Below are 454,612 nucleotides of genomic sequence, written 5' to 3' on the forward strand. Positions count from 1 at the left end.
GGCTTTCTGCTGGTTCTGTGCGCCTTGACGTTCGCCTCGCTTCGATCGACCGCAGAGGCACCCTCGCGAGGTGAACGCACCTCTCGGGTTTGCTTCGAGACCGCTTCAACCTGAATCCTTTCCCTCGCGCCGTAACCCATTTGGGTCATGAAGGCGCTCTCCGGAGCTCTATGCGTTACTGATGGACTTGAAAGACAACACCGTGCAAAAACAGCTCGCAATTCTCGTCTGCTTTACGGCTTTAACCATTCCGGCGTCTTCCTTCGCCGATGACACGCAGATCGCCGAACAGCTTCTGGAAAGCGCGATCGCCTGCCCGGTCCCGCCGGCCACCATCCACGAGATGGACACTCCGCTGACGGTCTTGACCCGTTCGACGTTCAAAGGAAACGGGACCAGCTTTCGCGTAACCAAGAACTCGCGAACCCTCTTCTACGACGACGCCATATTGAGGTTCGCTGGCGATCCCGATGCTCGTCGGAACGGCCGAGGCCAACCGAGGGAGACGAGCGGCCAGACCATCGACCAGGCGAACTACGGGGATCTTCAACCTCCCGAGATCGCGGAAGATCCCGAAGGTCGCTATCTCACGATGTACTGTCGGTCCAAGCAGCAATGCGTTCAGTCCGAGACCTCGCGCGACTTTGGCGCGCCGGACGAGCGCGAGAGCCAGGTGACGCTAGACCATGTGTATTTTCGGTTCTGCGACGAAGCCACCCTCCAAAACGCCAAAGCCGCCTTCGACGCGTTGATCGCGACCGCCAAGCCCGTGGCAAGTCAGCTCGCCACGCGCACGGTAAAGACCACTATCTCGGGCGGTTACATCAACCTGCGTGCGGGACCTGGCCTCGATCAAGACGTGATTATCCAGATCCCATCTGGCGAGACCATCGCCGTCGACGAAGCGCGCTGCAAGCCGGGCAGCGACGGAAGAACCACATTCCCATTTTGCCCGACAACCTGGAACGGCAAGAGTGGTTGGACATCCTCCAGCGGCTTCAACTAAGGCTCGGGAGAGCTCGCGGTGCAACTTAAATCGACTTCAAAACAGCCCAGGCCAACCCTGCTGAGCCTAGTCGTCCTGCTCGGCGGCGCCCGTCACGACGCTCGAGCCAACCGGAGGCGATCAAGTCGGCCGCCTGAAAGTCAGCATTTACAACCCGGATCCAACGGTCGCGATCCTCAAAAGGTTGCGCCACTGGATGAGTTTCATTACTACTCAACTACTTTGAGAGTGAAGCACTACCGTACACGGGAGCTGAAATGAACGAAGCGTCTAGATGGACCCAGTTGCTTCTTTCCATTTCGAGAGTTGCCGAAGTCGCATTACTGAATACGTTTTTGTCCCTCGCTCTAGCGGTCGTGCCCGCGCGCGCCCAAACTTCGGAGGCGACGGTGTGCCATCAAAGAATCGTCGATTGCCTCAAGAGTTGTGAGCAAGCAGAACAATTCTTCTCTGACCGCAACATTGCGTTCAAACATCCGTCCTCCTCCTGCGGGTGCGATGTTCGCGGCGCTATCAAAGAAGGTAGATACTGTTTTTCCATTGACTCTCGTTATAGTGCCGAGTTCCGCGACATTCTTAATGCGAGAGGGATTCATACTCATGACGATTAGTGGCAAGCCAGTTCGTCAGGGGCTAAATCCCCCAATCTACCTGCAGGCCAAACGACGAGATCGCCGATGCTAAAGAAGACCACAGAGCACACACGCGGCATCTTCACTATCAAGGAATGCCGCTACGATTCAAAGCTGATCGAGATCAGCTTCTACGTGCCGCCCTGCTTGCCAGGTGCTGGCCCCGTTCTGCGCGGCGTGGTCAGCCGGCAAGGACCGGGCTGCAAGTACGTCGCCTATACCAATCTTCGCAACCGGGTTGCTATCGGCCTTAAGAAAGAGACTGTCATCGCCACAACGATCGCCGAGATCGAGCGCGACATGCATCAAGACGGGAGTCTTCGCTTCTACGGGCAGACTGGAAGTCAAAACCGCCAGATCTGACCTCGCCACAAGGCACAACTTCATCTCGAGCCGAATATTATGGCAAAGCGTTTCATCATCACGCTCCTTCTCGTGCTCTCTTCCGCACAGATTGGAATGGCCAAGGATGGCGCCGCACCTGCAAAATCTGGACGCAAACCAGACTTGTCGATCTGTGGCAGCAATGATCTCGCGACCTACGTTGGTCAGCCGGTTGGCACGCTGGAGGGAAAAACTCCGCCAAACGCAAGGCTCATCCCTGAAGGAAATGCAATGACGATGGATGTTCGCGCGGACCGTCTAACCGTCATCTACGCGAACCGATCCGGCGTGATCTTGAAAATGTACTGCGGCTAGAGGGATTGAAAGAAAAAAGCCCCGCCGTTAGGCGGGGCACTGAGTCACTTGGAGAGAGTTCGAGCTACCTAGAACGTCCAGCGGAGGCCCGCGGTCGTTCCGTAAGCCGTCAGTCCCGATATCCCGCTGCCGTGAGCCTCGATGAAGCTCGAGAACGTGGGTGTCCAGAGAATGTTCAGCTTTCCTGACGCACGGCCGCCGACCTGACCAGTCGCGACGCCGCTTCCTGTTGTAATGGGTGTTGTCACACCAGTCCCGGCCACCGAGATTGAGCTGACGCCGCTTTGCGCAACGATCGAGAATGCTTCCAGCTTTAGCGACGGCTGAACACGCGTTCCGTTCCACGTGGTGTCCGTTCCGAAGCGCGCACCACCGTGCACCTCCGTGTTGTCGCCGGTCTGCACCCCGAAGCCTGACGTGAAGGTTTGCGTATAGGTCGCGCCGACCGTCGGCTCGATGAAGAAGCCGTTGGCGAGATCGAACTTATATTGGACGTTCGGGGCGTAGCTCACACCGGTGGTATCCGAATTCGGATTCGTGATTACACCAGCTGACGCCAAGCGCGCCGTTGTCCAGGTCCCGTCAATTGTGAAATCGACCGAGAAGCCACCGTTGGTGTAGGCGATCGTGCCGGCGCCAACGCCAGTGCTTGAATCGGTCCCAGGCGCATTGCTCCAGACCCCACCGCCAGTGAAGATAACGGTCAAAGCGTCGTACTGGCTGGAAATGCCGATCTTGGTGACGTCGATAGCGCCCGTGACGCCATACGAGCTCGTGGTGATGCCTGCCGCCCGGCTCCAATCCGCCGATCCAGTCAGGTTGACACCGTAGAGCCATGTCGGCACCGCCGGTGCCGGAGGTGGCGCTTTGGTATAGAGTGGAGCCTTCGCATAGCCGAGGGCAGCGAACGGATCGCTGCCCTGATAGGCCGGTTCATCTTCGCCGCTGAATTGCATCCGCCCTGGCGTCGGCACAGCGAGCCGACGGCTCTGGATCTGGTCGCGCACGTTCTGCAGGACGTTTTGGATCACATTCTGAATCACGCGATCGGCGATTGCGTCGGCCTTTGCCGGGCTGGCGGCAACCAGCAGCGCTGGTATTGATGCGGTAAGCAATGCCACCTTCGCGTGCTTAAAACCCTTAATTGCTTTGAAATCCATCTTCTCGTCCCCTGACCCCGCCTGGCTCCCCGCGGGCCGTGAATCGCAGACTGCGCCTGCAAGAACAACGTTCTGACTGTAGTTGCGGCCACATCGACGGTCGTCACCCATTTGAGGTACGTTTCCCGCCCAGCAGTCAAATTCAACCAGCCGATGCAAAAATGTCACAACGTTTCCCGTGTTTCTCCGTAGTTTCCCCGGCCTGAATCCGCTGGACAACCCTACGTAGACTGCGACACTTTGCTCTCATTGCGAGCTACGGGCCGGCCATGGGGGTGACACATGCCGCTCGGAAATATCGATTTGATCGAAGAGAGGTTCCTTGAGGCAGCGACCGACCCGTCCCAATGGGTCAGAGCTTTGGATGTCGCGGCAACCGTGACGAACAGCGTCGGAGCACTCCTTCTGCCTGTCACTGGCAGAATGTTCGCTTCCGTCCCGCACAGCGACTCGGTCTCCGGATCTTTCGAAGCGTACGTTCGGGACGGTTGGTTCGCCCGCGACGAGAGACATCGCGGCATCGACCTGATGAAGCGTCGCGGCGTCATCGACGACCTTGATTTGCACTCGATCGAGGAGATCAAGCGTCACCCGTACTATCAGGAGTTTCTCGCACCACACGGGCTGCGCTGGTTCGGCGGCGTCGGGATCCAGTGCGGAAGTGATCTTTGGTGTCTCTCGATCCAACGCACCATCGTCCAGGGACCGTTCTCCGAAGCGGAGAAAAGCCAGTTGGCCACTTTATCAACTCGACTTTCATCGACCGCAGCAATCGCTGGCACACTCGGCGACGCGAGCGCGATCGGCGCTCTTGAAGCGTTCGAAATGAGCGGCCGCGGAGCAGCCCTGATCAATCGCGCAGGAAGGATTTTCAAGTTAAACCAAGTTGCTGAACAACTCCTTCGGGAGGATCTGTGGGTCGTCAAGGGCCGGCTCGCCGCGACCGACACCACAGCGATCGCTACACTTGAGAAGGCCATAGGAGAGCTGATCAACAGCAAGGGAGCCGCCTCTCGGCCGCCGATCGCAATCTCTCGCAAAGGGCGTCATCCACTTCTCGCCTACCCGACGCGGCTCGCCAGCATGGCGCGCAACGCTCTCGCCGACTGCCAGGCCATGATCATCTTCGTGGACACCGAACAGGTCCAGCGCCCACCAGCGTCTACTTTGCAAACTGCATTTCGCCTCACCGAGGCCGAGGCCCGCCTGGCCGCACAGCTCGCCGGCGGCGACTCCCTCGAAACAGCGGCAGATCGCATGGGCATCGCCAAGGAAACCTCGCGGAGCCAGCTGAAGAGCATTTTTTCGAAGACGGGGACTCATCGGCAGGCCGAACTGGTGGCAATGCTTGCCACCCTACTCCGCGCCGACGAAGGTCCTTGACCTCAACCTCATTGCCGCTGCCCGGGTACCCCAAACGGGTCAAGACTCCCCAACGGAGCAGGCCTAGAATTTTGCCATTCTCGGCGCCCACGACGCGCCAATCATTCATTTCGGAGATTCGCCATGGGCGTATCCAGAACCGCTCTCGGGCTCGTGCTTCTGTCATTTGTCACGCCGGTCCGAGCCGTCGAAATTCCGAAGCCCGTCATCAACATCCCAAGGCCGAACATCCCGAGGCCTAACATCGTCGTTCCAAGACCGAGCGTTACCGTCCATGTCCCGAGGCCCACTGTTAACGTGCCCAGGCCGGCCGTGAATGTCGCCATCCCCAAGCCAGTTGTGCACGTGCCGAGGCCTGCGATCAATGTGGCCGTCCCGCACGTGCCGAAGCCTCATATCGCGACACCGCGACCGCCCGCGATTGCGGTCGCAAAGCCTGACCTGGTGAAGCCAGCTCCAGCCGCCAACCTGCCGTCCACGCCAAAATTCGATGCCCCCAAGGTTGCTACTCCCGGCGCATTGCCGAAGTCCGAGCAGCGCAACGGAGCGATACCCACTGACTTCGCGCCAGGCAACGCAACGACAGCTAAGGATTTTACGCCGCAGTTCGTCCCTGGTGGTGGTTTGAAGACGGAGAGAACACCCCCGCCTGGCGGTCCGCCGAAGGCGACTGGCGCACCCACAGCCGCGCTACCCATCACCTCGACCGAACAGCTCAACGCTGTGCCGCCAATGTCCTCGACTCGGCCACCCGTCGCGACTTTGCCCGCCGCCCCTATACCTGCTGATCCGAAATCAGCTGGTAACATCTCCACGCCGCCTCCCATCACCTCGACCGAGCAGCTGAGCGTTGTGCCGCCGCGAACCGGGACAGCTATCGTTGAAGGTGGCGGTTCGAGAAAGAGCGGCGAAGTTCCTAAGCCCGGGAGCACGGCGGTCGTCGAGGGCACCGCAAAGAATGGCACAGCTCTGAATGGAGCGAGCCCCGCCGTTGTCGACGGCAAATCCGCAAAGCCTGGAGCGCCGAATACGACAACAGCCATCAAAGATGGAAAACCTGGCTCACCGGCGAATGGCTCGGTCGCAAAGCTGCCTGAGGCAATTTCCGAGCGAAATGCCGGAAAGGCAAACGCCTCAAAGTCTATGCAGCCCGCAACCGCGGCCGTTGTTGAGGGAAACAGCGGACCGACAGTGGCAGCGCAGAACTCCGACAAAAAGGCAGCAAACTACAAAGCGCAGAGCACCAATCAATCCTGGGTCGACGCTGGCTATTCGACGCCGGACAATGGCGCCGTCTTGATGACCAAATCTGCGCCATCAAACTTCACGTACAACTACAATAACGGCAGCTATACCTGGCACTACTTTATGCAGAATGGCGTGATGGTCACCTACGCGACCCAGAACGGCAGCAACACTGTGGTCGTTCCAGTAGGCATCTCGACGTACCAGCCACCCAACACCGCTTACAAGGCGGGAATGCAAATGTCGGACCTTGGTCCAGTGACACTGCCAACCAATTCTGTGTCGACACCCCTGAATAATGTCGCGGCGACATCGCCAAACCTTTCGTCACCTGGTCCCGGGACGACCAACACCTGGCAACCTGGGCAGTCGATTGCGCACTCCCCGGATATCGGCTTGGACTCGACAACTCCCGTTCAGAACACAGGAGCAAGCACCGTCGGGAACACGATCTCCAATATGATCCAATCGGCAACGGTTGGACCATCGGCTGGCGCCGAACCCCTCAATCAACCGCACGCACAGCCTCCCGGTCAAAGCCCCAAGGCAGACAATAGTCAGCCCCAGCCAACTGCCGATAGTGGTACTCGCGGTTCGCCACTGACCGATGACCAGAAACAGATGCTGAAGGGCATGGACACATCCAACATGAGTCCTGACGCCCAGAAGCAATTCCAAAAATTGATGGGAGCAACCGACCCAACCCAATCTCAGGGCTCAACTGGAGGTGCGTCCAGTTCGTCGTCGAACGATCCAAATATGGACCCCTCAAAGCAAAAGGCTTCATTGGACGACGGCCTGAACAAGATCGGTCAAAAATACTCTGACATGAAACAGCAGCAGGATCAGGCAGATGCAAATGCGGCGGCCGACGATAGACGGCAGAAGCTGAATTCTGCCTGCCCGTCGGGCGGCTGTCAGGGGACGACAGATCCGTCTACGCCTCAAAGGGACTGGAGTGACCAGGGTGTCATGAAGATGAAGGAAGATTTGGCCAAGAACACCACGGAAGTAAGCAAAAACAGCGACAACCCCGTCAATGCTTACGTTGATCCCAAGAGCGGTGGCGTGGCAGCCCAAGACTCTTCTGGTAAACGTTATTGGCTCGTTCCGCCGGATCCGAAAGGCCGCTAACTAAGCAGAATGATAAAGGCCGGCGTAACGCGATAGCACCTTTCCGATCAAGGCGCCGGCGCAGGCACCTCCTCGAGCAGCGCCTCCATGAAGCGTTCATAGCTCGCGCGCAGTGCAGCTTCGACTGTCGGGAAGGTGTCCACTCCTAGCTCGGTGATAAAGCCGTCCTCCTTCTCCTCGATCCGCAAGTGCATGCCGTCGAACTGCGGAAACGAGAACGAAGTGAACCCATGGCCGTGATGCTGGCCGGTCGAAGCGAGCTCTTGTAGAGTCAGTTGCGGTCGCTCCGACCCAATACGTGTATCTTTGTCCCCCTGCGCGCGCAAATAGATCAGGCCCTCCGCGACATCGCGCGTCCGTACCGTCAACCGGCGATCGCCGATCGTCAGATGGTAGCGCGAGGCGATCGACCGCTCGTTGCCGTTCGGATGATAGAACTCCTCGAACAGTACGATGGCCTCACCATTGCCCTCGACATCAAGGCCGTAGACCAACGCGTTGGTGGAAACCCCTTCCGGATCAGCATAAGGCGAGGCCGGCTCGTCCTCGATCCGATAGGTTCGCAAGGTCTTCCGGAATGCCTCGAGCGACCATGGCTTTCTGTCGGATCCGCAAAGGTGATCGGCACGTCCCAAGCCGCCTTGACGGCATCGCCCAGTAGCCTTTCGTGCATTCCTTTGCGAAGCTGATCGTCCGCTTCAGTGACGTAGCGGTAGTTGACCTCCGCGGAAGGCGACAGATCCCGGCGCGACAGCGCCTCCACCGGTCCATAGACCGGATCATCGCGCGTCCGCACCGGTTCCTCCAGGGTCCCGGCCTCGTCTCGGCCGCTGCCTTGCGGCACAGGACCGCTGCCGGACCGCTCTCGGCGCACAAAGATACAGTCGACCCTGTTTGTCTTCAGATCGTCAGAGGAATCGGCAACCCACACCGATCGCAACACACCCGGCTTGCGATCGGTGTGGTCGTCAAAGTGATACTGCTCGTCATAAACCCGAGCAAAGAAGCGCAGGTCGAAAGCATAGGTGTCGATGCCGGCCCCCGGGTCACCGTATTCCGAGGCACGATGATAGGAGAACTGGTTGGGGCGGCCGTTAGATTTGTCGAAGGCAGCTCCGGGCTGGAATTCCCAGCCCAGTCCTTCACCAGTCATGACACGAACTACGTGCCCTAGCTCGGCGTCCTTGCAGATGTGGGCCAGGACCGTATGGGTGGAGCCCACCGCCGGCGGCGGCATCGTCATCGCGAGCTCGATGGCGTCCCGCCGCAATGCGACGTCCTTCACCACGTAGCAGTTGGCGCCCTCGCCAATCCGCACCGTGTAGCCCCGGCCCTCGCGATAGCAGATCTGCACGGGACCTCCCGCTGGCCGGCCCGCGAACACGATCTCGCCGCCATAAAGCGGCGGCTGGCCGGCGACAAACGGGCGGGACAATCTGCTGTAGACCATCGGCATAATCTCCATGTTCCGCAACTATTGCCGGCACGGTCGTAAGTAGCAAATCCACGATGGCAGCCGTGACGCGTTCAAGTTTCCCAGCTGGCACCAAACGTGGCTTTCCCGAGACGTCCCGCGAACGGTCCAGGGGAATTGGTTGGACAGGCCGGGAACGAACGCGTCGGACCGCAAGGACCGGCAACAGGACAAGGCTTTGCCACCGCATGAGGTTTTGGCACGGCGGCTTGGCAGAAGAACAGATGAGAACAGACTGTGAAAAGGTACCGGAGCGTTACCAGACCTGGCACCGGACGATCGACTTGAACCCGCCTCACAGCAGAGCTTGGGTTGCCGTTCCTGTCAGTGACCATAGTCCGAAATACATTGCCACGAGGCAGGCCAGAACTCCGCTCAGCCAAGCAATGAACTTCCCGAAATAGACCGAGACTACCCAGGACGCGATCGCGAACACTGCGGCAGCCACCAGGATCACGCCTGTCGTGACCTCGCTCCCGTGCCTGGTGAAACCCAGGATGAATGCGATGTCGAAACCGAGGATGCCAATCCAGATCGCTGATACCCCCGCAGCAAACCCGGCAAACGCTCCGAGCAATTTGCGGGCTTGCAGCACAATCCGTTTGTATCCCGATGACAATCCCACGATCGACGTCGCGGCAAGGGAATCTACCCGTAAGCCGGATTCCCGGCGCGCGCGACGTCGTAGGCCTCGCCGACTTCGTCGGTGAACTGATCGAGCCAGGCAAGCTGCTCCCGGCTCAGCTGGTAGGATCCGCAGCCCAACTCGCCCTGATCCGATGCGCAGTCGTAGGTCGCCGTATGCAATTCGCGGCCGTCCTTAATCTGCACCATGGCCGGCGTTGCATCGTCGGTTGTGTCGATAACCAGCTGCAGACCGCCCGGACCTTCGTGAATTTCCTTGTGACCCAGTTCCATAATTCTCTCCTCGATCTCTGCCCAGCTTTCCGGCCCGGCTTACGGCTTCGGTCCGACCGCCGTCTCTTCCAGCTCTGCAACGCTCAAATCTGGATTGTACGGAGCCACCACGCCCCGGTCGAAGGCAAGCGCATACGCCGCACTCCGGACAAACACCCTATCGTTCTTCGGCGTTTCCTCGGTGGTAAAGCCAAAATAGGCATGTCCTTCCGGGATCACGATGTCGCCGGACCGACGCCGTCGCCAATAGAAGAGATCTCGATCAAGACGCCATCCAGCTGTCTGCGCAGCTTTCGCATCAGCTGTGGCGTCCCATGGGTGCTTACGGATGGCCATTCGATCGCCTACCATCACGCCCGCAGCGCTTGGTAACCGTCGTCCTGGAAGGGCGGAGCGCGACGGCCGCCACCGGCGGCGGCGCGGCGCGGCGACATCGGCTGGACCTGCGGCTGCGGCGCGGTCACCACGTCGCGGAACTCCGCCGGCGACAGTTCACGACCTGCGATCGACCAGGACGGACGCTTCAGCGAACCAGGCGCCGGATCATAGGCCGGCCCATGTTCATTGTGCGCGCGCATCTGCTCGTCGAAGAACAGGAGCGAGCCCTGCTCATCGACGCGCATGAAGCCGACCCGATTGCCGTAGCTGTCGTCCAGAGGATAGACGTTGGCCGGCAACGATCGCGCCTCGATCGACATGTCGGCATCCGCACCGCCGTCCCGAACAACAAGCTTCGCGCGACCATCCTGGCCGATCACACGCCGGACCACGATCGAAGCAGCATTCACGGGCGCGACGATACCGCCGAACGCTCCTTCGCGCTCCAGCCCCTCGCTTTCGTCGACGTCGCGACGCATGAAGCGCTGCAGGAAGTCGTCCGCCTTGATCTGAGAGATCGAGACCACGTTGCTGGGCGAGAAGCCCGAGCGCCCCCGGCTGCGCTGCTGGCGCTCACGATTGAACTCGAACAGCGACTCGCCGAAGGCGCGCTCGAGCGTGCCGTGCGCCAGCCCAGGATCCACCATCGCCGCCGGCGCAGCGCCTTCGCGCAGCAGGATCGGCATGCCTGGCTCGAGCTTGCCCTCCCTGGCGTCCTTCGCCAGGGTCGCCGGAACGATCAATTTCAGCCCGTCCGCCTTCGCACGAGCAAACAGCGCAAGGTTTTCCTTCGGATCGGCCGATGCGACCGCATACTCACGCCCGATCCATGCCTTGCCACCCTGGACAGTGTAGCGCCGCTCGTCCGCAACGTTGCGCAGCGTGAAATCCATCTCGGACCACGACTTGAACGGCAGACCGCCGCCAGACATGAGCTCCCGAACCATTCCGCGGACCTCGAACGCTGCCAGCGCGTCCGGATTGCGCTTCGAGGTACGGGCCTTGACCGCCGCCTCTTCCTCGACGGTGGAGCCCATCATCTTCTTGACGCCGTTCACCGACAGGCGACGATCGACCTGTGCCGCCGGCACTGCCTTGCGGCTGACCCGGTCGACGAGGTAGTTCGCGCTGCGGCCGTCGCCGTAGATGCGGGTTTCGATCTTCAGCAGCTTGCCAGACAGGTAGGAGGTCATGTCGCCGAACGCCTTGAAGGCCACTTTGCCTTCGACGAACGACTTCAGACGGCGCCGAGCCTCCTCCACGCCGAATTCCACGTTCTCCGAGATCTGCTCGTAGGTCTCGCGCAGCAGCGTCATGTTCGAGGGACGAACACCAACCACCGCGCCAAAGTTGTCGAACCCTCCGCGCCGGGCAACCCGCGTCATAGCGGTCGCCGCAAGCAACCGCTCAACCAGGCCGGAGACCGGCCGGTCGAAACTGTCGGTTAGCGTGGCGGCGAAGGTCGCCATTCGGTGTCCCCTGCGGTTCGATCCCGGCGTCCAAGGATCAACAATCTAATCCTTGGGACGCTTCGCCGCATACTCGCGTCCTGGCCCGCAAAGCGCAACCCGAAAAAAAGTGGAAAAGTTTTGCTGCCTGAATCACATATGCCGGTCGAGGGCGGAGTCGATCCGATGGTGAGCCACCAGCAAGGCGGCCGCCCTCGCACACTGGCTTTCGTCGCCAACGTCAAAGCGTTGCCCCTCTTCGGTCTTCTCGTTCCAACCACTATTGGGATCGCTCACCTGGTAAGTTTCCTGGATACACCATTTGGCCCGTCCGGCAGCGTCCTGGAGCGCGATGGACACACCCTCCTGCTCGATCACCACGGTCTCGCCGCGGATGCGGATATTGAGCTCATCGACCCCCACCGCCACGCACGCCACACTCAACACATCACGCAACGCTTCCAGCGTTCCCGATCTCAATCCAGTCGCCATCGCCATTCTCCTTTCCAGAGCCTAATCCTGCAACTCATCGCCGTCCTCGGCCGTACTCTTTGGCGCCGCCCCCGATGATGAGCCTGAACTCAGAATCGGAACGGTCGTGCCGGATCTCACGACCAGCGAAACGGCGTTCTTTGCCTCCGAAGGCTGACCGCTTTCGGGGTCGACCTTCACGGCCTTGGCGCCGTCCGGCACCGGCGGCGGCGCATAGGTGACACGCGGACCTATCGCCTCGAGGAATTCGCGGGCGATAGGCGCCGCACCAGAACCCCCCGTTGTCTTGCCGGGCAGCGGCTCGCTGTTGTCACGGCCGACCCAGACCGCGAGCGCCAAGCGCGGCGAGAACCCGACAAACCAAGCATCCTTGGAGTCGTTGGTGGTGCCGGTCTTGCCGGCGAACCAACCGTCAAATCCCTTGAACGCGCTGCGGGCGGTGCCGCGTTCAACTACGCCGCGCAGCATGCTCTGAACCATGGCTGCCTCGGCCTGTGTGAAGACCTGCTGACCGACACCCCCCAGATCGATGTCCTTCGGCACCGCTGGGCCGTCGATTGAGGTAACGAAACGCGGCTTGACCACCCGTCCGCCGTTCGCGATCGCCGCATAGGCGGCCGCCATCCCAATCGGCGTCTGTTCGACCGCGCCGAGCCCCGCAGCAAGCGGCATCGGGTCAGGCACCTCTATCCCGAGCATTCGGGCCATCTTCCCGACCGGCTCGGTGCCAACCTGGTAGAGCAGCCGGATCGACGACAGGTTGCGCGACAATGCCAGCGAGCGGAACATCGGAATCATGCCGAGGCCGCCACCGCCGCCGTAAGACGACGGCCGCCACAACGGTTGGCCCGGCCCCTGCTGGCCGGCAAACGGGACGTCGAACACAGGCGAAACTGGATCGTAGCCGATCGTAATGGCCGTGAGATACGTGAAGGTCTTGAACGAAGAGCCCGGCTGGCGATGGGCCTGGGTTGCGCGATCGAACTCTCCGTCGCGACGCGAGAAACCGCCCACCAGCGCCTCCACGCCGCCGGTACTCGGATCCAGGGCCACTAAAGCACCCTCGACCTTCGGGATCTGCTGCAGCTCGGGCCGCGCGCCAGAAACGTCGACGAGCACGACGTCTCCAATCCTCAACAGCGAAGCGGCCGACTTGGCGCGCGTCCAGGCAAATCCTTCGGCGGGGAGCACCACCTGACGGCCGTCGGCGAGCATCAGCCTTGCGTCGCGCCCGGACTCGATCACAGCGCCAAGCTTCCAGTCCTCCGCCCCCTCCGGTGCCGGCGGAAAGGAGGCAGGTACTGCCGGGGTTTCGGTGTGCCCGACCGGCCCCCGCCATCCGTCGGCCCGATCAACCTTCGCCAAACCATGCCGGAGCGCAGCGACTGCGCGGGCCTGGTAATCGGGCCGCAAGGTGGTCTCGACCCGAAACCCGCCACGGGAAAGGATATCCTTGCCCATCGACGCTTCGAGCGACCGGCGCGCAGCAGCCGCAAACCAGTCGGATGACGACGGAAGGCGCGGCTGCCTGACCACCAGCACGATCGGAGCCGCAAGCGCACGCTCAGCTTCCTCGCGAGAGACCTTGCCGTCATCGAACAGGCGACGGATCACATAGTTGCGCCGTTCCAGTGCCCGCTCGCGATGCCGAAACGGGTCGGCCTGCGATGGCGCCTTCGGAAGGCCGGCGAGCAGCGCGCATTCGGAAAGCTCGAGCTGGCCAAGAGACTTGCCGAAATAGACCTGAGCGGCCGCGGCAATGCCGTAGGCGCCGGCGCCGAGATAGATCTCGTTCAGATAAATCTCGAGCACCCTCTCCTTGCCGAGATCCCGGTCGAGCCGGAGCGCCACCAAGGCCTCGCGTATTTTGCGCTTCATCGTGCGCTCGTCGCCCACCAACAGGGTCTTGGCCACTTGCTGGTCAATTCCCGACCCGCCCTCCGGCCGCTTGCCTTCCCCCTGGCCATGACTGCGCAAATTGGCGGCCGCCGCGCGTGCCGTCGCCGTCCAGTCAACGCCCGCATGCTTCCAGAAATTGCGGTCTTCCGCGGACACGAAGGCATCCACGACGCATTTCGGCATCGCCCGGAAGGGAACGAACTGCCGGTTCTCGTCGGCTATTTTGGCGAGCTCACTGCCATCCGCCGCCAGCAGGTTCGAGGCCAGCGCAGGAACATAGGCCTCGAGATGACGGTGGGATGGGAGCGTGGCACTTTCCTTGCGCGCGATCGAGATCGCGAACGAACCGGCAAACAGCCCGGCAAATACCGTCACCACCGATCCCGCGGCGAAAACGAACCGGAAAAGCCTCACGTGCTCGACCTCTGCCTCGCCGCAGGCTTGCGCGCCGGCGTCGCCCCAGGTCTTGCCGCCGACTTCCCGGTCACCAGAGGCTTCCCAGCCGCTCTCGCGGCTGCCGCCTGCGGCTGCGGGGTCTTCGGACGGAACATGGCCGGCAAGGTCGTTGCGAGGCGCGCCATGTGCTCCGGCCCGCCAGCCTGGCTCTCGGGGAGCGCGCGCTCATGCATGGCGGCTTGAAACGCCATTATGAGACGGACCCCATCTACCGCGTGAGTCCTTGCTGCCCACATCGCCTTCCAGGCCTGCCGAGCAGGAACCAGCAAGGCCTTGTCCCAGGCCATCCCGACGGTGACGATCACCACTTCGGTCGCCCGGATCTGACGTAGGGTGCCCTTGTAGACAACGTCTCCGGCGACGTGATCGGCAACCGCGGCAAGCGACGCGCTGAGCTTCCGGTGGGTCGCCCCAAGCCTGGCAAGGATTTCCGCCAGATCGGTCTTCGGTAGTTTGGTAGGGTTGGCGACGATGTCCTTGCCGTAGTCCACCGCGGCGTCACGGAGCATTGCGTGCGCCACAATCATCACCGCAGAACGCTCGGCGGCAGGCAAGGACGACATCGTCCGCACCACAAGCGTAGCTGCATCGACGGCCGCACGCGCGCGCCGCTCGTTCAGTACGCGCTTGGCCTTATCAAGGATTGACAGAATAGCCCCCATCCGCTGGTCGATCGACCATCGCATTCGACTATCTGCCAATCAACGAACGCTCGCCCTTTGTCCCCGATATCGGAATCCTTGGCACTTGGTTAACGTTCCAAAAACGTTCAGACCCGCCGTCCGGCTCCGGCTCAAGAAGCCGAGACATCCAAAGGTTTCCAAGGATTTGGCAGAAAGGGAGGGCATAATGTCCTTTCGGACATTCCCGGTTTGGGGCAAATTGCTCCCATGGTGATTGCGGGGATGTTCACCCACGAGAACAGGGTGTTCTTCGATTTGCCATTGCGGAGTCGTTACGGGAAGTTCATCTAAGTTAGTGCGTCGGCCGTCCCGGGCTCGATGCGTCAGTGTGAAAGTACATGTTTCTTAAATCCATTCCGTCTCCCGCCACCGACGCGATGTCCCTGAGCGACCCCATCACCCAGGTGATGCAGCTAGAGCTCAAGCAGATCGAGTCCGAGCCAGCCCCCACGCGCATTGCGCTGTTGTTGGCGCGCCGGAGCTATTCGAGGGGCTCCCGCGCCTATGCAGCTGGCGTCACCGGCAATGCCGTTCATTCCCGCAAGCTTTCCCGGACCATCAAGATTAAGGGTCCCATCAAGCGCTCGATCGACCTCTCGGCGCCAGCGATTGAGACGGACCTCGCCGTCGGTTGACGGCCGGAGCTCCGTAGAAATACGTTCTCCCTGAGAACTCCACCTTGCCTTGAGAGCAAGGATTTGCCCTTAGCCGGATTCCTTGGGCCGAAAGACCCGCTCGGCGCCTGAATCACGAAATTAACCCAATTCGCGGAAAAACGATTCCAGAACATACATGGGCCAAAACGGCATGCCCTTTCCTTGAATACTTGGTCTAGACTTCGGCTGCCTGATTGTACTAATCCTTAGTCAGACAAAGCAGGCGAGCCGTGGAAGGATTCGCAGCTCCTGCAAAGGGTTGACTCGCAGTGAGCATTTCCACAATTCTGCCTTTCCGTGATTCCTTCGGCAATTTTCGCCGGAGCCATCCCCGCCCAAGCCGGGGAGAGTAAGGATTAGGTGATGAGGGACGAATTTGGTTTGGCTCTCGCGGCATTGATCCCGCGCCTGCGGGCCTACGCGAGAGCGCTTACCCGGGGCACCACGATCGAGGCAGACGACCTCGTCCACGACACCATGGTGGAAGCCCTTTCATCCGAGCACAATTTCGACGGCGAAAGTCTTGATCGCTGGGTATTCACCATTCAGCGCCGGAAGTTCTACAGGCTGGCACGCGCTGCCATCAGCATCCCGCAAAAGCAAGATCCGCGTGCACTCGAGGAAGGCAGCCTCTGCGACGCCATGATCGCCCAGCCCTCCCAGTTCGACGCGGCCTATCTCGCCGAGGTCCAGGCAGCGATCAATGCGCTTCCCACCAATAAGCGAGAAGTCCTTCATCTCACCGCGGTCAGCGGAATGGACCAGCGCGAGGTCGCCGAGATCCTCGGCATCACCGAAACCGCCGTGAAAATGCGGGTATTCCAGGCGCGCCGCGCGGTCGACGAATTCCTGAAGGCGCCCAGAACAGCTCAGCGACCCGCCGATCTTGCCGAACGCGGCAAGGGCAAACGGGCGACCGGACGCCGAGGCAATGCCAGCTTCGTTCCGTCCGCCGCGGTTGCCCCGGAAGTCACCGTGGCAGACGCTTTGGTCTGCTGAGAAGCCGCTGCGTCAGAAGTCTGCGGAGCAGGCGGCGCTGCCCTTTCCGGCAGTTTAACCGTCGCCTGGTGTGGCGTCGGCGGATTGGCCTCGACGGCGCGCTGGACCGGCTCGGCCAGCACAGAGGCGAGCTCGATGCCCTCCTCAAAAATGTCGGCTACTTCCAGGCAGGTCTGTAGCTTCCGCTTCGATTCCGAGCGCTGATCAGAGGCGCAACGAGCGCGGACCGCCCGAGCAATCTCGACGCCGTATTCCGTGATGACCACGATCTTGGCCCGGCCGTTGCCCGGATCCTTCTCCAGAACCACGCAATCGGCTTCCGCGAGTGCTTTCAGCGAATACGAGCTGTTGCTCGGTTGCAGCCGGAAAGTCCGCATTATATCGGCAAGCCGTGCCCGGCCGACTCGTTCCAACCAGGTCAGCAGGATGATGTTTGACGGGGACAACCGGGCGGCCTTCGTGCCGACGACCACCGGACGCACGCTATCCGCGAAGACGCGCACCGCGCGATCGAAGACCGCAGCAGCGTCGACCCAGTCCCTCATCGCGCGAAAACTGTCCGCCTGATCCATCCGGAAACTACCTGAACAAACTGGCAACTATGATGCCGGAAAACTAACAAGGCGCAATAATGAATCCTTGCTTCTCCCCATCGTCACCACGGTGAACGGGGGTAAAAGCACTTCCGAACCCGTTAATGATGTTGTGGTCAACGAGTAATCTAATCCCTGCTGCCTCTGTAAGTGGGCTTCGTCCCCCCTTATGTTCCCGTGCGAGCGGCGTCCTGCCGTTCTGGCAAACTGGGGGCACTCTTGCTGGCAAGGCATCTCTCTGCGATCGCGGCTATCGCGGTCCTGGCGGTCGCATCTGGACCGGCCTGGTCAAAGAGCGGCAGTTCCGGAGGCTTTTCTTCCGGATCAAAGTCATCATCATTCTCGTCCGGCATAAAGCCCGCCGCGCCCTCGTTCAGCAAACCATCCGTTCCGGCATCGCCCCAGCCGGCCGCCGCCACGCCACGTCCGGCCCCTTCGAGCTCAGGAGGGTTCAGCGCCTCGGCGCCAAAGGCTCCGACGGCTGTCCCTGCCGTTCCCGTGACCCCGCGAGCGTCCGCCTACGATACGCATGTCAACCGCGAGATGAGCTCGAAAATCTTCGAAACCCGGCAGTCGCCGGCGTTCAAGGCCAGCGTCGGCGATCGCACGTTTACGCCACAGCAGGTTCATGAACGGCGCGACACCTACTTCCGGACGGTCTATCGCGACCGTTACATCCCAACACCGAGCGTAAGCGGATCCTACGGCTCGTTTTCATCCGGCTTCATGTGGGCGATGATCTTCGACGCCGCGTTCGCTCGCAATCACGCCGACGATCCGGCCTACCGACAATGGCGCCGCGATGCCGACGAGCGCGCACAGAGCGACGCGAAACTGAAGGCGGAGCTCGACGACCTCGACCGGCAGGTCAAGGAGCTCGAAGCCAAAGGCGATCCCAAGGACCCGAACTTCATCCCAAAGGATGTTCCGCCGGAGGTCATCTACTCCGACGACGTGCTCACCACGAGCGCCTCAGACGGCAAGACCAATTGGCTCGCCGTCATCCTGAAGGTGCTCGTGGGCGCAACGTTGGTCATCGGCGCCATCGCAGTCATCGCGGCCGTCCGCCGCAGAAGGGCTTTCGCATGAGCTTCGCACTTGTCGGACAGATGCTGGCCAACCGCGTCGGCATCGCCCCCAAGCACGTCATCGATGGCCCTCTCTCGGCGATCCCCGGATCGCTCCAGAAGGCCCGTGCAGGCGGCGTCATCGACCTGTCCTCTGCAGAGGCAAGCTTCATCACAGCCGAGGCCGCTGACGCCCTGATCGGGCGACCCCCGGTACTGCGCGCGACGGTCATCGCACAGGGCCGGATCCTGGACGGTGAATTTGCCATCCATCGCTTCTATCTCGGCTCGCAGACCGGAGAAGCTCCGACCAGCTTCCTGCAAGTGATCACGCAGCGCGATCAAATCGTCGCCGGCGAAATCAAGCTCTTCCGGAAGCTTGCCGAAATCACCCCCAGCTCGCCTGAGGAATGGGACCTGTGGCTCGTCGGCAGCGATGATCAGCCGCCGCTGCTGACCGGCCCATCCATCCGTTGGCAGGGCACGTTCGAATTCAACCGCGCGTGGTCTCCCGGGCCGCAGCCGGTCGATGCCAAGCAGTACGTGGAGACGATCCATTCTGGCGAAGGTGATCATCAGGTCGCCGAGAGCGCAATGCTCTTCTCCCGTGCGCTTACTCCGAATTTCCCCGAATGGCTCCAGCTGGCGCTGTGCCAGTCGGGCGCCGAGCGGTGGATCGAAGCCTACGTCGGCATATCGCTCGACGCCGGCGAAGTCACGTCAATCTAAACAGAGGTAGGACCATGAACTTGAACTTCTTCGGCTCGTACGCCACCACCAAGGTGAAGGATGCCGCCAAATCCGCCGTCGATGCTCTCGTGGCTTTCGATCCCGAGGGCGCCACGCAGGCTCAGATCTCGCTGATGGAACAGTCGCTCGACACCCTCGGCGTGAAGCTCTCCTCCGTTCAGCGTCAATACGACGAGGCCAAGCAGCACCTCGATGCGGCCCTCAAGTTGAATTCGACCAGGCTGACCGCCGCCGAGACCCTGCAGCAGCAGATCGCTTCCGGCGACGCTTCCAAGCAACAGAGCCTCGACACCCTGCTCGGCATCATCGAGCAGGCCCAGCCGGAGCTCGACGCCCTCAAGAGGGACGAGAACGACGTCAAGGGCTACCTGGCTGAACTGCAGACCGCCTATTCGTCGGCGGCCGAAAAGCTCAAGGCCGCCCATCGTCAGCTCGACGAGGCTCACCGCAACATGGAACGTGCCAACCTCGCGTCCGAGCGCGCCAAGGACCGCGCAGATACCGCGGCAATCGCCTCCGGCGTGCGCTCGGGTGGCGATACGCTCAACGTCGCGCTCGACGCCATGCAGCGCAAGACCAGGGCCGCGGAAGATGCGGCGGCGGCCGCCAACCTGAAGGCCAACACGCTGGCCCCCCAGGATCACGAGAAGGAGGATCCGAATATCGCGGCCGCGCTCGCCGCCGCTGCAGGCGCGCCGACGGCGCCGCAGAGTTCGGCGGATCGGTTGGCTGCTCTGAAGAACCGCGCCGCCTGATCGCGTCGCTTGTCGGGACTGACCTTGAGCCGCCGGCAGCAATGTCGGTGGCTCTCTCCTAGCGGACCACAATTAGGGGGTCGGCGATGCCTTGGCGCCTTCGACCGGCTCCGGATCCAGCTTTCCGCCCCAGCCGTGGATCCGCCCGTCGTCTCCAATCTCGAGCTCCATCTCGCCGAAGGACTTCGACGCGGCCGTCAAAATCTCGCCCACCGACTTCTCCCAATCACCGTCCCAGAATCCGACACCGTGGCCGGCCCGCGTAAGCCAGAAGTCGTGGCCAGCACAGGACTCAACGGACCCCTCCGACCGGCGGCGCAAATTGTCGTCCGTCAGCAGATGACCGTAGAGCTCCTGGAATCTTGCGCAATCCGCCTTGATGCGCTCCAGCGTCTCCGGCGCAATATGCTCGGGGCTATAGTTCGCATCAAAATGGTCTCCGCCGGACTCGTCGGATGAATCCATCGTGCTCCAGAGCGCGGCCTCGATGTAGGCTTTGGTGAATTCGTCGAGTTCTGGCATCCAGCCCTCCACCGGCGCAGTGCGCAGATAGTCGAGCAAGGCATCGAGCTCGCGGTTCTGTTCGATGAGGTTCTCGCCGGCCGCAGCATTGACCTTGGCCGCCTGGCGGCAGTCGGTTTCGATGTAGGCGATGCAGGACGCGCGATGGTCCTCGCTCTGCACCACGCCCCTTTCATCGAAGCCGTACATGCAGGCTCCCGGATCACCGGAGGTCATCGCCGCTCCCCAGGTTGCGGCGGTAGCCCAGAACTGCTTCGGCGTCATTCTCTTCGTTTCTACCGTCATGTCCGCGTCCGTCATTTTCCCGCCCCTGCCTTCAAACCGGAGACAATCCCGAACCAACCAGACTCCGATAAGCATCGTGATCCATGGCTGGCTTGTCGTTTACACGAACCTCGACGCCGTTCGCCAACGCGGCCGCTATTACATCGGCAACCGCACTGTCTCGCTCTGCGATGGCCTTGGCGATCACATGCGGCTCGCTCTCCAGCAGCCGCCTATCCTCGAGCATCATCACCCGGACATCCTCCAGATGGTTGTCGGTCACCACGGCATCGTAATCGCCGCGATCGCCGATCGTCCCGATCATCTTGATGTTCACAAAGACTTTGTTCATGCTCGCTCCACCGTCGATGGCGCGAGCATATCGCGCCATCTCGCAAGCCGGGAGCCCCAGATGGGCCTAGGGTGAAAATCCGGCCGGCACGCGCCGCCCGAGATCAAAGACAGCGCAATGAGAAAGCCAGGCGGCCGGATCGGACAGCAGCACCTCAGTCCGGCCATGCCACCCCACGAGCCCCGCCTCCCGGAGGCATTGAGCAACCGTCCCCGTTCCCGCTTCCGGATCGCCGCACAGTTCAGTGCAGAGCCGCTGCCAGGTCTCGATCTTACGAGTGTCAATGAGCCGGAGATCCAGCGTGGTCGTGAACGCAAATAACCGCCGATCACCTTTGAAGCGTCCGGTCGGCACGCTCTCCGACCAGCCCGCCCACCTGGCCGCCTCAGCCCTGGAGAAGGCGAACCAAGCCGGCCCGTCCGGTACCAGAAATTCTCCAGCACAATCCGTACCGTGGAACAGTTGCGCGCCGGTCGGCAGCACAAAAGTCGGATACTTCGAGACGTCCAGCATGAGAGACCTCGCTAAGGCACCGGCGCCGACGGCCCTTCATCGGAAACCGGCAACACCTGTTCGCCGGCCGGCACCGCGCGCTGATCCTGCGTATGAGCGACACCGCCGAAATTCAAGCGATCGTAGAGCTCCCGTAGCTCCGCCTGATCCTGGATCGAGGTCTCGAAGGCCGAGAACGGCATCCTGAGCAGCTGGTGGCGCTCGCGCCGGGGCACCTCAGACCAGAGCTTGCCGAACACTGGGAACTTGTCCGAAAAGAACCATTCGAGCGCTGTCAGCCGCTGCTGCCCGTCGATCAGCCAGTTGTGGGTGACGTCCATCACCTGGCGCCCGTCGACCTGCACCATCGGGAACAGTTCCGCGTTGTTGTAGACGTAAGTACCTATATGCAGGCCGAGAATGGCGCTTTCCACAAAGCGGACCATGCGATCGCGATCCCAAGCCAAGGAGCGCTGGAACGGCGGGAGCGAGAACCCGAGAAGCCGCGGCTGACCCGGATAGTCGAATTCGGCGGCTTTCCCGGGATCCTCCCGTTCAACCTCAAAGTTGTGGTGCAAATGCTCGACGCTCCACTGTCGGACGGTCCCGCGCAGCATTTGGATCGGCCAATCGTTCATCCTCTTCGATTCCTTCTCCGACAATCGAATCCTTGTGCGTCTATACTTCGAACTTGAAAATTAGAAACAGGATTTCCACCGGAAACGAAGGATAGGCGTTTGCCTCGACCCGGCCTCAACTGTATTCACAAGCACGTAGCGCGCCTGTCCGCACGCTACGTTCCCTTCTTTTGTCGGAAGGGGTTCCTCCCTAGACTTGGGCCGCCTTCGCGCGGCCCCTTTTTTTGGCTCAAGCAGCAAAACCGGGCGGCCAGCGCAACTGGTCGGGCATCGCTTCATAAGGAACCCGAAGCCGAAAGAGGCTGAGCATATCGCGCTGGAACAACTTCCAATCCTGCCGGTCCGGATTGCGCTTGGACGTGCCGGTGGCCTCAATGAAGAGATGTTCCGGCGAGAACGCTGCCAGCTGACGACGTCCGGACACCCGGAACACCTCGACCGCAGCGGCGTTCCACTCCAAGATCACGTCACCAACCTGGACGGTCCAGGGGCCGGGATGGTTCGCGCCGCGCCATCCAGCTAACGTCAGATGGTAGTGAACCGCATTGTTCACAAACCGACGCCGGATCAGCGGTGGCCGCACCGCCCCACGCATCGTTGTCTTCGATGGAATTTCCTTCGGGCGAGATCGGGCTGGCAGCATCCCGAGCACGATCCGCTCGATCCCTTTCAAGTGGATCGCAGACAACTCCGAGAAGGCGGCTTGTCCGCCTTTCGCCTTGAGTGCCCGGAGCACCACGAACTCGCCGTAGCTTCCGCCGTTCGCCGCCTTCATGTTCCGATCTTCAGCGCATCATTCCTGGGGCACACCGGCCAGCTGCTCGACGATTTCGACAATGTTGCGCTTGCCTTCGGTCGATAGCAAGGGAAACGCCTTTGCCAGGCGTATGGCAAACGAATCCTTTGCAAATAGATCCATGGCCGTGACCTGAACTGCTCCCTTGACGGTCTTCATCCCCTCGAAGAAATACGCTGGCGAGACTTCAAGCACCTCGGCGAGCTGACGAATTCGACCGGCGCCGACGCGATTCAGGCCCTTTTCGTACTTTTGAACCTGCTGAAAGGATATCCCGACCCTTTGACCAAGGACTTCCTGTGAGAGCTCAAGCTCCAGGCGTCTGCTTCGAATACGGCCGCCCACATACACATCCGTTTCGTCCGAGGAACGAGGCGAATGCGCCTTCCGAGCAACCTTCTTCCCTTTCACGATGGAATTCCTTTCGTTGAAAACCTGAACCTGTTTTTTGCGGGGGCAACCCTACAGATCCCCTCAAACAATACAACCCCAACCAGAGGATCTGGGTTAATCCCTATCCTAGCCTGAAAGAGCCAGTTTGCCGCTTTAAAGGATTCCCCTAAGGTAGATCCATGGATTTGCGATACCGCGGAGCACCAGTCGTCTTCCTCGATTACGAGGCTTCCGGCCTGTTCGCCGACAGCCACCCGATCGAGGCCGGCATTGCCTCCTGGGACGGCGTCGCGAGCGCATTCCTTATCGCCCCGCACTCTTCCTGGGGACCACACAGGTGGGATTATTCCGCCGAACGAATACACGGTATCCCTCGAGTTCTCCTCGAACTCGAAGGAATCCCATGCCCGGAGGCCTGCAATCGCCTGATCAATCTGACGGCTGGCCATATCGTACTCAGTGACAATCCTGAGGCCGAACGCATGTGGAGCGAAGCCTTGTTCGCCACAGTTGGCCTGCCGGCGCCATTCACGATCGTCTCCGCGGACGAGGCAATCTTTGAGGCGGTCCGCGAACTCGGCTTTGACGAAGGCGAAGCTTTCTTCGTGATCCGCTCATTCATCAAGAAATTCCCCTCGATCCACCGCGCTGGTCCCGATGCCGAAAGATTACGCGCGCTGGCGCGGTCGGTCCTCGATCGAGCTTTCCGGGACGAACTGTTCGGCAAGCCCGACTTCGCCGCCGGCTGGGAGCAACGCATCGGAGAGATCGTGTGACGCGAAAACGCACCATCAAATTCGACTGGACTACTTATCAGTCCAGCGCTCCAGCTTACGCCAACAAGTGGAATGTCGAATTCGACGACGCAAGCGGCGCGGCCCGCGCGGTTGCAATGGACAGCGACACCGCACCTGCCTTGATCTCCTATCATGGGCGATTCTGGTCTCGGATCACCCGCGGTTCTATCCCGCTCGCCGTGAAGGCCGCCGACTATGCCTATCGGTTCGCTTGCGACATGCTGAGTACAGTGGGGTTTCTGGTCTTCGAGGACGACCTCTACCGCCTATGCGAGCGCAGTCCTGTTATCGCGATCACCTATAACCCTTATCACGGCTCTCTCCGGCTACATTACCCCGAATTGGTCAAGCCGCATCTCATTCCCTCCGATCCGCCTGAAGTCTACTACCGACTGGATGAATACGCCGCCGCCCGAGCCTTGTTCGGCGATTTTCCCCAGCGCGTCCCCGTTCGCGTCGCCTATGCAGAACCTGAGCGTTACACCGTTCTGGTGCCCGAGCTGCTCGACGACCCGACGGCGATGTCGCTTCGGGCGGTCTTGCCCATGATCGTGTCCGCCCTTCACCGCCGGTTTGAGGTCCTTCCCAGCCACATGATCCAGGACTGGCTCGCGTTGCGCGCCGGTTCGTCCTTGCAGGGCGAGCGGATAGACACAGACGAGGTCGCCGCATTGCTCGGCCGGCTGTCACGATCAGGCATCGCACTCCTCGAAAGCGCGCCGGATCGTTACGGACCAAACGACTGGCTACGACGAGCCTCAGAATATGCCGTCATGCTGCAGTTACGTCTCCAGCCGTCCGGAGCCGTAGACGAAGCTATCGAGATGCTGTCCGAGGCCCTCTTTTGATGCTCCCGACCCAGTCCATCACCTTTCGCCGCGATCGGTTCGGGCTCGAACGCACGGTGTGCCTTCCCGTGCTCGACGGCGCCTGCGAAACCGTCGCCCGGTGGACCTCATGGGGAGCCGAGTTTCCGATCATTCACGCAGATAACAGATTCTATCGTGTCGCCAGGCGCTATTCCGACGATGGTGAGCGTCCTGCCTTGGCCTTGCAGCATCTGTCGGAGCGAGCCGAACTGAGCGAAGTCGACATTGATCTCGCTCGCGATCGCCTCGCCTTGCACAAAGGCCGTCTAATGGCAGCAATTGCCAAGCCAGTGTGGCTCTTGCGCGTCGAAGACACCGGCAATCGGATGCACATCCGGGAGAATGCCCGCCAGGGGATCACGGTACGCTTCTCAGCAGATTTCGGCAGTGATTTCTGGCGTTCGATCGACCCCCTCACAACCTCGCAGGCCCCCACAGTCGCGTTCTCACTTCGTCGTCGCGCCGAGGCAGAGGTCCTCGTGCAGCCTCTCGCAGGCGAGATTCCCTACGGCGACATCCAGTCCAGCACTGACCGCGTCGAAGTCCTTCGTCCCGACCTCTTCGAAGTTGACGACGTCGCGGTCTCGACCCGCCTGATGGGGCAGATGATCATCGCCCTTGGACACGCTGCTGCGCCAGCACTCTCTCGCGCCGCGATCGATGAGTGGCTTGCACTACGCATCTTGTTTGGCGCTCAGACAGCGGCCGACACGGCCGAGCTCGCAGCAATTTGGCGACACACGACAGCCTTCTTGGATCACTTGCGGATCACCGAAACCAGCGCCCCTGAACTCAACACGGTTCTCAAACGCGCGCGGAACGCCTGCACGCTGCTCGTCCACCGTGCCGCTGCTGACCTTTCGCCCAAGCTCCGCGCATCATCTGGGGCCGACCTTGACGTCAACGCGATCGAGCTCGCCGCGGCGACGATTTGAGGTCACGAATGTCGACCATCCCGTTGATCCTGCACCCTCCGATCGAGGCCAAGACCGAGCTGGCCGCGAGCTATCCCCGGAGCGGCTTTCAGTTCGAGATCCCCGCCCACATCCACACACAGCTCCTGTCGTTGCGCCTTGCGACCGAACCCGATCTGATTCCTCCTGACCCGTTCGCTGGATTGCAAATCTGAAATGACCACCATATGGACCGAGTTCGACTTCGAGGCTGTCATCCGCCGGAAGGGACACCGAAAGACCGAGACGGTGATCGTGCGCGAGCAGGCGCCGTTCGTAATACCATCCATCACCGAAAAAGATGCGCCCGTTGCGCTTCGCTTTACAGGCGCGGTCAAACGGCCACCTGAAACCAACGTGATCCGCTTCCACGACGAGGCTCTCTACGCGCCACTGCTCGACCGCAAATTCCTCCCGGTCAAGGCCGTCGGCTCACCGATCGCGGACGCGTGCACCGAACTCTCGGAAACACCATTCTGCGAAGGCTTTATCGATCGAGGCGCCAAGTTCGTCACCAACGATACGCTGCCGCTCGGTATCAAATCCGCCACGAACAATCGCGCCTCGGTCTATGCCAAACGGCAGGGCGCAGCCGCCGAGACGCTGCTCGATATCGATGGCAATCTGTTCTTGCGCATCCCCGAACCTACCCTCGCGGTCCTCATCGACTTTGACACCAAACGGGTCAATATCCGCTACGAAGCGTTTCCGGGCGCTGCGGAGCGCAACCCGGCGACGGGCGCCGCCGTGGATCGCGTCGTCGTGGCGCAGGTCTCCCTCGATCAAAAGGACCTCGCTGTAGACATCGCCAGACGCGTCGGAACGGAGCTCTCCCTCAATGTCGACGAGACGCCCTGGCATGGCTTTGCTCACTCAAGAAGCGGCACCACGCAGGTTGTCGACGCGTCTTACTTGCGCTCTGACCCCTACACTGCGACCCTTGACCGCACGATCTGCTACCTTCTCAAGGCCTCCCACGAGACACTGATTACCGCCAACGATGCCTTCGTGCTGACCTGGGCCGACATGCGGGAAAGCCGCGAAGCTCTGTGCGCTGGGCACGCCGACGCGCCGGAGCTCGCCTACCGGGCCATGCGTGAATTCCTGGCACGGGCGCCGGCACAGAGCGAATTCCGCGTCAAGAAGGCCCATGAGCGTTGGCAGACCCGGACCCTGCCCGTGCTTCGCGCCAGCCTGAAGTCTCTCGAAATTCTGAAGGATTTTTCGCGATCTTCCGTCCCTTCGATCGGAGCGCCGGTCATTGCTAACGAAGTAGGCGAATCCTTGATTCGTTAATTGTCAGAAACCAATGTTGGTGGCATGATGCTTTGAGGACAAGCTGGGGACAATGGCCGATCGCCGTTTGAGCTCCAGAAGTTCTAGAGTTGCCGCCTCGTCAACCCCAGGGCTTTCCCCCAATGCCCCCAGGCGCGGCGGTAAAAGCGGCCACGGACGACCTGATCTGGCCCCCAATTGATCGGGTCAGTCCGTGGCCCAACCTCTGATGCCCAAGGATTCGATTACAAAACAAAAATCGCGATCGCCTACAATTTTAGGCGTGGGCATAACCCTTTCCAGACGGGTTGTGGATAAGGTGATCGCAATGATCCCCCGCACACCCACCTCCCGTACCAAAATCGCGATCGTGATGGCCGTCCTGACGGCCCTCTACCTCACCCTCGAGATTCCCTTCGGCGCATTGCTGCTCGATACCGTCTCCTCGGCCGACGCCGACGCCGACGCCATTGCACGCCTCGAGAAGCTCGGACGCCTGGTCGCCGGCACCGCCCTCGCTCTCGCCGTGCTTCCTTTCCTTCTCAACTCCGGTCGCGTGAAGGCCCTGCCTGCCGGCCTGATCTCCGTCGCCATCATTGCCGCAGCATTCGTCGGCCAGCGCAGCCTGGTTGACGGGATTGCCGATCGGTCGAACGGCGAAACCCGGTCGCGCGCCGTACAGGCGCTCACCATCCGCGAAGCCATGGAGCCCAAGACCGCAGCCGACCGCGCTCTCGTCTCGCTGTCCCCGCTTACCGCCTTCGTCCGGCCGGACGCCCTTCGCGAGGCTGGGGGCCTCCAGGACCTGACGCTCCGCCGCGCGCGCACAATCCTTGGAGACGAGGCGACTTTCCGCTCTGGCGCATATTCCCAAGCAACCGACGCCGCACGCTCGATGTTCGATGCCTATCGGGCGGCGGACCGCGCGCTGACAAGCTCGAGAGCAGACGCTCACGAGTCCTCTGCCAAGGCGTGGCGCAAATGGTACGACTGGCTGAATTCGCGGACTTACGGCCTTGCCGTCCGCGAAGGCATCCGCAGCCAGGAAGACGTGCGTGCTTACGGCCGCATCGCCCGTCAGCAGGGCGTCCCGGTGCCTGAGGGCTGGTATTCGCTGGACGAGGCAACCTTCCGCGCTGCCGCCGAACACGCCTATCTGGACGGGATTGCCAAGCGGGCAAAGGCGTCTCCATTCTCCGGCGTGCGCCCGGGCATCACCGATTTTTCGACCTTTGTCCGCGAGGCGGCCATTCAGGAGAAGCTCCGTCAGGTCACCGGTCCCGTCGCCGTCGCGCTCACCGGCTCCGACGCCAGCGCGGCGTCCTTCCGCGACACCGCATGGAAGCCCGCGATCCTCGCCGTCCAGACCCGCATCATGAACGAGACCGTCGCTTCGCCGACCCGCTATGCCGACGGTGGCGACCTCGCCGAGGCCGGCCGGAGCGCCATGCGCTCGGTTTCTGTGCCCCCGATTGCGCTCGCACTGTCGATCGCCGGTCTCGCGCTGCACTTGTTCAAGTTCGCAAACTACCTGCTCCTGATCGCTTTCAGCCGGCGCGGCAGCCCGCTCTCCGTTACCTCCGTGCGGCTCGCCGTGGTCGCAGTCGTGCTGGTCGCCGCCACGATCGTCCTGCGCGATCGGTCGCTTCCCATCACGCACACCGCCTCGTGGGAGGCCTCGCAGACCGCCATCGCCGCCACCTACGGCGAGACCGCCGCAGCGGCCGCGACCTTCGTGATCGAGATTCAGCCGGCCACCTACGGCTTCTCGTCCGAGATGGCCTCCCTGCCTCATTTCTCGGCCATCGCCTCGTGGGTACGCGGCCCGCACCACGCCGCCAACCCGAAGCTTGTCATTGCCGACGCGCGCTGAAACAGACCAATGCGTCCCGACAAGACCATCCTCTTGATGCCCTGTAGTGGCAAGAAGCTCGATCACGCGGACCAGCCCCGCCGGCTCTACACCGGCCCGATGTGGCAGACCTTGCGCACTCATCGTGGAGAGCTGCCCTGGCGCAATGTCTTTGTCCTTTCAGGCCGGTTCGGCTTCGTCACCGCGGAGACCTTCATCCAGACCTATAACGAGCGGCTCACCCGTGAGAAGGCCGACTACCTGATCCGCGGCGGCATTCGCGCACCAAACAACCATTACGGCAAGGCATCCCCAGGGGGCCCCGGGCCGGCCGACGTAGTTCGCCCCTACGCCTACAAGGATCGCCGGCCCTTCGAGACCGTGATCAGCGCCGGCGCCGGCGAATACCGGCGCGTGTTCGAGGCCTTCATCCCTCAGTTTATCGCCGATGACATCATCGCAAGCGACGCCAAGGTTCTGCAGGTTGCCGGCGGGATCGGCGAGCAGCGCGCCCAGCTCGGTCGGTGGTTGCGGGGGTTATCCAAATGAAATTGATAGTCTCTTTAGTGGTGGCGCTATTCGCCGCTAACTCATTGGTCGCGCCGCCAGCCCATGCCGGTTTGCTCAGAAAAGCACTTGCAGGTAGCGTAGGCATTGGTGCCGCACTTGCGCTATCGCTCGCTGCAAAACGCGCATCAAAGTGCGCATACAATATTGACCAGTGTCCCGGTGAGCGAGGGTTGGCCAACAAGATCACTTCGCCCTGGAGTCGAGGATAGTTCAAGCGCCGGGGGAGCCCGACGACGGTGTCCTTCTCAGCCAGGGAATGAAGCCTCCCCCTAAGGAGCTTAAAGGCTTCCCGGGCTCAGTTCGAACAAAGCCGAAGACCCCCTTTCCGGGAGGGCTTCGCAGGAGATGGAAGCTGGCTGGCGGCGGATTTGCCGACTGGGACTACCAGCATGGAGAAATTGAGATCTACAATGATCAAGGCAAGCATAAGAGAGCCTTCGATCCCGCTACCGGCACGCAGATCAAACCACGAGATCCAACGAGAACGGCCCCAAAATGACCTCGCTCGCTACTTTCGTATGCGTTTGGCATCCAGAAACTGAAGAACTGCTGTTCGAGGGATCGAGCTCGACCGTCGGATTGGAGGAAATTCGTTCGGTGGTTGGACACGACTCATTCCCGGAGGATCCAGAAATGATTGCTGTTCATCCGATCACCCGCGACCAGGGAATGAAGCTGATTGATATGATGGGCTTCAAGTTTGAAGGCGACGGCGAGTTCCAGATCTCGCGTGAACTTGTCGACTGAGCAGGGTCCTCGGGGTACCGAGCCCCCCAAGAGGAAAGCGGCCTTCGGCCGCCTCTCGCTTACCTCCTCGCCCTGAACGACGGATTTTCTCGCGTAGAATTCGATGAGCTAGTTGTCCGTGTCGGGCGAACTTTCGAAGAGCTCGCGCCGGCCGATTAATCATTCGAACTCATCTGATCGAGCGCTTCGACGGCTTCCGGTCCGCGATTTGGTCAAGGCGCTCCTCGATGTCTTCGCGAAAGGCGACGTCGGTCCCGCCGGGGAACAGCAGTTCGAACTCCTCGTCGGTGGCTTGGAAGATGGAGAACGTGGCGTTTTGCGCTCCATCGATCACTTGAATATTCTTCATCGCACGCCCCGCCTTCTGTACTCGTGCTCCGAGCTGGATCACCCCACGCGCTAGGGCGACAGAGCGCCCGCTTCAGGCTGCGGTCCATACTTTCGGATAAGCTCTATGGCGATCTTCCGGTTTTCACAATACGGCGACAGATACTGCGATCCCTCCGCCCCGTACCGCACCCCGACGCAGATCGTCTTGGGGTCCTGCGACCCCGCGATCAGCAGATAGCCGTCCAGCTTCTCACCGTACCTGTGCCAGTGTTGAAGGACGTAAGCCTGATCCTGCTGGCGAACCCCTTCCGGGGTCGAAACAGTCCCGCCTACGCAACAGGCCACAAGCTCTTCGAGCGGCACCGGAATCGCCTCCGACCAAGGATTCGGGAAATGGACTTCCGGAGGTTCAACCATGTCCGCCCGCGCGATGAGCTACCCCGACGATAATACCCGCGATCCGCGGAAATCTCTAATAGACCCCACAGCCCCGCCAGGCGCCGAGACCAGCAAAATCAGCATCCGGGATAAAGCACCATCCCGATACTTCCAGCAGACCATCGCTCCAGGGCTGAACCTCGACCGTCGGAGCCGGGGGCACATAGGCGAAGGGCCGCACGACATGATGCGTACGAACCCGCACCGGCCGCATCTTCGCTGACCCGAACTCCTTGCCAATGACAGCAACTTCGGCCGCTTCGGCTTCCACCGTAAGCAGCGACATCAACACGGCCACCCCAACGCCCAGTTTGAACATCCGATCGTCCCCTCCTTGAAGCCAAACACTCTTGCAGCAGGCGGCCTGCCAGACAACCCGAACTTCCGACTCCTCCCCATGTGGTCGTCCGAAAGCACTCTTACGACATCCTAGACTTCATTCACGCCGTCAACCTGCAGTCTATCTTCATTCAAGGACTCGATTATTATGTTCTTCTCTTGGTAACTTGTTGTTAACTACCTTCTATACACGTGCTAGACTTCCATCCTCTGAAGGACTAGATTGCCAGGTGTAAAGGAGCACTACCTATGTTCAATGTTGATGGTTTCACGATGGGTGCGGCGGTAGCGGTTGGCGCGAACATGCGCGATCAGGACCATGCGCTCCAGGCCTGGATGGACGCCTGCACCGATCGCGATCAGACGATCGCCCAGCTCGAGGGCCGTCAGCGCGAGCTTGAGAATGAGATCCTCAAGCTCGTAAGCCAGGCTCAGGCAGATACGGCGACGATCGCGGCTCTGAACGCTTACATCAAGACCGTTCAGCAGATGTCGCCGAACTGCGAGGCACTCAAGCCGACGGGCGAGAAGTACGGCAACGGCGCGAACGTAACCGTCGCCGACCTCGAATACCGAAAGGCATTCGACGCTACCGCCCTCGTCCAGGGTCGCCCGGATCTCGTCGAGATGCGTCAGGCGAAGGCCAAGTCGGCCTAAGGACAAGCGGACCTAACATATTGAAGGTGGCGATCAAACCCGGTCGCCACCTTCACCTTTTGAACGACGCGTTTTCGACCTCGACGATCCGGACGACGAGCCAGTCAATGGAGCGGCCGCACGCTCAGAAGCCCGTCCGCTTGACCCAGGCTCGGTCCTGCTGTTCGGAGCGTCCTTTGTAGCCCCTCCGTCGTGCCGAGATGATGCTTGTCCATTTTGAGGCGTCGACCCATCCGAACCGGCTGATGGCCCTGCATCTTTGCCTGGCTCGTCGGCCAACGTAGCAGATCGCGATCCGCTCTGCGCCGGCGAACCACCCGGCGACGTCGATCCGCCGCCCCCCGGATTGTTTGCCTGCGTGTTGGGATTATTCATGGTCGCGATTTCGCTGGAGACGTCACCGCCCTTCCCGCCATTGCCGCTGGAATCTGACGGCTTCGGCAAGGGATTGGCGCCAGGGCGACGCAGCGCGCCGGCGGCGCCGGCACCCTGCAGCACCTGACCGCCGCGCGCCGACACGACACCGATGGCCGTGTGGGCTGCGCCCTTCGCTTCGTGATCTTCGCCAAGGTTCTCACCGCCGTAACCGAACCAACGGGTGACGCGGTCTGGCACCTGGGTAATCAGCTGGAACGACCGGATCGCAATCTGCAGGTTCAGGTAGGCGAAGATGCCAAGCAGAACCGTGAACGCGATCGGGCCGGAGCCGAAGCCCGCCGTGGTTTGGGCAACAGCCGGACCAAACGTAACGCTCAGGAACCAGGTCAACGCGCCCTGCACGAAGAAGGACATGAACAGGCCCAGCAGCATAAAGGTCGGCCGGAACAGCAGGTTGAAGGCGATCATATAACCGGGTCGCTGCACCTGATCGACGAATTCCTGACCGTCCATCCGGCAGTGGAAGAAGGCCCACAGCGGCGCTGCAATGAGCGCCTCCGCCATCAGGGTCAGCATGCCGACGATGAAGAACAGCACCATGATGTAGGGGATCATCGGGATGACGTACGCGAGCACGATGCCGAACCCCAGGATCAGGGTGATCAACATCATGAAAAACGCAGCCAGCGGCGTCAGAAACGCCGTCAGGACGGAGCCCAGAAGACCGCCGGTTGCGATATTTCCGACACCGGCCAGCAGACCTGCGGCCCCAAGCCCGCCAGCTGCAAGGGCGTAGGCGCCATACAACAAGAGAGCCCGGGTAATGATCTTGTGCCCCAGCAGCGTGATGTCACCCATCGCATTCAACGGGTTGATCATGCTCCACGACGCAAGATCGGTTCCGAGATTTTTGACGTCGATCATGTTCATGAGCGATTCGAACATGCTCGACGATTTCGGAGTGGTCAGACCGACGTTGGAGCCATTCGGGTCGAACTGCCCCGCGGCCGCGCCCGAGAGCGGAGCAATGTTCTGGTTCCACCAATCGTTGAACTGCGTCAGCGCACCAGGCTGATTGCTTGCCGCGTTACCAATCAGGATCGGTTTCAACTGCTCGTCGGCCGCGTCCGGATTGGGGTTTACGAACTTGGGCTTTTCGTTCGCAGCCGTGAACAGCGATCCCTGAATGCGGGACAGCGTCATGTAATAGAGACCGGCGGTCGCCCAACCGCCGTCCTTTGCCATCTGCTTGAAGTTATCGATCATCGACTGACTGCCGTTGCCGGTCGAAGTCGAATTCTGCTGGACAAGCTGGGTCGCGGCGTCCGTCATTGCCTTGTTGTAGGCGTCGCGCGCCGTCTGGAACGCGGTGGTAGCCTCCTGCACCGAGCTGTTCGCAACGCTCGAGCTGTTGTTGTTTGCGCTCCCCTGGCTCGCCTCGGTCGCAAAGTACGGCCCATTGGTCGACGATCCCGCGGCACTGGCGGCCTGGTAGTTCTGGTAGCTCTGCCCCGCTCTCTGAGCCAACGGCCGCACTGCCGCGACGATCTGATCGATCGCTGTTTTACGAGCGTTCGAGAATGCCGCCATGGCGTTCATGTCAGGATTATTGTTGGCACTACCCTGACCGGACGAGGCGGGAACCGTCGGGACCTCGATGCTACCGCAGATCGGCCCGTAGTCCATCGTGTTGCCGCTGACCGTTGTCGTCGTCGGCAACGCTCCGCTGTCGATCGAGCCCAGATTCCAGGTCGCCGTGAGATCCGGCGTGGAAATCGACGTGGTCCAAGGCACCGTCCAGCTAACGTTCGCCGGCAGAGCTCCGCCGCTGTATTTCCGACGATTGTAGTTCTGCTGCAGAACGGCGTAGCAGAGTTCGCTCGTGAACACGTTGTGCACGATCTCGTTGGTGGACACGAGATTGTTGAACATCTTCGGAAGATTCTGCGTTTCGGTTGCGGTCGGCGACGCAATCCCCGAGGTCAACGTGTCGACGTACGGGGTCCAGATCAGATTCGCGAGCTGCCCGCCGAAGGCCATCATGTAAAGAACGAGGATCTGCGCCACGCAGAAACCGTTGAACGCGGGCGCTAGGAAGCCCACTCCGGTCACGACACGGGTTGGCGCCCACACCTGATGCCACCGCTGACCGAGCACCTTGCCTTCCTGGGCAGTTGCCACGATTCCCGAGATCGTATGCCAGGCGACCTGCATGGTCGCGATGAAGAACAGCGCGCTGATAAAGGCCATGAAGGCCGCCGCCAAAGCTGTATGCGCCGGCGTCGACGCTCCGCTCTGACCCATCAGTCCCGGCACCGGTCCGGTATTGGGGGCGATGAAGGACATCAGCTTCATGAACAGGTCCTTCGACCCGTCAGGCACCTTGAAGATGTCCTGGGGACCCGTCATCGAGGACGTATTCGAGGTCGTGCCCGATGTATTGGCGGTCGCCGTCCCGGATGTCTGCGCGAAGGCAACGCCATGCCCGATCGTGCCGAACGCAATAGCGGTCGCGACCAGGATAACGGCCACCTTGGCGAGAGCACGCCCCCCTCCCTTGCCGCGCGACCTGACGGCCTTGCGCGGCAACAGGTCACCGGAGGCAAAATAGTCTCTCACCGTGTCGTAGCGCCGCCGGCGCATCAGCCAATTGGTGTAGGAATTGCGAAAAGCGAAGGCGGCCATAGGAATGATCAGCATGAACCGGAACACGGTATCGAACGGCCACCAGGCCTGTGCCGACGGCGGACTGTAGAGATACGAGACCCCGCCGATCACCATGATCAGCGCCATCATTGCCGCATAGAACCAGAAGCCACGGCACGTATTGTCGATGATCTTGTTGATGTCCTCGTCTCCCATGCGACGCTGAACCATCTCGAGTGCGAACCGAAGACCGCCTTCCGCCTCAAGTACAGGATTGACGTCCGTCTCCGACCGCCGGCCCAGCGCGGCCTGGTAAAAGCCCTTTCCGCGAGAGACCGAACCTCCCACTGCGCCGCGCAGGCTCGACCACGGCCCCCTCAGCACGCCGGCTCCGAGGAAATAGCGGAACTTGGAGCGCTTCCACTGCTCTTTGCCAATCACATCGTCGAACGCCTCGCGGAGCTGTTCGACGCCCTCCTCACGGTCTTCGTCGAGCGCGGTGCGACGCTTCGCCTGCGGCGCCTGCTGCGAGGCGGCCACCTGCCGCTTACGCGGCTCTGCGGTCTGACGACGTCCGTAAGACGGCCCACGATCCTGCGACATAGCAAACCTCCGAGATGCGCCGAGCGGCATCCGAAACCGATAGAAACCTTAATACAAGGATTCAATTACCGTGGACGATGGCATAGGCGTCCGCAACCTTCAACGCCGCCCACTTGGTCCTTTGCGGGATTTCCGCGTACTTTGTCGCTCATGCAAGAGAAATCACCCGCCAGCATCACCGCCTTGCGAATCCTATGGTGGCTCGCCCATGGCGGGGAGCCGCCCTATTGGGACACCGCCGGCCAACCAGCCTGGCGATCTACCCACCACTCGACCTGCTGCCCCCATGGGCTTGGCGAGCCATTTCTGCCGCGCTCGACCGTCGTCCGGATGCTGGCCGCGGGCCTGATCGAACTCGAAGCCGAAACCTACCCGGCCCACATCGTCGCGTTTCCTGACCCCACATGGACGCAACATCAGCGGCACGAACACGCCTGCCGGCGCCAGACCGGCCAGCCGACAATGCGCCCCCTCCAACGTACCCTGCTGCTGACCGAGAAGGGGCGCGCGCTCGCGCCTGAAAGCCCACCCTATCCCTGGCGGCCGGCCGCCAACGGACTGTCAGACATCACCAAGGACGAGGTTGAACGCCTGCAGAAAGCGACGGTCTACGCCACGTTCCAGCTCGCCGGCGCACTCCAGAGCGACGCGCACAAAACCCCCCGCCAGATGCCGACCCCGACGAATGTTGCGGAAAACGTGATTCCATTCGTGCGGGGTCGCCACGGCTGACACCGGAGATGCTAGAGGCCGGTCAGGCCCATTATCCAGCACCGATCGGTGCCGGGCACCCATGTGCCTTCGCCGGCGCGCCGCATCGAAGGAGTCGCTGACCGCTGTCTGGACGGCGTTTTGCTTGCCGATCTGGCCACCTGAAAGGAGCCTGCAGATGTCAAAAGCGCTCTGCTGTCGTGGGACGCGACTGCCGATCTCGCAGCGGATTTGACAATTAACCTTGACTATTTCAAGGATTCGATTGCCTACAATTAACCTGAATTGCGTTCTAAAGGCCACGCACTCAAGCTCAGGGGCTCAGGATGAAGTACGCCAACACCAAGCAGGTTCTCCGTTCCGCCCTCGCGATCGCGATGTGCACGGTTTTGTCCTCGCCGTCCTTCGCCATTATGGCCTGCGGCAATTCGTGGACCCCCACTCCTCCAGGATATAGCGGCGGCTGGGGACTCACGACCTTCGATCCCACGGTCGGAACAGCCTATGTGCCCCTCGGCGACTGGAATTGGCCCACGTATGGGAATTCCACCGCGCTGTTTGCCAGCTTCCTGGGCAGTGGTCCGTCGTTTTCGGCCGCGGATTATTCGCTCGATTGCTCCATCGTATTGGTGCCGCCAACGACAAAGCAGACCTGGACGACTGCTGGCGGCTGGATCACCACGCCTGTTGCTGGCGAATACGCCTGCCGCATCAACAAGGCGCCAACCGTCGACATGACCTTCGTGAACAATCTCCGCAGCCAGGGTTATACGGTTTCGGTCTCTTACCCCTCCGTCGACAACGGCTCGGGTGTCGGTATCGTGACCTGGGCCAAGCTCTCGAACGACTTCAATGTTCTGTGCCCGTTTGGCAAGAACGGTTACACCAGCGATACCAATGGCTACAGCCTCGGTCCCTACGCCTGTGCGGTCAACAATATCGGCATGGCCTACGTCACCGGCGCCGGTTACCAGAACCAGTTCGCGGGGGCCTTCGGCGTCGACATTCTCAACAAGGAGGCCGCCGCCGGCTGGTCGGCAACTGATCGCGCAAACTCCGCCGTTGTTGGCCTCTGGGGGCCGCACTCGAGTGTTGCTGGTGACTCGTGCCCGCTGCAGTTTTCTGGTGCATATCCGGCCGTCATGATTGGCACCTTCGTGGCACCCGCACCTCCTGCCCCGCCGCCGCCGCCCCCGCCAATCTCGGCGACGCCGGCGATCTCCAACCGGTCTGCAAGCCCGATCAACGTCGGCCAGGCCGGCGCAATCGGTAGCGCTGGCCGCGGCAACACCGTGGACGCTGGCGCTCAAGGCGATACCGCTTTCGACGTCATGGCCTTCTGCAGTGCGCCTTCGGCTCGCGATGGAAAGCCGCGATCGGCCGCCTGGATCCGCGCCTGCCTGACGTCCGGACAATAATCGCCTCGAATGGCCTTCACGTTCGAAGTAATCGACGCCGCGATCAAGGCTAGTGTCCCGCGCGGCGTCGGCTTCGGGGGACAATGCGCGGCCTTTGCAATTGCCCTCAATCGTGTACTCGGTGGCGGCGGGACCTACCTGTGCGCCGACGGGCAACACTACGAGTATGTCGAGCACGTCGCACTACTATTCGAGGGCAACATCTACGACGCCTCCGGCTTGATCAATCTCAGTCGGCTGAAGGAATACGCAGATCCCGACGACGGCGATGAACCCGCGATCATCGAAATCGAGGATGACAGCGTGCGCGACCTCGTCGATTCGACCGGCGGCGGGATCTGTCCACCGCTCAACGAGAACCTGCTCGGAAGAAGGCTGAAGCGGGCTCTGTCGATGAGACGTTTCCGGCCCCTTAAGGCGCCATGCCCGCCAACTTCGCCTTAGGCGCCCCGACGCCGCAAGCCTCGGCAAACTCATCCAGGTCGAGCCCACGAAGGGGACGGGACAGAAGCGGCTCCCAGAGGCGCAGCACCGCCTCGATATGCGCGGGTTTTTCCACGTCGTAGCCTGCAATGGCAGAGACGGACAACTGCTCCTCAACCGGCTTGAGGCCTGCGTGATCGACCTCAAGGCGCGGCTGGCCTCTGACGCCCACCAAGCCCCTTTGATAGGCCCAGAGAACATCCCAGGCTGCATCCTCCGGAGTGCGATTTGCGCGGCCGCGGTGCTGGAGCATCATGTAACGCGCGTCACCGTTGATGTCCGGAGCCCGATAGCGGAACTCCGCAGTGGATCGCCGCACCCTGCTTCCGTCTGTCATGATTTCTCGGATTGACACGATCCGGCAATGCCCCTCAAGGCTGGCGACCACATAGTTGAGCCCGCCGACGCAATGATCCAGACCACGCATTCCGTTCGCGTCAACTCCGCTCGCTCCCTCATCGGCGAGCATCTGCTGACTGGTCAGCGGCATGATCTCGAACCTCCGCCCGTCGACAACCATTTCCTGGCGCGGCAAGCCCGCCCGCCAGACGCGGTCTTTCGAGAACTGCGGTGAGACCTTGGCCAGTTTTCCCTCGAGCTTTGCACGCGTCAGGTGCCATTTGACGGAGTTTTCAAGGATACCGGCCATCGAGGCCTCGCCGAACAACACCCGCGCAATTGCCTCTCGATCCTGAAGATAAGTAAACTCGAAATCTCTGCGAACGTTAGCTGACACGCTGTCCGAATTCAGGACTTTGAGCGGGTAATAGACCTGTGCGGTGAACGCCCAGATGAAGTCTCGCACGTTGCGAGCGCCCGCCTTCAAATCGACGCCGGAAGTGCCTCCGGCCTCATCCGGTTCGAACAGAGGGTCAACCCGTGCCAAGGCGTCGGCCCATCCTTCCCAGCGTCCTTTGGAGGGTGAAACGAGTTGCCTCATGGGTAAGTGAAGCGACACCTGCAGCACCCGGGCGGCTTCTCCGATACGCCAGGCCGCTTTCCAGGCCAATCTGTCGGCAGGCCACCAGTCTTCCGGGCAGTCACGCAGCATTGCAAAGAGATCGTTCGCGCCCTCAGCAAGCTCCCAATGCGGCTTGATCCTCTCGACGAGCTTGCTCAAGCGTCGGAGCTCCGCGGCCGGCGCAGCTGCAGGTATCCCGAGCGCCAACAGCACGTTGTGTTGAGGAGTGAGCTCCTCGCGCATCAGGCAGTTCGGCTGCCTGATCGCTTCATTGATCGATTTCGCGAAGACTGACCATTCCGTTCGCAATTTGGCGATCCAGGTCTGCCTTCCATCCGGCCCGTCGGCGCCGTATAGCCGCTGCCATTGCAACGCGGACATCTCGAAATCGAAGGTCGGCCGGTTCCGGACACCAGTCAGACCACAAATCTGATCCCGCAGCTGCGAGTGCCCGTTCACGTGAAAGAACGCAGCATCCCAAAATTCCGAGCTGCGTCCGCGTCCGAAGTTCCGCGCCAGCCATTCAAGCAACCCGCCGCCCTGTGTCATACACCAGGACTCCTTGTCGCCGAGCCCGCCCAGGATCCTGCCGAATTCCCTGTCGAACATCTCCCGATAGCTCTCGGACGTAACCGTCTGCTGAACGAACTCCTGAGTGACCTGACGCCCTTCCGCCGCCGGCAATTCCATCGCGATCGGGTAACCGTCCCCGCAGAGCCCCACCAGCAACAGACGTCGCACCGCCGGACCACCACGCTCCTGAGGCTCCGGCGTCTCGAGGGCGACCACGCTGCCGCCATCGGCAAGCGCGAACGTGCGCACCGGAAAGGCCTGTCTTAAGGCGGAACGGATGTCGTCGCCGACGCTGCTCACGCGCGGACCATCAGAGCTTCGGTGTGCTATCGTCGCCGGCAAAGGAGTCGTTCGGCTCATCCTTCACCTGATGCACCCCCGTGCCGTCGAAGGCAAATGCCTTGCCGCACTGCGCATCGTACGACACCAATAAACGCTCCGGCTCGATCAGGATCGTCGCATCGAGATCCGTTTCCCGCTTCCTGTGAGGCAAAAGCCTCGGATTGCCGCGATCGAGCTCCATGTTCAGGATCCGCCATCCCTGCGGATCTCCAGGTCGAACTTGCGGAAATCGGCGGCCGACATGCCCAAAAGGACGGGTCCAGCGTCGAACTGCACTGCGGGACCAGAATACTCCGCATTGTCGCGGATCCACTCTTGCGGCTCGAATAGCGCCTTCAATTCGGGGGCAGCCTTTGTCGCGCTCATTCTACTTCCTCGGGTGAGATTAGCCACACCATTAGCGGCCGCAAGGGCAAGGGCCTAACTAACTTGTCGAAGGAATGAAAATCGGCAAGTATCCTATCGACATTTCAAGGATTAGATTATCGTCTCTCTAGAGTGCGATTAGACCCATAGGCGGCCACGATCGACGCACGAATACCCGGGGGATCCCGACATGAGAATCTTCCAGAAGCTGATGGCAGTCGCCGGCATTATCGGGATGCTGGCCAACTCCGCCCAGGCGGCGACCTATTACTATTTCCGGGGCGGCGCCACCGCCCAGACGACGGCGCAAACGCCTCCTCCACCCAACAATACCGGGACGTTCGCCATCCTCGTGGACGGCCCGTCCGTCGCGCCGCGCGGCGACAACTATGTCGCAACCACCTACACCTACAACAGCGTCGGCTCGGTCACCTACTCGGTGCTGTCGGGCTCCCTGCCGCCCGGCATCTCGATCAATCCATCGACCGGCAGCATCACCGGTACGCCTACCATCAACGGCCAGACCCAGGCCACCATTCAGGCAATCGACGCGGCCACCAGCAACGTTGCGACCGCCATCCTCACGCTCGACGTCGTCGATCCGTTCGCGATCTCGGGCAATCCAGGCTCGATGGCCTCGGTCAACTCCCCCTATACGGCCGCGTTCTTCGTCTCCGGCGGCTCAACCCCCTACACCATGTCCGCGAGCGGACTGCCGCCCGGCCTCACCTTCAGTTACGCCACCGGCGCCATCCAGGGATCGATCTCCGGCTCTCCGACGGCCGCCGGCACCTACAACATCACGGTCACGGGCCGCGATGCCAACGGACTCACCGCATCCTATCCCTTCACCCTGAACGTCATCGGCGCGCTCTCGATCGCCGGCACGCCCCCGCTGACCGGCAACGTCGGTACCCCCTACACCGGATCGGTGAGCGCCTCCGGCGGCTCCGGATCCGGCTATACCTACGCGCTCGCCGCCGGCTCGCTGCCGGCCGGCATCACCCTGAAGAGCGCAACCGGCGTCATCAGCGGAACGCCGACCCTCGCCGGCGCCAAGACCGGCATCCGCGTCAAGGTCACCGATGCCGCCGGCGCCACCGCGACGTCGGCTGCCTTCTCGATCACGATCGCAGCGGCGCTGCCGCTGACGATCTCCGGCTCCCCGCCGAACACGGTCGAAGAAGGATTTACCTACTACACCCAGTGGACCGCCAGCGGCGGCACGGGATCCTACACCTTCACCCAAACCGGCGCGCTGCCGTCCGGCCTCGGCTGGGACGGCGCCGGCGCCCGCATCTCCGGCGTGCCCGCGCCGGGCACCGCCGGCAGTTATCCGATCACCATCAAGGTGACCGACGCCGCCTCGCACACCGCGACAACTTCCTACACCCTCACCGTCACCGCGCCGCCCGCGCCGCCGGTTCTCACCATCTCGGGCTCACCCTCTTCAATCGCCCATCTCACGCAAGCCTACAGCGCGCAATTTGCGGCTACCGGCGGCACAGGCGGATACGTCTATGCAATCGCCTCCGGCTCCCTGCCGCCTGGCATCTCTCTCGATCCCTTCTCGGGCGCGCTCGCCGGTGTGCCGACCGCGGTCGGTAACTTCCCAAACATCATCGCCCGCGTCAGCGACTCGTCGAACACCGCTGTCGCTTCCGCCCCGTTCACAATCACCGTCTCCGATCCCAATCCCCTCTCCATCGCATGGTCCCCGCAAACCGCGTGGAAGGTTGGTGATGACTTCTCGACGGCTGTCTCCGTATCGGGCGGCAATCCCTCCAGCTATACGTTCTCTTCCAGTGGCACTCTGCCTACGGGCGTTGCGCTGAACTCCTCCACCGGATCGCTGTCAGGTCAGCTCACCTCGGCCGGCAGCTTCCCGATCGCCATCACTGTTACCGACGGTATCCGTTCGGCCACGACGCAGCCCGCTGCGTTCACCATCAGCTGGCCGCCGATCGCCATCTCTGGCAATCCGGATGCGACCGCGACCGTCAATCTGGCCTATTCCGCGCAGTTCACTGCCAACGGCGGGGCCGGTGGTTACGTCTATCGCGTCGCGACCGGAATGCTGCCTCCTGGCATCGCGCTCGACACCGCGAGCGGGGTTCTCTCGGGTGCGGCCACGACTGCCGGGTCCTATACGGGGATCAGCATCGGCGTAACCGACGGGGTCGGCAATAACGCGGTCTCCACGACGTTCTCTATCGCCGTCAACGATATCGTGCAGCAGGATCCGCTGACCGTCTCCTGGAATCCGACGCTGACCTATCAAATCGGTAGCCCAATCATCGCGTCGATGGCTGCATCCGGCGGCTCCGGCCGTTACCATTTCAGCTATTCCGGCGCCCTGCCGCCCGGCGTGACGCTCGACTCCGCGACAGGCACCTTCAGTGGCGCGATGACCCCGGTCGGAATCTACGGACCGATCAAAATCACGGTCGACGACGGTGTCACGTCCGTCAGCTCGCAACCAATGACGTTCACCGTCAACTGGCCCGCGCTTGCGATCTCGGGGAGCTCCGACACTTCGGGCTTCCTCGGTCAGTCATATTCGGCGCCGTTTTCTGCGACCGGTGGCGACGGCAATTACATCTTCAGTCTCGCCGCCGGCACACTGCCACCTGGGCTGTTGCTGTCGTCGTCTGGTGACATTTCGGGTGTCCCATCCACGGTCGGGAGTTTTACCGGGATCAAGGTCCAGGTCGCCGATGGATCGGGGCATAGCGCTTCGTCGGATACCTTCTCGATCAACGTAACCGACGCGAACCCGCTGACTATCTCCTGGGCTCCGCAGACAACCTGGATCGTCGGAGACGCATTCTCCGCTGTGCCGACTGCTTCAGGCGGCAACGCGGCGTCCTACACTTGGTCCGTACAGAACGCCCTACCAACTGGAGCCGCGCAGAGCCCGGCCAATGGTGCTCTCTCGGGTACGTTGACAAGCACCGGCACTTTCGCTGGGGTCACCGTTACCGTGACCGACGGCTTCCGCACCGCGACCTCCAAGCCGGCAACGTTCACCGTCCTCGGCGGGCTTTCGCTCTCCGGCACGCCTCTGGCCCAAGGCGAGGAAAGCCAACCCTATTCATCACAGTTTGCCGCTTCAGGTGGAAGTGTGCCGTACACTTATTCGATCCAGTCTGGCGCGCTTCCGGCGGGCCTTGCGATCAATCCGACGTCTGGCTTGATTTCAGGCACACCAATCGTTGGATCAGCTGGCACCTACCCGAACATCATCGTCAAAGTGTCGGATACTGCTGGTCGATTCACTCAATCCGCAGCATTTTCGGTCACAATCACGAAGGCACCTGTCACGCTCAGCATCGTGAGCAACGCCTCAACCAATGGAACCGTTGGATCGAACTACAACGCAATTTTCACGGTCTCGGGCGGCAGTGCTCCGTATTCATTCGCCGAGACTGGCACGCCTGCAGGCCTGAGCTTTTCGCCGACCGACAATGTCGACGCTCTTTCCGGCAGTCCCACTGCTGACGGCAGCTATCCGATCACCGTGATCGCCACCGACAAAGACGGCAATCACGGCAGCTATAACTACACGCTGGTGATCCATAAAGCGCTGACAGTGTCGGGCAATCCATCGACCACCGCGACGGCCGGCTCAGGGTATTCGGCGCAATTTACCGCAACTGGCGGAGAGCCCTCCTACGTCTACGCGGTGGCGTCCGGCGCATTGCCTCCCGGGCTGTCGCTCGATTCTTCGAGCGGGCTCCTCTCAGGCGTCACTTCGACGCCCGGAACTTACACGTTCAGCATCGGCGTTACAGATGCAGGCGGTCAGATGGCCACGTCATCCGCTTACACCGTCAACGTCAACAACCAGACCCAGAGCAGCGGCGTCTACATCTGGTTCACCTGGAACGCGGTTAGCGCCTGCGATCCCCTCTATGAGAAGGACGTCGAGCTCGCCGCGTTGCCGCCAGGTGCCCAACTGATCTGGTCCACCAAGACCGATTTCAGTGGCTGCGGATATCAGGACAACTGGCTCATACAGCTCCCGACGATCGGAAGCGCACAAGGGCTCTCCTTCACGACGCACGGCGCGGTCGCCCTAGGAGCGGATCCCGAAGGAAATCCGAACTATTCCGACGGGTTCGAGTACACGGCCTACGTTTTCCCGATGAAGGATCAGGTCCCCTGCACGTCAAATCAGTATTGGCCGGTCTGCGACTCCACCGGAGGATACGGCATGGAAATCAGCGATACGATGCACGATTGGGGTCAAGGCTACATCCAGGACGGGACGTGGGCTTTCGCCATCTCGCAAGGACCAGTCTATGCGAGTCAGCCTGACCAGACCGTGCCGCTGATCTATCCGGCCAGCCCCATCCAAGCCCAGCATAATGCCGATTTGGGCGACACTGTCTATTCGATCGAAGCTGTCCTGACCGATCCGAGCCCTGCCCACTACGTCCAGTGGCCGGATGCCTACGTCAGCGGTCCCCCACCCGCACTATGCGACAGCTGTGGTTATGTCTTCGACTACTAATCGGTAACCTACCGAGATAGTTGCCTGGACTGTGCCTCAGCCATGTTAGGCACAGTCCAGGCCGCCTTCGGTAGCGCCTTCAAATCAGGGAGCCTTTTCCTTTCCGCCAAGGTGTCCCACCTTTTCCCCGCAACTAACCGGCCGGCAAGCAAAACTAGCCTTCTCACCACTTTTGAATCCTTGGGATTCGTGAATTGCGTTAATCTTGTTTGTTCGATGGCCATTGTGACTTCCCTTCCCTATCGGCAAAATGCGGGCACGATTTTCAGGACAAAATTTGATGAACAACCGGATACCCATGAGGCCGCCAGCCCCGCATCAGACGACGGAGGCCGGCGGCAGCCGAAGCGATCGCGACAACCAGCAGATTATCGACAACCTGCGCACGCGGCACGAAACGCTGAAATCAGACCGCATCCGGACAGAACACGATCTTGCGACCCACGAACAGGCGCTCGCCGCCGCTCGCAAGCAGGCTGTGGAAACGTTCGGCACGGACAACATCGAGAAGCTGCGCGAAATCGTCCGCGACAACTACCGTAAAAACACGGAGGCAACCGACGCCTACAGCGCCTCAATCGATGACATTGAGCGTCGACTCGCCGCTCTGCCTCCGACCGTCTGATACCGCCCCGCTCATGGACGCTCGCACCCCTTTGACTGACCGGGAGAGGATCGACGCCGCGCGACGCCGCGCCTCCCGCCTGCTCGGCGTGCGCTCCGCTTCCCTTGAGAGAAAGGCCGGCCTTGAACGGGACGTCGCCCTCGCAAAGGGACGCCACGCGCTGAAGGGCGACATTGATCGTTTTCTTGAAGAACTGCAGGCCGCAGCCCACCGGCGCAACACCGGATCCTTCGAAAAGCTCCTGACCTTGCTCGTCCAGGAGGTCCTGCCCGGCTCGGCGCCCATCGGCCTGGAGCTCACGACTGAGCGAGGTTTGCCTTCACTCGATATCTTCGCTCGTCGGGAAGACGGGATCTGCGAAGATATCTATGCCGACAAGGGCGGTGCCATCACCAACATCGTCTCGGCGGGCCTTCGCCTGATCGCCGCGGTGAAGTCCGGCGGCCGCCGTTTCCTGGTGCTCGACGAAGCTGATTGCTGGATCAAACCGTCGCGCGTTGCTGATTTCTACCGCGTGTTCCGCCAAGCTGCCGAACGGGTCGGCATCCAGTGCCTCGTGATCTCCCATCACCCGCATACGCTGTTCAGCGAGGGAATGCCCATCGCTGAATTGCAGGGTTCGCCAAACGGGGCGCAGATCGTCCAGCACAGCGACGTGTCGTCCCTGTGGACACCTGACAAGCGTGGCTTCCGTGCGCTTCGCGTGACCGACTTCCAGAACCTGCCGTCCGCTGAGATCAGGCTCGCGCCCGGCATCACCGTCCTGATCGGCGACAACGATCTCGGCAAGAGCTCGATCGTTCGGGCTCTTGCCGCCGTCTTTTATGGCGATTCCCGCGACAGCCTCATCCGCCACGGTGCCAAGGCCTGCACCGTTGAGATCGACTTGGAAGACGGTCACCGCCTGTGCTTCAGCCGAAAGCTGCGCCGCAACCCCGTCAACATGTGGTCGCTCCACGGCAGCGATGACGAAGTGATCGAACAGGACGGTATTCGCTACGAAACCGGCGGCCGATCGGTCCCGGACTGGGTTGCAGAAAAAACCGGGATTGCGCCGGTCGACGAGCTTGAGATCCACATCGCCAATCAGAAGCAGCCGGTGTTCCTGCTGGCCGATCCGCCGCCAAAGCGCGCGTCCGTCCTGTCCGTCGGCCAGGAATCGAGCCATTTGCGCGAAATGATCGCGATCCAGCGCGAACGCAATGTGCGGGACCAGGCCACAATTCGCGAAGGCGAGCGCGAGCTGACCGAGCTTGCCGCGCGCGTCGCGTCCCTTGAAGGTATCGAGGACATCGAAACATCGGCCGACGAATGCGTCCGCCTTCTGGATGAGGCCGCAGTGGCGGCCCACGAAGCGGCTCGCGCTCAGGAATTGGTCGGACGCTTCGAACAGTCGCTGGCGGCGGTCGCCGCCTGCCGTGCACGCCTCTCGGTTCTTGACGATCTGCCGAGCGACACGACGCTGCGGGAGCTTTCCGAGTCATCCCGTAAGATCCTCGACGGGATGGCCTTCGTGAATGATCTCACGACCTCGGTGCTCCACACCCAGGCGCTGCGCAACCGCGCCGCTGTGCTGGCCGGAATTCCCGCTTCCCCCGAGCTCGTCCCGACGGATGCGTGTGAGGCACTCGTTGAGACCATCGCGACCTCCGAGGCCAGCGTCCGGCTGCTCAACGAGCGCAAGGCTATTCTCGCCGGCTTACCCCCGGATGCGCCGACGATCGTCGAGAGCGAGAGGCTCATCGAGACGGGCCGCACCATCGCAGCCCTCGCCGGTCAGATCTCCCATACCCGCAACGCACTCACCGAGATCGACGGAAAGATTCATGGCGTCATGACGGAAACCGACGCCCTCCTCGCCGAGATGGGCAATGCCTGCCCCACCTGCGGCCAGCCAGTCGCGGGCGCGGCTCAATTGCTCCGCGAGACACACCGATGAACCCGATCAGCAAGTTCCGCCGGGCCATGGGCCTCGCCTTCATCGGCGATCCGCACTTGTCGACATTGCGTCCTGGACGCCGGAAGGACGCCGATTTCGGCACCTCGGTGCTCACCAAGATCGAAGCCATCATTGACTACTGCAATGAGCACCAACTGATACCGGTCTTCACCGGGGACATGTTCGACAGCCCCGAAACGCGCACGGGCCTGGTGACCAAGCTGATCCGCACCCTCGGCCGCGGCTGGACCTATTCCATCACCAACACCGGCAACCACGACATGGAGCATACCGCTCTGTCGGACGGTGACAGTCTCGAGCTCCTGAAGGCCGCCAGCGTCCTCCTGGTGGTCTCCAAAAGCGGCCCGGTCGAGGAATTCCTGCTCGGCGAAGATCAGGTGCGCGTCGGTCTGGGCATGACGCCCTACGGCCAGCCCATTCCCACCGACGTCGCGGAGCACTTCCCCGAGGCGGCGACCGTGGTCTGGTGCACCCATCACGATCTGATGTTCAAAGCGTACCCCGGCAACGTCCAGCTCCACGAGATCCTGGGCTGTTCGCTGGTCGTTAACGGACACATCCATATCGAGAAGCCGGACGAGATCCGGGGCGAGACACGCTGGACCAACCCCGGCAACATCACTCGCATGGCCATCGACGCGCTCGATCACGTGCCTGCAATCGCCGTCTTGCGTCCCGGCCATGATATCGAGATCGTCCAGTTCCCCGATCCGCCAGACCTTTTCGATCTCACCGGATACCACGTCGAAGCGGCGTCGGCCGGCGAGACCGCGCGCGTGATCCGGGAGGAAACCAGCGCATTCGTAGAGCTTCTGAAGAACGAAAGCTCGATGGAGCTCAACAAGTCCGACGATGGCGCCCTGCTCCGCGAAGAAATCGAAGCCAAGTGTGATACAGAGAAGTCCCCGGCCGCAGTGCGGGCGATCATGATGTCGCTCCTCGAAGAAGCCGTCGCGCGCGCCAATGGCATGCGGGCCTAAAACGCCGCGCCGCACAGGATTTTTACTCGCATGACTGAGGTTGTTCGGGACCCCGCAATCATGAGTGGCGAGCCGACGATCAGCGGGACTCGCATCCTCGCCACCACGATCCTCACCTACCTGAGAGACGACACGCCCGCGGAGGACATCTTCCGGGAGTTTCCAAGCCTGCCAGTCGACGGCATTGACGCCGTATCCCGGTGGGCGGAGGCGACTTACGGCGCGGACTGGAGATTTCGCGGACTGCCGCCGTTCTCACTGGAGCACTACGAGCTCGATCGAGATCCCGACGAAACCGACGAAGAATATGCGGGCCGGCTCGCGCTGTTCGAAGGCACCGGCCTGACCGGGCTTGGCGGTTCTCCAGAGCTCGACGACGGTCGGTTCGAGATCCTGGCCGGCGCCCACCTTCCATTTGAAGACCCCACCGAGAGCCACGAACACATCGTGATGAACATCTTCGGCCCGCTCAAGCCGGCAATGGATCTCATCGGCTGCCGCACCTACGTTCGGATGGCCATTCGATGCGACACATCCCCTGCGACTGAACTTCGCCCCGACATCCTGGTCCGCCGCGGCCCGATCGGGGACCGGACCTACATCGACGATCCGATCGTCGTGATCGAGGTCATGTCGGCCCGCTCGAAGACCCGCGATGAACGTCTCAGGCACTCGTTCTATTGGAATGCGCCGACCGTTCGGCACATCGTCCTCGTGGACGCCGAACGCATGGCGGTCGTGCACGACCGGCGGGTCGAAGGGGGATGGGACCGGACAACGCTCTCGGACCCTAAAGCTCTGATTGAGCTGACCGAAGTCGGTCATTCCATTTTGCTCGAGGACATTTATTTCGGGAGTGCGCGCGAGTAGGAGGCCTCAATTGTGCAACGACCGTTGCACAATTGAGGCCTCCTACTCGTTCCCCATTTCCCCGCCCGCCCTTACGCTATCTCCCCGCTAGGGCGGCATCCGGCGTGCAGGCGCATATCGATTACGAACCGTCAGCCGACTTCCGAAACTTTTATCGATTGCTCTAAAAGTCGTTTTATTCAACCCCTGTAATCTCCGGTTGCATTCATCGTTTCCGAGAGACCCACCATGGCCGCGTTTATCAGCGTTCTGTCCCTTTTCGGGATAGTCATTGGACTGTTCTCCGTCGTCTATCCTCCTCGCCAGCTACTTATCGACAGCCGCCGGAAAGCAATGGTCGTCCTCGGAGTCTCCATAGCCATTTTCGTGGTTTCCGCCACTGTGGACGGCTCTGGCCGGCGACTGGAACAGCCGCAGCAGGCGCTGGCGGACTCTCCCCCGCCCCAAAAATCCACCGCCCAGATGATCGATGAGGCGTGCAGTGCCGCCGGCGCCGTCCCGAACTGCAAGGACGTATTGACCAAGCAGATGGCAGACGAAGCCGCTCACCCGAGAAAGCTCGAGCCGTCACCAGTCATCCAACGCGCGGGAGAGTGCAAATCTGACTGGCATCAATGCTCCGACAATAGCGACCTAATGAACCACTTCGCTGACATCACACGCGGAATGGTTACCTGCAGGTACGCGGCAGAGAAGCTTGCAAAATATGGTTCGCCTACCTTTCCGTTCTTCGCGTTCGGCAGCTTCTTGCCAGGCTCCGATTACGCCAGAACCGGCATCGCGGTCCTCATCGAGAAAGACGCCCAGTTCCAGAATGGATATGGAGCGATGGCGCACACCTCCGTCACGTGCAAATACGATCTGAACACACAGCACGTCGTTGACGTGAGCATTGCCGATTGACCAATCGCTTCGGCCGAAGAAGACGGAACGCACACTCCTCCGCAAGCATATGCGTTGCTGATCAGCGCGCCTTCATGCACAGAAATGCCGCCCGTCGCGTAGACCGCTGCGCGCAGCTGATCGCGCACGCCGCAAGCGGCGCCACCCCCGCTTTCCACCGGAAACCGAACGCTTAAAAAAGAATTATTTTTTGCTCACCTACCCCCATTGACGCATGCTGCCGTCAGTATTCGAATCCTTGAAACAAATCCTTCACACAGGGGCGCGATTCGCGTCCGGAGACTGAGACGTAATGCCCGAATTCAGCGCGTCGCCGCCGTTCCCGAACACCCGCGGCCCCCTTCAATTCGCCCGCATGGCAGCAGAAATGAATGCGCTGCACGCTCGTCTCTCCCCGTATGTCGGTGCCAGCGCGATTGCGCGCGCCAACGCATGGATCTCCGCCGGCGACACCGGAAATGCCTCGCGCGCGATCTGGAGCCACATGAACGGGGTCGCCGGCGCCAATCCCGGCCACAGCGAGGCCGCGCCGCTCGATGTCGGCGAATTCACCCGTTGCGTGCGCCTCTACGCGTTCATGCCGGAATGGCACGCCCGCCGGCACGAGATGGGCGAACTGAGCCGCCCGTGGCACGGGCTCTGCGAGCACTGGGACGAGCTGGAAGCAAGCCTCCTTGCCGAATCCGGCATGTTCTACGAGAAGCGCCTGGACTGCCCGAAGACCCATTCCAAGCTCATGACCGTGTGGGCTTCGATCTGGTGCGAGCCGCAGGCCGAATCCGCCTCCGCTCCCTCCATCTGACCAGCCGATCCTGCCGGAGATTCCCATGTCCAAGTGGAACAGCAACCTGAGGACCCGAGAGGATTACGAGCGTCGCATCCGCGAACTGGTCCAGCGATACGAAAACGGCGACAACTCAGAGCGCCAGTTCGACGAGATCGAGGTACTTGCGTTTGCCGCTTATCGCGACCCCGAGTGCGACACGGGACGCGGCCGGATGCGGCTTTCGCAAGCCTTGGCAATGTTCAACAATACCTCTCCGGCGGAATTCAAGCAGGTCTTCGACGTGCCGGATATCGCCCGCAATTTCGAGATCAACTACGTCCTGGTGAAGGAAGTCGCCGGCCGGAACGTCGGGATGTCCATCATGAAGGACATCCTCACGGAAACCGGTCATATCCCTACGGTGTGCATGCGGGCGCTCGGACGCCTCGTTTCCCCGGCCAGCCGCCACGTCAAGAGCCGCCCGACCCATGAGCTCGCTCACGCCATTTGAGCTCGCCGACCGAGCTCTCTCCCTGCACCAACCCTGGGCGAGCCTCGCTGCCCTGGGGTACAAACCCTTCGAAACACGATCCTGGGCGCCGCCGGTCTGGCTCATCGGCAAGCACTTCGTCGTCCATGCCGCCAAGACGATCTGCCGTAAGCACGACGACAAGACGCATTGCGCAATTTCGGCTGCGATCGGCGAGGATTGGATCGACACGCTGCCGCGCGGTGCTGCGCTCGGGATCGTTCGACTTCTCGGCGCGTGGAAAACGGGCAATTCGGAAGCGGTCCCGTTCGCGAGAGAGCGCCGCGTGGAACTTGTCGACAAGGTCGCCGGCAGCCCCGATCTAGATTACGCCGACGTCGATCCCTTCGGCGACTATTCGCCAGGCCGCTGGATCTGGCGGTTGACGGACATCGCTCCATTCGACGCGCCGGTCCCGGGTCCAGGGTTGCAGCGTCTCTGGCGCTGGCCGCGCGCCGGCTAGACGAAAGACTATAGTCAAGAGAACGTCGAAGGATGGGGCCGTGGTCCGCCCGGCTTGGTCTGCACGACAGTGACGATCATCTCCGGCTGTAGCGAGGAGTGTCCGTCCGGCACCGACAATTCTGTCCGACGATCACAGCCGCTTCCTGCACCGCCATCGCAAGGCTCCGTTTCCATTGGATCACCGAGGTTTATGGGGATAGCCCCCGATAGGCAAGGGTCTCTGGCGTTGCACGCCTCGCGGCCAAGGCCGATATTCGCCCATCGGTTAACGCGCCAAAAGGAGATCATGATGGTCGCCAAGGATTCGACTAGCTACCCCTATCTCGCGGTCGCGCAGCACTATGGTGTGCCGTATTCAGAGGTTCTCGCCTACGCCGAGCGCATCCCCTCCGCCACGCTTCAGCGCTCCGAGGCCTGGCAACTGGCGACCTGGAACGCGTGGGATCGCCTCCAAAAGAAGACCGCGTGATGCCTCGGATTTGGGGCGGCGGGAGTATTGTCCTGACCATGGCGCTTGCGTTGGCGGCAGTCTCGCCGACACGCGCTGCGGACGACTTTCTGCGCTTCAAGCCGAAGCCTAAGCCGGTCACCTCCGAGATCGTCAGGCAGGCCGAAGTCGCTGCGCAGCGACTGATGGACAAGCTCGACGTCAATCTCGATGGTTATGCTGACATGGCTGACGCCGAATCCGTGGTCGCCCGCGGCATCGGGCCGGCCGAGACCCTCGCTGTCCAGGGAGCCATGCGTTACGACCTGGACGACGACGAAAAGATCACTCCCGACGAGGTGAAGGCCTTCGCACGCCGGGTCTTCGATCTGCTCGCAGATCCCGAGACGGGTCGGATCCCGGGTCGCGACGAAGACTTCGACGCATATCTCCAGCACGAGCTGGATCAGTTCAAGCTCTGGGACCGCAACCACGACGGGATCGTTACCCGCGAGGAGGTGATCTCCTTCGTCGCCTCCGAGGATCCGCGCAGGACCGCGGCCGTCCGCGATGAGTATCGCAATTACATCGAAACGATGGACAAGGATCACGACGGCCGGATTTCGATCGATGAGATGACGGCTGCGTTCGTAACTGCGGCCACGTTCCCCGAGAAGACAACCGATCCCAAGCCCATCCCGTCCCTTGGTCGCGGCCTTCCTGTCGCTCAGTTCGTGTCGATCCAGGCGACCGAGATTCTGCGGGAATTCGGGGCCGGACCAGACGAGCTCGTCACTCGCGACCAGGCCGTGCAAAAGGGCGGCCAAAACTGCTACCTGCTATCCATGGACCAGGAGGGCGACGGAACGATCACTCGCGCCAAGATCGAGCGCCGGGCCCGCGCCGCGGCCGCGATCGCCGATGTCGACAAGGACGGCATGCTGTCTCGCTCCGAACTGATGGATGCCTGGGCGATGCTCCATGGCATGAAGACCTGGCAGCTCCCCGATGGCGCCCCAGCGGATCGCGCAGATACCGAACACGACCGGGCGGCTCACTGATCACATCTTGCTCCTTGCAAGACGACAAGCGACCGTGATCCCAACCACTTCAAACACCACGAGCGCGCTGTCCCATGAGCAATGAACGCACCTACACGCAAGCGGAAGTCCGTGAGATCTTGGGCCTCGTTCTGACCCATGACTGGATCCCGGAAGACGTCGCCCAGCAATCGACGTCCGGCGCCGTCCGCGATCTCTTCACGAACCATGTGTCGGGCGATCTTCGCCATTGGGGCGCATTCGCCGAAATCGTCGCCTTCACCTACGATTCCGGCACACTGGAAATCACAGCGGTCGCGCGGACCACGTCATTCATCGGCGACCCGCAGGAGACACTGATGCAACAGCTCCGCGATGCCGGTTGGGATGGCGAAAGCTCCATGGAGTTGTGGGGACAGCGTCATCGCTGGTCGAGTGACCGCGGACCGGAGTGCTTGGACTCGATCGACCGTTCGTTGAAGAACAGCGAGTCCTTGGGTACCCTCGTTCAGACGGCGTGGAAGCTCGAGCCTGGGCCGATCGCCGCCCAAGGCAGAGCTCCGTAGTCTCAAGGATTCATTTTTATTCGATTCTCCGGTTCCAGGCTCATCATTTGTTTGCAGGCCGCATGCAAATAAGGGGACCGGAGAAGAATGCGCGCAATGTTTCAGCCAACACGGATGCCACGAACGCCCCAGATTCGGGTCCAGCCCGCCAAGATCAGCCATCTCACGGCCGTGGTAGCGGACCCTAAACTCGAGTCTCGCAGGCAGACCGCCCGCCTGATCACCCATCTCGGAATCAAGACGGTGCACGAATGCTCGGTGGATTCACACCTCCCCGACCAGATCGACCTGCTGGCACCCGACGTACTGATCACCGACTGGAGCAGCGAGACGGTCAAGCTGGTCGCCGCCATGCGGCGCATCCGTAACCCCCTGTTCCCTCGTAATGAGACCCCGGTGATCGCGATCACGCCGGCGCTCACGGTCACCGGCGCCAGGGCCCTGCTCGCAACTGGCGTGAATTCCATCGTCATGCGGCCGCTGTCGCCAGCGGCACTCTTCGGCCACCTCTATCAGAGCACGATGGAGAGACGCCCCTTTGTCAAAACAGCCGATTACTTCGGCCCGGAACATCCTGGGACGCAGGAGGATTCCGGGGCGTTGATCCGCGCGCTGCGCAAGCTGGACGAGCCGGAACCAGCCGTCCAGGCCGCCTAGAACCCCCGGATGGATGGCGTCCGGGACCGAGGTCTGGTCCCAGCTGGGCACCTACACTCCGAGCGCCGCGACAATCTCGGGGGGCGTGGGCCAAACGCCGGTAAAACTTGAAAGGCGCTCGCGGTCCTCTGGTGAGGCATCAAGGCTGCGGTCACACAGTCGCATCTCGACGAACAGCTTCAGAAGGGTTGGATCGAACGCTTTTCGGCCAATTGCGGGTGCATCGCCTTCCGAAATCATCATCACCAGTGCCTGCCCTTCCGGGATGGAGGCCTTGTATTCGCGCTCGGCGGTCAGCGCCTCGTGGACATCGGCGATCGCAGCGATCCGCGCCGTCAGCGGGATCTGCGCCCCCGACAGCCCGAAATAGCCCATTCCGTCCGAATAGCGCTCATGGTGGTACTTCGTGATGTCCAGCGTCGCCTGGGGCGCGCCCGGCACGTCGAGCAGGCCAAAGCCGAACGCGGCATGAAGCCGCATCTCGCGCCGCTCCGGCTCATTCAGGGCGCCCGCCTTGTACAGGACTTCCTCGCGAACTGCGATCTTGCCGATATCATGAAGCAGGCAAGCATCCCGGACTTCTTCGATCTCGGAGGGAGACATGCCAAGCTCGCCCGCAAGCGCCGTGGCCCGCTCGGCGACGCGCATCGCGTGCACCATAACGCCGGGACGCTGCTCCTCCTGGAGGATCAACAGGCGCAGCCGGCGGCGCTCCCAATCGTCGCCTGCGGCCTCCCCAGTCAGGAAGCGCACCAGACGAGAGGAGACCTCCTGCTCGTTATCAGCTGCAAGAACCGGTTCCATGGGGCAAGCGTCCCACGGTGGTCTGCATGTCGCAATCGCGAAGGATTCGCTTATTCCCGGGATTTTGCGGGCCGAGGCCGACTCCGGCGCTCGCGGGCGACGACATTGAGACGCTCGAGCTCCTCGACGTCTCCGGAATTCAGCGCGGTCCCGTAGGCGCGCTCGAACGCATCTTCATCCGGCACATTCTTGCTCTTCTTGTCGGAAGCCATCGTATCCTCTCGGGTCGCCGCCCAAGCATTCGATTGCCTCATCAGCGGTTAACCAACCGATAACATGGGTGCAATTGTGGAGGAACTCCCAAGGACCGTTGACGCAAGCTGACCGTCCCCGCAAATGGAACAAAATGCCCGCAACGTACAAACAATCCGATGTTCCTGATTCTGCTCGTCCACGCCGCCAAAGCCCTCATCGGCGGTCTTCGACCGCTCTTTGCCGACCGCAAGAGATGATCGCAACGCTTCCGCGAATTGTCTCGTCGTTCGACCGTCGCTTCCCGGAACTGCGATCCCCTGAGGATAGCGCTGGCTTGTGCTGCTGGGCAGCCGGGCTGTTCGCCAGGGCGGTCCCCGGCGCGCGCGTAGTCTACCTGCTAGGGTCAAGGCGAACCTTCCGCGATCGTGTCGACAATTATCCTGCCCGAGACCCCTACTTTTTCACGCCGTCACTGTCGTCCGGGGGCAGGCATTCGATTGGACGCGGCGGCAATTGGAGCCGCACGCCTCCCATCCCTTCGTTCAGCCGGCCGCCGACCTCCGCCGAGACTGGGTCCGCGTCGGCCGATCTCCTGATGAGTTGGGGCTTTAATCAGCCATTTCCGCCGGCAGAGCCTTACGCCGCAGTCGCCTTCCAGATCGGATTCTTGAGCTTGGCAACGAATGCGTCGTGACGGGCCATTTCCGCTTCGCTCGGCGCCGAGACGATGACCGCCCGGGGCTGCAGAGCAATCTTGCCTGCCGCTTGGACCGCGACCACGGTCTCCTTCGTGCCGAACGCGTGTGAAAGCCCCCAGACGCCAAACATCTTCATCGCCATCTCGGCGAGAAGCTCTGAGTCCAGAAGCGCGCCGTGTCCCTTTTCGCGCCGCGAGCGATCAACCTTCAGGCGGTCGCACAGGGCATCGAGCGAATGCTGCGCTCTTGGATATCTGCGCTGCGCTTCCCGCAAGGTGTCGATGACCGTGCGTCCCTTTCGAAACACGGGGCGCTTCAGCCTTGCGTACTCGGCGTCGAGGAATGAGAGATCGAATTCCGAGTTGTGAATGACCAAGGGACAGTCACCCAGGAACTCGAGAAAGCTGTCAGCGACTTCCTCGAAGAGAGGCTTCTCGGCCAGGAATTCATCCGACAGCTTGTGGACATTAAAGGAGTCCCCCACGGTTCGTTCCGGATTGAGGTAGGCATGATAGTGCCTGCCCGTCAGAATTCCGTTGCGGAACTCGACCGCACCCAGTTCGACGATGCGGTGTCCCTCCGACGGCTTGAAGCCAGTCGTTTCGGTATCCAGAGAGACGTAGGAGACGTCCGGTTCGATCTTCACCATAAGCCAACAATCCTTTTCGCTGGCCTCATTCGGGCGCCTATGGTGGACAGTGTCAACGGGGACTCCAAGGATTCGACCGATATCCAATGAGTTCGCCGAACCGTGGCCGCCGATTGTGGAGACTTCAAATTGCTTCCGGAGATCCCAGACACGTCCGAGAGTCACCATGCCGATGCCTCCCAAGCGGCTTCGACCCGATCAGCAAAGATCACGCTTGCATCGATTGCTCTCTGGACCGCCCTGGCCGCACTGATCTGGCCGCACACGAGCTTCTCGGGGGCCGACGCCGAAAAGGCCTTCGAAGACATCGAGCGAGAAAGCCGGGCCCAGAGCCCGGGACTCGCGGCCGGCTGCATGGTCGATCTTTTCTCCTACGGACGAGAACGCATGAAAGGAGCGCTTGCTCGAGACTATCCGTCCTCACGGCGTTTCTACATCAGCGCTGCCGAGCCAGCGCAACGCTATCTGAATTCCGGCTGCCCGACCGGCCCATTCCTCGCAGTGACCGCCCTCGTTAACGAGAAGGCTACGATCCGGCACGGAACCTTCCCGCTTTCCTCATCCGGCGGCGAATGATGCCGTCGACCGCGACAAGCGTCATCCTGACAGATGGGCGACATTCGAGCCTAGACTGGCAGTTGGATTTCCTGAGGGGACGACCCATCCGTATGCCCTGTTGAATTTTTCGCTGTTCGCAGCAACGCGGGCAGCCCGTTAACCGATTACCTTGATGCTTCCTGATCCTCTAGCAACCGTAACCCATCTGGGTCATGAAGACGCTTTCAAGCTCTATCCAATATTTGACGACTTTTGAGGTGAACCTCCGTGCGAAAACTCTTTGTGGCGATCCTTGCCTTTTCGGCTCCAGGCTCGGCGACCGCTCTCGCCGACGATCAGACACAGGTTGCCGAGCAACTCCTCGCGAGCGCGTTTGCGTGTCCGGCGCCGCCAACCAGTTACTGGGAGGCCGGCCAGGAGGTGAAGGACATCGAAAGATCAAGCTTCTCGGGAAGCACGACTGGATTCGTCGTCACCAGTCATGTCAGAGGCCTTTTTGATGCTCAGTTCATGTACGAGGATCGACAAGAGGTCCCCGGACCTCGCGAATCGCACCAAAGCTCAACGACCACTGCAAATTTCGCCGATTTGTCATCTTCCGAGATCGTTGCTGACGGCACATTGCCCTACCGACGAACCGGCAAATACCTCCGGCTCCATTGCAAATCCGATCGCAAATGCATTCGTGGGCGAATTTCTCGCGACATCGGCCCGCAAGACATGAGAGAATCGAGCTACGTTTCCGACGCGTCCCTCTTCTTGTTTTGTGACGACGCAAGCCGAGAAAATGCCAAAGCCGCCTTCGATGCGCTGATCGCCACGGCCAAGCCCGTGACGCCGCAGCTGACATCTCGTACGGTCAAGAGCGCGGCCTCGGGCGGTTACATCAACCTGCGTCAGGGTCCCGGGCTCGATCGCGACGTGATCGTCCAGATCCCCGCCGGCGAGACCATTGCCGTCGACGAAGCCGGCTGCAAGCCAGGCAGCGACGGCAAAACCACCTACCCCTTCTGCCCGGTCACCTGGAACGGCAAAAACGGCTGGGCCTCCTCCAGCGGATTCAACTAGGGCTTGGGAGTTTCCTCGGTGCAATGCTCGCTTCAACCATCGGTACTGAACCACATCGCCTGGCTGATCGGCTCCGTCATGATCCTGGTGCTGGGGTCAATCGCCCCCTCTTCTGCTCAGGACCTCTCCGCTATCAAAAGCACACTTGCCGCGAACCAATGCCCGACAACCAAATATTCGCACATTCACTATGATGATCGAAATTGCGGCTTCTCCGGGCAGAAGTCATGTGATCAGCAGTATAGCGTGTCGAGCCAAGCATGGCAGGATTGCTACCATCGGCTCCAGTTGTGTCATGATCAAATCGACGCCGACAACAAGGTCATTGACGAGTCAAATCGGATCTACGCCGGCTGCCACACCGAACAATCCTCCTCCGGTTCACCGAGCAGTTCCACTTCGTCTGATCTCGCAAGCCGCCTTGCCTCTCAGCAGGCAAGGAATACAAATTCTGACGACGCTCGGCGACAGCAGGATCGACAATTCAGCGACACCGTCCAGTCGGAGCAAGAGGCGTACAAGGCCACCGCGCAAAGGGACGCGCTTGCGAGATGCGCCGAGAATCACGAACAAGACTTGGCGACCTGTAGTGGTAACACCAGTCAGTACTACAAGGAGAATTTTCCAGCCGATTGGGTCAGGCTGGAAGGAAATACGTGCCGCACCACCGCGAGCGCTCGCCGGAACCTGTGCCAAACGCTCGCCAGAGGAGATCCCGACTCGCAAGCCGAAAGTCAACGTGAGCTTTTGCAGCGTGTAGAGATGACGCACCAGAACATCAGCAACAGCCTTTCAAGCTACCTTCCGCAACCTGAGCCCGCTGACGATTCCGGCTATATCTACCAGGCCCCCAGCCCGTCCTATTCCTATCAAGGCCGACCGCAACAGGCCCAGACTGCCCCGAGCCGACCGTCCCAGACATATGTTGCGCCTTCTCGCGGAGGATGCACGGGCGACTCCACGGCCTGTTCCGGCGGCGGTAGTGCGCCTCGCCCGTATGTCCCCCCGCCTCAGCCACGGTTTATCTCGCCGTCTGGTGCTGTCCGGTAGCCAGCGGGCGCATTGTCGGGGCCCGGCAACCTGGGACGACATGGAGCAGCTGGGCTTCCTCCACCAGTTTTCAATTACGGGCAGAATTCGTGATCCCGACTTCCACCCGTTCCAGTCCATCGTACCGCTCCACTAATCTCGGTGCCTTCGGCCGCTGACCGTCCGTTCAAATCGGTGAGCAGCTGCCGCTCAGCCCTTGCGCATTGCTGCAGCGACCGGCATCGTCGCCTGGAACGCAACGCGAACACGGGGACTTCGTTGGCCAGGATCAGCACCAAGGACGCCGAGCGGCTCGGCCTGATCCCGGGCGCCGACGGCCGCGTATCGACCGCGCGAAGGATTGGATTACGGCGGAGCGATGCACCGCGAGCTCACGCCAAGCGTGGCAGGCTGCGAGTCTCGCCCGAGAGCGGGCCGCCAATTTCGTTCTTCGTGCCAATCGAGCCGATCCCGAAGGCGCGAGCCCGAACAATGCTGCCAAAATCGCTGATCGAAAAGTGCTTCGTTCAATCGCGCGGCAACCTACTCGCGTTTCGCGGGCTGATCGACAAACTCAAGCATCACACCTACACGCCCGAGCGCACTGCGGCCTTCGAAAAGCAGGTCGCATTGCATGCCAACCGCGCCATGGCGGGAAGGCCAGCAATCGAGCGACCGCTCGCGATGCAGATGACCTTCGTGTTCGAGGGCGACGAGACCCTTTGGCCGACGGACTCCAGCGACGGTGACATGGACAATCTGGTCAAGGCCATCAAGGACGCTCTGAACGGGATCGCCTACAAGGACGACCGCCTGGTCGTCCTTGGCGAGCAAAGGAAGATCTGTGGCCGGGAATTCGGCGTTCACGTGACCTGCACCCCCCTCTAGCTGCCTTCAGCCTCAAAAGATCGCGGCCGTTGATCTCGGCATAGCTCGTTTGGGCTATGACAACACGCCACATGAGTGCGATGCCAGGTAAGACCGTTTCTTCAAATATTTGACGCGAAATTCGTCGCAAATGATCTGGAATTGCAAGCTTTCGACACTCTGCCGGCGGCTCTTTATAAAGGCTCTCTTGGCCTCCCTGGTTGGGCTCCCGACCTTATCGACGCCCGTCCGCGCCGTCGTTGGCACGCTAGACACCGACGACCATTTTCCTTTCGTCGTTCAGTTGAAAGCCGAAGCCAACGACGGCGCGCGCTGGAACTGCTCTGGCGCCGTTAGCATCACAGGTTTGGTGAGCACCGCCGCGCATTGCGTTTGGGATCCAGAGCATGGCCGCGTGAAGCGCATCAACGTCATCTACACAGACGCGGATGGGGTCTCTCACACTGTTCCGGACTACAAGATCTTCTATCCGAAGGAATTCGAACTTGCCTACTCGAAATGGTTCAACTCGAAAGGTGTCGCCTCGGCCGACGTCGTCGCGCTTAATTTCCATCTGATGTCCTTACAGGACATTGCATTTATTGTTCCGGCCGACAACGTCGAGGTCGAAGGCTTCCCACATTGGGCAACTGAACTGCTGGACGCACCCTCGTGTGCCTGGAGCACGAATGATTTCGACGTAACAGGCCAGCTTCCCCCCGAGCGCTGCCGAGGGAAATTCTCTGAGGCCAAGATGAAGGAACTGCTTGGCGACTATTCCGGCCTGCGAGCGATGGCCGTGGGTTACGGGATCTATTTCTGCAACGACTATCAACGTGAGCAAGGCCCGGACAGCTGCAAGTCTGACGGTCGCCGCCGATACGTTGAGGTGCCCCTGATTGCCGGGGTGCATGCCAACGGACGGATCTTTGCTCCTCCTGAACTCTGGTGTACCGGGCAAAACGACTTTGGCGTCAATCCAGTCCAGCACGGAGATAGCGGAGGCCCCAGGTTTATCCGAGCAAAGGACGGGCGATGGTTCTTCGTCGGTTATACGTCGGGCGGCAATAACGACGAAGAATGTGCCTCCTCCATTTTCATGCATCTCGACCTTTGGCGAGAGGCGGCCACCTACAAATCGAGGATTCACTATCACAACAGCTTCGGTGGCGCCGACAACTGGATGTCGCATCAGCTCCAACGATTCCTGTCCGAGTACCTCGAGAGTTGGTCCGGCCCAAATACAGAAACAATCCCTCGTCTGAAGACCTTTCATGACAACTGGCTGAATGGCTACACAGATTCCGACAATTATAGGTCGGACGTCCGATTTGCTGAACGATGGCCCAAACGCCGCTTTCGTATTTCTTCCGGCAGTGCTCCGAAGGTCGATGTCGGTGACGACGGGGATTCTCGGATTACGACTGACGTTGAATGGCGGCTCGAAAACCCGACAACGAACGAGTCGGCCGAAGGGCTCGTAACCGTCAAGGCACTGATCCGAACAGGTTGGCCCACTGAAGCCCAACTCGCTTACGGAGCCGCGGACAGTGGCCCATACTTCTCTTCCCTGAAATGCACGATCGTGCGGGGCGGCAACGAGATTGCCCCGTGGGGCTGCCATAAGGCTTCACCACCTCATTGGACCCACAATGGCTCAACAGTGAGGTTAAGTGCCAGTGGAACCAAGCGGGACTTCTTTTACATCTCGCCGCGTCAAGGTTTGATGGATATCGGCGTCCAATCAGGCACGCTGCTCTTCAGCGGTCGGCGATCCGGCGACTCTTACAGCGGCACGGCCTACATTTTCAACAAACGGTGCGGCCCGATTGGATACGCCGTCACCGGCGAAGTGGGCTCCGACGACAAGTCGGTAACCATGCACGGACCGGCTCCCCGAGTAGATTCAACCTGTCACGTCGTGTCCACCAAGGATGACACCCTGGTCTTCCAGTATGTGGAAGACGACGAGTGATCGAACACCATTCGCCCGTCGGGGCGCGCGCGCCGCAGATCCAATCCTTCCAGCGTGGCGCAATGCAGCGTCCAATCATCCTATCCTCTCTAACGTCGCCGGACTTCAGCGTTGGGGCGCTCTCGTTGCGCCAACCGCTTCCCGGCACTCGTTGGCGAGTTCATCCCCGCTTTTGCTGCCGTCACGACTGCGGCTGCAAATTCGGTCAAACTCACCAACAGCAGAAGCTGCCCGCTGTTCATCGATCGGCGGCCTCAATTTCACTTCACAGCATGCCCCACCGGCCCGCCACGATTGAATGAGCTCGGCGGCAATTTCCTCGGCCGATGGCGCCGAGACGGAGTGGCCGTTCGCGGCCGCCTGACGCTGCGCCTCCCTGACAGTCTTCATCCAGTCCACGGCGATCACCGCGCTGAGAGCGTTCCTGAACCGGGCCGGATCCCCGTAAGACACCGCCGCGGCGCGTTCACACCAGGCCCGCTCCTGCTGACAGCCCGGGTGCACTGTCGCAACGTCAAAGGCTCGTGCCGGTGCCTGCTGCGCGACCAGACAGGCCAGGGCGAAACCAGCGCCCAGGATCCTCATTGCAGCGTCTCCCATGTTCATCTCTTGCGCCTGGCAAAGCCGGACCGACCGGCCGCCGCCTTACGTCGCGTCACCTTGCCCTGGCGCCCCTCACCCTCGACAATATCCACGAAGGACAGGCCGGCCTCGGCAACGAAGGACGATGGGCCACCACCGAACCCGCCAGCGGTGCGCGTCATGGCATAGGAGACGTGAACAGTCTTCTTCGCCCTGGTTAGCGCGACGTGCGCCAAGCGCCGCTCCTCCGGCAATCCACCACCGACCGGTCCGTCCCACGGATCGCCCAGATGACCTCCGACACCCGCCTTGACCGCCCTCTCGGACGGGAAAATCCCCGTCTCCCAAACTGGCAGGAAAACGTGGTCGAACTCGAGACCCTTGGAGGAATGGATCGTCGAAAGTCGTATGGAGTTCTCTGCGTCCTCCTCCTCGTCGAGATCAGTCATGAGCGCGACCGCCTGAGCGAATGCCGACGCGTCGTCCTCCTCGAGCGCAACCCGCCGGACAAACTCAAGCGTCCTTAGTTTCCTCTTGGTCTTTTTATCCCCTTCCCGCGTGATCCAGTCTTCATAGCCGGTATCGGCCAGGATCGCGTCGAGCATCAGCGCGGTCTGTCGGCCGGCGGTGCCGTCTACCGCCAGCCATTCGAGAATGCGGGCCAGTTTTACGAGGTTTTCCCTGACGTCCGGCCGAAGTCGGACCTCGCTTCCCGCGACCGAGAAACATGCCTCGGAATAATTCAGATCGAGCGAGCTTGCGGCGTCGATAATGGCCTCAACCGTCGCGGGGCCAAGCCCGCGCGTCGGCCGGTTGGCAATGCGGCGGAAAGCCAGATCGTCGCGAGGCGCAACCGCAAGCCTCAAATAGCCGACCATGTCCTTGAACTCTTCACGCGAGAGCAGCGAATGGCCTCCGACACGATTGAACGGTATCCGCTTGCGGAGGAATGCCTCCTCAAACGGCTCCATCGTCCAACTCGCCCGCAGAAGGACGGCAATTTCCGATCCCTTGACGCCATCGTCCAGCATTCCCCCGATCCGCTCGGCGATCGCATGTGCTTCTCGAATTTCCGTCGGATAGGCGATCAACTCGACGTCGGCCCCCTCGCGGCCAGACGTCAGCTGCTTCTTGGTGTCCTTCTTGCCGCGGTTCCAGTTCACCACCTCAAGCGCCGGCTTCAGGATTTGTTCGGTGCATCTGCGATTGACCGTGAGCCCAAACCCGCGCGCGCCTTCACCGGCAATGACCCGCATCGCATCCGGCTGCGAGGCCTGGAACCCCATGATGCTCTGGTCCTCATCGCCCACCGCAAAAATATTGCCGTGAATCCCCGCCAGGAACTGGGCAAACCGCTTCTGCACGGCGTTGACATCCTGGGCCTCGTCAATCAGCAGATACTGAACCTTCGAGCTCTCCGCTTTCCGCACTTCGGGATGCTTGCCCATAGTCCGCGCTGCCAGCGAAACAAGGTCGGCGAAATCCAGCGAGTTGCGCCTGCGCAATTCGTATTCATAGGCGGCAAACACCTGGGCGTGCCTCTCCTGCACCGGATCGGGCCGGGCCGGGCGATCCGGCTTCTCGACCATCTCCGCCGTGAGACCCCAGACCTTCCAGAGGGTAATCTGCCGGAACGCTGCCCTGACAGGATCTTCGGCTTTCAGCTCCCAGGCTTTCCGGGCCGCCGCTTCCTTCTTTTCCCACTCTGCGGGAGTAAGACCATCCCGCGACGGTGTCTCGAAGGCCGGCACAAGACCGGTACGCACCGCGGCCAAAAGCACCAGATATCTGGCATCGTCCTCGTCCAGGACACGAAAATCGGGCCCGTCGAGACCGGCATGCCCCGGCCATCGGCGCAAGAGCCTGCAGGCGAGCGAATGAAAGGTGCCGACGCGCACGCCGAAAGCGGTGTCTCCCAGGTTCTTCTTCAACCGAGTGGCAACCTCGCGGGCGGCCTTGTTCGTAAAGGTCACCGCTGTAATTGTCTTCGGGTCGACACCAGAGGCCAGCAGAAAGGCAATGCGACCGACGAGGGTCGTCGTCTTGCCGGTCCCGGCTCCCGCCATCACAACGGCGCGGCCACCGCCGGCCCGCACGGCCGCCGCCTGCTCCTCGCTCAAGGATTCGCTTATTTGGTTAACTTCGATTGTCACCTGGAATCACACCTCACTATTTGCGATCGATGGTCGACTTCCGAGCGCGGCACCGTCAAGGTCGACCCGGCTTTTCCCCCCGAATCCCCACCATTAATCGAATCCTTCTGGACCTAAGCCGAGCGACCATGAATGAATGGGGGCTGCTCAACACCGATACCCGGATTCGTCAATGACCGCCTTCCCACATCTCCGCGTCCACAGCGACTTCACCCTCGGCACAGGCGCGAGCGACGTGAAGGCTTTGGTCGCCGAGGCCAAGCGGCTGAACATTCCGGCATTCGCACTCACCGATGACGCAAATATGTACGGCGCGCTGGGCTTCTCGAAGGAAGCCGCCGGTGCCGGAATCCAGCCGATCGTCGGAGCCAAAATCTGGGCCGAGATCCCCTATCGCAAGGAAACGATCCACGGCAGCCTCACGCTGCTCGCAACCAATGACGTCGGCTATAAGAACATCTGCAAATTGGTCGAACAGTCGTGGCTGCCGCAGAAAGGCCATGACGGCAGCGAGGTTCCGAACCGCCTCGACGGGCATCCGACGCTGCCGCTCGCCACGATCGAAGACCCCCATGCACTCGATGGCGTCATCGTGCTGACTGGCGGTCCCGACGGGCTTTTGCCGCGCCTTGCGGCGCGAGACCGCGGCCTCGCCGGCGAAATCCTGGCGTTCCTCGCCGACCTCGCGCCCGAGCGCTGCTACGTCGAATTCTGCCGAAACACCCATCCGAGCGCTGATGCGCTTGCGATCGAAGACGTCCTGTTCCGGATGGCGACGGAAGAGAAGCTTCCGTGCGTGGCCACCGCCGAAACATATTATGCCACGCGCGACCGACATACCGCCTTCGAGTTGCTGCATGCGATCCGGGAGAAGGGCCAAATCACCGGTGACAATGCTCGCGGGCCCGATGCGGTATATTACCACCTCCGATCGGCGGAGGAGATGGCCGAGCTCTTTCCAGACATGCCAGGCGCCCTGGAGAACGCGATCGCGATCGCTCGCCGCTGCGCGTTCAAGGCAGAAGGCCGGGCGCCTTTGCTGCCGCCCTTTGCCTGCGGCGACGGACGCACCGAAGACCAGGAGCTTACCAGCCAGGCGCATGAGGGTCTGACGGAGCGCCTGCTTGTCAACTGCATCCCCGAGGATCGTCACGCCGAATACCGAGCGCGGCTTGAATACGAGATCGGCGTCATCCAGAAGATGGGTTTCTCCGGCTACTTCCTGATCGTTTCGGACTTCATCAAATGGTCCATCGCGGCAGGCATCCCTGTCGGCCCGGGCCGCGGTTCCGGCGCGGGCTCGCTGGTTGCCTACTCGTTGAAGATCACCGACCTCGACCCGCTTCCCTTTGGGTTGCTGTTCGAGCGGTTCCTCAATCCCGACCGCGTCTCGATGCCCGACTTCGACGTCGACTTCTGCCAGGACCGCCGCGGCGAGGTGATCCGCTACGTGCGCCAGAAGTACGGTGCCGATCACGTCGCCGGCATCGTCACCTTCATGGAGATCAAAGCCAAGACCGCCATCTCCGACGTCGGACGCGTGCTCCACCATCCAGTTCACGGTGGTTACCCCTACGGTGAGCGCAAGCATCTGACGAGCCTGGTCCCGGACGACCCCTCCAACCCGCTGACCCTTCCGCAAGTCATGGAGAAGGAGCCGGGCTTCAAAGCCGAGATCGAATCGAGCGACCGATTGCGCCTGCTCTATGAGAACGCATGCGCAATCGAGGGCCTCTATCGGAACTCATCATCGCACGCGGCCGGCATCATCATCGCAGGCAAGCCGATCCGAGACCTCGTTCCTGTCGGCTACGACGACAAGGCCAAGAATCGGCTTTGCCAGTTCGACATGAAAGATTCCGAGACCGCCGGGCTCGTCAAGTTCGACTTCCTCGGATTGACCACGCTTTCAATCCTGCGCGAGGCTACCTCGCACATTCGCAATTTCTACAACCTGCCCGACTTCGACCTGTCCACGCTTCCGCTTGATGACCCCAAGGTCTACCAGCTCTTCGAGGACGGTCATACCGCCGGTGTCTTCCAGTTCGAAAGCGGCGGCATGGTCAAGAACCTCAGGGACATGAAACCGACCCGGATCGAGGACCTGATCGCGGCAAACGCCCTCTATCGCCCGGGCCCGATGGAGATGTTCCCGATCTATAACGCGTGCAAGAACGGGCACGCCGAGCCTGACTATCCCGAACCGAAGGACCGGACACGGGCCACCCTGGAAGAAACCTTCGGGATCATGGTCTACCAGGAACAGGTGATGCAGATCGCCCGCGACGTCGCTGGCTACACGCTGGCGCAAGCGGATCTGCTGCGACGGGCCATGGGCAAGAAGATCAAGGCGGAAATGGACGCCAACAAGGCCAAGTTCATCGAAGGCGCGGTCGCCACCGGCGTGAGGGAGAAAGACGCCTCCGACCTGTTCGAGAAGATCGAGAAGTTCGCAAGCTACGGCTTCAACAAGAGCCACGCTGCGGCCTATGCGCTGATTGCCTATCGCACCGCCTATGTGAAGACGCACTACCCAGCGGCGTTCTTTGCAGCTCAGCTTTCCTACGAAAAGTTCCCCGAGAAAATCGACAACATCAAGGGCGACATGGATCGCCTTGGCGTCCGCTACGACCTGCCCGACATCAACCGCTCCTTCAAGCGTTACATGCCAGAGGTCGACGCAAAGGGTGTCATCGGCGTCCGCTTCGGCCTGCAGCACGTAAAGGGACTCTCCGATGGCCTCGACGAGCTCGAACGGATCCGCGCGGAAGGCGGTCCATTCAAAAATCTCGCTGACTTCGCCAAGCGAGCCGGCAAGCTGTTCAACAAGACCCAGCTGACCCACCTCGCCCAGGTCGGCTGTTTCGATTCGTTCGATGACAACCGGCGGCGCGCGCTCGAAGCGATCCAGTGGCACGTCAAGGGAGCGAAATCGACGCTGTCCCAAGGCAGCCTCTTCTCCGCTGAAGACGTGGAAGTTCAACTCCCCGCCGAGATCGCGGACATGAAGCCTTGGGACAACAAGGCCGACCGCGAATTTGATGCGCTCGGGTTTTATCTGCAGAGCCACCCGCTCGACCGGTTGAAATTCCGCCTCGCCAAGGCTGGCATTCGCAGCAAACAAGAGTATGTCGACGAGATGGTTCGCGAGCGCCACGCGGATCTCTCCGGGGTGTTACTTTCCGGCCTCGTCAAGGACTTCGAGCGGAAGGTCAGCGGCAAGGGCAATACCTACCTTCAGCTGATCGTCGAAGAGAGCAAATCCAGCAAATACCTGCTGCGCTTCTTTTCCTCGCGCGGCGCCGACATGTCTCTGAACCAGATCTCGTCCCTGCTCATGGTCGCCAAAGCGAGTCGCGAGCCTATCATTGTGAAGGCCCGGATGAGCCAGGATGCCCGCGGGGAAGTCGCTATATGGCCTGATAGCATCTATCTCGCCGCCGACTATCTCGCCAAGGTACGCAGCGACATCACGATCTTCCTGGATCACAAATCCTGGGAGCCGAGCGGTGCAGAACTTGAAAGTCTCGAAAAGCTGAGGTCATCAGGAGCGTCTGAGCGCGACATCGCGTTCAAGAGGACGGAATTGTCCGATGGCGTAGCCGCGGTGGATGCCGAGTTGATCATGTCGACGCTGGATGCGGTACGCGACGACGACGACCCCAGCGCGGTTCGTGTCCGCATTGACGTGGCGCTGAGCGAGAACAGGGTCTTCGCCGATATCATGCCGGGCCGCTATCTGCTGTCCGACGGCTTCGAAGCAAGGGTGCGGTCGTATTCGACATTCCAGGCCATGCACGAAGGGATTGTCGACCGGCGCGCCAAGGTGCTTCCGGCCGCCGCCTGAGCCCCAAAATCCAGATCCTGTGACTGCCAACGTACTGTTTTCACGACAGCATTCCGTAGATCGACGGCTCTCGCGATTCCACAACACCGCGTTAACGATACCAACAAAGGCTAATCGTGACTGCGCGTCGCGCGAGCATCTTTCTTCGCGTCTAGCTCCCTCATTTTGCAGAGCTTCCAAGGATTCGTTGCCAGAAAGTCGCAAGGATTCAATTTCCAAAAAAAAGCCCTTCCGCTGTGCAGGATTCCTTGTCATAGTTTGCCATCATTCGATCTCAAACAAACCGATCAATTGGGGGACCCTACATGTCGAAAGAAGCGCTAGCAGAAGTCATCGGAGCCAGCGAAATCGCACCGATCCACGTCATCCAGACCACCATCACAGATATCGCTCCGATCCACGCTATCCCCGGCAAGACCATCCCGCTGCGCGCAGATATTCAGATTGCCTCCAAGGATTCGATTGACGTCGCGACCGACGGCACGGCGACCGCAGAAATCCTCCCGCTCGCGAACTCAAGCCGCAACGGCCAGGACCATCCCGCGCAGCCGAGCCCCATCATGACTGCCGAGGCTGCCGCCGTCGTCACACCGGCCGCAGTCGCTACGGACTCCGCGAAGCCGGCCAACCACCGGTATTCCAAGCGGGGCAACAATGGCCGTTTCGCCACCAAGCCCGAGCCGGTCGTGGCATTGCCGCCCTCGCCGCGCGCCTCCAATGAAGCCCCTCAGACACAGACCTCCGTTCCAGCCCTGACCCTGTTCGCCCTGGCGCCGAACTCCGACATCACCTCAAAGATCGATGGCGCAAAGACGAAGCGCCGCACGGAGAAGAGCCCCTCCGCTCCGCAGAAGATCGCGCTCGTTCAACAAACCCTTCCGATCGAAGCGCCTGCGGCGACGACCGCCGAGAGCCCGGCCGTGACGAAGGCACCGATTGAGGTCGAGACGGTCGCCACCGCGCCGCTCGCCATCGAGGCGCCGGCCGACATCAAGATCGAGACCCCGGTCGCCGCGATGGCAGAGGCGGCTCCCGCTACCGTCGCGGAGGCTGACTCTCGCTCAGGCGAGGTGATCGATTTTCCGCAGAACGACATGGCCGCAGCGAAGGAGAACTTCGAGGCATACAAGGGGCGCCTGCGGGAAGTCTACGGCACCGACATCTACACCGCCTGGTTCCAATCCCTGAAGCTCGATTCCATGGTCGGCAGCAAGCTCGTGCTGTCGGTACCGACCCGCTTCCTCAAATCCTGGATCCAGTCCCACTATATCGACGGCCTGCTCAACATCTGGCGCGAAATTCACCCGACCGTCTCGGTCGTCGAGATCCAGGTCCGCTCACCGATCGCTCGCCCGGCCACCCAGAACGACATCGAAATCAAGGGGCGCAGCACCACGAGCTCGGTCAGCCATTTCGCAAGACCCGCGGCGACGGCGCCAGACCGGGCGGTCGCCCGCACCTCGCTCGATGCGCGACACACCTTCGCAACCTTCGTCTGTGGCGAGTCAAATCGCCTCGCACTGAACGCCGCCAAGCTTGCGGCGAGCGTCGACGCGGTCAACAAGACCGCATTCAATCCGCTCTACATCTATGGTGGAGTGGGTCTCGGAAAGACCCATCTGCTGCAGGCCATCGCAGCCGATAATCCGGGCCGCGCCCTCTATGTCACCGCCGAATCCTTCATGTACAATTTCATCGGAACGGCACAGAACCGCGGACTCGACCTCAAGAGTGTGCTCGCCAATGTCGACATCCTGCTGATGGATGATCTGCAGTTCCTCCAGGGCAAGAGCACGGTTACCGAACTCGCCCTCATCGTGAACGCCATGATCGATGCCGGCCGCCAGGTGATCGTGGCCGCCGATCGCTCCCCCGGCCAGCTCGACTGTCAGGACGAGCGTCTCGCCTCCCGCCTGAAGGCCGGCTACTGCGTGGAGATCAGCAACCCCGAGCAGGAAACTCGCCTGGGCATCCTCAGCTCGCACCTGAAGTCCGATTACCCGTCGATGGCGGTGACCGAAGACGTCCTGGAGCATCTGTCGGGCGCCATCGTCACCACCGGCCGCGATCTCGTCGGTGCTCTCAACCACATCAATACGGCGTCTCGTCTCGCCAACCAGACCAACCAGCCGGTCACGATGGACATGGCAGAAGCTGCCATTCGCCAGATCACCGAGGCCCAGCCGGCCCGCCGCGTCAAGATCGAGGACATCCAGAAGGTGGTGTCGCGCTTCTACAAGATCAGCAAGGACGACATGATCTCGGCCCGTCGCACCTCCAACGTCGTGCGGCCGCGTCAGATCGCGATCTACCTCGCCAAGAGCTTGACGCTGCGCTCGCTGCCCGAGATCGGCCGGCGCTTCGGCGGTCGCGATCACACGACCATCCTCCATGCGGTCCGCAAGATCGAGGCCTTGGTCACCAAGGACGAGACGCTGGAGAACGAGGTCTCCACCTTGAAGCGTCTCATCGGCTGCCCGGCCTGACCCAACCGCGCATCATCCTTCGTCAACCCGGGAGCAAGGCAGAAGCCCACGGGCCATGCTTTTGCTCCCGGGTTCGCTTCTACCTTACCACCGGCTCCGGAGAACGTGCCTATGAGCGAGCTCGAGAACGATGTCGCATTCCTGCGCCGCGACCGCGACAGCTGGAAATCCCTGGCCGATAGCGCCAACAAGCGGGCCGACGGACTGGCCGCACAGCTTAAGGCAATTCAGTGCGCGCGCGATGGCACGGAAACGCCTTTCAAGGTCCTCGAGCAACCGTTCGGCATCTATCTCTCGATCAACGAGATCGGAGACAAAAACGGCCACGTGTGCACCGCCGAGAATGGTGAGATCGCGAAGGACATTCTCGTGGCGCTCAATATTGCTTCGGCCGCCCCGGTACAAGCAGCGGCTCTGCACGACACCATCATGGGCGCGGCAAAACTCCACACCCACGACCACGCGACGGCCTCCAAGATCGCAAGAGACGTTCTCGCGGCCCTGTCTCCGCCGGTTGCCCTGCCCGTACAGGTGAAGGCCACTGACGCAGATCTCATTGCGCGATGCCAGGAGTTGCTCGACTGGAACGTGTCCAGTCTCCTGCATGGAGGCACCGGCGGCAAGGTCAGGGAGCTTGCGGACACCCTCCACAGGCTGAAGGACATTCCGAAGGACCAGGCACTCACGCTCGCTGCGATCAATACGCGGGATGAGGCGATGCGGGAGGTCGTGCGGCTCGCAACCGGCAAGGCTGTCGGGGTCCCATGAAACGCACGCGCACCTTCCGGGATCCAAAAACCGGCCGATACGACTACGACGGTGATTTCGACCGCCTATGCAAGTGCGGGCATTCGCTCGGCGTCCATTCCCAGGGCGGCTACTACTGCGACACCGATGCGATCGGCAACAACGAGCCGGAGGCTATCGGCTGCAAATGTGAGCGGTTCCGACCGTCAGGCAAGCGCCGCGGCGAGAACGCCGTGCCTGACAAGCAAGAGACGACCAAACACCCTGGATAGCCTCGTCTACCCTCAACGAGCCAACTATCCCCATTTGCCGGCCTGTTTCGCCTTCCAGACGCTGTCCAGGCGGTCGCGACGTTGGTCGTCGGGCATCGCGGCAATCGCGTCCAAATTCCAGAGCCAGTTGCGCTGCTTGGACTGAATACCGTGCGCCATGACGCCGGCGCGCGGCTCACCGCCCCATTTCGGCATCGTATCCGCTCGAAAGAGGCCATCCGGGACATCGACAAAGGTTGGCATCAGTCCGGCGGCCGCAGCATCCTTCACAAGCGTCCCAATGTCCTCCTCGGCCACCGCACACAATATCCAGCCGAGCCCGTAAGAGCGCACCGCAAAGCCTGCATCTCCGAACTGCAATGCCTTCATGAACAAACTGGATTTATCGGCAGCCTTGATCCAGGCGCCACGCCAGGACGTGTCCGGGCGCTCGCTGCCGGCGGACTTGGTTCCGGCCTTGCTCTTGTCTTCCGGCAGGGCGGCCGCTCTCCAGAGAGTCTCAGCGATGATGCCGGCGGACCAGGACAGGTCAGTGTATTTGTCGGACAGAAATTTGATGACCGCCTCGGGCAAACTTGGCACCAGCGGCTTCAGCCCTCCCCCCTTCCAGAAGCTCTTGACGTCAACCTCCGCAAAGCGACGCAACATCGGCAGTTCCGGGTGCGCCACCCAGCTCCGCTGCACTCTCTTTTCCTTGTCGGTAGAAGCTCCAAATCCGTAGATCGGCGCGACCTCTTGCTTCATCGAACCGAGCGTCACCTCGGCCATGACCGGTTGTTGAAGCTCGCCGACCCAGGCCGTACGCTCCTCCGGTGACATCTTGTTCAATTCACGCCGGCCGACATGTTCCCATGGCCCCTCGGGAAATGGCGTCTGCAACATCTCCCAGCAGTAACTGACCCGCGGCATGCGCAGCCTCACCCAACGCGAATTCTTCGGCACCGCGCCGGTGACCGACGTGAATTCTGTGTAGGCCTGCCCCGATTTCATCATGGCAGCGGCCTCGCCTTGCGGATACTCCGCGGCAGGAATGAGCCGACGCAGGTCATCCCGGAGCGTCTTGCCCTCGAACAGCTTGTCCATGCGCAGCTTGGGATCGGTCGAGCGCACCAGGTTGTAGGCGATCCTCATGATGCGAGCGAACACTTCGGCGACAAACGGCGCCACGAACGTGGCGGTCGCAATCTGCGGGTCGTAACCCCATTCCTTGAGGATGTCCTGCGGACTGACCACGAGATACTTGTCGTGCCGAAGCCACGGATTGCGCCAGATATCGCTGCCGCCAAGCTTGAAGAACACGCCGTATTGCACGTTCGTCAGCCAGATGATGTCTGTCGACAGCTCGTGCACGCCCGAAATTCGCTTGGCCTGCCTTTGGCCAGCGATGCCGACCCAAGCCGGTCCCCCCGGATCGTCCGGGGAGTCGAACAAAACTACCCCGAAACGCCGGTTGATGCCCTCGTCCTCATCCATCGCCGGCTCATTTCTTCATGGCGATGGAGAGGAGCCCGTTCCAGGTGTCCGGCTTCAGGTTGGCTATCGGCCCTCCCTTGCCCATCCAGACCTCGAGCCAGTCCTGAGCACGGTCGTGGCCATTCTCGACCATCCTCATCCCGAGCGGGAGCAACCTAAGGCCTTGCGTCCACGAATCCTTGCGGACGAACACCTCGTCAGGGGCCAACATCAGAACGTTGGCGAGATCGAGAGCATCCGCGGTCTTGAAGTCGGCTTGAGCTCTATTTTGCCGGTCCTTCAACGCAGCAAAATACGCCGAGGCAGCGTCGGCAATTCGAGACGCCGACGCCGCCACATCTTCGGCCGCACGCTTCATGCCAGGCGCCACCTTCGCGACATCCGCGCGCTTCTCGGCAGCCCAGGCCTTGGCAACCTGAATCATTCTGACGGTATGGTTGAGCTCCACCTGGGTCAGTTCCGGGTGCCAGATCAGCACCGCTTCGCGTTTCGATCCCCAGAGGCCGATGTGCTGGCACATGTGACAATACTGACACGACGTCACGAGGTTCTCGAGCCGGTTGTCTTCGTGATTGTCATTGAGGTGATGAACCTCCTGCCAGTGCGTGCCGCGCGGAGACGGAGGCACGCGGAACGAGCAAAACCGGCAAGCATAGTCGTCACGTTCGAGCGCGCGCTTCTTGACCTGCTCGAACTCACTGTCGGAGGCAAAGAAGTTCGGATCCCTTTCGTCACGCCACTTCTCGCGCTTGATATTCAGCGTGAGCGGCAACAACGGCTGGTTTCGAAGCAACGCCATCAGGCAGGGACCTCAATTACTCGACAATGACGCCACGGCTGGTGACAACAACCCAGGACCCGCCGTTCTGGCGGATTGACTGGATCTCGCCCGCACCCGGGATTGACTGGCCAACGGTGAATTCCTCGGTCCGGCCCTTGGCGGTCTGAACCGAAACCATCGAACGGCCGTTGATCTCCGACACTGCCTTCAGGCGCAGACCCGAGATCCGCATCGGCTTGGCCGGCGGTTCATCTCCGGCCATCGCGACGTCACTTGGATCGCTGCCATCGTCCGATTTGGCCGCGTGACGGCTCCGGCCCTTGCCGCGCCGCGCCTTCGGCGCTGTATCCTCGTCAACGGCTTCCGCCTTCGTCACCGCCTTGGTCTTTTTCGGCTCGGAGACGAGCGAGGGAGCCTTGGTCTCCTTTGCCGGAGATGTCTTGGCTTCCATCGAGACTACGGACGGCATGATCGGCGAGGACGTCGCCACCGGCGCCTTGCCCGCCGGCGCCGATGCCGGCCCCTTGCTCTCCAGCGCGGCGATGCGACCGGAGAAATCGCTGCGATCGGCCTGGGCCGCGCGCTCGAGCACCTCCAGGCGAGAATTCACGCGCCCAATATTGGCGCCGATGACTTCGAGCTGGGATGAAATGCCCTTGAGCGCTTCGTCGGCCCCTCCCTGGGACGGCCGGTTCATCCCGGTCATCCCATCGGGCACGGCAGACGCAACCTGGATCGGCTGCGTTCCTGGCGTTTGGGCCGACGGCTGTTGAGCCGGGGCCGGACGTTGCATGGCCTGCTGGACGGGCGGCCGCGGCTGCGCCTGGGATTCCTGGGGCATCGGCGGCCGCTGGACGGCAGGCGAGCCACCAGCTGGCATCCCGTTCGGCATCGTGGTCGTGGGGGGCATCTGGATGCGCTGCGGCCCCTGCGCCGTCTGCACGGCGGGTTGACCGAAGAAAACCGGCGAAACATAGCTCCAGGCGCCATACCCGACCGCTCCAAGCAACGCGATGCCGCCGACCGGCATGATCAGCCGCGAAAGCAGCGAGCGCTGTGCCGCGACCGGAGCATTCTCGAGATCACGATCTTCGTCGCCATGGTGTTCGGCGTGCCGAAGTACGTTCTCATCGTCCTCGTCGGAATGAACCTCGCCGGCGACGTGATCGCCGGTGGCGTGGTCAAAATCGTCGTGACCGTCTGAATCGAAATTCTCGATCGGCTCGTCGCTCGCGGCGAACTGGTCGCCCTCGGCTTCGGCATAGATACGCGGCGCACCTTCGATGTGCTCCTGCTCGCCAAACGCGGTTCGCGAACCGACATGATCATCGCCAGCGTCGACATCATCAAAGCTGTCGCCCACCTGATGGGCGACAGGATCCGCACCGAAGCCCGTCGGGTTGTCCGGCAATGCGTCGAATTCATCGTGCATGCCCTGCGGCGGCGGAGCCGCCGCCTCGCGGCCGCGCACTGGCGGCACGCCGCCGAAGCCGCCACCAGCGGCGTTCGCACCGCCCTTGCGGGCACCACCCGTTTCCTCCTCGTCGAACGAGAAGTTGAAATCGACGTCCTCTCCCGGCTGAGCCATGGAAGTTCTCCCTCACATCACAAGAAGAGGATGCCGATCGGCGTCCCCGAACGCACCTTGACCGTAGTCGGTACGTTGCCGAATTCGCGGGTCAGGATGTTCCCGACCTGTCCCGCAGTCTGTCCACCCGCCACGATCAACTGCTGCCTGGTGTCGAGCGTCGGGTAGGCGATGGTCGTGCCGGTCGTGTCGCGCGACACCGTCGCTCCCGACTGTCCGACCGCGTTGCCAAAGCCCTGGACGAACGACGCCGCCGCCGTGATCGCGACCTTCTGGAACAAGTGACGATCGACGTCGGTTGCGAGCGCTGTGCCAAGCTTGTCGGTGTCCACCGCGTAGGCCTCGACATCGACCGTTCGCGCAACCTTATTGCCGCCCCGGATGTCGACGACGGTCATCTTCTTGAAGTCGATCACGAGCGAGTTCTGGGCGACCTTGAAGGACCCGATCAGGGTCGCTCCCGACAGCGGCCCCTGCAGGACGCGCGCGAGCACCGGTCCCGGCGCATCCGAATTCGCTTCGCTGACCATCTCCGCGTAGAGCACGGTGCCCGGGAAGGGCTTCAGCGAGTCCGCAAGGTTACCCTGGTTGGCCGAGACGATCTGGGCAAGCTGCCGCATAGGATCGACGGTCGGGCCAACAAGCTTGCCGTCGTTGAAATACTCGACCTTCGCGCCGGCCAGCTTGTCGTCTTCCATCTTGCCGAAACTGCGCGTGACGTTCTGCACAACCTGGTCATTGACCGGCCGAACAATCGCCGGCGGCGGAGGTGTGGCAGGAACACGCAGTGGCGGCGCAACCACCACCGCATCCTGACGCGGCGGCTCATTCCCGGGCAGCCGCGCGCGCTGGCGATCCGGCTCCTCCGGAGCACCCTTGCCCTGCGGCGTCAGAATGATGGTCGGAACTGTGCTTTCGCCCTTGGCCTGGGCTTCAGATGCCCGCTGATTGTCCTGATCCTGCAGGGCCTGCATGTAGGTCGGCGAGACGACATTGCCGCCCTGGACTGTCGGCTGCTGCCCCGGCGCCGGCCGCAGTTGCGTCACGCGACCCTCGTCGGCGTTGCCCCGGAAGTAGAAAATCGCCGCGATGACCGCGAACACCACGCCGATGACAATCAAACCGCGGCGCGTCCCCTTCTCGCCCGTGACCTTGCCCAAAATATCCTTGATAGCCATGCCCCCTCCTCAGCGCCTGACCGACACGGTCGCCATACGTCCCTCACGGGAAACGATCAGCACCGGCGCCTCGACCATCTGGTAGACGTTCACCCCGGCATTGCCGGAGGACTTGGAGATGTAGGCAGGCGACAGCAGCTCGGCGGTCGTCCGCACGTACATCATCTTCTCGAACATCCAAGCCTCGACGTCGCGCGAACCGGTGGACGCCTTCTCGGCACCCCGCGGCGGCACGCCATCCAGGAAGGAGATCATTGTCGTGTCGTTAGTCGGCGACAGCCCGCCTCCACCAATCATGTCGGCAATCGCATTCGGACCACGGGCCCCGACCCGCACATCCACGCGATAGTCGACTTCTTCCTGGCCGGTGGTAACCGTCATCACGATCGGCACCGGATACTTCGTCAGCGTCACCGCCACGTTCGTGGCGCCCTGATACCTGATCGGCGACAGGGTGATGATGTTCGTCTCGTTCTGCGGGCCGGCCGACTTGGCCTCGAGCGACGTCGGATCGCCGGTTGCGACCGACAACACCGGCCATGGCTTCCCGGTAATATCCACGAAGGTCAGCGTCGTGACGCGCTGGGCCGTAACCCGGATCACCGGCGTCGGCTCGCCCGGCTTCAGCGACAGCGAAATCGTACGCGTGACAGGACGCACCGGCGCAATTGGCAGGTTCTGGGCGCGCCGGGCGGCATCCTGACGCTTGCGGAATTCAGTGATCTGATCCGGCGTCAGCGGCACGAGCTGCTTCACGGCGCTCTCGAACGCCTCGTCCTCCGCCGAACGCCCAGGCGCCGTCGGCGCCCCGATCTGCACCGGCGCAGCTCCAGTCGGCTGAAATGCTGGTTGCTGCTGTGGCTGCTGCTGGGGAATGGCAAGGTCTTCAAGCCCGCCACCGCCGCGGGCCGCCGGCGGCACGACCGCCGGTGATTGCTGGATCGTGCCGGGTAGAGGCGCAATCGCAGCCGGCGGCGGATCCATGCTCAACCGCGGCGGACCGGATTGCTGCGCGCTGGCAATTGCGGGCGCGGCCGCCAGTAGCAACCCAACACCCGTCCGGAAACACTTGGACGAACTAAACACCTGCGATCCCCCTTACTTCGCAAGAATCTGCGCGATCCCCAATCCGCTCGGATTCTCGGACTCCGGCCGACGAACGACGATCACCTCGGCAATGAATCCTACGGTCTGATGCGCAGAAGCGCTCTCGTAGGTCACAAGCATTGGGATTTCGATCTTCCAGCCCCAACGACCATCCACGATACCTTCCTGCGACACAACCGGAGCCTCGCGCAGCGCGGAAGAAGTCACATATTTATTCTCAATGACATCGGCGAGGATCTTGCGGGCCTCGACCGCCTGCTGAAAGCCGCGCCATCCAGAATCCGTGAAGTTGAGCTTCGAGACCTCGAAGGATTCGCGATAATTCGAAAATCCGAAGGTAAAGGCCTGGGTGATCGCGTTCGTGGTCCAGTTGACCACCTCGCCCTTGGACTGGATCGGGCGGTCCAGAGCCGTCAGCGACCTGATCTGACCGAGCGAGTCGGTAGCAAAATACTTGATTTCGACCGGCCGCAGGGCCAACCAGAAATTTAGCAAAAGCGAGACCCCAAGCAGCATAAGCAGCCCATATAGCGTCCTCAACAGCAGCTCATACCGCTCACGCGCATAGGCCTGCCGCGACAGTGTGGTCGCGACGGCCTCGTCCTGATGTGTGGACACGGGCATCTCAGCCCGCCCCGCCGGCCGGCCTGCAATTTTCCTGACCGCGGACGCCGCTCCGCCGGCAGCCCCCTGGAACCGATCGCTTACGCTCATTAATCTAATCCTTGCACGAACACTCAAAAACCTAACCTCGGTCGCCCGTCCCTCACAACTGTTCGTAAGGATTCGTCCCCGGTCATTTCCTGTTGACGAGGCCTCAACCTTCACGAAGATTCAAAACACGTCAACGAAGGATTGGATTGTGACTGTCGTCGGAAAAACGTGGGGAGATCAGGAGCGCGAGCACTTGGTCAGATACTGGTGCGCCACCAGGTCGATCATCCTGACAGCAGCCGTACTGGGCCGATCAACGTCCGCGATCCAGACCGCCGCCAGCCGGTTCAACCTGCCGAAGCGCCCGCTCAGCGACGAAACCCACCGGCGCGCCTGGAATTCGGACGACGAGGCGAAGTGGCAAAAAGCCAAGCGGGACCTGACCCGGCGGGACGGTCGGCTGCCGCTGGACAAGACGGCGGTCCGCCTGCACCGCAGCGTCGACGTGGTCGCAAACCGGCTCATGCAGGAAGTTGGCGGCGACCACACTCTATTCTTGCGCCGCATCGTCGTCCCGCAAATCGAGGAGCTCCCTCAGTTCGAAGAGACCCTGCGCGGGGTGGACGAGCCTCCGAAGGCCGAAGAGGTGAGCGACGCGCGCAATCTTGGCAAAATGCGCAAATGCCTGTCGTGCACGCGCCCGTTCTGGTCTCACTCCGCCGGCAATCGCATCTGCAACAAGTGCAAATCTTCGAGCGACAGCCTTTGGGAACCGTAGAGATAGGATTAATTTCCTATTCCTCGATCGACTTCGCTACCCGCGGTCTGGTTATCTAATCCTTGGCGACTCTCCAGCTCAGTCTCGGCACAAGCCATGCACAAGTCTGCCGTAACGATCATCGACAGACGCTCCCTGAGCGAAAACGGCACACCAACGTCCCGCCTACGGACAGACCAGGACGCCATGAAGCACCAATCGAACCGGGATTTCTTCGCGTATTGGGATTCGCGGCGCGCGGGAGCCCGCGCTCCCTCCCGGAATCAGATCGACCCGTCCGCCATTCGTCACATGGTAGCCCACACATTCGTGGCGTCGGCTGCGCCGCACAGCGGCTTCCCGTTCACGATGGTTGGTACGTGGATATGCAAGCTGCTTGACCGCAATTTGCCTGGCGAATCCTTGCCCGGCCTGTTCTCCGGCGCCAACCGCGCCGACATCGGCGAGATCCTGGCTGCCGTGGTGAACGAAACGCTTCCGGCGGTGGTCGGGGTCTCTGCGACCGCGGTCGAAGGCACCCCGGTAACGCTGGAGCTGCTCCTTCTACCCTTTGCCGCGCGACCTCATTTTCCGGCCGCCCTGACCGGATCACTCGTGGCTCTTGCCGAGGTCCCCGGCTACGCGATCGAGCCCTGGCTTCGGTTGTCGTCCTGGCGGTTTTTGGCAACGCCGCCGGCGGCGGCGCGACCCGTGCGCAAGCTGACGATGGGCGACGGTGTGATGGTATACGAGGCCGCCAGCTAGAACTGGCTGACGTCGATCAGTGGTTCTTTTTACCGTTCGGTCCGATCGCCGGTGGCTTGGCTGATTTGCAGATCTCCTCGAGGTCCATTCCAATCGCCTTGGCAAGCTTGACCATGTAGGCGATGAAATTCACGGACAAGGGCTGACCGACCTCCACGACGGCGTCGAGGTCGACATTGACCTGCGTTTGGACGGCATTCACCGGCGGCAACCGGCCAAACTTCAGGACAAGCGACCCGGTCTTGGGATCGAAATCGAAGCTATTGTAGTCGACTTCGAATAGCTGCGTATTCGGCGTCACCTTGTTCACGAACTCGACCATCACACTCGCTCCTGACGCTGGGCCAATTCAATTGTCTTTCCCATACACGGTGGCTCAGGCCGAATGCGGTGAGAGTGGTTCAAAAGACAACTTTTCCCCGCAAACCAAGGGCCAGGCTTCGCTCGGACGAACTTTGAGCCGAGGCCCTTCCAATCGAGCGACGGAGTAAGGCGGTCCGCCGGGCTGTGGCGCCACGGTGTTCGTATACGGCCCGTCGCGCCGTGGATTCCCAGTGGGCGGAGCGGCTAGACATCTGCTCGGCAGGGCAGCCGCGCGCTTCGCGGTCTAGAAGGAGACCGCGAATGTGCCGGTTACTGGTGACGAATCGTAAGAGTCGACGGCCTTCACGGTTATCCCGGTTTGGGTGCAATGCCCGGTCGGCGAGGTTACCTTGATTTGGCCGGTTGCCGTAGAGACCAGGGTCACAGAGACGCCTGAGCAGCCAGTCCCGGCCGACTGCAGCGAGTATGCCACCGAGCCGCCGGCGGAGACAACGACCGGAGCAGGAGCCGTGAATGCAGTGCCCAAAGTCCCTGCCAGGGTGCCCGAAGGGAAGTTGACGGCAAATGGATTCGTCACACGGATCGTGAAGGAGCCGGCTGTTGCCTTGGTCGAGCCGGACTGGATGTAGGCCGAGATGTTATAGGTCACGATCGCATTGTTCGGCACGGGCGCGGCGTAATAGACAAAGCAGGTGCCCTGGGTCGAGCCCGCCGGGATGCCGCCAACCTTGTAGTTGGCAGCCTTCGCCGTCGAGCAGTCCGACGCTGAGGATGCCGTATAGGTCAATGCCGGATAGGTTCCCGCCGCCGTCGGACTGATGCTTGATGACGTTGTCTGGAAGACCCAGTCACCGACGAAGTTGCTGACCGCCCAGAGCCCGGTATAGGGCGCCGGCGCGGTGGCACGCGCGTTGATCGGCGACCCGAAGGGCAACGCGACTTGTGCTCCCGGGGTTGCGATGCTCGTGGCGATGTTGAACGATCCACTCGTGGCGTTTGAACCGTTCGAATCGACCACCTTCATCGTGAAGTTGGCGTTGCAGCTTGTGGACGGAACAGTTCCGCTGATGATGCCGGCCGAAGAGTCGAACGACAGACCGCAAGCCGAGGTCACCGGTGTCGATCCGTTCAGCAGAAGCGTATAGGTCGGTGTCCCGAGCAGACCGGTGACGGTCGGTGCCGGAAAGTTTGCGCCGTTATTTGTCAAAACAAAGTAAGCCGACTGCGACATAGCAATCGACATGGCCTGCAGCTGCGTCGACAGCGACACAGTCTTTGTCACCGTGTCACCGAGCGGACCCATGTCCTTTGCGGAGATGGTGATCGTGTCGTTCTCGAGTCCTGTCGGTGTGCCCGAGATCGTCAGTGTCTGGTTGCCAGCTCCGCTCGGGGTGATGGTCATCCAGGAGGGTGCGCCCGTGACCGACCACTCGTAGGATCCGCTCTCGCCGGAAACAGTGAGGGTCGCCGAATACGGCGTGCCGGCAATCCCAGCGGTTGGCGGCGATCCGCTCAAGGCGAGCGGACTCTCGATCACAACACTGAAGGGCTCGGTCGACACACTTCGGACGCCGTCCGTCACCGTGACGACGAGGCCAGGAAAGGTCCCTGCCTGACCAGGAACAGTGATGAACTTTCCGGCGTTCGGATCTCCCCGCGTCCCGTCGAACACGAGACCCGTCGGCAGCGTTCCGGCAATGGAGTAGCTGTAGTTCCCAGCCCCTCCGGCCGCAGTGAAACCCGGGAAGTAGGCCGATGGAGTAACGTTCGACAGCCAGACAGCCGCAGCTCCCGTCGGTCCCGAAGCCGGCGAGATTGATAGCTCCGGCTGGACATGAATGTTCATCTGGACCGGCACGCTGCTCTCGCCACGTGCGTCGATGGCGGTGACGGTCACATTGGTCAAATCCGCCCCCACCTGTGGGGTACCGCCGATGCCGGAGTCCGAGAATGACAGACCATTCCAAGCGCCGGATACGATGGTCCCCGTGCCAGCGCTGCCCGTTCCCCCCGCAAAGGCGATTCTATAGGGGCCCGTGCCGCCCGACGCTGAGAGCGCATAGGAGACCACCGTCTCCTTCGCGATCATAGATGGCGGCGATATCGAAGCCAACGCCACGGGCTGCTCGATCGAAAGCGCGAACGGCGTTGCCGTTGTCGCGGAAAGCTCGGTCGACGCGTCCGTCACGCGGATGGTGAAGCCTGTTTGGTCACAGGTGCCAGTTGGCGTTCCGGAAATCGCCCCACTCGAGGTGGAGAACGACAGACCCGTACAAAGTGCTGCGAGGTTCGAAACCGGAGCGCCGCCTTGCAGCAATGCAAACGACACCGATCCGACGTTGCTCGCATAGGTTGGCGCTGGAGCGGTCAGTGCCTGACCGACGTTCCCAAGAACCGTCCCGGTCGGTCCTCCGGAGATCGTCACTGTCGAAATGACCATGAGCGTGAAGGATTGGACGGTAATCGTGTCCCCAAATCTTCCCGCGTCGGTCACCGTAATGGTGATCAGGCGCCCGGGATCACCCTGCGTTGGTGTCCCTGATAGCGTAAAGGTATTGTTTCCGGGACCACTCGGCGTGGCGGTCAACCACGACGGACCATTGGTCATCAGCCAATTGTAGCTGCCACTCTCACCGGATGCCGTGAAGACCGCATAGTACGGCTGCCCGACGGTCGCGGTTGATGGGGCCTGGCCGCTCGCCGATAGCGCATCCAGGACCGTGAGCTCGAACGGGTCCGTCGTCGCCGTGACTTGCCCGTCGCTGACCGCCACCGACACGGTATAGTTACCCGCGCTGCCCGGCGCCGGCGAACCAACGAGCTTCCCGGCGGCAGTCAGAACGACACCGTTCGGAAGTGTTCCCGAAGCAACCGAGAAAGTGTCTGCGCCCTGCCCTCCTGAGGCCGAAAACGATCCGGAAACCTGCTTCCCGACCACAATGGTCGCCTGGTCGCCAACGATGCCGTAAGTCGGCGAAATTGCCAGCGCTGGCCCAATCGACACGACCAGATTGGCCGTCGTGCTGCTCCCCTCGGTGTCGGTGACGACAATGGAGCCCTGCCACTGACCTTGCGCGCCGGGGATCCCTGAGATCGTCGCGGTCGAGGCATTGAACGAAAGTCCGAGAGCCGCGAGCGAGCCGGATTGATTGGTCAGCGCGTAGGTGTAATGGCCCGAGCCGCCCGAAACAGAAGGAGTATAGGTGTAGCTCTCGCCAACCGCACCGGACGAAGGCGCGCCAGACACGACTACCGACGGATCCACGGAGATTGAGAAGCTCCCCGATGTCGCCTGCGCGCCATCGAAGGAATCGACGACCCGCATTGCAAGGCCCGATACTGTACATCCGGCCGTCGGCACTCCGGCAACGGCTGTCCCATTAAAGCCCAATCCTGGACAGACGGTGCCGAGATCAAAGGGAGCGCCGTTTCGCAACAGATCTACTGAAGCGGTGCCGAGAATATTGGCAACAGCCGCAGTCGGCGCTCCGACGAGCGCATGCCCGACGATTGCGCTGACACTGGTCGGATCTGCAATGGTCGGCGGCCCCGCAATCGTCAGAGCGAACGAAGGCGCAATAGCGCTTTCACCATTCTCCGCCGCGGTAGCGGTGACCGTGTACCTGGTGACATTGCTCACCGAAGGAGCTACCCCGGAGAAAGCGTTGCCTGAAACGGACAGGGTCAGCGGGGGCGCAAGGATTGCCGACGCATCGAAGGACCACACCGGCACATCGAAGTTCGTTGACAGCGTCCCGGAGATCTGCGCTCCCGATCGCAACAGCGAGGCCGTCGACAAGCTTGCCGTTGCGCTCGCCGGCAAGACCGTGATCGAGAACGGCGCTGACGCCGCGGTCTCGATGCCGTCAGTTACCGAGACAACCACTGGGCCGACCGTCCCAACATTTGCCATCGACGGGACACCGCTCAATGCCCCCGATCCGGCGTTCAAGGAGACCCACGAGGGTAGATTTCCGGAACTCACCGAATAGATCGTCCGGCCGTTGCCGCCCGATGCCGTGAGTGCCGCCGAGTAAGGAATACCAGCGACTGCAGTCGGCGAAGGACTGCCCGCGATCGACATCGCGCCGTAGACCATTACGGTCGCCGGTAGTCCTGGCGCCGACGCATAGCGGCCGATCCCATCGCTCGCGCCGAGCGCCGTCACCGTGAATGTCCCGGCAGATGTCGGAGCACCAGTGACGGCTCCTGTCACGGGGTCGACATTCACGCCAGGAGGAAGGCCGGTCGCCGAGAACGTGACCCCGTCAATGCCGCCGTTTACATGAAGCGCAACCGGCTGACTGTTGAGGTCGACCACAGGCTCTCCAACGGTCATCGCCCGCGGCAATGAGCCCGACACGGAAAAACCCGGCAAGGAGACCGAGATCGTATAGTCCGCAGAATTCACCGTCGCGCCCAGAGCGTCGGTTGCACTCACCGCCAGCCCACCGAAGGTCCCGGCAGTGTCCGGCGTGCCCGATGCTTCACCCGTCGCAGGATTGAGCGTCAACCAGCTCGGCCACCCACCAACCTGCGCATAGCGGTACGGCGCGGTCCCACCGATCGCCAAAAAACTCGCCGCATACTGCGCGCCCACTGTGGCCTGTGCCGGCAGAGCGCCTGCAAGAGCCATTAGCCCCTGGGGGCGAATGGTAATCGACATCGCACCCGTTGAAGCTGTGCGTCCCGCACCATCGGTCACGGTGAGCGAAATTCCCCCGTAGGTCTCGGCCTGACTCGGAGTGCCCGCCAGGATGCCGCCGGCGTCAAAGGACAAGCCGGGTGGCAGCGAACCGCTGATCGACCACACATAGTCGCCGTCGCCGCCGGCGGCCCGCCATTGCGCTGAATATGGCTGACCAACGACCCCGTTCGAGGCGCCGCCGGACGCGACCACAACCTGCGACACCACGGTCATGGTGAAAATCTGACTTGCCGCAGAGTTGCCGTGGGCATCCGTGCCGGTGACCTGCAGGTTCGGGTAGGTTCCTTCCTGCGTAGGCACACCAGAGATCGCTTGCCCCGAGAATGAAAGCCCCGGAGGAAGGTCACCGGTCAGGGCAAGATTGTAGGGCGGTGCGCCGCCTGAGGGCGTGAAATTATAGAAAAAAGACTGACCCAGCGCAGCTTGCGCCGGCCCGGCGGGCAGCCCGAACGATCCGCCTGGCGTCGATTGCACATTCAGCGTTACAGGTCCGGACGCTGTGCGTCCGTCCGTATCCGTGACCGTTACCGCAAGGATGACTGTGCCCGCCACGTTCGGCGTGCCGCCGATATTGCCCCCTAGCCCGTGCAGCCCATCGGGCAATCCGGCGATGGCGTAAGAGTATGGTCCTCGTCCACCTGTCGCGCGCAGCTCGGCGCCGTACCCGGAATACTGCCTGGCGTCAGGCAAGCTTTGCGGCAGCGCGAGCGCCTCATTGACGTAGACCGCGATGGGACCGAACGAGGCCAATCGACCGTCAGCGTCGGTGCCCGATGCGCCGAGCGAGTAGACGCCAGGCGTAGCAAACACTCCCGAGATAGTTGCAAACCCCGTTCCGTTTGAGGCGGTGAGACCAGGCACGTCAGTCTCGGTCGCCATCGCATAGGGCGCGACGCCACCCTGCCCAGTGAAGGTCAGTGCCGCCTGATCACCGACGACGGCCGTCACCATTCCGCTGCCCGCGATCGCAAACGGCGTGCGGATCGAGAAAGGGTCAACCACCAGTGTGGCCACCCGCGCTTCCGCATTTGCAGTGCCATCCGACACGCGCACGACCGCCGAGAACGCGCCAGATACCAGCGGCGCACCAGCGATGACGCCGCTGGTCCCACCCAAGGACAGGCCGGGCGGCAAGGAGCCCGAGACGACAGCAAATGAGGTCGGCCCCTGAGCGCCGGTGACGGTCGGGCCTTCGGTGAAGGCAGTGTCATTCGAGATATGATCCGGCGTCGCGTAGCTTAGCGACAGCGTCGATCCCTGCCCGGGCGGTGGATCGGACTGCTGCTGATTGCCCCAGCCGCCGTACATGCGGAAATACTGGTAAGTTGCACGCGCTGGAGCGGCGGCCGCCAGAACGACGCTTCCGATCGTGAGCGCCGCGGCGAACGCCCTGCGACGCGCCCCGCCCCTTTTTCCCACCAGGACAAGCTTCGGCATCGTACGGCTCTGTACCCACTCTGAAGGATTCAATTACCTGCCAAATACCATGGCAAGAACAACAATCCAGAGGATTTCAAAGCCAGAAACTTACAGACACAATATTGTAATGAAGTTCCATGCGCGCGAGAGCTTTCGCAAGCTTGAATCTTTGCCAAGGATTCGTTGTTGGCTTGTCGAAAACAACATCGTTCAACGACAAGATCCAACGGCTTACGGCGTCGGCGAATGCCCGTTCTCCGGTTCGTTCTCGAGCTCGGCAGCCCATTCCTGCTCCAGCATCGAGCGACGGGAATTGAAATGGTGCGCGATCGCGGCGTCCGGATCCCTCACGTCGTGATCGACGTTGGCGACAAGCTTGTAGAGCCGACAAAGATCTGCCGGAGAAAGCGCCAGCAGGTATTCGACATACTCGCTGTAATGATCGAAGTGCATCGGGTTGTGCCCGCGCTTCGGCTGCGGACCGTCCCATGCTCGCAAATAGAGCCAGCCGTTCTGACGCCCTCTCGTCCCGAATTCGTACGAACCTTCATCCTCGCCAGGATAGGTGTCGTACGAACCGTCCAGAAACTGACTGAGCTCATCCTCGCAGGCCTGCCAAAACACCTCATCGCAATGCTGCTGGAGATACTCCTCCCAGCGTTTGTCGAAACGATCGTCAGTTGCGATCTCGCCCTTGCCGTTGACCGGGAAACCGCGGGCCTTGATATTCCAGGCGATCGCCGCACCGTGATGGTCCGGCGGCTTCATCTCGTGGTTCCCAAGGAAAACGAGCATTTGCTCGCGCGTACGACAGGGAAACTTCAGTCCGCCGGCGTCGACCTTATCGTCGAGCTCCTTCATTTCGGGCGTGCGGATGTCCGTTCCGGTCTCAGAAGCCATCCCCGTGCGGATCGCATGGCGGAGCCCGTCGTCCTCGACATAGTCCGGTTCGCGTCGCGCCTCGATGTCAGGAGCGACCCCTTTCCGGAAGCGCTTGTTGGTCCGGCAAAACTCCGAAAACTCCGCCCAGTTCATTCCCAGGATGCGGTGATATTCAGCCTTTTGCTGCCTGGTCGGGACAGAGTACCCACTGCTCGCGATGAGATGCTGATCCAGCAGAACGGAAGTCTTATCCTCATCGAGGATAGCGATACCGTTGTATTCAGTGCCGATAATCCCGGCGTCATAGGCTGAAGAAACAACGACCGTGAAAGTCCTCGTCGACGTCCCGTCGGCCGAAAACCGCTTCTGGGCCTTCCATCCCTCCTTATAGAGATACGGTCCAACGCGACGATCCATGGCTCTTCCTGTCAAACTCGATTCTACTGCAGCCGGACCATAGGCCGCCTGGCCGCAAGCCGCCAGACCTACGAATTACGAGGAAATCGGCCGAATCGCGTGGACCCGGTGACAACTCCCCGGCAATTTCGCCTCCATGAGCCAGCCGAACGAACCGAACACAGCCAAGCGGCAAAGCATCGCGGCCCGCATCCGCGCACTGCTTGCCAAGACCGTCGCCAATGGCTGCACCGAAGATGAGGCAATCGCCGCCGCCGAAAAGGCGGCCGCGCTCCTTGAGCAGTACAACCTCTCGATGGACGAAATCGAGATGCGCGCCTCCCCGTTCGCCGGAGCCGAGCAAGCCCACACCGACGACGACGTTGGGCCCCGCTTCTACACCGTCGCCAATGCAATTTCCGCCTTGACCGGCGCCCGCAACTGGATCAGCCCGCCAGGAGTTCATCCGGTCGTCTACTCGTTCTTCGGGATGACCCATGAGGTCGAAATCGCGCAGTACCTGCTGGATATCTGCGCTCGGGCGGTTCGTTCGGAATGCGCCGCCCGCGACGGAGAATGGGCCTTCTATCGGCTTTCAGTCCGCCGAACCAAGCGCATAGCCTTCCGTGACGGAATGGCCGACAGTCTCAGCAAGCGTATCAGGGCACTCAAGCCAAAAACCAGGACCGGGACCGGCCTGATCGTGCTTCACGACGCGCTGATCGACGAGGAAATGATCCGCCGGGGCCTCGCCATCCGCACCAGGCGGCAGCCCGGAAGCTTCGATTTCGACGACTCTTATCTCGAGGGCCGTGCGGCCGGCGACCTTGTGGCACTGGACCCTGGCATCAAATCGCCGGAACGCGTATCCGGCGTGCTTCCCGGTCAGACCAGCGATACGCAGTGAGCGTCCTGCGAACGCGTTGGATACGCCTGGCAAACCCCTCGACGCGGGCGCGACAACGGCCTCACGATCTTACGGAAGGATCCGGCTGAAAAACAGCGATAGCCATTGCGCAACAGCGCTTCCCGCAGCAGAGCGTGCCCCACGCCAATGACAGCGACGGCCGAGAAAAACTCGGCGTGTGCAAGCCGTTCGGCCTCCTTCATGAAGGTGCGGAAGATCCCCGTCCCGATCAGGGCCGGAACCCGTTCCGCTCCAGCTAGGTGGCGCTCCCGATGAACTTCGGCCGCCGGGCCCTGGATTGCCGCATCGAGCAGTTCGAGATCGAAGGCATTGCCAAGCCGCGATCGCCGAACCCTGACCTTCAGCCAGTTCCCGTCGAACCTGCCAGGCTCATCGTACCGCACGACCGCCTCGACGATCGCGTCAGCGAAGAACATCTCGAACGGCGCCGGGCGGTCGCCTCCCCGCGCCTTCTCCCATCCCGCGATCGTCTTGATCTCATCCAGCCCCGTCATCCCGATCTCCATTCACGGATTCGCTTACGATCCCTCAAAAAATCGAACCCGTCGAGACGGCGACGCGCGTAAGCTGTTAAGCACCTCCTCAAGGACGTTTTGGATTCCGTTTCCGCCCTGGGCTCAACACGCGAAAGAGACGACGAAGTGAGCGAGGTGCCCCCGCCTCAGGCGAATGATGCGAAGACCTTCGACCGATTGGGAGTCCGTGCGGACACGGCCGACCTCCGCGATGCGCCACCACTCCCCGGCTACGGCGTGGTCTGGATCGCATCGTCCCTTGAACGCCGTCCCGGACGCCCGACGACTGCGACGGCCGAGCGAACTCCCAACTTGCCAATTGCTGAAGACGCCCTCAACAATCGAACCATGACCGACGCCGAAGCCATCATGGACGTCATCAGACAACGCGAAGCGAAGATCCTCGCTTCGACCTCGCTGATGGTGGACCTCCAAAATCCCTTCAGACGTCCCGCAATGAGCGCTCGCGACGTCGCCTGGGAGCTGAAATGGATCAAAACAACCCCGACAGGTCGCGAGTCGCCCGACACCGAAAGAGTGAAGAGAGAGTTCGCCCGCCTCTGCGCCGCCGGCGAGCTGGTCGAGGCCGGCTCTTTCCGAACCCTGCACGCCGGCGCCTCCACGACGCTTTGCTATTGCACACCGGGTTACATGGTCCGCAGGCGAGCTCGGATCGTCGAGCTATGCGGTTCGGAAGCCAACGAGACCGAACCTGCCAATCTCCCTCGGCCGTGACGCAGACAAGGATTCGATAACCCTACCAGAACTCCGGGCATTGATCCTGGCCGACGACCAGCGTATATCTCTCCCCGCCGGTTCGCCGGCTATGGGGATAAACGCAGTCGTAATAAACCATTCGGACCCGGGGGCGGTACCCGGCGCCTCCACCAGAACCCATCGTTTCAGGTGGTTTCCGGCGGGGGCGAAATAGGATCGACGAGGGCGTAAAAGGCGAGCCTTCCCCCGGTATTGTTCCGCCGTCATCGGGCTAATGCATAGTTGCCAATGACAACAATGCTCGGTTTGCTCTCGCTGCTTAAAGCAGCGCCGGCAGGCCAATCGAAGCCCCTGGGGGTTGCACCCTAGGGCGAGGTCCCCGAGGTACCTGGCAACAGAAACCACGTTCGACCGGAGGGGCGGAAGTCGCGAGACTTCTGACCCCGAAGGTCTCTTCACCTACACGCGCCAATCCGTCCTCACAGCATCGGCTCACTGACGACTGCTCCGCCATCTCCCGCGCAGCACGGTGGAATGCGGGGACTGACCGGAGCCACCGGCCGCAGGCCAACGATCTTCTCGTTGCCTGATGCGCCCACCGCATGGAATGTCGAATCCTTGCTGGAGGGGCATATTTTATGAACGTCCTTGTCGAAGAAGTCGTCTCGGAAGCCAAGCGCGTCTCCGACCTGTTGTCTGTCGATCCCTTTGGTCCTGCCATGGTGGGCGGATTCTGGAATCCGGTCATGGCCAAGAGCGACGACGACATCCCCATCCTGGCCGAGCTCGAGACCTTTGGCATTCGCGGCGCCCCGTTCACGATGCGTGTGCGGTTCCTGCCGACGGACGCCGTCCTCGCCGCGGTCCTGAGGGCCTATGGACCGCAGGCCGGCGCACTTATGAGTGAGTGGCGCGCGCTGTTCGACCGCCTCGACGGTGGCCTCGATCGCTTCGTCAACGAGACCGCATATAAGGAATTCCTCGACTACAACTTCCGCTACGAGGTCTCCGATCGCACGGCGATGCGCCTAATCCTCGGACGTGGTGGATTGACCGAGGCCCAGTCGCTGTATGCGGCCGCCGCCGACATTGCAGCTGGACCCGCTCCGCGCCTGCCCGAACAGCACGCCCTAGAGGATGCGCTGGTTATGACGAGCTACGTCCGAAACAAAGTTCCGGTGACGTTCCTGGCCATGTTCGATCGCGACAAGAAAGGCCTGCCGCCGGAGAAGCGTACCGTCAGGCTGCTCAGCTTCTCCCCGAGAGGAAAGCCACGCGTCAAAACTCCCACCCGAGCCGCAGCCAGACGGCTGAGGGAGGGCTTTCGCGTCTCCAATCCCTATTGGGGCTGGCCATCCTTCCGACAGACTTGCGGGCGCGCGCTCCAGGATACGGTCGGCATCCACCATTTAACCCTGACGCTTCTCGATATGGCCCGCCAGGGCACCTCGAAAGCCTTCCTGAAGAACGCCACGTTCAAGGGAGGGACGTGGGTCGTCGGTTTGGAAGACGTCCGGCGGGAAGCTGATGTCGCCTGCGCCCTGATCCGCGCCGTCGGCCACGAATGGCCCCGCCTACTTGCACCTATCGGCTCCAATGATGGGCTCGACCCTTGCTTCATCGTCCAGGAATTCAGGCCTTTCAAATATGAGCACAGGTTCTTCATCGTGGCTGACCGAATCGTCGCCTCGACGCCGTCCGATCGCACGCTGACAATCCTCGACGCTCAGCCCGGCCCGCGGAGGCTCGATCCGCGCGTCGCCGTCCTCGAGCAACCGGCGGATCGGGCTGGCGCCTTCGACCGCGGCACCACAAGCTCCGTGGAGAACCGAAAGATGGTTGCCGACATGGCGCGGCTCGTCAGGCGGTTCCTGAGAAGCCACAATGAAGGGGATTCGCGCTACATTCCCAGGCCGCCGGCTTATGTCATCGATGTTGGCGCTGGACCGGACGGCATCGGCCTGATTGAGGTCAATACATTCCGCAATTCCGGCCTTTACGCCGTCGATTACGGGAAGATCGCACAGGCCTTCCGCGCCAAGGATTCGTGGATTGAGCGCTCATTCGCGCTGCGGCTGCTGGCCAGTATCGAGGCCGGCTCCAACCCGGAGAAAATGATCAAGGTCGTCTTCGAAATGGCTTCCCCGATTGGCGGCACTGAAACCTGGAAAGTTTCTGACCAGGGATCATGGCGCGCGCTTCCCGACAATGCGACCGCCGGGTCGGCAGACGATTGACGCCTGTCCACGTCTTCCACAGCCCGGAGCGCACACAGATACGAATCCTTGCTTGTGACGCGCAACGCAAGCGGGCACAGCTTAATCCGAAACAGGGAACAGAAGATTATGAAATTCACCGTCGAACGAGAGGCCATGCTCGTGGCCATGGGTCGCATCTCGCGCATCGTTGAAAGAAAGAACACGATTCCGATTCTCGCCAACGTCGTTCTGACGGCAGAGGGCAACAAGCTGACGCTTCGCGCCACGGATCTCGATCTGCAACTCACGGAGACCATCGCCGCGAAGATCACGACCTCGGGCACCACCACGGTCCCCGCGCACATGACCTTCGATATCCTCAAGAAGCTGCCCAACGGCAGCGAGGTGCTGTTTGAGCACCAGGATGCGACGCTTGTCGCCAAGTCCGGACGCTCACGCTTCAAGCTGCTCACGCTTCCGACCCAGGATCACCCGGCGCTCGAGATCGGCGACATGTCGGTGTCGTTCGACCTCACGGGCGCAGATCTCTCGTCACTGCTCGATCGCACCCATTTCGCGATCTCCACCGAGGAAACCCGCTACTACCTCAACGGCATCTATTTGCATCCGGTTACCGAGGGCAACACAAAGCACTTGCGCGCGGTGGCGACCGACGGGCACCGTCTTGCACAGACCCAGGTCCCCTGCCCGACACCGGCGACCTCGATGACGGGCGTCATTGTCCCCCGCAAGACCGTTGGAGAGCTCCAGAAGCTCGTCGATGGGCTGGAGGGGGATGTCACGATCGATCTGTCCACGCAGAAGATCCGCGTGACCGCCGGCGACACCATCATCACGTCCAAGCTGATCGACGGCACCTTCCCGGACTACGGTCGTGTCGTACCCGCCAACAACACCAAAGTGATGGTGATTGATAAGCGCGATTTCGCCGACGCCGTCGACCGGGTCGCCACAGTTGCTCCGGACAAGAGCCGGGCGGTGAAGCTCACCCTGTCGGACGGGCGCCTGATCATGGTCGTCGACAATCCGGACAGCGGCGCGGCGACCGAGGAGCTCGACGTTGACTACGGTGGCGAGCCGTTGGAGATCGGTTTCAATTCTCGTTACCTGCTGGACATCACCTCCGAGCTCGATGGCGAACGGGCGATCGTGAAGTTCAACGATCCCGGCTCCCCGGCGCTGGTTCAATCCGAAGGAGATTCGAATTCGATTTATGTCCTGATGCCGATGCGAGTGGCGGTGACCGGCTAGATGCCTACAGGAACCACCATGCGGGTAACGAACCGCAACCGGCAGCTTCTCGCTGCAGAGCTCGCCTTCGAGAAGGCGCGAGCGCGGCTTAAAAGCGCGCGGAAACTCGCTGCCGGTTCCTGCAAGCATCCTGTCGTCTATCAGGCCCGCCTTCTCAGTGACGGCCCCAACCCCTTCGGTCGCATTTGCTCCTGCTGCTCGTATGAAGAGCACGCGTGGTGGTGGCCCGCCACGAGCGCATCCAGTCCCGACCGTGAAGGCTCATTCCGTTCCAAGTTGAACGGTGCGGCCATCGAGTGCAGCAAAGGCGAATTCTATTCGTTTCGGTAGTACGTACCCGTAGCGGTGCGGCCTTCGATTGGCAACTTTCCGACGGCACATGCAAGATGCCCGCCAGAGGCGTTCTCAATGAAATGGTTCGAAGTCGACAAGGCGGGACTCCGCAAGCTCATGGAGCGCAGAGGAGGCAAGTCCTTCGCGGTCGCGGAGCTGTTGCAGAACGCCTGGGATGCACCTGGCGTCACGCGGGTCGACCTGACGATCTCCCCTGTGCCTGGCGAAGCCAAGGCCACCCTGAGCATCATCGATGACAGCCCGACAGGCTTTACCGACCTGGCTCACTCTTTCACGCTTTTCGCCGACAGCACCAAGAAATCCGACCCTACCCTGCGCGGCCGCTTCAATCTCGGTGAAAAGCTCGTTCTCGCGTTGTGTCAGAACGCGAGTATCGCCACGACCACCGGGACAGTGGTGTTCGACGGGACAGGCCGGCACGACTTCCCACGCCGGAAGCGCCCGGCCGGCACGGAGTTCACCGCGACCATGGCGATGACACGAACCGAGCTCGCCGAGGTCGCCGACTTTTTGCGATCAGTGATCCCGCCCGTACACATCGTCACCCGCATCAACGGCAGGCTCCTGCCGCAGCGCGAGCCCATCCTCTCGTTCCAGTGCGCCCTGCCGACAGAGATCGCCGGCGAAGACGGCGTGCTGCGCCGGACCACGCGCAAGACCACGGTCTCGCTCTATGAGCCTGCACCCGGCGCGCAGCCCAAGATCTGCGAGATGGGCATCCCGGTTACCGAGAGCGATCGCTTCGATGTCGACGTCGGCCAAAAGGTCCCGCTGTCCCTGGAGCGCGATTCCTTACCGCCGGCCTACATCCGCGAGCTGCGCGCCGCCGTCCTGAGCAACGCCGCGCACCTGTTGGACGAGAAGGAAGCCGATTCCGCCTGGGTGTCGGACGCCATCGAACACCGGAACGTCGATCCCGGAGCGGTCAGCGAAGTCATCACCAAACGGTTTGGCGACAAGGTCGTCGCCTACGATCCTTCCGATCGAGAGGCGAACGATATCGCCGCCTCCCGCGGCTACCGCGTCATCCACGGCGGGACCTTCACCGGCGCGCAATGGGAAAACGTGCGCGCCAGTGGCGCCGCCAAGCCAGCTGGCCAGGTCACGCCGAGCCCGAAACCCTTCGATCCCAATGGCGAGCCAGCCAAGCGGGTCGAGCGTACGCCGGCGATGGAAGCCTTTGCCGGGTTCTGCCAGGCCTTCGCCCAGGCCACCATCGGCCACGAGATCGAAATCGAGTTCCTGGCGTGGTTCAACGCAACCGCGGCCTATGGGCGGCGCCGCATGAGCTTCAATGTCGGGAATCTCGGACCCGAATGGTTCGAGGGGGCCCTACGGGTCGAGCAGATCGACCTCGTCATCCACGAGCTCGGGCACGAATACGCGGCGAACCATTTCAGCCGCGAGTACAATGACGCCCTGACCAAACTCGGCGCCCAGGCCGTCAGGCTCGCGCTCGACAACCCGGGTCTGTTCGATATCACGCACTACGCGCCAACAGCGGCCGATCCGCCGACATTCCAACGCTGACAGGCGATCAGGCGGTCACCGCCGCCTCGTTGGCCTCCGGAGCGCCGGCAGGCGGCTCAGCGGCTTTGCCGTCGCCGTCGGCGCCTTTTCCCGAGTCCTTTTCGGTCTTCTTGGCCGTGGCCGGCTTCTTCAGCGCCTTCGGACCCTTCTCGATCCGCTCGGTCAGCTTGGCCAGGCTTGCCTGGCGCTTTTCGAGATCGGCTCGTTCGGCGGCCATCCTGTCGGCGATTTTCTTCTCGACGCGCTCTTTGAGGTCCACGAGATCCTCGAGCGAGGCGCTGTCGATGGCAGTTTGGTCGATCACAGTTCTTCTCCTGCAGGGCTTGATGTTGGGACTGGACATGAATGCTTGCGGTCCAGGGCGGCCCTTCGCAAGAGGATTAACCACGCCGTCCACCGTCGACGTCCGCTATCGAATCCTTACGGGACGGAACCCGCTCCCGGCGGTATGATCCGCGGTCCGTTGTGACCTGCTGTCCGAGGACCTACGGTCAAACTCACACCGGAGAACGGCCATGGCGATCATCGAGCGAACTTTCATCAACCACCACATCGAAGTCCATGAAACGAACGGCCGGATAAGTGTCCGGTTGATCGATGAGTCCTTCGGCCCCGGCGAGGTGGTCGATGAGTCGCGGGTCATCGAGCCACTCGGTTCCAGTTTCCTGATACCCGTCCACTCCGGGGGATCCACTCCTGGCTCGGCCGAAGAGGTCGTCTACATTCTCTCCAAGCTGAAGATGGCGGTGAGGCTGTCCGACGAGGACGGGGAGAACCCGATCGTCGTCGACCATTCCTACCTGCCGGCCGCGGACGACCAGCGGCTTGAATTCATCATCGCCGACTGGTCCTCGATGAGGCAGGTCGAGCGAGATCTGGAGGACGGCGCCCGCAAGGAGCCTCCCGAATGGTACGTCACGCTGAAGTCAATGCGAGCCAATCCCGTCCGCTCGCTGTTCTGAGGTCCGTCAGCACGGCGCGGGGCTCGCCGTGTCGGTCATAGCGTAGGCCTCGAACACTGCCGCTCTTGACATCTCCCGACCGTCGAACTCGATCCTGCCGTCCTCGTGCACGATGCACGGCAGGATGTAGTCCTCCAGCTCGTCATCCTCGTCGCGCTCGCCGTCCTCGATCTCCTGGGCGTGCTCGGCAATATCGGCATCCAATTCCTTGCGGGCATCCTCTTCCGTCGTGTGAAGGAACGGCGCATAGGCCTCGAGCGCATCTACTTCCGCAAGCGGTGCGTATGCGGGCTGCGGTCCGTTGACATCCATCATCCGGATCCAACGCTGTGCAGGATAGAGCGGCTCAGACGCCAACGCCATGGGTACTCTCCAATTGGCTATTCGGATTTCGGTGTTGAAGCACGTCGATCCTGGTCCGGAATGTCTTAAGCTGCTTTCGCAGCTTCAACGTCCGTGTTTCCGGGACGACGCACGGGCTGACGCCCCACGTTGGCGTCCCCGGGCGGCTTGCCCCGCCCGTCGTGCCGCAGGGCACGATCCAGTATGTTCAGCGCCGCGTTGTGATCGCGGTGCAGGTCGGCGCCGCAGCCACAGCGATGGCGGCGCTCCGCCAGCGTCTTCTCCACCGCGGCGCCGCAGGACGAGCAGTCCCGCGAGGTGTTGCGTGGATCGATCTTCACCACCGTCCCACCGGCTCTTGCAGCCTTGTAGGTCAACAGTTCGATCAGACGCGCGGGCGATGCGTCCAGCATCGCCCGGTTCAACCCGGCTTTCTGCCGGACGTTCTTCCCCGGCTCGCCGGCGCTCCCTCGCGCCGAACCGGTCAGGTTCTTCAAGCGAAGCTCTTCGACGCCGATCAGCGCGTAACGCCTGGCCAGATCGGCCGACACCTGGTGCAGGTGGTTGGAGCGGACGTTGGCGACCGCACGCTGAAGCCGGGCCAGACGCTCACGGACCTTGGCGCGGCGCCTTGAGCGGCGCTTGCAGCGCGCCAGCGCGCGCTGCGCGATACGCAGGTCGCGCTCGCGGCGAGACCGCGGACGCACGTTCTCGATATGCCGGCCCTCGCTCGTCGTCACGAGATGCTCGATGCCGACGTCAAGCCCGACGGCCGTCTCCGGCCGGGCATGAACGGCGGCGACGGGGACATCAACCACCAGGCAAACGTACCAGTGCCGGCCCTTCCGCGAGAACGCCGCGGTCTTCACCGCTGCGTCCGGCGGGAGCTCCCGATGCAGCCGCAGGCGCAGCGCGCCCGCCAGCGGCTTGAACCGCAGCTTGTTTCCCTGGAGCCGGATCCCGGCCCACTCGGCAAAGCCAAAACAGTCCCAGCGGCTCCTGCTCCGGAAGCGAGGGAAGCCGCCCTTCTGGCCGCGCTTCACGCGTCCGAAGAACCCCTTCATCGCGTCGTCGACGCGCCCCAGCGTCCACCGCGACAGGTTAACGGGGACGTCGCCGTAGTCCGGGTCGAACGACCGGATCTGCGTCAAGGACTTGCACTGGTCGAACCTCGAGATCGAGACCTTCCGCTTCGCCCAGGCGTCGCGGCGCTCCTGCAGCGCGGCGTTGTACAGCTGGCGCTGCGTCTCGCAGAGTCCCGCGAGAACAGAATATTGGCCGCGGGTCGGCGCCAGCTTGATGCGGTAGGTCAGAAACATTCAGTCAGTGCGTTCTCGTTGTGTTCCTTGGGCGACAATGCCCGGCCGGCGACCGCTCGTCAAGGACTCGTTCCAACACCGACGAATAGCCAAAGTTCTCGAGGTCGCCTTGCGAGATCGAGTCCGGGTGCTCGTCCTCATCGTCCGCATGCGCCCTGACATAAATCTCAAGCCCGTGCCGGTCTGCCAGGGCAGTGATCAGGGTCAGAACGGTGCCGCCCCAGCCGTTTCCAGCCTCGTCGGCGCACAGGACATCGATGTCGAGGTCACCCTGATTCCCAGGCAAGATCGACATCTTCTTCTGCGACGGCGCCACCAGCACATCGCCTGCCTGGAACAGTTCGACCTGCATCAAAATCAGCCGCTCGTAATCCTTCATGAAGGCGGCAACGGCGGCGCTCCGATCAGGCCGTGACATCTCTCACATCCCCATGCCCATGCCGAGTTCCGGCTCCTCTTCCTCCGGCATTTCCCGCGGCAATAGAGAAGCGAGATCCGTCATAGACACTTCGCTTGCTTCTATGTTGAGGACCGAAACGCCCGCCGCATCCTGGATGCTCTTCCCGAGCAGCCGCCCAAAGGCCTGCCAGGCCGCATGGCTGACCGAGTTGCCGAGGATGGTATGCGCGAGCGTCGCCGGCAGGTCCCGAATGAGCTCCGGCGGCGCTCCTTTCGCTCGCGCGTGCTCGACCGGGGTGAGCTGACGCATGAGCGTAGAATCGGACGGGTGCACGAGCTTTGCTTCCGTATTGCGAACCTTTGAATAACCGGCGCCGAGAGTTCCGATGGCTTCCGCGGCCCCCGTCACCAGGTTAAGCTTGAAGTTTCTGCCCTTCTCAAGGTCGGCCGCGGCCTTCCGAAGCAGATTACCATAGGGTCGCCAGAGATCCGAATTCGGTCCGATGTTCTCAAGGATTTCCGACAGCGACTTCTCCTTCTCGCGGATAGGCACGATGCGATCGAGTGCGAGCCCGATCTCGGGAGAGATGCCAACCAGGCAAAGCCGTCGCCGGCTCTCCAGAACGCCCATCGCGTTGCCTTCAAGCACAGTCTCGTGCAGCTCATAACCCCAAGTTTCCAGCGTCTTGCGAATGACGTGGGCACCTACACTGTGTGCATAGTCAGTGACATTTTCGAGCACTACCACACTTGGTCCAACCTTCTTCACGATCTGCAGGAAGGGCACGAAGAGCACGCCCGCCTTGTCGTGAAACTCGGTCTCCTTGTTGTGGTTCTTGGCCTTTCCGGCCTTCGATGCGCCAGTGCACGGGATGCCGGCGATCAGGATGTCGACCTTGGGCAGAACCTCAGTCTCGACTTCCTCCATGCCGGCATGAATCTGCAGTGTATCTTCGTCCCAGATCGGATTGTTGCGCGCCGCGGCCTCGAGAACCTGATCGTCGATTTCGACAGCGAAGGCGAGCTTCGCCTCGATCCCGACATCCTTCAGGCCGGCATGGACCGCGTGATCCAGGATGCCGCCGCCGTGGGCCAGCGATCCAGTCGCCAGCGGCTCGCCGGCGCGGACCTTGGCGACCAGCCTGTCCAGCCGTTCGCGCGCGGCCTCATCGTCGGGATGCACCTGGACGACGATCTTCGAGGAATTGATCGTCACCTTGGCTCGCTCGAGGCCCGATCCAAGGGCTTCCTCGAGATCTGACGAACCGATATCGATAATAGGCATCTCACGTCCGCCGCGGCTCCGGCGGGACACCTTGCGATCACCCTCCTGCGCGGTGAAATCGAGCGTCACGGTACGGGATTCACGATCCCAGATCACCGAATACTGCATGCCCGGTTCGATGCCGACGCGCTCGAGCTTGCGACCCTCAAGCCACAATCGTTTGCCGCCTCGGCGATCGCCAAGCTTCGGATAGGCATAAACGGGCGCGCGGGCCATAGGCTATTCCACCATCGAATCCTTGATGGCTCGACCCTGCCAGGCGACCGCGCAAGGCGCAACCGGCGATCCTAGCGCGTAGTCCGTACGATCCTGGTGACTTCTTCAGCGGTCGGGAGCGCCGGCAAGATCCCCTCGCCGATCGGCAGTTTTCGGCGCCGGGCAAGTTCGGCCATCCCACGCTTAGAGAAGGCAAACCTGACGCGGAAATCCATATCAACCCAAGGATTGGATGCGTGCCATTCCATCGGATCGATGCGATCGAGGATATGGTTGCCGGTGTACGGCTTGTACAAATTGAAGTACTGCAGCACGTCTGGCAGATCTTCGACTTTGCACCCAGCAAGCAATGCCAAATCGCGGGCATTGCCCGGATAGAGCAACGCATAATAGCTCGCCTTCACGTCAAGAAAGTAGCAGCGCTGCCGCTCCCAGCCCGTATATTCCGGCAGGAAGAAACCAGCTCCGAGATAGGGCTCTGCCTTGACCTCGCGATGTACCACCAGGGAACGGTACATCCGACGCTGTTCCGTGTTGGGATCCCTGATTTGGCAGCACGGTCCGGTGTTCCGGTGCCAACCGGAGAAAGAATCTCCCTCTCCGTCACAAATCCATGCCTCCGGATGGGCGGCCAGCGCCAACAGCCCATCGGCGTTTTTCTTGAGCGCCTTCGCGTACCAGGTCTCAATCTCCTTCTTGCGACCTTCGAATTCGTCATGCGCTAGACGATTGACCATTCCCGCAAAATTGTACCGACCGACGAACAGCCTGTCGTCTGAGAGTTGCTTGCGGGTCCCAAAGCTGCTGGAGCCGACCTTCTCAAGCTTGACGCCCCTGTTCTCATTGAAAGGATCGGCCGCAACCCTGCCGTCGCGAGAGAACGCACTTGTGATCTTGCCGTCGTTCTCGAGCCTGAATGTCATTTCCGGTGGCGCCACGAGATTGATCGTAGCCGGATCGATGCGATCGGCATAACGCTCTTCCATCCAGTGATTCACCCGGTGTCCAGGCGCGCCGACAGCATCCTCCGACAACGCACCCACCCGCACATCCTTGACTTCCAAGGGAGCTAGCCCGACCGGACGATATTGAGCGACAGGAAGGTTCGCGACCCTGGCAGCGGTCAGCAGGGCCTGGTCGGACTTCAGCATCTCCGCTGTATAGGACAGCTCTTTGGCCTGATAGCCGGCGCGCCAGAAGCGCTCCTTGATCAGGTCGAACATCATGATCAGCCACACCAATTCATTGGCTGGCAGTTCGGCCACCAACTTGATCGGTACCGCGTGCCGCTGATACGGCGCCAGCGCCTTCCCCTCCGCTTCCTTGAAGTAGAGATCACCTTCGTCCGTGTACTCGATTCCCAGAAGTTCGTACGGGAACCAATTGCGTGACGACCGCTCGTCAAGCGCGCGATCCGGCCGGCGGCTCATCGTTCCCTGCAGCGGATGCGACCACTCTGGAACATCGCTCAGGACATAGAGGTTGGCGCCGTTGCGAATCGAGAAGGCAAAGTAGCAGTCGTAAGCGCTCGGGGTCCGGATCAGGTTCAGCGCGATGCCGGGCGGCATATGCGCTGAGGCCGCCAAAAGACTGTTGACGTTGAACCATTGATGCACTGCCTCTGCATAAGCCGGCTTTACGTTTGGCGGAGACGAGTCCCCCGACAGGAACTGATCGACCTTCAGACGACTGATCGAGCGCAACGCATCGCGCCGCAGGACTGCAATCCGGTCCGGGGCAGCCAAAAGTTCCTTGACGTCCTCGCGATCGGCAGCCTTGTAATGGCTCAACGCAGCCCCAATGGCACCGACGAAGGCATCGCGGACCGCCACGATATCCGGCCGCTCGATCAGTGCATAAAGTTCCCGACAGGCTTCAAGGCGATCTGCGAGTCCCGCGTCCCCCTCCAGCACCTTCTTAAAGGACACTTCGGTCCCCGCGACGTAGGAATTAAGAAAGCGGGTCAGCAACAGGGTCGCAGTAATCTCGCTCGGATCGAGCTCGATTGCCTCCTGCAACGATTCGAAAGTCCGGACCATCCGCCAGTCGCCCACAGCCCGCGTACCACCCTCGCCGGGCTTGACGCCGGTAACCCGCGACCACATGGCTATGGCGGCCTTCATCTCGTCGCTACGCTTGTTTTCCATGCTTTCCTATAACAGGAGCTGCCTCCCCCGCTCGACGGCAATCCTCAAGAACGGTAAACGAATCCTTGGATTGCTCGATTGGGAGGATGCAAATTGTCGACTGCGGTGGGTTATGTCGGCGGAGACGCCGTTGTCATCCTAGACCTCGACAGTGAGTTAGTGTTCGAGGTCACGCCCGAGGCGGCCGACGAGGCGGCCGTTCGGTGCGACGCCGCCGTCGCGGCCAATCGTCCCACCTTCGCAATTCTTATTCCGACAATCGAAGGCGACGCCTTCCAGTACGCCGGGGATCCCGCCGCATTTCGATTGATGGCCGCGGATCTGCGGTCTGCCGCGGAGAGAGCACGCGCGCGCCGCCTTCGATTATAGGGCGCTCGGCGTTTCCGACTTGCAACGCAACCTGACATTCTCAAGACCATGGATCTGAACAAAAAACTCGTCGCCTTGATGGCCATGCGCTCATTCGTCCGGGGTCTCCCGGCCGATCAAGCTCACCTATTCCACCAGATCGCAGCTCGATACCAGGGCACTCCCGAGGAGTTCCGCGAAACCGTCATACGCGAATTCCGCGAGGGGGCCGGTGCTCGGCCTTCCGCCCCGACCGAGGAGCTCGAGTTGCGCTCCGCAATGAGCTACGCCCTCGGACGCGAGAGTGCCGCTGTTCTTGCGATGGTCGAGACCATCAAATCGGCCTGGCCGGATCTCGGTCAACCGACCCGCGATCACATCACATCGGCGATCGAGACTGCGATCAACTACCGCATGGCGGGCGGCGCCCCCGAAATCGCTCTTTGGAAGCAGATCCTCGTCCTGGCGTCAGAGAATCGCCTGAGCCTGGAGGAACTCCGGGGTTCGGCTGCCCAGGCTGCCTTCGAAGCCCACGATTTCGGAGAGCTCGAGGTCGAAGATATTTCGGGCTGGGAATTCAGCACGCGCGACAGCAAGTGGACCCGTGCCGTTTATCTCACGCCCGATACCGCCGGCGGGCCTTCTTGTCGGGCAGAATTCACTGTGGTGTTTGAGTCCGACACTGCGGTGATCAAGGAAGCGTACGCCTCGCTGAATGGTGAAATTCTACAACCCCGCGCGTCTTACGGCCGCTAAGCCACGGATCCAAAGCCGATGCCGATGCAAAAGCTCCTCGACTTGTCCACCGGGCACATGACGTCGAAAGATGTCAAACTGCTCGAAGCCTACCGCGCGGACAGAAGACCCTCCGATATGGCTCTCATCGCCTATCCATACGAGTACGGCTGGACCGTATCGACTTCTGGCTTGCTGGACGGAGCCACCGAACGCGCGGACCGGATCGCCGCCATCCACAAGGAAGGCTTTTCCGAGCATTTCATCAAGGTGCTCACCCATGCCGCCGACCATGACGCCGTGCTCGTTCGTTTCGATGCAGACGCCGAATTCGAGCCCGGTCTGCCCCGCTTTGACTGGGAAAACGGCGACGAAATGATCATGGATTTTGCTTCACCGGCACCGTAAAAATAGTCACGCCCTTCGTGGAGAGGCTGGGAATCTACAAATGCCGCGTTCAACCATCATCTTCCGCGTGCCGCAGGACTTCGAACCGCTGATCGGCCCGATCTCGGACTTCCCCGGCATGATCCACGACCGGATCGATTACAACGACCTGGACAACCTCGACTCCCAGCTCCGTTCTTTGATCGGCGAGATGATCGAGTTCGAGTTCGATGAACCACACGATCCTTCCGCGCCGATCGACAGATTTATTGACGCCTTGAAGGCTAGCGGCAGCCCCTACCTTGCTTGCCACGACTCCTACACCGAGCCCGCCCGCGGCACCCGCTTCGAGGCTCGCGTCCTTGTTTCCACGTCCGAATTCACGATCAAGAAGCCATATCGATGGACCGAAGGCGAACCGGACATTGCAGATTCCTGGACTTTTCGGCGGGCAGGAGGGTTCGACGAATACCAGATCATGTTGATCGAAGAGACGTTCTTCCCCGAGAGACGGCCCACTCCGCGGGCATGAGCTGCCCCATCAAGGGACGATGCCCCGCGCTTCACCTCACGATCTTGGGAAGCCCATGCCTCAAACGAATCCGATCACTTTTGCAATCGGCGACATTCACGGCGAATGTGATGCCTTGAAATCTACAATCGAGGCCTGCCGCCGATACGCGAACGGCCGGCCCACGACTTTTGTCCTGCTCGGCGACTACATCGATCGCGGTCCGGATTCGAAGTCCGTGCTGGAGTTCCTGATGAACTGGAAGGGGCCAGAGCTACTCATCTGCCTCCGAGGCAATCACGAGGATATGCTGCTCCTCACGCTCGCCAACTCAGAGCCGGCCAGCGTTGCCTGGTTGGGTAATGGCGGCGCCAAAACATTGTTGAGCTTCGGCGCGACCCACGCGCACCAGCTTCCTCAGAAGATCTCAGCCTGGTTGGAGACGCTTCCATTGTCCTTCGATGACGGACGGCGGTTCTTTTGTCACGCCGGCATCGATCCGACCCGCCCGCTCGACGAGCAGACCGACGCCATCCTGATGTATTCGAAGTTCGATTACCCTGCGGACATCGAGATCGATCGTTACATCGTCCATGGCCATATACCGAACGGCCGCCTCCCTCGCGTCTACGCAAACCGGATCAACCTCGACACCGGGAGTGGCTACGGTGGACCCTTGTCAGCGGCAGCGTTCGTGAAGGGCCAACCTGGTCCCGTTGCCCTTATTGTGGCCAGCAAGATCATCGAGTTGTCCCAGGGAGGCTAGTTCGCGATTCCTTCCGTTAGGCCCAACTCGACTCCCAATCGAGCAAATGACGGGGACGGCAAGCCACCGGCGCTTGCTCCGTCGCCTATCGCAATGTCAGCATGCCTCATCGCGCTGAGGTTGACATGGCAAATATTCAGAGCTTTCGCATCTACGACACCACCCTGCAGATCTCAACCGTACACAACCCGCCGCCCAAGGATAAGCGCGTGGCATGCTGGGGGCCTGGATTCCGTTCGCCCGACTGGGAGACCTTCAACCGCCTGCTCGACGTGCTGCGCGCCAAGGGCTTCGCCATCGGCCACGATCCATGGCACGACAAGTATCCGACACTGTCAAAATTCCACCGGCTTGTGTCGATCGGAACGCCTCACGGCGATCTCTACGCGCATTGTGAGACCTCACCGAACGGCTGCAGCTTCGAATTCTTCCAGGAGACGGTGACGTCCAATCGCAACGGCGGCCGCTTCGATTTCGACAAGCTGAAGCGGATGCCCTATCTGGTCCGAAAGAAGTTCGAAGGGGCTGTGAATTCCATGACGACGCATTTGGTCGCCCGGGGTTTCACGAAAACCGTCCAAATCGACACGCCGGTCCAGGTAATGCCCATCATGCGGCGCCTGAACATTGCAGAGGGCACCGCGGCGCCGGTTTTGGAAGCCGAACTCTCAGCAGCAGCAATGGCCTTCTTCAACGACAAGTGGGACGGCGAGTACGACAGGAAGCGGGGCACGCACCGCTTCCATCGGGGAACCGATGGATGGCCGTCGGAACGTGAGTTGGCCTGCTACGGCGGCGGAAACCGCGATCGCGACGGCCATCTGATCGGCCACGGCGAGCATCGCCTGTTCCGCCTCCATGACGGCCGCCTGCGTCGCGGGCGCGTCTACGGCGGAATCAACGGCATGTGGATGACGGTCTACGGCCCCGGACGCAATGACGTCACACACCTCTCGTCGAAGGAGCTGTTCTCCGGCGATCCCCGCACTCTCCCTCGCCGCCTGAAAAAGGCCAGGCCGCTAACGGCGGTGCTCGAGAGCGCCATCAAGTGCCAGGATTTCGAGCGGGCAATCGTCTTGCGCGACCTGATCGCAAGGACTACCCCCACCCGTCAGGCAGCCTGAGCAGCCACGCATCTCGAGGGCACGGAGCATGAGGCTTTCAAAACCCCGCAGGACGTTGCTTGAAACGCTTGCCGTCCGCGGCGGCACTGTCAAAGCCGAGCAATTAACCGTCCCTGATCGGCGCCTCGCTACCCGAATGCAGTCGGACGGTCTCGTGCGGTGGGAAATGCCCGATATCCAAAGCAGGCACAGCTGCATCGGGCAGCGGGTGACCCTTACCGACGCAGGTCGAGAGGCCTTGCAACCCACTCAAGCTAACCACTTCGGCCCACCGGCCTAGAACGGCCTGTTCGCAAGCTCCAGCAGCAGGTCCGTCTCGCATCGCCGACCAGGCGGGCACGAGCACATCAGATCCTTGCCTCGCAACACTGTCCGCGCCCACTGGGCGGGAGAGGCGCCCTGGATTCTTCGGCGGAAATTCGCAATGAACTGATGGCCATGGGGATGCATTTCGGGGCTGAGAAAGCCTCCCATCAGATCCTGGTAGAACTCCAGCGACTTCTCCAGCGTCAACGCCGGAATCATCGGGGCAGGATCACCACCGTCGAGGAAGCCAAAGCCTGATGGCTCCCCTTCCCTGAAGGGAGTGCTCCACAAGGAGCCGCGGCCCACGTAGACCGCGTTGTCGGGCTTCTTCCATCCCTTGGTCCAGACCCGCTGAATGCGTTTCGGCACCTATCTACGCTCCTCAAGCCTTTGTCAGTCTGGCGGCCACTTCGAGTTCCTCCCTGCCCTTGTCGGTCAGGACGTACAGGATATGCGGCGGCATTGCGGCCGTGCCGGCCTTCTGCACGAGTCCATTTCTCCGAAGCCGATTTGCACGCGCAAACGAGCCTCGCCATGGAAGCCAGCCGTCGGACGCCTGCTGAACCGCCACAAGGAGATCGCGATCAGCCTGGTCAGTTATGAGCCAATCCCTCATCATTCAGCCGCTAGTTTTCCGCCATCGGAACCGAGATTTCGCAGCGGTCAACCTGCGCGAAACCATGCGTCGCTGCATAACATGCACAAATGCGATCGAAGCCGTCCTTTGTCCGCCGATGCAAACAGTAGAATACCGCGTCCCCGTCAAATTCCATCATCTTGCGCTGATAGCGGTCGCCGATCCCTTGCGGATCGCAGGTGCGGTGCGCACAACCCGGACAGGCCTTCAGCCAACTCAGACGGTCCGGATGGGGTCGGATGTTCTGATCGTGCCCCTCCAGATCTGGCAGATCACCAGCAACCAGCTTCGTCATCGCTTAGCCTCCCGAGACAACTCGGCCGGCCGCTCCGCTTGGGCGGCGAGAAACGCATGACCAGCAGCCGAGACCCGGTACATCCTGCCCGTTCCACGGTCGTCTGCTTCCATCATGCCGGAAACGTGGACCTCCGCCGGAATTCGGAGCCGCGCCGAGTGCCCGTCAAGCACGAAGAACTTCTCACCGGCGCTCCAATGTCCGGAGTGATGATCATTTTCGCTAATCCATGCCAGCGATTCCACGAGGCTCCTTGACGTCTTCTCTTTCATCACACTGCTCGCTTAGACGAAATTCCGCGCCTGGCGCGCGAAGGGGTCGAATGCCGCCGGATTGGCCTCGATCACCTCACCGTAGACATCGACCACGACCGGCGCGAACTGCTGCGCGACAAGCTTCATGCCCTGGACGTCGGAGTGAGTACAGACGATCGCGATATCAGCCTTAATGCAACCCACGAACTCATCAGCCGAGCCGAAGAGGAAGGAGGCATTCTTCGGCTTGCTCTGGAGCAGGACCTGGGCAAACGTCCACGACCACATTGGATTGGCCTCGATGCAATAGACGCGCTTCGCCAACCGAGCCATGTGTAGCGAAAGCAGCCCAATGCCACCGCCGATTTCAACCACCGTCTTGCCCTCGATCCGAGGTGCGAGATACTCGGCGATTGTGGCCGCGGCTTCATCATCGATTACCGTCAAGACAGCCGCGGAATTGATATTGTGCCGCTCCGAAAACGCCATCGCCACTTCCGAGCCCTCCATCGCGCCATAGACCTCCGATAGCAGATCCTGGAGGTCCGGCACGCTTTCGTCTCCCGGCTTATTCCCGCTGTTCATCAGAAGGCTCCTCTCCGGTAGACCGAACTGACCGCATCGACGCCGCTGGCAGCTTACCGCCGTACCAGGTCGGCCTGATGGCAAGCGGATCAGCTCGGTGCCGCTCGATCCTGATCAAGCCGCGCTTCTCCAGGCGTCTCGCCGGCGCGTGGTCACAATCCGAGATTTCGGCTATTCGGATTTCGGTGTAGATCCACGGATAGATTCACGGTTTTCCGAACTTGCTTGCCTGGGCTGGCCGGTCCCGACGGGCCGGGCGATGAGCCCGGGACGCCGGCGCCGGCCGAGCCGTCGCACCGCCAGGCCGCTGATGCGGCCTCCGGGATCCGGAGCGAGCTCCGGATGCGGGCGGCGGTAGCCAAACGTCTTCGCCGCTTTGAGACCCCGGTGGACGTCTACCCAGCTTCCGGCTTCAGCGGGCAGCGGCACATCCTTCCGCAGGCGTGCGCGCCACCCTTCATCGAAGGCCGGCAGGACATCCTTGATCTTTGCGCCCGCCGCGATGCCGCGGCGCGCGATCTCCGCTGCCGCCGCGCAGGCGTCCGGCAGGTCGAATCGTAAATTCCCGATCGTGGTGGAGTATCCACCCCAGACCTCGAGCACCGTGATGCCGGCGAGGTTCGCCTTGCGGCGAAGCATCGTGACGAACACGGTGCGGGCCCAGTAGTTCAGCCGCTGATTGAGCTTGCGGCTCTTGCCGCCGCTGCGCAGCTTGCCAAGGCCCTTCTCAAGCGCGATCGTGCCGGCGCCCCATTGCCGCGCCAGCGCGATCGCGCGGTCGGCGGCGGCCGCCAGCACCTCGCGCACAGCCTCGGCTGGGGCCGTCGGGTCGTGCTCGAGCTTGATCAGCTTCCAGTCGAGTGCCTGGGTCTCGCCCAGCTGCGACGGATCCGTCGTGTTCTCGGCGACCGCAATCCCGATCCAGGACGGGTTGAGGTCGACGCCGACGGCCCGTCCCGCAATAGCCTTCACCGGCCGGCGGCGCTCCGGATGGTCCGGCAAATCCTCTGGATCCACAGTGACGTGCAGTTTCGCATCGTCGATCCGGAAGGTGATGTTGATCTTCTTGGCGGCCGCGAGCGCCGCGGCCTGCCGCAGGATCTCGCCGGCGTTGCCGGTGATCGCCGGCAGCTTCAGTTCGACCTTCCGGCCGTACATCTGGAAGACGCAGCTGCGCGCGTCAGGCGCCAGCCGGAAGTGCCGGTTGCCGAGGAAGAGCTTGTCGCCGCGGCTGGTCAGCGGCCGTAGCCGCGCCTGCCGCCACTGGTCCTGGTCGATCAACCCCTTGCGGCGCCGCTCGAGCTGGCCCCGGCTGCCGAATACCATTCGCCCGTCGGGGCGGGCGCGCCGCAGATCCAATCCCTCGAGCGTGGCGCAATGCAGCGTCCAGGCGTCGACCACCCCGCCGGCGAAGCGCGCCTTCACGAGATCACGCAGCGGCTTCTGCTTGAGCAGCTGACCATCAGCGCCGGCGGGCCGCATTCGCATAGGCGGTGCGCACCGCCGCGGAGAAGATCCTCCGGCAGTCCTTGAGAAACGCCAATCCTTCTGGGGAGCAGCTGAACGGGACCGAGATGGTCTGCATGCCACACGATGTGGGTTCGGCTCCGCCCGCGGTCAACGAAGCACCGGTGGAAATGGTTAATCGCAGCGGGACTCAAGAGATTTCCTCGGTCGTCGTCCATTCCGGTAGCGCTGCCAGCAGGCGCAGTTCGTCATCCGGTAGCGGCGGAGGAAATTCTGGCAGATCGCCGAAAAGGTTCATCGGACCAAAGGCTCTGGCAGCCGCGGCGGCGGCAAAACCGCAAGACCGGCTTCGGTGATCTCCACCACCGCCTTCGCGAGCGCTCCCTGATCTAGACCAGCAGGCACCGAAATCAGATTGCGCTCCGACAACGCCAGCAACGTGCGAACTCCCGTCCTCATCTCCTTGGCACTTCTGGGCGCCTTGCGGAGCATCTTCAGAACCCTGCGCTGCTCGTCCGAGATCTTTACCATCGCTCGTTCCCGTTACCTGACCGGTCCCTGGACCACGTTCCCGGCGCCGGCATAAGGTCGCTCCACACCTTCGGCCTCGATTCTGGCCTTGAGCAACGCGCACAGCACCGCCGTGGCCACCGCTTCCGGCTGACCAAGCGCGGCGAGCCGCGTCCCGGGCGCCCAGAGCTGCAGCGTTCCAATCTCCACAGTCCGATAAATGCCTTCCGAGAAGCCGAGATACAAGCGCACGCCATCAACATTGAAATCAAGCAGAACGCTAAGCGCGCCTTCGCGGACTTTGAGTATATATGGCGGCCGCCCGTGTGAAAGTCCGGTCGGCTCATACCTGACAAACCCAGCATCCGAAATGGTCTCTTTGACGTCGCGCACCTCTACCGACCCTTCGATGGCTTTGATGGCGAACATCGCCTCCGGTTCGTATTCGAACATGCCAATCTGGCGATAGCGGTCACCGGCCGCCCCCGCGTCTTTCCAACCGAGCTCGACGCTGAAAACCTGATCGTTCTCAATCCAACGGGTGACGGCCCATACGCCGGGCGCGAAACGCACCGAGGGGACCAAACTTTTCTCGAACCTGAGGTTTTCCATTCCGACGCCTCTAGCTTTCAAACACATCAGCTGGCGCCAACGCCGGCCGGCAATTCGGATGTGCCGCGACACCGTAAGAGACCCCACACCTCGAGCAGCACCAAAACCGACCACGCAAGGTCAGAGGCGCATAAACCGGCTTTCCTTCGGGATCAAACTGCGGTCGACAGATGGTGCAGTGGTCAGTCGGACAGAGCGCCTGGTCTTCGCAGTCGTCGTCAATGACGTAGGACATCTGGGTACCATTCCATGGCCAGCCGCAAACCTTTCCATCCTAGACTGCGGGTCCGGCGCAGTCGTGAGACTCCAAAGCCGATGTCGATTCGGCCGATTCAACTGTGCTGGCAGCGACGTCCGCGCTCATATTGCGCTTCGCAAGCGCCAGCGCTACGCGCTGCACGACGTCGCGGGTTGAGTGCCTAGCTTTCTCCAGACGAGCGACAGACTCGGACAGCTTATCCGGAAGTGAGTTCGCAACGCGCTGGGCCGCGTGGTCCATCTCATCCCAAGCCTTCAGCAATTCTTCGATGTGGTCCAGCTGTGTCATGCGCCTTTGCCGTTCAGTAGTTCCGCTTGAGCCTCTCGCCCGGCCTTCGTAATTCGCCATGCAGCGAGGTCCGGCAGGAACATCACCAAGCCGCGTTTCCTGAGCCGGCCGCAGATCGCCGCCCCGATGGCGGCGAAGTTTGATCCGCCTCCGCGGCGATCGAACAGGTTGGCGTACACATGCTGGCCAATCTGCCGTGCGTTCGCCTCCATCCGCCCTTCACTCAAGAACTGCAAGCATAGCGCCTCTCGTTCAGTCATAGCCGGACCTCCGCGGCGACGCGTCCAGCCCCGCTCAGGCTGTAAGCGCGCAAATTCACGCCCCAATCCACCAGACCGTGACCGCGAAGCGCCCGGGCAGCGTTCTTGAGCGACAGCTTCAGTTCGCGCGGACTGACGTAACTCCGGCCGCCGGTGGCGGCTCCGTCATATCCCGCAATGGTCTGAAGCAGATCGAGCATGTTGCCGGTCAGCGGCCGGCGAGCAATCACACCGATCGAACTCGCAGTCATGACCGACGCCCCTCTTTGGCTCCCCGGGCCATACGGCGAGGGACGTCCTCTTCCCCCGGCAATCCAAGGGCACCGACTGCGATTTCGCAGATCTCCACGACGGCATCGGCGTCCAGGGCACGTCGGCGATCGTCGCTATACGTTCGCACCGCGATCGAGCGTAGCGCCTGTCGAAGGCGCTCATTTTCTTGAGGATGCGGGCCAAGCACAGCCGAACGGCTCTCGTCCTCCCAGCACATGATCCGCAAGATACGCATCAGGCTTCCAAGCGGTAGTTTTGGCGCACGAATGATCGTCCGGTCAGACATCGCAATCTCCCTACGAGCCAAGCGCTACATAGGACTTGTCGCCGTCAGCGACGGGCTCTGCACCGTTCCTGCGCCGAATCTCGTTCAGCGTCGGCGGCTCGAAGTCAATGATACGACACGACACCACCATAGACCGTAGCCATTCCTCTCCCGCCTTGCTCTCGTCCTCGCAAATCAGCGTTTCGCCGGACGGATCGACCAGCACCACACATCGCAGACCATGCTCGACCGGAAGTCCGTCGTAGACGAGAGCGATCGCAGTCTCAAAAAGCGTGAAACCGTGACAATTGCCGCTCACCTTGACCGAGAACGGCTTTTCATACTTCCACTGCTTCAGCGTCACTTCGATGACATGGTTGCCCCAGGCATTGTTGGGGTTGTTATCTCCGATCAAACCGGTCATTTCGGATCCCTCTCAGGCTTTGCGAACCATTTGCGTTCAACAAGGCAGTCCGGCCGCAAGCCTCTCGCGGATCAACGCTTCCACGATAGGTGCGCGTGGATCCTTGTAGTTCTTGAGGCGCTCGCAGAACAATCGCAACGACCTATCGCCCTTGTCGCCGTTGCACGGGCGGCACACGATCAGCTTGTTATCCGGGGTCAGTTTCCGACCTTGGGCACGCGGGATTACGTGATCCCTTGTTGGCTGTCTAAGCGTGCCAATCGCCATGGTGCGCTCGCAATATGGACATGGCTTACCGTGCCATTCCCCGAGGGGCAGCAGCTTGGTCGAACCCGGAGCAAACGCCGCAAAACCATCGATCGGCTCCCGCGACGCTTCTTCCGAGCTAGCCATGCGCCCGCGCGACGAGCGCTGCTTCAGAAGAAACTCCATCGTTTCCTCATAGGGCGGCGGCGTTAGAAACGGCATCGAACGTCCTCCCAGCCTACAGGCCTCGTATCTCACCTTCACGTTTGTCCCCGCGATCGCTCAAGAGGCCATCCGGGCGACACGTCGCTGGTGAAATTGCTTGCCAAGCGCCAGTCCCTTTCCGATGGTTTGCGACTGATAGTGATTGGCGGCACCGTACAGGCAGCGCGGCCGCGCCTGCATGCGCTCAAATACAAGCCTCCCGACCGTCTGGCCGTGCTCCAGACTGAAAGGGACTTCGCGCGAACGGACCTCGAGAACGGCGCGGGAGCCCAGCCCGCCGGCGCCGGCGTAACCGAAGCCCGGATCGAAGAAGCCGGCGTAATGAACGCGGAACTCGCCAACCAGGGGATCGAAGGGGCGCATTTCGGCCGCGCAATCCGGCGCAATCTGCACCGCTTCCTTCGAGGCGAGGATGTAGAACTCATCGGGATCGAGGATCAGCGTGCCGTCGGCGCGCGCCAAGATCGGCTCCCAGAAGTCCTCGATCGCATAGGCGCCGCGCAGATCGATATCGACGAGCCCGGCATGACGCTTGGCGCGGTATCCGATCAGTCCGCCGGATTCCTCGCCTCGAAGGTCCACGGAAAAGCCGAGCCCATCGGCGATATCCGCAACGCCGTCAACCACGGGCTCGCGGGCATGTAGCTCCTCAAGCTCCGCTTCGCTCAGCAGGGCATTTCCGATGCGAAAGCGAACCTGCGACAGACGAGATCCGCTTCGCACCAGCACCGGAAACGTGCGAGGCGAAACCTCTGCGTAGAGGCGTCCGTGATAGCCTGCCGGCACGCTATCGAAGCGCGGCGTCCCGTCGGCCAGCACACGGGTGAAGACATCGAGCCGGCCCGTCGAGCTCTTCGGGTTGGCCGTGCCGGATATTTCCGGCGGCAGCGCCAGGCTCTCGCAGAGTTCGACCAGGTACACGCAACCGGTCTCCAGCACGGCACCGCCTTCCAGGGAAAACTCGTGGAGCTTCATCTCGGCGAGGCGCTTCTCGACCGGAACACCTGGAGCCGGCAGGAAGGAGGCGCGAATCCGATAGACCCTTTTCCCCAGCCTGAGGTCCAGCGACGCGGGCTGGATTTGACCAGCTGCGGGCGGCAACGACGACGAAATCGCCCCCTTCAGCGCCAGCGCCGTGATGGCCTCATCGTTCAAGATGCCGCACTTCTCGGTCATGATATTCCCTCTCTTCTCCCCAAGGATTAGCCTATTGGCAGGCAGATCGGCACGCCTTGCAGGGGTTTTCCCCGTAACCCATTTGGTCCTTTCCGCTCGATACGGTTAATTTGCCCATCAGGATCTCGAATGAAGGTGGACCATGAGCAGCGGCCTCGAGTGCGAACTATTCGAACCCGAACCGGGCAAATGGTACTACGTGCTGCAGAGCTACAGCTGCCCGGTCGGCGCCTGGGAGTGGCGCGAGTTTGCCCAAAGTTACGGTCCGTTCCAGAACCAGGACGCAACCGAGGAGCACCTGCGCGACAACCACGCCAATCCCGGCGGCTATACGGTGTCCGCCGGCAGCGACTTCCGGATGGACGACATCTACCGCAAGCTGATCAGCGAGGCCGAAGACCCCTCGCAATCCAACCGTTTTCGCCTGCGGCTTCGCTGTTAATCTGGATGCATCGCGCACCGGCGGAATTACTGAGGTATGGGCTGCCGGAGCATCCGAATGATCACATATTCGATCGAGTTCACCGCAGACATCGAGATGGCTGGTCCGCACGCTCATCCGCCCGTGTTGACCAACCGGATCCGGCCGAATCTCGTCGTGGCTGGCAACTACTGCCTCTGCTTCATCACTGAGACTGCTCCCTCAGAGGGAATCGAAATCGGGAGTCGCGGGTCTTTCAAAGCCATGGGGGTGTGTACGGCAGACATTGCGGATCTGTTTGTACCGGACGGCAAATTCGAATTGCGAGCTGGACCACACATCTTCGCGACCGGAGCGTTTCGCACCATCGATTCCCGTAAGCAAAATCCAGATCGACCGCCTGCGTCGACCGAGTGATCGAAAGGTTCGCGAAGCGGGCCCTTCTTCTTTTTCGAACCTACCGAAGTGGGCTCGGTTTGCCCCTAATTGGTATTGTCTACCGCGGCTAAGTCCTTGAACCTACATACATGGGGCCAGAAAAGGTATCTGCGTCCTTGATGTCGGTGCGGATCCTAATGCCCAGACCCACGACGGGTGGTTCGTCATCCTCACGGCCGGCGGACCCACCCGCTGCTGGCGCCAGCTCGCGAGACGGGAGCCCACCCCTGACCGATCATCCGGTTTTCTCCCCAAGAGTTAACTATTCGACTTCAATCTGAGTTCTGCCAAAGCTCTGGACCGGTTATCCTTGTGGCACAAGGATTCGATGACAGGCCACAGCTCGCAACCCCCACACCTGCGGATTCCGGCGACCACGCTGGGCGACTATGTGCGCTTTGACTCCTGCCAGCGGCGACTCCGCTTCATGCTGGTTCCGGAAAAGGGGCGGCCAGCCTTCGAAGGCGAGCTCTCCACGCCGATCGACCCCATTTTGAAGCAATCTGGCGATGCCGCCGAACGATCCTGGGAGGCCATGCTCGACCAGTCCGGGATCATCCGCCTGAAAGACGTCCCGAAGGAATCCGATTTCGCCTACCTGCGGCAGGCCCCTGGCCCGCGCACCAACCGGACAACCGGTGTTCGCCCGCGAGATCAACATCGAAGTCGCCGGCGCCGCCTTCACAGCGGCCGGGAAAATGGACTTCGCCATCGTGCTCTGGCACGCCGGACGACCGCGCTTGCGGATCGTGGAGACCAAGGCGAGCCGCCGCGACAAGACCTACCATCGCATTCAGATCGCGACTTACCGGCTGATCCTGGACCATCTTCTGCGCAAAGATCCACTCATCGTGGCCGGCCTTCCGATTGGGCCACGCGACGTTGAGTATTCGGTCGCGCGGCTCGACGAAAAGACCAACTCCTTGCAGGACCTGCTCGCCACTCCCTCATTGGCGCTCGACCAGGAAGTCGCTGACCTGAAACAGAAACTAAGATCCGGCGGCGAGATCGAAAGGATCGCATCGACCCCTCCGGATCAGCTGCCCTACTGCCTCGATTCGAAATGTGATGATTGCCAATTTGACGTACGCTGCATGACCGAGAGTGCCCGCGGCCGTCGCCCCGAACTGCTCGGCCTGCCACCTTCGACCATCAAACTCCTCAGCGACAATGGGCTCGAGCGAATCGACGACATCGCGCGGCTCGACCTCAATTCCGACACCGCCACCAGGCTGCGCCAGTCCGAAGGACTCCGCGTCGATCTCGGCCAGATGACAGAGATGGCCAAAGCACGCCGGGCGACGCTGCCCCGCGGTGAAGGCGATCCCGACAATTTCCAGGTTCGGCCGCTGCCCCACGTACCGATCGGACAGCTCCCGGAGCATTTCCCCGACGGGGCCGAACCATTGGTGCGCGTCTATGTCCAGGTCGACTACGACTATGTCGAGAACCGCGTCGGCGCCATCACCTCTCACGTCACGCACAGCCCGCTGCATCTTTCAACCAGTTTCGCCCCGAAGTCCGACGGCAACGGTCGCGAACCCGTCGCGGGAATTTCCCAACTCCAGGCAAAACGCCCGCAACCCAACGCGCCTGCCGCAGATGATTTCGAAGATGCCATGGACCACTGGCTGCAAAGCCGCGCAGGTCCGGTTCCGGACCCCGGGCTCGGCGGCCCCACGATCGTTCATCTCAAACGGGAGCAGTGGTCCGGCAATCCCGATGAGGACACCCGCGCCGAAGCGGCACTGATCGACAGCTTTTTCACTGATACGGTCACAGCCCTTCGGGAGGTCGCAAAGACGGATAGCGCGCGTATCCATTTCTACTTCTACTCAAGGTCCGAGATAACCCGCCTCATCGAGGCTTGCTCGCGTTGCGGCGATCAGCAGTTGATGGCGCTCGCCGATCTCCTCGGCTGCCGCCAAAACTCCGAACAGATGATCTTCTCGTGTGTCCAGGACGAGATCACCTCGCGCTTCGCACTCGGCTGGACCAGCCAGAGCCTTGCCGTGGCTGCCTCGCTCAATTGGTACGGCCAGTCCTTCCATTGGGTCCGCGAGGTCGACGGAAAGGTCCAGGACCTCTCGCGCCTGTTCGATCGCGACGTGTTCGATTTTAAGACCTCACTCCCCTATGATCCGGACCGCGAGTCTTGGATTGATGACCCGCACGCCGATCCGCGGCGCACCCGGTTCGAGATTCGCAGTCGCAACACCGATTCCCTGAAGGCTCCCTATCTGCGCGCGGCCTGGGGAACGCTCCCGCGCGACGAGGATTTTGAGGGACTGAAGCCTGGTATCCGTACCAAGCTGACCAACGACCTGAAGAAGTTTCGCGAGGCCGGCAAGATCGGCATCATCGAGGCATATCTTGCCGCTCGCGTGCACGCGCTGCGTTGGTTGGAAGAGCGCATCCAACACAAAAACAGATCGATCGACAAAACGGCGCTCAACCTCAACGAACTTCACAGCTTCGATCTGCCCGAAAACTCCACTTTTGAGTCCGCGCGCGTCTTCCTGCGCGTCGACCAGACCGTCAAGCGCAACGACTGGCTACGGGCACACCTCGTCCCGCCAGCCGTTAGAATCCAGGCCGGCGACACGCTGCCCATTCGCGAGATCACCGTCGCGGAAAACGGCTCGTTGACCGCAAAAATGGACCTCGCACCGCACGGCATCTCGCCGGCTGACTTTTCCCGCCGATCGTCCATCGGCGAAGGCTCCTTCATCCGTCTGTCCGAACGTCCAGCCCAGCCCTACACCGGGCAGACCACACGCATGCTGGAAAAAAGCGGGTCGACCTGTCGCATCACCTCCGTCGACTGGGACGCCGGCACGATCAGCCTCGCTCCCATCCCGAACTTCCTTGACGGGCTATACCAGCCGCTCAGCCACGTCTGGAAGGCCAAGGAAGGTCCGCGCTTCTCGTATGCGACCCTCGACCAGAGCATCGCCGACTTCGTCGCAGGCCACGTCGAGCAGCGGCTCCTGTCGGGCATCGGCAATCACGTTGGACGTTGGTTCGATTCCGAGAATCCGGAGATCCCCCCGCTGCCACCGGCTGATCCTGGCCGAATGCAGTTCGCCGAGACCGCGATTGCGAACTGGCCCTTGCCTGGTGCCGGGCTCACTCTCTCGGAAGACCAGGCGAGCGCCGTGCGCGACGGCCTGTCTTCCCGCGTCCAGCTCATCAAGGGACCTCCAGGAACAGGCAAGACCGCCACGACCGCGGCCGCGATCCTGGTGCGAGCAGCCACCCTCCATGCCGATGGCGACGTGATCCTGGTGGCGGCAAACACGCACCGCGCCGTTGACACCCTGCTGGAGCGGCTCTCCGACTACCGCGCGGCATTCTCTGGATTCTCCAAGCACAACGGCGGACCGGCGGATTTCCGCCTGGAAATGGGTCGAATCCACGGACGCGGCGAGCAGCGGGACCTCCCGCGAGGTGCCGAGCGGATTGTTGCCGATACTCCGTCAAAGAAACTCGCAGCGATGCGGGCAAGGGGCGTCACAGTCATCGCCGGCACGACCGCCGGCATGCTCAAATTTGTAGCCGCGCTCAACGACACCGCCGCCTATCAAAGTGAACCTTTCGCGGCCCACAGCCTCGTCGTGGACGAAGCCTCGATGCTGGTGTTCCCTCACTTCCTGGCGCTCGCCAGCTTGGTTCGCGAGGACGGCACCATCGTGCTTGCTGGCGACGACCTGCAGCTCTCGCCGATCATCTCCAATGACTGGGACAAGGAAGACCGGCCGCCGACACGGCACTATCAGACCTTCCTCTCCGCCTATAAGAGCATCGCCAATCTCGCCCGCGGCGCAGGACTGCCCAAAAACGCCTTGCGGGAATCCTCCCTCACCATGACCTTCCGGCTGCCCTCCGACGTGCGCCGTCTGATCGAGGGCATCTACAGGACCCATGACGGCATCGAGCTCAAGAGCCGAGCAGACGACGCGCCGGCCACGAAACGGCTATCTCACCTCTCCGAGATCCTGCGCTGCGATGTCCCCGTGATCGCCGTGATCCACGAGGAGGCCTCGTCCCGGAACTACAACGAGTTCGAGGCCGAACTGCTGCGGCAGATGATCGGCTCCGGCGCCGGGCTCGAACCCCGCTCAGTCGCGATCATCACCCCGCACCGCGCCCAGCGTGCACTGCTGAACTCCACTCTCGGGGCCCATCCCTGCATCGCGGGTGCAATCGACACGGTTGAGCGCTTCCAGGGCGGCGAGCAGGACACTGTGATTGTGGCCGGCACCGAAAGCGACCCATACGCGATCGGCGCGGCCTCCGACTTTATCTTGAACCTCAATCGAGCCAACGTCGCGTTCTCACGCGCGAAAAAAAAGCTGGTCGTCGTGGTTGCACGCACCCTGCTTGATCACATTCCTCCGGAGCTAGAATCGTACCACAGCGCCGTGCTCTGGAAGACGCTTCGCGGCATGTGCTCGATGGAGTTGATGCGAGGCACCCTCGAGGGGTGCAGTTTCCGCGTTTTGACGTTAAAGGGATCAGATGATGCGTAATACCGTGGGAGACCCGAAATCGGCAAAAGCCACGTGGGTGGCCAAATACGATGGTGTCGAGGTCGGACGGATTATATCGGCCAAACCCTATACCCACGCAAAGGTTATCCGTCGTGACGAACAATTCGCTCGTACGGCTGCCTACCGTAATAAGCCAATCGCCTCGGACTACGTCGAGTTCGAGGATCACAAGAAGCTGGTAGCCAATTTCGAGGCAGATGCGAACATTAGTTCGCTTGTCGCCAGATCGAAACGACTGACCGAAGACGGCCTTTTCGAAACGTACTTCGAGCGTTCCCGCCAAGATAGGATCGCCTACTTCGAAGAGCTGACCCTCGCAGGAGAGTTCCGACCCAAGGTCGAACGCTGGTTGCTAACCGATGACGTCGAGCGGTGCGCGTCGACGCGCACGACGCGCATGCAGCGTCGCCACGATCCGCTCGATCTTTTCGTGATCGTGGCTGTCCAGAGCTGGGAGGACGTCTCTCTTACCGAGTTGATAGCAACCTCGACCGACCAGGACCGGCGAGCCATCCTAAAGGCGGTCTGCGACAAGGCAATTCAACAGCAGGCCTGGGGTGAGATCACGGCATTCTTGATCTCGCAATTCGGTCCGGATGGCCCGCGCCTCGTCTCGGAAATAATCTCGCGGCAAACAGCGGCGGGAGCCGGCTAATCTCCTCTTCATTTCGGGAATCGGAAGATGTTCCGGGCTTCTCGTTCTGGGTCGACCGGAATCGCCAAGGATTACTTTGCTGTTGGCGTTTCCAATTGCGTGTAGCTGAGTTAGCTTCGCCAGCCTGGGACTTGGCTTCAAGGCAGGAAGGCGCGATGGCCGTCGGCAAACACATCAAGGACTTCGTTCAACGCGGCATCCGCAGCTGTCACGTACCAACTGCGCCCTTGATCATAGCAGGCTCGCTCCTGGGCGCGGCAACCGCATTGTATTCACATGGGGCCAAATCGGGGCCCACCGCGCCACCCAGCGCTTTAGTCCAGAAGACTGAAGCCCTGACGGCCTCCGCCCTGCTGCGCGACCAATCCGCGCTCCTCAAGCTGATCCAGTTCGAGTCCGACCGGGCCGCCACCATCAAATACAAGGATTCCCGCGGAAATCCCGCGACCTACGTCGTTCCAGACCTGGACCGCGCCATCATCAATCACGTGACGATGGTGCAAGAAAAGCGCGATCCGGTCTCCGATAAGGCGGCCGATGCACTCTTCGGCATCGACGACGGTATGTTCGCCTGGATGATGCGCCGGCACGCCACTGAGGCCGGGCTCGCCGGCGCCATGGAAGGCATCTCCGTCAACGACGATGGCTCGATCGATGCGACGAGTGCATCCAAGCTCACTGCCATGCTCGATCTCAAGAACGATCCAGCTGTCGCCACCCGTATTTTCGCCATCTGGCTGGCTTCGGAGATCATGGAATTCGACGGCAACATGGGCCGTCCCCCGAGCGTCGGCGAGATCGCCGTGATCGGTCTGACCGATGCGGGCGGCGGCATCAGCGCAGCCTCGACGGCAAGGGACTTCGGGGAGACCAAGCTGGGGCCCTTGGTTCTATTTGAGACTGGCAGTTGGAAACGCCCTTTCTTCGTCGACAGGAACGGCTGGATGAGCGCGAAGGACGCTATGGCCAACTTCGAACGGAACGCGACCAAGAAGTTCATGGACAGCTACGGCCGAATTCCGGTCCGCCTGACCGAAACGCCGACCCTGGACGAGGACTTCACCGCCAAAGAGTTGCGCAACGATCCCAATCGATTTGTCCGCATCGTTGTCGACGCAGTCAAGTCGATGCCCGATTCCTCGCGCCCGCTCCTCGACCGGATTTCGGCCATTGCAGGACTGGACCAGCACGACCAGGAGGCCCGGATCGCCGGCGAGCTAGTCGCTATGACGGCAACCGTGGATGAACTCCGTGGTCAGGATGTCTCTGGCGGCATCTACGCTATGAGCCCGGGACAGTGGCTGCGCGCAGCCAAGCTCTATGGCGACCCTGCTTTTGTCGATTCCTTCACGGGAGGCATTGACCAAAAAGCTGATGGCAGCATTCGGGTCAAGAGCGCCGATCAGTTTGGCGCCTTCATGCGCTTGCGCGACCACGGTCCGATTGCCACTCAGATCGTACTTGGCAGGATGCTTACCCAAACCGCGACCCTGCAGCGCGACCTCGGACGGGTCCCGTCCAACGGAGAGATCGCCATCTCTCATCTTTTTGGTGTGGCCGCCGCCGAACAATTCGCTCACTCTGCGGAGAGCCACGGCGCCGTTGACCTGCGCTTCGCGCCGGATGATCCACGCGGCAATTGGGCGAAGAACGCATTCGACAAGCTTGGCAACGGCGCCAGAGCTGTCAAGAAGGCGCTCGACAGCATTGCGTCTGAGCGCGCGCACGCGATCGACGAGCATCTGGAGCGTCACGCCAATCCTGGTGCGACGATGCGGCTCTGACGTGTCGTCGCGTACCCGCATCAGGGCGTTCCTGAAGGACGGCATTCGCCGGGTTCATTTGCCATCTTCTCGCAAGGCGAGGCTCGCCTCTATCGCCTTCGCAGCGATGGCGGCAGCCGACGCGACAGTGTTTATTGGCGGGGCGGCGCTCTCCGCCTACAACCCATCATGGACACAACAAGTGGTTCGCGCTTCCCCTCGTGCGGAACTGCGGTCGCTCATGATCGAGGCGGGTAAGAAGGCCGCCCCGCGCTCCGTGAGCGGTGATTTTGGCGCGATATTGCTCACCTATCACGATGTCCTGCAGGCAGAGGACGCCAATCGCGGCACCCGCATGGCAAACCTATTCGACATCGGGCCCGATCAGTGGATCCGGATGCTCCGTGAGCACGGAAAGCAAGCCGGCCTGACGGGCGAACTGGCTCGGGTCGACCTGGGCGAGGATGGCAGCATCAACTCGACCACAGCCGAGGACGTCGCGGTCCTGTTCGACCTCCTGAGGGACGACCGCATCGTCGCGCAGGTCTTTGCGCGCTGGCTCTCCGCCGAGATCGACAGATCCACCTCCCTCGAAGGATATGCGCCTGCACCCGGAGGAATCGCCGCACTCGCGCTGGCCGGCTGCGCGACCAAACGAGATGCTGCTTCCCTCCAAGGTCGGATGGAGCAGGCCTTGCGGAATCCGCCGCGCGATGAGGTGGTCTCTGAGCCGCCTGGCGACCCCGAGATACTGTCCCTGCGCGAGGCTCGCGCCGATCCGGCGCGCCTTGCAGAAACGGTCAATCAGATCGTTGTTGAGGAGGGGCTGGACGAGCGCTTTGCGACCGCCCTGCTGGCGGTATCCTCGGTTGGCTCCAACGACCAGGTCCGAGATCATCTCTATGGCCTTTCCGCGGACGGCTGGATCGAGTCGCTGATGGATTTCGGTTTGACGAAGGAAGTTCAGGCTTCCTTGGCAGGCGTCCGCTACGCCCCGGAGCGCTTTACGGCCGCGTCCGGCCGGGATGCCGCTCGCATCCTTTCCACGCGTGAAGACGTTGTTCTGGCGACCCGCGTTATGGCCCGTCGCCTCGCAAGCGAGAGCGTGGAGTTCGAGAAAAAGACAAGCCGCGCCGCCACCGCAAAAGACCTGTTCAGCGTCCACTTCTTTGGTGGACGAAGAGCGGCGGGTTACTTCCTCGAGCCCGCTGGCGCGCCAATGGCAAACGCCCTCTTGGCACATACGACGCTCGCTGCCGAGGCGCTTGCGAAGGCCGACGAGCTGCGAGCGGCAGCGAGCCCCAGGATGATCGGACGACTGCCATGACAAACCGCAAGGTCACCCTCGAGTTCGCCGAAACCGATCTGCCGATGCTGGCCGACGCGCTGCGAACGGCAATCACTGTGGCGATGATGACCGGAACTCCCGCCGCGCAAAAGCGGTTGGAGCACTACCGAAAGATCATGGACGCCATGATCCCGGAAGGCGCACGAATCTTCGACGGCACGCGCTGGTCGGAAATCTGCATGGCACTCGGCGAAGCCAAATCCTTTGGCGTGGGCTTCGAAAAATGGGGCTGGGATAGCAAAGGCCAGTACGGCGCGGTCTTTGTCACAGTCGGCAAATACTGCTGGCGCAGCAAGGACTACCATAACTACCGGGACACAGGCATTCTCGACACGATCACGTCCCTGCTTGAGGATATCGCTCCGCTAGACGCGGTCCGCATCAAGGTCGAAGACACGCTCGCTCGACACCTGCAACCCCGGCCAACGGTGAACCTCCCAGTGCAGGAGGAGCCCATCTACGGTGAGGACGGGGATTTTGAGGATGATGACGACCCTCGCCCGTGACGCTCGATTTCACGCTTTCCACCGGCTCCGGTAGGTTCTCGCAATCGCGCAAGAAGAGTTTCGCCATGACCAATCCAGCATCGAGAACTGAACCGATCACCGTCAACCTCCTGGGCGGCCGCCTTGGCATTTCACAGCTCGGCCAGTGGGACGACCGGGAAACCGAGCCACTTCCCGATGAGATCGACATCGGCTTCTCGAGCCATGAGTTCGCTTCCCAGAAGGAGGCAGAGGCTTTCCGCAATGGCGTCGACGCCGGAGCTGGCTGGCTTGGCCACAAAATCATCGCCCAGAGCTCGACTTCCCGCAGGGTCCGCTTCGGGCTGACCTCGCCGAAGAAGACCCAAACGTTCCGCTTCTCCAGCCAGGCCGAGGCCGAAGCCTTCGACGAGGGACTCGAGGCTGCCGAAGATTACTCCGAGATCATGGTTCTCGATCCCACGGACGCCGCGGACATCAAGGCCGCCCGGGAGCGTGAGCTGAGCCCGGCTCCGTGACGCAAAGGAAAGCGGGTAAAGCCGGCATCCAGCTGTTCCGGCTCTCCGGCCGCGGCGCTACTGGTTGGAGGCAATCGGAAGAACGAGACGATGGACACCGACCCCCTGGTCGAACTTGAGAACCTAGCAAGCCTGATGGCGCGCGGGCAGCTGACGCAGCCGCGCAAGACCGGCGCGCGCATCAACAAGATCGTGTCCGAACTGCGTGCCTCGAACAACCGCCACCGGCGGCAAGCCGCCTCCCTCGAAACCCTCGTTAAGAAAATCGCCTCGTTCCCGCTGGAAGACCAGAATGCCGTGAAGCGGGACGATGATGTCATCTATGCGCTCAACCTGTGGCGCCTCACGGTTGGCGACGTTCGCGAGGCCCGGAATGCCATTCTATCATCGGTCCCCGACGAGCAGCCGTCGGAGGACTCCGACCGGACTAACAGCCCATGACCGACGCCGAGCTCGCCGACTATTTGCACCTTTCGCCCGAGGAAGCAGCCGCCGTGCTGCCTCAGCTGACGACCGAGCGTCGCGCCGTCTATGCGCGAATGAAGCAGGTTGAGATCGAAGCTGCCCTTTGGGCGGACGGACTGGGACCCAAGCCATCTGGCGTGCTGATCGATACCGAACGTAGCGTGCGCCGACGGCGTGCCTGGAAATAACGGGGGGATCCCTATGCTAACTGAACCCGCGACCCTAAAGGAAGCCCTGGCTGAGATCGCTCGGCTGAAGGAGGCCAATGCGGACCTGCATTCGACCATGGACGCATGGTTCGTCATGTCAAAAAAGATCGAGGACGAGGTCACCTCTATCCTGATCGACGGCCTGGAAGGGTATCTGCGGACGAGCAGGAGCGGCGGCATGCCCACCAAGCTGTCCAATGCGGTTGAGGCTGTGCTGAAGGACTACTGCCGACTGTATGTGGGGAAGGCTCTCCTGCCCGTCCTGAGGGGACTCGCTTCGCCCGCTTCCGCATTCGACGAGGCAGATCGTCTGCTGCTTCTCCAGGCCCGGAACGTCCTCCGTGCTCTCAATAAGGAAAGACCGGATTGCGGCTACGGGACACTTGCCGAAGCCTGCGAACAGATCGCTCTTGCTCCGACGGATACCGAACGCACCCGGCAGGTGGCTGAGGCATTGTCGGAAATCGCAGCGAATCTGGTCGGCAGCAGCAAGCGTCCTGATGATCCCGCCATCACCTCCACCCTGAGAAATCTGGCGGACCTAAAGATTTCCCTCACGAACAAGAGCAAAGATCGTCGTCCGCGCGTCGCAACAGAAGACCTCACCAAGGATGCCGCTCACGTGATCGACCCCGACCTCGTCCGGCGCGCCGCGGAGATCCTGGACTGGCGGCGATCCGGCCTCCTGCACGGCGGCAGCGGCGGCGCCTTGCGCGAAATGGCTAGGCAGCTTGAAGAGCAGGGCATCAGCGACACGCACTCGCTCGGCGTCGCCGAACAGAACACCTACCGAGACGCCATGGCCGAGATCGTTCGTCTCGCCGATGTTCTGACCAAGGGCCCCGATCTCCCCCAGGTCATGTGGTGGAATGGCCGGATGGGACCTCCTGCCGGTTTGGCAGAAGCCCTGGAAGACTACGCGACCATCAAACCCGGCGCAGAGCGCGACAAGTGGGCGATGAAGGCTGCGGCGGAATGGATCCGCAAGGTCGTCGCCCTCCACGAGCCCGCCCGGCGGGAGACCGCCGAAGCCGCGCCGACCGACACTTCCCCAGCTCCGTGAACCACGAGGATCGACCAATGAGCCTGATACAGGATCTCGAACGTAAGGCCGTGCAATTTGCCGCGACATGGGCACGAGACGGCAGCGGCACGACCGCGGATATGATGGCTGCCTTTGCGGCAGAGATGCTGCGCGCCCAGGCGCGCAGCATCTCTGCCCTTTGGGATCAGGCCTTCAAGACTAAGGAACTGCTTGAGACGAACGCCGTCGACTTCACCGACGAATTCCGCGCCACCCTGGCGCAAGAGCTGAAGAACGCCCTTGCACCGACCACCGATTCTGGCGGCCCCGAATTGCAGGTGGTCGGTGATGAGACCTCTGCCGCCATTGTCCCGTTCCAGCGCGAAGAAGTCGTCTACCGTCCTGGCAAACCGTTCCGGCAGGAAGTGCGTGGCCCGGACGTCGCCCTTCACACCGTCTTTCCTATCGTAGAACATTTTCCCTTTGGTCTGCGCGTCAGGGCACTGGCGGTCGAGGAAACCGCCCAGCGGCAGATTGTCAGCGCCCTCAATGCACTCGCCTATTCGCCGCTCGCAAGCCCGGTCGGCGGCATGGACCTTTACATCATCGTCGGCGTCGACCAGGACGGCGATGCGAACTGGGACGTCACTCTGTCGCTTTCGTCCGCCGTCGCGCGCAAGCTTGAGATGGACGAAGTCTCTTACGAACCCAACAAGATATACTGCATCAAGGTCGACGAGCGAGAACTCATCGTCGCCCAAGTCGAACAGGCAGAACTCGCCGCGGCCATGCCGCCAGAAGAGGCCGCGCCGGCGCCGTGACACTCGATCTTTTCGGCCAACCGACAGCACACGACCCCGGCGGGAAGGTCCGCATCAAGCTGCCGCCCGGCACGGTCGGCGACGCCGAATTCTACGGCGATCGCGAGGAGTATAGGCTTTGGCTCTCCCGCTACTGGGGCGCGCCGGACGCCCGCTACGCTCTCTGGATCGGCATGAATCCGAGCACCGCCGATGCGCTCGTCGACGACCCCACCGTCTTCCGGGAGGTGACGTACACCCAGCGCATGCTGAAGCTCACGCGATACTTGAAATGCAACGTGATGGATCTACGGGTGACCCAATCCAAGGTCCTACGCAATCCACCCTATCCGGTCTGCAGCGATCGCAATCTGCCGACCATTATGCGGTTCGCCGCGGGCGCCGATCGCATCATCGTGTGCTACGGCAACCTGCATCCGAAACTGCAGGTCCACGCCGACGCCGCTGTCAAGGCGCTTCGCGATGCTGGCCACGACCTCTGGTGCCTCGGACTGACCGAGAAACACAAGCGCCCTCGCCACCCTCTGTACGTGAAGGGTGACACCGAGCTCGTACGGCTCGCGGCCTGAGCTCAGGCAGCGGGAGCCGCGGCTCTGGCAGGATCGGTAACGTCCCAATTCGCGAAGATCGTGGCTCGCCCCAACTCGAAATCCTCGAAGCTGATCGCCCCGTCATCGTGAACGTCGCAGCTCAAGATCTCCTCGCTATTGTCGACATCGAGAAACTCAAGGTCGCCGTCGACCACCATCTGCCACTGCTCCAGCATACTTTTGGCGACGGCCATCCTGGCCTCTTCCAGCGAGGCATAGACGAACGGCGAGTATGCCTCCATCGGATCAAGCACCTCGAGCGGCGCCTTGACCGGCACGAGCGCCCCGGTGTCCCAGGACTTCATGCGAATGAAACAGTGCACCGGGTAATCCGGCATGGTTCGTCTCCCTCAAGGATTCACAAGCAATTGTGCAGCCCCTCCCGGCATGGCGCAAAGGATAACCACTCTGACCGGACAAAGAAGAAGGGGCGTCCGCACCGAGCGTCCACCCCTTCTTCCCCTTCCGGGAGTAACTCGCCCCGCCCTTTCGGGCCCGGACGATCCTTTGCCGATATTTACCAGTTGCGAGACCCCTCGCGATGGCATTCCGGCGGGCCGGCGGCGGCGTCCCGCTCCGTCTGTTCTTCATCTTCGTCTCCTTTTAACGCATCCAAAGCGATGGCCCCGGTTTCAGGTCGAACTCCGAGAAGTACAACTTCGCCGGATCGAACTCGCGAAATGCGCGTTCGGCATCTGCTGCGAGTTCTGGCGCGTTCGCATACTCCTTACGGTAGTGCGCAGGGGTATAGCCCGAAGTCGCCTGCCGGCGAAACTCTTCGACAATCGGCCCTTCCGCCCGGCCGTGAAACCGCCAGCCGGTCTCATAATCCCAGAATGCTTTCGTGACGGTTACCTCGAAATCCTCTCCGTCGAGATCGAGGATGCAGGTCCCGCCGGAATCGTAGCTGGTGCATACCGTTCCGCTAGACGACAGGATGACCCGATCGCCGTCGCTGGCAGGGCTCTCGTAGCTTGGGTTCTCGTGGTTCACTTCAGCTCTCCGTCGACAGGTGTGGCAGCGATACCACGCTCTCTTGAAAACGATAACGCTCCCCGATTTCAAGGATTCGTTTACTTGCCGACAATTTGAGTTCCAGCAATGCTTCACCCATGTCGCCCGGTACCCAATTCCGTATCCTGCTTGTCGCCTCGATCGCGATCGCGTGCTTTGTCGCGGTCTGGAGCAGCGCATTCCGGGAGGATTCAGAGGCGACTTGCCCGTCCCATTTTGCCGACGGCCGGGCGCCGACGGCTGCGGACCAGAAGGCCTCCCGTTTCCTTTGCTTTAGCCAGTACGCCCTTCGTTATTCGGAGCGCTCGAAGACCCCGATGTGGTCGGCGGAACATCTGACCTCCACCAACGTCGAGTCCGGGCGCCGGCTGCCTCGCTACGATCGCTTCCACCCGGAGACCCGACTGTCCGCGCGCCATCGCTCCGAATTGTCCGATTACGTGCGCACCGGCTACGACCGCGGCCATATGACCCCCTTGCGGGACATGGCCACCCCTCAGGCGCAGGAAGAAAGCTATTCGCTGGCCAACATCGCGCCCCAGACACCCTGCCAAAATCAAGGCATCTGGGAGCGTTTGGAAGAGGCCACACGCGATCTCGCCCTAAAGCAAGGCGAACTCTACGTCGTCACCGGCCCCATCTATCTCGACACCGAGCCCTTGCGCCCGATCGGACGCGGGGTGCTGGTGCCGTCGGCGATCTTCAAGGCAATTTACGATCCGGTCACCGGCCGGGCAGGCGTTTACCTGTCGGCCAATGACGAAAGCGGAAGCTGGCGAACCATTTCGGTGGCCGAGTTGAATAAGATGTCGGGGATCGATGCATTCCCCGCACTGGGACGCGAAGCACGCGCGGAAGCGATGCCGTTACCCACGCCTCGGAAGCCTCGACGCAAGTGCACCTACCACTCCTCCGGGGAGATCCCCCAGTATGAACGCTAGGCCATCCTGTCGGGAGTCCATCGTCGTCCAAGGGATCCGAAACCCGGTCCCCTCAGTTGTAGAACCGCCACGAAAGCGTCCCCGGCGCGTTGCCGCAGGCTGCACTGGCCGTCGTACCGGTGGGGGCTGTGCCATCGGCAAAGTCGAAGACGGTATCGTTCACCACGATCTGACCGACCTGATGCCCGTAATACTTGGTCGAGAGGACCACGCAGGAATCCGCCGGCACCTCGGAAAACTTCACCTCAAAACCGGCGTCCGCAATGCTGTTCACGTCGATCGCGTTTACCGTGATGGTGCCGCCGAAGGTATTCTTGAGCCCGTCCGGACCGCTCACCATCTTGATCGGCACCATCTTCGTCCTTACGATCGTCGTATTGTCTAGATTCGAGAATTTCTGCCAGCCATAGAACCGACGGACACCCGTTTCGATCAAATGCATCTGATCGATGGCTTCGGCCGTCTTCTCGCTCGAATGCGCCTGGTTGTAGAGCAGCAGCGCGCCACCAATAACGATGGCCGCCACCCCGAGGGCCATTGCGGCCTCGATCAGTGACAAGCCTTGCTGCCTCTGCCTACCTTTTTGTCGACCAACCGCCATCCCGGCCCCACCACTACGTACCTTGCCCAAATTTCGTCTAAGTTTGGAAAGACGTCAACGCAGCACTCAGTTCCGTCCCAAACTTCCCCGTTGTTCCCCCATTATTCTAATCCTTGACTGGTGCTGACCCCGGTTTTGGCTTGCAGCTCTCCGCTCACGCCTTCATAACCATCGTCGGGGCCTAAAGCCGCTCCTGCCGCCCGCACGGCAAAGTCATTCTGACAGGTCCGTCTGACATTTCTTCTACCTCAGTCTTTCATCCCCATCCGGGGTCTTGCGGGCGGACCTTCTACGGAGACGGGATATGCGCATCCACTTCACCAACACGATCAGGCCGAAACTCGTCGCTCGCGCGCTGCAGAAGGCGTTTGCCGCACGTGGCCGCCCGACCAAGCTCATGCAGTGCCAGGAAATTACCGCCCAGCTGTTCGGGTACCCCTGCTGGTCGGACCTCCTGAAACTCCATGCAAGCCGGGCGCCGAGCCTCGATGACGCGGATGCTCCCAGTCAAAAAAGTTTCCGCCGTCAGCATTACTGGGAGGTACTTCAGAAACATGTGACGGACGCCAACGCGATCGGCGACATCCTCGACGAGATCAAACCGACCGACCGGACATCGACCACGCCCGATCATCTGCCGAAGGTGCTCGCCGAGGCGTTCGAGACCGACAAAGATGGCAAGCGCATCCGCTCGCTTGGCATGCAGGACCTCACCTGGCAGGTCATCTCCATCATGTGTCCCCACTCCTGGTCCAAAATCCTGCCATTCCCGGAACGGCCTACGGTCTACTCCCTCTCGAACGGCTTGTCAGAAGCGGCTCGCATATGCGGCATGGATGGACGCCTGGCTCTTCCGGGTCTTCGCCAGAAGGTCGACGATTTCCTCGTGGCCATAGGCTCGAGCGCGGCACTTCCTTTGTTTCGCCGGCGAATGGACGACGTCTCGCAGGCGCGATGGGGACTGGAGGGGGCACGCAAGGAAGAGCGGCTGGTCGCACACGCTGCGTTTTCGACCGACGAACGCGCCTACACCATGTTCTACAGCGATCACGCCGAGCACGAATACCGCAGCGAACTCGACGACATGTTCGACGGCTGGGGATGGGACGAGTACGAAAAGGCCCACCCGAGGCCGCCCTATGCGGAGCGGGAAGCATACGATACGTGGAACGAAGCCTACACAGCCTGGGTTGCGGCAAACGCTCCGCCGTTCGTGTTCGCCACCAAGCCGGAGCCCTGGGGCGGCCTTAGCGCCGCGGAAATCCGCGACTGGGCAAATGACAGCGACAGGGCTCCGGACGCGAGCGAACTCGCCTCGAGCTCGCTCGAAGAGCACTATGAGGATGCTTACGACGACATCGTGGATATCGACCAGCTCTGTGCAATCGTCGACGCGTGGTATCCGCACGCCGACAAGGGCGACGAAATTGACAGGGGCCTGGAGGCCAAGGTCGCCGAGTGGAATAAGCGGCAGCACATCTGCAGCTATTATCCTGACCACGGAACGATCCTGCCGGCCTTCGACGGCAAGACCAAGGACGACGCGATCGCCTGGTGCCGGGCTAACGTCGAGGAACGCCTGCAGCGCCTAATCGCGCTCAGCAGCTGGGATCCGCCAGTCCTCGAGTCCGAGGCAGCGCCCGCCGCCGAAACGCTAGGGTAATGCCAGGGCGCTCAAGGCGGCAATCTCGTCGTCCTTGAGCGCCCGATCAGCCCCAGCGGACGCAGCCCAACTCGACAGCCTGCCCGCAAGCACCGGAAAGAGGGCCTCACGGACGAGGTCCGCGGTCGTCGATCGACCGCTGTAAGACATCAGCTGATGGGCGGCTGCCAGCACCGCGGTCGGATCGTTCCCGTAATTATCAATGGCGCCGAACAGCTCCGCGACTTTCCCCCGTGTGGGATCCTTGTCGAGCATGAACGAAGACAGCTCGCGCTCCCGTTGCTCAGGACGGAGACGGAACGAGATGATTCCGGCCATGGCACGATGCGGATCAAATGAGAGTAGATCCGGCCGGACGACTTCAATGGATGCCGCGAACTTAGGCGCGCGCCGACCGTACTTGCGCGCGAGCGCCGCGGCGTATTCGACTGCCGCCGCTACGTCATCAAGGCGGAAGCAAGCGGCGTCCATCAGATGCCTTAACCGACACATGACGTGAATTTTCACATCACCTGCGACACTAAGCCCCTTGGTGTAGACGGCCAGGCATGGCTCCGGGACCGCCTCCCAAATCGAGCCTTCGATCACACGCATCCGTGATGCCAGGAGGCGCGCGAAGCCTGCCCTCAGATCCCGCTCCGAAGAGCTCACCCTGAAGTCATCCGTGAGCTTCCCGACCACGAAAGGGCAATACGGAAGTCCGTCGTCTGCCGACCGAAGCGGGTACGCAAGCCACTTCCTGCGCTTGCGTTTGTCGCCAAGTAGCGCTGAAAATTGCTCCACCGAAAGGCCGCGCCCGCCCGGCCCAGCGACCGGCATCAGAAAGCCGTCCTCGCTGCGGCGAAAGGGCTTGCCATCCACGATTGCGACCAGCTGGGCGCTCTTATCGTCAGCGGGCACCAGCTCTACCGTCACGATGTCAGCGAAGACCCGCGGCACCGTTGCGCGCTTTCCCTTTGGAACGCCTTCCACCTTGTAAGCAAAGGGCAGATCGATGAAGCGGCTCATGGCGCAGCCACGGCTACCGGCGCCGGATCGAGCGCCCTTTGCGCTTGGGCAAACAATCGCGGAGCCCCCGCCTCCACGCAGGCCATCATATCGTCGAAATAGATGACATCGCGGCCACCGTTTGTGCAGTGATAGTCACCACCGCCCTGTAGACGATATGTCCGATAGCCGAAATGAAAGTAGCGCATCCCGATCGGCGCTTGTGGATCGGCGACAACAGCCACGGCCGCCCGGAACAACTTCGCAAATTCGGTGAATGACATCGATCTGTTGTCGTCTGTCTCGGCCCTTCGTCCCTGGATCCTGAATCTGACGCGCGGAAAGTGTTGCTCCCGCGGCTGGTGTTGCAAGGATACGCGCTCCCCGCGCAGCCAAAGCCGAAGCTCTTCGCCGGCGGCAATCGGCTCCTGCTGCTCCCTCTCAATGTGCTGGCGGCGCTGACCCCACGCCTCGCCCTTCTTCAGGGAGTCGAGCTCCGATTTGCGCGTAGCGGCCTCAAATGAGGCATTCGCGCGGGCCTCAAAGGCAGCAAGAGACGCCTGCGGCGGCCAATTCAGCCCAAATGCCTTGGCGAGTGTTTGGTGCATTCTGAGCTTGCTGGCGATGATTTTCAGACGACTGGCCTGTGCCCAGGAGACCGGTTCGTAGCGATCGATGTCCGCGAGCCTGGTCGCGATTTCCTTCTCAAGCCGCTTGCGCAATCCCGAGAGGTGGCTCTTGGTCACCTTGGCGTAGATCGTCTGAAAATCAGCGACATCGTTAATCGCAACGATTGTCGCTCCGACCGCCTCGGCTGCCGCCCGCGCAAAACTGATCTGCCCTGCTGTCGTCTGCGACGGACGATACTCGTCGATGAGCGCGAAACGGGAACCGTCCGGCGCGCGAAACAACACCCCCATCGGGAAACCGTAGGAGCGGATGACCCCATCCGAGAACCGCACCTTGCGGTTCGGCGTCCGCCCCTCGGGCTGGGCATCAGCCGCCCACGCCGCGGCAACGTCCTCCGCACACGAAAACACGGTCTTCACCTCAACCAAACTCCGTTTCACGCCTTCCACAGCGGCGATTTAACCAATCCTTGCACGCTATCTGGGCCGTCTGCATGCTGCAAAATCCTTAGAGCCGTCGAAAGTCCAATGTCCCGCCTAATCCGCAAGCTATCCGCACTATTCCTGTCGGCCGTGTGGATTGTCGGGCTGTTCGCATTCATCGCCCAGCCCGGGATTGCCATCATCATCGCTTGGATTGTCGCAGAAATGGCCGCCTACGACGGCGACATCCATTCTTTCGATGCCTTTGAACTGGATCGCAAGGAAGACGCCGAACTCCGCAGGCTCACTCGCGAGGCGGCAGACATCACCGAGTCGCTCGCCGCGATCGACGCCGCCGGCCAGCAGAGCCCTGAGAGCGCGCAACTGGGGGAGAGGTATCTTCAACTTCAAAGCCGGATCATGACCCTGACTGAACGCCCTCCGGCCCGACTACGACGCTGGTCGTTCCGGCGAGCCGGCCGTTTCGCGCTTCGCCTGACGCTCCTGGTCGGCGTCATCTTCGGCGGTGCCCTGATCTATGGGGTTACCGAGGGCCAGCTGCCGTTGGCTGACGGACGCCGGTATTTCGACGTGTTCCTATACGTTTGGTCCGCCACAGCCCTGCCCTACGCACTTGGCCGTCGCAGGCAGTCCTATGAAACCTCGCTTGGTGACGTCGATGCGTTCCAGGCCCACTGGGATATTCATGAGGAGACCATAGACGCCCACGTCAACACCCTGCTGCGCGAGCGACAATTCGCCCGCCACGCTCCGCCCGGTACTCCCCCTCCTCCGGATCCTCCGCCGCCGAGCGACGAACCGCCGGTCCCCTTCGCTCGACCAAAACGGCCCTGGCATGTCGTGCTGGAAGTCGACCGCGACGCAGATGATGAGACCATTCATCGGGCCTACTTGAAGCAGATGAAACTCTATCACCCCGATCGCACGCGGAGCCTCGGACAGGAACTTCAGACGCTCGCCGAGGTGATCAGCAAGGAGATCAGCGAAGCCTATGAGGAAACCAAGTCTCGCTAGCCCCTGATTCAAGGCGGGAAATCCGGTGAAAAGTCGAAGCATCCGGCTTCACGATCGACGCGGGCACGCGCAAGGATTCCGTCATGTACAAGAATAGCCGTCGAGAACATCCGCACCTCGTCAAAGCCGAGGCTCTCCTCAGCTCAAGGATTCGTGGGCTTTTTGCCGACAATCCGGATACCACCTTTGACGCTGACGACGTCGCGATTCTGCTGGACGTTCCCAACGTGCAAAATGTTCGGACCGCCCTGACTCGCTTGTTCCAAGACGGCAATGCCTTATGTGTGGCCGAAGGCCTCTACCGAAATAAGACCGAGCCCCCGCAACAACCGCCGACCCCGCTTGAGAAGCTCGTTCTCGACCACCTTGCAGACTATCCAGATCTGCGGAAATTTGAGATCGCAGCGGCCCTCGGCAGGGGACGCGGGGTCATCAACCGAGCAGTGACCTCGCTCGTTGAGAAAGGCCATCTGCGTGGCCAGAACGGGCGCTTCCGGCTCTTGGACGCGTCGTCGTCTATTCCGCAATCCGGGGACGGAGTTTTTGGACTTGCAACAGGGCTTGCTAGGTTGATCGACACGCCCTCTTCTCTGGATTTCCCCGAATGATTGCCGATACGTCTGCTCCTACGCTCCTCTACGTCAAAGTCGAGGGTGATCCGACGCATTACAACGATGGCCACATCGCGTCGAACTACCTGTTCGAGATCAATGGCGACGTGGATCCGGTGGTCCATGGCGACGCCGCAATGGGGCTCTTTCACTCCTTCGTGTCGGTATCCAAACTCAACGACTTCACGTTCCGTGTGTTCGACACAACCGGCGCCGAGCTCGATCACACAAACAATCCGAAGGAACAGTGCGCCTACATGAACAGCGGTGATCTGTTCGGCCCGGTGGAATGTCTCCCCTTTGAAATTCAGGCACCCCGCCTCTGATCCTGGAGCAGTAAAATGTCCGCATTGTCACGACTGCGCAATCTCGCCAAGTCCTGGCTGAATGGCGCAAATGATGTCACCCTCTCCATTCCGATGTTCGACTGGCGCATCGGTGACGATGCAGACGAACAGGACGAATTGACCGAGGCGCAGCGGCAGGTACGCAACGTGTCCATCACCCAGCTTGGCAGCTCCCAGCTGCTGCTGCAGGTCGACAATCCCGATGGCACCAGACACCTGGTCGGCTTCGAGCTCGATCGTGGCAACTTCCGGATTTTGACGTACGCCAATGACAGCGACGAAGTCGACGCTATCATCAGCCTGACCTCTGAGGGCACTCATGTCGCCGCCGGCAGCGAGGACCAAAATTTTCTTGTGAGTGCCGAGAAGGATCTCCTCCGTTACGGCGGTCCGGCACCTGGCTCCTTTGCGAACATCCCGTCGATCAAGCCGTAATCGTCCAATTTATCCTTGCTTGTCCGTGCATGCTGCAGCCCCCGGCGACAGCAATAACACCCCCCTCCCTACAACAAGTTGATCTCGTCGGGGTAAAGTAGGTCCCTTAGTCCAGAAGACAGAAAGCCCGCCGGAAACGGCGGGCTTTTCGCTTGATAAGCTGGATGCGCATCGAGGCGACCAGTTGGGCCTCCCCCGCGGGCTGCAGGGAGGAAGTGTAACCGGACGAAGCGGTCGCTCTCCACCGGAAAGATGGTCGCTGGCGTTGACACGGAACCTGAGGCCTGAATCGATGTGGTCTTGGCATCGAGCCAGGAAAGAACCTCGTGTGGATTTGTTGGATTTACAAGGACGGAGAAGCTGAAAGCCCTTCGGTTACGGACGGTAAGCTGATCAACTTGATTCAGGACGGAGTTCTGTCCCGATTGTCAGAAATCCGTCCTGCCGCTGGTGGCGAATGGCAAACGATCGAGAGCTCGGAATTCAGGCAGTTCTTACCAGGAGAGCGGTCTTCCGATTGTTCGGCTGCCGACTCTAAGACTGATACGGCTCCAAGCGTGAAGCGCGATTTAGCGCTGATTAAAGGTGGATGCCTTATCCTGTTCTGTGCCTTGTTTTTCGGATCGGGTTTCCTGATGTTGGCAGCGTTCGCGAACCATGGGTATGTGTTATACGTTATCTTCTGGCTGTTAGGTGCGCGATAATTGTCCTACTGGGAGGAACGGTCGCGCATTTCTTGGATCGTGCTCGGCTGGCTGCGCCATTCTGTAGATGCGCTCTGCTCGCAGGAATCTTAGCAGGCGTTTTATGTTCAGTGCTCGCCGTTTAGGCGGTTGTCTTGCATCGTCCTGAGCAGGTTTTTTGGTAGTTTGGCGACGTGCTAGAGGGCTCTTTATGCACTCGTCGCCGCAGCCCGTGGGCAAGTAGGTTCCCCTAGCCCTGAAGCGATAAAAACCCCGCTGGCGACGGTAGGGCTTTCCTTTGAGCACTCAGTCGACACGCCTCCTGACCCCAGAGCAGCCTATATCGTCTTTCTCGGGGTCGGCTTGACTGTTTTCCCGCTTCATGAGTCGATCGCTCCAACACAGGGCCAATCTCGATGCAGAAACAGCAACTCGACTTCTCATCACTCGTCAACGCCGCTCAAGCCGGCATTGCCAAAATGATTGCCTCTTTCGTCCTGGCAATGGCATTCGCCGCGGCGGTCCGCTTCCTATTGAAGCTGGGCGGCCGGCACCTCGATGCCTTGGGCCGATTTCTTTTCATGACGGTCTTCGGGTTCACCATGATCGGCTTACTGTACGTCGCGTTCGCGCTCGATACGGCTCAGCCGCCCGGCCAGCAGGACGTCTTTGGCCCATTCGTGATGCTTGCAGCCTTTGCCGCGGGAATCTTCGGGGCTGTGGCTATGGGATTGGCCGTGCTGGTTAAAGGTGATCCTCCGGCAGCAACAGCCCGCCACGGGCGGCGGACTCCCGGAGCTCGCTAAAGCTATGCGGCGCTTTCCTGCGATGGCTTGCTCGATGGTCCATTGCCCTCTTCTTGACCTGGGCACTGCTTGTCGGCGGCCTATACGTGTTTCAGCGAGATCTTCTTTTCCCGGCCCCCTCTACGTTGAGGCAGCTGGCCTCAGTGTCAGGACTGTCGAACCTACAGGACGTCACCTTGACCACCAAGGATGGTGAGCGCCTTGTTGCCTGGTACGCACCCGCCCGCGAGGGCTGTCCGCTCATCGTCTTTTTGCATGGTAACAACGAGACGATCTCGCAGGAGACGGGTCGTTTTACGCGGATTACCGAGGCCTGTTTTGGACTCCTTGCGGTTGACTATCGAGGATATGGAGGCTCATCCGGACATCCGACCGAAGCAGGGCTGATCGAGGATGCGCACGCGGCATATCGCTACGCCGCCGAACAGGTCGGCCCTGGCCGGGTGGTGATGTGGGGCTACTCCCTCGGCACCGGTCCGGCGGTCGCCGTGGCGGCTGACAGCTCAATTGCGGGGCTGGTGCTCGAGGCACCCTTTAGCTCCCTGGCGGACGTGGCTGCCGATGATTACCCCTTCGTGCCCGTCAGGCTGCTTATGAAGGACCCGATGCACTCGATTGACCGGGTTAGCAGTGTGAGGGCTCCGGTATTCATTATGCATGGCGGCAACGATCAGGTGATCCCGATCCGGTTCGGGAGGCGCCTCTACGAGGCGATCCCAGGATCAAAGATATTCAAGGAATACCCGGATGCCAGTCATATTGATGTCGGTGCATTCGGTCTGAGGGACGCGTTCGCCTTCCTAAAGTCTAGTGCAGTCCTTCCCTCGCCCTAGCGGTTAGGCGTATTGCCGCCCGCCGCATCCGCGTCTCAACGCGGATCCCGAGGCCGTCATCCAGCGACATCACGGCGCGACGGCTCGGCAAGGCGCCGGCGGCGCGGGCATCTTTCCCGGCCCATCGGGACCCGCCGGTCGAAGCAAACCAGTTCGGAAAAACGTCAATGCGCCGGCGGATCAACACGATAATCCGTATAGCCGAAACATTGGTCCGGGGCGTGGGACTCGAACCCGACCCGTGAACAGCCGTCCGCTGCCAATCTAAGGGGGTATAAACCCCTCCCGCACACCCGTGCTGCCCCGGAAAATCAGGGGCGCGATATCAGGTGATGTGAACGCGAGAGGACCATAACTACAACCTAGCATGCCGCGGTCATCCCGTCCAACGGGACGTCCGGCTACGCAGGGGAAAAAGCAAACGCGCCGTCGAACTCGATACTCAACCCAGCTTGGCTACCACAACCAACCGCTTGATCTCGCCGTTCTGATAGGCTCGCAAGAATGCCGCGTAATCCTTGATCGAGACGCATCCGTTCGAATCGCCGCGGACACCCAGCATGTAACTGTGGGCCAACAGCCCGACACGCCCATGGATCTTGTCCTCCCCGCCGACCGGATTGAGACGGATCGCCTGGACACCGTGGAAGAGGCTCTCCCGCAGCGTCAGATCGTAGGCATGCGGTGGGGTGACCCCGCGCATCCTCAGCCTCTCTGAACTCGGATTATCCAAGTGCTCGCCAAGACCGGAATGCGCCTCGAGCTTAATTCCGTTCGGCAAATACACCGTCTTGGCCGAGATGTCGTAGACCGCGGTCTCACGATCATAAAGCGACGACGGGGCCAGCTTGACGTCGACATTCGCCGCGGGGTCCGCCGACGCATAGGCCATCATGGTGCCCGATCCCATCTTGCCGAAGAGCTTTTCGAAGATGCTTGGCTCCTCCTTCGGAGGTTCCGGACGCCAGGTCGAAGCAACGCTCATCGGCGCCGGCGCTTTGCGCTGCCGCGCCTCAACTACCGGTCGTTTGATTGGCAAGGGCACCGAGGCATGCCGCTTGGGTGCGGCAGCCATTACGCTCTCGACCGCTGGCGCCTCGGCAGCGACCTGCTCCGGCGTCGCCGGCGCCGTGGCAACGTCTTGTGCCACCGTTTGCGGAAAAGCAGACGCAAAACGGTCCGAAAACGCAACGACCGGGGGCGGCGCGAGAGTTGGTAGCGGGAGGACAAAGCGCTCATCGAAGGAAAGCTGGTCGTCAACCAGCACGACGGCCGGCGGCTCGGGTTCCAGAGCGTCCCCAGAGAACCAGGCGGTCCAAAGTCCGCAGGCGCCGAAAATGGCGATGAGGGTCAGACCAAGCCGATGGACTGGGACCCGCGCCTGCCCCGCCGTGTCCCGTTGCCGTCCAAGGATTCGTTCCCCGCAGCCAACTCGTCAACTTTCACTTACAGACTCCGAAAACACCGTTACTTAGCCGGCCAGGACTGCATTCGGCCTGAATGCCGCAGTCCAGTTCTTTTTCATCCTAACAGCGGGCTCTCCACACTTTCCCCCGATCGCTTGGTTAAGGTGTTGGGATTGTCCGGAGCCATCCACCAACGAGTTATCGAATCCTTTGCCAGCCCGACTGACCAGAGCTACTGTTCCGATCATTTTTAGAGGTTATCCATGTCCCACTCGCCGCTCAATCACCAAGTCCCTGGCAGCCATGGCCGCCGTAGCAGCTCTGCCGATCCCGGCGCTCGCCCGTGGTTCGGACCTTTCGCCGTCCCATGGCGGACGTGCGCTTTGGAGGCCCGAAGCCGCCGATCACGCGCAGGCGAGCGTCGTCTCCCGCTACATCGACAGGATCCTCGCGACGGGAAAGATCGGCCTGTCACATTCCGATGCGTATTACCTTCCGATGTACCTCGAGGCGCGCGCGCCGACATTTATGATTGGATTGGGCGACGTGACGGACACTAAGACGGCCAAAACCGAGAGCGGCACGGGCCTGTCCGTTGCGATCTTCGATCGTCTCAAGATCGTGGCGCCCGGGCTCTACCATCGTACCGAAAGTGCCGAGAACGGCTTCGCGGTTCGCTGGCCTCATGTTGACGACGAATTTCTGAAGCTTCACGCCGACCGTGTTCGGGTCGATCACGAGCAGATCATTGCCTGGCTCGACGCGGCAAGGAACTTCCATAATCCGATGATCTAAAGGACGCGTCGTGCTTGACCGAGTGCCGAGCGCAGCGATCGAGTCGGACTACGTGGAAGCTCCGATTGCGCTTCCACGTAGTCCGACTGCGAAAACCCGGTCGTCCAGGCGCCATCCCGCAATCGAGGTGGCTTCCGAACTCTGGACGCTCGCAAAGCGCTTCAGCGCCTCCAGCCTCACGCGCCGCATCGTCGCACTCAATCTGGCAGGCCTTTTCGTGCTCGTCGGAAGCCTGATGTACTTGTCGCAGTTTCGTGCGGGCTTGATCGACGCCCGCATTCATAGCCTGCGCATCCACGGCGAAATCATCGCAGATGCAGTCGCCGCAAGTTCCGATCCCCAGCCCTATCTCTTGCTCCGTCGCCTGGTCGCTCCAACCCAGACCCGGGCCCGGCTTTACAGCTCGAGCGGATCGCTCCTGCTGGATACACTTCCGCTGACCGCCGATGCCCGGACTGCCGCGGAGAACTACGCAAGGGGGCCCAGGCCGCTGGACATCCTGCTCCCCTTCCGCCGCCTCTTCGCGAGCGGCAACCTGCCTCGATATGAAGAATTGGGTCCCACCGAGGGACGACGCTATCAGGAGGTCTCGCTTGCACTTGCAGGCCAGGAAGCCACGTTTGTGCGAATGGATGAACGCCTGAACGTGGTGGTTTCGGTCGCAATTCCGATCCAGCGCAAGGGCGGCGGCAAGCCGATCGCGCTCCTGCTTTCAACCCAGGGCACCGACATCGACGCCATGGTGGAAAACGAGCGGGTTGCCGTCACCAAGGTCTTCGCCATCACACTGATCGTCATGCTGACGCTATCGGTTCTGCTCGCGCGCAGCATCGGCGAACCGGTCAGGCGTCTTGCAGCGGTGGCGAAGCGCGTTCGCAAGCGCGCAAATAACCGGATCGAAATCCCCGATTTCACGGGTCGCCACGACGAGATCGGCGAGCTGTCGGACGCCCTGCGCGACATGACCGCCTCCCTTTACGACCGCATCGAGGCGATCGAGCGTTTCGCGGCCGACGTCGCTCATGAATTGAAGAATCCGCTCACCTCTCTGCGGTCCGCCGTCGAGACTTTGCCGCTCGCGCGCAACGATGAGAGCCGAGGCCGATTGCTCGAGGTCATTCTGCACGACGTCCGCCGGCTCGACCGCCTCATCTCCGACATTTCCGACGCAAGCCGGCTGGATGCCGAAATGCAACGCCTCGATGGCGGCCACGTTGACATCGCAATCTTGCTCGAAACCATCGTGGAAATCTCGAACTCGGTGAAGAACCCCGATAAGGTGAAGGTTGAGCTTTCGCTGTCTCGCCGCGGCGGACTGATCATCCCCGGCCACGATTCCCGGATCGGCCAGGTCATTACGAATCTCGTAGACAACGCAAAGTCCTTCTCTCCAGAGGAAGGCTGTGTTCGCGTAACCGCGGCGCGGCGCGGCGCGAAGCTCGTCATAACTGTTGACGACGATGGCCCCGGCGTTCCGGAAGACGCTTTCGAGAAGATCTTCCAGCGCTTCTACACCGATCGACCCAACCACGGATTCGGAAATAATTCCGGCCTCGGCCTTTCGATCTCGAAGCAGATCGTCGAAGCCCACGGCGGCACCATCGTTCCGGAGAACCGCACGGATCGGCACGGCTCAATCGCCGGCGCAAGATTCACCGTCATTCTGCCCGCCGCCTGACAATTTCCGAGCTTCTGCAAGCTGAATTCAGAGTGTCCCATTCCGACCACTCGATATCGACTAATCTGTCAACGGATCGGCCAAGGGTGACAACTATATCGACCAAAGTGTCAACCGGATCGCAAAAACTTTAAACCGGCAGAGAGCTCCATCCCCTGAGCTTGCGTTGCAAGTGACCAAATCTTCAGTTCGACTTCCTCACATCCGCAGAGCACGGTCGCCGACCTTGATGTCGAGCTTGTCAAGCATCTCCCGGACCTCGTCATAAGCGCTACCGGAGCTTGCACCGACCTCGACGAGCAACCGCGCGGCGGCCTCCGCCAATTCCTCCTTCGTGACGGGATCCGGCGCGATATAGTCGATCTCGGAGTCCTGCATCGCGCCAATGAAACCGTCGAGATCGTCTGGATCGGTTGGCGGATAATCCTCGCCGTTCAGCGCCATCATCCACAGCGCGTGGAATTGAGCCTCCTCCTCATTGAGACCGCTGGCCCAGTCGGTCCAGCCACCACCGTCGTCGGGGTGGATACCGTTGCACTTGTAGCGGATCGGCGGCGCATCGGCGGGAAGCCCGATGCTCTGCGGATCGAGGTCGACTGCGGCGATGGTCAGGTCCTCAGCTTTCAGTGGCTTGCGGCGACGGAAGGACAGGCGTTTTGCGGTCTCCTCGCGGGCCTCCCTGATAACGTCGCCAAGCACCTCGATCATGCGATCTGACGTCATCCGCCCCTCGCCGGCTCCAGCGGCGATCCCTGACACGACGTAGGGCACGATCTCGACCCCATCCTTGAGAGGAACGAAGGAGACCTTCATCGCCGCGGATAGCGGTTTTGGGCGGGAGGTCTTCGGTTTCTTCGACATCGCAAGCTCCGGAGTATGCAGGAAATCAGTCCGGTCGACGCTATGGCCGCGGCCGGCAAGCGGCAAACCGCTGGCTCACTAACGGGACCAAACCGTCGGCGTTCGGGCGTCATTGCCGCTTGCATCCCCCACCCCTATCGTCCAGTCATGCGCATCCTTCTCTCAGGACCGCCTTCGTGCGGTAAGACAACCCAGGGCCGCCGGCTTGCCGAGCTGCTCGGGGTTCCGCACGTCTCTTCCGGCGACCTGATCCGAAAGGCGGCCGAGAGCGGCCGCCCTTCGGATGTCGCTCTTGCGCGCCTGGTTTCAGATGGTTCGCTCGCACCGTCCGGGGCGATCTGCTGCATGGTTCAGCGACGCCTTTGCCAGCCCGACTGCGCAGACGGCTTCATACTGGATGGCTTTCCGCGCAAACGCGAGGAAGCCCACTTCCTGACCCGGCAGTTCCCGGCAATCGACGCGCTGATTGTCCTGGAGGCTTCCCCCTCCGTTCTACTCGATCGCGTCCGACGCCGTTTTCACGAGGGCCGTGCCGACGACAATCCCGCCCACTTCCCGCGCCGGATCGCCACGTTCGAGGAAGACACCCGCGCTGCACACGACGAGCTCGGACGCCAGGATGTTCCTATCTTTTCGGTCGAAGCCGATGGCGTCCAGGCTGAGACGGCCGCTGCAATAGAGACTGTGGTGGAGCGGCTACGCTCACGCACAACATTCCGGATGGCCTGACCATGACGTCCTACACCGCTCGGGACATCAAAGACCTGCATGAGCTCCTCGGATGGGGTTTGAGGGACTGCACGCGCGCGTTCGAACTCGCATTCGACGAGAATTCCGACATCAAAGACATCCTGCAGGGCGACGTCGTGTGGGCGGCCGGCGTCGTCCATGCCTCCGGGCTCGCCATCAACGTCAAAGGCGGTCCAAACGCGCGGACGCAATTGGAATATCGAGGTCGGCGCCAAGCGCGCCGAGATGTATCGAGAGAGCCACCCCGCACTCAATGACCGCTTTCCCGTGCGCGCGACCGCCAATCCGTCACCGGGCCTCCCTGGCTAGAACTCAGCTCGCAGCCGCGTTTACCAGACCGTGCCGGCGAAGCAGTTTCGTCGAGATCTGACGCTTCGACACTGCATAACGCTTCGGTGCTTCACGAGCCCAGCGACGACGGCCCACCTCATCGTCGACGAGGGGACCGACAGAAAGGTGCTCGCGCTCAATTACGTCGAACACCGGTGCCGAGATTAGCCGGCGAACAACAATTTCGTGCTCCACCACCGGCGATTTCGGATCCCAAGGTCGAGCTCGGATCGCCCTAATATCGGGATACTCCCGATACTGCGGCGCCGGAAGCGGCGCATACTCCACCTCGAACCAGACACCCTCGATCAGCTTGAGCTCGCGCAGGTCTCCGAGCTTGATCGTCGTGACCGGGCGTTCCCGCTCCCGACGGCGTCTTTCGGCCCTACGGTTCCTCTTCTGATCATCATGCTTGAGGATACCGTCCGCGGGGTCAACGTAGAGCTCCTTCCAAGGAGCGACACGCACGCGCTCGCTCACTCCACCAGCCCGAAAGACCGTAATCCAGCGCTCTTCCTGACCATGAATGTCGACGAAATCTTCAACATGATCCCGCACATGCTGCTGCACCGTGCTGTCCACACGCAGGTTCGCCGCGATCTCGGAATAGACATCGTTCCATCGACGACCGACCTGCTTGTGCAGAAACCGACGCAATGGAGCGAGGTTCTCGTTCAGCTCCTTCCAGCCCCCGTGCTCGCGACGATCCCGTCGCATGCCGATCCGCGAGGGCAGATCATCGAGATCGACCAGGCGACCCTTTCGGCAACATCCGTCGTGCCGCCGCGGGCGCTCGACGATCACTTTAGCCATATCCGCGCGCATTTTACGCCCCCAGAAACGCGAAAGGCCGCGCGCATGCGGAAACACCCGCCCGATCAGTGTGATCGGCGGGTGCTGCAGGCGCGGCGATATCGAAGTTCGAATGAGTGTCGGTTGAGCAATTCTATGCACCGACAACCTGGCCAGCGTCAATCCCCTTACCCTCGGTCACACTATCGGCGGAGCAAACTTGCCGACATGACCAGGAAGATCAAAGACCGAATATGCAAACGCCCGACTGCACCGAGCCCGTCCGATCAATCCTGATCCCGAGGCCTGGAAGTCAGCTTCGACTGAACTGACAGTCGAGTTGTCCGCCCAGGAGACATGGTCCTGAACAACCGAGTCGAGTTTCGGCCGTTCGGATTTCAGTGTTGGAACGAGTCCTTGACGAAGTCATGGCTTGCGCATCCGGCGAGTACGAGCCGCCCTCAATCGGCTCGTACTCGGGCTTTAGAGACTCCCATTAAGGGAGAGGCACCGAGATTTCCGACTCGGCCAGGCCGTTACCGTAAATCGGATTCGATGGATCCGTCGAACCGTCAAACCATGCCTCCCAGTCTTGCTTCGAGGCAGCCATCAAGTGTCCGATCTCAACGGCAGGGATCTGGGCGCGCGCAGCCCGCGCATAAGCCTCCAACCGGTGGCCCCCATCCAGGAAGTCGCCACCACTCACCAAGATCGGGTCGAATTCAAACTCTGGATCCGCCCTCAGCATGGCCGCGTATTTGTCGACGGCCGCCGAGCTGTTGCCGCGATCCATGCCCCGATATCGCGGCCCGATCTTGGCCATGATCACTCGGACCTTCGGGGCCTCGGCAAGCCCAAACAGGTTGTCTCTGACGGCGCTATAATCGAGCCCCTGCCCGACGAAGAACGGATGCCGCTCGGCGAGGATATGGCCAATGTCTTCCTTCGTCTCGGATGGAAGGGCATCGATGTCGACCAACCCGGTGATCATCTCTCGTCGAGGTTTCATGACCGTAAACGATAGTCAGGTCGCCGGCATCTCTCAAGCCTACCTGGTAGTATCGGCTATTCGGATTTTGGTGTTGGAACGAGTCCTTGACGAGCGGTCGCCGGCCGGGCATGGTCACCCAGGGAACACAACGAGAACACACTGACTGAATGTTTCTGACCTACCGCATCAAGCTGGCGCCGACCCGCGGCCAATACGCTGTTCTCGCCGGGCTCTGCGAGGCGCAGCGCCAGCTGTACAATGCCGCGCTGCAGGAGCGCCGCGACGCCTGGGCGAAGCGGAAGGTCTCGATCTCGAGGTTCGACCAGTGCAAGTCCTTGACGCAGATACGGTCGTTCGACCCGGACTACGGCGACGTCCCCGCGAACCTGTCGCGGTGGACGCTGGGGCGCGTCGACGACGCGATGAAGGGGTTCTTCGGACGCGTGAAGCGCGGCCAGAAGGTCGGCTTCCCTCGCTTCCGGAGCAGGAGCCGCTGGGACTGTTTTGGCTTTGCCGAATGGGCCGGGATCCGGCTCGATAGAAACAAGCTGCGGTTCAAGCCGCTGGCGGGCGCGCTGCGCCTGCGGCTGCATCGGGAGCTCCCGCCGGGCGCAGCGGTGAAGACCGCGGCGTTCTCGCGGAAGGGGCGGCACTGGTACGTTTGCCTGGTGGTTGATGTCCCCGTCGCCGCCACTCATGCCCGGCCGGAGACGGCCGTCGGGCTTGACGTCGGCATCGAGCATCTCGTGACGACGAGCGAGGGCCGGCATATCGAGAACGTGCGTCCGCGGTCTCGCCGCGAGCGCGACCTGCGGATCGCGCAGCGCGCGCTGGCGCGCTGCAAGCGCGGCTCGAGGCGCCGCGGCAAGGTCCGAGAGCGTCTGGCCCGGCTTCAGCGTGCGGTCGCCAACGTCCGCTCCAACCACCTGCACCAGGTGTCGGCAGATCTGGCCAGGCGTTACGCGCTGATCGCCGTCGAAGAGCTTCGCTTGAAGAACCTGACCCGCTCGGCAAGGGGCACCGCCGGTGATCCTGGGAAGAACGTCCGGCAGAAGGCCGGGTTGAACCGGGCGATGCTGGACGCATCGGCCCCGCGTCTGATCGAACTGTTGACCTACAAGGCTGCAAGGGCCGGTGGGATGGTGGAGAAGACGCTGGCGGAGCGCCGCCATCGCTGTGGCTGCGGTGCCGACCTGCACCGCGATCACAATGCGGCGCTGAACATACTGGATCGTGCCTTGCGGCACGACGGGCGGGGCAAGCCGCCCGGGGACGCCAACGTGGGGCGTCAGCCCGTGCGTCGTCCCGGAAACACGGACGTTGAAGCTGCGAAAGCAGCTTAAGACATTCCGGACCAGGATCGACGTGCTTCAACACCGAAATCCGAATAGCCGTAGTATCGCGCATGCCGAGCGATCCCCCTACGAGAAGCGCCCGAGGAAGCGGCCAGGTTAAGCAGGCGCTCCTTCTGCCACAGCAGGGACCCGGACGACGTCCAGACTATGGGGAAAGCTTGAAATCGCCATCCGAGAACGCGCATTCAACCGTGATGCAGGCAACGTAGGTAGCCGCCATGCCGGCCTTGAACAGATCGTAAATTGATACGGCGCGTGCCTCAGCAGCAAGGATTAAAATTCGGAGCCATCAGCGTAGCCACACGGAGGCTTCGTCGTCGGCGCCAAGTTGTAGCTGCCAGCGATGGACACGCCCTGACATCACCGGGAAAGGCGGAGCGTTTCTATGGGCTTCGGTCTCTTCGTGCCTAACCTCCAGGAATCCAGGCAGGAGAACCATCTCTCGTTGCGCGGACGCTTGCAACCCGCGCTGCCCAAGACTGTGGATCTCTTGGTTAACGGGCAGAATGGGTAGCTGAACGTTAGGCGGCGACCTTTTCCCGCTCGAGACGCAGGCGATATTCGGCGAAGATAAAATCCTTCTCGGCTTCTGATATCTCCACCAAGCCTTCCGGCAGGATCCATCCGGCGGCGCCGTTTGTGATCCTGTGGTCGGGATGCCTCTCAAGGTGTTCCGCCGCGGCGCGGCCGGCATGCGGGATCACGGCGACGTAAACGTCGCCCGCCCGCCCGATCTTCGGGCCCCAGAAGCAGCTCCCGATTGCACCCGAGCCACTGCAATGGGGGCCTTCATAAGACAAATCGTAGAGCACGGCGTCACCGAAGACCGCGTAACTGTCGGGCTGCTTGGGCAATGCCTCGAATTTCGCGAAATAGGCCGAGCTACGCTTGGGGCGCGAGCGTCCATTGCGGGATTTGGCCGTCCATCCTTCCGGCGGCTTTCCATCGAAACCAAGGCACCCCAGCGGATCTGTCAGTGACGTTGCACCGACCGTCTTGGCAAACTCAGACCATGCGCCGACCGCGGCCTCGAACTCGACAAAAAACGCAGCCGCGCGCGAACGGAACGGCTCGCCGACGATCTTTACAAAAATGGTGTGGTCGCTCATTTCGGCCCTCCTGCCATAGGAGACGACTAAGCCGCGCGCCCCATTCGAACAAGCGGCTTACCTCGCGCATTGCTCTCAATCCACCACGTTTCAGCGTTGCCGAGCTACCTCATTCGAGTCCTTGCCCGCTTGCTCGCCACCCGCTGTTTACCAAAGCGCCCCCTCGGGGTGGCTGCCCGTAGCCCTATATGTTAATTGGCTTTGGACCGAGGAACCCGATGATCCCACCAGTCACCCCGCTCGAACTCCTGAGAGACCAACTTGCGTCCGAACACCCCGACGCCAGCATGAAGTTTGACCAGCCTTTGCGTGAGAACGGTATCTGGGGGCTCAATATCGATCAGGGCCCTCACCGGATTGCAGTCGAATGGTCCTCAGAACGGCCGAAGCACTTCATGATCACCCGTGTGAGGGGTGAAACCCTCTTTCAGATGGGCGGCGATGCGGTTTGCGTGACGATGCCGGCCGCGCTCGCCCAGGTGCGGGGCTTGCTCGCCGAAAAGCTCTCTTGATGCCGACACTTGCAGGCCATGACCGGTACAGCCAATATCCGACCATCGCGGTTGACGGGCCGGATGACGGCACCCATCGCTGGATCGACTTCTCGGGCCGGGTTTGCTGCGGCTCCTGCGGGATCGTCCGGCGGGCTGACGGCATGAATAGCCAATCACCTTAAGGGATACAGGCCCCTAACCCGCGACATCTCGACAGCGGTCCGAAAACCTACACACGTATCACGACGATTCGCGATCAAACAGGCTCCCCGCCAATGAAGACTAAAGCTCCCCAGGGCCGCGGCAAAGCCGCACTACGAAAGCGGCCCGGCAAGATACTCGCCCTGCGGCGCGCGGGCCCGGACCATGCCGTCGTCACTGTTGCCCCAACCCGCAGCACTGAGGGCGAGAGCTACCTCTATCGTCGGGAGCCCTGTGCGGAGTGCCCATGGCGCAAGGACGCGCCGATCGGCGCATTTCCGCCAGAGGCGTTCCGGATCTCGGCGGACACAGCCTACGATCAGTCGCAGCGCGTCTTTGCCTGCCACATGTCCGGCAGCGATCGCTCGGCTGCCTGTGCGGGCTTCCTTCTGCGCGGCGCCGACCACAACATCGGCATCCGGCTTCGGTATGCGTGCGGAGACATCGATCCGGATACAGTCAAATCTGACGTGGATCTCTACGCCAGCTACCGGGAAATGGCCGAAGCCAACGGGGTCGCCCCGAACGACCCGAAACTTGGCCCCTGCCGTTAACCCAGTTCAACGTCATGACGGGACGATTCATCCTGATGTGGCAGGCGTCGGATAAATGTCTCGGTTGCTCCAAGGTGACGGCCCAGCGCAACGCAGTGATAAATCCGGCGCCGCCTCCGCGGGTGGCTTTGAGCTCGGTTCGTCCAGGCAATAGATAAGCGCTTCGCTTCGCTTTTCGGCCGGTGTCATCGCCAGGTTCCTCTCGTCCACCGCGCCAGCAAACTCACGGAGCGCGAGCGGCGTCAAGTAAAACACTCCGGCATTCGAGGTTGAAAGCGCTCTCCGCTTCACTCGATCGCGACCAGGCTCGGAACCAGTTCAGCCCGGAATTGACCCTCGAGACGACCGATTGCTGGACCCGGGACGAGGACGCTGGCCCGGCTGGTCGAGATTCGCTAACTAATCCTTGCTCAATTGACCCGACCGCTTTCGAATTGCGATCAAACAGGGCAAGATTGACCACCAACACACTCTGGAGCCGGTCATGAAACGTTACGCCGTCAGGATGTCCATTGAAGGCATCGACGTCACCGCCAACGGCGAAGAGGAAGCGATCCGGAATTGCGACGAGGACGTTCGCTCCTGCGTTGGCGACTGGAACTACACGGTGACCGACGTTTCCGAGACCGACGAGCCTCTCACCCAGGAACTCGACGACATCACGTACCTTGGGTCTTCAGTGGAGGAACCCGGGGAGGAAGGCGAGGAGGACACCTGGACCATGGAGGGAGAGATCGAGGTCGTGGTCGAGGCGAACAACAAGGACGAGGCCGCCGAAAAGGCCAAGATCCTGCCGAAGGCACTGCGCTATCCCGTCGACGAAGAGGGGCGCACCCTGCACCGCTACGCCGTCACGTTGAAGGCCCCCATGAACATCACCGCGGACGATGAAGACGAGGCAGTCCGCAATTGCGACGACGACGCCCGAGAGTTCGTGGTCCAGAACGATCACCTGGAAGTCGCCAGCATCGAGGAAGTCGACCCCGACGACGTTTCGCTCACCAAGAGCGTTGACGACATCGAATTCCTTCCCTCCGAGGTAGCCAGGAGCGCTGCCGAAGGTTCGGCCGATTGGCTGATGAACGGCGTCTACAAGGTTGTCGTGGACGCCGCAAATCCGACCGAAGCCGGTGCGGCGGCCAAAAAGTTTCCGAAGTCGTTCGATTTCGAAGCAGCGCCCTCGCCGGCGATGTAAGAGGCCATTATTCATGTCGTACCAGCTCGGGGGCAATATCCGCACCGTCGTCCGGTCCTTCTCCGTCCCGCCGGCGGTCAATCCCGGCATTAAACACACGCCACTGTGCGATCTCAGCCACGCGTTTGGCCAGGCGTGGAATGGCGCAGCCATGCGCCGCTATGTGGACGCCATGTCTGCTGCGTCGGCCGAGCAAGTCGAGCTTGCACGCCCGCAAATCTACTACACCGCCGACAATATTTCGCGACGTCTCTGGGACGAGGCTTTCGCGGTCACGCGATCCGTCAAGCACACCTCATCGCCTGAGGCCATGATTGGCGAAATCCTGGACGGGGTGGCCAAAAACGCCAGCCAGCTCCTAACCGAGTGCGACAACGCGCCAAGAAATCGTATCAAGCTCCGCCGCCTTGCCGGCGCACTGTCGTATCTCGCTGAAATCCGGACGTTCTGCGCCGCCATCGCGCCAAGCCATCCGGCTTTCGAGCAGCTCGCTGACATCTCCGGGAAGGCCTTTGACCGGCTAACATTCGAGACCGAACGCTTCCGGCAGGATGCCGCCGGCCGATATCCGGAAGTTGCCGAAATCATTCCTATCGCTGGCCAATTCGCGACCGAGGCAGAGGCAGCGCTACAGGCGATGGAATTCACGCTTCCCCGCCTGTCGCGAGCTTCCATCGACCGCCTTCTGTGCACGATCGGCGATCACCAGGCGCTGTGGAGAATTGCGTCCGGCAAGGACCGCGACAAGTTCATTGCCGCCGGGCATCACTGCCCCATTACCGAGCGTGAAGCGAAGGAGATCGTCAGCGGCGTCCGGCGCCTGGCGGAGGATTTCGACAGCCTGTTCTACAAAAAGGGCTTTCTTGCAGAGCTGCGCAAATGTGCGGCCTCCTTCCGGTATCAGTCGCTGGAAAGCGCAGATCAAAGCGAGCGTCGCGACGAGTCCTCGATCCGGCGCGAACGCAAGAGCCCCTATGAAAGTACAGCGGAGCACCGAGCCCGCGTGGAGGCTGCGCTGACAGGATTGCCGGCCCAACGACTGCGCATGCAAAAATCTGCTGCCGAGATGCAGTCCGTCGCCAATATGCTGTCTGGCTTTCTCCACGGCGTCGAGCGGTCACTCCGAGGCAAGACGTCAGAGGCCTTCATCCGCTTCCGCAGATCGAATGGCGCGCTCGTTGGCGAGCTCGATGTCCCTGGCGCCGATGCCATCGTGATTTATGACGATCACGTCGTGAGGGCCCAGGGTTACCCGGAGGCGGTCTACGCCATCAGAATGCCGGCCGACATGGTTGCCGCGGAAGCCCCGCCGTTGACTGATGTGCGCGAGGCCATGTTCGGCCAAGCCACCAACTACCATTCGCTCGTGCAGTGTCTCACCGAACTCGACGGAGAAACCGAGCGCGGCTACTTCTTCGCCGGCATCCGTATCAACGGGCATGATGCGTTCGAGGTCCTCGACGGCGCGGTCTCGCTGTCCGAGGAGGCATCATGCCCCGGGCCACGGATGTAGTGCCTTGGCGGACAACCTGAATTCGGATACCATACTCCCTCCAGGAGACCTTGGCAGGAGAACGGCCCCAAGCCCGCAGAAGATACCAAAACCACTGAACGCCAAGGCTTACGGCTCGATCGGCCACCTTCCGCGATCTCGGATTGGCACTGGCGATTGGCACGTCAACGAGGGCATGGCACGCATCCTGTGCGAGAAGCCCCGCAAGGGCGACCGCATCGTCGTTCGTGAGAAACTCGACGGAGCTTGCATGTCTGTGGCCAACGTCGCCGGCGTTATTCATGCTCTTGGTCGGGCCGGCTATCCCGCCCTCTCCGCGCCGCACGAACACCTGCGCCTGTTCGACGATTACGTTCGACGCCGCCACGAGGGCTTCACAGCCTTGCTGGAGCCCGGCGAACGCATTGTCGGCGAGTGGCTGACAGTGGCCCACGGCACAGTTTACGATCCGTACCATCCGGGCTTTGCGCCCTTCATAGCATTCGACATTTTCCGCGGGACCGATCGCGTCTGTACCGACGAGTTCTCGCAGCGGTGCGCGGCCGCCGAAATCCTGACCGCGAAGACCATCCACGACGCGGAAGAGGCCCTCTCTATCGAGGATGCTCTCGGCTTGCTCGGCCCGTTGGGACATCACGGAGCGACTGAGCCGGTCGAAGGCGCTGTGTGGCGCGTTGAGCGCGAAGGGAAGGTCGAATTCCTCGCGAAATACGTCCGGCCGGACAAGATCGACGGCAAATACCTTCCCGGCACTGACGGCAACGTCACCGACGGGAAGAGTATCTGTCTCTGGCGGGAATGAGACTTTTGCGGCTTACCCCATTGCGGGGACCGGCGATTGCCTCAGCGCTTCAACTACTTTGAGCGCACGCTCTTCGATAAAGCCCGGCATCATTCGCCAAACGATGTCTCGAGCCTCCTTCTCGACGCGATCCTCGGCAACGCCTGAGCTTGGCTCGATTCCTTGCTGAATCCTTCGAACGCCGATCTCCCCTTCATCCTGGTCGAAGACCTGCAAGGGCGTGCGGCCGCGGGCAGCCTGCAACCATTCCCTGAGGTGAAGCAGCTCGTGGGGCGCCGTAACCAACAACGAGGCGAGATCAATCTCTATGTCCCGATCGCTCGAAGGGGTCGCGACGATCGACGCGACCACCTGCGTCCCGGACTCGACATTGAGATGGATCTCGTGATTTTCGTTCACTTCGAAGAATTCGTCGTCGTCCTCTGACTTCAACGCCGCGATAGCGTGGAAGCCCAGAGCTCGCTGATCGACATTCCAGAAGGCGCATTCGTCTGCGCCTCCAAGTACGACCTGCACCTCGATGTCTGGCCAGGTGACGAATTCTGGTTCCCGCTCCAGCCGGGCTAGCAGCGCTTCGTAGCTGTCGGCAACAACAGCTTCGGCACCCTCGAAGCTCTTCTTCTTGACGATATTAAACCGCATGGTTGGCATCCAAGATGTCGATCATCGATCCTTATCGTTTGGACCGGAAAATTGCCAGCGCTCCCCGTGAGGCCGTCTTGGCCCGTAGCGCAGGGAGGCGAAACCGGAATGCCGCCTTCTGCAACCATTTCAGGTACCGCCACTTCCGATCCCTGGCTACAAACTCCGCGACGATTGCTCTGGCGCCGAACTTCAGGGCCTCGATTTGCCAGATCGTGCGCTCGGACCATTTCTCATTGCCATAGTAGTCAGACAGTCCAATCTCTCTCGCAAAATCGACCGCTCGCTCCTGCCCACCGTCGGCCAGGTGACACTCGAGTGCCTGACGGATCTGCCGGCGTCCTCTCGCAGTAAAGATGTCCCGCGGATCGGGCGTCGCATCCAACTCCTTCCACATCGCAAACCAGAGGTGACAGCCGGCCGGCAGCCGGCCTTCGTCGATCCGATCGGGGTTTCGCACCTGCCACGGCCGGTCGTCGCGCTCCGTGAAGAACACGAAATCTGAAACATAGTCGGACCGATCCGGGATGTCGTAGTCCTCAAACAGCGGCGGAGAACCAAGCATGCCCAATTCGAACCACTCGTCGAAGTCGGCGCAGAATTGCGATCTACCTGGCGCGCTCGCCCTCCGATACGCCCGGACCTCCTCGCGATGACGCCCGATCGCGTCGGCGATCTCGCTATTTGCCATCTCCACCAGCTCGTCAACCGTTCCGTCCCGATCGTATTCCCTGTTCCGGCCGGCCGCTTTTTCCATCAGATAGCTGTAGGAGCTGCCGGCCAGCCATTCCATCCCCTTGCGGAAGTCCTTCAGCGCAGAATAGTGAACCAAGGACAGCTCTCCCTGATCGCCCGAAAGGCTCGCCGTTCCTGGCACCCAGGTGAGATTGAAGTGATGGAACGAGCTTCCGTCCGCGCGCCGGAAATGTCGCGAGACACATTCCCCCTCGGTCATCACGTGGGTGGCATATTCCTTGTCGGCCCATCCCTTGATCTGACGGTAAGTCCTGCAGCTGCGTCTCATGTCGAGTCCTTGCGTGGCGGAAGACCATTTTCCTTACCGTCCAACCGGGCAAGGGAGATCTTCGTCGAGGTCCGCCTCCCCGCTTTCCACCGGATCGTCACGGTTCGTCGCCGCTTCGCAGCTCTCGGACACTTAAAGGTTGTTCACCATTGGGTGAAACACCCGCGTTTTCGCGGTGCACTGCTTCACGTTGCCGCATGATGCCCTCTTGCGATCGAATAGGGCCAGGGCCCATCCTCCCCAGTGTGAGGTGCCTTGTACCAATGAGTATCGAATCCTTGACGCGTCGCCTGGCGCGTCCCCTCCTGGTTCTGATCGCCGCCCTGTTCCTTGTGGAGGCCTGGCTCTGGGACCGGCTCGCTCCGGTGATCGGCAAGCTCGTGGCCGCACTCCCGCTCGAGTACCTGAAGCGCTGGATGGCACGGCGTATCGGAGCTCTGTCCCCCTACGGCGCCCTGGTCGTCTTCCTGTCGCCGCTCTCGCTCGGTATCCCGGTGAAATGCCTGGAGGTGTGGCTTCTGATGCACCACCACTGGATCGCGGTGATTGGATTGTTCGTTGCAGCCAAGCTCATGGGCGTCGGCATGCTGGCGTTCATCTTCGATGCCACCCGCGAAAAGCTGCTCTCGATCGGCTGGTTCAAGGCGATATACGAAGGAACGATGCGCGCCTACCAGCTGTCGCATGCCCTTGTTGCCCCCATCAAGGCTGGGATCAATCACCGGCTGGCCAAGCTGCGCGACAAAGCCAGGGGCGAACTCGCCTGCTTCGTGAAGCGGCTCCGCCGGCGCTCCCTTGCAGCATGGCGCGCCTGCAGTTTCACACAGGTCGGTTGACCACCGTCTCGAGAGGCTCGGATTCCGGCATCTCGCCGAGCTCGAGGTCATCATCGACATCAAGAAGATCGGCCCGGATCGCAGCCCAAAGCTTTACCCGATCCGGGAATATGCCGCCCCGAGGAGCTGAAAGCAGCGCTGGGTCGAACGCCTCACGCCACCAGACGCCGTCGAGCTCAATGCCTGTCTGCTCGGGAACGCGCACCATCGCGAAGGCGACGGCAAGAGCGTCGCTGGCATCCTCGTCGGGCCGGAGAGCGTGGCCTGTCAGCCTGCGCAGCTTTGCCGTCCCGATGGACACTGCCTCCGGCTCGATGCCCTTGTGCCCGTCCGGGGCAGGCACGTCGGCCGGAGAGGGATATGCCTCGTCATCGTACGCCCGCGCCTCTTCGAGGGCTTCCTGCGCCGTCCGACATAACAGGAAGCGCCATTCGTCGGCCTCTCCGTCGTACCGCCAGGATCGCCAGAGCTTCCGCAATCGAGCGTAGCCGTTCTCTTTCCCCCAGGCGATCAATTCTGCCTTGGAAGCCTCGTCGCCAAGCAGCGCGGAGATGTCGAGGAAAGTACCGCCCTCGTTGCGCAATTCGTGAAGGCCATCGCCAATCTTGACGATCGCAGACCAGGCGTTTGGACAGAGCGACACCGAAAGGCATGCCCCCTCAAGGCTCGCGCCCCCGGAGTTTGCACCGAGGTTCGCGGGGTCGAGCGTGCCGACGTGAAAGACCTTCGGGAGGCGGATGATCTGGATATTCATGACAGCGACCTTATGGTCGGCCCCGGCAAGATTGAACACGCCGGCTAGCTGACACCGTCAGGAATCGCACCGTGCCGGCTCTCGTTTTGTGGAGGCTCGCGATCACGCCCGCATAGCCGCATGCCAGTTTCGATTGAAAACCAAAGAAGAATCGGGACAAAAGATCGCTTTGGACGCCCTGCAGCTCTTCGAGACAACCGGTCCGTCATGCTTTGTTCACTGCGGCTTTGGCCACCCTCCTTTGTGGTGGCTGTCTCTCCCGCAGGCGGATCAGGAACAGGTAGAATGCGATCGGCGGAGCAAATAACGCTGGTGCGTCTGCACGGCCCTGCAAAACGAGACCGAAAACAACAGCGAACGACATGAGGACGATCAGGGAGAAAGTCACCTGACGCACGGGCGATCTCCGAAGGCCTTCAACGCATGCGTTCCAGGCTTGCTTAGACATCCGCCGTTGGCCATAGCCGACAAAGTGACCCACGCAGATCACCACCGCAGCCATGGGCACCATAGCCATCCAATTGTCTTGCCCCGACACAACCCGCGTCACAGGGATTGTCAGCATCACGATCGTATACGCGTTCGCCAGTGGGATGCCTGTCCGGTCAAAGCACCAAAGATAGAGGTCCTCGCAAAGGTCTGCGACGAGCCCATCAAGCGCGACAAGCGCGTCAAGCATTTGCACCACCGATTTCCGCGCTGAGATCCGCAAGAAAGCGCGTCATGAGTTCCGTGCGCCGTTGAGCGATGACCCGCCCGCGCGAAGTGAGCATGCCTTCCTGCAGCTTGAATAGCTTCGCCGGGAAGTGATCAATCGCAAAGGTCTCGTCATCATGCGGACGATGCTCGGCACCCGGATCCTCCGGATCGTAGAGCATGCGTCCAAGCCGGCCTGACACATAGAAACAACGGGCGATCCCGATGGCCCCAATCGCGTCCAGTCGGTCTGCATCCCGCAGCACACGGGCTTCGGCCGTCTCCGGCACTACGCCACCCGAAAAGCTATGGGCCTCGATCGCATGCGCGACGCTTGACACGAAGCTGCCCTCGCGTCCGAGGCCGAACAGAATGTCGCAGGCCCTCACGGCAGAGAGCCGGGAGGCCCGGCGCCGCATGGGAGAATTCTTTTCCACGAAGACGCAGTCGTGGAGAATCGTCGCCGACATCAGCACATCGAGGTCAGCGTGTTCATCGGTCGCGAGCAGCTTAACGTTCGCCCAGACGCGACAAATGTGAGCTAGGTCGTGCGACCCGTCACCCGTCTCGAGCTTCGCCAAAAGACCTGCAGCCTCACGCTCGCGGGGAGCGAAGCTCTTGGCAGCCACCTCTGGCCCGAACCGGCGTTTTTGGTGATCCGGCGGCATTTGCGCCCGTCCTCTCAACCCATCGATCGCAACAAACTGCGCCGGATCAGAGCGATCTCCTGCGCCACGCCATGGCTGCTCTCGAGCAACTTCTCGATTCGTCCGACCCCGTGCATGACCGTCGTGTGATCACGATTGCCAAGCAATCGGCCAATTTCAGGAAAGGAAAGTTGAACTCCCAGGATCCTGAGCAGATACATCGCCACATGCCGAGCATTCGAGACTTGCGCTGTCCTCCTCCTGCCCTTCAGTTCGACGATCGACACGCGGTAATAGATTGAGACTGCCTTCAGAATGGCCGCGGGAGTAAGGACGACCACCTCAGGCTCAACCACCCCCCTGCGAGCGATCTTGAGCTCCAGGCCTCCTTGTAGACTGTTTGCAAACGACGGCAGCAAGCCGCTCAGACACTCGGCGGGAAAGTCCGACGCCAGGACGACCTGGAATTTGGCATCGGCCAAATCAGCGAGCGCGGCCTGGATGGCGCCAGCACACTTCAGTCCATCCAGGTCATGAACATTGTCAACAATTGCGACCGACGCCTCGAGGAGACTGTCGCGCGCTCGAAAACCCAGATCGTAAGAAGCAATCCTTTCCGCACTCTTCAGGATTCGTCCGTCTAAGTGCACATAGGGAACTCCACCGTCCTTCAGCTCGCCGGCCAGTGCATTCAGAAGGTGGGTCTTCCCCGCACCCGTCTCGCCGAAGATATGAATGGGGGAACAGGCAGCCCGGCGGCCGGCGGAGAACACGACCTGCTTCAAGGCTTCGATAACGATCCGGGATCCCGGAACCGGCTCGAAATTGTCAAAAGTCCGGAGATTGTCCGGTTGCGGCCAGCTCAAGAGCTGGTCCGACACGAAATCCCGCACTGCTACACTGTCCAACATCGATACACCCTGTACTCGAACAGGCGAATCCTTAGCGCGAATCCTTGACGACTGCTTCGGCTTTCTCCGGAGCTACAGCGATCAATTGGTAATCTTTCCCCGCTTTTCCACACCCTCCCCACAGACCGTTGCGTTCGGCTAGCTGGGAGGGTCAAATCGCCACCTCCTCTTTCTCTTACAATTCGAAGAAAGACTTCAGTGCTCAAACCCGCCTCCATCATCGCCAAAGAGCTCTCCGTACGCGACGAACAGGTCCAGACCGCAATCGACTTGCTCGACGGTGGCGCGACCGTCCCCTTCATTGCCCGCTACCGCAAGGAAGCGACTGGTATGCTGGACGACGCCCAGCTGCGCGCCCTGGAGGAGCGGCTTCGCTATCTGCGCGAGATGGACGCCCGCCGGACCTCGATCGTGGAAACCATCAAGTCACAGGGCAAACTGACCCCCGAGATCGAGAAGGCGCTGCTTGCCGCAGACACCAAGGCCCGTCTGGAGGACATCTACCTGCCCTTCAAGGAAAAACGCCGGACCAAGGCCCAGATCGCCAAGGAGGCCGGACTCGAGCCACTCGCCGACTTGCTGCTGTCCAACCCGGACAGGACCCCGGATACAGAAGCCACGGCCTTTATCAAGACCGACGGCGAACACCAGGTCGCGGACGTCAAGGCAGCCCTGGAAGGCGCCCGCGCCATCCTGGTCGAGCGGTTCTCCGAGCATGCGGACCTCACCGGCAGCCTTCGCGAGGAAATGTGGAAGCGCGGACAGATGAAGGCCACCGTGCGGGAAGGCAAGAAGGAGGCCGGCGCCAAGTTCTCCGACTATTTCGACTTCTCTGAACCGTACGAGAAGCTTCCATCGCACCGGATCCTGGCGCTGCTACGCGCCGAAAAGGAAGAGGTCATCAGCCTTGACTTCGGCGACGGCGAACCGGCGGATTCCCGAGACCCCTCAATCTACGAAAACCGCATCGCGACCACTTTCGGCATTTCGCGCAAGGGCCGGCCTGCCGATGCCTTCCTCTCCGATTCCGTGCGCTGGGCCTGGCGCACCAGGATCAAAAGCGGACTTGCCCTCGACCTGCGGATGCGTCTCATGCAGCAGGCGGAGAAGGAGGCAGTTCGGGTCTTCGCGACCAACCTCCGCGATCTCCTGCTCGCGGCTCCGGCCGGCGGCCGCGCCACGATCGGGCTCGACCCCGGCTTCCGCACCGGAGTCAAGGTTGCCGTGATCGATCGCACCGGCAAGCTCGTTGATCACACGACCATCTACCCCCACGAGCCGGCCCGGCAGTGGAATGAGAGCATGCTCAAGATCGCACAGCTCTGCATCAAGCATCAGGTCGACCTGGTTGCGATCGGCAATGGCACCGCCTCCCGCGAAACGGAGAAGCTGGTCACCGACCTGATCAAGCTCAAACCGGATCTGAAGCTCACCAAGGCGGTCGTCTCCGAGGCTGGCGCCTCGGTCTACTCGGCGTCGGAATTTGCCTCGAAGGAATTTCCCGACCTCGACGTCTCGATCCGCGGCGCTGTCTCCATCGCGCGCCGCCTGCAGGACCCGCTCGGCGAGCTCGTGAAGATCCCGCCCCAGGCCATCGGCGTCGGCCAATACCAGCACGACCTCAATCAATACGAGCTCGCGCGGGCCCTCGACGCCACCGTGGAGGACTGCGTCAACGCCGTCGGCGTTGACCTCAACACCGCTTCAGCTCCCCTCCTCGCCCGTGTCTCAGGCATCGGAGAAGGCCTGGCGCAGAGCATCGTCGCCCACCGCGACGTCAATGGCCCGTTCAACAGCCGCGAAAAGCTGCGTGACGTCCCGCGGCTGGGCCCGAAGGCGTTCGAGCAATGCGCGGGCTTCCTGAGGATCCGCGATGGCGAAAATCCGCTCGACGCCTCGGGCGTCCATCCGGAATCCTACCCGATCGTCAAGAAGATCCTGGAGGCGACCAGGAGCGACATCAAGGCTCTGATCGGTCAATCCAAGACCCTCAAGTCGCTCAAGCCGGCCAGCTTTGCCGACGAGCGGTTCGGTGTCCCGACCGTCACCGACATCATCCGGGAACTCGACAAGCCGGGCCGCGATCCCCGCCCCGAATTCAAGACAGCGACCTTCCAGGAAGGCGTCGAGAAGATCTCCGACCTGAAACCCGGCATGATCCTGGAGGCGACTGTCACCAATGTCGCAGCGTTCGGCGCCTTCGCCGACATCGGCGTGCACCAGGACGGCCTGATCCACATCTCGGCGATGTCCGAACGGCGGATCAATGATCCCCGCGAGGTGGTCAAGCCCGGCGAGGTCGTGAAGGTGAAGGTGCTTGAGGTGGATGTGGCCCGCAAGCGCATTTCGCTGACATTGCGCTTGTCGGATGCCCTGCCTCAGCCCGGCGAGCGACGGCAGCAAGGCAGCGCCAGTTCAAAGATGGTCGACCGCTACAAGTCGCGGACTGAAGGTGCCGGCGGTGGCGCATTTGCTGCCGCCATGGCCAAGGCTATGGACCGCCGCAAGAGCCCCTAGCCTGAAGCGCGGCGGGACACACTCCTGAGCGTTCCGCCGGTTTCGCGATTGCGGGCGGCTCCTGTAGGGTCGAAGCCGTTTCTGGAGCATCTTCCATGGCCGACTTGATGAGCAAAAAAGAGAGTGACGCCTGTGTTAACGCAGAGCGCCGGGCCCACTTCGACCGCAGCAGGGCCGAGAACGACCTCGACGAGGTGATGCGTTCTCTTGGCATTGGCAGCGGCGCAGGTCCGTCGGTCGTTCCCGGCGTTGCCGTCTATCTCTGCGACGATTGGGTCGACGAGGACCGGATCAGAAAAGAGATGGAGAAGCGCGGCCACAAGATCGTCGAGGTCAGGTCGACGACCTGGGTCATCGAAGACGGCACGGATGAGGACGTCATCGCCGTTGCTTTCGACACCCCGTGCCTGCCCGCTGAATGGCGAGAAGAGGCCCCGGCTCCCACTATTTGACGTCCCCCGTTCCGACATGCAGGGCATCGCGTTAATGTCCCCTGATAGCTGCCGGACTGAGTTCCAGCCTCCTCGAGAAAGACCGCCATGGCATCCGACCTCAAAAGCAGAATGCTTGAAATGCTCGAACGCATCCACGGGAAGATCGACACCGAACAGCCGATCGACGGCGACATGTTCAGCGAAATCGGCTGTCTGATCGCCGAGGCGAAGGGCGAGTACGATCCAACCCGGTCGGACGACATGGACGCCCAGGACCATCGCTACAACCGGGGGCCGATGTGATGTGGATGAACGAAGCCGAGATCGACAACGCTGTCGAGGTCATCAAGGAACGCGCGCCTCAATTCTATAAGTACGCAAAATACCTCGCCGACTGGAGAGACGTGGTGAACCAGAGCTCGGACGGATGGCACTCTTGGAGAGCAGGGTCCAAATGCGCCGACACGCTCTCGGCGCTGCTCACGGCGGTCATGTCGGTCGCGCGCGGCCGCTCCAAGGATATGCCGACCGACGCCGAATTCAAGAAAGCGCTGACTCCCATTCGCGCCACGGCCACCAAGCACAATCTGACCGCTCCCGTCCTTGCCGATGACACGCCCAAGCCCAAGGCGAAGGCGAAGGTCATCGAAGCCCTCGATTCCGAGGCCTTCGTGACTATTGCGCAGCGCCACGGCGAAGACAGCGAGCCAGATCATGAAGTCGGCGACCTCCAGATCTTTTTCCGGGCGGCCTATGACCTGTTGACGCCGGAGCAACGGCACTCTTTCCTCGCACTCGAACTCGTTCGTGAGACAGTCGAGAGCGCGTTGCCCATCGATCCCCTTCCACAGGGTCCGGCGGCCGCCGACGCCCTTCGCGACGCGCTCGAAAGCGGCTCCAAGCCCGGACCGGGGCGCTGATCCGATCGGGACGTCGGCTAGCGGTTTGCGGCTTGCCGGCGTCCATGGGACGAATCCTTGCAACGACTTTTTTTTCACGCAAGGGGACTTCCCCGATGAAGAACGAACCCACAATCAATCTCGCACTCGAAGGGTCCGGCCAGCATACGCTGATCGAGTACATCTACCGCGACAAGTCGAACAATAAGAAGACGAGCATCGTCTTGCTCGACGGCCGCCTCTCCAAGTCTCAGATCGAGAAAATGCTCGTCGGTCTGGACAAGGAGCTCCAGTTCATCCCGGGCCAGGTCGGTCTTCCGGATCTCCAGAATGAATTCGAACAGACCTCTGGCTGGCTCGCACAAGACGACCACGTTTGGCACGAGCTTCAGGCCATCGAGTACCGCGACGGTCGGCCGAACGGTCCGAAGGCCGAAGATGTGGCAGTAGCCTGGCCGACCAGTGCCGAAGGCTGGAACGTCGCTGAACACGCGGCGCGTCTGTCCGGCACCGCCACCCTGACACCTGGATGCTGATGGAAGCCTCTCCACAATCCGGGAGCAACACCATGTCGTTCGACACCGCGATTGCTCTTTCGATTGAGTCCAGTTCGATCAATACCGAATTGAGGTATCGACACGTTGCCTCAGATGGGCGCGTGGAAGACCGCGCATCGGTCCTGCCCGGACGCCTCGGTCACGAGGACCTTGCCCGAATGCTTCCGGCGCTGGTCGCAGATCTCTACTTCATCCCCTCTCAGGTTGGCCTCGCCGATCTTGTCACGGCTCCCGAGCGCGGCTGGAACGAAGACCAGGACACTGTGTGGCACGAGCTCCTGTCGATCGCCTACACCGACAGCCATCCCGATTCCTGGCCAGCGAGCGCGCTGGCGGCGTCCTGGCCGGTCTCTGACCGCGGCTGGCAGGAAGGTGCGGCGATTGCGAGGATTTGCCAAGCGAGCGAGCCGCAGCCCTCGATGGGCTTCTGAGAGGGTCTATGGCCGCACACCACGACGTCTTCAGCTCCGCGCTCGAGGCCACGATCGACGACGACGAGCTCTTTGGTCAGGATGCCCCCTGCCCGATCAGAACTGAAGCCGGAAACTCGCGCATCGTCGCGATTACCGGGCCCAATGCTGGCGGAAAATCGTTCTTTGCACGCGCATTGGCGGCCAATGTCTCGGCGCAGCGCGACACCTGCAATATCGAGTACCTGCCGGTTTCAATGGGAATCCGGACCATGCAAGGCATGCATCGCGTCTTCATGTACGGCGAGGAAGGACGAGACTCGACCGGGAGGATTTCGCTTCGCGCCGTCCTCGGCGGCCTCAAGACCTGCCGCGGCCGCGAAGGCCCGCACATGCTTTTGCTGGACGAGCCTGACGTCGGCCTCAGCGATAGCTACCAGCGCGCCTTGGGCGAGCTCCTCTGCGGGTTTGCAAAGGATCTTCCCGACAACACGGCCGGTCTTATCCTGGTGACCCATTCGCGCCCGTTGGCCGCCGAATTCATGCAGGCCAAGCCGACCTGCATTCGGGTCGGCGACGACCTTCGTCCGACCGCGACCTGGATTCGCGAGGGCGACCTGCCACGCAGTGTCGACGACGTCGAGACGCTTGCCGAACGCTCGGCGGCGCGCATGCGCGCCATTCAAGCGGTGCTCAACGAACGACAGCAGGCAAGAGCTTCCGCGGCGCCGCGCCCCTAGTCGCTCTCGGCCGGGCCTTGCTCCTGGTTTGCTCCCTCTGTCGCCTGCTGCTTGGGCGTCGGACACACGTGCCGTCGCCACGCAAATGCATTGCTCGATACCGACTGTCGACAATCAGGACAAAGCAGCCGCCCCGGCCCATGCGGCCGGAAGCCGTGCTTGAGATACTCGGGCAGACGCGACACCGTTCTCCTAACCCGCCGCGGGCGGCTGCTGCTGGGTCACCTGGCTGTAGACGTAGAGCGGCCGCGACTTGCCCTCCACGCATTCCTTGGTCACCTGCACTGTCTGGACGCCCTCCAAAGAGGGCAGCTCGAACATCGCGTCAAGCAAAAGCCCTTCCATAATAGCCCGCAGGCCCCGGGCACCGGTCTTGCGCTCGATTGCCTTTCTCGCCACCGCTGAAATTGCGGCATCGGTGAAGCTCAGTTCGACATCCTCGAACTCGAAGAGCTGCTGGAACTGCTTCACCAGCGCATTCTTCGGCTCGGTGAGAATCTTGCAGAGGGCCGCCTCATCGAGATCTTCCAGCGTCGCTACGACTGGCAGCCGGCCGATAAACTCCGGAATGAGACCAAACTTCTGCAAGTCCTCGGACTGCACCTCGCGCAGAACGTCGCCAACGCGCCGATCCTCCGGAGACATGACGGTCGCGCCGAATCCGATCGAAGTGGTGCGTCCGCGCTCGGAGATGACCCTCTCGAGTCCCGAGAACGCTCCACCGCAGATGAACAGAATGTTGGTTGTGTCGACCTGCACGAATTCCTGCGCCGGGTGTTTGCGCCCGCCTGAAGGCGGAACGGATGCGACCGTGCCTTCCATGAGCTTCAGCAGCGCCTGCTGGACACCCTCACCGGAGACGTCTCTGGTCAGCGATGGATTGTCGGATTTGCGCGAGATCTTGTCGATCTCATCGATGTAGACGATGCCACGCTGCGCGCGCTCGACATTGTATTCGGCCGCCTGGAGCAGCTTGACGATGATGTTCTCGACATCCTCGCCGACGTAACCGGCTTCAGTCAACGTGGTCGCGTCCGCCATAGTGAAGGGCACATCGAGGATGCGCGCCAGCGTCTGTGCAAGCAAGGTCTTTCCGGATCCGGTGGGACCGACCAGCAGGATGTTGGACTTGGACAGCTCGACCGCATCCTTGTCCTTCGCGGTGGAGTCCTGGTGGGAGAGCCGCTTGTAGTGATTATGAACGGCGACCGAGAGCACTTTCTTGGCGTGAGTCTGTCCGATCACGTACTCGTCCAGAATCCGGCAGATCTCCTTCGGCACCGGAATGCCGCCGGTGCTCTTGCCGAGGACGACCTTGTTCTCCTCGCGCACGATCTCGACGCAAAGCGAGATGCACTCGTCACAGATGAAGACCTGCGGGCCCGCGATCAGCTTTTTGACTTCATTCTGGCTCTTGCCACAAAACGAACAGTAAAGCGTCTGTTCGCCCGATCCGTTCCTCGCCGCCAACGATCTTCTCCTCATTCCAGCGGACCTCTTCCGCCTCGTTCCAGACCAAATTAACCGCCCTCTCGTTCCCTACCAACGGCGAAAGCATTCCTTTCCTTGTGGAACGCTGGGGACAGTTAACGATTCGGTCAATCTCGACCATAACCGCCGGCATAGGCTCACCAAAGCGGACAGAAACGCCCGCCTGAACCCAGGCGGCGCAAGGACTCGTTGATCAGGCCTTTGGGTACCGGCGATCACCAGTGAAAATTGATGCCGGACCGAAGCAGGCCCGCGGTGAACTTCGAATTCGCATCGAAATTGGCGGGAGCGCCTGCGGAAATGTCCGTCATGGGCGCGTTCGCGCTGCCGAGGTCGTAATACAGGGCCTCCGCCTTGACGCTCGACCATGAATTGATCCGGTATTCGACGCCGGCACCCGCGGTCCAGCCGATCCGGACCTTGGAGACCGACCCGTCGGCGCACAATGCAGTTCCGGCGCACGGGAACGAGCTCGAGACCTGCTGGGACGAGGCATCGGCCTTGACATCGCCGAATGCCGCGCCGGCCGTGCCGAAAACCATGAAATCGCTGGTTAGAAGATAGCCGAACCGCGCGCGCAGCGTAGCAAACCAACCGAGCGACTGGTCGACCGACGTCGTCACCCCGGTGGCCGGATCGGTCCAACCGTTTGCGCCGGCAATGTGGGCATAGCTGAAATCACCCTCAGCGCCGAGAACTCCGCGCCCGAATTGCCAATTATAGCCGACCGTCACACCGGCTGTAACGCCGCCGTTCGACACGGGTATGGAGGCCGGAATCGCACCAGCCCCCACAAGAACACTCCCGTTCGCGGTGGTTGGCGCCAGCGTGGCCGAGTCATCCTTCGAAAAGCTCGATCCATAGCCGATCGTCGGACCTGCGTAGAAACCGGTCCAGGAGGCTCCCGCACCGTTGAATGCCGAGAACGGAACCGCCGCCCCCGAAGTGCGGTCGCCGAACTTATAAGCCCCCTGCACAAAAACGCCGTAGCGATCCTGCTCGATCTTGATTGGCTGCGCAGCATATGAGGAGCCCGGCAGCGCATCGAACCGCGCGTCTCCGTCCGCCTCTATGTGCCACCAGCGGCCACCGACACCGATGCTCACGCCCTGCATCACCTGCCAGGACAGAATGGATTCCACCATGAACCCGTTGCCGGTCCCGTCCAGGGACGTCCCGTTGATGTCTGGCCGAAGGACATGGAAGTCCTTGCCCGCAAACCAGCCGCGGACGTAGGCCGCATCCGCCGACAGCTTCAGGCCGGGATAAAACTCCCACGAGCCGGACGCACCGAGCCGCAGCATATTCCAGGCCGGTTCGCCATTCAGCGTGTTGACATCGGTCCCGATCGCGACCGGAGAACAGATGGCCCCACCGATCTGCTGGGCGCATCCGAAGGTGTTGAGCCGTTCGGCCCAATACCCGTAGCCGACGAAGGCCCCCAGACCGACGTATCCGGTGTCCACCATGGTGTAGCCCAGATCGACGTTAACATAGCGAACCGACGAATCCTTCATCTCCTGCCGGGTATTGGATTCCGGCGATGTGACCGGCTGGAAATCCTGATCGCTCATGTGGCCGCCCGCGATCGACCCGCCGCCGAGGTTACCCTTCAGAAAGGTCCGATTGTAGTCGAAGCGCCAGAAGGCCTCAGCCGTCTGGGCCACCGAGCCGTCATAGGTCAACCTCGACACGTTGAGACTACCGCTCGAGTCGTAAAGATCCAGCTTGTAGCGCCCGCTCGAGAACCAATAGCGCATACCGGTTTCCATGGTCATACGCTGCATCGGCGCGACCGGCAAAAGTCCTGGCCAGGGCGCCGGCTGAGCATAGGGCGCGCTCAGGGCCGAAGCGTCGAACTCCGGCTCCTTTGACGGATAAGCATGAGCGACCGACGCAACCGCGGTCGTCGCGAGCAACACTGCAAGACACGAAGCACGAGAGAACATGACCCAGACCCCACTTTCGCTACGATTGAGGTCACGGGTCGCCGTCTGAGACAAGTGCAGTGTTGCAACACCGGGGCTGTTGGTCACCCGGTTTCCACAGTCCAAGGATTCGTTTACGGCCGCATCGCGGCACCGCCCGCCATTGGCGCGTCCGCCGGCGGCTGCCGCTCGTCGGTCGCCCGTGCGTCACTGACCCCGAGCGAGCCGTCCGGCTTGATCAACGACGGCCCGAGCGGGTTACCCAGGCGGCGATTGGCCCGGTTCATCACCAGGATCGATCCATCCTGCCCGGCCCGGATATGATGGGTCGTACGGTCGTAATCCAGCTTCAAGGCGTGAGCCGCAATCAGGGCAGTCTCAAAGCTTCGGATGTGCCCGGTTATCCTGGCCTCGGCCGGCGCACCGTCATCGAGCCGCAGAAGCTCGCCGTCCCGGTCGTAATCGGCGGAGCGAACTGATCCGTTCTTGGAGACCCAGGCCATCGAAGTCGATCCATCGACGCGGTAGCGGACGATCGAGGCCTCTGCCGGAGCGCCTGGCGGCGCGATCAGGACCAGATCACCCTGCAGCCGATGGCGGGCCTCCCCCGCGCAAAGGGCCTCCAGCGCGACTGCCAAATGGCGTCGATCGGCGAAGATCACGGATGTCGAGCCCTGACCTTGCCCGGCCCAGAAATCGGAAAAGAACCCGCGGGAGGCGGCTACGCCCCTGGTCTGACGAAGCGCGCCGACCATGGCCTTCAGCCCGGGCCCCTTCACGGTAGCAACCAACAAATGGCGCAGATTGGCTCCAGCCTTCATGGCCTTCTCGAAAAAGCTCCGCACCTTGTGGTCCACCCCTGAAAGATGGTGTTCCACAAAGTCACGAGCGCGCTCGGCCAACATGTCCTTCAGGACGACTGCGGCAGTGGTTGCCATCACGAGGGTCGTTCCGCTCGCGAGCAGATCCCCCAGAGCGGACGTTTCCTCGCCGATGTGCAAGTGGTGAGCGCCGGCGAAGATGGCGCCGGAGGAGACCGAGTAAGCGAGCACCCGCAGAGCGCGGCTCCAGAGATGGTCCCGAGTGAAAGCTCGCACCGTTCCGTCAAGTTCTGCCCCGTCGAAGGAGCAGTTCGCGACCGTCGTCCAGGCGGTTCGGTCCGGCAAATGGGCCGCATCGACGCCCGTCGTCGTCGTCAGCTTGGCTTCGTTGAAGCTCGATCCGACCAATAGAGAGAAGCCGAAAGTGACGTCATGCATCCGCGCCTTCTTGAATGAGGCGCCGGCTGCCTTCACCCCCGACAGATCCGATCGCGACATCGCAGCATGATCGAAAAAGGCGCCATCGAGCACGGCTCCCGAGAATTTGGCGTAAGTCAGTCTGGCACCTTCGAAGTGCGAGGGAATGCTCTCTTCGCCGCGCTGATCGTAGTGCCGCGCCGATACTTCCGGATCCGGCGATACGTCGACCCCGGTAAAGTCGGCACCCTCAGCCAAAAGCCCCTGCGCGACCACGCCGCGGAGCGAGGCGTTGGCGAATTTTCCCCTGTAGGCCGACATGCCGCGCAGATCCGCGCCATCAAGCAAGGCTTCCTGGAAGTCGACGCCATGAAGGTCAAGGCCAGACAGATCGCGACGGCGCAAGTCCACGCGTGCGAGCGACCTGCCGTTCTGGACGAGCATCTCGACGAATTCCTTGAGCGAGCCAGCATCGCCCTCATAAAGGATGTTGCCGTCGCGGTCCTTTACGGTCTGCTTGCGAAGCACTGCCATATCTCGCCCCCGATTGATCGGTTGGGACTCAACACCCGGAGGCTGCAAGAGGGAATCCCGGAAGGGAAATCGTCGGGGAACCGCGCCCAGACTCATTCGATCTGGCCGTGCTACCCAAAGGTTGACCTTGGGATCGTCGAGCCGTAGCAATCGCCCTCACGGGGCCATAGCTCAGCCGGGAGAGCGCTTGCATGGCATGCAAGAGGTCGGCGGTTCGATCCCGCCTGGCTCCACCACCATCCCCAAAGAAAAAACAGCTCAGTCTTCCCGGTTGAGGCCCAACCGGCCATCATCGGCCCATGAGCGCTCCCACCAAACCCATAAAAGACCATCCGAGCAGCTGCGCGATCCGCAACATGCTCGACCGACCAGGGCTCCGCACGAGCGAGTATTGCGGATGGAATTCCATGCGGTTCATCCTCCACAATGACCGTGGCGAGCAGGTGCTCGAGGTCACGCTCGAGCGATCCGAGGGCCAAATCTTGTGCGGAGTGACCGAACGTAAGCGACGAAACCCCTATCGGCAGCCCTTCAATTACAGCGATTCAACGATCGGTCCGATCGAGAAGCGTGATCGCCAAATCATGTCGAACTGCAGTTCGACGATTCGAACGATTGTTGCCAAACACGAGCGTCCTGTCGACCGCACGCCGGAGGCGCGAGATGGGCTCACAGACCGGATCCGCCAGGTGCTCGAGGCTTTCCCAAAAGAAGCCCCAGAGAAGATCGCGGAAGCCATATCGACCGGCCTCGACGCCGACAAGATAGACGAAATCGCGGGCGCGCTCGATCAAACGCTGGCCCCTGACGCTTCTTGATATGCGACTTTACGTCCGTATTCTAATCCTTGGGCGGATTGACAGTAAAATCGTGAATCCGACTCAGTCTGAAGGATTCAATTAACGAATTTACAAGGCGCCAAACAGCATATTGGGGTCAAGCCGCCGGTTCGCCGGAAGGCCACGAAAGGAACTCCATGCAGACGACCAATGCCAAGTCCCCCGCCGAAACCCGCGACATCCGTCCCTCGGAACGCGCGACCCGCCTGGAAGCGCTCGCCGAGACGCTTCGCGAGAGCGCCAGCACGCTGGAGAACGACATCGCCGCCGAAGAAGCGGCAGCGCGCCAGAAGAACCCCAACGCTTTCGACTACCCCATGACCGCTCGTTCCATGCGCGGCCGCCTGAAGAACATCCGCGTTTCGCTGCAGACCATCGAGACCGAGCTCGCCAAGTGCATCGTGGCCGGCATGGCCCGCGTGGCCTAAGTCCCCGCGACGGCGAATGTGGACCCCGACAAGGCCTGCGTTGAAAGGCGTAGCCGAGTCGGGGCACACTCGGTAAAATGTCCGAGACACACCGCCAAAGGAAGGTCATTCACGTCGACATGGACGCGTTCTACGCATCCGTGGAGCAACGAGATTATCCTGAACTTCGCGGCAAGCCGGTCGCCGTCGGCCACGCCGAAGGCCGAGGCGTCGTTGCAGCGGCGAGTTATGAAGCTCGCGCCTTTGGCGTGCACTCTGCGATGCCCTCCTTCAAGGCCCGCGAGAAATGCCCCCAGCTCACCTTCGTGCCGCCGAGGTTCGAAGCCTATCGCGCGACCAGCGCCCAGATCAGGCAGATCTTCGCCGAACACACCGATCTGATCGAACCGCTCTCGCTTGATGAAGCCTACCTGGATGTCAGCCAGAACAAGCAGGGCTTACCCACCGCGACGGCCGTCGCGCGCGCAATCCGCCAGAAGATCCTCAAGGTCACCGGCCTGACCGCGTCAGCTGGTGTGTCATACTGCAAATTCCTGGCCAAGATGGCCTCCGACGTCAACAAGCCCAACGGCATGTGTGTGATCCTGCCCCAGGACGGGGAGGAATTTGTCGCAAAGCTCGCTATCAAGAAATTCCACGGGATCGGCCCGGCCACCGCGGCTCGGATGGAAGCACTCGGCATCACCAACGGCGCCGAGCTCCGTACCAAAAGCCTGGAATTCCTCACCCGGCATTTCGGCAAGCAGGGAGGCCACTTCTACAAGATCTCCCGGGGGATCGACGATCGTCCCGTCAATCCGAACCGGATCCGCAAGTCCGTCGGTGCCGAAAACACTTTCGTGCGCGACCTCACCGCCCTCGAGGAGTTGCTCAGCGAATTGACGCCACTTTCCAACAAGGTCTGGGCGCACTGCGAGCGCACCGGAGTGCGCGGCCGCACGGTGACATTGAAGCTTAAATTCTCGGATTTCACCCAGGTGACCCGCAGCCGTTCGCAGAATTCTGAGGTCGCTTCGCTCGACGAGCTCAAGCGCATCTCCGAAGGCATCCTGCAAGACGAACTTCCGCTGCCTCAAGCACTCAGGCTAATCGGCGTTTCTATTTCCACGCTGAATACAGACCCGGAGAACCGCGCCGTCGCGGCGCAGCTCTCCCTGCTCTGATTGCCAAGCCCGACCGCCTATTTCATCCGGAACTGATCAACAGTCGTGTAGTACTGGCTGGTCGCGTTGAAGCGCCAGTAAGCGGCCGTCGCCGGGCTAAAGGTGCCGAGCCCATTAAGACTCACAGGCCCCGGACAACCCGCCGACGTCGGGTAGTTGAAGGTGCCTGACGCCCGCGTGATCCAGGTGGTGCCGTTGGTCGAACTGTCGACCGTGTAGGTCACACCAGTGAGGCCTGCGTACGCGCTACCCGGACAGTAGAACGACAGATTCACGCCTGTGGCCGCTACCGGCTCTGAATACTGGATCACGATCGGGAAAGACGTCGAAACCTTGACCCAGGCGCCGGCGCCTCCGTCTGTGTACTGTGTGGCGGTTTGAACAGTTCCGCTGTTGGTGATCGAGCCACCGGTTACGGATGCGATCAGCGCCTCTGATGGCGGCGGCGGCCCAGTCACTGTGATCGAGAATGTCGGGGAGACCGCCTGGCCTCCGCCGGCGTCCTTCACGGTGATCGTTCCTTGCCAATTGCCCGTAGCGGCAGGAGTACCGGCGATTGTGCCCGTGATGCTGTCGAAGGTCAGGTTGAGCCCTGCAAGCGTCCCGACGGTGTTGGTCACCGAGAAGGAATTGCCCCCCGATCCACCCGACACGTCCGGGATGAACGAATAGGGTTTGTTGATGGTACCGCCGGAAGGCAAACCGCCGATCGTCAGGGCAGCGTTGACCGACACCGTCACGTTGGTGGAGGTATTGCTGATCCCATAACTGTCCGTGACCGTGAAATTGCCGGTCCATGTGCCAGGGGTCGACGGCTGACCTGAGGAGGTCCCCGCGACATGGACCGTTGTCCCGCTGATCGACGCGGCGAGACCCATGGCCCCAAGCGAGGTACCGCTGACGGTATTCGGAGTCAGGCTATTGTAGACACCCGACCCACCGGAAATCGTCGCCACGGACTTGCCTAGTGCCTCGCCAACCGCGCCGACGACATTCGTCCCCGCCGTCACGACAAGAGGCGGAGCGACCGTGATGGTGAAGACATTCGAAGTCGTCGAATGCCCTGCTCCATCGTCAACTCTCATTTGCAGTCCAGCAAAGCTACCGCTTGCTGTCGGGCTGCCTGAAATCACACCACCGGACATCGTGAGGCCCGGAGGCAACGATCCGATCATAGTCCAGGTGTAGTGAAGATCGCCGCCCGTAACGGCAAATGAGGACGAATAGGGTTGTCCGACTTCGCTCGTCAGCGATGGCGTCCCTGTCATGACAAGGGGAGCCAAGCCAACCGTGATGGTCCAGGTCTGCACTTGCAAGGTGTCGCGATACTCACCCGCATCGGTCACCGCGAGCGAAATGGGGCCGTAGTTGCCCGACGCCGGCGGGGTTCCCGAGAGAGTGTAGGTGTTGTTGCCCGGACCGGATGGCGTGCCCACGAGCCACGACGGCGGATTGGTCAGCAACCAGTTGTAGCTCCCGCTTTCACCGGTAGCTGTGAACGTCGCGCTGTATGGCACGCCGGCCAAGCCGGTCGCCGGCGCCGTACCTGTCACAGCCAAGGCGTCAACCACTGTCACGGTGAACGCCTGCGTGGTGGCAACGCCACCCCCGACGTCCGTCACGGCCACCTTGACGCCTGGGTAATTCCCGGCGGATCCCGGCGAAGGTGATCCGGAAAGAGCGCCAGTCGACGCGTTCAGAACAACGCCTGCCGGCAAACTTCCTGCTGCCACTGAGAACACGTTAGAGCCCGAACCGCCTGTGGCCGAGAATCCGCCGAACTTGGCGCCAACATCCTTGCCGACAACCCAATGGGCAGCTTCATTGAACGGTCCGGATGTCGGAGAAATCGCGATTGCATCAGTGACCGTCACTGTGAGCGTAACGGATGCTCCGGTCCGGCCGATACCATCCTTGGCCTGGATGACGCCCGACCAGGTGCCCTTCGTTATGGGCTGGCCGGTGATGCTGCCGTTCGTAGTTGAGAAGGTCAGTCCAAGCGCCGCGAGCGTCCCGCTCACGTTGGAAACGGTGAAGCTATAGGTTCCATCGCCACCGCTTGCCGTTGGCACAAAGGAATAGCTTTCACCAAGCGCAGCCAGGCGGGGCGTTCCGGCGACCTGCACCGGAGACGCGACAAGAATGCTGAACGGCGCGCTGTCGGCGGTCACCCCGCCGACATCCGTCACGCGCACCTTCAGCGGCCCGAGCGTACCGGCGGCTGTTGGCGTTCCGGTGAACGTGCCGTTTGCACTGACGATGAAGTCGGTCGCCGCCCCCACGATTGAGTAGCTATAGCCCGGCCGTCCTCCCGTCGCAGTAAAGAGAGCGTTGTAGTTCACTCCAACTGTTGCCTGCGGAGACGGCGAACCTGCGATCGCGAGAGGGCCGTTCACCGCGATTGAGAGGATGCTTTGTCCAATGGCCGTAGAACCGTCGGCGGCGTCCGTCGCCCGGATCTGAAGATTGCTGAGCGAGCAGGTTGCAGTCGGCGTCCCTGACACGCCGCCTTGCGCGTTGAGCGCAAGGCCAGGACACAACGTCGGCAGAGAAATCGGAGCCCCGTTCTGCAAGAGATCGTAGCTCACGGCGCCCAGGGCGAAATTCACGGTCGAGCCGACCGTGGCGAGAGCCTCACCCACCGCAAACAAAACCGGTCCACTCGGAGAGGACGCCACCGCCAAGGGCGGCGCGACCTTCAGCGTGAACGAGGCTGCCGATTTCTGATAGCTCGATTGGACCGCCGTCGCGGTCACCGTGTACGTGGTGATCTGGCTGACCGCGGGCGCGGTCCCGGAGAACGTCGAGCCCGAGGCCACGAGGGAAAGTGCCGGCTGTCCAGTCGGAGCTAAGGTTGTGGCGAATGTCCAGCTCGGAGAGGCGAACGACGACGCCAGACTGCCGGCGATCGAAGCACCCATCCGCATGATCGCGGACGATGTCAGCGAGGCTTGCGCGGTTGCATCGATCACCGTGATCGAGAACGCGTTCGCGGATACCTTCGTGCCGTTCGCATCGGAGACGCTCACGACGAAGGGGCCGAACGTGCCGACGTCCCCCGAGGACGGTGTTCCGGCTAGACGCCCCGACGTCGCATCGAGAGACAGCCAGGCAGGCAGCGATCCCGAGGCCAGCGCAAACGTCTTCGTTCCGGCGCCGCCGGCCGCGATAAACTGCGCAATATATTGGCCGCCGACGGTCGCTCCATCCGATGGACTGCCGCTAATTGACAGCGCCGGGGCGACATCCATCGTTCCGGCGACAGACGTTTGCCGTCCGTCGGCATCGCTGACGAGCACGGTGACCTGATAGCTTCCAACGCTCGACGGTGTTCCGGCCAGAAGCGATCCGCTGAACGTCAGTCCGGGGGGAAGGATACCATTCATCGAATAGGCGTACGGTGCACGTCCGCCGCTCGCTGAGAATTCGACCGAAACCGGCTCGCCGATCGCAAGCGACGAGGGAAGCGCCCCGGAGACCCCCAGCGCATCGGCGACAGAAATCGAGAACGGCTCGGAGGTCGCGGTAAAGCCCATTGAATCAGTTGCGAGCACGGCAATCGGACCGACCGTTCCTGCGGCGCTCGGCAACCCGGAAAGTACACCGGTCGTGACGTTCAGCTGTAGCCAATCTGGCAGCGATCCGGACGCCAACGAGAAGGTCGTCGTCCCCGGACCACCAGTTGCCGTAAAGTTCGTCGAATACCATTGCCCAACCGTCGCAATCTTTGGCGGCGTTCCGGAAAGCACATAATTGGTCGGCGCAATCGACATCGTGAACGGCAGCGTTGCCGAACGGCGATCGACGTCGAACACGGTCACCGTTGCGGCGAAATCGCCGCTCGCGGACGGCCGCCCAGTCAGGGAACCTGCTGACGGATCGAGCGTGATCCCCGGCGGAAGCGAGCCAGACGTCACGACGTAATTGTACGGCGGACGACCACCGCTTGCGGTCACAGAATCGTAATACGAGAAGCCCACTGCCCCTGCGCGCGGAGCGCCTGCAATTGCCAATGGCGTAGACACCACGATGGAGCCCATCGCGGAATCCACCGTTTGGTCGGCATCGGCAACGGTGACAGTGAAGTCGAATTTCCCGTTCTTCGTTGGCGTCCCCGCGATGAATGTGGAGTCATCTCCGGTCGAAACCATCGAAAGCCCTGGCGGGAGCCCGGTCGCCGAGAAGGAATATGGCGCCCTGCCACCCGTGGCTTTGAACGTTGGTCCGGAGTATGCGAGATCCACCGTCGCAACAGGAACGCTGCTCAGGCTAAGCGCGAGTGGCGGCGGACCGCCGGGGCCGCCGCTGGAAATCTCCATGTTGAATTGCGCCGCGCCCTTGGCGCCCGAGTCGTCAGCCGCCGACAAGACCAGGCCTTCGACCGTTCCCACCTGCGTCGGCGTGCCGGCAATGATGGCAGCGTCGCCCGCACTCGCGAACGACAACCCATCGGGCAACGTCTTGCTCAGCCCCCAGGAGTATTTGCCGTCACCATTGCTGACCTTGAACGAGGTCGAATAGCTCTGCCCTACCTGGCCCACAGGCACAACACCGCTGATCATCAGCCCCGGCCGGCTGATTGTGATCCCGAAGGGTGAGGTCGATACCTGCGCGCCGTTCGCGTCGGTCACTGTGACGACAACGCTGTCGGTTTCCACGGCACTCGGCAGGCCAGACAAGACACCGGATGAACTGAAAGCCAGGCCGGCCGGCAGCTGTCCGGTGAGCGCGAACGAATACGGGGATCGTCCACCGGTGGCGCGGAAGGTCAGGGCGTCGATCGGTTGACCGATAATTCCGCCGACGGCCGGCGCCATCGGCGTGAGTGCCAGCACTGGAGGCATCTTCACGTCGATGGCGAAATTCCCGGTGCGGGCCAGCCCGGCAGCACTGTCCGTCGCCTGGATCGCGAGAGCGTAGGATCCCGTGACATCGGGGGTGCCGGAGAGCACGCACGAGCTCGCGTCAAGCGCTAGCCAGGACGGCCAGCTGCCGACTTTTGCATAACCATACGGCGGCACACCACCTACAGCCCCGCAATCGCCCCGATAGGGAATTCCGACGTAAGCGACCTTGGGAGGATAGGACGAGACAGATAGCCCTGCCTCCAGAACCCTCAATGTCGCCGGCGCTCCAATGGCGGTGCGTCCATCGACGTCCGTGACCTGGACAACGAGATTATCGTACACTCCAGCGTTCGTCGGAATGCCCCACAGCTTGCCATCTGCCGCCAACTTCAGGCCGGGGACCGAACCCGAAACCAAACTGAACGAGTATGGAGCCCGACCACCAGACGCCTCGAAATTCCCGGCATAGTAATCGTTGATCCGCGCGTTGGGCAGACTTGCGGTAACGACCCCAACGGGCCCAACGATCGATATGGCGAATGCCTGGGTCGTGCCCTTCAACCCGCTCGCATCGGAGCCCGAAACAATAATTCCGTCCCAGGTCCCCTGCTGGGAGGGCGTACCCGAAATGATTTGACCGTCAAACGACAAGCCCGGAGGAAGCGCGCCCGACACCGAGAGACTGTACGGCGCCGTTCCACCCATTGGCGTGAACTTTGCGGACAATGGCTGACCGACATCGGCAGCCGCCGGCAGCGACCCTGCGATGCCGAATGATGTCGCCGGGAGCGGATCGATCTCGAGATCGATCGAACGACTAACCCGACGACCATCGAGATCGACAGCCGAAATCTGAACCGCATACGTTCCAGCCGTGACCGGCACGCCCTGGATCGCGCCGGCTGAATAGAACAATCCCGGCGGCAGTCCCGTCGCCGTATAGTTGTAGGGAGAACGGCCTCCGTCGGCAGAAACATGCGCAAGATAGTCCTGCCCGACATAGCCCGGCAGCGCCTCTCCAACCATCTGGATCGACGGATAGACGTGGAGGGTTACGGGTCCATACGACGCAAACCGAAAATCGGCGTCCAGCCCCGTCGCCGTCACCGAGTAGGTCCCCGGCGTCGTGAACACGCCTGTAATCGTCGCGAATGAAGCCGTTGACGATGTCGTCAGGCCAGGGGTGTCCGTAAAGGTATTCAATTGATAGGGCTGAGTCCCCCCGCGCCCCGTAAACGTCAGCGCGGCGTTGTCACCCACGACCACGGACAAGAGATCGCTCGAGCCGACTGCAAATGGAGACTCGATGACGAACGGCTGCACCACCGTAATGACAAACGGCGCCGTGGCCGTCTCGAAGCCGTCCGTCACCTGGATGTTGGCGGAGAACGCGCCGTACTGCAAAGGAATGCCGGACACACTGCCAGAAATCGGATCCAACGAGAGCCCGACCGGAAGCGTTCCGTTCAGGAGCTTGAACGAGGTTGGCCCTTGCGCCCCCGTCACGACTGCAAGTGCTGTATAGGCCTCGCCAGCGGTGGCCATCGGCTGCCCCGCATAGAACAAGGCCAGATCGAAGGATGGATCCGGCGGCTTCGGCGTTGTTTGCCCGTTATAGGGCCAGCGCATACGGAAATATGGAAAATCCGCTGCAGAAGCGGCCGCACCGGCGAGCGTTGCAACGACGCCGGCCATCACGACCAATTTCTTTAATGCTCCCAACACAGCCACCGCCCAGTCCTGTTTCGCATGGGAAATGTCAGAAACACATCCTTACCCGCGTACAGTGCATCAAACAAGTATAGGCTGCATTCTAATCCTTGGACGAAACGCAACGAATCCTTGCTGGTCTGTTGCAAATTGCCGCAGCCGGCATCACGCTGTCCTGCAGGACAGTCGCAGGAACAGGCCAGATGTCGCCCAGCGTATCGTTCACGAGTGACCGAGCCCTCGACATGGACGAGGTCTTCGCCCTTCTCGAGGCTCACGGCGCAACCGTCCACGGCGAGCCGGATATTCGCACTGGCGACCCTTACGCCGGCATCTCGCGGTATTTCTTCCTTCGGATCACCGACCCGGCCGGCCAGCAGCGGCACATCACCGGCATGCACGCCTTCCCCTCCGAGCAGGCGGAGGACGGCTGGACGCGGCTATCACTGGGAGGAGACACGGTGTCCTACGACCTGATGCTCTCGATCGCTCGCTCCGAGGGCGGCTTTTTATTCGATGGAAGGACTATCGGCGCCAAGCGGGTCGACCGGAAATTCGAGTTGGAATACGCCCCCGCCTTCGGCTAAAGCGCCCCCGATTTGCCTTCACCAGGCCGCCTGACGCCGCTATTAAGCGTCATGACCTACAACTACAAAAATCCGTCCAACCGACTGAAGGCAGCCCAACTGCTCAAGCGGCTTTTGCCGCTCGCCGCGGAAGAGGCGAAACAGGAAACTGGTCCCTTGAAGCCCGCGAGCGCCGTCGGAAGGGCAACAATGGGTCATTACCTGGCTATTCGGATTTCGGTGTTGAAGCACGTCGATCCTGGTCCGGAATGTTACGCTGCTTCCGCAGCTTCAACATCCGTGTTTCCGGGACGACGCACGGGCTGAGGCCCCACGTTGGCGTCCCCGGGCGGCTTGCCCCGCCCGTCGTGCCGCAAGGCACGATCCAGTATGTTCAGCGCCGCATTGTGATCGCGGTGCAGGTCGGCGCCGCAGCCACAGCGATGGCGGCGCTCCGCCAGCGTCTTCTCCACCGCGACGCCGCAGGACGAGCAGTCCCGCGAGGTGTTGCGTGGATCGATCTTCACCACCATCCCACCGGCTCTTGCAGCCTTGTAGGTCAACAGTTCGATCAGACGCGCGGGCGATGCGTCCAGCATCGCCCGGTTCAACCCGGCCTTCTGCCGGACGTTCTTCCCCGGCTCGGCGGCCGTGCCCCTTGCCGAGCGGGTCAGGTTCTTCAAGCGAAGCTCTTCGACGCCGATCAGCGCGTAACGCCTGGCCAGATCGGCCGACACCTGGTGCAGGTGGTTGGAGCGAACGTTGGCGACCGCACGCTGAAGCCGGGCCAGACGCTCTCGGATCTTGGCGCGGCGCCTCGAGCCGCGCTTGCAGCGCGCCAGCGCGCGCTGCGCGATACGCAGGTCGCGCTCGCGGCGAGACCGCGGACGCACGTTCTCGATATGCCGGCCCTCGCTCGTCGTCACGAGATGCTCGATGCCGACGTCAAGCCCGACGGCCGTCTCCGGCCGGGCATGAGTGGCGGCGGCGGGGACATCAACCACCAGGCAAACGTACCAGTGCCGGCCCTTCCGCGAGAACGCCGCGGTCTTCACCGCTGCGTCCGGCGGGAGCTCCCGATGCAGCCGCAGGCGCAGACCGCCTGGCAGCGGCTTGAACAGCAGCTTGTTTCTATCGAGCCGAACCCCGGCCCATTCGGCAAAGCCAAAACAGTCCCAGCGGCTCCCGCTCCGGAAGCGCGGGAAGCCGGCCTTCTGGCCGCGCTTCACGCGTCCGAAAAACCCCTTCATCGCGTCGTCGACGCGCCCCAGCGTCCACCGCGACAGGTTAACGGGGACGTCGCCGTAGTCCGGGTCGAACGACCGTATCTGCGTCAAGGACTTGCACTGGTCGAACCTCGAGATCGAGACCTTCCGCTTCGCCCAGGCGTCGCGGCGCTCCTGCAGCGCGGCGTTGTACAGCTGGCGCTGCGCCTCGCAGAGCCCGGCGAGAACGGCGTATTGGCCGCGGGTCGGCGCCAGCTTGATGCGGTAGGTCAGAAACATTCAGTCAGCGTGTTCTCGTTGTGTTCCTGGGCGACCATGCCCGGCCGGCGACCGCTCGTCAAGGACTCGTTCCAACACCGAAATCCGAATAGCCACGTTTATCAGGGCGAGTGCGGCTGGTTCGCGGATTTAGAGTTCAAAGACCTTCCGGTCGGGGTGGGCAAGGTCATTGGGACGCCGGCTCAGATGCCGCTGACCAGCCGCGACCAAGCCATTTCTCGCCGGCCTGCCTCGGTACCCTCAATACGAGGAAGCTCCGCCGCCACCCGCGCCTGGCAAAATGCATTAGGCTCGCCGCGCCGGCAGGCCCGTGCGGCCCGCCGATGTTTTCGCTCCGAAGATCGGGGATATTCATCCTAGGGACGTTGCACGGGCGCCCAAGGATTGGCGATTGTCCGAGCGCGGATCAGCCCGGCAGGTGGGAGCCAGTCGGAACTTCTTCGACGAACTGCTTGACCAAAAGGCGGCAGAACGTAGTGCTGATCCTCTTTTGAGGGGCACATGATCAAATCCTTCGCGTTGGTGCTTGCCGCGGGCGTCTCGCTCGCCGGCTGCGCGCGCGATCATGCGACCAGATTGGTCGCTCCAGAGCCGGAAAGTCACGGTTCAATCCATTTCTCCGGTCCCGCCCCCGCACCCAGCGTCACCACTGCCGCGCTGCCGCCTGTCGCGCCGGAACGGGCGATCCGTCCACCCAGGCTACAGCAATTCGACCTGGTCGGCCGCTGGGGTTACGGATCCTTCCTCCGCGAGGAAGACCGTGAGCGGACCATCGCCGCAGCCGAGAAAAGCTGCGCCAACCCTTATCTGATCGGCCAAGGCGAGAACGGCGGGGTCATCATGCACCTTGCGGATAAGGCCGAACCAGTGGAACTCGCGATCCGAGGGTCCGACGATGGGCACGACTATATCGGCCCTGGTGGCCCGCCCGGAGGCGAGAAGGACCGCGTGGTCGATTCCTTCGACGGCCGCGTCCTGGTCCTGCGTTGGGTCAGCAAGGAGGTCACAAGCCGTTACGGGACATCCGTTTTTGTTCGCTGCAACCAGTTGCCGACGGGAGCAACAGCCATGTCCACGACATCAAGGTCACCATCCTAGACGACGCAAGGATTCATGCGCTGCCGAGGAAAGCTTCGGCTTCGATTGGTGAGCTCTGGTCACCTGGAAAACGGCCTTCCGGACCGATCAGGATCGGCGATGACGGCAAGAAGATCGGCTGGCCGCTCGTACTCGCCGAGGTTTTTGTAGACCGCGGTTCCCGCCGTCACTTCAGCGAACGTGAGAGCTCCCTCCATGCTCCCCAGAAGGCCGAACACGCAGCCGGTGTCGATGCAATACACGTTCCCTAATCGAAGGTTCTTGCGCAGCGGCGTATGCCCAACGAAGACCCGACCAATGCCATCAACGCCGGTTTCGTCCATCTCATTGATGCGCTCACGGCTCCACAAAGCCTTGTGAATCAAACTCTCATCGCCGGTTCGCACTTTCTCCAGGAAGGCCTGCCAGGACAAGCCAAACGGCACGTCGGCATGCACGAAGCCGACCGGTCCGCGTCCGGTCGCGAGCTCGATCGCGATCGGGAGCTTGCGGACAGCGGTCAAAATGTCCGCGCGCACGTGGTCCGGTGTATTAAGCCACCAATCGAAGCCATTGCGGGACGCCGCGAACTCCAACACCGCCGGATGCGGCTCACCATCGGCATAGATGGTCAGTAGTAAATCTTCATGATTGCCCCGCACCGCGTAAACCCAATCGTGAGACAGGAAACGCGCTGTGCGATGCGACCCCGGACCGCGATCAATCAGGTCGCCGACGGAGAAGATCCGATCGCAGGATTGATCGAAGTTGACCGCATCCATTGCTCGCAGGAGGGTATCGAAGCTGCCGTGAATGTCACCTACGGCGTAATCACGGCCTTTCTTGTTGATCTGGACATGACGAACCGGTTCGTATCCTTGCATCACTGCGCTTTCCTTTCTGACCAAACTAGGACTCGCATAAACCGCCTTGCCCAAAACGGCGCCGCATCGCTCGTGAACTCCTCGGGGAACAAGCGAAAGAGCCAAGCGTAGCCGCAAAGCACCGCCATCGTCTGAAAGAACAGCAGCCAAACCGCGTCGCTGATCTGCAAACCGAGAGCCACACCGCACGCAATAATCATGGCTGGCGCGGCCCAGCCCACCGCCAGCAATACGAGAGCCAGCGCGTGTCGCTTTTCCTGTTCGGTCTGCCCAATCGTAGCAGCCATTGCGATCATCATGGCGCCAACTGATGCCAGACCGGTCAACGGGCCACAGCTCAGCGCCGCCCACAACCCAACAGCATAGACGCCCCCTGCCACGAGAAGGACAATGCCCGCCGTCAAGATTGGCACGAGTTTTCCCTCGATCCCGCTCCTGCTCAAAACGTTGACGGGCACCGCTATCATGGCACCCAGGACAACCATGGCCGAAGGTTTGGAGGTCGAGAGTAATTTCGCCGACTCACGAATTCCTTCCCAACCAACCTCCAGAAACTCCATGCCCAGGTCGACCGAAAGACAGATGAAACAGGTGAGCAGAACACTCTGAATAGGCGCCAGCCTGCCGACCCGAGCCGCCACGTAACCGCCGACAAAACAGGGAAGGTCCCACTCGACGAACGCCGCCGCAGCCAACACAAGCGGCGACTGAACAGGGTCGATCCCCGCCACAATCGCCGCCAACTGACACCCATAGACCAGGAGCATCGCCGCGACCGAAAGCAGCAGGGCGGTGTATACGCCAAGCAACATCGCTCGTGTGGGCATTCCCCGCATGGTCAATTCCTCATCCCCGTCGCCGCTTCCGCTGCGACGCGCGTCAATTCCGGAGCGCCCAACGGGAGTTCGTATCGATGACCTCGCGGGAGTCGCGCAGACCTGACGAACGCTGAGATCTGCTGAAAGTCCAGCTGATAGTAGAATGCGACAATGCGATCGCCGACAATCGATGCAATCTCGACGTCCAGGGCCGCGATCTCAGGTCCGTGTTGGAGCGCAACCCGCACTCCCCTCTGCGCCGACTTTCGATCGGCCGCACTGATCGCAATGCCAGACCTCGCATCGAGTGACAATCGGGCCCACCCGTTAGACTGGGCAAGCGCGATGGCGGCGTCGAAGTCGAACTCTACGTCCTCCCCGGCGTCGATTGCCGCGAGATGAGCCTCAAAATGCCGGACAGCCAGCCCGAACCGCTCAGGATCCCTGGCGACCATCATGCCATGCGAGAGGTCGAGTTCATCGCAATTGAGTGCCTCGCCTGACGGAGAGATCCAGAGCCTCGGGACCGCAATTGCCGCAATCGCGCGATCACGCTCAAGCATGCGGTGTCCATCCGCGCTCAGCAATCCATGACGCGACAACACGCTGGAAGAACGGCAGTTCGAGAAAGTTCTCGACGCCCTCCGGCGCTTCGGCGTCATAGTGACGCCCGTTCAGGGCCAGCCAAACGTGCGTTCCGCCCGAGAAGCCCGCATCTTCCGACAGACGATCCAAATCACCCCAATCGAGCTCGCCCGGGGGAATGACCTTGGGCCAATGCCTCCGAAGCAACTCGCGATCGAGCGGTCGCCCATCCACATCGTCGTCGTCCGACACCTGAAAGTTGCCGATATCGAGCGTTTCGATGCCAAGCCTGTCGGCGACCAGTACCCCGCCGAGCTCTTTCAGCACCTCGGACGCAAAATCCGAGCAACAACCGCCGCGCGCAGCACCGGAATTTATCTGCTGGCCGTCCAGAGCAGAGCCGACACTCAGCCACTGCTGCAGGGTGGACCTGATCGCAAGCGAAAGCCGCGCCTGGACCGCGTCTGTTGGCATCAGCGCATCTTGACGCATTCCAACGCCCCTTCCGCATCGCACGCTACCGGCGCAAGACTATCGGCGACGAGCCCTCCTGGCATGTCGCAGCCCATCACCGCCTCGATAAAGCGGCGATACATCACCTCGAGGAAACGCACGAGCATCTCTCCGGTCGCGACCGAGAGGCGACGGCCGCAGGCCGCCACCCGGCGATCGAGCGTCTTTTCTCGGACTCTGGCACCGACCAAAATTGCGGAATGATCCACGGCCCTTTTCTCCTCGCTTCATGAGAGATCAGGACGCTGAAAAACGCAAACGCCCGTTTGCGACTTGCTGGGCCGTCGTGTCTCCTCATCGTCAGACAAGGAGAAAGGCTTTCGCCATGAAGAAATTCCTCGACTTCGCCAAGAACGGTGTAACCGTGCACTTCCCGTCCGGCGTCACCAACGATAGCATTCCAAACAGCCGCCTTGGCAAGCTCGCCACCGTTCTCAGTGTCGTCGGCTCCGTCGCTATCGTGACGCCGTCGACCGCGGAGGCTCGTGGCGGCGGCGCCATCATGGGCCTGATCGGCGGGATGATGATCGGCTCGATGATGGCTCGCAATGGCGGTGCGATTGCCGCCCCGATGTATCAGTCGCCGACCTATGCAGCTCCGGTCCAGCCCTACTACGGCTCCTACGGTACCCAGGGTTACGGCGTTTCTCCCGGCTATGGCGGCTACGGTAGCCAGGGCTACGGCGTTCAGGGCGGCGGCCAGCCCGGTAACTACTACTGCCCACGCGGCCCGCAGCACCGTTGCTTCTGGCGCGGCAGCCAGCTCGAGATCCAGGACGACCTGAAGAAGGCCGCCAAAATGGAGACGGATGAAGCTCCGGCGCCCCGCATGGGCTGAACGCCCGATCTTGACGGATGACAAAGGGCCGGATTCGCTCCCCGGCCCTTTTGCTTGGCTACAGTGCGGAGGCGCTTCCCAGCGTTGACGTCCCAACGTCTCCTGGAGGTTAAACAGTTCGATCAGGCGCGCGGGCGATGCGTCCAGCCCCTGAGACCGGCCAACGTCCACCGCTCGCCTCACGTGGCCCGGCCGTCGTGCGCGACTTTCCTGCCTCACATCTGGGACCTTACATTCTAATCCTTGAGATCAATTAACCTTCGCCTCCAGTTGCCCCTTTCCGGGCGAGGCTCCAAAATCGTAAAATTGCACAGGAGCCCACATGATCGATCTCGTTCACAACCCAGACGCCGGCTTTGCAATGCTCCATGACGAGGAGCGGCTCGATGGCGCTCGCAAGGCCATGGTGTCCCGGGACGGGCGCCTTTCCGTGACGGAAGCGTCCGGCCGCTTGCGGATCCTTGCTAACAAGATCCCGCTGGACCTGTTGCCTGAGCTTAGAAAGGCCGCCGCAGTTCCCTTCATCCGCGTTCAGGGTATGCATGCCGTGAACGTCGGCACCATTTCCATCTTCATCGCGGTTTGAGGCGCATCATGTCCCCCACTGCAGACAAGCCGCGCCTCGTCGTTCCCGACAAGTCGTTCTTCGTAAAAGAGCGCGCGTCCCTGTACAACCAGTGGCTGATCAGCTGGTGGCGGGAAAACATGCAGAATTCCGTCGACGCCGGCGCGAAAACCATCCGCATCGACATCTCGGACGCTCCGGCCAAGGGATCCTTCGGCCGCGAGCCCACGCCAGACCGTGTCACCCGTGTCGTCTTCTCCGACGACGGCGTCGGTATGGACGAAGCCACGATCGACAACGTCTTCTTCCGGATGGGAGCGACCACTAAGGACGACGAAACTAGCGTTGGTGGGTTCGGCCGCGCCCGGATCATGACCTGCTTCAGCCAGGTCCGCTATTCGATCGAAACGCGCGATCGCTACGTGGAAGGCGATGGCCCCGAATATTTGAATTTCTCTCGTTCGGAAGCTATCGACGCGCTCGGGCGTTGGCAGCACGCAGCGTCCGAGCGCGTGGACGCCAGCGGCGACAGCGAGCAAGCTGCCCTGCATCGCGCCGCCACCGATGCCATCGCCGCCGATCGCGCGCGTCTGGCCTCGGCGGACGCGTTCTCCGGCTGCCGCCTGGAGGTGGACCTGCCTCCGGACGAGCGCGATCGCAATGGGCACCGTTCCACGCCGGAAGGCATGCTCAACACGCTCCAGGTCTACCTCGCGCAGAGCGACCTCAAGTGCGAGGTGATCATCAATGGCGAGCCCTATCAGAAGCCGTCTGTGAAGTACGCCAAACGCAAGGCGCTCTACGCGACAGTCGGAAAGGACGCCATTGATGAATCCTGGATCGCGAACCGTCGGATCGAGACGAAACTCCGACCGGATGGCGATTATGACGTCAAATTCGCAACCATCCGGATCGTTCCGTCTGAAGACGCGCCTCAAGGCACGCGAGACAAGCTGATCTACCGCGTCCACGGTGCCTCGATGTTCTCCGAGTATACCTCGGTGAGCTCTGCGCTTTTCCTCGAGATCGAACCCGCCATTGCCCGCCAGGTCCTCACGGCCAATCGGGATGGCCTGAAGGAGCCTTTCTCGAGCGCGGTCGAGGACTACAAGCGCCTTCTCGCAACCGATGCGCAGCAGGCCACCAAGGGCGACAGCGGCACTGACTTCACCCTTTTGTCCGGCGGTTTGGGCCGCAAAATTGCACGCCGTCGCCTGAAGGAAGACGATCTCTCGACCGCGGAAGCAGCCGCCATCGCCGGCGACGCCGGCCGAATGCTCGCCGAGAGCATTCGCAGGCAGGAACGCCACGTCTCCTACCGCGATGACTCCTGGACTTGGGGCGTATTCGAGTCCGGTGAGCTCAAGGGCGTGGATCCCAACCTCCTCAAGCCCTTTCTCGAAAAGCTTACCCTCACCGGCGAGATCGAGGGGACCTTTCTGGAAGCTTTCTCCGATCGGGCCAAGGCGGAAAGCTTCGCAGTTACCCTCAAGAACTCGGGCCCCCACCGCGCAATGGTGTTCGCGTCCGGAAACCTGCTCGGTTTCATTGTCGACAATCTGACGCTGCAGAAAGCCGCGGCGGATATTATCGCGCGTGAGGCGTACAAGGACCGACTGTCGGACTTCAACGACGTGCCGATCCTGAAGGAGAACATGGAGCCGCCGGCCGACCGCTTCTCTCCGGAAGACGCGCGGCGGCGCCGTGCCAAGCTTGTCTCGGCCGCCCATCGCAATGATCCCCGCAACTGGGACCCCTCGACCGGCAAGGGCCTCGCTCCGCGCCGTCTTCTCGCAGCGTGGCAGGCGGCGGTGGATGCCGTCGTCACCGAAATGCTCGAGGCCTACCCGCACGTCAAAGAGTTTGCTTATTCGTCCGGTTGGGTCTTCAGCCACCCGCAATGGGCTTATTCCTCCGTCAACGGCGACTACGGCTGGCGCAGCCCGGCGGCGATGCTGAAGAAAGACAAGGCCGGGGGCGACGTCAATTGCCACTTCCTTCTCGATCCGCTCGACGCCGAGAAGAACTTCACGCTCAAGTACAACCCGTCCGACCCGGACGACCGCGACCGGCTGATCGCACTCGCGGCCCATGAAGCCTGCCACGCCATGGTCGACAATGGGCATAATGACGCATTCGCCGAGGTGCTCACCACGCTGATGGAGCGCCTTACGACCCGCTTCCGGCGCTCCATCCACAAAGACATGAAGGCTTCCGTTGAGGCGGTTGATCTCGTCTACGCGCGCGGGAAGAGCCGCGCGATCCCTCTCGACGACCAGGAGGGCTTGCGCCCTTCGGAACGGCTCGCCGCCGGGTGCGGCCTGGCGAGCCCGATACGCGGCAATGACCGCTGCCTCGAGTTCGACGCCGACCGCCCGTTCGAAACGGAAAACGAACCAACTCCCTCACTTTCTGTCTGAGGTGCAAGATGCGTATGATTGAGACGGCCGAGGCATCCACAGCGGATGATCTGCTCCGCACCACCATCCGGACCGAGCGCGAGCACCGCCTCGCCTACGAGGCAGCGCTCGCAAGCTCCGGACTGGCCAGACCGGCCTGGACGTCGCTCACCGAAGAAGATCGGGAAGAATTCCGGATGATCAATCGACTTGTCTGGGCCGGCATGCCGACAATCACCCAGCATATCCCACTCCAACCCACGGCAAGATGACCGCTGCCAGCACGAGCCAATCGCCTTGTTTGACAACCCCGCCCAAGGCAACGAGGCGGCAGCCGTTCACTACTTCCTCAGTGGCTACACCAAGCTCCACTGGGTGATTTGCCGAAAATGCTCTTTCACCGGATATTGGGGTGGCCATGGCGGCCACCGCCGCGTTCGCTGGGGCTACGGGGACGAAGGTCTCCTCAAGACCGCCGAACACCATAATCGCTTGATGCGCGGCGAAGCCGTGACGCAGCCCCTTTAGGCCGACGAAGGACCTTGTCCACCATGACCACGATCAAACCGCGGAAACTCTTCGACAAAGGTTCTTCTAATCCGCGAATGCAGTGCGGAGAGTGCGGGCAGTGGAAGCGGCTCCATGGCGTAGAGGCTGGCCAGGCGGTGCAACGCTTCTTCGGCTCCTGCGAAGTGACCGGTGGTGACCATCCCTGCGGCAAAGACGTTTGCTCGGCCTGCTGTCCATCGAAGTGCCTCGAGCACCCTCGCGCTCACGGTGCGAAGTCAGCCTCATCGCCGGCAGCCAAAGGTTCGCAAGCACGGTAATGCACCGATGCGCCCGGCATGCTGGCAGAGGCTGCGGGCACGGGCGTTTTCCCAAACAGATTGCCACCACCTAATTGATCGATCGCTATGACCGGAGCAATTTCGTCTACACGGCCGGACTTTGAACCGCCACACGGAGAGGCACATGACATTTGGGCACCACCCGGATCCTGCGATCGACTTCTGCGTCGAGGTCGAAGAGATCGAGGCCATGGCTTGCAACCGGCGCATCGGCTTTGACCCCGAGCCCGACCTCGATCGGCGGATCGAGCGAGCGCTGATGTTTACCGTCGGCGGCGACGCCGGCGCAGTCCGTGCCAAGCAAAGCCTGCGTCAGATCGCCCAGAACGTAGTTCAAATGGCCTGACTTCCCGACGCCCAGAAGGTGACCCAATGATCGACCGCCTGGTGAATGTCCCGACCGCGGACAGTAAACTCGAAATCCGACCTCTCGTTGACGGCGACACCATTAAGATCGTTTGCGCCGTTCGCAACGCGGCGCCGGACGATTACTCGATAATCACGTCAAGCTTCATCGGGAGCCATATGATGGAAAAGCCCCAGCTGCTCCGCGAGATGTACGCGCGCGACATCGCGAGCGTGATCGAATGGGCGCGCGACATCGGCTACCGCCAGGCACAAACTCACATTCAGCAAGTCCTGGGGATCGCCAAGTGATGCGAAAGGAGGCCCGAATGTCCGATCCGCAGCCCACGCCGCATCAGGCAAAGGCACTTCGGTTGGCGGCAACGTCCGGTTCGCTTCGGCGCCTCCCCGGCGGCTATTGGGTTGGTAGTGAATACTCCTGGACAAAGGGCGCATCCTTACCGACCGAAGAGTATGTTGGCTCCAACACGGTCTATGCTTGTTCCAACAGAGGCTGGCTCGAGCAAGATGGCGCCTTCCAGGTCAAGCTCACCGACGCCATCTTCTCAGCGCTTGAGCCCGAAGCATCCTTGTCACCCGCGTAGCCTTAGCCACCAATCACACTGCGGAAGAGATTTACATGAACGCGCGAGATCGAGAGTACCGGGCGGCACAGCTTGAACTCGATGAAGCCGAACGGCGGGTTCGGCAACTCAATGACGAACTCTCGGACGCCTGCACCGCGGTGAAGGCAGCAAAGGCAAGGCTCCGCCGCGCCGAGCGCGCTCGAATGCCGCAATCAGCATTGTGACCGGAAAGTTAGCTCGCCGGCGGAGACGCCGCGCGCTTCGGGCCCGCCCTGGCGAGGTCATCGCCTTTTATGGCTACGCTGAAGGCGAGGGCCCTGACCTATCCACCGCTTGGGCGGCGCCGGCGCAGCGACAGCAATCTCGTGCTCGCGGCCTTCGCCGCCAAAGTCTACGGGGAGTTACCGCTCTGGAAGGAGCTCGAGGCCCGCGGTTACGATCTGAACACGCTCAAGTTCTCAATCCGCAAGAAGACGGTCGCTGAGCAGGGTGAGCAAGAAGGACTTGGCGGCGGTCAATAGTCAGGGACCAACGCGCGGCGGTTGCGGCTCTTCGTCGACAGTTTTGATCTCGGCTTCGGTCCCGTTGCAGCATTTCCGGGCCCAATCACAAACGTCTTCCAGGGTCGAACCTCTCGCAAAAGGCTCGACGGCGATCGGCCCGCGGCGCCACCACAATCGGCCCTTCCGCTTGAAGACCTCACCCTTGTTCACGCCGTCGACGAACACCGCCTTCATGGTCCCGGAGCCTCGACCTGCGACGGATCGCCGGTTGAAAGTTCAGCGAGCTGCCGGTGCGACATCTGCCCGATCATCTCGGCCCGGACGCGGGTCTGGTAATCGATCGCATCTTCAGCCTCCTCCAGGCGCTTTCGCACCTCGGTCAGCGGTACATCACCATCGGTCACTTCGACGACTTCGCGGCCGCGATACATTTCCGACCACTGGTGTTCATAGGCCCCCTCCGACTTGATCTCCTTCAAGTCTTCGGGTTTGGGATGAAAATCGAGATAGACGAAATGCCACTCCCCATTGGAAGCGGCGGTTTTGTCGCGGTACTTGATCCAGCTCATGCTCGTTGCCCTCGTCACGCTCACTACCGGGGCGGGCGTTAAACTTCGGCTAAGCTGGCCCGGAAAATTGAAATCGCCAAGGACTCGTTACGGCGCAAATCGTTGCCGAGATAGAATGCCCTTTGGCTGCACGGCCGATCCGTCGAGCTCATCGTAGAAATCGTCATGGATTGAATGGAACATGCCGAAATTGTTGCGCAACCGGAAATACTGGTCGGGGAGCAGTTCGCGGAGCGCCAGCCGCCGCAGCTCCTCAATAGTCAGAATGACCCCGAAATCATCCTCGCGGTACAGCCACCCATCGTCCTCGGGAGAGAGGAAGCTTTTGCCGTAAGGCGTTCCTACGTTGCGGTTCAGCTGGCTCAGCTCATTCCTGGCGGCGCTGATGACGAAGGTGTTGGGGTCGAGCTTGAGGATCTTGCCGTCTCCCGAGTGAATCTCGAGCTCAATCGGCCCTAGCATCGGGAAATTCCGGTTCTTCGGTGGAAATTCTCGCGGATTTGCTGACATAGGCTAACCTTCATGCGCATGCTGAGCGACAGCCTGGAGAAACCGGGCCTCCCCGGATTTCGCAACTTTCCTAGGCTCGAGTCCAGCCCCAGATGACCGTCGTTTCCGTATTGACAGGCGATTTCCGCGACATCCTCGCCTCGCTCGGCGAGGAGACCGTCGACTGCATCATCGCGGATCCTCCATACGGATCGACGAAACTCGCCTGGGATCGTTGGCCCGATGGCTGGCCACAGCTTGTCCGGCGCGTCCTCAAGCGTTCCGGCTCCATGTGGGTATTTGGCACTCTCCGCATGTTCATGGAGCGTGCCAAAGACTTCTCCGGATGGAAACACGCCCAAGACATCATCTGGGAGAAGCAGAACGGCTCCAACGCCGCGTCCGACCGATTCAAGCGTGTCCACGACACCATCGCCCAATTTTACAGGGATGATGCGCGCTGGGGGGCGGACATCTACAAGTCGCCTCAGTACACCTACGATGCGGTTGCGCGAACAATCGTTCGTCGCGCGCGACCGGAGCACTGGGGCGCCATTGGCGATGGGAGCTACCTGTCCGTCGACGGTGGTCCACGCCTGATGCGGAGTGTGTTGCGCTCCCGATCCGAACACGGACGAAGTCTGCATCCAACACAAAAACCGATCGCAATCGTCGAACCGATTTTGCTCTACTCCTGTCCACCAGGAGGTCACGTGCTCGATCCGATGGCAGGATCCGGCACAACCGGCATTGTCGCGCGCCGCAACGGTCTTTCGGCGACCTTGGTCGAAGCCGACCCGATCTACGCAGACATCGCCCGGAACCGACTGGCGAACGACGGATTTGCTTTCCAAATCGCCTCCTCCGTAGCGGATGCTTGACCCTCGCCACCGCCGCAGCTACCCGATGCCACTTGGCTAGCTAGGTGTCCGCCGATGTCCAACCTCTCCGACGAAGAAACCATCGCAATTGCTCGGATCGCCAACTTACCGATCTCAGAGCGAGATCTCTCGGCCCCAGTTTACCTGCGCGTCGGCAAATGGAACCCGGCAGACCCGCGTTCGCGAAACTATGCGGCAGGCGACATTGAGATTGGGCTCTCCGTCTACGAGCTCGATGCAACCATCAATCCCGTGATGCCGCCGGAAGGTGAATGGGCCGAGACCGATTTGAACGAACGTATGCGAGGCGACGAACCGAAGTTCTTGGTCCAGGGAGACGTCCTGGGGTGGGGGCACGACGGCGAACCACTTCTCGGGAACCCGCGCGTCGTCGGGGCCTATTCGCCCGCCGCTCGACCGGCGCCCTCCAGATAGAGCCTTACATCGGCGGTGTGGCGCCGTTTGGCGCGCTTTCGTCGATGTCGTCGCGATCGCGAGATACACCCTCATGAACTCGTCCGCGGTCATCGTGGGCCGAATGCCGGCCTCCCAGAGCTCGCTCAGCCCCCGCCTCCAGTTGCGTTCGACGAGCTACCTCCAATTCCTCAGCAGATCCCTGACGGCGCTCCAAGACACGGGAAATCAAGCAAAATCCAATATGCCAAGCAAGGATTCGCTTAACTTGGTTTCCGCTGCCTCCGCTCTCGACCAGATTTAGCGGGTTTTCCACACCCGTTAACCGAAAAGCCCTTAAAACCGGGGGTTTCTGCTCCCCCGAGGTGGCCAATTGCAGGAATCCCGGGCATCAACGATCCGTCCGAGCGAGACCTCACGGCTTGAAGGGTTGGGGAGCCCTCGTCGGCATTGCATAGTGTCAACTCAGATGAAGGATTAACTTATGTCCACCACCAATGCGATCACCGTCAAGCACCTGGCCGGCGAGCTCGCCGAAAAGCACGGTCTGACCAAGAAGAACGCGGAAGCGATCCTGAACGATCTCGGCGACAGCTTCGTCAAGAACCTCACCGAGGGCAACGTGATTCGCTGGAACGGCCTCGGCGTCTTCCAGGTGCGCGAGCGCGCCGCCCGCGTCGGCCGCAACCCGGCGACCGGCGAGCAGATGCAGATCGCCGCCAGCAAGAAGATCGCATTCCGCCCGGCGACGTCACTGAAGGCGGCTGTCATCTGATCCAGGTCGTTTGCCGATTATTCGGCGCCGCCTCAGAGTGAAAGGCCCTGCCAATGGCAGGGCCTTCTTTTTGGCTACTCGGTTTCGGTGTAGGTCGTTCCGATTGTCCGAAGGGCAATTCGACCGATTAACCGCATTTTCCGTGTTTGAAATGCGGCCATAGTTTATCGGCAGGAAGCCGTCGATCCGCAAATGAGGGACATCCGCAAGGGAACGTTCTAGATCTACGGAGGGCCGTCGGGCTGATCGCGCGCGAGCACGTAGCTCGCGTATAGTTCGCGGTCGATGCCATAGGCGATAGCGGAGGATTCATTCAGTGCTTCCACGACCTCCGAAACGTAGGTCGCCATGTGCGCCCTGTCGTCGAGCGCGAGGTCGCGAAATTTCTGGACCGCGAAGTCGAACGGCTCCGTCCGGTCCCCGTCGACGTAGGCTCGCAGATAGTCGGCCAGGACTTTATTGGTACGTTGCCGTTCTCGTATCTCGATACCGCGCGGCACGCGCTTGACGGCATGGGCAACCGCGTAGGCGGGCGCCGACGTCTCGTAGCCCTCGGCGATCGCGTCTGCTAGCGGCATCGGGTCGGCTAGCTCGTACCAGGACAGCATTCCGGCCGAATAGGCCGACCGATCGACGCCTACGAATGAAAGGGGTGCCAAGCCGTTCTTGAGCAACGGAATGCTCGCCATGACCCGGCCTAGTCGCTTGTTGCCGTCGGCGAAGGTCTGCAGATAGGCGAGACCAGCCAGCAGCCCGAACGAGGCTTCGAAGGGATCATCTTCGCGCATCGAAACTGCCGAGCACAGCTCGGCGAGCCCGTAGGATAATGCGCTGCCATCGGCCGTAGGTTCGTACGCGCTACCGGAGATACCGACGGCGTGGCGGCGCACCGCCCCGGCATTGTCGTGTCGGACGAGCCCGCGCATTAGGAACGCGTGCAGCCTCATGGCCGTATCCGGCTCGATTCGGATGCGATCGATGTCCTCGATGATCCAGCCGATCGCGGCCTTGTGGTTGAGGATCATGGTGGCTTCCTCGGCGGTGCGGCCGCCGGCGGATTCGCCGTATTTGATCAAAACCTCGGTCTCAAGGTGAGAGTAAGTGTTGCCCTCCAGTGCGCTCGATGCGTAGGCCAAGTCGATCATGAAGCGCTCTGCGATTTCGCGGGAAAACGTCGCTGCGTCGATCGAAGGCGCGAGCACGGGCGACGCGTTTTTCATGCGGGCAGCCGCCTCAGCGGGAAGCCAAGACTTACGCGAAGAGAAATAGTCGCCGATGCGGTTGGGGTCGAACGGGACTTTTGGCCGCGCGTTGAACGGTAAGGAGAACCACAAAGCCCCGGGTGTCGCTTTGAACTGGGCGAATCGTTTCGTGCCGAACTTCTCGACCAGGCCTTCCGCAATGAGGCGCGCGACGGATCGCGAAACGGATGATTGGCTTGCTGCGCCATGCAGTTTCTCTGATATTTCGCTTTGAGTAGGCGGCTGGTCCTTGGCTCGAGCCAAAATGTCGAAGACGTTTTTGTCCAGACCCGTCAGGGAGCGGATGGCGAGCGCGGGATGACGCGGTCTCTGCATAAATGGGTCCACGTAAAGGTCTGTAAATGCGAGTAAAATCTCGCGCTCGGTCTAGCTGAATATAAGATGAATTATAGATTTTCACAAGCCTTCAGCTCGGCCCGCCGCCGACAACCGACTGGAGCAAGGTAGCTCTGATATCCGGCAGCTCGCCCGCGGGGCCCACACCGAAATCCGAATAGCCTCTTTTTTCCCATTCTCGCCAAATAAAAAGGGCGGCCTGAGCGGCCCAATACTCCCGCCAACGGCCGATCCCTTAGTCCGGCGGGTCCTCTTGCTTGATCCGCTCGAAGATCGAAGGTCGCCTGATACGTCGACGCTCGGGTTCCGGTTCTGCAGCAACCGTGGTGACCGCCGTTTCTCGCACCATCGGCGGCAAGCTTTCCCGATCGAGTGGGCTTTGCTTGTCGAAGATAGACCTTCTGTTGGGATTCACAGTCGGCATGAATCCCAAATTGCCCCGCGGCATCAACCCTTGCGGCTTCTCCGCCGCAGCTGGTTGCGGCGTTGACGGCGTAACCGGGCTGGCGGCAGGTGCCACCTGCTGCGGCCCCGGGGCGGTCGGTGCAACTGCTGCAGCTGCCGACGCATCCGTTCTCGGTGCCGGTGGCCGCGTCACAGGGGCCCGAACAGATGGCTGCTGCGGTGGCCTCGGCTGCACCGGTGGCGATGTTGGAACACGAACGGCTGGCGCCCTCGGCGGCTGAGCCGGCGGCCGCGGCTGGACCGCAGGCGGGTTAGCGCGAGCATGTGTCGCTGGTGTCGGCTCGGCCCGCGGCTGTGCCGGAGGCGATACCGGCTCTGTTGCTACAGGCTGCTGGGCGGGAGGATAAGACGGAGTTGCGACTCGCTCCTGCGGCCGCATAGGCGGCTCATCATCAGGCTCCGGGAAGTTCTCATCCCCGATCCGGTCATCTTCGTCGTCATCAAAACCGATCGTGTTGTCGTTGACGTCGTAGGCGTCATGCGGAGTGTCCGGCGGATAACGGTCCTCATCCGTCTCCAGCGGAGGTTCGTCATCGTCGTCGAATGTCGCATCGACCTCGTCCGCCTCGTCAGATTGTTGTGGCGGCGCCTCAAGGGTCGTTTCAGGAACGACCCCGGCTTCCGCAGGCTCCGTGACCTCAGGCGCAGCCGGAGCTGCGAGTTCCGCATCGAGTTCTGCAATTGTCTCCGGCTCGCTCGGCGAGCCAGCCAAGGTCGCTTCGACAGATTGCGCACCGGCCGGCGCGGCGTCCGTTGTGGCTTCAACCGCGTGTTTTTCGCGCAGTCGTGTCCGGAAGGCGTTCTCGTAGATGCGGACCTGCCAGCTGGTCTTCTGGCCGTTGGGAGGGTTCATCCTCCCGGTCGTCTCTGCATCGACGTAGGCCGCGGTCTGGATCGCAAGAGCCTTTTCCTGGCGAGACAGAGGTACGGCGACCCCACTGACTTCGACTTCTCGACGCCGCGGAACTTCGACGCCATTTACGGCGGTCTGCTTGCGCGCTTTCGGTGGCTCTCCAGCCTGCCCTTGATCAGCGGGCGTCGGCGATTGTTCTGGCTGCTGGCGCGCGCTCGGCGGTTCTGGACGGACTTCAGCTTCCTGGCCCTGATCAGCCTCAGGCGCGGTCGGCTCTACAACCTCGACCGCTTCAAGCGATGCAGCTAAAGCTTCTTCTTTTTTGGCTTCCGTTGGCGGGCGTGACTGTTCCTTGCCGGCGACAGGCGCAGCGGTTTCGGCCTTTTCAGTTGCCGCTCTCGACGTCTCCTGCCGCAGATGAGCGCGGCCGAGCAGGGCCTGGATGCGCGCGAAGGCATCGCCGCCAGCGAGGGCGTCGATGCGATCGAGGAATGAATGGCGTTCCTTGTCATCGGCAGGCTCGCCCGACAGGCGCCGGCCTGCAATGCGAACGACGTCATCGACGTCTTCCTCGTCGAAATTCTCCGCGGCGCTACTCTTCGCCTCGTCAATGAGGATGTTTTCGATGCCTTCGAGCTGCGCCTTCAGCTGCTCGAATAGCCTGCTCGCATCGTCGATTTCGCGCCGAAGGAACTTCGCGACACGAAGCTCATCTTCGACAACCCGCATGTCGTCGGACGGCCGCCGATTGCGCATTGCCCCCCTCCCCCGAGTGAGCGTCAGTTCAGCGCGGCAAGGAACGATCCGGCGTCCTCGGGAAGTCCTTCCGACGAGTAGAGGCGATTGTCCTTGCCGATGTACACCAGCGTCGGCGTCCGGGTGAGGCCGAACTGACGAACGAACACGACGTTCTTGGTCAACGCCTTCTGCGCGGCGATGTATTCCGCCGAGCCCTCGGCCGGCGGCGGCTGCACGTCGATCCCGTCGGTCGAACCCTCGCCGGCGAACCACGCCGTCCCCGGTTGCGGACGCGAGAGAATGGAAATGGCTTTGGGCAAGGATCCCTTGAGGCCGGCGATCATGATGATCCGGATCTGGAGCTTGTGGGCCCAGACCATATCCTTCAGGCGGCCCCATGCGGCGTGACAGAACGGGCACTGCGGATCGGCCACCATGTAGATGGCGGGAGCCTCTTCGACGCCAACCCTGAACCAGGCCGCCTCGTTGAGCGCGCGCTCAACGGCGCCGCGATCGAGCCCCGACACATACTTTTCAGCGCTGGCCGTCAACACCGCCGGCTCAAACTTGGCCGGCTCGGCAGCCGACTGCTGCTCCGGCTTGGCTGCCGGCACCTTCGGCGCAGCTTCCTGCGGGTCAGCAGCGGCCTTCGAGGACTTCGCATCGGTCCCCTTGACCGGTGCAGTCGCTTCATCCACCGGCAGTTGAAGCGGCGACGAACCCGTTGCCGACGGCGCAACCTTGGCGTCAACCTTGGCGTCAGCCGCGAGCGCGGCACTGGACTTCGGCGCCGAGGCCTCGTCGGCCGACTGCTTCGATTGGGTCTGCGGCGCTCCGGCGGTGAACGGAGCCTTCCCGAGCTGCTTCTGAGCCGCCTCGAAGCGTCGCTGCATCTCGCCGATCTGGACACCGGTGATGTTGTTGCCTTCGACGTCGAACAGCACCCCTGCGACAACGTGCGTACCGTCCGGGGTGACATAGAAGATCTGCGTCTGGCTGTTCGGGCTTTCGCCGAGATAGGCCGACAGCCCGCCCTCTGCGCCGAGCGCGGTCAGTTTCACGCCCTTGGCCTGCATGAACCGAAGCACGGGGGCCAACTGCGCGCGGTTGGCCAAAGGATTCGTAACTTCCGATGTCGTTTCGACGGAAGTCTTTTCCGACGGCGCCGCCGTCTGACCGAATGCGGCGGAAACCGTTACCGCCGCAAGGAAAACACCGCCCAAAACCCTCAACACCGACATCCCGCGATCTCCTGAAGATAGGGCCTCATGGGACCCCGTATGATCCACGAGTCCTATCAGCGGCCTCACGGGCCTTCAAACCGGAACGCGCATCCTAGTCGTTTCGACGGTGCAAAAGCGGGGACAAACTGGGGACGGCCCAAGGATTCGATACCGTTACCGCGCAGTCCGCGCCGGCCGCCGGCCCTGACCGCCGTCCGGTCGACTGGCACCGCGACCAGATCCCTTCTTCTCCCGCTCGTTGGCATAACTCCAGTCCACCGCGTCGCAGGAAGTCGCATCGCCCTTGCGCCAGTTATCGCAGGCCAGAAACATCTTGCCGGCCTTGGTCTGGCGAGTCCGCATCGTGCCCTTGCCGCACTTCGTGCACGGCTTGCCGTCACCCGGAATGGCCTTCGCCTTGGCGCGCCCCTCCTCGGGCCAGATCACGTGCTGGCAGCTCGCCGGATCATCCTTTTTCCAGGCGTTGCACGACAGGAAGCGATTGCCGCTGGTGCGCGCCAGCCGCGTGATCATCTGCCCCTTGCCGCATTGCGGACAGGTCTGGCCGTGACCGGGCAACGGCTCGACGACCGGCTTCTCCTCCTTCGGCCAGGCTGTGTAATCACAGGACGTAGCGTCGTCTTTCCGCCAATTGTCACAAGAGACGAAGCGCTTGCCCTTATGTTCGCCCTTCACCAGCTGACGCGTTACGAGCTTACCTTTGTTGCATTTCGGGCAGGCCTGGCCATGCTCAGGCAGCGGCTCGATCTTTTGCTGGGGCCAGGCGCGAAAATCGCACGCCGTCGGATCATCCTTCCGCCAATTGTCGCAGGACAGGTACTTCTTGCCCTGGTGATTGCCGGACATGATCATCTTGGTGACGAGCTTGCCTTTGTTGCACTTCGGACACGTCTGTCCATGTCCCTCGATGGGACGGACTTCGCGCTTGGCGGCGCCGCGGACGTTGACGCCCTGGGTCTTTGCAGCCTCGATCCGCTTGCGCAAGGAAGCCACCTGGACCTCCATGAATTGTTCCAGCGAAACAGTCCCCGCTTCCACCTTGCCGAGCGCATCCTCCCACAGCGCGGTCAGGCCGGGGTCGGAGACGTCCTCGGGGACACTGTCTACGACGTCGCGACCCGTATTCGTCGAGATCAAGAATTTCTTGTCGCGCTTGAGGAAATTGCGTTTGGCATCAAGCAGCGTTTCGATGATGGCCGCGCGCGTCGCCTCGGTTCCGATCCCGGAGGTCTCCTTCAGCTTCTTCTTGACCTCGGCATCTTTCACGAAGCGATACACCTGCTTCATGGCCTCGATCAGTGTACCGTCGGTAAACCGCTTCGGCGGCTGCGTCCGCTTCGATTCGATCCGCCCGCCCTCGACTTTGATGGGATCGCCCTTGGACATCGAAGGCAATGACTTCGAATCTTCCTCCTCATCGTCATCCTTGTCCTCGGCGCCGTAGAGAACCGACCAGCCGGCGTCCTTCAGGATGGTTCCGTTCGCCTTGAAGCGCTCGCCCTCGCAACCCACCATGGCGCTCTGCGCATCCCACCGGCGATCGGGATAGAACTGCGCCACGAAGGAGCGGGCGATCATCAGGAATACGTCCCGCTCGCGCGGGCTCATACCGGCGAGCTTGGCCGGCGAGAACTCCGTTGTCGGGATGATGCCGTGGTGGTCGCTGACCTTGGCATCGTTCCAGGCGGGCGACTTGATGTTCAAGTTCGCCCCGCCTGCCGCCTCGCCCAATTCCTTGGTGCCCTGCAGGGCGTTGAGGATTTGCGGCGCCTCGTCCTTCAGGATGGACAGCGGCAGGTACTGCGAGTCCGATCGCGGATATGTTGTCGCCTTGTGCTTCTCGTAGAGCGCCTGGGCGACCTCGAGCGTGCCCTGGGCCGTCATGCCAAACCGCGCCGAACAAGCCTTCTGGAGGGCTGACAGCGAAAATGGAAGCGGCGGCGACTTTGACTTCGGCTGGGTTGCGAAATTCTCAACGGCGCCTGTTTTGCCGCCGACCTTGGCCGCAATGCGCTCGGCCACCTTCTTGTCGGTCAGTCTGCCTTCTGAATCCACGCCCTCGTGATCCGGCGGAATGACCCAATCCGCATCAAACGTCCCATTGGCGTGCCGAAATGTGATCTTCGGCTGGAAATGATCGACAGGCCTAAAGGCTTCGATCTCACGATCGCGGTCGACCACGAGTTTCAGGGTCGGGGTCTGCACCCGCCCCACGGACACCAACACCGACGAGCCGGCGCCCCGCGCCAGGATCGTGAACAACCGGGTCATGTTGATGCCATGCGCCCAGTCGGCCCGCTGCCGGCACACGGCTGACGCAAAAAGGGTGCGCTTCTGGCCGTTCGGCATCATCGAACGCAAGGCCTCGATCATGTCCTTTTCGGCCATGCTCTTGACCCACAGCCGCTTCACGTTGGGAGCGAACGGATCTACCCCGTTCTCCTGAAGCACCTCGTCGATGAGGAGCTGACCTTCGCGCGCGGCGTCGCCCGCGTTGACGATGATCCCACCCTTCCTGGCCTCGCTCAAAAGCCGCTTCACCTTGCCGAGCTGATCGGAAACGCCCTTGCGCGGTACGAGACGCCACTTCTCCGGAATGATCGGCAGGTCGTCGACCGCCCATTTGGCGAGGCGCTCGTCATACTCTCCGGGATTTGCGAGCTCGTAGAAGTGGCCGAACAGCCACGTCACCGCGTCCGGACCGACCTTCCAGCAGCCGTCGGTCCGGGAGGCCTGGGCGCCGATCTCGACAGCACGCGCCTTCGCGATGGCTTCCGCCAACGACGGCTTCTCGGCGACAAAGAGATGACCCGACACGCGTCCCCCGAACCCACTGCCCCCGATTGGGCAAAGTAATCGAATCCTTGTCTCCGGCGACGCAAGAGGTCAAGCTTCTGTGGAACGCGGTCCCCCGATCGATTGCAGGTTCTGGCGGATTGCTCCTTGCCGACAAGAGTGATTTTCCTTGGCAAGGACTTACGGCGCGCGGAGAAACAAGGTGACGGACAGCTCGGAACGACCCAAGGCCCCGGCGGTGCGCCGAAGGCGAAAGGGTATGGGCGGGCACCAGAAGTCACGCCCCGTGACCGTGGAATGGTTAACCCCTCCCGAGATCATTGGCGCGCTCGGCCCGTTCGACCTCGATCCGGCAACTCCCGAGCTGCAGCCCTACCCGACTGCGGTGCATCGGTGCACGAAGACCGATAACGGACTCATCAAACCCTGGTTCGGCCGGGTCTGGCTCAATCCGCCCTATACCCGCGACGAAATCGGAAGATGGCTCGCCCGGATGGCCGATCATGATCGGGGAACGTCATTCATCTTCGCCCGGACTGAGACCGATGCGTTCTCTCGATTCGTCTGGGAACGAGCGAGCGCGGTGCTTTTCCTTCGCGGCCGAACCCACTTCCACCTGCCGAACGGCCGGCGCTCCGCGCAGAACGGCGGCGCGCCGACCGTTCTGTGCGCCTATGGCGCGACCGACGCCGAGATACTCGCGTTCAGCGGGATCGAAGGGAAATTCATACCACTCAGATTCCCCCGCAGCGTCCTGGGGGCGGCCCTTTCCAACCAGACATGGATGCAGGCGCTTGTCGAATGGTTCGACACCCAGGACGGGCCGGTCTCGCTTGATAACCTGTATCGCGCGTTCGCCGAACATCCCAAGGTCAAGGAAAACCCAAACTGGCGCGCCAAGCTCAGGAACAGGCTGCAACAGGGACCTTTCGAGCGCGTGTCGCGCGGAAAGTGGACGGCGATACTGCAGGAGACCGAGACGGTGAACGCAATCGATTGCCCCGAATTGGCGCCATCTCTCCTGACGAATCCCGCGGGTCCGTAGGCTCACAACCAAGGACGACCCATCTTGAGACCCACGACCAATTACACCGATCAGGGCCTGGAAGCCTATCGCGGCGGCATCGAGGAAAACCGCTGTCCTTACCGGCGCGACACGCCAAAGGCCATGCAATGGCAGATTGGCTGGCTCAAGGGCCTTCTGCGGGATCCGCTGTCCTTCGACGACGATCTCGACGAACTCTACGACTGTACCGATGCCCGCATTGGGCAACTCGAGTCCTGCCATCTCGCGCTCATGGACCGCGTCGAAGCCGGTCTGCCGTCGGCTCAGGTGGGCGCCAAGCGGATCGGAATTCCTCTCAAAGCATGGCCGGGCAATTGCCACGCGATCGCCGCGGCAGTGTTGAAGGAAGGCATGTTGCGTCATCTCGAAGGTGATCACGGCTTCGCACACGTAGCCTACGGCTTATACGCTGGCCCAATTGCCGAGACCGGTCATTTCGCCGGCCGTGGCATCACCCATCACGGGTGGGTCGAGTTCGACAGCGGTCTCGTGGTCGACCCCACGGCCTGGGTTTTCACTGATACGGCGCCCGCTCTCAAAGCCACAACGATCGCCGATTACGACCTGGCCGGCAGCCGCTTCCGGTCCAGCGTCTCGATGCGTCCGGCGCCGGCATTCGATCCTGCAGGCCGCACCTTTCTTTTGCCCGCCGATGAGAAGGATGCACTCGCAACCGCTGGGCTCCTCCTCGGCGCCGCTCGCGATTGGGATGGCCGCGTTGGCCTTGGACAGATGATGTGGCTGGCGAACTTGCCCCTGGAGCGGCTCGGGTCCGAAGCCAAGTCGCTGTACCGGGCGATTGCCGTGACCGGCAACGCCGCCATGATCCCGATCGACAATCGCATCTATGTCGAGGAAGCCGTCCCGCCCGAGCCGTCGCCCGCTCCTTGAGAATGGTCCCCGGGAAAAACCTCCTCCAACGTTGACTGCCGACACGCTATCGGTGCTGATCAGCGAATGAACACCTCCATTGTCAGGCTCCAGCTTCCGTACCCGGGATGGCTCAAGGATTCGATGAATAGCATCGGCGTGGAACTGCCGCCGCTCGTCGACGTCGAGATTCCATGCTTCGAAGAACGGGAAGCTCCGGTCGCGATCGAGGTAATCTTCGCTCATAACGATTCGTGGGCGGCGATGCTCTTCCCGGACGAGGAGGGCCACGATCGCGGTGTGCTGCCAATCCGAAAGATAGGACAACGCCTCTATGCCCAAACTCCAACCCTCTCGGGTTGCGAGCCGGAGCCGTTCACCATAACCGGTGCTCCTACTCATTTATCGATCCGGCCCGCCACTCTTCCGCAATGGCTACAGGTTCAAGGTCGATCCGACCCCACGTTCCTCCCCATCCCCCTCGAGCAATATGATGGTCGAACCTCGTCCGAGGCGGTTCAATTCCTGCGGGGGGCAACCCCAGAACAACAAATCATCGATCATGCGATGAACAAGACCGCGTTTATCGGCGGAGCCTTGCACATCGCCGTCCATGAGCCGGTCTGGGAGCTCTTCCGGACGCCCAATGGACCGGCCGCCGCCAGGATCTGCGTTCCAGTCGCAGAATCCTACAACGCACTCACGCGCGCCCGTCTCGACCGTCGCGAGGAGGTCGAAGCAGCTTTTCCGCAAATCGTTCGGCGCCGTGCCGGAGAGCGAGAGACGATGAAATTCGCCGGAGAGGTCAACTTCATCGATCCAGACGGCTTCCGGCTGACGCGTGACGACGCCTCCAACATCGCCCTCGACACCGCTCAGAGACTTCTCGCGGTGACGTCTGACAGGGCCGCCTGGCTTAGTTCGTCCGAGACGATCGCACGCGCCGAATTAGCGTGGTGCCTGCATGCCGGCGACTATACGGCGGAGCAACTGTTCGCCCTGTCCGACGAATTTGCGCAGCGTCTCGATCGCGCCCCCCAGCCGAACAAGGAGGCCATGCGGATCGCTCGTATCTCCCGCGTCAGACGACAGGTATGGACTGAGCTTGGCCGTGCGGAGGGAGCCGCATGACGCTCTCCTCACCGTTCACCGTACTCAGTTCGAAGACCTTCCTGGTGCGCCGGAAAGGCCGCAGGACCAAGGAGGAAATCGAGGTGCTCTACCGAAGCCCGGTCGTCCTGGAGTGTCCGACCGAGGCCGACTTCCCGCTTGCGGTCCGGATTCGTGACCTGACTCGCTCAAGAGCCGAACAGCTTATCGACTACCGCAACTTTCGCGGCCGCATTTTCGCTCCCGACATCATGCACTTCGCGAACGGTCGCAAGGGCAACTTTCCCGCAAGTCTCATCGGACACGCCTTCGAGGGCGGCCAGGATCTGGTCGGCAGCGGCGCCTGGCTCAATCCCTTCCTTGATCCTGGCCAACTAAACGATGACGATCCGCGCGACGGATCGCTGCCCATCCAGGTGGCGGAAGTTCTTCATGACGGCGAAATTGACCGCAACCGCGAGCTTGCTCGCCTCGCATCTCGATATCTCGTCTTCGCCGGAATGCTCTGGAAAGAGACGGATGAACCCGTCTTCTACATGTCCCCGGCCATTGGCTCATGGAGCCCTGGTGCAATGACAGTCGTCGCGTGGTCGGAGCCCTCCATCAAAGATGCCCCCTTTATGTTCCGTCTGGATCGCGGTGAGGTTGCCGCACGCTTTGCCACTGCTCTGGGGCAAAGAAACGCTTACGCCCCCCACGAGATCATCCAGCATCTCGACTCCAGATTGCTGGCGCGCGATGACCGCCTTCAGGCCGCGCTTGCGATTGGTCGGGCCGTCACAAACGAGACACGCATCCGGTGGGTGAAGCTGCTCGATCCGGCCGGAGCGCGAACACTGGCGCGTCTGATGGATCTGACCGAGAACAGCACCGCGTCGGCTGACGCGATCGGATCTGCGGCCGGCCGCCTCCTGAAGACGCTGCAAGCGCTCGATCTGAATGTGCACGGACGAAAGGCGATGGAAGACGCAATGAAGCATCTTCACCCCGCATGTCTGCGTTGGACCGACTTTGAAGGTGGCAGCCTCGATGGAGATGAACTCAGCGAGGACCAGCTCGCTCTCCTTGCTGACCTCGGATGATCTGGCGCAGCCATGCCGCAGTCAGCCGTCCAATGCAAGGTGCCGATCCCAAGCTGGGTAAGAGACGCGATGGTGGCTGCCGGAGCAACTCGGCCGCCCTTGAAGATCGATGCCATGATCGCGAGCTACGCAGCCCACGAAGCACCGGTCGCCCTTGAAGTGCTGTTCTCCGACGTAAGGCCATGGCGCGGGGGTGACCCAGTTTACGACAAGATCTACCGCTTTCTTCCGGCGCAAGCTGAAACAAATCGCGCCGTCAAAATCAGGTCTCTTGGCGGACGCCTTTGGGCCCCCTTTTCCCCGGTCTCCGGAGACGATCCCTTTACGATGCGGAGCGGCCGCGGACGCCAATATGATTTGGGCTCGCTCCTGGAATGGAGCGTGACATCCGGATTGACCAGGCTCAATCCCTTTCTGGAGTTGCCCCAGCAGCCTCCCGGCGCACAGGGGCAACAATCGACTGTCGATATTCGTGGATTCCTGACCGGCTCCACGGTCGTTGAACGCAGCCTAAGACGGGCAAATCAGGACGTGGCCCTTATCGACGACATCGTCCATGTTGTCGTCTACGAACCGGCATGGCGTTTCGACACCATCCAGGATGGTCCGGCCGGTCGGCGCCCGGTCGCGCGACTTTGTATCCCGATCGATGAGGGCTTCGAGGCCCGGTTACGAGTGCGCCAGGACCATATGAACGAGGCGGCCTCACTCTTTCCGAAGCTGTTGAGGCCGTCCCGTCGACAGGTGCCCCAGCAGATCGAATTCTGCGGTGAGGTAAGAGTTGTCTCGTCCGATTTTCGCTACCAGCGGAATGATCAGCGCCTGGTAGCGCTGGACGCCGCACGCAACATGGCGGCTGCCACTAGCGTCTCCGCGGCAAAACTGACCGATGATGCGCTGCTGGCCAGGTCTGCGCTGATAGCGCTCCGCAACGACCCATCGGCTGCGACCGCCGAGCTCTTCCGTGCGTGCGACCAGTTCGCCGCAGAACTCGGTCAAACATCGGAGGCCGGCGCGGCCCTGCGTGTCCATCAACAATTGCAATTGCGCCGGCAGACGTGGGCGGAGCTCGAGCGGGAGGCGCGCGCTACATGAAGCCGCCATGCCTTTTCACCGTACAAACAGCCAAATTGCTGCAAGTTCGCCGGCGCCATCATCGCACACAAGAATCGCTTTGGGTGCGTCATCGTGTCCCGGTGACCCTCGACCAGCCGTCAGAGGCCGATTTCCCCATCGCCGTGCGCACCGTAACACCCCGTCGAGCGGATTATCGCAGCTATCGTGGCCGCATTTTTGCGCCTGACCGCGTCCTGGGCATGAGGTCCACCCCCGAGTTTCCGGTTGAATTCATCGTGTCCGCCTTCGAAGGAAGGTTGCCCGACGCGAGCTGGCACAACCCATTCCTGAGCCATACCGGGGAAAAGGACTTTTCGAACATTCCGGAAGAGGCGGCACTCGGTGCAGAGATCGCCCACATTGTGCACGACGGCAGCCTGGAATGCGACACGAAGGTCGCGCGTATCGCGACGGGCTACCTCATCTTCGACGGTCACCTCTGGAAAGAGACGCAGGAGCCCTCCTATGCGGTCGGATCGAACAATCCGCGCCGGATAAAGCTCGTCTATTCGGCCGATGAGTGCCCTCCACACCGGTGTTTTCGGCTCGACCGCCTCGCGGATGCGGAGCGTTTCGCCTGGCGGTTGCCGGATGCAAAGACCGTCGAAATCAGCGACGCCGATGTCGACTTCGACCCCAGGCTGTTGTTGCGCGATGATCACATGGAAGTCGCACGCGAACTTGGCAAAAAAGTCCTTCTCGCGACGGAGAAGTGGCTTGACCTGCTCGACGCTGCCGGAACTTCTGACTTCATCGATCTCCGACGGCAGGTCCGGACGGGCGTCGATGCTCAGGCGATCGGCATTGCGTCCGGCCGGATGCTTGATGTCATCGACCGCCTCCCACTCAACGCCCATGGCAAGGAGGTCGCGACCCGGCAACTGGCAGTTCTGACCCCCGCCATGATCCGATGGTCCGAGTTCGAGGGCGGCTCGCTGACGACCCCCGAACTCTCAGAGTCCGACCGCGAACTTCTCGGCGCGCTCGGTTAGGAGTTTGTTCAGGGCGCCGGCGCCGGTTCGGACTCCGCATCGGTGCTTTGCCCGCGAAGGGATGCTGTCGATGCCAGCGCGAGAGCCCGGAAGCGTCCATGGAAGTACAAGGGGCGGGACGAATCCATGTAGGCGGCCAGGACCTTTGACGCAGCGGAGAACGGCACCGATGCGCTCAGCATGCCGTAGTTCTCGTCGAACCGAAGCTCGGCCTTCTCAAAGCTCCGACGCAGCCGCTCGGCGACTGGCTTGGGCTCCGCGGGCAGCTCGACAACCAGCCGTTGGCCGCCTTTGCCAGCCTCCGACCTGATCACGACACCATCGCTCGGGCGCGACGGGACCGCCTCGAGCCTCCCACCGCGCTTGAGCACCTCGAGTGCGGCTTCCTTGCAAAACGTCGACCCCGGCAGCGAACCAATTTCCGCCTGCCGGCCCTTCGGTATCAACACTCCACGCCGGCGGCGGCCGTCCACGTCCGTCCAGGCGGCCGCCGTGCCCAAATGCCCTTCGGCCGCGATGCGCACGGCCGCGACGAGATTGCCCTCGAGCATCAGGCGGCGCTGCTCGACCGCGCCGCGGGGCACGGCGTCGTAGCGCGACATCAATCTGCGAAAATCGGACGGTGACGGCGCAGGCTGGATCGAGAAAATCCGTTCACGCAGCATGGTGGCGAACGAGATTTCGCGCGGTCGCTCATCACCCGGCAACACATAACGCAGGATCCAGCGGCCTGGCAGATGAACCCCGTCGTCATCCGGCTGCCTCACATCGACCACGCGACCTGTCGCCGGCATGTTCTCTTCATCGGGCGCGGTGACGAACGCCCCAGGCTGGGCCCGAGCAATCAGCGTGCGGAGATCGCGCAGGGTTGCGTTGCGTATCTTCACGGCATTCGGCCTTGAGGCGCTGAGCGCATTCTTTACGTCCCGGAAGCCCAGCGGCAAGGCCTCCGCCAACAGCGCATCGGTTCGCTTGCGCAGCAGCTCCGACTGATGCCCAAAATAGCCGAGATCATTGGCTTCGCCATTCTCGGCAACGAGCCTGGCCTGCGCCTGACCGATCATTGTCTCGATCGCCGCCGATGACAGCGGCGCCGCGTCGCGGACGCCCTTCAAAGTCGCCAGCCACACCGGCCGGCCAAATACCGGACCGTCGGCGGGGTTGCCGGCATCGAACAGCTCGCGCGTCTCGATCTTCCAGGAGCCGTGGAGCTCCCGGCCGTGATGCGGATGTTTGCCCTGGGCGGCGAGCTCGCGCATCGCATCCTCGTAGAGTTCCACGACTTCGTCGTAGAGGGTCGCCTGCTCGGCGGCCGGCAGCAGAACGAGACGCTGAAGCAACTTGTTGACGTAATAGAGTTCCTCGGCAGCCTGTTCCTCGTCGATGCCGCGGGTCGCAATGCTCATCCGGTCGGCGAGCGCCGGCCGCTCGGTGAGTATCCGCTTGCAGATCTCGTTGCCTGTCTGATCGATGATGTCGGGGACGTCCATGGACGTCGCATTTTCCGCCGACGCCGAGACATTGGCGGAGAGCTGCGCCACCTTGCGGTTCTGCATGGCGAGATTGCGGGCCTGAATCGGAAGGCCCGTCGACAGGGTCCTGAAGCCGGGCTCACAGACCTGGCCGCGGCGGTTGACGCGCCCCCAGAACTGCACACGCTCGACGACGTTCGAGGGGATCTGCAACTCGATCATGATCCGGCGGCGCTGATCCTTGACCCGCTCGGAGGCGTGCAGCGACAGACCCGTCGAGCCCGCCCGCGTGACCTCGACCATGTCGGTCCGGCCGCCATTGAAGCCCGCAATCACGGCGTTACGGTCCCGGGCCGGCATGGTCTCATAGACCCCGTTGGCAACCCGCATCGAACGGGCCGAAATCTCGTCGCAGGCCCAGGGATGATCGATCTCTCCGGCCTCGAACAGCGCCCGTCCCCGTGCTTCAACCCGCTCGCGCAAGTCGTCGATCGGCGACAGAGACAGATCCGGAAGCTCGCCGATTGCCTTCAGCAAGGCATCGCGCATCGCAACCACGTCGACCTCTTCCACCGGAACGCGGAACGGGTCGTCCGTTCCCTTCCGGACGATCAATTCGCTCAACCGCTGCACAGCCAGCCGCAGCGCATCCCGGTAATCCGGCGGACGCGCGCCGGCTTCGGCACCGGCGGATTCCGGTTCCGCGTCGTCGTCGGCTGCAGTTCCGTCGTCCTGCACCGGCGGCGGGGCGACAGTTGCACCGTCGTCCTCTGACATCGAGCCCTTGGCGAGGTCGCGCATGAGCGCTTCCATGGTGGTCTCGATGACGACTACGGGCTTTTCGCCGCCCTGCAGGATCTCGACGCATTCCTCCACGCATTTGTCGACCAGAAGCGCTGTCACCACCTGGCGCACCAGTGCCGACAAAACGGCACCGAAATTCATGGTGTAGACCTTTTCTCGCGCGGCCTTGCGCTCGGACGCCGACAGCTCCTCCAGGAGCTTGGCATTCTCGGAGGTCTTCTCGTCGGCAATCTCCGTGACGCGGCGGCCCATTACCGCCATCTGCGACAGGATCGGCGCCAGCGCGTCAACATAGGCCCGGTTGCGATCGATCCGATCCAGATCGTCGATCACCTGGATCCGGATATTGGAAAGATCATGCTCGCGGCGGATCAAGGCCCCCTGCTCGGCCAGGGCCTGCGACAGCGCCTCCGCAAAGGCCGTGCCGCCGGCACGGAATAGTGCCGGAAGATCCGCGTTACGCAGCGACGGCGGCAACACCGAGCCGTAGGACTGCATATTCCGCGCATCCCGCGCATAGGTCGCCGAGGAGTGTACCACGATGGCCCCGGCCAGCGCCGATGCCAGCGCGGCGGCGGTATTGGAATCGCCCGCGGCGTTGTGGCTCTCGTCCCGGATCACCACGGCGCCGTCGGCAACCGACCGGAGGAGCTCGATTTTCGGGGAGTTCTTGCGATTGAACTGGCTGTAGGTCGCCATCATCAGGCGCGTACCGCGGGGCAGCTTCGCCTGCTTGATGACCTTGGCGAGATCCGGCTTCTTCATTGACGAAAACAGCACGTCGCCATCCGGCGACGTCTGGTCCACGATAGTCGCTTCGCCATTCAGCAGGAACGGCGCACCGAGCACCTCCTCGGAGCCGGTATCCCGCACGTCTCGCCAGAAGTCGGTGAACAGATTAGCCTTTTCGGTCAAGAAGACGATGCGCTTGCCCTCGATGGCACAGATCCGCGCCACCGTCGCCAGCACACGTCCCTTACCAAGACCGGTCTGGTCGGCAAGGATTGCGCCGTCGCCGCGGTCGATGGCCGAAAGCATGAGCGCCACCGCATCCACCTGCTCGGGCGACACGAACTGCTCGAGCTGCGCCATGGACCACTTCGCCCGCCGGGCGATCCAGCGGTCGATGTCACCATGTTCGGCCACGATCCGCGCCAACGCCACCTTCATCGCCGAGGCCATGTTGAGCGGGATCATCGCGATCGGCTTGCCGATGCGGCTTTCCGGCTCGTAGCGGGCCTGGAATGCGTTGACCTGGGCAACCGAATGAAGCGCGTCGAGCGCGGCTTCTTCCTGGAATTCGACGACGGGCACCACTGCCTCGATCGTCGCCAACGCGGCATCCACCCGCCTGGCCGGCGCGCCCAGCGGCCTCGGGCGCGCCGGCGGCGCCGGATCAGGCGCTCGTGGCGGGACGCTTTGAGACTCGACGGGCAGCGCAGGCGGCTCTGCCGCTCTGGCAGCGAGTCCTTGCCCGGCAATCGGCCCCGTCGAGCGCGGACTCATCGGCCGCGCGAGCGGAGGCGGCCGCCGGACACCTGCCGACGGCGCCCCAATCGCAGCAGGCGCCGCCGCCGGCGGCGCAACAGGCGATGCGGCCGCCTCCGGAAAAATGGGGGAAGGCACCCTCGGCATCGGCCTAATGGGCCTCAGAACCGGAGGCGGAGCCGTCCTATCGACCTTTGCGGGATGAACCGAAGCCGTTCCCGCGCCGAATTGGCCGCCTCCGGCTGCGACGGCGTCCTGCAGCCTGGAAAGTCCGGGCGATTTTGAGAGCGGCGAGCTGCCAGCCGACGTCATGACGACCCGGCTTTTGTCCCAGGCCACCCTGCGCACCTGTGGGAAGGCTTTCTCCAAACGGTCGACCCCGTGGACCATGCCACCCTGGAGCAGCCACATCGTCCGAAAACCAGGACCTCCGGGCCTGCCGAAAGAGCGAAAGCCCACCTGGGCGAGGGCATCGGACTGGGCCTTGGTCAAGTCGACATGGCCACGCACCATGACCGCGCGATCGCCGCCGGCGAACTCGACAACTTTCAGTTCGAGCCGGTAACTCGAAAAGTCCAGCCACTTCATTGTCGAGGACAAGATCTTCAGTCTCCATGGGACCGGCTGATCCTGCATGAGCGTCGAGCAAGACCCAAGGATTCAAATCCCGCTGCCCCTCCAAAAGAAACAGGGCGGCTCGCGCCGCCCTGTTCAACCGATCCTTTGTGCTACCGCCGATCAGGCGCCAGCGCGCATCGCCGCTTCGTTCTCCAGGCCCGGATCTTCACCGACCGAGTTCGTGTCCGCGGTCTGAGCCGGAGCCGCCTTGGACTTCTTCGCCTCGCGCAGCGCCTCCGACCGCTTGCCGGCCGAAGCGGTGAGCACGGCGGCGTAGCTCGCCGGCATGTTCTCCGTCACCACCTCGGCATCGGTATAGTGATGCTCGGGAGCACAACGACGCGGGCTCAGTGACGTGCGGAAGAAGACTTCCTTCTGCTTCTCGTCATTGAACTTGCGCCACACGACGAGGTTGGCTTCGCACCAGCACGCCTTGGAGCTCTCCTTGTCTCGACCGGCCTCGAGCACCGGAGCATAGAACGGATCGGCCTCACGGTCGTGACGCGCGTTCCGGGTCTTCATCTCGGCTGCGAGCTTCTGGCGGGTCTCGCCGACCAGCGCGTAGGTCCGGTTGGGCACGATCTCGACGGTCACGCCGGGCGGGAAGTTCTCCGCGTTGGCGAAGATCGGGCCCATGTCGGCGAGGAACGCCTCGATCGCCTGCTCGTGGGTCTGCTCGATATAACCCTCGCCGTCGGGATTCTTCACCGAATCCCGATAACGCACGTCGCGGATCACCGACGGCGGAGAATTCGGGGAGTTGTTGTCCCAGGCGCGGATCATGAAGCCCGGCGCACCACCCCAGGTCGGCTGAAACATGGCACGCACGGCGTCTTCGAAGGATGCCGACTTCGGACCATAGCCGACAGCCGCCATCTTCTCGCCGTTGATCATGTCGTCGTAGGACAGCACCACCTCGTTGCCTTCGACAGCCTTGTCACCCTTGACGCGAACGGCGCGCCAGAGATCGGCAACCACGGTGTCGCCGCCCTTGAGCTTGCCAGTTTCGCGGTCGTAGTAGAGCGAATAGGGCTTCACCATCACGCCCGTGGCCGGGTAGATCTCCTCGTCCTCCATGGAGGGCGCAACACGGTCGACCCAGTCGACGCTCAGCACGCCGTCCTTGTCGCGGAACGCGCGCTTGGCCACGTAGACGGTGCCGGGCGTCGCCTTCTTGACCTTGTTCTTTCCCTTCAGGTGATCTTCGAGCGTCGCCTGGGTCGGCTTGAGATCGCGCAGCTTCATCTTGTCCTGGTCGCCGGCGCGCTTGCCGACCTCAGGCTGATCGACGAGATGCTTGATAACGAACACATCCTTGTCGGGTCCGCCGGCCATCTCCGCCGAGACGAACTCGACCATCGGATTGATCCACGGGCCAAAGGATCCGTTGCCACCCTTGCTGCTGCGGTTCTGCGTGCCGACCGCGGCCATCAGCTTTTCCAGTGCCACCATATCTAGTCTCCCACACTCCAAGGGGCAGTCGATTGTCCAGCGGGTAAGCCGAAGAAGTCGATGCCTTCAATTCGTGGCAGGTGCAGCCAATCCGCACCCCGTGCGAGGACCATAAGGGGCACCCCTGCAAGTCGCAAAAGGCATCCACAAAAATTATTTTAATCCTTGGAGTGGGGCACGCTCCCGCCTTCTCTCTCGGGGATCGGAAAGGCGTCGACTCCTTCGGTCCAGAGGGCCACACTTCCGTCTCTGCTGACGGGAGTTTTCGGCTTATTGCAATCCGCCGCGCTGCGAGACGGGCGTATCGTGGATACCGCGCGCCTTAGAACTTGTCCCTGAAGGCAAGTCTAGGCGCGCGAATATCAATCGAGGAAGTGACAGAAGGATTGCGCCATCAGCCTGCGCGTCACGGTTTGATTGGCACCATTGGTGCCTTGAACCATCTCACCGCCGGTCTGACCACCGGCGGTCATCAGCACCGACCAACTCTTGCTATTGGTGTCGGAGCTCACCTGCGCATTCGGAGCAAAGTTGACGCCTCCAGTCTGAACGTCAGTTACGACACTGCTGGCCGTAATATAAGTTCCAGCAACCGACGTGTAGGGAGGCGCATTGACATAGACATTGCCATTGGGAACGACGCCAACCTGATTCACTGAGGTGGTCACCGGCAACGCGTAGGACTGCGACTCATCCACTCGGGACAGATACATCTCCGGCACGCCACCGGTACAGGTCGGCCAAGGCACTGAAACAACTGGTGCCTGACTGTTTCCTGAGGCAGGAATTGTCTGGGTAATCGGCTGGTTGGTCGTCGGATCGAGCGTAGTGTACGTCGCTCCGTAAGGCGTCAACAGATAGACACGCTGCAGCGCATATCGAGGCAAAAGATCGCCCAGCCGCACCGCGGTGTTCCCCGCCTGACCGTATTTGCTGTAGGCCTCGGAATAGAAGGCGTTCTGCGCGTTGTCGATCTGACGCAACTTGTCATCCTGAGAAAGGCTCGGATCCAAGGTCAACGTTGAAGGATCCTGCGCCACAACCGGCTTGTTGATCGAGGCTCCAAACACGTAGGTATCAAGGTTCAACATGCGCGGATTGAGCATCGAGAAGCTCGACATCCCGTTCGGGTCGACGCTGTAGACCAGATTGTCGAGATCGTTGATCTTGGGCGTGATCACGCGCTCCTTACCGACCACTTTGCCGCCGGCGACCACGTCCGAATCGACAGTGATCGACTGACCGAAAAAGCCGTCACCATTGACGTGAGCATCGCCACCCGCCCTGAGGTCACCCTGGAAGTAACCTCCGCCGGCAGGCGGCCCACCCTGCGCCCAATTCGGTTGGTTAGCGTCGGGCGGCAGGGCACCGGCCTGCACATAACCGGTGTTCGTCTTGACGTTCCCGCCAGCGTTGACATCGCCGGTGGTGTTCAGCGATCCGTTCAAATTCAACGCATTGCCCGCCGCCGTAATGGTGCCGAGATTGGTGATGCTGTCATTATTCATGTCGATCGACATGTTCGAACAGCCGACCTGCGCCGTCCCGCCGCAGATCACGCCGACGCCATTGAGGCCATTCCCCTGCATATGCACGTCGGTGTACATCGAGTTGGCATCGGGGTTACCGATATCGTGGCGGTACAGGAAATCCTGCAACAAGGCGCCGTTCTGGAAGGCCAGCGTGGCCATCGCGTGTCCGGCCGACGGCACAACGCCGCCACCATTCGCAGCCCAGGTTGCGGCCGTCGACCGCCAACCGCCGTAAGATCCGAGGATCTGTCCTGCCCCACCGGCGTTCGGCGTCGGTTTCGCAGGCATGAAACCGCCAGCCGCACCAACCGCAGTCGCGATCCGACCCAGCTCGTCGTCGCTGATCTTCTGACCGCCATAGGTCACCAGCATCGCCTCCAGTCGACCCGGCGCAGTCGCCGGCTGGGTCACGAGAAGCGCTGTCTGCTGGCCATAGGGGTTGTTGTCGACATAGGTGTTCGACAGAAAACCGGACTGCTGCAGGCTCTGCATGCCCGCCGTGCCGACCGGTTGAGCGCCCCCCGGGGATGTCTGGCCGGCCGGAATATAGGAAACGCTGCCCACGGGCGTGTTGTTCAGCACCTGGCCGTAGTTGGTCTGGATGTACTGGCTCGCCGCGTTCGTCACCTGCTGCAGCTGCAGCGCGGCTGCGCGCGATTTGATCGACTGCTGGTTCTGCGCAACCATCTGACCGAAGGTGGCGAGCATGATGGCGACAATACCGAGTGCAACCGCCGACTCGATCAGGGTCAAACCCTGCTGCCGGGCGCGCCGCTGACGACGGAGAGCCTTAACCTTCGTGTCCAGTTTCATAACCTGCTCCGTCCGGTTCATGGCAAGTATCTCGTGACAATGATGGGCGACCCGTCGGGGATCGCGATCCCGCCCACGTTATTCGGTACCCTGGCAAGAGCGAGCGCGGGATTATCGGCCTCCAGAATATCGGCGCGATCCACCTGCTGCCTCGCTGCGTCGTACTGACCCATGGTGACGTTCCAGCCCTGGGTCGCCGTCATGGCCGCCACCATTTGTCCGTTCCAGCGCTTTGATCCGTTCGTCGCCCGATAAAACGTCACCACAATCTTGAGCGTAGGGTCGACCACGCTGGTGAACGGAGAATTGGTGTAGGCCGGGGCATTCTCGAACACCGTATAGGCGAACTTGCCGCTATTCCCGGTGAGGAAGGTGCTCTTCACGTCAACCGGTCCGGCGGCCGGACAGTTGCCAGGCAAGGATTGGCAAAAACCGACCGCCGCCTGATGCCAGGCAGCCAGCTGGCTGCTCATGACACCGGCCTGGTCAAATTCACCGCGATCGCGACGTTCGGCGGAAAAATCGATCGTGCTCCCAAGTGAGAGCATGAAGATCACCACCGTCATGATCAACCAACCCATGGCCCTGGTCCCTGTCCGCCCGCTCACCCATTCCGACCGCCGTTCGGCGGCGCTTCGCTGATCGACACCGGTGATTGCTTGTTCTTCATACGGATGAGCTGCTGCTCAATGTCGTCCTTCAGGGTTTCGAATTTACCGTCCCGTATTTTAGTCCTTACCTTGGCTTCTTTTCCAGTAAAGAGAAACTGAGGCACAATGGAGACACGCGTATCTCCGGTAGTCGGATCCTTGACCCGCAGCATCTTCTGATAGATCACCGCAGCCAGTCCTTCGGATAGAATACCTCTGGCGAGCTCCAGATCGTCCACCCCCGAGGCGATCTTGAGTAGCCTCTGCAAGGACTCGATCGCCGAACCCGCGTGCACGGTCGTAATCACGAGATGCCCGTTGATCGCGGCTGTCAGCGCCTGCGAGGCAGCCTCCTTGTCTCGCACCTCGCCGAGGAGGATGTATCTCGGCATATAGCGCATCGCCCGGCGCATCTGCTCGCCGAAATTGCCGTTGACGACTTTCAGCTGGAAGCAATAGCCACCCGGATAGTCACCCTCCAAGGGCAGCTCCGGCGGGTCTTCCACCGTTACGGCCACACCGCCGAACGCGTGCAGATATTCACGCAGCAGCATCGATGCCGTGGTCGTCTTGCCTTGGCCCGTGGCCCCGGCGATCACGATCAACCCGGACCGGCGGCCCAGCCAGGAAAGATGCTGAACGGCAAAGGGCAGCAGACGCAGCGTCCCAAGACGCGGAATCGGCGTCATCATGCGCCGCAGCGCATACCAGATCTCCTGCTGCGACACGATCTTAGAGCAACGATACCGCACGGTATCGAAGTCGACCATGAACTCGTTTTCCTGCTGGCCCTTGTCACACACGATACCGTGCAGGCGCTCGATATCCTGGGCAAAATGATCCGGAATCTCGATCATTTCAGCGCCGTTGCTTTCGGCGGCGCCGCAGATCAGCGCCCTTCCCATCTCGGACATGTAGATGTCCGTAAACGTGAGCTGTCGCAGCTTGAATTGCTCGACGTCCACGCTCAACGCCGTTCCGCCACACGAAGGCAACCGGGTGCCCTGATCGGCCAAGGATCTCGATTGCAGTTCCGCTGGCAGATTGCGCCGCGAAGGGAGTTCGGAATCGGAATCCATTATTACAGTCCGTTCGTGATCTGCTGTTGCAGCGAGAAGATGCCGGTTGCCAGCCAGCCAATGGTCACGCCGACCATGACGATGCCGGCGTTGCGCAACAGGTCGGTCTGGGCCTTGATGTTCTCGACCGCCTGGTCGATCCATTCCCGGCCGAGCTTCTCTAGGACCTCGGAAAAACCCTCCAGGTTCGCATAGGCGCGCAGGTCCTGCACGGTCTCCTTGTCGGGGAACTCGAACTTGGTCTTCCAGAGCGCCTCACCGATGTTGTTGCCGTTGTTAACGAAATGCAGCGTTCGCTGCATCCGCTCGGCAAACCACGGAGACGCATCACGCATCATCACGCGTAAGACATTCGGGATCGGCACGCCGGCGCGCACCATCGCGGCGACCGTCAGCATGAAGCCGGCACCGGTGGTGAGCCGATATAGCGACCACGGCGGCCAACGATCGAACTTGACGCGGACATTGCCGGTCCAGCGCGGCATGGTCCAGATGATCACCCCAATCGTCACCAGCAGCGCGAAAAGACAGGGAAATAGCCAGAAGTTCACGAAATCCGACATGAAGGCCATCTGCGCGCCGGCGCCGGTCCAACGCGCGCGCGGCAGGATCTCCTCGAAGGCGGGAACGACGCGAACGCCGAACAAGACCAGGAAGCCGATGACCACGAACACCAGGATCACCGGGTAGATCAGGCCGCCGATCAGCGTGGACTTGATGCGACGCTCGTTCTCGACAATGAAGATCGCATTCTCGAGCGCAAGTTCGAGCTTGCCCGCCTCCTCGCCCGCCTCAATCACGCGACGGTCCTTTTCCGGGACCCAACCGCGGATCGCTCGACCGAACGTCAGACCGTTCTGGATCGCCTTCAGCCAAGCATCGAGCGCTATGGCCTCGGCCCGCTTCGGCTTCTTGCCGTCGTCAGTCGCATGGTTCCAAAGGATCTCCAGCGCCTGGGTGAGCTGAACGCCGTTCTTCAGGAAACGGATCATCTTTCGGTAGATCGCGAGGCGTTTTTTGCTCGTGAACTGCAACCGGATGAATCCCTCCTCGAGGGATTTGGTATCAAACGCCATCGCCGTCGCCCTTTACGTATTTCTGGACAAGCAGCTTCACGCGCTCGTCGGTGATGTCGCCGAGAACCCCGGCCTTTTCTTCGATTTCGAAAGCCGCGGCCTCCCCCATGAGCATCTTGATGATCCCATGCTCGACCAGGGACACGCCGTCTTCTTCCGTCATCCAGTGCTGGAGAGCCCCCGGCTTGTTCTCCTGCCGGAATAGATTCATGAACTTGAAGCCAGGCTTGATGACCTCCGCCACGACCGTTCGTCCAAGATATGGACGCTCCTGGTTGAGGTCGGGAAAGAAGAGCGGCATTCCCGAAATACCTTCGATCCGCTCACACTCCCTGATCGTCACCTTGCTCAGCATGTTGCGGCGCTTGGCTTCGGCCAGGTCAATGCGGGTTTCAGGGTTGAGCTTGCGGACAAGGCGCTGGGCAATCAGCCCTGTAATGAGGGTCGGATCAGTCAGCTTGTAGAGCTCGACATGCATGTCCCGCAGACGATCAAGGCAGGAGGCCGCATCGTTGGCGTGCAGCGAGCACCAGACCTGGTGACCGGTCATCGCAGCCTGGAAGGCGAGCAGAGCCGATTCCCTGTCGCGAATTTCACCGATCATAATCACGTCCGGATCCGACCGGAGCGCTGCGATAATCGCCTGGTGGAACGCCGCGCGGCGCTCCTCCTCGGTCTTGACGTTGGTGACCGGCAGCTGGACCGCACCGGGAATGACGTATTCCGGCGGATCTTCGATGGTGATGATGTTGACCTCGGGCCGCTCGCGCTTCAGCGCGATCAGCGAGCGCTGCAGCGTAGTCGATTTGCCCGAACCGGTCGGCCCCGAAACGATGTTGATCCCGGTCGGCTTTCGGCGCAGCTGCTTGATCTCGAATAGCTGACGCATCGAATAGCCGAGTTCGTCAACGTCCTCCTCGCGCCCGTACTGGACCTGGGCATAGAGCAAGCGGGCGACGAGATAGCGGCCGCCGTTGGCGCTGGGATTGTATTGCAGACGTATGGCCTGCACACCCGGCGGCAATGCAACGGTTGCACTCTTGTCCGAAATGCGGGCGCCCTGGTAGTCGAGCGGACGATAAGTGGCGTCCGAGGCGTCCGTCATCGCGAACGCGGCCTGGAGCATCTCCCCGGCCGGCCCGGACGGGACGTCGCGCATTTTGGTCAAAGCGCCATTCACGCGCACAAATATCTGCGCTTCGTGTCGGCCAACCACGACGTGGATATCCGAGGCATTCACGGAGGCCGCTGCCCGCACCAACTCCATGAAATCGCGCTGGCGCTGGGCGGCGTCCTTGTCGGTGTATCCTCCGTCGGCCGCGCGCGCGCTGTAGTTCTCGTAAACACGCCGGATGATCTCAAGATCCACCAACCAGACCTGATCGATCTTGATGCCATACTGCACGATCAGCCGCCGGACGCCTGCAACCTCGATCGAATGCGCCTGCGACTTCGAGATCACGGCCCAACCGTTGTCGAGCACGGCAATGTAATCGCGCTGCTTGGAGGTGGTCGGCAGACGGCCTCCCGGCGCAGTCAATACTGGCCCCCCGTAGGAGATGATCCGGCCGATAATGTCGTCGGTGGCATCCTCGCCATTCATCTGCACGGTGCGTCCACCGACGGCGCTGGAAGGACGCTGCATCGGAACGCCGCTGGAGGCCGGCGACTGAGGGACCTGTCGCTGAGGCGCGGCATGACCAGAGGGGCGCGGGACCTGCCCTTGAGGCGGTCGCGGCTGGGCGCTGCCATTGGCTTGCATCGGACGCGGCGTCGCAGCGATCGGTCGGCCCGAGGCCGGCACGGGCGGACGCGCCGGCGTACGTTCGGTCGATGCAGGACGCGCCACCGTCTTGACGTCCGGCGCGCCTCTCGTCGACTGCTCGTTGCTGCTCTTGTTCCAAAACGCCATCGAAGAACGACCTGAATCCTAGTTCCGCTATTCTAATCCTTGCTCGACGGCGAAATTAACGCCCCTTTCGGGGCGTGAATTCCTATCTGCCAGGCATGCGCGCGCCGGCGGAAACCGGCAAGGGCGCGGCCAGGATCGGCTGGGAATAAGTGCTGACACCAGGTTGCGGGGCAGCCGAACTCATCCGCTCCGGGGGGCGCGTGCGCGGCACCGAGTCGCCGAACCCAAGATGGAAGCGCTCACCCTTGTGGGTGACCTCGACCCCCTTCTCGCTGATCGCGACCACTCGCATTCCGTCCGGCAGCTTCGATCCGACCCGAACCGTGAGCTCGCCGACATAGGGAATGAGCACGATGGCCTGGCGACCGCTCTTGGCGCTACCGAAGATGCTCGCCACCACCGGGCGCGGCGCATTGTCCTCCTGCTGCTTCTTGGCGGCCTCCGCCTCGACCTTCGCCTGCTGTGCAGCCTCCTGTTTGGCCTGCTCCACACGGCGCTGGACTTCCTGTTCGGAAACCATGCCGGGCTTCTGCGCTGGCTGTCCGGCTGCGGCCATTCCGCTGTCGGAGTTGATCGTCTTGTTGAGCTTGGCGAGCTCCTCGGCTTCCATGTTCAGAAGCTTGAGACCGCGGATCCGGCGCTGACGCGCCGCCATGTCGTCGAGCTCATTGCTGATGGCGCCGGGATCGGCCGAGGTCAATCCATCGGGCATCGCGGCGCCAAGCCGCTTGGTTGCCTCGGCGACACTCGCATCCATCTGCTTCTCCACGGCGCGGTTCGGCGGTCCGGCCGGCATCGGCGGCACGGGAGCCACGGCGGGCCGCGGCGCGGCGGGCGGCGACGCGGGCATCGCAACGGGTGCCGCAGGCACCGGCATGGCGACCGGCTGAGCCGAGACAATGGGCGCCGAAGCCGCAGGCATGGCCTCCTGCGCCGGCTGCTGAGCAATCACCGGCGGCGGCGCATTATTCGCGCCCGGAATGTTCAGGCCCTGCGCGTGCGCGACGACACTCGTTGCAACGAGCACGACCGCGGCGCATCCAAGCTTGCGCATGTCACTTACGACGTTTCGTTGCATTCTTCGGGATGTGCTGCTCATAGGCCACTCCTTCAACGCTCCAGAGCCAAGTATTCGGGTCATAGGTCACCTTGGACACGACCAAGGCCGGGATATTCTGCAAGACCCCGTCGTAGTTCATCGGATCGACCTGGGTCTTGAACGAGAACTTCAGGCCGCTGACGAATTCGGTGTTCTCTCCCGGCGAGAGGGTGACCTTCGTCAGCATCTCGTCGAACCGGGAAAGCAGGAAGCGCTGTATTTCAGCGATGCGCGCGGTCTGCACGTCGATCTTGATCTCCGGAATCGCATCCAATTGCTGAGTTACCTGCACGCGATCGCCGCTGGTCGGGCTCACGCCCCACTTACGGGCCGCCTTTTCGCGGACCCAGCTGATCCAGTTGATCGAGGACACCGGGCCGTCGCGCAAGAGATCAATCACAGCGGCGCGCGACGTGCCGTCGCCGCCCGTGCAGCCGTAAAGATTCGGCTTCCATCCGGGAAACTCGAACGGTTTCAAGGACTGGATTGCCTCGACGCAGCGCTCGAGGAAGATCGCCCCCTGCGGGCGTCCCTCCCAGGGCATCGGCGGAATCTCCACCTGCTGCTTCAGCGGGTTGCTGGCGCGCTTGCTCATCTCAGCAAGCGTACGTTCGACCTCCAGGCGCTGGAGGTACGAATTGTACTGGAAGCCCGCGAACACCAGACCGCCCACCAAAATGAGGCCGGCCACCATGTAGATCGTGCGGGATCTCCCGGCGACGTCGCGCAGCTTGACCTGCGGCTTGACCACCAGCAGCGAGCCGATTGGCAGGTCTTTCGCGCCGTCCAGCCCGAATGATGCCGGGGCGAAGCGCTCGTTCCATTCCTGCTCGTACAGCTGGTCGTAGTTGGAGCGCGCCTCGTCCTCCGAGGCGTATAACTTGTCCGTGCCCGGATAGATGCCGTCATCACGGACAGCGATCAGGTAGAAGCCACCCTCAACCGCAAAGCATCCCAGCCAGGAGCCGCTGCGGTTGTCAGCAACAGCCGCCGCCAGGGACAGCTGGCCGGCACGGTGTCCAAGCGAACGCAGTCCAAGACCAAACTGCGGGGTGCCCGTGATGCGCGCGCAATAGAAGTCGGCCTTCGAATTTTCCCGAGTCGCCATCGCTTTGGCTTCGCGATCGGCGGACGGAATGTCCTCGATCTGGAACCAGTCCAGACCAACGGCGAAGTCCTTGCCCTTGATCCGGACCACGCCGGTGGATCCGGACGACCTCGACGCGGGACGAGCGTCCTTGGCCACGGATTCGCCCGCAATCGCGCCGAACCCGTGCTCTTCCGCGTCGTGCTCGTCGAAAGCCTCGATCTGCGACATCGTCGACTGTCCCTCGTTTCTCGCCGCCCCTTAGCGCACGGCTTCCTGCAGCCGCGGCGATTCCGCGCCGCGGCTGCGGCTCGTCACCGCGTTCACATCAAGCAACGTCGGCGTGATCAGGATCACGATGACTTCGCGGTTGTTCTTCGAGTCACGTCCGCCACCCAGCTGGAAGAAGTCGGGATTGAGCATGCCGGTCTTGTTCTCGGTTGCACGGACCTGCTCGAAGCCGGCCAACACGAGCGTCGAGCCATTCGGCACGATCGACTGCTGCACGAAGTTGCGCATGTTCACGTTGGGCAGCTGGATCTGGTTGCCACCCGAGGAGAACACGTCGAACCCGTTCTGCGCGCCCACGAGCTCCGACACGTTGATCCCGTACTGCAGGACCAGATTGCCGTCCTTCAGGATGCGCGGCAGCAGCTGCATGTTGAAGCCGGTGGTGACCTCGCCCGGCGTCAACTGCTCGAACACACCCGTGGTGCCCGACGTCGTGGTGGTGGCAGCCTGCTGGACAGTGATCTGCGCGAGGTAGCCGCGACGGTTGACCACCTGCAGCGGCACCGGCGCTCCGTTCACAGTGGTCAACGAGGCGGTGGTGACCACTGACACACGACCATTCTGAGACAGCGCGTCGACCACTGCGCTCGAGCCAGCAAACTTACCCGACAGAATTGCCCAGCCCAGGCCAGGGCTTGCACCGCCAAGCTGACCAATCACGCCATTGAGCGGATCGGCAGGCACCGAACTCTGATTGCCTGCCACGGCGCCAACCTTGCTGCCGCGGAACAGCGTGGTGATGTTGTTGTCGAACTTGTCCTCGCTGCTGAGCGTAACGTTGAGGACCTGCACCGACATGGCGACCTGCTTGGACAGCAGCGCCCGCATCGTCTCGACATAATCGCCGACCCGCTGGATCACCGCCGGCGACGCCGTCACCGTGATCGTTCCGGTCGCCGGCGACACATCGTAGCGACCAGCATTGCCGATAATCTGCTTCAACGAATTGTCGATCGACTTCCAGGGGTCGAACGAGGCCTTGATGGCCGCCTTCTGGTCGAGCTGGGAGGTCGTCGACGACCCGCTGCCGCCGGCGGCGCCACCGCCGCTCGCCGATCCGGAGCTGGAACCGCCATGCAGGTTGAACTCGAGATCCTGCGTCGCACCCAAGGTCGGCAGATCGAATGTCCGCGTGATCACGCGGGAAAAAACGATCCGTCCGTTCGTGTGCTTCCAGCCGACATTGAAGTGGCTGCCGACCAGATCAAGCAGCCCCGAAAGACGTCCGGTATAGGTGACCTTCATCTCCAGCGGAGACGAGGAATCGAAATAGGTGAAGGAGTTCCCGGCCGCGACGGTGCTGCCGGACGTCCCTGACAACTGGTTGATCGCCGATTGGATGTCAGACGGCGCGTTGGCAACCACGCTGGATGCCGTCTGCTGCGGCACACCAACGTTCACAGCACGCGCACCACCGGCACCACCGGCGGCGCCGACGCCATTGGCGATCGTACCGGGGATCGGAGCTCCACCGTCATCGGTGGAAATGACAACCGGGATCCGCGTGATCTGGGTCAGGAGCGAGGCGACCTCGGTCAGGCGCATCGGACGCGCCCGCGCGATGGTCACCCCCGTATCGGTTTCGAACTGACGCGGCAGAGGATCTCCGTAGTCGATCGCCTGAACGCGCGCGCCGACATAGACGTTATCCTTCACCTTGACGACCGAGACATCAGACGCCGGGATGGGCTGCCGGGAGTCGTTGTTGGCGGCGAATGCCGCCGCCGACGTCCGGTCGATCTCCCGCTTCGCCAGGTCGGTCGCTCCGCATCCGCCGAGCGCGGTGGCGGCGACCAGAACGAGGCTCAATGCTTTGAAATTGCTCATACTAACCCCCAACCCCACTCAATTCGCGCCAGCATTGTCGTTGGCGATGACCAGCGTCTGATTGCCCTTATGGAAAGTCGCGGTCAGCGCCGGCTTGGCCGACTGCATCGAACGAACCAGGTCCCCCGAGGCCTGCATGAAGTCCCCTCCGAAGGCCGCGCCGGCTTCGAGCCGATATTCGAAGCCGGACTGGTACACGACGGTCCAACCCGCCCTCTGCCCCCAATCGGCGAGCACTCCGCGCAGCGTCTGATCTTTCTTGGCAACCCAGGAGCCGCCGGCCGGCGCCGCACCGCCCTGGTAGTTCTGCCAGCCGTTGCCCTGAGCGGGCCCGGCGCGATAGGGGACCATCACGAAGCCGCCCTTGCTGGAGGCTGTCGACATCTGGACGCGCTGATCGTCCGAGCGCGTGACACGCACAGAGCGCGCCTCCTGGTCGTAGGAAACCGTCAGGCCACGGCGGTTGCACATATCATCGACCACCGCCCGCCAATCCTCGGCGCCGCGCCAGCTGACCACTTGCGCTGAATCCACGCCCGCACCGTAAGAAACAGCCCAACCGTCCGGCACGACCTGCCTCATCGCCGCGGACATCGGCACGTCGCGACCGAAGCCGCGGACCGGTTCGGCCATGGCCGCCGAATGGAACGACACAACAATGGCCGCCACCGCTGCCAGAACCCCGATCTTCATCTGAGACCCCCGTTTGAAACTCACGATACCCCGCCTACGCCTGCCTCTGCCCCGCAACACGCCCCAATCGCGTCGCTTTCAAGGTTCGACGACGGCATTCTAATCCTAGACATGCCAGTGCCAGCCAGTTTGGAAAACGATTCCTTGCAAACCAGTTGTGGACAGCCTGTCGAGTTAACCCAAGAAGTTTTGCAGTCGCGGCCAAGGATTCGATCCTATTCCTGGACATCCAGCGCTGGAACCAGAGCCCGGTCACCGCCGGAAGACCCGGCAGTTCCCGACCGATGCGGGCACAAGCCTCGTAGCCCTCCACCGCCAGCCAAACCCAGGCTTTCAGTGCGCGGTCGAGATCCGCCCGCCAGTTCTTGACAGTTTGTGGTGACATAGAGAACGCGGCCGCAATCGCCCCGTTGGTGACGAGGCCGGCCGTCTCGCACCACCAAAAGAAGTGACGCCTGTTCTCACCGGTGGACTTGTCCATCGCTCCCTGCCCCCGACCGCACGCAAATGATGCGATCCGCCCGACAAAACGCGACAAAACGCGCCTCGCTCTGAAGACCCCCTCCTCAAGCGAAACAGCGCAAACCGGTAGATACGAAAGTCCGAAGCTCAGTTCCCGCTTCAACTATGGGAGCATAATTGAATCGCGGTCAATCTTTTTCAAGGATTCGATTACTAGACGGAAATGACAACGGGCAGCGTGTAGTTCACACAAGAAGAATTCCCGCGGTTTCGGCATAGTCGCTGCCCGCCGGGCGCGCTGCCCGGCCGCGGAGGTCCTTCAGCTGATCCTCGATGATCGGATTGAGGTCATGCGGCTGCCCAGCGCCCGCGGCTACATGGCGGTCCACGTCAATGTCCAACAGCTGCTGGATATACGGCCCGGGGACCAGAGGCCGGCCTGTCGGTACGCCGCGTTGCGGCGCTGATGCCGCACCCGCGATCGCGTACGCCAGCACCTCGCCAGCTACACGGCGCCGAACCGGTCAAGGTCCGGGCCAGGTTCTACCGCCGGGCAGCCGGCCTTGCCTTCAAACTTCACTGGACTTGAAACTATCCCAAAAATGGTATAATCTTGGCGGATAACGACAAAGCGCTCATTTTCCGCGTCGACACCGAGGACTTCATCGCGTCGCACCTACGGCAAAGGCCTTCATTGCGGCACTGCTCGAACAGCATGCGATCCGGCAGCGGATCATCGATGAGAAACGGAAGAAGCAACATGAACCGAAATAGCAAGCGCAGCACGCCGTCTCCACTCGGCAAGGTCGGCTCGGGCAACGTGTTTGCCGATCTCGGCCTGCCCAACGACGAAGAGGAGCTACTCAAGGCCAAGCTGGTCGCCAAGATCGCCGACGTCATCGAAAAGCGGGACCTTACCCAGGTCCAGGCCGGCGAAGTCATGGGCCTCGCGCAATCGAAAGTCTCTGAACTCTGCAACGGACGCACCGAGACCTACAGCGTCGAGCGGCTCTACCGCTTCCTGACGCGACTGGGCGTTGGGGTTTCCGTCGTGCTGGAAGACCAGCCGGACTGGTCGCAGGGCACGATCGAGGTCATCGAAGCCCACAGCCCCTAAAGCCGGCATGCGTTCGGGCCGAGCCTCGGATGTAGTTAACGATGTAACGTGACCGCCGATTGAGCCTTACTCAGAAAAGCACCATATTCGTGGTTTGCGCCATATCATCCTGTTGCGCGTAGGTAAAAGCGTCGGAACGAGGTGCCTGGAAGATGTTGGAAAGTGCGTCGGAGAACCTGACTGCAGCCGTGACCACGATCAATACGCCGATGCCGATCCGCATCGACGAACGTACTCTGCTGGCATGTCTGAGAGGGGAGATCTCCGAGCGAAAATGGCGAGTGTACGTTCAGGCATTGTTCGATGAGGTCGATGTTTCCGTCCTCCACAATCTCGTCATCGATCATTTCGTGACGTTCAACGATCTGTTGAAAGCAATCGACACTTGGCAGGTCACGGAGTCCGAGAATGAAAGATGGATCAGGGAGATGGCTTCCTTCGAGGTGGGAAGACCTCATGAAGAAAGCGCTAATCGCGCTCGATAGCCTGGATGGCGGCCCCGGACCGTGGACGTTCGGCGGCGGCACCGCGTTGGAGCAGCTCCTTGGCCATCGGATCAGTTACGGCGTCGATTTCTTCCTGGATTCGAGCGTCGTCTTGAAGAACCTCGCGCCGAATACGAACCGGGTCACGAAGTCGCTTTGCGATACGTGGCAATGGCCAGGCAAGTACCTGAAACTCATCCTGAACGACGTTGGCGAGATCTATTTTATGAACGCCCCATCGTACATCGACAATCCCACGTATCAGCTGAAATTTGGAAACCGTTCCATTGCTGCGGAGCGGTCTGCAGAAGTCGCGACGAAAAAGTTGGTCTATCGAGCTTCGACATACACGGCGCGCGACGCCTTCGATCTTGCCGCGATCTATTTGCACGATCATTCGGCCCTGGTCGAAATTGCGCAATGTCCGGCAATCACGCAGCATGTCGTGGCATCCGCGCTGAACCGGTTGGACCTTATGAAGCCCAAGTATCAATCGGAAATGAGACAGGTGATCAACTCAACCCCGCGGGGCGACGAATTCATCGACAGATCCTGCGAAATTGCCTTGGAGGCCCTCGGGGAGATTCGAAATTTGATCCCCAAGAATGAGACCGATCCCAGCCACGGTATGTCGTTTCCTTGAGGCCGTTTGAAGTGTGCGGCTCGGTGGATGTTACGGCAACGCCAGACCTGAGCCAGGAGCCTCGTCTGCGGCTGGCGCGAGATCAGCCGCGCGCTCTATGCTCCAGCCGCCGTGCTTGACCGCGTAGTCAAAGGACTGCCCCTGCGAGTTGTGGATGTAGCCAAAGCACTCATTGTGGGTGCCGGTGTATTTGACGACGCCGTCGTGGCGCGCCTCAAATTTTTGCGGCGCGGCCATCTCGATCGCAGCCTGCGCATTCCGGATGACCGCAGCATCCACAGGGATGCCGGCGTCGATAGCCGCCTGCAGCAACTGGCGCAGCGAAACGAACATCTCGCGTGCCGCGCCCGCGAGCCGCACATTGTCTTCGAAGTCGGCGAGCAACTGCGCCGTCTGGGGCCGGGGCCGATAATGAGGCGATGCGGGACTGATTTCCAGAATCACCGCACCGTTCGTATCCTGAACGGTCGCACGATCCTTGGATCCCCGCGGATTGCCCTGCTTGGCATGAAAATAGGTGAACCACTTCTCGTCGGTATAGGCCATCGTCGTGGCTCCCTTTGTTGCGCTTTCCGCTACCATAGGAATCCGGCCGGCAAGACGGAAACCGGCGCCAACCTCGAAGGCGTCGCCGTTAACTACTAGGATCGGCAGACAGCCCTTTCCGCTGAGAGAAGTCTTATAACGACTAAGATCGATCGCGCGCCCAAGGACAAACATGATGGCGATCAACAACACCAGGCTCCTCCTCGTTGGATCGAGCCTGTTCATGGCCATCGTGCTCAGCGTGCTCGCGGTCGGGCTCTATCTCCAGAGGGAGACACGGATCGCGTGGTGCACTCAGCGTGGGTACACCTACGAAGACCATTCGCGGTACTTTGGTAGAGGTGTCGAGCCTCGAATCTCCTGCCTGGACGACAAACGTCGGATTGTCTCCATCCCCGATTGACCGGCATGAACTGATTGGACAGTTCGGCAAATTGATGCGGAGCAAGCGGTGAGCAGGCGCGGTCATTATCAGGGCGGACACACAGTTATCAGCCGTCGAGACACCTCCTGGTTCGGGTTCAAGGAGCCGAAATGGGCCAAGAAACCGAACGGCAAGAAAAAGAAGCCCGGCAAGCAATTCAAGAAGAAGAGGCGCGGGCCACCGACCAAGCCTGCCCGACGCACCCGGCCCCTTCCCGGCATCAAGCCTGAACCCTCACGCCCGAACCCTCAGACCACCGAGGTGCGGCAGTCCGTGCGGAAAGGCCGGAAACGACAGATTGTGGTGGAATTTGCCGCAGCGCGGAGACGCCGCAATTCAACAACGGTAAAGGCGCCGGCCGGCGAACCCAAATAGAGAGACCTATTTGTTCGCCGGCTCGTCCTTATAGACCGGCTCGCTCGGCGTCACCCCGCGCGGCCTGCCCTGCTGGAACTCCAGCGTCACCAGACGATCCATCATGCGGCAATAACGCGCCCAGATTTCCTCCGGGGGCGTGTTCGCCCAAAGATTGGGATCGCGTATGTTGCAGACCTTGTGCATCTTCTTCAGCGTGACGAAGGATTAGATTAAAGTTCAGTGTTTCCAGCTATATGCGCGAGACCTGAAAGTCCCAAAGGCCGTCACGTCACCGCCGCGGGTGCAGTTGAACGAGGATCACTCCAACCATTCTGTTCGGCGGCGACCAGTAGCTTCCTGACCGTCGGAGCATGAGGCTGTCGGCCGTCGCTCGGGATGACGTTGAAGAGAAACTCCCGCCAGAGCTGAAGTTTCCGGTCCGCTCGTATCTCAAGCGGGCCCTGCAGCACCTTCACGCCTAACCGGGCGACCGGATCACCGGAGAACTCGGCGATCACCGCCGAGACCGCCTTCAGAGGGCAGCCCAGCAGATCGGCGCGCAGTTCGTCCATGTCCGTGCTGTCACGTACGTTCCATCGGTCGTCCATCCAGGACCTCGCCATCCCCAACAAGTGACAGATCCTATGGGCACACTCGGCAAGGACGAAGGCCGGTCGGGAATCAATTCGCGAAATACTTCCCATTCCATCCAAGCCAACCGACAGGCGCTCACGACCATCCTGGGCACTCGGCAGCTCAAGCGACGCGCAACTAACGTGCAAGGTTCGATCTCGGACTCATTTCTCTCGCAAATAGGCGCGTCTCCAGACTCTCTCTTCGATCACTCCAATTAGGTGCGCTCACGGACTCATCTACCTCAGCATTCACTGCGCTCAGCCTCAGACTCATTTCTCCTCACCCAACCAGAATAGGTGCGCCCCCGGACTCTTCTCCCAACCACCTACAAAGCTTCGCCCTTTCTCGCTTTTTCCCGCGGACCCAAGACCTCACCCATCAAATCGGCGCGCCGGCGGACTCATTTGAAGGTCTATCCAATAGGCGCGCCCCCGCCCCTATTCTCTATGCACCAATGATTAGCATGCCCCTTTCCGCCATCGCATCCGAGAGCTTCCCACTTCGCCTCCCGCGAATGGTGCTCAAAATGAAAAAAGCGGGCCGAACGACCCGCTCTTTCTGTTCCGAAGCCGAAGACCGACGCCGTCGGCCTTCCCGTATGATTCCCAAATCGCAATCTACTGCCCTTTTGGGCTCTCGACCCCCTTATCCCGGGGCGTCCCGCCTGCCAAGGATTTGCGTTCCAATACCTTCCGATTGACCAGAAACCAGGCGTAGTGGATCCGCAGCGGGTGCTCGATGCGATCGGCGGCCACGTCGCCCGGCCGTTCCCGCCCCGGCGCGGCGTTCGCAAGCAGATCTCCGAGACGTTTAGCCTCCTCGAAACGGTCCATTTCCGTCTCCGGAAACTCGCCGCCCTCGCCATAGCTTTCGCGCCATTCCCGCCGCAGACCGAACGATTCGCCGTAGGCATCCCTGTAATCCTGAGGCAGTCGGGTAGACAGCCACTCCACTTTTCGGTCCGACAACCTATTGAATTCTCTTTCTCTTTCCTTCTGCACTTTACGCAAAGGGGGCTTGGCGCGGAATTTCTTGTTCGCCCTGATCCAGCTTGCGAATTCCCGATACCCGTAGCCGCCGCGATCGATGATCTCGACCCGCTGCTCGAGGAGCTTTTGGACAAACTCGCGCTCAGCTTCCACCAGGGTCTGAGGCCCCCAACCGGCCTCGATCGCGACGTCGACCATCGACGGCATGACCGCGGTGCGCATCGACCAAAACATCGCCGCGAGACGCCCGTGGACCTCGCGTCCGAACTGAGCTTCGTGATCGCGTTCGACCTGCTGGCGGGCGGCCTCAAGGCGTTCCGCCGAAATGTCCTCGACCCGCGGCCCGAATTCTTCCACGGCGAGGTCGAGCCACAAGGGACGCCACTTCGGCAGCGGATCTGCACTCAAGATCTCGTAGTACACCATGCGACGCTGCTCGGACTGCAGATAGGCAGGATCTTCCGTCACGCGTTCATAGTGCCGGGTTGCTATCTTCTTGAACCAGGTGGTCGAGTCCTTGGCGGCCGCCCGGTACCACATCGCGGCCAACAACCACGTGCGATCGGCATTGAACCCGTCCTGGCCCGGCCGGCGCTGCCTGAACGCCCATAGGAGCTCCGACTTCCAAATATGCTCCTGGAGCGCCAGGGCGTCCTGCGGATACGTCCGTATGACCCAGGATTTTGCCCTCTCCGACAGCCAGTAAATTCCCCCGACCCGCCGCTCCAACCAGCTTAAAAAGGCCTTGTCCGGGCCTCTTCTGATGGCCCCCAACGCTTCCTGAGGGAGGAAGTGCACGTCGGATACCCACTCCGAATAATACAGCTTGGCGGCTTCCAGGCCCTTATCCTGCTTGCCGCGCGCAAGCACGATCACCGCTTCCGCGAACGTTTTCTCGGGCTCTTGCAACGCAAACTGCTCGCGATCAGTCGCGATCTCGCGCATCAGGCGCTGACTGCTCTCCCGCGCGATCCTGACCTTTTCCTGGATATCGACCCTATCACCCGTGCTCATTTGAGATATTCCCCGATGATGTCGTCGCTAACCGTGGCGAACTCTGGAACCTGAGCCTTGTCGATGCGGGTCTGCACGAAGTTCAAGAACTGCTGGTCGATGTCCCTGATTACCCGCGTCTGAGCGAACTCCCTGAATTCATTGTTAATTCTGGCTAGATCAAGGTCCGTCCCCTCGATCATTCCCTGCGCCGCCTCAAAGGCTTGCTCCGACACCACCAGGCTCGAGCCTCGCTCTTCGTCGGTCCGGTTATCGAACAGATCGATCGATCTCTTGTCCCGCGCCACCTTGCGCACCGACGCCCTTTTCGGTGCGATCAGATCCTGCGCGCTCTTGGCAACCGGGGTGAATTCAAGCCATTGGACCTTGCGTCCTCGGCCTGCGTCGCGGATGTACCCGACCTCCACCGAGAACGGCGCAAACTCGTTGACCTCGTCGACAGCCGGAATGATGATCCGATTCCGGAAATTGGTGAACCTAGCTTCATCGTTGAATTGATTGCAGAATTTGAAGAAGTCCGGAACACTCACACGCCACGTCTTGTTCAGCGTCAAGGCGTTCTGCACCATCATCTTCTCATACAGGCGCTCGCCGGCCAGCGTCTTGAACTTCCTGATCGTCTTCAGATTCAGGATCGCGTAGATCCGGGGCTCCTTCAGCAGCTCGTTGAGCATCGGATCGAAGGCCCATTCAAGGATGCCGTTGCTCGACGTGGTGGAATCGAACGACAGGAAGTGCACCAGCATCATGCGCTTCTCGCCGGATGCGGTGTCCTCGTAATCGATCTCAATGTGGACTTCACCGAGCCGACGCAAGGACTCGTTGATCGCAATGACAGGGACCTTCAGGAACTCGACGGCATCAGCCATCGGAATCCGATGAATGGGATCACGATCGTGAAGCCGGTTGTAAGCTCGATTTAGCAGGTAATTGAACAGTTTCTCGTCGGTCGCCTGCATATCACCGAGCGCGCGGTGCATGATGACGCTGTTCGCTTTCTTCACTCTGCCGTAGTTGTCGGCCTCAAACTCGAAGGATTCGTTATCGGTCATGTCTACTGCTCCAATAACCACGTCTATTACTCAGACTACTGCTCATCTCAAGAGCAGTAGTCGATGCTTTAAACGACATTTTTTGAGCCTGTGTCGGAAGAGCCTTGAGCAGTAGACGTCGAATCCTGAGCAGTAGTCACAATTCACGTTTCTAAAACCGTTCACTTCTCAATTATTTAGCACGCTACGCGAATCTCCTGAATCTATAAAAGGAGCCCTCCGGAGACGCCGCCGGAGCGAGAATTTACCGAGCCATTGCTCCCATCCGGAATTCATCGAAACGCCACTTCTCCCTATTTTTCACATTCCGGGACACGTCTACCGCTCAAGGTTCTTGACAAAAACATGACTTTCCGGATCAAGGGCGGTTATTCGAGTCCTTGGGCCGGCACGTGAATTCAAATGCAAAAAGCCCCGGCATCGGCCAGGGCTTCTGTTTCGGGATTTTCGTCGGCATTATCGGGTCAACTTGACCATCTGCGATCGGCTACGGAATTCCCACGGCCACTCAAACTCACCGGCCCAAACCCCTCGACCGGCACCCTTCGCCATTTCCTGCGCCGGCAGGTACGTTTTCACCAACTCCCAAGGGACGACGGCAAAGCCGGAGCGCACCATCTGTTCGGCCACATCACCGGTCGGAACCGAGCATTGAGCGGCAATAGCATCGCCGGCCTGTCGTTGACCGACGCAGGACACCAGCCGGCCCTCGACAAGCTTCGCCAGTTCCTCCTTCGCCCGGGCACCGCAGCGCCAACTCGTAACCTGGCTGTGGCAAAGCTGATCCATTTCCGGTGCGTCCGCGCCGTAAAGCGTCACCATCTGCTGATCGACCATGAACGTGTCGCCGTCGATCACCCTGGCGGTCCCTTCTATTGCCATTCCCCGCGGATCCTTCTGGGTCGTGCTCGCTGCGGTCCCGGCACTCCCGGCGCCCGGCGGCCTCACCGCCTGCTGAGACGTATCTTGCCGCATGGCATTCGCCGGTTGCTGGATATTGGTCTGTTGACCGAGCGGAACGGTCGATCCCACAGGCGGTCCGATCGGAGCAACCGCAGTTGCGGATCCAGGAACCGTGAACTGCGGGACCGCTCCGTTTTGAACCGGTTGCCCGTAGCCGTAGTTTGGATAGGTGGAGACGTATCCCGGATTGGCGACCGGGTACTGATACTGATTCGGATAATAATAGCCATTCGGCTGGACGTAATAACCCTGCGCGGACGCCGGCGCCGACCAGGCAGCAGCGGCCGATGCGACAACGATCGCGACGGCAACGGTAAGCTTCATCGGACAATCCCCCGAATTTCCCTATCTCACGACAATTTCCTGAAACCTGTGCCAGCGCAAGGACTCGTCTACTGTCTGCCACAACTCCGTTGTGGCGCTCAGCCGACCGCTATCGTCACTCGGCAGCGAAACTAGGCCGTGACGGCCGCCAGGTATGCTCGATCCGCCCCGAGCTGCCGAGCCTCACGGCGATGCTCCGCCCTCAAGACGCAGTTAACCAAGAATCACTGGAACCAAAGTGCTCATGACCGCACCGGCACACGCCATCATCGCAATGCCCGTGGCCATGCCGCCAAAGCGCTGCCAATCGGCTCGGAGCAGCACTTTTTCGCGACCAATGATTTCCGAAATTCCCTGGATCACGATCAACAGGCAGGAGATTCGAAACGCGGCATCGATGAGGGACGATGCGATATCGAGCCCGACGCCGCCTTCGGATATGAACGCGCTGACGCACCATGCAATCACGGCAACAAGCACCGTGGCGAAGCCATTTTCGAGGAAACCGGACACCTTCGGACCAATTGCCGGTTCGACCGCTTTCGTTCCGTTTTGCTCTCCGCTAGAGTGATCGAACTCTTGCATGCTGGCCTTTCCGGGTTTTCGGCTGCTTGACCAAAGGTTAACCTAATCCTTGACAAACTGCTAACGAGAGAAAGTGTTCCGGCAGAACAGCGGTGGGAACAGCACGAGACATGTTCGATAATTCCGACAATTCATATCCTGAGCGACCTTCAGGGCTCGCTGGTCTGGCCGAGATCAGGCGCCGAGCCGGATTGTCGGTACCGGGCAGCGAACAGATGACGCTGTATTCCGCGGTTTCCTCTTCCGCCCAATCATCTCCGCGGCCCGCGGCTTCTCCACCGCGCCGGCCGCCGGCCGCTCCAGCACGTCCGCCTTCTCCTGCTCAGGCTCGTCTGCCCCAGTCGGCGGCAAGAAATCCTGCGGCAACGCCGGCATCTCGAGATGGTCTCGTCGCACTTCGGGCGGCGACGGCCACCCGCTCCGCGATCGTTCAACGGGCCGCAGCCCAAGCAGCTCGGCCGCCGGCGGCCGGCCCCATCGATCCATTTGCAGAGCGAGGATCGCCGCCCCCCCGCGGATCGGGATGGCTTGCGTTCTTGAACTGGGCGTGTCGAGGAACTGTCGAACCGACGCCCGAGGATACTCGCATCGCGCTGCTGGCGTGGTGCGGCCGCCTGGCTATTCCGGAAGAACTCGCCTACCTCGACGTCTAGGCCGTGATCTGCCCCAACCAATGGGGCAGGCCGTTTTGCGAGCCAACCTGGCTGATCCTGGAGAGGATTTTTGGGCCAATCGACAGGATTCCTTGGGCGACATCACGATGATCTCGCTCGTACGCATCGTCCCGTGGTCGTGCACCTTCTGCAGCAAGCGCTCTACCGGCTCAAGCTCCGGTATCACCCGGCCCGGAGCTTTGGCCCGCACAGCAGCCAACGCATCGGCGATCTGATCGATGAGGTCCCGAAAGCTCTTTGGGCTATTCGGATTTCGGTGTTGAAGCACGTCGATCCTGGTCCGGAATGTCTTAAGCTGCTTTTGCAGCTTCAACGTCCGTGGTTCCGGGACGACGCACGGGCTGAGGCCCCACGTTGGCGTCCCCGGGCGGCTTGCCCCGCCCGTCGTGCCGCAAGGCACGATCCAGTATGTTCAGCGCCGCATTGTGATCGCGGTGCAGGTCGGCACCGCAGCCACAGCGATGGCGGCGCTCCGCCAGCGTCTTCTCCACCGCGGCGCCGCAGGACGAGCAGTCCCGCGAGGTGTTGCGTGGATCGATCTTCACCACCGTCCCACCGGCTCTTGCAGCCTTGTAGGTCAACAGTTCGATCAGACGCGCGGGCGATGCGTCCAGCATCGCCCGGTTCAACCCGGCTTTCTGCCGGACGTTCTTCCCCGGCTCGCCGGCGCTCCCTCGCGCCGAACCGGTCAGGTTCTTCAAGCGAAGCTCTTCGACGCCGATCAGCGCGTAACGCCTGGCCAGATCGGCCGACACCTGGTGCAGGTGGTTGGAGCGGACGTTGCCGATGTCGCGCTGTATCTTCCTGACACGCTCTCGGACCTTGGCGCGGCGCCTCGAGCCGCGCTTGCAGCGCGCCTGCGCGCGCTGCGCGATACGCAGGTCGCGCTCGCGGCGAGACCGCGGACGCACGTTCTCGATATGCCGGCCCTCGCTCGTCGTCACGAGATGCTCGATGCCGACGTCAAGCCCGACGGCCGTCTCCGGCCGGGCATGAACGGCGGCGGCGGGGACATCAACCACCAGGCAAACGTACCAGTGCCGGCCCTTTCGCGAGAACGCCGCGGTCTTGATCGACGCGTCCGGCGGGAGCTCCCGATGCGGCCGCAGGCGCAGACCGCCCGCCAGCGGCTTGAACCAGCAGCTTGTTTCCCTGGAGCCGGATCCCAGCCCACTCGGCAAAGCCAAAACAGTCCCAGCGGCTCCTGCTCCGGAAGCGAGGGAAGCCGACCTTCTGGCCGCGCTTCACGCGTCCGAAGAACCCCTTCATCGCGTCGTCGACGCGCCCCAGCGTCCACCGCGACAGGTTCGCGGGGACGTCGCCGTAGTCCGGGTCGAACGACCGGATCTGCGTCAAGGACTTGCACTGGTCGAACCTCGAGATCGAGACCTTCCGCTTCGCCCAGGCGTCGCGGCGCTCCTGCAGCGCGGCATTGTACAGCTGGCGCTGCGCCTCGCAGAGCCCGGCGAGAACGGCGTATTGGCCGCGGGTCGGCGCCAGCTTGATGCGGTAGGTCAGAAACATTCAGTCAGCGCGTTCTCGTTGTGTTCCCCTGGGTGACCATGCCCGGCCGGCGACCGCTCGTCAAGGACTCGTTCCAACACCGACGAATAGCCGCTCTTTGCGAGGTGAACTTCACCATCGATCAACCGCGTTTCGGGCGCTCGCGATCCTTCTGCCAGCTTACCCACTAGCAAGACGACTTCATCGATCCTGGCCGTGGCAGCAAGATCTCCAGTCATTACCGGTTCAGTCGTCCCTGGTGCCATCTCGAACGGCTGTTGCAACAATCGCACCATCCTCGGCGGCGTAGGATAGTGGCCACATTTCTCGACCGGCGCGATTCCGGGGGCTTCCGCTATCAGAATCGCTTTGTTGCCCTGAACCATGCCCGATTCAGGAACAAGCGGGGCATCTCGTAGCCTGTCATCATCTCCTCCAATGCATCCACCTCATGCCGCTCGATGGCGCCTCAAAGGTATCTGCATGAAATGCGAGCCGTGGAAGGAACAGTAAGGTCCTTCGCACGGCTGACCACAAAACTGAAAGTCGTCCAGGGCCGGATCTCCGATCGGAGCTTTGCAGGTGTTTTTTCCGGCAGTCTCTACGGCGCGAATGAGCCCTCGCTCGCCGATTGCTACAGGACGCGATGCAGCCGCAGCCGAACTGATCTGTTGGGCTGGGGCATCCGGACGAGCGGGCTTCGGCGACCGGGGTGGTTTTGGGACGGGGGTCCGCTTCTTGGCCTCGACCATCGTCTCTTCAACACGAGGGCGCTTGACCCCCATGCGAGCGAGCTTGCCCATCACGGCACTGCGAGTGAGACCACCGCCAAGTTCTGCGGCGATCTCCGAGCCGGTCGACCCATTGAGAAAAAGTCGCTTGGCCAATTCCGCGCGGTCATCCGACCAGCCCTCGACGTGTTCCATAACTCCGCTTTCGATACTTGATGAGCTGAATCGGCCTCGCACGAAGCAAGTCATGGTGTCGAGCGAAAACACATCTTTTCGTAAATGAAATTCGTGCGCGAGTGCTTCACAGCCAAGGACTCGACTATGCACCTTCGGCGTGCTGCCTGATCGTTAACCACGACGTGCTCTTCATGAGAGGCACCCTTGCTCGGACGCGATCAGAACCGCGCCCGCCGATGGCGCGCGAATAACGACCTCGCTCATCGGAGCTAACGCCGCGATCGAGAAGCGCGGTACCGGCCAGGCCGCCAGCAGGATCGTGTCGTCAGCTTCCGAGAAAGCTCCAATGATCCCGTCGGCAAGTCTGCGGAAGGATGAGCGCGCGAGGTCGGAGGGTTCGGTGACAAACAGGTCTGGCGAGGGAGGTAGGCGATGCAACAGCGCCCAGGCGCGCGCGCCGACTGTCGAGTTTGCGGAGAAGCGGGCGACCGCCGGCGGTGCGACCACGGCCTGCCTCAGCTCCATTTGAACCGTCTCCCGGACTGCCAGGAAGGTATCGCGCTCATCCGGGTTGGTCGGATCCAGGAAGCACGACAACGGGATCCCTGCGCTGACCACTTCCCAGATTACGCCGCCATGAGCGGCAATGCCCGCGAGTGCCGAGGCTCCATCCGTGAAGGCCGCCATCGCTGTTGTCCCGTCGGCGTATTTTGGTGTGGAGCCGATAATCTCCTCGCAGAGCGTCAGGTCAATCCGGGCAGCATCATCAAGATCCAGCCGCTTCCGCAGATACCGGCACGCCTGCTTGAGATGAACCAGGTGCGCGGCCGCCTGCGGACTGGCCGAATAGGTCAGCTCGATAGCTTGAACGAAAAGCGGGTCACTGCCGAAGGCCAGGACCGAACCAAGCCGGTCGGTCCGGGCGCGGTCGGCCAGAAAGCTTCGCCATTCGATCTTCGCTGAACCCGCAACGACCTCGATCTCATCGCTCTGGAAGGCCCCGTATCGGAACGGGTCGTCACCGACCGGAAAGAAACGGTCTCTCATCTCGGAAACCGACAGATAATCGCGCACCCGCACATCACTGTCGAACAGATGCCATTGGGCATCCCGGAACGCTATCGTCCCTTGGAAGGCCGGTCCGGAGCGGAGCCTGGCGACTGATCTCGGATCGATCGCTGAGGGCAGCCTTGCCCTCCTGAACTGCAGATCCAGGAAACGCTGAACGCGCGTGCCGGCGGGGTCATGTGAGATGTCCGCGTAAACCGCGGTAACCACATTAGCCTTCCGGTAACAGGCGCTGCATTGCTTCGGTATCACGTCGTTGGCTCCATCCAACGTAGAATCATGCCGCGACCGCGCGCGTTCAGTCCATCGCTCTGATCATGTTTTGCACGGCTTGCCGTTTGCCACGGGAGCCTCTTTGCTGTCGGTCTCGAATCCTTGGAACTTTCATCATGCGTTTCCTTGTCGTTAATCCAAATGGTCCCTGGATTCAGGGAGATATCCACGCCCATGATCACGCGGCAGCGGCCGCCTCCCTGGAACAGAAGCTCAGTGAGCCGACGTCAAACGACGTCTGGCTGGTTTTTGAGGCTCCGCAGGATTTTCCCTCTGCCATGTCGGGATATCGGGGCACCGACCCGGCAATCCTTGCGCGGTTGGAGACGGCATGGCACATCGAGATTCGTAATAGCCTGCTGCCAGAGCAGCCCGACCTTTTCGCCGCGCCCGGCTTGTAGACAGAGAATCCACCTCTCATTGACCATTCCGGGCTGGAACCTCGTGCGACTTGCCGGCTTTGAGCGTATTAATGGAACCATGACTTTGACCACTCTCAGTGCCGCCAACTACGGCGTAGACGAATCCTTCGACGTTTTCGTGCGGCAGGCCCAGGCCATGCCTGTCCTGGAACAGGAAGAAGAGTTCGAGCTCGCCCGCCGCTTTCGGACGACCGGCGACCGCAAGGCCTTCGACATCCTGGTTCATGCCTACCTGCGCTATGTGATTAGAATCGCCAGGGGTTTTCGTGGCTATGGACTGCCTCTTGCGGATCTGGTTTCGGAGGGGAACCTTGGATTGATCCGAGCCGTGGAGAAGTTTGAACCCGAGCGCGGGAACCGCTTGTCGACGGCCGCAATGTGGTGGATTCGCGCCGCGATCGGTGAATTCGTGGTTCGCTTCTCTTCGATGGTCAAAATCGGAACGACTGCCGAGCAGAAGAAGCTTTTCTTCAAATTGAAGGCGGTGAAGCGCAAGCTCGGCATCAACAGTCCTTGGCTCTCCGACACTGACGCCGAACGCGTCGCGCGTGCGCTTGCCGCTCCGGTCAAGGAAGTCATGGAGATGGACGTTCGGCTCAAGGGCGTCGGGTCTCTCAATGAACCAGTGAACGACCAGAGTGACAGCGATGGCTCGGCCGAGCGACAGGACTATCTGGTCTCGGATGCGCCGACCGCCGAAGAGATACTTTCCGGCTCCGACGAGTTTGACAAACGGCTTGGGCTGATCGGTGAGGCGCTGGCGGTGCTGAAACCGCGAGAATTGGACATCTTCCGGTCACGTCGGCTGGAGGAGACCCCGATTACGCTTGACGAACTCGGCGCCAAGCACGGTGTCAGCCGCGAGCGCGTGCGTCAGATCGAGGTGACCGCCATCAATAAAGTCCAGCGGCACATGATTGAAGCGGCCCTGGCGTCAGGTCTGCTGTCCGAGGCCCCCCTCTCGCTGCACTGACCATGACCTCGACGGTGTCTTGATCTTGGGGTCCCTCCCCTTCTTGGTTCGCTGGTTTCGCAACTAGGCGGGTCGCTCGGGAAGCCAAGTCGAAGTCGAGCGTGCGGCGGCTCGCAGCGGCATTGCTTGAGTGAAGCGGGGATGACCGGTCGACGGGTCGTTGACCGTTGCCCTTACCATTCCTAGCGTTGTTGTCCATCGCCCTTTCATGCAGGCAAGGATTCAACCATGAGCAACGCTGTCTCTGTCACCGACGACACCTTTGATGCCGAAGTTTCCGCGTCCGCTATCCCGGTCGTTGTCGACTTCTGGGCGGAATGGTGTGGTCCCTGCAAAATGATCGGTCCGGCCCTCGACGAGATCGCCGGGAAGCTCGCCGGCAGGGTCCGGGTGGTAAAGGTTAATGTCGACGACAACCCGGACACCGCCTCGAAATACGGTGTGATGTCGGTTCCGACTCTCATGATCTTCAAGGGTGGCGAACTGGTTGCTCGCCAAGTCGGGGCGCAACCGCGGCATAAGCTCGAACACTGGATCACGCAGGCTGCTTGATCTCCCGCCATAGAAGGCGGGACTCTTGGATTCCCGATCGGTAATTTTGGCTATTCGGATTTCGGTGTTGAAGCACGTCGATCCTGGTCCGGAATGTCTTAAGCTGCTTTCGCAGCTTCAACGTCCGTGTTTCCGGGACGACGCACGGGCTGAGGCCCCACGTCGCCGGTAACTTCTGAGGCACTGCGATGCCGCGATCAGTGCCCTACGGCACCGGCACTGTTTCCTGTTCGGCATCGAATTCCGCGTCGTATTCCGCCATCGTCTCGGCGAAGGCCTCTGGGCCGCTCGCGCCGAATATCGCGAAATGCTCGGCGGTTGCCGGGACCGCCTCCGCAACGTCGAAGCCGGAATCGTACTCGCCGTTTATGTCGGGCCCGTAGCCCCAAGGCTGACCCGTAACATAGTAGATCCCGCGCTCTCTCGGCAGATGGCGGATGCCGGCATCCTGGCAATCGGAACCATCCGCGTAGAAGAGGTACGCGCCGTGGGTTTGCAGCAGGACCGCAATCTTCGAGTCCAGGACATAGACCAGGGCTTCGTTCGGTTGGTGCCGAGCCTCGGCTTCGGCACATTCGCCTTCGAATTCTAGCGTGCGCAGGTAGCCTGACCAGAACTTGCCCTCCTTCCACTCCGGCGCGACGAGGGATCGGACGCGTCGATAGAATTCGGACGGGTCGCGCTGATGCCAGAACGACGTGCCATCATCGGGGTTAAGGGGCAGCGTATGCGGCAATGCCAGTACCTGGGCAGTTTCTGCAGGCGAGCAGACCTCGACCGCGTCGTAGGCAGCCAGGATGCTGCTTTTGCTTTGTGCGTCGAACTCGCCGCGCGCATGGTCGAGCCTGATCAACGAGGACGGCCGAACGCACTTTGAGAGCATCGAGAACGCCTCCCGACGAGTCTTCTCTTGGGAATCGAAACCAGAGAGGTCGCGAAGCGACATGCTTGGCTCCTTAGGCGGCCGGCCGAAGCGTACTTCGACAGTCACCCAATCGGCTTGCGCAAGACGATCATCGACAAGCCGGCCACGGAAGCCCTCAACCGACGCCGCCTCGACCAAAAGAAGCGCTCTTTGCATGATCATCGCTCAGGTCCTTTCAGAACGAGGGCGATCGGGCATTCCGATCGGCGGTTCGCGTCAGCACATGGGAGGGATCGAACACTTTCGTCACGCCGTCCTTGGCATTTCCGGCCAGCACCGGACGGTTCGTTACTGCGTCCCTGACAAGAAATGACTGCAGATCCTTTGCGTACTTCACCACTGCGGACGACCGGTCGAAGGCAATCAGTCGCCCTTCGACCTGGCTCGAGGAGACCAGACCGTCGTTGACGAGCGGGACCTCGGTCGATGGCTGCTGCGGACCGAACAGAGGTGCGATCCACCTGGCGACGGGATCGCCAGCGCCCGCAAGCGCGGTGACGGCCTTACCGGAGGCCGCGCGATCCACTGCGAATGGTCCTGGAACCTCTCTGGCGGCCGGATCTGCTGATAGATAGCCGATCAATTGCTCAATGCGCGCAACTTCAGGAAGGGCGGTAGAGGCCTTGAGCCAGCCGTGGAAGTTGGTCGCCACGAACCCTTCTTTCACGGGCACGAGGAATCTGACCTGCGCGACGTTGAAATCGCGCTGTTTGCCGTCGAAATGTGTCATTGCCAGCCTGTTCCGGAACAGGATTGTCCAGGCATCGATGGGCGTTTGCAGCTTGTCGACAATCTGGGCGATTTCTCGCAAGGAGCGGCCGGCATCGACTGAAGGGTTGCCCGAATAGCGCTTCGGCAGCTGGCGAAGCGTCGGGCTGATGATGTGCTCGTCGAGCGGCGTGCTGATGCGCTCCATGAGCTCGCGCACGACAATCAGGTCATCGAGGATGTTGACCTGATTGGTGTCCGCGATGGTCTTCATCGCGCCAAAGGCGTCCGCCTTGGCTTCGTTCGAGCCGAGCAGGCAATGTCCGACCTCGTGCCAGACTGCAAAGCGGTGCCAGGTTTCGTCGGTGACGCCGCTTCCCTTCTTTAAGTCGATCGGTGAGCCGAGCTGCTCCTCGGCGAAACCGACCGCGACGTCATGAGCATTTTGCTGCGGAGGCGGACCGACGACAATGCAAACGGTCGCCTTTGGTCCGAAGGCCGGCGAGGTATGCGGATCTCCGCCTATAATGAAGGTCTCGTTCTCCTTGAGGGGCTTCCCGGTGAGCGTACCGATCGCGTCAAGCTCCGCGGTGACCGAATTTGAGCGATCCACGATGTGGATCCGGTTGGGGAATTCGCGATCCACTTGGGCCTGAATGTCCCGCACCATGGCCGCGTAGTCGGCCACCACCGGTCTATGGGATCGTTCGGCGGTCGCCGCTTTTGGGCTGCCGAGCGGACGTCCAGGATCGTCCGCTCGAGTAAAGTTCTTCACCTTGGGATATGAGGCGTTGTGCAGGATGCCCATGGAGGGCAGATCCGGCAAATCCTGGACGTAGATCGATTTGACGAGTTGTTCCGCGGCGCGGCCATTCACGTTTCGAGGGCTGGCCGCGGCGGACGGCGGTGTCATTGCGCTTCCGACGGTCAGGATCGTCGCTACCGACGCAGCCAGCCGCCGGCCGCGACCCTCGAGGACCACGCCCGTACGGAGGAATCTCTGGAGAAGTGTTCCGGCCGCCAATGTAGGCTCCCGCAAATGGATCGTTGCGGACGCACTGTATGGGTGCGATCGGCAACGGTAAACGAATCCTTGGCGCTGACGGCAGGAACCAAAAACGACAGTCTCGCTAAGTCGCACCCTGCGGCATCTCATGGCCCTCTGGTCAATTGCCGGGCCTCATAGGATCATTCGTGTCCTACTGCGCCTTCAAAATAGCGGACTTCTCGTGCCAGCAGCCAAAGTCATTGACGTTGCGTTCCCGTTCATCGCGGAGATCATTGCCCCCCGGTGTCGGAATTCCGAGCGACGGGCCTTTTGGGAGCGCACATCGGTGACGGTCGCCGAGGCGGGACGCGAGGAGTTTATGCCGGCGGTTCGCCTGAAGGGCAGTGAACTGAGCTATTTGGCCCATGAAGCAGGGCCGGAAGACCCGGAGCGACTGCTTTTTGGCTATCGCGGCGCTCTCTGGGCGCCGGTGCTCGACAATGAGCTCGCACCTGTTACGCCCGAAACGATGACCCGTATCCTGAAGGAGGCGCCCGAGGGACAAGGGCTGCGCTATCGATCGCCGTTCTGGTTCGGAGGACAGGTCGACGTGGAGGCTGAGGGCTTCGAAGCCTATGTGCCGCACAAGGAGTTCGGCTTTCAGCCCATGGTCGAGCCGCACGGCTCCGCCCAAATTCGAAAGTCGATGTCCTCAAATCTTGAGACCAGGCGGGCTGATGCTCAACGGGTCGCGGATTCCATGCGCATCGTTGATGGACAGCTCTGGTTCCGTTGCTGCGATCCGGTCTGGGTGGGCGAGATATCCAATCCTGCATTGAAACTTGTGTTCGGAGCTGGTGCCCCGCATCAGCCGATCGCGCCGTGGGGGCGGCACCGGGAGACATTCCGTGCGGATCGCCTTGAGGACGTGAAAGACTGGCGTCGCCGGTATCGCCACAGCTTCAGCAAGTCCTTTGCGGAAATCCGGGAAGTGATTGGAGAAGTCGAAGTACTGGATGGCTCCTTTTTCCGGAGGGACGACCTCGCAGAGATGACAGACGGAATCGACGTTGTCGCGGAAGCGGCGCACGCCTTCATGTACAAAGCACCGAAGGAAGCCGTCCTCGACTGGATCGAATTCCGGGACTCCGCAAGCGCGCTGTCCCGGTCATGGAGCCGCCCTGGCGCCGAGAAGGCGCTTGCGGACATGAAGCAGCTGGCCAGCTGTGTCGCGTCCCATCAAGACATCCCTCCGCACCAGATTGCGGCCGAGTGGACCAGATTTCGGGTGAGTTGGCGCAATTACTGTCAGCGCCTGCGCGTGCGGGCGAAATGGTTCGAGAATGCCATGCAGCCAAGGGAAGAGTTCACAGAGGATGAGCTCGCTGCTTTGCACGAGATGACCACCGTGCCTGGGTTGGGGTGAACGAGATGGATTAGATCCAGCATCCTCGAGGCGCTCGCGAAGAATCCTCTGGCCGGTCGCATCCTCGTTTTCGGCTCCGCAGCCGAGCACGACCGCGACCCGAAGGACATCGAGGTTGATCACGAAAAGGCGCGGCATCCTTCGCAGGATCGGCCACCACGCCCGCGATCGTGGCGGCCGGCCGAGCAGGTATCCCCCGGTACCAGGTCGACCACGTGGTGAAGGCGAGACTTGCTCGCCGACTTAAAAGCGGTCGATGGCACAATTCGAATTTGGGTGCCGGAACCGGCCACTGTCGGCCAGCGAGATACCCCCAGTATAACTTTCAAGCCTTTCAAGGCCGTTAATCTCCGTTTTACCCAGTTAATCGAATCCTTGGAGACCGGAATAGTAAAACGTTGTTCGCCTCGTTGATTCCGGTACATTTCAAGGCATGAGCAACCTTGATCTGGAAGCGTCGTCCAAGGATTCCTCCAACGAAACCGGCGGAGCGATCGGCCGCCTCAAACGCGGCTTTGGTAAATTTTTCAGGCGCACTCCTGAGAGTACCGATGCGGAGCCCGAGCCGGCCGTCGAGAACGGATCTCCTCAGCCTGGAGACTCGATCGAGGCGATCATCCAGTGGATGCATGACAACCGCCCGTCCTTCGCGACCGCGAAGTGGTTGGGAGAGAACCTCTTTGTGTCCTCGCTTCGCATTTCCAAGCTGAAATCGTTCCTCTCGGAACTGCCTTCCGATCTCCGATCGAAGATGTTCGCTGACGTCGACGCGTTTCTTGCCTCCAATGGTCGCGAGGGTTTTGCGGCGTTCTTCCTGGCCAATTGGGCCAACTTTTTCCTGTCCGAGAAGCTCACAACTCTGTTGCCCGGCGGGCGCGACGAGGTGCTGGGGGAACTCCTTAGGTCCATCCGTCGGCGGCTCTCGGTGCCCTATAGTCCGGGGCTTTATGCCGAGTCAGAGATCTGCTTCACGCAAGACTGTATCAGCCGAGCATTCACGCTGGCGCGAACAGATGGCGGGAAACAGGATGCCATCCAGCTCTTGTGGTTGTTGATGTCCGTCACTTCTCCGGGTGAGGGCGAATATGAGTGCATCGAGGACTTGTTGGGAAAGACCCCAGAGGATTTTGGAGCGGATGGCAGCGCGCTCCTCGCCTTCGCAAAACTCCGTCAAACCCTCAAAGAATCGATGATTCGGCTTGTTCGTGCCCTGCGGGCGGACATTGAGTCCGAGGAAGATGACGAAGTGGACGATGACGAATTCGATTTTCTGCCCCCGCGCACTATCCCGGAACGCCGCCCTTCTTCGTCCATTAGTCCGGTGAGGCTGCCCGCAGGGGCCGATCATCTTAGGTCAAACGAACCGTATTGCGGTTGGTTCTCCTGGCTTAAAGAGAACGTCGGTTGGCAAGAGATCGATTTTGCGACCCTGCGCACTATCGATCCATCCACGGTGAATGGCGTCGAGTACGGTAAGGAAAAAGCCAGCGCTTTCCTTGCGCAAATCGTCACCGACTATGGCCGCTTCGAGGCTGTTGTCGACGCTATTCTGGACGCTCGCAAGGAGGCCGGTTTAACGTCCGCCTTCCTCTGCCAACCGGTGATCGACCGCGGGTGCGAGGCCGCGGCTCAACTTACCGGGTCTGTTGCCGCCCGCATCGCTTTGAAGCATTTCAAGGGTGACGATGATTTTGTTGCCATCGCCACCCTGTTGGACAACGATCCCGATCTTGGGGAGGACATGCTGCTTGGCCTTGCCCTTGAGGGTTTCGACCACGCGCATTTGTTCGCGTTGGCGATTGCCTATAACGGGTTCGCCTACGATTATCTGAACGACCGTCATCCGAACCGCATGCGAGAGCACGAGATCGGTCGGGACGTCGTATGCGAAAGTCCGGAGGAAGAGCCTCGTCTCGACCAACAAGCGATTCAAGCGCTGCCGACCGCCTACGCGTTGCCCCGCATTGATCTCGTCGCCAAATACGATAGTGCCTGGCTTGGCGAGGCGTTCTTCGCTTCTGACAAGAGCCGCAGCAAGATTGAAGGTTTACTGGCCGATCTCGGGATATCCTCCCGCAGCCATGTGCCCGCCGAACTGGGGCATCGGCTTGCCGACTTCCGTTACCGACACCCCATCCTGAAGAAGCTGCGTGACGAAGCAGCTGCGCAATATGCTTCGAGTTCCCCGAAACACGCATCCTTCACCCTGTTCCCAGGACCGCAGCGGGCGTTCGACCGGGCCTGGCGGAGTGGCAGTTCGCATCGGCCGTATCCGGATGGGTCACGCTGGAAAGCCATAGCCCACGCGGTTCGCTCGCGAGCGATGTATGACCCCGGTGTGGCCGAAGAAGCCTTCCTGGCCCAGGTCGCGGAAGCTGACATCGAGGAGCTCCGAGACGCGCGCGAGTTCTTCTCGAACGAGCCGTCCTATCGGGACTTCATCTCACATGTGCTCATCGAGAACGCGAAGGACGGTGAAGAGGTCATTCCCCCGGCTGCGGCGCCTGAGGCGCTGCCTGAGGTCGTGACCCAATCCGAGTTCTCAAATGACGTTGCCGCCGACGTCGCTGTCGAATTTCAGAAGGAAGACTTGATGTCCGCAAGTGCCGCTACCACTACCGTCACCGCCCGTTTCCCGTCATCCGAACCAGTTGATCATGCGTGGGCCGAGACCCTTGGCCGTCTGGCCAGGGAAATTCAGGAAGCAGCGCACCGGCCTCCGAACCTCGATTTCATCATGGCAGTGGAAGCCAGCTGCCCGGTACTGCGCAAGCTGTTCGAAGATCATGTCGCGCGGAGCATTCTTCCGTTCGGCGAGGTGCGGGATCGTGTTCTGCCGCTCCTGATCGAGCTCAGGACCGTGGTTCCTGCCAGCGAGGCGGAGCTTGATCGCTCACTGGCAGAGATTATCTCTCGCATCGAGGCCGTTGAGGCCGACGTCGCCTGGACAAGGCAGTCGGCGGATGAAGCCTCCTCGCTCGCGGAGGCTATTGCCGACCTGCAGGCGAAGGCAAAGGCCTCCTACAGCGAGGTCGCTGAGTATGGCAAACAAATCGGCCGTGGCCGGTACGAATTCGCGGACCACTTGAAGGCCGCGATTGCCACGGGTGCGACACAGGTGCGCGAAACCTGCGATTTCTCGACCAGGATCGCAGACCTCGCAGGCAGCGCCCCGGCAGCCCACAAGCGTCCGGAACTCGTTGTCGTGGAAGCCCCTGCGCCGGTTCACGAGCCGGTCAATCCATCTGCCGAGGCATTCTTGGAGAGTGTTCTCCTTACCGTGGACGACACTTCTTCGGAGTCCAGCGCCCTGTGTGCCGAAACCGAGGCGGAGCTCGCCCGGATCGGGGCGGCCGTCACTGACCCGGAAGTGAGTGTCACTCAGGTCCAGCCTCCGGACGTTCCGGATTTCCCGCAGGCCAACACCAGGATACTCGAGCTTGCTGCGGCCGGCTCATTCTCCACCGCGTATCACCTCGCGGCGGCTGTCGAAGCATGCCGCGGTGTGCCCGTGATCTCGTCCTTCGAGCTCCGTCTGGTCGCCACCGCGCCCTATCTCAATCTTCCGGCGATGCAGGTGAACGAGCGTTCCGTGCAGGAAATCCGCTCCACACTGGAGAAAGTGCTCAGCATCGCTCAGGATCCGGATCTCTCGGACAACGAGATCGGGATCGCAAGGCGCCTCCTGATGTTCGCGGGTGCCATCGGCCCGGCCCTGCTTGGACGCGATTCCGTCGCGATCGAGGTCGTGCGCGCCATCGCGCTCGGCGGAGATTGGGACGGCGCCGCCTACGGCTTGAAGGAAGCACTGACGCGCGCCGGCCGGGGCAACGCTCCTATCACCATCGAGCGGTGCCGTTTGCTCGCCAGCAATGCGGACGCCCAGTACCGCGCCGAGACCGCGAAAACTCGCATCCTCAACGTGGCAAATCAGATCGCGACCAAGGAATGGCCGAACTTCCAGGCCGGCACCCAGATCGCAAAGCTGCTCAGTGACCAGAGCTCCGAGATCGGAGAAGTCGTTGCGGCGGTGAAGGCCAAGAGCCCGGAAGCAATTGAGCTCGCCCGCGAGTTCGCGACGAACTACCATGATACGGTGAAGGCAGACGAACTGCTGCAACGCAACTACAAGGCCGTCATCGAAAGCATGCGGCGGCGCAATTCGACCACTATCGTTGGCAGCGCGCGCTCGAGCTTCATGCGCCTGATCGTCGATTTTGCCGATGCCTGCGCGGTCTTTGTCGCCACAACCGACGCCGCGTCAGGCGACGAGCGGGCAAACCGCCAGCGTCACATGGAGATCAGGGACGTCGTCCTTGCCGCTATCACCGCAACCGAGCGGGCAACCAAGGGTCTTGCCCGCGGCCGCACGGGGATTCTTGACTACGCAGTAGACACCGCGCTTGCCGCGCTCGACCGCCAGCGCAAGCTTCTCAACGGCGTCTTCGAAGCGCCTTCGCATCTCGACCACCTCTTTGCGCTCTATGGTCCGCTGGCCGCCGTGCCCGGCATGGTCTTCTCCAAGTCGTGGCTCCCGGGCCCCCATGATCCCGCCGAACGGCTGAAGCTGTTGATGGAGGCAGGCGACTGCGAACAGACCAGGCAGCGAACGACCGACGTCTCCTTCCTGGAGCTCGTCTCAGCCCGCATCGGTCAGGGATCTTTCGGCGCCGCCAACCTCCTAGTCGAGATGGGCGACTTCCTCGGCGTGTCCGAGAAGGGGCTGGCAGATGCCAGGGGCCTCATTCAGCGGGCAGTCGATCCGGCCCGCGCCCGCGCAATCGAAGCAGCGGCCGAAGCCCGCCGCGCGCTCGAAAGCCTCGAACGCATCGGCGATCTGCGCGAGCAGGAGCTTGCGGCGTCATTCACCCGCCGGCTCGACCTGATCGATGTGTCCTCGCTGCCGCTCGAGCAGCCGGCGGAACTCCGCACCGAGGAACTCCCAGCGGGTGGCGTCGAGCCGGTGATCGATATCGCCGGGGTCCTCGCGCTGACCGAGGAAATCCGCTCCAGCGTTCACGCAGTCGCCGCCAAGTACCGCAATGAACTGCTCAACGAATTGAAGACGCTGCTCGAAAACAACGAGGTGGACCACGTTCAGGCCGCCGCTGTTCGCAGCGTCATCGAAAAGGACAACAACATCATCGGTCGGGAGTGGCTCGACCTCCTGAAACGCGGCATTCCGCTGCCGGTGACCGACCACGCCAACATTCGACTGTCGACGATGTTCCCGACGCTGGTGGACTTTGCCGCTGGCGCCTCCGACATTGTCGGCAAGGCCGTCTACGCAGCCCGCGACGGACGCGATTTCGGCCCGCTGCTGTTCTCGCAGATCGGCGCCGGTCATCGTGCGGCGGCCTCGGACTTCCTGACGAACTGGTACACGCTCGGCAAGACGCTCCTCGCTACCGGCCTGAACGCGCCCGCACGGTCTTCCGCCGCGGCCTTAAACTGCCTGCGCTCGCTTGGCGTGTCGACGCCCCAATCGCCACAGGCTATCCAGCAGAAGGACGTGGCCGGCAAATTCGCAGTCACCTTCGAGATCTCGGGCCTCAACATTCCGCTCGATCTTTCCGATCGCACCACCATGGTGCTCCCCGACTTCGGAAGCGCGACGGGCGGTCACTGGAAGATCATGGTCGCCCAGGCTCTGCCCAGCGATCATGATCTGGACGCCTTTACCCGCTCGGCGACGACCCATGGCCGGCTAATCTTCGTTTGCGGTGCCATTACCGCTGACGAGCGCCGCCGCTTGCTGAAGAGCTGCCGCGACGCCGGCCGCAAGGTCCTCGTGGTCGACGACGCAATCATGCTTGCGGTGGCGTCCGAACGCCGGCTCCGTCCCGCGACCATGATCGAACTCGCCCAGCCTTTCTCCTATGCCGAGCCCTTCGACGATCACGGCAAGAGCGCGGTGCCGCCGGAGATGTTCGTCGGTCGCGCCAACGAGATACAGTCTATCCTGTCGCCGACCGGCACCAACATCGTCTACGGCGGCCGCCGTCTGGGCAAAACGGCGCTGCTGCGGCACATCGCCAACACACAGCACGACCCAGCAAGCGGCATGATGGCCTTCCATGTCGACGTCCTGCCGTACGGGACGATGGAGCAGCCCGCCGAAGGGATCTGGCGCAAGCTGTCCTCCGAAATGTCGGACATCTTCCGGATGCCGGTCGATGACGCCCGTGCTTTCCAGGACCAGATCGCCAAGTGGCTCATCGCCAACCCCGGCGGCCGCATCCTGCTGATGATCGATGAGGCGGACAACCTGATCGAGTCGGATGCCCGGTCCGATTTTCGCATCGTCAACGCTCTGGTCGACCTGATGGCGGCCCGCACCAATCGCGGCTTCAAGGTCGTCCTGGCGGGTCTCCACAACGTCACCCGCCTCGCCAATGGCGCCAACAATGCGGTGATCAAGCAGATCTCTCACGAACCGATCTGCATCGGTCCCTTTATCGATCTGGACCTCGCCGAGGCGGAGCGCCTGCTGACGCGTCCGCTGGCCGCGCTTGGCTACGAGTTCGAAACGCGCGATCTCGCCTGGCGCATCCTGACGCGGGCAAGCTACATCCCCTCCACCCTGCAGCTGTTCGGCAAGCGGTTTCTGTCGATGCTGGGCGCGCTGCCGCTCGATCTTCGGAAGGTCCCGCCGGTGATCATCACCGCGAAGATGGTGCATGCGGCGTTCTCCGATCCCGCGATCGAGAAGAACATCGTCGCGGCATTCCGCTACACCGTCGAGAACGACCGGCGTTACCAGTTGCTGGTCAACATCATCGCTGAGAACGACTACCTGCTGCGGGCCGAAAACCAGCTGGCCAGCGGTATGAGCTCGGTGGAGATCGGCGCGAGGGCGGCGGATTACTGGCCGAACCAGTTCGTCGGCCTGGATGCGCAGCAGATGACCGATGCCATGCTCGAGGAGATGCAGGGGCTCGGGCTCGTCAAGCGCTTGACCGGCGTTGACGGCGGTGATCGCTGGACGCTCCGGTCGCCGCAGATCCGTTCGCTCCTGGGCAGCCTTGAGAAGGTCCAGCATGAACTCCTGCAGTTCGTCGGAGAGAACCCGACCAAGCAGGGTGACCTGCGGGCGATGCGCCGCTTTGTGCGACACGAGACCGACGAATCGCGCCCGTCGGCGCTGACCTGGCATCAGGAAGAGGACTACCTGCACGGCAAGAACTCGGTGCAGGTCGTGGTCGGCAGCCTCGCCGCCGGCATTCACGATGTGACCGCGTCCGTATCGGCAGCGCTCGAAGGCAGCGAGACGAAGGTTCATGTCTTCGATCCGAAGTTCGGCATTTCCCGTCAGCTGCTCGCCATTGCCGCGGACAAGAAGCAGAGCCGTCACCTGTTGGTCGTGCCCGACACAGTAGCCTGGAAGGGCGCCGATCTCACCGAAGCGGTCGCCAAGGGCGTTGGCCTCGACGCTATGACGGACGGCAAGGCACGTGTCCGTGCGATGTTCGTTGCGACCCCCGACAAGTTCATGGATCTGATCGGAGATCCGAGCTTCGAAAGGACGCTGGGTCTCAACAAGGTGCCCTACGTCCGCGGGCTGCATCTATGGAACAACGCGACGGTGGATGCGGTCGCTCACCGCCTGGGCGTCACTATGCTCGGCGAGGAAAAGGAGTGCCTGCGTCGCGTGACCGGCTACTTCGGCGCGGCCGCTTTCAATGCGCTCAGTTCGATCATGGGCCAGGATGACAAGACCAAGGCTCTGGAGACCTGGTTCGAGGAGCGCTCCAAGACCCCCGGCTTCCTGGCATCGTTCGGACTGCGCGACCGCGCCATGCTCGCCCAGTTCAAGCTGCTCCTGGAGTACGGGGAACTGGTGAAGACGACGGCCGACATCCGTGACGTGCTGTTCTCGACCGATGCCGCCGCGGGAAGTCGTTTCATCACCTACACGACCTTCCTCGGGCTGATCACCGCGCAGAAGGCGGGAGCCGACAAGCAACGCAGGATCGTCTTCAACCCGGTGTTGGACAGCCTCCGCCCGATGATCGAGGCCAGCGCCGGCGAACTGCCGAATGGAGCCGCGGTCTGATGCTTCAGAGGAGCCCCGCACCACCGGATAAGACGCCGGCGATCGACTTGCGCCTGGAGGCGCAGGTCGATGCGCGTGGGATCCTTCTGATCGTCTCCGAGGCCGGCAAGCGGCGCGCCAAGCCTGTCTCCCCTTCGAAAGATTGGCAGTTCTGGCGCAGTTTGCTACCGGAGCAATTCTCAGAGACCGCCGACGCAATTGCGGAAGCCATGACGGCCGGCATCCTGACGCGCGATGGCCATGGCTTGCGGGTGCCGCCGACCGAGGTCTCGATGTTCGATGAGGCGGTGGCGGCACATCTGCGTTTCCCCGAATTGTGCCCGCATCCCTTTGCCCTGCAATGCTCGCGAGACGGTGCCTCGCGGACCATGGCGGTGTCCGTCCGCCACAAACTGCCCCCCTTCGAGCAGGGACGCATCGAAGGATCACTGGTCCGCTTCCGGCCCCGCTTGACCTTTCGGATCGGCGCCCGCCTGGCGGCGCTCCTCGCAGCCGTCGAGCACTTCAATGCCGCTCCCAGGGAGCGCCGTCGCGATTTCATGCGCGACGTGATGAAGCCCTTTCTCGAACGGGGTCTGCTCGACCTGCTCTGGGACGGTCGCAGGATCGATATCTATCAAGCCAGCGCCATCGGCATCGACGCCGTTCCCTGTAACGGCGATGTCCGCATCGACCCGGTTCTGTTTCCGGGTGTGCCGCGCGGCGCGGGCGACGAGGAGCCGCTCCCGCTCCTGAATGAACGCCTCCAGAGCAGCTTCGTGACAGCTTTTGACGCGGTGCGCGGCACCCGGCAGTCCTATCGCATTGACGAGACGTCGACCGTCCTGGTCGACGTCTCCGTGCAGGATTGCCTCGAGGTCGTCGGGTCCCTGCGACAGAAGCCGTCCATCGATGCAGCTGCCGCGGCCAGGGGCAGACAGTCGCGGATCGATTTCCTGAGCGATCCCGTCACCAGTCTCGCGAGCGGAATGCGCAAGGGCTCGGTACCGCCCCTCATTGCCCATGGGCGATATGCACCTCATGTCCGGGGGATCGGCGCCTGGGTTGCGCCGACCTTCCCGTATCTGTCGCGAATCGAGACCGAATGGCTCCCGACCGACCACTTCGTCGTCGTTCTCACCCGCGGGCCCCTGATCCTGAGCGCGGCGGAGGTCGACCGCTTTCGGCAGGACGTCGCATTTGCCAGCGCCAACAGTGCGTCATCGGTGCTTGTGGCAGGCACGAGGCTGTCCGCCGCCGAGGCCTCGGAAGCGTGGCGGCAGCTCGAGAACCAGCTGCCGCGGCTCAATGAGCGTCCCAATGAGGAGGAGCCGCCGCCGGACGATGCGATGCCCCGGCTGTCGCTCATTGTCGACAACAATTTCGACGAGGTCTCACACGTCGCCAGACGCCGCCCGCGGAGCCCGCATCCGCAGGCCGGCGAGCCGGAAGAGAACCTCCACACCGACCTTGGGCATCACCAGAAACAGGGCATCTCCTGGCTGATGCGACGCTGGCTCATGGGAGCGCCTTCAGCGTTGCTTGCCGATGACATGGGTATCGGCAAAACCCTCCAGGTGCTCGTCTTTCTCGACTGGCTCGCGCGCTGCGTATCCTTGCCGAGCCGCGATGAAGAGGGGCTTATCCGCCACCCCATCCTCGTGGTACTGCCGGGGACGCTCGCAGAAGTCTGGCGCAAACAACTCGACGAGCATTTCTCAAGCACGGTCTTGGGCCAGTTCTACGAGCCGACCGGCGCGGTGTTGCGTGCGATCTCCCATCTGGACCTCGCTGCCAAAGTCCGCCTGTTTGGGCAGCAGCCGGTCACCGTTGTCAGCTACGAAACGCTCTCAGAACACATCCTTTCGATCGGTGCAGTGTCGTGGGCGGCCGTGGTTTACGATGAACTCCAGCGCCTCAAGGACCCGGCGACCCAATTGCGCAATGCCGCGAGCGGTCTGAACGCGGACTTCTTTGTCGGGGTCTCGGGCACTCCAATCGAAAACCGTATCGAGGACCTCTGGTCTGTGGTGGATGCGATCGAGGCCGGCCGCCTCGGCGCACTGCGTGATTTCTCTCACGAATATGCGAGCCTCGACATTGGCAAGCTGCGGACCCTGAGCCAGAGCCTGCTCGGTCCGGACCTCCAGCTCGGTCCGGACGCGCCACCGGTGATGCTGCGCCGTTTCAAGGAGGACGTGCTCGACAAGCTGCCCAAGAAGTTCGTTCTGACCCACGAGCGCGAGATGCCGGCCCAGCAGGCGCTCGCCTACGCCAAAGCCGTCAAAACGGCTCGGGAAGAAGCCGCAGAAGGCTTGCCACAGGCAGGTCTCAACCTGGTTCGCGAAGTTCGCCGCATTTCGCTTCATCCGGACGGCCTGTCCGATGTGGATATGCAGTCGGCGCGTTCACTAGCGGACTGGGTCAAACGGTCGGCGCGCACGAGCACCACGTTCGACCTTTTGGACGAGATCCGTGCCGCCGGCGAGAAGGTGTTACTGTATCTCGACGATATCGACGTTCAATACGTGCTCGCGCAGGCCATTAAGACGGCGTTTGGGTTGCCTTCCGCTCCTCAGATCATCAATGGTCGCGTTCGACGCAAGGATCGGGCCGTCATCGTTGAAAATTTCCAGGAACGCTCCGGAGACGGTTTTGCGCCGCTGATCCTTTCGAACCGTGTTGGTGGAGTTGGACTGCATTTGACGCGGGCAAATCACGTCATCCACGTCAGCAGATGGTGGAATCCAGCACTTGAAGAACAGAGCAACGACCGCACTTACCGGATGGGCCAGAAAAAGGATGTCAACATCCATCTGCCGATGGCGATCTACCCGCAGAATGCGTTGCCGTCGTTCGACAGGTTAGTCGACGGTCTTCTTGGTGACAAGCGGATCCTTCAGCGCGAGGTCCTGATCCCGCCGGTCACCGGTCGCGAGACCCGCATGCTGGCCGATATGCTCCGGCGTGCCTCCCCGATTTCGTTTGCCACCCATTGAGGCCACATGTTCCTGCACGAAGCCGTCGACGCATTGAGTGCCCCCTTCCAAGGGGAGAAATCCCTGTACAGCAGCGCCGAGGGCGTCGTACTTCGCAACAACCGCAAGGGTCCTTCTATCCTTGTCCGGCAGTCGCTGGTCAGTGATTGGCCGATGGCGGATCCTGTGCTGAAGGGGCTGCGCGACGATCTACGTCGGGCAAGCCCCTTCAGTTTCGAAAATATCCCGATCGAGCTCAACGGCGCCGAAGTGATCTTTCCAGGGATCGGCAATGAAGGCATGACGGTCTTCAACGACGGCGATGCACCTCTCCCCGAGGATGTCTGCTGGTTCGAAATCGCGCTCTCAGCGCGCAGCCAGCTGGGCCTGCTGCTAGTGAGCCACGACGATGCGTTTGAGGTCGTCGAATTCTCACGAGGCCCCGACCGCCTCGGAAACATTGTCCTCACCGTCCTGCCATACCGGCTCACGCTAACCCCGACCTTTGGCGAACCTCCAGAGGCTTTCCTCGCGGAGAGCGGCGCCGATCCCTGGACGATCTTAGCCTATACGGTTCACCAGGATACTCTTTCGATTTGGCCGCGCGCGGTCGAATACCAGCGGATGCTGATGCGGCCGCCGGTGCGCGAGCGCGACCTGGTCATGACCATGCTGCGGGAACCCACGATGGCGATCTATTGCCTGCTGGTGTTGCGCTCCAACCGGCGAACGATAGAGATCGTGAAGCCAAAGGCCTTCGGGAATCGGCGCCGTCGCGAGAAGGGGCTGACGCTGATCCCCGAATATCGGAGCGTCACGATTGCCGGCGACTGGCGTCCCGGGCGCATCTCCGCGGCAGAGTCCGAAATTGATGAGCCGGAAGCGGTCGAGTGAGAACGGTTAACAGCCTATTCGGATTACGGTGTGGGCTCGCGAGCGCTGACTTGCTCCGGTCGGCCGGTCCCGGCGGGCCGGACAATGAACCCGCGTCGCCAGCGCCGGCCGACCCGTTGCACCTCAATGCCGCTGGCGCGGCCTCCGGGATCCGGAGGCATGTCCGGTTTGTCCGTAAAAGTCCGCGATTCTAGGCATCTTTGGCGACCTGATCGAACAGCCATGCTCAAAGGCCGGCTCGCGAGTGGCAGTAACCATCCAGAGGATGGCACCCTTCCAGGTCGCCGGTCGATTGCGTATATTGGGCTCAGAGGTCATTTTCGAAGTTCGGGAAGCCATGCGCGTGGTCGGAAAACGAAAGATGCCGCTTCCAGGCCAGAACGGGCCCTCCGAAGCTGACGTCTTGGCCAGCCAGGAGATCGCGATGGCGGCTCCGCGAACGGCGCCGAAGGGCGTGTACCGATATCGGTCTCACGACGAGGCCAACCGGGACGCGGAGCGGTGGGCGATCGATGCGATGGTTGAAAGAAATTTGGAATTGGCTGACAGGTCCGGAAACGGGCCGAAGCCCCGCTGAAATCATTCCCGCCTATGCCGATGAGCAGCACGCCCGGAGCGCCGGATGGCGCGACGTCTTTCGGCTGATTGAGTTACTGGAAAAGCACGGCGCGGAGTACGTGTTGGTTGGCGGCTATGCGCTTTCCTTCAACGGACTGACGCGCCAGACCGGCGACGTCGATATTCTCGTCCCCACGACCCCAGAAAACAATCGACGCTGGATCGCGGCCTTGAGCGAACTACCGGACGGCGTGGCGAAGGAGCTTTTCGAGATCGCCGACGACCCGTTCACGGTGAGGGATGCCGGTACGCCGAGTGGTCCGGGCGTGATCCGGGTGATCGACGAGTTCGTTGTCGACGTTCTGCCGGCGGCATGCGGACTGACTTACGATGAACTCAAACCGCACGTCCGGAGGACCTCAACGCAATGGGGTCCGATCAACGTACTCGACCTCGAAGGACTGCGCCTGACAAAACAGAGCCCGTGGCTATGCAAAACAGAGCCTCACTGACTGCGCAGTTGTCACCGCGTTGGACTGTCGGCCCCCCGGGTAAGGAGGGCTCTCGAAACAACTGCTTGCTTCGTAAGCCCTACACTCACCATAGACTTCAGGGAGGTCAAAGATGGGAGAAGCCAAAACGTAGAACGGCAAGGCGGCCGAAGGTAGCACCGCCTGGACCTGGTGAACGATTGATTGAGATGGACGTCGCTCAGATTGACAGCCCGGCCGCTAGGGAAAAGGTAGGCGTTCTCATGATGGAGGTGGCCAAGGCGAGCCTAGCAGTTGGGAGTTCGGATCCGTTTAATGCCCTGCGTGTTTATGCCGGATCGGATGGCGACCTTAGGATCTGCGTCGTCATAGGTGAGCTCCAACAGGTCATCGTTCCGGCTGGCGAGTGGCGCGAGCTTTCTCCTGACGACATCCTTGCCAAGGAACGAAAGCGCTTTTCCAGCGCCGATATACCTGATCCGTCGTCGTTGCAGATTCCCTATGGTCATATTGGCTTCCTCGTGAAGGTCCCAGGTTTTTCGGCAAGCGCATGCGTGATCTCGGTCAACGATTTCTATAAGGAACTCAATGCCGCGGATAAGAAACTCGGCGAGTTCTCGGCAGCGGAAGATCCGCGCAAAAACGTGGAGGCTTTTGCCGCTTTCCGCAAGGACGCCTTCGAGACGCTCGCCGATGGGCTGAGAAATCGGAATCAAGTTGCTGCCGAGCAGGCAATCCACATGCTGATGTGGGCATCCGTCAATATGCCAGGAAAAGGCGAAGAGCTCCGCAAGATGCTCGCGAACGCAATCGCCAAACATGACCGCGCCGGCATCGTCATGCAGCTAATTGAGCATAATAACAGAGTTGCGACCCTGATCGGCGAGGACTTGTCGCTGCCGGATGGACTCTCGGACGTCATGCAGGCGCACAAAATGACCGGGGTTGCTGATACGCTTATCCGATCCGATCCAACAACAAGGAAGACCCATTAGTTTTCTGCGCCGCAAGCCCTCTCCCTTCAGGGAGAGGCTGGAGTGGCGCGCGGTCTCACGGCCTGGTTTGCTGTCCCAAATCCTTCAGCTTCCTCCGGCGTCAACCAGCACGGCGCGGCCGGCATGATGCTCTCCGGCGCGAAGATCTTGTATTCCGGCCTGCCTGCAGTCACGGCGCTGCCCGCATGGACAGCCCCGTCGAATCCGGCTGCCCGCAGCTTTGCTGTCTCCACAGGATCATCCAGGAACGGATAGGCCATGAAGTAAATCTTCGTCAGGCGACGCGGATAGCGATCAATGAAGTCCGCGACCGAGATGTCCCTGCCGACACCATCCTGGATATGGTCCCAGTTGTCAGTCCGGCGGATCCAGGCTTCAAATTTGACCGCAACCCGAATGGCTTCCGCTCGTCCAAGGGCATCAATGATGGTTGAGAGCTCGAGATACGGATCGTCGGGCTCAAGCATGAATGGCCGTTCTATCCTGAGATAGGCCGGCATGACGCGCGGATCGCGGGCAATCTCGGTACGGTCGTTCGGCTGCCGGGCATAGATCGCCGCGGAATCGAGATCGGCGAAGCTGATGGAGCCGAGGCGAGACTGGAATGCGTTCCCTTCGCGCCGACCGTGCTCACCTCTGAAGACCAGCAGCGGTGCGCCGCTGGAGTCGACCACGCCGCTGTTTCCAAACCAGGCCAGGAACTCCGGGTCCTGAATATCGATTGATGGCACCATCTTCTGGCTTTATGGGCAGGTCATAGCCGAGGCGCGGCGAGCCTCCCACTCGACGGCGAACTCGCGAGCCTCATCCGGGGTCAGCCAGCGCGGCGAGGCCGGCAGGATCTGCGCGGGATCAAAAACCTTGTATTCGCGCTGACTGAACGTCTCAGAAGTCCCGGCGTGGATCGCGCCATCGAATCCGAGAGCGCGGAGCTTGGACATCTCCTTCTCGTCATCGAAATAATCGTAGGCATCGAAGTACAGCCTGGAGACGTCAGGGCGCTTCCTCAGCCAGCCCAACACGGTGGGATTGGGAGTCTTGACCGTGCGAAGTTCCTCGGAGATGTCCTCCCAATTGTTCGTGTTCTCGATGGCGTCGGCGAACTTCCGGCCGACCCTGAGCGCCTCCTCGTAGCCGAGCACCTTCTGAACCATGCCAAGGTCAACGAATGGGTCGTCTGGATCATTGATGAAGGGACGCCGCAGCGACAGGAACGCCGGCAGCACGCGGGGCTCCTTCGGTGGGTTGTCGCTGTAGCTGTTCGGCTTGGTGGCGTAAGTGACGGCGGCCTCTAAGGTGCCGAACGAAATTGCGGCGACGCGGCATTGCACGAAGTTGTCGTCACGGGCGCCGTGTTCGCCGCGGAAGACGAGCAGAGGCGCGCCGTCCTCATCGATAACCCTGCTGTCCTCGAAGCGAGCGCGGAAGACTGGATCGCCAGTCTCAAAGGATTGAAATTGCGATTTGAGCCCCATACTCACAGCTGTCCGTTCCCATCGGATCCGAACCGGACAATCAAGGCTCGACAAGCAAGTGTCGAGCCTTGAGCGATTTAGCCGACAGCGGCGTAAGCCGCTGCTGTTTCCCTGGCCTCCTTGGTCCAAGCCGGATCGATCTGGATGCCGGTCTTGCGCACATGGTCGAGATAGATTTCGCGCAGGCGCTTGGACAAGGGCCCGACCTTGCCGTCGGCGATCGGCTTGCCATCGATCTCGACCACGCCGGTCACGAAGCTGGTCGACGATGAGTTGAATGCCTCCTTGGCCGCGAGCGCCTCGTCAAGCGTGAACAACCGTTCCTCGATACGGAGCTGGTATTCGGCTGCGAGCTGCACGACGGAGTTGCGGGTTACGCCAGGCAAGATCCAGTTGGAGAGCGGACGGGTGACGATTGCGCCGTCATGGGTAACGATGAAGGCGTTGGCGGTACCGGCTTCCGAGATGTGACCGTCAAGGACGAGCCAAGCCTCGTCGGCGCCCGCCTCGGTGACCTTCATCTTCGCAAGAACGGTGGCCAGAACGCCGTTCGATTTGATGTCCCGGTGCTTCCAACGGATATCCTCGGCGGTAATGACTTTCGCGCCACGTTCGATGACGTCTGCGTTCAGGAGATCAAGATGGGTCACGTAGCAGACGACGGACGGCGTCATCTTGCCCTTGATGAAAAAATCTCGAGGCGCGATGCCGCGGGTGACCTGGAGATAGATCAGGCCTTCCTTCAGACCGCTCCGAAGCGCCACCTGGCGCTGGATCTCTCCGAGCTGCTCCGGAGGCATGGGCAGCGGAATGGAAATCGCGTCGAGCGATCGCTGCAACCGGGTCAGGTGTGCCGGGTTCTCAACCATGAGTCCGTCGATCACGCCAGTGACTTCATAGACGCTGTCGGCAAACATGAAGCCGCGGTCCTGGATATTGATGGTTGCATCTGCGAGCGGCAGGAACTGACCGTTAACATAGGCGATATCGGACAAAAACGATTCTCCTTGGGGAAACATGCGATGAGTGCGAATCCTTGCCATACGTAAGGCAGTTTCGACAACCTATTTGAAGGAGGCGCATTTGAGATCCGGGGGAAAGCCGGATTGACGGCTCGCAGACCAATCCGGCTTCGACGCGAGCGCTCCTTAGCTGCCTGCCCGGCAGCTATATTCGACGGTTTCGCGCGCAAGCGCAGCGCGGTCCGTGCCGACCAACAGCCAACCGTGACGATCATCTCCATGAGGCTCGTAAACCACGAAGCGGACCGTCGACTTCGTGGCAATCCGGCGCACCACTTCCCGCGTGTTGCCCGTCGGAACATCATCCGCTGCGTCAAATTCTTTGGCTATTCGGATTTCGGTGTTGAAGCACGTCGATCCTGGTCCGGAATGTCTTAAGCTGCTTCCGCAGCTTCAACGTCCGTGTTTCCGGGACGACGCACGGGCTGAGGCCCCACGTTGGCGTCCCCGGGCGGCTTGCCCCGCCCGTCGTGCCGCAGGGCACGATCCAGTATGTTCAGCGCCGCATTGTGATCGCGGTGCAGGTCGGCACCGCAGCCACAGCGATGGCGGCGCTCCGCCAGCGTCTTCTCCACCGCGGCGCCGCAGGACGAGCAGTCCCGCGAGGTGTTGCGTGGATCGATCTTCACCACCGTCCCACCGGCTCTTGCAGCCTTGTAGGTCAACAGTTCGATCAGACGCGCGGCCGATGCGTCCAGCATCGCCCGGTTCAACCCGGCCTTCTGCCGGACGTTCTTCCCAGGATCACCGGCGGTGCCCCTTGCCGAGCGGGTCAGGTTCTTCAAGCGAAGCTCTTCGACGGCGATCAGCGCGTAACGCCTGGCCAGATCTGCCGACACCTGGTGCAGGTGGTTGGAGCGGACGTTGGCGACCGCACGCTGAAGCCGGGCCAGACGCTCTCGGACCTTGCCGCGGCGCCTCGAGCCGCGCTTGCAGCGCGCCAGCGCGCGCTGCGCGATCCGCAGGTCGCGCTCGCGGCGAGACCGCGGACGCACGTTCTCGATATGCCGGCCCTCGCTCGTCGTCACGAGATGCTCGATGCCGACGTCGAGCCCGACGGCCGTCTCCGGCCGGGCATGATCGGCGGCGACGGGGACATCAACCACCAGGCAAACGTACCAGTGCCGGCCCTTCCGCGAGAACGCCGCGGTCTTCACCGCTGCGTCCGGCGGGAGCTCCCGATGCAGCCGCAGGCGCAGACCGCCTGGCAGCGGCTTGAACAGCAGCTTGTTTCTATCGAGCCGAACCCCGGCCCATTCGGCAAAGCCAAAACAGTCCCAGCGGCTCCCGCTCCGGAAGCGCGGGAAGCCGGCCTTCTGGCCGCGCTTCACGCGTCCGAAAAACCCCTTCATCGCGTCGTCGACGCGCCCCAGCGTCCACCGCGACAGGTTCGCGGGGACGTCGCCGTAGTCCGGGTCGAACGACCGGATCTGCGTCAAGGACTTGCACTGGTCGAACCTCGAGATCGAGACCTTCCGCTTCGCCCAGGCGTCGCGGCGCTCCTGCAGCGCGGCGTTGTACAGCTGGCGCTGCGCCTCGCAGAGCCCGGCGAGAACGGCGTATTGGCCGCGGGTCGGCGCCAGCTTGATGCGGTAGGTCAGAAACATTCAGTCAGCGTGTTCTCGTTGTGTTCCATGAAACCATGCCCCAGTCGACAACGATCCGTCAAGGACTCGTTCCAACACCTAAATCCGAATAGCCAATTCTTTCAACGTTACGAGCTTGTAGCCGTGGGCGGAGAGTGTCCTCTCATCCACCACGGACTGGTGCTCCACCTCCTTGATCAGAGGCGGCGCGGGGTCTGGAAGATCAAACAGCGTTGCCTGTTCTAACATCGGTCCCATACGATCTCCTGGTTTAGGCCGCCAACCTGTGCAGCAGTTTCTCGATGTCTGCGACAGTTTCATTGTCGCCATGCATCTTGCTCATCGAGCGCACGCGGGTGGCGACAACTTCAGCAAGCTCCTCTTCGACGGTGTCTTCACCCAGCATCCAGTAGATCTGCGAGAATTTGCCGTCCCGGTGGGTACGGCCTTCAATCTGCTTCATCTGGATTGCACTCCAGCGCAGATCATGGATGACGTTTGATCGTTTTGCGTCGTGGTCGATGAATTCACCCTCGTGAAGGCTGATCGCTTCCTCGACCGTATAGATGCAAACATCGGTTCGTCCGTACTGGAAGTCCAGCCGCTGGGCTTCCTTTTGAGGACCGGTCAGCGAGCCATCGATCGTGCAAACGCGATAGCCGGACGTCTCCAGGGCTTCTTTCAGGACTTGCTGGGTTTCCTTGAAGGCAACGCTGATCGCAACACGCTGGCCCTGCTCAAGCAGATCTTCAACGAGATCAAGGGTGGCTGATGTGCGCAGTAGCGAGGCTTTTTGCCGGAAGCGGAGACGTGCTACCAGAGGATTGATGCTGTCCTGCCCGCCGCGTCGTTCGAGCGCAAGGGCCGACCGGAATTCAGACCAGGCGAGCTGGTAGTTGACTCTGTCTTCCGCGTCCAACGCCACGGGAAGCAGAATGCGGTTGATGGTCGGCCAGCCGGCGATGTCGGTTGGCGAACGGCGGATGCCGGCCGGTACTGCTCCACCGAACAGGAGCCGGCGCATGAGCTCGAGGTCGGCCTCGGACTCGGCCTTGCGGAGCGGGTCCGTGGAATTGCCGCGCCATTCCCATTTGCCGAAAGCTCCTCTGGAGACACCAATGCCTTGAACTTTGCACCACTCCTCGAACTCTGCGAGTTCCTTCAGCTTTGATCCGGTTGTCTCCGAAAGCAGCGGAGCAAGGTAGGCCAATTCCAACGGGGTCTGGCCAGCCGTGGCAGACAACCACATGACGAAATCCGCCTCTGCGTTGAGCTTGAGCGCAAACTTCGACCTGGCGGTCTCGAGATTCCGCAATTTGTGGCTTTCGTCCCAAATGATCGCGTCGAATTCGTAGGGCTCACCGTAGCGCGCAGCCCCCTTTTGGGTCCGGACCTTCTTGATCTTCCGCCGACCACGGGATTTCGTGATAAGGCTTTCCGGGACGTCGAAGAGCCGCTTCAAGCGATCATAATTTACTACGACGATCCGCCGGCCGCCGTCCCCCATCCAGGCAATCGTTCGTCGCCAATGAGCTACCGCCGATAGCGGACACACGATGAGGATCGTCTGAGCCTCCGGCAGCGCTTCCAGAACGGATTTCCAGGCTTCGATGGTCTTTCCTAATCCAACGTCATCAGCGTTCAGAAAGGTGGTGCGCTGGGCCGCGACAGCCCGCTTGAACACCGAGACGGCTTCCTCCTGGTGGGTCCGCAGGATGATGGTTTTCTGCGGGATCGACGGGGTAATCTCGATGCCGTTGAGTTCGTTCTCCTGCAGTCTTTCCCAGGAATAGGGCGGCGCCGCATAGGGCGTCAGCTCAGTTGGCAACTCATCGCCATGGAAAATGTAGGCCTTGGTGGCCTTGTCCCACCGCGCGCCGGCGTCTGAGGCGACGCCCCTGTGGCTGAAAGGCACCTCGAGCACATAGGCTCGCCGGGGGGCCTCGACCCGCTTGGCTGCCTCGGGCGCCGCCTGGCGCAGCAGGAGGTGGCCTGGTTTAGCTGGCCGTGGCGGGCGATTCCTTGCAATTGGCATCGGACAACATCTGTGAACGAAAGGGATTGAGCACCTTCCGCTCCGCTGCGCGCGCGGTCAACCGGTGCGGCAAAAGACGCCTTTGACTGTCCCCAATCAGACAAAACGATGTGGACGACCAAGGATTCGATTCCGCTCTTTCCAAGGACTCGTTTATCTGAGAAATTGACGCAAAGTAGGTAGTGCGACCGGCGCGCGATGCCGCGCGCCGTGACCAGGCAGGGGCTTGAAATGCGGTTGTTCCGGAAAGTAATGGCAGTCGCCGGCATTATCGGGATGCTGGCCAACTCCGCGCAGGCGGCGACCTATTACTATTTCAGGGGTGGCGCCACCGCCCAGACGACGGCGCAAACGCCTCCTCCGCCCAACAATACCGGGACGTTTGCGATCCTCGTGGACGGCCCGTCCGTCGCGCCCCGCGGCGACAACTATGTCGCAACCACCTACACCTACAACAGCGTCGGCTCGGTCACCTACTCGGTGCTGTCGGGCTCCCTGCCGCCCGGCATCTCGATCAATTCTTCCACCGGTAGCATCACCGGTACGCCGACCATCAACGGCCAGACCCAGGCCACCATTCAGGCAATCGACGCCGCCACCAGCAACGTCGCGACCGCCATCCTCACGCTCGACGTGGTCGATCCGTTCGCGATCTCGGGCAACCCTGGCTCGATGGCCTCGGTCAACGCCCCCTATACGGCCGCGTTCTTCGTCTCCGGCGGCTCAACGCCCTACACCATGTCCGCAAGCGGACTGCCGCCCGGCCTGACCTTCAGTTACACCACCGGCGCCATCCAGGGATCGATCTCTGGATCGGCGACGGCCGCCGGCACCTACAACATCACGGTCACGGGCCGCGATGCCAACGGACTCACCGCATCCTATCCCTTCACCCTGAACGTCATCGGCGCGCTCTCGATCGCCGGCACGCCCCCGCTGACCGGCAACGTCGGTACCCCCTACACCGGATCGGTGAGCGCCTCCGGCGGCGCCGGTTCCGGCTATACCTACGCGCTCGCCGCCGGCTCGCTGCCCGCCGGCATCACCCTGAAGAGCGCAACCGGCATCATCAGCGGAACCCCAACCCTCGCCGGCGCCAAGACCGGCATCCGCGTCAAGGTCACCGATGCCGCCGGCGCCACCGCGACGTCGGCTGCCTTCTCGATCACGATCGCAGCGGCGCTGCCGCTGACGATCTCCGGCTCCCCGCCGAACACGGTCGAAGAAGGATTTACCTACTACACCCAGTGGACCGCCAGCGGCGGCACGGGATCCTACACCTTCGCCCAAACCGGCGCGCTGCCGTCCGGCCTCGGCTGGGACGGCGCCGGCGCCCGCATCTCCGGCGTGCCCGCGCCGGGCACCGCCGGCAGTTATCCGGTGACCATCAAGGTGACCGACGCCGCCTCGCACACCGCTACGACTTCCTACACCCTGACCGTCACCGCACCGCCTCCACCGCCGCTTGTGCTGTCGGGTACGCCGTCCTCTTCGGCCTATCTCGACCAATCTTACAGCGCTCAGTTTTCGGCCTCCGGCGGCACCGCTGGGTATGTCTACGCGGTGGCTTCGGGCTCGTTGCCTCCGGGCATCACTCTGGATCCGTCCTCCGGCCTATTGTCGGGGACGGCAACGGCCCTCGGCGCCTATGCGAACATTGTCGTTCGCGTAACCGACTCCAAGAATACGACGGTTGCATCGGCGCCGTTCACAATCACCGTCACGGATGCCACTCCATTGTCCATTTCCTGGGCACCGAAGACCGACTGGACCGTGGGAGATGCGTTCTCGACGACGGTCACCGCTTCCGGCGGCAGTCATGCTCTCACCTACTCGAGCACAGGGACGCTTCCATCGAACGTGCACCTTGTCCCTTCGAGCGGAGCTCTGTCCGGTCAGCTGACACAGGGTGGTCAGTTTGGTCCGGTCACCATCAGCGTGACTGACGGTGTGCGTACCGCGACCACCTCGGCGGCCACCTTCAATGTGAACTGGCCAGCGGTCGTTGTCAGCGGCAACCCGGCGCCGACCGTGACTGTCAACACGGCATATTCGGCGCAGTTCAACGCCTCGGGTGGCGCTGGTGCTCCTTACGTTTACAAGGTGTCTTCCGGCACATTGCCGGGCGGCCTGACTTTGGATTCCAGCACGGGATTGGTTTCTGGCAGCCCTACCACCGCGGGTACCTATCCTGGCCTAACCATCGGCGCCACGGATGCCGGAGGCCTGACCGGGACAAGTGCGGCGTTCTCGATCGAAGTCGATCCGGCGGCGATCCCTCTCACCATCAGTTGGGCGCCCAACCTCACCTACACCGACGGCGACAACATTTTCACGGCGCTCACGGTCACGGGCGGCTCCGGGAATTACCATTTCAGCTATTCGGGGACGCTACCGCCCGAGGTCTCTCAGAACGGCGACGATGCCGGTCAGTATGCCGGCGCGCTCGTTGGCGTCATGACGCCGCCTGGTACCTATGGCCCGATCACGGTCACGGTTTCTGACGGTGTCAGTACGGCCACTACGACTCCCGCGACCTTTGTCGTGAGCCCGGCAGTTGTTCCGGCAATTACGGTGGCCGGCCCTTACATTCCTGGAAGCAGCGACACCTCCACCCAGCCGGGCGCCCCGCTAGCAGGAGGAAACTATGCGGCTCAGTTCGCTGCGTCGGGCGGCAACGGTGGACCTTATGCTTACAGCCTTGTTCTTGGCTCAGACAAGTTGCCGCCGGGTCTTGCGTTCAATCAGTCCACCGGTCTGCTTTCTGGTACTGTGAGCCAGTCGGCCGGCGGCAACTACTACGGCCCAATCCAGATTCGAGCGACCGATTCCGCTGGCAACTTTGGCTTGTCGACTTCATTCTTCATCAACGTCCAGCCTGCGATCTCGATCGACGTGTCGACCAGGCAGGCTGGACGTGAAGGGGTCCCATTCCAGAACACCTATGTCGCGACCGACGGCACGCGCTATTTCAACAACCCGCCGAACGTAAACGGCGGGGATGGCAACTATGTCTGGTCGATCTCCGACAACCTGCCAAATGGTCTCGGCATCGACGTATGGGGCAACATCGTCGGTACGCCAGCGATTGGCACTGCCGGAAGCTACCCGGGGCTTGTCTACACTGTGCAGGACGGCACCGGGGCGACTGTCTCCTCGAATTCCTTTACGTTGCTCATCGAGCAGACGCCGCCACCACCGCCTGTCGTGGTCTCCTATTCCTCGTTCTCCGCGCCCTACCAGGTTGGTCAGTACTTCCAGACGAATCTCTCGGCAACGGGTGGCGATGGCGGGCCGTACACGTTTGCCTTCCAGGGTGCTCTCCCGGTCGGCTTCACATTCAATGGCCAGAGCCTGTCGGCAACCGCGTCGGCTTCCAACGTGGGGACCTGGACCTTCAGTGCGACAGCAACCGATAGCCACGGTAACGCTGGATCGACTTCCTTCCAGGTCGTATTTGCCTATGCACCGCTGCAGCTCAACGGCGGCGCAACGATTGCGGTAAACGTTGGAGACAACATCCAGTCTGTCCTTTCCGCCGCGCAGTACACATTCAAGGCCACGGGTGGCTCGGGTGGCTACACCTTCACGACTGCGTCGGGATCTTTGCCTCCGGGCCTGCTGCTCGGTGGTGCGGATGCGAGTAACGCCTACCTCTCCGGGTCTGTCGGAGCGTCGGCTTCTGGCCTCTATTCGAACATTGTCGTGCAGGTGACCGACTCCGTTGGCAACACTGCCACGGCGAACCCGTTCTCGATTTTCGTCAACACCCCTGGTCCAGTGCTGACCATCGCCGGTAATCCATCGACGGTTGGCTATTTCGGGCAACTGTATCAGACCCAGTTCTTCGCTTCCGGCGGCTCTGGCTCCGGTTATGTTTTCTCGGGGATCAATTTCCCGTCGCCAAATTTGAGGATCGACGCGAGCACAGGCATTGTCCAAGGCTCACTCGTTCCCGGCACCTATCCGAACTTGCAGGTGCAGGTCACCGATTCCGGTGGCAATACGGCTTTGTCGCAACCGTGGACGCTCACGGTGCCGAACGGACTGTCGTTGTCTATTCCGAGCCCGATCAAGGGCAAGGTCGGTCAGCCCATTGATCCGGTGCAAGCGGTCGCTTCGGGCGGTACGGGTACGGGCTACAAGTTCGCGATGTGGGACTTCTCGCCAACACTGCCCGCTGGCCTGACGTTCAACGCGTCGACGGGCCAGATCACGGGCACCCCACAGGAGACAGTCTCCAATTCGAATTACCGCGGGCAGGTGATGGATTCGGCGAGTAACTTCGCCTCCTCGAACTATTTCGAGATCGATATCCAGGCACCGCTGGTGTTCGCGGGTACGCCAGATCCGGATGCCTATGTAGGTTACGACTATACCGCCACCGTGCCGAAGGCTTCCGGGGGTGACGGGATGTCGTGGTCGTTCACTTACGCTTCGATCGGCGCAACGCTCCCGCCAGGGCTCACCCTAAATAACCGCGGATTGATCGTGGGTACGCCGACGACCCCTGGTGTCTATGGTGGCATTCAGCTGCAGGTTACCGATTCGAGCGGTAACACCGCGACCAGCGCGGTGTTCTCGATCACCGTGCACGCAGTGAACACCACGCAACCGGTTGTGGCCTGGTTTCAGACCAACGGGTTCGCGAACGGCAGTCCAGCGGCGCAGCCGGGCAACCATTATTCCATCCAATCTATCTCGACGGGAGCCAACACACCGGTGACCGTGCAGGTGGCTGCGGCTGGAGGGAAGTCGCACACGTACAACTTCTCGATCACCCCGGGCTTCGAGGGCGCAAACATCTCCGTGTCGCCATCCGGTCAGTTCTCTGCAACTTTCCAGACCATGGGCACGTACCGGGTCAGCGTCCGTGCGACAGATCCGGCGTCTGGCATGTACGGTGACACGCCTGCGCTCGTTATCCAGGTGACGGACCTTGCGATCAGTGCTGGACCTGATCTTTCCGTCCCGGGTGGACACAGCATTTTCATTCCGATCACGACATCTGGTGGAACCGCACCGTACAAGTACAGCAAGGGGGGCGGAATGCTGCCGGCTGGTGTCTATATCGATCCAGACACCGGAAACGTCATGGGCGGCCTTGCGGGGCTGGGACAAGGAGGCATCTATCAGTTCTCCGTCTTCGTAACCGACGCCAAGGGGCTTACCGCGGACACAGGTGTCGTCAGCATCGGCGTGATGGGGGCGATGGGCTGCTTGTTGGTGGGCGTCGGTCCATGGGGGGTTGTTGGTGGTGGTCCGGCAGTGGTTGGCGCCGGCATCGAGCCGTCGCCAAATTACCCCGACTATTATGGGCTCGGACCAAACGCCACGATTGAACCACTGAATGTCACCGGACCCGGTTACTATTCATTCCACGTCATTGCAGGCTGGATCGATATTCCGTGGGATAAAGCAAACTGTTTTGATGGGTACATCACCGTTCGCTACGTCGAAGGACTTGATCTCTTCACGCCTGGGCTTCGCTATGGTGTGGCGGGTGCTTCGTTCACCTATCAGGTGCAAACGACTGGCGGCGGCGGCTACAACTGGTACACGGCCTCGCCGTTGCCGTCGGGGCTGCACATCGATCACGACAGTGGCCTGATTTCCGGAACCATCGCTCCTACAGCGGCCGGCTCCTACGACGTGATCGTGACCGCGATGGACCAGTACGGCGAGTTCGTCCAGGACGTGCTGCAGATCGCGGTCGCTCCGGGATACTAACGTCTCGGGCTGAAGGAATTACATGAAGAACGCGGTCATCGAAGGGTTCGACGCACGTCATCAGCCGCGCGAGAAGAACGATCGCTGGGTCGGAGGAGCCGGAGGCAGCCTGGAGTCCGAGTACGAACAAAGAGCAAAAGAAAACAGAGATGATTGGGAATTGATCCGCCGCAAAGAACCTCTCCCATTTCACGATAGCCTAGAGCCCAAGTTCATTCGTTTCGGTGATATCCCGAAGGGAGAGAGATCGAGCGTCGGCCAATCTCCGAATTGGATTTACACTATGCTGGACCAAGGCAAGGGCACTCGCCTCAAGGGCGTTAGCGTCTATCGCGCCAAATACAATTCAAAGAGAAATCTTTGGGAGATTGACACCAGAAGCTCCGGCTTAACCGAAGGAGGTTACGCCTCACTCGGAGAGCTTCTGGCGAGCCAAGATACTCACCTTAGCGAATTTGTTGGCGGCGGTCACCAGTACGACGAGAATGGAAATTATCTCGGATGGATTGCTCCTGATCCGAAGATCATCAAGAATCCAGAGAAGAACATTCGTCCCATCTATTTGGTAACTGGCAAAGAGCTTGGTGAAGAAGGCACCGATGGCGAGCCGCTTCTCAGGAACGTCAAGACCTTGGACAGATTGTCGGTTCAGGAGCTGGTTCACCCCGGTTACTTCAATCCGGACACGGACATCTACTTGGAGAACAATCCAGGAGCCTTCAGGAGGAAGTTGACCAAGACCTTCTGTGAAAGCGCAGAGGATCAGCCGGCACCTTCTCCGTAGGTCGAAACTCCGACAGCCGATGCATCTCCTCTCTCTAAGTCGCCGTCATTAGGGATGGTCACCTTCCTCGCCAAGGGCAGCGGAAGGGTGGTTAACGGCGGCTCATGTACGTTCTCCGATCACCGGAGGAGCCGTCTTGATGCGAACCGCCGCCATCGCTTTGGTGAAGCCGGCGAACGACAGCGCATTTTATTTTTCGGTCGATTTCTCCAAGGATTCCTCAATTTTCATCGTGCCACTTGCAGGATCCCCGCACATCCTCGTCGCATGAACATGCATCCAGACATTGCACGCCGCCGGCCGGCGCCGCCCGAATTCGAAAATTCCCTTGCGCGGCACGAATCTTCGCTGCGCAATCTGGCAAGCTCGTTGTGTCGCAGCCATGACAAGGCCGAGCGCCTCGTTCAGGTTGTCCTCGCCAAGGCGCGCGCCGAGCACGGGTCTTTTGACCGAACAGGCAACCTGGCATCCTGGCTGATGAAGCGGATGCGCAACGAGTTCAACGCAACGCTCACTGCCTCAACGGCCGTCGATCTGACGACAGATACCAAGGCCAAGCCAGTCCAAAGTGCCAAGGCGGCGGCCGCGCTGGTTAGCCCCGTCGTCGACAAGGTGACAACCAAGGCAAAAGCGAAGGCGAAGGCTGTCGAGGCCTCCGGCGATTTTCGCGTCATCGACATCAGGCCGTTCCTGAACAAGCTCCAGACGCCCAAATCAGAGGATCTCGGCGTCCCACCCGAACTCGCCTGGATCGATATCGAGCTCTTGCGGGTTGACGTGAAGTATCAGCGAGAGATCCTGCGGAGCGGTCGCAAGAACGTCATTGAGATTGCAGCACACTTCGACTGGAGCCGGTTCGCGACAGTTATCGTCGCCCGGATCCACGACGGCCTTTATGCGATCGTCGACGGTCAGCACCGGACCACGGCCGCCGCCTGCCGCGGCGTCACCAAGGTGCCCTGTCAGATCATCCAGGCCACCCCGGAGCAGCAGGCAGCAGCCTTTGCCGCCATCAACGGCAACGTGACGAAGATGACCCCGCTGCAGCTGCATGCTGCTCGCGTCGCCGCCGGCGATCGCAAGGCGCGTGAGCTCGATCGCGTCTGTGCCGAGGCCGGTGTCGAAATCCTGCGCTATCCCGTTCCGGCCAACAACATCAAGGCGGGGCAGACGTTGGCAGTCTCTTGCCTCTCTGATGCCCTCAAGACTTTTGGCGCCGAGACGCTCGGGGCGGCGCTTAGCTGCCTGACGCAAACCGGTGGAGGCAATGTCGGCCTGTTGCGCAGGCCCGTCATCCGCGGTCTCTGTCAGGTGCTCTCGCAGCGGCCGAAGCTCGTCGCCAACCTCTCGTCGGCGATCCGGAAGGCAGAGGAAATCGACTTCGACACCCTGCTGGAGGATGCCTCCGTGGAGGCGCGGCGCACCCGCAGGCAGGTGGCAAGCGTCATCATCGAGAAACTCGCGGAGCCGTTCGGACCGCCGGCCAATCTACGCAAGGCCGCCTGAGGAGAGTCCTGGATTCTGCGAGCGCGGCGAGGGCTTGTATTAGGTCGTCAATCTGGTGTCGGACGCTGCCCCTCACTCTGTCAAGAGATTGGTCGGCTAAGCGCTCGGCGACGGCGGCACAAAAAAACCTCCCGCGAGGGAGGCTTTTTCGATCTCCGTTCGGAGAAATCTTGGCGGCTTAGGCCAGCGCGTCCTTGGCGGCCTTGACCGGGCGGGCGCGGACGATCTTGCGGGCCGGCTTGGCCTTGAACATCATCTCTTCGCCGGTGAAGGGGTTGGTGCCCTTCCGCGCCTTCGTCGCGGGCTTCTTGATCACAACGAACTTGGCGAACCCGGGAACGAGGAACACGCCGTTCTTCTTCAGCTCCTTGTGGCCGATCTCGACCAGGTTATCCAGCACGCCCTTGACCTCGCGCTTGGACAGCTCGGTGGTGGTTGCGATCTTTTCGATGAGTTGCGACTTCGAGAGTTGAGTTGCCATGGGTTCTCCTTGATTCGGCAAACCAGCTTATGGCCGACTTTTCTCGAGAAACCAAGGTTTTCAGCGATTCCTCACAGGGAATGCTTAATTTCCGTTCACGAATAGCGAACCTAAGGTTTTCGGCGGAGGTTCGCCGGGCGCCTCCGCCGAAGGATTTATTTACGTGGTGGATCGAAGCTCCATGGTGGTGCCCGCACACGATGGAGGATGGCATGATTGGGGGATGCTTCTTCCAATCACCGGTAACCTCGATGCGCTTTCTGACAGCTCTCACCGTCATCCTGCTCCTCGTTGCGTCACGAGCGGCGACGTCGGCTGTCCTCGTCACTGTCGATAAGGGCCGCCAGTCGATGCAGGTGGACGTCGACGGAAAGGCGCTCTGGACCTGGCCCGTCTCGACCGGCACCACAAACGGACATCGCACGCCCAATGGGAGCTTTCCAGCATTGTGGCTCGACGAAAACCATGCCTCGTCCAGGTACGAGAACGCTCCCATGCCGAATTCGATCTTCTTCACCAAGCTCGGTCACGCTATCCACGGCAGCTTCGCAGTGAGCCACCTCGGCCGACCCGCTTCGCATGGCTGCGTGCGGCTGGAGCCGGCGAATGCCAAAAAGCTCTTTCAGCTGGTCGGCCGTAATCGCGCCGAGACGACCATCGTGATCCAAGGCGAAGAACCTGGGCCAGCACAGGGCACACCTATCCCAGCGCATGCGAAATCGAAAGTCATTGCGCGCAGATCCGGAGCCGCCGTGGAGGACGCGCCGACCGCTGGAAGCCCGTCGGAGCGTGAGAGCTATGAGGTCCGCTACTACCGGGACCGAATGGAGCCTGGAGCCTACTGAGCCAAGGATTCGGTGGGAGCGCGGGGGAAATCTCACCCGCGTCCTTGCCCGATCCCGGCTTCAGCGGTAGCGCCATCATAACCCTTTTCTTCAGGAGCCTGCCGTGATCCCGAACCGCCGCATTGTCCTTGCTTCCCTGGCCACCCTGACCTTCGCGACGTCCGCCGTCGGCGCCATCGAGGTTGGCGAAGTCGCCTTTACCGAACTCCTGGCAACCCCCTCGCCGCTCGGCGACATGACGCTCGGCTCGAAGGATGCCCCTTCGACCATTGTCGAGTATGCCTCGATGACCTGCCCACATTGCGCGGCCTTCTCCGAAGACGGCTTCCTGAAGCTGAAGAAGGATTGGATCGACACCGGCAAAGCCCGCTACGTCTTCCGGGAGTTCCCGCTCGACATCAAGGCGGCTGCTGCAGCCGTCGTCGCCCGGTGCGTCGCCAAGGACGATTCCGAAAAGTATTTCACCGTGCTCGGTGCTCTCTTCCGCACCCAGAACTCATGGGTGGGCGCGGAGACCGCGGTTCAGTTGCGAAAGATCGCGGCCGACAACGGACTTGATGCTGCGGGCTTCGATGCCTGCCTGAAAGACGATTCCAAGCTGGTTGCCCTCAAGACCGTGCAGGATGCCGCGATCAAGCTGAAGGTGAATTCGACCCCAACGTTCTTCGTCGACGGCAAGATGATCAAGGGCAATGCATACGACGAGATCGTCAAGGCGCTCGAGGAGAAGGCCGGCCACTGAGCCGGCACTTCTTCAGGGCGTCGCGTCGTAGGCCGCAATCAGCTCTGCGGTGATCGGCGGCACTGCATTCAACTGCTCGCAGCGCTTTCTGCAGATATCCTCTGCGAGCGCCGGGTTGGCCTCGTCCTCGAGGTACACGACTTCTCCAGTGTGTCGGTTCCAGATCAACCATTGGGCGAGGTCGTTCGCGTAGATAAACGGATAGTCGAGACCAAAAGATCGTCCGTCGTTGCGAAACTGCGCCGGAATGATATCGCCGACCTTTTTCAGGGTGACTGTCATCGCTTCCGCTCCAGATTAAGGTGCCGGTGTCGGCTCCAGGATGCCCATGTGACCGCGCGCGTAGCGCAGGGCCTCTTCCAGCATCTCCTCTGTCGTCGCCTTCAGGCAGTAGCCTTCCAGCTCGGCGAAGCGGTCTTCGGGCAGTATCTTCTCGAGTTCATTGAAGAACAGGTTTTGCGCGTCGATCTGACGATCGCTTCCCCAGTCATCTTTGGCTTCGCTGGTGGTATCGACTGGAACCGGCTTGGCCTGCTCGGCGAGGGCAACGAGTTCATCGTATGTTTGGATCATGGGTTCAGCTCCGCGTGGTCGAGATGACTCTATCGAACTTGGTGGAATTTCGCGAACCTGATCTGCTGCCGGCGCCGGCGTCTGCTTCGGGATCTCACCAAGATCGATTGCTAGCCGCCAGCGCCCGAGATCAGTGATCTTGTTTTCCCGATCGAGGTAGCCTCCTTTGCGCAGCGAGTGCTTGGTCCCGTTCCAGCCACCCCATGCCGACTGTCCGTGGATTCCCCAAGTTGGGTTACCGTGGTCGCGGGCGCCAATGAGTGCTCGTCGTTGAGCGGATGACAGCGCCTTCATGCCGGCTCTCTGGCACGGTCAGCGGATCCTGCTTGCCCCTGTTTTGCCAATCTCCGACGGGCGGCCCACACCTCCTTCGCCGTGGCCGGATCTCCGAGGCTGCCGGTCGCGCGCCGATTCGAAGCCATCAAGCCGTACTGTCGGTAGGTAATCTCAACGGCGCCGGCCTTGACCGCGAGGGCCCGCTTGGCGAGCGAGACGTCGTAGTGGTCGTCCTGGTACCAACGCCGCGCCACGCCGATCCGTGCTGCCATTGCGTGCAGCTCTTCCTCAGTGTCCGCGATCATGTGGCTCATCTTCATCGTGTACCTGCCGACCCGGAACTCACCGATCGGATAACGATGCATATCGTCGATGTAGACAGTCATCCAGACCTCCGACCTTGAACGATCCCGTTTTAGACGCGCCCGTAGCCCGAATCCTTGCTCTCAATGCCCAACGTCAGGGCTTTCTCCGCCGAGCACGCGTGCTATCGCGAGCATGTCTGACCAGGATTGCTCCTTCAGGGCGCCATCCTTGAGCAGCAGGGCAGGATGCAGGACCACGCGGGCCGGAATGATGATCTCGCCGTCGTCATATTCGTGCCAGACCCCGGTCTGGTCGAAGACGTTACCCGGCAAACCGAGCATCTCGCGTCCGACATTGCCGCCCACAAGGACGATGACCTGAGGCTTGCAAAGTGCGATATGCCGCCGGAGGAACGGTTTGAGCATATCCGCCTCCTCCAGGGTCAACGCGCGGCCGCCGAGCGTAGGCCAGGGCGAGAAGTTCGCCATGTAGGTCGACCTTCTGGTCTGTTCGATCCCGGCCAGCATGCCCTGCCAGAGCTCTCCAGCCGCGCCGGCAAGCGGACTGCCATCCAATCCCACTGGACCGGGCTGCTCCAGGATAGCGACGAATGGCGAAGTCGGATCGCCCCAGCCAAAGCAGTAGCGATCGGTGAGTTCGCGCAGGGACAGGGTCAGGTTCTCAAGCAGAACCTGCTCTAGCGTTACGATATCCTCCGCTTCGGCGATGGCTTCGTAGACTTCAGGCGCAAGCGGATCAGGCGTCACAAACGATCATTCCAATTGAGAATCGAAGAAATGCGACTATAACGCGTTGAACCTGCATCACCGGAGCGCCAAATCGTTAATACTACCGGAATTCACGTCTTGAGCGCTCCTGGCTCATGAGGCAGAAAAACCCTCCAAGGATTCGATGGAGGCTCGAAAGATGGCGTTACGAGAACTGCGGCGGGCGCTGATCGGTCTGGTACTGCTCCTCGGGTCCGTTGTGCCGGTCGCGGCAGGCACCTTCGCCGAGGGAATTGCCGCCAAGGAGGCCGGCGATCTCACCAAGGCGGCCTCGATCATGCGGGAACTGGCCGACAAGGGGGATCCAGTCGCCGCCTACAATGCCGGTCTTGCCTATGCGAATGGCCAGGGCGTCGAGCGGGACGACGGGACCGCCGCGAGCTTGTTTCGCAAGTCGGCGGAGGCCGGTTACGACAAGGGGCAGCTCCTGCTCGGGATCATGTATTCCTACGGCCGTGGGGTGAAAGCTGATCCGGCCGAAGCCGACAAGTGGTATGCTCTTGCTGCTGATCAGGGTAACCCCAACGCGCAGTTCTCGTTAGCGAATGCCTTCATGAACGGGACCGGCGTGACAAAGGACCAGGGCAAGGCCGATGTTTGGCTGCGCCGGGCGGCCGCGCAAGGATATCCCAATGCGATGGTGACGCTCGGGGCGGCGCTCGCCGACGGCGCCGGCGCTGAGAAGGACCTGGTGGGCTCTTACACCTGGCTCTCGCTTGCGATGGACGCGGTCGACGGCGATAAGCCCAAGGCCCTGACGAAGGCGTTGCGCGAGGAGATCGCCAAGCATATGACGCCAGAGCAGATTGCTAGCGCCGAGACGCGGGTCAAGGACTTCAAGCCCGTCGGCGAGAACTCCGAAACCAGCCACAAGACCGAAGCCGCGCCGAAATGAGCAAGTCACCCTCGAAGGCAGAACTGGCCATGACCCGGGCGATCGAGGTCCTGCTCGAGGGTGGTTTCGTGCCCGATGGTGAGACGGCCAGCGCGACCGTAAGGTCAGAATCGTCAACCTCTCTGGTGCTCGGCGGCGCCGGAGGGCGATTGACGAAGGTGGGCGGTCGGGCGCGCTTCAGCCTGCCGGGAACGGACTGGAGGGCGACCGTAGGCAAAATGACGACCACATTCTATCGGGTGGTCGATGGCACGACCTTTGACATGAACGCGTTCAGCACGTCCGAGGATGACCGGCTGGGGCGCGCAGTCGCCGCGGCTTCCGCGCAAACGCACGCATCCTCTGAAGAGGATCATTCGGACGCGGCGAGCCTCCGGGCTTGCCGGGGGACGTAGTAAAGCTGTCCGCATCGCGGCGCGTGATGCGTTGCCCGCGCTTATCAAATTTCGCTTCCGAGGACTTAAACGATGGACCAGGTCACCAAGCACGATGTCCGCCTCACTTATCGGGACATCCATGACGTCCTCATTCCAGTTGGAACGCCGGCGAAATGGATCGAGGGTGGCTCCGGTGGTTGGGCGGTCGAGCCGAAAGCCGTGCAACTCCTCAGCAAGACCGCCGCGCTTTTCAAGCACGACAGCGCGTACTTCTACATCTGGGTTGGCGAGGCAGATCTCGAGCCCAAAGATTCCGCGGAATTGTCGTTACCGCGCCCCTGAACTCACGGAGCTCAGATCGCCGGTTTACCCGTGCCGGGTCGCGACTCGTACGCGGCGAGAAGCTTCCGCATATCGGCTGTTAACTCGCCCTCGTCATCGAAGACTTCTACAGGTTCGAAATCCGGATCTCCGATCCGCTCGGCGTAGAGAGGCCATGGATGTCGGCTGTTGAGCGGCCGCACAAGGCGGAATTCATCATCGCCGACGTGAAGCGGCAGGTTTTCGATGAAGATCGAACCATCATCGGCACGCTGGCGGATCTCAAACTCGGAAACAGGCTCATCTGTGAAGCGGGCCGAGTGACTGGGAACCTTCTCCAGGACGATGTAGAGCCGCCCGTAGCATTTCAGGAGCGACGACTCATTGAAAAGGTCTCGCGGGATGACGCGTTGATAGCTCATTGCCCGCCCGGACAGCTCCAGACGTGCCGGACCTGGCCCGCGACGTACTGGGCCTTCCAGCAGGCCGGATTCTCGCTCTCGTAGTCGTAATTGAACGCGTAGGCATCGCGGGTGCGATATTCGTTGCGGAACCCGCGGACCGGCGCCGGTGCTGCTGTTGTGTTCTGTTCGAAGATCATTCCGCCGGCGACTGACGTGCCCTCCGCGGCCACCCCATAGCCAGCCGCGCCGCCGTAGGTTCCGACATAGCCCGCCGCATAGGGGATGCTGTTGTAACTATCGGACCCGTGCACGATGCCGTCGAGTTGCGCCTGCGCTCCATAAGCGGTACTGCGCTCGACCTCCCGATAGGCGGGATTGTAGGCGTAGTTGGCTCCGATGTAGCGGCCATGGAAGGCGCCTCGATGCAGGCCCACGCCGACCGGCGGCAGCTGGGCCGGCGCGACGAAGTCATGAGAGATATAGGTCTCACGCTGGACGATGACGCCGTGGTGGCGGTGATGGGGCCGGTGGTTGCGCCCCTCGATCACGTCACCACCGGCAAACGCTGCCCCCGACGCGGCCACAATGGCAATCAGCAATGCCGAAGCTGAAATGAACGTGGAACCCTTGTTCATAGCGATCTGTATCCTTCGTGTGCGCCCCTTGTCGCGCGTGGTTGCAAGCCTGCCGAGCCCGACGATTGTAACTCAACACTAACACTGGAGGACGGAACTGGTTCAAGCAGGCGGTAAATACTGCCGCGTCGGTCTGCTCATAAATAAACGCTAACCCGCGCTTGACGACAAAGCAAACCAATCCTTGGCGGTATTCGATGGGTTTAAGCCATCAATTTCGAACCCTGGCGCGGAATTTCTCTGTCCCCGGCGGGTCTGCGAGGGCCCCGCCGTGCCTGGCGAACTCGGTCAACATGTCGATCGCCAGGGTCAACCGGGGCATCGATCAGATGCAGGAATGCCCGTCTGCCCGGTTTCCCGGGCGCTTTTGTTTCGCTCCGGATCACGAGCCAGCCCTCTGACCGGGTCAGCTCGATGTAAAGCGTATCCCCTCCTTCGGCTATGCGCGGCGCAAATCCATTCCTTCGAGCGTGGCACAATTCAGCGTCCAGGCGTCGACGGCGCCGCCGGCGAAGCGAGCCTTAACGAGTTCGCGCAGCGGCTTCTGCTTGAGCAGCTTACGTCGGCGCCGATTGCGGCAACGACTCGTTCGTTGCCGCAATCTTCGATCTGGGTGCGGCAGAACCAAATTTAACTGGATTTCGGCGGGCATTATCTACCGTGAGGACACAAATTCACGGTCGATCCAGTAGCACTCTTTCGCCCCGGTTGGCCGCGCACATGTCAGGTCGGCATCGTCTGCGATGTCGCCTGGGAGAATGGTCTCACCCTTGTTGAACGTGTGGCAGGACTGGCCGGACAGACCGAGTGCAAAGTTGTACGCCTTCATGTCGCCGCGCACGAGCACCGCTCGCAGGTCTCTGTAATCCTTCGGACGCATGCACCCGTCGACGGTCTCTGTCGTGAACAGCTCGCCAGCCTTCGGCTTCTGTGGGTCGATAATGAGAGAGGCCGCAGCCAAAATGGAAGTCAGAGCCAGAAACCAGATCAAAAACTTTCTCACACTCCACTCCAACAAATGCTTGAAATCACTTCTCTTTTCATGGAGGAGTGGTTTCTATCAGACCGAGCAGCCGGATGTCTAGCAGAAGTGGAACGCGATTTCGTCGTCGCCAAGCTCGCCCGCGAAGTGGAGACCCGCGTCGTACACACGCAGACCCGAGCGGTCCTTGTACGTGACCTTCGTTTAGCGCCGTCGACCCGGTCGCGGTCGGCGATGAGATGAGTGCTATGAGGTAGTTGGAGCCAACGCCAGTTGTTCGTTGCAAGCGCCTCGGCGCGCACTCGCTGGGTTACAGCGTCCTCCTGCGACTCCGGCGCAGGAGCGAAATGGAAAACATCGTGAAGAACGCCACCTGGCCAATCATGGTCAGGATGATATCGATCGCCCGTCGTTTCGCAGTGTTCGGAACTTGTCTCATGTGATCGACGATTTCAGGTGACGTGGAAAGCCCAAAGTTCAAGCGTTGAGACCGGCGAGCACGGTCGCGATCTCCTCGGGAAGCGGCGGTTCAGGAGCAAGGCCGTCGATGCGAAACCGGATCAAGTAGCGCTCTGCGGCTTGGGCGAGCTCGTGAGCCTCGTTGTGGCCGCGGGCTGTGTCCGGATCGTCGTCATCTCGCGACATTTCGTCGTCGGCGCAATGAGACACTATGGCGGCATAAGCAGTGCAGAACCTCGTGATCATTTCGCGACCGCGCCGGCCGCCAATGAAGGCCTGATAGGCATCTCTCATGTCGATGAAGGCTTCGATTCCCGGCCGCGGCAGCCAAGCCGCTGCCTTGCGAGCTCTCTCCATGATCTGTGGGGCACACATTGAAAGACTATCGGGGGCGAAGTCCGACCACGGGACCGACCGATCCACGCGTTCGATGAGCGGACCCTCCTGGACATAGTCCTCATGGACATTGCCGGATTCGATGAGCCTGCGCACGTACTCGGTGACCTTTTCCTGCTCGTGCATGCCAAACACCGCGTTTACCCAGCGACTGCGCGGATAGTCGTTGTGAAACAAGACTTCGAAGTCCAAACCGTGAGACCGATAGTCCACCAGCAGCCGCGGCTCCGGACAGGAACGATGCAGAATTCCATCGATCAGGAGGTAATTGATCGCTTCCGCCTGGATTTTCTTCACGACCTCCTCCCGCCATGAGTGGATCACTTCCCGAACCGCGATATCGTTCGCTTCCGGGAGCGCGCGCACAGGCTCTCGCAGCGGGATATCGCAAGCCTGCTTGCCGATGGCATGGAAGGGGCTGTCTTCCCAATCGACCCCGGCCTTGCCGGCGGCACTCTCGAGGAGCCTTAGATCTACACTTGGGATGCCCTCATCGGTGCTCAGCGGCAAATAGAACCGACCTCCATGGCGACGAACTTCCTGAAGGTAGAGTTCATGGTCCTTCTGGCTCGGGTTCGGATCGATCACGCAAGCGATCGGCGCCTCCGACGAGCTCGCCGCCTCGAAGGCCACTGGCAAGACACCCCGGATATAGACCGTTTCTGCCTTCCGGTGGCCCGAACGAATGAAGCGCACCGGGTACGGAAACGCGAGGTCGACGATTGATTGCGGCATGCGAGGCACCCGAGTCCTACGGTCAATGGCCGCGGACAATTGCACGCGCTCATGCAAGCCCGAAGGTTTGGCTATCCCTGGGCGGCCCGCATGGCAGGGAATTGAAGGACGACGGCCTTCTCCTGTTCACCGGGAGCCTGCTCGTTCTCGTCGATTGAGACCTCGGCAGCCAACTCGAGCCCGGTCGAGCCGAGGCACTCCTTGGCGAATTGGTTGAGGTCAGCGGGACGATAGAGACCGTTCGCCGGCAGCACGATGTCCGCACACCAACAATCCTGGTCGCCCATGTTCTCAACCAGATCGATTGACGAGAGAAGTGGTGCGAAAGCGCCGAGCCGCTCGGCAAAGTCGAGCCGAACCTGCGCCGGATCTTCGTCGACGTCCACCATCGCAACCAGATAGGCGCGGGCGTTGCCGACCAGCGAATAGCCGGACTTTCCCAGCACGTCTTCGGCGCTAAGGCTGCCTGGCCGATGCATCATCCCGTCTGGATACCAAACGCGGAAGAGTTTCCGCGGGCCGTGCCTTTCGGCGTCGACCCAGTCCGCCATGCGGACAAGCCCTTCGTCCAGGGAAGCAAAGGCCATCGCGTTCTGGCATTCCCCCTTTGGTCCGATAGCGATCAGGCGCCATTGTCCGTCGTCGGTCGGATCATAGCACAGTTCCACCTGTTCACCGTTCCGGGTCGCAGAGAGGAAGCATCCTCCGAAGCCCATGCGGATTTCGCCAGGCACTTCACTTTTCAGATTATCAACCGACTGCCCGACCATTCACCGCTCCCGCCTCAGAAGGCATCATCTGCACGATTGGTCGACGAATCTTGTTCTTTGATCAAGGATTCGATTGCACGATGATGGTGGATAACGGGGAAGCGCTTCTCCGGAGATTTCCGGTCAAATAATTGATCTGAAATGGTTTCTTCAGCCAGCTTGCGGCAGCTTGTAAAGCCTCTCGAAATTGGCGGCCGGGCGGTTCTTTCCGGCTTGAACGCCGCCATAAACAGTGCCGCCAATGATGACGAGGACGATGCATCCGAACAACGCAAGGGCCTTCAGCAAAGGATCGAATATTGCGGTCATCGCTCGCTCCATGGCGAACCAGGCGATCACACCGGCCAGCAAGGCAATGCGCCCGTCGAGCATCGCAATGGCGCTCCAGAACCATTGCCAGCCGAGTATTGTGAATGTGAGTGGATTGGTGAGGAAGAGTGACATTTTTTCTGAAACCCGTGAATCCTTGTGACGGGGTTTTCAGGATGCGGGTGTGCCGGCGCGAGTCAAAGGTAGGTCGCCGGCTATCAACAGAAGAGATCTCAGCCTGGCAGCGCTACAAGGTTCACGCTCAATCGATCTGCAAGCGCCTGCCGTACAAGTGCCGCATCGTAGTCGACTTTCGGATCATGGCCCTTGAGCAACGCGCAGACGGCGCCTACTTCGAGGACCTCCTTTATGCGCCAGCCGTCATCTCCACGCAGCCAGTCCCGAAAGTCCCTGTTGTCGAGGAACACCTCTTCCAGGCCGAAGGTGAGCCGCGCGACCGAATTTCTCACCGCATCGGCAGTGATATGGTTCGAACTGGCTGAACTTTCCCGAGGGAAATTGAACTTGTCCATGAGGATTCCAGACGTTGGATGGGCGATTTAGGAGGTTAATCTACCGGTGCACATCTGATCAGGCCACAGCCTCATCCTGAGCGACGATCTCCTCAGCTTCCCTCAGGTTGATCGATGCGACCCGGCTCACGCCCTTCTCGGCCATGGTGACGCCGTACAATCGGTCCATCCGGGACATTGTCATCGCGTGGTGGGTCACTACGAGGAAGCGGGTCGCGTCCTCCTTGCAGAGATCCTCCATCAGCGAACACAGGCGATCGACGTTCGCGTCGTCGAGCGGGGCGTCGACCTCGTCGAGGACACAGATCGGCGACGGACTCACCAGGAAGGCTGCGAACACAAGCGACAGAGCCGTGAGCGCCTGTTCGCCCCCCGACAGCAGCTGCAGCGATTGCATCTTCTTGCCAGGCGGCGACGCATAGATTTCGAGTCCGGAGGACAGCGGGCTGTCACCGTCGATCAGCTTCAGTTGGGCGTGTCCGCCACCAAAGAGACGCGTGAACAAGAAGCGGAACTTGTCATCGACCTTGATGAAGGCTTCCTCAATGCGCTGCTTGGCCTCGCGGTCGATTTCGGCGATCTGGTCCCTCAGCTTGGCGACAGCCTCTTTCAGCTCGTCGCGTTCCTTGACCAGCTTTTCGCTGTCGCCGAGCGTGGTTGCAAGCTGCTCTTCGGCCAGCATGTTGACGTTGCCAAGCTGTTCGCGCTCGCGCAAAAGCTTGTTGTGGCGCTGCTCGGACGCTTCAGCCGATGGCAGTTCAGCACCCGGCTCGATGCCTGCGAGAGCCGGAAGCTCGGCCGGACCACCGCCGGTGCGCTCAAAAATCTGCCGTTCTACCTCGGCACGAGACTCCTGGACCGAAGTGATCGCCTCGATCAACCGGCTGCGCTCCTCGCGCAGCCCGCCAACCAGCACTTCAGCGTCACGCTGCTTGATCTCCGATGCGACTGCCGCCTGCTCCGCGACGCTCAGCGCGGCGGCTACCGACGCAAGCGCTTCGCGGGCCGTCTCGATCTCCATCTGGGCCTGTTCGGCAATCCTGGCTGCTTCTTCCGGCGCCTTGTCGAGGCGCTCGCATTCATCCTCGCCTTGTCGGATCCGGCGGTCCAGGTCTGCCAGTCGCTCGTCTGCGCCGGCCAGCCTGCGGGTGTGATCGGCCTCCTCTCGCGCAATCGCGCTCATGCGGTCGCGGCGCTCGCGCTGCGTTCGCAGCGCCTCTTCCATGATAGCCCTAGCGCTCTCACCGGCCTTCTTGGCTTGGCCGAGCTCGTGGCGCCTCGTCTCGAGCTGGCTCTTGATTTCGTCCGAGTTCGGCGCCCCTCGGAGTGCCTCTTCGGCCTCAAAGGCGGCTTCCCGGGCGGCAGTCTCTTCTGCCTCGAGCGAAGCAACCTGCTCGGTTAGCGCAGTGAGCCGGGCTTGTGCCTCGGCATAGGCCCTCGTTGTCCCGTCCCGGCGCGACCGCGTCGCGCGTTCGGCCTCGCCGGCCGCAGCGAGCGCGCGCCGCGCTTCGTCCTCGGCGCTCTTGGCGGTGCGTACGGCGAGGGCCGCCTGCTCGATCCGCTGTTTTGCGCCTTCGCGGCGGGCGACCACAGCGGGAAGCGTTTCTTCGATTTCCTTGCGTCTAGCTTCAATCGCGAGCCGCTCGGCAGTCCCGTCACCGGCGTGTTCGCTGACGTGACCATCCCAGCGCACGGTGGCGCCATCCTTGGACACGATCGTCACGCCCGGCTCGAGCCGACCGGCCCAGGACAACGCCTCCTCCCGGGTGTCCACGACACCGATCCCCATCAGCTTTGGGACCACTTCACCTGGCGCCTCAACGAAAGCATCCAGTCGATCCACACCGTCCGGGACCGGTCCGACAGCCAGGCACGCGCCGCTCCAGCGGGGCGAGGCTTCGCCGCCGACTGCATTATCGATTTCGCGTCCGAGCGCGGCCGCAAAGGCTTGCTCATAGCCGGGTGTCACGGTGACAAACGGCAGGGTTCCGGCATTCGGGTCGTTGGCGCTCAGGGCCGGCAGGCCGCGCAATTCGGCTTCGAGCGCTGCCGCCTCGCCTTCGGTCTGTGCGCCGGAGGTCCGGGCGACGATCTCGTCCTCCCGCGCAGCGGCAGTCGCGGCTTCCGCTTCGACAAGGCGCTCACGGGCGCCTTCCGCGACGGCCTCGGCTTCGGCGTGCAGTCGTGTCGCTTCTTCGCCATCGGCATCAAGGCGGGTTGCGCTCAGGTCGGTCAGGCGTGTCTTGAACTCTGCCAGTTTGGATGCCAGCGAGCGCGCGCGCTCCGCGGTCTCCGTCGCGCGCCGCGCGGCTTCACTCCGGATCGCATCGGAGGCCGCGGACGCGGAAAGCAGTTGCTCAACTTCGGCGGCAACTTTCTCGGCGGTTGCCTGGACGCTGTCATAGCGATCGGAGGCCTGGTCGATGAGTTCCATCTCAGTGGCCTGGGTTTCGGCAATCGAACGACGCTCGGCCGAGTACTCCTCGATGCGCCGGCGAGCTTCCTCCACTGCGATTTTTTCGCGCGCGTGATCCGCCTTCGCTTCATCGGTGCGCCGCATTGCCTCCGCAAGGTCACGCGAGGCACGCTCGGCATCGGCCTGGGTCTGTTCACGGCGCGCGTCCAGCCGGGCCACCAGGGTCTCGTGCCGAATGCGCTGCTCTCGCATCGGGATCACGGCACCGCTTGCCGTATCGCGCTCCCGGCCGGCAGCTTCGGCGGCGGCCACAGCGTCGGCTAGCGTCCGTTCGCAGGTCTCCTGGTCCTTGACCGCCCTTGCCAGCCGCGCGTCGACCGCGGCCATTCGGGCCAAAATCATCAAGGCCTCGGCTTTCCGGATTAGGCCGTCGATTTCGCGCCAGCGCTGGGCCTGTCGGGCTTCCTTTTTGAGGCGCTCGATCTGTTCGACATAGGCAGCGGCCGTGTCCTCGGCCCGCAGCAGATTTTGCTCGGTTGCCTGCAGTCTGAGCTCGGCGTCGCGCCGTCGCGGCTCTAGGCCGGACACGCCGGCCGCTTCCTCGAGCACGTTCCGGCGATCGACCGGCTTTGCATTGATCACCGCCCCGACCCGCCCCTGGCTGATCATGGCCGCTGATGAGGCGCCGGTGCCGATGTCGCGATAGATGAGCTGGACGTCCTTGGCCCGGACAGTCTTGCCGTTGAGCCGGTAGGTAGACCCCTCACCCCGTTCGATGCGGCGCACCAGCTCGATGTGATCGGCATCGTTGAACTGGGACGTCGCGGTGCGGTCCGTATTGTCGAGCAGAATCGCCACTTCGCAGACATTGCGAGGCTGTCGGCGCTCGGTTCCGCCAAAGATCACGTCATCCATGTCATTGCCGCGGATGCGCTTGGCCGATGTTTCTCCCATCGACCAGCGCAGCGACTCGAACAGGTTGGATTTTCCGCAGCCGTTCGGTCCGACAATACCAGTCATGCCGCGGTCAATCGGGAAATTGACCGCGTCTGCAAATGACTTGAACCCGTCGATCCTGAGGCCTGAGACCCTCATGCTGCGTGCTTTCGTGTTTCTACTTTGCCCGTTTGGCTTTCTCGATGGCCGCCATGAATTTGTCTCGCGAGGTTGCTCCGTCGAAGAACGTCTGACCGCCGATGGCAAAGAACGGCGTACCGTGAATGCCGACCTTCTTCGCCAGATCGAGTTCGCGCTGAATGAGAGCGGAGATCTTGCCATCCTTGTCGGCCGTCGCCGCGCTCGCAACTTTCAGCGCCAGATCCGGCCCAAGGGTTTCGGTGGCGATCCGGTCGATGACCGCATCATTCAGTTGGCCGCGATAAGCGAGCAAGGCTCCGTGAAAGGAGTCGTAGTCGGAAGGCGACAGCTTCCAGAGCGCAGCACCGAAACGCGCGGCCCGTTTGCTGGCATCGCCGAGGATCGGGATCTCGCGATAGACCACCTTCACCCCGGTGCCGGACACGGTCAGCGGCCGCAACAGCGGGTCCATTTGCTTGCAGTAGGGGCACGCCGAATCATAGAAATAGACCACAGTGACCTTGGCGTCGGCATCGCCAAGGACAGGGATGGCGTCATCGGCACGGGACATCTCGGTCCAATTGACCCGGTGTTCCTCCTCTTCCTTGCGTGCGGCTTCGTCCTGCTGGGTCTTCACAAAGCGGTTCAGGGCGTCCGCCACGAGTTCAGGGTTTGTCTTGATGACATCGGTCGCGATGGCGCGGGCGCGGATGTCGACGGCGTCCGACACTGCGGTCTCGATGTAGTGCCGGATTGAAAAGCCGAGGACCACAGCGCAGATCGAGACCGTGACGATCAATGCGCCGGCTACCGCCAGATTTGTCTTGGTGATCCGGACCGGGCCCGGCGCCACGGCGTCGATGTTCTGGACGGTCATTCTGGTTCCTTTTTCTCGGTAATCGATTCCTTGAACTCTCATACGCCGAATCGAGACGAGCTCGAATGGCGAGGCTCCGGGGCACAGGGTGTCTCGGAGGCTCGCTCCACAGGAAAACCGCCGTTCTGGGGATATCCGCCGCCTCCTGAAAGCGCTTGGGGCCGCCCCGCATATCGCTGGGCGGCCCCAAGGGTCCGTGTCAGCCCCCCGATTTTACGGAGGCGCTGGCTTACTTCTTGGCCTTGGCGGCCTTGCGGACGGTCTTGGTGGCCTTCTTGGCAGCCTTCTTGGCAACCTTCTTCGCCTTCTTAGCCATAGTCTTCAGTCCTTTGGTTGAATGAAACTTCCTGCGCTTGTGCGAGGAAGGATACGCTCGGAGCTGGCAGGATTTGCCGACCTCCGTCCTGTCCTGGGACAGGTCGCAACGCGCATCATGCTTGCGATCTCGTGCGGCCTCGCGCCTTTGGCTGCGTGCCTAAACCCTGGGTTTTCGCGATCTTCGATCGTTCCTCGGCGTATTCCTCGGAAATCATCGGATAATCGTGAGGCAGATTCCACTTGAGGCGATAGTCCTCGGCGGAAATGCTGTGCTTGGAACGGAGATGGCGCCTGAGCGACTGGAACGGCTTGCCGCACTCCAGACAATGGATATGGCTCGGGGTGATCGACAGTCTGATCGACACCGCCGGACGTCCGCTTCCTGCCGCCCGCAAGGTCTTCCCTGTCTGCTGATGGGTCGCCTTCAATGCCTGGTGCACCGAGTCGACGATGCCGGGGATCTGCGTGGCGTCGACCTTGTTGTGCCCGACATAGGCAGCAACGATCTCGGCAACCGATCGCATCAATTGCACATCGCCTTCGGTCGGCTCCAATGATGGCAGGTCTTTCTTCGCAGAAGTCATGTCTGGACACATACGATTCGAATCCTTGACAGTCAATACATGCCATCATTGACGATCGACTACGGTTAAACGTGCTTAACTAATCGAATCCTTGGCCGCGATGACCACACCTGCACATCAAACTCTTCATAGGGAAAAGCGCGGTGTTACGGGGCCTCCCGACGGGCGCTCGTTCGTCGAGCGCGGGAGACCGATCAGAGCGTCTGCTTACGGAGCGGCGATGCGCCTCGAAGAACGCGACCTGATGCCGATTCTCGGAGAGAGCGCGCTTGTGTCTCTGTCTTCAATTCAAACTGAGACACTACCGATTTTCACATCCGCGGACCGGCTGCGGCCGGTGCTTCGGCCGAATACCCAGGTCTATAGTCGGGAGGCAGCTCGACGGCCTTAGCCATGGCGAACCGGGCAAGACCGTTCTTCAGTGCGTTGTCCAGGCGGGCTTGGAAGCTGCCGATGGTCCAGCTGCGGACGTCCGGCTGCAGGTCGGCCATGCCTGTCAGCACCAGGAGGTCACGCGCATAATTCGCGCGCATGACCGAAGCGAGCGGAGCGTCCGGCGACTGCCGCATGATCTGCGCATATCGAAGCATCGCCTCGGGGCCAGCGTGATGCCCGACCACGAGCTCGGCCATCGTCGGACCTCCGCCGAAGGTCTGGCGATAGCGGATGTCGTTGGACTTCATCTCGGCCGCGGCGAGGAGCGATGAAATGTAGCGGTCCTGCCGCTTGGCCAGGATGTCGCTGACTTGGTGATCGTCAGCGATCGAGAGCGAACCGTTGGCTCCGCGGATGACGGCATTCGCCGCGCCCGGGATGCCGGCGGCGGGTGCAAATCGCTCGTAGGCAGAGAGCCAGCGCTGGGTCGCGTATGCATATGGACCGGCGATCTCGCCGAGCGGGTTGTCGCCGCCAGCGCCCTGCGCGAAGCGCTGTCCGGCGCTTTCCGCTCGAGACTCCAGTGCGAACAGCGCCGACGGATCGACGCCGATCACCCGGGCCGCGGCGACGGTGGCGAACACGTCGCGCGCGTCGAAAGCCTGACCGCCGAGGTTCATCACTTTCCCGGCGCTTTCCGGATCGAGCATTCGGCCTTCGGCGGGAATCGGCTGGGCTCGGCCAGCCTGATATCCACCCTGCTGGACCTGAGGTGCGGGATAGGGAGCATAGGACGGCCCATACCCGCCCTGAACGATCGGGGCGCCGTCGTCGTAATAGGGCGCCGGGGGCGCATAGACCGGCCCACCGTAACCGGGCGCGACAGGCATGGTCTGCTGTTGAAGGCCGATAGCTGCGCCTATGACCGCGGCAAGCGGAGCCGACCTGTATTCGCGATCGCGATGTCGTTCGGACCGATCCTGTGTAGATGGCTGGTTGGTTTTCTGGCTATTGCGCCAGTCCTGCGAACTTGAAGAGGATCGGGTGGGGCTCGCAGCGGGCGGCGCCGCGGCAATCGGCCGCGCGGGCATGGCGGCACTCGCCTCGGGTCCCTTCACGCCTTGCGCGTAGGGCGGAACGGTCGATGGCGCAACGATCCGGGGCGCCATCGCTGTGCCCGCCGGCGAGACCGACGACTGGGCATGAGCGGGTGAGGCCAGGAACGTGAAGCCCACGAGGCCCGCCACGACCATCGCTCGGGATCTTCCGGCGGGCATCGAAGCCGGAACGATCAGCGTTGCTCCTTTGGACAGGAAGGCTGCGAACTTGGATCCTGGCTTCATTGATGCGCTCCGCGGTCGAACGAATACGAGCGATACTCACTCGGGTGACCGCAAGCCGCAATGGCGTCAGGATCGCTACGATTGTCGCGACACTCGCGCGATCTCAACGGCCGTCAACCCACGCGGTCCGGTCCCCCATTTCACCTCGACACGCTCACCTTCAAGCAACCGGTGGATGCCGATTTTCTCCAGCGTCGAGACATGGACGAAGATGTCGCGGACATCGTCTCCCACCGTGATGAAGCCGTAACCGACATCGGACTTGAACAGTTTCACGGTGCCAAGCCGAGGACCTTGAATGTCGCGGATCGTTTCGACCGCGCTTGGCCGGTGAATTTCGACGGTCGGCCCGGACAATTCCAGGATCTGCTTGCAGGACAGTCCCTTTCCACGGGTTTGGACCATTGCAACGATCGAGCAGCCGTCAGCCGGGATGCCGAATCCCGCCTCCTCCACGGCGACCTGGCCGAGAAAGATGTCGGGCATGCCTTCGGCCACCACGAATCCATAGCCGCGTTGCCGATTGTACCATTTGACCGTGCCGCTGACCTTCGACAGGACTGCCGTTTCCTCGAGCCGCGTGTGCCCGAACGGCCTTTCGATAATCTGATCCATTGCCCCAAACATCCTCGAAACCCATCCAACTTTGTGGTCGACAGGAATCGCTGTCAACGCATGGGTTCAAGGATTCAACAGCAGGCATTAAGCAGCCTGTTCGGCTAGCAGCAGATCGTCCGGAATAACCGAGGCGCCGAACCCCTCGCCCGGGTCGCCGACGACCAGCACGTCGTCGGGTTGGCCGAAGCCCAATGAAGTCCGCCCTTCGGTCAGCCCGATGAGTGTGACCTCTACTGCACCGCTTGCGCTCTGCATGGTAATGCGTCGTCCTATCAACCGGTTGGCTCGCGCGATATCCGCAGCGTCTGCGAGTTTGGCGATCAGATGGCAATGCGCGGGCAGATCGCGCTGACCGGTCAAGGCAGCTGCATCCTCGCGCATCACTGAGACAATCCAATCGGCGTCCAGGCGGTGCAGCGGCGGCTCTGCGAATTGGGGCTCATGGCGCAGCGTTTGGTCGACATGTCCGAGACGTCCGATCAAACCAAGCAGCGGAAGTTTCCACAGCAAACCATAACGTTGCGTTCTCACCTGCGGATCGACGTTCGATGCCTCGGGCTGCGACAACTCGGGAATGACATCCACAACCGGCAGGTCGCTGGCCAAGTCGTTCTCAGCCGAGTCGTCATGCCATTGAGCTTGAGAAGCCGGTGGAATGTCGGGAAACACGGTGTCGATGCCTTCCGCCCGCGAAGCTCCGCTGTCCTGATCGGTCGATGGAAGATCGGGACCGCCGCTGAGATCTTCGCGGCTCACGGCCGACGCGGTCACGAGTCCGATCTCAGCGGGAGACATTTCATTCACGCGAACCAAAGGCAAGTCTGCCACGAGCGTCTGCAGGACCGGGCCAAGCGTGCCAAATTCGAAGAACCTGAGCCAAAGCCCGCTGGGCCGCCGGATGAAGCCGGCGCCGGAGAGCACTGTCTCCAGGAAATCACCATTGGTCAGGACATAGAGCGCCGGCTTGTCGAGCGCTGCGGCACTGATTTTCAGTTCGACCCCATAGGCCGAGAGATCCAGCCACTTCATCTCAACCTCTTCACACTATCCCCCTGAACACTCACACCGGGCGTCCCAATTTCGGACGGCACCATAAACGAATCCTTGAAATTTTACAGAGACGCTAAGCCTAAAACGTTAGCGGCGTCAAACTTGTCGTTACAGGAGTACCCGTAGTCCACGGGAGCCGGCGCGGAACTTGAGCGTTCGGAGCGCCTTCGTTTCCAGCTGTCTGATCCGTTCCCGGCACAAGGACATCTCCGTCCCCAATTGCTCGAAAGTTCGTTCCTCGGCGTCCAAACCAAAGCGATGCCGCAGGATATGGGCTTCCCGGGCCGGAAGCGTGGCCAGGATATCGGCCAGCTGACACCGGAGGTCATCTTGAAGCAGGCCTTCGTCCGGACGAGGCGCCTCGGTGTCTTCGATCAGATCCCCACGCGTGGTGCCGCCATCCTCCCCAATGACCTCATCGATTGAAACGGTTGTCGCTGCTTCGAGGCACCGTTTGACGATCCAGGGTTTCAATCCGGTGGCCTCGATGATTTCCTGCTCGGTCGGCTGGCGTCCGTTGCGTTGTCTGAAGACCAGCGTTGCCGCGCGCACCCTCGACATCTTGTCGACGAGGTGGATCGGATAGCGGATCGTCCGCGACTGATCGGCGATCGCTCTTTTCATCGACACCAGGATCCACCAGCTGGCGTAGGCCGCGAACCTGTAGCCTAACGAATGATCGTAACCATCGACCGCGCGCAGGAGTCCAATATTGCCCTCCTGGATCAGATCGTCGAATGACACCCCGCGGTGTTTGAGCTGGTTTGCAAACGAGATGACGAGCCGCGTATTCGCGCACACCATCTCGTTTTTGGCTTCCTCGATGATGGCAAGGCCCGATCTTGCCAGGGTAAGCGCCTTCCGGAATGCTGGAACGGCCATCCCGAGGCGCCGAGCGAAATCGGCGAGCTTCGACAATATGGCTGCAAACTCGATTTGACCCTCGAAACGGGGCGGGAGATCGGGTCGGCGCGTGCGGTCGCCACCGCCCCAGAGCGGATTGTAGGACAGCCAGAGAGTGCGGAATTCGTCAGTGTTGAACCCCGCTTTTCGCGCAATTCGCGCCGCCTCCAGGTCGATCGACGAAAGATCCTTGCCATCCGACAGGATTGCGTCGACCAGTTCCTTGAACTGAGGCGTGAGAAGTCCGTAGTTCGCGATTGCGATCCCGACTTCCGACCGACCTGTGATCGTACGACCCACCGACCCGCTCTCGTACGCAATGATGTCTCCGATCGCTACGATCGCATCGGCACGGTGCTGCTCGAACAGGTGCTCGAGCGTATCGGCGTCGTCGCGCTCGAGGTCGGCATCTATCTCGCCGGCGTCCTGACCGTCGGCTCCGTCGCCAATGGCGCGGAGACGGTAGGGTGATGCGCCCTGCTCGAGCTCCCTGCGCCAATTGCGGAATGCTTGATAGACACCCGGCCAGGCCGAAAGAGCCTCAAAGAGCGCGAATTTGCCCGCCTGCATCCTGAGACCGCACGCGATCTCGCCATCTCGGGTCAGCAGAGGATGTCGGCCGACCTCAGCAAAGTACTGCGTGATGGCCGTGCGGTCGCCGACAGGCTTGGCCGTGACAGCCTCACGCCGTGTCGGAGTGCGCTGCGTGGCTGACACGGCGCGCGGTGAAGCGGAAGCATTGGCTGGCGCGCTTTCATCTGCCGGCCTGTGTCGTCCCAACTCAAAATTGTCATCGGGCTCGCCCCTGAGCTCGACGGCGAGATTGCGCATAGCGTCCCCCGGTCACCGAATTCCGATTGTTCGGGTGCGACCGGCAGATGTCGAGTCGTCGAGCTCAGGTAACTCCGGCTATCCCCTGCACTATCCAAAGGATTCGTCTTCCGAACCGGAAGACGTCGGATTGCATTGCCAATGCTTCTTCAGCGCTACTACGGTCCAGGAGCCGGGGGGTTATTATCGTCGGCCGGTGCCTCAGCTCCGACGAACACCGTTTTCATCAGAGCCTCGGAAGGAGTCGCCAGCTTACTGCCGTCGGCGAGACGGACGTCATGGAAGGTCGTCGGGAAGCGTACGAAGGGTCGGCCGAGTGGCGAATATTGGTGAACGATCTGGTTCATGACCTCGAACGATGAGCCATCGACAAAGGTAAAGGTCATCCGAGTCACCAGAATGTTGCCCCTCACCGAGGCATCGATGATCTTCCGCTTCGGAATATCGTTGCCCTTGAGCTCGATGATGGCGCCGAGCTTCTCGACATTCTTTTCGATGAAGCGTCGGAAGGTCAAGGCCACTTGACTCTCGGTATACGCGGCCACGGCTTCCTGCCAGTCGTCGCGACGGCGAATCTTGGACTTGCGGGCGCCCGGTTGGCGAACAATCTCGAAGGTCCTGCTGAAGAGCCCCGGCGGGCCCCATTCGATTGCGTCTTTGGGATCGATTTCATCACGCTTGCTATACAGACGCTTCACGATGCCAACGTACTGATCCAGCAACTCTTCGCGATACTCCGCACGCACCCCTTCCAGGGTCTCGGCAAGCACTTCCCGGACAATGCGGCGACCTTCCCGGGTTGCCTGCGGTAGCGCTTCTTCCGGGGTCTCCGGCGGTGGCGCCGGTTGACGCTTGACGGCATGAGCCCTGGCCCAGACCACGACCTTTGCAAGGGGAAGGCACTCGTCGTAAAAGCGCACGGCCGCCTCATGGATCGAGCGGGTCAGCGGATCTGCCTCGGTATCCCGCATCCTGGCAAATTCCGCGCGCGGCTTTTCCCAGCGTAGAAAAGTCGGCGAATGAGGGTACTTCCGGTGCGCTTCGTCGGCGGCCTTGTTCTTACCGTAGAACGGGAATTTCGAGATAACCGCATCCTTCCAGGCGTCCTCCATCACACGGGTGAGGACGAAATAGGCGTCCTTGTATCGCGCGTTGGCAATTGCGCCGGCCTTCAGACCGTCGGAAAGCAGCTTCAGGCCATAGACAAGCGAGCCGTTGGGCCCATGTTGCGACCTCGCAGCGACGAGTGTCGGCAGATCGCTGGTCGAGGGCAGTTTCGGCTGTTCATCAGGAGTGCTCATGCGTGGATCGTGGTGATGATGGCTGCAAAAGTCGAGCGCGGTCTTGACGTCTCAGCCGTTTTCCTCACGGTTGAGGGGGTCAATTTAGGAAAACCCCGTCGTGAATCGAATCCTTGTCTGCTTTGCCGTCCTTATTGCCTTGAGCGGTGCTGCCGCGGCGCAAGCGCCGTTGCCTGGGACAGTGCCGCAGCCCGGTGGCAGCGCGTCGCTCGCGGAGTCCGCGGAGTCCGCGGAGCAGGAGCCCCCAGTGGGGGTGCAGGAGTTGGCGCAAGTCATGCCGCCGGCGCTGGCCCAACCTGGTGTCCAGATCCCATTCCCGAACTTCCGCATCGACCCGGAATGCGCCCGCCAGGCCGGCGGCCCCACGACGGGAAGGGTCAACGAGTTCAATTTCCGTTCCTGCCGGGAGCAGGAGTTTCGTGCACACGACGTCCTGCTGGCCAATTGGGGGGTGATCCCGACCCAGGTCATTCTGGGCTGCATGTCAATCGCCCGCGGCACCGGTTTTGGATCCTACGCGATCCTGGCGACCTGCATTTCACCTCAATTTCCGCTGCCATGAGGGATTAAACCATGGCCTCGCCCGCCGACAGTGATCGACGAAAGGCGCCGCTCCGGCTCCCGGATTCCGCACGGGAGCTTGCGCGCTGGGAAAACCGGGGTGAGACCGTCATCGCCGAGGTGCAGCAATATGGGCAGACCGAAATCCTTGCGATCCGCCGCTGGTACCCGACCGAGGAAGGTCTGATGCCCGGACGGAGCGGCATGTCGTTTGGCGTAGCCGAACTCTCCGAACTCGCCGCGACAGTCGAAGCTGCACGGCGAGCGATCGACAAAGGCTATGTCTCACCTGCGCCGCAGGCAGCGCCCGCGCCGCCGGCAGCCCCAGGCAGCGCCAATGAACGGCCACCGCTTCGCCCCAGGCCACCGTCCCCGCCGCTCCATCGATCTGGTCTCTCTTCTCCAGCGTCGCGTGCCCCCCAGGGGGACACACCCCTCGCTGGCGCGTCAGAGCGGACATCGCTGCCGCAACCCGCCGTCGGTGGCGGTGATGTTGCTCGGGCACGCAGGGCTGCATCGATCGAGGGCACTCGACCAGTGGGCGCCACCCTCCACGACCTTGGAGCCGCACGACCGACTGAGCCGCCGCCGGCCGAACTTCCGGTCGGCCCTCGAGATCGCACCGGCGTGACGTTGGCCGCAATCATCGCCAAAGGACTGGCCAGTGCTCCACTCGCACTGAGGATCAAAACACGTCAGGGCGTGGTGAGCGGTGTAGCCTACCGGGATGGGACTATCGTGTTTGGAAACCGTCGCTTCCGCTCCCCCAGGGAAGCCTATTGCACGGTCACGGGGCAGCGTCACGTCGTCGACGCTTGGCAACGAATTACCTGTCGCAATCCGTCAACCCAGCGCTTTGCGAAGCTGAGCCGGCTCCGCAACCTCTATCTCGGGCTGGAAGAGGACGACAACCCCGACGACGAACAATAATCCGCCGGCGAGCACGATCACATTGCCGGTGACGGCTCGTACCCGACATCCGGCGCGAGATCTTCGGCGCGCCCGTAGATCCGGTCGAAGGACTTGCAAGCCGCCTCTCGGACGGCGGCCCGAAGCTTGTCTTCTGCGGTATGTAGATCGTCCGCCGGAACGAGCGTCACAAGTCCAAGATCAAGGTCGCTTGCGAACTGGCTAGCGTCCGGCATCTGGGCCGTCAGACCATGTGGCAGCATCAGAAAACGATCATGACCATCGGGCGTGAACTCGATGAACTCGCCTGGCTCCGACATGAACAGATGGGCGATTGCCATGAAGCGGACGCCGTCGACGTCGGCGGATTCGATCGAGACGCGGAAATCCTCCGCGCCGGTCTGCTCGACCAGGGCCTCGCCGTAGCGAGTGGGAACGGTGCAACGAGAAAATGCCATGGGTCTTCTCCTTCGATGGTCGGTTAGCGAGCCATTGCCGGGCTCGGCGAAGCCGATGCCTGCTTTGACCAGACGCGATCCAGCCAGCTCATGAATTTCGAGGGTTCGTCCTGGACGACCTTGCCGGTCTCCGCCTGTCGCCGACCGATTGCCATCATCGATTCGACCGTCGCGTCACCCTGCCAGACGCTCTTCAGATCGAGGGCAGCCTGGGTCGCCTCAAGATGACGACGACGAGCGTTCTCGATGCGGTTGACCTGCGGATGCCGGGACATGTGCACGTATCCGAGCGACAACATGAAGTCGTTGCGGACCGGCATGGTCCGCTGGGCCCGGCGGACGTCGTCGGCAGTGACGCCAGTCGCCTCGGCAAGTTTCTCCACTTGCCGAGTGGTGAAGCGGACGATGTCATTCGTGGTGGCGTTCGCGGCCTCGGTCATGTTCGGACCCCTCTCCGATCTCAAGTTCGATCCGAGTGTGGCCGAGATGGCTGAAAGTACCAAGGACTAGATTATCGACTTGTCGCTTGCGGCTCGGTATCGCACTCTGTACGCATGGAACATTGCAAGATCACACTTGGCTACAACCACTTGGTAAACGTTCGCATCAAGCGCAAACGTGACGCCGAGTGGCGTGTCAGCACTTCTACCGTTGAATTGCCAATTCGGGTGCTCAAGGGCTCAGACGCGCCGGTCGCCGGCAGACTTGTCGCGGGCCCATTCTCCGAGGAGTACCGAGCAGTCGACGGGAAGCTCTACCGGGCCGCCGGCACAATGTGGAATGGCGGTTTTGAGCCACTCACGCTCGCCAAGCTCACCCCCGAGCCTGGCAGCCAGGTCAAGCCTTTGAGTGACCTTCCACGACTCACCATGCTTCCCTGGAAACATCATGAGGTGCAACGAGGCTTTCCTCTTCTGAAGGTTCACCATCTTTATGAGGATCCGGTCGCCGAGACCTTCGAGGACCACGCTCCAAAGGAACTGGCGCGCATCTTTCTGCGTGCACATGAGCTAGTAGCGATCGGCGAACATATCTTTTGTCCCTCCTCTGCGCCCATGATCGAGGTAGACGATGTGCCTGTTTCGCTTCGTCTTGCGTCCGGGCTCGACCTCGACAACTCCGATCCCGAGATCAATCAGTACGGCGGCCATCGGTCGACGTACTTTTCATTCGATCGTCGAGACGACGCCGGCAGGTTCGCGAGGCATTATGCGGCGCAATTCGAACATCCGCCTGGAAGCCTGGAGCCGCCAGATGCAAGCCTTCAGGTCGAAGGCGGTTTCGAACATTTGTTTGCCGTCGACGATTTCGTTGAATCCGCGAGGCGCAATCTGAGCTTTGCCGCCTATGATCTCGGTCGATCGGCGATGAGCCGCGATACCGCCGGGCTTGCCGCCTTCTGTGAGCTGAGGGATTCGGTCTATGCGCTAGAGCGCCCCGAAGGTCGCACTCGTTCCAATGCGCTCCGTGCCTATGAGGCAGCAGCGAGGCTCGTGGCGGCGCCGGAAGGACCATTCTCTCCGGCGGGCGAAGCTCGAGCAGGCACTGATTGGATCAAGAGAGTCCTCTCGATCTCGATGGCTAGGGCGGCGTGGGACAAGTCTTTCGTCCCGAGCCCCGAAGAATCGGTCGACCCGGACCAGCAGGCGGCGCTCGCCGCGGTCGCAGGACTCTGAAGGCGGCAACAAGCGCTTGGGAAACGACTACGCCCGCGGGCGCTTTGGCACCGCGGGCGTAGTCGTTTGGATGGTCAGAAGAAGTGTTGCTTTCAGGCGGAAGCGAGTTCGTCTTCGGTTTCCTGGGTGCGCTTGCGACGCGGAACGAACGGCCGCGGCGCCGCCGTCGGTAGCTTCTTCGACTTCGCGAGCTTTTCGTCCAACTGAACGAACGCGACAGGAACGTTCAACGCCTGCATGAGGGCGAGGAAGGTGCGGAACCGCGGAATGATCTGGCCGGTCTCGATTTTTCCGATCTGACCCTGCTCGATGCCGGACATGTCGGAGATCGTCTTCAGGCTCACCTTCCGGGGTTGGCCTTCCGGCGTGCGCGCGGTGGTGATCGCCTGACGCATGTCTGCGAGACGAACCTCGAGGAGCTTCGAGGCGCGCGCCGGCGTTTCGGAATTCGGCAGCTTGATATCCATCCCCATGTGGAAAACGAGGCAGAGCACCTGATCGATCTGCGGGTCGGTCTTGCCGTCTTCGACCAGCTCGATGGTCTTGGCGCCAATATTGACCTTCCGCGAAACCTCGAGCGGTGTCATTCCCAGGCGTTCTCGCTGTCGGCGGAGCGCTTGTCCGAGCGCTGTCACGACCGTCACGATGTCATTGAGGGGGAGGTCAGCTACTTTCGACATGGGGCTCTTTCCTAAACACTTTAACACTGAAAACAATACGTGATTCGGCGGGACCTTAAGTTCCATTTCTTAAGGAACCATAATTTAATCCTGCAGCTTCCGAACTGTCCTGTGTCCAGGTTTCGGACGATTTTGAGGACCCAGAGCCGCGGGGTTTAAGCAGATCGCGCCAAGTACTCAACTACGGACTGCACCACCGAGTTTCGCACAGTCTCCAGTGGCTTCGTGCCGTCGATCACAACGTAGCGGGTCGGATCGACCCGCGCTATCCCCAAAAACGCCTCCCTGACCGCATGGTGAAAATTGATGTCTTCCTGCTCGAACCGGGTGGCATCGGTCTGGCGCCTGGCGCTCCGGGCGAGGCCAATTTCCGGTGGAACATCAATGACCAGCGTGAGGTCCGGCCGCAAAGGTCCGCACGCGATATCCCGCAAGGTTTCAGATACGCTGGCTGGAAGTCCGCGGGCATGGCCCTGATAGGCCAGCGAGGAATCTGAAAAGCGGTCGCAGATCACGTCCGTGCCGGCTCCCAGCGCCGGTACGATCACCTTGGTGACATGTTCCCGCCGTGCGGCCGCAAACAGCAGCAATTCGGTCAACGGGTCCCATTTGGTATCGCCTGTGACCAAAAGCGCACGGATCTGCTCGATCGAGACGTCCACTCCAGGGCGCCCACCTGGCTCACGGGTCCTGAGCACACGCCGGCCCGCGCTTTCGAGCACCGCCGCGAGTGCCGCCGTGTGGCTGGATTTGCCGGCCCCCTCGCCTCCCTCAAAAACGATGAACTTGCCGCCTCGCATGCCTTGGTCCCCCTTCGTCTCCGACTGGTGCCGAAGGCCAGAGGCTCGCGCAAGCTCTCAAGGACTGAATCACGGGGAGACTTGAGCTCGGCTCCCCGGAAAGCTTGTGGAAAGCGGGCAGGGGTGGCCAGCGAGATTGCCGGCAGGCGACCGCTGCGGTCTTGTATTCTCGATGCATCAGAACCGGTCAAATTCAATGAAACGAGTCCTTGCGACCGCCTTGCTCGGAGCCTTCTGCCTCTCCCTCGGGCGCCCCACGGCCGCTGAGATGTCCGGTCCGAACCAGGTCCTCGTGAGGGTCGGCTCCCATGACATCGTGGCATCCGAGTTAGCCTTGTCCGACGTGCTTTTGCGTGACGCCGCCAAAACCATGTCGTCCGACACCGTGCAGGATTACATCCTGACCCACCTCGTGGACACCTATGTACTGGCAGATGCTGCTCGCGCGGCAGGAGAATCTGATGACGTTGCGGCAATGGCAGCCGCTACGGTCGGCGATGCCATCGCGCCGGCTCGCCCGGACGAAAGTTCGGACTTTCGTCAAATGCGGCTCGAATATCTGAAGAATGCCGCCTTGGGCGAGCGCTATCTCGGGAGCTTTGATCGCACCGTTGACGTGGGTGAGGAAGCCCTCCGCGCGCGCTATATCGAGCTCTCCAAGGCCGATGAAGTTCACCTGCGTTACATCGCGGCCTCAACCGAAGAGGCGGCCCTTGCCGCCGGACGACGCATTGCCTCCGGCGAGGGTTTCGATGTCGTCGCCAAAGCTGTGTCGCTTGATGCCGACAGCGCAGCTCGTGGCGGCGACCTCGGCTGGCTGCAACGCAGAGTGCTGACTGAAGACTTTGCGGATGTGGTGCGCTCGCTCAAACCCGGCGAGATCTCGCGCCCGTTTCGGACCTCAATGGGCTGGAATTTGCTGCAGCTCGAGGACGTACGGACGATGAAGCTGCTGCCTTACATGAAGGTTCACGAGGCGTTGAGGCGAGATGTTCTCGCCGAGGCGCGCCGTGTGCGCACGGCGGATCTGCGCCGGACAGCCGCGATCGATTGGTTCACGCGGCGGCCTCCGGGATTCTAGCGACCGGCGTCGAAGCGCTTACGGAAGGTCACGGTTTTCGGCAGATAGCCGCGATCAGAGAAGAACTGCACCGCGGCTTTATTCATGGTCTGCGCCTCGACGCGAAGGTTGCGGTAGCCGCGGGTATGAAGGCGCGCCTCGAGGTTCTTCAACAGCTCGCTTCCCAGCCCCTTCTTCCGGAATCGGTCGGCGACATAGAGGTCGGAGATGAGAGCGCAGATGCGTTCCTCTTCCGGAACCGTGGGGTCGTCCTCTTCCGCGAGCCTTCCGGCGATGCACCCGACGGCCTCCTCGCCGTCACGCGCAATCAGAACGATGCCGGTTTCGGCTGCCTGGTCGACGATGAACTTGCTGTAAGGATCAGCGACCACGGCCGGCGGCTTTCGGTCCTGGCACCATTCGCGCTCGAATTCCTGGAGCCTCCCGATCAGAACGGAGAGCGTGTCGAAATCTTCAGGCCGATAGGGCTCTATCAGGAACGCCATTTCCTCTCCGCGGCTTCAGTAGACTTGGTGGAAGCGAAATCGCGCTGCCAGATATCCGTATCCTATTCGTCGGCCCGCAACGTCAAGGGCTTGCCTGCGTCCTCCCCCGAACAGAGTTCCGCCCCCTTCCAGCGGTACTCGGCGCACGCCCCGAGAGTTGCGGTTCGCTTTCCCCGCTATTCCAGCCAGCAGAGGACCTTAGAGCGGGATAGGGTTTGGTCGTTATGACTGTGAACGATATCCTTTTTGAGTCCTTGGCGTTTAGCTGCCAAGTGCATTGAGGGAGACCACAAAATGGGCGCAGGATCGGCCGGAATGAGCCTCGACGAGGCGGCACTGGGGCTTTCAAGAGCCTGGCGTACGCGAGGCATGCAGGTCGACGGCGGGGAATTCCTCGGCGCGGTGGCTGCCGTCGACGAAGCCATTTGTCGCGCGCATGGCGCCGAACCGGCTCAAGGCGTCCGCGATCCGGAAACTCGGGAGTCGAGGATCCAACGCATCGCGCGCGCGACAATGGCCAAGCATGCGGCCTCCCCGCTGACCTGCACGGTCACGTTCTGGGAGAACATCGTTTCGACGATACTTGACGAAGCCGAGCGGCCGCATCCGAGGGTCCGATGAGGGTCTGGCTCATTATCACTTTGTTCGGGCAGGTCGCCAATGTCACCGGCCCGCTCCCCTACGACTACGCTCGCTGCCTGAGGCTCGCGTCCGAGCAGACGTCCATTCTTGGTCAGCGGTTCGAGGCTGACGAATTCATCAAGGCGCCCCCGGCCAAGCTGCGCGGCAAGGTCGTCACGCGCGCCGACATCGCTGTTGAGTGCCGCACGTCCGACGACCGGCCGAAAGTCGAGGTCGAACTGCCCGGTTCCTGACTAGAGGTTTCCTGGAGGAACGAGCGAATGGCGCGCATACCCACAACGTTTTGTGGATGGGCGAGATGCCGTTTGACAGCGCAGCCCTGGGCCGTCAATGAATCCTTGAGCTAAGCCTTGGATTTTGGCGCCAATGATTCCCGAGAAGTCTCTCAGAATTGGTCATCCTAACGACGGTCCGTCTGAGCCGCCCCGCGCGCGCTCGACGACTGAGGGCATTCGTCAGGTCGCATCGAAATTGATGACCGACATCACTCCGAGCGTTATTGCGACCGTGCTCGGCGCCTACATCGTCACCCACTACATCAACACCGATAAGCAGGCAGCGAAGCCTCCGGTCGCCGCGGTTGCCCCCGCGCCGGCGCCCGCCGTCGATCCGGGGAGTGCTCCCGTAGTTCCCGTGGTCTCTGCATCCCCGGATGCCTCGCCGATCCGGATCATTCCTGGCACGACCACTGTTCCGACGGTGCGCGCCGATGAGGCGGCGCCTCCAGAGAAGCTCCCTGAGCGGCGCGACGAGGACAAGGCAAAGGTAGTTGCAAAGCCTCCCGCACCGAAACACGCTGTGGTCAAAGAAAAGCTCGCCGTAGCACCTGCGGCAAAGACCTCTCCTATCGTCGAGAAGGCACCTGAAACGACCACACTGGCCTCGTCCAATGATGCGGCCACTCAAGCGCCTACAGTCGCTGGAGCGGTTGCTGCTGGTGTCACCGCAAAGATCGAACCCCTGCCGGCTGCAGCTCCCTCCGACGGTGTTCGATCCGCGACCGCTATCGGAGAGGACGCATTGGAGAAAGCGCGCCAGGCGCTCGAGCGCGCAAAAGCTCAGGACGACGCCGAAAGAGTTGCAGCCACCCCCACCGAAAGCGTCGTCTTGCCGGAGCCGGTGTCGGTCGCCCCTCGTGAGAAAGTGGCGCCGGCAGCGCCGGGCGAAGCTGTCCGAACGACGTCGACAAAACGGATTGAGCCGTCGGCGGTTGTCTCTCCTCTTCCGCCGCCAGTGATCGTCGCTCAGCCCCCGATCAGGTCGCGGTCTGCCGAGGCTTTGCCTGAGGCCCGGTTCCCGGATCGCGCCGACCAGGATGACGAGCGGCCAGTCCCGCCGGCGCCAATTCCAGACCGACCGGCCGATCGTGGTGGCTTTTTGCTGATCAGATAGCTTGTTACACTATAGCGTAAGTTCCATCGATTATTACGCTATACCGTAATTTCCGGTATAACGTAATTTACTGGATAGATTACGCTATACCGTAATTTGGCACCTTGCGCTTGAGTTCCGATTACGCTATATCGTAATCCCGAAGGGAAATTACGTTATGACGGAATCGGACACCCGCAAACGCCTCGGCCAGCAGCTGGCCCGAGCCCGCCGGGCTCGAAGCTGGCCGCTGAGCCAGGTTTCAAGACGAACGGGCCGACCGGCTTCCCGGATCAGCGAAATGGAAACCGGTGCTGTCAACAGCACCGTCGACATGCTCGCCGACGCCGGCGCGACGCTGGGTATGTCCCTGGTCTTCATCCCGAATGAGCGAATGGCCGACGTGATGAAACTGCTCGGGGAGCCCGCGATCGAGCCAACCATGCCGATCGCACCTGTCCCATCAGTGTTTGACGATGCCTTCGTCGATGACACCCTGCCCGACGAGGAGGAGCCGACCCATGCGCGTCCGAAATAAACCAGCTGCCCTTGGCATCTATCTTCGGCCGACCCCGGACGCATCGGTGCGCGTGGGCTCGCTTTACCGCGATCCCGAAGGGGCAGTCACGTTCACCGTCGATATGGCCTACGTTGCACTCGGCGCCCATCGGCCGATCCTCAGTCTTGCCTGGAAGGGCCAGACAGAGGACGGCCCGAAAGGCTCAAGGGCTCGTCTGCTCTACAACGGAGACAAGATCACCCAAGGATCCGTCCTGCCGCCATACTTCGAGAACCTGCTGCCCGAAGGGGCGCTGCTCGAGCTCGTGCAGAAGGAATTCGGCGCCGGCGCCTTCGACAATTTCGATGTGCTGTCGCGGCTTGGCCGGGATCTGCCAGGAGCTGTGAGTGCAGAGCTCGAAGCCGGCGCGCCGCCGCCGCGCACGTCGATGGCGGAGGCCGGTGATGATATTGAGGAGGGCATCCGTTTCTCCCTCGCCGGCATCCAGCTCAAGTTCTCGATGAAGCAGAACGACAAGGGATCGTTGACGCTTCCGATGAAAGGAGCGGCCGGCGATATCATCCTGAAGACGCCGAGTGATAAGTATCCGATGGTGCCCGAAGCGGAGTTCACCGCTCTCGAACTCGCGCGCGCGGTCGGCGTGCGGACCGTGAAGGCCCATCTCGTGTCATCCAAGGACATCGACGGTCTGCCGCAGAAGTTCCTGGCAGGCGGCGAATATTCGCTCGCCATGGAGCGGTTCGACCGGGCGCCAGGCGGCCGTCGAATCCACATGGAAGACTTCGCCCAGGTCATGGGGTCGATCCATGACCAGAAATACACCATGGCCAACCAGTCCACCCTGGTGAGACTCGTCGGTCTGTTTGCGGACGACAAGCGCGGGGAAATGCTGCAGGCGATCCGAAGGATCGTGGTCGATGTGATGATCGGCAACGGCGATAGCCATCTGAAGAACTGGTCCTTCATTCTACCCGATGGAGTCACGCCGGAACTTTCACCTGCCTACGATATCGTCCCGACGTTCTTCTACGGCGACGATACGATGGCGCTCGAGTTTGCCAAGAGCCACAATCCGGCGGCCGTGAACACGCGCCGCTTCGAGCGGCTCGCGGGCCTCGTCGGGCTCGACACGAAGATTGTGCTGCGAGAGGTGAAAGACACCGTCGAGCAGGTCCTCGACGTTTGGCCGAGGCTCCTGCCGAACTTGCCTGCACCTCCTGGCTTTGCCGAGAAGCTGACAGAGCGCTGGAAGGGACTTTCGATCACGAGGGAATTCGCACCGACCATGCTGGTTTCTGCAGAACCCGAGGATGAGCCGTCCGTCATCGCGCCACGCTGAAGCGCGTTGGCGTCATCCCGTCGGTCGTCGAACATCATCGACCACATACGAGCTGGCGAAAGCTACCGTCCGGAGTCCGCGTGCGGTGGCCCTGCACCTCATAAGTGCGTCGCGTGCACCCCATAAGATTGTCTTTCGGGGGTGTTTGCACCTCATAAGATTGTCTTTCCGTTGGGGAATGGGGCGGTTGCGCCTTTCTCGGGACGGAGCCAAGTTGAGACCGCCCCACCCGTCCGAAAAGGAACGCAAATGGAAAGATCCCTGAAAAAACACGTCTTTCACGAAATCGAGGTCGGCGGCATCGCCTTCCGGGCGACCATGTACTACGGAAACGTCTACCTGCGCACCGAATCCGCGGACGGGCTTGAGGCCGAAGTCGAGCTGATCGGTATGAAGGCGTGTCTGTGCCACGACGACGAAGCATGGAGCGAAAACGGCAGGGATTTCGGGCCGGGGTGGGCACTGTGCAAGTATGGACCCCACGACTTCCGCATGCATCTCGGAGCGCTAAGCGACGCCGACGTGGAGCGGCTCGTACGCGAATTCGGGCTCGACTGCGATGAGATGGAAGAAACTTGCTCTTTCGTGGATTCGGAAGCCGCCCGATCGCTGAAGCGAATCGTGGCCGAGGATCCGAAACGGGCCAAGCTCTTCCGCACCGACGCCAAATGGCTGGATCAGTGGCTCGAAAAGGTCTCTCTCGACCAGACAGAACCAGCGCCAGCTTCGCCCGGAATGTAGAACATAAGTGCGTCACGTAGGATTCGGAGCGTGACGCACTTATGTGTGTTTTGACGCTCTTATGAGGTGCATCACACTTCTTTTGCCGTGTCCGACGTCTCGAGGCTGACAGCCCAATAGAGCACATCCTTGAACGACTTCAGACATCCACGGAAGTGGTCCTCGTGGATCCTGAGAGTCTCGGCGAGATGCTCGAGCTGTCCTCGCGTCGGATGATACGGATCACGGATGAGCCGCATCCTGGCTTCCTTCAGCGTCTTGTTGCCCTTGCGACTGTTGCATGGCACGCAGGCCGGGACGATGTTGTCCCAGTCCGTGCCGCCGCCCCGCGACGACGGTACGAGGTGCTCGAAGGTCAACTCAGTGGTCTTGAATTTTCCACCGCAAAACTGGCATCGGAAACCATACGCCAGGAACACCGAAAACCGCGTGAAGCTCGCAGGCTTGTTCAATCCGCGCGGCTTGACGTAGTTCTTCAGCATCAGGACCGACGGCAGGCGCATTTCGATCGACGGACTGCGGACCACGCGATCGTAATCCGCGATGACCATGTGGGTCTGTTCGAACACGGCTTTGATCGAATCCTGCCAGCCGAGGACCGACAGAGGATGGAAGCTCTTCGGACGCATGTCCGCGTTGAGCACCAGCGCCGGGAATTGAGAGAGGTGAGAGAGGCTACTCACGACGTTCATCCTTTACTTTCCCCACCTGATTTTTGAAGTCCAGGCCGGATAGTGTCCACCGTCCCCGGCCGCTCGAGACGATGCGGCCGGGGATATCTTCTCAGCGAACTCCCTCGCGCCATGCGAGGAAGCGATCGGCGAGACGCGAGATCTCGCGTGACGCCGGCTTCTTGACCGGAGCCGTCGGCAACACCCGCGGAGCGGTCGGCGGCGATGCGGTCTTCGGTACCGCCACGGCGGCGACCTTCACCGAAACCGCCGGACGCTGCGCCGCCGGCATCCTTGCGGCCACCGGATGGTCGACGCGCGGCTTGCGCTCTGCCTTCGGCTTCGGAGCTGCCGCAACCACCGGCTTGGGTGCACGCGGCTCCTTCGGCGGCTTCGGCTTCGCCGGCGCCCGGCCGACCGCGAACGAGAAGCCCTCCTTCTCGGCAAGCTGCTTGAGCGTCCGGACGTCGTGACCGAACTCGATTGCGCAGGCGGTCACCGACATCGTCGATGCAGCCTGGCGCAAGCGCACCTTCGCCGGCTCGTCGAGGATGCGCGGACCGCGCTTCTCGATGAGACCCATGGAGACCGCCTGGATGCGGGTCGCGCGCACCGATCGACGGAGCTTCGCTGAAGCGGCAGACAGAGCGGCCTCACCGCCTTCCTCGATTGCCGTCTTCAGCGTGAGCTTGTCTGCCTCTGTCCACTTCGAGCCCTTCTCAGTGACACGCAGGCCCATCTTGTTCAGGCGCGCGCGCACCGCGTCGGCGGAGCGGCCAATTGCCTTGGCGATCGTTTCCGTGTCCTCTTCCGCTGCAACGCCGCTGACAAGGCGCGCCTCCTGCTCGTCGGTCCAGGCGTCGGATGCGAAGACGTGGCCGAGCAGGCTCAGCTTCGTCTTCACCGACGAAGTTGAGCGCTTCACCGCAAGGCCAATGTCAGCCAGAGCTGCGCCCTCTCCGAGCATGCGCTCCGCGGTCGCAACGTCCGCGTCGTTCCAGCGGCCGGCAGCCTCGGGCCGATGCAGGTCGAGGTCCTCCAGCTTCCAGCGCACCGAGCCGATCGAGCGATCCAACGCGGCCGCGAGCTTCGCATCCGACAGGCCGGATGCGAACAGCGCGCGCAGCCGCACGACGTCATCCTCGTTCCAGACGCGGCGCGCCATGACGAGCAGCCCCAGCTTCCGGCACTGGGCGTAAACCGCCTCCACGGTGCGGTCGAGCATCGGGGCGATGACGGGAACGGATGCGCGGTCGAACTTGCGCAACTGGATCAGCAGCGCGTTGTCGTCGGCAGTCCAGTCAGTGCAGTGCATGTTCGTATCCTTCCGGGAAATTCCCGGCCGGATCGCGATTCCCAGACGCTAGTTTGTTCGTGGTCTTTGGGGAGATCGGAGGCCGACCGGATCATCTGAGGTGTCCGGCGGCCTGGGTGCTCGAGGAGCTCAGTCCGGGCGGACGGGGTGCGGTGCGACTGGTTCGCTACCGAAGGACAAGCAGGCGATCTGCGATGACCACACGGTATTCGCGCACGACGAATCCTTCCTCATCCATCCTTGTAGGAGGGAGGTTAAGGCGTTCGTATATGTGCGCCGGTGGTGGATCACTGGTTGTCCTTAAGTGTCCGACCGAGGGATCCCCCGATCTGAGGTGGAAAATGCCTCGCACTCGGGCAAAAGGCAAGCGCGAGCGCGGGCCTGTAAACGCAAATATCGGGGCTTTGTTGCCTCTTGGTTACCGTGTCGTCCAATCCTTGGGGGTCATTGCGGTTTTGAACTGGCTCTGCCCCGATTGGAGTGCAATGGATAACTTGCTGATTTAATTGGACCGTTTCATAACCTTCAAGCTCCCCCATGCAGCTTCAGTTCGAACCAGCTTCCTCCGTTGTTCAGCTCCGTTGCGCTTCCTGTCGAGCGATCTTCGACGGAGAGCTGCCTGTGATGGTCCCCGTTTCAGTCGCAGTTGAGGCCATGTTGGCGCTGAGATGCGCCTCCTGCGGCGGCAAGGAGATCCTGCTGGGGCAGAACAGATCCGCTCCCGAAGACGATCAATGCCGAAAGGTCCCGCCCAACGCCTCGCTCGATGCGAGGATCCAGGATTGGCTGCGCACCGGAGAGAAAGGACAGTCGGCCGACGCCATCTTTGCACACATGGCGGGAGGAGATCGCTCGGACGGCTGGGCGCACCCGCAAGATGCCTCCGATCTTCATCGGAGCATGCTGTTGTTGCGGCGGATCCCGGAATGGACCTTTCGGATGGCGGAGATGTCAGCCCGCACTAACGCCTGGGCAACGCTAATCGATGCTTGGCCGACGATCCTGGCGACGTTCAACGAAGAGGCAGGCCCCGATCTTGGCAAGTGGCCGAGGCCGCGCACAGCTTCGTTGCTCGAAAAGATACTGTCTGAGGATCGAACAAGCCGCCCCTACTGAGTTGTATTTTTGGCTATTCGGATTTTGGTGTTGAAGCACGTCGATCCTGGTCCGGAATGTCTTAAGCTGCTTTCGCAGCTTCAACATCCGTGTTTCCGGGACGACGCACGGGCTGAGGCCCCACGTTGGCGTCCCCGGTCGGCTTGCCCCGCCCGTCGTGCCGCAGGGCACGATCCAGTATGTTCAGCGCCGCATTGTGATCGCGGTGCAGGTCGGCACCGCAGCCGCAGCGATGGCGGCGCTCCGCCAGCGTCTTCTCCACCGCGGCGCCGCAGGACGAGCAGTCCCGCGAGGTGTTGCGTGGATCGATCTTCACCACCGTCCCACCGGCTCTTGCAGCCTTGTAGGTCAACAGTTCGATCAGACGCGCGGGCGATGCGTCCAGCATCGCCCGGTTCAACCCGGCTTTCTGCCGGACGTTCTTCCCCGGCTCGCCGGCGCTCCCTCGCGCCGAACCGGTCAGGTTCTTCAAGCGAAGCTCTTCGACGCCGATCAGCGCGTAACGCCTGGCCAGATCGGCCGACACCTGGTGCAGGTGGTTGGAGCGGACGTTGGCGACCGCACGCTGAAGCCGGGCCAGACGCTCTCGGACCTTGGCGCGTCGCTTTGAGCGGCGCTTGCAGCGCGCCAGCGCGCGCTGCGCGATACGCAGGTCGCGCTCGCGGCGAGACCGCGGACGCACGTTCTCGATATGCCGGCCCTCGCTCGTCGTCACGAGATGCTCGATGCCGACGTCAAGCCCGACAGCCGTCTCCGGCCGGGCATGATCGGCGTCGGCGGGGACATCAACCACCAGGCAGACGTACCAGTGCCGACCCTTCCGCGAAAACGCCGCGGTCTTCACCGCTGCGCCCGGCGGGAGCTCCCGATGCAGCCGCAGGCGCAAACCGCCTGTCAGCGGCTGGAACAACAGCTTGTTTCCCTGGAGCCGGATCCCGGCCCATTCGGCAAAGCCAAAACAGTCCCAGCGGCTCCTGCTCCGGAAGCGAAGGAAGCCGGCCTTCTGGCCGCGCTTCACGCGTCCGAAGAACCCCTTCATCGCGTCGTCGACGCGCCCCAGCGTCCACCGCGACAGGTTAACGGGGACGTCGCCGTAGTCCGGGTCGAACGACCGGATCTGCGTCAAGGACTTGCACTGGTCGAACCTCGAGATCGAGACCTTCCGCTTCGCCCAGGCGTCGCGGCGCTCCTGCAGCGCGGCGTTGTACAGCTGGCGCTGCGTCTCGCAGAGCCCGGCGAGAACGGCGTATTGGCCGCGGGTCGGCGCCAGCTTGATGCGGTAGGTCAGAAACATTCAGTCAGTGTGTTCTCGTTGTGTTCCTTGGGCGACCATGCCCGGCCGGCGACCGCTCGTCAAGGACTCGTTCCAACACCGAAAATCCGAATAGCCGTATTTTTCACGGCTTCATTCCGTCTACCAAGCCGGGGGCGTCCGATTCGGCCGACGGCACCCGCGCTGATGGAGCGACTTTCGCGGATAGCTCCAGGTTATACGTCTTGTCGTCAAAGAACAGATGTGGCCGGAAGAGTTCCACGAACTTCGCCTTTGGCGCATCCCCACAGAAATAGGCCTCGTCGACCTGCACACCCCACGAGGTCAGCGTATTGAGAGCTCGCGTGCGACATGCGCCTGCGCGCGCAGTAATGAGGGCGATCCTGAAAATCTTGTGGCCGTTTCCGGCGGCTTCCTGGAAGCGGTAGATGGCGCTCAGGAAAGGTGCCAGCGGTCCAGGTGGCAACGGGACGTCTGCGTTCCTGCGCTCGTGATCCTGAAAATGATCGAGCCCGTGCTGGGCAAAAATGAGGTCAGCCTGGTCGCTGAACAAAACAGCATCCCCGTCGAAGGCGATGCGGACCACCGCTTCATTCTTCGGGTCGAAGGTTTCCGGCGGATCGAACATCAACGCGGCCGGAATGCCAGCCGCAGTCGCCTCTTCAGCGTCGGACGCATTTTTGGTCAGAAAGAGATCGACCGCGAATGCCTGCAGGTACGGTACCATGGATGGCGCGCCGCCAGTGAAAACGCCGCGCGCAGCACCGAGGCCAGCCTCTTCAATAGCTCGTACGACCGGTATTGCGCTTGAGGCGCTATCCCGGGAAAAAATCAGGATCTCGGGGGAGGCCTTTGCGTTCGCGCCGGCGCGCGCAATCGCTTCAACGATCGGGTAAGCAGCCCCCGGTTTTGGGAGCACAGCGGACGCGGCGTGCGTTTGATATGCCGCCACACCCTGCTTTGCAAAAATCTGATGCGCCTCTTCAAGATCGAAGAGCGCACGAGACGAGACGGCTATCACCAGGCGAGACATCAGATTTGGCTCGGCTAGGCGCCAGGCGCGCGAGCAGTTTGTTCCCGGTTCATCGCAGCGAGCGCCCCGAACACATCGTTGAGCTGATCGAGGGACCGGGCAATGCGGTTCATGGCTTCCTCTGCGGCGTCCTCATCCAGGTCTTGCATCTCCACGAGGACGAACGTGAGCAAGCCGTCGCCGACCCCCTTCATGAAATCGATGAACTCGTCGTAGCTCTTCCACTCCATGCCGCCGAGATAGGCAAAGTCGCCGTCCTCATAGCCCTCCAGCACCTTCTTCTGGAGATCACTCAACCGGAACGGTTTTGCCGCCTGCTTCTTTGCCTTGCTCAACGTCGTTACTCCTCAGTGACGATTGCGCTTCCGTCGGTGTCCTTACAGCGCCAGGCTGGGCGCCATCTCCGGCTCAGCCTCGTAATCGGTCTGGGTCTCATCGATTGGCTGATGGAGCCGCTGACGACCGGCCTCGTATGAGCGCATGGAGAGCGCACCCAGCGAAGCCATCGCTGCCTTGACGTCGATCTCTGCCGAGATCAGTCGCGCTCCGGCGTCGCAAGCATCGTCAATGCCGCGCAGGCTTTCCAGGATCACCTGCAGCACCTCGGTGCCCGGTTCCCGCTTGAGCCTGGTGACGAGTGACTTGTAGTGCTCGATCGAGGCCAGATGGCCGAGGCGGCCATGCTGGAAATTGGAAACAACGGCTTTCTGGAATTCGGTGACGGGTTCGCTCACGACAGGCTCCGCTAATCTAGTCCTTTGATTCGTTGTCTCGCGGCCCCTGGCAAGCCGCAACGGTTTCCGGATCGTTCTCCCCTTGCTCCTTGCGAAGGGCGCGGTCAGGATCGTGATCGGTTTCACATTTGGAGCACACCCCATGACCACCGCCGCCGACGGCCACGAGGCCGCCGATCTCAAGGCCCTGCAGGCGCTCCTGGGGCGGAATGGGCCGTCATGGCTGTTCGAGCATGCCGCTGCGCTCTGCGGCGAAGAGGGTCTCACACGCAGGCTGAAAGGCGATCGGGAGGGCGCGGCGCCTTGGGATCGCGCGTCCATGGTCGGGGAAGCCGTGCAGACGGCCCTGGCGCAGCCTCCGGCCGCGCCCGGCGCGGGACTGGTTAAGGTACTCGCGACGGTCAAGAATATAGTGGATTCCAGCGTCAGCGACTTCGAAACCGGCGTGGAAGACGGCACCTACGATTCCGACGAAGCCAATCTTTCGAAGCTCGCCGACCACCAGGCCGCCGCCGAAAGCCTGGGGCGTCTCGTTCCGGCTCTCTCGGCGCTCTACGGGACTTCCAAGGCCGTTATCGACGCAATGGGTGGCTGGCCGCCGGACTTCCTGAAGGAAGAGGCGTCCAGCCTCGAGGACGCTCTGATCGCCGTGGACGCGTGCGCGGTCGTGAACCCAGAACCGATTCCGGCCGGCCCGCGTCCCTGAAGGTGCTGGCTCCGAGCGAGATCCTCATCGAGTGCCAAGGATTCGTTTCCGCGAGTTTTCCCTGCTCTCCACCGGATGTTTACCCCGCTTTAATTGACCCCTTGAACCGTTCTGGGCCACGGTGATTGGCGTTCTAGGGGTATCCAAGGGTTCGGGGTATGGTCGTCTCATTGTCTATCGTCGGGACCGCGGTTATCGCGGTGATCCTGGCGATCACGTTCCTGCCGCTGGCGGTTGAACGCCGGCGCGCGGCCAGGACGGCCTTGACTTCAGCGATTGTCGTGACCGTCACCGGCGTCGCGTTGATGTGCGCTCTGCATGTCGGTGCGACCGCCTCCGGCAATCCCTTGCTCGTTGCCGCCGCAAAGATCCCGTTGATGGCTGCGTTTGCCTTGCCTCCCATTGGCGGACTCGCAGCCGTCGTGTTCGGCATGCTCGGGTTGGGCTGGCCGACCCTGTTCGATCGCCCGAACGACCGTTTTGCCGCCAATCTCTATGCGATGATCGCTGCCGGCATCCTTGTGATCTGTCTTGCAGGCGGGAAGCACCTGCACGACGACTGGCCCGGCTATCTCATCGCGCTGTTCTCTATCCCCTTTGTCCCCATGCTGACCAAGAAGCGACTGGGACCGCCGTCTGCTGTCGCCGCTGATCACCTCCCCAAGGGCCAGTGGGCGCAGCCGGTAATCACCCAGCGGCAGCTCAAGGCGTCCCCGCTCGCCAAGAAACCGGCCCGGGCCGCCTCGGAGCGTATCGCTAAACCGGGCATGCTCGCGAGGCTCGCCGGCAAAGGGCGAGCTCTCTTCGCGCGATCCGCGGAGGTTTTTAAACGGGTCGCGGCGCCGGCAACGCCGGTCGAGACCGCCCGCTCCGGCGACCGTCCGGTCAAGTCTGTAGTCGCGACGAAGAAGGTGCTGGCTCCCAAATTCGAAGAGCATAAGTCATCCAAACAGGTTCCCGCGCGAGCGCCGGTTGTTACCGGATCGGGTCTCGGCAACCGTGACATCACGAACATCGAGGTCTTGCCGGTCCCCGCGGTCGGCCGGCCCGTCGCCAAAGCAACCAAGCAGGTCAAATCGACTGAGACACCCCGTAAACCGGCCGCTGTGCGGTCATCGTCCGCAGGCAGTAAGCCGCAAACGAAACCGGTTACCCTGATCATCGCGGACGATCCGGAGCAGAACTCAGCCTCGGACGTCGTAGCTCTTCGTCCGGCGCCTAGGATCGAGCGGATCGAAGAAGTGCCCGTACTACCGCCGTCCTGGACCAACCTCATGGTCGGCAATATCACGCTGGAGGATGGGCGTTCTTATTCCATCGCCGTGCGGTCAACGCAAACGATCGACGAAAGCCAGATCCGGAAGCTCGCGAAGGCCGGCTAACGACCTTCGGAGCGGTGTCGAAGAGCAGGACTGCTGCTACGAGGTCGCGAGCCTCCGTCTCGCAAAGGCCCTATCCCAAAGGTCCGATAAACCCGCCCTCGCCAGCAGGCGAGTGACAACGGCCATCGCAAGCCCCCGTCTGACCTTGCTGACAATCAGGGGATCCTCGCGGAGTGCGCCTTGGGGTCGCTTGAGGTGTTGAACTTCGGCGACCAGGCGATGCACCGCGGGATCCTTCGCAGCTGCGTTGAGCAATGCCAGTCCGACCGTGAGCCGCTTTTCGAAATCCTTCGGCCGTTCGCCACGCGTCTTCGCATAGATGAAGTCGTTCTCGGCCACCGACCATGGCGTGGCGAGAACGACTTGGATGGCGTCAAAGAATTCCGGCGCGATCCCCTCAATTCCACGGCCCTCTCGCACGCGCGCCGCGAGCAGCTGGTTCAAGACGCCCACCTCCTGCGCGGCCACACTCATTCCCTGCCCGAAGGCCGGATTGAACCGGCAGATGACGTCAGCGATCGGTAATAGGCCGCGTGGAAACTTCCTGCACTTTTCGAAACGCCGGCGAACGCTGCGCGGCAAGGCAAACTTGTGAATGGCGCCAACGGGCCGGGCATCCTTGATCGCGTCGTAAATCGTTGATGTCCGCAAAGTCCTTGCGAACGCCAGGAACTCGCCGTGGCTGTCGGGAGGAGTGTCCCCGTGGACCCCATTGAACCCAACATGCCAAAGGCCGTTTTCGATCGGGAAGATGAAGCCGCCACGACCGAAGGAGGCGCTTGGCCGATGAACGACCGCACGCCAGTCGCGGACCGCTTCCTTCGGGAGCTCAAACAAGCCGGTCGCATACCGCATGTCGATCTCGATTGCCGTCTCTTCGGGCCTCACGAGACCGAGTTCATCCATCAGATCGAGGGTCAGCGCGCCTCGCGATGAGGCGTCGATCACAAAATCGGCGAGTAGCTCCCGTCTCTCGCCATCCGCAGCCGTGTAACAAATGCCCGTTACTGTGTCCCGATTTGGCGATATCAGGAGCCGGGTAACGCGGCAGCCGGACTGCAACGAGACCTGCGGCTGCCTTTCGACCGTCCGCCGCAAGATGAACTCCACCAGCGGCCGCGTCATGCACAGCATGTCGATCCCCAGATCCCTTCGCGGGAATGGATCGAAGCCAGGACCCTCGGCGCGAATGTCTGAGCCGAAGTTGATCCTTACGGCGCCCGCTTCCTTGAGCTCGCTCTCAAAGTTCGGGAAGAACTCCACGAGCGCATCCATGCCTCCGCGGAGCAGAAGATGGACCTGTCGACACTGGGGTGTGCCGACGCGCGGCTCGGGACCTGCTGGTAGCTCATCGCGCTCCAACACGGTGATCCTTTCGAAAAAGGACGAGAGAGCTTTGGCGGCGGTCAACCCGCCAATTCCAGCTCCGATGACGACGGCGTGATTTCCGATAAGATTTGGCATTGTAATCCTTTATGCCAATTCATCGGAGGTCTGGCGTGCGAATCGTCGGTCTCCACAATCCTGATGCAACGGGTCGAAGGTTCAGTCGGACCATGCGGTGCGCTGCGGCTTCGGATACCTCAGCGCCTCGTTGGCCTATTGGCGGGCTGTGCGACGTCATCCAGGCCTCATAGAGCAAGACATCGATGCCAGTAGCCTGTCCCATGCCAACGGCCGGCGTAGATTGAGCGCCAGAGACGCGGCGGTCTCAGGATTAGAGGTCGGGGCGCTGTTGGACGCGACAACTAGTGTCGGTCGCTGGCATGGGACGACTCCGGTCACATTCTTGGTGTCGGCGGTTGTTCTCGCACGGAAAAGACAAGCGCTTGTCGTTCTCAGCAGCTGGTGAATAGGCGAATACATAGCCGTCGGCTTCCATTTGGGCCAAAATCTCCGGGGAAATCTCCTCGTCGACATCGACGACGACCACTTTGTGGTCGCGTTCTTCGATTCCGGCGATCGTGGCAGCCATGAATTCGTTGATGTCGATCATGTCCAGTCTCCGTCAGGCTCCTTTTCACCGGGGTTATACTCGCGGGCCGCACAGCCTGCACTGTGTAGTGTTGGGTAACGCATAAAACTGACTCTGGCGCCGATAAGGAATCAGACCCCGCCGCCGACGGCCCAACTCATAGACCTGACGCCGCAACGTACCCGACCGTATCCGTCTGCTTCATCGGGATCATGACTTCCGCGGTCAGGCCGATCTCTTTTTGGACGTCGCGGTCGCTGGTCATGTGGTCGAAAATCACCAGCGCTTCGAGCCAATCTCCGTTAAGTCCATTCACGGCCGTCGGTTCGACGATGTAATGCAGCTTTGCGGACCTGTTTCCGGCCTTGACGATTTCGATGCCGAACGGAATCGCCTTGGCGATCTTCTTCTTGAAGTACGCCACAACGTCCATGTCCGGCAGTTCAGCTTTCATTTCAGTGTCGCTCCCGATCTTCTTGCTGGGGTTCGCTTTCATTCGTCATCGAGTCGATGCCTCTATGGCCTGATGGACCGGATCTTGGTGCTGCTTGTGGATCTGGCGCGGAAATTGGTCACTTCCTAGGCGTTGACTCCCTAGAGGCGTGAAACTTCTGGCGTTGGCTTTGAGGGCAACAATGCGAGCGCTCTCTCGATCTTTTCGGTGCCCTCCTGCATGAATTTGTCGCCATATGTCCGTAGCCTCTTTTCGGCCCTCGGCACGGGGTCCACTCCGCGGTATTCGTCGTAGAGCCACAAGGCGAGGCCACGCATCGTGGTGTCGAGGCCTATTTCAATGAAGAATTCGATCGGCAGCGGCTGCGACATCGTTTCCCTGAGATGATCGAAGGCCTTGCGGTCGATATCGTCGCGGAGCACGCCGTACCGGTTTGCGAATGGTCCTTGGAAGGCGTGCGCCAGGAAGCGCAGCACATTGGGGCTGTAGTCGCTCTCTCTGTCGGCGCCGCGCGGATTCAGTTTGAAGTCGAAGTTGATCTTAAAACGTTGGTCGGCACGATAGCGTTCCTCGATGCCGTCCATGATCGCCGCGCCCTTCAGCAGGGTTGCCGGCGATAGATAATTCATGCTCTCCGCATGGAAGCGCCAAAACATGGCCACTAGGCCCGCAATCTGTCCTACGCCGGCGTCGTCGCGAGCTCCTTCGCGGATCGCGCCGACAAAATGTCCGTGCAGCTTTTTGGAAGTGCGCTCCAGCCGCTTGAGGCTGTCGGCATGCTGCGTCCTCGCCTCTTCCGTAGTCGTGTCAATCTTGCGATTTGCAAGTTCGATTGCCGGGTGCATGGCGGATTCCTCAGCGGCTAAACAAGAGATCGAATAAAATACAGCGAGAGGGACTAACTCGATGTTACCGGGGTTCTTCTATACTCTGGTCCGCACAACCTGCACGCGTAGGTGGATAAAAACTTGAGCCAGGGTTTCGCCTTATTCGAGTCAGGGATATGGCGCCCAGAGTCAAGGTTACGTGCTCCTCAACACTCGTAGGTGACTAAGTCAGGCTGCAAAAACCAAACGTCATAGTTGTGCCTCCGAAAGTATATAACGTCGCGCAAATGCTAAGTTTAGCATTTGCGAGCAGCACTCCGCCGACCATGAAGACAATGCCATGGCCGTATGAGCTTCCAGACTTTCCTTCCGCCGTCGCTTTGCACACGAACACCCCGCGGAAGAATGCCCAAACGCCGAAGAACGCCAGGATGACCATCAGGTAACCGATGAGATCCTGGAATTTCTGCAATTGAGCGGACGCGTTCGTCTGCTGCCCGGTCTGCGCAAAGGCGTAGCTCAGTAGGCTGGAGCTTGAATTGAACCCGTTCTCCGACAGAACTCCACCGGTGCCATTGAGGGTTGTCGCAAACATCGCGATCAGCCATGGCGAATTCATCAGGATCAGCGCAGTGAGCACCTTGGCCCAAAAGCCCTGCTGCAGCCCCTGCCCGTGGTGCCCGTAGGCCCTGGAGAGTGTCCACAGACACGACATGAACATCGCCGCGCCAGCGAGGAAGCAGAGGACGTAGATCGTGTACACGCCGATCGGCACGAAGTTCTTCGCGACGTTCTCGGCCATGCACGCGACACCTTCAAGGCTCGCCAGGCAATCGCGCGGCGGGGTAACTGTCACGTTCCCAAGGATGCTCGTGAGGTTGGATTGACGGTTTGCGATCGTTCCGGATCCGGAGCCGTTCTCGACATCGAGCGACTGAGAGATCTGGGCTAGATCCGAACTCGATCCAAAAATGTTGGTGATGCCACCGGTGATCGACGAGATTCCGATACCCGCAACGTCCGGCATCGCGAAGAGCAGAAGCCCGGCGATGACCCGGACAATGGCACCGGCCGATTCATGCCGATGCCCGTGGTGCTCAGCTTGACCGGCCAACTTCGCGAGACCGGTCCCGATGAGGAAGAGCCCACAGAGCCAGGAGATGCCCGCCAGCAGCACAAAGACCGGTGCTGTGGATTGGGTCAGGAAGCCATAGAGTTTAGAGCCGAGCGAGTTGTCCCCGAAGGCCGTTGTTCCTGCGTTAGCCGTTTGCGCAAATGCGGCACCGGCATAGAGGAACGCGACGGTCCCTGAGGTCGCCTGCGAGATAAAGCGGGTCTTCGATCTCATCCCGGTCTTCCTTGTGAAATGAAACAGGGGCGCCTCGCTGTCGAGAGCGCCCCTGCCGGATCGCCGTGCCCGATCGGGCAAGGAGCTTGGGTTTGACCAAGGTCAGCCTGACCCGGTCATTCCGAGCCCCCGGGGGGTCGTCGTACGACCTTAGAAGCTCGCGCCGCCGGTGGCGGACGAGATCGAACCGGGCGTCAGACTGAACGTCGAGCCGAGCACGCCGGCAACCGACGGGATCGCAACCAGGCCGGTGCCGGCAGCAAGCCGCCAAAGACCGTCGCCATACTTGACCTGCTGGCCCTGGCTGTCCGCCGCCTGCTTCAGCTTCAGCAAGCCGGCCGCGAACATCACGATGCCGACCACGAACGAGCCGCCGAGGGCGACCTTGCCGACCGAGCCGAGCTGACTGATCAGGTTCGAGGCCACGCCACCGATGTTCTGGCCGCTTGCGGACTGGGCCGCAGCGTCCTCGGCAGCGATCATCTCCAGCATGATCATGCCGGTCGCATAGAAAAGAACGGGGTTACGGATAGCGCTCTTGAGAAGATCTTTCTTCATGGCTCCAGAAGACTCCTTGATCCAACGTGTTTTTCCCGGTCCGAACCAAGGGGCCGGCGGCGGTAACGGCATGAATTTGCGATGAATCCTTGAGATCGTCAACGCTTGGTGAACCGTCCAAGGATTAGTTTATACGTTTTCTGTGCAAGGTGAACGTCGTTTCTCGGGTTTATTGACTTCCCGGGGACGCTGCCGGAACAATGTCACGCACGCGCGAGCCCGTAATCGAATCCTGGGGACGAGCGAGGGCTTTTCGGCGCCGCCGTCGGATGGCCGGTCTAGATTGAGGCGGAAAGGAGCACCCTTTGGCCCACCCGAGCGACGCTCTCTCACGTATCATGACCGGAATCCTGCTGCGCGACGCGCACCGGATCTTCCGTATGCATCATCTGGTGCGACTGATTTCCGGTGTGATGGGCCTTTTGGTGATCAACCTGTTCGCCATGTATGTGCTGTGGAACAGGCCGCCGCTTTACCGCTACGTTTTCACCGACCCCAATGGCCAGATCGTTCAGCTGATACCGCTCGACCAGCCCAAGCAGGACGACGAGTACGTCAAGCGCTGGGCGGTGAATGCCGTCGTCGAGTCCTACACGTTCGACTTTCACAACTATCAGCGGCAGCTTTCGAAGGCCCAGGACGACCTAACGGTCGTTGGCTGGCGCGAATGGCAGAAAGCCCTCCAGTCATCGGGTAATTTCCGTGCGGTTGTCGCCAATAAATATGTCTCAACCGCTGTCCCGGAGCCGGGTACCGCCATTATCGAGAAGAAAGGCGACTTCAACGGACGTCATGCCTGGCGCGTCCGCTTCCGAATGCTCGTCTACTACGAAAGCAGCCAGCGGCGGACCAACCAGGCGCTTGACGTGACCGTGGTCGTCATCCGCCAGCCGGAATACGTCAACATTTCCGGGCTTGGTGTTCGTCAGATCATCGCCAAGGGCGGCGCGACCTGATCGCCCGGGCTGGAGTCAATTACCGTGGACCATATCGAATTCCAGATCATCGACCCGGAAGCGGCCGGCTTCGACCCGGATGACATGCTGACCGGAGAGGTGGAAGCGCTTGTGTTCGCTTCTCCTCGCCCGCTCAGCGAGAACGAGGTGGCCCGGCACGCCGAAATCGACGTCGAGCAGGCAGCGGCCATCCTCAAGAACATCGCCACGCGAACCCGCTCCCGGGCCGTCCAGCTCGCCAAAGGACTCGACGGTTGGGCCTTCTCAATTGCAGCCGATGCGCCGGTGCCCGACGTGTTCCATCGGGAGGTCTCCCGCAAGCGGGCGCCCACCGAAGCCGAGCTCGCCACCGTTGCCGTGATCGCCATGCGCGAGCCAGCCACCGTGCCGGAAATAGAGGCCGCCCGAGGGGTCGATCTCTCCCGTGGCGTCATCGAAGCGCTGGTCAACCGCGGCTGGATCCGGCCCGCCGTCCGCCGAACCGATGCCGGGCGCGCGGTCGCCTACGAGACCACGCAGGATTTCCTGATCGCCTTCGGCGTCCAGTCAGCAGCTGATATTCCGACACTCGAAGAAGCAATGCACCTGGGACTAGACGCATGAACGCCATTCCGCAAATCGTCGGAGCCACTGCACTCGCGGCCGCGGCCCGACCGTTCGCCTCCCTCCAGCGCGGCCGGAGCTTTCCGGCTGGCTTCGAGCGGCTCGGCGAGGAGCAGGCGCTCCTGGGGAATCCGGCCGCCGACCTTTCGTCGATCATCACGGAAATGCCCTGGATGGCCGGCGTCGTCGACCAGATCCGACAGGACACGCAGCTCCGCGAACGCCTGAACCTTCCGGGCTTCACTTTCAGGCCGATCGTCATGACCGGCCTGCGTCCGGACGTTCGGCACGAACTGCTGCTTCGCGCCCTCTGCGTCGCCGCCGGCGCACGGTCGTCCGAGCAGCGCTTTGCCGACATCGGCCGCAAGAACGAACCGAGCGTTGCCGCCAAGGCCGCCCTCGACAGCGGGTCCATCAACCCGATCGTTTTGGTGCGCGATCCAGCAGCCTGTCCGACCTCCCAGATCGCAGCACTTTGCCGCCTGCTCGACCGCGTCTCCTCCAAGGAGCTCGAGGATCAGTTTCTGGGTGCGTCGGTTGACGCCTCCGCCGTCTCCTGGCTTCTCGTGGTCGAGCGCGCCACCGACCTTCCGGCGGCCGTCCTCGACCTTTGTCGCGTCGTCGACGTCCGAGAACGGACCGGCCAGGACGAGGTGCTGCGAAACGTGCTGGCGGACGCGGCGGTGGCGGACGCTGCGCGCGAGATCGGCGTTGAACAAGCGGCGCTCCCGGTCGAGCGGCTGAAGCGCTACCTGACATCCTTCCCGGCGGCGAGCTTGATCGATATGCGGCGGCGCGCGGTGGATGCACTCGCCTCGACCACGGACTGGGAGAACGGCGATTTTCATGGTTTGGCCGGCTCCAAACAGGCGATCCCCTATGTCACCATTTGCCAGGAGATCTCCGGTGTTGGCGCCAAGGGCGAGGAATTCGTCCTCACCTACGATCGCGTCACCCGTCCGCTACCGCTCTCCGGCGGAGACATCTCCCCCGACCAGTTCGAGGCAACGCTCGGCGAAGAATTTCCCTGGATGCGCGAAGGCGTCCAAAAGATCGCCAACGATCTGAGGCTGGTGCACACAGGCGCCATGGCGCGCTTCCAGTTCCGGCCGATCATGTTCCACGGCGCAGCGGGTATCGGTAAATCGCGCTTCGCACGCCGAATGGCTGACCTCGCTCAGGTTGGCTACCGCTACGTTTCTGCCGGCGGCATGGCGGGCGGTTCGGAGTTCGCCGGCACCGGTCGATCGGCCGAGGATCCTCATCCCTCTACCCCGGTGCTGGCGGCCTACCGGTCAGGCACCGCCAACCCGATCATTTTCGTCGACGAAATCGACAAGATCGAACACGGCAAGATGGGCGGCACGCTGGAAGATGCGCTTCTGGCTCTTCTCGAGCCGGAAACGGCGAAGCGCTACTTCGACGAATGCCTCCAGGCCCAGGTCGATCTGTCCTATGTGAGCTACATCTTCGCGGTCAACGACGTGCACCGGGTCAATCCGATCCTGCTCGACCGTCTGCGCATCATCCCGGTCGGCAAGCCGAGCCCCGAAGCCTTCACGGTCATCTTGCGTGGTGTCCTGGATGAAGTGTCCCGCGACTATGCGATTCCACGAGACCAGTTGCCGTCGGTCGAAGACTTTCCCGATGCGAGCCTCGAATTCCGGGCCCAATCGTCGATCCGTACCGTCAAGAAACTCGTGCTGGATCGAATCCCGCACCTCGTCACCGCAGAGCGGCGCCGGCGGGTGGAAGCAGCCAACCGTGCCCTCGGTGAGGGTGTGGGCGACGACGCCTGAGGACAGCCGTGACGGACAGCAAAACGAAGCGTTGGGTCGTCGGCACGGTGCTCAGCACCGCGGCGTCATATTTTGGCGGATACCTGTTCGAGAGCCCGCTTGTGGGCCTCTCCTGCCTCGTCGCCATCGGCTTGCTGTTCGCCGGCGGCAGCATCGTCCTTAGCCGCTATGAGGCATCGGGACAGCGTCAGTCGCGGCCGGTCAAGCTTAACTGACCCGCCGCCGTTCGAGGTCGTCGGCGCCCCCGGCCTTCGTTAATCGAATCCTTGGTTGTTTTCCCCGAAATCCATCTCCCGTTTGCTGCCGTTCTGCACTCTCCCCGTGTAAGTTGGCGCGATGCTCGATCCGACCGAACTCAATCGGCTGAACCTGATGCGCCTGACCGAAGGCGAGCGCCAGCGCGTGTCCGCGGCACTCGCCTCAGCAGCATCGATGGAACAGCTAGTGGCCTATATCCGCGCGCATCTGTCTTGGTATCCCTTCGTGAGCCCGGATCTGGCGCAGTCCCTGTTCGATTTTGGCCGCGACATGCGCGTGGTCGTCGACGGCGGCGTTAATCGAGGACTGAAGTTTCCGCTCTATGGCGACGAGCTTCCTGTTCGGACCTACCTGCTTTTCCTTGCCGGGTTTCTCGGATGCTCCAGGGAGTTCGCCGATCAGATCCGCCGCCAGCCGCTCGATCTCCTGAGCGCGTTGACATCACGGTTCTCCTTTGAACGCGCCCACATGCATTCGGCGACCCTGGAGGCAGCCGAATGAGCCGAGCTGCAGGGATGCTCGTGTTTTTGCTGCTGACCGGCAGCTCGCCGGCTGCCCTTGCCGGCCCGGCCGCTGTCCCTTCACCTGTTAACGGGATGGTTGGTACGCTTGCCTGCCGACTGTCCGATGCGGTTGCGGCGTATGCGATGTTCGGAAGCCCCAATCCGCTGCTCTGTGACTTCAAGCCGACTGGCGGTTTTGTCGCCACGCGACTGCCAATGAGGATCGTGGCCCAGGTCGAAGGGGCCCCCACGGAGCGTGGGACCGTCGCAGTCTGGAAGGTGATCGGCGCCGGCGCGGATCCGGCGAAACTTGCCGGCGAGTATGCGCTCGATCAAGACGGGCAACTCGCGAACGGAAAGATGACCCTGGTGCCAGCGGACGATGCGCTCGTGCCGGACGCGATGGCCACAATGCCTCCGGCACCACCCGGCGCCCGCAATGTGGCCATCTGGATCGCCGAGATGCGACTTTGACGAGGCAGTACGTCGTCAGCCTTGCCGAACTCGCTGTCGAGGACCTGCGTTCACGAGGGATACTTGCGCGCAAGGTCTTGTCGGTCTTCCATGGCGTTCAAAACACGCGAGAGCTCGAGCCGCTTGGCGCCTATGAGCTCCTGGATGCGATCGCTCAGCTCGCGAGTCTAAAGGATCGCGGGCTTATTGAGATCAGCTTTCCGTCCGAACCGCTTGATCCGTCCGATACGACGTCACGTCCGGTCTTCCTGGCACCCCTCTCTCGAGAAGAGGACTACGAAGACGAACAGGACGATCTTGTGCTTTACGACACCGACTGATTGTCGTTGAGTCGGAGGCGTTGCGCGATCCTCCGCGGGAACGGGATCACCTGGCAGCCGCCGGCGGGTTGAGAGTGGGGTTTCACCAACGCCTGATAGCCAAGAACCTCAAACTCGACGGTCTCCCGGGACGGCCAGCTAAAAAGATCGAATCTAACCAGTCGATATCCCGCCTGAAGCAGCGAGAGATCGCGTTCCCGGTCCCGAGCGATAGCCACCCCGCGATCATCGAGCTCGACCAATGCGATCACTTGGCCGGTTTGGTCGTCCTGCACGAGGAAATCGACAAAGTTGCGCGAGAGGTGGTGCCGCAGTGCGGTAAAATCATCGAGGAGGACGCTTAAGGCGACCTTTGCCTGTATGTGATACCCCGGGAGAGCGGTCTCGAGCAGGCGAGCAAACTCAAGCTCATGCGGACACATAAAAGTGCTTGGCGGCTTCGCCCCCAAGGCGGCCTTTCTTCGCTTCCGCTGCAGGGCGAAATGGATCGCGGACCAGCTCCAAAGACCCACGGTTCCGACTAAAACGGCAACAGGAAATCCTTGAATTAATAACATCTCCGCCGAATTGACCAAGCTCGGCAGTTCCGGCCGGATCGCAGACGTCGTCATCATGGCGCTGGCCCTTTCCCGACAACCGAGAAAGATGACGCTATGCGAGGTAATTTGTTCCGCGGCTCGCCGGCTGCTCAGGTTCTCATCAGATCATGGGCGCGACGCTTCGACCTCATGAGAGTTGCATGATCGAATTTCGCCCGCTGCTGTTCCTGGCTCACGCTTAAGCGGTCCAACCGAGCCCAGCGAGCCTTCGACGCCTCGGTTTCTGGGTGTCTCCTCGGCAATGTCCCTGAGGATTGCCACCAGAAGTTTGGCATTGACGACACCTTCGATTGGCTCCTTGAACCGAACTTTCCCCGTCGCGACAACCAAACCTCGGACATCGGCGCCTGGAGAATATCGCTCCACTGCCTTCATGTGCAGCCTGTTCTGATGCAGTGGATTTTGGATTCTCAATTCTCCGCCATCGAAGCCGTATTTCGTCCAGATCCGAAACTGCCGCCCACCATAGATCGTTCCGTTCCACGCCTTTACTTCGACGCACACAAGCGTTCCGCCGGCCGCCACCAAGTGGTCGATCTGAGTTGACCGCCCGTCGACTTGAAGGACGATGTCATGGAGAAACTTGAAGCCCGATCGGCACAGCTCGCGGCTCACCGCTTTTTCGCCCTCGTCGCCGATTTCTTTGGCGCGACGGAAGCCACCCTCATCCTGGTTCCTCCCGTCGGCACGCCCCGGACGAAACGGAATAACCGTATTCTGCTGATCGATTCTGCCCGCAAGCCCTCCTGTTTGCTTGACAAACCAGGCGAAGAGCAAGATGGCCAGAAGGAGAGGCAAGAACATCGAGAACAATAGCTTCAGCGCTCCGAGAAGAGCTGGAAGAAGCATTTGCCCCAATAAATCCGGTGAGTGTGCCATTGTTTGAAGTCCAAAGATCACGTTATTGAATCCTTGATCGATATCTTAGGTCTGTCGTAGCGCAAGCCTTGCCTCTAGCTCACTTTGATTGAATGCTGTCCCTCAACCCGGAAACCGGATTTGGAAATGGACCTCTTCAAGATCCCGACGATCGCGATAATCGGCACCGCCGGCCGGCGCGAGGATGGCGCGCGTCTGAAGCCCGATTCCTTCGATCGTATGTATGATGCTGCGGTCGCAACAATCACCGAATGGGGGATCAAGGGAGCAGTCTCAGGCGGCGCCGCCTGGGCAGACCACATTGCAGTGAAGGCATATCTCGATGGCGTGGTCAGCCAGTTGCACCTTCATTTCCCCTCTCCCTTCACCGCACGCCGGTTCGTCGGAAAGCAATATGGAGAGGTCGCGAACTTCTACCACGACAAATTCATGGCCGTTCGGGGTGTCGATTCTTATCTTGAATTGGAGTCCGCGATCGCGAAGGGGGCGACCGTGACGGTCGGCCGCGGGTTCAAGCCGCGCAATCTCGCGATCGGCCGCGACGCCACTCATATGCTGGCCTTTACCTTCGGAGCCGGTCAATCAGCCGTCCTCGACAGTCTTCCGGATGATGTTGGCTACCGCGATGCAATTGCGGGAGGCCTAAAGGATGGCGGCACCGCACATTGTTGGAGTGCGGCTAGAGGACCTGGCGTCAAAAGGCATGTCGATCTCGGGCTGCTTCTGGCGCCTATTCTGACGCCGACGCCGTAGCCGCGTTCCGTCGGACGGCATCATTCTATGGGTGAACTGGGTGAGGGCTCCAGACCCGATGTATGGGCTTGGCGTCCGCAACGCGTATCGCCGCCCGCGCGATATTCCGTACAGCCCGCACGTCGCCTATGCCAATTCGGGGTGGGAGGGCATGGACGACTGGCTCGGCGGCGATCTGACGGCCGAGATCGACGCGCCTTCGTTCCGGTAGTCCGTCCCGCGAAGGCGCAGGTCACAGCCCCTGTGACAGTCCGTCAAGCACGGCGCTGCGGCTGCCGTGCGACCTTGAACGCATCCTTCATCAGCTCCTAGATGGTGCCCGGCTTGACCTGTGAGTGCGTCTCGGAGGAGAGGAAGACGCGGCCCGTCGGCTCGAAGCCAGGGGTTATCACAAAATTACTTGAGTAATTGCCGTTTTACTCCCGAATTTCGTCTGCCAAACCTGCGCGCAAGTTCAAATGGAGGACGGAATGAAGAGGTCAAGTGGAAGCGTGCGGGGGGCGGCTCCGGCGCTGCTAATGAAGAAGGCAGGCGCCCCACTGCCAGATTGCAGAGAATGGTCGCTCGACGATATCGACCGGCATTGCGAAGGACTGAAAGAGAAGATGTTGGCAGCTGTGACGGAGGCGATCGCCTCCGGATTGGAGGAAGCCCACGTCCGCTTCGCCGTTCAAGTCGTTAGCGGACAGAAGGACCCGCTCACAATGTACGTCGAGCTCCCTGGCATGTGCCCGGCCGGCGATGATTATCCCCCTGTGCGACTGAAGTTCTCGCTTAAGGACGCCGCTACCGCTTTGATGAAGCCGCTGGGACATGCGCCGGTGGACGCGCACAATCTTTTGCGGGTGCGCAACGCCTTCGCCAGGCTAACCGGAATGTTCGACAAGAAACTCAAGGAGATCTCGCAAGATCAAAATCTCAGCAGCACGATTGCTGGCGCTCCGTAGGGGAATCGAATCCATTGAGAGGGCCAACCAGTTCAGGTCCAGCCCTTCGTGGTCTTTCTTCCAGGCGAGCACGAGCATGACGGCCCTCGGCGCTGAAGTTCACCATTTGAATCCTTGACCTGCAGTTAGTCTGGTGTAACTTGAAATGACCGGTAGCCGTGGACTGCCGGACCGCCCACGCTCGGTGAAGCCTCACTGCATCCGCAAAGGGATACGGCCCTCGGGCCGACCTTTCCAAGGCATGGATCGCTTCGCGATCTTGCGTCGAGTGGGCCGACGGAAAAGATCGCTGGAGGCGAGACATGCAGACTATTCTGCAATCGACCGGCCATGCGAAATCGCTGGCCAAATCCTTGCGACGCTCTCTCGCCAAGGAGGGGTGCGAGCTCAAGCTCACGGCCGCGCAGAACGCGGTCGCGCGCATGTTCGGCTACGCCGACCACCGCGCGCTGTGCGCGAGCGTAGGTAAGGGAGAACCGGACCCCTACGAGGACGAGATGGAGGCGGATCGGGTCGGGGAGCGGCGCGCGACGTTCGCTTCGCGCTTGGCTGCCGCTCTTGGCGTACCGCCCGCCAAGGGTATGGCCCTAGTGGTGGAGATCGGGCCGCTCTGCCGCGACCGCCAAGGGTACGACGACTGGCGCATGCGCCGCCAGTCGTACTTCTCGGCAAATCCTCTCGGCGATCTGATTGATTGGGCCGATTTCGCCCTGTGGACACCCGGGCTCGGGAGCTCCCGCGTGCCCGGTGATGTCCTGCTGGACGACCTATCGAAGATCGAGGCCGATCCCGCGGTGTTCGGGCCGAAGGCCTATACCGTCGATGTCGCCTTCGGAAAGGAGGTCGTGCCAGAGTTCGTTGATCAGCCGAAGGCGATCGCGGAAAAGTTCGAATTCGGCATCGAATACGTCTACGCCAAGATCGCGATGGGCGACCGCGTGTTGGGTTGGCTGCAGGGCGTCGTGGCGGACATGGGCGCGGCGAAAGACCGCCGCGATCTCGACCGTGCCGCCGACCTGCTCGACGGTCCGATGGTGGCGCGCGCGGGCGAGCTGTTCGAACGCCGGATCGCGCTGGAGGCGACCCATTTCGCCGGCACCTTCCGTAAGGTGTTCGTCGTCGCGGCACTGGTCCGGCACCCGACCATGACGATCCCGGGCGCCGGCGCCGCGCTGTTCTCGGTGGCGGCGAATGCCGTCGCTGCACGGCACGAGGGGCCGCTCTCGGTGGTGCTGAACGCGACGCCGCCGCAGTACGACTTCGCTCCGGATTTTCCCCCTTCGTTCGGGATCTCCGACGCCGACGAGCGGACGATGCGGTCGACAGGGCGCGCGGCCGCAGCGCGCGCCCTGCGCGAATTCATGCTCGGGCTGCCGCTTCCTGTCACGATGGAGCACGATGTCGAGGCCTTCGATCTCGATTTTCCGTACCGCTGCGCTGTGCCGTCCGAATACGGCCCGGTCCATCCGACCGACGATCCCGGGGGGGTCTTCCACGTGCACGACGAGAAGGGCGATGACCGAGGTCGCGCGCGGGCGCTGTTCGCAGCCGCGCCGGATCCCGCCGTCGAGGCCCTCCTCGTCGGCAAGGACGCGTCTCCACATGGTTTTGATCCCGAAGTCGCGGCTGCGCGGGACAGGATCGTACGGCCGCATCCGGCGCTATGGGAGCGGATGCCCCGCACGGTTATTCGGATCGAAATTGAGCGTCGTTCCGAGCATCGCCAGTGGAACAGGGTGCGATGGGGAATGATGGGCTCGCAGGCCATTAGGGACGCCTTTCTGCGGCGCGACGGGTCCCTGCGGGCGGGCGTGACGGACACCATCACTTTCGTGTTTGAGAATGGCACGCAGGCGAGCGTGCCGGACCGACAGATCGCGAACGGCGACTTCGGCGATGTGGTCGGCGGCGCGTTTACGGACAAGGCCGGCGATCCGCTGCGGCGCAATCCGTACACGGCCGAGATGTCGATCGGCGATCTGTGGTCGATGCTGACCGCCAATGCCGTGTTGCTCTACTCCGGAGGCGATCCCGTGCCGTTCCGCGATAACCGCATCGTGCTGACCAGGCCGAAGACGGCCGGATCCGGGGTGCCTTCGGAAAAGGGACCTCAATGGCTTACCTTGCCGCAGTTGGCGCTGGGCATCGGCGTCGTCGGGACGGACCCCAGGCTCCAGGCACTTGCAGCGGAGGCGATTGCCAGCCTGAGCGGCGATGAGCCCCTGGTTGTCGGCCGACGTCTTGCCGCGGCCATGATCACTTCTTCCGGCGACGTGCTCCGTTTCGATACGAGCACACTCGAAGAGTACGTCGCCGGCGACCCCGGGGCACGGGAATGAAGCCATTACCCTCGGCAGTTGTCCGCCAGCAGCCTCCTCAGCCAAGGTCGGAGCTTCTTCGGGGCACTCTTGCGCACCTCGGCCCCACGCAAGCAAGGCCGCATCGGCAGCTAGTCTTTCCTGCCTCGGTGCGGAGCATCGAGGGGACGACGCGGTCCCCGTCTCGCTTTACCTGCCGTCCCCTCCTGCGCGCGTGCGGGCTTTCAACATGACCTCGCCCGGCACGCCTGCCTGGTCTTTTTCTGGGGGGTCGCGGGACCAATCGGCGCAGGCGTCGTGGAATGCTCGCGCCATGGCCACACAGACCACGATTGCGGACGAGATGTCCGATGAAGCGAACGAAGACCGGCGGCGGATCGATGCCGGTCCAAATCTCCTGCTGATGAGGCGTATCCGGGCGGCCGGCGTCGCGACCACGGCTGAACTCGCCCGCAGGCTCGTGTTAGAGGGAACGCCGGTCCACCAGACTGTGCTGTCGCTGCTGTGCCGCGGAAAGCTTCCAGGACGCCGCCGCGACGGACTCTGGCACGACCACGCCCGTCATCTCGCCGATCTTCTCGGATGCGATCCCGAGGATTTGTTCGACGTCGCCCATCAGTGCCATCCCGATGATCCGATGCTGCGCGCTGACGTGCTCCGGCATTATGAAACCGAGCGCATTGCGGATGCCCAGGTTGAGAGCCCGGACGATGTGTGCGCGCGCAAGGAGCTGGAGTGCGCGATAGCGAACGCCCTCATGTCGCTCTCGCCGATGGAGGAGAGGGTAATCCGGAGTCGCTTCGGGATCGGTATCCTCGAGAAAACCTATATCGAGATCGGTGATGAGTTCTCGGTGTCGCTTGAACAGATCCGGCGGATCGAGGCCAAGGCGCTCCGGAAGCTGAAGCATCCGGCCAGGACTGGTCCACTGAAGGCAGCCGCCTGGGGATGGCTGCCGAAGGACGACGGGACGTTGTTTGCCAGCTCAAGCAGTTACTTTGCCCCCAAGAGACCTCCGGGGGACTGGGATGAGCCTTGGCCCTCCCCTGATCGTGGGCGACCTTTCTCCACCGGAAGGCGTGAGTTTTCGGCTGCTGAATTCCAAACTGCATTCCCGCGATCGCGTTTGAAGCAGGTTGTCATCGACGAGGTCTTGCGCGCCTCCGGTCCGCCTCCCGTGCGCCGGGCCAGCAAGTGAGGAGCCTGGGTATGTGTGAACGTTCTCCGTCCTCTAACCATGGCAGGTCGGCGCCGGTTTTGCGACGCTTGACGCACGAACTCTCGGACTGCATTATTTCGTCCGCGCATCTTCCGAATGCGAAGGGGTCGCTCCGAATCTTTCGGACCCCAGCCGCCCGGGCGGCTCGGCCTGCAGAACATACCGACCATGACGACTCCATCGCTCTTTTCGGCGAGGGTCGTTCCGCGCGACAGGTCCGACCCCAACCGGAAGAGAAAACATGCGTTTCCATCTGACGTCGCTCGACCGCGCTAAGCGCGTGGCTGATAAGCTAACCCGAATCCTTGATGAGACCCTCGACGTCGAGATCTCCCGCGCCGAGGCGCTCGAAGCGCTGGCGCGGATGCTCGGCTACGACGACTGGGCCGAACTGAAGGCGGTCACCGAACGCCACGACATGACGCCGTCCCCCTTCGACGAACGCCTCGAGCCAGCCGACCTCAGGGGCCGCCTAGCTGGCCAGGCTGAGGTGCTTGGGGACGAGTTCGACGTCGACGAAGGGCTTGCCGCGGAGATCGTCGCGATACTGAGAGCAACGGCCCATCCTGCTGGTCCTCATCGCGTGTTCGGCCCGTCGTCGCTGCCTCCGCCCGGAGCTCTCGAATATCGCGGACATGGGCCGGACGGTCCCATTGTCGACGGCCTGCCGCGTCCCGGTCGCGACTTCTTCATAGCTACGCAGGATGTCCCGGCGATGAAGCGAGACGACGACGCGGAACCGCGGTCCATCATCGCCAACACGAGCACCAAGATCTTCATGAGGCTCGACGAGCCTGGCTCGGCAGCCAATCTGGTTGTGGACTCCTTAACTTCATCGGACCCGAGCGATGCCGTCGGAGAACAGGCGTCGGTCGCGGCAGAAAGTCTTCGCGGTCTTGGCGTCGGCGAAGGTTTTGTCGCCTGGCACGATCGCTATTTCCGGACGAGTACATTTCGCGCGCCGGAAGGCGGCGAAGCGGTGGGGTCGGGATTGCGGACCAATCATTTTCTTCGGCTCCCGCAACGGGAGGACGACGGTTCGCCGCCGCCGGCCGAGATGACCGCCGACGTCTTCATGATCCGCGCCGAAGGCGAACGAGAGGGGCGGCTCATGGTCGGAGATCCAAAGCCGCGCTCCTCGTTTGGACCGGTGGACGGGCCGCTGACGCATCAGCCGCGAGGGCTCGACCACGTCCGCGCCATCACGCAATCGCTGATGGCCGGTTTGCCGCGAGATCTGGCTACGCTCCCGGAATGGCTGTCGGAGGATCCCGGATTCAACGCCGGACTTTCCTTCCTGCGGAAGTTGAACGGCCTTCCCAAAAACAGTGTCTCGGGCCGAGCGCAGAGACCCACCGTTCGCACGGGTGCCTCCTGCGTCTTCGGTGACGTCGAGGTCGATCGCGACGGGCACTCCATCCGCGTATCGGCACGAATGAAGACCGGTGAGGACACTATGGAGTTCAAGGTAGAGATTGACGGAAACCGGCACTTTCCCCGCATCCATGCCTATGGCGGCTGCGACTTGGCGAGCTACGGCTTTGACGATACCGAGATGGCCGGCGAGACCGCGTTCGAATGGAGCTTCCTGCGCACGTTACGCATCTGCGGGCTCTACGAGCCGTCGGGGACGAAGGACCCGTTCGGACTGGCGCGCTTCAGCCATGGACCTGACGATCTCGGTGAAGCCACGGATATCTGGCGCACCAAGCTCGCCGAAGCCGGCGTCGACACCTTGAGACCGCTGGTTGATGCGGCCGCCATCGACGCCCTGCTGCTCTGTTCAGAGGCGCCGTTTCGTGACGAACGAGCCTATCATCTTGTGCGCGACATCCACCGGAATGCTGACGCCCGCAAGGCGCTCCTTACCTATCCCATGATCTTCAACGAGATCTGGAGTTCGCCGGAACTGTGGGACACCTCGACGTCGTTGCAGGGCCTGCGGCGCAGGCTGATCGAGACCGGTCTTTCGCTGAAGAACACGGATTACGGCGACTGGCTATCGTTGCCCCCGTTGCCGGAATGGCTGGTCGACTGGCTTTCGTGCCGGACCTACCGACCAGGGCCGCGGAACATGCACTCGTACAGCCGCCACGTCCGCGATGCCGTCGTGATGCTCTCGGTACTGGGCCCGGACTTCGCACCGGCGACGGAGGCGGATTGGCAGGCCATGAAGATGCTCGTCGAAGCCGTGGATTCTGTCCGTGACCCCGATCGGCGATGCATGGCATGACCGCGTACCGGCCGCGTTCTGGCGAGATCTGTTCCACGGCGCTGAAGGCGGCTGGCGTGACTACGCCGAGACAACGGTACCGTCGATGCGGGCGCGCGATGCCGCGGACGCGGTACGGCAGAAGGTCGTCGATCCCGCGCTACGCGAAGCCGGAATCGATGCGCATCGCTGGTACCCCGTTCCGAACCATCCGGAGCCGGATGACGTCCTCCGGGCCCTTCTTCCCGCGCTTGGACGCCGTCCGATGGCGGAGTTCCTCACTGGTGGCAAGCTACCAGGTGCGAAAGGCCTCTGACCGTCCGGCGCAGAGCCTTCAGTGGGGCTCCAATCGATTCCTTGATCGATCTTCTTGAGAACTGCCGCTGAGGATTCTGTGGATAAACCGAACTGGTCTCGCGGGCTGGTTGTAGCCCTGTGCATCTCGGCTCTCTGCACGGGCCGGTTGCACAGGGGAATTGATTTCTCCTCATAACGAGTCCTTGATTGATCGATGACCAAGACGCCGGAAGAAAAAATGATCGGAATCTTCAAGTCCCGCAGGCTAGCGACCGGCCCGGACGGATCGCTCACGCTCCTTTCGATGGAGACCAACGTTTCCGAAAATCTCACGCGATGGTGGTCTATGACGACTTCTGGCGCGCGCGATATTCGATTCCACTCCGGAGAGGTCGCCCATGACGGCCATGAGGAGGTCGGCCTTCAGACCTTGTCGTGCGGTATGGCGGCGATAGCCTCCGACCCGAAGGGCGGGGATATGTCCGTTGCCGCCCGGTGCGTCGCAGAACTATTCGAGCAGCCGGAGGCACCGGAGTTCGTCCGGTTCTTCTCCGTATGCGGGGCCGCAACCCTCTTGGCAGCGAACCTCGGACGGCTCGGTACCGACCTTGCCGAGCTGGATAAGCTTTGCGGTCGGAAGCAGATCGACCGCCTCCTCGTCAGCTGGCCATTCCTGCTCGCCCCTCTTCTGGCCAAGGACTTCTCGTTCGAGCCAGGTCTGCCCTTGGATGCCGGTCTGAACGCATCCCAAGCGAGGGTCCATGCAGCCCTCGCAAAGGTTGTCTCGAACTGCGATTCCTTGCCCGAACTCGCCGAGAACCTCACGAAACTCGTGAGGTCGCAAGACGACCTGGTTGCAGCAACGATCGCTCAGCATTGTGAGGTGCTCGCGGCATTCGATCCGCCAGGCGCCGAAGAAGACGATGCCGGACCTGTCCGAAGCCCCGCCGCCGCACAGCGCAAATCCGATCTCACCGTGCTCGACCCGGAACGCATCGCGATCCTTCTGAAGCGGATGCGAAGCGTGCCGGCGTTCGCTGCGCCGGCCGGACAGTCGCTCAAGGAAATCTTGTCGTTTGCCAGCGCCGTCCCGCCCGATTGGTTGCCGTCGAACGCCGGCTCCTATGATGCATTCTCCGCGGTCGCCCGGAGCCTCAGCGCACTCGTGTCCGATTCAGATGGAACGCTCGAGCTTGCCGTGCTTGCAGCTTCTTCCAAAGGGCGATGGGCCGAATTCCACGACCGCATCAAGGCGGCGTCTCCCCATGCCGCGGTTTCCGACGTGAAGGACATGGTGAAGGCATTCCGCCGGCAAATCGTAGTGCCGGCAATCTTGTACTCCGCCACCTCTCCGTTCCTCGGCGGTGCGCACGACGACGTGCTCCAGCAGTTCGTTTGCCATACGGTCATGGATGAGAGCGACCCCAGCCTCGCCTTCCAGGAATCGCTTGATCGCGTGTCCTGGACGCTTTTGTTTGAGGGGAAGTCTGCACCGGCGGTGCTGGAGGCTTCCGATCGTTGGCATCTGGTTTCGGCGCGCATGGACAGTGCCATCGGTACGCTGTCTCAGTTCGGCTGGCTCACTCCGTTTGATCGCGTCGAAATCGAGCCCGGTGTGGCCCTGGTGGCCATCAGCAATTCGCGGGAACTTGCACAGGAATCAAGCATCATGGGGCACTGCGTCGGTAGCTACGCAGAGGCCTGCCTTGAAGGAAGCTGCGTGATCGCCGCGATCCGTCGCAGGACCGCCGATGGAGACGAGATATCAACTTCGACCGTTCAGCTCAGCCGCTGGACTCCTGGGAGTAAATGGAGCCCCCTCGTGGTCCAGCACCGCGCCGCTGCCAATGGCGACCCCTGTGCAGACGATGTGCACGATCTCAATGAGGCACTTCGCCTCATCTGGGAGTGGGGCAGAATTCCTCTGGCCCGCCGGCAAGGTCGCTCGGAGGCCCCTCAATTCGACAACGGCAGGCGCGACGGCATCCTCACGGAAGCCGCGCGGCGATGTTTGATCGCTGCGGATATGGCCCGCACCGGCAGAGGGCTCGCGATAGTGGAGAGGATAGCGAAGCTTCGCCGCCGTCTGCCGGTGCACGACGACATCCGGCTGTCCCGAGGTGACCGAGCAACACAAGCCGCCCAATATAACTGGGCGAAGACCGAGCAGATCGATGCTGCGTTCTCCCAATGGCGGCCTTTCATGTCCCGCGACACACTCGCGATGGGTCCGGCGCGGTTTTGCGAGCACCTGGACCGGATCGCTGGGGATGGATTGTCGGCCCGCCTGCGTTCTGTGGTCGCGGCCGAACTGGCAGCTCATCCGCGGCCGTCTCTACCGGAGCTCTTCACGACGGCACTGCGCGTGGTCGTCGGCAGGTTCTGTCCGCCCCTCCGGGATTTCCTGGCCTATCCTCCACGTGCCTTTGACCGAGTGGCTAAAACCATGACCGTTGTGGCGGCAACCTTGTTTGTCATTCACGCGTGGGCTCAACAGCCGCCGCGTGCCGAAGCCGCGGTTGTGACGCAGCCTTTCGGAGAAGCGGCCGCCCCGCGCGCTCAGCCGCGCCCGCTGCTGGCGCCCGTTTCCAATGCGCCATCGCCTGAGGACGCTGTTCTGGTCGAGCGACTTTGGTCTTTGGCGATGACCTCGGGACGGTATTGCGCGTCAGATGGACGGTTCTCCGACGTCGGCTATCCCTGCTACGCGTCCAGCGACCTCCTTGTTGTGGTCGATGCTGACAGGCTCTCGGTTTATCGCACGCAAAATGGCGTACCGATCGCATTTGTCTTCGGTGCCGCCGGCTCCGAAGCCGAAGGCTACCGTGTCGCTTGGCTGGCCGGCCGCGACTGGTCGTCTTGGATCGACGACCGTTTGGAAAACGGAAGGAATCCCTGATGCGCCTCGTGTTTTTCGTTCCGCTGGTCGCTGTGACGGCCGTCGTGCTCAGGCTGCTCTTTGCCCCGTCCACACCCGCGGCCGGCGTCAAGACCCCTGATCCGGTAATTCCGACGATTGTCCTGCGGCAGCCGTCGCCGTTGCCGGGTACCCTGTCTGCGGAGGTGTCACCGGCACCGTCGTCGGTGCTGAACATGTCGCCTGGAGCACATGCAGATACGTTCAGCAAACCGAAGCCGCCCGGGCCGCTGTTCCTGCTCGATGAGGCGGGCAAGGCCGTGTCGATCGCCGAACTGCCGGCGACACATTCGACGCCATTTACGCAGGCGGCGTCGCGTTACGGCCTTCCGACGGCTCGTCTGGAGATCAGGATGGCTGGCGCCAGACATCCTGAGACGGTGTCTCCGATGGAATGGAGCGTGGATGTCGACGGGAATATCCGGGAGACTACTCGAAAGGCTGCGGAAATCGTTCTGGAAGCAGCTATCATAGCGGTCTCGTTGCTCGCGGGTGCGGTCGTCAGCGGACTGATGCGGCTTGCAGAGGTCGGCCGCGCGCAGTGGCCGAGTGGACTCACTTTTGCTGCGGTATTTGCCGGCATCCAGGCGACTGCTGGACTACAGCTGGATGGAGTTCAGGTGCTGGTGTTGCTTGCGGTCGCGTCAATATGGTTGCCGATGCGAGCCAGGATCGGAGTGATGCTCGCCGGGCTATCTTTGACCGCCCTTGTCGAGGCCGCCACCACCGAGATTGTGCCGCCCCATGCGGCGCTCGCTGATCTTTACGGCCCGCTAGGCGTCATGGGATGGGATATAGCCTGGCTATTCGGACTCGGCGCGCTCGGATTGACGGCCGTACTTCTGCTGCGACCAGCACTATTTGCGCGATGATCGGCGCCGATATGCTGCCGGCCTGGTGCCAAGGCCCGGGCCCCCGCGACTCCTGGTCGCTAGAGCGACTGCGCAAGACAGTCGTCCTAAGCACGCTCGACAGTGGTCACGGAGCCGGGGCGACGGTCTTCTCGAGCTCAACTCGTGGCTTCATGGACAAAACCACGGTCTCGATCGACCGGTTGATTTCCTTCCGCTCGTCCCCAACGGGATATGGATTTCCCTTGTAGGTCTCGGGATCCACATAGCGATCCTCTTCCACGCCGTGGACGAGATAGTCAGAGACCGCGCCCTTCTCTCTCAAGCGATCAAAAACATAGCTTTCAAAAGCGCGGGCGAACATTTCGGTCGGACGCATCCAGTATTCTCCCGACTTGCCACAAAGCTTTCCGGCTTCGACCGAGTACGAACTTTTTCGGCTGCCGAATGAAGTGCAGTCCTGAGAGGCGAGCCGTTCGAGATGTGCCGACAGCGCACGCTTCCGGTCATTTTGGCTGGTGAGGTATTCGTTGATCTTGCGTACGTAGGGGAGATTGCGTGAGCCGACTGGCTTCGCCAATTCGGTAGCCCGAATCGCCGTGAATCTGTCAACTTCCACGGCGATGTGGCTGATCTTGGTGTTTGTCAGATCGATCGCTTCTTCCCGAGACAGGGCGACCGAGAAGAGTTTCTTGTCGATGACATCCCACGCATGTACCTGGTCTTCGTCCAGGTTTTTCAGCATGGACCTCACGTTTTGCACGCGATGATACCACCCACTCCCGCTGGCGACTGTGCGCGTCGGAGCATCGCGATCCACTTCGCCCGCCCAGTTGTCGAATGCATGGGCGTATTCGTGAGCCAGCGAGCCAGCCCCCTTGATGCGGGTGAGGTTAACGACCTTTCGCCCAGGCTCATAATGGGCCGCGTGCCTGCCGCCACCTCTCGCGCCGAATGCAACGGCAAGCGTGCCGTCAAGACTCATCCTTGATGGATCCCAGTCTAGGACGTCCGCGAGGTCATGGAAGGCGTCGTAGGCAAGATTCAGAACCTTCTGGCGCTCATCGTTCGGGAGCCAAAGTCCGAATTCGACACCGCGAAAGCCGAACGCTGAAATAAAGTCATCGGCCGAGACGTCTCTTCCCGCGCGCCGGTCGGGCAATCCGTTCCGTTCGAGCTGATCGAGATGCGGCCGATCTGGAACGACGAGATCTTTCGTTGTCTTCTGGACCTTGGGCTTGGCTCCTTCGTCCTGTAACCACTTCCACGCGGCGCTTTCTGTCTCGAAGACAGGCCCGGTCTGCAGTCCCTTCTTTGTCAGGATGAAACCATCGCCGCTGGCCGCAGGATAGATTTTGATCCCCTTACGCCACGCCGGTACTTTGCCCGGGAAGCCTTCTACCAGCATGTCCCTGACTTTCCGGGAATCGGCAGAGGCGATGGTAAACGGACAAGATCGCCCCTGGTAAACGGAATAGAAGGCCGCCTGGGCTGAAGCGTCGGTCTTGATGTTCCGAATGCCGTATTCGTCCACGATGTCGAAGTACGCATTCTTAACGTCCTCGAGATTGCGTGCCGACATCATCTTGTTGCGGACGGACGAGACCATCCGGACATATCCCTTGCGAGTTTCACTCGGGTCCGCGCTGTTCCTGAGCGGTCTTGGCTCCTTCGCCAACCGATCGCGGATGAGCTTCACATGGGCGGCGGTATCGGCGGGCATTCCGTTGGCGACGACCGCTTCCCAATCCGGCTGCGGCCACACGCTGTCCTTTTTTACGTGAAGGATGGCCTCGGCGTCCGTCATGCCGGCCAGGTCATCCAGGCTCATATGCCGCTCGCGCCAGTCCTTTCGCGCGCCGCCGATCTTCTCGCCAGCGTCGTCGATCAACTGTTCGCCTCGTACATTTTGCTCAGTGGTCATCACGTCATCATGGTCCATTGAAGCCAGGAAATCGATAAATCGCGCGCCGATCAACCTCTCGTTTCAGGCCCCGATGCCAGGGTTTCGGTTCGACCCGCTCTGGAATGTTCCGCGACCGAAGCTCCCGGCATTCATCATGGTGTGTCCCGATCGAGACGATTCCTCGTCGATCTGAGGACGCTAGCGGGTCCCCTGGTAATTCCGAACAGAAAGATTGAGACGACGCCTTCTCGGTTCCGGTATCCCGCCCGATTTCTCGCACTGCGCGAGCCTTCGCTCACATTCGTAGCGAGGGGCTCTCTTCGGGCGGCAACAGCTGAGGTTTGGCAACTGGTGCTAGCTTTTGACCCAGGGCTTTCGCGATCTCGGCGCGGACCAGTTTGGCAATTGTCTCAAGCTCGGAGACGTGGACGCAGAACGTCAGTCTCCCCTCCTCGGGTTGGCAAAATTGCACCCGCAGGTCCCGATCTCCATAGCGAACCACGCCATTTGACCTGAACTCATCCTCCATGGCTTCCCAAGCCGCCTCGACTTTACGCCACCATTTCTTCGGTGAGATCAGCTTGATGTTCAATTTGGATAGCCAGTCATCGGTCTTCGGTTCCGCTCCAGCCAGGTCGCGCTTGCGGAGCAGATAGGCGATATGTTCGATTTTTGACGTCACCCGGTACCGACCGACCTTGTCCAATCCGGATTTCGACTTGAAGCGATCCTCATAGTCCCGCGGGCGCTCCATCTGTTGCGCGATGACGAACCGCGCCATGGTGGGATCATCGACCGTCTCGAAGTAGAAACGCGGGTTGTCCAGGAAACGACCGTTCAGCTCATAGAAGCCGTCCACGATGAAGGTCGTCTGGTCGATTTCCGGTGGCAGGTTGCGATCGATACGGACGCCGCGGCCGCAGCGTTGCACCTCTCTGACGGCGGAGGAGGTTGACCCGAAGTTGAGGATTACCCCTACTCGAGGAGTATCGGTCCCTTCCTCGAGGAGCTTGGCATTCACCACACCGGTGATTCTTCCCGCCTGCAGATCGTCGAGCACCTGTTTTTGCCGTGCCGGCGAATCTCGGCCCGACAGCACCTCCATCCGCATGCCGAGACCGCCGTACCGCCGATTGAATTCGGCCGCAGCCATTTCGGCGTGCTCGATGTCTCGGGTGTACCCGATCGCCGACTTCCCGAAGAGCGCCTGACCGGTCGCTGGATCGACGTGGTGTTGATAGAAATCGAGGATCGAGGTGACGCTCCGTTGTTTCATTGCGGCCGCGCGAGCCTCGAGGTCAGCGGGGAGTTCGCCGGTGAATTTGACACCAAAGATGTAATTGATAACTGGCGCGATGATGCCGTCCTCGCGAAGGCGCTTGGCGCTGATCTTGACGACCTCGTTCTTCTCTCCGAGGAGCGCGTGAAGGTTGCGCTCGTGATCGAAGGCCGGGGTGGCGCTGAACGCCGCGACGATCGTGTTGCCGAGGAACGAGCCGAACACCTCCCGGCGCAGGCTGGACAAGGCCCGATGCGCCTCATCCAGCACCAGCATGTCAACGTCCTCAGGCTTCAGCCGGCCTCTCCGGACCAACCGCACGAACCCCTCATAGGTCATGATGGTGATCGGACGGATGCGAGGCGGAATTGGCTGCCCGTCTGCCGCGATCGCAGCCTGGGAAGCCCAGTGACCTACCGGCAAATCAGGGCAGTTGGTGGCGAAGCGCGCTAAGGTCTGCGAGATCAACGGCCGGGTCGGCACCAGCACGATCGTGTTCGGGAGGGCCGTCACCTCGCCGCGGCTGGTCTTGAAGGCGTCGACCAAGCGCAGGAAGATCTCTGTTTTCCCACCGCCGGTTGGAATGACGCAGATTGCTTGGGGATCAGAGCGAGGATTGCAGAGATGCTCGACCATCGACGCCGTTGCGTCGTTCTGGTGAATCCAATAGTGCGGGTCGTCATAATCCAAATTGGCCGAGGCGCGACGAATGAACGTCCTCAGCGCCGAGATCTCAGACGGTGGCCGGACGAACTGGCGGGAGCCCTCCTCGCGAGAGCGTTCCAGAAGCATGGCAAACGCCGTGCGTCTCTGTTTGGTGTCGGCGGTTTTGGCGCGGGTATCGGCGGCGTACATTCGGCGATCCAGTGAAATCCTTGTCCGCCGATGAAGGTAGAGGCCGGCCCGGAAAGTCCCGAGCTGAATGATTTGGACGTCGGAGCCTCAGCTCCGGCGTTCGCGCTGGATCTCCTTTAGGATCGCCTTCAGGCCGGACTTGTGGACGCGAATGATCTTGTTGTCACCGAGCAGCTTGGCCTTGATGGCGATCCCCGCGACATAGGGCTGCCGGCCGGCGGCCAGGTCGTCCTTGATGCTGTTCAAGATCCTGTCGACGCCCTCGCCTGCGAGCACCCGCAGCCGGTCGCGCCGCAACCATTCCGAAGCGCTCCGGCCGTACTCCATGCCGGTCTGCTCGGCCAATGTCCTCAGCTCTGATCGATGCAGGCAAGCGGTCGTGTGGCCACCGGAACGCCTGAATTCGACGCGGGCGGGACGGTTTCCAAGCATCGGCTGACGGCCGGCGATCAGGTCGGCACGCCAGCGAGCGAAGATATCCTTGAGTTCCTTGTTAAGCGTGGACGTCTTGAAGTGATTGCGGGTGTCGGATAATGCGCACCAATCGGCTGTCTTCGGTCCAATGGGGCCGGGTGCCAGGGAGGGACCCTTGTCCTGGAAGCGGAAGCGGGTGCAGAACCACCCGAGCTCGCTCGCGTTCATGCAGAACACCTTTCGCCGGTTCGATTTGGCGAACCTGGCGTCTACCTTGCGGTTCTCCATCAGCGAGAAGCCTCTCGGATCGAAACCTCTGATCAGGGAGCGCCAGGCGCGCGCCAACCGCTTGCAGTCCGCGGCTGTCGGCAGCTCCAATCGCTTGCTCAAGTCCGTCTTTGATAGGTACCCCTCCTTCCGCTCCGACAGTTTACCAATAAGCGACAATCCGCCGTCCCGTGTCCGTCGAAGATAAGCGACGAGGGCCAGGTGCGGCGCGATCTCGAACCGACCGGCTCGCCGGGAGGGTTTGGGCTTTCGGTCCTTGGGTGTCCGGGAAGCCGGCCGCGCCGCCTCCTTGCGGACAAAGCGCGCGATGCTGGGGTCTCCAATGGTCTCGAAATAGAACCTCGGAGAGCCGATCGGGGCGCCGTTTTGCTCGATGTAGCAATCGAGGATCGACACCGTCTGGTCGATATCGGGGGCGAGATCGAAGTCCCAGCGCACGCCGCGGCCACCCCGCTGGGAGGCCCGCACAGGCGACGACGTTTCTGAGAAGTTCACGATGACGCGGACGGAGGGCAAATCCAGGCCTTCCTGCAGCAGCTTGACGTTCATCACCGCGTGAATTGTGCCTTCCTCAAGCTGCCGCAGCACCTTGGCCTGGCGTGCACTCGAGTCCTTTCCAGTCAGCACGGCGGCCTTGAGGCCGCGGATCCGGTAACGCCGGTTGAACTGTCCGGCCGCGATCCTGGCATGTTCAATATCCGAGCAATAGCCGAGGGTCGGCTTGCCGAGCATCCGCTGTCCGGTCACCGGGTCCTCGTAGCTCTCGTAGAATTCCAGACCGGATCTGACGCTGAGGCGCTTCATGGCCGGCGAGCCGGCGCCACCCTTCGGTGCGCGTCCCTCGAGCGAAATCGCATAGACGTAATTGGCGGCCGGCGCGATGATGCCGTCGTCGCGCAGCCGTCTGGCGCTGATGTTGATGACCTCGTTTTCTTCCCCCAGCAGCAGGTGCAGATCCTGCTCGTCATTGAAGGCCGGCGTCGCGCTGAAACCAGAAATCAGCGTATTGCCGATGAATGATCCGAAGATCTCCTGCCGGAGCTCGGACAGCGCGCGGTGCGCCTCGTCGAGGACCAAATAGTCAACGTCCCTTGCACGGATGCGCCCTTCCCTTACGAGCGCGACGAAGCCCTCGTACGTCATGAGCGTAATCGGCCTGATGCCTTGCGGGATTGCCTCGCCGGCCTCGTTGTAGGCCGGGCTCGAGCAAATGTGGCCCACCTGCATCGACGGCCATTGCTCCCCGGCGCGTTTCAACGTCTGTGCAATGAGGTTCTGGGTGGGAACCAGGATGACCGTGTTGGGGACGAGGGTTTCCGTCCCCTTCACTTCGGTGAAAGCGTCGATCAGGCGCAGGAAGATCTCGGTCTTGCCGCCGGCCGTTGGGACGACACAGATGGTCTGCGGATCACAGTTGCGATCGCCCAGGTGGCGGATAATGGCGCCGGTGGCCTCATTCTGGTGATCCCAGAAGTCCCTGGACTTGAGGTCGATCGTTTTGGCAGCTCTTCGCACCAACCGTCTCAGCTGGTCCATCTGGCCGCCGCTGCGGACGAATCGCCGGCCTTCAATGGTGGCGCGAAACTCTTTCAATCGCTCGGAATAGTAGGAGCCGACGTTCCTGCGAACGCCCTTGCTACGCGCTTTCCTAGCCATTTTTCGAGCCTCTGCCTCGGTGTCTTGCGTATTCTAATCCTTGTGACATTCGACAATCAGCATCAAGGTGCATCGGGATCCTCGACTGTGGATGAGGCGGGCCGGCGCGCGGCTTGTGGGTTGCCTCCTGCCGCGGCTTGTTGCCGATTACCCTGGCGAACTACCCCCTCTGAACGGCAAATAGGCTTCAAATGCCTTACTTCACCGCAGCAATAAGCAGCTACATCCCGATGCTCGTGGCCATACTGGCGCGGCCGCTCAAGGCCGCGATCGCAACCCTGTTGGTAGCTGCGATCTATGCGGCACTGTTCTCGCTGACCCGGGATCAGCGAGCCTCGTGATGCCTATGAGGGCGTCGTATCGAATCCTTGGTTTTCCCCGATATACGCTGGATCTGATCGAGGTTCGCGTTGACCACCCATGTGACCGGTGCTCTTCATCGAAGCAAGTCGTATCGGTGTTTTGACAAGGAGTTTCACCGTGAAGCCCAAAATTCTCGTCGCCGTCCTGTCGGCCGCGCTCGTTGTCCCCTTTGCGGTCGGAAAGACTGCTGCCCAGAGCGCGCTTCCCGCGCCGACGGCCGATCTTCAACTCGCCGATGTGCCGTCGGCAGACGCCTTGTTGCCTCCGGCAAGCGATGTTGCGAAGCGGGCGCCCAAGGCGAAAGCGGCCAAGTCCGCAGCCTCGGTGAAGTCGTCCGCGGCGCCAGCCAAAGGCTCGGCCAAGCATTCCAAGAAGAAGGCGACCATCACGGCAGCGCCCCTCAAGCCGATGAAGAAGTCCAAGGCAAAGACCGCCAAGGCCGAGCCCTTGCCTGCGTTCGTCGACCAGGCTCCGCAGGACAATGCGAAGCTTACCGGTGGCGCGGCATGGGCGAAGCTTGTCGGCAACTCGCTTTCGGGAATGTACGACGGCAAAATGCTTGTCGACGCCTACATGCCCGATGGCACCGTCAAGTCGAAGCTCGGCGACACTGTGCAGACCGGACGCTGGGGCCTCGTCGACAACAAGGTGTGTTTCCAGTACGCGCCCGAGGAAACGCAGGCCACGTGCTATTCCATTGAAATGGATGGGTCGGCCGTCACCTTGACCAGCCCTGAGGGCGAGAACATCCTGCTCTCGATGGGGCAGGGTCTGCCGACCGACTTTTAAGCTGATGACGAGGAAAGGCCCGGCCAACGCCGGGCCTTTTGCTAACAGTCTGTTTTCGCATCCGGCATCACTCGCAGATGCGCAGGCGCCTCCAGCCGAATGGCGTCGGCTCCCGCACTACCCGGCAGGTTTCATCATAGTAAGACGGTGAAGCCAGGGAATATCCGTAAGGGACCTGTCGATAGCCGCGATCCTCCCCGAGGTAACCACGGTAGCCCTCGCCATAGGCGTAAGGCGCATAGGGATAGGTGTAGCGCTCTCGATAATAGACCGGACCGTAGGGACCTGTGGCTCCGATCATGGCGCCGGGGGCCGCTCCTGCCACCAGTCCCGGGAACCAGGCATCGTTTGCCTTGGCCGGCGCGGACAGGTTCGCGAGCGTGATGGCGGCCGCCATCAGGGTAAAAAGCGTGTTCTTGCGCATCTCGGTGCTCCTTCTTGTTCAGCTCCTGAAACGAATTCCTCCTAGCGCATTGCGGAGGCGTTGCGGTTCAACTGGTCGCGCAGGGCCAAGAACTGCTGCGCCGTTCGCTCCTGCCATGAGAGCCCTTGCCCCTGAACCTGACGCCATCGGATCGCAAGCCTCGTCGTCTTGACCTTGCTCGACGAAGCGTCGACCGCGACCTCAAACGGGAGATCCTGGATGGTCATCTTGGCAACCCCGCGAACGAGGTCGAAATTGTTCGGATCATCGCCGGTGCGCTGTCCACGTCCGTTCATGTTGGCGGCCAGAAGCTTCATGATCCGCTCCGCATGCTGGGACAGATCATCGCCTTCCGCGACCATGACGACGGATTCAACCTGATAGGCGAAGTGGATCGGCACGACGTCCGGCAGCTTCTGGCAAATCGGGATCGCGGGCGTGCAGGAACGGATGAAGTGATTGCCGAGGTTAAGTCGTTCGCGCCAGGCCCCGACGATCAGTCCCGGGACGCCATAGAGCGTCTCGCTCATCAGTCGCATGCCGTTCGGCTCCATGTTGACGGTCATGGTGAACGGTACGCCGTCGAGATACATCGGCTTCACGCGGATCTGGATTGGCTCCCACATTGCCAGCGCAACGCCCGCCTGATTGTTGGGTGGGATCGACAGCACCACCTTGTTGATCGGAGCCTCGGTCGCAGCACCCTGCGCCACGTTCTCCAGCACCCTTGAGAAAGCCATGCCATCCGGATCCACGGCCTTCGCCTTGCCGGCCGGGATCAAGGACTGGACGAAGTTACGGAACACTTCAGGCGCAAGCTCCCGGCCTTCGCCCGGGAAATTCAGCTCGATCGAACGGTGGACGTCGGTCGTCGTGAAACGGACGTTCAGCGTGTACTTTCCCGGGAACTGCTGGATCCGGCAAAATACCTCCAGCGGACCGTCCGAAGGGGCTATGCCAAGATAGAAAGGCGTGTCTGTCCCTTGCGAAAGGGCGGCCGGACAGGCGGCGGACGCCGCGCTGGCAAACAGGGCCAGGCAGGCAGCCAGAGCTGCTCCCGGCAGCGTTGGTCGTCTCATCAAGGATTACCCCAATTATCCTCCCGTCATCTTGAAGGAATCAGCCAGGGACAGCAAGGATTAGAATGCGCCACGCTGTTGACGGGCCCCTCCTGCCGCAGGCATTGTCGAGGTTAGCCGGCCTTTGGAAGGCCGGCCGTATCGGGGATTTTCGACATGCTTCAGCTCTTGAACGGTGCGCTGCGCCGGATGGTTTCTGCGTCCGAAATCGTCCGTGGAGAGGCCAATCCCGAGCCACAGCGCAAGCGTTCCGCAGGTCCCGTCGAAGTCGTCGTCGCCGAGCTCCCGCCGCGTGCGCTCACAATTGGCCCCCTACCCTGGTATTTCGCGGCACCGCGGATTGCGATGTGCGCCATTCAGGTCTTCATGGCGCCTTTTGCCTTCTTCGTTAAGATCTGCGAGGTCGTCGTTTCTGTCACCTTCACCGCGATGGTGGCCGTCATTTTTGCCTGGTGGTTCAAGTTCATTCCAGACAGCGATGTCGGCCTGGTCATTGCAAGCCTCGGCGATCGCGTTCAGGGCATCCTCAAGGGCGTCGGAGCCCTCTAGGATGCCACAGCTTGCGCGCGTAGCGCATTTTACTGTTTTGGCCGCCCGCTCTGTGGTTGCCGTTTTTGCCGCGTCCACCGCAGCCATCATTGCTTGCGGCGTAGTTCCGGTGCTGCTGATGCGGATGCCGTTCTCGGCAATGCTCTATCCGTCCCGGCCGTTCCTCCTGTTCGCGTTGGCTTACTCGGCGACCGTGGGCATCCCCTTCTTCTACGTTTTGTCTCGGCGCCGGCGGCTCATTGCCGGGACCTACATGCGTTATGGCGTCGAGCTCGCCTGTCTCGCCATGATCGCCCTTGGCTTCGATTATTCGGCTCCGTCTCTCTTCGAGGTTCGGAGACTGTTCGATCTCAGCTGGATTGTCCTGACCAGCGGCGTGCCCGCTGGCCTGGTTGCCGGCGCCATCGCCCACCAGGCGATGACTGTCGCGCGGCCATAGCGGCTTGCTGGGCGAGGATGCAGGATGCCCGCCAGCTCCAAGGAGACGAGATATGCCAGACGCTACGAGACAGCGAGCGACCGAAGCCGCAGCCAAGGATTCGACTGAAGCCGAGATCCTCGATGCTCGGGCGCGCATTGAGTTCGAAATCCCCACCTCAAAGGGGGATTTGACCGAAGCGGCGAAGTCGGCCCCTAAGGCTCCGGCGGGGAAACAGAACACTCCGGGCTCCCACGCTCCGGGCCGCACCATGGACAACGAGGAAGTCCGTGCGCGCATGGCCGGCATCAACCTCGGTCCGGAAGCAACGGCGAGGGCCAACCATTTGCTGGGCCACCTTTTCGAGCAGGGTGCCGCTTATGGCATTCGCGACGAGATCGACGACGCGACGGCCGCCCGTATCGCCGGCCAGGCCCGCGGAGCAAACCATCTGGGTCACCCTCATCGCGAAGTGATCGAGGCCCGATCGGTCCGACAGATCCCAAATTTCGGTGAGGCGCCCCGCGACGCGCTCGTTCCGGTCCCTGCGCGTGTCCCGACAAACGATCTGGCGGTGCGCGGCGGCGGAGTTGTTCCGGTCGAACCGCAAGCACCGTGCACCGCGCTGACGGTCCAGGAGCGCCTTCCAGGGTTTGTCAGCAACGACGTGCGCTGGCTGACCATTGCGCAAACACCGCGTTACCCGCAGCAGTTGATCCGAGCATTTGGTCGCAGAATTTTTCGAGGTTTCCCGTGTTTCGCGGAACATGAGCGGCAGGCACAAGAGACCGGCGAGCCCGATCCGCTCGCGACTATCCATCTGCTTGCCAATATTCGTGGACAAGGACCTTCGACTGAACGGGAGTTGGACATCGTCGCAACCTGGATCCGGCAGAACGGCACCGTCATCCGAAGCGAAGAGCTTGAATTCCCGATCGCCATGCCCGGTTATCGGCCGGAGGTTGTTCTGCTCGTCACTGCGGACGAGAGCTTCCTCCTCGTGCGCGAGACCCTTGAACGCGGCGCGCGGGGGAATTCGACGTACATCTACCGATGGAACGGGGGCGTCCAGCCGTATCTCAACATGCTAGGTCAAGCCCGGATCGCGCGATTGGTCGAACAGCCGGCGCTCCCCCCGCCTGCGGCGGCACCGCGTGAGTTGCCGCAGGCGAACCGCGGGCTTCCGGCTGCTGCATTCCGGCCGGCGCTCGAAGACCGCAAGGCACGGATCGCGGCGCTTCCGATGGCGCCTTCTTCGGTCCGCGATGGCGTCTCTCCGCTTCAGAAGCTCCTGAATATCGGTTTCACGCGGCATGCGGACGACAACGGTCCGGCGCTGATCGCCACGGCCGCCGACGGGACCGAATTCCACGTCTCGGCGATGCCGGGGCTTCGGCTGATTGACGGAAACATCTTCTGCCTGAAGATCAGCGAGGGCGATGACGACGAGCGGCTGGCTGGGGTCAGTGTCGAGGAAATCCAGGCGCGTTTTGCGGATTGCTCTCCGCAGCCGGGTGTCCGATGAGCATGACGATCCCGCCGCGCTGGTGGGCCATCGATACGGAGGGCTGCGGGACAGCTGCAAAACGTCTGATCGAAGTCTCCTTCGTGGAGTTGGTCTATCTTCGGCCGACAGGTTTCGTCCGCACCTGGCGGATCGATCCTCAGGGGCCGATCTCACCCTATGCGGTTCGGGTCCACGGCATCCGCCGGTCTGACCTGGAGGGGTGCCCGACCATTCAGGAGATAGCGCCAGACATCCTCAAGCTGCTCGAGGACCTTCCGATCTTTGGTCATGGCATCGGCAACGATATAGGCCCTCTACGCCGGGATTTGCCAAATTGGAAACCGGTAGCGGCGTGCGATACCCAGCGGTTGGCCGAGGTGCTCATGCCGAGGGCGGCAAGCTTCAAACTGACCAGGGTTGGCGATGCGCTTGGCCTCACCAGCCGCGCGCGGAGCCTGACCAAGGCGTTTCCGCATTCCGCACCGTTCGATGCAGCGCTTTCTGGTCTCGTGGCCGGCCACCTGCTGCAAAAGCTCGAGCCGAAGCGGGCAATCGAGCTTCTTGAGCAGGTCAACATTCTCCGTAAGGAGAACCCCAAGCCATTCAGTGGTCATTCGCGACAGCAACCGGATACGTCGGCCCCGACGCCCGCCTGAAATACCGGCGGCGGCCTAACGGCCGTTGTCTGCGGACCAGATTTTGAGGAGATCCTGCGCCAACTGGCTCGAAGCCTCGGACATCTTGCGTCCGTGGGCCTCCCGGGCCGACGCGAACATCCTTCCCCTCTGCCAGAGCTCGACGCGAGCGAAGGACTCTCGCTTGGTCGCGGCAAGCGGCACCTTCTGAAAGTCGTAGAGCGATACCGCGATATGCGTGACACAGGGGGCATTCACGACATTTTCGATCGCGAGCGCCATGACGTCCGCCTTGACGTAGATCGTTGTGACCTGTGCATCGTTCTTCGCCGCAGCATCGTCGACCAGGGTGAGCGGTCCCCCGGTAAGTTTTGCCGAGAAAGCGTCCCGGATATTCTGCGCGGTCACTCCGCAGGCCGTGGCTTCCTGCGATACGTCCTCCACGATGAGGTTGACTTTGCCGACGTCCTTGAGCGCGTTGTCCCTTGTCTGGGCATTTGCGACCGGAAACAGGCCAAGAACAGCGATGACCGCTAGAAGCGAAGATTTGCGAAGGAGGTTCATTTTCTCACCAACTCATCGACATGTTGCCCAAGGGGCCGATCTGCATTCCAGTTATCCAACTTGCCGATCACGGCGCGATCGTGATCGAGAAACCATTTGTCGCCGTTTGCCCCATGCCGTCCACGTAAGAGATGTTTCCGTTCCATGTACCGGCAGTTGTCGGCGTACCTGTGATCGCCCCCGTGGTCGAGGAGATAGTGAGACCGAGCTGCGCGAGCGTTGAACCGCTCGTAGTTGTCGCGGTGAAGCCGTTGTAATAAGGCGATCCACCGCCCAAACGAGGCGTGTACGCATAGGCCGTTCCAACCTTGCCGGACGGAGGCGTTCCGGCAATCGTCGGGGACGCGTTGACGGTGATCGTCACAGTCACGCTGGTTGCAGTGCGATTACCGGAGTCTTTGGCCGTGAATGTGCCAGTCCAAGAACCAGAGGCGGTCGGCGTACCGCTCACGACAACGGTCGCCGTTCCGCTGGAAACGTTCGACGACTGAAGAAAGCTCAGTCCGGCCGGGAGCGCTCCCGATATCGTGGTTGGCGATTGGAACGTGAACGGACCGCTGCCGTACGGCGTCAATGAGAAAGTCCGTCCAGTCTGGCCGACGTCCCATATCTGGGAATTTGGCGAAACAGCAAGCTGAGGTGATGTCGAGGAATATACGGTTGCGTAGTAAGTTTGCGTGGTGAAGTAATTGAAATTGGCGTCCCCGGCCTGGATGACATAGGTGTATTGGCCCGGTGTCGTCGCCGTACCGCTCCAGGTGTTGGAGGACTGTGTAATGGTGACGCCTGGCGGTAATGTGCCGCTATAGAAGAAGTATCTGTACGGTGTGACACCGCCGGTGAGCGTGAGACCCGCGGTATAGCTCGTATTGACCTGCAACACCGCGTATTGACCGGTCATCGTTCCGCCGAACACATTTGCAGATGGCGACGCCGCCGACACTGAAATCGATGCTGTGACCTGATTCCCAGCGCTATCGCGCACTCCCACCACGCCGGTCGAGACACGGCTCGCGACAGTGATCGGCCCTGTCAGACTGCCGGTGGCCGGATTGAACGTCAGTCCAAGGTCGGAAAACTTATACTGGCTGCTTGCGTCGTTTACGATCCAGTAGCTGTACGGCGGAGAACCGCCGGCGGTCGTTGCCGTTGTCTGGAATGCGCCTCCGACCGACGTATTGACGGCCGCAGGTACGTTGTAAGTCATTGTCAGTGCAGCAGTCACCGTGATGGTGAACTGCGCACTTGTCGTGCTGTTTCCGCCGTTGTCCGTGACGGTGACCGTTCCCGTCCACGAACCCGCAGACGTTGGTGTTCCACCGAATTTGATTTGGTTCGCGACGATCGATGCCGAGAGCCCCAGTGCGCCAAGTGTGCCCGTCACGTTGGTGACGGAAACCGCAGAATACGTGCCCGTTCCTCCCGTAACATTGGGAATGTAAGAATAACTCGAGTTTGTCGTTCCGGCCGGAATAGTTCCGAGCGTAATCGTCAGACTGGGATTGATAACCACCGCGAACGACGTCTGAGTGGCCGCAGTCGCACCGTCCGTGTCGGTGGCGCGGATCGTCAGCGAGGACGCGGTGCAGGACGAACTGGGGGTGCCGTCAATCACGCCAGTGTCTGTATGGAAGACGAGTCCCGGGCAGACCACGCCCAACGTGATCGGCGATCCCGACGACAGCAGTGCGTAGTTGATCGTCCCCACCTTGTTGTTCACGGATGGAGCAAGGGTCGCTGCGATCCCCGAATTAGGTATTCCCGAGATCGTTCCGGATGGTCCACCGGAAATCGTCAGAACCGGGTTCACAACCAGAGAGAACGCCGACGTATCGACCGAGCCCGCAAGGCTGTCGGTTACGCGCAGTTTGATGCCGTTTGTCGTTCCCGACACCGGCGAGGACCATGTGACGCTGCCGTCGGTCGGTGATGCGGTCGCGCCCGAAGGAAGCGTGACACCACTCGGTGAAATCGACCACGTGTATGTGCCGGTACCGCCTGAGACAACGGCGCCTGTGGCAACGGAGTTCATGGGTGTTCCGACGCGCGCCAGCAGGTTCGATGGCTGCGTCGTGACCGAGAGAGCGTTGACTATGGTGATCGTCTGCGACACTGAGGCCGCCGAGCTATGGCCTTGAGCATCCACCGCCTTCACCGTGAAAGTAGCTGGCCCGGCAGTCGTGGGAGTGCCGGCCAATATGCCGCTTGCTGGGTCGAGAGCTAGGCCCGCAGGAATGGCGCCGCTTGCAACGGACCACGTGTACGGCGCAACCCCACCACTAACCAGGAGAGGCCCGCTGGAATAGCCGTTGCCGACTACGCCGGTAGCGGTGAAATTTCCGGTTGGCGAGGAGAGCCCCGGCGAGATGGCTATACCGAACGGGCTCGACGTGGTCGCGGCGGTGCCGTCGTTCGAATCCGAAATCCTGATCGTCAAATTCGCCGCATTGCAAGTTGCGGTCGGCGTGCCGGAGATAACGCTATTTGCCGTGTTGAACGATAAGCCCGGACAAGCGCTCGACAGCGTCACTGGCGACCCGCTTTGCAGCAATGCAAACGTTCCGGTGCCAACGAGCCCCGAGACGGACGGCGCCGGGCTTGTCGGGATCGCATTGCCGACCGAGCCTGTCATCGTCCCGGAAGGTCCGCCGGAGATCGAGAGCGGTGGGTTAACGGTGAGCGTTCCGATCGTTCCGGTACCAGTCGACGTGCCATCCGATGTCGCGGTTGCTGAGAGCGAAAACCTCGTCTGAGCGGCGACCGATGGCGCGGTGCCAGAGAAGGTAGCGCTAGACGTGTTGCCGGAAGATGTAAGAGCGAGATCCGGCGACGTCGGCGCCTGCGCCAATGCCCAGGACGGAGTCGTGCGGCTCGAAGTCAGCGTACCGGAGATGGCAGCGCCGGACCGCACCGTTGTCGGCGCATTCAGAGTCCCTGACGCGGTCGCGCTCGAGACGTTGATCGTCGTCTGCAACCCCGCGGATCCCGATGAAACGTTGTTGGCGTCCGTCAGGTAAACGAAGAAGCTGTATGCGCCGGCGGTTGTGGGCATGCCCGTCAGCGAGCCATCAGGATTGAGAGTTAAGCCGGGCGGGATTGTCCCAGAATAAAGATGGTAGACGTACGGTGGAGTGCCTGGGCCGCCCGATGTCGCCGGTTTCACGCTTGAGTAGGGCGACCCAATTTGAGCTGACGTGGTGTACGTTCCGCTATTCGATGGGGTCTGGGTGATTGCCACCGTCTGCGTTGGCGACGCCGGAGACGCAACCGAGAACGCGTCAGTGACCTTCAGGGCAAAACTATAGGTGCCTTGCGCGTTTGGCGTGCCAGACACCAAGCCGGTCGAGGGATTGAGCGATATGCCGCCCGGCAACGAACCTGAGGCAACCGACCAGGTATAAGGCGCGGTGCCGCCGTGCGTCGTCAGCGGTCCGCTCGAATAGGCCACTCCGGCAATGCCGGAGGAGGTCATGGTACCGGTCGGCGCCGACTGCGCTGGCCCGATCGTGATGGAGAAGGGCAACGAGGTGACGCTCGAGCCGTCCGCCGAATCAACCGCGGTGTAGGTAAGATTGGTCGGGGAACATACCGCCGCGTTGGCGCTCGAGATGCGCCCCGAAGTTGTATCGAAGGTCATACCGGGGCAAAGCGAAGAGATCGCCACCGGCGAGCCATTCTGGTTCAGCGACCAGGTCGCCGTTCCGATCTTGTTTGACAGCGTCGGCGCCGTGAATGAGACCGAGTTGGGCGCCTCGCCCGTGAAGTTCGGGACAGCGGCGATCGAAAATGCCGGATATACGCTGACTGCGACCGGCGACGACACCATTGTGTAAAGGTTATCCGCGGTCTTGGCCGTCCAGGTGACGGAGAATGTGGTTTGTGATCCCACCGAAGGCGCGGTGCCTCTCCAGGTGGAAGCTGTGCCCGAAAGGCTGAGATCCGGCGTGGTCGGCGTCTGTGCGACCAAAATCGTTGGTGCGGAGAAAGTCGAGGAGAACGTGCCTGAGATTGGCTGACCAGCATGCACGGCCTGCGACGCCGGAGCGACGACGAATGTTGCGGGCGCGACCGTCACCGTTTGCGCAGACGAAGTCGGCGAGGACCTGCCGAATGAGTCAGTCCGCTTAACCGTGAAGGTGAACGTCCCGGTTGTCGTCGGCACTCCTGACAGCACGCCGGAGGACGCGTTGAGCGAAAGGCCTGTCGGCAGGGCACCCGAAGCGAGCGACCATGTGTAAGGGCCGCTGCCGCCGGTCGTGGTAAGCGGACCACTCGAATAATCGGTGCCGGCGGTCGCCGCAGATGCGAAGCTCCCGGACGGCGCGGTGAGCGCCGAGGCGATCGTCAACGCGAACGGAGCGGAAGTTGACGCGGTCGCGCCGTCGAAAGCGTCCGTTGCGCGGATCGTCAGGTCGGTCGCGATGCAGGAAGCCGACGGCGTACCGTAGATAACGCCGTTCAAGGGATTGAATGATAATCCAGAACAGGAACCGGGGAGCGCGATCTCCGTCCCGCTTTGTAGCAAAGCGTAACTGATGGTGCCGACCCCAGTTGTGCCGACCGATGCCGCAGGGGTGGCTACAATCGCGAGGCCAATCTCACCAATGACATCGGAAGGCGGCCCGCCCGTGATCGAGAGTGTTGGTTCGACCGTGATAGTGAGCGGCGCCCCCGAGGCTGAGTACGAGCCAGACGCCGCCTTGGCGGTTACGGTGTAGGTGGTTTGTGACGCGACACTCGGCGCTACCCCCGAAATATTAGACCCGACCGCGGTGAGGTTTAGGCCGATTGGGGACGAAGCGAATGACCATGTCGCTCCGGACAGATTGGTTGCGAGGGACCCGATGATTGATGCCCCCGAACGCAATTGCGCCGGTGACGTGAACGAGGCACTGGCGACTGGCACTGCAACTGCAAATGCCATCGAGGCCGCCGTGCTGCGACCATCAGCGTCGGTAACGGTGATGCCAGCATTTGACGTCTGGCCAGTCACCTGCGAGGCGGTGACCGCGCTGCCAGAAAGGCTCATTCCGGTGGGCAGTGTGCCCGAACTCAACACATAAGAATAAGGCGCGTGACCGCCGGACGTCAGTGTTGTCAGATCAAACGAATACGCGTCGCCGAGCGTGGCGGTGGACGGCACACCTATCAGCGACGGTGCGGTTGCGACCGAGATGGAGAATGGTGTCGACGCCGATGTAGCGTTGCCATCTGCTGCCGATACGGTGAGTGGGCCAACGGCGCCGATGTCACTGGTGCCAGGCGTACCCGACAATAGGCCGGTCGTCGCGTCCAAGGAAAGCCATGTCGGAAGGAAGCCGGACGTGACCGAAAACGACGCTGATGAGGTCCCGCCCGTTGTCAGGAACTGCGCGGAATAGATTTGTCCAACGGTTGCTGCCGCGGCGGGAGACCCCGAGATTGCAAGCGCGTCTGCAATGAAGATCGAGTGGTGGAAGCCCGCGTCCGCGGACGGTGCGGCGGCAACCATTCCAATGCTGTCGGTGACCTTGTAGACAAATTCAGGCGTAATTCCTGGCCGGACCGGCGTACCAGACAGAGTCCCGCTCGCACTGTCCAAGGTAAGTCCGAATAGTTGCAGGCTTGTCGGTGTTCCCGACGGCCAATCCGTGAGGGAGAACACGTACCCACCAGCGCCACCCGATACTGTCGGCGTGACGAGATAAGGCTCACCGACGGCGCCTGGCACCGGATTGAAGCTGACCGTGAGTTGATCGAATACGGTCATGTTGGCATTGCGCGCAATGGTGCGGCCGACCGAGTCGATGGCGGTGACAATGACGCCGTACGTGATGCCGCCACCGAGCTGCGGTTGACCGGAAATGATGCCGCTGGAAGGATCGAGCGAGAGACCTCCAGGAAATGCGCCGCTCACCACGTAATTGTAGGGCGGTCGACCTCCGCTCGCGAATAACTGATAGAAATAATTGCCGCCCTTGACGCCATATGGGAACGCCGGAGTGGCAAGATCGATCGGCAACGCGACCGAGATCGTGAAGGTTGCTGTAGCGACATCCCCCTCGGAGTCGGTGACGCGTAGCGTGTAGGTGTTCGTCGAGGTTGCGGTTGGCGTGCCCGACAAAATGCCGTCGGACGATAGCGTCAGGCCGAGAGGAAGGCTGCCGGAGGCGATGTCGAAGATATAGCCGCCGCTACCGCCGTTTGCCGTGAAGTTTGCTGAGTACGGCGTGCCAATATCGGCTCTGGACGGCGGCGATCCCGCGATGGTTAGCGGCGGTCCATCAACAGGCACGATCGTGATGGTGAAGGGATTGGAGTCTGCGGTATGGCCCACCGAGTCGGTCACCCGTACTTGCAGCGGCGAGTAGGTACCGATGTACGTCGGCACACCGGTGATCGATGCTTGGGCCTGGGATGTTTTTACCAGGGAGAGGCCAGGAGGAAGTGCTGCTCCGACCAAAGAAAAGGCGTAGCCCGTGCCGGAGCCCTCAAAGCCAACAAAGTCGGCAGAATAAGATCTTCCGACCTGCCCGTACGAAGCCGGGTTGCCCGAGATCATCAGTTGCGGGGCGTCCGCAACTATGATCGAGAACGAATTGGAAAGCGCAATGTGTGCTTCCGAATCCCTCACCCGCACCTGGATCCCCGAGTATGTTCCTGCAGTGGAGGGCACTCCCGCAATCACGCCGGTCGCTGACAGCGTCAGTCCATCGGGGAGTGCGGCACCGACGAGATCAAAGACAAAGCCTACGCCGGAGCCGCCCGAGGCCGAAAAGTTTGCCGAATACGACACCTCCACTTGCCCTGTCGATGCGGGTGATCCCACGATGACGAGTGGCTGCTCAGCACTCACCGCCGAAACGCTGATCGTCTGATCCGTGGTTCTGGCGACCCGCCCGTCTTGGTCATTGACCACGATTTGGACTGGGAACTCCCCCGAAGTAGATGGTGTACCGCTGATCGTGCCGGACGTATTCGAAAATACCAGGCCGGGTGGCAATGAGCCGTCGATAGCGAACACGAGCGGTGCATGGCCACCGCTCGTCGATGGAGACGTCAAATAGCCGTCACCGACGCGGCCCGCGGCGGCGGTCCACGCAATCGACAATGGATCTGTAATCAAAATATCGAACGGAGATGAACTAGCTGTGCGGCCGGCGGCGTCCTGACCGGTAACGCTAATGCCCGGGTACAATCCGGCACGAGAGGGCATACCCGCCAGAAGGCCATTCGCTTGGCCAAGTGATAATCCTGGCGGCAACGTTGAGGTGGTTCCGAACGAATAGGGAGAAATCCCTCCGACGCCTGCGAACTGCACTGAGTAGGGCAATCCGACTGTACCTGTACCCGAGGGCACGCCCACGACCGAAAGCGGGCCGTCGACCTGAATGGCAATTGACGCTTGCGCCGTGCTGGCTGTGCCCGTATCGGCGGCACGCAAGACCGCCGCGAAGCTCCCGATCTGAGTGGGCACCCCCGCGATTGTCCCTGTGGCATCGTTGAGGACTACGCCTGACGGCAATGCCCCCGACAGAACTGAATAGCTGACAGTTCCCGTCGCGCCGGTGACGATTGAGCGAGCGGAGTAGGATTGTCCGGTGGTCGCCGTCGATGGACCGCTGATCGAAAATGATATGTGCTGTCCGCCGGGATTCGTCGGCGTCCCGGGATCGACGATTTGACCGGTCGGCGACTTCATCCGGAAGTACGACCATTGGGCCGCTTGGGGCTGGCGTCAACAACAGCGACACCGCCACCACCGCTGCTGTACATTCCCTTATCAATTGAAACGACATTACGAACCCCGTCCGGCGGCGATAATACCGTCGGAAGCGTAGCGATGGGCGGTTGCCCAATCAAGGTCCCAAGGATTCGTTTATTTGGATTTTCGAATTATCTTCGACATTCCCTACTTCTTCGAGTTCTCGATGAACTCGCGCAAGCGTCGCTCGGCGTCAATTCGTCTCCCCTCCGGCTCGGCAAGGCGCGACCGCTCGGCCGACAGGCCTGACGTGTCATCGGCAAATTTTGTGGCTCTAGGCGGCAAGTCACTTTCCCAGGGGCCCTTGACCAGGACAGTGGAGTATCTTCCGTCAAAGGTCATGAAACGGAACGGCTCGCCGTCGGCAACGAGATAGCCGTCCAATCGCCAGCTCCCATTGGAGTAAGCCCGAACGAACCGATAAGGTGGGATGTCGAGGCAAGGATAGTAACCGCCAGACGCTACCGGCTTTGCCGAAAGATCGCAGGTTGTTCCGTGTCCGTGAGCCATGGCCTCGTCGGCGACCTGCGCCGCCTGCGTGAGGCCGTCTTCTGCTGAGGCCGTCCTAACGGTCAAGAGCAGCGACAAAACGGCGATCGATATCCTTAGACCAGGCATTCGAGATTCATCCTCATGACGTCCACAAGCATCGTTCGCATCTTGTCCATGGCGCGGCGGTCAAGGCCATGCACTGTCTGCCGGCTAACCCCGCTTTCGCGGGCAATATCGGCAAGCGAGGTCGGTTCTTCGGCAAATTTGGTGCGCACGACGATGTCGCGTTCGCGCGGAGAGAGCGCCGCGAGGCACTTTTCAATGACCCCCAGGCGCTCTTCGGCAAGGACCGCGGGGGCTTCTTCAGCGAGTTCGGAAGCAAGATCGTCGCTCATCTCGACGGCCGTCGGCCGCAGCTCCGGATTGGAATAGAAGGCAGCTCGATCAGCATCGCCCGTCGGCCGGACCGGGCCGAGATAGTCCATGACGTATCGTTTGATCCTGGCTTGTACGCAACTCGCCACATAGACGGGAAGCGGTGCTGTGGTGAGCGTGATATTGTAGCGAAGGAGCGCCTGAATCAGGGCCAGTCTACCTTCCTGAACGAGATCCTGGTGTTGAAGGTGACCGCGGCGCTGTCTTCTAGCAACCGACTCTACGAAAGAGTGGAAGGCTTCCGCCAAGAGCTCGCCCGCGATGGCGTCCCCGCTCTGCCAGCGCGACAACAACGCTAAAGCGTCAGCCGGTTCCGGCAACTCGCTCTTTCGGACGACATGGCGCCCGCACTTCATCTGATACCCCCGCAACCCTCAAAACGAACGGCGGCATCTCTTCATCGAATCCTTGGACGGGCAAGCCCACTCCGTGGACGAATCCTTGGACAAACTTTGGATGGGGCAGTCTTTTTTAACGGACCGTTGCAGGACTGCAACACAGCGCTCTCTGGAAGAGCAAAACCCTTCCGAAGACTCCCTGCGAAGACCGCCGTGGTGAAGTGGCGGTCTTCGCGTCGAGAGAGGCTGCCCCTCCACAGGGACAGTCTGCTGGATCAGATATGCTCGAGGGATCGAAGCGAGTTTCACAGCACGGTGACCACGATTGGGCCGCCCACAAAACCGCCTCCCACCGAGCGGGCAGGAGACATGACCCTCCTCCAGCTGCCGACGTTCTAACCCCACCTTCGGCTGGGAGGTGCGGCCTTCCTGACTGAGAGAAGGTTCGACAGAAAGCATCTTAGGAGAGGCGCCGCCCAAAGACACCAATCCCGAGCTTTGCAGTCGTTGCACCCGGCTGGTCTACGGGTGGCTGCTGCAAGAGGAAAGCCAGTAGAATTCAGCCGCTAGCCGGCACAGTCATTCCCGTCGCACTTCCTCCAAAACGTAGAAGGTCGCACCAATAAGCTTCGGTCTGAAAGCCGGCTGTATGCCACGCGCTTTCAGCTCCTGCTTGACCCGCGGCAGTCCCTTTCCGGCGGCTCGCGCCAGGTCGTTCAGCGAGATATAGGTCGAGCGGAAACGCTCGACCTCGTCAGGCGTCACCACCGTTTGAGGACAGTGGTTGACCGGATTGATCGCCTCCAAGCCAGCAAGGAGCCTCGCATCGACGAGAGCTTGCACGACACGGTCCTTGGTGCCCAGTCTGACCGAGACATCGCGTAACGAGATGCCGCCGTGCTCTGGACCGCGTGCGAGAGCCTTCACTTCCTCAATAGCCACAAGCACTGACAGGTAGCCTTTCTCGTCTTCCAGGTGCCCGACCCAGGTGAGCAGCCCCTCAAGAATGGCCTGGACAATGTCTATCGCTGAACAACAGGCGCGTTTGGCGGCCTCAGGAATTGTCGCGCTACCGGCCGGTGCACGCCTTACCGGCTTTGCAGCGCGCAAAAGCTTTGCAAGGAACTGGTTGAGCTCCTCGACTGGGAATTTCTCATTGAGCCCATCCTCGTCGCCCACCGAGTGCAGGAGACCGCTTTTTGCCAGCAGCAGCATTTGAACGCGCGGCGCGTTCAGGTATTTGCCTGCCTGGGGTCGCGACAAGGCACCTATGTCCGCGGTGATCACGGCACGTGCCTTCTCAGCATCGAAGACGACCTTGGCATCTGACAGTACTTCATGGCCGACCGACAGGATGCCCGCGGCCGCAAGCAACTTGCGCATGCGTTTGGGATGCAATCCAGTCTCGAGGTGGAGTGCCCTGATCGACAGCATACCACGAGGAAGGGGAACATGAGCGCTCATCTAAATCCTCGGCCTTCGTAAGTTTCTGCCTGAGGGCACTTAGGCCCATCGCCCTATCTCAATCGTCTTCCTGCATGGGCCGCCTTTTACCCGCATGCCAATCCTCAGCGCCCAAAAGGAACGGCGCCCATTGGATATATTGCTCGCGTGTGCGCGGATCGCTGAAAAATCGCCGAAAGTCACCCGGCTGATAGGCGCTGACATTGAGCAGTCGGTTGGCCGGCACCACGATCGTGCAATTGAGGATTTCGGAACCACTTGAATACCGGCGCGCGCTGGAGCGCCGGCGCGGCCAGCGAAACACGGCACCGCCGGACCTTGGTTTCCATTGCGCGATAGATGCAACGAAGCCCGGTCCCGGATCCCCGTGGGGCCGGTGAAGCTTGACCGGATTGAAGCCACGGTAGTAGCTCCGCGAGCCGCGCTCGTTGTATTTACTGGCTTCCCGCTCCATCCAGCAGCGCTCCTGGCCGATTGTGACGGAGCCCTCACCGAGAGAGGCATTCAAACGAGCGCGGTATTCCTCGAAGTCCGGCGCATCGCCGTCGTAAAGCGCGGCGGAATTGTCATAGACGAGTTCGACCGCATTCAGAAAATCCTCCGGCTTCCAGACTTTCGCCATCGTGTGCGGCTGGAACACCGGTGAGCGATCGAAAAGCCCCTGAACGATCAGCGCGACCCGGTTGTAGTGAGCGATTCTCTCAGACAGCTCCTCTGCTATATCGTCATAGTAGACGCTGGAGGGGTCGAACGGCTGATACTCGCTGGGTCGAAAACGCGCAGTGTCCCTGTAGGGATTGGCAAATTCGCGCATCCCCTTACTCTTATCCCAAGTCGACTGCGGGTTCTCGCGTAGCCATCTTTTGCTGTTGCGCTTCCGCTCTTCGTCTTCCGCTACCATGGCTTCGAACTCGGCGCGGTCGACCAGTTTATCGACGCGGTGCGCGAACATCTTCGCCATCATCGGAGGCTGTGGGTCGAAACTCTCTCGATCAGGGAAAAGACTGTCGCCGAAGTCGATCTCCGTCGAGAGGCGGTACACGTTGCCGCCATTCCGGATGTACAGGAATGTCGCATTGTCATCTCTCGCCAGGTCGATATTGACGAAGGCGGAGAGAATTGATGCCGTTTCGCGTTCCTTCTCGTTTCGACGGACCTGCATTGCGACGATGCATCGCGGTGTCGGCAGCATCCTCCGGAGGTTGTCGGGCTTGAGCAACCACCGATCAAACTTTCGGATGTCCTTGAACTCCATGCCCCCCGCCCGGTAGTCGGCAAGGCACTCCTCGTCCATGTAGAGCTTCCGCTGGAAGAGGCGCACCTTCTCTGAGGCGGGAGCCGGATCTCCGTTGGCGACTTGTTCAACTTCCTCGGTGACGCCGGCATAGAGCTCGATCGCATAGATCCGACGCTGGATATGCGTCACGGTCTCCTCAGCCGTGTCAAGCTGCGCCTCCAGAGGCAGGATCGAGGCCGCCATCCATTTCGCAAGCGCTTTGTTGACGTCCTTGATCTCCTGGAACAGAGCCGGGAGTGTCTCCTTTTGAGCCTTCTCGAGCGCCGACTTGTATTCCGTCACCTCGCGCTGGCCGGCAGCGACGGTGAGCGCGGTCCCGCCGGAATGGGCGATGCCGCGCGCATCGATCCCGAGCCCCCGGGTGAGATCGGAGACCTTCTTGATTAATGCTGCGCTTTGCGACTGCAGGCCGCGTACATGATCGTCGATGACCTGCTGCGGATTTGGTTCCTCGGTCAGCGTCTCGAAGAAATCGTCGTTGTGAACGCGGACTTCCTCGTCATCCACGCCTCGCACCAGGACATAGTTGCTGCCTTCGTGGACGACACAGCCAACCCACCGATTGGGCTCGTCATTGTAGTCCTTGCCATCGACCCAGAACCAACGTCCAAGAACGGATTCTGAGGTCTGCTCCTCGCGCGTAGCCCCTCCAACCCCTCCGACCCGGGCTACGGATGCGTTTCCCGGCGTGGCAGCGGGATTGTTCTCCTCCCGGGCAGACGTGTTCAAGCCTTCCGGCAACAGCGGCTCCCTATCCCCAATGTGCTTTCTCGTTGTCATTCATTGGATATCCAGCAAACGCCGACAGGGCGCCTGTTCGGCTCTCTGCATATCTCTGGCGCTGTCCCCGTACCATCCAATCTCGCCGCGGATGGTTTACGTGCGTTAGCTAACCTGGCGGCCTCGACCGGCCCGGATCGCAAGCACCTCGGCAGTATCCCGCAGGACTTCCGCTACCTTGCGCCACATCGCACGCTGTGGCGGTTCGTCCATGTACGTCGACGATCGCTGCTCGAACTCTTCCCGGGACAGGTCCAGAACCACCTTCTCCATGAAGGAGAGGCTTTTGGGTTCGAACACCTGCATGGCGACCGCCAGCAGGGGACCGATTCCGGTTACCTGATCATCTTTGGCTGAAAACCGGTCCAGCAAGGACTCGGCGAACTCCCTCACCAGGCGGCGTTCACTGGCGTCTTGTGCCGGATCCTTGGCCTCATGGTCCTGGAGGTTCTGCAACGTTCGCAGCATCTGCTTCGGGCTCTCGCCGCTGCGCATGCGCGCCGAAAGGGCCGTGTAGACCGAAAGACGCATGGTCGCGGCCACGAACTGACGGGCCACCGGCGCCCCTCGCGGCGTGTCCTGCCGATTCCCGCCGAACCCCCGGTCTTCGTCGCTCCCCTCAGCACTACCCACAACAACCCCCTAAAGTGGCACATCAGATTGTGCAAAAACGTATCCTAATCCTTGGACTGACGATCCGAAACTCTCACAAAGACGTCCAATCCACTCTAACCTTTCGGACCGTTTCAAGGATTTATCAACATATTCCCACTACTCATCGGGGCAGGAGAAACAAATGCCTCGTACCCAAACTACTGACCACCACCCCCTCATTGGAGAAGGGTCCCCGGACGCTATCGGATTGGCTCGCAGCTTCATGAAAATGAAGCCCGAGAAGAGCGCTGATCTCGCCCCCCAACTCGCATCGGAACTGCTGAACCGGGCAAAGACCGGCCCATTCTATGTCCAGGCCATGGTTGCGGCCGAAGGCACCGGCGCCGCCGCCGGAGATCTGGCACAGGCCATGATCAACGAAGGTTCACGAACCGGTGACGAGCGATTTGCGCTCGAGGGCGATTGCTGGCACCTGCTGGGCGCCCTGCGGCGTCACACTCCCAGCATGCACCATGTGTTTGGCAAGATGTCGGCCGAGAGCATGGGGCAGGTCCCCGAAAGGCCGGCATCTATCGTTGTGGACGACGAGGGTGCGCTCGAGGATCCTTCCGCACCCGAGGAAGCCACAACGAGGCTGGGCCGCACTGTGCTTTCGGCAATTGGCGATCCGGCCTCCAAGGATGGTCTCGACATCACTCGCCGCTATCGCAGCATTATCAGCCACAATATCCCCTATGCCGGCGCCCTTCCGAAGCCGGGAGCTATTTCGGCCGCAATTCGCGCCGAATGGCCGTGGGCGGCGGACTTGGCTCGCTTCCTGGAGGGTCGCGTTGAGTTGATGCGCAGAGCCCATTCGGCATTCGTTCGTCTTCCGCCCGTCTTGTTGCTCGGCGACACCGGCAGCGGAAAGACCACCATTGCGACGGCGCTGGCCGATTTGCTTGACGTCCCGATGACGATGGTTGCTTGTGGCGGCGTTTCCGACTCCGGCGGTCTTGCGGCCACGGCCCGCGGTTGGACAACCTCCCGCCCCTGTGCGCCGTTCCAGGCGATCGCAACCTCCCATCGGGCCAACCCGCTGGTGGTGCTGGACGAGCTCGACAAGGGCACGCCAGCGCGATCTCAAAACGGCAGTGTCTGGGCAAGCGCACTCGGCATCCTCGAGCAGGCCGACCGGTATTTCGATCCGTGCCTGCAGGCCAATGTCGACTTGTCGGCGATCACCTACATCGCGACCGCCAACAACCTCGACGTCATGCCGCCGGAGCTGGTCGATCGCTTCCTTGTGCTGAAGGTCCCCCGGCCGCGTCCCGAGGATTTCGAGATCGTGCTCCGTGGCGCCCTGAAGGCTGAAGCCAAATCGATGCAAACCCACGTCGAGCTGCTTCCAGAGCTCGATCGGCACGATAAGGCCTTCCTGCGCGATATGTTTGGGAAACGGCGACATTCCCTGCGCTCTTTCCGCAAGATGGTATCCCTGCTGATCGGCGAGAAAGCTATGGTTGCCGGCCCGCAGCTCCTCCACTAAACCAAGGAATGAGCGGCGTCCCACGGGAAATCCCCGGCAGGACGCCGCGGAGACGAAATGCGGTCCCTCCCGCTTTTTTTCTGGATCCAGGCCTCGTTCTCTGCCTTTCTCTTCACTTCAGTGCTGGCCGGTTGCCTCACGATCCCCGACGCGCTCAGCCGTGGTGTGTGGGCGCTTCTGGTTCCGGTCCCATTGCTTCTCTGGCTGGCGAGGATGTCAGCAACAGCGGCCCGCCAAATAGCACCGGTTCGCCGGTAACCGCGAGTTATGCCGGCATTCAAGGATAAATCGCCGAAATCCTTCCGATCGTCCTGACCGCCCCGCCAGCAGGAAACATCGGCCAAAGCCCCAATATCCTCCTATCGGCGCTGCGTTCGCCGGACAGCTCGCGTTCCAACGAACACCGAGCTGTCCGGCAGTTGGGGGAAGCGGGCGAGTCCGGATGGCCGCCGGCGGCCCGACGATTTCTCTGCTCAATCTGGGTCAAAACACTTCCCCTCGCCCGCGCGTGATCCAAATCCTACGGAAACCTGGTTTCCCATGGTTGACGAATCCTTGAACCAATGTCTCAATAAGAAGCGTTACAAGGACTCGATACCGTGTCGGGTGCGGGTCCTTTTCCCGAGGCATGGCGCCCAGGGGGATCAACGGGGAGAGTTCCTACTATGCAGTCCAGTCTTGCTGTGCGTCATCGTCTGGCGCGCATTCGTCGCCGTCAGAAGGGTCTGACGCTTATCGAAGCCGCCATGGTGCTCGGCGTCGCCGCGATCGTGATCGCCGGCGTGCTCGTGCTCTACAACACCGCCAACACGTCCAACAAGACGTCCGAGGCGCTCAACCAGCTCAACATCATCCAGCAGGCCGTGCGCCAGATCTACGGCGGCGGTTCGAGCTTCAGCGATCTGACCACGCAGACGCTCGCTGACAGCAAGGTGCTGCCGGCACGCATGATCAACGCTGGCGCGACCCCGCCGCTGGTGAATGCCTTCAATGGCACCATCGACGTGAATTACGACGCGACAAGCGGTGGGTTCAGCGTTGACTTCGGCGGACTCCCCGTCGAGGCCTGTGTGACCCTCGCGACCAAGGATTACGGTCGTTCGCTGGCCAGCCTCGCGGCTGGCAGTTCAGGCGGCAACCCCTTGATGGACGACAAAAGTGCGGGCCTGCCGTCCGCAACGTTGGCGGGACAGGCCTGCGACTCCAACAGCGCCAACCATCTAATTTGGATATTCAGAAATTAGCTTCGGCTTTTCCGGATTGCGCAATCTGAGCGGAAGCAACCTGGACCGTCGTCAAGGCGGCCACATATTGAGAGAGTTCCGGAGGCTGGCAGCGATGCCGGCCTCTTCCTTTTGCTGACGAAGTGTCGTGAAAGAGTCCCAATAGCCGAGGTCAGGTTGAGTGGTATAATTTAACCTGCCGACGACTTTTTGCGAAGCGTTTTTCGGATTCCGGGTCCAAGTTTATCGCCCGTTTCGCGGTCCCCAAACGTATCAGTTTTGTCGCGCGCCCTATTTGTCGCCGACCGTGCTGTCGTAGAGGACTCGGAATTCAGGAATGCCCGCGCAAATTCAGCTCTCTGAGAGCAACCTGGCTAGGCCTTCGACTCTCCAGGTCGCCATGGACGAAATTCAAAGAAACAATGCCCAAGCCGCGCTTGCGATATTCGCAGACGTGTTCCGAGATGGCTTGCACCTACCCAATGACCAGATTGCAGGGGTCATGATCGAGGTCTCGAGCGCGCTGATCGCCGCATTTGAACGGGATCGGCAGTCTCCAGGCGCATATGATTTCTTGCGGACGATAGCCTCCGAGGCCGCTGACGTTGTCGCCGGCCTGCTCCAGCTCGCCAACTTTCCGACGGGAAGCGAAGATCCACTCGCGATCCAGGAGCCGATCATCCTCGCCCTTGTGGGTGCCCTGTCAGCAGCAGGCCGTCACAAGGAAGCCATCGGCTTGCTGGAGGGCCTGCTTGTCCGTACGCCGAACCGGCTTCCGCTCAGCCACGCGATGTTCGTCGCCCAGCGACGGCAGGCAGGGCAATCTGACGATCTTCGCGGGCGCTTCTGCGAGGTGCCGTTTGAGGGTTTCGACGTGCTTCCGGGGGGCAACGTGCACCTCTGTTGCGCTGCGTTCATGTCGAAAAGCGTGGGCAATCTGTATCATCAAGACCATCAGACAATCTGGAATAGCCCGGATGCTGGCCTCGTTAGGGAATCGATCCATGACGGCTCATTCCGGTACTGCGACAAGCTCAAATGCCCCCGGTTTGCTCATGGCTTGCCAACGGACTCGAGCATTCTCGACGCGGTAGCCGCTTCCGAGATCGTGGTAGACCCCGACTGGATGGGCCGCCGCGGCGCTGTTCCTCAGAACCCTCACCTGGCGCCGATCATTGAATGGAGCCTGACAGAGCTGACCATTGCTCCGGCGAAGATCAACCTCTCGTTTGATCGGACGTGCAATCTAGCCTGCCCCTCCTGCCGGACAGACTTCATCGCGGCGAAATCAGCGGAGCGGATGTCGATGCTGACGTTGGTCAACGCCAGGATCCTGCCGCTGTTGGAAACCGCCAGTCTCGTCACGGTGACGGGCTCCGGCGATCCGTTCGCGTCCAAAACGTTCCGGCACATTCTGCGCTCGATCGAACCGGAGCGCTGCCCGGATCTTAGGGTTCAGATTGCCACCAACGGCGTTCTATTTACGCCGCAGGAGTGGCAAGGGATCGCTCATCTGCATGGGCGCATTGCTGGGGTGAACGTCTCGATCGACGCGGCCTGCCCTGAAACCTACGACATTGTTCGGCGTGGCGGAGATTGGGATCGGCTACAGGCAAATCTGAAATTCCTGACCGGCCTCGCGCGTGAGGGGGCTTTCGCTGCCGTCAATCTTTGCTTCGTTGTCCAGGCATTGAACTGGCGCGAGATGCCGGCTTTTGTTCGCCTCGGACGGGAGTTGGGAGTTGATCAGGTCTATTTCAGCCTGCTCGAAAATTGGGGAACCTTCAACAGCATCCAGTTCGCGGATAATGCTGTGCACTTTGAGAGCCATCCTGAGCATCAAGGTTTCCGGCAGTTGCTTGCGACCTCGCCGGAGTTGGACGATCCGATCGTATGGCTTGGATCTTCGATCCCGAGCCTGCGGGACAAGCCTGCCGGAAGCGCGCCGCGGGCGGCGACGGGCTCTAGCGACAGGCTATCATCGCCAAAGCTTTTGAACGGGCAGTATGTGCGGCACTTGTTGTTCTCCGTTAACTAATCCTTGTCACGGAAGCGTGCGGTAAACGAGTCGAAGACTCCCGTGGCACAAGCCCGCCAAATAATTAGGTCGACGGTCGAGGTTCGATAGCCGGTCTGCGCGGCCAGCCGCGCGCAGAGATCTTGTGCCGTGGTGCCTTCCAGATCGGCGAGCCGCTGCAGGTGCACGTCCGGCTTCGCGCAATCTATCCCGAAATTCTTTGCCAGATGGTACTTTGTGATGCTCCCGATGTGGGGGAGCGTCTCGCAGTAGGCGATCTTGTCTTCAGCGGCCAAGAATTCTCTAAACAGGCGTTCCCGCTCGTTGAAGATCGCTTCGATCGCCTTAGCTTTGTGGGCATGCTTGAACACCTCGAATACGGGTCGCCCGGTCGCGAGCGCACCGTTAACGCGTTCATGAATAATGCGGGCCACGTCAAATTTCATGCCCGAACAGCAAATTACCCAGATGGCTTCGCCCGCAAAGATATCTGCATCTTCGGGAAGTCCCACCGACTCCGACCAGGCGATATCTTCCGTCGCGACGTCGCCCAGCGATTCAATCATCTGATTGAAATCGGCAACGGAGATCTGGCGTTTGGCGACAATTGCGTCCATGAGCGCCAAACTACCTGACAAATCCGTCTTGGCGAGCGGGCGCGACGGTGTCTTCCACTGCTTCTTTTCGATCGTTTTCTGTTCAAGGATTCGGTGATCACGGGGAAAACTCCGCGAGGTCGCAACTGCCGCGTTTGACTTGTGCAACCGGCCGACGCTGAATCCCTGGAACGTTTGCGCTCGCTTCGGTTTGTTCCGGAGAGCCTGCAAATTCCTACATGTCGTCTTTTCCACCGTTCTGATCCCTACATCTTGTGGCCTTGGTTTGACTCATGCTGACCCCGTCCATAGCGTTGCGATCTCGACCTCTTGAGCGTTTTCGATTGAAAGCGCGATGAACGGTCCAAGGATTAGACTGCAAACGAACAAACTAGCTGAGCAAGGAAAGTACCGATGAAGATCGCCCGCCATTTCACGACCGCCGCCGCAGACCCGTACGCTACGATCCGCTTCAAGCTGATCACCAGCGAGATCAAGAATCCCGACGGCAGCAGCGTGTTCCGGCAGGAGAGCATCGAAGTGCCGGAGACCTGGTCCCAGGTCGCCTCGGATGTGCTCGCCCAGAAGTATTTCCGTAAGGCCGGCGTCGCCGCCCGTTTGGTCAAGGTCGAGGAGGAGACCGTGCCGTCGTGGCTGTGGCGTTCGGTGCCGGCCGAGGCCGCCCTCGCGCACATGCCTGCGGATGAGCGCTATGGCGGTGAGCGTTCGTCCAAGCAGGTCTTCGATCGTCTCGCTGGTGCCTGGACCTATTGGGGCTGGAAGGGCGGTTATTTCACGACCGAGGAGGACGCCCGCGCGTTTTATGACGAACTGCGCTTCATGCTCGCCAAGCAGATGGTGGCGCCGAACTCCCCGCAGTGGTTCAACACCGGCTTGCACTGGGCTTACGGCATCGACGGTCCCGGCCAGGGGCACTTCTACGTGGATCCGACGACCGGCAAGCTCGTCGAGAGCGGCTCGTCCTATGAGCGTCCGCAACCGCATGCCTGCTTCATCCAGTCGATCAGCGACGATCTCGTCAACGAGGGCGGCATCATGGACCTCTGGGTCCGCGAGGCGCGGCTGTTCAAGTACGGCTCCGGCACCGGCACCAACTTCTCTCGCTTGCGCGGCGAAGGTGAGAAGTTGTCCGGCGGCGGCCGCTCATCTGGCCTCATCAGCTTTCTCAAGATCGGCGACCGCGCTGCGGGCGCGATCAAGTCGGGCGGCACCACGCGCCGCGCCGCCAAGATGGTGATCGTCGATGCCGATCATCCGGATATCGAGACCTACATCGACTGGAAGGTCTTGGAGGAGCAGAAGGTCGCGGCCCTGGTCGCCGGCTCCAAGCTCTGCCAGCAGCACCTCAAGGCCGTCCTGAAGGCCTGCGTCAACTGCGAGGGCACCGGCGATGCCTGCTTCGATCCCGCGCAGAACCCGGCCCTGAAGCGTGAAATCAAGGCCGCCAAGAGGGCCATGGTGCCGCACAATTACATCCAGCGCGTCATCCAGTTCGCCAAGCAGGGCTACAAGGACATCGAATTCCCGGCTTATGACACCGACTGGGACAGCGAGGCCTACCTCACCGTCTCCGGCCAGAACTCCAACAACTCCGTGTCGGTGAACGACGACTTCCTGCGCGCGGTCGAGACCGACGGCGACTGGAACCTGACGGCTCGCCTGTCCGGCAAGGTCATGAAGACGCTGAAAGCTCGGGATCTGTGGGAGAAGATCGGCTATGCGGCCTGGGCCTGCGCCGATCCGGGCCTGCACTTCAACACCACCATGAACGACTGGCACACCTGCCCGGCGTCCGGCCCGATCCGCGGCTCCAATCCGTGCTCGGAGTACATGTTCCTGGACGACACTGCCTGCAACTTGGCTTCGGCCAACCTGCTGACCTTCTACGATACCAGCACGCGCAAGATGAAGCTCGATGCCTATGAGCACATGGTGCGCCTGTGGACCATCGTGCTCGAGATCTCGGTCGCAATGGCGCAGTTCCCCTCCAGGGCGATCGCACAGCTGTCGTACGACTTCCGGACGCTCGGCCTGGGCTACGCCAATATCGGCGGGTTGCTGATGACCATGGGCCACGGCTACGACTCGAAAGAGGCGCGGGCCATCGCGGGCGGCCTGATGGCCGTCATGACGGGTATCGCCTACCGGACGTCTGCGGAGATGGCGTCCGAGCTCGGCACGTTCCCCGGCTACGAGAAGAACCGCGAGCACATGCTCCGGGTGATCCGCAACCACCGGCGAGCCGCGCACGGTGAGCACGCCGGCTACGAGAACCTCTCGGTCAATCCGGTGCCGCTGAACGCCGCTGACTGCCCGCACGAAGAGATCATCGTCCTGGCCCGCAAGGCCTGGGACGAGGCGATCGAGCTCGGTGCGGCCAACGGCTATCGCAATGCCCAGGTGACCGTCCTGGCGCCGACCGGCACCATTGGTCTCGTGATGGATTGCGATACTACCGGCATCGAGCCCGATTTCTCCATGGTGAAGTTCAAGAAGCTCGCCGGCGGCGGCTACTTCAAGATCATCAATCAGGCGATCCCGGAAGCCCTGCGGGTGCTGGAATATCGCGATAGCGAGATCGCGGAGATCGAGGTTTACGCCAAGGGCCACGCTTCGCTCGCCCAGGCGCCGGCTATCAACCACTCGACGCTGCGCGCCAAGGGTTTTGATGACGCGACGATCGCAAAAGTGGAAAAGGCGCTACCTGGCGCCTTCGACATCAAGTTCGTCTTCAACAAGTGGACGCTCGGGGAGGACTTCTGCCTCAATGCGCTGAAGATCCCGGCCGAGAAGCTAGCCGAACCGAAGTTCGAGATCCTCGCCCATCTCGGCTTCTCCAAGGACGAGATCGAAGCCGCCAACGTACACGCATGCGGCGCGATGACGGTCGAAGGCGCGCCGCACCTCAAGCAGGAGCACTACGATGTGTTCGATTGCGCCAATCCCTGTGGCAAGGTCGGCAAACGTTACCTCTCAGTCGAGAGCCACATTCGGATGATGGCGGCGAACCAGCCCTTCATCTCCGGTGCGATCTCCAAGACCATCAACATGCCCGGCAACGCCACGGTCGAGGACTGCAAGCGCGCCTACATGCTGTCCTGGAAGCTGGCGCTCAAGGCCAACGCGCTCTATCGCGATGGTTCGAAGCTCTCCCAGCCGCTCTCCTCGCAGCTGATCGCCGATGAGGATGCCGACGACGCAATCGAAGCCCTCGTCGCCAAGCCGACCGACCAGAAGGTCGTCGCGGTCGCCGAGAAGATCGTCGAGCGCATCGTGGAGCGTATCCGCACCCGCGAGAAGCTGCCCGAGCGCCGCAAGGGCTACACCCAGAAGGCGGTAGTGGGCGGGCACAAGGTCTACCTGCGAACCGGCGAGTACGATGATGGCCGCCTCGGCGAGATCTTCATCGACATGCACAAAGAGGGTGCGACGTTGCGCTCCTTCATCAACAACTTCGCGATCTCGGTTTCGCTCGGTCTGCAGTATGGCGTGCCGCTCGAGGAGTACGTGGAAGCCTTCACGTTCACGCGTTTTGAGCCGGCCGGCCCCGTGCAGGGCAACGACATGATCAAGAACGCGTCGTCTCTGCTCGATTACGTCTTCCGTGAGCTGGCGGTGTCGTACATGGGCCGCAATGATCTTGCCCATGTTGTACCGGATGATCGTGGCGACGCGTTGGGGGACGATGACGGGGCGATCTTCAAGAAGGCATCGGTCTCTCGCGGACTGACCCGTGGCCGCATGCCGGAAGCCGCGCTGACGCTCGTATCCGATCGCGGCGTCGTCTCGCCTTCGGCGCCATCTGGCGGTGTCGTGGCACTGTTCGACCAGGCCGGTGCCTCCGCGGGGCGCATTGAAGGCGCGACGGCTCTCAAGGCTGCCCCGGCGGTCGATGTTCTCAGGGATCGCGATGCAGCTCGCATCGATGCGAAGTCCAAAGGTTATACCGGTGATGTATGCACCGAGTGTAGTGGCGTTCGGCTCCGCCAGACGGGGCACTGCTGGACCTGTGAAGATTGTGCGGCGAACGGGGGCTGTAGCTGAGGGGGCGCCGCCGCCGCCGCCGCTTGCAGGCTGCAGCCGTGGGTAAAGTTGGTCCCCTACAAGTACGTCCCCTAATCGGGGTAAAGTAGGTCCCCTAGTCTGAGATCCAAAAAAGCCCCGCCGGCGACGGCGGGGCTTTTCGTTTCAGCTGTAGCGAGTGGAGGACGAACCTCGATCGACCGGACCTTATGTCCGCTTTTCCTCGAAGAGCCGGCATCCAGGATGGACGAAAGGATCGTCAGCTACGGGCCAAAAGGCGACATCACCTGCCTCATTCCTCTGACGAGACACGTGTGAATAACAACCTAATCAGAGCAACAACGACATACACAACAAAGCAAACAATCGTCGCCATTCCGAACAGGACGAGCACGAAAAGGGGGTTGTCTCCCTTTCCGATCCTGTCGGCGCCCTCTACTACATCGTACGCTACGAACAGTAATCGGATCGAAATAAGGAAATAGAAGGAAAGGAAAAAGCACGAGAATGGCTCACTCCGAACGGCAAACATCACCATGGCCGGGAATAAGCAAAGGAACGGGTCAGCAGCCAAGACATGCCCGAAGTGCTTGTTCTCAATAATGGCTACCTCCACCAAGACCACTAGTGCCACTGCCAACGCACCCACGTTCGCAACAAGCGTTACGCGTGATCCGGTCAAGTCGATAGACGAACCATTCCCTGACATAGCTGCTGCCTCACCCACAACTCCGGACATGCCGCTGCGCCATGACAATTGTCGCTATGGGTCCACAAGTAGTCGTCACTAGAGTTTGCATCACTGCGACTTGCCGCCCTATACGTTTTCATCAAATCAGTCGCTTTGATCGAAATCGTATGAATCCAACTGGTTTGCGATCGTGCGGTTTGTCCCATATTTTGATCCATCAAGCCTGAAGTTCTTCGCACGATATTCCGACAACCACGGCAGCTTCGACTTGATACTTGTTGTGACCGGCTCGTCCGTCATATCAAGGGTGATCTCGTTCCAAGTGACGTTCTTGCCCAGCGTCTCCTGAAGATCATTCGGATTGACCTCGATCACGCTCATCGGATCATTGACGTCAGCGAATGTCACGAGATCGGGCAGGTCATTAGGAGTAATCGTTACTGGACCCCGCTCGTGGGAAAGACGCGCGACCCAATCCAAAAAAGCATCGGCATTTCCAAATCCTGTCGGCAGACCGTAGAACCTAGAGAGTAAGCCAGCGCCAGACCAATCCCAAATAACACCGCCCGGCTTTTCGTGAAGGTGACTGGTCAGCAAAGCGATTAGCGGCCTCGCACCGGGGCCGAGGTCCAAATACAGGGCTTGGCCCCGAAGCCTGTGCGGAGTTCCGCGAGCAGGGATTGAAACTTCCCAAAAATCCCACTCAGTTACGCTTGAGCTACGCCTAATGCCGTCCGGCGTGTTGACCGCCAGCGTCAGCTTGTATCGGTAGCTTTCGGACCGTCCGCAGCCAGCAAGGCAAAGGCCGATCGCGACAAGAACGCTAAGCCGAACGAAAAGCAGTGGCACAATCGGCATCTTGCGAAACCCGTAGGCAGCGAAGTTTTCGGCGTTCCCAATAGGGTTGTGCCAGCTAATTTCGTCAACCGATAACGTACCAAATGCTCAATTTTGAATGAAGCAGCGTGATGGCCGCACCGGGTCAAACTGAGACCTCGCACCGGCGGGCCGGCACTTCCGGTCTTCATTCGGAAGCGGACTTCGTCACGGCCGTCCGGCATGGCTCAAGAGGGCCAGAGGCAGCCTGCCCCATTCCTAAACATGTCATCCCGCTCGTCGAAGGGCCCTTCCAAGCCAGCAGAGCGGCTGCGAGAACTGAAATGGCGCAAACGCCTGGTCGACTTGGCGCGCTTGCTGCAGGCGCCACCGTTTTCATGGCTGATTGCTAGACGCGAGAACCGTCGGTCCGGCCGGGCTTCGTGCACTTGCGACGAGTTCGATTTTAGGGGACGTGCTTTGCCCGACAAGGACCGTCTCGCCCCCTCGTCGTGCGGGACCCGCGTTTCGCGTTTTCAATAACTTGTAGATGCGCTAGGGGACGCGTTATGCCCGTCGCCGCACTGAGCAGCGTCGAGCGGGCGCTGGATCCCAAGAAGGTCGGGGCGACCTTCTATCGAAGGCCTGACTGATATCGGGCCAGCTATGAATGAGTCCTCGGTTGTCGGGCGCTGCAATTCATGCTTGAAAAACGACAAAAATCGTTTAGTTTCATACACGAAGTGCAAACATGAGGATGAAATCCTATATCGACGCCGTGCTCGCCCGAGGAAAGCTCTCGTTTGACCAGAACGAGGCCGTCAAGGCGCTTGGCGTAAGCCCGGACGCAATGCTCGCAGCCGCGAGGCGCGCTCAGGAGGCCGGGTTATTGCTGCATCCCCGCCGCGGTTTCTACGTGATTGTCCCGCCGCAAGCACGCGTATTCGGTGCCCCTCCAGTCAACGAAATCATCGATCCCCTGATGAAGTTCGAGAAGGCCCGTTACTATGTCGGACTTCTCAAAGCCGCAGAGATCCACGGCGCCGCCCATCAGGCCGTCATGGAATTCCAAATTGTCTGCGATAAGCGCCTCCCTGAAATCCACCTCGGCCGATCAGTCATCCGATCGTTCTTCCGAAAGGAATGGCCGGACGAAATTCTGATCGACAATCGTCAGACCGACGCCGGAACATATCGCGTTTCTGGCGCAACCCTGACAGCCTTCGATCTCTGCCGTTACCTGAATGCGGCAGGAACGCTCGATGCTGTCGCCACGGTCGTCGCCGAACTCGCCGAGCGCATCGATGCCGAACAGTTCCCCAAAGCACTTGGCGCCGTCGAACGCCCGGTGGCGCAACGCCTCGGTTACATCCTCGATCAGGTCGGACAACCGAAACTGGCCGACGCCCTGCTCGACGCACTGAAAACGGACTTCAGGCTGGCCGATTTCGACGCCCCGCAAGGCGAGCCCGAAAACGTACAAATCGACCACCGATGGAAACTGAGAATCCACAAACCTCTGGAGACCGATCTTGATCCCGAAGGCCCACATCCTGGAATGGGCGTCTAAGACGGCCTTGGCCGGAGGGGCAGCAGGTCGAACAGGACTTGCTGCTCGCGCGCGCTCGTCGCCATCTTCTCGGACGACTTTCTTAGCTCCAGACTTGCCTTCCGCGGCGGCACGGCGCTCAACAAGATTTTCTTCAGCAGTCCCTACCGCTACTCGGAAGATATCGACCTCGTTCAGACGACGCCCGAGCCGATTGGTCCGACGATCGACGCCCTCCGAAAGATCCTCGACTCGTGGCTCGGCCGCGGCGCCTACCAAGCGAAAGAGCATTCGCCGAAAATGATCTACAAGGTACTAAGCAACGCTGGCAGCCTCTTGCGGCTCAAGGTCGAAATCAACACCCGCGAACACACTCCATACTTCAAGCACGTGAAAAACCCTTCTCGCTGGAAAACGAGTGGTTTTCAGGCAAGGCGCAGATCACCACATTCCTGGTCGAGGAAATTCTCTCGACAAAATTCCGCGCGCTGCTTCAACGCGACAAGGGCCGCGACATCTTCGACCTCGGTCGGGCTATCGAAGAATTCGATGGGATGGTTCTCGAGTCGTGGTGAAGGGCATGACACATTACCTCGAGATGTCGGGAGTCGTGATTCATCGTGCCGCCGCGGAAGAGCGCCTGTTCAACAAACTCAAAACGATGTCAATGCTCGACGACATGCGCGCATTGGTGCCCGCTTCCGAGCACCACCTCGTCCCCTATAAGTTTGTCCCCTACTGGGGGCAAAGTAGGTCCCCTAAGCCCGGAACACACAAAAGCCCGCCGGCGACGGCGGGGTTTCCGTTGTGTGCCGAGCATGATCGGCAGCTTGGAGGTGGAAGGTCCTCTACCCAGCCTGCGGCGGGGACGTGCCCGCTCTCTCTTCGGATCGCAAATCAGGTCACGGCTTCCATGTGCTGCCGATCTCGGCCGGCTCGTCGATGCCTTCCGGAAGATCGTTGAACTTCCTGGGGCGCTTCGCTGGATCCGTCGGATGCGTCATCGCGCGAATGACGTCGTCGGCCGACGCGACGATACCGAGATCCTGCAGGCCGCGAAGCCAGGCGACAGTGCTCAAAATGTGCACATTGCGCGGGATCCGGATGACCTTCACCGAGCGGATGTCCGAATCCTCGAATAGTAGCAGCGCGGCTTGGTCATCGCGGACGTACTTCTCCAGCCCATGCTGGAAAAAATCGGCGATGGCCGCCTCCCCCAGGCTTTGCCCGGTCTCAAACGTCCCCTGCTCGCGCATTGCGGCTGCCATCTTGCCGACGTTCGTCTTTTCGATCTTGAACAGGTCCGGATGCGCCTCGACGAATTCCTTGACCTCGCGGTCCTTCAGGTAGTTGTTGGGGTCCGATGTCAGTTCGGCGTAGACTTGGTCGATGAGGACGACCTGCATCCCGAACTTCAACAGCAACGGCAGTTCGCCAGCGACCCAGAGGCTGTTGATCGGACCGGCGTCCGGAATGATGAGAACGCAACGCGGGGTCATCGCGGCATCTCCGTTTCCCGGCAGACCCGCAAGAAGTTCTCCGTCATCGCGTCGACCTCATGAGGTGGAAGCCGGGGCAGATCGAGGCCCCGCTCGCCGAGCGCGATCAGCAGTTCTGCGTAGTCCCTCACTCCCGCCTGCTCGGCGGCCTGAGCCTTGTCGATCTCCCCCCTGGAGAACGCCACCAACGGGTCATTCGTGCCGACATTCGGCCGATAGCCGGTCACCTTCGTGAGGTGGTCCCGGACAATGGCCGTCAACGTGGTCCCGTGAGACGCAGCGTAGGCCTTCCCCCGCTGCACCAGTTCGTCATCGAGATTGAACGTCGTGTTGCGTTTCATTGCCATCTCCTTCGTTCACATATATACGTGAAGATGGCAAAGAACAACCGTCCGCTAGGCGGGCCAGCTTGTCGGCGGAGGGGCAGCGCCCAGCACGGCGTCCTCGCTGGCAAGAATGCCGCGCGGCTCGGCTACTGTTCCTGGATCGTGGAGTGCGGTGGCGCCGATCGGTCATGCTCGTCAGCACTGACGGACGGGAGATTACTCCTCCTGCCGGCGGTGTCGTCCGAAGCATTGACCGTGAACCTGCACGCAAGGGCCTTTGATATTCAGGGACCGACTTTGCCCGGCAGTCATCAGTCTCCGCGTTGTGTGAATTCAACGGGTTGCAACAGTATTAGGGGACGTACTTTGCCCGGCGTTGCATGCAGCTGCGCTGCTGCTGTCGACGACAACTCTGCTCATGGGCGACGGGAAAAGTTGGTCTCCTACAAGTTGGTCGCTAATCCGGGCAAGTAGGTCCGTCCCCTAGGCTGAAATCAAACAAAACCCCCGCCGGCGACGGCGGGGGTTTTGTTTGATTTCAGTTCAGATGGAGGGCGTGCGCCACAAACATCACAAATGGGTCGTCTCGGACTCGGCGATGGATGCAATCTCGCGGAAGCGCCCGGTCGCGAACAAGCGTTTGGCGGAGCGTAGCTCGAATTCGCCGTTCTTCGCGAACAGAGGTACCGCCTGCTCTGCGCAGACGACATGGGCCCTGAAAGCGCCCTTGCCGTGAAGCGCTATGCCTTCGGGCGGCGTCGTTTCCAGCACGAAGCACAGGCAGTATTGGTCGCCCACAACGAAGTTGGGGCGCACAAAGGTCGTGAGCGCGGGCGGATGCGGATCGTCTCCGACCATCTCCACGTCAGCAACCAGATCGACCTTGTACGACTTCATTTCGCTGCTCCCGAGGCCCAGATCTCCTGAATACCTTAAGACGCGCGCGTTATAAAGAAGCGCTGGGCTGATCGTGTCTCTTGTTGTTCGCGACGAAACCCGCGACGACTTTGCTCGCCCCTCGAATCGTCTCACCGATGCCGTCACGCAACATGGCCTCCTTGAGAGCCGCAAAATCGGAATCGAAACGTCCGGCAGACCCAGCCTCGCCTTCGGATTTGCAGTCGACGCCGTCGTAAGTCTTTATCAGGTCCGTCCGTCCGGCGAGACAGATGCCGTAAGCGGCTAAATATCGAGCCTTCCGTGACCAGTCGGAGAAGACGTCCAGAGGGGAATCGAAAACGACATTCCGGAAAAGTGCCGCCATCTCCGACTCGGAGAAGGTCAGTCCGAAGCCATAGCCGGACCCGATGGCCTCGTCGGGGTCAAATTCCTCTTCCAGGTCACGGACGGCCGCTCCAGCTATGGAGAGGCGCCAAACACCATCCGCCGACGATGGCAAGGCAGACACGGGCAGGCGCGCGGCGAGTTCGATTGCAAACTTGACGATGACGAGTTCATCCACGCCACCGACTGCGGGCATACGCTCGAGCGTCGCCAAATGGGCAGGTGACAGGGCTAGGAACGTCCGACCCTCAGGATTCCTGAAGTCGACGTCGACCACCAGACCGCGCGTCGAAATTCGTGCAACGTACGCCCGATAGGTGTCTTCTGCGGTCGGGCCGACCTGCTCCGTAAGCAGAAGGTCTTCGTTGATGTCCTGAAAGCATGCCAAGATGGGGTACTGCTCCGAAAACCGGTCGGCGGCGGCGAATACGGCCGTGGCGATATTGTGATCTGAGAGGAGTGTCATTGTTGTCGATCCCTATGGTGCATCAAAAAGCCGGCTGGCCTTTCGTCGTTCGGGATACAGGGATCGATGAACTAGCGTTGCAGACCAATTGAATTTATTCGGTCGCGCCGTCTGGTCCGCAGATGAGGGACGTACTTTACCCAGCAAGAACCGATTCGCCTGTCGACGCGCCACGGCGTGCGTGTGGGATTTGAACGGGTTATGGGGAGCCTGGGGGACGTACTTCGCCCGTGGCCGCAGCCTGCAGCCGTGGGTACGAGCGAGCTAGGCGGCAGCCTCCCCTAATCGGGGCAAAGTAAGTCCCTAGCCCGAAAACAAAAAACCCCGCCGTCGCCGGCGGGGTTTTGCATTCCTAATTTTGCTCCTACCGCCTTCTGTCGGCTCGCTCCTCGCCTCGCCAGTCACCGCGCTTTCGAGGGCGAGCCGGTCGGCTGGGGATTGTCTTCCCTCAAGTGCGGACTAGATGCGACAAGCTTTGCACGTTGTCGTCGGCGAAAATCTTCCAATTCCCGCTTATACATCCGGTCCCAAGCAGCTTCGTTTCCCATGTCTAGCAGCGGCGAGTTCGGATCGTCCGCGAACGCTCCCCATTTGGTGCAGAGAAATTTCACGTCCATCGGTCATTTCCCCTTCAGCAACAACATCGATTTTTCGTCTCTCAGATCCAGGTCTCCCTGCCAAATCGCACCGCTATCAAGAAGCAGCACGCGACCCAGGGGCACGAGCATACGTCCCTGTTCCGTGGGAATTTGCGTCGGAACAGGGTCCGGCAGGCCAGCGATCAGACGCGCGGTTACTGGTCTTCGATCGCGAAGCATGGCCATGATTTCGGCGAAGCGCTCGGAAGGCAATTCTACTTGCAGGTCGATCAGCTTCGGCATCATTGAACGCCGGAGGGTGTCCCAGCTACCTTGTTCCGGCAGGAAGCCACACCTTATCCAGGCGTAGCGACCGACGTCATCCGCCGCCAAATGGATCCTGTCGATCCCGATCAAGGCGCAGAGAGCTGCAGCGTTTTGCATGAAGGCACGACCATGCTTCTGATGTGCGGTGGGAATGGTCATGCCTTCCGCGCGGAGAACTCCGCCACTTATGTCCAAAACTCTGTCGTGTGCCCAGAACGTACCGTCGCCGAAGTTTCCTTGGACGCGGATCTCGAAGGATCTTTTCAGTCCATCGAGCTCGGACACCGTCATCCGTTTCTCACCCGCCCACGCAGCCGACAGTCGGTCGCCGACGTTCTCGGGCGTCAGCCCGTGCGGGTCGTAGAATTCGGAGATCCACCAATCCTTATCTACTTCCGCAATCTGCGTAAGAAAGGTTAGGCGATTGGTGGGCTCGAACATTTCGATTCTGCGCCGATCCTTCTCATCCCTAGACCCGATAGGCATCGATCGATCCTGTCTGACGGCAGTTTCAAGCCAAAGGGCCTGTCTCGAAGCCGGGTATGGCCAACGATAGGCTCATTGCGCAGGTCTAAATATGTGAATCGTTCCTGACGGCGTAAACCCCGAGCGTTAGCTAGGTATGGTAAACATGGAAGTTGGGGCCGGGCGGACAAAGCCTTCGATCCGCTGCGCGACCTGGTCGGCAACTTCATCCGGACCCGCTTTCCCGTCGGACCCGGCAACGTCGTGTTCGGCAAACCGGTCGAATGCCGGGTCCTCCATTCGATCCGGACGCTCTCGATCGAGACCAAGCTCCACCCGAAGCGCCTCAGGAAGCTCCTGGAGGCCGCAAATTTGCTTCCCGAGGGCTCGAGCGATCTCGTGGACGGAAATTGCCTGTTTGATGCTGTACGAGGCTCCAGCGTAGCTCAGGAGGCCACCGCGGCCACGCTGTCCGTCCGCCAGGCCGGCGAATACCTCAATGCGCCCCGGGTGCAGCGCGAGCGGCTCTATCGCGCCGGCCTCATCGTGCCGCGCATCAAGGGCGCCGGGCACGGCGCCGCCGACCAGTTCGCGCCCGAGGACCTGGACGCCTTTCTGTTCTGGCCAAGTTGCTCGACGGCGCCAGGCTCGTCAAAGCCGCGGCCGACGGCCGGCCGGGTCACCATCCCGCAGGCCGCCCATCGGGCCTTCTGCATGAGCGAGGACCTCGTCCGGCTGATCCTCGATGGCAAGGTGCAGCGGAAGTGGAAGCTCGCTGGCGAGCGCGGCTACATGTCCCTGCTGCTCGATCTCGAGGAGGTCCGTGCCCTGGTCCGCGGGCCCGACCATGGTGGCTACACCGCCGTCGCGCTCACCGAGCGGTTGCGGGTCGCCGACCGCGCCGCGGCCGCCCTCATCAAGTACAGGCATCTGAAATCGATCACCGTGGTCAACCCCGTCAACCGCTGTCCGACCGTCGTGGTGCCGGCCGCGGAGCTCGAGCGGTTCGAGCGCGAATTCGTGTCCCTGTTTGCTCTCGCCAGGCAGCGGGGACGGCATTTCATGGCGGTCAAAAAGGCGATCGAGCACGCCGGCGTCGAGCCAGTGTTAAATCCGAAGAAGATCGGGGCGACGTTCTATCGGAGAGCCGACGTTGACGGTCAAATTGGCCGTTGACGGATTTGCTCTCTTCTGCGCCAGCCAGCGACAAGCCAACGTGCATCTTTCGTTAAGAATACCAGCAAGAGGACCCAAGCAAGACGATGTAGCTCGGTGTAAATTGCGCTCTTCCCCGGAGTTATTTGCGAATGGGTTCCGCCGCTATTATCCCTGTATGCCTCGCAGCGTTAGGTTTGTTGTTGGGTACATGTGAGGCTTCCGCAGAATTTCTGCCGGGTACACCTTGCCCCGACGGATTTACCTGCTTCTCCGCCGAACCACGCGACGGGGTGTGCCAGCACCCTGACGTGGTTCTCGACGAAAAGATGAAGGTCACGCGCCTCGACGGCGATCAGTTTTCGCCGGAACGCGAACGCGCTTGCGTCGCGCAGACGACCGGAGCGGTCGTTCGAAGCGGCTCAGGTCTTCATCTGAAGCTCGACAATGCAAAATCCAGATTGTTCAAGGACAAGGCAGATTGCGAACGAAACCCGGACACGTGCGAACGTTTTACGCTGTACGACTATTTCCCGAAAGGCAGGTTGTTCCTGGTTCACGACCAGGGTTATGAGAGCGACGCGTGGTTCCTGGTCAGCCAGCGTGATGGCCGCAAGCAAAGGATTGTCGCACCCCCGGGCTATTCGCCCCAAAAGCGATGGCTGGCTTCGGTCTATGCGACCGAAGGACCTGACGATGCCAACAATGGCTTCGACATACTGCCGGCAGACATGAATCCAAATGAACCCGCCATCCATTACAGACCCACCGACTACGAACTATGGGAGTTCGTCCGTTGGGACGGCGAAGATCGTCTCTTGTTGAAGGTGACGGTTCACGAAAATGGCGGTTCCGCGCTCGTCACGCGGCCGGCAGAAGTGGGCTTGGTGAACGGCAAGTGGGTCCTCAACAAGTCGGCGCAACGCTAGTCCGACTTCGCGCAACCCTGTCGGCTCGCACACACAAGAATGCAGAATATTGAAAAGGTCATGGACGAAATCGAAATTGAACTTGGCTTGCCTCCCAGGCGGTCCATGCCACGTGGCGGTGTGCTTGACGGAGGCTTCTCGCTCCCTGGTGCCGCCGAACTCAGAAAATGGTCCAGCAACTACGAGCGGGAAGGTGTGAAAGGGCTTCTCGACAAACACGTCGCAGCCAAATTTGTGAGCATCCCAATGACGTTCACGAAAAACGAACTGGCATTGGAGCGCAGCTACGATGCTTGGGCCCAACAGATCGCGGAAGACCCTGACGGCCCCGATTCACAACACAATCGCCTTTGTGATTTTCCGCAAGATAACATAGTATTTTCTTGTCCAAAGTCACATGGCTGAATCATGCCTCAGAACCGCGAACCGCCTTCAAACTCCCCCCCCGAAATCCTTGCTGGCCTGCTAAGCGGCAATCGACTGCGCGTGCGGTCCGACATCGTCGCTGCCGGTGTGCATCCGCAAACCCTAGCCAGAGCCGTTGAGGCCGGATCGGCAGTCCCCTATGCCCGCGGTATCTACATGGCTCCAAATGCCGATTTGCCTGAAGGCGTCGGCTTCGCAGCGACAACCCTCCTCAATCCCGGTGGCGTCGTCTGCTTGAGCTCGGCCGCTCTGTATCATCGTCTTTCGGACGAAAATCCCGACGCGATCTTCTACGCCGTCGGGAATAAGACAATGAAAGTGGTCGGCGCGGCGCGGGATCCCGTCAGACTGGTGCATTGGAGCGAAGCCGCCCGTAGCATCGGCGTCGATACCGTAGAGATCGCTGGCGTGCCAGTGAAGATCACAAGTCCAGCCCGTACCGTCGTCGACATGCTGCGCTACCGTACCAAGCTCGGCGACGAGCCGGCCATGAAAACGCTCAAGGACTACGCCGCCTCCGGCGGCGATCTAAATTTGGTACTCGAAATCGCCCGCGAGCTAGGATGGACGAAATCCGTTGAACCCGCGGTGCGTGCCGCCGAAGAGATTCAACCTCTCATCCCGAGGCCGACGCTATGAACAAGGATGCTCTCGCCGCCAGCGTTATCCTCAACAAATCCCGCAAACTCGGGATCTCGCACGAGCTGTTGACGCGCCGCTGCGTGTTCGAACGCTTCCTGGCCCGGCTGGCGCATTCCGCACTGCGTGATCGGCTGGTGCTGAAGGGGGCCATGGCGCTCGTGGCAGTGACGAAAAGCTTCGGCCACTCGAGACATGGACATGCTCGGACTCGATAAACTGACGGCAGCCCAAGCGCTGGATGCTATCCGCACCATCGCTACAACGGAGCCAGGCGACGCAGATGCGATCTCGTTCGACCCGATGTCGTTCTCTGAGTCGAGATCAATCAGGCCCACGAGGAGCCAGGGCATAGTGGCATACTGTCTGCGTATCAGCTGCCCAGAATGCTGCGTATCGCTGATACGACTTCGATCCTCAAACGAGGCTTGATACGACCGAGCCGTTCCGCGTGGCGCGCCTCGATCGTCGCGATCTTACAAGGTCGAATGATGGAGGGAGCGGGGAGACCTGCCTCTTCGAAACGACCGATAGCAAATCCCCGGGCCATGCTCTGTTTTCCGCACTCGTGATCATCACCACTCAGATGAGGTTGCCGTTTTCCCCGCTGCCTCCTGTAGATACAACGAGTGCCGGGCGGTGCTGACGAGTCGATCGATCCGTGTACGGGAAAGGAACCCTAACGACGTCGCCCTGCTTAAAGGGTGGCATAGGCTTTCCGATCTGCCTCGCTGTCCCATTCGCTATAGGTGGCGAAGGGATCATCAACCAGAGTAAGCTCGGCCTTTGTCATGACGACCTTATCACCAGTGATCGTATAAGCGATCTCGTCACCCTCCTTCAGATGCAGAGCGGATCGGACTGCCTGGGGGATCGTGGTTTGAGCTTTGGTGGTAAGTTTACTCGTAATCATGCACGCCTCCAGTCAAGGGCTTTCCTTACCGTAAGGAATTTCCTTTCAATATTCAAACAAGCCGGCGGGAGGTTTAGGGCGCCCGGCACCGCCAAAATCTAGGGGACGTACTTTGGTCGGAAGTCGCCAGTTTTCGCGGCCTGGCCGCCGAAGTCGAGATCGGGGATTCCAACAGCTTGCAGCAGCTACAAGGGACGTACTTTGGTGACTGCGAATTCGCGCTGTGCTTCGCCGTTTGACTCCGTTTTTTGCCTTTCCCCAACTTGGCCCAACTGCCGAAACATGCGGCCCCACTCTGGCGGGTTCTCAATCGTCAGGCCCCACCTGCAGTGGCCAAAATGCGACGTTACCCAGTACCAACGGCAAATCGTCCGCCATGCGCTCGAAAACACCTCCTCTATGCGGATCACAGAAGCCTGCGGCGAGAACAATCCGCTGGTGCTCTGTCGGGCTCGGTAATGCCTGGCATGATGACATTGGATGGGTCGCGCCAATGGCGAAATGCGATGACTTATTAGCTGCCAACACGCGATTAAAGAGCTCTTTCGAGACTAGCGTATGGGTTAATTCATGTATGAGATTATTCAAATAGGCTGCTCGGACATTCGCCGTGAGCGCATCGCCGAATCCCAAAAGGCCATCGCTAGTTAGGAAGCTCACATCACAGAATTTCATTTCGGCAGACAGTTGGGACCAGAGACCATCATCTTCACCAAACATTTGATGGTGATCGGCGAATCCTAAACCAGCAATCGACGCAATCCCTACGATGACGTCGTAGTGACAACGAAGGAAGGGCAGAATGTCTCGCCATTCGAGCGGACCAACGCCGGCTGAACAAAGATCAACGACAGCTACGCACCGAGAACTCCGCGGAAATCGAGCATCGTCGAGCAAACTTACAATGCCTTGCTTCAAGCAATCGAACGGATCAAGCACAACACGATAGGCGCTCGGTTTCCCAAGGTCGTGATTTTGGATTTCGGGAAGAGAGCTATGAAGTTGGCTTTCGAGTTTATCTCTTGGAAATAGATCGTCCCACACGGTCACATGCCCTGAAATGAGGGGCAGCAGCAATGGATCAATTTCGCTGACGCGAAATCTCCAGAAGTCGAGCAAGCTGGCGCCTGGCTTCGCCGTGCCGTCGCACGTAAGGCTTTTGGCCAGAATGCAGCCATACCGCCAGTTAAAATCCGCGCGCAATTCGCGCATTATCGTACGCCACGTTTATTTGTTCTGATTCAGCGGCTGCGGCCTTCTGTATGAGCACACTACGGTCTGCCACCGTATCGGGGTGGCACTTCTTAATAGCGCTTAGGTAAGCGACCTTGATTTCCTCCGGAGAAGCATTCGGAGCGGTCCCGAGAACCTCGTGCCAAGGCTTGTTACCAGCTGTACTTTCTCGCCTACGTGATTCGGCCGTCTTGTCGGTTTGATCTTGGCGGAAATCATCCTTCGCCTTCTTGTTTTCAGTCTTCTTTGACCCCTGTCGCTCGGAGGCCGTCGGTTTCTTGACGTCCGTATCTCTCGATCTACCAGCCTCACGGATCGCAATAAGAGCTTCGTAAGCCTGATCGCGAGCAGCCGCGCTCTTAAATCTCAGCGGCCACTCCAGCCCTCCTGGCAATTGGAATTTTATCGAGTATGCCTTGTGGGAGACGTCGGCGCTTTTTGAAAATTTCAGCTCACCGTTTTTCCCACACTTCCAATGCCAGGGAGACCACACTGATCCACCTGACCACCAGTGAAATTCTGGGCCGATCACTAGAAACAATTGGTCGGTGGTCTTCTTCCACCGTTGTTCGAGTATCAGAACCGGAACGGGCCAGCGCACACGACGATATTTCTCTTTCAAGAGAACGCGTACCCGATCCCCCGTAATGTCATTTCTAACGCTTCGCTGGACACGGAATTCGTTCGTGGCTGCTAGGAAAGTCCTAATTCGATCATCGGGGCCAATTGTGACGTTTAAGCTCCCCAAAGAAAAGAACCACAACAGCAACACTAGTGGGATCAGCTCAATGAACCCATAGTTGCTGTTGGGATAAGCAAGGCCAACGCCAAAAAATAGGATCTGTGCCGGTACGCCGATTAGAATGAGAAGGCGTCGCCGCCGTCTCTCTTCCTCCAGTTTGTCAGTTATTTTCCGAACCGGCTGGAGCGCAAAGACGTTCCTCAACAGATCGGATACCTGGGTCTGAATTTTCCTAAACGCTTGATGCGGATCATTCTGTGCTGACTTGCCCCTCATTTGCTACCGCTCAAACGCCCCTAGAAGAAATGCAGTCACCACCAACCAAAACATCGAAGAGTATGCAATCGTCATGAATGGACTGCGTGCTAACCGTGTTTGCTCTCGTACTTGGCCGTATGATTTCTTTGAACCGACTGAGACATACATTCCCCATTGAATAATCATCCCAGGAAACAGGAATAGTTTTTTCAGAATGCCGCCCGATATCCCCGCGATATTGTCACTCGCCATTCTGCGACTCTCGGTTGTCAGTAGTTAAATATAATCAATAATAACAATACTTTAGTTCATCCGAACGTTAATTTCGAAACTCTCACAGGTCAAGCCATGGATGTGAACGCTTCGTAGACGGCGGAGGGGGTCGCCGTCAGGGTCCCAGTCCAACTTAAGCGGCAAGGAAACCCCGTCTGGTGGAGTGGTAAGGGATCGGCTATTGGCCGCTGAATCCTTGCGACGCGCACCGATGCTCTGTCGCCACGCATGTTGCGCGTCATCGAGGAGTTGGCATCGAACGACTTCTTCCTGCTGCAGGGCGATATCCGCGTGGAGACCGACCGGGACTGAAGGTCTTCATGGCCAAGCCCGTGTATGTGTGCGACGGGCCAGCTTCGAGGACAGGGATTTCATTGATTTGGTGCCTTACATCGACCGCCGGCATCGAGGACGCAGAGCAACTCATGGACTTGTTCTTCCCAGGGTACGAACTTTGTCCAGCAAGATCGCTCGGCCGTCGATGCTCTGGATTTGAACCGCGCGATGTCAATGATTTGCGAAGGAGCTAGAGGACGTACTTTGCCCGGCGCCGCACTGCTGCTGCAGTGGGCTGCAGTGGTGGGTAAAGTTGGTCCCCTACAAGTACGTCCCCTAGCCGGGGTAAAGTAGGACCCCTAGTCTGAGATCCAAAAAAGCCCCATCGGCGACGGCGGGGCTTTTCATTTCAGCTGTAGCAGAACCTGCCAGAGCTCGACCGCTAGGCCCTGCGCAAGCGCAAGGAGGAATTCGTCACCCCCGCGCAGCCCGCCGACTACGTAAAGGAGAAACACGACACCGCGATCGTCGCGGACTCCTCCTCCTTCCGGAAGATCTCGATCTCCTCCTGGATGTCGGGAGGCGTCGGCGGGACGTAGGACTTCTTTTCGGGCATCTTCGGAGTGCACCATGCAAGGCCGAGCGACGCGAGGATCCTCATCAGCCGGCGTCCCATCTCAATAGTCGTTTATAGGCGGCAGCGGCTGGCCCAGCAGTGTCAGCCAGGCGTCGAACACGTTCTGCATCACGGACGACAGCGCGCGTTGCGAGCCGTCCTTGCGCTCGACGATGACCTGCTCGACGCCGCCCCACTTGCCTTCGCCGTATCTCAGCTTTCCCCAGCCCGTGCCTGTCATCACGATCGCGTCGGCGCCGTCGACGGTGGCGTTCCTACGATCGAGCTTGTGGTGCTTGAAGGCGTCGGCCACATCCCGCAGCAGGACCACGTCGTCGACGTATGGTGCCCTTGGTTCGCGCAGGAAGATCAGGTGTGACTGCACCGCGGCCCGTGCGCCGGCGAGATCCGGAAAGTTCGCGCCCGGTGCCGGATTGTTTACGACGAAGTCGGACAGGTGGTGGAGTTCGATCGCCGCCTGCCGTCCTGCCAGCATCGCGGCCGCCTTGGCCTCGTCGACGCCGGCGCCGGCCTTCTGCGCTTCCATGAAGGCGCGGTCGGCCGCCGCGTAACCGCGCAGGGCGGGCCGGACGACGTTTTTCAGGTGGTCAAGAATCGCCTGCATCAGTTGCAGTTGGTGTAGATCGTGTTGCCGTTCACGTTCGAGATACAGTTGCGCGGGACAGGCGCCGGCGCGGGTACCGGCATGTAGTACGGCTGCGGCGGCGGTGGCCGGTTCGCCTGCTGCGCCAGCAGATACTGGGCCGCGAAGGCCCTCTGCTCTGGCGTCATCGGCTCCGACGCGCAGCCGGCCAAGCCGGCGGCGCAGCAGACGACCACAACCAACTTTCCCCTGAATCCGCCCATTACTCTCCCCCAAGTTGCGGCTATAATGGACGGGTCCGGGGCAGGAATCGAGGGGGATCGGTGAATAAATCCGTGTTTTGGGGTCTGCTGGCGGCCGGGTTGTCGGGCGCGGCCCAGGCCAACGCGTTCGACGACTGCGTCCTGAAGAACATGCAGGGAGCCACCTCGGACGTCGCGGCCAAATCGATCAAGGTCGCCTGCATCCGGAGGTCCTCAGTCACGCTCACGGACGACGACATCAAGCGCCTGAAGGTCTCCAGCGGCTTCTACGGCATGTTCGGCATGACGCACACGCCCGGATTCACCGCCGAGGTCAAGAACGAGACCGGCTTCATCGTCACCGAGATCACGTTCTCGATCACGATCGGCGACGGCCCCGCCGAGATGTACCGCGTCGACAACTTCAACTACCAGGAGCCAGGCGTGATCTATACCGGACTGAATCCGGATCCCACGTACGACCTCCGCATCGATCCCCTGAAGAGCAAGAAATTCCAGTTCTCTCTCGACCGGCCCGACATCGACAAGAAGAAGAAATGGGGCTGGTCGATCGTCGGCGCCAAGGGCATCGTGTCGAACTGATTTTTATGGGGGTGACAACATGACGATGACCAAACACGCACTCGACGCCATCAGCCTCGTCCCGCGCGAGCGGGTGTGCGGGCACAACGAGACCGCACAGGGCGACGACAAGATCATTGATGTCGACATCTTCGTCGCCGGCCGGAAGCGCGGCACGTGGCGCCGGGGCAGCAACGGCAAGAGCTACGGGGTGTACCTCGAACTGCTGAAGCGCGATGGCTCGATGGAATGGGCACTGCCGTACGGCAGCGGCTACTGCGACGACGCCGAGAACCTCAAGCCAGCGACCGCCCAGCTTCTCTTGTCAGGAAAACTGCCGGACCGGCGGGATTACGTCGAGCGTCGCGTGGTCCACTTCCTGATCGACTACCGCTACGCAATCGTTGCCACGCCGATCGCGGTCGGGCTGTGCTACTGGCTGTTCGCGCGCTGACCCGTTGCGAGCTTCGCGTCCGCATGTCGCCTTTGGGTCACAGGCCGACCGCGACGCCTCGCCCGACCCGAGTCGGCTTCACAGCCCGAAAGCGGACCTAGCGGCCCTTGTACGAAGACGAGGAAGCCCAGCGGGGGCCCGAACACACCAAATACGCAAGTCTGCCGCATGATTCCTTGGCGAGAGCGAGCCTCAAAAGAGTCCATCACCTCCAACACCTACGAATGCAGCGAACACGCCAAGGACAAGCCAGCACGGAAAAGCGCAGCCGCCGCAGGCGGCGGCTGGTGGCAAGGAGCCAAGTCCACTATTGTGCTATCATAATGGCGTCATTCTTTCAGGAACATCAACATTTTGGACCATTATAATGGGTTCATTATTGTGTTGAACTGAGATATTATGCCATTATATTGGCATCATCATGAAGGTACTTACCGTACAGACGTTCTTCGACGGAGCATGGCACGACGCCGCTCAGGCTAAGATCGTACAACCCGAGCTGGGCTACCGGGGTCCATCCGAAATTGAATACCATGACCGGTATTTTCTAGAGCATGGCGCAATCCCGCTGGCCGACGACCGTCCTGTTAAGGACCTGCGGGCGTATTCGGTGAAGGCGTCTATCGACATGATGCCTCGCAATGCGAATACGTGGCCGGCCTTTCTGTTGGATTTCATGCCGCAAGGCCATCAGGCAGAGCGCATAGCAAAATTCCTAGGCTTGCCGGCGTGTGCGGCCGCTACGGAAATCCATCTGATCGAGCGATCGGCTGGCTCCCCCGTCGGCAACCTCCGGATTAAAGAGGCGCACGATATGGAGGTCGCGCGCATTGCCGGCATGGCACACGCTGGCGTGGCCATGGATGACATCCTACGTCGTAGCGACGCGTTCATGGAAGTGGTGAATGAGTTTTCCATGCTGGCGTCTGGGTCTAACGGATTACAAGGCGATTGGCCGAAAGTGGCCCTCACCCAGGCGGCTGATCGGCTCTGGTACCCGGACCCTATGGTCTCGGACGACGACGCTCGTGCCCATGTCATCGTCAAGTTGCTGCGCAGTCGCGATGAGGGCGATCGCCGCATCTTGGAATCGGAGGCCGGCTATTCCAAGGTCGCTCGGGAGTTTGGGCTTCACGTGGAAGGCGTCAGCACGTATGGCCATGGTGCGCTCGTCATCCCGAGATTTGATCGCGCGGTGACTAAGCGCGGGCTCGAGCGCTACGGACAGGAGAGCCTCGTCTCGGCGCTTGGTGTCGCGGAGTTCGGCTACGCGGCCCGGCACGAAACCTATCTTCGCTTGATCCAGGACGTATCGAACGATCCCCTGCGAGACACAATTGAGTACTTGCTCCGGGACATCATGAATCTGGCGATGGGAAATCCGGACAACCACGGCCGCAATACCGCGCTTCGCAAGTTTCCCGATGGCACGACCCGCCTTGCGCCTCTGTTCGATTTTGCACCTATGCGCATCGACGCGTCCGCAATTGCCCGTTCAACAACATGGGCGAGCATGCGCCCCCATGGGCTCGACACAAATCCGGACTGGCAGATTATCTGCGAAGCGGTTGCTCGTCCCAATGTCCCCGCCGAGGCGTTGATGGAGGCGTTGGCCGAAAAGGAAGACGCGTTACGTCGGCTGCCTGAAACAGCTCGGAAGCACGGCGTCCCGGATTCAGTCGTGACGAATATCATTGTAAGGAACGACGAGATGGCGGATGGCGTGGCGAAACTACGCTGCGCGCCGAAGTATGGATAGCGATAATGGCGAGATGGCGGAAAGCCACGAAGGACCAGCTTAGTGACCGCCGCGCGACAGTAGCGGCGAAGGCACGCTCGGGATCACTTCGGTTTCCTGAAGCGGTCGCGGAAATACGACATTCCTTGGGTCTGTCGCAGACAGAGTTTGCAAAATACTTCAAGCTGACGCCACGTCAACTTGCGGAGATTGAACGGGGCGCAGCCAATCCGACGGTAGAGACTCTCGACAAGATTGGGAGGGCCTTCGGGCTGAAGGTAGGATTCGTACCTATTGCTCCGCGGCCGCCCGACCCTATCCCACCCGCCGATGACCAGTCCCACTCAGATGCGTGAATTGCCGCGCGCTCATTCTGTAACGACTGAGGCGGCCAAGGACGAAGTACCCGCAGTTCATCTTGAGCGCCTGCGCGTTCTGGCTGATCGTCACCGCGACCTGGGTGATGCTTCGGTGAACGGTCATTCCAAAAGACGGTCGAGGAAATGCAAATTGTCGCGAACGAAGGCCGGCCGCAAATGTGATTGGTCGGAATATTTTGGCTCTCCCGCCCCAAAAAACGGAGAACAAGCCGCACCCGCGCCGCAGATATCGGGGAACGGATCGAGCAAGGCGGCGCCGGTGCGCGAACCGATCGCCCGAAGCCGCGCGTCTGACTTGGCTAGAACGCCCTTCAAATCAGACACCGGAATAGTGGCCTTGACGTTTGGCGCGATCCGAAAGCCCGTGATGCCGCGCGCAACCATGTTCTGCGGCGCGAAGGCCTCATGAGTTGGGAGTCCGAGCACCAAGTAAATCGTGGCCCCTTCGGACTGTAGCTCGCGCACGAACTCCTCAAGACTGGCGTAAAAGGCGTCCTGCCCCTCGCCAGTGGTCAATGAGAAGCGCTTCCCGTATCGCTCGATGCTCATTCCCTCAGCGCTGTAGCCAGACCAGGCGGCTCCCAGCACGACCGAACGGACTTTTTCGCGGCGCACGACCTCGAGCAGTTTGCCCGTCAAGTCGCTGCACGCTGAGAATTTGTCGTCTTGCAGCACTCCGGGCACCGGCGGACAGCGCGGCCCCGTCACAAAATAGGTACTCACCGCCAAGCGCCCGTCCTCGAAGAGACGTTGCGCGCGTGGCCCGTAATGGAACAGCAGACTATCTCCGCTCAATGCAACCTTTCGCTCACGGCCTCCAAGTCGGGCGACCAAGGTCCAATCGTGCTCCGACACTTCCATGTCGGCGGTCGGCTTGAAATCAGCGTCAAGCCTCGCCGCTCCGATCTTCTGAATGTCGACACCGGGGAGACGCGGGAAACGCTCTGGAAACCCACCGCGTACCCACACGATCGCGCCGAATATCCCGACCGTCGCAAGGCAGGCACAGACCAACAACGTATTGCGCCGACGCACGGCGCCGAACCGCACGGGAAGCTCAACAAAGCGATATGTGATCCAAGCCAGCAGGAAGCTTGCTGAGACCAGCGCTAGAGCCAGCAAGGGAGTAGGCGGCTTTCCGAGGCGTATGACGTAGGCGTAGGAGATCAGCGGCCAATGCCAAATATAAAGCGGGTAGCTGATTAGTCCCACCGCGACGCATGCCCGACTGGAAAGCACGGCTCGATTAAACGCCGCGTCGGGCCCAGCAAAGATTATCGCGGCAGCACCGGTGACAGGCAGCAAGGCAAACCATCCGGGATACCGCAATTCGGGCGTGAACAGCGCCACGGAGGATAGCAGCGCGCCGGCGCCCGCAAACGAGGCCGCCGATCTAAGCTGCGCGCCGGCAGCGACGCGGCGACCGAACAGCGCCAGGGCGCCCCCGACGAGCAGTTCCCAAAACCGAGAAATTGGAAGGTAGAAGTCATTCGAAAGATTGGTGATCGACAGCGCAATGTTGACCCCAAAGGAGACAATTAGCAGCACCGCCAGCAGCCACCGAAGGTCCGCTTTCAGCCGAAACGCGCCCCACAAGAGTACCGGCCACAAAATGTAAAATTGCTCCTCAATCCCGAGCGACCACAGATGCAGAAGCGGCTTGTAGGAAGCGGCGGTATCGAAGTAACCGGCCTCCGACCACAGGGCGATATTGGAGAGAAAGCCGGCGCCGAAAAACACATGCTTGCCGAGCTGCGCCAACTCGGACGGAGTGAGCGCAACGAACCCGTAAGCCAAACTGGCCGCCAAGCAGACGGTTAAGGCCGGAAAAATTCGGCGCGCGCGCCGGTTATAGAAGCCGGCAAACGAAAACTGATGCTCATTAAGATCATCGACGAGTATCGACGATATGAGGAACCCGGAGATAACGAAAAACACATCAACGCCGACGAACCCGCCGGGCGCCGCGGGCGGAAAGGCGTGATAGAGCACCACCGAGAGCACTGCGAATGCCCGCAGTCCGTCTATGTCTGCACGATACGTTGTTGCATTCCGAAACATTCCTGGCGCGTGTTCTAATGGCCATCCGCACGCTCCGCTAGTGCTCCGTTTGTATAACCCCAGTTATTTCGAGGTTCTCTGCCCCGTGCTTATGGCGGCTGGCGCCGCAGCGCCCGCCTTGAAGCCGTCCAGAACGCCCTCACGGCGCCGCTCACGGACGCGCCGATTAGAACGTCTGAAGCATTCGTTACGGACGATTAGTCCGTTATCTTAGGATAAGCGGGACGCCAGCAAGCCCCGGCTACGCCTACCGTCTGTCGCCACCACTTCAGGAGACGGACTATGGCCTTGCAATTGAAACGTACCTTTGAGCTTATCGATCCCAGCACGTTCGATTCCGACACCGCGCTACGCAAAGCGGCAACGGAATACCATCGCGACCTTACGTTCGACGGCGACGATGATGACCTCGAAGAGGATATCTGGCTCGCCAGAAGGCCGGCTGAGTGCGACCCGGACAACCATCCAGCAGTCCTCGTCAATTCTTTCACAAAGGTTGGCGTTTGGAGCCAGGATTTCGCCTACGTCCTCCACTTGCTGACCGGCTGGCCGATGATGGCAGTGCGTGTCCAGACCGACGAACCCGACGATTCGGAGATGATGGTCTACTTTGTCAGAAACCCGGACGGTCGGGTTCTCGATGCGAGCGGATGGGCAAACGAAGCCGCTGTCTTGGCGCGTGGCGATTTGATCGATGGGTCTTCCCTGATCATCGTCAATCCCAAGCCGGGAAGCCAGTTAGAGGAGTTCGATGAAGACGGGCGTGAGATGATGCTCAAGGAAATCGCCGACGTGATACGGGCCTTCCCACACGCACCATTTCGGGAATCCTGGTTTCGTGCGATGACCTTCCGCAAGCTGGCAGGGGTCGATGAACCACCCGTCTTGGTCCCGCACGGCGAGAAGATGAAAGGAGTAGCTTACGAATGGCTGGCTATGGCCGGCGACAATGAGTGTGCGCGGCGCATCGCAATCCTTGCTGGTGGTAAGCTGGCTGAAGAGAGGCGTCGTGGCCTTGTGCTGGCAATCCTGAGATTTGCGAAAGCTAAAGGGCTCGTCCGCTATCCGTCATACGAGCTGGTCGACGCGCTCGCACGGATAGTACGCGAGGACCATTTGCTGGCGATGGCTGGCGATCTCGACGCCATGAATGACTTGTTGAGCTTCCTTGGGAAGCATGGCGTCAGCATCGAAGAACTGGACCTTTAACCAGGCGGCGCCTTCGACGCTGCTGCCAACTACGATACGGGCGTGCGCCCGTATCGTATGCATGCTCTGGGGTTGCTACCGGGTAAAGCATCTCCCCTAAAGCGCGCATGCGCCGGCGACCGCAAAAATGCAAGTTAAAATGAGCTCTTCCAGGATCTTTAACGTTGCGCCGAGTCGTGAGCCACGCGTGTTTTCAACGCGCTACAATAAGCGCCGGCTTTCGCAAACGTATCGACGTACCCCTCACGTTTCAAGGCAGAGACGAGCTCTTCGAATTCCAGGTTTGCCAGAACCTCGGGCGTATCGACTTCGTTTCCAGCAAAAGTATTTTGGCTATTCGGATTTCGGTGTTGAAGCACGTCGATCCTGGTCCGGAATGTCTTAAGCTGCTTTCGCAGCTTCAACGTCCGTGTTTCCGGGACGACGCACGGGCTGAGGCCCCACGTTGGCGTCCCCGGGCGGCTTGCCCCGCCCGTCGTGCCGCAGGGCACGATCCAGTATGTTCAGCGCCGCATTGTGATCGCGGTGCAGGTCGGCACCGCAGCCACAGCGATGGCGGCGCTCCGCCAGCGTCTTCTCCACCGCGGCGCCGCAGGACGAGCAGTCCCGCGAGGTGTTGCGTGGATCGATCTTCACCACCGTCCCACCGGCTCTTGCAGCCTTGTAGGTCAACAGTTCGATCAGACGCGCGGGCGATGCGTCCAGCATCGCCCGGTTCAACCCGGCTTTCTGCCGGACGTTCTTCCCCGGCTCGCCGGCGCTCCCTCGCGCCGAACCGGTCAGGTTCTTCAAGCGAAGCTCTTCGACGCCGATCAGCGCGTAACGCCTGGCCAGATCGGCCGACACCTGGTGCAGGTGGTTGGAGCGGACGTTGGCGATGTCGCGCTGTATCTTCCTGAGACGCACACGGACCTTGCTGCGGCGCTTCGAGCCGCGCTTGCAGCGCGCCAGCGCGCGCTGCGCGATACGCAGGTCGCGCTCGCGGCGAGACCGCGGGCGCACGTTCTCGATATGCCGGCCCTCGCTCGTCGTCACGAGATGCTCGATGCCGACGTCGAGCCCGACGGCCGTCTCCGGCCGGGCATGAACGGCGGCGGCGGGGACATCAACCACCAGGCAAACGTACCAGTGCCGGCCCTTCCGCGAGAACGCCGCGGCCTTCACCGCTGCGTCCGGCGGGAGTTGGCGATGCGGCCGCAGGCGCAGACCGCCTGTCAGCGGCTTGAACAGCAGCTTGTTTCTATCGAGCCGAACCCCGGCCCACTCGGCAAAGCCAAAACAGTCCCAGCGGCTCCTGCTCCGGAAGCGAGGGAAGCCGGCCTTCTGGCCGCGCTTCACGCGTCCGAAGAACCCCTTCATCGCGTCGTCGACGCGCCCCAGCGTCCACCGCGACAGGTTAACGGGGACGTCGCCGTAGTCCGGGTCGAACGACCGGATCTGCGTCAAGGACTTGCACTGGTCGAACTTCGAGATCGAGACCTTCCGCTTCGCCCAGGCGTCGCGGCGCTCCTGCAGCGCGGCATTGTACAGCTGGCGCTGCGCCTCGCAGAGCCCCGCGAGAACGAAATATTGGCCGCGGGTCGGCGCCAGCTTGATGCGGTAGGTCAGAAACATTCAGTCAGTGTGTTCTCGTTGTGTTCCATGAAACCATGCCCCAGTCGACAACGATCCGTCAAGGACTCGTTCCAACACCGAAATCCGAATAGCCAGTATTTTCGCCACGGCTGTCGTCGGCCGTGTCCGTTCGTTTGCCATTCAACGAACTTGACTTCATGGCCGGCCAATTTGACGCCGTAGACAGCGAGAACCTCGGAGTAGGACAGCCCCATCGGTATGGCGCCTGGGACTTCTCCGCAGCGCGCGACATATGCATCGTGGGGAGACTGTTCGAATCCGCTTTCTCCGGAGCGGCGGAACATCATGCAAAGGTCTTCATCCGACAGATCTAGTCCCATTCCGTCACCTTGCAGGGCGTTTTCAAGCAGGTTGCCAGAGCAGCCGTCGTGATGCAGCAGCGAATGCGTGTGGCGCCCGCATTCGATGAGGTTGAGGAAACCCGCTTCCGATGCCGGAAACCATTGGGCTGGCAGCCTCGACGCCAAGTCGAGAGCAAACGCAATTTCGAAGACATGTTCTTCTCGATCCGAGAACGGATTCTTCCGCCTCGCCAACCGCTTCATCAACGCTTCGGAAAGCGGCGGCACCGGAGTGTCGCCGCAAGACATCCCATGGTTCCTGATCTGCTTCACGACGGCGTGGTACAATTCTGACGGCTGCATCGAATCGGCGGACCGAAACAAGCCCGGCACACTCCAGAATTCATCGCTGTCTTTCACAAGATCAACAAGCAGCGGATACGTGCGCGCCAACCTGTTAATCGCCTGGATCGCCGACTTGCTCATTCGAAGCCTCCTTTGTTGAGTGGCCTCAAAGTCAAGCATAGTGGCGCCGACGACCCCCGACCGCCCCCCCTGCCTAAGGAATTCCTATCGTAATTCCAAGCAGTTGCTGATCATGTATTTCGATATTCGCCAAGAAGAACTGGCTTCTGTCCAATCAGCACCTTCGGCGATGTGCCCGACTTTTATCCTTTACGGTCGCGCCCGGCAGACTAGCGATTCGATAGAGCGTAGCCCCGACCTTCTTCGGATCCAGCGTCGGCCTAATGCCGTCGGCATCGAGCACTCTTGCTTCAGCTTCAGGAAATGCCGTCCCGAGGAGGCGCATCGCGGCCGGCCATTCTGGAGGCCGCCGTGCGTCCCGAGGGCCGGCTGCGGCTCGGCACCGCCCTTTCGGAGATGAGCCGGAAGATCGGTCTCACCAATGCCGATGTCGAGGCACTTGACTCCCGCTGAGCCGATGCGCTTCGAATGGTCCTGCTCGATAATGTGGTCTCCGAGGCGATGAAGCCCGATCCGCACCCATCGGTCCGTGACGACGCCCTCGCGGGCGAGACGCTGTTTTTCTCCAGCGTCAACAATCGCCGAACCGTTGTTCGGCATCGGCGCTCATCGCGGCGAGTTTTGATTAAGAGCCCTTTGCGGCTGAGAGTGAACGGCACGCCGCGAATTGATGTGAAAGCGAGGTTAGACGAGTGAGTTGGCATTCAGGATCAAGCGTGATGGAAGCCGTCGTGAAATCGGCGCTCAAACATGTTCCGGACGAAAACGCCCGCCGCGGCTTATATCGTGACGTGATGCCGGCTCTCGAGAACCAGGATTGGAACGATCATCCCGACTTGTTCGGACTGGACCCCATCTACGATCAGGTCGTCCGTGAGAGGCATGGAGACAGATGGTCCGACGATGATACGTGATACTGTCCGAGTTTAGATTGCGCCGCTGGCGCGGGTGAGGGATGAAGTTGAAGAACGGAAATGGTGCAACACCGATGACGGAAGAATGCAGTCGACCAAGCGGCGATGCCAAATTGGGCGGCCGAACCGGTGTGGTGTGAATGGAGTCGAAATCATCGCGCCTCCCGAGTCTTTCCCGGAAAGCGTTCTCGAATGTGTCCGTGAGTTCGCGGACCGTCACCCGGAGATCGAGGTTGAAATCGCCGGCGGCCTGACCAACCAATGTCGAGAGATGGAGAAGGCAGCGGCCGACTTCGAAGCCCGCGCTGAGGCCGTTCGGTTCGCCATTGCCAACACCGCCATCGAGGGCGGCCACGTACTGCCTGAAACCGAGGAGTTGATGAATGAGTGGGCGCGCGGAGAGATCGGCGACGACGAATTGATCGAGCAAGGCCAGAAACAGTTCACACCTGGTGTTTGATCCATAGGAGTGCCTGCGATGAGCGAGGAAAAGAAGCGCGAAGACCTGACGGTCTGCGGCGGCGACCTTCCTCGTCGACCAGGGCATCGCGACCCGGCCGAATTCCGCGTCATATCGCACCGTTCCCACGAGATCGCCACCATCGACGAGCAGCGCGGCCTGGCGGCCGACGTGGCTCGGGCTCGCCGTAGTCAATCTGGGATCGTTCTCATCGTGGGGTTAACGAAGTCTACGGCAATGCGCCCAAAATTGCATACCGCAAGATTCCGGGTGCAGGCTTGGAGCGCTAGCTCCGTCGTGGCGGCGGTGGTCTTCCCCGCGAATGCTCCCATGTGCACCGTCGTCATGGTTCGGTTTGGCATCTGGCGTAACATTTCGCGGACATCCTGGAAGGCCATTCGGTACATCGCGGCAGCAGCCGACGCCTCGACTAGGTCCCGACGCATCAAGGGCAGCGTCATGACGGTTGGAGTCACGACGTATCCTACCCGAACGTGCCGCGCGCGGTTGTCGAAGTCCAGAGCGGCCTGGCGCGCGGCCACGAACAATCCGGAGACGTAATCGTCTGTGTTTAGAACGAGGCCCCGCGCCAGGCCGCTCTGCTGTCGCCCGATGATCGATTTCAGCCTCCCAATCATTGGCTGCCATGACGGGTCGCCTTCGGTCTCGAAATCCCGGAGTAGATCCGGATCGTTCATGACAGCGACCGCGCCGCTGTACTTAGGATCTGTCTCCTCCACGCAGCCCGCGTGCTTCTCGGGCTCCTCCAACCACAGGCGTCCAAGGGCTGGGTCTGCACCGTACTCTTCGATCTCGTGCCAAGTGATGTGGCTGCGATCGGAGGAGACGTGGAATCCTTCGTGGTCGTTGGCGTCGCCGAACTGCCATTCGTTCCAAAAATCGTCGTAGGGGAGGGATAGACCTCCCTCGAATTGTGCGGCCCTGGCGCGGAAGTTCGGGTCCTGGGCGCGCTCGGCATATCCGTTCCATCCGAGGAGGAGTCCCACCGACGGATTGTGCACAGGTAGAGCAATAGCGCGGTCGATCAGTGGAACTTTCCCTACAAACTTGATGACGTTGTCGGTCATGTTTTTCTCCGGTTCTCCTTCTTAAGATGGCGGCGGTCCTGATGGAAAGGCAGCCGGAGATTTCGCTGTGGACGACGCTATAAGGTCCGAGGGGAGACGCGATTTGATAGTTGACGTTACCACAGGACGCCGCCGCGTCGCGATCCCTTGCAAGGGGCACCCCTCGATGGTCATGACGGTTCGGAATTGCTACCCTCCTCGGAGGCAGTACCGTGTCCTCACGGTCTATACGTGCGCTCAGGCGGATCCTCGTCAGGCTCGCTGGGCGTTGTACCCTCTGTGAGACGGCGGACCAGTGCTTGATCGATGCGGCTGACGACAGCCACCTCTCCTCGAAAGGCGGCGCCGACATGGGCAAGTGCCTCTCGGATTTCGTGCAAGGTGTCGTGCCAGGCGCCGGGGGTCCGTAGGAATTCGGTGACCGTCATCCCCGCAAGCTGACCGACCGTCTCCCTCCGGCAGCAATTCATGGCACGCGTCCCGAGCCCAAGCCGTTCCATTGGGATAGCGAGAATTTTTGGCGAAGGTCTCGCTATCCCGAACACAAGGCCTTCCATCATCGCAGCCCCGTCCGACGTCCAGCGTTCAATGGTCGTCTCGAACTCGAAGCCGAAGCGAGTCATGAACTTCTCCACGGACGCGAGGTCGGCTTCCGAACGTCCGCACCGTTCCCTGACCTGCCATTGGGACATCTGAATAAGGTCGCCGACATAGAACTCCCGCTTGCGTGCGCATGCGACGACGAACCGCCGCGGCAAGTCGACGTCACCGAGACGGACGAGAAGCTGTGTCGGTGTGTTATCGAAGCCGAACGTGAGTTGCATGGTCTCTGGCATGGAAGCGCCTTTCCTTTTGCGGATGATCGATGGTCAGCTCGCGGTATCATCGCCCGCGCCAAAAGGGAGCCCCTGAAAGATGCATTGCAAATTTCGTGCGGATCGCCTCAAACCCGCGCCGTCTTGCCGAAGCTCGATATGGTTAATCAAGTGAGCAGTTCGCTCAGGCCGTTCGTACTCCGAGTCATATGCCCGGTCCCGCAGAGTTTTTGACCGCTCTCCGCAGTGAGCATGCGGCGTGTGCAATTGCTGAGCGCCCCCCGACCAACGCGCTCTCGGTCGCCCCTCTGGTGGCGCGTTGGCGGCGACGATTGTACCTCCTCTCTGGATCTGATAAGTTTTGGTCCGGCGTGGGAACGCCGTCGCAGTCCGAACCGGCTGATGCCGATGCGAAGCCCTCAAGCATTCCCAAGGACGCAGGTTTCCTTTTCCCATCGTTCCCCCTCAGCCGGGAATCGTTCGGACCGATTCTGCGGAGGCTCTGGGTTATGAAAATTCATTTTACGTCGTCTTCCCGTCCGAAGCGGATCGCCAAGGAGTTGCGCAAGCAACTTGCTGAGATCGGCTTCACGATCTCCCTTCCGGCGAGCCAGGATCTGACGGCTCAGATGCACGGCTACGCGCATTGGCACGAACTGAGTGCGAATATCGGAGTTGAAGGGCCGGTCGGCGCCGATACCGTTCCGAACAGAATGCGGCAAGAGGAAATCCTGGTTGCGCGCTTTCCGGCTCTTTCAGGCAGGACCGACTCTATCCTGGATGCCATCGCCTTTCCTGAAGGCGGGCTTGTGTTGGGCAGTGTGGATCAACAGGCGAAGATATCGAGTTGCGAAAGGGACGGCTTCGTCATCATCGGAATTTCGCTCCGCAAGCCGCAGGCTGGTTTTCCCGACGGTCGATCGGTCATGATGACGATCGGAATCATCGCCAATGGACCGTCCCAATACCTGCAACCGTTTTATTCTATGGAGACGGCCGATACTGGTGCGAGGCTCGAAATGATGTTCAGCGCCACCGATGCCTATAAATATCACGACATCGGTGGGGTCCTGTCCCGTCTCGGATATCCTGGGAACGCCAAAATTCCCTGCGCCCGTGACATCGGGGCCAAGGACGATGCGGAGGCATGGGAGAAACTGCGGAAGGCCCGCGCCTCGATGGAATTCATCGTGAGCCGGGACACTCTGTTGAGTTTCGTTCGTCCGCCAGAACCCCCAAGGCTACGCGACCTGGATTTCGATGAGCTCTACGTTTCGGAACAGGGCGAGGCGATGATCAAGTTTGGAGGGAGTCAGGCGGACGAGGTTCCCGCTCTCTTCATCCGAGAGATGGCGGATTTCCATGCCCAAGTCCGTGGTCGGGATTCCCTTGACTTTCGGATTAAACACGACGGTTTCGTCTATAACTGTTCTAAGATCACTTCGGGGAATGGCACGTGGGTTGCTGCGCGCCGTCGACGCGAAGCATGCCTTTCGCCTGGCGTAGAAATAGCAATGCGCAGGGCCGAATTCGAGGCCCGCTCGATGACATTTAGAACCGGCCGTACGCATCTATAGTGTGGCCGGTTCTGCCGATTAACAAGTCCATCGGCGCTTGTCGGCTTCCGGGTTGGTTCCCACACCGTGGGGACCGCGCACACCGGGCATATCGGACGATGCTGTGTTCATCTTAAAATAAGCGAAGCTTGCGACGCATGACGTTTTTTTTCCAAACCGGCCGACGGTCGGCTGCTGGAGCCGAGGCCTCAACTGGGCTCCGCTGGAAGCACTCTTTGTGCGTAACAACGGCCTGTTCGTTGTTGCTGGCTCGACGGGTGGAGGACCCTCTTGATCGGTGGAAGCCGGATGAGCACGTTGGGGCGACACTGCAGTCGCGGGTAAAGTAGGTCCCTAGCCTGAAACACATAAAGCCTCGTCAGCGATGGCGGGGCTTTTCATTCGGATGTCGGCGGCAATGGATCGAAGTATGTGGGGCGTCAACACAGCGGGCAAGGTCAACGGAAGGTGTGGTCACTTCTGACGACCTGGACCCGCGGCCGAGGCTTCACCTCAAGGGTATCGTAGATCTCGTCTAGCGTGATAGACGTTGCCAACGACGGGAGCGGAATAGCGACGTCAAATTGTTCGAACGTCTCCTCGGTCCACGTTCCGTCTTTCTGCCGACGGTGAACTTTAACGAGCGCAATCTCGGACTCGATCTGGATGACCGTGTCGACGCTTTCTACGCCCTGGTATTCGCGTAGCTTGGCCCCATAGTCGAAGACGGCGCTGCCCGGCGAGGAGACCTCAACGAGAAGCGTGGGTTTTGAGGCAGTCATTGCTGCTGCATTGGGCGGACCGCAATCCACCACGACGCCCGGATATCGAACTGTATCTGGCCCGGTCTGAATGGCCGTGCCGCTGGATGTGGTGCGACACCGCTTCTGCTTTCCCGCCGGGACGAAAGCCGTCTGTACGTTCCTGCATATGACGTTATGCGCTTCATTGGCACAAGCCATGGCGTAGGCAATGCCGCCTACGAGTTCGTAGTGTCCATCGCTACCTGAAACGGCATCGAAAAATTCGTTAATTGTGAGCTTCTCGTGCTCTGGAATACCCATGACAACGTTCGGACCTCGCCGCGTGTAATGTAAACTCTTATAGGGAACACTCCTCTTGGGCGAAACTCGTAATGGTTGCTGGCTAGGTGTTAACCCTTTTGATCGCGGTGTTCTCTCAAACATGATTTTGAGTGGTAGTCTCCCGTTCCTCACATTCTCAACGATCTGGTCCTAATGAAGAAACTTGCCCTGGCTTTCGCGCTTTGTTTTTTCTCTGCAACGGCGTTCGCAGACACTCCCGATGAGAAGATGGCGCCGACAGTTTCCTGTGAGCAGTTCCGAGAGCGGTTCATGGATGCGCTATTGGGCAATCGAGAGGGGATTGCGCTTGCAGGATTGTTCACTGGTAGCAAGCAGGAAAAGCTGGACGTGCCAGGGGTTCAGTCAGCGATCGGCTGCGACCGGAGCGGCATGTTCGAGGGCTTTGGCGCAGCCTTGGTGGATCTCGATGACGGCAGCCGGAAACGCCTTGCCCGCATCAGTGCTGCGGCCGTGCGCGCAATCGATGCCGGCTTCGATCACAGCGCTGCGGTTCAATTCATCGGAGATCTGCACAAGGAAACCCTGCAGGACGCCCGCAGCAACGAAAAAAAGTCGGGTTGGTTGAGGGGTGAAGCCGAAAAGCAGCTTGGTCACTACATTGCCATGCACAGTGTCGGCAACGACCTGGTTAGGACCAGCATCGAACTCCGGGACAAGCAATGATGTCTTTTGCTCTTGAGGTGGCCGCATGATCCGGTCCGCGGCCGGGTCTTGCCGGTTGCGGGCCTACGGGTATCATTTGGTCGCCAGTTCAGGATTTTCCGGCCATGCCCGCACCTCAGCACCACTCCGACGACCCGGTTGCCCGGCCGTTTCACGCCCAGATCGCCCTGGTGCACCTTCTCATTGAGGCCAACAGAGCGCGCGCGGCCGACACCGGATCATCCTGGGACGACTGGTTCGACAGGATCTCCAGGCTACCCTCCGACGCCCAGGCCTACTTTCTCGAGCCTGCCGCAGCCGTCTTTGCCATCGAAGCTGCGGCCGGCGAGATCGTCACGGAGCGCGACAAGCTGCCGGACATCCGTGATGCCGCCATGTTCGAAAAAATCGGGCAGCTTGCCGCGGCATCGGCTGCGTCTGGATTGCCCCTCGGCGAACGTATCGCGAGCGACTTCTCCGCGTTCAGCGCTTGGCGGAAAGCCCATCTCGACGGGATCGATTGCGACATGTTCTCGCTGATCGATCAGCGGAAACCGTCGGCCAAGCCGCGACGCGGCGAACGTCGGCCGCTCTTCGATGCTCTCTTTATCACCTGGGCCAAGACCGCGAGCGTCCCGCTCCAGCAAGCGGAGGCGGCCGCGCGGACGAAGCGTGAGGCGGATGCCGAGCTGGAGGCCACTCAGCAAACGCCATGGATGCCTCGGCCGTAAGATCGCAACATCCGGAGTGTCCCAAGAATTCGTCGTCCGGCGATCTTGCCCCTTTCCAAGTCACGGGTGAACTTCTCGCAGTAGTCCAAAGAGAATGCGTGGAGTTCCAGGATGGCTTGGGCAGATACCTCTATCGAGATCACCGGAGAAGTTCGCGGCGATGCGGATCTCGAAAAACTTGTTGCAGCCATTGTCGCCGATCGCCCGACTCCCAGTTGGAGCGAGGGTATGATCCAATCCGAAGCTGAAGCGGGGCAGTATCTTCGTGATGTGCTGGCTGCCGGCCAAGTGCTGATATTTGCAGAGAATGAACGGACTGGGGAAACCTTCTCCCGGATCGAAGCAGCCTGCCGGGAGATCGGGCTTGGCTATGTTGTGACGGTATCCGTCGACGAGGAACACGACACGCCCGGCCACCGTGAGATTTATAATCCCGCCACGCAGAAGCTCGAACGGCTTCCCGGCATGGACGATGGCTTCGTGTCGGCGAGTGACGTGTTGAACCTCCTTGAGGCCGGTCGGCTTACCGATACGATCGCCCTGCTCAAGCATGCGATTTCTCCGGCGGCCGGACTGCCCCAGGGATTTTCGGTGGCTGAGGGCCTGTTCGCGGAGCCTGCGCCCCAAATCTGATCGATCGGTGACAGCGCCGAGAATTCGTCTACGACCCTACTGGAAACCTATGACGAGAACGTTGCTGAGGTTCGCGGACTACTTTCTTTCGGCAACCTGCCCGAGCTCATAGAGAAGCCGGGCCTGCCCACGCCGTGATCAGGCGCCCGCCTCGATCAGCGACTTGCCTGGCTTTTGGTTCTCCTTCGAAAACTGCCAGAGCGCATGATCGAGCTTCCGAAGAGTGACCTCAGCACCGACCGCTTCTGAGGCCTCCCGGGCGACGTGCCGGCAGATGTCGAGGTAGGCGAGGTAAAACCGCGGCGTGTAGGCCGTCTCGTCGATGCTGAGCGAAAAGAGCGCCCTGAAATCGAGGATCGTGTACTGTCTCGGATTGACCACGGTCAGGACGGTAGATGCGACCGGGATCTCGACACCTGAGAGTCCGGTCAGGACCGAGAGCGCGCACAGTTCGGTCTTTGCGGACGTGGCGAGCCGGAGGGCATCGGCGATCTCCGCGTCACTGTTGAGCGCGATCCGGGATCCCCCTCGCCCGCGCGTTTTCCAGTCGAAGATCCTGCCGAGATGCTCTCGCCGATGCTCACCATCAGCAATCCGGCGACCGACCTCGAGGATCTCCGCCTCGCCAAGGTTATGGTAACGGCCGGCGAGCTCCAGGACGTCCTGAAGCGGAAAGCGCAGCGTAAACTCCATGAAGCATATCCCTTTGAGCCAAATAATGGCTCATTCTAGGGGGCTGTTCGCTCCGAACGATAGCGATCGGCGGCTAGAGTAAACGGAGCGAACCGGATGGAACGGTTGTGGGTCGACCGTGGAAAGCCCCGCTTCCCGCTTGCCGCCGGGTTCCATGCGAAGCATGGTCGAATCCGGGGCCAGCACCGTGCTGATGCCCAAGGATTAGTTTGCTGGGAGCGCGAAGTGAGGTTTCTCGGAGTAGGCATGATCGTTTTGTTGGCGTCGGCGTCCATCGCGCTTGCCGCGGAGCCTCCGATCAACCTGCTGGTCAACCAGGCTCCGCAGCAAGCCGCACCGGCGACCACTGAGGCCTCGATTGAAGTGGAAAGCGACGATGTCGACGCGGCGGAGGTCCCGGCGGAGCTCAAGCGTCAGACTGTCGATTACGCCACCCGGGAGGCCCCCGGCACCATCGTGGTCGACACCGAGCATACCCACCTCTATTTCGTGCTCGGAGGCGGCAAAGCCGTGCGTTATGGCATCGGCGTGGGTCGAGACGGGTTTACCTGGGCCGGCCGCGAAAAGATCACCAAGATGGCCGAATGGCCGGATTGGCATCCGCCGTCCGAGATGATCGAGCGACAGCCCTATTTGCCGCGCTTCGTGGCTGGCGGACCCGGCAATCCTCTGGGCGCCCGTGCGATGTACCTGGGCAAGACGGTCTATCGGATCCATGGCACAAACCAGCCCGGCACGATCGGCAAGTTCGTCTCGTCCGGCTGCATTCGCCTGACCAACGAGGACGTCGAGTACCTCTATTCGCACGTGAAATTAGGTGCGCCCGTTGTCGTGCTTCCGAAGCAGGTCGCCGCCAACGATCTTACCGGGTTAACGCCGGCGGAGGCCACGCCGGCGAGCGTGCCTTTGCCGAGGGCGCGCCCTGTGACGCGGCACAAGACGGCAAACAGGATCTGACGGGTTCAGGCGCACTTCGCTTCGAACACCGCCAGGCCAAATGCGCGTTCGACATCGGCGTACGGTACCGCGGTGCGATCGAGATAGATTTTGAGGTCTGCGCCAAGGGCCGCGGCCACCAGCGTCCGCACGCGCTGCGGGGCAACCCTGCCTATGTAATCGACCGCCGCGCCCTGCCCGCGATCGCCCGCAAATAGACATTGGGAAGACGCCAGGTGGATGGCGTCGAGGACGTCGATGGCAGTCTCATTCCGGGTCGCGCAGGTGACCTGTGGAAGGTCCGGATCGCGCTTTCAGATGGCAGGATTGAGGACTGGCCGGGCGTTATTGCGCAGATTCATTATAAGGTCTGCGATGCCGGAGAATACTGGCTTACCGACCGGGCAGGGCGCCGTATTGCGAAATGGCTTGGCCACTACGTGCCGACCAGCTTCTTGTGTCCCGGAAAGAGCGCTAGTGACGCTCGCGTGCGAAGGTAAATGGGGCATTCACCTCGTTTTGCGGTCCATAGTTCCGCAGGAGACCGAACAGGCGTAAACGAATCCTTGGAGGTCAGGCAGATTGAAGCCGGATCGATAACAAGGAGAGCCCTTTTTGATGAAACACCTGTTGTTCGGAGCGCTAGTCGTGATCACCGCAGCTGCAGCATCCATCGTGCCTGCAAACGCATTCTACGTCCCCGGCTTTGCGGCTGTCGCCCCGGTCGAGGCCGTCCCGGTCCGGCTGGTGTGCGATGACTGGGGTGGGCGCTGCTGGCGCACCTATCCGCGCTACGTGGTCCCACCGCCGGTGATCTATCCGGGCTATGGCTTCCAGCGGCCTTACCGCCCGTACGGCTGGCATCGGCCCTACCGCCACCGGTGGTGAGCCATTCCTGACGTCGAAGGCGGCTCGAAAGGGCCGCCTTTTTGCTTGCCTCGAGATTGCCGCGTTTCGTCCACCGGAGATCGGTCCCGCCCGTTACGGCTTGTCAGCAGCCGGCTTACGCTCCTTGCCAACGCTGGCATGACAGCACACCCATCCAACGATGGATATCCCATGGATTTCGCGGGAAAACAGCTCCATTTTGTGGTCACACCAAGGGCTATTCGGATTTCGGTGTTGAAGCACGTCGATCCTGGTCCGAATGTCTTAAGCTGCTTTCGCAGCTTCAACGTCCGTGTTTCCGGGACGACGCACGGGCTGAGGCCCCACGTTGGCGTCCCCGGGCGGCTTGCCCCGCCCGTCGTGCCGCAGGGCACGATCCAGTATGTTCAGCGCCGCGTTGTGATCGCGGTGCAGGTCGGCGCCGCAGCCACAGCGATGGCGGCGCTCCGCCAGCGTCTTCTCCACCGCGGCGCCGCAGGACGAGCAGTCCCGCGAGGTGTTGCGTGGATCGATCTTCACCACCGTCCCACCGGCTCTTGCAGCCTTGTAGGTCAACAGTTCGATCAGACGCGCGGGCGATGCGTCCAGCATCGCCCGGTTCAACCCGGCCTTCTGCCGGACGTTCTTCCCAGGATCACCGGCCGTGCCCCTTGCCGAGCGGGTCAGGTTCTTCAAGCGAAGCTCTTCGACGCCGATCAGCGCGTAACGCCTGGCCAGATCGGCCGACACCTGGTGCAGGTGGTTGGAGCGGACGTTGGCGACCGCACGCTGAAGCCGGGCCAGACGCTCTCGGACCTTGGCGCGGCGCCTCGAGCCGCGCTTGCAGCGCGCCAGTGCGCGCTGCGCGATCCGCAGGTCGCGCTCGCGGCGAGACCGCGGACGCACGTTCTCGATATGCCGGCCCTCGCTCGTCGTCACGAGATGCTCGATGCCGACGTCAAGCCCGACAGCCGTCTCCGGCCGGGCATGATCGGCGGCGGCGGGGACATCAACCACCAGGCAGACGTACCAGTGCCGACCCTTCCGCGAAAACGCCGCGGTGTCTTCACCGCTGCGCCCGGCGGGAGCTCCCGATGCAGCCGCAGGCGCAGACCGCCTGTCAGCGGCTTGAACAGCAGCTTGTTTCTATCGAGACGAACCCCGGCCCATTCAGCAAAGCCAAAACAGTCCCAGCGGCTCCTGCTCCGGAAGCGAGGGAAGCCGGCCTTCTGGCCGCGCTTCACGCGTCCGAAGAACCCCTTCATCGCGTCGTCGACGCGCCCCAGCGTCCACCGCGACAGGTTAACGGGGACGTCGCCGTAGTCCGGGTCGAACGACCGTATCTGCGTCAAGGATTTGCACTGGTCGAACCTCGAGATCGAGACCTTCCGCTTCGCCCAGGCGTCGCGGCGCTCCTGCAGCGCGGCGTTGTACAGCTGGCGCTGCGCCTCGCAGAGCCCGGCGAGAACGGCGTATTGGCCGCGGGTCGGCGCCAGCTTGATGCGGTAGGTCAGAAACATTCAGTCAGTGCGTTCTCGTTGTGTTCCATGAAACCATGCCCCAGTCGACAACGATCCGTCAAGGACTCGTTCCAACGCCGAAATCCGAATAGCCTCAATTTTCGTCATCGCGCGGCGCGCTCGTGCCTGTCGACTAAGAAGCTAAGGCGAGAGGCTGCATGGACAAACACGTTTGGCGCTTTCTTCCCCATGTCGTACTGGTCACATCATTCGAGTTAAACGGGCGATGCGAGAATGCGACTTGTTGACGAGCACGAGATCGAGCTCTTGGCTGAAGACGGCAAGCGACTGCTTGTGAGTCTGGCAACCGAGGGGGCGCGTCTGCGGCTCCTCGACGATGGCATCGCTTGCGCAGACCTGGAAACTGAGGAAGTCGCGCAGTTGGCTACCCTGATCTCCGGTGGTTTCGCGCAGGGGCAGCGTGGCGAACCCGATCCGGCTCTCGGCTTCAACGATCAAGGCGGCAACGAAGTCGTCTTTCGGGTGTGGACCGCCCCGTTCCGGCAGGGGCTCAGTGTTCACCTTGACTGCGGCGGTCGGATCAAGGGCACCGGCATGTTTTTGCCGGCGGGCGAAGTTCATCGTCTCGGGCAGTTCCTGACCGACTTCGCGCCGGCGCCGAGCGCACAAAAACCGTAGCGGTCGCCATATCGCTCAGAGGCGCGGCGCCGAGCCTGCCCAGGCCTCAGCGGCTTGCCTTTGCGCCTGCTCCCGTTCCTCAAGCACTAGTGGCCGAAGCCAGTCCAGATCAGTGCGGTATTTCGCGATATGCATCCCGGGTTGCGCGTAATAGCGGATCATGACCGGAATGTCGGCGAGCCGCGTGTCCATCTTCACGAGCGGAAAATGATTTGGCCGCGGCGGCGTCGCCGGCGGCACTCGTTCCTTACGCGTCCCGCCACAGCCGCCGCACGCGGGCGAACCATCGTGATCGTAATGCCCAGATCCCGAGCATTCCAGCCTGCAATGAAGCGCAGGAAGTAGTCCTAACGGGCAGCTTTGCGTTCGTGGAAGGTGCTCATGCAGGCAACCTGCTTCACGCGCTCGCAACGCTGTCGAGCAACCCATAACCCTGACTCCGGCGTCCGAAATTCCGCAGCGCAATCGACGGCCAACTCCGGCGGCCGAACGTATGTCCCTGACTCGAACAACCCAAATCTCTGACTCTGCGGCCCTTCTCCGACGCATAACCCGACTCACTCGACGCGCCGTCACAATTCAGGTTGTATCGACGCCCGACAGCCCGGGCGGCCGGCGGCGGATCGGCGGGCGCGGGCGACGGATGGAGGGTTTGATGGTTGGGAGATACCCTGACGGGAATGTCAACCGCCAGAGGCGGTTGAGTAGGATGGTGCAGCTTCGAATTCCGTCGGGACTTGAGGTTGTTCGATCGAGAAACGGCGGGGGTCAAAACCGTGCGGGCGGCGACGGTCCGTGGATCGAAGAAATTTCACCAGGACCGCCTTTGCGGTTCGATCTGATTTTATCGTCTTGAAGGCATTGGCTTGACCCGCAGCCGATGGCAGTAGTTCGGCGTAGAGCGCGGCGTGTTTCTCCGAGGCGCAGTTCATCCTGATTTCGTCAGGGTGCGCCGTGGAGAGGAAGTCCTCGATCATGTCGCGCATGCAAACTACGATCTTCCTGAATGCTCCCGCGCCTCCGCCGTAGGCCCGTAAAACTTCACCTGTCTGGGTGCGGCTGTGCGGTCCCCAGTGGATTTCCCAAGTGTGTCCGGCACCGTAGAAATTGATGGAGAATGAGAGGTCGCCGATGTCGATGCGGCCGACGGCTCTGCGCCCGTAGCGACGGCGGGGGTCTCCTTCGAAACTTTCCCATGCCCAGACCGGTGCAGTATCTCGGGCGGCTTCGATGATCGCCTTGGCCTTCGTTTTGGTCACCTTGTCCTGCATTGTCCGGCCCGGATTTATCTTAGGGTTGCGGACGATGTTCGTCCGGAGCGGCTTCCTCGCTCTTTGGCGGAGCCAAAACCTATAGAGGTCGCTTGAAAGTTCAAAGAGAGCAGATGGCGATCTGCGCGGCGTGCCGCATGGGTCTCGCGCTGAAGCTCGGCGGTCGCCGCGTCCGTCATCGTCCGGTCTCCCTGAAAACTCGTGCAGGTCAGGTTGATGGATCGACTGCAAGGTTTCTCAGGGCTCGAAACCGCGCCCCGACACAGGCAGAGATAGCCGCGCCCCTTAGTCAGGGTTGTGCGTAAAATGAGTCCGCTTTATGCGTCAGAGAGTCAGGGTTAGGCGTTTCCTGACAGACGCGCAATATCTGGACTGAACATCGCGATTTCAATCCGCGCTATCGAATCCTTGGATACCATCAATGCTGTCGATATCCGTAACCATATCTTTACGTGCGATCACCTAGGTACCTCCGTAGATTTGCGGAAGGGACCTCGAGGCATGCTGGAGCAAAGGAAGGCTTCTCGTTTCACGTTCGAGCAAGCGTTGGAGGCAACGCTCGTGGGCATCGACGGGACGTGGGCGCGCAAGTGCCTCGTCGAGGACTTTTCCGAAGCTGGAGCCAAGATCACGATCGATGGGCCAATTTTAGGAGCATCTACAAGCGAGTTCTTCCTCGTCCTTACTAAGATAGGAATTCCGGTGTATCGCCGCTGCGAACGGCGGTGGGTCAATGGCGAGCAGATGGGCGTTCTGTTCCTCAAGATGGCCAAGAGCGGCAAGCTTGTGGCCCGTTCGAAGGTGGATCACGACAAGGCCGAGGAAAAGCAGAAGAACATCGGCAAGGCTCCTGCGGAGTGGCTGATCTGATCTTTCGCGGCCTCCGCTACAGTCCGGCTGGTGCTCCGGCAGCAAACGCCTACACACCTGGTCCGCTCGATGCCGGAGCGGCCTCTGACAGTTCTCGCCACTCGGACGCACGTCGCTCGTAATTTTCCGCCTGCGCCACAAGATCTGCCGCTTGATTGCGGAATCCGGCGGCACGCTTGTCTAAATCTGCCGCCACGCGGCTGCAATATTCCCTGTCAGACCGGACAAACTCCTTCAGCCAATCCGGGCATTTAGGATGAGTGATATTGTGGAACGTGACATTTTCGGCGCCGCCTTTCAGTAACGCCCTTACGCCTTTGTCGGCCGCCTGGACCGTGCTGTACGCCTCGAGCACGGTTTCCGCATGAGCGTCGATGGCGACATAGATCTTGGTGCGGCCGTCGGCATTCACGAGAATTGACATCAGACTTCCTTCGTTTCGCTCCGAGAGAAGCATCCTACTGTGGCGCCTCGCAAGGAGCCAAGCGCCTAGTCCCCAGGCATTGGTTGCGTGAGCCAGCGCAACCCGCCTCTCGATCAAGATGCGATCGAACGCGCGACCCGCGGTCCGTCCCATAACTCGCTGTTTTGCCCTATCTATATTTTGAACTCCTTCTCAGCCGTCAATGCCTGAACCCTGGGGTGATCAGACGGATAGTTCGCCAGCACGTAGGCGCGCCCCTTCTCGCAGTCGAAGCCGAACGGTTCGGCAGCTTCGAAGATCACTTCCTTCCGGTTCGCGACCTGGTCAAAGGCCGGCATGTCAAGCTGCACGACACGTGAGCGCAGAACCGGCCGAGCAGCTTGAGCCAGCCGATCGATATGCTGGTTGGCGCCCTCCAGGTCGGTTGCTGGATCCCACTTGAACGTGCGCCGCGCCAGGAAACATCCCAGCCGGTTCGCTGCGGGGTAGGCAGAAAAGTCGATCCCGCGCTCGCGCAGCATCGCGTGCATGTCAGACTGTCGCTTGCCCTCCAGGGCACGGTGAGAAAATACGCTCTGAGCCACCATCGACACGGAATTTTTCTGGCAGTCTAAAACACGCCACAGGATCGTGTTCGCCGCCTCGATCCGATCAGGAAGCTGAAACACCCTGCAATCGAATGCCGGAAGCCTGTCCTCGAAGCCCTCAGGGCACGCGCGCGCAAACTTCGCGGCCGCCATCGAGGCGAGAACTGAGACCAGCTTCTGGACCTTGCCGGCGAACAGAATGTCGGTCTCGGGCGTCTCCGCCTGCCACACCAACGAGATCTCGTCCGACTGCACGTAGCCGATCCGGGCATGGGTGGCTTGGACTAGATATCGCGTCGTCTCGATCATCGCGGCGGTCATCCGCGGGTCGAACGGCTTCTCCATTCCGCGGGTGAACCTCGAAAAGCCCCGGCCATCGATCCGCGCATAGATCGGCAACATCGGATCAAGCTTCCGGGCGGTCTCGACCGCCTCATAGGCCTTCATGCGATTCCCGAAGTCGTCATGGTCTTTCAGTCGGCTCATAGGGCTCTCATCTCACTCTTCGCGACGTCGCTGGTTCGACTCCATTTCGCTCCAACCGAACCTATGGGATCGCCCGGCTAATTCGATGCCACCGCGTCGTGAGTCAACACCTTCTCCACCGTCTTGCGATTTACCGGTATGGCTGGGTTACGCTTCTGCAGGTGACCTAAAGGACGCCGGAAGACGCCTCGCGACCGAGGCAGCCGCCGCGCCGCGAGTGTAAGTCCCGGAGGGTCCGGTTTCATCTGCAAACGAATCCTTGGGCGTCTTCCACAGCTTCTTCGAGGACTCCTCATTTCCTCTTGTGCATCGCAGCATTAAATCATCGCGATGACAATTTTAGCCAAAGTTTCCAATTCTCAGCCGTCCTTGCGCCATCCAAGGCCCGATCTGACCGCAGGGCCCGCGATGACGGCCTGCCGCCTGCGGACCGTGCAAGCCACTCCCGTGCGTCCCTGTGCCGCCCGCGAAGTTTCCGGCCGATCCGTTGTTCTCGGCGGCCTGATCACGCTTGCTTTGAACGCCGGATGTGTCCTGAGCGTGCTCGGCGATCAGATCGGAGCACTAGGCGAAATGCTGGCGATCAGCCTTCTCGTCGTGTCCATCCTCGGAGTGCTCGCGATCGCTCTTCACCCGTGGCTTTCCGCGACATTCTCATGGATCCGGACCGACGGTCGACGCCCCGCCGTCCGGGCAATTGAGCATCGATCTCCGGTCCCCACCGGTGCCGCCTGCTGCCGAACCTGACTCTATCATCAAAGAAAACCGGTCAGAAAAGCCGAAGGGCGCCATCCAGGTTTGGAAGTCCTGGATAGCGCCCTTCGGTAACTTTCGTTCGTGCGGCGGACGACGACCTTGAACGGTATGCGAGCTTGCTCAACGGCGGCCGCAGGTCGTCTTTCGGACCCGATCCCGCCAGCCTGACCGGGTCAATTCCCCGCCGGAGCGCTCGAAACCTATGTCCAACATGATAGGCGCAAAGCCGTTATCGAATCCTTGCGACGAACGAACCTTTTTGCCGCAGGGCGCTGCGCCCTACCTATCAAAACACCTGGGTGGGATTCTCTGTTGCCTAATAGGGGCGCGTGAACTCGAGACCGCCATGGGGCCTGTTTTGATCGTAGATGGCCGGGTTTGGCATTGGTCCGGCGATCTGGCCATCCCAGCCCGAACTGGACTCGAGCCTGAACCCAGGAACTTCAATGCATCGGTCCCACTCGTTGCAAACTGAACGGTGCGTGGACATCCCGCCGTTCTGAATTGGAGCAACCTGTACGGTGACCTGGCCGGAACTTTGGGCCTGCGCGGAAGCCGATCCGAGCGCCTGGGCAGCAAGCAAGCCGAAAGCGGCAGAGAGAAATCTGATCTTCACGGTCTGTATCCCCGATAATGTCCTGTTAATAGGCCGCCCACCCGGACCCGGTGTCAACCGGCAGGTCTCCGTTCGCTCGAAAAGTCTGGGTACGAGTTCACGCACCATTAACGATCCACTCGGTTTACGAGGTTTCACGCGGCAGAACGCGCCTGCTCTCAAGGATTCGTTGTCGGCCGGCGCCGTGCGTTAACGGCCAATTAGGGATTGGTCCATAGCAAGCACCGTGGAGGACCTTATGGACACCACGGCAAAATCGACCCCCACGACCGAAATTCAGGATAAAGCGCTGCAGCACATGTACCGTGTGCTGAGCCGCACAAGCGAGACGATCCTGAAGGTTCGTAGCGAGGACGAGCTTTTCGCGCAAATATGCGAGATCGCCGCCGAGGGGTCGGAGTTCCTCGCGGCCGCGCTGTTCATGTACGACCCAAAGATCAACGCGCTGCGCTTCAAGGAAGGCAGCGCGAACATGAGCCGGGAGGTACTCAGCAAGATTGTGGTCGACGTCGATCCGAACCGGGAGTCCGGTCGCGGCATCGTTGCCGTGGCGTTCCGCGAAGGCACGTCCTCGATCAGCAACGATGTGGTCAACGATCCCCGGCTGCACCCGGAGTTCCGCCGGCTGTGCGCCGCAAACAATATTCTGGCTTCGGTTGCCGTGCCGCTGGTCAAGAATGGCTCTCCGGTGGGCCTGCTCGCCTTCTACCTCGACCAGCTCGGGGTACTGAACGACGAGATCGTCGACCTGATGGAACGGGTCGCCCGAAACATGTCGTTTGCGCTCGAAACCATCGAACGCGAAGAGAACCACGCAGCACTTGCGCGCGTCGTCGTGGCGCTCAACAAAACCTCTGACGCGGTCATCCGGGCCCGCACGCGTTCGGAACTGTATCGCATGATCTGCGAGGCGCTGGTCTTCGATCCGGAGATCCGTCTCGCTTCCGTGGCGCTTGTCGACCCGAAGGATGCTTCCAGGTTCCACATCGCCGCCGCCGGTGGTCGCGCGGCTTCGGCCGCCCCGCTCCTGTCGCTGGCTGACTTTCCGGATTCGCTCGGCGTGCGCGAAATGATCTCGACCGCCCTTTCGGTGGACGACGTCTGTGTCGTTGACGCCTTGTCTGACGCCGACACCGGCAAGGGCTGGCGAATGAAGCGCGAAGAGGCGCCGTCGTTTGCCGGTGCTGCGGTGCCGATCCGGCGGGGTGGCCGTGCCTTCGGCACGCTCTTGTTCCTCTCCGATAAAGTTTCGACCTACAGCGAGGACGTCGTCGCATTGCTCAGGCGGATCTCGGACAATGTCTCCTTTGCCCTCGAGAATTTCGACCGGGTCGATGAAAAGGCAAAGGCTGACGAGCGCATCCGCTATCTGGCGACGCATGACAGTCTGACCGGTTTGCCGAACCGGGAGACCTTCCAAACGGAGCTCGATCAGAGCATCCGCAATGCCAAACGCTATGGCGGCAAGTGTGCCGTGCTGTTCCTCGATTTGGATCGCTTCAAGACCATCAATGACACCCTCGGCCACGGATCTGGCGACGAGTTGCTGGTCGACGCAGCGCAACGCTTGCGCAAGTCATTGCGTGCAAGTGATACGATCGCCCGCCTCGGAGGCGACGAGTTCGTCGTCGTGGTCAACCGCCTCGCTCATGAGGATGACGCCGCGGAGGTGGCGCGCAAGCTGCTCGGCGAGATCGCAAAGCCAGTAACTCTCAAGGGGACCGAATACAGCGTCACGGCTTCCATTGGCATTGCCGTCTATCCTGAGCATGGTGACGACGAACAGGCACTGACCAAGCATGCCGACATGGCCATGTACGCCAGCAAGGCAGATGGAAAGAACCGCTTCAGCTTCTACTCGGCGAGGATGGATACCGCCGCCGTCGAGCGGCTGATGCTCGAGACGAGCCTGCGATATGCGATCGAGCGTAACGAATTCGAGCTTCACTACCAGCCGAAGCGCAGCCTGGTGGACGGCCGCATCACCGGTGTCGAAGCGCTGGTGCGCTGGCGCCATCCTGACCTCGGGCTCATTTCTCCCGGACATTTCATTCCGTTGGCTGAGGAGACGGGTCTCATCGTCCCAATCGGCAAATGGGTTTTGAATGAGGCGACCCGGCAGCACGTGAAATGGCTTGAGCATGGTCTCGATCCGATCTGCGTGGCGGTGAACCTCTCGCCGCGCCAGTTCATGCACGACGAGCTCCTCGCCGACCTTGACACAGCGCTGAAGTCAAGTGGCATGGACGGTCGCTTCCTGCAGCTCGAGATCACAGAAACCACCGTGATGGGGAACGCCGAGCGAGCCCGACGGATGATGGAGGAGATCAAGCTGCGCGGCTGCCGGCTTGCCATCGACGATTTCGGGGTCGGCTATTCGTCACTGGCGTTACTGAAGTCCTTCCCGATGATCGATGTGATCAAACTGGATCGCTCGTTCGTGGAGAATCTGCCGTCGGCCAAGACTGACAGCGCGATCGCCAAGGCCATTATCGCCTTTGCCAAGGCTCTGGACCTCACCGTCATCGCTGAGGGCGTCGAGACGAAGGCTCAGGAGGAATTCCTGCGCAACAGCACCTGCGACGAGATGCAAGGTTATCTGTTTAGTAAGCCGGTGGACAAGGATGCCATCGTCAAATTTCTCGCTCGCGCTGACCACGAGGTGGCCGCGGCCTAGTGCCAACCTTCGGGTGATGGAGCAGGTTCGGGACTGCTTGAGCAGTCCCGCCTTGCGCATTTCCGGCCCCGGTGAGACCCTGACGTCATGGAAGTACCAAAAACTCTTGTTGTCCGGCCTGACCGGCCCCTGCAGCGCTTCTTCAGCGCCGGCATTCGCGCCTTCCACCGCGGCGGTGGAGCTGCCCTTGTAATCGCCACTGTGATCGGAGGGGCTGGTCCCCTCAAGGCGGATCCGGCTGAGAACGCCGTTCGACCACCGGCGGTCGCACCCATGCGGGCAGACGACCAAGTGCGTCTACTCGCCCGGCAAATGCACGTCCGTCCAGGAGAGCTCTTCAAGAAGCTTGGTATCGAGATGGCCCTGCCGAGGCCCGACGCCTACAAGATCCGGAATACGGTCGTGAAACTCGGCGAACTGCTGCGTGCCCAGGCCGACGCGGGCGGTGAACTGGCGCGGGATGAGCTGGCCGAATTGCTGGCCGCCGGCGCTCGACAGGCAGTCGCAAGCGGATTGTCGCTTCAGCAAGCTGTCGACGTCATGACCATGCTTGATCCACACGGGACCGTGCTTCCTGACGAGGTCAGGCGGACGCTTTGGCTTAGCCTGTCTCGGACGAGCTCCCCGCGAGCGCCAACTGCGCCCAAAGAGGCCGCGAGGATCTGATCGCTCAGTTATGGTCACACTCGGAAGTCGCGCGGCTTTCCGCCAACGTCCGCTCGATCCCGGCGAGCAGACATCCGCTGATCATGAGGCGAAGTCGGGAAAGGGCCAACACCAGACGTTGTATGTGCGTTGAGACCATGCGCCTCACCATCCAACGCCGCGCTTTGCCAAGCCTCCATAAGATCGGCCAGTTCTTTCGCTTCCAAGCCGAAAGTGTCGGAAAGCGCGTCGTTGGAATATCCGAGCCACGCGTTCATCGCGGCAACATACTGTGAACGAGGCCTCAGCGCGTCGAACTGGACGCCCGACGCGGACCTGACGCGATAAGGGCGGAAGTCGGACACTTCTGCCCAGAGATATTGCTTTCGTCCAAAACGAGTGACTTGAAATCCATTCCTGTCGAGTTGTAGAGCTCCAACCAACAGAGTGCGTGCAGAAAGCACAATACCAAAGCCGAACAGGCCTACACCAAGGATAGACATTCCTATGCCAATGCCGGCAGTCTTATTGCCGGCCTGCAGACTTAAAAACGCAACAACGCAGGTAAAGATGGACGCAGCAGTCATCACGGCGCTCAGGATCATCGCAACCCACCACTTTAGCCGCGAAGAGGTCAACGTGATGGGCCCGGGATATGCCGCGAGGAGATTGCCTATTTTACTGTGACTGAAATTCTCAGACCGACTGCGCCTCGGCGCTCTATCTGCTTGAGCGGCCGTTTCAGCCCTGAGGCGTTTCCTGGCGCGGGCGTTCAACGCCATCGTCACGACAATCATGCCGACGCAAACGAGCACGCCGGCCAATCCGGGCCAGAAACCTTCATGCATTAAATTCCGGACTTCGACCTTCATAAAGGCGACGACAAAGGCCACGATGGCCAAGAGAGTAATAGTTTTGACGATCTTCATGGAATGACCAATGAACGACGCTGCTACCCGCTGCATTTGAGTTTTAGCGTAGCCGAAGCAACAATGCACGCCCCGCGTGTATACGCGGTTAATCGTCCGCCGCTGGCCGCCTGTCTTGCGTTCGATCGGCGTCCCAATAGAACAGGCATGCCGTCGAGCGGCCTTAAATGGCAGGCCGGGCACAGCCTGTCTTGAGGTTCGTTCCGGGTCAGACTGAGACCTCGCACCGGCGGGTCAGCACTTCATTCGGAAGCGGACTTCCTCACGGCCTGCGACCGGCCGACGTGGGAGAGCTCTGGTCACGATCATAGACCAGGCGCGGCTTCCCGAGGATCCGGTAGGCTTCAGTGACAGCGGCCGACCTTAAGAATGCGGACAGCGACATCCCGGCCACAGTTGCCGCCTCCACCAGGGCTCTCTTGTCCGCTTCGGTAGTCTTGAGCTTGAGCCAGGCCATCTTACAGGGTTGGTGAGGTAGCCATTGCCACGGCCCGGAAATCGTCCAGGTATTCTTGGCTCCTGATCGGCGCCTCGAGCTCGCGCAACATGCTCTCCATTTCTTCCGGCGGAAGCGGGTCAATGGGGCCGGTGCCGGGCTGCGGGGCTTGGAAGGCCAGCCACTTCGGCTGGTCGTTGTCGCGACGGCATAGATACCCACCAGATGCTTTCGTCAGCGTCTCCAGGACGAGTTGCCCGTCGCGCGTTGCTCCAACGATCAGCAGGGTACGCTCAGCCGGCAACTGGTTGGGATGGGGAAGGGCAGAATTGACCACCCAGAGCGACCGCCTCTGATTCGGTCGCCCCTTGGCGAAGAACAGGAGCGTTCCGATCCGCGGCGTGCGACCTTTGAGTACTTCGATCTCGCCATCAACCAGGTCCAAAGAGCGTAGCGTTGAAGCCACCTCCTCCGGTGATCGCGTGCCAAAAAGAACTGCTATGGCTGTGGTCATCTCTACATCATCCCCGGGCCTTCGAGGTTCTCTCGGAGGTCGAATTTGTTGGTGATCGCCGAAAAGGCTGTCAAAGCCCCCACCAATGCTTGGCATTTCGCCGGGTCGCTCGCGATCTCCATGATCGATTCAACCCGCTTGGGGCCGACAATCTTTGCGATTTGGATCCGGACACGGTCTTCCGGCGAGAACTCTACGTTTTCGGCGTCGACCGTGTCCCACTTCTCTTCTTCCCCGTCGTCCGGCCGGACGTAACCGCCGAACGATTTCAGGATGCCCCGGAGAATGTCGTCGTCACCAAAATTCGTCGACAGAAGCGTCCGATCTCCCGAATAGATGTCCAGGGAGTCGCCAATCGATCCGTCAAAGATCCAGAGCGTGCTGAAGCTGTCCTTGCCCTTCCGGGTAAACGACAGCGTACCGATAACCAAGTCCGTTTTCCCACCGAAGGTTTCGATGCCATCCTCCACCAGTCCGGTTGCACGGAGCGCGGCAACGATTTCCGGGGCATTGTGGCGACCAAAAGCGATGGCGTTGGCGGAACGAGACATAAAGGCGGTACCCTGTCTAGAGCGATATTGGCGATTGGTGGTTTCGGATCCAGCCGATTTGCCGGAGGATAGCTTATCGGCTTGACGTATTGAGCCGGGATAACAAACGCTTGCTTCGCAGTTTGTCGGCTAGGAGCTGAGTTCCGGGAATGCCGTTTGTTGAGATCTTAGACCTTCGATCCCGTGGTCGCTGCTTCAGAATCGAGGCCTTTGGCGCGAGCGGCGTGACTATAGATCGTTGAGACCCCTGCCGGGAGTTTTTCGTTGATGGATTTGGTGAACTTTTCGAGACTCACGAGGGCTTCCTCCTGGCTGGCCGCCTCAGGCAATCCAGGGACGAACAACGTCTCTCCGGCATAGCCGCGACGGGCGACGCCTTTGATGAATTCGATCAGAACTGACGGTTCTCCGCGGGCGATCGGGAGCGCACCGGCGGGCAGCCCGTCACCGAAACCAATCTGTCCTGACGCAAAGCAATAGGCGTGCATTCGAAGTTCTCCCATAGGACTACGGCCGCGACCTTACTCTAATCCTACGGCGACGATCTATCGAGTTCACCTAAAAATGGTAAACACTGTCCCGGCTTGCTCTCGCGGTTAGCGCATGGTTTGGTGCTCGACCCCTCCAAGGACCATTCACCATGATGTCCAAGCCTATTTTTGCCGCACTGCTCGGGCTGCTTATGTCGCCGGCGACGGCCCAATTTGCTCCGCTCACCCCGATCAATCCAGGCGCTTCCCACGACACCGTTCCGCTCAGACCGCTAGATCCGGCCGGCACACCGAAGGTCCCGCTCGGCCAGCTTGTCCCGCAAGAGGCGCCTCAAACCAAGCGGCTGGGCACGCTGGTGTGTCCGGCGGTCGCAAATGCTTCGGCAGGCGCTCTCATCAGGGCGGCTTGTAATTTCAATCCGGCACTGCCTGGGCCGGTCTCCGGCTATTCTGTTTCAGTGACCCTTTCAGCAGCCGTGCCATCCTCGGTTGGCTCGGGATCGCTGGTGTGGTCGGTCGTCCTGCCCGCCCTGCTGGGCGCCGACACGTTGTCCGGCGACTACGATGGAGCGGATGGCGTGTTGGCGGGCGGCCCTACCGGTGCAGTGTCGCTGATCCCACTGAACATTCCCGGCGCGAGCACCAATCTTGCCCCCTATGCGCTCCAAGCCAGATTGGATCGCGTAAGCTAATCCTACACCTTCAGATAGAATTCTTGATTTCGCCACGATTGAGGCCAACTTCCGGCCTGAATCAAGTGCCTGATTGTTCCTGTAATTCCCCGGATCAGCTGATCCCGTGAATTCTCTCAATCAACTTTCGGGCCGCGGCAACGCGGCCCCTTTTTTGTCTGCCGCCCAGCGCTCAGGTCGAGGATGCTTTCGTCGTCTGGAACGGTATCGTCGGTAACGGTCCAGCGCTGGCCACCAGCGGCCGAACTCCTCAACCCGAGATCGGCTGGTAGGCCGGATGGCCCTGCTTCAACCTTTGAAGCAAATGACCGAGGAAAGACGAAACCGCGAAGGCGTCTCGAAGCTTGCCGTGCCCGCTTTCGACTTTGAGCCTAACACTGGAGCCATCGTCGAGATCGAGGTCAATCGCGCGGAAATCCTGTAGCCCACTCTCGCCAACAATGAAGGCGATCTCGTCGGAGTCCTCCGCGATCGTCTGCACGCCCAGCACAGCCCCGATCTCCGTCGCCTGAGGTGCCTTCATCAACTCACTTGCTTTCTCGACCAGGTCCGGATGCGCGGCCGCCGGGCGAAAGCCGGACGAGTTCTCCAGGTATTTGTTGGTACAAAATCGGACATGATCGACGGGCATTTTGAGACCGGCACGTTGATTTCGGTAGGGCCGATGGTTTCTATCCTGGCGCCCTAACGTAGCTCGAGAGCGCGCAAAAGTCTGGGCGAGCCGTCAGGGACTAGGCCGTTTGGCTTAAGGCTGCTCTTTTAAGTTCCGGGAAGGTTGTTTATCTTCGCGGGGAAGCTCGGCGTTGGCTGCAGAGTTCCTACGGAAGGCGATTTTCGATGAGACCTTCGATTGCGATGGCTGACCATCATGACCAGGTTCGCGAGATCCTGGATCGGGCGGGCCTGCGCAACGCGAGACTTTTCGGATCGTCAGCACGCGGCGAAGACACCGAGGACAGTGATCTGGACCTGTTGGTGGAGGCCCCTCAGGGTACCACGCTGTACGACTTGGCGAGGGTTGAGCTCGAGCTCGAGGCCCTCTTGGGGTGCAGGGTTGAGGTTCTCACAGAGGGCTTTCTTGCCCCGGATGTTACCAGCAGGGCTGACGCGGACCTGACGCCCATCCCATGAACAAGCGAACCTGACGCCACTGGTTAAGCGTTATCGTCTCCTGGGGCGAGCGCGTGCAGAGGCATGTGGACGGCGTCGACCGTTCCAGATTTCTGGCCGACGAGATGGTTCAGGACGCCGTTGCTAGGTGCATTGAAGCGCTCAGCGAGGCAAGCTGGATGATCTGGATTCCGGAACTGGACCGAACGGTCCCTGACCTCAACTTCAAGCTCGCCCGGATGATGACGACCGTATGTCCCGCGGCTACTTGCGGATCGATTGGGGCATCGTATGGGACACTGCATCCACATCGATCCGAAAGCCGTGGAGGCGGCAAGATCCCTCGTGCGGAAATACGACGATGACGACGGCACAGGCGGATGAGCTTCGGACGGTCCTCCCGGAATATCAGGAGGACCGTTCGCCTTGCCGCAGTTTGAGCTCGGGAGCGGCGATCGGGCAGCAGCCACCACGGAGCGGCAGGTCAACTAGGTAGCTTTGCTAATCCCGCCCAATTCGCAATACGGGCTCACTGACCCCGCGTCATTATCCGTGGTCATCACGAACTGCATATAGCCGTCGAGGGGACTGTAACCGCCCGCCGGAGGCGAGCGATTAGCAGAAAAGTGGATCTCGAATCCGGGGCCACGGATCGTATCGATGTGTTCCGCAAGCGTCGTTATTGCAGATGCGAGCTGAAACAGGATGAGGACGATTGTTGTCTTACGGGTGGGTTTCACTGTGATCTCCTAGTGCGCCTCGCCGACATCCAGTGGCGGAGCGTGCCGTGCGATCTAGCAGCGTTGATTGCTACGATCCCGGTACGATTTTTAAACACGAGCGGATTCTCGGTCAGGTACGAGCGGAGCGCCGACACCCTCAATATCGCTCAGCTGGCCGGTTATGCCGATGTGGAGATCACACTCTCGGTCTCCAGGAGCGCGGACGTGCAGGTCACCTTTGGACCAGACGGCGCCGGTGCGACGGCTAACCTGTGCCGTCCCATGTAGACGGGCATATTTGGCTTCAGGGAGTCATGTTGAACAGTCTGGCAGCCGGGCAGGCCTGTCTAAGCCCCTGCCATTCGCCGGCCGGGAAACGAGGAAACCCCGCCTCATAGCGGGGTTTCCTCGTTCGCGGGCCGACTATGCCCAAATCGCGGGCTTTCTATGCTGTGAACGAGACTTGTTTCTTTTTTCCACGAATCCTTGCGGCCGTCCGGTCCAAATCCGTTGACGAGTCCTTGAAAACACCGGACCGTCAAACTCGGTTTGATGGGGTTTCAGGGGGTTTAGTAATGCGCGGGGTGAAGATAATCGCGATCGCCATGGCCGTCGCTGCGGCTGTCGTATCTGGCAACGCGGCACACGCCCAGAGTTCGATGGTGAACGGCGTTCCGGTCTCGGAATTCGAAATGGGGGCGGCGTTCTGGTACGCCAATTCCAAGAAGTTTGGCGTCAATCTGTTCGACAATACGGGCGCCAAGGTCTCCCAGTTGGACTTCAGCGGTGCCTCCGCAGTTACGCTCGAAGTGAACTTCAAGCTGTCGAGCCTTTCGACCGGCCTCTGGCTGCGTGGCATGGGCGGCGGCGGCATCAACTTTGGCGGCAACCTCGTCGACCAGGATTTTGTCGATAGTTTGGGTTACAGCAACACCAGCTCCAAGCTCGGTGGATCGCAGACACCGTATTATTTCGGCGCGGATATCGGCTGGAACCCCTGGTTCACCGATAACTGGAAGCTGAAGGTCGCCCCGTTCCTGGGCATTTTCTACAACAGCGATCAGTTCCTGGCGAACAGCCTCTCCTGCAACGTCGTGAACGTGAATACCGGCTGTCCCGCGCTCGGTGCGTCTCCGGCCGTCACGGCCGGCACCGATGTGATCCGCAATACGGTCACTTTCTGGGGACCCCGCATCGGTCTTTCGGCGAGCTACCCGATCACCCCTCGCTTCTCGATCAATGCTGAGGGCGACTACCTTTTCCTCGGACAGTACAAGAACGTCGACAATCATCTTGTCCGCCAGGTCGACTTCACCGACCGCAGCTCGAATGGCACGGGCTACCAGTTCCAGGCATCGGTCGACTACAAGTTTCCGGATTCCGGCTGGAACATCGGCGCCGGCTATCGCTGGTGGCACTTCGAAAGCGGCAATGCCGGTACCGAGGGCTATGACACCTACTCCACCAACAAGCTCGACGCCTCCGGCTTCTTCGGTCGCGCCAACTTTGCGTTCTAGAATAGTGTTTTATGGAAATTGGAGCCTCGGATGAGCGGGACGACGACTATCGAGCGGGTCGAGACCCTGATCAGCAATGATGGCAAGGTCGCCGTCGTTGTCCCGATGATGCCGGCACAGGCGATTGGTTATCGGTTGATCGATGCCGAGAACCTGGTGTTCGCGCTCGTCGGCGACGGCGCTGGGGCCGGCGCGCACGCATTTGGCATGGCGGAGACGGCTCAGGGCGCCTGGCAGATCCTGGTCGACACCGAGAACCTCTTTGTCGTTGAGCTCGGTGAGGAGTTGATGAGCCTGTTCGACGAGCGCGGCGAACTTGCGCAGGGCATCCTGCAAGAACTGGCTCGACTTCAGCAGCTCGCAGAGGACATCAGTCAGCGGCACAATATCGACGTCTTCGATCCGGCGAGCCGCGCCCAGAGCGTCCGAGATGGCTTAATCTCAGCGGACGACGCAAAGGCTCTCCCGCTGATCGAGCGCAACGTTCGCGACTACGAGCTGGCGCCTGTCTGAGCTTACGCAGGGACGAGCATCCCTGTCTTGTGTCTTGCCGTTCGAGCTGATGGCTTTGTGCGGATCAGCTACTTCCCATGGAGATCTGCTATGGCCGAGACGCCTGAGAACAATGTCGACTTGGTCGCCCTCGTTCCTGGTTTCCACGTAGGCGAATTCGCAACCGTTCACACGGAATATTCGGCGTCCAAGGGCATGTCCCGCGTGACGATGTGGGTGAGCCGAGAGCGCGGTGACGAGCTGCGAGAAGCCGGATTGAAATTGCGTGAAGAGATCAGGCAGCGCGAGACGCAGCCGGCCGACGAGAATCGTTCCCTGGCCCCCTGAAGACAAAGCGACAAAAAGTGAAAAAACGGCGGGAGGACCGCCGCTTTTTTGGGTCAACAATTGAGTTGGAGGCCGAGGCTAGTGCGGCGTTGCCGCAATACAGGCGTTGATCCAGGTCTGGCTCCGGGGTTGACCATTCTTTCCCGGCGCAGAGCAGAACGCCACAGTGTCAAACGGCACGACGCCGCTCGCAGTCGAGACGACGCCGGCGCCGGCCCTCCCGACCCCGCCGCCGTTGCCGGTCGATGCGATATTGAGATCCTCCGGTTTTGCGCCATTCGCTACTATCGGTGCCGGCTCTACCGGAGGCTGGACGGGAGCGTTGATCCAGGAATCCGTGACGATCACAGCGTACGGATACGCGGTTGTCGGTATGTCTGCTTTGGGGTCCGGTATAGCCGTAGCGATCATTTGATAGCCGCGGAAGGTGGTTTCGCGGAGCGAGGAGTTGAGGCTCGCTATGTAATCGCCGACGGCATCCGCATGGGCGAAGGTGTAGGTCTTGCCGTTCGGCTGGCATGTCGGCCCTTGGTAATCACATAGCGACACATCCGTCGACGGGAATTGATCCTGCCAGTTCACGTTATAGACACGCGCGAAACCCTGATGCTGGGGCAATTGCCCATAGGTCGCGTCCATCGGATCCGAACTCCAGAAGATCAGCGCTTTGCCGAAGCCGGGATCCGTCATGGGGAAGACAATCGTGAAGTTCCAGCCCATTGAGGCGAGCGCATCCATCAGTGTTCTGGCGTCGAATGCAGGGGCGTTGTTGATCGTGCAGACGTACTGCGGAGAGCCGCCCCCGCCGGCGTAGACGGTGCCTGCAAGCAACCCGCTGCAGTTCACCGAATAATCGCTGGAAAGAATGTTGAGGGCCGCTCCGTCGGTGGTCGGAGGAATCGTGCCGTCAAAGTTGGCGTCGATAAAGGGCTGCTTCATGGTGTAGACGAAGCCCGCGTCGCCAGTGCCATGTGTGGGAAACGCCCAGCTGTAATCGATGTAGACGCCCTTGGCGAAAGCAGACGCATTCGGAAGTGCCGGCGACACATCCGGAGGAAGCGTCTGAACTGCCTGCATCGGCCAATTGGCTGGAGACGGATCGTTGGCAGTGGTCCAGTCTCCAGGATTTCCGCTTGCCGGAGGCTGACTGCCGTCGATGGCTCGCGCCGGGGAGGACAGCATCACCGCGAACACTGAAATGGCGACGAGGGATGTACGGATCCCGACTTGAGCACGCATGCGAAGGCTCCGGCGATGTACGCGGGGGATGTAGGACCCCGAATGAAGGACGATTATGGCTTCTCAATGGTGCTTGTGTAAGGGCACAGCTCCAAGGATTTGACTACTGTCCCCTTCTCTTGAAAATGTCCAATCCAGATTTGTTAGCGATATTTCAGTCCTTGCAACTTGCGACTTGCGGGGGGCCGGTACAGCATAACGATTGCAGCAATAGGCTCCTGCGGGGAATTTGGAATGCTTCAGCCGCCGGCGAAATCGGTCCCGGAGTTCGGAAAGCGTCAGGTGCGGCCGGCAATGCGCCGGGTCGAGCCCGCACGACCACGTTCCAGTCTCGGTCCTCGCCGCGTCCCGGGCGCCAGCTTCCGCTCCTTTGTTGCTCCCGGCGCTACCGCACATCTGCCCAAGACGATGTCTCACGGCGGCAGCAGGCTCTCTGTCGTGCTCGCCCTGGCTGCCGGTGTTATCGTCGGTACGGCCGTTGGGCCGTCGGCCGTTTCCCAGATCGGGAGTGCATCGGCGGCCGTCAGCCAGATAGTGATCCCGCCGGCCGCGACGTTGACGGCAAGCCTCTCTTCGGCGCTGGGCCAGGAGATTTCTCGGGCTCAGACGTTCGCAGTCGAAGTTCAGACCCACGACGACGAGGCCATGCGGCAGGCTGTGGCGCGGGCTCCCGATGTTGCGGGCGCCGCTATCAACGTAGCCCAGGATCTGGCTTCCGGGGCTCGTGATGCCCTCGCCGAGACGGGGCATGCCGTGTTGACCTCGGCGCATGAGGCCTACGACGGAGCCAAGTCGAGCGCAACGAATTGGCTGAATGAACAGGTGGCCGAGGGCGTTGCGTCCGCCAAGCTGATGAAGCGGGAGCTCTCCCCTGCGATGGCCGCCCTGACGGCGCTCGCCGATCGCACGGCCAACCAGATCGCGGATGACATGGATCGTTCCGAGCGCCTGGCGCAGATGGAGCGAACGGGCCTTATCGTCGATGCCGCCTCCCTGCCCTCCCCGGCGGAGAACGATGCTCGCATTGCCATGGACGCCCAGGCGCTGGTGAGGGCGAGCGAACAGAAAATCGCGGCTGTCGAGCCATCCAGGATTGATCTCTCCGATCTTGGCCCCCATGCCACCAAGGCACATAAGGGCTTTGGGCCGGCGAACGCCTATGCCTATTCAGGGTATGAACTCACCGGAAACACGGTCAAGATTGGCGGCGAGAAGGTCGATGCTCACGTGGTGAGATCGATCACCCATGCCGCTAAGGTCACCGGCAACGATCCGGTCTATCTGGCCTCAGTTGCCTCACGCGAGTCGAGCTTCCGGCCGCAATTGCAGGCTTCGACGTCGAGCGCCTCGGGGCTCTTCCAGTTTCTGAAGCAGACCTGGCTCCAGGTGATGAAGAACTTCGGGTCCCAATACGGCTACGAGGACGTCGCCAAGGAGATCAAGGCGGCCCCGCGAGGCTACGTCGTCGCCAACCCGGCGAAGCGCGCGCAGATCCTTGCAATGCGCTCGGATCCGCTCGCCTCGGCCACCATGGCGGCAGCGATGGAAAAGAGCGATCGCGCCGTCATCGAAAAGGTCCTGGGCCGCGCGCCGACGGCGGGCGAGCGCTATATGGCGCACTTCTTCGGCTCGGCCGAAGCCGCCCGCTTCCTCAGCCTCGCAAAGCAATGGCCCGATGGTCCGGCAGCGGACTATTTCTACAAGGCTGCAATGGCCAACAAGTCGCTGTTCTGGGGCAAGGACGGCACGAAGAAGACCTTCACCCAGGTCGCAGCCGGTTTCAAAACGTGGTTCGAGGGGCCGGACGGTGGAATGCGTCGTTTCCAGGCGTTCGAGCAGGCGGCGGCCGCCGTTGATGACATTGCGCCGACTGCCACCCAGCGCGAGGCGTCGCGCCCGGCTGCGGTCGCCGCGCCCCGAGCCGAGCGGCATGCCAGTGTCACGACGAAGCACCGCGCTCACCCGGTGGCAACCCCGACGCAGGCCGCTGCTGCCGAGAAGCCGGCCGGTCATGCTCGGTCGGCCAGTGCGCCGGCGCCGGTGACCCCGCAGGTTCAGGTCGCCGCGCTTGATGGGCCAACAGAAGCCGCCAAGCCCGCAGGCGAGACGATCGTCTACGAGACGGAGTATGTCCGCACCCCCATCGTTCCGGGGAAGCCTGCCAGCTATCGCCTCACCTCCGGCCGGATCGTGAGTTACATCGATGCGCATGGCAAGCTGAGCAGCATGGCCACGTCTGTTGCCCGATCGGAGATCATCGAGAGCTTCGGCCCCAACTTCAGCCGACTGCCGGCGTCGATTCAGGATCACCTGAAGAATGCATCGCAGTTCGATCTGAACATGCTGGCGCCCTATGCCAAGCTGATGCCGAGGACCATGCGCGACGGCTTTGCGTCCGAAGGCCTCGTGTTCGTTGATGCGGTGCCCCAGACCGGCGGGAGGCTTGTTGCTGTAAGGGTTCCGAAGAGGGTCGTCGGGTCAACCGTCGTTGCCAGTGCTGCACAGACTGCGGCCCCTCAGAGCGAACCGGCACACGCAGAACCCGAGGTGACGCCCGAGTCGCAGGTCACGGTCGTTGCCGATCGACAGGGCGAGACGCCTCAGCCAATGATGACGCGGGCGGCTTCGGCCGGCAGCGTGGGTCAATTCACTTCCGTCGATCCGAGGTCGGCCACCAAGATCTCTGCGGATGCATCGCCGCTGGCTACTGACAACGGTCCCAACCATCAGCCTGGGCATGAGCCGCCCGAGCGACCAAAGGTGGTGCACGCCGATCAGTATCTGCGTGAAGAAGACGAGCCGTACGCTCCGCGCTTCGGGCTCTGATCGAGCACTTCTATTCACGACCTCGCGGCGCATTACAAAGCATGCACCGATAGGTCGTGAGGTCCAGTGTGCGCAGCTGAGAGCCCGAAGGATTCCGCCTTGCAGCAGCGCGATCTAGAATCCGGTCACTCGACGTCCTGTCTGATCTCAACCTCGAAAGCTCGACGATGGCGAAAAATAACCGATACGGCTACGAACCCTATTTTGATGAAGTCGGCACCAGAATCCGCCTTGTTGAAGGCGGCGGCATTCCCTTTCGTATCGCTCAGCTCGCTGCCATCGAGGAAGTCCGGGGTGTCATGGGAGACATCGCGGAATCTGATCTTTCCGGGCGCCTCAAGGAAAATCCAGACATGATGGAAGACCTTGAGAAACGCGCCGAAGAACTCGAGGCCATGAAAGAGACTGATGTCGGCGGCCAGCCGCTCGTCCTTTCGGAAGAACAGAGCAAGGTGCTCAAGGCCCTGGAGAAGCAGGGCGAAGTGTCGGGTTTTATCGACCTTGGTAATGATCGCACGTTTTTTAGCGAGCAGGTGCAGATCTATCTCCAGGGCGGACCTATCGAATATGACAAGATCATCGAGTTTGCCGACGACGAAGGTCATGAGACCTTCCTTCGCGAACTTGGTGTTCAGTCGGCCATGACGCCATAACGGTCTTCGCGTCTCGTTACGGATGAGCCGCCCGGCGCCGGCTCAAGACCTCATCGATCTGGTTCGCGACCAGTACGGCACCGCCAACTACGGATCGAACTCGGCCAGGACCCGACGCTGCCTTGGGTTGGGCCGTCAGGCAGCCCCAAATCATTGGAAATCGGGGATTTCGACGGTGGACAATGCCCGCACCGTCGCTAAGGCCTTCCCGTTCGCGGAGAAACGTTTACCAACTCGCTATCGAATCCTTGCGAAGGATCGCGGCCGCGGCGATTCTATTCTGCAATCCCTGCTGATAGGCCCCAGGAGCCGAAATGAACGATTTGATCCAATCCCCCTTTGTCACAACGGAATTCGCCGAGAACCCCGAGATGCGGTGCCCTTGCGTTCTCGTAGCCGACACGTCCGAGTCCATGAAGGACAATGATGCGATCGGTGAGCTGAATGTTGGCCTCGTGGCCTTCAAGGACGAACTCGAGAAGGACGCGATGGCAAAAAAGCGCGTCGATGTGGCGGTCGTCAGCTTCGGCGGCAGGGTCGAAGTCGTTCAGGAATTCACCGGGGTCGAAACCTTCTACCCTCCCAAGCTGAAGGCCTCCGGTGACACGCCGGCCGGAGAAGCACTGATGCTGACCATGCAGCTGATCCGCGAGCGCAAGACACTCTACAGGGCCAATGCCATTCCATATTACCGTCCCTGGATCGTGTTCCTGACCGACGGCCGCCCCACCGATCAGTGGCACGCCGCGGCCGCGGCCGTCCGCGAGGGTGAAGCCGCGAAGGCCTTTTCCTTCTTCGCTTGCGGCGTCCGCGGCGCCGACATGGCGACGTTGTCCCAGATCGCTCCCGAGGCTCGTCCGCCGGTGCGGCTGCTCGAGACCCGCTTCACCGAGATGTTCCGCTGGCTGTCCTCCTCGCTGTCGGCCGTGTCGCACTCCAAGGGGCCCGATGACAAAGTCGCGTTGCCAGCCCCGGTCGGTTGGACCAGTGTCGGCTGAGCTCATTGCAAGCGACGTCTCGTGGCGGGTCGCTGCGGCGAAAGCCGTAGGCACTGCGCATATCGCACAGGGTACCGGGTGTCAGGATGCCTTCCGGTGCGAAATCCTACGCGACCATGACCACCGCGAGGTCCTGGTCGCGGCGGTTTCGGATGGCGCAGGCAGCGCGTCCCGGTCGGAAGAAGGTGCCGCGATCGCTTGCGGGGAATTCGTCTCCTGCGTGGCTCGCTTCCTGGCAAACGGCCGCCGGCTGCCCGATCTGGACGTCGCAACCGTCCTGCAATGGATCGATCAGGTTCGACATACTATCGCGGGCGCTGCGCTCCGCGAGGATGCTGTCCCCTCCGACTACGCGTGCACCCTGCTTGCAGTCATTGCTCAGGGACGTCACCTGGCGACGCTGCAGATCGGCGACGGGGCCATTGTCTTTTCTGACGGCCGGGAATGGCGCTGGTGCTACTGGCCGATGCACGGCGAGCACGCCAACAGCACGTTTTTCGTCACCAGTGACGATGTGCATGCCCAGCTGGCCTTCGACCTGCAGGAAATTGACTTCGAGGAGCTCGCCCTCTTCACCGACGGGCTGGAATGGATGCTGTTGCACCGCCAGACCCACAGCGTGCACGCCCCGTTTTTCTCGGAGATGATGCCGCCGGTGCGAAAGCTGTCGCCCGGGGTCGACGGGAGGCTCTCATGTCTTCTCGGCGAGTACCTTGGATCTCCGGCTGTCAATGCCCGGACCAACGACGACAAGACCCTCGTGCTCGCCACACGCCGCGGCGCCTCGCAAGCGGTGTAGCGGATGTCTTCCCCCACCCTCACTCCCGGTCGAATTGCCGCCGCTCTCCCGACCGGAAAGGCGCTCGACGACTTGCGCATTGGCCGAGGTGGTGAAGGCGATGTCTACCGGGTCCCCCGGGCGCCAGGATATGCCGTCAAGCAATATCGCGCGCTGCCGTCCGAGGAGCGCCAGTCGAAGCTGCGGCTGATGTGCACCATGCCGGCGGAAAGCATCCGCTCTCAATCTGCGTGGCCGGTGGAAACCATCGATGACGGGTCTGGCAAAACGATCGGCTTTGTCATGCCCCTGATCGAGGGGCACAAAGACATCCATCAGCTCTACGGTCCGAAGAGCCGCCGCAAGGAGTTTCCCAACGCTGATCTGAGGTTTCTCGTTCATGTGGCAGGCAACGTAGCGCGAGCGTTTGCCGCGGCTCACCAGGACGGCATCGTGATTGGCGACGTCAATTTCGGCGGCATCACCGTCAGCCGAGACGGGACCGTCAAGTTGCTCGATTGCGACAGCTTCCAGATCCAGGAATCCGGGCGGACCTATTTCTGCACCGTGGCTCAGCCTGCGTTCTGTCCGCCAGAGCTCCACGGAAAGCCGCTGCATTCGGCGCTCCGGACCCCCAATCATGACAATTTCGGGCTCGCGGTCGTCATCTTCCATCTGTTGGTAGCCGGGCGGCATCCCTTTGCCGGCCGCTATTCCGGTGTTGGGGAGATGATGTTGGAGCGTGCGATCCCCGAGCTGCGTTACGCCTATGGCGAACACGCCGCGGACAAGCAGATGCAGCCGCCTCCGGGCGTCGCTCCCGTGGTCGACATTGTTGGCATGGAGATTGCGGCTGCCTTTGAACTGGCCTTCGGGCCAGCCGGCGTGAGCGGTGGGCGGCCCGATGCGCGGGCATGGATTGCCATGCTGTCTCGGCTCGCCGAATCTCTTGGGCGGTGCGACAAGAATTCCAGGCACTGGTTCCCCCTCGGCAGGAACTGTCCGTGGTGTGCCATGGAAGCGGCGAGCGGGGTTGCGCTGTTTGGCGCCGACGAGATTGTTTATGTCGCGGATCAGGCGGAGATCTTACCGTCCGATTGGAAGGCGATCGTCGAGGCGGTGAAGCCCGGGCTCGACGAGGCTCCATCCTTCGAGCACCAGCCGATCAAACCGGTACCGCGGAAAGGAACGTTGTTCGAGCGCTCTTTGTCGTGGTTCAAGCTGCTAGCGACAAGCCTGATCTTTCTCGGCTGCTGGTCGGTGAGTTCCTATCTGATCTGGCCCTGGGTAACATTCTTACTGCTTTGGATCATTGGCTTGAGGCTAGCCGACCGGGTCTTCGATCGCCCGAGCCATCGGCGAATGCGCAAGGAACGCAAGGCATTGTTCAAACGGCGAGAGACCGCCGTGGCGGATGCGATCGAGACTTTCAAGCGCACGTCTGAGCACTTTGCGCGAACCAGTTGCGATCTGCTGCACGTCATCGATACCTATCAGACCCTTAATCGGGAACGGACCGCAAAAATACGCTGGATGCGGAAGCACCCGCAGGAACTGCAGGTCCATCTCTATCTCCGCCGGTTTTCGATCGAGGACGCAGAGATCCTCAATATTGGACCGGCACGCAAGGCATTGCTTCTCGAGGCTGGCATCGAAACGGCGGCCGAGGTCACCGATGCCGCGCTCGATGGGGTCGTGGGCTTTGGCCCGTCGCTCCAGCAGGCCCTGTTCAATTGGCGCGCACAGCAGTTGCATGGTTTCCGATACGACCCATACTTCCAGGGGACTGTCGGAATCGCTGCAATCGATGCTGAATTCCGCAAGCGAATTGCGCCGCTGGCTCAACGGTTACGCGGCGCGGGTCGCGAGATGCAACGCCTGCGAACGGATAGTGATTTGAAGCGTGCCGCAATGGTCGACGCAATTGCCGCCATCGACCGGGAGATTGCGGCAATTGACCAAGCGCTCGCCTGAACGGCGGGACAAAGTGAGCTGACCGCGGTACGATGTCTCACAGAAGTGTTCGACCGGTAATCCAGGGAGCAGTTCTGGTTCAGGCCGGTGATGTAGTTGGACCCACATCATGGCCGACGATGTCCCGAGTATCTATCCCTCACAGGTACGGGCGGCGCGCGCGTGGCTGTTCTGGTCGCAGAAGGATCTTGCCAAGGTCGCAGGTCTTTCGGTGCAGTCGGTCAATCGTTTCGAGAACAGCGATGGCTCTCCGGACCGCGACATAGCCTTGCGCCTGCGCACGGCGTTCGAGTCCGCCGGCATCCAATTCGAATTCAACGGTACGCTACCAGCCGGTATCCACGGCCCAACCGAGCCGAGGCGCCGTCTGAAACCCAGATACCGGCGCCAGGATGACGATCCCGCCTAGATCCTGGGTGCCGGTCCTTGGTCGATCGCGGCGGTCAGCTTCTCGATATCCGCTCTGATCTCGTCGGCCTTCGCCCGCATCTGATTCAGTTCCGCCTCGGCGAGGCCAATATTGCGCTCCTCCACGAACAGGCCCCGGCGGCGATCCACCAGCTCATTGCGGAGTACCATGGCGGCCCCCTCACCGGCGTACCAAGTTTCGATCGCCGTTTGGATCGCTGCCAGCAACTTCGGTGTCACCAGGGCGGCCTTCTCCCAAATGCCGTCCGGGTGATAGCTGAACGGAGGGATCTTCGAGACACCGTCTTCGCGAGAAAATTCGATGCCTTCGATGAACTCGGCACGCTCGCCATTCACCTTGAACTTGTCGGGAACGGTGATGATGGTGCCCGTCCGGAAGCAGCCGGTCACTTCGATCTTGCCGTAACCGGGGATCGTCAGAATGGCCACTTCCCACTGGTGCAGGTCGAGAGGATTCTTGCTCGCCTCCCTCACCTCCGGAGCCCATAGCGGCTTGTCGTTCATCCGTCTTGGAACAGGCCAAACAACGCCGTTGAAGGACACTTTCGCGATTTCCTTGATGCCCTTCTTGATCGCGCCACCGGTCCAATTCCCGCTGCCGAGCTCGTGCTTGCGGATATAGTCTTGGCAAACTTGCGAGGCCTCGGCGAAATCCTTCACCTCCACCTGACGCGGACGTAGCCCTGTTACAGACCTCGCAGGATCCTGCCTGTGGTCGGGATTTCCGGCATCCGAGATGGTCACAAACATGGGCATCGAATTGGTCTCCTTGACGTGAACGAGACCGTACCTGCGGTGATTGCAAGCACCAAAGCAGACCAACCGGTCTTAAACGCCACAGTCAATCGGCGTTAGATTTGGATAACGGCAGGCTGTCGACCTTCATTGACCGGCACGCCTCGACTAACTTGCGATCGACACCATCAATAGCCCGATCCGGCGCCATCTGGTCGATTACACTGAGGTCGCTGCAGGCGTTCTCGGTCTGAACCCGGCTCCACCAGGCGAGAAGACCGATCCCGATCAGGGTCAAAACACCAGTCAAGCCGAGCACGACACGGGTGGTACGGCGGATATCGGTGGTGCTGAAGTCGTGGAAGATCGCCTCGTCCTGTTCCTCGCCGGCCACCTCTTCATCGGACGACATCACCGTCATGAGATTACGGCTTCAGACCGAACTGGGTCATGACGTCCGGAGAGGTGATGTCGCCGCCGCCAGGCAGCGGAATGCTGACACGCCCGCCATTGGCAACCCAGGAGTCCGATTCCGGAATGCTGGCGATGCCGGTGCGGTCCCGATACTGGTTGATAATCGAAGCCGGAAGGCGAACGATACGCGCTTGCTTTTGCGCTCGCTCTTTGCGGTCCTGTGGCGACACGGTCGCGATGCCGGTTCCGACGAGACGGGCGGCGACTTCCGAGGGCAGCTTTCGCAAGAGCTCGACCGGAAGCTCCGAACCGTCGGCGGTCATGGTCTTGATCTCCTCGAGCTGGCGGAGCAGCTCCTGCGCCTCGGTGGCGTTCATGCCACGCAGCGGATCCTTCTTCGCGGTAGCTTCCTTGGCTTCGTCCGCGGGCTCAGCGGGCTTGTCCGCAGCTTTCTCGGCCGGCTTGGAGGTCTCCTTGGAGGCTTCCTTGGATGGCACCTTCGAGGGCTCTTCCGCGGCCGCCAGATCTGTAGCCATGGAAATTTCAGTCGAGGGCGCATTGCTCTCGATCGTCACCGACGCCTTTTCGGGCGGCGCCTTGGCCGGGGTCGCATCGGTCACCGGTGCGGACACCTTGGTCGTCTCGGCAGCGGGCGGTTGAGCCGGAAGCGGCGGCAGATCCTTCGGCACGATCACGACGCCCGCGCGCACAGCCGCAGTATCGGCGGCCGCCGGCGCGTTCGGTGCGCCACCGATCAAACCGGTGGGGACAGTGACGGTCTTGACCGGCTTCGCAGCCGTCGACGGCGGTGACCCAGGAGGAGAGTCCGGGATACCAAGCCCCTGAAGCTGTCGCGTGAGATTTTCGAGGGTTGCCAGACGCGCATCATCGACCGGCGGCTGGGCCCGATCTCGCATCGAATAAAATACCGCACCGTTGATGCAACCGACCGCCAGGATGGCGCCGACGGTCATCGCTCCCCAGAGGTAGGATTTCTTTGCGGGCTCGGCGATCGGCGCCTGATTCTGATCGAGGAGCCTGCCCATGCGATCTGCAAAGTCATCGAACGCCGCGGTCGCCTCCTGCCGGTCACCGTTAAAAAGCTCGATCTCGTCCTTGCCGGCGCGACGCCAAATGATCGCCGAGGTGCCGTCCTCGGAGGCTTCCTTCAGCGAAATGTCGTGGACGCCGCGATCATCGACGAGACGAACCCGGGTAGGCATTACGGTAACGGCCTGGACCAGGCCCGAGGTCGGAAAGTTGATGATCGGACGGCTGCGCAACTTAGACGTCATCGGGATCGAATCCTTGACTGATAAACGGCCGGAAGCAGGCCGCGCATGATCGTTCTAGCAAGCCGACCGGTGAGACCGGAGGACAAACGAAGGGTGGAACGTATTTGCCCCCGCATTTCTCGGACGAGCTTGTGCCCGCGGCGGATCAGGAATGTCAGGGGAGCGCGGGCCGCGAGGCTGCTGGCGAGCCCGTTGAATTCAGCCTTAACGTAGTCCGCCTGGCCGCAAAGCAGGATCTGGCTGCCGCTCCCGTAGTCCCAGACCACTGCCGAAATTCGCTCGGCGGGCGAGATCAGGCGGAGAGACGCTGACGTGGAGTGACCCTTCAGCACAATGACGGATTCCGTGCTCGTCGCCGAAGCAAGCTCCTCTCCGAGGAGGAGAGCTGCAAAGTCGTGGGACGACAGCTCAGTCATTGGAACACGCCGTAGCGCTCCCGGCACGGAGACTGCCAATAATGGGCCACGCGCTCAGCGCAATGGCGACCACGCTCGCGACCGCAGGAGCGCCCACATAGATGGCAAAGGAATGCGCAGGCCAGGTGGCCGGCGCCACCAGCCAGAGCAGACCCGTGCCCGCCGCATTGATGAGCCCCAGCGCCAGAACCGCATAGTCGGTCCGACTGTTCCCCGACCGGTTCTTCATGAGAAGGCTCATCGGGGCGAAGCGCCGTGCTTTTGACGGACCCGGGCGTAGAAGCTTCCCATGAAGAAGACGGCCCAAAGGGCGGCGGCAGTGACCAGGATGCCGATCGACCAGGACCAACGTCCGAGAGCGGAACTGGTCACAAGGGCCCAGAACCCGATCACGTTCAAGGAAATAAAGGTCCAGATCGCGAGGAGCGACCAGTCGAATTTGGCGCCGGACCGAGCCGATCGCCGCGGCCCCGGTCCCAAAATCATGACCGCGAGGTCGCCGGGCGCCACCTCACTGCCCTGGTAATTCTGGCTCATCGATTCATTTCCCCTAACGACTGACATCGCCCAAGGATTAGATTAATGGGCGCCGAATTACCTGGTGTTGTAATCTTGCCAGTTACTTCCGGGAACGGCAGTGGCCGCTAAGGCAGTGGAGGAACTGTGGAAATTCCGCTTTGCGGTTAACGATCGGACGCCGGTCCTGCGTCCAAATCAAGCAAATTTGCCTTTCCAGCGTATCGGCGGCGCCCGGCCGATAGTTTAAGCAGACTTCCCACTTCAAATGCCGAGGACGCGTCGGAACCAACCACGCTGCTTCTTCGGCTGCTCCAAATGTGGAGCGCTCGGACAGAGCAGCCCGAGTACCTTGTCCATCTCGTCGCGGTAACCGGGCGGATCCTCATTCGGTCGTCTTGCCTTGAGTTCGGCTTCCCAACGGTCGTTTGCCCTCGGATCCCAGCGGGGGATGGAGGTCTTGTCCGCGTCGCGGATCGGGCGCTGTCGAATCCCCGCGGCGTGGGTCCGCGCCTCGTTCAACGCCGTCGCCATGGGTTCGATGAGGCGAGAAGTCGCCTGTTTCGCCAAGTCGTTGGGGATCCCGAACAGCGGTTCGGCAATCGATCCCGCAATCGCCGCCTGGGTGTCTGCGTCGCCGCCCAGCGACACGGCCAGGCGGATCGCCTCATCGAAAGAAGTCGCATTGAGCGCACAGATGATCGCTTGCGGGACTGACTTCCAGGACTTCACTTCGAACACGTAACCCGGCCGAATCTCGTCAACCGGCGCAAACAAGTCGTACCCGAACAGCTGCGACACCAGATCCCTGATCTGCGCCGCAGTCCATCCGGTGCGGGCAGCATAGATCGCCAGAGCCGTCGCCTGCGCACCGCGGATCCCTTCGGGATGGTTGTGCGTGACCTCCGCGGATTGCTTGGCAAACTCAAGACATTCCTGAACATCGTGAGCGAGCCACGCCGCCGGCGAAACCCGCATCGAGGCGCCGTTCCCCCACGACCCGTACGGCCCCTTGTGTGGATCACGGATCCAGTCCCAGAAATGAAGTCCGTAGCTCGTCGGATACTCTTTGCCCCACCGGCGGAGCGTACTGGCCATGTCTTTGCAGTGAACCAGCGCATCCGCGACGGCCAACGTCATTACCGTATCGTCGGTCCAGAAGGCTTCCGGCGGCATGAGATCGAATTCGGTCGTCTTGATAGGATTGAATTCGTAACGCGAACCAACAATGTCGCCGACAATAGCTCCCAACATCTCGATATTCTCCTTGGCGCTCTATGTGGATTCCAGTTCACGCGTCGGCGCCGCCATTGTCGGCGTGAACGCTCGCAATGCCTCGATGGCGCCCTCGAGAAGGCGGCTTCCTTCGTCGACCTGCGTCATTCCACCATACGCGGGCCTAAACACGAATACGGACTGCCGCTGCACCGAATAGACCAGGATAGCCCTCAGCTGATCCAAACCGGCTGCCGGCTTTGCTGCGGCAACCTCACGCCGCAGCCTGTCGACCGTCAGCCACGTCGCGTCGATCCAGCGATTTGCTACGCCGGCCGCGATTGGCTCCTTCCACGTGGTCAGAAGACGATCCAAGGCCCCACCCGGGGCCAAGGATCGTAGGCTTCCAATGACCCGTGCGTGGGTATCCTCGAAGTTAGCGTCGGAGCCTTGCCGGATGGTCTTCAACAATAGAAGGACCGCACTCCGTAGGCGCCGCAACGGCTCCGACCAGAGGGCGAGTTCGTTGGCATCCCGGTCAGACAAGTCCTCGTTGGCTATCCGAAGCAGCCTTGGATGTTCTCGATAGTTTCTGCCGCGCAGGATGCCATCCCGGATCAACGCACGAAAGGTCGATAGCGCGGCGACCGTAATCGACCGAGCGGCCGCTTGCGGAGGAACCGCGACCGTCGCCTCCGGCCAGATCGTCTTAACGGCTCTCGCAAGGCCCGCGTCGATCTCGATGGAGACCATTGAGGGGACACCGTCGCTGGTGTCAGATCGGGCTTTCAGTTGTTCGAGGCCATCGACGATCTCTACGACCCCCTGCTCATCGACATCGGTCAGAATCAAGCGCGATTGCCCGGAGCGCAACGAATTGATTCCGAGTGTCGCCGGCATGACGGCGTCTTTGGCGTCATGCCGGGAGGCGATCCAGCGAGCGAGCATCCGCGAGACAGTCCCGCCATCGATGTCATGCTTCGACGCCGCCCCGCTGATGCCAAGTCGCATGGCCGTCGAACAGACAGTCTCCAGCACCTCGCTATCGTCAATGTCGGCCAAGTAAGTGTGACCGCAGTCCTTGCAGCGATAGCGCTGGACTGGCTCCAGGCAGCGTTTCAGCGCACCTGCCGCATCGAGCTCCATGCGAAACTGCTCCCGCTTGCCGAACTTCACAACAGCTGAGGTCGAGCATTCCGGACAGCTGGATCGCGATCCCTGGTTCATCAGGTAAGCACCCACCTGACTTCCGAGATCAGATCGCGTTCGCGAAAATACTGCTCAAGGCCGGTCAACGCTGCCTCGACATCGGGCTGGGGCAGCCGGTGCCCAGCTTTCTTCTCCGCCGCATAATGCGATGAAATGCCGGCCCCTTCCAAAAACATGGTCGTGCGTCCGAGATTGCTGATGGCATAGTAGAGCGGCCGGTCGAATGCCTTTACCCAGCGCAATTCGGCCGCAGCCACAAATTGTCCGCTCCTGCGAGCCGCATCGATCTCTGCAATCAGGCGCGTCGCTCCGAAGTGGTGTCGATCATCGCGAATCCTGGCGATCCTGAGCTTCGGAAAGCTTTCGAGCAGGTCGTCCGCCAACTTGCTGAAATCGGGGGTCACACCATTTTTGAGTGACGCCCAGGCCGCGGTCGCCATGGCCTCCATTGCTGCTTTCGAACGTGGCATCTCGAGCGTAAGGCGGATGGCCAGGGTGAGTGCGCGAATGATGCCATCGCGAATGGGGTTGTCCGGAAGCTGCGCCTGCAGCAAGGCAGACGCTTTCTCCCACCCCAACCCTTCAGCGCCCTCCGATTCGTTCGCTTTCTGCATCCATTCAAGCGGCCGCTCTGCAGGAGCCTGAAGATTGGGGTTCGAGGGCAACTCGTCCGGTTGAACCATCTGGTCCTGCGAGCCGGCTCCCCGCAATGCGGCACTCCGAGCCATCATCCCGAGTAACGCAGGAGCCTTGTCACCAAAAATGGTGAGCCAACCGCCAGCAACCGCCAGCAGACCGATCGCGATGAAAGTCGAAGACCCGGCATTGTCGAAGTTCATGATCCAGGGTTTGACGGAGACCGCGCTAATCAGCATTCCGAGTACAATTCCCGCGAACACCGACGGCATTTCGAGCGTAATTTTCATTTTCGTCCCCCCGGCTCAGACGGTCTGGTTGAGGTTGAGGACTAGATTGTCGAGATTGCCCTCCAGAACAGTACGGACCCGCACCACGCGCCCCGCATCCGAGCGCATCAGGATCGCCATGTCCTCTTCTCCGTTGACGAATTCGATCCGATTTGCGCAGGCGGCCAGGATCGCCTTGGCGGCCTCCTGATCACGCGGCACCATGCGTTCGACCGGATCGCATCCGAAAACGAAGCAGGTGTTCAGCACGCGTCCCGCCCGGGCGATCTCCGCCATTCCGATGGATGCGTAGTGCTCGAATCCATCGAACCCAACCACGAGCGGAGGAACCTCGCGCCTGTCGCGGACAACGGTCGCAGTCCCATCCTGCCCGGAATTGCCCATGGCCCCCGCCGCTTCATCCAGCCGCAAAGAATGCCTGTTGGCGGCAACCCTCAGCATGGCGACGAAGATCTTTGCCAGATCAGCAACCTCTTTGTCCGACCGATCCAGAGGCAGCAAAATAACCAGGATGCGGCGATTCAACACCACGTCCATAAAATCGACCTGGGCGGCCGGAATCCAGGAAGATGTAGCCGTAAACGTCCGCTAGCCTACCGAGAATCCTGGTGAACTGCATCTGCAGGTAACCGTGCTGATCAAGCGTGGTGATCGACTGCTTGGCACCCTTCTCCTGATGATAGCCCGGCAGCGACGACAGATACGCTTTGACCGCAACGCGAACGCTATCCGGCATGTCTGGATGCTTCTCGGGGTCAGCGAGTTCGACGATGTTTTTGAGATTCAAGTTTTCCCGGATGGTGCCGACGTTCAGGCCGATCAGCCCAACGTCGCGCTTCCAGACCAGAGCACTCATCACGCCGGTGAGCATTGCGATCGCGCGGCCCTTCCACATCGCGCCGTCACCGGGAGCATCGTCCATCAGCGATACCACCATCTGCGTCAGCGCATCCGAGGAACCAGTTGTAAACGGGTTAAGGGTGTTCGACGGGATGTGATCGGAATCGCTGACATCAACGCTCGATGTCAGCATGTTGACCAACAGGACATCATCCTCCCTGCCATACTGCTTCGCTAGCGAGTGGATTCCGAGTGTAAACATCTAGATCGCCGCTACCACTGACAAAGATAAGACCGCTCTCGAGGTCGAACGCGTTTTGAGCAAGACCGAGCATCGCCGGCAAACGATGTTCGGTCGGTCCGGAAACCAGCAAGTTCGATCTGCACTCATCCGCCGTGAGCCATACCTTCTCGCCTCTGGCGGGCACTGAACCTACGTAGAAGAAGCCGCTCTCTCTATCGTTGGTCGATGCCGGGGTCATCAGCATCACACACGCTAACAACACAATCGCTCCGACCATCGCCAATGGCACGGCCAGCGTCGGCACGAGCACAGCCGCGATGGCGCCGGCCAGCAGAATCCATCCGGCTCGCCGAGCGAAGCGCTCAATGTCGGTCGGCTTTCTGATTCCAATGGTCTCTTGCAAGGCAGCCCATCGTTCTCGGGCTCGCTGCGGCAAGGCGTTCGCAAACATCGTGGTCCTCTCCCATTTGTGGGTTCGACCACATTAGGCCGACGCGACCTCAGCCGCACCGGCTATTCGAATCCTTGAGTAGGTTCACGTGGAAATGGTTGATAACGGCACGCAACCGCATTCACTGGCACGAACTGGTAGTCCTCGCGTGGCTAACGGAAGTCCGCCGGTGGCGGGCACGGTTGCTTTCCGACTTCCGCGCAGGTTGCCAGGTAATCCTCGACGAGATCGCAGAAGACGTCCTGCGCCATCGCGAGATCCTGGATGGTTGCGGTGATCATGTCCGCGATTCCGCTGATCGCGACCATGTGGCCGTCGCCGTCCTCGAAGACCGCGCCGCGGTATCCCTTGTGTTCAAACTCTCCGCTCAAGTTCGCTCCCCCATCAAAAGCCAGGCTTCAAGAGAGCGCGGGTGCGTCGCCGGCCTCGTCCCGCCGATCATCTTCATGTGGTGAGGCACCGCGATCGACTTCTGGCGCAAGGGAAAGCGAGCGGATGGCAGCGCAGGCGGCATTCAGCCAAGCGTGCTCCGGATAGCTCTCCTTCAGCCTCCGTGCGCATGCCTCGATCGTAGCGTTTTGCACGGTCTCGAGCTGCGCGCTCAAACGATCGATCGCATCGGCCGCTTCCTTCTGGATTGGCGCCACCTCGTGGACTCGCCACCCGAATTCCGGTTCGCCGTCGGGCATCGTCGGACCAACGGCGTAGCGCCCCCGCAGCCGGTCCGTCAGCCGGTCGCTGATCTCGGCAATCCTCCCGAAGAACGGGTCGAGCACCTGACACGTCTCGCTCCGGGCCGCGCCGATATCCGGCGCCAAAGACAGGATGGCATCCGCCACGTACCGATACCTGTCCTTGTCCTCCTCCGAGACCCCGGCCGCCCAGTCGACCAGGCGCGGTTTGCCCGTCGCGCGGCGATATTCGGCATGCCAGATCTTCTCGGCGATCAGATCGCGTGGATTCAGCGGGGTCGAGTGAAGCGTGTTCAGCATGGTTGAGCTCAATCCTGGATCTTGAGGGACGCCAGATAGGTCTCGAGGTCCGGGTTGCCATGCTTCTGGCAATAATCCTGCAACCCCTCGAGGACCTTGTCGAGGTACGGTTCAATGAGGCGCTCGCCGGTGATCTTTTCGGCATCGAAATGGGCCCGTATAGCCGCCGATTCCGGGAAATAAGCGTGACGCCCGACATTCTGGAGGCTGAACCAGAGCGTACGATCGACCGGCTTCAGCCACCGGATTTCCGAGCAGGCCAGCACACCGCCCTTATTCTTGGCTTCCTCAAACAAGCGGGTCATGGCCGTGTTGATGTAGGCATGCTGGCCCATGATGCGCTCGATCGGCGCGAGGAACTTTTGATCGGCAACATATGGCGCGATCAATTCCTTGGTGCGTTCGGGCGCATGCTCGCGATCCGTCACCCAGATTTCCGCAAGCGCCTCCTTCAGGGACTGCGTCCGCTTGTCGCGCTTGCGCGAGAGATTAAAGGTCACCGCCAGCGCCTGAGTGTGGATGGGCAGCTTTGCGAAGCCGAGATAGGTCTCCCCGAGTTGCTCGCGATAGGCCTTCTCAGCACTGTCCTGGTCGACATAGCCGTTCTTCAAGCCGACTTTGTTGGCGATCATCCACTCATAGGGCCTCTCCGCCGGCCTGTTGTTCGGGTCATCCTTGAGCGGGTCGAACGTTGATCCGGCGAGCGCGACTTTCCAATGCCGCGACTGATAATCGGCAAGCTGGCTGAGATTGAACGGGTTCTTGTAGCCTTCGCCCTTCATCCGGAAGAGCACATAGACGGCAAGCCCGATGATGATAGCGCAAATGGGCAGCCGGGTCTGATTGCCCACGGCCTCCATGATGAAAGTCATGTCGTTGTACTGGGTGCGCGATGCTTCCCAGGTGCCGTTGTACGTATCGAGGATGACTTCCCTGACATGGGATCCGGTCGCCCCGAGCCCACCCTTGAATATCCCGATCAACTCGGTCTGGAGCAGGCTCAGCCCGTAAATGAAGTAGATCAGGGGCGCGCGGTAAAAGATCCAAAGAATGGCGCAGACGATGAACAGCACCACCGCAACGGCCAACGCCGCCATTTCGGAAGATGACTGCTCTTGCCCTTTAGGTGGTCCTGCCATGGTCAACCCGGCGCAATGCGCCGTCCCCTTTAGTTCAATCCGATGAAATTATTCTAGTCCTTGGTCGTTTGTTTCACCAAGAGGCGATTGAGCTCCCGGGCGATGTCATCCAGGCTCGCCTCGACAGGTGGAGCATGCTCCTCGGCAACAACGGCCGCGGCCGGCGGCGCTGAGCGCTCATCGAGGGTAGCTTCGAGCGCCAGCGAATGCTCCGGGACGGTGACAGGCTGCAGCGGCGCCTCGTTGGCTTCAACTCTCGGACCGTCGTAGGTTCGCCCGAGGGACCATGCGCGATCCTGAGCAGCCAGCTCAGGCATGAAATAGGCGCTCGGCCAGCTCTTTTCGGGCTCGGGGTCCGAATAGTCGCCTTCCGGCGCCTCCGCGATCCAGGGCGCCAGCGTGGCCGCAATCGACTGTATTCCGGCCCGTCTGGCCTTCGCGATGCGATGCACCGCTTCGACGACGTGCTGGGGAACGTTGACGCGGCCCTCGGCAAACAGGGTGATCTGGTTGAGATCGAGCCCAAATTCTTCGGCGAGGATTAGTCGCCAGCGCCAACCCAGGAGTTCCTGAGCACTCGAGCACACGAGATGTGTGAGCGACAGGTCCACCGGTTCTCTCGGCGGAAGCGAACGCTCCGCGATTGAGACATGCGCGCGCAGCGCGGCGGACGAGAATTGTGCTTGGTCAGGATTGTGGTTCATAGAATTTCCCCGATTGGGGAAACGCTAACGCTACATCAGGGAAGCGTCGAGGCCGACACGCCGCGGTAACGAATCCTTCTGTGGAGACGGCTGTGAAGATGTCGTTGCAGGCTCGCTGACAGGCGGAGCCAACTCCGCCGGTGCCGGCTGCAGCGGCGGCGCGACAGGACGTGCCGCGGGCAGCACCTGAGCCGGCGCCGCGGGCGACAATTCTCCCAGCACGCCGAGCTGGCGCTGGACGCTGTGATCCTTCGCGACCTGGTACGGAAGTTCGCCCCGCTCGACCATCCGCTTGACGCCCTGCAGGAGCAGCGTCCGGAACAGCTGCGTCGGCCGGCTGGACGCGTCCCAGACCGCTGCCAGCAAATCGTCCTCGGGCAATCCCGGCTTCAGGTAGACGGCCTTCATCGTCGACTTCGCGGTCCGCCGCAGCCGCGGAATGGTCTTGCGCTTACTTGACATGGTCTAACCCGGCAGCCTGCCCGCCGCGATCACTCTGCGGCCGTCGGGACGCTCTGCATCTCCCTCCAGCGGAAGAACTTCCACATGCCCCGCGCATTGGCGATTTCCGGATTGTCGATCATCACGGCGTTGCGGAACTTGGCGTTGATCGTCTTGAACAGGGCCGAGCCGCCGCCGACGAACACGATCGCGTCCAGCGTGGCGCCGCTGCCGATCTTGCGTTCGCACTCCATGCGGATCTTTTCTTCCTGCTCGGAAACCGCATCGCGCACAATCCGGGAGGCATCCTCGTCCCTGCCGAACAACTTCACCTTGTTGCTCCGCACGATCTGGTCGAGCTGGTTCAGGGACAGGCGATCCGGGATGTCGAACGTCTTCTGAATCCCACGTTCGACCGCGGAATAGACGTCTAGCACACCGGTGTTGGCCGTGCCCGACTTGTCATGGTCGATCTGCCTGCCGCCGATCACCACCGCGATATCGGTGGTCCGGCCGCCGATATCGACGATCGCGACCCGGCTGTCCGCGTTGCGGCGCTCCTTGAGGTCGTCATCGAGCAGCCAGTCGACATAGGCCGCCACCGCCTGGCACCCGATCCGCACATCGACGATCTCGGCGACCTCCGCCTTCGAGGACGTCAGCTTCACCGCCTTCAGGAGGTTCTGCTTCTTCTTTTCGATCGCCTCGTCGTTGCGGATGCCATGAGCAAAGAAGTTCGCCACCGGCAGGCCGGCCACCAGGCTCACCTTGCGCCCGCCGTAGCCGGCGGCATAGAGGGCGTGATTGATCAGGACCCGGTTCATGTCCGAGAAGTGGAAGCTGTCCAGCTGGGTGTTCTCGGTCTGGATGGCGTCGGAGACCGTGAAGGCCTTGCCATCGGTCTCCCAGGCATCGACGGTCTCGTCGCCGTTGATCGAACCAAGCCCCCGGCGGCCGACCGCGATCGCCGACCGCATCACGAATGGCTTGGTCCCCTGGCCCTCCGGCGCGTCGCCGAAGCACTTCATCTGGGCGTAGCCGTCGTCGACCGCTACCATCAGTTCACGCTTGCTCATGTCCCCGAATCCTTCATCTCGGCCCTGCGGCCAACCCCTTCGTCGTTATTCTTTCCCCGAGCCACGGCCATATTCAAGGCGTCGGCCGGCGGTCATAGTCCAATGTCGAGCGTATCTTGTGGAAGATGCGAGCCGGCCGGAGATCTCCGATCACCCAGGCCCGGAAGGCCCGCATGGCGCCGGCGGCGTCGACCCCGATTCGCTCGAACCAGTAGAAGATCACGATCACGACGACCGATATTGCGATTGTCCAGTACCGCACGTGCAAGAGCGTGACGAGCGTTGGAATACCGGCTCGCGCATCCATGAAGAAGAACCGGGCCGGCCGGTAGGTATCTCTCCAATGTGCCATTTTGCGCCAGATCCCTTCCCTCTGATCCGAATATTTCGGATGCAATATAGCCGCACAGCTGCACCTCTCCCAAGGATTCGTATACGCCGTCCCCACTGATCTCGAGCCACCAGCCTGTCACCGGGTTGGCGGACCGGCGCGGTTGCATCTTGCCGCCAGGACTGGTCCCATTCGACCGCAGCCGATAGAGGAGTGACAGCATGGCCGAAGTTGACAACGAGACCCGTGCCGGTTGGGCCGAGGAGGCCCTGCGTACCTTCATGTTCCAGACCCGCCTGAACCCCGGCGAAGCCGACAACCAAGAAGCTCTTGGGGACTTGCTGGGGGACCTCTGCCATCTGGCGCGCAAACTCGGCATGGATCCGGTCGACACTGTCCGGAAAGGCCTCGCGGTGTTTCTCGATGAGGAGCATGAAGTACATGGAGAACACGGCCCTGAGGTGGAGATTAGGGTCGGTCCACCCGCTCCCTGTCCCACGCCCTAGGTATCCGTTAATACGAGCTGGCGATTTGCCCCGGCTTTAAGTTTCCGCCAGTCGCTTGTGCGAGCCGAGGCATCCCGGCAGTTTGCGTCCTTTGCACCCAGTCGTCAGACAGAACGGGACCTCCAACCATCGTATATTTCGCGTCGTGGAAGTCTGGAATATCGGGCACCCTTGGCCGCTATTTTCGGCCAACCAGGAGTGATAGAAGATCATCCCCTCGAAGGCACAGATATGACAGTCGCAGAGCTATTCGCGAACCTGCACCGCGATGAAGTGGTCGACGAGCTCGAACGCCAGCGCCCCCACCAGGAGGAGAACCGGGCCGGGCACATCGAGGCCTGGAACGAGATCGTCGGCCTGCAACCGCTTCCGACTGAATATGCGTGCCAACTCAGCCTGGTCCGACAAACCACCGGACGGAGCTACGTCGATGTCTCAGGGAGGAGCACAGGCAGCGATGAACTCTTCGCGATCGAATTCGTCGACTGGCGGCAGTGGCTCTCGATGGAGGTCGTGGTGGAGTCCGAGTTATCCGGCTTTCCTCCGGAGACCCTCTTGGCCGCCATTCTCTATGAGATGACGTTTGCCGGTTACAGCAACATGCAGGCGACCGGCAACTGAGTCAGTTCCCACATTCGAATCCTTGGCCGCTTGGCGGCTGGGTGTCCCGCAAAGTACCGACGACATAAATTGGTCATTAAGGCTGTTGCAGGCAGAGCCCTTGCCGAATCGCGTTCTGTGCTTCATATTCCCCACCGCGGCGCCGAGGACGTCGTCACAATCCGAGCCGGCCATGTCCGGCGTGAAGCTTGTGCAATCCTCGATGAAAACGGCTACTGCGCCTTTCCATTGAACCCAGCCTGGGTTGTTCGGATCAGTCCTCCGGAGGCTAGGTTATGCAGCATTTCCACGTTGAAAATCTCGCGCGCGCCAAGCGTATCGACAAGCGCCTGCGCGCCCTTTTGTCCGAGACCGGCGTCGAGGTCTCGTTGCCAGCATGCCAGAATGCCGTGGCAAGGATGTACGGCTTTGCGCACTATCACGAGTTGGTTGCCAATCAAGGTCGCCATGAGCCGTCCCTCAGTGATGAGGAGGCTGGCCCCGTGATTGCCGATGAGCGGCGCGCCCGGCACATCGACGTCCTCCGCCGTTTTGGGATTTCGGAGCCGGCCTGCGCCGGGATCGTTGACGAGCTCGCACCGACGGCAAAGCATGTGACCACCGCGGTGTCGGGAAAACGAACGAGTATCTTCACCTTTGATCGTCCGGATATGGGAGGAGCGGCATTCTCCTGGCGCGACGACGACGGTAGTTATCATGCATCGGTTATTGCGGTGACATCGCAAGGCGAACTGGTCTGCAGGAATGCCAAACATCCTCAGGTGATCGACGATGCTGGCGTCAACTCCGTCCTCGAGGCATCGCCATATCCATCGTCGACGCCCGACCTCCTTCTTGGCATGCTGGGATATCGTCAGCACCACAAGCGGGCATTTTGGGCTACCGAGGAGAGCGCGCATTTGCCGGTCGACCAGCTAAGACGGGCCAGAGCCTCGATCGAGGCTCGCCTCGATCAGGCTGTGATGAAAGCCGTTTTTGGCGCGGACGGCATGATGACCGGCCTTGAGGAGTTCAACTACTTCCGTGAAGCCGGGATCGAAGGCGAGCGGCGGCGAGCCTTCGCCTTGCGTTATCCATCGCTGGCCTTCCAGGCCGTCAAGTTCATGAAGGACAAGGAGATGCCTCATGATCCTGATCAGGCTGCTGTTCATCATCGAGTGGATGACCGGCCTCTCGAGCCGAGAAGCCGGTCGCGCAGCACAACTGCTCCGTCGGCTTCCGAACTGGGGCTTCGACTACGATGAATTGATCCAGGTCGCGCTTCACGTGCTGGCGCGCCACCCCGATGAAGGAGTGCCATCATCGCTGAAAGAGGCCGTTTCCATGATGGAGTCGATCGGTATCCTCCGGAGGACGGTCGAGAATAGGGTGACGAACAGCCTAAGTCGGATCGCCGGTCTTGTTCTTGGTATCGATGGCAGAACGTGGATCGAAAAAGAAGCCAATTTGAAGAAGACGCTCGCGGCGGCGATTGATCGCTTGGCCAGCGACGGTATTCGGCTCGTCGATAAGCGGGAGTATCCCGACCTGACGACTGACGTTGCGAGAGCCGACGCCGGTTTTCACCTGCTCGGTGCGATATCCATGATGACCTCGGAGTTCGCCTATAGCGTCCTGGTCGCGAGTGCGGCGCGCAGCAACGATGCGATGCGACACTATTGGCTGACAGAGGAGAATTTCATCGACAAGCGTGGTCACGAGACCATCGTTCCGTCCTGCTATGCTGAGTCGTGCGCCGGACTATTTCTTGACGGTGCTGGGTTCCGCGAACTGATCGACGTTTGCGAACGTTGGTATCGCTTCAAGGATGCCAACGAGATGCCAGACGTCGACGATCTCGACGAGGCTATTTTGAACGCGGCTATGAATGAATGGAGACCATTCTTCTCCGCAAAACACCGCCAGGCCTCGTTCCACGACGTTGTAGCCCTGTCAGAAGCGGACTTGGCAGCGTCGGACCTGCATTATGGCACCCTGCGCAAGCCCGCTGCAGTAGGCACCAGCCGCAAACCCAAGGAGAAATTTTCCGACCCTTATCGGGAAAACGCGGCACTGCGCGCCGAGCACGACGACGCAGATACTCCGTTCCACACGCTCCGCATCCGGGACACAATTCTGACCGGCGGGATGTCGGCAGATGGTCCCTATATCTCGGTTCAGCGGGGAGACCGGATTCTCGGTGGCGTTGCGCTCGGCAATGTGACGAGCATCGATAGCTACGAGGATGAGAAGGGGAATGACTGCCGGGATAATGGTCAAGTGAGGAAATGGGGGATTTTCAAGTACAATCGGGAGCTTCGCGCGCCATTGGTAGATTTCACGGAAGCCGACGCGCGCCGAGTGGCCGACGAGTTCGGGGTCGCCTTCAATCGTGAACATCGGCGATTCAAGGACACAAAGGCTTGGGGCGGGCTCAAAAAGTGGGTCGCGTCCTTTCCCGAGACGGCGGCTCACTATTCTGGCTACGACAGCTATATCCGAGGCTGGTATCAGGCCGCGGTAGCTGAGAACGAAGCTGATCTCGCGAGCACTTCCCGTCTCTCGAGATAGCACGACTGAGAGTGCCCCTTCTCCTCTTGCCGGGTCTCCGGCGGGAGGAGAGGGGGCACTCTCCTCCGCCCTCGATCACAGCCGAAAGAACATCAGGCGACGCTGCGGAACGGTTTGGCGAGATGGCGCCAGCTCGAGTGCCGCGGACGATGCGGCTTGAACGGACGGTCCGAGGGCGCGCCGCGATCCTTCAAGGTCTCGTGCAGCACTTCCGCCAGGTAGAGGCCATACTCGGAATCCAGATGGTGCAAAGCGCCCATCGTGTAGGACGCCTTGTGGATCGCCTGAGCCTCTCTGCCGATCCAAGCCGACGGTCCGCCTTCGGCATCGACAAACTCGATCACTCGCGGAAGGAATTCGGCATGGGCGACATGCGAAAGGAATTTTCCGCGAT

Annotated in this window: 455 protein-coding genes, 1 tRNA gene, 1 other RNA gene and 3 pseudogenes (1 of these 460 running past the window's edge); 225 read left to right on the top strand and 235 right to left on the bottom strand. The window is 61.4% G+C overall.

All coding sequences use genetic code 11. The features are described 5' to 3' along the window. Positions 1-181: 181 nt before the first annotated feature. The 4 genes from ACVIGB_RS03070 to ACVIGB_RS03085 all read left to right on the top strand — a co-directional run bounded on the left by ACVIGB_RS03070 (position 182) and on the right by ACVIGB_RS03085 (position 2,337). On the top strand, positions 182-1,006 hold the full coding sequence (locus ACVIGB_RS03070; protein ID WP_456718209.1) for an SH3 domain-containing protein: 825 nt from the start codon (positions 182-184) through the stop codon (positions 1,004-1,006). A 257-nt stretch (positions 1,007-1,263) separates the two neighbouring features. After that, the gene (locus ACVIGB_RS03075) at positions 1,264-1,617 is read left to right on the top strand and encodes a hypothetical protein (protein WP_456718208.1); all 354 of its coding nucleotides are present in this window, start codon (positions 1,264-1,266) and stop codon (positions 1,615-1,617) included. Between the two features lie 66 nt (positions 1,618-1,683). Further along, positions 1,684-2,001: a hypothetical protein gene (locus tag ACVIGB_RS03080; RefSeq protein WP_456718207.1), complete on the top strand. Its 318-nt coding sequence runs from the start codon at positions 1,684-1,686 to the stop codon at positions 1,999-2,001. Between the two features lie 39 nt (positions 2,002-2,040). Beyond that, entirely contained in the window at positions 2,041-2,337 is a 297-nt protein-coding gene (locus ACVIGB_RS03085; protein ID WP_456718206.1) for an I78 family peptidase inhibitor, read from the top strand. A 68-nt stretch (positions 2,338-2,405) separates the two neighbouring features. On the opposite strand, the gene ACVIGB_RS03090 is transcribed toward ACVIGB_RS03085, so the two are convergent. Beyond that, entirely contained in the window at positions 2,406-3,608 is a 1,203-nt protein-coding gene (locus tag ACVIGB_RS03090; RefSeq protein ID WP_456718205.1) for an autotransporter outer membrane beta-barrel domain-containing protein, read from the bottom strand. A gap of 171 nt (positions 3,609-3,779) precedes the next feature. Here ACVIGB_RS03090 and ACVIGB_RS03095 point away from each other — a divergent pair, with 171 nt between their 5' ends. Together ACVIGB_RS03095 and ACVIGB_RS03100 are read left to right on the top strand one after the other, a co-directional pair. Next, positions 3,780-4,880, top strand: a complete 1,101-nt coding sequence (locus tag ACVIGB_RS03095; protein WP_456718204.1) for a helix-turn-helix transcriptional regulator — start codon at positions 3,780-3,782, stop codon at positions 4,878-4,880. A gap of 312 nt (positions 4,881-5,192) precedes the next feature. Next, positions 5,193-7,259 (top strand): hypothetical protein, encoded by a 2,067-nt coding sequence (locus tag ACVIGB_RS03100; RefSeq protein WP_456718203.1) that lies wholly within the window; start codon positions 5,193-5,195, stop codon positions 7,257-7,259. 47 nt (positions 7,260-7,306) lie between these two features. Here the strand turns inward: ACVIGB_RS03100 and ACVIGB_RS03105 are convergent, their stop codons facing one another. From ACVIGB_RS03105 to ACVIGB_RS03145, 9 genes are all read right to left on the bottom strand, one after another. Further along, positions 7,307-7,627: a hypothetical protein gene (locus tag ACVIGB_RS03105; RefSeq protein ID WP_456718202.1), complete on the bottom strand. Its 321-nt coding sequence runs from the start codon at positions 7,625-7,627 to the stop codon at positions 7,307-7,309. A 17-nt stretch (positions 7,628-7,644) separates the two neighbouring features. Continuing rightward, the gene (locus tag ACVIGB_RS03110; protein WP_456718201.1) at positions 7,645-8,724 is read right to left on the bottom strand and encodes a hypothetical protein; all 1,080 of its coding nucleotides are present in this window, start codon (positions 8,722-8,724) and stop codon (positions 7,645-7,647) included. Between the two features lie 304 nt (positions 8,725-9,028). Then, positions 9,029-9,328 (bottom strand): hypothetical protein, encoded by a 300-nt coding sequence (locus tag ACVIGB_RS03115; protein WP_456718200.1) that lies wholly within the window; start codon positions 9,326-9,328, stop codon positions 9,029-9,031. A 53-nt stretch (positions 9,329-9,381) separates the two neighbouring features. Beyond that, entirely contained in the window at positions 9,382-9,651 is a 270-nt protein-coding gene (locus tag ACVIGB_RS03120) for a hypothetical protein (RefSeq protein WP_456718199.1), read from the bottom strand. Positions 9,652-9,690: 39 nt separating this feature from the next. Continuing rightward, the gene (locus ACVIGB_RS03125; RefSeq protein WP_456718198.1) at positions 9,691-9,987 is read right to left on the bottom strand and encodes a hypothetical protein; all 297 of its coding nucleotides are present in this window, start codon (positions 9,985-9,987) and stop codon (positions 9,691-9,693) included. A gap of 14 nt (positions 9,988-10,001) precedes the next feature. Next, positions 10,002-11,498, bottom strand: a complete 1,497-nt coding sequence (locus tag ACVIGB_RS03130; RefSeq protein ID WP_456718197.1) for a hypothetical protein — start codon at positions 11,496-11,498, stop codon at positions 10,002-10,004. A gap of 132 nt (positions 11,499-11,630) precedes the next feature. Beyond that, positions 11,631-11,975: a hypothetical protein gene (locus ACVIGB_RS03135; protein WP_456718196.1), complete on the bottom strand. Its 345-nt coding sequence runs from the start codon at positions 11,973-11,975 to the stop codon at positions 11,631-11,633. Positions 11,976-11,990: 15 nt separating this feature from the next. Then, positions 11,991-14,243, bottom strand: a complete 2,253-nt coding sequence (locus ACVIGB_RS03140; protein WP_456718195.1) for a penicillin-binding protein 1A — start codon at positions 14,241-14,243, stop codon at positions 11,991-11,993. Positions 14,244-14,278: 35 nt separating this feature from the next. Beyond that, complete coding sequence (locus tag ACVIGB_RS03145; RefSeq protein ID WP_456718194.1) at positions 14,279-15,010, bottom strand: hypothetical protein; 732 nt, start codon at positions 15,008-15,010, stop codon at positions 14,279-14,281. A 335-nt stretch (positions 15,011-15,345) separates the two neighbouring features. On the opposite strand from ACVIGB_RS03145, the gene ACVIGB_RS03150 reads away from it, so the two are divergent. After that, on the top strand, positions 15,346-15,642 hold the full coding sequence (locus ACVIGB_RS03150; RefSeq protein WP_456718193.1) for a hypothetical protein: 297 nt from the start codon (positions 15,346-15,348) through the stop codon (positions 15,640-15,642). Between the two features lie 384 nt (positions 15,643-16,026). Beyond that, a pseudogene (locus ACVIGB_RS03155) lies at positions 16,027-16,488 on the top strand (RNA polymerase sigma factor); the annotation flags it as partial. 44 nt (positions 16,489-16,532) lie between these two features. Here ACVIGB_RS03155 and ACVIGB_RS03160 read toward each other — a convergent pair. Further along, positions 16,533-17,234, bottom strand: a complete 702-nt coding sequence (locus ACVIGB_RS03160) for a MarR family winged helix-turn-helix transcriptional regulator (RefSeq protein ID WP_456718192.1) — start codon at positions 17,232-17,234, stop codon at positions 16,533-16,535. Between the two features lie 188 nt (positions 17,235-17,422). Beyond that, positions 17,423-17,674: a hypothetical protein gene (locus tag ACVIGB_RS03165; protein ID WP_456718191.1), complete on the bottom strand. Its 252-nt coding sequence runs from the start codon at positions 17,672-17,674 to the stop codon at positions 17,423-17,425. A gap of 124 nt (positions 17,675-17,798) precedes the next feature. Between ACVIGB_RS03165 and ACVIGB_RS03170 the strand changes: the two genes are divergently transcribed. The 3 genes from ACVIGB_RS03170 to ACVIGB_RS03180 are packed head-to-tail and all read left to right on the top strand — an operon-like array spanning position 17,799 to position 19,827. Continuing rightward, positions 17,799-18,344, top strand: coding sequence for a hypothetical protein (locus ACVIGB_RS03170; protein WP_456718190.1), 546 nt, complete (start codon positions 17,799-17,801; stop codon positions 18,342-18,344). Next, a complete protein-coding gene (locus ACVIGB_RS03175) occupies positions 18,341-19,051 on the top strand; it encodes a DUF2491 family protein (RefSeq protein ID WP_456718189.1) in 711 nt (236 codons plus the stop codon). Before ACVIGB_RS03170 ends, ACVIGB_RS03175 begins: the two co-directional genes overlap by 4 nt. A gap of 14 nt (positions 19,052-19,065) precedes the next feature. Continuing rightward, positions 19,066-19,827, top strand: coding sequence for a hypothetical protein (locus ACVIGB_RS03180; RefSeq protein ID WP_456718188.1), 762 nt, complete (start codon positions 19,066-19,068; stop codon positions 19,825-19,827). A 72-nt stretch (positions 19,828-19,899) separates the two neighbouring features. On the opposite strand, the gene ACVIGB_RS03185 is transcribed toward ACVIGB_RS03180, so the two are convergent. From ACVIGB_RS03185 to ACVIGB_RS03210, 6 genes are all read right to left on the bottom strand, one after another. Beyond that, the gene (locus tag ACVIGB_RS03185) at positions 19,900-20,634 is read right to left on the bottom strand and encodes a hypothetical protein (RefSeq protein WP_456718187.1); all 735 of its coding nucleotides are present in this window, start codon (positions 20,632-20,634) and stop codon (positions 19,900-19,902) included. 31 nt (positions 20,635-20,665) lie between these two features. Further along, positions 20,666-21,004, bottom strand: a complete 339-nt coding sequence (locus ACVIGB_RS03190) for a hypothetical protein (protein ID WP_456718186.1) — start codon at positions 21,002-21,004, stop codon at positions 20,666-20,668. A 27-nt stretch (positions 21,005-21,031) separates the two neighbouring features. Then, the gene (locus ACVIGB_RS03195; RefSeq protein WP_456718185.1) at positions 21,032-21,478 is read right to left on the bottom strand and encodes a hypothetical protein; all 447 of its coding nucleotides are present in this window, start codon (positions 21,476-21,478) and stop codon (positions 21,032-21,034) included. Positions 21,479-21,489: 11 nt separating this feature from the next. Beyond that, positions 21,490-22,095: a DUF262 domain-containing protein gene (locus tag ACVIGB_RS03200; protein ID WP_456718184.1), complete on the bottom strand. Its 606-nt coding sequence runs from the start codon at positions 22,093-22,095 to the stop codon at positions 21,490-21,492. A gap of 229 nt (positions 22,096-22,324) precedes the next feature. Beyond that, positions 22,325-22,870 carry a hypothetical protein gene (locus tag ACVIGB_RS03205; RefSeq protein ID WP_456718183.1) on the bottom strand — a complete coding sequence of 182 codons (546 nt, stop codon included), beginning with the start codon at positions 22,868-22,870 and terminating at the stop codon, positions 22,325-22,327. A gap of 18 nt (positions 22,871-22,888) precedes the next feature. Further along, positions 22,889-23,302, bottom strand: a complete 414-nt coding sequence (locus ACVIGB_RS03210) for a helix-turn-helix domain-containing protein (protein ID WP_456718182.1) — start codon at positions 23,300-23,302, stop codon at positions 22,889-22,891. A gap of 161 nt (positions 23,303-23,463) precedes the next feature. Between ACVIGB_RS03210 and ACVIGB_RS03215 the strand changes: the two genes are divergently transcribed. The 9 genes from ACVIGB_RS03215 to ACVIGB_RS03255 all read left to right on the top strand — a co-directional run bounded on the left by ACVIGB_RS03215 (position 23,464) and on the right by ACVIGB_RS03255 (position 30,347). Next, positions 23,464-24,060, top strand: a complete 597-nt coding sequence (locus tag ACVIGB_RS03215; RefSeq protein ID WP_456718181.1) for a hypothetical protein — start codon at positions 23,464-23,466, stop codon at positions 24,058-24,060. Then, positions 24,057-24,929 (top strand): hypothetical protein, encoded by an 873-nt coding sequence (locus ACVIGB_RS03220; RefSeq protein WP_456718180.1) that lies wholly within the window; start codon positions 24,057-24,059, stop codon positions 24,927-24,929. The genes ACVIGB_RS03215 and ACVIGB_RS03220 overlap by 4 nt, the downstream gene beginning before the upstream one ends. Further along, positions 24,929-25,885, top strand: a complete 957-nt coding sequence (locus tag ACVIGB_RS03225) for a hypothetical protein (RefSeq protein ID WP_456718179.1) — start codon at positions 24,929-24,931, stop codon at positions 25,883-25,885. Before ACVIGB_RS03220 ends, ACVIGB_RS03225 begins: the two co-directional genes overlap by 1 nt. Positions 25,886-25,893: 8 nt before the next feature. Further along, complete coding sequence (locus tag ACVIGB_RS03230) at positions 25,894-26,079, top strand: hypothetical protein (RefSeq protein ID WP_456718178.1); 186 nt, start codon at positions 25,894-25,896, stop codon at positions 26,077-26,079. A gap of 1 nt (position 26,080) precedes the next feature. Continuing rightward, complete coding sequence (locus ACVIGB_RS03235) at positions 26,081-27,199, top strand: hypothetical protein (RefSeq protein WP_456718177.1); 1,119 nt, start codon at positions 26,081-26,083, stop codon at positions 27,197-27,199. 208 nt (positions 27,200-27,407) lie between these two features. Then, a complete protein-coding gene (locus ACVIGB_RS03240; RefSeq protein ID WP_456718176.1) occupies positions 27,408-29,051 on the top strand; it encodes a hypothetical protein in 1,644 nt (547 codons plus the stop codon). 9 nt (positions 29,052-29,060) lie between these two features. Beyond that, positions 29,061-29,579, top strand: coding sequence for a DUF6884 domain-containing protein (locus ACVIGB_RS03245; protein ID WP_456718175.1), 519 nt, complete (start codon positions 29,061-29,063; stop codon positions 29,577-29,579). 277 nt (positions 29,580-29,856) lie between these two features. Further along, on the top strand, positions 29,857-30,099 hold the full coding sequence (locus tag ACVIGB_RS03250; protein WP_456718174.1) for a colicin E3/pyocin S6 family cytotoxin: 243 nt from the start codon (positions 29,857-29,859) through the stop codon (positions 30,097-30,099). After that, positions 30,096-30,347: a hypothetical protein gene (locus ACVIGB_RS03255; protein WP_456718173.1), complete on the top strand. Its 252-nt coding sequence runs from the start codon at positions 30,096-30,098 to the stop codon at positions 30,345-30,347. Before ACVIGB_RS03250 ends, ACVIGB_RS03255 begins: the two co-directional genes overlap by 4 nt. A gap of 169 nt (positions 30,348-30,516) precedes the next feature. On the opposite strand, the gene ACVIGB_RS03260 is transcribed toward ACVIGB_RS03255, so the two are convergent. Genes ACVIGB_RS03260 through ACVIGB_RS03270 form a run of 3 tightly spaced genes read right to left on the bottom strand, consistent with a single transcriptional unit; the run spans position 30,517 to position 31,434 of the window. Beyond that, entirely contained in the window at positions 30,517-30,738 is a 222-nt protein-coding gene (locus ACVIGB_RS03260) for a hypothetical protein (RefSeq protein ID WP_456718172.1), read from the bottom strand. Positions 30,739-30,746: 8 nt separating this feature from the next. Further along, positions 30,747-31,094: a hypothetical protein gene (locus tag ACVIGB_RS03265; RefSeq protein ID WP_456718171.1), complete on the bottom strand. Its 348-nt coding sequence runs from the start codon at positions 31,092-31,094 to the stop codon at positions 30,747-30,749. A gap of 55 nt (positions 31,095-31,149) precedes the next feature. Then, the gene (locus ACVIGB_RS03270) at positions 31,150-31,434 is read right to left on the bottom strand and encodes a hypothetical protein (RefSeq protein WP_456718170.1); all 285 of its coding nucleotides are present in this window, start codon (positions 31,432-31,434) and stop codon (positions 31,150-31,152) included. Positions 31,435-31,703: 269 nt separating this feature from the next. On the opposite strand from ACVIGB_RS03270, the gene ACVIGB_RS03275 reads away from it, so the two are divergent. Next, positions 31,704-32,111, top strand: coding sequence for a hypothetical protein (locus ACVIGB_RS03275; RefSeq protein WP_456718169.1), 408 nt, complete (start codon positions 31,704-31,706; stop codon positions 32,109-32,111). Between the two features lie 33 nt (positions 32,112-32,144). Here the strand turns inward: ACVIGB_RS03275 and ACVIGB_RS03280 are convergent, their stop codons facing one another. Beyond that, complete coding sequence (locus ACVIGB_RS03280) at positions 32,145-34,844, bottom strand: DotA/TraY family protein (RefSeq protein WP_456749082.1); 2,700 nt, start codon at positions 34,842-34,844, stop codon at positions 32,145-32,147. Between ACVIGB_RS03280 and ACVIGB_RS03285 the strand changes: the two genes are divergently transcribed. The 4 genes from ACVIGB_RS03285 (at position 34,843) to ACVIGB_RS03300 (ending at position 38,311) form a co-directional block, all read left to right on the top strand. Further along, positions 34,843-35,100, top strand: a complete 258-nt coding sequence (locus ACVIGB_RS03285) for a hypothetical protein (RefSeq protein WP_456749083.1) — start codon at positions 34,843-34,845, stop codon at positions 35,098-35,100. The genes ACVIGB_RS03280 and ACVIGB_RS03285 overlap by 2 nt on opposite strands. Before the next feature lie 779 nt (positions 35,101-35,879). Continuing rightward, positions 35,880-36,470, top strand: coding sequence for a hypothetical protein (locus ACVIGB_RS03290; protein WP_456718167.1), 591 nt, complete (start codon positions 35,880-35,882; stop codon positions 36,468-36,470). 305 nt (positions 36,471-36,775) lie between these two features. Beyond that, complete coding sequence (locus tag ACVIGB_RS03295; RefSeq protein ID WP_456718166.1) at positions 36,776-37,867, top strand: hypothetical protein; 1,092 nt, start codon at positions 36,776-36,778, stop codon at positions 37,865-37,867. Positions 37,868-37,876: 9 nt separating this feature from the next. After that, complete coding sequence (locus ACVIGB_RS03300) at positions 37,877-38,311, top strand: hypothetical protein (protein ID WP_456718165.1); 435 nt, start codon at positions 37,877-37,879, stop codon at positions 38,309-38,311. On the opposite strand, the gene ACVIGB_RS03305 is transcribed toward ACVIGB_RS03300, so the two are convergent. The 3 genes from ACVIGB_RS03305 to ACVIGB_RS03315 are packed head-to-tail and all read right to left on the bottom strand — an operon-like array spanning position 38,280 to position 40,592. Next, positions 38,280-40,184 carry a hypothetical protein gene (locus tag ACVIGB_RS03305; protein ID WP_456718164.1) on the bottom strand — a complete coding sequence of 635 codons (1,905 nt, stop codon included), beginning with the start codon at positions 40,182-40,184 and terminating at the stop codon, positions 38,280-38,282. The genes ACVIGB_RS03300 and ACVIGB_RS03305 overlap by 32 nt on opposite strands. A gap of 10 nt (positions 40,185-40,194) precedes the next feature. Beyond that, on the bottom strand, positions 40,195-40,407 hold the full coding sequence (locus ACVIGB_RS03310; protein ID WP_456718163.1) for a hypothetical protein: 213 nt from the start codon (positions 40,405-40,407) through the stop codon (positions 40,195-40,197). A 2-nt stretch (positions 40,408-40,409) separates the two neighbouring features. Beyond that, entirely contained in the window at positions 40,410-40,592 is a 183-nt protein-coding gene (locus tag ACVIGB_RS03315) for a hypothetical protein (RefSeq protein WP_456718162.1), read from the bottom strand. A gap of 190 nt (positions 40,593-40,782) precedes the next feature. On the opposite strand from ACVIGB_RS03315, the gene ACVIGB_RS03320 reads away from it, so the two are divergent. From ACVIGB_RS03320 to ACVIGB_RS03380, 13 genes are all read left to right on the top strand, one after another. Further along, positions 40,783-45,108 (top strand): beta strand repeat-containing protein, encoded by a 4,326-nt coding sequence (locus ACVIGB_RS03320; RefSeq protein ID WP_456718161.1) that lies wholly within the window; start codon positions 40,783-40,785, stop codon positions 45,106-45,108. A 280-nt stretch (positions 45,109-45,388) separates the two neighbouring features. Beyond that, positions 45,389-45,733 (top strand): hypothetical protein, encoded by a 345-nt coding sequence (locus ACVIGB_RS03325; RefSeq protein WP_456718160.1) that lies wholly within the window; start codon positions 45,389-45,391, stop codon positions 45,731-45,733. Positions 45,734-45,746: 13 nt separating this feature from the next. After that, on the top strand, positions 45,747-47,672 hold the full coding sequence (locus tag ACVIGB_RS03330) for an AAA family ATPase (RefSeq protein ID WP_456718159.1): 1,926 nt from the start codon (positions 45,747-45,749) through the stop codon (positions 47,670-47,672). Then, positions 47,669-48,673, top strand: coding sequence for a metallophosphoesterase family protein (locus ACVIGB_RS03335; RefSeq protein WP_456718158.1), 1,005 nt, complete (start codon positions 47,669-47,671; stop codon positions 48,671-48,673). Before ACVIGB_RS03330 ends, ACVIGB_RS03335 begins: the two co-directional genes overlap by 4 nt. 30 nt (positions 48,674-48,703) lie before the next feature. Beyond that, positions 48,704-49,543 (top strand): DUF433 domain-containing protein, encoded by an 840-nt coding sequence (locus ACVIGB_RS03340; protein ID WP_456718157.1) that lies wholly within the window; start codon positions 48,704-48,706, stop codon positions 49,541-49,543. A gap of 228 nt (positions 49,544-49,771) precedes the next feature. Then, the gene (locus ACVIGB_RS03345) at positions 49,772-50,446 is read left to right on the top strand and encodes a hypothetical protein (protein ID WP_456718156.1); all 675 of its coding nucleotides are present in this window, start codon (positions 49,772-49,774) and stop codon (positions 50,444-50,446) included. A gap of 292 nt (positions 50,447-50,738) precedes the next feature. Further along, positions 50,739-51,248: a hypothetical protein gene (locus ACVIGB_RS03350; RefSeq protein WP_456718155.1), complete on the top strand. Its 510-nt coding sequence runs from the start codon at positions 50,739-50,741 to the stop codon at positions 51,246-51,248. Positions 51,249-51,273: 25 nt separating this feature from the next. Continuing rightward, the gene (locus ACVIGB_RS03355; protein WP_456718154.1) at positions 51,274-51,723 is read left to right on the top strand and encodes a hypothetical protein; all 450 of its coding nucleotides are present in this window, start codon (positions 51,274-51,276) and stop codon (positions 51,721-51,723) included. Further along, positions 51,701-52,204: a hypothetical protein gene (locus tag ACVIGB_RS03360; RefSeq protein WP_456718153.1), complete on the top strand. Its 504-nt coding sequence runs from the start codon at positions 51,701-51,703 to the stop codon at positions 52,202-52,204. Before ACVIGB_RS03355 ends, ACVIGB_RS03360 begins: the two co-directional genes overlap by 23 nt. Before the next feature lie 291 nt (positions 52,205-52,495). Then, positions 52,496-52,675, top strand: a complete 180-nt coding sequence (locus ACVIGB_RS03365) for a hypothetical protein (protein ID WP_456718152.1) — start codon at positions 52,496-52,498, stop codon at positions 52,673-52,675. A gap of 164 nt (positions 52,676-52,839) precedes the next feature. After that, positions 52,840-53,694, top strand: coding sequence for an EF-hand domain-containing protein (locus ACVIGB_RS03370; protein WP_456718151.1), 855 nt, complete (start codon positions 52,840-52,842; stop codon positions 53,692-53,694). A 74-nt stretch (positions 53,695-53,768) separates the two neighbouring features. Further along, on the top strand, positions 53,769-54,239 hold the full coding sequence (locus ACVIGB_RS03375; RefSeq protein WP_456718150.1) for a hypothetical protein: 471 nt from the start codon (positions 53,769-53,771) through the stop codon (positions 54,237-54,239). A gap of 96 nt (positions 54,240-54,335) precedes the next feature. Beyond that, complete coding sequence (locus ACVIGB_RS03380; protein ID WP_456718149.1) at positions 54,336-54,896, top strand: hypothetical protein; 561 nt, start codon at positions 54,336-54,338, stop codon at positions 54,894-54,896. Positions 54,897-54,947: 51 nt separating this feature from the next. Here ACVIGB_RS03380 and ACVIGB_RS03385 read toward each other — a convergent pair whose 3' ends face one another. The 3 genes from ACVIGB_RS03385 to dnaQ all read right to left on the bottom strand — a co-directional run bounded on the left by ACVIGB_RS03385 (position 54,948) and on the right by dnaQ (position 57,242). After that, entirely contained in the window at positions 54,948-55,700 is a 753-nt protein-coding gene (locus ACVIGB_RS03385; RefSeq protein ID WP_456718148.1) for an HD-GYP domain-containing protein, read from the bottom strand. Positions 55,701-55,750: 50 nt separating this feature from the next. Beyond that, on the bottom strand, positions 55,751-55,912 hold the full coding sequence (locus tag ACVIGB_RS03390) for a hypothetical protein (RefSeq protein ID WP_456718147.1): 162 nt from the start codon (positions 55,910-55,912) through the stop codon (positions 55,751-55,753). A gap of 619 nt (positions 55,913-56,531) precedes the next feature. Further along, positions 56,532-57,242 (bottom strand): DNA polymerase III subunit epsilon, encoded by a 711-nt coding sequence (gene dnaQ / locus ACVIGB_RS03395; RefSeq protein ID WP_456718146.1) that lies wholly within the window; start codon positions 57,240-57,242, stop codon positions 56,532-56,534. Between the two features lie 129 nt (positions 57,243-57,371). On the opposite strand from dnaQ, the gene ACVIGB_RS03400 reads away from it, so the two are divergent. The 5 genes from ACVIGB_RS03400 (at position 57,372) to ACVIGB_RS03420 (ending at position 62,739) form a co-directional block, all read left to right on the top strand. Then, positions 57,372-57,818: a hypothetical protein gene (locus ACVIGB_RS03400; RefSeq protein WP_456718145.1), complete on the top strand. Its 447-nt coding sequence runs from the start codon at positions 57,372-57,374 to the stop codon at positions 57,816-57,818. Between the two features lie 249 nt (positions 57,819-58,067). Then, positions 58,068-58,868 (top strand): SH3 domain-containing protein, encoded by an 801-nt coding sequence (locus tag ACVIGB_RS03405; protein ID WP_456718144.1) that lies wholly within the window; start codon positions 58,068-58,070, stop codon positions 58,866-58,868. Positions 58,869-58,886: 18 nt separating this feature from the next. Continuing rightward, positions 58,887-59,918, top strand: coding sequence for a hypothetical protein (locus tag ACVIGB_RS03410; protein ID WP_456718143.1), 1,032 nt, complete (start codon positions 58,887-58,889; stop codon positions 59,916-59,918). Positions 59,919-60,176: 258 nt separating this feature from the next. After that, a complete protein-coding gene (locus ACVIGB_RS03415; RefSeq protein ID WP_456718142.1) occupies positions 60,177-60,785 on the top strand; it encodes a RusA family crossover junction endodeoxyribonuclease in 609 nt (202 codons plus the stop codon). A gap of 187 nt (positions 60,786-60,972) precedes the next feature. Beyond that, positions 60,973-62,739: a hypothetical protein gene (locus ACVIGB_RS03420; protein ID WP_456718141.1), complete on the top strand. Its 1,767-nt coding sequence runs from the start codon at positions 60,973-60,975 to the stop codon at positions 62,737-62,739. Between the two features lie 105 nt (positions 62,740-62,844). Here ACVIGB_RS03420 and ACVIGB_RS03425 read toward each other — a convergent pair whose 3' ends face one another. Both ACVIGB_RS03425 and ACVIGB_RS03430 read right to left on the bottom strand, forming a co-directional pair. Beyond that, on the bottom strand, positions 62,845-63,324 hold the full coding sequence (locus ACVIGB_RS03425; protein ID WP_456718140.1) for a hypothetical protein: 480 nt from the start codon (positions 63,322-63,324) through the stop codon (positions 62,845-62,847). A 17-nt stretch (positions 63,325-63,341) separates the two neighbouring features. Then, positions 63,342-65,441 carry an ATP-dependent helicase gene (locus tag ACVIGB_RS03430; RefSeq protein WP_456718139.1) on the bottom strand — a complete coding sequence of 700 codons (2,100 nt, stop codon included), beginning with the start codon at positions 65,439-65,441 and terminating at the stop codon, positions 63,342-63,344. 205 nt (positions 65,442-65,646) lie between these two features. Here ACVIGB_RS03430 and dnaE point away from each other — a divergent pair, with 205 nt between their 5' ends. The 4 genes from dnaE (at position 65,647) to ACVIGB_RS03450 (ending at position 72,826) form a co-directional block, all read left to right on the top strand. Then, positions 65,647-69,321 (top strand): DNA polymerase III subunit alpha, encoded by a 3,675-nt coding sequence (gene dnaE, locus ACVIGB_RS03435; protein WP_456718138.1) that lies wholly within the window; start codon positions 65,647-65,649, stop codon positions 69,319-69,321. Positions 69,322-70,415: 1,094 nt separating this feature from the next. Beyond that, positions 70,416-71,807, top strand: coding sequence for a chromosomal replication initiator protein DnaA (gene dnaA / locus ACVIGB_RS03440; protein ID WP_456718255.1), 1,392 nt, complete (start codon positions 70,416-70,418; stop codon positions 71,805-71,807). Positions 71,808-71,918: 111 nt separating this feature from the next. Then, positions 71,919-72,575 carry a hypothetical protein gene (locus tag ACVIGB_RS03445; RefSeq protein ID WP_456718137.1) on the top strand — a complete coding sequence of 219 codons (657 nt, stop codon included), beginning with the start codon at positions 71,919-71,921 and terminating at the stop codon, positions 72,573-72,575. Beyond that, entirely contained in the window at positions 72,572-72,826 is a 255-nt protein-coding gene (locus ACVIGB_RS03450; RefSeq protein WP_456718136.1) for a hypothetical protein, read from the top strand. The genes ACVIGB_RS03445 and ACVIGB_RS03450 overlap by 4 nt, the downstream gene beginning before the upstream one ends. Positions 72,827-72,850: 24 nt before the next feature. On the opposite strand, the gene ACVIGB_RS03455 is transcribed toward ACVIGB_RS03450, so the two are convergent. The 6 genes from ACVIGB_RS03455 to ACVIGB_RS03480 all read right to left on the bottom strand — a co-directional run bounded on the left by ACVIGB_RS03455 (position 72,851) and on the right by ACVIGB_RS03480 (position 79,667). Continuing rightward, positions 72,851-74,299, bottom strand: coding sequence for a hypothetical protein (locus ACVIGB_RS03455; protein WP_456718135.1), 1,449 nt, complete (start codon positions 74,297-74,299; stop codon positions 72,851-72,853). A gap of 7 nt (positions 74,300-74,306) precedes the next feature. Then, a complete protein-coding gene (locus tag ACVIGB_RS03460) occupies positions 74,307-75,098 on the bottom strand; it encodes a hypothetical protein (protein ID WP_456718134.1) in 792 nt (263 codons plus the stop codon). A 16-nt stretch (positions 75,099-75,114) separates the two neighbouring features. Then, positions 75,115-76,668 carry a hypothetical protein gene (locus ACVIGB_RS03465; protein WP_456718133.1) on the bottom strand — a complete coding sequence of 518 codons (1,554 nt, stop codon included), beginning with the start codon at positions 76,666-76,668 and terminating at the stop codon, positions 75,115-75,117. 17 nt (positions 76,669-76,685) lie between these two features. After that, on the bottom strand, positions 76,686-77,846 hold the full coding sequence (locus ACVIGB_RS03470) for a DotG/IcmE/VirB10 family protein (protein WP_456718132.1): 1,161 nt from the start codon (positions 77,844-77,846) through the stop codon (positions 76,686-76,688). A gap of 9 nt (positions 77,847-77,855) precedes the next feature. Continuing rightward, positions 77,856-78,830, bottom strand: coding sequence for a DotH/IcmK family type IV secretion protein (locus ACVIGB_RS03475; RefSeq protein ID WP_456718131.1), 975 nt, complete (start codon positions 78,828-78,830; stop codon positions 77,856-77,858). A gap of 114 nt (positions 78,831-78,944) precedes the next feature. Continuing rightward, complete coding sequence (locus tag ACVIGB_RS03480; RefSeq protein WP_456718130.1) at positions 78,945-79,667, bottom strand: DotI/IcmL family type IV secretion protein; 723 nt, start codon at positions 79,665-79,667, stop codon at positions 78,945-78,947. A gap of 148 nt (positions 79,668-79,815) precedes the next feature. Between ACVIGB_RS03480 and ACVIGB_RS03485 the strand changes: the two genes are divergently transcribed. Together ACVIGB_RS03485 and ACVIGB_RS03490 are read left to right on the top strand one after the other, a co-directional pair. Continuing rightward, on the top strand, positions 79,816-80,385 hold the full coding sequence (locus tag ACVIGB_RS03485) for a hypothetical protein (protein WP_456718129.1): 570 nt from the start codon (positions 79,816-79,818) through the stop codon (positions 80,383-80,385). Between the two features lie 186 nt (positions 80,386-80,571). Next, on the top strand, positions 80,572-81,129 hold the full coding sequence (locus ACVIGB_RS03490; protein WP_456749084.1) for a PAS domain-containing protein: 558 nt from the start codon (positions 80,572-80,574) through the stop codon (positions 81,127-81,129). A 16-nt stretch (positions 81,130-81,145) separates the two neighbouring features. Here the strand turns inward: ACVIGB_RS03490 and ACVIGB_RS03495 are convergent, their stop codons facing one another. The 3 genes from ACVIGB_RS03495 to ACVIGB_RS03505 all read right to left on the bottom strand — a co-directional run bounded on the left by ACVIGB_RS03495 (position 81,146) and on the right by ACVIGB_RS03505 (position 88,879). Further along, entirely contained in the window at positions 81,146-81,451 is a 306-nt protein-coding gene (locus tag ACVIGB_RS03495; RefSeq protein ID WP_456718127.1) for a hypothetical protein, read from the bottom strand. Between the two features lie 285 nt (positions 81,452-81,736). Then, positions 81,737-87,598, bottom strand: a complete 5,862-nt coding sequence (locus tag ACVIGB_RS03500; RefSeq protein ID WP_456718126.1) for a putative Ig domain-containing protein — start codon at positions 87,596-87,598, stop codon at positions 81,737-81,739. 213 nt (positions 87,599-87,811) lie between these two features. Continuing rightward, on the bottom strand, positions 87,812-88,879 hold the full coding sequence (locus tag ACVIGB_RS03505; protein ID WP_456718125.1) for a hypothetical protein: 1,068 nt from the start codon (positions 88,877-88,879) through the stop codon (positions 87,812-87,814). 136 nt (positions 88,880-89,015) lie between these two features. Here ACVIGB_RS03505 and ACVIGB_RS03510 point away from each other — a divergent pair, with 136 nt between their 5' ends. Then, complete coding sequence (locus tag ACVIGB_RS03510) at positions 89,016-89,765, top strand: DUF7168 domain-containing protein (protein ID WP_456718124.1); 750 nt, start codon at positions 89,016-89,018, stop codon at positions 89,763-89,765. Here ACVIGB_RS03510 and ACVIGB_RS03515 read toward each other — a convergent pair. Continuing rightward, positions 89,744-90,292 (bottom strand): hypothetical protein, encoded by a 549-nt coding sequence (locus ACVIGB_RS03515; RefSeq protein ID WP_456718123.1) that lies wholly within the window; start codon positions 90,290-90,292, stop codon positions 89,744-89,746. The two genes, ACVIGB_RS03510 and ACVIGB_RS03515, sit on opposite strands and share 22 nt — an antisense overlap. Before the next feature lie 87 nt (positions 90,293-90,379). Here ACVIGB_RS03515 and ACVIGB_RS03520 point away from each other — a divergent pair, with 87 nt between their 5' ends. From ACVIGB_RS03520 to ACVIGB_RS03540, 5 genes are all read left to right on the top strand, one after another. Beyond that, positions 90,380-91,036 carry a hypothetical protein gene (locus tag ACVIGB_RS03520; RefSeq protein ID WP_456749085.1) on the top strand — a complete coding sequence of 219 codons (657 nt, stop codon included), beginning with the start codon at positions 90,380-90,382 and terminating at the stop codon, positions 91,034-91,036. Positions 91,037-91,072: 36 nt separating this feature from the next. Next, positions 91,073-91,427: a transfer-messenger RNA gene (gene ssrA / locus ACVIGB_RS03525) on the top strand. A 229-nt stretch (positions 91,428-91,656) separates the two neighbouring features. Continuing rightward, positions 91,657-93,255 (top strand): ATP-grasp domain-containing protein, encoded by a 1,599-nt coding sequence (locus ACVIGB_RS03530; protein WP_456718121.1) that lies wholly within the window; start codon positions 91,657-91,659, stop codon positions 93,253-93,255. 108 nt (positions 93,256-93,363) lie between these two features. Further along, the gene (dnaN, locus tag ACVIGB_RS03535; RefSeq protein WP_456718120.1) at positions 93,364-94,488 is read left to right on the top strand and encodes a DNA polymerase III subunit beta; all 1,125 of its coding nucleotides are present in this window, start codon (positions 93,364-93,366) and stop codon (positions 94,486-94,488) included. Positions 94,489-94,980: 492 nt separating this feature from the next. Continuing rightward, positions 94,981-96,372, top strand: coding sequence for a hypothetical protein (locus ACVIGB_RS03540; RefSeq protein WP_456749086.1), 1,392 nt, complete (start codon positions 94,981-94,983; stop codon positions 96,370-96,372). A gap of 7 nt (positions 96,373-96,379) precedes the next feature. On the opposite strand, the gene ACVIGB_RS03545 is transcribed toward ACVIGB_RS03540, so the two are convergent. Further along, positions 96,380-96,676 (bottom strand): hypothetical protein, encoded by a 297-nt coding sequence (locus ACVIGB_RS03545; RefSeq protein WP_456718118.1) that lies wholly within the window; start codon positions 96,674-96,676, stop codon positions 96,380-96,382. Between the two features lie 211 nt (positions 96,677-96,887). Between ACVIGB_RS03545 and ACVIGB_RS03550 the strand changes: the two genes are divergently transcribed. Next, entirely contained in the window at positions 96,888-97,334 is a 447-nt protein-coding gene (locus ACVIGB_RS03550; protein WP_456718117.1) for a hypothetical protein, read from the top strand. A 6-nt stretch (positions 97,335-97,340) separates the two neighbouring features. Here the strand turns inward: ACVIGB_RS03550 and ACVIGB_RS03555 are convergent, their stop codons facing one another. The 5 genes from ACVIGB_RS03555 to ACVIGB_RS03575 form a co-directional block, all read right to left on the bottom strand. Next, on the bottom strand, positions 97,341-97,697 hold the full coding sequence (locus tag ACVIGB_RS03555; protein ID WP_456718116.1) for a hypothetical protein: 357 nt from the start codon (positions 97,695-97,697) through the stop codon (positions 97,341-97,343). A 65-nt stretch (positions 97,698-97,762) separates the two neighbouring features. After that, positions 97,763-98,995 carry an RNA-guided endonuclease InsQ/TnpB family protein gene (locus tag ACVIGB_RS03560; RefSeq protein WP_456718115.1) on the bottom strand — a complete coding sequence of 411 codons (1,233 nt, stop codon included), beginning with the start codon at positions 98,993-98,995 and terminating at the stop codon, positions 97,763-97,765. A 4-nt stretch (positions 98,996-98,999) separates the two neighbouring features. Then, entirely contained in the window at positions 99,000-99,374 is a 375-nt protein-coding gene (locus ACVIGB_RS03565; protein WP_456718114.1) for a hypothetical protein, read from the bottom strand. A gap of 42 nt (positions 99,375-99,416) precedes the next feature. Further along, complete coding sequence (locus ACVIGB_RS03570; protein ID WP_456718113.1) at positions 99,417-100,895, bottom strand: DNA cytosine methyltransferase; 1,479 nt, start codon at positions 100,893-100,895, stop codon at positions 99,417-99,419. Between the two features lie 71 nt (positions 100,896-100,966). Beyond that, the gene (locus ACVIGB_RS03575) at positions 100,967-103,042 is read right to left on the bottom strand and encodes a hypothetical protein (RefSeq protein ID WP_456718112.1); all 2,076 of its coding nucleotides are present in this window, start codon (positions 103,040-103,042) and stop codon (positions 100,967-100,969) included. A gap of 93 nt (positions 103,043-103,135) precedes the next feature. On the opposite strand from ACVIGB_RS03575, the gene ACVIGB_RS03580 reads away from it, so the two are divergent. The 6 genes from ACVIGB_RS03580 to ACVIGB_RS03605 all read left to right on the top strand — a co-directional run bounded on the left by ACVIGB_RS03580 (position 103,136) and on the right by ACVIGB_RS03605 (position 106,913). Next, complete coding sequence (locus ACVIGB_RS03580) at positions 103,136-103,411, top strand: hypothetical protein (RefSeq protein WP_456718111.1); 276 nt, start codon at positions 103,136-103,138, stop codon at positions 103,409-103,411. A 48-nt stretch (positions 103,412-103,459) separates the two neighbouring features. Further along, positions 103,460-104,146, top strand: coding sequence for a hypothetical protein (locus ACVIGB_RS03585; RefSeq protein WP_456718110.1), 687 nt, complete (start codon positions 103,460-103,462; stop codon positions 104,144-104,146). A gap of 18 nt (positions 104,147-104,164) precedes the next feature. Next, on the top strand, positions 104,165-104,533 hold the full coding sequence (locus tag ACVIGB_RS03590) for a DUF5983 family protein (RefSeq protein WP_456718109.1): 369 nt from the start codon (positions 104,165-104,167) through the stop codon (positions 104,531-104,533). A 67-nt stretch (positions 104,534-104,600) separates the two neighbouring features. Continuing rightward, positions 104,601-105,044, top strand: coding sequence for a hypothetical protein (locus ACVIGB_RS03595; protein ID WP_456718108.1), 444 nt, complete (start codon positions 104,601-104,603; stop codon positions 105,042-105,044). Positions 105,045-105,063: 19 nt separating this feature from the next. Further along, the gene (locus tag ACVIGB_RS03600; protein ID WP_456718107.1) at positions 105,064-105,789 is read left to right on the top strand and encodes a metallophosphoesterase family protein; all 726 of its coding nucleotides are present in this window, start codon (positions 105,064-105,066) and stop codon (positions 105,787-105,789) included. A gap of 125 nt (positions 105,790-105,914) precedes the next feature. Then, the gene (locus ACVIGB_RS03605; RefSeq protein ID WP_456718106.1) at positions 105,915-106,913 is read left to right on the top strand and encodes a hypothetical protein; all 999 of its coding nucleotides are present in this window, start codon (positions 105,915-105,917) and stop codon (positions 106,911-106,913) included. Positions 106,914-107,189: 276 nt separating this feature from the next. Here ACVIGB_RS03605 and ACVIGB_RS03610 read toward each other — a convergent pair whose 3' ends face one another. From ACVIGB_RS03610 to ACVIGB_RS03670, 13 genes are all read right to left on the bottom strand, one after another. Next, the gene (locus ACVIGB_RS03610; RefSeq protein WP_456718105.1) at positions 107,190-107,588 is read right to left on the bottom strand and encodes a DUF4326 domain-containing protein; all 399 of its coding nucleotides are present in this window, start codon (positions 107,586-107,588) and stop codon (positions 107,190-107,192) included. Between the two features lie 257 nt (positions 107,589-107,845). Next, the gene (locus ACVIGB_RS03615; protein WP_456718104.1) at positions 107,846-108,151 is read right to left on the bottom strand and encodes a hypothetical protein; all 306 of its coding nucleotides are present in this window, start codon (positions 108,149-108,151) and stop codon (positions 107,846-107,848) included. Further along, on the bottom strand, positions 108,148-108,423 hold the full coding sequence (locus tag ACVIGB_RS03620) for a hypothetical protein (RefSeq protein ID WP_456718103.1): 276 nt from the start codon (positions 108,421-108,423) through the stop codon (positions 108,148-108,150). The genes ACVIGB_RS03615 and ACVIGB_RS03620 overlap by 4 nt, the downstream gene beginning before the upstream one ends. 12 nt (positions 108,424-108,435) lie before the next feature. Beyond that, positions 108,436-108,990, bottom strand: a complete 555-nt coding sequence (locus tag ACVIGB_RS03625; RefSeq protein WP_456718102.1) for a hypothetical protein — start codon at positions 108,988-108,990, stop codon at positions 108,436-108,438. A 171-nt stretch (positions 108,991-109,161) separates the two neighbouring features. After that, positions 109,162-110,478 carry a hypothetical protein gene (locus ACVIGB_RS03630; protein WP_456749087.1) on the bottom strand — a complete coding sequence of 439 codons (1,317 nt, stop codon included), beginning with the start codon at positions 110,476-110,478 and terminating at the stop codon, positions 109,162-109,164. A 273-nt stretch (positions 110,479-110,751) separates the two neighbouring features. Next, positions 110,752-110,988 carry a hypothetical protein gene (locus tag ACVIGB_RS03635; RefSeq protein WP_456718100.1) on the bottom strand — a complete coding sequence of 79 codons (237 nt, stop codon included), beginning with the start codon at positions 110,986-110,988 and terminating at the stop codon, positions 110,752-110,754. A 12-nt stretch (positions 110,989-111,000) separates the two neighbouring features. After that, positions 111,001-111,579, bottom strand: a complete 579-nt coding sequence (locus tag ACVIGB_RS03640; protein ID WP_456718099.1) for a hypothetical protein — start codon at positions 111,577-111,579, stop codon at positions 111,001-111,003. A 274-nt stretch (positions 111,580-111,853) separates the two neighbouring features. Continuing rightward, positions 111,854-112,126, bottom strand: coding sequence for a hypothetical protein (locus ACVIGB_RS03645; RefSeq protein WP_456718098.1), 273 nt, complete (start codon positions 112,124-112,126; stop codon positions 111,854-111,856). Further along, positions 112,123-112,386 carry a hypothetical protein gene (locus ACVIGB_RS03650; RefSeq protein ID WP_456718097.1) on the bottom strand — a complete coding sequence of 88 codons (264 nt, stop codon included), beginning with the start codon at positions 112,384-112,386 and terminating at the stop codon, positions 112,123-112,125. The genes ACVIGB_RS03645 and ACVIGB_RS03650 overlap by 4 nt, the downstream gene beginning before the upstream one ends. Next, entirely contained in the window at positions 112,383-112,637 is a 255-nt protein-coding gene (locus tag ACVIGB_RS03655) for a hypothetical protein (RefSeq protein WP_456718096.1), read from the bottom strand. The genes ACVIGB_RS03650 and ACVIGB_RS03655 overlap by 4 nt, the downstream gene beginning before the upstream one ends. 318 nt (positions 112,638-112,955) lie before the next feature. Then, positions 112,956-113,348, bottom strand: a complete 393-nt coding sequence (locus ACVIGB_RS03660) for a DUF5406 family protein (protein ID WP_456718095.1) — start codon at positions 113,346-113,348, stop codon at positions 112,956-112,958. A 36-nt stretch (positions 113,349-113,384) separates the two neighbouring features. Beyond that, the gene (locus ACVIGB_RS03665; RefSeq protein ID WP_456718094.1) at positions 113,385-113,816 is read right to left on the bottom strand and encodes an HNH endonuclease; all 432 of its coding nucleotides are present in this window, start codon (positions 113,814-113,816) and stop codon (positions 113,385-113,387) included. A gap of 60 nt (positions 113,817-113,876) precedes the next feature. Then, complete coding sequence (locus tag ACVIGB_RS03670; RefSeq protein ID WP_456718093.1) at positions 113,877-114,995, bottom strand: 2'-deoxycytidine 5'-triphosphate deaminase; 1,119 nt, start codon at positions 114,993-114,995, stop codon at positions 113,877-113,879. Between the two features lie 142 nt (positions 114,996-115,137). Here ACVIGB_RS03670 and ACVIGB_RS03675 point away from each other — a divergent pair, with 142 nt between their 5' ends. The 13 genes from ACVIGB_RS03675 (at position 115,138) to ACVIGB_RS03735 (ending at position 128,264) form a co-directional block, all read left to right on the top strand. Next, positions 115,138-115,437 (top strand): hypothetical protein, encoded by a 300-nt coding sequence (locus ACVIGB_RS03675; protein ID WP_456718092.1) that lies wholly within the window; start codon positions 115,138-115,140, stop codon positions 115,435-115,437. Positions 115,438-115,494: 57 nt separating this feature from the next. Further along, the gene (locus ACVIGB_RS03680) at positions 115,495-115,833 is read left to right on the top strand and encodes a hypothetical protein (RefSeq protein WP_456718091.1); all 339 of its coding nucleotides are present in this window, start codon (positions 115,495-115,497) and stop codon (positions 115,831-115,833) included. 659 nt (positions 115,834-116,492) lie between these two features. Then, the gene (locus tag ACVIGB_RS03685; protein ID WP_456749088.1) at positions 116,493-120,386 is read left to right on the top strand and encodes an AAA domain-containing protein; all 3,894 of its coding nucleotides are present in this window, start codon (positions 116,493-116,495) and stop codon (positions 120,384-120,386) included. Then, complete coding sequence (locus tag ACVIGB_RS03690; RefSeq protein ID WP_456718089.1) at positions 120,379-121,062, top strand: hypothetical protein; 684 nt, start codon at positions 120,379-120,381, stop codon at positions 121,060-121,062. The genes ACVIGB_RS03685 and ACVIGB_RS03690 overlap by 8 nt, the downstream gene beginning before the upstream one ends. Before the next feature lie 155 nt (positions 121,063-121,217). Further along, a complete protein-coding gene (locus tag ACVIGB_RS03695) occupies positions 121,218-122,846 on the top strand; it encodes a hypothetical protein (RefSeq protein ID WP_456718088.1) in 1,629 nt (542 codons plus the stop codon). 1 nt (position 122,847) lies between these two features. Further along, complete coding sequence (locus ACVIGB_RS03700) at positions 122,848-124,152, top strand: hypothetical protein (RefSeq protein WP_456718087.1); 1,305 nt, start codon at positions 122,848-122,850, stop codon at positions 124,150-124,152. Further along, positions 124,149-124,679, top strand: coding sequence for a hypothetical protein (locus ACVIGB_RS03705; protein WP_456718086.1), 531 nt, complete (start codon positions 124,149-124,151; stop codon positions 124,677-124,679). The genes ACVIGB_RS03700 and ACVIGB_RS03705 overlap by 4 nt, the downstream gene beginning before the upstream one ends. After that, positions 124,676-125,176: a hypothetical protein gene (locus tag ACVIGB_RS03710; protein WP_456749089.1), complete on the top strand. Its 501-nt coding sequence runs from the start codon at positions 124,676-124,678 to the stop codon at positions 125,174-125,176. Before ACVIGB_RS03705 ends, ACVIGB_RS03710 begins: the two co-directional genes overlap by 4 nt. Positions 125,177-125,266: 90 nt before the next feature. Then, positions 125,267-125,617: a hypothetical protein gene (locus ACVIGB_RS03715; protein ID WP_456718084.1), complete on the top strand. Its 351-nt coding sequence runs from the start codon at positions 125,267-125,269 to the stop codon at positions 125,615-125,617. Next, positions 125,614-125,829, top strand: coding sequence for a hypothetical protein (locus ACVIGB_RS03720; protein ID WP_456718083.1), 216 nt, complete (start codon positions 125,614-125,616; stop codon positions 125,827-125,829). Before ACVIGB_RS03715 ends, ACVIGB_RS03720 begins: the two co-directional genes overlap by 4 nt. 13 nt (positions 125,830-125,842) lie before the next feature. Continuing rightward, positions 125,843-126,913, top strand: coding sequence for a hypothetical protein (locus tag ACVIGB_RS03725; RefSeq protein WP_456718082.1), 1,071 nt, complete (start codon positions 125,843-125,845; stop codon positions 126,911-126,913). 17 nt (positions 126,914-126,930) lie between these two features. Continuing rightward, positions 126,931-127,695, top strand: a complete 765-nt coding sequence (locus ACVIGB_RS03730; RefSeq protein ID WP_456718081.1) for a hypothetical protein — start codon at positions 126,931-126,933, stop codon at positions 127,693-127,695. Further along, positions 127,692-128,264: a DUF1643 domain-containing protein gene (locus tag ACVIGB_RS03735; RefSeq protein WP_456718080.1), complete on the top strand. Its 573-nt coding sequence runs from the start codon at positions 127,692-127,694 to the stop codon at positions 128,262-128,264. The genes ACVIGB_RS03730 and ACVIGB_RS03735 overlap by 4 nt, the downstream gene beginning before the upstream one ends. Positions 128,265-128,266: 2 nt before the next feature. Here the strand turns inward: ACVIGB_RS03735 and ACVIGB_RS03740 are convergent, their stop codons facing one another. Both ACVIGB_RS03740 and ACVIGB_RS03745 read right to left on the bottom strand, forming a co-directional pair. Beyond that, the gene (locus ACVIGB_RS03740; protein ID WP_456718079.1) at positions 128,267-128,623 is read right to left on the bottom strand and encodes a hypothetical protein; all 357 of its coding nucleotides are present in this window, start codon (positions 128,621-128,623) and stop codon (positions 128,267-128,269) included. Positions 128,624-128,888: 265 nt separating this feature from the next. Next, complete coding sequence (locus ACVIGB_RS03745; protein ID WP_456718078.1) at positions 128,889-129,278, bottom strand: hypothetical protein; 390 nt, start codon at positions 129,276-129,278, stop codon at positions 128,889-128,891. 119 nt (positions 129,279-129,397) lie between these two features. On the opposite strand from ACVIGB_RS03745, the gene ACVIGB_RS03750 reads away from it, so the two are divergent. Continuing rightward, positions 129,398-130,240 carry a DNA/RNA non-specific endonuclease gene (locus ACVIGB_RS03750; protein ID WP_456718077.1) on the top strand — a complete coding sequence of 281 codons (843 nt, stop codon included), beginning with the start codon at positions 129,398-129,400 and terminating at the stop codon, positions 130,238-130,240. Positions 130,241-130,292: 52 nt separating this feature from the next. On the opposite strand, the gene ACVIGB_RS03755 is transcribed toward ACVIGB_RS03750, so the two are convergent. After that, positions 130,293-130,799, bottom strand: a complete 507-nt coding sequence (locus ACVIGB_RS03755; RefSeq protein ID WP_456718076.1) for a type 4 pilus major pilin — start codon at positions 130,797-130,799, stop codon at positions 130,293-130,295. A 346-nt stretch (positions 130,800-131,145) separates the two neighbouring features. On the opposite strand from ACVIGB_RS03755, the gene ACVIGB_RS03760 reads away from it, so the two are divergent. Next, on the top strand, positions 131,146-132,504 hold the full coding sequence (locus ACVIGB_RS03760; protein ID WP_456718075.1) for a hypothetical protein: 1,359 nt from the start codon (positions 131,146-131,148) through the stop codon (positions 132,502-132,504). Here the strand turns inward: ACVIGB_RS03760 and ACVIGB_RS03765 are convergent. After that, positions 132,496-133,512: a hypothetical protein gene (locus ACVIGB_RS03765; protein WP_456718074.1), complete on the bottom strand. Its 1,017-nt coding sequence runs from the start codon at positions 133,510-133,512 to the stop codon at positions 132,496-132,498. The genes ACVIGB_RS03760 and ACVIGB_RS03765 overlap by 9 nt on opposite strands. Then, positions 133,509-134,540, bottom strand: a complete 1,032-nt coding sequence (locus tag ACVIGB_RS03770) for a hypothetical protein (protein WP_456718073.1) — start codon at positions 134,538-134,540, stop codon at positions 133,509-133,511. The genes ACVIGB_RS03765 and ACVIGB_RS03770 overlap by 4 nt, the downstream gene beginning before the upstream one ends. Before the next feature lie 108 nt (positions 134,541-134,648). Between ACVIGB_RS03770 and ACVIGB_RS03775 the strand changes: the two genes are divergently transcribed. The 6 genes from ACVIGB_RS03775 to ACVIGB_RS03800 all read left to right on the top strand — a co-directional run bounded on the left by ACVIGB_RS03775 (position 134,649) and on the right by ACVIGB_RS03800 (position 139,293). Further along, on the top strand, positions 134,649-135,578 hold the full coding sequence (locus ACVIGB_RS03775; protein ID WP_456718072.1) for a J domain-containing protein: 930 nt from the start codon (positions 134,649-134,651) through the stop codon (positions 135,576-135,578). A gap of 83 nt (positions 135,579-135,661) precedes the next feature. Beyond that, positions 135,662-136,186, top strand: coding sequence for a MarR family transcriptional regulator (locus ACVIGB_RS03780; protein ID WP_456718071.1), 525 nt, complete (start codon positions 135,662-135,664; stop codon positions 136,184-136,186). Continuing rightward, the gene (locus tag ACVIGB_RS03785) at positions 136,183-136,515 is read left to right on the top strand and encodes a hypothetical protein (RefSeq protein ID WP_456718070.1); all 333 of its coding nucleotides are present in this window, start codon (positions 136,183-136,185) and stop codon (positions 136,513-136,515) included. Before ACVIGB_RS03780 ends, ACVIGB_RS03785 begins: the two co-directional genes overlap by 4 nt. A gap of 15 nt (positions 136,516-136,530) precedes the next feature. Next, the gene (locus tag ACVIGB_RS03790; RefSeq protein ID WP_456749090.1) at positions 136,531-136,971 is read left to right on the top strand and encodes a hypothetical protein; all 441 of its coding nucleotides are present in this window, start codon (positions 136,531-136,533) and stop codon (positions 136,969-136,971) included. A 1,099-nt stretch (positions 136,972-138,070) separates the two neighbouring features. Next, positions 138,071-138,460, top strand: coding sequence for a hypothetical protein (locus ACVIGB_RS03795; protein WP_456718068.1), 390 nt, complete (start codon positions 138,071-138,073; stop codon positions 138,458-138,460). Positions 138,461-138,636: 176 nt separating this feature from the next. Beyond that, on the top strand, positions 138,637-139,293 hold the full coding sequence (locus tag ACVIGB_RS03800; protein ID WP_456718067.1) for an alpha/beta hydrolase: 657 nt from the start codon (positions 138,637-138,639) through the stop codon (positions 139,291-139,293). A gap of 442 nt (positions 139,294-139,735) precedes the next feature. Here the strand turns inward: ACVIGB_RS03800 and ACVIGB_RS03805 are convergent, their stop codons facing one another. Beyond that, positions 139,736-140,560 (bottom strand): tlde1 domain-containing protein, encoded by an 825-nt coding sequence (locus ACVIGB_RS03805; RefSeq protein WP_456718066.1) that lies wholly within the window; start codon positions 140,558-140,560, stop codon positions 139,736-139,738. 442 nt (positions 140,561-141,002) lie between these two features. Here ACVIGB_RS03805 and ACVIGB_RS03810 point away from each other — a divergent pair, with 442 nt between their 5' ends. Further along, on the top strand, positions 141,003-141,494 hold the full coding sequence (locus ACVIGB_RS03810; protein WP_456749091.1) for a hypothetical protein: 492 nt from the start codon (positions 141,003-141,005) through the stop codon (positions 141,492-141,494). Between the two features lie 127 nt (positions 141,495-141,621). Continuing rightward, positions 141,622-143,172: a stimulus-sensing domain-containing protein gene (locus tag ACVIGB_RS03815; RefSeq protein WP_456749092.1), complete on the top strand. Its 1,551-nt coding sequence runs from the start codon at positions 141,622-141,624 to the stop codon at positions 143,170-143,172. Between the two features lie 198 nt (positions 143,173-143,370). On the opposite strand, the gene ACVIGB_RS03820 is transcribed toward ACVIGB_RS03815, so the two are convergent. Then, a complete protein-coding gene (locus ACVIGB_RS03820) occupies positions 143,371-144,033 on the bottom strand; it encodes a hypothetical protein (RefSeq protein ID WP_456718064.1) in 663 nt (220 codons plus the stop codon). 147 nt (positions 144,034-144,180) lie between these two features. Between ACVIGB_RS03820 and ACVIGB_RS03825 the strand changes: the two genes are divergently transcribed. Both ACVIGB_RS03825 and ACVIGB_RS03830 read left to right on the top strand, forming a co-directional pair. Beyond that, on the top strand, positions 144,181-144,762 hold the full coding sequence (locus ACVIGB_RS03825; protein ID WP_456718063.1) for a nucleoside monophosphate kinase: 582 nt from the start codon (positions 144,181-144,183) through the stop codon (positions 144,760-144,762). A 2-nt stretch (positions 144,763-144,764) separates the two neighbouring features. Beyond that, positions 144,765-145,040, top strand: a complete 276-nt coding sequence (locus tag ACVIGB_RS03830) for a hypothetical protein (RefSeq protein WP_456749093.1) — start codon at positions 144,765-144,767, stop codon at positions 145,038-145,040. Between the two features lie 55 nt (positions 145,041-145,095). Here ACVIGB_RS03830 and ACVIGB_RS03835 read toward each other — a convergent pair whose 3' ends face one another. Together ACVIGB_RS03835 and ACVIGB_RS03840 are read right to left on the bottom strand one after the other, a co-directional pair. Next, the gene (locus tag ACVIGB_RS03835) at positions 145,096-146,088 is read right to left on the bottom strand and encodes a hypothetical protein (protein WP_456718061.1); all 993 of its coding nucleotides are present in this window, start codon (positions 146,086-146,088) and stop codon (positions 145,096-145,098) included. Positions 146,089-146,401: 313 nt separating this feature from the next. After that, entirely contained in the window at positions 146,402-146,896 is a 495-nt protein-coding gene (locus tag ACVIGB_RS03840) for a hypothetical protein (RefSeq protein WP_456718060.1), read from the bottom strand. A 167-nt stretch (positions 146,897-147,063) separates the two neighbouring features. Here ACVIGB_RS03840 and ACVIGB_RS03845 point away from each other — a divergent pair, with 167 nt between their 5' ends. Next, the gene (locus tag ACVIGB_RS03845; protein WP_456718059.1) at positions 147,064-148,239 is read left to right on the top strand and encodes an RNA-guided endonuclease InsQ/TnpB family protein; all 1,176 of its coding nucleotides are present in this window, start codon (positions 147,064-147,066) and stop codon (positions 148,237-148,239) included. A 533-nt stretch (positions 148,240-148,772) separates the two neighbouring features. Here the strand turns inward: ACVIGB_RS03845 and ACVIGB_RS03850 are convergent. Then, entirely contained in the window at positions 148,773-149,360 is a 588-nt protein-coding gene (locus tag ACVIGB_RS03850; protein ID WP_456718058.1) for a hypothetical protein, read from the bottom strand. Between the two features lie 218 nt (positions 149,361-149,578). Between ACVIGB_RS03850 and ACVIGB_RS03855 the strand changes: the two genes are divergently transcribed. The 5 genes from ACVIGB_RS03855 to ACVIGB_RS03875 all read left to right on the top strand — a co-directional run bounded on the left by ACVIGB_RS03855 (position 149,579) and on the right by ACVIGB_RS03875 (position 154,119). After that, positions 149,579-149,872, top strand: a complete 294-nt coding sequence (locus ACVIGB_RS03855; protein WP_456718057.1) for a hypothetical protein — start codon at positions 149,579-149,581, stop codon at positions 149,870-149,872. 257 nt (positions 149,873-150,129) lie between these two features. Further along, positions 150,130-150,609, top strand: a complete 480-nt coding sequence (locus ACVIGB_RS03860; protein ID WP_456718056.1) for a DUF6283 family protein — start codon at positions 150,130-150,132, stop codon at positions 150,607-150,609. Between the two features lie 484 nt (positions 150,610-151,093). After that, the gene (locus ACVIGB_RS03865) at positions 151,094-151,804 is read left to right on the top strand and encodes a hypothetical protein (protein ID WP_456718055.1); all 711 of its coding nucleotides are present in this window, start codon (positions 151,094-151,096) and stop codon (positions 151,802-151,804) included. A gap of 13 nt (positions 151,805-151,817) precedes the next feature. Next, entirely contained in the window at positions 151,818-153,317 is a 1,500-nt protein-coding gene (locus ACVIGB_RS03870; protein WP_456718054.1) for a hypothetical protein, read from the top strand. A gap of 4 nt (positions 153,318-153,321) precedes the next feature. Beyond that, positions 153,322-154,119: an RNA ligase family protein gene (locus ACVIGB_RS03875; RefSeq protein ID WP_456718053.1), complete on the top strand. Its 798-nt coding sequence runs from the start codon at positions 153,322-153,324 to the stop codon at positions 154,117-154,119. 12 nt (positions 154,120-154,131) lie between these two features. On the opposite strand, the gene ACVIGB_RS03880 is transcribed toward ACVIGB_RS03875, so the two are convergent. Next, positions 154,132-154,761, bottom strand: a complete 630-nt coding sequence (locus ACVIGB_RS03880; RefSeq protein WP_456718052.1) for a hypothetical protein — start codon at positions 154,759-154,761, stop codon at positions 154,132-154,134. 31 nt (positions 154,762-154,792) lie between these two features. After that, a complete protein-coding gene (locus tag ACVIGB_RS03885) occupies positions 154,793-155,554 on the bottom strand; it encodes a hypothetical protein (protein ID WP_456718051.1) in 762 nt (253 codons plus the stop codon). Positions 155,555-156,048: 494 nt separating this feature from the next. On the opposite strand from ACVIGB_RS03885, the gene ACVIGB_RS03890 reads away from it, so the two are divergent. Further along, the gene (locus tag ACVIGB_RS03890) at positions 156,049-156,621 is read left to right on the top strand and encodes a hypothetical protein (RefSeq protein ID WP_456718050.1); all 573 of its coding nucleotides are present in this window, start codon (positions 156,049-156,051) and stop codon (positions 156,619-156,621) included. On the opposite strand, the gene ACVIGB_RS03895 is transcribed toward ACVIGB_RS03890, so the two are convergent. The 4 genes from ACVIGB_RS03895 to ACVIGB_RS03910 all read right to left on the bottom strand — a co-directional run bounded on the left by ACVIGB_RS03895 (position 156,605) and on the right by ACVIGB_RS03910 (position 159,629). Continuing rightward, positions 156,605-157,375, bottom strand: a complete 771-nt coding sequence (locus ACVIGB_RS03895; protein ID WP_456718049.1) for a hypothetical protein — start codon at positions 157,373-157,375, stop codon at positions 156,605-156,607. The two genes, ACVIGB_RS03890 and ACVIGB_RS03895, sit on opposite strands and share 17 nt — an antisense overlap. Positions 157,376-157,580: 205 nt before the next feature. Then, positions 157,581-158,054, bottom strand: coding sequence for a hypothetical protein (locus tag ACVIGB_RS03900; RefSeq protein ID WP_456718048.1), 474 nt, complete (start codon positions 158,052-158,054; stop codon positions 157,581-157,583). Beyond that, positions 158,047-158,739 carry an HD domain-containing protein gene (locus ACVIGB_RS03905; RefSeq protein WP_456718047.1) on the bottom strand — a complete coding sequence of 231 codons (693 nt, stop codon included), beginning with the start codon at positions 158,737-158,739 and terminating at the stop codon, positions 158,047-158,049. The genes ACVIGB_RS03900 and ACVIGB_RS03905 overlap by 8 nt, the downstream gene beginning before the upstream one ends. A gap of 14 nt (positions 158,740-158,753) precedes the next feature. Further along, positions 158,754-159,629, bottom strand: a complete 876-nt coding sequence (locus tag ACVIGB_RS03910) for a helix-turn-helix domain-containing protein (RefSeq protein WP_456718046.1) — start codon at positions 159,627-159,629, stop codon at positions 158,754-158,756. A 198-nt stretch (positions 159,630-159,827) separates the two neighbouring features. Here ACVIGB_RS03910 and ACVIGB_RS03915 point away from each other — a divergent pair, with 198 nt between their 5' ends. From ACVIGB_RS03915 to ACVIGB_RS03945, 7 genes are all read left to right on the top strand, one after another. Next, positions 159,828-162,146 carry a Tex family protein gene (locus tag ACVIGB_RS03915; protein WP_456718045.1) on the top strand — a complete coding sequence of 773 codons (2,319 nt, stop codon included), beginning with the start codon at positions 159,828-159,830 and terminating at the stop codon, positions 162,144-162,146. Positions 162,147-162,241: 95 nt separating this feature from the next. Then, positions 162,242-162,598, top strand: a complete 357-nt coding sequence (locus ACVIGB_RS03920) for a hypothetical protein (RefSeq protein ID WP_456718044.1) — start codon at positions 162,242-162,244, stop codon at positions 162,596-162,598. Positions 162,599-162,685: 87 nt separating this feature from the next. Beyond that, the gene (locus tag ACVIGB_RS03925; protein ID WP_456718043.1) at positions 162,686-162,883 is read left to right on the top strand and encodes a hypothetical protein; all 198 of its coding nucleotides are present in this window, start codon (positions 162,686-162,688) and stop codon (positions 162,881-162,883) included. Between the two features lie 5 nt (positions 162,884-162,888). Continuing rightward, positions 162,889-163,500 (top strand): hypothetical protein, encoded by a 612-nt coding sequence (locus ACVIGB_RS03930; protein ID WP_456718042.1) that lies wholly within the window; start codon positions 162,889-162,891, stop codon positions 163,498-163,500. Between the two features lie 95 nt (positions 163,501-163,595). Continuing rightward, on the top strand, positions 163,596-164,015 hold the full coding sequence (locus tag ACVIGB_RS03935) for a hypothetical protein (RefSeq protein WP_456718041.1): 420 nt from the start codon (positions 163,596-163,598) through the stop codon (positions 164,013-164,015). A 122-nt stretch (positions 164,016-164,137) separates the two neighbouring features. Further along, positions 164,138-164,467, top strand: coding sequence for a hypothetical protein (locus tag ACVIGB_RS03940; RefSeq protein ID WP_456718040.1), 330 nt, complete (start codon positions 164,138-164,140; stop codon positions 164,465-164,467). Positions 164,468-164,475: 8 nt separating this feature from the next. Beyond that, complete coding sequence (locus tag ACVIGB_RS03945; RefSeq protein WP_456718039.1) at positions 164,476-165,186, top strand: hypothetical protein; 711 nt, start codon at positions 164,476-164,478, stop codon at positions 165,184-165,186. Positions 165,187-165,378: 192 nt separating this feature from the next. Here the strand turns inward: ACVIGB_RS03945 and clpX are convergent, their stop codons facing one another. The 3 genes from clpX to ACVIGB_RS03960 all read right to left on the bottom strand — a co-directional run bounded on the left by clpX (position 165,379) and on the right by ACVIGB_RS03960 (position 170,377). Continuing rightward, entirely contained in the window at positions 165,379-166,656 is a 1,278-nt protein-coding gene (gene clpX / locus ACVIGB_RS03950) for an ATP-dependent Clp protease ATP-binding subunit ClpX (RefSeq protein WP_456718038.1), read from the bottom strand. A 236-nt stretch (positions 166,657-166,892) separates the two neighbouring features. Then, positions 166,893-168,713 carry an outer membrane protein gene (locus tag ACVIGB_RS03955; protein ID WP_456718037.1) on the bottom strand — a complete coding sequence of 607 codons (1,821 nt, stop codon included), beginning with the start codon at positions 168,711-168,713 and terminating at the stop codon, positions 166,893-166,895. Between the two features lie 26 nt (positions 168,714-168,739). After that, positions 168,740-170,377: a pentapeptide repeat-containing protein gene (locus ACVIGB_RS03960; RefSeq protein WP_456718036.1), complete on the bottom strand. Its 1,638-nt coding sequence runs from the start codon at positions 170,375-170,377 to the stop codon at positions 168,740-168,742. Between the two features lie 160 nt (positions 170,378-170,537). Between ACVIGB_RS03960 and ACVIGB_RS03965 the strand changes: the two genes are divergently transcribed. The 4 genes from ACVIGB_RS03965 (at position 170,538) to dinB (ending at position 172,807) form a co-directional block, all read left to right on the top strand. Next, positions 170,538-170,613, top strand: a tRNA-Ala gene (locus tag ACVIGB_RS03965). Between the two features lie 171 nt (positions 170,614-170,784). Further along, positions 170,785-171,195 carry a hypothetical protein gene (locus ACVIGB_RS03970; RefSeq protein WP_456718035.1) on the top strand — a complete coding sequence of 137 codons (411 nt, stop codon included), beginning with the start codon at positions 170,785-170,787 and terminating at the stop codon, positions 171,193-171,195. 158 nt (positions 171,196-171,353) lie between these two features. Continuing rightward, a complete protein-coding gene (locus ACVIGB_RS03975) occupies positions 171,354-171,644 on the top strand; it encodes a hypothetical protein (RefSeq protein WP_456718034.1) in 291 nt (96 codons plus the stop codon). A gap of 77 nt (positions 171,645-171,721) precedes the next feature. Beyond that, positions 171,722-172,807, top strand: coding sequence for a DNA polymerase IV (gene dinB / locus ACVIGB_RS03980; RefSeq protein WP_456718033.1), 1,086 nt, complete (start codon positions 171,722-171,724; stop codon positions 172,805-172,807). Between the two features lie 17 nt (positions 172,808-172,824). Here dinB and ACVIGB_RS03985 read toward each other — a convergent pair whose 3' ends face one another. After that, the gene (locus tag ACVIGB_RS03985; protein WP_456718032.1) at positions 172,825-179,385 is read right to left on the bottom strand and encodes a beta strand repeat-containing protein; all 6,561 of its coding nucleotides are present in this window, start codon (positions 179,383-179,385) and stop codon (positions 172,825-172,827) included. A gap of 224 nt (positions 179,386-179,609) precedes the next feature. On the opposite strand from ACVIGB_RS03985, the gene ACVIGB_RS03990 reads away from it, so the two are divergent. Next, positions 179,610-179,951, top strand: coding sequence for a hypothetical protein (locus ACVIGB_RS03990; protein WP_456718031.1), 342 nt, complete (start codon positions 179,610-179,612; stop codon positions 179,949-179,951). Between the two features lie 251 nt (positions 179,952-180,202). Here ACVIGB_RS03990 and ACVIGB_RS03995 read toward each other — a convergent pair whose 3' ends face one another. Beyond that, complete coding sequence (locus tag ACVIGB_RS03995) at positions 180,203-181,435, bottom strand: RNA-guided endonuclease InsQ/TnpB family protein (protein WP_456718030.1); 1,233 nt, start codon at positions 181,433-181,435, stop codon at positions 180,203-180,205. 501 nt (positions 181,436-181,936) lie between these two features. On the opposite strand from ACVIGB_RS03995, the gene ACVIGB_RS04000 reads away from it, so the two are divergent. Then, positions 181,937-182,533, top strand: a complete 597-nt coding sequence (locus ACVIGB_RS04000; protein WP_456718029.1) for a hypothetical protein — start codon at positions 181,937-181,939, stop codon at positions 182,531-182,533. 59 nt (positions 182,534-182,592) lie between these two features. Here the strand turns inward: ACVIGB_RS04000 and ACVIGB_RS04005 are convergent, their stop codons facing one another. From ACVIGB_RS04005 to ACVIGB_RS04025, 5 genes are read right to left on the bottom strand one after another with little or no spacing between them, the layout of a single operon-like run. Beyond that, complete coding sequence (locus ACVIGB_RS04005; protein ID WP_456718028.1) at positions 182,593-183,396, bottom strand: metallophosphoesterase; 804 nt, start codon at positions 183,394-183,396, stop codon at positions 182,593-182,595. Continuing rightward, positions 183,396-184,232, bottom strand: a complete 837-nt coding sequence (locus ACVIGB_RS04010) for a hypothetical protein (protein ID WP_456718027.1) — start codon at positions 184,230-184,232, stop codon at positions 183,396-183,398. Before ACVIGB_RS04010 ends, ACVIGB_RS04005 begins: the two co-directional genes overlap by 1 nt. A 2-nt stretch (positions 184,233-184,234) precedes the next feature. Further along, positions 184,235-184,777: a hypothetical protein gene (locus ACVIGB_RS04015; protein WP_456718026.1), complete on the bottom strand. Its 543-nt coding sequence runs from the start codon at positions 184,775-184,777 to the stop codon at positions 184,235-184,237. After that, positions 184,770-185,291, bottom strand: a complete 522-nt coding sequence (locus tag ACVIGB_RS04020; RefSeq protein ID WP_456718025.1) for a hypothetical protein — start codon at positions 185,289-185,291, stop codon at positions 184,770-184,772. The genes ACVIGB_RS04015 and ACVIGB_RS04020 overlap by 8 nt, the downstream gene beginning before the upstream one ends. Then, entirely contained in the window at positions 185,273-185,521 is a 249-nt protein-coding gene (locus ACVIGB_RS04025) for a hypothetical protein (protein WP_456718024.1), read from the bottom strand. Before ACVIGB_RS04025 ends, ACVIGB_RS04020 begins: the two co-directional genes overlap by 19 nt. 116 nt (positions 185,522-185,637) lie before the next feature. Between ACVIGB_RS04025 and ACVIGB_RS04030 the strand changes: the two genes are divergently transcribed. The 9 genes from ACVIGB_RS04030 (at position 185,638) to ACVIGB_RS04070 (ending at position 191,415) form a co-directional block, all read left to right on the top strand. Next, the gene (locus tag ACVIGB_RS04030) at positions 185,638-186,150 is read left to right on the top strand and encodes a hypothetical protein (RefSeq protein ID WP_456718023.1); all 513 of its coding nucleotides are present in this window, start codon (positions 185,638-185,640) and stop codon (positions 186,148-186,150) included. 322 nt (positions 186,151-186,472) lie between these two features. Beyond that, entirely contained in the window at positions 186,473-186,736 is a 264-nt protein-coding gene (locus ACVIGB_RS04035; protein ID WP_456718022.1) for a hypothetical protein, read from the top strand. 8 nt (positions 186,737-186,744) lie between these two features. Continuing rightward, positions 186,745-189,135 carry an ATP-binding protein gene (locus tag ACVIGB_RS04040; protein WP_456718021.1) on the top strand — a complete coding sequence of 797 codons (2,391 nt, stop codon included), beginning with the start codon at positions 186,745-186,747 and terminating at the stop codon, positions 189,133-189,135. Positions 189,136-189,143: 8 nt separating this feature from the next. Beyond that, positions 189,144-189,386: a hypothetical protein gene (locus ACVIGB_RS04045; protein ID WP_456718020.1), complete on the top strand. Its 243-nt coding sequence runs from the start codon at positions 189,144-189,146 to the stop codon at positions 189,384-189,386. A gap of 25 nt (positions 189,387-189,411) precedes the next feature. Beyond that, positions 189,412-189,642, top strand: a complete 231-nt coding sequence (locus tag ACVIGB_RS04050) for a hypothetical protein (RefSeq protein ID WP_456718019.1) — start codon at positions 189,412-189,414, stop codon at positions 189,640-189,642. A gap of 444 nt (positions 189,643-190,086) precedes the next feature. Continuing rightward, the gene (locus tag ACVIGB_RS04055) at positions 190,087-190,308 is read left to right on the top strand and encodes a hypothetical protein (RefSeq protein WP_456718018.1); all 222 of its coding nucleotides are present in this window, start codon (positions 190,087-190,089) and stop codon (positions 190,306-190,308) included. A 26-nt stretch (positions 190,309-190,334) separates the two neighbouring features. Further along, entirely contained in the window at positions 190,335-190,619 is a 285-nt protein-coding gene (locus ACVIGB_RS04060) for a hypothetical protein (RefSeq protein WP_456718017.1), read from the top strand. 17 nt (positions 190,620-190,636) lie between these two features. Beyond that, complete coding sequence (locus ACVIGB_RS04065; protein ID WP_456718016.1) at positions 190,637-190,912, top strand: hypothetical protein; 276 nt, start codon at positions 190,637-190,639, stop codon at positions 190,910-190,912. Positions 190,913-191,187: 275 nt separating this feature from the next. Further along, positions 191,188-191,415 carry a hypothetical protein gene (locus ACVIGB_RS04070; RefSeq protein WP_456718015.1) on the top strand — a complete coding sequence of 76 codons (228 nt, stop codon included), beginning with the start codon at positions 191,188-191,190 and terminating at the stop codon, positions 191,413-191,415. On the opposite strand, the gene ACVIGB_RS04075 is transcribed toward ACVIGB_RS04070, so the two are convergent. From ACVIGB_RS04075 to ACVIGB_RS04085, 3 genes are all read right to left on the bottom strand, one after another. Next, the gene (locus tag ACVIGB_RS04075) at positions 191,416-191,631 is read right to left on the bottom strand and encodes a hypothetical protein (RefSeq protein ID WP_456718014.1); all 216 of its coding nucleotides are present in this window, start codon (positions 191,629-191,631) and stop codon (positions 191,416-191,418) included. Next, complete coding sequence (locus ACVIGB_RS04080; protein WP_456718013.1) at positions 191,628-191,966, bottom strand: hypothetical protein; 339 nt, start codon at positions 191,964-191,966, stop codon at positions 191,628-191,630. Before ACVIGB_RS04080 ends, ACVIGB_RS04075 begins: the two co-directional genes overlap by 4 nt. 87 nt (positions 191,967-192,053) lie before the next feature. Beyond that, positions 192,054-192,428, bottom strand: a complete 375-nt coding sequence (locus ACVIGB_RS04085) for a hypothetical protein (RefSeq protein ID WP_456718012.1) — start codon at positions 192,426-192,428, stop codon at positions 192,054-192,056. Between the two features lie 140 nt (positions 192,429-192,568). Between ACVIGB_RS04085 and ACVIGB_RS04090 the strand changes: the two genes are divergently transcribed. The 3 genes from ACVIGB_RS04090 to ACVIGB_RS04100 all read left to right on the top strand — a co-directional run bounded on the left by ACVIGB_RS04090 (position 192,569) and on the right by ACVIGB_RS04100 (position 194,525). Then, a complete protein-coding gene (locus tag ACVIGB_RS04090; RefSeq protein WP_456718011.1) occupies positions 192,569-193,336 on the top strand; it encodes a DNA-methyltransferase in 768 nt (255 codons plus the stop codon). A gap of 54 nt (positions 193,337-193,390) precedes the next feature. Then, positions 193,391-193,771: a hypothetical protein gene (locus tag ACVIGB_RS04095; protein WP_456718010.1), complete on the top strand. Its 381-nt coding sequence runs from the start codon at positions 193,391-193,393 to the stop codon at positions 193,769-193,771. Positions 193,772-194,234: 463 nt separating this feature from the next. Beyond that, positions 194,235-194,525, top strand: a complete 291-nt coding sequence (locus tag ACVIGB_RS04100; protein ID WP_456718009.1) for an HU family DNA-binding protein — start codon at positions 194,235-194,237, stop codon at positions 194,523-194,525. A 224-nt stretch (positions 194,526-194,749) separates the two neighbouring features. Here ACVIGB_RS04100 and ACVIGB_RS04105 read toward each other — a convergent pair whose 3' ends face one another. From ACVIGB_RS04105 to ACVIGB_RS04120, 4 genes are all read right to left on the bottom strand, one after another. After that, a complete protein-coding gene (locus tag ACVIGB_RS04105) occupies positions 194,750-196,102 on the bottom strand; it encodes a Fic family protein (protein ID WP_456718008.1) in 1,353 nt (450 codons plus the stop codon). Between the two features lie 256 nt (positions 196,103-196,358). Continuing rightward, on the bottom strand, positions 196,359-198,197 hold the full coding sequence (locus ACVIGB_RS04110) for a hypothetical protein (protein WP_456718007.1): 1,839 nt from the start codon (positions 198,195-198,197) through the stop codon (positions 196,359-196,361). 23 nt (positions 198,198-198,220) lie between these two features. Then, on the bottom strand, positions 198,221-199,420 hold the full coding sequence (locus ACVIGB_RS04115) for a thioredoxin fold domain-containing protein (protein ID WP_456718006.1): 1,200 nt from the start codon (positions 199,418-199,420) through the stop codon (positions 198,221-198,223). Positions 199,421-199,576: 156 nt separating this feature from the next. Beyond that, a complete protein-coding gene (locus tag ACVIGB_RS04120; protein WP_456718005.1) occupies positions 199,577-202,240 on the bottom strand; it encodes a DNA topoisomerase 3 in 2,664 nt (887 codons plus the stop codon). A 265-nt stretch (positions 202,241-202,505) separates the two neighbouring features. On the opposite strand from ACVIGB_RS04120, the gene ACVIGB_RS04125 reads away from it, so the two are divergent. The 6 genes from ACVIGB_RS04125 to ACVIGB_RS04150 all read left to right on the top strand — a co-directional run bounded on the left by ACVIGB_RS04125 (position 202,506) and on the right by ACVIGB_RS04150 (position 208,455). Further along, positions 202,506-203,264 carry a DNA N-6-adenine-methyltransferase gene (locus ACVIGB_RS04125; RefSeq protein ID WP_456718004.1) on the top strand — a complete coding sequence of 253 codons (759 nt, stop codon included), beginning with the start codon at positions 202,506-202,508 and terminating at the stop codon, positions 203,262-203,264. A gap of 123 nt (positions 203,265-203,387) precedes the next feature. Next, positions 203,388-204,176, top strand: a complete 789-nt coding sequence (locus ACVIGB_RS04130; RefSeq protein ID WP_456718003.1) for a hypothetical protein — start codon at positions 203,388-203,390, stop codon at positions 204,174-204,176. A gap of 66 nt (positions 204,177-204,242) precedes the next feature. Beyond that, a complete protein-coding gene (locus ACVIGB_RS04135; RefSeq protein ID WP_456718002.1) occupies positions 204,243-205,286 on the top strand; it encodes a hypothetical protein in 1,044 nt (347 codons plus the stop codon). Continuing rightward, entirely contained in the window at positions 205,283-206,347 is a 1,065-nt protein-coding gene (locus tag ACVIGB_RS04140; RefSeq protein WP_456718001.1) for a hypothetical protein, read from the top strand. The genes ACVIGB_RS04135 and ACVIGB_RS04140 overlap by 4 nt, the downstream gene beginning before the upstream one ends. Positions 206,348-206,446: 99 nt before the next feature. After that, entirely contained in the window at positions 206,447-207,442 is a 996-nt protein-coding gene (locus ACVIGB_RS04145; RefSeq protein WP_456718000.1) for a hypothetical protein, read from the top strand. Continuing rightward, positions 207,439-208,455 carry a hypothetical protein gene (locus tag ACVIGB_RS04150; protein WP_456717999.1) on the top strand — a complete coding sequence of 339 codons (1,017 nt, stop codon included), beginning with the start codon at positions 207,439-207,441 and terminating at the stop codon, positions 208,453-208,455. The genes ACVIGB_RS04145 and ACVIGB_RS04150 overlap by 4 nt, the downstream gene beginning before the upstream one ends. Before the next feature lie 8 nt (positions 208,456-208,463). Here ACVIGB_RS04150 and ACVIGB_RS04155 read toward each other — a convergent pair whose 3' ends face one another. From ACVIGB_RS04155 to ACVIGB_RS04215, 13 genes are all read right to left on the bottom strand, one after another. After that, on the bottom strand, positions 208,464-212,066 hold the full coding sequence (locus ACVIGB_RS04155; RefSeq protein ID WP_456717998.1) for a strawberry notch C-terminal domain-containing protein: 3,603 nt from the start codon (positions 212,064-212,066) through the stop codon (positions 208,464-208,466). An 891-nt stretch (positions 212,067-212,957) separates the two neighbouring features. Continuing rightward, complete coding sequence (locus ACVIGB_RS04160) at positions 212,958-214,289, bottom strand: hypothetical protein (RefSeq protein WP_456717997.1); 1,332 nt, start codon at positions 214,287-214,289, stop codon at positions 212,958-212,960. A gap of 362 nt (positions 214,290-214,651) precedes the next feature. After that, a complete protein-coding gene (pilV, locus tag ACVIGB_RS04165; protein ID WP_456717996.1) occupies positions 214,652-216,634 on the bottom strand; it encodes a shufflon system plasmid conjugative transfer pilus tip adhesin PilV in 1,983 nt (660 codons plus the stop codon). 17 nt (positions 216,635-216,651) lie between these two features. Next, positions 216,652-217,215 (bottom strand): hypothetical protein, encoded by a 564-nt coding sequence (locus ACVIGB_RS04170; protein ID WP_456717995.1) that lies wholly within the window; start codon positions 217,213-217,215, stop codon positions 216,652-216,654. 23 nt (positions 217,216-217,238) lie between these two features. After that, positions 217,239-218,363 carry an ATPase, T2SS/T4P/T4SS family gene (locus ACVIGB_RS04175; RefSeq protein ID WP_456717994.1) on the bottom strand — a complete coding sequence of 375 codons (1,125 nt, stop codon included), beginning with the start codon at positions 218,361-218,363 and terminating at the stop codon, positions 217,239-217,241. Positions 218,364-218,365: 2 nt separating this feature from the next. Then, positions 218,366-219,439: a type II secretion system F family protein gene (locus tag ACVIGB_RS04180; RefSeq protein WP_456717993.1), complete on the bottom strand. Its 1,074-nt coding sequence runs from the start codon at positions 219,437-219,439 to the stop codon at positions 218,366-218,368. Continuing rightward, the gene (locus ACVIGB_RS04185; protein ID WP_456717992.1) at positions 219,429-221,084 is read right to left on the bottom strand and encodes a GspE/PulE family protein; all 1,656 of its coding nucleotides are present in this window, start codon (positions 221,082-221,084) and stop codon (positions 219,429-219,431) included. Before ACVIGB_RS04185 ends, ACVIGB_RS04180 begins: the two co-directional genes overlap by 11 nt. Before the next feature lie 349 nt (positions 221,085-221,433). Beyond that, positions 221,434-222,405, bottom strand: coding sequence for a hypothetical protein (locus ACVIGB_RS04190; protein ID WP_456717991.1), 972 nt, complete (start codon positions 222,403-222,405; stop codon positions 221,434-221,436). A gap of 1 nt (position 222,406) precedes the next feature. Continuing rightward, positions 222,407-223,768, bottom strand: coding sequence for a type 4b pilus protein PilO2 (gene pilO2, locus ACVIGB_RS04195; protein WP_456717990.1), 1,362 nt, complete (start codon positions 223,766-223,768; stop codon positions 222,407-222,409). A 30-nt stretch (positions 223,769-223,798) separates the two neighbouring features. Next, a complete protein-coding gene (gene pilN / locus ACVIGB_RS04200; protein ID WP_456717989.1) occupies positions 223,799-225,655 on the bottom strand; it encodes a PilN family type IVB pilus formation outer membrane protein in 1,857 nt (618 codons plus the stop codon). Between the two features lie 18 nt (positions 225,656-225,673). Beyond that, positions 225,674-226,348, bottom strand: a complete 675-nt coding sequence (locus ACVIGB_RS04205; protein ID WP_456717988.1) for a TcpQ domain-containing protein — start codon at positions 226,346-226,348, stop codon at positions 225,674-225,676. Between the two features lie 34 nt (positions 226,349-226,382). Further along, positions 226,383-226,829, bottom strand: coding sequence for a hypothetical protein (locus ACVIGB_RS04210; protein ID WP_456717987.1), 447 nt, complete (start codon positions 226,827-226,829; stop codon positions 226,383-226,385). 226 nt (positions 226,830-227,055) lie between these two features. Then, complete coding sequence (locus ACVIGB_RS04215; RefSeq protein WP_456717986.1) at positions 227,056-227,199, bottom strand: hypothetical protein; 144 nt, start codon at positions 227,197-227,199, stop codon at positions 227,056-227,058. A 371-nt stretch (positions 227,200-227,570) separates the two neighbouring features. On the opposite strand from ACVIGB_RS04215, the gene ACVIGB_RS04220 reads away from it, so the two are divergent. From ACVIGB_RS04220 to ACVIGB_RS04230, 3 genes are all read left to right on the top strand, one after another. After that, positions 227,571-227,927, top strand: coding sequence for a helix-turn-helix domain-containing protein (locus ACVIGB_RS04220; RefSeq protein WP_456717985.1), 357 nt, complete (start codon positions 227,571-227,573; stop codon positions 227,925-227,927). Positions 227,928-228,079: 152 nt separating this feature from the next. Further along, positions 228,080-228,412: a hypothetical protein gene (locus tag ACVIGB_RS04225; protein WP_456717984.1), complete on the top strand. Its 333-nt coding sequence runs from the start codon at positions 228,080-228,082 to the stop codon at positions 228,410-228,412. Then, entirely contained in the window at positions 228,384-229,055 is a 672-nt protein-coding gene (locus tag ACVIGB_RS04230; RefSeq protein WP_456717983.1) for a hypothetical protein, read from the top strand. The genes ACVIGB_RS04225 and ACVIGB_RS04230 overlap by 29 nt, the downstream gene beginning before the upstream one ends. Before the next feature lie 30 nt (positions 229,056-229,085). Here the strand turns inward: ACVIGB_RS04230 and ACVIGB_RS04235 are convergent, their stop codons facing one another. Next, positions 229,086-229,826: a hypothetical protein gene (locus ACVIGB_RS04235; RefSeq protein WP_456717982.1), complete on the bottom strand. Its 741-nt coding sequence runs from the start codon at positions 229,824-229,826 to the stop codon at positions 229,086-229,088. A gap of 226 nt (positions 229,827-230,052) precedes the next feature. On the opposite strand from ACVIGB_RS04235, the gene ACVIGB_RS04240 reads away from it, so the two are divergent. Then, the gene (locus ACVIGB_RS04240; RefSeq protein WP_456717981.1) at positions 230,053-230,400 is read left to right on the top strand and encodes a hypothetical protein; all 348 of its coding nucleotides are present in this window, start codon (positions 230,053-230,055) and stop codon (positions 230,398-230,400) included. 6 nt (positions 230,401-230,406) lie between these two features. On the opposite strand, the gene ACVIGB_RS04245 is transcribed toward ACVIGB_RS04240, so the two are convergent. The 11 genes from ACVIGB_RS04245 to ACVIGB_RS04295 all read right to left on the bottom strand — a co-directional run bounded on the left by ACVIGB_RS04245 (position 230,407) and on the right by ACVIGB_RS04295 (position 240,308). After that, positions 230,407-230,586: a hypothetical protein gene (locus tag ACVIGB_RS04245; protein ID WP_456717980.1), complete on the bottom strand. Its 180-nt coding sequence runs from the start codon at positions 230,584-230,586 to the stop codon at positions 230,407-230,409. A gap of 80 nt (positions 230,587-230,666) precedes the next feature. After that, a complete protein-coding gene (locus ACVIGB_RS04250; RefSeq protein WP_456717979.1) occupies positions 230,667-230,990 on the bottom strand; it encodes a hypothetical protein in 324 nt (107 codons plus the stop codon). 645 nt (positions 230,991-231,635) lie between these two features. Next, a complete protein-coding gene (locus ACVIGB_RS04255) occupies positions 231,636-233,021 on the bottom strand; it encodes a hypothetical protein (RefSeq protein ID WP_456717978.1) in 1,386 nt (461 codons plus the stop codon). Further along, positions 233,018-234,073, bottom strand: coding sequence for a hypothetical protein (locus ACVIGB_RS04260; protein ID WP_456717977.1), 1,056 nt, complete (start codon positions 234,071-234,073; stop codon positions 233,018-233,020). The genes ACVIGB_RS04255 and ACVIGB_RS04260 overlap by 4 nt, the downstream gene beginning before the upstream one ends. A gap of 456 nt (positions 234,074-234,529) precedes the next feature. After that, complete coding sequence (locus ACVIGB_RS04265; RefSeq protein WP_456717976.1) at positions 234,530-235,360, bottom strand: thermonuclease family protein; 831 nt, start codon at positions 235,358-235,360, stop codon at positions 234,530-234,532. A 213-nt stretch (positions 235,361-235,573) separates the two neighbouring features. Then, complete coding sequence (locus ACVIGB_RS04270) at positions 235,574-235,945, bottom strand: hypothetical protein (RefSeq protein ID WP_456717975.1); 372 nt, start codon at positions 235,943-235,945, stop codon at positions 235,574-235,576. A 964-nt stretch (positions 235,946-236,909) separates the two neighbouring features. Next, a complete protein-coding gene (locus ACVIGB_RS04275) occupies positions 236,910-237,746 on the bottom strand; it encodes an RNA-guided endonuclease InsQ/TnpB family protein (protein ID WP_456749110.1) in 837 nt (278 codons plus the stop codon). Further along, a complete protein-coding gene (locus ACVIGB_RS04280; RefSeq protein ID WP_456717974.1) occupies positions 237,634-238,143 on the bottom strand; it encodes a helix-turn-helix domain-containing protein in 510 nt (169 codons plus the stop codon). The genes ACVIGB_RS04275 and ACVIGB_RS04280 overlap by 113 nt, the downstream gene beginning before the upstream one ends. After that, complete coding sequence (locus ACVIGB_RS04285; RefSeq protein ID WP_456717973.1) at positions 238,134-238,508, bottom strand: hypothetical protein; 375 nt, start codon at positions 238,506-238,508, stop codon at positions 238,134-238,136. Before ACVIGB_RS04285 ends, ACVIGB_RS04280 begins: the two co-directional genes overlap by 10 nt. A 63-nt stretch (positions 238,509-238,571) precedes the next feature. Then, the gene (locus ACVIGB_RS04290) at positions 238,572-239,102 is read right to left on the bottom strand and encodes a GcrA family cell cycle regulator (protein ID WP_456749111.1); all 531 of its coding nucleotides are present in this window, start codon (positions 239,100-239,102) and stop codon (positions 238,572-238,574) included. A gap of 117 nt (positions 239,103-239,219) precedes the next feature. Next, on the bottom strand, positions 239,220-240,308 hold the full coding sequence (locus ACVIGB_RS04295; RefSeq protein ID WP_456749094.1) for a hypothetical protein: 1,089 nt from the start codon (positions 240,306-240,308) through the stop codon (positions 239,220-239,222). Between the two features lie 179 nt (positions 240,309-240,487). Between ACVIGB_RS04295 and ACVIGB_RS04300 the strand changes: the two genes are divergently transcribed. The 3 genes from ACVIGB_RS04300 (at position 240,488) to trxA (ending at position 242,318) form a co-directional block, all read left to right on the top strand. Further along, the gene (locus ACVIGB_RS04300) at positions 240,488-240,772 is read left to right on the top strand and encodes a hypothetical protein (protein WP_456717970.1); all 285 of its coding nucleotides are present in this window, start codon (positions 240,488-240,490) and stop codon (positions 240,770-240,772) included. A 19-nt stretch (positions 240,773-240,791) separates the two neighbouring features. Continuing rightward, complete coding sequence (locus tag ACVIGB_RS04305; protein WP_456717969.1) at positions 240,792-241,766, top strand: RNA polymerase factor sigma-32; 975 nt, start codon at positions 240,792-240,794, stop codon at positions 241,764-241,766. 228 nt (positions 241,767-241,994) lie between these two features. Then, positions 241,995-242,318 carry a thioredoxin gene (gene trxA, locus ACVIGB_RS04310; RefSeq protein ID WP_456717968.1) on the top strand — a complete coding sequence of 108 codons (324 nt, stop codon included), beginning with the start codon at positions 241,995-241,997 and terminating at the stop codon, positions 242,316-242,318. Between the two features lie 205 nt (positions 242,319-242,523). Here trxA and ACVIGB_RS04315 read toward each other — a convergent pair whose 3' ends face one another. Both ACVIGB_RS04315 and ACVIGB_RS04320 read right to left on the bottom strand, forming a co-directional pair. After that, entirely contained in the window at positions 242,524-243,405 is an 882-nt protein-coding gene (locus ACVIGB_RS04315; protein ID WP_456717967.1) for a hypothetical protein, read from the bottom strand. A gap of 13 nt (positions 243,406-243,418) precedes the next feature. Beyond that, the gene (locus ACVIGB_RS04320; RefSeq protein ID WP_456717966.1) at positions 243,419-245,092 is read right to left on the bottom strand and encodes a hypothetical protein; all 1,674 of its coding nucleotides are present in this window, start codon (positions 245,090-245,092) and stop codon (positions 243,419-243,421) included. 193 nt (positions 245,093-245,285) lie between these two features. Here ACVIGB_RS04320 and ACVIGB_RS04325 point away from each other — a divergent pair, with 193 nt between their 5' ends. Further along, the gene (locus ACVIGB_RS04325; RefSeq protein WP_456717965.1) at positions 245,286-246,365 is read left to right on the top strand and encodes a hypothetical protein; all 1,080 of its coding nucleotides are present in this window, start codon (positions 245,286-245,288) and stop codon (positions 246,363-246,365) included. Positions 246,366-247,320: 955 nt separating this feature from the next. Here the strand turns inward: ACVIGB_RS04325 and ACVIGB_RS04330 are convergent. Continuing rightward, complete coding sequence (locus ACVIGB_RS04330) at positions 247,321-247,713, bottom strand: hypothetical protein (RefSeq protein ID WP_456717964.1); 393 nt, start codon at positions 247,711-247,713, stop codon at positions 247,321-247,323. Between the two features lie 105 nt (positions 247,714-247,818). On the opposite strand from ACVIGB_RS04330, the gene ACVIGB_RS04335 reads away from it, so the two are divergent. The 5 genes from ACVIGB_RS04335 (at position 247,819) to ACVIGB_RS04355 (ending at position 260,316) form a co-directional block, all read left to right on the top strand. Next, positions 247,819-254,421, top strand: coding sequence for an AAA family ATPase (locus tag ACVIGB_RS04335; protein WP_456717963.1), 6,603 nt, complete (start codon positions 247,819-247,821; stop codon positions 254,419-254,421). Then, positions 254,421-257,399 (top strand): DEAD/DEAH box helicase, encoded by a 2,979-nt coding sequence (locus tag ACVIGB_RS04340; RefSeq protein WP_456717962.1) that lies wholly within the window; start codon positions 254,421-254,423, stop codon positions 257,397-257,399. Before ACVIGB_RS04335 ends, ACVIGB_RS04340 begins: the two co-directional genes overlap by 1 nt. A 6-nt stretch (positions 257,400-257,405) precedes the next feature. Then, positions 257,406-258,272 (top strand): hypothetical protein, encoded by an 867-nt coding sequence (locus tag ACVIGB_RS04345; protein ID WP_456717961.1) that lies wholly within the window; start codon positions 257,406-257,408, stop codon positions 258,270-258,272. Positions 258,273-258,784: 512 nt separating this feature from the next. Continuing rightward, the gene (locus ACVIGB_RS04350) at positions 258,785-259,342 is read left to right on the top strand and encodes a hypothetical protein (protein WP_456717960.1); all 558 of its coding nucleotides are present in this window, start codon (positions 258,785-258,787) and stop codon (positions 259,340-259,342) included. 188 nt (positions 259,343-259,530) lie between these two features. Beyond that, on the top strand, positions 259,531-260,316 hold the full coding sequence (locus ACVIGB_RS04355; protein ID WP_456749095.1) for a hypothetical protein: 786 nt from the start codon (positions 259,531-259,533) through the stop codon (positions 260,314-260,316). Between the two features lie 26 nt (positions 260,317-260,342). Here the strand turns inward: ACVIGB_RS04355 and ACVIGB_RS04360 are convergent, their stop codons facing one another. The 6 genes from ACVIGB_RS04360 to ACVIGB_RS04385 form a co-directional block, all read right to left on the bottom strand. Further along, positions 260,343-261,050, bottom strand: a complete 708-nt coding sequence (locus ACVIGB_RS04360) for a hypothetical protein (RefSeq protein WP_456717958.1) — start codon at positions 261,048-261,050, stop codon at positions 260,343-260,345. 9 nt (positions 261,051-261,059) lie between these two features. After that, entirely contained in the window at positions 261,060-261,920 is an 861-nt protein-coding gene (locus ACVIGB_RS04365; protein WP_456749114.1) for a hypothetical protein, read from the bottom strand. Beyond that, positions 261,869-262,786: a D-amino-acid transaminase gene (locus tag ACVIGB_RS04370; RefSeq protein ID WP_456717956.1), complete on the bottom strand. Its 918-nt coding sequence runs from the start codon at positions 262,784-262,786 to the stop codon at positions 261,869-261,871. Before ACVIGB_RS04370 ends, ACVIGB_RS04365 begins: the two co-directional genes overlap by 52 nt. 401 nt (positions 262,787-263,187) lie before the next feature. Beyond that, positions 263,188-264,420: an RNA-guided endonuclease InsQ/TnpB family protein gene (locus ACVIGB_RS04375; RefSeq protein ID WP_456717955.1), complete on the bottom strand. Its 1,233-nt coding sequence runs from the start codon at positions 264,418-264,420 to the stop codon at positions 263,188-263,190. A gap of 78 nt (positions 264,421-264,498) precedes the next feature. Beyond that, complete coding sequence (locus ACVIGB_RS04380) at positions 264,499-264,657, bottom strand: hypothetical protein (RefSeq protein ID WP_456717954.1); 159 nt, start codon at positions 264,655-264,657, stop codon at positions 264,499-264,501. A 13-nt stretch (positions 264,658-264,670) separates the two neighbouring features. Continuing rightward, complete coding sequence (locus ACVIGB_RS04385) at positions 264,671-266,323, bottom strand: SNF2-related protein (protein WP_456717953.1); 1,653 nt, start codon at positions 266,321-266,323, stop codon at positions 264,671-264,673. A gap of 309 nt (positions 266,324-266,632) precedes the next feature. Between ACVIGB_RS04385 and ACVIGB_RS04390 the strand changes: the two genes are divergently transcribed. From ACVIGB_RS04390 to ACVIGB_RS04405, 4 genes are all read left to right on the top strand, one after another. Beyond that, entirely contained in the window at positions 266,633-272,164 is a 5,532-nt protein-coding gene (locus ACVIGB_RS04390) for a putative Ig domain-containing protein (RefSeq protein WP_456717952.1), read from the top strand. 22 nt (positions 272,165-272,186) lie between these two features. Continuing rightward, complete coding sequence (locus ACVIGB_RS04395; protein ID WP_456717951.1) at positions 272,187-272,948, top strand: hypothetical protein; 762 nt, start codon at positions 272,187-272,189, stop codon at positions 272,946-272,948. A gap of 139 nt (positions 272,949-273,087) precedes the next feature. Continuing rightward, positions 273,088-273,219: a hypothetical protein gene (locus ACVIGB_RS04400; protein WP_456717950.1), complete on the top strand. Its 132-nt coding sequence runs from the start codon at positions 273,088-273,090 to the stop codon at positions 273,217-273,219. Continuing rightward, positions 273,216-274,454 carry a DUF6551 family protein gene (locus tag ACVIGB_RS04405; protein WP_456717949.1) on the top strand — a complete coding sequence of 413 codons (1,239 nt, stop codon included), beginning with the start codon at positions 273,216-273,218 and terminating at the stop codon, positions 274,452-274,454. Before ACVIGB_RS04400 ends, ACVIGB_RS04405 begins: the two co-directional genes overlap by 4 nt. A gap of 178 nt (positions 274,455-274,632) precedes the next feature. Here ACVIGB_RS04405 and ACVIGB_RS04410 read toward each other — a convergent pair whose 3' ends face one another. Further along, positions 274,633-274,935: an HU family DNA-binding protein gene (locus tag ACVIGB_RS04410; RefSeq protein WP_456717948.1), complete on the bottom strand. Its 303-nt coding sequence runs from the start codon at positions 274,933-274,935 to the stop codon at positions 274,633-274,635. 29 nt (positions 274,936-274,964) lie between these two features. Here ACVIGB_RS04410 and ACVIGB_RS04415 point away from each other — a divergent pair, with 29 nt between their 5' ends. Further along, entirely contained in the window at positions 274,965-275,780 is an 816-nt protein-coding gene (locus ACVIGB_RS04415) for a L,D-transpeptidase (RefSeq protein WP_456717947.1), read from the top strand. Positions 275,781-275,883: 103 nt separating this feature from the next. Beyond that, on the top strand, positions 275,884-276,522 hold the full coding sequence (locus ACVIGB_RS04420; RefSeq protein WP_456717946.1) for a DsbA family protein: 639 nt from the start codon (positions 275,884-275,886) through the stop codon (positions 276,520-276,522). Between the two features lie 12 nt (positions 276,523-276,534). Here ACVIGB_RS04420 and ACVIGB_RS04425 read toward each other — a convergent pair whose 3' ends face one another. Genes ACVIGB_RS04425 through ACVIGB_RS04440 form a run of 4 tightly spaced genes read right to left on the bottom strand, consistent with a single transcriptional unit; the run spans position 276,535 to position 278,444 of the window. Next, on the bottom strand, positions 276,535-276,804 hold the full coding sequence (locus ACVIGB_RS04425; RefSeq protein ID WP_456717945.1) for a hypothetical protein: 270 nt from the start codon (positions 276,802-276,804) through the stop codon (positions 276,535-276,537). A 15-nt stretch (positions 276,805-276,819) separates the two neighbouring features. Next, complete coding sequence (locus ACVIGB_RS04430; RefSeq protein WP_456717944.1) at positions 276,820-277,389, bottom strand: hypothetical protein; 570 nt, start codon at positions 277,387-277,389, stop codon at positions 276,820-276,822. Then, a complete protein-coding gene (locus ACVIGB_RS04435; RefSeq protein ID WP_456717943.1) occupies positions 277,386-277,757 on the bottom strand; it encodes a DUF4031 domain-containing protein in 372 nt (123 codons plus the stop codon). The genes ACVIGB_RS04430 and ACVIGB_RS04435 overlap by 4 nt, the downstream gene beginning before the upstream one ends. A 60-nt stretch (positions 277,758-277,817) precedes the next feature. Continuing rightward, a complete protein-coding gene (locus tag ACVIGB_RS04440) occupies positions 277,818-278,444 on the bottom strand; it encodes a uracil-DNA glycosylase (protein ID WP_456717942.1) in 627 nt (208 codons plus the stop codon). Positions 278,445-278,604: 160 nt separating this feature from the next. Between ACVIGB_RS04440 and ACVIGB_RS04445 the strand changes: the two genes are divergently transcribed. From ACVIGB_RS04445 to ACVIGB_RS04455, 3 genes are all read left to right on the top strand, one after another. Then, a complete protein-coding gene (locus tag ACVIGB_RS04445) occupies positions 278,605-279,360 on the top strand; it encodes a tetratricopeptide repeat protein (RefSeq protein ID WP_456717941.1) in 756 nt (251 codons plus the stop codon). Then, on the top strand, positions 279,357-279,755 hold the full coding sequence (locus ACVIGB_RS04450) for a hypothetical protein (protein ID WP_456717940.1): 399 nt from the start codon (positions 279,357-279,359) through the stop codon (positions 279,753-279,755). Before ACVIGB_RS04445 ends, ACVIGB_RS04450 begins: the two co-directional genes overlap by 4 nt. Before the next feature lie 72 nt (positions 279,756-279,827). After that, the gene (locus tag ACVIGB_RS04455) at positions 279,828-280,079 is read left to right on the top strand and encodes a hypothetical protein (protein WP_456717939.1); all 252 of its coding nucleotides are present in this window, start codon (positions 279,828-279,830) and stop codon (positions 280,077-280,079) included. A gap of 11 nt (positions 280,080-280,090) precedes the next feature. Here the strand turns inward: ACVIGB_RS04455 and ACVIGB_RS04460 are convergent, their stop codons facing one another. The 15 genes from ACVIGB_RS04460 to ACVIGB_RS04530 all read right to left on the bottom strand — a co-directional run bounded on the left by ACVIGB_RS04460 (position 280,091) and on the right by ACVIGB_RS04530 (position 296,974). Continuing rightward, the gene (locus ACVIGB_RS04460) at positions 280,091-280,480 is read right to left on the bottom strand and encodes a hypothetical protein (protein WP_456717938.1); all 390 of its coding nucleotides are present in this window, start codon (positions 280,478-280,480) and stop codon (positions 280,091-280,093) included. Further along, complete coding sequence (locus ACVIGB_RS04465) at positions 280,477-281,097, bottom strand: hypothetical protein (RefSeq protein ID WP_456717937.1); 621 nt, start codon at positions 281,095-281,097, stop codon at positions 280,477-280,479. Before ACVIGB_RS04465 ends, ACVIGB_RS04460 begins: the two co-directional genes overlap by 4 nt. Positions 281,098-281,752: 655 nt before the next feature. Continuing rightward, the gene (locus ACVIGB_RS04470; RefSeq protein WP_456749096.1) at positions 281,753-282,100 is read right to left on the bottom strand and encodes a hypothetical protein; all 348 of its coding nucleotides are present in this window, start codon (positions 282,098-282,100) and stop codon (positions 281,753-281,755) included. A 456-nt stretch (positions 282,101-282,556) separates the two neighbouring features. After that, complete coding sequence (locus tag ACVIGB_RS04475; RefSeq protein WP_456717935.1) at positions 282,557-283,669, bottom strand: hypothetical protein; 1,113 nt, start codon at positions 283,667-283,669, stop codon at positions 282,557-282,559. Between the two features lie 71 nt (positions 283,670-283,740). Beyond that, entirely contained in the window at positions 283,741-284,439 is a 699-nt protein-coding gene (locus ACVIGB_RS04480; protein ID WP_456717934.1) for a hypothetical protein, read from the bottom strand. Positions 284,440-284,589: 150 nt separating this feature from the next. Continuing rightward, on the bottom strand, positions 284,590-284,883 hold the full coding sequence (locus ACVIGB_RS04485) for a hypothetical protein (protein ID WP_456717933.1): 294 nt from the start codon (positions 284,881-284,883) through the stop codon (positions 284,590-284,592). Between the two features lie 98 nt (positions 284,884-284,981). Continuing rightward, positions 284,982-285,281, bottom strand: coding sequence for a hypothetical protein (locus ACVIGB_RS04490; RefSeq protein WP_456717932.1), 300 nt, complete (start codon positions 285,279-285,281; stop codon positions 284,982-284,984). A 58-nt stretch (positions 285,282-285,339) separates the two neighbouring features. Continuing rightward, entirely contained in the window at positions 285,340-288,792 is a 3,453-nt protein-coding gene (locus ACVIGB_RS04495) for a chromosome segregation SMC family protein (protein ID WP_456718253.1), read from the bottom strand. A gap of 19 nt (positions 288,793-288,811) precedes the next feature. Then, a complete protein-coding gene (locus ACVIGB_RS04500; RefSeq protein ID WP_456717931.1) occupies positions 288,812-289,651 on the bottom strand; it encodes a thioredoxin domain-containing protein in 840 nt (279 codons plus the stop codon). 431 nt (positions 289,652-290,082) lie between these two features. Then, positions 290,083-290,553, bottom strand: coding sequence for a MucR family transcriptional regulator (locus ACVIGB_RS04505; RefSeq protein WP_456717930.1), 471 nt, complete (start codon positions 290,551-290,553; stop codon positions 290,083-290,085). Positions 290,554-290,864: 311 nt separating this feature from the next. After that, positions 290,865-292,271 (bottom strand): hypothetical protein, encoded by a 1,407-nt coding sequence (locus ACVIGB_RS04510; RefSeq protein WP_456717929.1) that lies wholly within the window; start codon positions 292,269-292,271, stop codon positions 290,865-290,867. Positions 292,272-292,346: 75 nt separating this feature from the next. Beyond that, positions 292,347-292,886 carry a cold shock domain-containing protein gene (locus tag ACVIGB_RS04515; RefSeq protein ID WP_456717928.1) on the bottom strand — a complete coding sequence of 180 codons (540 nt, stop codon included), beginning with the start codon at positions 292,884-292,886 and terminating at the stop codon, positions 292,347-292,349. An 87-nt stretch (positions 292,887-292,973) separates the two neighbouring features. Next, positions 292,974-293,918 carry a hypothetical protein gene (locus ACVIGB_RS04520; RefSeq protein WP_456717927.1) on the bottom strand — a complete coding sequence of 315 codons (945 nt, stop codon included), beginning with the start codon at positions 293,916-293,918 and terminating at the stop codon, positions 292,974-292,976. Positions 293,919-294,047: 129 nt separating this feature from the next. After that, a complete protein-coding gene (locus ACVIGB_RS04525) occupies positions 294,048-295,673 on the bottom strand; it encodes a sigma-70 family RNA polymerase sigma factor (protein WP_456717926.1) in 1,626 nt (541 codons plus the stop codon). Positions 295,674-295,831: 158 nt separating this feature from the next. Beyond that, complete coding sequence (locus ACVIGB_RS04530) at positions 295,832-296,974, bottom strand: hypothetical protein (RefSeq protein ID WP_456717925.1); 1,143 nt, start codon at positions 296,972-296,974, stop codon at positions 295,832-295,834. A 247-nt stretch (positions 296,975-297,221) separates the two neighbouring features. On the opposite strand from ACVIGB_RS04530, the gene ACVIGB_RS04535 reads away from it, so the two are divergent. Both ACVIGB_RS04535 and ACVIGB_RS04540 read left to right on the top strand, forming a co-directional pair. Continuing rightward, positions 297,222-297,536: a hypothetical protein gene (locus tag ACVIGB_RS04535; protein WP_456717924.1), complete on the top strand. Its 315-nt coding sequence runs from the start codon at positions 297,222-297,224 to the stop codon at positions 297,534-297,536. Between the two features lie 11 nt (positions 297,537-297,547). Continuing rightward, entirely contained in the window at positions 297,548-298,465 is a 918-nt protein-coding gene (locus ACVIGB_RS04540; protein WP_456717923.1) for a hypothetical protein, read from the top strand. Between the two features lie 17 nt (positions 298,466-298,482). Here ACVIGB_RS04540 and ACVIGB_RS04545 read toward each other — a convergent pair whose 3' ends face one another. Both ACVIGB_RS04545 and ACVIGB_RS04550 read right to left on the bottom strand, forming a co-directional pair. Then, entirely contained in the window at positions 298,483-298,902 is a 420-nt protein-coding gene (locus ACVIGB_RS04545) for a hypothetical protein (RefSeq protein WP_456717922.1), read from the bottom strand. Between the two features lie 23 nt (positions 298,903-298,925). Continuing rightward, positions 298,926-299,342, bottom strand: coding sequence for a type VII secretion target (locus ACVIGB_RS04550; protein WP_456717921.1), 417 nt, complete (start codon positions 299,340-299,342; stop codon positions 298,926-298,928). Between the two features lie 114 nt (positions 299,343-299,456). Here ACVIGB_RS04550 and ACVIGB_RS04555 point away from each other — a divergent pair, with 114 nt between their 5' ends. Further along, positions 299,457-300,578, top strand: a complete 1,122-nt coding sequence (locus tag ACVIGB_RS04555) for a hypothetical protein (protein WP_456717920.1) — start codon at positions 299,457-299,459, stop codon at positions 300,576-300,578. 92 nt (positions 300,579-300,670) lie between these two features. Here ACVIGB_RS04555 and ACVIGB_RS04560 read toward each other — a convergent pair whose 3' ends face one another. Both ACVIGB_RS04560 and tmk read right to left on the bottom strand, forming a co-directional pair. Beyond that, positions 300,671-301,324 carry a helix-turn-helix domain-containing protein gene (locus ACVIGB_RS04560; RefSeq protein WP_456717919.1) on the bottom strand — a complete coding sequence of 218 codons (654 nt, stop codon included), beginning with the start codon at positions 301,322-301,324 and terminating at the stop codon, positions 300,671-300,673. A gap of 89 nt (positions 301,325-301,413) precedes the next feature. Next, positions 301,414-302,058, bottom strand: a complete 645-nt coding sequence (gene tmk / locus ACVIGB_RS04565; RefSeq protein ID WP_456717918.1) for a dTMP kinase — start codon at positions 302,056-302,058, stop codon at positions 301,414-301,416. Positions 302,059-302,401: 343 nt separating this feature from the next. Between tmk and ACVIGB_RS04570 the strand changes: the two genes are divergently transcribed. Then, positions 302,402-303,139, top strand: coding sequence for a peptidylprolyl isomerase (locus tag ACVIGB_RS04570; RefSeq protein ID WP_456718252.1), 738 nt, complete (start codon positions 302,402-302,404; stop codon positions 303,137-303,139). Here the strand turns inward: ACVIGB_RS04570 and ACVIGB_RS04575 are convergent. Next, positions 303,136-303,624 (bottom strand): GNAT family N-acetyltransferase, encoded by a 489-nt coding sequence (locus ACVIGB_RS04575; RefSeq protein WP_456717917.1) that lies wholly within the window; start codon positions 303,622-303,624, stop codon positions 303,136-303,138. The genes ACVIGB_RS04570 and ACVIGB_RS04575 overlap by 4 nt on opposite strands. Positions 303,625-303,939: 315 nt before the next feature. Here ACVIGB_RS04575 and ACVIGB_RS04580 point away from each other — a divergent pair, with 315 nt between their 5' ends. From ACVIGB_RS04580 to ACVIGB_RS04605, 6 genes are all read left to right on the top strand, one after another. Next, the gene (locus ACVIGB_RS04580; protein ID WP_456717916.1) at positions 303,940-304,245 is read left to right on the top strand and encodes a hypothetical protein; all 306 of its coding nucleotides are present in this window, start codon (positions 303,940-303,942) and stop codon (positions 304,243-304,245) included. After that, complete coding sequence (locus ACVIGB_RS04585; protein WP_456717915.1) at positions 304,242-304,499, top strand: hypothetical protein; 258 nt, start codon at positions 304,242-304,244, stop codon at positions 304,497-304,499. The genes ACVIGB_RS04580 and ACVIGB_RS04585 overlap by 4 nt, the downstream gene beginning before the upstream one ends. Before the next feature lie 133 nt (positions 304,500-304,632). After that, on the top strand, positions 304,633-305,658 hold the full coding sequence (locus tag ACVIGB_RS04590) for a hypothetical protein (RefSeq protein WP_456717914.1): 1,026 nt from the start codon (positions 304,633-304,635) through the stop codon (positions 305,656-305,658). Between the two features lie 157 nt (positions 305,659-305,815). Next, positions 305,816-306,175, top strand: coding sequence for a helix-turn-helix domain-containing protein (locus ACVIGB_RS04595; protein WP_456717913.1), 360 nt, complete (start codon positions 305,816-305,818; stop codon positions 306,173-306,175). Further along, on the top strand, positions 306,159-307,496 hold the full coding sequence (locus ACVIGB_RS04600) for a type II toxin-antitoxin system HipA family toxin (RefSeq protein WP_456717912.1): 1,338 nt from the start codon (positions 306,159-306,161) through the stop codon (positions 307,494-307,496). Before ACVIGB_RS04595 ends, ACVIGB_RS04600 begins: the two co-directional genes overlap by 17 nt. A 249-nt stretch (positions 307,497-307,745) precedes the next feature. After that, positions 307,746-308,237, top strand: coding sequence for a hypothetical protein (locus ACVIGB_RS04605; RefSeq protein WP_456717911.1), 492 nt, complete (start codon positions 307,746-307,748; stop codon positions 308,235-308,237). Positions 308,238-308,308: 71 nt separating this feature from the next. Here the strand turns inward: ACVIGB_RS04605 and ACVIGB_RS04610 are convergent, their stop codons facing one another. Both ACVIGB_RS04610 and ACVIGB_RS04615 read right to left on the bottom strand, forming a co-directional pair. Next, positions 308,309-308,866 carry an HNH endonuclease gene (locus tag ACVIGB_RS04610; protein WP_456718251.1) on the bottom strand — a complete coding sequence of 186 codons (558 nt, stop codon included), beginning with the start codon at positions 308,864-308,866 and terminating at the stop codon, positions 308,309-308,311. Positions 308,867-309,020: 154 nt separating this feature from the next. Next, positions 309,021-310,223, bottom strand: a complete 1,203-nt coding sequence (locus tag ACVIGB_RS04615) for a hypothetical protein (protein ID WP_456717910.1) — start codon at positions 310,221-310,223, stop codon at positions 309,021-309,023. Positions 310,224-310,760: 537 nt separating this feature from the next. Here ACVIGB_RS04615 and ACVIGB_RS04620 point away from each other — a divergent pair. Beyond that, on the top strand, positions 310,761-311,339 hold the full coding sequence (locus tag ACVIGB_RS04620) for a hypothetical protein (protein ID WP_456717909.1): 579 nt from the start codon (positions 310,761-310,763) through the stop codon (positions 311,337-311,339). 61 nt (positions 311,340-311,400) lie between these two features. On the opposite strand, the gene ACVIGB_RS04625 is transcribed toward ACVIGB_RS04620, so the two are convergent. The 4 genes from ACVIGB_RS04625 to ACVIGB_RS04640 all read right to left on the bottom strand — a co-directional run bounded on the left by ACVIGB_RS04625 (position 311,401) and on the right by ACVIGB_RS04640 (position 314,379). Continuing rightward, positions 311,401-312,633 carry an RNA-guided endonuclease InsQ/TnpB family protein gene (locus ACVIGB_RS04625; RefSeq protein ID WP_456717908.1) on the bottom strand — a complete coding sequence of 411 codons (1,233 nt, stop codon included), beginning with the start codon at positions 312,631-312,633 and terminating at the stop codon, positions 311,401-311,403. Positions 312,634-312,736: 103 nt separating this feature from the next. Then, on the bottom strand, positions 312,737-313,645 hold the full coding sequence (locus ACVIGB_RS04630) for a 5'-nucleotidase (RefSeq protein ID WP_456717907.1): 909 nt from the start codon (positions 313,643-313,645) through the stop codon (positions 312,737-312,739). 14 nt (positions 313,646-313,659) lie between these two features. Continuing rightward, entirely contained in the window at positions 313,660-313,980 is a 321-nt protein-coding gene (locus ACVIGB_RS04635) for a hypothetical protein (RefSeq protein WP_456717906.1), read from the bottom strand. Positions 313,981-314,022: 42 nt separating this feature from the next. After that, positions 314,023-314,379 carry a hypothetical protein gene (locus ACVIGB_RS04640; RefSeq protein ID WP_456717905.1) on the bottom strand — a complete coding sequence of 119 codons (357 nt, stop codon included), beginning with the start codon at positions 314,377-314,379 and terminating at the stop codon, positions 314,023-314,025. Between the two features lie 142 nt (positions 314,380-314,521). On the opposite strand from ACVIGB_RS04640, the gene ACVIGB_RS04645 reads away from it, so the two are divergent. Continuing rightward, on the top strand, positions 314,522-315,085 hold the full coding sequence (locus tag ACVIGB_RS04645) for a hypothetical protein (RefSeq protein WP_456717904.1): 564 nt from the start codon (positions 314,522-314,524) through the stop codon (positions 315,083-315,085). 158 nt (positions 315,086-315,243) lie between these two features. After that, positions 315,244-316,467, top strand: a complete 1,224-nt coding sequence (locus tag ACVIGB_RS04650; protein WP_456717903.1) for a hypothetical protein — start codon at positions 315,244-315,246, stop codon at positions 316,465-316,467. A 36-nt stretch (positions 316,468-316,503) separates the two neighbouring features. On the opposite strand, the gene ACVIGB_RS04655 is transcribed toward ACVIGB_RS04650, so the two are convergent. The 6 genes from ACVIGB_RS04655 to ACVIGB_RS04680 form a co-directional block, all read right to left on the bottom strand. Next, a complete protein-coding gene (locus ACVIGB_RS04655; protein ID WP_456717902.1) occupies positions 316,504-317,931 on the bottom strand; it encodes an NAD(P)/FAD-dependent oxidoreductase in 1,428 nt (475 codons plus the stop codon). A gap of 253 nt (positions 317,932-318,184) precedes the next feature. Then, positions 318,185-318,463: a hypothetical protein gene (locus tag ACVIGB_RS04660; RefSeq protein WP_456717901.1), complete on the bottom strand. Its 279-nt coding sequence runs from the start codon at positions 318,461-318,463 to the stop codon at positions 318,185-318,187. Between the two features lie 136 nt (positions 318,464-318,599). Next, positions 318,600-318,896, bottom strand: a complete 297-nt coding sequence (locus ACVIGB_RS04665) for a hypothetical protein (RefSeq protein WP_456717900.1) — start codon at positions 318,894-318,896, stop codon at positions 318,600-318,602. 140 nt (positions 318,897-319,036) lie between these two features. Then, positions 319,037-319,741 carry a hypothetical protein gene (locus ACVIGB_RS04670; protein ID WP_456717899.1) on the bottom strand — a complete coding sequence of 235 codons (705 nt, stop codon included), beginning with the start codon at positions 319,739-319,741 and terminating at the stop codon, positions 319,037-319,039. 205 nt (positions 319,742-319,946) lie between these two features. Continuing rightward, a complete protein-coding gene (locus ACVIGB_RS04675; RefSeq protein WP_456717898.1) occupies positions 319,947-321,071 on the bottom strand; it encodes a hypothetical protein in 1,125 nt (374 codons plus the stop codon). A 150-nt stretch (positions 321,072-321,221) separates the two neighbouring features. Further along, positions 321,222-321,629: a hypothetical protein gene (locus tag ACVIGB_RS04680; RefSeq protein WP_456717897.1), complete on the bottom strand. Its 408-nt coding sequence runs from the start codon at positions 321,627-321,629 to the stop codon at positions 321,222-321,224. Positions 321,630-321,934: 305 nt separating this feature from the next. Here ACVIGB_RS04680 and ACVIGB_RS04685 point away from each other — a divergent pair, with 305 nt between their 5' ends. From ACVIGB_RS04685 to ACVIGB_RS04715, 7 genes are all read left to right on the top strand, one after another. Then, on the top strand, positions 321,935-322,585 hold the full coding sequence (locus tag ACVIGB_RS04685) for a DotI/IcmL/TraM family protein (RefSeq protein WP_456717896.1): 651 nt from the start codon (positions 321,935-321,937) through the stop codon (positions 322,583-322,585). Positions 322,586-322,609: 24 nt separating this feature from the next. Continuing rightward, entirely contained in the window at positions 322,610-323,188 is a 579-nt protein-coding gene (gene scpB, locus ACVIGB_RS04690; RefSeq protein WP_456717895.1) for an SMC-Scp complex subunit ScpB, read from the top strand. Then, positions 323,185-324,987, top strand: a complete 1,803-nt coding sequence (locus ACVIGB_RS04695; RefSeq protein WP_456717894.1) for an AAA family ATPase — start codon at positions 323,185-323,187, stop codon at positions 324,985-324,987. The genes scpB and ACVIGB_RS04695 overlap by 4 nt, the downstream gene beginning before the upstream one ends. A gap of 8 nt (positions 324,988-324,995) precedes the next feature. Then, complete coding sequence (locus ACVIGB_RS04700; RefSeq protein WP_456717893.1) at positions 324,996-325,202, top strand: hypothetical protein; 207 nt, start codon at positions 324,996-324,998, stop codon at positions 325,200-325,202. Between the two features lie 121 nt (positions 325,203-325,323). Next, positions 325,324-325,746, top strand: a complete 423-nt coding sequence (locus tag ACVIGB_RS04705; protein WP_456717892.1) for a hypothetical protein — start codon at positions 325,324-325,326, stop codon at positions 325,744-325,746. Next, positions 325,743-326,222: a hypothetical protein gene (locus tag ACVIGB_RS04710; RefSeq protein WP_456717891.1), complete on the top strand. Its 480-nt coding sequence runs from the start codon at positions 325,743-325,745 to the stop codon at positions 326,220-326,222. The genes ACVIGB_RS04705 and ACVIGB_RS04710 overlap by 4 nt, the downstream gene beginning before the upstream one ends. Then, on the top strand, positions 326,219-326,542 hold the full coding sequence (locus tag ACVIGB_RS04715) for a hypothetical protein (RefSeq protein ID WP_456717890.1): 324 nt from the start codon (positions 326,219-326,221) through the stop codon (positions 326,540-326,542). Before ACVIGB_RS04710 ends, ACVIGB_RS04715 begins: the two co-directional genes overlap by 4 nt. On the opposite strand, the gene ACVIGB_RS04720 is transcribed toward ACVIGB_RS04715, so the two are convergent. Both ACVIGB_RS04720 and ACVIGB_RS04725 read right to left on the bottom strand, forming a co-directional pair. Then, entirely contained in the window at positions 326,527-327,156 is a 630-nt protein-coding gene (locus ACVIGB_RS04720) for a hypothetical protein (protein WP_456717889.1), read from the bottom strand. The two genes, ACVIGB_RS04715 and ACVIGB_RS04720, sit on opposite strands and share 16 nt — an antisense overlap. A 90-nt stretch (positions 327,157-327,246) precedes the next feature. Beyond that, complete coding sequence (locus tag ACVIGB_RS04725) at positions 327,247-328,020, bottom strand: nuclease-related domain-containing protein (protein ID WP_456717888.1); 774 nt, start codon at positions 328,018-328,020, stop codon at positions 327,247-327,249. Between the two features lie 126 nt (positions 328,021-328,146). Here ACVIGB_RS04725 and ACVIGB_RS04730 point away from each other — a divergent pair, with 126 nt between their 5' ends. The 9 genes from ACVIGB_RS04730 to ACVIGB_RS04770 all read left to right on the top strand — a co-directional run bounded on the left by ACVIGB_RS04730 (position 328,147) and on the right by ACVIGB_RS04770 (position 339,555). Beyond that, positions 328,147-328,773 carry a hypothetical protein gene (locus ACVIGB_RS04730; protein WP_456717887.1) on the top strand — a complete coding sequence of 209 codons (627 nt, stop codon included), beginning with the start codon at positions 328,147-328,149 and terminating at the stop codon, positions 328,771-328,773. A 40-nt stretch (positions 328,774-328,813) separates the two neighbouring features. Beyond that, entirely contained in the window at positions 328,814-328,984 is a 171-nt protein-coding gene (locus ACVIGB_RS04735) for a hypothetical protein (RefSeq protein ID WP_456717886.1), read from the top strand. A gap of 307 nt (positions 328,985-329,291) precedes the next feature. After that, positions 329,292-329,720, top strand: a complete 429-nt coding sequence (locus tag ACVIGB_RS04740; protein ID WP_456717885.1) for a hypothetical protein — start codon at positions 329,292-329,294, stop codon at positions 329,718-329,720. A 302-nt stretch (positions 329,721-330,022) separates the two neighbouring features. Next, the gene (locus ACVIGB_RS04745) at positions 330,023-332,059 is read left to right on the top strand and encodes a glyoxalase superfamily protein (protein WP_456717884.1); all 2,037 of its coding nucleotides are present in this window, start codon (positions 330,023-330,025) and stop codon (positions 332,057-332,059) included. A gap of 292 nt (positions 332,060-332,351) precedes the next feature. Next, positions 332,352-333,236 (top strand): sigma factor-like helix-turn-helix DNA-binding protein, encoded by an 885-nt coding sequence (locus ACVIGB_RS04750; RefSeq protein WP_456717883.1) that lies wholly within the window; start codon positions 332,352-332,354, stop codon positions 333,234-333,236. Between the two features lie 262 nt (positions 333,237-333,498). Continuing rightward, entirely contained in the window at positions 333,499-335,490 is a 1,992-nt protein-coding gene (locus tag ACVIGB_RS04755; RefSeq protein WP_456749097.1) for a glyoxalase superfamily protein, read from the top strand. Continuing rightward, positions 335,462-335,785, top strand: coding sequence for a hypothetical protein (locus tag ACVIGB_RS04760; protein ID WP_456749098.1), 324 nt, complete (start codon positions 335,462-335,464; stop codon positions 335,783-335,785). The genes ACVIGB_RS04755 and ACVIGB_RS04760 overlap by 29 nt, the downstream gene beginning before the upstream one ends. Positions 335,786-335,980: 195 nt before the next feature. Further along, positions 335,981-338,665, top strand: coding sequence for a PcfJ domain-containing protein (locus ACVIGB_RS04765; protein WP_456717881.1), 2,685 nt, complete (start codon positions 335,981-335,983; stop codon positions 338,663-338,665). Next, on the top strand, positions 338,665-339,555 hold the full coding sequence (locus ACVIGB_RS04770; protein WP_456717880.1) for a hypothetical protein: 891 nt from the start codon (positions 338,665-338,667) through the stop codon (positions 339,553-339,555). The genes ACVIGB_RS04765 and ACVIGB_RS04770 overlap by 1 nt, the downstream gene beginning before the upstream one ends. A 106-nt stretch (positions 339,556-339,661) precedes the next feature. Here ACVIGB_RS04770 and ACVIGB_RS04775 read toward each other — a convergent pair whose 3' ends face one another. From ACVIGB_RS04775 to ACVIGB_RS04785, 3 genes are all read right to left on the bottom strand, one after another. Then, positions 339,662-341,512 carry an LPD1 domain-containing protein gene (locus tag ACVIGB_RS04775; protein ID WP_456717879.1) on the bottom strand — a complete coding sequence of 617 codons (1,851 nt, stop codon included), beginning with the start codon at positions 341,510-341,512 and terminating at the stop codon, positions 339,662-339,664. A gap of 223 nt (positions 341,513-341,735) precedes the next feature. Further along, on the bottom strand, positions 341,736-343,574 hold the full coding sequence (locus tag ACVIGB_RS04780; RefSeq protein WP_456717878.1) for a DEAD/DEAH box helicase: 1,839 nt from the start codon (positions 343,572-343,574) through the stop codon (positions 341,736-341,738). Positions 343,575-343,661: 87 nt separating this feature from the next. Further along, a complete protein-coding gene (locus ACVIGB_RS04785; RefSeq protein WP_456717877.1) occupies positions 343,662-345,932 on the bottom strand; it encodes a DEAD/DEAH box helicase in 2,271 nt (756 codons plus the stop codon). Positions 345,933-346,412: 480 nt separating this feature from the next. On the opposite strand from ACVIGB_RS04785, the gene ACVIGB_RS04790 reads away from it, so the two are divergent. Then, the gene (locus ACVIGB_RS04790; protein ID WP_456717876.1) at positions 346,413-347,084 is read left to right on the top strand and encodes a hypothetical protein; all 672 of its coding nucleotides are present in this window, start codon (positions 346,413-346,415) and stop codon (positions 347,082-347,084) included. 67 nt (positions 347,085-347,151) lie between these two features. Here the strand turns inward: ACVIGB_RS04790 and ACVIGB_RS04795 are convergent, their stop codons facing one another. Both ACVIGB_RS04795 and ACVIGB_RS04800 read right to left on the bottom strand, forming a co-directional pair. Beyond that, positions 347,152-347,508, bottom strand: coding sequence for a hypothetical protein (locus ACVIGB_RS04795; protein ID WP_456717875.1), 357 nt, complete (start codon positions 347,506-347,508; stop codon positions 347,152-347,154). Positions 347,509-347,549: 41 nt separating this feature from the next. Continuing rightward, complete coding sequence (locus tag ACVIGB_RS04800) at positions 347,550-348,587, bottom strand: hypothetical protein (RefSeq protein ID WP_456717874.1); 1,038 nt, start codon at positions 348,585-348,587, stop codon at positions 347,550-347,552. 168 nt (positions 348,588-348,755) lie between these two features. Here ACVIGB_RS04800 and ACVIGB_RS04805 point away from each other — a divergent pair, with 168 nt between their 5' ends. The 4 genes from ACVIGB_RS04805 to ACVIGB_RS04820 are packed head-to-tail and all read left to right on the top strand — an operon-like array spanning position 348,756 to position 351,717. Further along, positions 348,756-349,136 (top strand): hypothetical protein, encoded by a 381-nt coding sequence (locus ACVIGB_RS04805; protein ID WP_456717873.1) that lies wholly within the window; start codon positions 348,756-348,758, stop codon positions 349,134-349,136. Position 349,137: 1 nt separating this feature from the next. Then, on the top strand, positions 349,138-349,575 hold the full coding sequence (locus ACVIGB_RS04810) for a hypothetical protein (protein ID WP_456717872.1): 438 nt from the start codon (positions 349,138-349,140) through the stop codon (positions 349,573-349,575). 52 nt (positions 349,576-349,627) lie between these two features. Beyond that, complete coding sequence (locus ACVIGB_RS04815) at positions 349,628-351,079, top strand: hypothetical protein (protein WP_456717871.1); 1,452 nt, start codon at positions 349,628-349,630, stop codon at positions 351,077-351,079. Beyond that, entirely contained in the window at positions 351,076-351,717 is a 642-nt protein-coding gene (locus ACVIGB_RS04820) for a 3'-5' exonuclease (protein ID WP_456717870.1), read from the top strand. The genes ACVIGB_RS04815 and ACVIGB_RS04820 overlap by 4 nt, the downstream gene beginning before the upstream one ends. Before the next feature lie 15 nt (positions 351,718-351,732). On the opposite strand, the gene ACVIGB_RS04825 is transcribed toward ACVIGB_RS04820, so the two are convergent. The 7 genes from ACVIGB_RS04825 to ACVIGB_RS04855 all read right to left on the bottom strand — a co-directional run bounded on the left by ACVIGB_RS04825 (position 351,733) and on the right by ACVIGB_RS04855 (position 365,368). Continuing rightward, the gene (locus ACVIGB_RS04825) at positions 351,733-352,260 is read right to left on the bottom strand and encodes a hypothetical protein (RefSeq protein WP_456717869.1); all 528 of its coding nucleotides are present in this window, start codon (positions 352,258-352,260) and stop codon (positions 351,733-351,735) included. Between the two features lie 67 nt (positions 352,261-352,327). After that, positions 352,328-359,941: a beta strand repeat-containing protein gene (locus ACVIGB_RS04830; protein ID WP_456749099.1), complete on the bottom strand. Its 7,614-nt coding sequence runs from the start codon at positions 359,939-359,941 to the stop codon at positions 352,328-352,330. Positions 359,942-360,151: 210 nt separating this feature from the next. After that, positions 360,152-360,388 carry a hypothetical protein gene (locus ACVIGB_RS04835; protein ID WP_456717867.1) on the bottom strand — a complete coding sequence of 79 codons (237 nt, stop codon included), beginning with the start codon at positions 360,386-360,388 and terminating at the stop codon, positions 360,152-360,154. 221 nt (positions 360,389-360,609) lie between these two features. Then, positions 360,610-361,287, bottom strand: a complete 678-nt coding sequence (locus ACVIGB_RS04840; protein ID WP_456717866.1) for a sigma-70 family RNA polymerase sigma factor — start codon at positions 361,285-361,287, stop codon at positions 360,610-360,612. 561 nt (positions 361,288-361,848) lie between these two features. Beyond that, positions 361,849-362,733, bottom strand: coding sequence for a hypothetical protein (locus ACVIGB_RS04845; RefSeq protein ID WP_456717865.1), 885 nt, complete (start codon positions 362,731-362,733; stop codon positions 361,849-361,851). Positions 362,734-362,791: 58 nt separating this feature from the next. After that, positions 362,792-364,771 carry a hypothetical protein gene (locus tag ACVIGB_RS04850; RefSeq protein WP_456717864.1) on the bottom strand — a complete coding sequence of 660 codons (1,980 nt, stop codon included), beginning with the start codon at positions 364,769-364,771 and terminating at the stop codon, positions 362,792-362,794. 144 nt (positions 364,772-364,915) lie between these two features. Further along, the gene (locus ACVIGB_RS04855; RefSeq protein WP_456717863.1) at positions 364,916-365,368 is read right to left on the bottom strand and encodes a hypothetical protein; all 453 of its coding nucleotides are present in this window, start codon (positions 365,366-365,368) and stop codon (positions 364,916-364,918) included. Between the two features lie 325 nt (positions 365,369-365,693). On the opposite strand from ACVIGB_RS04855, the gene ACVIGB_RS04860 reads away from it, so the two are divergent. The 3 genes from ACVIGB_RS04860 to ACVIGB_RS04870 all read left to right on the top strand — a co-directional run bounded on the left by ACVIGB_RS04860 (position 365,694) and on the right by ACVIGB_RS04870 (position 370,214). Beyond that, positions 365,694-366,953, top strand: coding sequence for an AAA family ATPase (locus tag ACVIGB_RS04860; RefSeq protein WP_456717862.1), 1,260 nt, complete (start codon positions 365,694-365,696; stop codon positions 366,951-366,953). 683 nt (positions 366,954-367,636) lie between these two features. Then, positions 367,637-368,197: a type 4 pilus major pilin gene (locus tag ACVIGB_RS04865; protein ID WP_456717861.1), complete on the top strand. Its 561-nt coding sequence runs from the start codon at positions 367,637-367,639 to the stop codon at positions 368,195-368,197. 316 nt (positions 368,198-368,513) lie between these two features. Continuing rightward, positions 368,514-370,214 carry a radical SAM protein gene (locus ACVIGB_RS04870; protein WP_456717860.1) on the top strand — a complete coding sequence of 567 codons (1,701 nt, stop codon included), beginning with the start codon at positions 368,514-368,516 and terminating at the stop codon, positions 370,212-370,214. Here the strand turns inward: ACVIGB_RS04870 and ACVIGB_RS04875 are convergent. Next, the gene (locus tag ACVIGB_RS04875) at positions 370,211-371,044 is read right to left on the bottom strand and encodes a hypothetical protein (RefSeq protein WP_456717859.1); all 834 of its coding nucleotides are present in this window, start codon (positions 371,042-371,044) and stop codon (positions 370,211-370,213) included. The two genes, ACVIGB_RS04870 and ACVIGB_RS04875, sit on opposite strands and share 4 nt — an antisense overlap. A 159-nt stretch (positions 371,045-371,203) precedes the next feature. On the opposite strand from ACVIGB_RS04875, the gene ACVIGB_RS04880 reads away from it, so the two are divergent. After that, a complete protein-coding gene (locus ACVIGB_RS04880; RefSeq protein WP_456717858.1) occupies positions 371,204-374,854 on the top strand; it encodes a vitamin B12-dependent ribonucleotide reductase in 3,651 nt (1,216 codons plus the stop codon). 271 nt (positions 374,855-375,125) lie between these two features. Here the strand turns inward: ACVIGB_RS04880 and ACVIGB_RS04885 are convergent, their stop codons facing one another. Together ACVIGB_RS04885 and ACVIGB_RS04890 are read right to left on the bottom strand one after the other, a co-directional pair. Next, positions 375,126-375,572, bottom strand: a complete 447-nt coding sequence (locus tag ACVIGB_RS04885; RefSeq protein WP_456717857.1) for a hypothetical protein — start codon at positions 375,570-375,572, stop codon at positions 375,126-375,128. Positions 375,573-375,668: 96 nt separating this feature from the next. Next, complete coding sequence (locus ACVIGB_RS04890) at positions 375,669-376,382, bottom strand: hypothetical protein (RefSeq protein ID WP_456717856.1); 714 nt, start codon at positions 376,380-376,382, stop codon at positions 375,669-375,671. A 715-nt stretch (positions 376,383-377,097) separates the two neighbouring features. Here ACVIGB_RS04890 and ACVIGB_RS04895 point away from each other — a divergent pair. The 3 genes and pseudogenes from ACVIGB_RS04895 (at position 377,098) to ACVIGB_RS04905 (ending at position 378,464) form a co-directional block, all read left to right on the top strand. Continuing rightward, positions 377,098-377,910 (top strand): type IV toxin-antitoxin system AbiEi family antitoxin domain-containing protein, encoded by an 813-nt coding sequence (locus ACVIGB_RS04895; protein ID WP_456717855.1) that lies wholly within the window; start codon positions 377,098-377,100, stop codon positions 377,908-377,910. A 63-nt stretch (positions 377,911-377,973) separates the two neighbouring features. Beyond that, a pseudogene (locus ACVIGB_RS04900) lies at positions 377,974-378,204 on the top strand (nucleotidyl transferase AbiEii/AbiGii toxin family protein); the annotation flags it as partial. After that, complete coding sequence (locus ACVIGB_RS04905) at positions 378,144-378,464, top strand: nucleotidyl transferase AbiEii/AbiGii toxin family protein (RefSeq protein ID WP_456717854.1); 321 nt, start codon at positions 378,144-378,146, stop codon at positions 378,462-378,464. The pseudogene ACVIGB_RS04900 and the gene ACVIGB_RS04905, both read left to right, overlap by 61 nt. Positions 378,465-378,791: 327 nt before the next feature. Here ACVIGB_RS04905 and ACVIGB_RS04910 read toward each other — a convergent pair whose 3' ends face one another. From ACVIGB_RS04910 to ACVIGB_RS04935, 6 genes are all read right to left on the bottom strand, one after another. Further along, positions 378,792-379,388 (bottom strand): hypothetical protein, encoded by a 597-nt coding sequence (locus ACVIGB_RS04910; RefSeq protein WP_456717853.1) that lies wholly within the window; start codon positions 379,386-379,388, stop codon positions 378,792-378,794. Continuing rightward, on the bottom strand, positions 379,385-379,729 hold the full coding sequence (locus ACVIGB_RS04915; protein ID WP_456717852.1) for a DUF6364 family protein: 345 nt from the start codon (positions 379,727-379,729) through the stop codon (positions 379,385-379,387). The genes ACVIGB_RS04910 and ACVIGB_RS04915 overlap by 4 nt, the downstream gene beginning before the upstream one ends. A 555-nt stretch (positions 379,730-380,284) precedes the next feature. Continuing rightward, the gene (locus tag ACVIGB_RS04920) at positions 380,285-380,611 is read right to left on the bottom strand and encodes a hypothetical protein (protein WP_456717851.1); all 327 of its coding nucleotides are present in this window, start codon (positions 380,609-380,611) and stop codon (positions 380,285-380,287) included. A gap of 49 nt (positions 380,612-380,660) precedes the next feature. After that, complete coding sequence (locus ACVIGB_RS04925) at positions 380,661-381,464, bottom strand: hypothetical protein (protein ID WP_456717850.1); 804 nt, start codon at positions 381,462-381,464, stop codon at positions 380,661-380,663. A 401-nt stretch (positions 381,465-381,865) separates the two neighbouring features. Then, positions 381,866-382,081 carry a hypothetical protein gene (locus tag ACVIGB_RS04930; protein ID WP_456717849.1) on the bottom strand — a complete coding sequence of 72 codons (216 nt, stop codon included), beginning with the start codon at positions 382,079-382,081 and terminating at the stop codon, positions 381,866-381,868. A gap of 3 nt (positions 382,082-382,084) precedes the next feature. Then, entirely contained in the window at positions 382,085-382,810 is a 726-nt protein-coding gene (locus ACVIGB_RS04935; protein WP_456717848.1) for a hypothetical protein, read from the bottom strand. Between the two features lie 288 nt (positions 382,811-383,098). On the opposite strand from ACVIGB_RS04935, the gene ACVIGB_RS04940 reads away from it, so the two are divergent. The 5 genes from ACVIGB_RS04940 to ACVIGB_RS04960 all read left to right on the top strand — a co-directional run bounded on the left by ACVIGB_RS04940 (position 383,099) and on the right by ACVIGB_RS04960 (position 386,201). Then, on the top strand, positions 383,099-384,010 hold the full coding sequence (locus tag ACVIGB_RS04940; protein WP_456717847.1) for a hypothetical protein: 912 nt from the start codon (positions 383,099-383,101) through the stop codon (positions 384,008-384,010). Positions 384,011-384,141: 131 nt separating this feature from the next. After that, positions 384,142-384,918: a hypothetical protein gene (locus ACVIGB_RS04945; RefSeq protein WP_456717846.1), complete on the top strand. Its 777-nt coding sequence runs from the start codon at positions 384,142-384,144 to the stop codon at positions 384,916-384,918. 39 nt (positions 384,919-384,957) lie between these two features. Continuing rightward, the gene (locus tag ACVIGB_RS04950; protein ID WP_456717845.1) at positions 384,958-385,323 is read left to right on the top strand and encodes a hypothetical protein; all 366 of its coding nucleotides are present in this window, start codon (positions 384,958-384,960) and stop codon (positions 385,321-385,323) included. Positions 385,324-385,326: 3 nt separating this feature from the next. Next, entirely contained in the window at positions 385,327-385,983 is a 657-nt protein-coding gene (locus ACVIGB_RS04955; protein WP_456717844.1) for a type IV toxin-antitoxin system AbiEi family antitoxin domain-containing protein, read from the top strand. Next, positions 385,980-386,201, top strand: coding sequence for a hypothetical protein (locus ACVIGB_RS04960; protein ID WP_456717843.1), 222 nt, complete (start codon positions 385,980-385,982; stop codon positions 386,199-386,201). The genes ACVIGB_RS04955 and ACVIGB_RS04960 overlap by 4 nt, the downstream gene beginning before the upstream one ends. Positions 386,202-386,680: 479 nt before the next feature. On the opposite strand, the gene ACVIGB_RS04965 is transcribed toward ACVIGB_RS04960, so the two are convergent. From ACVIGB_RS04965 to ACVIGB_RS04990, 6 genes are all read right to left on the bottom strand, one after another. Beyond that, on the bottom strand, positions 386,681-386,896 hold the full coding sequence (locus tag ACVIGB_RS04965; RefSeq protein WP_456717842.1) for an AbrB/MazE/SpoVT family DNA-binding domain-containing protein: 216 nt from the start codon (positions 386,894-386,896) through the stop codon (positions 386,681-386,683). 306 nt (positions 386,897-387,202) lie between these two features. Continuing rightward, positions 387,203-388,108: a hypothetical protein gene (locus ACVIGB_RS04970; protein WP_456717841.1), complete on the bottom strand. Its 906-nt coding sequence runs from the start codon at positions 388,106-388,108 to the stop codon at positions 387,203-387,205. Further along, positions 388,083-389,147 carry a J domain-containing protein gene (locus tag ACVIGB_RS04975; RefSeq protein ID WP_456717840.1) on the bottom strand — a complete coding sequence of 355 codons (1,065 nt, stop codon included), beginning with the start codon at positions 389,145-389,147 and terminating at the stop codon, positions 388,083-388,085. Before ACVIGB_RS04975 ends, ACVIGB_RS04970 begins: the two co-directional genes overlap by 26 nt. 1,027 nt (positions 389,148-390,174) lie before the next feature. Then, the gene (locus ACVIGB_RS04980; protein ID WP_456717839.1) at positions 390,175-390,339 is read right to left on the bottom strand and encodes a hypothetical protein; all 165 of its coding nucleotides are present in this window, start codon (positions 390,337-390,339) and stop codon (positions 390,175-390,177) included. A 16-nt stretch (positions 390,340-390,355) separates the two neighbouring features. Further along, positions 390,356-390,919 carry a hypothetical protein gene (locus ACVIGB_RS04985; protein ID WP_456717838.1) on the bottom strand — a complete coding sequence of 188 codons (564 nt, stop codon included), beginning with the start codon at positions 390,917-390,919 and terminating at the stop codon, positions 390,356-390,358. Next, complete coding sequence (locus ACVIGB_RS04990; protein WP_456717837.1) at positions 390,919-391,086, bottom strand: hypothetical protein; 168 nt, start codon at positions 391,084-391,086, stop codon at positions 390,919-390,921. The genes ACVIGB_RS04985 and ACVIGB_RS04990 overlap by 1 nt, the downstream gene beginning before the upstream one ends. 135 nt (positions 391,087-391,221) lie before the next feature. Between ACVIGB_RS04990 and ACVIGB_RS04995 the strand changes: the two genes are divergently transcribed. The 4 genes from ACVIGB_RS04995 (at position 391,222) to ACVIGB_RS05010 (ending at position 394,270) form a co-directional block, all read left to right on the top strand. After that, positions 391,222-391,743, top strand: a complete 522-nt coding sequence (locus tag ACVIGB_RS04995) for a hypothetical protein (protein WP_456717836.1) — start codon at positions 391,222-391,224, stop codon at positions 391,741-391,743. 19 nt (positions 391,744-391,762) lie between these two features. Next, entirely contained in the window at positions 391,763-392,176 is a 414-nt protein-coding gene (locus tag ACVIGB_RS05000; protein ID WP_456717835.1) for a hypothetical protein, read from the top strand. 421 nt (positions 392,177-392,597) lie between these two features. Then, positions 392,598-393,935, top strand: coding sequence for a type II toxin-antitoxin system HipA family toxin (locus ACVIGB_RS05005; protein ID WP_456717834.1), 1,338 nt, complete (start codon positions 392,598-392,600; stop codon positions 393,933-393,935). 5 nt (positions 393,936-393,940) lie between these two features. Further along, complete coding sequence (locus ACVIGB_RS05010; RefSeq protein WP_456717833.1) at positions 393,941-394,270, top strand: helix-turn-helix domain-containing protein; 330 nt, start codon at positions 393,941-393,943, stop codon at positions 394,268-394,270. 123 nt (positions 394,271-394,393) lie between these two features. On the opposite strand, the gene ACVIGB_RS05015 is transcribed toward ACVIGB_RS05010, so the two are convergent. Continuing rightward, positions 394,394-396,355, bottom strand: coding sequence for an acyltransferase family protein (locus tag ACVIGB_RS05015; protein ID WP_456717832.1), 1,962 nt, complete (start codon positions 396,353-396,355; stop codon positions 394,394-394,396). 282 nt (positions 396,356-396,637) lie between these two features. Between ACVIGB_RS05015 and ACVIGB_RS05020 the strand changes: the two genes are divergently transcribed. Continuing rightward, positions 396,638-397,564 (top strand): hypothetical protein, encoded by a 927-nt coding sequence (locus ACVIGB_RS05020; RefSeq protein ID WP_456717831.1) that lies wholly within the window; start codon positions 396,638-396,640, stop codon positions 397,562-397,564. A gap of 381 nt (positions 397,565-397,945) precedes the next feature. On the opposite strand, the gene ACVIGB_RS05025 is transcribed toward ACVIGB_RS05020, so the two are convergent. Both ACVIGB_RS05025 and ACVIGB_RS05030 read right to left on the bottom strand, forming a co-directional pair. Then, positions 397,946-399,178 carry an RNA-guided endonuclease InsQ/TnpB family protein gene (locus ACVIGB_RS05025; RefSeq protein WP_456717830.1) on the bottom strand — a complete coding sequence of 411 codons (1,233 nt, stop codon included), beginning with the start codon at positions 399,176-399,178 and terminating at the stop codon, positions 397,946-397,948. Continuing rightward, positions 399,169-399,966 (bottom strand): hypothetical protein, encoded by a 798-nt coding sequence (locus ACVIGB_RS05030; protein ID WP_456717829.1) that lies wholly within the window; start codon positions 399,964-399,966, stop codon positions 399,169-399,171. Before ACVIGB_RS05030 ends, ACVIGB_RS05025 begins: the two co-directional genes overlap by 10 nt. A gap of 468 nt (positions 399,967-400,434) precedes the next feature. On the opposite strand from ACVIGB_RS05030, the pseudogene ACVIGB_RS05035 reads away from it, so the two are divergent. From ACVIGB_RS05035 to ACVIGB_RS05045, 3 genes and pseudogenes are all read left to right on the top strand, one after another. After that, positions 400,435-400,573 (top strand): annotated as a pseudogene (locus ACVIGB_RS05035) (VapC toxin family PIN domain ribonuclease); the annotation flags it as partial. 112 nt (positions 400,574-400,685) lie between these two features. Then, positions 400,686-400,880, top strand: coding sequence for a hypothetical protein (locus ACVIGB_RS05040; protein ID WP_456717828.1), 195 nt, complete (start codon positions 400,686-400,688; stop codon positions 400,878-400,880). An 85-nt stretch (positions 400,881-400,965) separates the two neighbouring features. Then, positions 400,966-401,340, top strand: a complete 375-nt coding sequence (locus tag ACVIGB_RS05045) for an antitoxin VbhA family protein (RefSeq protein ID WP_456717827.1) — start codon at positions 400,966-400,968, stop codon at positions 401,338-401,340. Positions 401,341-401,531: 191 nt separating this feature from the next. On the opposite strand, the gene ACVIGB_RS05050 is transcribed toward ACVIGB_RS05045, so the two are convergent. Both ACVIGB_RS05050 and ACVIGB_RS05055 read right to left on the bottom strand, forming a co-directional pair. Beyond that, a complete protein-coding gene (locus ACVIGB_RS05050; protein ID WP_456717826.1) occupies positions 401,532-402,428 on the bottom strand; it encodes a hypothetical protein in 897 nt (298 codons plus the stop codon). Between the two features lie 218 nt (positions 402,429-402,646). After that, the gene (locus tag ACVIGB_RS05055; RefSeq protein WP_456717825.1) at positions 402,647-403,264 is read right to left on the bottom strand and encodes a hypothetical protein; all 618 of its coding nucleotides are present in this window, start codon (positions 403,262-403,264) and stop codon (positions 402,647-402,649) included. 488 nt (positions 403,265-403,752) lie between these two features. Here ACVIGB_RS05055 and ACVIGB_RS05060 point away from each other — a divergent pair, with 488 nt between their 5' ends. After that, positions 403,753-404,820: a hypothetical protein gene (locus ACVIGB_RS05060; RefSeq protein WP_456717824.1), complete on the top strand. Its 1,068-nt coding sequence runs from the start codon at positions 403,753-403,755 to the stop codon at positions 404,818-404,820. Between the two features lie 437 nt (positions 404,821-405,257). Here the strand turns inward: ACVIGB_RS05060 and ACVIGB_RS05065 are convergent, their stop codons facing one another. Then, positions 405,258-405,863: a Uma2 family endonuclease gene (locus ACVIGB_RS05065; RefSeq protein ID WP_456717823.1), complete on the bottom strand. Its 606-nt coding sequence runs from the start codon at positions 405,861-405,863 to the stop codon at positions 405,258-405,260. Positions 405,864-406,037: 174 nt separating this feature from the next. On the opposite strand from ACVIGB_RS05065, the gene ACVIGB_RS05070 reads away from it, so the two are divergent. From ACVIGB_RS05070 to ACVIGB_RS05080, 3 genes are all read left to right on the top strand, one after another. Continuing rightward, positions 406,038-406,568, top strand: a complete 531-nt coding sequence (locus tag ACVIGB_RS05070; protein WP_456717822.1) for a hypothetical protein — start codon at positions 406,038-406,040, stop codon at positions 406,566-406,568. 104 nt (positions 406,569-406,672) lie between these two features. After that, a complete protein-coding gene (locus tag ACVIGB_RS05075) occupies positions 406,673-407,278 on the top strand; it encodes a hypothetical protein (protein WP_456717821.1) in 606 nt (201 codons plus the stop codon). Positions 407,279-407,389: 111 nt separating this feature from the next. Further along, positions 407,390-407,911 carry a hypothetical protein gene (locus ACVIGB_RS05080; RefSeq protein WP_456717820.1) on the top strand — a complete coding sequence of 174 codons (522 nt, stop codon included), beginning with the start codon at positions 407,390-407,392 and terminating at the stop codon, positions 407,909-407,911. Positions 407,912-408,049: 138 nt separating this feature from the next. Here the strand turns inward: ACVIGB_RS05080 and ACVIGB_RS05085 are convergent, their stop codons facing one another. Further along, a complete protein-coding gene (locus tag ACVIGB_RS05085; protein WP_456717819.1) occupies positions 408,050-408,604 on the bottom strand; it encodes a hypothetical protein in 555 nt (184 codons plus the stop codon). 246 nt (positions 408,605-408,850) lie between these two features. On the opposite strand from ACVIGB_RS05085, the gene ACVIGB_RS05090 reads away from it, so the two are divergent. Both ACVIGB_RS05090 and ACVIGB_RS05095 read left to right on the top strand, forming a co-directional pair. Next, the gene (locus ACVIGB_RS05090) at positions 408,851-409,561 is read left to right on the top strand and encodes a L,D-transpeptidase (RefSeq protein ID WP_456718250.1); all 711 of its coding nucleotides are present in this window, start codon (positions 408,851-408,853) and stop codon (positions 409,559-409,561) included. A 597-nt stretch (positions 409,562-410,158) separates the two neighbouring features. Further along, positions 410,159-410,428 (top strand): hypothetical protein, encoded by a 270-nt coding sequence (locus ACVIGB_RS05095; protein ID WP_456717818.1) that lies wholly within the window; start codon positions 410,159-410,161, stop codon positions 410,426-410,428. A gap of 264 nt (positions 410,429-410,692) precedes the next feature. Here ACVIGB_RS05095 and ACVIGB_RS05100 read toward each other — a convergent pair whose 3' ends face one another. Beyond that, positions 410,693-411,424, bottom strand: a complete 732-nt coding sequence (locus tag ACVIGB_RS05100) for an RNA-guided endonuclease InsQ/TnpB family protein (RefSeq protein ID WP_456749100.1) — start codon at positions 411,422-411,424, stop codon at positions 410,693-410,695. Next, positions 411,343-411,927, bottom strand: a complete 585-nt coding sequence (locus ACVIGB_RS05105) for an RNA-guided endonuclease InsQ/TnpB family protein (protein ID WP_456749101.1) — start codon at positions 411,925-411,927, stop codon at positions 411,343-411,345. Before ACVIGB_RS05105 ends, ACVIGB_RS05100 begins: the two co-directional genes overlap by 82 nt. Positions 411,928-412,161: 234 nt before the next feature. On the opposite strand from ACVIGB_RS05105, the gene ACVIGB_RS05110 reads away from it, so the two are divergent. Further along, positions 412,162-412,566: a hypothetical protein gene (locus ACVIGB_RS05110; RefSeq protein ID WP_456717816.1), complete on the top strand. Its 405-nt coding sequence runs from the start codon at positions 412,162-412,164 to the stop codon at positions 412,564-412,566. A 15-nt stretch (positions 412,567-412,581) separates the two neighbouring features. On the opposite strand, the gene ACVIGB_RS05115 is transcribed toward ACVIGB_RS05110, so the two are convergent. Next, the gene (locus ACVIGB_RS05115; protein ID WP_456717815.1) at positions 412,582-412,806 is read right to left on the bottom strand and encodes a hypothetical protein; all 225 of its coding nucleotides are present in this window, start codon (positions 412,804-412,806) and stop codon (positions 412,582-412,584) included. 443 nt (positions 412,807-413,249) lie between these two features. After that, complete coding sequence (locus ACVIGB_RS05120; RefSeq protein ID WP_456717814.1) at positions 413,250-413,837, bottom strand: hypothetical protein; 588 nt, start codon at positions 413,835-413,837, stop codon at positions 413,250-413,252. A 501-nt stretch (positions 413,838-414,338) separates the two neighbouring features. On the opposite strand from ACVIGB_RS05120, the gene ACVIGB_RS05125 reads away from it, so the two are divergent. Further along, complete coding sequence (locus ACVIGB_RS05125; RefSeq protein WP_456717813.1) at positions 414,339-414,707, top strand: PilZ domain-containing protein; 369 nt, start codon at positions 414,339-414,341, stop codon at positions 414,705-414,707. Between the two features lie 49 nt (positions 414,708-414,756). On the opposite strand, the gene ACVIGB_RS05130 is transcribed toward ACVIGB_RS05125, so the two are convergent. The 3 genes from ACVIGB_RS05130 to ACVIGB_RS05140 form a co-directional block, all read right to left on the bottom strand. After that, on the bottom strand, positions 414,757-415,131 hold the full coding sequence (locus tag ACVIGB_RS05130) for a hypothetical protein (protein WP_456717812.1): 375 nt from the start codon (positions 415,129-415,131) through the stop codon (positions 414,757-414,759). 173 nt (positions 415,132-415,304) lie between these two features. Further along, positions 415,305-416,204, bottom strand: coding sequence for a tRNA(His) guanylyltransferase Thg1 family protein (locus ACVIGB_RS05135; protein WP_456749102.1), 900 nt, complete (start codon positions 416,202-416,204; stop codon positions 415,305-415,307). A gap of 1,072 nt (positions 416,205-417,276) precedes the next feature. Beyond that, positions 417,277-417,576 (bottom strand): hypothetical protein, encoded by a 300-nt coding sequence (locus tag ACVIGB_RS05140; RefSeq protein ID WP_456717810.1) that lies wholly within the window; start codon positions 417,574-417,576, stop codon positions 417,277-417,279. A 238-nt stretch (positions 417,577-417,814) separates the two neighbouring features. Here ACVIGB_RS05140 and ACVIGB_RS05145 point away from each other — a divergent pair, with 238 nt between their 5' ends. Next, positions 417,815-420,253 carry a bifunctional diguanylate cyclase/phosphodiesterase gene (locus tag ACVIGB_RS05145; RefSeq protein ID WP_456717809.1) on the top strand — a complete coding sequence of 813 codons (2,439 nt, stop codon included), beginning with the start codon at positions 417,815-417,817 and terminating at the stop codon, positions 420,251-420,253. 297 nt (positions 420,254-420,550) lie between these two features. Here the strand turns inward: ACVIGB_RS05145 and ACVIGB_RS05150 are convergent, their stop codons facing one another. The 6 genes from ACVIGB_RS05150 to ACVIGB_RS05175 form a co-directional block, all read right to left on the bottom strand. Then, a complete protein-coding gene (locus ACVIGB_RS05150; RefSeq protein ID WP_456717808.1) occupies positions 420,551-420,814 on the bottom strand; it encodes a hypothetical protein in 264 nt (87 codons plus the stop codon). Positions 420,815-420,933: 119 nt separating this feature from the next. After that, a complete protein-coding gene (locus tag ACVIGB_RS05155; RefSeq protein WP_456717807.1) occupies positions 420,934-421,827 on the bottom strand; it encodes a hypothetical protein in 894 nt (297 codons plus the stop codon). A 262-nt stretch (positions 421,828-422,089) separates the two neighbouring features. Next, positions 422,090-422,284: a type II toxin -antitoxin system TacA 1-like antitoxin gene (locus ACVIGB_RS05160; protein WP_456717806.1), complete on the bottom strand. Its 195-nt coding sequence runs from the start codon at positions 422,282-422,284 to the stop codon at positions 422,090-422,092. Between the two features lies 1 nt (position 422,285). Beyond that, on the bottom strand, positions 422,286-422,777 hold the full coding sequence (locus ACVIGB_RS05165) for a hypothetical protein (RefSeq protein ID WP_456717805.1): 492 nt from the start codon (positions 422,775-422,777) through the stop codon (positions 422,286-422,288). Between the two features lie 2 nt (positions 422,778-422,779). Continuing rightward, the gene (locus ACVIGB_RS05170; protein WP_456717804.1) at positions 422,780-423,328 is read right to left on the bottom strand and encodes a hypothetical protein; all 549 of its coding nucleotides are present in this window, start codon (positions 423,326-423,328) and stop codon (positions 422,780-422,782) included. Between the two features lie 167 nt (positions 423,329-423,495). Then, complete coding sequence (locus ACVIGB_RS05175) at positions 423,496-423,816, bottom strand: hypothetical protein (protein WP_456717803.1); 321 nt, start codon at positions 423,814-423,816, stop codon at positions 423,496-423,498. A 152-nt stretch (positions 423,817-423,968) separates the two neighbouring features. Here ACVIGB_RS05175 and ACVIGB_RS05180 point away from each other — a divergent pair, with 152 nt between their 5' ends. Continuing rightward, positions 423,969-424,511 carry a hypothetical protein gene (locus tag ACVIGB_RS05180; protein WP_456717802.1) on the top strand — a complete coding sequence of 181 codons (543 nt, stop codon included), beginning with the start codon at positions 423,969-423,971 and terminating at the stop codon, positions 424,509-424,511. Positions 424,512-424,761: 250 nt separating this feature from the next. On the opposite strand, the gene ACVIGB_RS05185 is transcribed toward ACVIGB_RS05180, so the two are convergent. After that, a complete protein-coding gene (locus ACVIGB_RS05185) occupies positions 424,762-425,142 on the bottom strand; it encodes a hypothetical protein (RefSeq protein ID WP_456717801.1) in 381 nt (126 codons plus the stop codon). Positions 425,143-425,366: 224 nt separating this feature from the next. On the opposite strand from ACVIGB_RS05185, the gene ACVIGB_RS05190 reads away from it, so the two are divergent. Further along, a complete protein-coding gene (locus tag ACVIGB_RS05190) occupies positions 425,367-425,642 on the top strand; it encodes a nucleotidyltransferase family protein (RefSeq protein WP_456717800.1) in 276 nt (91 codons plus the stop codon). A 467-nt stretch (positions 425,643-426,109) separates the two neighbouring features. Here the strand turns inward: ACVIGB_RS05190 and ACVIGB_RS05195 are convergent, their stop codons facing one another. Then, entirely contained in the window at positions 426,110-426,361 is a 252-nt protein-coding gene (locus ACVIGB_RS05195; RefSeq protein WP_456717799.1) for a hypothetical protein, read from the bottom strand. Between the two features lie 407 nt (positions 426,362-426,768). On the opposite strand from ACVIGB_RS05195, the gene ACVIGB_RS05200 reads away from it, so the two are divergent. The 3 genes from ACVIGB_RS05200 (at position 426,769) to ACVIGB_RS05210 (ending at position 428,700) form a co-directional block, all read left to right on the top strand. Then, positions 426,769-427,860 (top strand): omptin family outer membrane protease, encoded by a 1,092-nt coding sequence (locus ACVIGB_RS05200; protein WP_456717798.1) that lies wholly within the window; start codon positions 426,769-426,771, stop codon positions 427,858-427,860. Between the two features lie 30 nt (positions 427,861-427,890). Then, positions 427,891-428,373 (top strand): hypothetical protein, encoded by a 483-nt coding sequence (locus ACVIGB_RS05205; RefSeq protein ID WP_456717797.1) that lies wholly within the window; start codon positions 427,891-427,893, stop codon positions 428,371-428,373. 90 nt (positions 428,374-428,463) lie between these two features. Continuing rightward, the gene (locus ACVIGB_RS05210; protein ID WP_456717796.1) at positions 428,464-428,700 is read left to right on the top strand and encodes a hypothetical protein; all 237 of its coding nucleotides are present in this window, start codon (positions 428,464-428,466) and stop codon (positions 428,698-428,700) included. A 78-nt stretch (positions 428,701-428,778) separates the two neighbouring features. Here the strand turns inward: ACVIGB_RS05210 and ACVIGB_RS05215 are convergent, their stop codons facing one another. Then, positions 428,779-429,939, bottom strand: a complete 1,161-nt coding sequence (locus tag ACVIGB_RS05215; protein ID WP_456717795.1) for a hypothetical protein — start codon at positions 429,937-429,939, stop codon at positions 428,779-428,781. 234 nt (positions 429,940-430,173) lie between these two features. On the opposite strand from ACVIGB_RS05215, the gene ACVIGB_RS05220 reads away from it, so the two are divergent. The 6 genes from ACVIGB_RS05220 to ACVIGB_RS05245 all read left to right on the top strand — a co-directional run bounded on the left by ACVIGB_RS05220 (position 430,174) and on the right by ACVIGB_RS05245 (position 437,577). Continuing rightward, positions 430,174-432,765 (top strand): transglycosylase SLT domain-containing protein, encoded by a 2,592-nt coding sequence (locus ACVIGB_RS05220; RefSeq protein ID WP_456717794.1) that lies wholly within the window; start codon positions 430,174-430,176, stop codon positions 432,763-432,765. A 167-nt stretch (positions 432,766-432,932) separates the two neighbouring features. Beyond that, on the top strand, positions 432,933-433,418 hold the full coding sequence (locus ACVIGB_RS05225; protein ID WP_456717793.1) for a hypothetical protein: 486 nt from the start codon (positions 432,933-432,935) through the stop codon (positions 433,416-433,418). A 314-nt stretch (positions 433,419-433,732) separates the two neighbouring features. Beyond that, a complete protein-coding gene (locus ACVIGB_RS05230) occupies positions 433,733-434,416 on the top strand; it encodes a vWA domain-containing protein (RefSeq protein ID WP_456717792.1) in 684 nt (227 codons plus the stop codon). Beyond that, positions 434,406-435,215, top strand: coding sequence for a PP2C family serine/threonine-protein phosphatase (locus tag ACVIGB_RS05235; RefSeq protein WP_456717791.1), 810 nt, complete (start codon positions 434,406-434,408; stop codon positions 435,213-435,215). The genes ACVIGB_RS05230 and ACVIGB_RS05235 overlap by 11 nt, the downstream gene beginning before the upstream one ends. Before the next feature lie 3 nt (positions 435,216-435,218). Beyond that, positions 435,219-437,168: a hypothetical protein gene (locus tag ACVIGB_RS05240; protein ID WP_456717790.1), complete on the top strand. Its 1,950-nt coding sequence runs from the start codon at positions 435,219-435,221 to the stop codon at positions 437,166-437,168. 109 nt (positions 437,169-437,277) lie between these two features. Continuing rightward, positions 437,278-437,577 (top strand): helix-turn-helix transcriptional regulator, encoded by a 300-nt coding sequence (locus ACVIGB_RS05245; RefSeq protein ID WP_456717789.1) that lies wholly within the window; start codon positions 437,278-437,280, stop codon positions 437,575-437,577. Here ACVIGB_RS05245 and ACVIGB_RS05250 read toward each other — a convergent pair. From ACVIGB_RS05250 to icmT, 19 genes are all read right to left on the bottom strand, one after another. After that, positions 437,574-438,353, bottom strand: a complete 780-nt coding sequence (locus ACVIGB_RS05250) for a hypothetical protein (RefSeq protein ID WP_456717788.1) — start codon at positions 438,351-438,353, stop codon at positions 437,574-437,576. The genes ACVIGB_RS05245 and ACVIGB_RS05250 overlap by 4 nt on opposite strands. Positions 438,354-438,438: 85 nt before the next feature. Beyond that, positions 438,439-438,753, bottom strand: coding sequence for a hypothetical protein (locus tag ACVIGB_RS05255; protein WP_456717787.1), 315 nt, complete (start codon positions 438,751-438,753; stop codon positions 438,439-438,441). 4 nt (positions 438,754-438,757) lie between these two features. Further along, positions 438,758-440,041, bottom strand: coding sequence for a hypothetical protein (locus ACVIGB_RS05260; RefSeq protein ID WP_456717786.1), 1,284 nt, complete (start codon positions 440,039-440,041; stop codon positions 438,758-438,760). Further along, the gene (locus ACVIGB_RS05265) at positions 440,038-440,457 is read right to left on the bottom strand and encodes a hypothetical protein (RefSeq protein ID WP_456717785.1); all 420 of its coding nucleotides are present in this window, start codon (positions 440,455-440,457) and stop codon (positions 440,038-440,040) included. Before ACVIGB_RS05265 ends, ACVIGB_RS05260 begins: the two co-directional genes overlap by 4 nt. Continuing rightward, positions 440,450-440,686 carry a hypothetical protein gene (locus ACVIGB_RS05270; protein WP_456717784.1) on the bottom strand — a complete coding sequence of 79 codons (237 nt, stop codon included), beginning with the start codon at positions 440,684-440,686 and terminating at the stop codon, positions 440,450-440,452. The genes ACVIGB_RS05265 and ACVIGB_RS05270 overlap by 8 nt, the downstream gene beginning before the upstream one ends. A gap of 8 nt (positions 440,687-440,694) precedes the next feature. Continuing rightward, positions 440,695-440,994, bottom strand: a complete 300-nt coding sequence (locus ACVIGB_RS05275; protein ID WP_456717783.1) for a hypothetical protein — start codon at positions 440,992-440,994, stop codon at positions 440,695-440,697. 243 nt (positions 440,995-441,237) lie between these two features. After that, positions 441,238-442,227: an ADP-ribosylglycohydrolase family protein gene (locus ACVIGB_RS05280; protein ID WP_456717782.1), complete on the bottom strand. Its 990-nt coding sequence runs from the start codon at positions 442,225-442,227 to the stop codon at positions 441,238-441,240. Positions 442,228-442,248: 21 nt separating this feature from the next. Further along, on the bottom strand, positions 442,249-443,415 hold the full coding sequence (locus ACVIGB_RS05285) for a hypothetical protein (protein WP_456717781.1): 1,167 nt from the start codon (positions 443,413-443,415) through the stop codon (positions 442,249-442,251). Then, a complete protein-coding gene (locus ACVIGB_RS05290; protein WP_456717780.1) occupies positions 443,415-444,323 on the bottom strand; it encodes a secretion/conjugation apparatus DotM-related subunit in 909 nt (302 codons plus the stop codon). The genes ACVIGB_RS05285 and ACVIGB_RS05290 overlap by 1 nt, the downstream gene beginning before the upstream one ends. Positions 444,324-444,338: 15 nt before the next feature. Next, positions 444,339-444,848, bottom strand: a complete 510-nt coding sequence (locus ACVIGB_RS05295) for a hypothetical protein (protein WP_456717779.1) — start codon at positions 444,846-444,848, stop codon at positions 444,339-444,341. Next, positions 444,787-445,365 carry a hypothetical protein gene (locus tag ACVIGB_RS05300; RefSeq protein WP_456717778.1) on the bottom strand — a complete coding sequence of 193 codons (579 nt, stop codon included), beginning with the start codon at positions 445,363-445,365 and terminating at the stop codon, positions 444,787-444,789. The genes ACVIGB_RS05295 and ACVIGB_RS05300 overlap by 62 nt, the downstream gene beginning before the upstream one ends. Positions 445,366-445,372: 7 nt before the next feature. After that, positions 445,373-445,858, bottom strand: coding sequence for a hypothetical protein (locus ACVIGB_RS05305; RefSeq protein WP_456717777.1), 486 nt, complete (start codon positions 445,856-445,858; stop codon positions 445,373-445,375). 152 nt (positions 445,859-446,010) lie between these two features. Continuing rightward, on the bottom strand, positions 446,011-446,229 hold the full coding sequence (locus ACVIGB_RS05310) for a hypothetical protein (RefSeq protein WP_456717776.1): 219 nt from the start codon (positions 446,227-446,229) through the stop codon (positions 446,011-446,013). 27 nt (positions 446,230-446,256) lie between these two features. Further along, entirely contained in the window at positions 446,257-446,850 is a 594-nt protein-coding gene (locus ACVIGB_RS05315) for a hypothetical protein (RefSeq protein ID WP_456717775.1), read from the bottom strand. An 8-nt stretch (positions 446,851-446,858) separates the two neighbouring features. Then, entirely contained in the window at positions 446,859-447,947 is a 1,089-nt protein-coding gene (locus ACVIGB_RS05320; RefSeq protein WP_456717774.1) for a secretion/conjugation apparatus DotM-related subunit, read from the bottom strand. A 95-nt stretch (positions 447,948-448,042) separates the two neighbouring features. Next, positions 448,043-448,600, bottom strand: coding sequence for a hypothetical protein (locus ACVIGB_RS05325; protein WP_456749103.1), 558 nt, complete (start codon positions 448,598-448,600; stop codon positions 448,043-448,045). 123 nt (positions 448,601-448,723) lie between these two features. Beyond that, a complete protein-coding gene (locus tag ACVIGB_RS05330) occupies positions 448,724-449,155 on the bottom strand; it encodes a hypothetical protein (protein WP_456717772.1) in 432 nt (143 codons plus the stop codon). A gap of 29 nt (positions 449,156-449,184) precedes the next feature. After that, positions 449,185-450,210: a plasmid segregation protein ParM domain-containing protein gene (gene parM, locus ACVIGB_RS05335; protein ID WP_456717771.1), complete on the bottom strand. Its 1,026-nt coding sequence runs from the start codon at positions 450,208-450,210 to the stop codon at positions 449,185-449,187. A gap of 73 nt (positions 450,211-450,283) precedes the next feature. After that, on the bottom strand, positions 450,284-450,562 hold the full coding sequence (gene icmT / locus ACVIGB_RS05340) for an IcmT/TraK family protein (protein ID WP_456717770.1): 279 nt from the start codon (positions 450,560-450,562) through the stop codon (positions 450,284-450,286). Positions 450,563-450,762: 200 nt separating this feature from the next. Here icmT and ACVIGB_RS05345 point away from each other — a divergent pair, with 200 nt between their 5' ends. From ACVIGB_RS05345 to ACVIGB_RS05360, 4 genes are all read left to right on the top strand, one after another. Next, positions 450,763-451,047 carry a hypothetical protein gene (locus ACVIGB_RS05345; RefSeq protein WP_456717769.1) on the top strand — a complete coding sequence of 95 codons (285 nt, stop codon included), beginning with the start codon at positions 450,763-450,765 and terminating at the stop codon, positions 451,045-451,047. Positions 451,048-451,278: 231 nt separating this feature from the next. Beyond that, on the top strand, positions 451,279-451,668 hold the full coding sequence (locus tag ACVIGB_RS05350; protein WP_456717768.1) for a DUF6557 family protein: 390 nt from the start codon (positions 451,279-451,281) through the stop codon (positions 451,666-451,668). Between the two features lie 275 nt (positions 451,669-451,943). Beyond that, positions 451,944-452,912: a hypothetical protein gene (locus ACVIGB_RS05355; protein ID WP_456717767.1), complete on the top strand. Its 969-nt coding sequence runs from the start codon at positions 451,944-451,946 to the stop codon at positions 452,910-452,912. Continuing rightward, positions 452,794-454,218, top strand: a complete 1,425-nt coding sequence (locus ACVIGB_RS05360) for a hypothetical protein (protein WP_456717766.1) — start codon at positions 452,794-452,796, stop codon at positions 454,216-454,218. The genes ACVIGB_RS05355 and ACVIGB_RS05360 overlap by 119 nt, the downstream gene beginning before the upstream one ends. 92 nt (positions 454,219-454,310) lie before the next feature. Here ACVIGB_RS05360 and ACVIGB_RS05365 read toward each other — a convergent pair whose 3' ends face one another. After that, positions 454,311-454,612, bottom strand: the 3' portion of a protein-coding gene (locus tag ACVIGB_RS05365; protein ID WP_456717765.1) for a hypothetical protein. Its footprint extends 64 nt past the window's final position; only the last 302 of its 366 coding nucleotides appear in the window; its start codon lies off the right edge, out of view; it ends in the stop codon at positions 454,311-454,313.

This window comes from Bradyrhizobium sp. USDA 4341, assembly GCF_054063755.1.

Bases quoted from the DNA above. Each gene is read 5' to 3' on its own strand.
- ACVIGB_RS04575 (WP_456717917.1), bottom strand. From the start codon at position 303,624: ATGGCGTTCCTGATAGAGCCCTATCGGCCTGAAGATTTCGACACGCTC.
- ACVIGB_RS03945 (WP_456718039.1), top strand. From the start codon at position 164,476: ATGGCCGCACACCACGACGTCTTCAGCTCCGCGCTCGAGGCCACGATC.
- tmk (WP_456717918.1), bottom strand. From the start codon at position 302,058: ATGCGAGGCGGCAAGTTCATCGTTTTTGAGGGAGGCGAGGGGGCCGGC.
- ACVIGB_RS04315 (WP_456717967.1), bottom strand. From the start codon at position 243,405: ATGATCATGCAAAGAGCGCTTCTTTTGGTCGAGGCGGCGTCGGTTGAG.
- ACVIGB_RS03555 (WP_456718116.1), bottom strand. From the start codon at position 97,697: ATGGCGTTGGCGTCTGAGCCGCTCTATCCTGCACAGCGTTGGATCCGG.
- ACVIGB_RS03300 (WP_456718165.1), top strand. From the start codon at position 37,877: ATGGCCTTCACGTTCGAAGTAATCGACGCCGCGATCAAGGCTAGTGTC.
- ACVIGB_RS04765 (WP_456717881.1), top strand. From the start codon at position 335,981: ATGACCAAGACGCCGGAAGAAAAAATGATCGGAATCTTCAAGTCCCGC.
- ACVIGB_RS05180 (WP_456717802.1), top strand. From the start codon at position 423,969: ATGATGTCCAAGCCTATTTTTGCCGCACTGCTCGGGCTGCTTATGTCG.
- ACVIGB_RS04180 (WP_456717993.1), bottom strand. From the start codon at position 219,439: ATGGCGTTTGATACCAAATCCCTCGAGGAGGGATTCATCCGGTTGCAG.
- ACVIGB_RS05050 (WP_456717826.1), bottom strand. From the start codon at position 402,428: ATGACCGACAACGTCATCAAGTTTGTAGGGAAAGTTCCACTGATCGAC.
- ACVIGB_RS03630 (WP_456749087.1), bottom strand. From the start codon at position 110,478: ATGCGAATGCGGCCCGCCGGCGCTGATGGTCAGCTGCTCAAGCAGAAG.
- ACVIGB_RS03350 (WP_456718155.1), top strand. From the start codon at position 50,739: ATGCCCGAATTCAGCGCGTCGCCGCCGTTCCCGAACACCCGCGGCCCC.
- ACVIGB_RS03370 (WP_456718151.1), top strand. From the start codon at position 52,840: ATGGACAAGCTCGACGTCAATCTCGATGGTTATGCTGACATGGCTGAC.
- ACVIGB_RS05090 (WP_456718250.1), top strand. From the start codon at position 408,851: ATGATCGTTTTGTTGGCGTCGGCGTCCATCGCGCTTGCCGCGGAGCCT.
- ACVIGB_RS03265 (WP_456718171.1), bottom strand. From the start codon at position 31,094: ATGGTTGAACCTCCGGAAGTCCATTTCCCGAATCCTTGGTCGGAGGCG.
- ACVIGB_RS04975 (WP_456717840.1), bottom strand. From the start codon at position 389,147: ATGAGGGGCAAGTCAGCACAGAATGATCCGCATCAAGCGTTTAGGAAA.
- ACVIGB_RS04660 (WP_456717901.1), bottom strand. From the start codon at position 318,463: ATGATCGACATCAACGAATTCATGGCTGCCACGATCGCCGGAATCGAA.
- ACVIGB_RS03725 (WP_456718082.1), top strand. From the start codon at position 125,843: ATGCTAACTGAACCCGCGACCCTAAAGGAAGCCCTGGCTGAGATCGCT.
- ACVIGB_RS03185 (WP_456718187.1), bottom strand. From the start codon at position 20,634: ATGACGGTAGAAACGAAGAGAATGACGCCGAAGCAGTTCTGGGCTACC.
- ACVIGB_RS04930 (WP_456717849.1), bottom strand. From the start codon at position 382,081: ATGGACGTGAAATTTCTCTGCACCAAATGGGGAGCGTTCGCGGACGAT.
- ACVIGB_RS04455 (WP_456717939.1), top strand. From the start codon at position 279,828: ATGGACCAGGTCACCAAGCACGATGTCCGCCTCACTTATCGGGACATC.
- ACVIGB_RS03690 (WP_456718089.1), top strand. From the start codon at position 120,379: ATGCGTAATACCGTGGGAGACCCGAAATCGGCAAAAGCCACGTGGGTG.
- ACVIGB_RS03900 (WP_456718048.1), bottom strand. From the start codon at position 158,054: ATGCTTGACGCGCTTGTCGCGCTTGATGGGCTCGTCGCAGACCTTTGC.
- ACVIGB_RS03070 (WP_456718209.1), top strand. From the start codon at position 182: ATGGACTTGAAAGACAACACCGTGCAAAAACAGCTCGCAATTCTCGTC.
- ACVIGB_RS03660 (WP_456718095.1), bottom strand. From the start codon at position 113,348: ATGACCGGTTTGATCGGAGATAACAACCCCAACAATGCCTGGGGCAAC.
- ACVIGB_RS04800 (WP_456717874.1), bottom strand. From the start codon at position 348,587: ATGAGACGACCAACGCTGCCGGGAGCAGCTCTGGCTGCCTGCCTGGCC.
- ACVIGB_RS05030 (WP_456717829.1), bottom strand. From the start codon at position 399,966: ATGAGCAAGTCGGCGATCCAGGCGATTAACAGGTTGGCGCGCACGTAT.
- ACVIGB_RS03720 (WP_456718083.1), top strand. From the start codon at position 125,614: ATGACCGACGCCGAGCTCGCCGACTATTTGCACCTTTCGCCCGAGGAA.
- ACVIGB_RS04005 (WP_456718028.1), bottom strand. From the start codon at position 183,396: ATGCAAGGATACGAACCGGTTCGTCATGTCCAGATCAACAAGAAAGGC.
- ACVIGB_RS04655 (WP_456717902.1), bottom strand. From the start codon at position 317,931: ATGCCAAATCTTATCGGAAATCACGCCGTCGTCATCGGAGCTGGAATT.
- ACVIGB_RS05200 (WP_456717798.1), top strand. From the start codon at position 426,769: ATGCCCAAATCGCGGGCTTTCTATGCTGTGAACGAGACTTGTTTCTTT.
- trxA (WP_456717968.1), top strand. From the start codon at position 241,995: ATGAGCAACGCTGTCTCTGTCACCGACGACACCTTTGATGCCGAAGTT.
- ACVIGB_RS03250 (WP_456718174.1), top strand. From the start codon at position 29,857: ATGAAGCCTCCCCCTAAGGAGCTTAAAGGCTTCCCGGGCTCAGTTCGA.
- ACVIGB_RS05130 (WP_456717812.1), bottom strand. From the start codon at position 415,131: ATGTCAATTCTCGTGAATGCCGACGGCCGCACCAAGATCTATGTCGCC.
- ACVIGB_RS05330 (WP_456717772.1), bottom strand. From the start codon at position 449,155: ATGTCAAGTAAGCGCAAGACCATTCCGCGGCTGCGGCGGACCGCGAAG.
- ACVIGB_RS03960 (WP_456718036.1), bottom strand. From the start codon at position 170,377: ATGGCAGTGCTTCGCAAGCAGACCGTAAAGGACCGCGACGGCAACATC.
- ACVIGB_RS04250 (WP_456717979.1), bottom strand. From the start codon at position 230,990: ATGGACGACCGATGGAACGTACGTGACAGCACGGACATGGACGAACTG.
- ACVIGB_RS03570 (WP_456718113.1), bottom strand. From the start codon at position 100,895: ATGGCCCGCGCGCCCGTTTATGCCTATCCGAAGCTTGGCGATCGCCGA.
- ACVIGB_RS03600 (WP_456718107.1), top strand. From the start codon at position 105,064: ATGCCCCGCGCTTCACCTCACGATCTTGGGAAGCCCATGCCTCAAACG.
- ACVIGB_RS04625 (WP_456717908.1), bottom strand. From the start codon at position 312,633: ATGTTTCTGACCTACCGCATCAAGCTGGCGCCGACCCGCGGCCAATAC.
- ACVIGB_RS04480 (WP_456717934.1), bottom strand. From the start codon at position 284,439: ATGGTCGGGCAGTCGGTTGATAATCTGAAAAGTGAAGTGCCTGGCGAA.
- ACVIGB_RS03495 (WP_456718127.1), bottom strand. From the start codon at position 81,451: ATGGTCGAGTTCGTGAACAAGGTGACGCCGAATACGCAGCTATTCGAA.
- ACVIGB_RS03705 (WP_456718086.1), top strand. From the start codon at position 124,149: ATGACAAACCGCAAGGTCACCCTCGAGTTCGCCGAAACCGATCTGCCG.
- ACVIGB_RS05220 (WP_456717794.1), top strand. From the start codon at position 430,174: ATGCTTCAGCCGCCGGCGAAATCGGTCCCGGAGTTCGGAAAGCGTCAG.
- ACVIGB_RS03390 (WP_456718147.1), bottom strand. From the start codon at position 55,912: ATGGCTTCCGACAAGAAGAGCAAGAATGTGCCGGATGAAGATGCGTTC.
- ACVIGB_RS03145 (WP_456718194.1), bottom strand. From the start codon at position 15,010: ATGCGATGGTCGATCGACCAGCGGATGGGGGCTATTCTGTCAATCCTT.
- ACVIGB_RS04475 (WP_456717935.1), bottom strand. From the start codon at position 283,669: ATGCCGCAATCAATCGTCGACCTCGCGTTTCCGTACCCGGTGCGCTTC.
- ACVIGB_RS03295 (WP_456718166.1), top strand. From the start codon at position 36,776: ATGAAGTACGCCAACACCAAGCAGGTTCTCCGTTCCGCCCTCGCGATC.
- ACVIGB_RS03990 (WP_456718031.1), top strand. From the start codon at position 179,610: ATGGACGAGGTCTTCGCCCTTCTCGAGGCTCACGGCGCAACCGTCCAC.
- ACVIGB_RS04110 (WP_456718007.1), bottom strand. From the start codon at position 198,197: ATGCGCAATCGGCGGCCGTCCGACGACATGCGGGTTGTCGAAGATGAG.
- ACVIGB_RS03885 (WP_456718051.1), bottom strand. From the start codon at position 155,554: ATGGAATGGCTGGCCGGCAGCTCCTACAGCTATCTGATGGAAAAAGCG.
- ACVIGB_RS04605 (WP_456717911.1), top strand. From the start codon at position 307,746: ATGGAAAGATCCCTGAAAAAACACGTCTTTCACGAAATCGAGGTCGGC.
- ACVIGB_RS03665 (WP_456718094.1), bottom strand. From the start codon at position 113,816: ATGCCGTTTCTAACGCCGCCGCCCTATGAGGAAACGATGGAGTTTCTT.
- ACVIGB_RS03380 (WP_456718149.1), top strand. From the start codon at position 54,336: ATGTTTCAGCCAACACGGATGCCACGAACGCCCCAGATTCGGGTCCAG.
- ACVIGB_RS04405 (WP_456717949.1), top strand. From the start codon at position 273,216: ATGAACATGCATCCAGACATTGCACGCCGCCGGCCGGCGCCGCCCGAA.
- ACVIGB_RS03360 (WP_456718153.1), top strand. From the start codon at position 51,701: ATGAGCTCGCTCACGCCATTTGAGCTCGCCGACCGAGCTCTCTCCCTG.
- ACVIGB_RS04560 (WP_456717919.1), bottom strand. From the start codon at position 301,324: ATGGAACTTAAGGTCCCGCCGAATCACGTATTGTTTTCAGTGTTAAAG.
- ACVIGB_RS03450 (WP_456718136.1), top strand. From the start codon at position 72,572: ATGAAACGCACGCGCACCTTCCGGGATCCAAAAACCGGCCGATACGAC.
- ACVIGB_RS04080 (WP_456718013.1), bottom strand. From the start codon at position 191,966: ATGAGCTGGATCAAGTACCGCGACAAAACCGCCGCTTCCAATGGGGAG.
- ACVIGB_RS03680 (WP_456718091.1), top strand. From the start codon at position 115,495: ATGATCACATATTCGATCGAGTTCACCGCAGACATCGAGATGGCTGGT.
- ACVIGB_RS05225 (WP_456717793.1), top strand. From the start codon at position 432,933: ATGGCGAAAAATAACCGATACGGCTACGAACCCTATTTTGATGAAGTC.
- ACVIGB_RS03225 (WP_456718179.1), top strand. From the start codon at position 24,929: ATGCTCCCGACCCAGTCCATCACCTTTCGCCGCGATCGGTTCGGGCTC.
- ACVIGB_RS03550 (WP_456718117.1), top strand. From the start codon at position 96,888: ATGGCGATCATCGAGCGAACTTTCATCAACCACCACATCGAAGTCCAT.
- ACVIGB_RS03970 (WP_456718035.1), top strand. From the start codon at position 170,785: ATGCGGTTCATCCTCCACAATGACCGTGGCGAGCAGGTGCTCGAGGTC.
- ACVIGB_RS04235 (WP_456717982.1), bottom strand. From the start codon at position 229,826: ATGAACAGGCTCGATCCAACGAGGAGGAGCCTGGTGTTGTTGATCGCC.
- ACVIGB_RS04815 (WP_456717871.1), top strand. From the start codon at position 349,628: ATGCCAGACGCTACGAGACAGCGAGCGACCGAAGCCGCAGCCAAGGAT.
- ACVIGB_RS04915 (WP_456717852.1), bottom strand. From the start codon at position 379,729: ATGAAACGCAACACGACGTTCAATCTCGATGACGAACTGGTGCAGCGG.
- ACVIGB_RS03080 (WP_456718207.1), top strand. From the start codon at position 1,684: ATGCTAAAGAAGACCACAGAGCACACACGCGGCATCTTCACTATCAAG.
- ACVIGB_RS04055 (WP_456718018.1), top strand. From the start codon at position 190,087: ATGACATTTGGGCACCACCCGGATCCTGCGATCGACTTCTGCGTCGAG.
- ACVIGB_RS04600 (WP_456717912.1), top strand. From the start codon at position 306,159: ATGCGCGTCCGAAATAAACCAGCTGCCCTTGGCATCTATCTTCGGCCG.
- ACVIGB_RS05105 (WP_456749101.1), bottom strand. From the start codon at position 411,927: ATGTTTCTGACCTACCGCATCAAGCTGGCGCCGACCCGCGGCCAATAC.
- ACVIGB_RS04100 (WP_456718009.1), top strand. From the start codon at position 194,235: ATGTCCACCACCAATGCGATCACCGTCAAGCACCTGGCCGGCGAGCTC.
- ACVIGB_RS05075 (WP_456717821.1), top strand. From the start codon at position 406,673: ATGCCCGCACCTCAGCACCACTCCGACGACCCGGTTGCCCGGCCGTTT.
- ACVIGB_RS04630 (WP_456717907.1), bottom strand. From the start codon at position 313,645: ATGTCTCGCCTGGTGATAGCCGTCTCGTCTCGTGCGCTCTTCGATCTT.
- ACVIGB_RS04520 (WP_456717927.1), bottom strand. From the start codon at position 293,918: ATGAAGTGGCTGGATCTCTCGGCCTATGGGGTCGAACTGAAAATCAGT.
- ACVIGB_RS03790 (WP_456749090.1), top strand. From the start codon at position 136,531: ATGTCCGCATTGTCACGACTGCGCAATCTCGCCAAGTCCTGGCTGAAT.
- ACVIGB_RS04730 (WP_456717887.1), top strand. From the start codon at position 328,147: ATGGACCTCTTCAAGATCCCGACGATCGCGATAATCGGCACCGCCGGC.
- ACVIGB_RS05210 (WP_456717796.1), top strand. From the start codon at position 428,464: ATGGCCGAGACGCCTGAGAACAATGTCGACTTGGTCGCCCTCGTTCCT.
- ACVIGB_RS04950 (WP_456717845.1), top strand. From the start codon at position 384,958: ATGCAGAATATTGAAAAGGTCATGGACGAAATCGAAATTGAACTTGGC.
- ACVIGB_RS05360 (WP_456717766.1), top strand. From the start codon at position 452,794: ATGATCCTGATCAGGCTGCTGTTCATCATCGAGTGGATGACCGGCCTC.
- ACVIGB_RS04135 (WP_456718002.1), top strand. From the start codon at position 204,243: ATGAACACCTCCATTGTCAGGCTCCAGCTTCCGTACCCGGGATGGCTC.
- ACVIGB_RS03310 (WP_456718163.1), bottom strand. From the start codon at position 40,407: ATGGAGCTCGATCGCGGCAATCCGAGGCTTTTGCCTCACAGGAAGCGG.
- ACVIGB_RS03235 (WP_456718177.1), top strand. From the start codon at position 26,081: ATGACCACCATATGGACCGAGTTCGACTTCGAGGCTGTCATCCGCCGG.
- ACVIGB_RS04750 (WP_456717883.1), top strand. From the start codon at position 332,352: ATGGCCACACAGACCACGATTGCGGACGAGATGTCCGATGAAGCGAAC.
- ACVIGB_RS05280 (WP_456717782.1), bottom strand. From the start codon at position 442,227: ATGTTGGGAGCTATTGTCGGCGACATTGTTGGTTCGCGTTACGAATTC.
- ACVIGB_RS04230 (WP_456717983.1), top strand. From the start codon at position 228,384: ATGAAGAAAGCGCTAATCGCGCTCGATAGCCTGGATGGCGGCCCCGGA.
- ACVIGB_RS04935 (WP_456717848.1), bottom strand. From the start codon at position 382,810: ATGTTCGAGCCCACCAATCGCCTAACCTTTCTTACGCAGATTGCGGAA.
- ACVIGB_RS03575 (WP_456718112.1), bottom strand. From the start codon at position 103,042: ATGGAAAACAAGCGTAGCGACGAGATGAAGGCCGCCATAGCCATGTGG.
- ACVIGB_RS03170 (WP_456718190.1), top strand. From the start codon at position 17,799: ATGAGCTCGAAAATCTTCGAAACCCGGCAGTCGCCGGCGTTCAAGGCC.
- ACVIGB_RS04350 (WP_456717960.1), top strand. From the start codon at position 258,785: ATGCGATGGTTGAAAGAAATTTGGAATTGGCTGACAGGTCCGGAAACG.
- ACVIGB_RS03695 (WP_456718088.1), top strand. From the start codon at position 121,218: ATGGCCGTCGGCAAACACATCAAGGACTTCGTTCAACGCGGCATCCGC.
- ACVIGB_RS03345 (WP_456718156.1), top strand. From the start codon at position 49,772: ATGGCCGCGTTTATCAGCGTTCTGTCCCTTTTCGGGATAGTCATTGGA.
- ACVIGB_RS04265 (WP_456717976.1), bottom strand. From the start codon at position 235,360: ATGAAGCTTACCGTTGCCGTCGCGATCGTTGTCGCATCGGCCGCTGCT.
- ACVIGB_RS05070 (WP_456717822.1), top strand. From the start codon at position 406,038: ATGAAGAAACTTGCCCTGGCTTTCGCGCTTTGTTTTTTCTCTGCAACG.
- ACVIGB_RS03795 (WP_456718068.1), top strand. From the start codon at position 138,071: ATGCAGAAACAGCAACTCGACTTCTCATCACTCGTCAACGCCGCTCAA.
- dnaA (WP_456718255.1), top strand. From the start codon at position 70,416: ATGGCCGCAGCGAAGGAGAACTTCGAGGCATACAAGGGGCGCCTGCGG.
- ACVIGB_RS05285 (WP_456717781.1), bottom strand. From the start codon at position 443,415: ATGAACCAGGGATCGCGATCCAGCTGTCCGGAATGCTCGACCTCAGCT.
- ACVIGB_RS03280 (WP_456749082.1), bottom strand. From the start codon at position 34,844: ATGAAGCTGATGTCCTTCATCGCCCCCAATACCGGACCGGTGCCGGGA.
- ACVIGB_RS05355 (WP_456717767.1), top strand. From the start codon at position 451,944: ATGCAGCATTTCCACGTTGAAAATCTCGCGCGCGCCAAGCGTATCGAC.
- ACVIGB_RS04795 (WP_456717875.1), bottom strand. From the start codon at position 347,508: ATGCGCAAGAACACGCTTTTTACCCTGATGGCGGCCGCCATCACGCTC.
- ACVIGB_RS03470 (WP_456718132.1), bottom strand. From the start codon at position 77,846: ATGGCTATCAAGGATATTTTGGGCAAGGTCACGGGCGAGAAGGGGACG.
- ACVIGB_RS04810 (WP_456717872.1), top strand. From the start codon at position 349,138: ATGCCACAGCTTGCGCGCGTAGCGCATTTTACTGTTTTGGCCGCCCGC.
- ACVIGB_RS04260 (WP_456717977.1), bottom strand. From the start codon at position 234,073: ATGACCGATAACGAATCCTTCGAGTTTGAGGCCGACAACTACGGCAGA.
- ACVIGB_RS04960 (WP_456717843.1), top strand. From the start codon at position 385,980: ATGAACAAGGATGCTCTCGCCGCCAGCGTTATCCTCAACAAATCCCGC.
- ACVIGB_RS03510 (WP_456718124.1), top strand. From the start codon at position 89,016: ATGAGCCAGCCGAACGAACCGAACACAGCCAAGCGGCAAAGCATCGCG.
- dnaQ (WP_456718146.1), bottom strand. From the start codon at position 57,242: ATGGTGAAGATCGAACCGGACGTCTCCTACGTCTCTCTGGATACCGAA.
- ACVIGB_RS03625 (WP_456718102.1), bottom strand. From the start codon at position 108,990: ATGAACAGCGGGAATAAGCCGGGAGACGAAAGCGTGCCGGACCTCCAG.
- ACVIGB_RS05350 (WP_456717768.1), top strand. From the start codon at position 451,279: ATGACAGTCGCAGAGCTATTCGCGAACCTGCACCGCGATGAAGTGGTC.
- ACVIGB_RS03335 (WP_456718158.1), top strand. From the start codon at position 47,669: ATGAACCCGATCAGCAAGTTCCGCCGGGCCATGGGCCTCGCCTTCATC.
- ACVIGB_RS04500 (WP_456717931.1), bottom strand. From the start codon at position 289,651: ATGACCGTCCAGAACATCGACGCCGTGGCGCCGGGCCCGGTCCGGATC.
- ACVIGB_RS04465 (WP_456717937.1), bottom strand. From the start codon at position 281,097: ATGAACAAGGGTTCCACGTTCATTTCAGCTTCGGCATTGCTGATTGCC.
- ACVIGB_RS03075 (WP_456718208.1), top strand. From the start codon at position 1,264: ATGAACGAAGCGTCTAGATGGACCCAGTTGCTTCTTTCCATTTCGAGA.
- pilO2 (WP_456717990.1), bottom strand. From the start codon at position 223,768: ATGTCGCAGATCGAGGCTTTCGACGAGCACGACGCGGAAGAGCACGGG.
- ACVIGB_RS03230 (WP_456718178.1), top strand. From the start codon at position 25,894: ATGTCGACCATCCCGTTGATCCTGCACCCTCCGATCGAGGCCAAGACC.
- ACVIGB_RS05045 (WP_456717827.1), top strand. From the start codon at position 400,966: ATGCAGTCGACCAAGCGGCGATGCCAAATTGGGCGGCCGAACCGGTGT.
- ACVIGB_RS04845 (WP_456717865.1), bottom strand. From the start codon at position 362,733: ATGAGCGCTCATGTTCCCCTTCCTCGTGGTATGCTGTCGATCAGGGCA.
- ACVIGB_RS04395 (WP_456717951.1), top strand. From the start codon at position 272,187: ATGAAGAACGCGGTCATCGAAGGGTTCGACGCACGTCATCAGCCGCGC.
- ACVIGB_RS04030 (WP_456718023.1), top strand. From the start codon at position 185,638: ATGAAGAAATTCCTCGACTTCGCCAAGAACGGTGTAACCGTGCACTTC.
- ACVIGB_RS03125 (WP_456718198.1), bottom strand. From the start codon at position 9,987: ATGGCCATCCGTAAGCACCCATGGGACGCCACAGCTGATGCGAAAGCT.
- ACVIGB_RS04955 (WP_456717844.1), top strand. From the start codon at position 385,327: ATGCCTCAGAACCGCGAACCGCCTTCAAACTCCCCCCCCGAAATCCTT.
- parM (WP_456717771.1), bottom strand. From the start codon at position 450,210: ATGAGCAAGCGTGAACTGATGGTAGCGGTCGACGACGGCTACGCCCAG.
- ACVIGB_RS03320 (WP_456718161.1), top strand. From the start codon at position 40,783: ATGAGAATCTTCCAGAAGCTGATGGCAGTCGCCGGCATTATCGGGATG.
- ACVIGB_RS04755 (WP_456749097.1), top strand. From the start codon at position 333,499: ATGCGTTTCCATCTGACGTCGCTCGACCGCGCTAAGCGCGTGGCTGAT.
- ACVIGB_RS05275 (WP_456717783.1), bottom strand. From the start codon at position 440,994: ATGAGCCAGAATTACCAGGGCAGTGAGGTGGCGCCCGGCGACCTCGCG.
- ACVIGB_RS04300 (WP_456717970.1), top strand. From the start codon at position 240,488: ATGCGTTTCCTTGTCGTTAATCCAAATGGTCCCTGGATTCAGGGAGAT.
- ACVIGB_RS03670 (WP_456718093.1), bottom strand. From the start codon at position 114,995: ATGACCGAGAAGTGCGGCATCTTGAACGATGAGGCCATCACGGCGCTG.
- ACVIGB_RS04345 (WP_456717961.1), top strand. From the start codon at position 257,406: ATGTTCCTGCACGAAGCCGTCGACGCATTGAGTGCCCCCTTCCAAGGG.
- ACVIGB_RS04415 (WP_456717947.1), top strand. From the start codon at position 274,965: ATGGCCGACTTTTCTCGAGAAACCAAGGTTTTCAGCGATTCCTCACAG.
- ACVIGB_RS03500 (WP_456718126.1), bottom strand. From the start codon at position 87,598: ATGCCGAAGCTTGTCCTGGTGGGAAAAAGGGGCGGGGCGCGTCGCAGG.
- ACVIGB_RS03200 (WP_456718184.1), bottom strand. From the start codon at position 22,095: ATGAACGATTGGCCGATCCAAATGCTGCGCGGGACCGTCCGACAGTGG.
- ACVIGB_RS03095 (WP_456718204.1), top strand. From the start codon at position 3,780: ATGCCGCTCGGAAATATCGATTTGATCGAAGAGAGGTTCCTTGAGGCA.
- ACVIGB_RS05160 (WP_456717806.1), bottom strand. From the start codon at position 422,284: ATGGCCTGGCTCAAGCTCAAGACTACCGAAGCGGACAAGAGAGCCCTG.
- ACVIGB_RS04115 (WP_456718006.1), bottom strand. From the start codon at position 199,420: ATGTCGGTGTTGAGGGTTTTGGGCGGTGTTTTCCTTGCGGCGGTAACG.
- ACVIGB_RS04390 (WP_456717952.1), top strand. From the start codon at position 266,633: ATGCCGCGCGCCGTGACCAGGCAGGGGCTTGAAATGCGGTTGTTCCGG.
- ACVIGB_RS04095 (WP_456718010.1), top strand. From the start codon at position 193,391: ATGTCCAACCTCTCCGACGAAGAAACCATCGCAATTGCTCGGATCGCC.
- ACVIGB_RS03385 (WP_456718148.1), bottom strand. From the start codon at position 55,700: ATGGAACCGGTTCTTGCAGCTGATAACGAGCAGGAGGTCTCCTCTCGT.
- ACVIGB_RS03130 (WP_456718197.1), bottom strand. From the start codon at position 11,498: ATGGCGACCTTCGCCGCCACGCTAACCGACAGTTTCGACCGGCCGGTC.
- ACVIGB_RS03085 (WP_456718206.1), top strand. From the start codon at position 2,041: ATGGCAAAGCGTTTCATCATCACGCTCCTTCTCGTGCTCTCTTCCGCA.
- ACVIGB_RS04680 (WP_456717897.1), bottom strand. From the start codon at position 321,629: ATGAAGAAAGATCTTCTCAAGAGCGCTATCCGTAACCCCGTTCTTTTC.
- ACVIGB_RS03675 (WP_456718092.1), top strand. From the start codon at position 115,138: ATGAGCAGCGGCCTCGAGTGCGAACTATTCGAACCCGAACCGGGCAAA.
- ACVIGB_RS03560 (WP_456718115.1), bottom strand. From the start codon at position 98,995: ATGTTTCTGACCTACCGCATCAAGCTGGCGCCGACCCGCGGCCAATAT.
- ACVIGB_RS04410 (WP_456717948.1), bottom strand. From the start codon at position 274,935: ATGGCAACTCAACTCTCGAAGTCGCAACTCATCGAAAAGATCGCAACC.
- ACVIGB_RS05040 (WP_456717828.1), top strand. From the start codon at position 400,686: ATGGAAGCCGTCGTGAAATCGGCGCTCAAACATGTTCCGGACGAAAAC.
- ACVIGB_RS03890 (WP_456718050.1), top strand. From the start codon at position 156,049: ATGAGTATCGAATCCTTGACGCGTCGCCTGGCGCGTCCCCTCCTGGTT.
- ACVIGB_RS03860 (WP_456718056.1), top strand. From the start codon at position 150,130: ATGAAGACTAAAGCTCCCCAGGGCCGCGGCAAAGCCGCACTACGAAAG.
- ACVIGB_RS03315 (WP_456718162.1), bottom strand. From the start codon at position 40,592: ATGAGCGCGACAAAGGCTGCCCCCGAATTGAAGGCGCTATTCGAGCCG.
- ACVIGB_RS05170 (WP_456717804.1), bottom strand. From the start codon at position 423,328: ATGTCTCGTTCCGCCAACGCCATCGCTTTTGGTCGCCACAATGCCCCG.
- ACVIGB_RS03135 (WP_456718196.1), bottom strand. From the start codon at position 11,975: ATGGCGATGGCGACTGGATTGAGATCGGGAACGCTGGAAGCGTTGCGT.
- ACVIGB_RS03635 (WP_456718100.1), bottom strand. From the start codon at position 110,988: ATGGTAAAGATCTCGGACGAGCAGCGCAGGGTTCTGAAGATGCTCCGC.
- ACVIGB_RS04945 (WP_456717846.1), top strand. From the start codon at position 384,142: ATGGGTTCCGCCGCTATTATCCCTGTATGCCTCGCAGCGTTAGGTTTG.
- ACVIGB_RS03215 (WP_456718181.1), top strand. From the start codon at position 23,464: ATGGATTTGCGATACCGCGGAGCACCAGTCGTCTTCCTCGATTACGAG.
- ACVIGB_RS03465 (WP_456718133.1), bottom strand. From the start codon at position 76,668: ATGGCTCAGCCGGGAGAGGACGTCGATTTCAACTTCTCGTTCGACGAG.
- icmT (WP_456717770.1), bottom strand. From the start codon at position 450,562: ATGGCACATTGGAGAGATACCTACCGGCCGGCCCGGTTCTTCTTCATG.
- ACVIGB_RS03920 (WP_456718044.1), top strand. From the start codon at position 162,242: ATGGCCGACTTGATGAGCAAAAAAGAGAGTGACGCCTGTGTTAACGCA.
- ACVIGB_RS04670 (WP_456717899.1), bottom strand. From the start codon at position 319,741: ATGCACCCGGCAATCGAACTTGCAAATCGCAAGATTGACACGACTACG.
- ACVIGB_RS04015 (WP_456718026.1), bottom strand. From the start codon at position 184,777: ATGCTTGAGCGTGATCGCGCGATTGCGGCAATTGCGGTCCCGAGGCTC.
- ACVIGB_RS03240 (WP_456718176.1), top strand. From the start codon at position 27,408: ATGCCCAAGGATTCGATTACAAAACAAAAATCGCGATCGCCTACAATT.
- ACVIGB_RS04090 (WP_456718011.1), top strand. From the start codon at position 192,569: ATGACCGTCGTTTCCGTATTGACAGGCGATTTCCGCGACATCCTCGCC.
- ACVIGB_RS05265 (WP_456717785.1), bottom strand. From the start codon at position 440,457: ATGACTGAGCTGTCGTCCCACGACTTTGCAGCTCTCCTCCTCGGAGAG.
- ACVIGB_RS04445 (WP_456717941.1), top strand. From the start codon at position 278,605: ATGGCGTTACGAGAACTGCGGCGGGCGCTGATCGGTCTGGTACTGCTC.
- ACVIGB_RS04580 (WP_456717916.1), top strand. From the start codon at position 303,940: ATGAGCCTCGACGAGGCGGCACTGGGGCTTTCAAGAGCCTGGCGTACG.
- ACVIGB_RS03330 (WP_456718159.1), top strand. From the start codon at position 45,747: ATGGACGCTCGCACCCCTTTGACTGACCGGGAGAGGATCGACGCCGCG.
- ACVIGB_RS03325 (WP_456718160.1), top strand. From the start codon at position 45,389: ATGAACAACCGGATACCCATGAGGCCGCCAGCCCCGCATCAGACGACG.
- ACVIGB_RS05120 (WP_456717814.1), bottom strand. From the start codon at position 413,837: ATGCAGGACAAGGTGACCAAAACGAAGGCCAAGGCGATCATCGAAGCC.
- dnaN (WP_456718120.1), top strand. From the start codon at position 93,364: ATGAAATTCACCGTCGAACGAGAGGCCATGCTCGTGGCCATGGGTCGC.
- ACVIGB_RS03530 (WP_456718121.1), top strand. From the start codon at position 91,657: ATGAACGTCCTTGTCGAAGAAGTCGTCTCGGAAGCCAAGCGCGTCTCC.
- ACVIGB_RS03590 (WP_456718109.1), top strand. From the start codon at position 104,165: ATGCCGATGCAAAAGCTCCTCGACTTGTCCACCGGGCACATGACGTCG.
- ACVIGB_RS04540 (WP_456717923.1), top strand. From the start codon at position 297,548: ATGGCCTCGCCCGCCGACAGTGATCGACGAAAGGCGCCGCTCCGGCTC.
- ACVIGB_RS05215 (WP_456717795.1), bottom strand. From the start codon at position 429,939: ATGCGTGCTCAAGTCGGGATCCGTACATCCCTCGTCGCCATTTCAGTG.
- ACVIGB_RS05125 (WP_456717813.1), top strand. From the start codon at position 414,339: ATGCTGGAGCAAAGGAAGGCTTCTCGTTTCACGTTCGAGCAAGCGTTG.
- ACVIGB_RS03825 (WP_456718063.1), top strand. From the start codon at position 144,181: ATGCGCATCCTTCTCTCAGGACCGCCTTCGTGCGGTAAGACAACCCAG.
- ACVIGB_RS03910 (WP_456718046.1), bottom strand. From the start codon at position 159,629: ATGTTGGACAGTGTAGCAGTGCGGGATTTCGTGTCGGACCAGCTCTTG.
- ACVIGB_RS03640 (WP_456718099.1), bottom strand. From the start codon at position 111,579: ATGGAAAACCTCAGGTTCGAGAAAAGTTTGGTCCCCTCGGTGCGTTTC.
- ACVIGB_RS03650 (WP_456718097.1), bottom strand. From the start codon at position 112,386: ATGACTGAACGAGAGGCGCTATGCTTGCAGTTCTTGAGTGAAGGGCGG.
- ACVIGB_RS05005 (WP_456717834.1), top strand. From the start codon at position 392,598: ATGAAGGTACTTACCGTACAGACGTTCTTCGACGGAGCATGGCACGAC.
- ACVIGB_RS04860 (WP_456717862.1), top strand. From the start codon at position 365,694: ATGAAGCCCGAGAAGAGCGCTGATCTCGCCCCCCAACTCGCATCGGAA.
- ACVIGB_RS04190 (WP_456717991.1), bottom strand. From the start codon at position 222,405: ATGCGCAAGCTTGGATGCGCCGCGGTCGTGCTCGTTGCAACGAGTGTC.
- ACVIGB_RS03740 (WP_456718079.1), bottom strand. From the start codon at position 128,623: ATGCCGGATTACCCGGTGCACTGTTTCATTCGCATGAAGTCCTGGGAC.
- ACVIGB_RS04530 (WP_456717925.1), bottom strand. From the start codon at position 296,974: ATGAGCACTCCTGATGAACAGCCGAAACTGCCCTCGACCAGCGATCTG.
- dinB (WP_456718033.1), top strand. From the start codon at position 171,722: ATGTCCGAGACACACCGCCAAAGGAAGGTCATTCACGTCGACATGGAC.
- ACVIGB_RS05185 (WP_456717801.1), bottom strand. From the start codon at position 425,142: ATGCCCGTCGATCATGTCCGATTTTGTACCAACAAATACCTGGAGAAC.
- ACVIGB_RS03255 (WP_456718173.1), top strand. From the start codon at position 30,096: ATGACCTCGCTCGCTACTTTCGTATGCGTTTGGCATCCAGAAACTGAA.
- ACVIGB_RS04510 (WP_456717929.1), bottom strand. From the start codon at position 292,271: ATGAAGCCAGGATCCAAGTTCGCAGCCTTCCTGTCCAAAGGAGCAACG.
- ACVIGB_RS03780 (WP_456718071.1), top strand. From the start codon at position 135,662: ATGTACAAGAATAGCCGTCGAGAACATCCGCACCTCGTCAAAGCCGAG.
- ACVIGB_RS03340 (WP_456718157.1), top strand. From the start codon at position 48,704: ATGACTGAGGTTGTTCGGGACCCCGCAATCATGAGTGGCGAGCCGACG.
- ACVIGB_RS04360 (WP_456717958.1), bottom strand. From the start codon at position 261,050: ATGGTGCCATCAATCGATATTCAGGACCCGGAGTTCCTGGCCTGGTTT.
- ACVIGB_RS03480 (WP_456718130.1), bottom strand. From the start codon at position 79,667: ATGAGCGTAAGCGATCGGTTCCAGGGGGCTGCCGGCGGAGCGGCGTCC.
- ACVIGB_RS04695 (WP_456717894.1), top strand. From the start codon at position 323,185: ATGAACGCCATTCCGCAAATCGTCGGAGCCACTGCACTCGCGGCCGCG.
- ACVIGB_RS04515 (WP_456717928.1), bottom strand. From the start codon at position 292,886: ATGGATCAGATTATCGAAAGGCCGTTCGGGCACACGCGGCTCGAGGAA.
- ACVIGB_RS04885 (WP_456717857.1), bottom strand. From the start codon at position 375,572: ATGTCCGGAGTTGTGGGTGAGGCAGCAGCTATGTCAGGGAATGGTTCG.
- ACVIGB_RS03615 (WP_456718104.1), bottom strand. From the start codon at position 108,151: ATGACGAAGCTGGTTGCTGGTGATCTGCCAGATCTGGAGGGGCACGAT.
- ACVIGB_RS04675 (WP_456717898.1), bottom strand. From the start codon at position 321,071: ATGAGATCGAAGACCCGCTTTATCTCGCAGGCGACCTCAGGGACCGTC.
- ACVIGB_RS04225 (WP_456717984.1), top strand. From the start codon at position 228,080: ATGTTGGAAAGTGCGTCGGAGAACCTGACTGCAGCCGTGACCACGATC.
- ACVIGB_RS03120 (WP_456718199.1), bottom strand. From the start codon at position 9,651: ATGGAACTGGGTCACAAGGAAATTCACGAAGGTCCGGGCGGTCTGCAG.
- ACVIGB_RS04020 (WP_456718025.1), bottom strand. From the start codon at position 185,291: ATGCGTCAAGATGCGCTGATGCCAACAGACGCGGTCCAGGCGCGGCTT.
- ACVIGB_RS04355 (WP_456749095.1), top strand. From the start codon at position 259,531: ATGGACGTCGCTCAGATTGACAGCCCGGCCGCTAGGGAAAAGGTAGGC.
- ACVIGB_RS04105 (WP_456718008.1), bottom strand. From the start codon at position 196,102: ATGCAGAGACCGCGTCATCCCGCGCTCGCCATCCGCTCCCTGACGGGT.
- ACVIGB_RS03515 (WP_456718123.1), bottom strand. From the start codon at position 90,292: ATGGAGATCGGGATGACGGGGCTGGATGAGATCAAGACGATCGCGGGA.
- ACVIGB_RS04035 (WP_456718022.1), top strand. From the start codon at position 186,473: ATGATCGATCTCGTTCACAACCCAGACGCCGGCTTTGCAATGCTCCAT.
- ACVIGB_RS04340 (WP_456717962.1), top strand. From the start codon at position 254,421: ATGCTTCAGAGGAGCCCCGCACCACCGGATAAGACGCCGGCGATCGAC.
- ACVIGB_RS05240 (WP_456717790.1), top strand. From the start codon at position 435,219: ATGTCTTCCCCCACCCTCACTCCCGGTCGAATTGCCGCCGCTCTCCCG.
- ACVIGB_RS04895 (WP_456717855.1), top strand. From the start codon at position 377,098: ATGAAATCCTATATCGACGCCGTGCTCGCCCGAGGAAAGCTCTCGTTT.
- ACVIGB_RS03425 (WP_456718140.1), bottom strand. From the start codon at position 63,324: ATGAGGATCCTGGGCGCTGGTTTCGCCCTGGCCTGTCTGGTCGCGCAG.
- ACVIGB_RS04555 (WP_456717920.1), top strand. From the start codon at position 299,457: ATGGAACATTGCAAGATCACACTTGGCTACAACCACTTGGTAAACGTT.
- ACVIGB_RS03285 (WP_456749083.1), top strand. From the start codon at position 34,843: ATGAACAGGTCCTTCGACCCGTCAGGCACCTTGAAGATGTCCTGGGGA.
- ACVIGB_RS04460 (WP_456717938.1), bottom strand. From the start codon at position 280,480: ATGAGCTATCAACGCGTCATCCCGCGAGACCTTTTCAATGAGTCGTCG.
- ACVIGB_RS05190 (WP_456717800.1), top strand. From the start codon at position 425,367: ATGGCTGACCATCATGACCAGGTTCGCGAGATCCTGGATCGGGCGGGC.
- ACVIGB_RS03190 (WP_456718186.1), bottom strand. From the start codon at position 21,004: ATGGCGCGATATGCTCGCGCCATCGACGGTGGAGCGAGCATGAACAAA.
- ACVIGB_RS04170 (WP_456717995.1), bottom strand. From the start codon at position 217,215: ATGGGTTGGTTGATCATGACGGTGGTGATCTTCATGCTCTCACTTGGG.
- ACVIGB_RS04040 (WP_456718021.1), top strand. From the start codon at position 186,745: ATGTCCCCCACTGCAGACAAGCCGCGCCTCGTCGTTCCCGACAAGTCG.
- ACVIGB_RS05175 (WP_456717803.1), bottom strand. From the start codon at position 423,816: ATGCACGCCTATTGCTTTGCGTCAGGACAGATTGGTTTCGGTGACGGG.
- ACVIGB_RS03870 (WP_456718054.1), top strand. From the start codon at position 151,818: ATGTCGTACCAGCTCGGGGGCAATATCCGCACCGTCGTCCGGTCCTTC.
- ACVIGB_RS03765 (WP_456718074.1), bottom strand. From the start codon at position 133,512: ATGAGCCGCTTCATCGATCTGCCCTTTGCTTACAAGGTGGAAGGCGTT.
- ACVIGB_RS04150 (WP_456717999.1), top strand. From the start codon at position 207,439: ATGAAGCCGCCATGCCTTTTCACCGTACAAACAGCCAAATTGCTGCAA.
- ACVIGB_RS04495 (WP_456718253.1), bottom strand. From the start codon at position 288,792: ATGAGGGTCTCAGGCCTCAGGATCGACGGGTTCAAGTCATTTGCAGAC.
- ACVIGB_RS05305 (WP_456717777.1), bottom strand. From the start codon at position 445,858: ATGTTTGCGAACGCCTTGCCGCAGCGAGCCCGAGAACGATGGGCTGCC.
- ACVIGB_RS05245 (WP_456717789.1), top strand. From the start codon at position 437,278: ATGGCCGACGATGTCCCGAGTATCTATCCCTCACAGGTACGGGCGGCG.
- ACVIGB_RS04770 (WP_456717880.1), top strand. From the start codon at position 338,665: ATGCGCCTCGTGTTTTTCGTTCCGCTGGTCGCTGTGACGGCCGTCGTG.
- ACVIGB_RS05135 (WP_456749102.1), bottom strand. From the start codon at position 416,204: ATGAGCCGACTGAAAGACCATGACGACTTCGGGAATCGCATGAAGGCC.
- ACVIGB_RS03935 (WP_456718041.1), top strand. From the start codon at position 163,596: ATGAAGAACGAACCCACAATCAATCTCGCACTCGAAGGGTCCGGCCAG.
- ACVIGB_RS03460 (WP_456718134.1), bottom strand. From the start codon at position 75,098: ATGGCGTTGCTTCGAAACCAGCCGTTGTTGCCGCTCACGCTGAATATC.
- ACVIGB_RS04585 (WP_456717915.1), top strand. From the start codon at position 304,242: ATGAGGGTCTGGCTCATTATCACTTTGTTCGGGCAGGTCGCCAATGTC.
- ACVIGB_RS05000 (WP_456717835.1), top strand. From the start codon at position 391,763: ATGACGATGACCAAACACGCACTCGACGCCATCAGCCTCGTCCCGCGC.
- ACVIGB_RS05165 (WP_456717805.1), bottom strand. From the start codon at position 422,777: ATGACCACAGCCATAGCAGTTCTTTTTGGCACGCGATCACCGGAGGAG.
- ACVIGB_RS04840 (WP_456717866.1), bottom strand. From the start codon at position 361,287: ATGAAGTGCGGGCGCCATGTCGTCCGAAAGAGCGAGTTGCCGGAACCG.
- ACVIGB_RS04330 (WP_456717964.1), bottom strand. From the start codon at position 247,713: ATGATCGGCCCCTGCGGGCAGCCTCACCGGACTAATGGACGAAGAAGG.
- ACVIGB_RS05320 (WP_456717774.1), bottom strand. From the start codon at position 447,947: ATGGCGGCGTTGGCCGTTGCGGTGGTGCTGTTCATCGTCTGCGCCATT.
- ACVIGB_RS04045 (WP_456718020.1), top strand. From the start codon at position 189,144: ATGCGTATGATTGAGACGGCCGAGGCATCCACAGCGGATGATCTGCTC.
- ACVIGB_RS05230 (WP_456717792.1), top strand. From the start codon at position 433,733: ATGAACGATTTGATCCAATCCCCCTTTGTCACAACGGAATTCGCCGAG.
- ACVIGB_RS03760 (WP_456718075.1), top strand. From the start codon at position 131,146: ATGCGCATCCACTTCACCAACACGATCAGGCCGAAACTCGTCGCTCGC.
- ACVIGB_RS04210 (WP_456717987.1), bottom strand. From the start codon at position 226,829: ATGGACAAGTCCACCGGTGAGAACAGGCGTCACTTCTTTTGGTGGTGC.
- ACVIGB_RS05260 (WP_456717786.1), bottom strand. From the start codon at position 440,041: ATGACGTCTAAGTTGCGCAGCCGTCCGATCATCAACTTTCCGACCTCG.
- ACVIGB_RS04920 (WP_456717851.1), bottom strand. From the start codon at position 380,611: ATGAAGTCGTACAAGGTCGATCTGGTTGCTGACGTGGAGATGGTCGGA.
- ACVIGB_RS05065 (WP_456717823.1), bottom strand. From the start codon at position 405,863: ATGGGTATTCCAGAGCACGAGAAGCTCACAATTAACGAATTTTTCGAT.
- ACVIGB_RS04785 (WP_456717877.1), bottom strand. From the start codon at position 345,932: ATGGCTAGGAAAGCGCGTAGCAAGGGCGTTCGCAGGAACGTCGGCTCC.
- ACVIGB_RS04435 (WP_456717943.1), bottom strand. From the start codon at position 277,757: ATGACTGTCTACATCGACGATATGCATCGTTATCCGATCGGTGAGTTC.
- ACVIGB_RS04970 (WP_456717841.1), bottom strand. From the start codon at position 388,108: ATGCGCGAATTGCGCGCGGATTTTAACTGGCGGTATGGCTGCATTCTG.
- ACVIGB_RS03475 (WP_456718131.1), bottom strand. From the start codon at position 78,830: ATGGATCCGCCGCCGGCTGCGATTGCGCCTCTACCCGGCACGATCCAG.
- ACVIGB_RS05110 (WP_456717816.1), top strand. From the start codon at position 412,162: ATGCGACTTGTTGACGAGCACGAGATCGAGCTCTTGGCTGAAGACGGC.
- ACVIGB_RS03195 (WP_456718185.1), bottom strand. From the start codon at position 21,478: ATGCTGGACGTCTCGAAGTATCCGACTTTTGTGCTGCCGACCGGCGCG.
- ACVIGB_RS04270 (WP_456717975.1), bottom strand. From the start codon at position 235,945: ATGCAAGAGTTCGATCACTCTAGCGGAGAGCAAAACGGAACGAAAGCG.
- ACVIGB_RS05145 (WP_456717809.1), top strand. From the start codon at position 417,815: ATGGACACCACGGCAAAATCGACCCCCACGACCGAAATTCAGGATAAA.
- ACVIGB_RS04990 (WP_456717837.1), bottom strand. From the start codon at position 391,086: ATGACGCCAGAGCAGAGGGCCTTCGCGGCCCAGTATCTGCTGGCGCAG.
- ACVIGB_RS03150 (WP_456718193.1), top strand. From the start codon at position 15,346: ATGTTTCTTAAATCCATTCCGTCTCCCGCCACCGACGCGATGTCCCTG.
- ACVIGB_RS04485 (WP_456717933.1), bottom strand. From the start codon at position 284,883: ATGTCACTCTTCCTCACCAATCCACTCACATTCACAATACTCGGCTGG.
- ACVIGB_RS04890 (WP_456717856.1), bottom strand. From the start codon at position 376,382: ATGCCGATTGTGCCACTGCTTTTCGTTCGGCTTAGCGTTCTTGTCGCG.
- ACVIGB_RS04525 (WP_456717926.1), bottom strand. From the start codon at position 295,673: ATGCGCAATCTCGCCGTCGAGCTCAGGGGCGAGCCCGATGACAATTTT.
- ACVIGB_RS05315 (WP_456717775.1), bottom strand. From the start codon at position 446,850: ATGCTGAACACGCTTCACTCGACCCCGCTGAATCCACGCGATCTGATC.
- ACVIGB_RS05085 (WP_456717819.1), bottom strand. From the start codon at position 408,604: ATGGAGTTTACGCTGCGCTTTCCGCTTCAGGACGTCCTGGAGCTCGCC.
- ACVIGB_RS05020 (WP_456717831.1), top strand. From the start codon at position 396,638: ATGGCCTTGCAATTGAAACGTACCTTTGAGCTTATCGATCCCAGCACG.
- ACVIGB_RS04380 (WP_456717954.1), bottom strand. From the start codon at position 264,657: ATGGGACCGATGTTAGAACAGGCAACGCTGTTTGATCTTCCAGACCCC.
- ACVIGB_RS04965 (WP_456717842.1), bottom strand. From the start codon at position 386,896: ATGATTACGAGTAAACTTACCACCAAAGCTCAAACCACGATCCCCCAG.
- dnaE (WP_456718138.1), top strand. From the start codon at position 65,647: ATGACCGCCTTCCCACATCTCCGCGTCCACAGCGACTTCACCCTCGGC.
- ACVIGB_RS03730 (WP_456718081.1), top strand. From the start codon at position 126,931: ATGAGCCTGATACAGGATCTCGAACGTAAGGCCGTGCAATTTGCCGCG.
- ACVIGB_RS03565 (WP_456718114.1), bottom strand. From the start codon at position 99,374: ATGAAGGATTACGAGCGGCTGATTTTGATGCAGGTCGAACTGTTCCAG.
- ACVIGB_RS05250 (WP_456717788.1), bottom strand. From the start codon at position 438,353: ATGCCCATGTTTGTGACCATCTCGGATGCCGGAAATCCCGACCACAGG.
- ACVIGB_RS04280 (WP_456717974.1), bottom strand. From the start codon at position 238,143: ATGTTTCTGACCTACCGCATCAAGCTGGCGCCGACCCGCGGCCAATAC.
- ACVIGB_RS04375 (WP_456717955.1), bottom strand. From the start codon at position 264,420: ATGTTTCTGACCTACCGCATCAAGCTGGCGCCGACCCGCGGCCAATAC.
- ACVIGB_RS04740 (WP_456717885.1), top strand. From the start codon at position 329,292: ATGAAGAAGGCAGGCGCCCCACTGCCAGATTGCAGAGAATGGTCGCTC.
- ACVIGB_RS04505 (WP_456717930.1), bottom strand. From the start codon at position 290,553: ATGACTTCTGCGAAGAAAGACCTGCCATCATTGGAGCCGACCGAAGGC.
- ACVIGB_RS03855 (WP_456718057.1), top strand. From the start codon at position 149,579: ATGATCCCACCAGTCACCCCGCTCGAACTCCTGAGAGACCAACTTGCG.
- ACVIGB_RS03895 (WP_456718049.1), bottom strand. From the start codon at position 157,375: ATGAATATCCAGATCATCCGCCTCCCGAAGGTCTTTCACGTCGGCACG.
- ACVIGB_RS04185 (WP_456717992.1), bottom strand. From the start codon at position 221,084: ATGCAGCGTCCTTCCAGCGCCGTCGGTGGACGCACCGTGCAGATGAAT.
- ACVIGB_RS05155 (WP_456717807.1), bottom strand. From the start codon at position 421,827: ATGAAGATCGTCAAAACTATTACTCTCTTGGCCATCGTGGCCTTTGTC.
- ACVIGB_RS05290 (WP_456717780.1), bottom strand. From the start codon at position 444,323: ATGAAAATTACGCTCGAAATGCCGTCGGTGTTCGCGGGAATTGTACTC.
- ACVIGB_RS04705 (WP_456717892.1), top strand. From the start codon at position 325,324: ATGCTCGATCCGACCGAACTCAATCGGCTGAACCTGATGCGCCTGACC.
- ACVIGB_RS03715 (WP_456718084.1), top strand. From the start codon at position 125,267: ATGGACACCGACCCCCTGGTCGAACTTGAGAACCTAGCAAGCCTGATG.
- ACVIGB_RS04650 (WP_456717903.1), top strand. From the start codon at position 315,244: ATGGTCGTCTCATTGTCTATCGTCGGGACCGCGGTTATCGCGGTGATC.
- ACVIGB_RS04870 (WP_456717860.1), top strand. From the start codon at position 368,514: ATGCCCGCGCAAATTCAGCTCTCTGAGAGCAACCTGGCTAGGCCTTCG.
- ACVIGB_RS03905 (WP_456718047.1), bottom strand. From the start codon at position 158,739: ATGCCGCCGGATCACCAAAAACGCCGGTTCGGGCCAGAGGTGGCTGCC.
- ACVIGB_RS03605 (WP_456718106.1), top strand. From the start codon at position 105,915: ATGGCAAATATTCAGAGCTTTCGCATCTACGACACCACCCTGCAGATC.
- ACVIGB_RS04130 (WP_456718003.1), top strand. From the start codon at position 203,388: ATGCAATGGCAGATTGGCTGGCTCAAGGGCCTTCTGCGGGATCCGCTG.
- ACVIGB_RS03655 (WP_456718096.1), bottom strand. From the start codon at position 112,637: ATGACTGCGAGTTCGATCGGTGTGATTGCTCGCCGGCCGCTGACCGGC.
- ACVIGB_RS03585 (WP_456718110.1), top strand. From the start codon at position 103,460: ATGGATCTGAACAAAAAACTCGTCGCCTTGATGGCCATGCGCTCATTC.
- ACVIGB_RS04065 (WP_456718016.1), top strand. From the start codon at position 190,637: ATGTCCGATCCGCAGCCCACGCCGCATCAGGCAAAGGCACTTCGGTTG.
- ACVIGB_RS03110 (WP_456718201.1), bottom strand. From the start codon at position 8,724: ATGGAGATTATGCCGATGGTCTACAGCAGATTGTCCCGCCCGTTTGTC.
- ACVIGB_RS04610 (WP_456718251.1), bottom strand. From the start codon at position 308,866: ATGCGTCCGAAGAGCTTCCATCCTCTGTCGGTCCTCGGCTGGCAGGAT.
- ACVIGB_RS03880 (WP_456718052.1), bottom strand. From the start codon at position 154,761: ATGCGGTTTAATATCGTCAAGAAGAAGAGCTTCGAGGGTGCCGAAGCT.
- ACVIGB_RS04290 (WP_456749111.1), bottom strand. From the start codon at position 239,102: ATGACTTGCTTCGTGCGAGGCCGATTCAGCTCATCAAGTATCGAAAGC.
- ACVIGB_RS03505 (WP_456718125.1), bottom strand. From the start codon at position 88,879: ATGGATCGTCGCGTTGGACCGTATCTCTATAAGGAGGGATGGAAGGCC.
- ACVIGB_RS04980 (WP_456717839.1), bottom strand. From the start codon at position 390,339: ATGAGGATCCTCGCGTCGCTCGGCCTTGCATGGTGCACTCCGAAGATG.
- ACVIGB_RS05010 (WP_456717833.1), top strand. From the start codon at position 393,941: ATGGCGAGATGGCGGAAAGCCACGAAGGACCAGCTTAGTGACCGCCGC.
- ACVIGB_RS04430 (WP_456717944.1), bottom strand. From the start codon at position 277,389: ATGAAGGCGCTGTCATCCGCTCAACGACGAGCACTCATTGGCGCCCGC.
- ACVIGB_RS04820 (WP_456717870.1), top strand. From the start codon at position 351,076: ATGAGCATGACGATCCCGCCGCGCTGGTGGGCCATCGATACGGAGGGC.
- ACVIGB_RS04545 (WP_456717922.1), bottom strand. From the start codon at position 298,902: ATGGCATTTTCTCGTTGCACCGTTCCCACTCGCTACGGCGAGGCCCTG.
- ACVIGB_RS04780 (WP_456717878.1), bottom strand. From the start codon at position 343,574: ATGTACGCCGCCGATACCCGCGCCAAAACCGCCGACACCAAACAGAGA.
- ACVIGB_RS03975 (WP_456718034.1), top strand. From the start codon at position 171,354: ATGCAGACGACCAATGCCAAGTCCCCCGCCGAAACCCGCGACATCCGT.
- ACVIGB_RS04000 (WP_456718029.1), top strand. From the start codon at position 181,937: ATGATCAAATCCTTCGCGTTGGTGCTTGCCGCGGGCGTCTCGCTCGCC.
- ACVIGB_RS03995 (WP_456718030.1), bottom strand. From the start codon at position 181,435: ATGTTTCTGACCTACCGCATCAAGCTGGCGCCGACCCGCGGCCAATAC.
- ACVIGB_RS04160 (WP_456717997.1), bottom strand. From the start codon at position 214,289: ATGGTGGCACTGGAAAAGCTGATGGCCGCGGTCGGCACGCAGAACCGC.
- ACVIGB_RS04140 (WP_456718001.1), top strand. From the start codon at position 205,283: ATGACGCTCTCCTCACCGTTCACCGTACTCAGTTCGAAGACCTTCCTG.
- ACVIGB_RS03205 (WP_456718183.1), bottom strand. From the start codon at position 22,870: ATGAAGGCGGCGAACGGCGGAAGCTACGGCGAGTTCGTGGTGCTCCGG.
- ACVIGB_RS03455 (WP_456718135.1), bottom strand. From the start codon at position 74,299: ATGGATGAGGACGAGGGCATCAACCGGCGTTTCGGGGTAGTTTTGTTC.
- ACVIGB_RS04925 (WP_456717850.1), bottom strand. From the start codon at position 381,464: ATGACACTCCTCTCAGATCACAATATCGCCACGGCCGTATTCGCCGCC.
- ACVIGB_RS03375 (WP_456718150.1), top strand. From the start codon at position 53,769: ATGAGCAATGAACGCACCTACACGCAAGCGGAAGTCCGTGAGATCTTG.
- ACVIGB_RS03275 (WP_456718169.1), top strand. From the start codon at position 31,704: ATGTTCAATGTTGATGGTTTCACGATGGGTGCGGCGGTAGCGGTTGGC.
- ACVIGB_RS03810 (WP_456749091.1), top strand. From the start codon at position 141,003: ATGGCCGCCGTAGCAGCTCTGCCGATCCCGGCGCTCGCCCGTGGTTCG.
- ACVIGB_RS03175 (WP_456718189.1), top strand. From the start codon at position 18,341: ATGAGCTTCGCACTTGTCGGACAGATGCTGGCCAACCGCGTCGGCATC.
- ACVIGB_RS04880 (WP_456717858.1), top strand. From the start codon at position 371,204: ATGAAGATCGCCCGCCATTTCACGACCGCCGCCGCAGACCCGTACGCT.
- ACVIGB_RS05205 (WP_456717797.1), top strand. From the start codon at position 427,891: ATGAGCGGGACGACGACTATCGAGCGGGTCGAGACCCTGATCAGCAAT.
- ACVIGB_RS03830 (WP_456749093.1), top strand. From the start codon at position 144,765: ATGACGTCCTACACCGCTCGGGACATCAAAGACCTGCATGAGCTCCTC.
- ACVIGB_RS03820 (WP_456718064.1), bottom strand. From the start codon at position 144,033: ATGTCGAAGAAACCGAAGACCTCCCGCCCAAAACCGCTATCCGCGGCG.
- ACVIGB_RS05060 (WP_456717824.1), top strand. From the start codon at position 403,753: ATGAAAATTCATTTTACGTCGTCTTCCCGTCCGAAGCGGATCGCCAAG.
- ACVIGB_RS03750 (WP_456718077.1), top strand. From the start codon at position 129,398: ATGTCGCCCGGTACCCAATTCCGTATCCTGCTTGTCGCCTCGATCGCG.
- ACVIGB_RS04645 (WP_456717904.1), top strand. From the start codon at position 314,522: ATGACCACCGCCGCCGACGGCCACGAGGCCGCCGATCTCAAGGCCCTG.
- ACVIGB_RS03090 (WP_456718205.1), bottom strand. From the start codon at position 3,608: ATGGGTGACGACCGTCGATGTGGCCGCAACTACAGTCAGAACGTTGTT.
- ACVIGB_RS04450 (WP_456717940.1), top strand. From the start codon at position 279,357: ATGAGCAAGTCACCCTCGAAGGCAGAACTGGCCATGACCCGGGCGATC.
- ACVIGB_RS03840 (WP_456718060.1), bottom strand. From the start codon at position 146,896: ATGATCACCGGGTTGGTCGACATCGATGCCCTTCCATCCGAGACGAAG.
- ACVIGB_RS03850 (WP_456718058.1), bottom strand. From the start codon at position 149,360: ATGAGCGACCACACCATTTTTGTAAAGATCGTCGGCGAGCCGTTCCGT.
- ACVIGB_RS03775 (WP_456718072.1), top strand. From the start codon at position 134,649: ATGTCCCGCCTAATCCGCAAGCTATCCGCACTATTCCTGTCGGCCGTG.
- ACVIGB_RS05055 (WP_456717825.1), bottom strand. From the start codon at position 403,264: ATGCCAGAGACCATGCAACTCACGTTCGGCTTCGATAACACACCGACA.
- ACVIGB_RS04710 (WP_456717891.1), top strand. From the start codon at position 325,743: ATGAGCCGAGCTGCAGGGATGCTCGTGTTTTTGCTGCTGACCGGCAGC.
- ACVIGB_RS04550 (WP_456717921.1), bottom strand. From the start codon at position 299,342: ATGACCGAGGCCGCGAACGCCACCACGAATGACATCGTCCGCTTCACC.
- ACVIGB_RS05025 (WP_456717830.1), bottom strand. From the start codon at position 399,178: ATGTTTCTGACCTACCGCATCAAGCTGGCGCCGACCCGCGGCCAATAT.
- ACVIGB_RS04985 (WP_456717838.1), bottom strand. From the start codon at position 390,919: ATGCAGGCGATTCTTGACCACCTGAAAAACGTCGTCCGGCCCGCCCTG.
- ACVIGB_RS04285 (WP_456717973.1), bottom strand. From the start codon at position 238,508: ATGGTTCAGGGCAACAAAGCGATTCTGATAGCGGAAGCCCCCGGAATC.
- ACVIGB_RS04720 (WP_456717889.1), bottom strand. From the start codon at position 327,156: ATGATGACGACGTCTGCGATCCGGCCGGAACTGCCGAGCTTGGTCAAT.
- ACVIGB_RS04255 (WP_456717978.1), bottom strand. From the start codon at position 233,021: ATGAGCACGGGTGATAGGGTCGATATCCAGGAAAAGGTCAGGATCGCG.
- ACVIGB_RS03785 (WP_456718070.1), top strand. From the start codon at position 136,183: ATGATTGCCGATACGTCTGCTCCTACGCTCCTCTACGTCAAAGTCGAG.
- ACVIGB_RS03365 (WP_456718152.1), top strand. From the start codon at position 52,496: ATGGTCGCCAAGGATTCGACTAGCTACCCCTATCTCGCGGTCGCGCAG.
- ACVIGB_RS04245 (WP_456717980.1), bottom strand. From the start codon at position 230,586: ATGCACAAGGTCTGCAACATACGCGATCCCAATCTTTGGGCGAACACG.
- ACVIGB_RS05015 (WP_456717832.1), bottom strand. From the start codon at position 396,355: ATGTTTCGGAATGCAACAACGTATCGTGCAGACATAGACGGACTGCGG.
- ACVIGB_RS03845 (WP_456718059.1), top strand. From the start codon at position 147,064: ATGTTTCTGACCTACCGCATCAAGCTGGCGCCGACCCGCGGCCAATAC.
- ACVIGB_RS05095 (WP_456717818.1), top strand. From the start codon at position 410,159: ATGAAACACCTGTTGTTCGGAGCGCTAGTCGTGATCACCGCAGCTGCA.
- ACVIGB_RS04175 (WP_456717994.1), bottom strand. From the start codon at position 218,363: ATGGATTCCGATTCCGAACTCCCTTCGCGGCGCAATCTGCCAGCGGAA.
- ACVIGB_RS04620 (WP_456717909.1), top strand. From the start codon at position 310,761: ATGCAGCTTCAGTTCGAACCAGCTTCCTCCGTTGTTCAGCTCCGTTGC.
- ACVIGB_RS04830 (WP_456749099.1), bottom strand. From the start codon at position 359,941: ATGAAGTCGCCGACCGGTCAAATCGTCGATCCCGGGACGCCGACGAAT.
- ACVIGB_RS03865 (WP_456718055.1), top strand. From the start codon at position 151,094: ATGAAACGTTACGCCGTCAGGATGTCCATTGAAGGCATCGACGTCACC.
- ACVIGB_RS05270 (WP_456717784.1), bottom strand. From the start codon at position 440,686: ATGAAGAACCGGTCGGGGAACAGTCGGACCGACTATGCGGTTCTGGCG.
- ACVIGB_RS04825 (WP_456717869.1), bottom strand. From the start codon at position 352,260: ATGAACCTCCTTCGCAAATCTTCGCTTCTAGCGGTCATCGCTGTTCTT.
- ACVIGB_RS04070 (WP_456718015.1), top strand. From the start codon at position 191,188: ATGGCTACGCTGAAGGCGAGGGCCCTGACCTATCCACCGCTTGGGCGG.
- ACVIGB_RS03445 (WP_456718137.1), top strand. From the start codon at position 71,919: ATGAGCGAGCTCGAGAACGATGTCGCATTCCTGCGCCGCGACCGCGAC.
- ACVIGB_RS04745 (WP_456717884.1), top strand. From the start codon at position 330,023: ATGCAGACTATTCTGCAATCGACCGGCCATGCGAAATCGCTGGCCAAA.
- ACVIGB_RS03355 (WP_456718154.1), top strand. From the start codon at position 51,274: ATGTCCAAGTGGAACAGCAACCTGAGGACCCGAGAGGATTACGAGCGT.
- ACVIGB_RS04400 (WP_456717950.1), top strand. From the start codon at position 273,088: ATGCGAACCGCCGCCATCGCTTTGGTGAAGCCGGCGAACGACAGCGCA.
- ACVIGB_RS03270 (WP_456718170.1), bottom strand. From the start codon at position 31,434: ATGTTCAAACTGGGCGTTGGGGTGGCCGTGTTGATGTCGCTGCTTACG.
- pilN (WP_456717989.1), bottom strand. From the start codon at position 225,655: ATGAGCAATTTCAAAGCATTGAGCCTCGTTCTGGTCGCCGCCACCGCG.
- ACVIGB_RS03180 (WP_456718188.1), top strand. From the start codon at position 19,066: ATGAACTTGAACTTCTTCGGCTCGTACGCCACCACCAAGGTGAAGGAT.
- ACVIGB_RS03245 (WP_456718175.1), top strand. From the start codon at position 29,061: ATGCGTCCCGACAAGACCATCCTCTTGATGCCCTGTAGTGGCAAGAAG.
- ACVIGB_RS03925 (WP_456718043.1), top strand. From the start codon at position 162,686: ATGGCATCCGACCTCAAAAGCAGAATGCTTGAAATGCTCGAACGCATC.
- ACVIGB_RS03930 (WP_456718042.1), top strand. From the start codon at position 162,889: ATGAACGAAGCCGAGATCGACAACGCTGTCGAGGTCATCAAGGAACGC.
- ACVIGB_RS04075 (WP_456718014.1), bottom strand. From the start codon at position 191,631: ATGAAGGCGGTGTTCGTCGACGGCGTGAACAAGGGTGAGGTCTTCAAG.
- ACVIGB_RS04665 (WP_456717900.1), bottom strand. From the start codon at position 318,896: ATGAAAGCTGAACTGCCGGACATGGACGTTGTGGCGTACTTCAAGAAG.
- ACVIGB_RS04725 (WP_456717888.1), bottom strand. From the start codon at position 328,020: ATGGCACACTCACCGGATTTATTGGGGCAAATGCTTCTTCCAGCTCTT.
- ACVIGB_RS05080 (WP_456717820.1), top strand. From the start codon at position 407,390: ATGGCTTGGGCAGATACCTCTATCGAGATCACCGGAGAAGTTCGCGGC.
- ACVIGB_RS04205 (WP_456717988.1), bottom strand. From the start codon at position 226,348: ATGAAGATCGGGGTTCTGGCAGCGGTGGCGGCCATTGTTGTGTCGTTC.
- ACVIGB_RS04490 (WP_456717932.1), bottom strand. From the start codon at position 285,281: ATGGACAAGTTCAATTTCCCTCGGGAAAGTTCAGCCAGTTCGAACCAT.
- ACVIGB_RS03645 (WP_456718098.1), bottom strand. From the start codon at position 112,126: ATGACACAGCTGGACCACATCGAAGAATTGCTGAAGGCTTGGGATGAG.
- pilV (WP_456717996.1), bottom strand. From the start codon at position 216,634: ATGAAACTGGACACGAAGGTTAAGGCTCTCCGTCGTCAGCGGCGCGCC.
- ACVIGB_RS04425 (WP_456717945.1), bottom strand. From the start codon at position 276,804: ATGACAGTCACCCTGAAAAAGGTCGGCGATATCATTCCGGCGCAGTTT.
- ACVIGB_RS04590 (WP_456717914.1), top strand. From the start codon at position 304,633: ATGATTCCCGAGAAGTCTCTCAGAATTGGTCATCCTAACGACGGTCCG.
- ACVIGB_RS04595 (WP_456717913.1), top strand. From the start codon at position 305,816: ATGACGGAATCGGACACCCGCAAACGCCTCGGCCAGCAGCTGGCCCGA.
- ACVIGB_RS05255 (WP_456717787.1), bottom strand. From the start codon at position 438,753: ATGACGGTGATGTCGTCCGATGAAGAGGTGGCCGGCGAGGAACAGGAC.
- ACVIGB_RS03490 (WP_456749084.1), top strand. From the start codon at position 80,572: ATGAAGCACCAATCGAACCGGGATTTCTTCGCGTATTGGGATTCGCGG.
- ACVIGB_RS04060 (WP_456718017.1), top strand. From the start codon at position 190,335: ATGATCGACCGCCTGGTGAATGTCCCGACCGCGGACAGTAAACTCGAA.
- ACVIGB_RS05345 (WP_456717769.1), top strand. From the start codon at position 450,763: ATGGCCGAAGTTGACAACGAGACCCGTGCCGGTTGGGCCGAGGAGGCC.
- ACVIGB_RS04910 (WP_456717853.1), bottom strand. From the start codon at position 379,388: ATGACCCCGCGTTGCGTTCTCATCATTCCGGACGCCGGTCCGATCAAC.
- ACVIGB_RS04010 (WP_456718027.1), bottom strand. From the start codon at position 184,232: ATGCGGGGAATGCCCACACGAGCGATGTTGCTTGGCGTATACACCGCC.
- ACVIGB_RS04085 (WP_456718012.1), bottom strand. From the start codon at position 192,428: ATGCTAGGGCCGATTGAGCTCGAGATTCACTCGGGAGACGGCAAGATC.
- ACVIGB_RS03160 (WP_456718192.1), bottom strand. From the start codon at position 17,234: ATGGATCAGGCGGACAGTTTTCGCGCGATGAGGGACTGGGTCGACGCT.
- ACVIGB_RS04615 (WP_456717910.1), bottom strand. From the start codon at position 310,223: ATGCACTGCACTGACTGGACTGCCGACGACAACGCGCTGCTGATCCAG.
- ACVIGB_RS04220 (WP_456717985.1), top strand. From the start codon at position 227,571: ATGAACCGAAATAGCAAGCGCAGCACGCCGTCTCCACTCGGCAAGGTC.
- ACVIGB_RS03620 (WP_456718103.1), bottom strand. From the start codon at position 108,423: ATGAAAGAGAAGACGTCAAGGAGCCTCGTGGAATCGCTGGCATGGATT.